We start from the raw sequence: 386,563 nt of genomic DNA on the forward strand, positions 1-386,563 counted from the left end.
AGTCTGCAGGTGGACGAAAGCAACCTGTCACTCAATGCCAGCACCAGCTTTGCCAGCCTGTTCACCAGCAGCTTTGGCGCCGATGGGGCCGGCACCCTGGTTTACAGCCTGAATGTCAGTGCTGCCGGGGCAGATAGCGGGCTCAACGACACCGCGACCGGTCAGGACATCCTGCTCTATCTGGAGAGTGGCAGCGTGGTCGGCCGGGTGGGTGGCAGCAGCGGCAGTGTGGCCTTTACCCTGTCGGTCAACAGCAGCGGGGAGGTGACACTGGATCAAGAGCGTGCCATCGCACACACCCCGAACAGCGGCCCGGATCAGGAGAGCAGCCTGCTGTCAGCCAACCTGGTGCAACTGGTGGGCACCATCACCGACAAGGATGGCGACAGCCAGAGCGCGAGCGTGGACCTGGGCAGTGCCATCAGCTTCAAAGACGATGGCCCGAGTGCCTCGGCCAAAGCGGCAGCCAGTGCTGGCGCAACCCTGGATGAAACTGGCGGTTTTGATGCAATCGACATCACCAGCAGCGCCATCAGCGGCCTGTTCAATACGCCGGAGTATGGGGCTGACGGCAGCGGTAGTGTGCAGTACAGCCTGAGTGCCACGGCAGGTGCAGGGACCGGGTTGTGGTTGGAGGGACAAAGTGGCAGTGCCAGCGAAATCAAACTGGTGGCCGTGGCCAACGGTTATGAAGGATGGACCGGCGGTAGCACCAGTGGCACCAAGGCCTTCAGCGTGCGGATAGACAGTAGCGGCAAGGTCACGGTGACCCAGTATGCGGCGCTGGAACACGGTGTGGATGGCAGCAGTGCGAGTGACCATGATGACAGCGTCTCGCTGGCGGCAGCCATCAAGGTGGTGCAGACCGTGACCGACCGTGATGGTGACAGCACGACCGCGACCAGTGCGAGCGGGTTGAATATCGCCTTCAAAGACGACGGTCCGAGTGCTGTGGCTGATACCATTACCAGTGGCACTAATGGCACTGTCAACCTGGTGTTGGTTCTCGATAGCTCAGGCAGTATTGGTGATACCAATATGCAGGTTATCAAGGATGCTGTAACGAATCTGATGAACAGCTATGGCAACTCGTTGGTCAAGGTTATGCTGGTTGATTTTGCGGGCTCTGCCACCGTCAAGAGTGTCGGTAGTCAGGTATGGCTGACTAAGGACCAGGCGACTGGTCAGCTGACAACTATCTCTTCCGGTGGTTCGACAGACTACGATGATGCCTTGCAAGCGGTACAGGACAACTATGGAACACCGCCTTCGGCTGATAATACCTTTGTATTTTTCATCTCGGATGGTGTGCCCAGTTCGACCGATGACGCTATTAACACCGCAGAGCGTAATGAGTGGACGAATTTCCTGACGCAAAAAGGTATTGATGGTGCCTATGCCGTGGGAATTGGCTCAACCAGCGTGCTTGATGCCGACTTGCAAAGTGTCGCTTGGTCACCTAGTGGTGCTCACAACAGCAATGTGGTGGTGATCAATACCGCGGGTCAGCTGTCGGGAACTCTGACCAACCTGACGCAGGTAATCGATGGTAATGTCACAGCCAATGACAGTGCCGGTGCTGATGGTTTCGCTACGCCCAAGTTGGTTTCTGTGGAGTACAACGGAACAACCTACACCTTTAATAACAGCAATACCTCTTTCTCTATCGCACTGGGTACCAATAAGGGCACCCTATACATTGAAAATGATGGTGATTACCGATTCACACCACCATCAGGAGGTGCTGAGGGGGCTCCTGTCGAGATCACTTACAAGATCAAGGATGGCGACGGTGATACCAGCAGTGCCAAGTTGACCATTATCAATCCGGTCCTGGTGGTTGGTAGCAATGCCAATGACACTGGTTCTGGGGCAAGCACGGCCATTGACGATCACGTTCGTCCCAACCCTCTTCTTGCTCCGGATGTGGATGGGGCAATAGTGGGTGGAGTTGGGGCAGATGTATTGATCGGTGATGTTGGCGGAGTGACTTCGGGTAGTTACAACCTGACATTCATGATTGATATGTCGGGAAGTATTAGCGGCACTGAATTCCAGCTCATGAAAGATGCCATCAATAACTTGCTGGCCAAGTTCAGTGGCATATCACAGTTGCAAGTCGAGATTGGTACGTTTGCAGATAATAGCAACGTTGTGGGTACCTATTCCTCGGTTACCGCTGCTCAGCAGGCTGTCAGTAATCTAACTCGCTCAGGGGGGGGGACCAACTATCAGGCTGCGTTGACAACTCTTAATACCATGATGACCGGGGATCCTGTCGCGGATCATAAGTATGTCTACTTCCTCACGGACGGGGAGCCAACTGTTGGAAGCTGGACCAATTCAACCCAGATTGCTAACGGTATGGCAGCCCTGAATGCGTTGACGGCTCCTGGGGTGGTGATTAATGCGGTCGGGATTGGGGTGCCATCAGGTGCATCATTTGGCAATAACCTCAATGCGATTGATAACACGCCAGACAACTACCTCGCCGTAGACAACTTTGATGACCTGTCCAGTGGCTTGGGTTCGCTCTTTACCGCTGTTAGTGTCGGCTCTGACCTGTTGCAGGGCGGTGCAGGCAACGACGTGATTTTTGGTGACAGCGTTCATGCGGACAATGTGGATGGTGGCTGGTTCGAGTTTGTGGCAGACAATCCGGGCAAGAGTGGTGGGCAACTGCTCAACGAACTTTACAGTCGGCATGCAGTGTATGGTAAGGAGGGGGCTGTCGGTGGCGATGATACCCTTGAAGGTGGCGACGGTAATGATGTGCTTTATGGCCAAAAAGGGAATGACATCCTGATTGGCGGTGACGGTATCGATATTCTGATTGGTGGGACCGGGTCTGACACCCTCACTGGGGGGGCTGGCAAGGACACCTTCAAGTGGGGCGCTGGAGATGTTGGTGGCACCGATGTGATCAAGGACTTCACCACTGGAACTGGCGGTGATGTGCTGGATATCAGCGAACTGCTTACTGGTGAACATGCCAATAAGAACTCGCTGGATGCCTATCTCACCTTCTCCAGTGGGCCAGGGAGTGGCAAGTCTACGCTCACTATCGATCTTGATGGTTCAGGGGGAAGCAGTACGACTCATGTCATTCGGTTTGACAGCATTGATCTGACACTGGGAGGGACGCGTAACGATCAGACCATCATTGAAGATCTGTTGAATCAGGGCAATTTGAAGGTTGATCCGTAACCTTGTCTCGGGGTTGGGCTTGCCTGGCCCCTGTTTTTTCCCCAAGGGGATGGATAAGATAGCTGCAGTAGAGGAGAGGGGTAATCATGCAGTCATTCAACTGGGTCGACATTGATGGCATCCGTTATAGCTGGGATGGGCAGGGGAACATTACCTGCGCAGGCCAGTTTGGCTATCAGGCCTCGATCGCGGGGGATCGGCTGGATGGGATGGAGATTGAGAATGAGGCCGGTGATGTAGCGGGCTCGCTCTATGTTGACTTCGCTACGGCCTCTATCACTTATGTGCCGGTCACGGATACCGAGTCTGCGCATAATATGATTCTGGTTGGCCATCATCAGGGGCAGCAGGAGTATCCGCTGGCCAGCTTTCACTCTCCGTTGTTGCATGATTTACTGGGGCCATCTGATACCATCCCTTGGTCTGCGATGGAGGAGGATAGTGGTGGCACCCATATCGAACAGGCGGTGCAAGGACACGTTCTGTCGTGGGACTCGTTCCATTTCGATGATGAGGTGTTGGTCTGTGGCGCGGCTCCTGCGCTGGATATGGCAAACCAGAGCCAGGATCCCGGCAGCATGGTCACCATTAGTCTCGATCTGACCAATCAGATACTGGATCAGCTCCCCCCCTTGCACGATATATGAATCCCGTAGCAGCACGGGCATAATGGCCTCAATCTTTCCGATTGAGGTTTTTTTCTATGTGGCGTCCCCTTCTTACTCTTTCCGCTCTGGTTGTCAGTGCTCCGCTGCTGGCGATTGAAGTGCCGCAAGCGCCCCATTTGGTGGTGAGCGGTTATGCCGAGCAGAAGACCGAACCCGATATGCTCACCCTCAATGTGGCGGTGAGTGCACTGGATAAGCAGGGCCTCAAGGCCAAGCAGCAGGTCGATACCAAGGTCGCAGCCTTTTTCAGCCAACTGGAAGGGCTGGGGATCAAGCGCAGCGATGTTGAGGCTGGCAACCTGATGGTCTCTCCGGAATATCAGTATGGCGAGAACAAGAAGCCGGTATTGCTGGGGTATCGTGCCCAACGGCAATTGGCGGTCAAACTCTATCAACTGGATAAATTGAGCCCCCTGATGGATACCGCACTCAAAGCCGGGCTGGAGTCCGTATCCCAGATTGAGTACGGGTTGAAATCGCCGCAGGTCATCAAGGAGCAGGCCCGTTTGAATGCAGTTGAGGATGCCAAAACCAAGGCTGAATCTCTGGCCAAGGCGTTCGGGATGAAGCTTGGCAAGGTTTACAGTGTGGAGTACCGCAATGCTTCGCCCATTACCGCCTACAGCCGCAACCTGAAGGTGGTGCAGGCCATGGCGATGGCTGCTCCCGCGCCGGATATGGCGGACAACAGCTATCAACAACAGCAGATCACGGTAAGTGATAATATCGAGGCTGTTTTCTTGCTGGAGTGATGCCCGTCGTTTAAGTCCAGTCATGAACAACCCCGCCATTTGCTGCGGGGTTTTTATTGCGCATTGATGCAGATATAAAAAAGCCGACGCTCGTGTTTACTTCATCGGGCGTCGGCTTTTTGTTGCGCTGGGTTTATCAGACAGTCACAGCGTCAACCTTGGTCGCTTCAGGAGCCGGGTTGCGGATGAGGTAATCAAACGCACCCAGTGCGGCGGTGGCGCCAGCACCCATGGAGATGATGATCTGCTTGAACGGTACCGTGGTGGCATCCCCTGCGGCGTAGACGCCGGGCAGGGAGGTCGCCCCTTTGGTATCGATCTCGATCTCGCCAAAGCGGGTCAGGGCAATCTCGCTCCCTTTCAGGAACTCGGTGTTCGGTACCAGGCCGATCTGGACGAAGATACCAGCCACCGCCAGGTGTTTGATCTCACCGGTGGTGCGATCTTCGTAGTCCATACCGACCACCTTGCTGCCATCACCGATCACTTCGGTGGTGCGCGCGCTCATGATGATGTCGATATTGCCCATGGAGCGAGCCTTCTTCTGCAGCACTTCATCGGCTCGCAGGGTGTCGGCGAACTCCACCACAGTCACATGCTCGACGATGCCAGCCAAGTCGATCGCTGCCTCGATGCCGGAGTTACCGCCACCGATCACCGCCACTCGCTTGCCCTTGAAGAAGGGACCATCGCAGTGCGGGCAGTAGGCCACGCCCTTGGTGCGGTACTCGAGCTCGCCCGGCACGTTCAGGTCGCGCCAGCGGGCACCGGTCGCCAGGATCACGGCGCGGCTCTTCAAGGTGGCGCCAGAGGCGAGATCCACGTTCACATATCCATCTTTACTGATGGCGGCGGCACGCTGCTCGGTGATCACTTCCACGCCGTACTCTTTGACGTGCTGCTCCAGGCTGGCGGCCAGTTTGGGGCCTTCGGTGTAGGGCACGGAGATAAAGTTCTCGATGCCGACGGTGTCCATCACCTGACCACCGAAACGTTCGGCAACGATGGCGGTGCGAATGCCTTTACGAGCGGCATAGATGGCCGCTGCGGCGCCAGCCGGGCCACCGCCCACGACCAGCACATCGTAAGGATCTTTCTCATTCAGCTCGGCGGCCTTGCGCTCGGCAGCACCGGTGTCGAGTTTGGCGATGATCTCTTCCAGCGAAATACGCCCTTGGCTGAACGGTTGGCCGTTCAGGTAGACATTCGGTACCGCCATGATTTGACGCTCATTGACTTCTTCCTGGAACAGGGCGCCGTCGATCATGGTGTGAGTGATGCCGGGGTTCAGGGTCGCCATCAGGTTGAGGGCCTGTACTACGTCCGGACAGTTGTGGCAGGAGAGGGAGATATAGGTCTCGAAGTGGAACTCACCCTTGAGATTGCGGATCTGCTCCTGCACGGCCGCATCGGCCTTGGAGGGGTGGCCGCCGCTTTGCAGCAGGGCGAGCACCAGAGAGGTAAATTCATGACCCATGGGGATGCCGGCAAAGTGAACGCGCGGGGCTTGGCCCTGCGGCGCGACACTCATGGAAGGCTTGCGAGCGGCAGTGCCAGAGGTCTGGGTGATCTTGGGGGACATCTCGGCGATCTCGCTGGCCAGTGCCAGCAGCTCTGCAGATTTGTCGCTGTCGTTGCCGGACACGCTGATCTCGATGGGATTGACGATGTACTGCAGATAGGTGTTCAGCTGTTGTTTGAGGTTGGTATCCAACATCTTCGAATTCCTTCTTGTGATTGCGGGTCGGCGTGAGATGTAAGCCGTAAAGCAGACCGGCGCCTTTGCTTGGGGCCGGAAACAAAACCGGCCCTTATGCGGGCCGGTCTTGGAAGCGGGAGGCTTAGATCTTGCCTACCAGGTCCAGGGACGGGGCCAGAGTGGCTTCGCCTTCTTTCCATTTAGCCGGGCACACTTCACCCGGGTGGGAGGCAACGTACTGGGCTGCTTTGACTTTGCGCAGCAGTTCCAGTGCGTCACGGCCGATGCCGCCAGCGTTGATCTCGACGATCTGGATAATGCCCTGCGGGTCAATCACGAAGGTACCGCGGTCAGCCAGACCAGCTTCTTCGATCATCACGCCGAAGTTGCGGGTGATGGTACCAGTCGGGTCACCAATCATCGGGTACTGGATCTTCTGAATGGTGTCAGAAGTGTCGTGCCATGCTTTGTGAGTGAAGTGGGTATCGGTAGAGACAGAGTAGATCTCGACGCCCAGTTTCTGGAATTCAGCGTAGTTGTCAGCCAGGTCGCCCAGCTCGGTCGGGCAAACGAAGGTGAAGTCAGCCGGGTAGAAGAAGACCACGGACCACTTGCCTTTCAGGTCAGCGTCAGACACCTGAACGAATTTGCCATTGTGGTAGGCGGTAGCATTGAACGGCTTGATTTCAGTGTTGATGTAGGTAGACATGTAATTGCTCCTTGGTGATGTACATATGCCGGTCTGGTGTTGAAGAGTCTTGCCAGACGAGGCGCTTAACTTTCGATGGATTCATCATAGGGGCTTCCGCTAATCGATAAAAGCCGCAATTTTGAATCGCTTAAATCTACTTATTAGATAACTCACTATGGCTGTACCTAACATGAATATCTCAGGCCTACTGAGATAACTCCTTGTCGTGATTCAATATCTGTGCGCTACATCGCCTTTTCAAGGCATGGGAAGAGGTGTGCAGAGCCACGATAACGCGATGAGATAAACGGTGGTGCAAACAGGTGGCGCAGGAGGTTGAGACCGCTGCTCGCAGCGATGGGGGATGTGCTGGTAAGGGGGAAGCCGAAAAGCGCAGATAAAAAAATCCCGGCGCTATCGCAACGACAGGGCCGGGTCATCAAACAAGGAATGGCTATATAAACAAATGCTTTACAGCAAAGACTAACTACGGGGTGTGCAAACTTGCAGACATATGAGAGGAAGATAATGGGTGCACAATCCCTCGTCTCCCCCTCGGCAACTATTGCATGAGAGGATGATAGTGTGACGCAGATCACAAGGCAAGTATTTGGTGTAATTTTTCAATCAAAATGAAAGTGTTTCATCATTTTAGCTTATTTTGACGGCTGAAAACGCTTTTATTGTAATTTAATTACATCCAGATCTGTCAAAAGTCGGTAGGTGGTTCCTGCTCTTCCATCAATTCCAGCAGGTTGATGGCCACGGCAATGAAGTCCGACTCGGTGACAATGCCGATCAGCTTGCGTCCTTTGAGTACCGGCAGGCAGCCATATCTGTGCCGCTGCAGGTAAAGTGCCGCCTCCTTGATGCCGGCGTGAGGATCTACGCTCGCCACTTGCCGTGTCATGATCTCGTCGAGTTGCACGCTGTCGGTAAATTCGGCTTCCCGCTCCGGGCTGATGAGCAGCAGCTTGGATTCCCGGGTGGCTAGGATATCGGTAAGGGTCACCAGCCCCAGCAGGTGGTGCTGCTCGTCGACGATGGGAATGTGGCGGATCCGCTCCTGCTGCATCAGGTCCATCGCCTGTTTGACACTGTTTGACGGACCCAGAGTGAAGGGGTGTTCGGTCATGATTTCGGATAGGGTCATCATGGTGGGCCTCCTTGTGTATCTGCTTTCACCCTAGCCCAGCCCCAACTGGCAAAACATGATCAGGGTCAATACAGAACATTAAAGAATCATTAACCGGAGGTGTGTCTCAATATTGCTCGCTACCCCTTGTCTCTCTTGGGTTTTTGGTCTTTTGGGTTGCCTTGGAAGATGGGGATAACTAGACTAGCCGCCGATTCCCCCCGAGGTGAAAGATGCAAGTATCCGATTTTCATTTTGATCTGCCAGACGAGCTGATTGCCCGCTATCCGATGGCAGAGCGTACCGCCAGCCGCCTGTTGCAGCTCGATGGTCAAACTGGCGCCCTGCGCCACGGTCAATTTGTGGATGTGCTGGATCAGCTCAATCCGGGTGACCTGCTGGTATTCAATAACACCCGTGTCATTCCGGCTCGCATGTTTGGCCAGAAGGCCAGCGGCGGCAAGCTGGAGGTACTGGTCGAGCGCATTCTGGACGAGCACAGCGTGCTGGCCCATGTCCGTGCCTCCAAGGCGCCCAAGCCCGGCACCCGGATGATCATGGATGGTGGTGTTGAAGCCGAGATGCGCGCCCGCCACGACGCCCTGTTCGAGATCCACTTCCTCGACCCGCGTCCGGTGCTGGAGATTTTGGAGGCCATCGGCCACATGCCGCTGCCCCCCTATATCGACCGTCCCGACGAGGATGCCGACAAGGAGCGCTACCAGACCGTTTACAATCAAAAGCCGGGCGCCGTCGCGGCGCCGACCGCCGGTCTGCACTTTGATGAGCCGCTGCTTGAGAAAATTCGGGCCAAAGGGGTTGAAACGGCCTTCGTCACCCTGCATGTAGGGGCGGGGACCTTCCAGCCGGTGCGGGTAGATAAGATTGAAGATCACCATATGCACTCCGAGTATGCGGAAGTGCCGCAAGAGGTGGTAGATGCCATCGCGGCCACCCGTGCCCGTGGTGGCCGGGTGATCGCGGTGGGGACCACGTCGGTCCGTTCGCTGGAGAGCGCGGCCAAGGTCACCCTGGCGCAGGGCAAACCGCTGGCGCCCTTCTTTAGTGACACCGATATCTTCATCTTCCCTGGTTACCAGTTCCAGATTGTCGATGCCATGGTCACCAACTTCCATCTGCCGGAGTCGACCCTGATCATGCTGGTCAGCGCCTTTGCCGGTTATGACAACGTGATGGCGGCCTATCAGGCAGCCGTGGCCGGGCAGTACCGTTTCTTCAGCTACGGGGACGCCATGTTCGTCACCCGTCGCCAGGTTGAAGCATAAGCTTCAGCTTATTTACCGGGCCGTGAGCGGCCCTCCTATTGTCAGACTGTTTATCTGACGCAGCCGAGGTAGCAATGAAATTTGAACTGAAAACCACCGACGGCCGTGCCCGTCGCGGTCAACTGGTCTTCGAACGTGGTGTGGTACAAACACCGGCCTTTATGCCGGTCGGGACTTACGGCACCGTCAAGGGGATGACCCCGGAAGAAGTGCGTGAAACCGGCGCCCAGATCCTGCTGGGTAACACCTTCCACCTCTGGCTACGTCCGGGTCAGGAAGTGATGCGTGCCCACGGCGATCTGCATGACTTCATGAACTGGCAGGGCCCGATCCTGACCGACTCCGGTGGTTTCCAGGTGTTCAGCCTAGGCCATATTCGCAAGATCACCGAAGCGGGCGTCCACTTCCGTCACCCCATCAATGGCGAGAAGATCTTCCTCGACCCCGAGAAGTCCATGGAGATCCAGTACGATCTGGGCTCCGACATCGTGATGATCTTCGACGAGTGCACTCCGTACCCGGCCACTTATGAAGAAGCGCGCAAGTCCATGGAGATGTCCCTGCGCTGGGGCAAGCGCTCCCGCGACAAGTTTGATGCGCTGGGCAACAAGAACGCCCTGTTCGGCATCATCCAGGGCTCGGTCTACGAAGATCTGCGTGATGTCTCCCTCAAGGGGCTGCTGGAGATCGGTTTCGACGGTTATGCGGTCGGTGGTCTGGCGGTGGGTGAACCCAAAGAGGACATGCACCGTATCCTCGAGCACGTCTGCCCGAAAATTCCGGCTGACAAGCCGCGCTACCTGATGGGTGTCGGCAAGCCGGAAGATCTGGTGGAAGGGGTGCGCCGCGGTATCGACATGTTCGACTGCGTCATGCCGACCCGCAACGCCCGTAACGGCCACCTGTTCACCACCGATGGTGTGGTGAAGATCCGCAACGCCCAACATCGCAACGACACCAGTACCCTGGATGCCGAGTGTGATTGCTACACCTGCAAGAACTACAGCCGAAGCTACCTGCACCATCTGGACAAGTGCAACGAGATCCTCGGTGCCCGTCTGAATACGATTCATAACCTGCGTTATTACCAGCGTGTGATGCAGGGTTTGCGGGACGCGATCGAGCAGGGTAAATTAGACGACTTTGTAACAGAGTTTTACCGTCGGCAAGGGAAGCCTGTGCCTCCGTTAGCTGAAAATGACGTTAAATAACAACAACATATAATTTTGTTTTTTTTAATCTACATCAATAAGAGGTTGTTAAATGAGCATTATCTCCAAGGCGTATGCAGAAGGCGCAGCACCGGGTGCACAGGGTGGTGGTATGGAAATGATCATCATGCTGGCCGTATTCGGCCTGATTTTCTACTTCATGATCTATCGTCCCCAGGCCAAGCGTGCCAAGGATCACCGCAATCTGATGAGCTCCTTGTCCAAGGGTGATGAAGTGCTCACTTCCGGTGGCCTGGTTGGCAAAATTGCCAAAGTGGCTGCAGACAGCGATTACCTGGTGATCGCCCTGAACGACCAGACTCAAGTCACCATCAAAAAGGACTTCGTCTCTGCCGTTCTGCCCAAGGGTTCTATCCAGTCCCTTTAATCTCCCAAGGAGCACAGCGTGTTGAATCGCTATCCGCTGTGGAAATACCTGATGGTGATCCTGGTGATCGCCATCGGTTTTCTATATGCAGCCCCCAATCTTTACGGCGAAGATCCGGCTTTGCAGGTTTCTGCCAGCCGTGGTGCCGAAGTCAAGCTAGATACTCTTGATCTGGTGAAAGAGACCCTTGAAGCGGCCAAGATCCCGGTCAAACATGCTGCATTCGAGCACGGTTTTATCCTGATCCGTTTCAAGAACACCGAAGACCAGCTGAAGGCGCGTGATATCGTTGCCAACAAGCTGGGCGACAACTTCATTACCGCACTCAACCTGGCACCTTCCACTCCCGCCTGGCTCGAAGCCATCGGTGCGGCGCCTCTGAAGCTGGGTCTTGATCTGCGCGGTGGTGTGCACTTCCTGATGGAAGTGGACATGGCCGAAGCACTGACCAAGCAGCAAGAGCAGATGGTGCAGGATTTCCGCTCCGAGCTGCGCACCCAGAAGATCCGTTACTCCGGCGTGCGCCGGGTCGGTGATCAGGTGCAGGTGATCTTCCGTGACGAAGCCGATCAGGAACGCGCCGTTTCTCATCTGCGTCGTCAGAACCCTGATTTGACTTTCACTACCGAGCAGAAAGGGGATGAGTTTATCCTGCTGGCTGGTCTGAGCGAAGCCAAGATCAAGGAAGTGAAGAAGTACGCCCTCGAGCAGAACATCACCATCATCCGTAACCGGGTCAACGAACTGGGTGTGGCCGAGCCGCTGGTACAACAGCAAGGCGCCGAGCGCATTGTCGTTGAACTGCCCGGTATTCAGGATACCGCCCGCGCCAAGGAGATCCTGGGGGCAACCGCGACCCTGGAATTCCACATGGTCGATGAGACTGCCGACATCCAGGCTGCGGCCGATGGCCGTGTCCCACCCAGCTCCAAGCTCTACAACGATCGCAACGGTCGCCCTGTGGTGCTGCAAAAGCGGGTGATCCTGACCGGTGACCACATCGTGGGTGCCCAGTCCGGTTTCGACGAGTACAGCCGTCCCCAGGTCAACATCAAGCTGGATGGCCAGGGTGGCAACAAGATGGCCAACTTTACCAAGGACAACGTCGGTAAAGGGATGGCGACCGTTTTCATCGAGTACAAGCCGGTCGGTCAACCGGGTCCGGATGGTAAGCGCAAGTTCCGCAAGCAGGAGGAGGTGATCAACGTCGCCACCATCCAGTCGCGTCTTGGCAGCCAGTTCCGTATCACAGGTATCGACAATGCCAACGAAGCCCACAACCTGGCGCTGCTGCTGCGTGCCGGTGCCCTGATCGCCCCGATCCAGATCGTGGAAGAGCGCACCATTGGCCCGAGCCTGGGTCAACAGAACATCGACAGCGGTATGGAAGCCATCGGCTGGGCCATGCTGGTGATCGTGCTGTTCATGGGGATCTACTACCGCGCGTTCGGCTGGGTTGCCAACCTGGCGCTCTGTATGAACCTGGTGTTGATTGTCGGCATCATGTCGATGATCCCTGGTGCCACCATGACCCTGCCGGGTATCGCCGGTATCGTCCTGACGCTGGGTATGGCGGTGGATGCCAACGTGCTGATCTACGAGCGTATTCGTGAAGAGATCCGCAACGGTCGCGGTGTTCAGCAAGCCATCCATCTGGGCTTTGATCGGGCATTCTCCACCATCGCCGACTCCAACGTGACCTCGCTGATCACCTGCGTGATCCTGTTCGGTATCGGTACTGGCGCCATCAAGGGCTTTGCCCTGACGCTGGGCATTGGTCTGACCGCCTCCATGTTTACTGCCATCACAGTTTCCCGTGCCATTATCAACCTGGCTTGGGGTGGACGGCGTATCGACAAGCTGCCCATCTGAGGATAGAGAGATGTTTCAGATTCTACATTTTGAAAAACCGATCCCGTTTATGCGCTATGCCAAGCCGGGTGTGGTTTTCTCTTCCGTGCTGATGGTGGTAGCCCTGTTCTTCCTGTTTGATCGGGGGCTGAACTGGGGTCTGGACTTTACCGGTGGTACCACTATCGAGGTGGGGTTCCAGCAGTCGGTGAGCCTGGACAAGATCCATGACGCTCTGGAAGAGCAGAAGATTGAAGGGGCAACCCTGCAACACTTTGGCTCCAGCCGTGACGTGCTGTTCCGCCTGACCCCGAAAGAGGGGGTCAAGGTAGAACAACAGGGTAACGAAGTGCTGGCGGCTGCCAAGCAGCTCGACGAGGGCGCAGTGCTCAAACGCGTCGAGTTTGTCGGCCCTTCCGTGGGGGATGAACTGGCGACCGATGGTGCGCTGGCGATGCTGGCCTCCATCCTCTGTATCCTGGCCTACGTGGCAGTGCGTTTCGAATGGCGTCTGGCGCTGGGGGGCATTCTCTCCCTGGTGCACGACGTGGTGATCACGCTGGGTGTCTTTGCCTACTTCCAGTACGAGTTCGACCTGACTGTACTGGCGGCACTGATGACCCTGGTGGGTTACTCCCTGAATGATACTATCGTGGTGTTCGACCGCTTGCGGGAGAACTTCCGCAAGGTGCGTAAAGGGGATACCGAGTACATTCTGGATCTCTCCATGACCGAGACCCTGAGTCGTACCATCATCACCTCCGGCCTTACCTTTATCGTGGTGCTGGCGCTGCTGCTCAAGGGCGGTGCGCTGATCCACGGTTTTGCCGTGGCCATGGTGATCGGTGTGGCGTTCGGTACCTACTCCTCCATCTATGTGGCGAGTGCGTTTGCCATGTTCCTCGGCGTCAAGCGCGAGCACATGCTGCCCACCCAGGTAGAGAAAGAGGGTGCGGATCAACAGGAAATCCTGCCGTAACAGTGAAGAGCGCCTCATGGCGCTCTTTTCTTATCTCTGCGTGTCGTTTGCTGACGCACATGATTTAAACAACAGGAGTTTGTCATGCATCACAATCCCCGTTTTTTGGCGCTGGTTGACGGGATCCGCTCCCGCATCACCGAAACCGATGTTCACCAGATCAAGCGCTGGCAGGATGAAGGGCGCACGTTTCACCTGATCGACGTGCGGGAAGAGAGCGAGTGGGCCAAAGGCCATCTGCCCGGTGCCCGATATCTGGGTCGTGGCGTGATTGAGCGGGATATCGAGACCCAGTTCCCGGATCTCGAGACCGAGCTCTACCTCTATTGTGGTGGTGGTTTTCGCTCAATTCTGGCGGCGGACAACCTGCAACAGATGGGTTATCGCAAGGTGATCAGCGTCGACGGCGGGTTTCGCGGTTGGTGCGATGCCGGATACCCTGTCGAATCCTGATTTATTTGAGGTAGAGGGGCACAGCTACATGACAAAGCGGCAGTTGACCTTTACCATATGCGGGGTCAAGCGTAAGCGTCGGAGTGTTCATTGAACGTCAGGAAAGGGATTGGATACCTCCTCGGTATCCTGTTGTTGCTTCCCATGTGGGGTTGCAGCAGTAGCAGTCAGGTTAACACCCCCAAGGTTCCCAAGCCGCAGCCTGCTTCACTGGTGTTGGCGACCCCCCTGCAGGTCTCCTACCAGAGTGAGCTGGCGCTCGCCCGACTCGGGCAGATGCTCAGTGAAATGGAACTGACCACCGAGCAACGGGCAGAGTTGTTCTATGAGCGTGCCGTGGTGTTTGATCGGGTTGGTCTGCGTTCCCTCGCGCGGCTCGATTTCAACCGTGCCCTGCGGGAGAAACCGGATTTCGCCGAGGCCTACAACTTCATCGGCGTCTATCTGGTACAGCAGCAGAATTACGACGAAGCCTATGATGCCTTCGATTCCGCCCTCGAACTGGCGCCGGACTATGACTATGCCTATCTCAACCGTGGCATCGCCCTCTATTACGGCAACCGTCCCGAACTGGCCGCGGCCGATATGAAGCGTTTCTACGAGGCGCAGCCGGAAGACCCCTATCGGGTGATCTGGCTCTATCTGGCTGAGCAGAAACTCGACCCGTCGGCCGCCATGAGCCGGATGCGCGAGCGTCTCAACAAGTACGATGACGACGCCTGGAACTGGGATCTGGTTCGCCTCTATACCGGCGAGATCAACGCTTCCCAGCTGATGGGCAACGTGGTGAAAGGGGTGAAGGATAACCGGGAGCTTGCCGAGCGCCTGTGTGAAACCTACTTCTATCTGGGCAAGTTCGAGCTGGGCAAAGGCAACCGCAAGGAGGCCATCAGTTACTTCAAGCTGGCCTTATCTAACAACGTCTATGACTTCATCGAGCACCGCTATGCGCTGCTGGAGCTGGAGTTGATGGCGCGCAAGCCCTTGCCGCCAGGTGCCCAGAGCGCTCGTAACAAGGGTGATCAGCCCTCCTGAACCACTGCCAGATAGTGGTAAAAAGGCCTCGCGATGAGGCCTTTTTGTTGGGCGTATGGCGGGTTTACTCCACCAGGCTCATGCCGGGGATCTGGCGCCAGTAGCCGTTGCAGTCACTTCCTTGCTGCAAGGAGAGGGGAGCCTGGCCCTGCCGGTTGACTTTGAAGCGGGCCAGCATCTCCAGCGTCTCCATCCCTTGCGGCGAAAGCCTGACCACATCTACCAGACCTTCCATACCAGCCAGCTCGTTACCCAGGTTGTAGCAGTAACCGGACTGGGTCTGGATCCCGTTGAGATTGAACACCCGCTGCCCCTCGCGGCTGTTGGCCAGTCGTCCGGTGGGGTAGTTGATGCAGGCGAGCTCGCAGTTGTCTTTCGGTTTGTCGAGGGAGCGGGCGGTGAAGCAGCGCGCCGAGTAGGCGAGCGGCAGATGGCCGTAGGCAAACACCTCCACCTCAAATTGGTCGCGTAGGGGGCCCAGATCCTGATTGAGCTGGATCAGCCAGTCACGGGAGAGCTCCACCGGCATGACCCAGCGTTTCATCCCCTGTTTGAGCAGCATGCGCAGCACATCTGCGTTATAGGCGTTGATGGCGGGACCACAGACGAAGGGGATCTCTGCCTCCCAGGCGAGTTGCACCGTACCGAGATCGTTGGCTTCGACCATCAGGTCGCCATTGTCGACCAGCCGCTTCACCTCCTTGAGCTCGGAAGGGGCGGAGATAAGGGCGAGGGTCGAGAGCACCACCTGCTTGCCGGAGTTGGCCACCTGACGGGCCAGCGCAATCCAGTCATCGACTTTGAGTTCGCGCCGCTTGCTGCAGACGGTCTCCCCCAGATAGATGATGTCGGCCTGACTGTCGGCAGCGGCATGGTAAAAGGCTTCGGTATCGGCTTTGGGCCAGTAGAAGAGCAGAGGCCCGAGAGAAAATTGCATGGGTGGACTCCTTATTGCCACTGACGATGGTAGGCGCCGAGGGTAGTCTGGCTACCTTCGGAGACGCGGGCTAGCTGGGCATCCCACTCAGCTTTAACCTGATAGGCCTCGGGATTGGCCTGATAGGCATCGATGGCTGCACGCCAGACCCGGGTCACTTGCTCCACATAAGCGGGGCTGCGCTGGCGCCCTTCAATCTTGACCGACTGGATCCCGGTCTTGAACAGCTCGGGCAGGAGACCCAGGGTATTGAGACTGGTGGGCTCTTCCAGCGCGTGGTAGGTCTGGCCATCCACGTCGAAACGCCCTTTGCAGAGGGTCGGGTAACCGGCATTTTCGCCCGGGCCATAGCGGTCGATCAGCACCTCGTTGAGCCGCGACTCGAGACCATTCGGGGTCTCTTCCCAACGGACGAACTTGGCCGGTGAGCAGGCGCCGACGGTGTTGGGACTCTCGCCAGTCATGTAGGAGGAGAGATAGCAGCGCCCCTCGGCCATGATGCAGAGGCTGCCAAAGGCGAATACCTCAAGGCCAACATCGGTCTCGCGGGCCAGCTGCTTGACCTGATGCATGGAGAGCACCCGGGGCAGCACCACCCGTGTGACATTGAATTGCTGCTGATAGAAGCGAATGGCGGCGGCATTGGTGGCGCTGGCCTGCACCGAGACATGGAGTTCCATCTCGGGGTAGTGGCGGCTGGCATAATCCAGCACGGCGAGATCGGCGATGATTAACGCATCGGCGCCGAGGGCCACCCCGCGATCAACCGCCTGTTTCCATCGAGTATCGGCCCCGGGATGGGCAAAGGTATTGATGGCAATATGCAGCTTGCGACCATGTTGATGCACATAATCTACCGCCTTCTCCAGTTTGCTGTCGGTAAAGTTGAGACCGGCAAAGTGGCGTGCATTGGTGTCATCCTTGAAACCGATATAAACGGCATCGGCCCCGTTATCCACGGCGGTTTTCAGTGCCGGCAAACTGCCTGCCGGACAGAGTAATTCCATTGGTACGCTCCGAGAGTGCATATGAAGGGCAAACGAGCCCTGATTGTATGCAGCCATGCACTCCCGCTTTTTGACCTGAGGCAGCTTTATGTGGCTTTACCCTTCTTGAGGTAACCCTGCACAAGTTTGATTTCCAACAGGATCTTGCCACTCTCCCTGTGTTTGAATGCGCAAAAAAGGGAGTCTATCGTGTTTCAACAACTGCAACGCCGCCTGGTCGAACAGGCTCCGCGCTTCTTGCGCCATCCCCTCAAGCTGGTTCCCTTCAATCTGCAAAAGCAGCTGATGGAGAGTTTGCTGGCCCGGGTATTCAAAGAGGCTATCGAAGATGGCGATTTCGAGTTTCTGGCAGACAAGTGGCTGAAAGTCGAAGTCTCTGATCTGGAGCTGTGCTGGTTTATCAGTGAGCAGAATGGCCAGCTGGTGGTAGCTCGCGAGTGTGACAAGGCCGATGTCTGCTTCAGCGGTACCGCCAACGACCTGATCCTGATTGCCGGTCGCAAAGAGGATCCGGATTCGCTCTTTTTCCAGCGCAAGCTGAAGATAGAAGGGGATACCGAACTGGGCCTTGAGGTGAAAAACCTGATGGACAGTCTGGATCTCGATGGCTTGCCAAGCCTGATGAAGTATCCCCTGATGGATCTGGCGACGTTTATCGAACGCGCCCGCACCGAGTCAGCGCAGGCTCCGGTGCAGACGGCGCCGGGCGGAATCCCGTCTTAAGTGGACAATCACCCCATGGGCATGGCGACGATAATGGTGCCGTGCCCAGAGGCAACGACAGGCCCACAGACAGGGCACCAAGGCGATGAGTGCCGCAGGGGCGGGCAGCTGTGACATGGCCAGCCCCGCAGCCAGCCAGATGAAGGGCTGCGCTTCATACAGCCACTCCGGCTGCAGCCAGCGTTTGCTCGGAAAGATAATCAGATCGGTACGCCGGTAGCTGGAACGCATCATCCAGGTCACCGCTCCGGCGATAAACAGCAAGGCGCCTGCAAACCAGAGCAGGGGCTGTTCACTCAACGTAATAATGGCAATGGCTGCCAGCAGGTAGAGGCTGGGCAATCTCTCATAGATAAAGGGAGGAAGCATGGCGTGGTGTCTCCTGTGCCGTTTATCGGATATCCATCAAGTTTAGTCCCCCCCTCTCACTTCCCTCATGCTGGTTTGTTATACAAACGGCTGGTTTTGTTCTGAAATGGCTCGGCTTTTACGGTGCCAACATCGTGTTCTCTTATGTTACAATTGCGCGCCATTTTTGACTGAAGATTGACTGGGCATGTTGGATCAGATTCGTATCGTTTTGGTAAACACTTCTCATACCGGCAACATGGGGTCTGCGGCACGCGCCATGAAGACCATGGGGTTGACCCAGCTGGTATTGGTTGATCCGCAAGCCTTGCCGGATGACAATGCCTTCGCCCTGGCGGCTGGTGCCAGCGATGTGCTTGCTAATGCCCGTATCGTCCCGACACTGGACGACGCGATCGCCGATTGTGGTCTGGTGATTGGCACCAGCGCCCGCTCTCGAACCCTGAGCTGGCCCATGCTCGATCCCCGTGAGGCCGGCGAAAAGTCGGTGGTTGAGGGGATGCAGCACCCGGTTGCGCTGGTGTTTGGTCGTGAGCGCACCGGTCTCACCAACGACGAATTGCAAAAGTGCCACTACCACGTGGCCATTCCGGCCAATCCTGATTACAGCTCTCTCAATCTGGCCATGGCGGTGCAGACCCTCTGTTACGAAGTGCGGATGCGCTGGCTGCAGGGGCAGGCCGCCGAGCCTGAAGACGAGATGGTCTATCCGAGTGCCGCCCAGCTGGAAGGGTTTTATCAGCACCTGGAACAAACCCTGATGAAGACCGGTTTTATTGCCGATGACCATCCGGGTCATGTGATGAGCAAGCTGCGTCGCCTGTTCAATCGGGCTCGGCCGGAAGGGGCGGAGCTCAACATTCTGCGCGGTATTCTGACCTCGGTGCAGAAAGCGCGCGTACCGGATTAATCCGACTGATTTACTCAACCATATACTTGACTGATTTGGTCGGGTATGTGACCATGTGCCCCATTAAATTGCTTCGCAAGACGGTAAGGCACATGAGACTGACTTCAAAAGGACGTTACGCTGTAACCGCCATGCTCGACGTGGCGCTGCATGCAGAGCAGGGGCCCGTCCCCCTTGCCGATATTTCCGAGCGCCAGGGCATCTCGTTGTCCTATCTCGAGCAGCTCTTTGCCCGCCTGCGCAAACATGGTCTGGTGAGCAGCGTGCGTGGCCCGGGCGGTGGTTATCGCCTCGGGTTGGCCCCAGGCGAGATTTCGGTTGGTCAGGTGATCACCGCGGTCGATGAGTCGGTCGATGCAACCAAGTGCCTCGGCAAGGGCGGCTGCCACGGCGGTACCCAGTGCCTGACTCACTCCCTGTGGCGTGATCTGAGTGAGCGGATCTCCAGCTTCCTCGGGGATATCACCCTGGCCGAGCTGGTACGCCAGGCCGATGTGCGCCGGATTGCCGGCAAGCAAGATGAACAAATGAAGACCGTGTTGTCCCTGGTTGAACGGGCAGAACACGGCGATGTGAGCTTGAAAGTCCAACTATAAACGTGCTTTCCACAGCGGGACTCTGTATGACCCGGACTGTGACGGAGAAAAACATGAAACTGCCTATTTACCTTGATTATTCGGCAACCTGTCCGGTGGACCCGCGTGTCGCAGAAAAAATGATGCAGTGTCTCACCATGGATGGCCTGTTCGGCAATCCGGCTTCCCGTTCTCACCGCTTTGGCTGGCAAGCCGAGGAGGCGGTGGATCTGGCCCGTAATCAAGTGGCAGATCTGATCGGTGCCGATCCCCGCGAGATCGTCTTCACTTCCGGTGCGACCGAATCCAATAACCTGGCCATCAAGGGTGTTGCCCACTTCTATGCCAGCAAGGGCAAACACATCATCACCTCCAAGACCGAACACAAGGCGGTGCTCGATACCTGTCGCCAGCTGGAGCGTGAAGGGTTCGAGGTGACCTATCTTGAGCCGATGCCCAACGGCCTGTTCACTATCGAGATGATCGAGAATGCCATGCGTGATGACACCATCCTGGTCAGCATCATGCATGTGAACAACGAAATCGGCGTGGTTCAGAACATTGCCGCCATCGGCGAGTTGTGCCGTTCCCGCAAGATCCTGCTGCACGTGGATGCCGTTCAGAGTGTGGGCAAGATCCCGGTAGATGTGGAAGCACTGAAAGTGGACCTGCTCTCCGTCTCAGCACACAAGGTGTATGGTCCGAAAGGGATCGGTGCACTGTTTGTTCGCCGCAAACCCCGCGTTCGTCTGGAAGCCCAGATGCACGGTGGCGGCCACGAGCGCGGCATGCGTTCCGGTACTCTGCCGACCCACCAGATCGTCGGGATGGGCGAAGCTTTCCGCATCGCCAAAGAAGAGATGGTGAGTGAAGGCGAGCGTATCTTGGCACTGCGCCAGCGTCTGTGGAATGGCATCAAGGATATTGAAGCCGTCTACATCAATGGCGATCTGGAGCAACGTGTTCCGGGCAACCTCAACGTCAGCTTTGCCTATGTGGAAGGGGAATCCCTCATCATGGCGCTGAAAGATTTGGCGGTCTCTTCCGGTTCGGCCTGTACCTCCGCCAGCCTGGAACCCTCCTATGTGCTGCGCGCACTGGGTCTGAACGACGAGCTGGCACACAGCTCCATCCGTTTCAGCATGGGTCGCTTCACCACCGAGGAAGAGATTGACTACGCGGTCAAGCTTATTCGTGACTCCATCGGTCGTCTGCGCGAGATGTCCCCCCTGTGGGAGATGTACAAAGACGGCGTCGATCTGAACACGGTCGAATGGGCTCATCACTGATCCACCGGGTCAGTGAGCAACAGAATTAGCAGGAGTGAGATATGGCTTACAGTGAAAAAGTAATCGACCACTACGAGAATCCTCGCAACGTCGGTGGTTTCGACAAGAATGATCCCAGCGTTGCAACCGGCATGGTCGGTGCGCCCGCCTGTGGCGACGTGATGAAGCTGCAATTGAAGATCAGCGATGAAGGCATCATCGAAGATGCCAAGTTCAAGACCTACGGCTGCGGTTCTGCCATCGCCTCCAGCTCCCTGGTGACCGAATGGGTCAAGGGCAAGACCCTGGACGAAGCGGCTGGCATCAAGAACACCGATATCGCCGAAGAGTTGGCCCTGCCACCGGTGAAGATCCACTGCTCCATTCTGGCCGAGGACGCCATCAAGGCCGCCATCGCCGATTACAAGCAGAAGAAAGGTCTCTAAGCGCCGGAGAGCAGTATGGCTATTACCATGACAGATGCCGCCGCGGCACGGGTTTCCTCTTTTCTGGCTAACCGGGGCAAGGGCATTGGCCTGCGCCTCGGCGTCAAAACCACCGGCTGCTCCGGTCTTGCCTACGTGCTTGAGTTCGTTGATGAACTGACCGATGAGGATCAGGTGTTCGAGCAGCAGGGCGTCAAGATTATTGTTGATGCCAAGAGCCTGATCCATCTGGATGGCACCGAGCTGGATTTCGTCAAGGAGGGCCTCAACGAGGGCTTCCAGTTCAACAATCCCAATGCCAAAGGCGAGTGTGGTTGCGGCGAAAGCTTCAGTGTCTGAGATGTTTGACGTCAATGATCCTTCGTCTGTGGTTGAGCGGGTTGCCCATGACCCGTTCAATCACATCTCATTTGCCAGGGGCGAGTGAGGTTGTGGCGAACGTTTCCAAGAGGTTTGCATGAATCATTTCGAGCTGTTTGGGCTGGTTGAAGGCTTTGAGCTCGATACCCGTCAGTTGGCTGATACCTACCGCCAGCTGCAAACCCAATTCCATCCTGATCGTTTTGCCACCGCCCCCGAACGGGAGCAGCTGGCTGCGGTGCAACGTGCCGCCCAGATCAACGAAGCATTCACCACCCTCAAGGCGCCGCTACGCCGTGCCGAATATCTGCTCTCCCTGCGTGGCACCGATATCCGTGGTGAACAGCAGACCCTGCAAGATACCGCGTTTCTGATGCAGCAGCTGGAGTGGCACGAGCGTCTGGCCGATCTGAAAGATGACGCCGACCCTGAGCGCGCCATCAAGGATTTTCGCAGCGAGATCAGGCATGATCACCAGATGTTGATGCAGCAGCTGACCGAGTCTCTTGCCGCCGGCAAAGATCTCGTTGCCGCTGATTGCGTTCGCAAACTCAAGTTTGTCGACAAGCTCCTCGAAGAGCTGGAACGATTCGAAGACTCGCTTCTCGAGTCTTGATCCTTTAACGCTGGAAGTTTCATTACCCATGGCATTACTGCAAATCGCCGAACCCGGCCAGAGCGCTGTTCCTCATCAGCACAAACGTGCCGTCGGCATCGATCTCGGCACCACCAACTCTCTCGTCGCTGCGGTTCGCAGCGGTCACGCCGATACCCTTTGCGATGAGCAAGGGCGCGACCTGCTCCCGTCGGTGGTGCACTATCAAAGCGACGCCATTCGAGTCGGAATTGATGCCAAGCGCGAAGCGGCGCTCGATCCTCACAACACCATCGTCTCGGTTAAACGGATGATGGGCAAGGCGTTGGCCGATATCGATACCCGCCAGCAGCCTTACCAGTTTGTTGCCGCCGACAATGGCATGCCGCAACTGCAAACCCGTCAGGGGCTGGTCAATCCGGTACAGGTCTCGGCCGAAATTCTCAAAAAGCTGGCCGAGCGTGGCGCCCAGACTCTCGGGGGCGATCTCGACGGCGTGGTCATTACCGTGCCCGCCTATTTCGATGATGCCCAGCGTCAGGGTACCAAGGATGCGGCCCGTCTGGCCGGTCTGCACGTGCTGCGTCTGCTCAACGAGCCGACCGCGGCCGCGATTGCCTATGGCCTTGACTCCGGTCAGGAAGGGGTGATCGCGGTTTACGATCTGGGGGGCGGCACCTTCGATATCTCCATCCTGCGTCTGCACCGCGGTGTGTTTGAAGTGATGGCGACCGGCGGCGATTCCGCCCTCGGCGGTGATGATTTTGATCACCTGCTGGCGGACTGGATCAAGGAACAAGCGGGCCTCTCCGGCGAGCTGGATGCCCATCTGCAGCGCGAGCTGCTGGATGTGGCCGCTGCCGTCAAACACGGCCTGACCGATGCCGAGCAGGTGGCGTGCACTTTTGCTGGCTGGCAGGGTTCAGTGAGCCGTAGCCAGTTTGATGAACTCATCACCCCGCTGGTGAAACGGACCTTGCTGGCTTGCCGCCGCGCCCTGCGCGATGCCGGTCTCGAGCAGGTGGAAGTGCTGGAAGTGGTGATGGTCGGTGGCTCCACCCGGGTGCCGCTGGTGCGTGAACTGGTGGGCGAGTTCTTCCAGCGTACGCCGCTGACCAGCATCGATCCGGACAAGGTGGTCGCCATTGGCGCCGCCATCCAGGCCGATATTCTGGTGGGCAACAAGCCCGATGCCGAGATGCTGCTGCTGGACGTTATCCCCTTGTCGCTGGGTCTGGAGACCATGGGTGGCCTCGCCGAGAAAGTGATCCCGCGCAACACTACCATTCCGGTTGCCCGCGCCCAGGAGTTCACCACCTTCAAGGATGGTCAGACCGCCATGGCCATTCACGTGGTACAGGGTGAACGCGAGTTGGTGGCCGATTGCCGCTCCCTGGCCCGCTTTACCCTGACCGGTATTCCGCCGATGGCTGCCGGCGCCGCCCATATTCGCGTCACCTTCCAGGTGGATGCGGATGGTCTGCTCTCGGTCAGCGCCATGGAGAAATCCTCCGGCGTGCAGGCCGAGATCCAGGTCAAGCCCTCTTACGGGCTGGCGGAGCAGGATATCCTCAACATGCTGAGTGCCTCCATCGAGAATGCCCAGCAGGATATGGATGCCCGCATGCTGGCCGAGCAGCAGGTTGAAGCCGACCGGGTGGTCGAGAGTCTCAATGCGGCGCTGGCCGCCGATGGCGATGCCCTGCTCAATGCTGCCGAGCGTGCCGAGATTGATGCCGCCATCGCCCATCTGCTGACCATGCGCAACAGCGGCGCAACCCATCAAATCAAAGAAGCCATTGAGGCAGCCGATGCTGTCAGTGGCGAGTTTGCAGCCCGCCGGATGGACGCCTCCATCCGCAAGGTGCTGACCGGACAAAACGTCAACAAGGTGTAATATGCCAAAACTGATCATTCTTCCTCATCCCGTACTCTGTCCGGATGGCGCCGCCCTCGAGGGGCAAAGCGGCGAGACCATTCTGGATGTGGCGCTGCGCAACGGCATCGAGATTGAGCATGCCTGCGAGAAGTCCTGTGCCTGCACCACCTGCCACTGTGTGGTGCGTGAAGGCTTTGACTCGCTCGAGCCAAGTGACGAGCTGGAAGACGACATGCTGGACAAGGCGTGGGGGTTGGAGCCGGAATCGCGCCTGAGCTGCCAGGCAAAACTGGCGGACGAGGATCTGGTGGTGGAACTGCCCAAGTACACCCTGAACCTTGCCTCTGAACGCCATTAATTACACATGAGTGAATTGCACGTGCAGCATCCTGTGGTGCTTCAGTGATATGGTGGAAGGCCGTGACCCTCGGGGGCACGGCCTTTTTTGTATTCGTTATTCTCTCTTTGCCAATAAGCTCTTTCCCATAAAGAGTGCTTATACATAGTGCCAGTAAAAAGGAAGCAAACACGATGGCTGATATGATGAAGGTAGCGTTATCCACCCAGGCTGCGGCCGCCTATTGGGGCGAGGGCGCCCAGCTCAGTTTCAATGGCGACGAGGCACTGATCCATCTTGGTGCCGCCGGTCAGGAGAAGGATGTTCTGCGCACCGTTCAGCGCGCCGCCCGTCGCCTCGAATCGAGCGGGATCAAGCGGGTGACGCTGGTCGGTGAAGGCTGGGATCTGGAGCGTCGCTACGCGTTCGCCCAGGGGTTCTACGCCGCCAAGGGATCGCGTGAACTGGATTTTGGCCAGCAGAGCGACGCGGAAGCCCGTGAACTGGATGCGCTGCTCAAGGCGGCTCGCTGGGTACGTGACATCACCAATGGCTGTCCGGAAGAGATCTACCCCATGAGTCTGGCGGAATCGGCCCTGTTGCTCATTCGTGGTATCGCCGGGGATCAGGTCACTGCCCGCATCACCGCCGGTGAAGCGCTGCGCGAGTCCGGCCATATCGGGATCTGGTCGGTTGGCCGTGGCAGCGAGCGCGAGCCGGTGCTGCTGGAGCTCGACTACAACCCGACCGGTGATCGCAATGCGCCCGTGGTGGCGGCGCTGGTGGGCAAGGGGATCACTTTTGATTCTGGCGGCTACTCCATGAAGTCCTCTGACAACATGCTGCCGATGAAGTCCGACATGGGCGGCGCTGCCATGGTGACCGGTGCGCTGGCGCTGGCTATCAGCCGCGGTCTGAACCAGCGGGTGAAGCTCATTCTCTGCTGCGCCGAGAACCTGGTCTCTGGCCACGCCTTCAAGCTGGGCGACATCCTCACTTACAAGAATGGGATTTCGGTCGAGATCCAGAACACCGATGCGGAAGGTCGTCTGGTGCTGGCCGATGGCCTGATGGCGGCCTCCGACAGCGGTGCGGCTTATATCCTTGACGCAGCCACCCTGACCGGCGCCGCCAAGATGGCGCTGGGGCGCGACTACAATGCGGTGTTTGCCCTCGATGAGACCGAACAGCAGCGTGCGCTGGCCGCCGCCAAGGTGGAAAACGAGCAGGCGTGGGCGCTGCCGCTGGAGCCCTGGCATGCCAGCCAGCTCACCTCGGCCTTTGCCGATCTGGGCAACGTCGCCTCGGCAGAAGGCACGGCCGGTGCCACCACGGCTGCTGCGTTCCTTTCCCGCTTCGTACGTGATGAGGGTAAAGGCTGGGTGCACCTGGATCTGGCGGCCTCTTATCAGAAATCGGGCAACGATCTCTGGGCGACCGGTGCCAAGGGGCACGGTCTGCGCACCATCGCACGTTGGCTGCAGGAGGTGACCGCATGAATGTCTGGTTAAGTCGTGAATTTGCACCGGCCGAGTGGGGGGAGGGGGCGCTGCTCTCTCACCGTGCCGACGGCATGGTGATCCATCTGGTGACGGCCAATCCGCTGCTCGATATCCAGCAGGCGGCCCGTCGCCTCTGCCAGCAGGGGATCCAGAAAGTGACCCTGGCTGGTCACTGGGAGCGTGAACAGCAGTGGGCTTTTGCCCAAGGGCTGCAAACCCCCAAGGCGGAGGTGCAACTGCAGTGGGCCATGTCCTCGGAAGAGGACAGAGAGGAGCTGGAAGCGCGTTGGCTCTGCGGCCGCTGGGTGCGCGAGATGACCAATGCCACCCCGGAGCAGTTGGGCCCGCTGGAGCTGGCGGTGGAAGCTGCCTCCTTTATTACCGAGCTGGCGCCGGACAAGGTGAGTCATCGCATTTTGAAAGGCGAAGCGCTGCAACAGGCGGGCTGGGTCGGCCTCTATCAGGTGGGCCGCGGCAGTGCGCGCGAACCGGTATTGCTGGAGCTCGACTTCAACCCGGGGCGTGACCCCAAGGCGCCGGTAGCGGCAGCGCTGGTGGGCAAGGGGATCACCTTTGACTCCGGCGGCTACTCCATGAAGAGCTCCGAGGGGATGCTCACCATGAAGTGCGACATGGGGGGCGCGGCGATTGTCACCGGTGCGCTGGCGCTGGCCATGCTGCGCGGGCTCGACAAGCGGGTGAAGCTGATCCTCTGCTGCGCCGAGAACCTGGTCTCCGGCCATGCCTACAAGCTGGGCGACATCCTCACCTACAAGAACGGTACCACGGTCGAGATTGTGAATACCGATGCCGAGGGGCGGCTGGTGCTGGCCGACGGCCTGCAACTGGCGAGCGAGTCCGGCGCACCGCTGATCATCGATGCCGCGACCCTGACTGGCGCAGCCGTGATGGCGCTGGGTGGGCGCTACAATGCTCTGTTCGGCCTCGATAAAGGGCTGGTAAGCCGAGCCATGACCTATGCCGATGCCGAGCATGAGCCAGCCTGGCCGCTGCCGCTGGAGCCCTGGCACCGCCAGCAGTGCCCCTCCCATTACGCCGACACGGCCAACAGCCGTCCGGTGAAGGGGGGCGGGCCGGGTGGCGCCTCCAACGCTGCGGGTTTCCTCTCCCGTTTCGTTGCCAACGAAGGGATGGGCTGGTTGCATATCGATCTGGCCGCCTGCTTCAGTGACAACGGCGATGCCCTCTGGGCTCCGGGGGCCAATACCCTGGGGATGCGCACCATAGCGCGGGCCTTGCTGGCGGAAGCCAAATAGGCGAGACAAGGCACCTTCGGGTGCCTTTTTCATGCTGTTCGAATTGTGAACAAAAGATGGGGTTTTGGCGGCTTAAGGTAACTATCGTGCGCAAGCGCACATATTTTCCGGCTCTGCTCGGTCAAGATGAGTGTGGATGTTGATTGCAAGGGAGTGATGTTTAATAAAAAGTTGCTTGTTTGTGTGTTTTTCCGGTTTTTGTTTACGTATAATCGCCAGCGAACATGGATTCTAACAATAAAACTCTGTAGTTAAGGAAAGATATCAATGGCCATCGAACGTACCTTCTCTATCGTTAAACCGGATGCTGTCAGCAAGAACCTGATCGGTGCCATCTATAGCCGTTTCGAAAGCGCAGGCTTGAAAGTGGTGGCATCCAAAATGCTGCACATGAGCAGTGAACAGGCTGCCGGTTTCTATGCCGAGCATCAGGGCAAGCCTTTTTATGACAATCTGGTCAGCTTCATGACCTCTGGCCCTGTCATGGTGCAGGTGCTGGAAGGGGAAGACGCCATTCGTCGCAATCGCGAGATCATGGGGGCTACCAACCCGAAAGAGGCGCTGGCTGGTACCTTGCGTGCCTGTTATGCCGAGAGCATCGATCGCAACGCAGTACATGGCTCCGATGCACCGGCATCCGCAGCCCGCGAAATTGCCTACTTCTTCTCTGACAACGAGATCTGCCCGCGCGGCTGATTCTTGTGGATGATGACCCAAGGGAGCCTCGGCTCCCTTTGTTGTTTTCGCCGTTTACGCAATATCCCTCTATTCTCCAGGTGGAAAGCCAGACCCATTATTTGTACAATGCCGCCCCCTGACGTCGTCAGCCAATAATTGATGAAGTGTTTGAACTGAGGCCATTGATGAGCGAAACAAAAATCAACCTGCTGGATCTTGATCGGGATGCCATGCGTGCCTTTTTCGTCGAACTGGGCGAGAAGCCATTCCGGGCAGATCAGGTCATGAAGTGGATCTATCACTTTGGGTGTGATGATTTCGATCAGATGACCAACGTCAACAAGGTGCTCAAAGAGCGCCTCAAGGCGATCGCCGAGATCAAGGCGCCCGAGATCAGCCGCGAGCAGCGCTCTGCCGATGGCACCATCAAGTGGGCTCTGCAGGTGGGCGCTCAGGAGGTAGAGACCGTCTACATCCCGGAAGATGACCGCGCGACCCTCTGCGTCTCCTCTCAAGTTGGCTGTGCGCTGGAGTGCAAGTTCTGCTCCACGGCTCAACAAGGCTTCAACCGCAATCTGAAAGTCTCCGAGATCATCGGTCAGGTGTGGCGTGCGGCCCGCGTGGTCGGTGGCAAGCGTCCCATCACCAACGTGGTGATGATGGGGATGGGCGAGCCGCTGCTCAACCTCGCCAACGTGGTGCCCGCCATGCGTCTGATGATGGATGACTACGGCTTTGGTATCTCCAAGCGCCGGGTGACCATCTCCACCTCTGGCGTGGTACCTGCGCTGGACAAGTTGGGCGACCAGATCGACGTGGCGCTGGCTATCTCCCTGCACGCCCCGAACGACAAGCTGCGTTCAGAGATCATGCCGATCAACGACAAGTACAACATCGAGGAGTTCCTCGCCGGTGTCCGTCGTTACCTGGCCAAATCCAATGCCAACGGTGGCCGGGTGACCGTCGAATATGTGCTGCTCGATCATATCAATGACGATATGCAGCATGCGCACGAGCTGGCCAAGGTGCTCAAGGACACTCCGAGCAAGATCAACCTGATCCCGTTCAACCCCTTCCCGGGCAACCCTTACGGCAAGCCGAGCAATAGTCGTATCGATCGCTTCTCCAAGGTGCTGATGGAGTACGGTTTCACCGTGATTGTCCGCAAGACCCGTGGTGATGACATCGATGCCGCCTGTGGTCAGCTGGTGGGTGACGTGATTGACCGTACCAAGCGAACTATCAAAAATCGGATGCAACAGGATGGGATTTCCGTCAAAATGGTTTAAATGCTAAGCCATTGTATAGACAGGGAATGGATACACGTACATTGATCGTAGTGGCAGCGCTCTGCGCGCTGCCAGGCTGTGTGACCGAGACCACTTACGCTGGCCAGAATTCGACCCAGCGTGAAGTGGGTCCTGACCTCAAGGCGGCTGCCCAAACCCGCCTCGACCTGGGTATCCAGTACCTGCGTCAGGGCAATGCCGAGCAGGCCAAGTTCAATCTTGACCGCGCCCTCCAGTATGACCCCTCCAACCCCCAGATCCAGATCGGTTTTGCCTACTTTTACCAGAAGGTAGGAGATTTCAAGGCAGCCGAGACCCATTACAAGAACGCCCTTGCCATGGATCCGTCCAATGCTGACGCAATGAACAACTATGGTGCCTTCCTCTGTGATCGCGGCAGGTATGCCGAGGCAGATCAGGCGTTCAACCAGGCTGTTATTCAGCCAGGCTATGTAAAAATTGCCGATACCTATGAAAATGCGGCACTTTGTGCGCTGCAAAATCGCAGAAATGATAAAGCAGGCGAGTACTATCGCCTGGCCTTGGGGTATAATCCCCGCAATCCAGGGTTATTGCTGGACTTGGCCGAGCTTTCCATGAAAGATGGCAAGCTGCCTGATGTGCAGTCCTACCTCGCCCGTTTTGCCGATGTGTCAGACGAGAACGAGGAGAGTCTCTGGTTGAGACTTCGGCTGGCACAGGCGATGGACAAGCCGGCATTACTTCACCAATTCGGGACTGAGCTGGTAAGGCAATATCCCACTTCGCAACAAGCCAAGCGTTATTTAGCCAATGACTATTGAACAGCAACACGATTTCCAAGACGACTCCCAGGCAGTAGGCCCAGGCCAATTGCTGCGCAACGCCCGTGAACAGCTTGGCTGGACACGAGAACAGGTTGCGTCCCGCATTCACCTTCGTCTGACCCTGATCGCCGCTATCGAATCGGATACCTACGACAAGCACACCTCCCATACCTTTATTCGGGGCTATCTGCGTACCTATGCCAAGCTGGTCGGGATCCCCGACGAGACCATTCTGGCTGCTTACGACAAGCTGGGTCTGACTCCTCCCGACAATATCGACATGCAGAGCTTCTCCCGTCGCTCCCGTCAGCAAGCCAACGACAGTCGGCTCAAGGTGGTGACCTGGCTGGTAATCCTGGTGTTGATTGCGCTCTCGGTCGCCTGGTGGTGGCAGAGTACTTCCCGTCGCTCCGCCGGTGATGAAGCGCTGGCAGCCACCGAGATGAGTGCAACCGGTTCGACTCCGGCTGAACCTGCCATCACGCCGCCCGATGCAATCAACACCGCTCCGGTGGAAGGCGCTACCATCGCACCGGCCGCCACTGATGTAGCTGCCCCTGCGGTGGTCTCCGATGCGTCTGCTACCCTGGCGCCTGCTTCTGCGGCTGTTGCCCCGACCGATGTCAGTGCGGCTGTCGGCACTGCGACCGATGCTGCAGTATCCGGTGCCAATGGCACTGAATCTGAAGAGGCTGTCGTTGATCCGGCGACTGCGCCGCAACTGAAGATGAGCTTCACCGCCGATTGCTGGCTGGATGTGAAGGATGCCAACGGCAAGACCCTGTTCAGTGGTCTGAAGAAGGCCAACGACGAGCTGGTGCTGGAAGGCGCTGAGCCCCTGAAGTTCATCATTGGCGCGCCCATGGCCGTCAAGCTTGACTACAAGGGTCAGTCGTTTGATATGAGCCGTTACAACAACGGTCGTACAGCCCGCTTCTCACTGCCGCAGGAGTAATCTGTTTCCCATGTCTTCTCACGAATCACCCATCATTCGTCGTAAATCCAGACAGATCATGGTTGGTAATGTACCGGTTGGGGGCGATGCCCCCATTACCGTGCAGACCATGACCAACACCAAGACCACAGATGTCGCCGCCACCATCGAGCAGATCCAGCGGATCGAGCGGGTCGGTGCCGATATCGTCCGTGTCTCCGTGCCCACCATGGAGGCGGCGGAAGCCTTCCGGCTCATCAAACAGCAGACCCGCATCCCCATCGTCGCCGATATCCACTTCGACTATCGCATCGCCTTGAAAGTGGCCGAGTACGGTGCCGACTGCCTGCGTATCAACCCGGGCAACATCGGCAACGAGCAGCGGGTGCGCTCGGTGGTCGATTGCGCGCGCGACCTCAATATCCCGATCCGTATCGGGGTCAATGGCGGGTCGCTGGAGAAAGATATTCAGGAGAAGTACGGCGAGCCGACCCCCGAAGCGCTGGTGGAGTCCGCCATGCGTCACGTGGACTACCTCGATCGCCTCGATTTCCAGGACTTCAAGGTGAGTGTCAAGGCCTCTGATGTGTTCCTGGCAGTCGGTGCCTATCGCCTGCTGGCCAAGCAGATCGAGCAGCCGCTGCACCTTGGCATCACCGAAGCGGGCGGTTTCCGTGCCGGCGCGGTGAAGTCTGCCATCGGTCTGGGCATGCTGCTCACCGACGGCATCGGCGATACCCTGCGTATCTCGCTGGCGGCGGATCCTGTGGAGGAGGTGAAGGTCGGTTTCGATATCCTCAAATCCCTGCGTATTCGCTCCCGTGGCATCAACTTTATCGCTTGCCCATCCTGCTCACGGCAGGAGTTCGATGTGATCGCCACCGTCAATGCGCTGGAAGAGCGGCTCGAAGATATCATCACCCCGATGGATGTCTCCATCATCGGTTGCGTGGTGAATGGCCCGGGCGAAGCACTCGTCTCCGATCTTGGTCTGGCGGGTGCCGCCAACAAGAGTGCCTTCTATGAAGGGGGCCAGCGGGTCGATCGGCTCGACAACAAGGATCTCATTCCAACTCTGGAGCGCCGCATTCGCGCCCGCGCCGCCATGCTGGATCCCGCTAACCGGATCCCGATGGACAAGGAGTGAGCGAAACAGGGCCACATTGGGTGGCCCTTTTTCCAGGTGACTGATTTTAAATCCCGCATCCGGATTCCCTGATTTTACCTTGGGGGGGAAAATCCCTATAATGCGGCCAAATTTTACCTCTTTTTCTCGAGTATCAACGTGGCAAAACAGATCCAAGCTATTCGCGGTATGAATGATTGCCTGCCGGAGCAGAGCCCGGTATGGCAGAAGGTTGAACAGATCCTGCGCCAGGTCGTTGCCAGCTATGGCTACAGCGAAGTGCGCATGCCGATTGTCGAGCAGACTCATCTGTTCAAGCGCGCCATCGGTGAAGTGACCGACGTGGTCGAAAAAGAGATGTACACCTTTGAAGACCGTAACGGCGACAGCCTGAGCCTGCGTCCGGAAGGGACCGCCAGTTGCGTCCGTGCCGGTATCGAACACGGTCTGCTCTACAACCAGGAACGCCGGATGTGGTACATGGGCCCCATGTTCCGTCACGAGCGTCCCCAGAAGGGCCGTTATCGCCAGTTCCACCAGTTCGGTGTCGAGCTGTTTGGCATCAACGGGCCGGACATTGACGCTGAGCTGATCATGCTGACCCACCGTCTGTGGCGTCTGTTTGGCATCAGCGAGCATGTCACCCTGCAGCTCAACACCCTGGGCCAGAGCGCCGAGCGCGCCGCTTACCGCGATGCGCTGGTGGCCTATCTGGAGCAGTACAAGGAGCAGTTGGACGAAGAGAGCCAGCGCCGCATGTACAGCAACCCGCTGCGGGTGCTCGACTCCAAGGATGAAAAGGTGCAGGCCATTTTGGCGGGTGCCCCGCGTCTGTTCGACCATTTGGGCGAAGAGAGCCTGGCCCACTTCGAGGGGCTCAAGCGCCTGCTCGAGTCTGCCGGTATCAAATACGAAGTGAACGAGCGTCTGGTGCGTGGTCTTGACTACTACAACCTGACCGTGTTCGAGTGGGTCACCAGCAGTCTGGGTGCCCAGGGCACCGTCTGTGCCGGTGGCCGCTACGATGGTCTGGTAGAGCAGCTGGGCGGTCAACCGACCCCGGCCGTGGGCTTTGCCATGGGCATGGAGCGTCTGGTGCTGATGCTGGAAACTCTCGAGCTCAACGCCGATATCCGCCCGGCGGTGGATGTCTATCTGGCGATGGTGGGCGAGGGGACCGAACAGGCTGGCTTCCAGTTGGCCGAGCGTCTGCGCGATGCACTGCCGGACCTGCGCCTCATGAGCCACTGCGGCGGTGGCAACTTCAAGAAACAACTCAAACGTGCCGACAAGAGCGGCGCGGCAATCGCCCTGATCCTTGGTGAGACCGAGGTGCAAAACGGGGAGATCACTATCAAATATCTGCGTGGTCAGGCCGAGCAACAGACCGTCAAGGTTGACGTCGCCATTGCCCTGCTGGCAGCCAAAGGAGAGTAAGCTGTGGAAGTCTATACCACCGAAGAACAACAGGTTGAGGTTATCAAGGAGTGGTGGAAAGAGAACGGAACCTCGGTGATTGCCGGGACCGTGATCGGTCTGGTCGGTCTGTTCGGCTGGCGCTATTACAACCAGCACCAGCAAGAGACCATGGAGGCCTCCTCCCACTCTTACAACCAGGTGATTGAGCAGCTGGCCAAGGGCGATGCCGCCGGTTTCGAGCAGGCACAGCAGTTTGTCACCGCCAACAAGGGTGACTCCTACGGTGAACTGGCCGCGTTGCAGCTGGCTGCCGCTGCCGTCAAGGCGGGCAAGCTGGATCTTGCTGCCGAGCAGCTGGAGCTGGTGGCGACCACGGGTGACGAGAGCATTCGTCCCATCGCGGCGCTGCGTCTGGCCCGTGTGCTGAATGATCAGGGCAAGGCAGATGAAGCGCTGGCCAAGCTGGCGACCATCCAGAATGAAGCCTTCAAGGCGCAGGTAGCCGAAGCCCGTGGTGATGTGCTGCAAAAGCAGGGCAAGACCGAAGAGGCTCGTGATGCCTATCAGGCGGCGGCGGATGCCGGCGGCCTGCAGGGTAGCGCCGAGCTCAAGCTGAAAATGGACGATCTGGCCCTGCCGGCCGTTGCGACTGGTGAGGCACCGGATGCGTAATCTATTCAAGATGGTGGCGCTGGGGGCTGCGGTCTCCTTCGCCCTGCAGGGTTGCTCCCTGTTCAGTTCCGAAGAGGATCTCAACCCGATGGCGCCGCTGCCCAAGGTTGAATCTGCCTTCACTGCCGACACCGCATGGTCATCTACTGTGGGTGATGGCATCGGTGACTTCTACTCCCAGCTCAAGCCGGTGGTGGAAGAGGATCGTATCTATGCGGCGGCCCGCGACGGCGATGTCAGCGCCTTTGACCGTGCCAGTGGCGATCGCCTCTGGACTGTCGATCTGGCCGACCTGCCGGTCAACGCCGACAAGCGTAGCGCTCGTCTCTCCGGTGGCCTGGTTTCCCGTTACGGCAAGCTGTTCCTCGGTTCCGAGAACGGGGTGGTCTATGCCCTGAACGAAGAGAATGGCGAAGTGCTGTGGCAGACCAATGTGCCCGGTGAAGTGGTGGCAAGCCCCGCGGTGGAAGATGGCCGCGTGGTAGTGTTGACCACCTCCGGTCGCTTGATTGCGCTCGACACCGACGAAGGCAAGATGCAGTGGTCGCTCTCCGAAGAGCAGCCGCCGCTGACCCTGCGCAGTGCCGGTGCACCTGTGATCACCAACGGCGCCGTGATTTACGGTCGTGCCGATGGCAAGGTGGGCATCGCCCTGCTGAGCAACGGCCAGCCGGTGCGCCAGTCCAAGGTGGCTGATCCGCGCGGTGCCACCGAGCTGGACCGTATGGTTGACGTCGATGCCAGCCCGCTGATTGCCGGTGATGAGCTCTACGCCATCGCCTACAACGGTCAGCTGATGGCGCGCAAGCTGATGACCGGCGATGAAGTGTGGAAGCGCAAGTATTCCGGCTATCGCGATCTGGCGATGACCGGCAATGCCATCGTGCTGACCGACAGCCGCAGCCATCTGTTTGCCATCGACCGTCGCAACGGTCTGGAGCTGTGGTCCAACACCCAGCTGGAAAATCGTACCGTCACTGCACCTGTCATCTTCGGTGACTATGTGGTGGTGGGTGATGTGGAAGGATACCTGTATTGGCTTGATCGTACCGACGGTACCATCAAGGCGATGCAGCAGCTCGATAGCAGTGGTCTCTACGCCGCCCCGCTGGTGGATGGCGAGACCCTGTATGTGCAGAGCCGTGACGGCAAGTTGTACGCCCTCAAGCGTCCTTGATCGTCCGATAATGTGAATATCCGGCTCCTGGTCTTCGGACCCGGAGCCTTTGTCGTCTTGAGAATGAGGCTTTTATGACTCCTGTAGTAGCCCTGGTGGGCCGCCCCAACGTGGGGAAATCCACCCTGTTTAACCGCTTGACCCGTACTCGGGATGCCCTGGTTGCCGATTTTCCCGGTCTGACCCGAGACCGTAAATACGGTCAGGCGAAGTTGGGCGAGCTGGAATTTATCGTGGTCGATACCGGCGGTATCGATGGCACCGAAGAGGGGATCGAGCTGAAGATGGCCGAGCAATCCCTGCTGGCCATCGAAGAAGCGGACGTCGTGCTGTTCATGGTGGATGCCCGTGCCGGTCTGACCGCGGCGGATCAAGCCATCGCCGAGCACCTGCGCAAGGCCCACAAGAAGGTATTTCTGGTGGCCAACAAGACCGACGGTATCGACGGTGATTCCGCGGTCTCCGAGTTCTACGGTCTGGCGCTGGGTGAGGTCTACCAGATCGCGGCCGCCCACGGTCGTGGCGTGCTGAGCCTGCTGGAACTGGCCCTGGCTCCCCATCTGGAGACCCTGGTCGACTCCGCTACCGATGAAGATGCGCAGGATGAGGAAGAGGAGGACTTCGACGAAGAAGCCCTGCTGCGCATGGTGGCTGCCGGTGAACTCGATACCAAAGAGGACACCAAGGAGACCCCGTTCGCCGACCTGCCTATCAAGTTCGCCATCGTTGGTCGTCCCAACGTCGGTAAATCGACCCTGACCAACCGCATGCTGGGTGAAGATCGGGTCATCGTCTATGACATGCCCGGCACCACTCGTGACTCCGTTTACATTCCTATGGAGCGTGACGAGCAGAAGTATGTGGTCATCGATACCGCCGGTGTGCGTCGTCGTGGCAAGGTGCACGAGACGGTGGAGAAGTTCTCCGTTATCAAGACCCTGAAAGCCATCGAAGATGCCAACGTCTGCCTGCTGGTGATCGACGCCCAGGAGACCATCACCGATCAGGACTTGAGCATCCTTGGCTATGTGCTCCACGCCGGTCGCTCCGTGGTGCTGGTGGTGAACAAGTGGGATGGTCTGGATCAGAAGGTGAAAGAGGATGTGAAGAACGAGCTGGATCGTCGCCTGGGCTTCATCGACTTCGCCCGCGTTCACTTCATCTCCGCCCTGCACGGCAGCGGTGTCGGCCATCTGTTTGAATCCATTCAGGAGGCTTACCAGTCCGCCACCCGTCGTACCAGTACCGCCATGCTGACCCGCATCATGCAGATGGCGCAGGAAGATCACCAGCCGCCGATGGTCAATGGTCGCCGCGTCAAGCTCAAGTATGCTCACGCCGGTGGCTACAACCCGCCGCGAATCGTGATCCACGGCAACCAGTTGAACGACTTGCCGGACTCCTACAAGCGGTATTTGATCAACTATTTCCGCAAGTCCCTCAAGATCATGGGCTCGCCGATCCGGGTCGAGTTCCAGGAGTCGGTCAACCCGTTTGAAGGCAAGAAAAACACCATGACCCTGAGTCAGGAACGTCAGCGCAAACGCCTGCTGAAAATGAAGAAGAAATAAGTCCTTGCGGCTGCCCTCACCGGCAGCCGCTTTGTTATCCTCGCCATGTTAAGGTGAGGAATAAGGTGAGGAATAAGGGGAGGGGGATCTGCCATGGAACAAGACCATGGCAGATCTACTTTTCGAGGAGTTGATTATGGAAGCCCTGCTTTGCCCGTCATGCCAGGCTGAACTGGATACCCGCAGCAAGGAGCAAACCTGTGGCCAGTGCCAGGCCCCTGTTCGCGTCACGGCCATCTGCCCCACCTGCCAGCAGGAGCTGGAGCGTCTCAAGGCGTGCGGCGCAGTGGATTACTTCTGCAACCACTGCAACTCGCTGATCTCCAAGCGGTCGGTACAGTTCAAGGCGGCACTGGTGTAAGACAGTATTCAGGTGAGAAAGAAGATAAAAAAACCCGGCGAATGCCGGGTTTATGCTGTGTGCTCTGCAATAAGCAGGGTATAGGATCGATTTCTGCGCCACAGATTGCGCTTGATGTCATTAAGCTTGAGTTTGCGTCTGGGGCTCCAGCTGCACTTCGCTTTTCTGACCAGACTGATTTTTCTACGTTTTTGCATCTTGGTCTCCTCCCAACTAAGTTGGCCATCCCGGCCTTGGGTCATTGATGGAGCCCATCCGAAATTGCTGTTATTTAATCTCTCAACATAATGAAAACAATGCGATTTCGGATAGGCTCCGATGTGAATCGATGGTAACAGAGAAGTTTGCGTGAAAACAGCCGAATAATGGCTGGTTAGCGCATGGTGATCTGATTGACCACTTCGGCGATGGCGGTGGGGCGCTCGGCCAGCTCGGGCTCGCTGTCGTTGTCGAGACTCTCCCGCTGATGTGCCTTCTGTTGCTCGTTGTCGAGCCAGAGCAGACTCTGGTAATACTGGCGCACGTTGTTGACATAGTTGCGCGCCTCGCTGCCACGGGCATAGCCGTAACGTACCTTGCGGTGCCAGCGCGCCTGTTGCAGCAGCGGCAGCACCTCTTTCACGTCGCTCCAGGCGTCGGGATTCTTGCCGAGCTCTTTGGTCAGGCGGCGGGCATCCATCATGTGGCCGTAACCGATGTTGTAGGCGGTGAGGGCAAACCACACCTTCTCGTCATCGGGCACCGAATCCGGCACCTTCTCCATCATCTGCTGCAGATAGAGGGAGCCACCCTTGATGCTCTCTTCCGGATGAAGCCGGTCGTTGACTCCCATCGCCTTGGCAGTGGGCTCGGTCAGCATCATCATGCCGCGCACGCCGGTGTAAGAGCGGGCCTGCGGGTCCCAGTGAGACTCCTGATAGCTGATGGCGGCGAGCAGACGCCAGTCGATATTCTTGGCGTGAGTCTGGAACAGCGGCTGGTACTTGGGCAGCAGGCTCTTGGCGCGCTTGAGGAAGGTGCGGGTATCGACAAAGTCGAAGTTCTGCACGTGGCCGAAGTACTTCTCGTCGAGCTTGGCGATGGCACCATCCATAAAGCGCTGACCGAAGAAGTCGATCACGCTGGCATAGAGGCTGTCATCGGGCAGCTTGCTCATGGCCCAGGCAACGGTCTGCTTCTGGGCCAGGGTCAGCCCCTCGGTGAGCTCCGGGTAGTAGCGCTGGGTACGGGCCAGCACGGTATCCTGCACCACCGTGTAGTCAATCTTGCCATCCACCACCTGCTTGAGCAGCTCCTCCACATCGGCGTTGTCGCTGGTGCTCCAGGCTAGTTTCGGATTTTCTTTGCTCATCTCTTTGAGCAGATCTTCACCGGTGGAGCCGGCGGCCACCACCAGCTTGCCCTTGATATCGTTCAATGAGGCCGGCTTGGGTTTGCCGTTGCGGTAGACCAGTTTGGGGGAGACCTGGTAGAAGCCCGGGCCGAAGCGAAACAGCTCGCGCCGTTCGGGAGTGACCATGATGGCGGCAGCCGCCAGATCGAGTTTGCCCTTTTTCAGCAGGGTGACCAGTTGGTCAGTGGTGTCGACCGGGATGATGGTGAGTTTCACCCCCAACCAGTCGGCATAATTTTGCGCCAGCTCGTAATCGAACCCCTGGGCGAGGTCGTCACGCTGGTAATAGGAGGTGGGACCATAGATGGTGCCAACCCGGATCTCGCCTCGCTGGCGGATCTGCTCCAGCTGGCTGGAGGGGCTATAGAAGTCGCAGCCAACCAGCGTCAGCGTCAACAACAGCCCGATAAACAGTCGAAAAATGCAGCGCAAGTAGGTGAGTACCTTTGTTGAAAAAATCGGCATTTGTCAAAAAAGAGGCACCTTTATACCAGAGAGTGTGCGCAGAGTCACACTGCACGAAGTGAGAAAAACGTTTGTCCGCTGTGAGCCAGATCCCTATAATACGCGCGTCTCAATTCCCCCCCCCACTTTAAAACTTGGTGAGAAAGGTCATATGGATATCTTGCGTGGTGCCCCAGCACTGTCTGATTTTCGTGTCCAAAAACTGCTGCAACGCTTCGCACAGATGAGAAACGAGAGTGGAGTAGAGAGCGGAGTAGAGATAGAGGATGTCTATGCCGAGTATGTGCACTTTGCCGAGCTGACAAGCCCCCTCTCTCCCCCCGAGCGAGCGACCTTGGGCCAGCTCTTGCGCTACGGCCCGACTATCCCCGAACACACCCCCAGCGGTCAGCTGTTTCTTGTTACCCCCCGCCCCGGCACTATCTCCCCCTGGTCTTCCAAAGCAACCGACATCGCCCACAACTGCGGCCTGAAACAGGTCAAGCGGCTGGAGCGTGGTATTGCCTATTACCTGACCATCAAGGGGCAGGGTGAGCTGAGTGCCGCCCAGCGCAGCGCCATTGCCGCCGTGCTCCATGATCGGATGATGGAAGTGGTGTTTGCCGAGATGAGCGAGGCTGCCGCCCTGTTTGCTCACCACGAGCCGCGCCCCTTCACCCAGGTGGATGTGCTGGGCGGTGGTCGCGCAGCCCTGGCCGAAGCCAACGTGGCGCTCGGTCTGGCGCTGGCCGACGACGAAATCGACTATCTGGTGGAGAACTTCACCAAGTTGGGTCGCAACCCCAACGACATCGAGCTCTACATGTTCGCCCAGGCGAACTCCGAACACTGCCGTCACAAGATCTTCAATGCCGACTGGACCATCGATGGCGAGCAGCAGCCCAAGTCGCTGTTCAAGATGATCAAAAACACCTTCGAGCAGACGCCGGATCATGTCCTCTCTGCCTATAAAGACAACGCCGCCGTGATGGAAGGGAGCCTGGGTGGCCGCTTCTTCCCGAGCCCGGCCAACGGCGAATACCAGTATCACCAGGAACAGGTCGACATCCTGATGAAGGTGGAGACCCACAACCACCCGACCGCCATCTCCCCGTTCCCGGGGGCAGCCACCGGCTCCGGCGGCGAAATTCGCGACGAGGGGGCCACCGGTCGCGGTGCCAAGCCCAAGGCGGGTCTGGTCGGTTTCTCCGTCTCCAACCTGCGCATCCCCGGCTTCGAGCAGCCCTGGGAGCAGGATTTCGGCAAGCCGAGCCGCATCGTCAGCGCGTTTGACATCATGCAGGAGGGGCCGCTCGGCGGCGCCGCCTTCAACAACGAGTTCGGCCGTCCGGCCATTCTCGGATACTTCCGTACCTTCGAAGAGGAGGTGCCGGGCCACAACGGCGTCGAGGTGCGTGGTTACCACAAACCCATCATGCTGGCGGGCGGCATCGGTAACATCCGCACCGAACATGTCCAGAAAGGGGAGATCCCGGTCGGCGCGGCGCTGATCGTGCTGGGCGGCCCGGCGATGAACATCGGTCTGGGCGGTGGTGCCGCATCCTCCATGGCCTCCGGCCAGTCAGCCGAAGATCTCGACTTTGCCTCGGTGCAGCGTGACAACCCCGAGATGGAGCGCCGTTGCCAGGAGGTGATCGATCGCTGCTGGCAGCTGGGTGACGACAACCCTATCGTCTTTATCCATGACGTGGGGGCGGGTGGTCTCTCCAACGCCATGCCGGAGCTGGTCAACGACGGTGAGCGTGGCGGCCGTTTCGATCTGCGCGCCATCCAGAGCGACGAGCCGGGCATGAGCCCGCTGGAGATCTGGTGCAACGAATCCCAGGAGCGTTACGTGCTGGCGGTAGCGCAGGACAAGCTGCCGCTGTTCAAGGCGCTGTGCGAGCGTGAGCGCGCACCCTATGCCGTCATCGGCACCGCGACCGAAGAGAAGCATCTGACCCTCTCTGACAGCCACTTTGACAATCAGCCCATCGATTTGCCGCTGGATGTGCTGCTCGGCAAGGCGCCCAAGATGCACCGTGACGTGGTGACCCTGCCAGCACAGGGCAAAGCGCTCCAGCTCGATGGCATCACTTTGAGTGACGCGGCCGAGCGGGTTCTGCGTCTGCCGACCGTGGCGGAGAAGTCCTTCCTTATCACCATCGGCGATCGCAGCGTGACTGGCTTGGTCAATCGCGACCAGATGGTTGGCCCCTGGCAGATCCCGGTGGCCGATTGCGCCGTCACCGCTGCCACCTATGACAGCTATCACGGCGAAGCCATGTCCATGGGCGAGCGAACCCCGGTGGCGCTGCTCTCCCACGCCGCATCCGCTCGTATGGCGGTGGCGGAAGCGCTCACCAACCTGGCGCCGGCTCATATCGGGTCGCTGAAGCGGGTCAAGCTCTCCGCCAACTGGATGGCCGCTGCCGGTCACCCGGGGGAAGATGCCGGGCTCTATGAGGCGGTCAAGGCGGTGGGCGAGGAGCTCTGTCCGGCCTTGGGCATCACCATTCCGGTGGGCAAGGACTCCATGTCCATGAAGACCCGCTGGCAGCAGGATGGCAAGGAGCAAAGCGTCACCTCGCCGCTCTCCCTGCTCATCTCCGCTTTTGCCCGGGTCGAGGATGTGCGCAACACGGTTACTCCGCAACTGCGTACCGATCTCGGTGAAACCGACCTTATCCTCATCGACCTTGGCAATGGCAAGCAGCGCCTCGGCGCCTCGGCGCTGGCGCAGGTCTATCGCCAGCTGGGTGACAAGGCGCCGGATCTCGACAATCCGGTCCAGCTCAAGGGCTTCTTCAACGCCATTCAGGCGCTGGTGGCTGATCGCAAACTGATCGCCTACCACGACCGCTCCGACGGTGGCCTGTTCGTCACCCTGACCGAAATGGCGTTTGCCGGCCACTGCGGCCTCGACATCCAGCTCGATCGCATCGGCGGCGAGCTGCTGTCGGCGCTGTTCAACGAAGAGCTGGGCGCCGTCATTCAGGTGCGTCGTGAAGACAAAGAGACGGTGATGACCCTGCTGGCTGGTCACGGTCTGGCAGCCTGCTCCCATGTGCTCGGCACCGTGCGCGAGGGGGATCTCATCACCCTGCAGCGGGGCGGTCAGGAGGTCTATCGCGCCAGCCGCACTGCCCTTCGCACCATCTGGGGCGAGACCAGTTGGCAGATGCAGCGCCTGCGCGACAACCCGGCGTGCGCCGACAGTGAGCACGCGGCCCGTCAGGACGCCACCGATCCGGGTCTGCATGCCAAGCTGACTTACAACCCGTCCGAGGATGTGGCTGCACCTTACATTGCCCGCGGGGTCTCACCCCGTCTGGCGGTGCTGCGCGAGCAGGGGGTCAACTCCCATGTGGAGATGGCGGCGGCGTTCGATCGTGCCGGTTTCGCGGCGGTCGATGTCCATATGAGCGACATTCTCTCCGGTCGCATCAAGCTGGAGGAGTTCCAGACCCTGGTGGCCTGTGGCGGCTTCTCCTACGGTGACGTGTTGGGTGCCGGTGAAGGCTGGGCCAAGTCCATCCTGTTCAATGACAACGCCCGCGAGCAGTTCCAGCGCTTCTTCGAGCGTGGCGATACCCTCTCTCTGGGTGTCTGCAACGGTTGCCAGATGATGTCCAACCTGCGAGAACTCATCCCGGGTGCCGATCTCTGGCCGCGCTTTGTACGCAACCGCTCCGAGCGCTTCGAAGCCCGCTTCAGTCTGGTGCAGGTACAGGAGTCCCCGTCGGCCTTCTTCGCCGGCATGGCAGGCTCGGTGATGCCCATCGCCGTTTCCCACGGGGAAGGGCGTGTCGAGGTGCGCGATGCCGCTCACCTGAGCGCACTGCAGCAGAGCGGTCTGGTAGGGCTGCGCTTTGTCGACAACCGCGGCAGCGTGACCGAACAGTACCCGGCCAACCCGAATGGCTCACCGAACGGTATCACCGCCGTGACCACCACCGATGGGCGCGCCACCATCATGATGCCGCACCCGGAGCGGGTGTTCCGCACCGTGGCCAACTCCTGGCACCCTGACAACTGGGGCGAGGATGGTGCCTGGATGCGGATGTTCCGCAACGCCCGGGTTCGTCTGGGTTAATAGAGAGAGCGCCAGCGCATAAAAACAGAAACCGGCCAATTGGCCGGTTTTTTTATCCGTGTCGTTACGGCTTGCCGAGCGGTTGGGGGATAAAGTCTCCCCGGTCGAGGATCCGCAGACAGGCATCCACCACATCCGCATCGAGCTGATGGCCGCGCATCTGGATGATCTGCTCCCTGGCCTGGGGAATTCCGAGGGCGGCGCGATAGGGGCGATCAGAGGACATGGATTCGACGATATCGGCGACGGTGAGGATGCGGGCCTCCAGCAGGATCTCATCCCCCTTGAGTCCCAGCGGATAGCCGGAGCCATCGAGATACTCGTGGTGCTGGTGGATCATCCGGGCGATGGGCCAGGGGAAGTCGATATCCTTGAGCACCAGATAGCCGATGGCGGGGTGCTCCTTGACCAGCTCGAACTCCAGTGGCGTGAGGCGCTCCGGTTTGGTGAGAATTTCGGCCGGTACCTGGATCTTGCCGATATCGTGCACCATGGCGCCCAGATAGATCCCCCGCAGCCGCTTCTCTTCCAGCCTGAGCTCCCGGCCGATGGCTTGGGCCAGCTTGGCCACATGTTTCTGATGGCCAGCGGTATAGGGATCGCGCTGCTCCAGCACGGCGGCGATGGCACCCAGCGCATCTTCCAGTGCCAGCTCCAGCTGGCGGGCATGGAAGATCTTCTCCTGTTGCGAGCGCAGATAAGCCTGCTGGGTATGGCGCGCCTGCAGGCCATAGGTGAGGTAGTCGGTCAGCTGGATGAAGAGCTGCTCCTCCTCCTGGCTGAACAACCGTGGTTGGTCGCTGTGAATGATCAGCGCACCGGCCTGATCCTCCTGCAGTGGCAAGGGGATCAGCAGGCGGGATCGCAACGGGTGGCGGCCGGTATGGGGCCGCTCGTGGAAGATCACCTGATTGAGGCGCCGCTGGTGGAGGATGGCCTGGGTGAGGGCCTCATCGTTCAACCACAGCGTTTGTTCCGATGCATCGGCACTGCCTGCCTGCGCCACGATCCTCGGCGGTTGGGCGAGATCGGGTTGGCCTTGCAGCACTGCCACCAGCGGAAAACGGTCATCGACGGCGATGGCATCGCAGATATCCTGCAGCAGTTGTGGCTCATCGCCCGGTTTGAGCAGGGCGTGGTGGGCGCGGCTGATCGCCTGCTGGGTCCAGCTGTACTGTTGCAGTTTCTCCTGCTGCCACTTCTGCTCGGTAATGTCTTCGAAGAAGACGCCGACCCCCACGATGACCCCCGCCTCATCACGCAGGGGAAACTTGGTGGTGCTGAGCCAGCGGGCTTCTCCCCCCTTCAGATAGGGCTCTTCGATGTGCTGGTGTATCCCCTCGCGCATGACTCGGGCGTCATCCTCCCGATAGCGCTGTACCAGTTCGGGGGGAAAGAAGTCGCAGTCATTCTTGCCCACCAGTGCCTCTGGTGAGAGGGCGAGATCCGCCGCCAGCAGGCGGTTGCCCGCGATGTAGCTGAATCGGGTGTCTTTGAGCAGCACCCGATAGGGAAGCTGATCCATCACCTGGGTCAGCAACAGCGCCGAGGAGGGGAGCGAATCGGTCAGTGGGTGGGGGAGTGCACAGGAGGTGAGGAGTTCGGACATCTTATCCCGCCTTGTCTGTAAGTTGACTGATGGGAGGGCCGAAGTGGTAGCCGGTCTGCCAGAGCACGATACAGCTGTTGACCACTTTTTCATCGTAATGGATCCCGGCATAGCGGGTCAGTTCGGCAAAAGCGTCACTCAGGGGCATGGCCCGGCGGAACGGGCGATGGGAGGTCATGGCGATTAGCGAGTCGGCCACCCGGATAATGCGCGCCTCCAGGGTAATGGCGTTGCCCGCCAGCCCCTGCGGATAACCGCTGCCATCGAGGTTTTCGTGGTGCTGCAGCACTATGGTGGCGATGGGCCAGGGGAAGTCGATCTGTTTGAGAATATCGTGGCCGGCCTGGGGGTGCTGCTTGATCAGTTCGAACTCCACCGGCCGCAATTCACGGGGGCGAGTGATGATCTCGGTAGGGATCTGCAGCAGGCCGATATTGTGCACCATGGCCGCCAGTCCCAGCGCATCCAGCCGCTCTTGCCGCAGCTGCATGGCCTGCCCGATGGCCAGTGCCAAATCGCGCACCCTCAGCTCATGGCCCGCACTGTTGCGATCCTTGTGGCTGATGGCGCTGGCGAGGGCACTGATGGTCTGGAACAGCAGCTCACGCTGGTGGCGCTCGCTCTCCTTGAGGCGGGTGATGTCGACCAGGGTGCCGATGATGCCGGCAACCATCCCCTGATGGTCATAGAAGAGATCCTTGAAACAGATGACCTGATAGCGCATGCCATTGCGGTCATGCAACTGCTGTTCGATGCACTGGGGCTGGCGACTTCGCAGCAACTCGGCTTCCCGCATGCTGTAGGCCTCGGCAAGCCCGACTGGCAGCAGCTCCTCGACCCGTCGACCCAGCAGCGCCTCCTTGCCGAGGCCGATCACCTGATTGAAGGCCTGGTTGCAGCCCAGAAATCGCCCTTCGATATCTTTGTAGAACACCGGGATCGGGATGGCCTTGAGCAGGGATTCGTTGAAGTGTTTCAGATCCTTCAGTTCGGCCTGCTGACGCAGGGCGAGCAGCTCGCTGTCCTTGCAGAGGGAAATGGCGCGGGCCAGGTTGCCGAGCACCGGGCTGAACAGATGGCAGACCGGTACGATCTGCTGATGTGGCTGGGGGGCGAGCAGCAAGATGAGATAACCCCCTTCAACCTTGAGCCGATAGGCAAACTGGTAGGGGCGGCTGCCCGGCAGGGGGAGCGTCTGTTGCAGCAGGCAGTGCTCCTCCTCGCTGACCCACCCAGGCAGGGTCAGGGTGGTGCCGGTGTGCTGACGCAGCTGCTCGTCGCCGATCACCTTGAGCAGCTTGTATCCCTCCCGTTGTTGCTGCAATACCGCGCCAACCGGCGTGGCGCAGTGATGCATAAAACGTTGCAGTACCTTGGTGAGCAGCGCATCCAGCGTCACTTCACGCCCGATGCAGAGCGCCAGATCGCAGACGATGGCCATGGCGTGGTCGTTGTTCATATCACTGCCCCGTTACAGAGAATGGCGCCGTTATGAAATTGGGGGTAATCCCCATGGCGCACGCTGCCAATTTCGCCAAGGGAGAGGGCTCCTGCCAGATCGCCGGCCCCCGAGTGGGTCAGCAGGGTGCGCAGCTCGGTCACCGTCTGCTGGTCGAAGTGCAGCTGGCGTCCTGCGCAGTAGTAGACCTCCAACAAGTGTGCCCGGGTGAGGGTTTGTTGCTGGTTGAGGCGCCTGGCCAGTGAGCAGGCATGTTCGGTGGCACTCTCTGGCGCCTTCAGCAGGGTGAGGATGCTGTGCTCTGCGACCTCGCCGGCGCAGAGCAGGGCGCCGTCATCGTTTGCCTCGACGGGGATCCTGACAATCACATCCCCGTTGGCCCGCAGCAGGCCCAGTGGCATGTGCACCACGAAACGGTAGAGCTCCTCGCGCACCATAGTGTGCTGGAATTGCTGGCGGATCAGCCCCTGATATTTTTGAAAGGCCGGTTGCCAATCGATGTAGGCAATCTGGTTCGCTTCACTGCTGGTGGCCAGCATTGGTTGGGCCGAAAGTTGGTAACCATGTTCCAGAAAGGGAAAGCTGTTGCTGGGCAGCAGCGTGCAGGTGACCCCGTAGGCAAGTTGCCGTTGATTGTCGAACAGGCAGGCAAGGGGGGTGAAGCTGCTGCTGCCTGCATTGGCGCCGGCATAGTTGACGCGATTGGCCAGTTGCAGATAAAGCGCATCCAGAATGGAGGCGATATTGGGAATGAGGTTGTCGAAGGTCAGAAACAGGGTTGGTGGCGGCGAAGGGGTTGGCCAGGTGGCCAGCATGTTCTCCACCTGTTCCGCAATCAGGTGGGCAAGGGATGCTGCGCTGGCCTGCGGTGTCAGGGGCAGCAGTGTGGCGTGATAGGGGTTGGCTCTGGGCAGTAGCCAGGCCCCCTGCGGCAACAATCCTTGCGCACCGATCAGCTGGGGGAAAATGGCGCCATCCAGGGCGATGTTGAAGTCGCGGCACAACTGCTGCAACAGGGGAACCTGCGCGCAATCCTGTTCGGCCAGCAGTATGGTCAGCTTGCCTCCTTGCAAGGGTGCCAGCGTGGCGGCCAGTTCTGTCGGGTTAAATTGGCAAACGTAGTGTTGCTTCATCAATCTGAACTCCATTCCAGAATATAACCAATATATCAATAAGGAATTCAAGAGGGTATGAGGATCTCGCCCGGTTCTGGTTGTATGGCAAAAACCATGATGGGCATCACCCTCGCTGACTGATCTGTCATTTGCTGACCTGTGGAGTGCGCGATGCTGTCGGGCCGGAAATAGAAAACCGGCAGCCAAGGCTGCCGGTTTTGCGGGTAATGAGGGGTAGCGACGGTAACGGTTACTGCAATACCACGTGCTGGAACCCTTGTACCAGGCTGATGACCGGCTGGGGATAGAGCCCCAGCAACACCACCAGCGCTGCAGAGAGCAGCACCACCACACCACCGGAGGAGAGAGCCCAGTCGGCGCTGGCATCCCGCTGCTGCATACCCGGTTCGCGCAGATAGAGGGTCACCATCACCTTGAGGTAGTAGTAGAGACCCAGTGCGCTGCCGAGCACGATGGCACCGGATAGCCACCAGAGCTGCGCCTCGACGGTGACGCCGATGAGGTAGAACTTGCCGATAAAGCCGAGGGTCATCGGGATGCCCGCGAGTGACAACATCATCACCGTCAGTACGGCAGTCAGATAGGGGCGCTTCCAGAACAGACCACGATAGCTGTGCAGGGAGTCGGCATCCTTGCCGCGATAGGGGCTCGACATCATGCTCACCACCCCAAAGGCACCCAGGCTGGTGAACAGATACATCAGCAGATAGACCCCGGCTGCTTCCACCGGCATCTGGCCGAATCGGCTCGCCACGATCACCGCCAGCAGGTAGCCGAAGTGGGAGATGGAGGAGTAACCCAGCATCCGCTTGATGTTGGTCTGCACCAGGGCCAGCAGGTTGCCGACCAGGATGGAGATGACCGCCATGGCTGCCAGCAGCCAGTGGATCATGGGATCGCTCGCCGCCGGTACCGCCAGATAGAAGCGCAGCAGCACGGCAAAGACCGCCACCTTGCTGACGGTGGCGAGGAAGGTGGCGACCGGTGCCGGGGCACCTTCGTAGACATCCGGGGTCCAGAGGTGGAAGGGGGCCAGGGAGAGTTTAAAGGCAAAGCCGACCAGCATTAACCCCAAACCGCCCATCAGCAGCGGATGGTGAGCCGGGCTCTCGGCCAGGGTCTGCCCCAGGGCGGCAAAGCTCAGGCTGCCTGCCTGCGCATAGAGCAGCGCCATGCCAAACAGCAGGAAGGCGGTGGCGGCGGCAGAGAGCACCATATATTTCACCGCGGCTTCCAGCGAGTGGCGCTCGCGGTAGGCGTAACCCACCAGACCGAACATCGGCAGGGTCAGCATCTCGATCCCGATAAAGAGAGAGGCGAGGTGACGGGAGCAGGCCAGCACCAGACCACCAGCGGTGGCGATCAGCAGCAGCAGGAAGAACTCCTCCCGGTTGTCCGGGTAGGCTTTCAGCCACGATTGACCGAAGGTGCAGGTGGCCAGGGCGCCGATGAGCACCAGTCCCATGTAGAAGACGGCGTAACTGTCCACTTGCAGCAGCGGGGTGACCCCCTGATCCCCTTGCGCCATCACGATGGGCAGCGAGAACAGAGCAAGGTTGAGGCCAACAATGGTCACGGTAAAGGCGGTGGTGACACAGCGGCGCCAGGCGATGGCCAGCATCAGGGCCGCCATGGCCCCGGTGGTCAACAGCAGGGGAAGCAGTGCCAGCAGTTGGGAAGCGGAGAAAGTCATTGCAGGGCTCCAGCAGTCGGCAGCAGATACCAGTGCAGCACGTTGATAAGGCTGCTGCTGGCGGTGTCAATCACGGGTTGGGGATAGAGGCCAAGCAGAACCAGCAGGCCCGCGATCACCATCATCATGGTCAGCTCGCGGCGATCCAGCCCCTTGAGCATGCTCTCATCCTTGGCGGGGCCAAAGCAGGCGCGCTGCAACATGATGAGAGAGTAGACCGAGGCCAGCACCAGACCGAAGGTGGCGACTGCCGTGATGACAGGGGCAACCTGGAAGCTGCCGACCAGGATCAGGAACTCGCCGACAAAGTTGCCGGTGCCCGGCATGCCGAGCGACGCTACCGAGAAGAACAGCATCACGCCGGGCAGATAGCGCAGGCGTCCCCACAGGCCGCCCATCTGGCGCAGATCCCGTGTGTGCAACCGCTCGTAGAGCTGACCGCAGAGGATAAAGAGGCCGGCAGCCGAGAGACCGTGGGCGATCATCTGCACCACGGCGCCCTGCAGGGCCAGCTCGCTACCCGAGTAGATGGCGATCATCACAAAACCCATGTGGGAGATGCTGGTGTAGGCTACCAGCCGTTTGATGTCGGTCTGGGCAAAGGCCACGATGGCGCCGTAGACGATACCGATCAGGCCCAGCACCATGGCGTAGGGAGCAAATTCGGCGGACGCCTCGGGGAAGAGCGGCAAGGCAAAACGCAGCAGACCGTAGGCGGCGGTTTTGAGCAAAATACCTGCCAAATCCACCGAGCCTGCGGTCGGCGCCTGACTGTGGGCATCCGGCAGCCAGCCGTGCAGCGGCACCAGTGGCATCTTGACCGCGAAGGCGATAAAGAAGCCCAGCATCAGCAGCCACTGAACGCCCTTGCTCATCGGGGTATTGAGCAGCTCCAGATAGTTGAAGGTGAAGACTCCGGTGGCATGCTGGTGGGTCAGCACCAGCCCGATGATGGCCACCAGCATGATAAGGCCACTTAACTGGGTGTAGATGAAGAACTTGGTTGCTGCGTTGATCCGTGATTTGCCGTCAGTGACCGAATGGCCCCAGAGCGCAATCAGGAAGTACATGGGGACCAGCATCATCTCCCAGAAGAAGAAGAAGAGGAACAGGTCCAGCGCCATAAAGACCCCGAGCACGCCGCCCAGGATCCAGAGCAGGTTGAGGTGGAAGAAGCCGATGCGCTGCACGATCTCTTTCCACGAACAGAGAATGGCCAGTACCCCGATAAAGCAGGTGAGGATCACCATCAAGAGCGACAGGCCATCCACCGCCAGATGCAAAGAGATGCCAAAGCGCGGGATCCAAGGCAGGCGCCACTCGGCGGCCCAGGCGGAGGCAGCACCAGAGACGCCCGCGCTGTCGAGACCCGTGGTGGCAAGGGAGAAGTCTCCACTTAGCCAGATGGCACAGGAGAGCAGCAGGCTGGCGCTCATGGAGAGCAGGGCTACCCAGCGGACAAACTGCCCGCCGAGACGCTCCATCTGCCAGCAGAGCAAGCCGCCGATAAAAGGAATTAGCAAGATCCAGAGTAAGGTCACGGTATCAGCTCTCGTTCAAGTTCATATGAGATTGCGCTCCCTGTTCCATCAGGGAGAGCAAACAGCCTGGCTGTATGATTGTCCGGTTGTTCATCGCGTTACCCCAGCAGCAACAGCGCCAGCACCAGCACGGCGCCGATCCCCATGGAGGCGGCATACCAGCGCAACTTGCCGGTCACGGTCCAGGCCAGCAGCTGGTTGCCACGCAGGGCAAACCAGGCGGGCAGGCCCATCATCCAGTCCAGCGGATCCTGCCCGACCAGACGGGTCGCCAGCAGATAGGGTTTGACCCACAGCTGGTCATAGAGCCAGTCAAAGCCCCAGGCGTTGAACCAGAGGGTGCTGAGCAGACGACCCGGCGCACTGTTGGCAATGGATGTGGCCAGCCGGCGCTCACCAAGGAACAGAAACGCGGCCAGCGCGATGCCTGCAATGGCGATGATGCCGGAGGCAACCTCCAGGGCATGGCGACCCTCTTCGATATGGTCCCCCGGGCCTGCAGGTAGTACACCTGCCAGTGGTGGGGTGATAAGAGCCCCAATGCCGGTAGAGAGCACCAGCAGCACCAGCAGCGGCAGATGGTGAGCCAGACCGTGGCCCGCATGGGCTTTGGTCTGCTCTTTGCCATGGAAGGCGATGAAGATCAGCCGGAAGGTATAGAGCGAGGTGAGGAATGCCCCCGCCAGACCGGCCCACAGTAGCGCGCTTTGGCCAGAGGCCTCTACTTGCCACAGGATGGCGTCCTTACTGTAGAAACCGGAGGTGACCAGCGGCAGCGCGGCCAGCGCCGAGCCCCCCACCAGGAAGCAGGCATAGACCAGCGGCAGACTCTTGCGCAGCCCGCCCATCTTGAAGATGTTCTGCTCATGGTGGCAGGCAACGATAACGGCACCGGCGGAGAGGAACAGCAGCGCCTTGAAGAAGGCGTGGGTCATCAGGTGGAAGATGGCCCCTTCCCATGCGCCGACACCCAGTGCCAGAAACATGTAGCCAATCTGGCTCATGGTGGAGTAGGCGAGGATCCGCTTGATATCGGTCTGAACCAGCGCGGCAAAGCCTGCCAGCACCAGGGTGATGGCGCCAACCAGCCCGACCAGATGGAGGATCTCTGGCGCCAGCAGGAACAGGCCGTGGGTACGGGCAATCAGGTAGACACCGGCGGTCACCATGGTGGCGGCGTGGATCAGCGCGGAGACGGGCGTCGGGCCTGCCATCGCATCCGCTAGCCAGGTTTGCAGCGGCAGCTGTGCCGATTTGCCGACCGCGCCGCCCAAGAGCATCAGGCAGGCCAGCGACAGGGCAGGGGAGCCCTCGGCAAACAGGGTCGGGGCACGAACCAGCAGCTCGTGGATATTGAGGGTGCCCAGTTCCCGATAAAGGATAAACAGGCCGATGGCGAGGAAGACATCACCCACCCGGGTCACGACAAATGCCTTGAGGGCCGCCGCTCCGTTCTTGCGATCCTTGTAGTAGAAGCCGATCAGCAGATAGCTGCACAGCCCCACCCCTTCCCAGCCGAGGTAGACAAACAGCAGGTCATCGGCCAGCACCAGAAACAGCATGCTGGCGATAAAGAGGTTGGTGTAGGTGAAGAAGCGGGAGTAACCCTCTTCCCCTCGCATATACCAGGAGGCGAACAGGTGGATAAAGAAACCCACCCCGGTCACCACCCCCAGCATGGTCAGCGACAGGCCATCCAGTGCCAGCGAGAAGCTCGGTGTAAAGTTGCCCACCGCCATCCATTGCCACAGGCGCTGGACATAGACGCCCCCCTCGGGCGGGTTGCCCAGAAAGTCGATGCCCACCCACAGGGTAGTGAGGGCCGACAGGCCAATGGAGCCTACCCCGATCAGCGCCGAGGTACGCTCACCAAACCGGCCGAGGGAGAAGGCCAACACCAGCCATCCCAGCAGCGGAAATAGAAAAGTCAGATATAAGAGGCTCATCCGCGCATCTCGCTCACAGTGTCCACGTTCAGGGTGTGGTAACGACGATAGAGCAGCAGTAACAGGGCAAGGCCGATACTGGCCTCCGCTGCCGCCAGAGAAATCACCAGGATATACATGATCTGGCCATCGGCCTGGGCCCAGCGGCTACCCGCCACCACAAACGCCAGTGCCGAGGCATTCATCATGATCTCGATACTCATCAGGATGTAGAGCAGGTTGCGGCGGATCAGCAGACCGCACAAGCCGATGCAGAAGAGCACCGCGGCCAGCAGGAGGCCGTGCTCCATAGGGATTCCATTCATTGCTGACCTCCTTCTTGTGCAGAGCGGGATGCTGTGCGGGGGACGGAGAGCACTTCACCGCTCTTCTCTTCCCGACCCAGGTGATAGGCGGTTACCAGACCCGCCAGCAGCAGGATGGAGGCAAGCTCCACCGCCAGCACATAGGGGCCAAAGAGCTCGACACCGACCTGCTTGGCGGTCACCTCGGTCACCCCGATCAGGCCCCCGGTCACTCCGAGAATGCCGTGGGCCAGAAAGCCCAGCAGGATCAGCGAGAGCAGGGCAGGGCCCCCCCAGGTCATGGGGGTGAGCCACTTTTTCTCCTGTGCCTGGGCACTCCCCAAGTTCAGCATCATCACCACGAACACGAACAGCACCATGATGGCGCCGGCGTAGACGATCACCTGCAGGGCCCCCGCAAAGGCGGCACCCAGGCAGAAGAAGATCATGGCCACGGCGATGAGGGAGATGATGAGATTGAGCAGCGCATGCATGGGATTGCTGGTGCTGATCACCCGCAGCGTGCTGTAAATGGCCACCAGGGCCGAGGCATAAAATGCCAGTTCCATGATTGACTCCTCAGGGCAGCAGGCTCTTGACATCGATGGGCTTGGCTTCGTTTTCGGCATCCCCTTTCGGCTTGCCGTCGATGGCCATCCCGCTCATGCGGTAGAAGTTGTAGTCCGGGTATTTGCCGGGCCCGCTGATCAGCAGATCTTCCTTCTCGTACACCAGATCCTGGCGGCGATACTCACCCATCTCGAAATCCGGTGTCAGCTGGATGGCGGTGGTGGGGCAAGCCTCTTCACACAGGCCGCAGAAGATGCAGCGAGAGAAGTTGATGCGAAAGAACTCCGGATACCAGCGGCCATCATCCCGCTCAGATTTTTGCAGCGAGATACAGCCGACCGGACAGGCAACCGCGCAGAGGTTGCAGGCCACGCAGCGCTCGTCTCCGTCAGGGTCGCGGGTCAGCACGATGCGACCGCGGTAGCGGGGGGCCGCATAGACCGCCTGCTCCGGATAGTTGAGGGTTTCACGGGGCCGCCAGGCATGGGAGAAGACCATGGCCAGACTGCGTAACTGGGTGCCGACACCCTGAATAATGCTAACAATTTTCATATTGAGTGCCTCACTGCGTACTTATCAGTACAACTGCCGCGGTGACCAGCATATTGATCAGGGTCAGCGGCAAGCAGACTTTCCAGCCAAACGACATCACCTGGTCAAAGCGCGGGCGAGGCAGGGAGGCCCGCAGCAGGATGAAGAACACCATGAAACAGGCGGTCTTCAGGGCAAACCAGATGAAGGGGGGCAGCCAGGGGCCGTGCCAGCCACCGAAGAAGAGGGTCACGATGAGCGAGGAGATCAGCACGATGCCGATATATTCGCCCACGAAGAAGAGACCCCACTTCATCCCCGCATACTCGATGTGATAGCCGTCGGCGAGCTCCTGCTCGGCTTCTGGCTGATCGAACGGGTGACGGTGGGTGACGGCGACACCGGCAAACAGGAAGGTGACAAAGCCCAGGATCTGGGGCACCACGTTCCACAAGTCTGCCTGTGCCTCGACGATATCCCGCAGGTTGAAACTGCCGGTCTGGATCACAATCCCCATCAGGGATAGCCCGAGAAACACCTCGTAGGAGAGAGTCTGGGCCGAGGCGCGCAAGCTGCCGAGCAATGAGTATTTGTTGTTGCTCGACCAGCCGGCGAACAGCACCGCATAGACAGCCATCCCCGCGATGGCCAGGATGTAGAGCAGCCCCACATTGAGATCCGCCACGCCCCAGGTGGGGGTGATGGGCACCACCGCAAACGCCAGAATAAAGGCGGTGAAGGCGATGATGGGGGCCAGGATAAAGATCCGCTGATCAGCGAACGGCGGGATCCAGTCCTCCTTGAAGAACATCTTGATCATGTCGGCGGCCAGCTGGAGCAGACCAAACGGCCCCACCCGGTTGGGGCCATAGCGATCCTGCCACAGGGCCAGCAGGCGACGCTCGATGAAGCTCATGAAGGCGCCAGCCCCCACGATCCCCACCAGCACGATCAGTGCCTTGCCCACCTCCAGCAACAGATCGATCAGCGACTCGCTCATGCGATCACCTCCTGCAGGTTAGTGATTGAGGCTTGTTGCAGGGCCGTTGGCAGGCCGTTCACCCCAAGGGGGAGCCCCATCAGACCGGCGCTCAGCTGCTCGCTCAGGCGCAGGCGCAGTTGCCAGTGGCTCCCGCCCCAGGAGAAGGAGACCTGACTGCCCCCGTGGAGGGCCAGACGCTGCGCATCAAGGGGATTGAGCACCAGCTCGGGTTCGTTCATCCGTGCCTGAATGACCGGGCTGCGAGCGGAGAGCTCCTCACCGCCAAACAGCTGGGCATAATTGACCACTTGCAGTGCTTCTGCGGCCTTGAAGGGGGCGGGGATGGTCGCAAACCAGCCGAGCAGCTCCTTGCCTTCTGCCTGCGGGTCTGTTGCTTCCAGCAGACGGCGACCCGGATCGCCAGCACGTAGTTTGCCACCCACTTCATCCTGGAACTTGTTCCAGGCGGAGGGGGAGTTCCAGCCGGGCGCCCAGGCAAAGGGCACTTGCGGCAGCGGCTGACGGGCTCCGGCATACCCTTCCATGGAGAAGTTGAAGGGGGAGTCGGGATCTTGCGCTACCCGCGGTTCGCTGACGTTCTGATCCGCCAGCATGGAGGTGCGACCGCTGTAACGATGCGGCTCACGGGCCAGTCGCATGCCACGGATCCGCAAGCCTGCGTTGGGCGCCGCTTCCAGCATGGTAGCCAGCAGCGGATTGCTGGTGGCGCAGTCATGGTTGACCTGGTCGAAGTTCTGCCAGCGCAGCGGCTTGCGTTCGATCGCCCCTTGCAGCGCCGTCAGCCAGCGCCACCCTTCACGCACCTGAATATCGGCGTTGTAGAAGGCGGGTGCATAGACCTGGAAGAAGCGTTGGGCGCGCCCTTCCATGTTCACCAGGGTGCCATCGGCCTCGGCAAAACTGGCCGCTGGCAGCACCAGATCTGCCTTGTTGGCGGTCGGGGTCGCCTGATGGTCGATGACCAGCAGGTGCTGCAGCCGTGCCAGAGCAGCATCCACCCGGTTGCGCGGCGCGCGGCGGTAGAGATCGTTCTCCAGGGTGACCAGCGCCAACCCCTCTTCTGACTCGATACGCGCAAGGGCGGCTTCGAGCGGCTTGTCTGTCAAGGTTTGAGCGCCCAGCATGGCCAGACCCAGCGAGTTGGCCTCCTGGCCAACCAGCGCGATGTTGGCTTCCAGTCCTCGGCCTTTCAGGGCGCGGGCAATGTTGCTGGCCGCCTCAAGCAGCGCCACATCGCGGGCAGTGGAGCCTGCAATGATGAGCGGCTTCTTGGCGTTGCCGAGCAGCTCGGCCCAGCGAGTCGCTTGTGCCTGCAGCTCGGGGCAGAGGTCGGCCACGGCCGGTGCACTCGGGTCGAGCTGGTTGGCGATGGCAAAGCCAAGGCGCGCCTGATCGGCATAGGGGGCGTGCAGCTTGTCGGCCGCCACATCGTCCAGACGGGTGGTATCGAGGCTGGTGATGAGCAGGGGGTAGCGCTCGTTCTGACCGAGGGTCTGAACGGCGGCGACTTGCCACAGATCCACCTTCATCTTGCGGGCCAGCTCGCGTGCCTTGCCTTTGACAGCCTGACGCAGCGCCAACGCGATACGGGCGGCGCTCATGGTGACATCTTCGCCGAGCAGCAGAATGGCGTCGGCCTCTTCCATGTCCCGCAGGCTCGGAGTCGGCACGCCGCCCTGTTGCAGGATCTGCAGCATCTTCAGCTGACAGGCCCACTCGGCCTGCTCGACGCCTGCGTAGAAGTTGGCTTCACCCACCAGCTCGCGCAGGGCAAAGTTGCTCTCCAGCGAGGCGCGGGGCGATCCGATGCCGATGAGGCCGCGGGCCGTGCGCAGGGCATCGGCGGCTCGGTTGAGGGCGCCATCGACCGTGATGGTCAGCTGGTCGTTGCCATCTTTGAGCAGCGGTTGGCGCGGGCGATCGGCCAGATTGACGTAGCCGTAGCCAAAGCGGCCACGGTCACAGAGGAAGTAGTGGTTGACGCTGCCATGGAAGCGGTTTTCGATGCGGCGCAGCTCGCCATAACGCTCGCCCGGACTGATGTTGCAGCCCACGGAGCATTGCTGGCAGATGCTGGGGGCAAATTGCATGTCCCACTTGCGGTTGTAACGCTCGGAGTGGGTCTTGTCGGTGAAGACGCCGGTGGGGCAGACCTCCACCAGGTTGCCGGAAAATTCACTCTCCAGGGTGCCATCCTCGACCCGCCCGAAATAGACGTTGTCGTGGGCACCATAGACCCCGAGATCCTCGCCACCGGCATAATCCTTGTAGTAACGGACGCAGCGGTAGCAGGCGATGCAGCGGTTCATCTCGTGACCGATGAAGGGGCCCAGCTCCTGATTCTGGTGGGTGCGTTTAGTGAAACGGTAGCGACGGCTGTTGTGGCCAGTCATCACCGTCATGTCCTGTAGGTGGCAGGCGCCGCCCTCTTCACACACCGGGCAGTCGTGGGGGTGGTTGGTCATCAGCCACTCCACCACGCTCTTGCGAAATTCTTTAGCCTCTTCATCCTCGATGGCGATGTAGCTGCCATCGGTGGCCGGGGTCATGCAGGACATGACCAGACGGCCGCGCTTGTCATCGGCATTCTGATACTGTTTCACCGCACACTGGCGGCAGGCTCCCACGCTACCAAGCGCCGGGTGCCAGCAAAAATAGGGGACGTCCAGACCCAGCGACAGACAGGCTTGCAGCAGGTTATCTGCCCCGTCTACCTCGTACTCTTTGCCGTCTACATAAATGGTTGCCATACAACTTCCCTGAAACCTGTTTTGTGAAATCTGTGGTGTCGTTACCAGCGCTCGCCCAGCAGATTGGGCTGGATCCCTTTGACCGGCTTGCGGTTATCACCGCTGCCCTTGATCCCGGCCTCGAATTCGGAGCGGAAATATTTGATGGCGCTGGCCAGCGGCTCGACGGCGCCCGGTGCGTGGGCGCAGAAGGTCTTGCCCGGGCCAAGGAAACCGCAGAGTTGCTCCAGGGTCGCCAGATCGCCGGATTGCCCTTCGCCACGTTCCAGTGCCCGCAGCAGCTTGACGCTCCAGGGCAGGCCGTCGCGGCAGGGCGTGCACCAGCCACACGACTCGCGGGCGAAGAACTCCTCCATGTTGCGCAGCAGGGAGACCATGCTGATGGAGTCATCCACCGCCATGGCGAGGCCAGTCCCCATCCGGGTGCCGACCTTGCCGATACCGGCGGTATACATCTGGGCATCGAGGTGCTCCGGCAGCAGGAAGCCGGTGCCCGCGCCGCCCGGTTGCCAGGCTTTCAGGCGATAGCCGCTCTTCATGCCGCCGGCGTAATTTTCAAACAGCTCGCGGGCGGTGATGCCAAAGGGCAGCTCCCACACCCCGGGGTTGTTCACCTTGCCGGAGAAGCCCATCAGCTTGGTGCCGTGATCTTCCGAGCCCGGCAGCGCCAGCCCGTGATACCAGGCCACCCCGTTGCCGATAATGGCGGGGACGTTGCAGAGGGTTTCGACGTTGTTGACGCAGGTGGGTTTGCCCCAGACACCTGAGACGGCGGGGAAGGGGGGTTTGGCACGCGGGTTGGCACGGCGCCCTTCCAGCGAATTGATCAACGCCGTCTCTTCACCACAGATGTAGCGACCGGCGCCAGTGTGAACAAACAGCTCGAAGTCAAAACCCGAGCCCAGAATGTTCTTGCCAAGCAAACCGGCGGCTTTTGCCTCTTCTACCGCACGACGCAGGTTGATGGCGGCATCGACATACTCGCCGCGCAGGAAGATATAACCGCGATAGGCTTTCAGCGCCCGGGCCGAGATGATCATCCCTTCGATCAGCAGATGGGGCAGTTGCTCCATTAGCAGGCGATCTTTCCAGGTGTTGGGCTCCATCTCGTCGGCGTTGCAGAGCAGGTAACGGATGTTCATGCTCTCGTCTTTGGGCATCAGCCCCCACTTCACGCCAGTGGGGAAGCCCGCACCGCCGCGCCCCTTGAGGCCGGCATCCTTGACGGTGCTGACAATCTCGTCCGGGCTCATCTGGCCGAGCGCCTTGCGGGCGGCTTCATAGCCCTGTTTGGCCTGATACTCCTCCAGCCATACCGGTTGGCCGTCGTCCCGCAGCCGCCAGGTGAGCGGGTGGGTCTCGGCGGTGCGGGCCGTGCGGTTGGCGGTGCCAAGAGAGGCGAGGATCTTGTTCTGCGGCAGGCTCATGGGTAAGCCTCCAGCGTTTTCAGCAAGGTCACCGGATCGAGGCCGCCATAGGTGTCGTCATCGATCATGATGGCTGGCCCCTTGTCGCAGTTGCCAAGGCAGCAGACCGGCAGCAGGGTGAAGCGGCCATCCGGGGTGGTTTGACCGGGGCCGAGGTTCATCACCTCCTTGAGACCGGCCATCAGATCTTCATGGCCATTGATGTAGCAGACCATGCTGTCGCAGACGCGGATGATGTGACGGCCTACCGGCTGGCGGAAGATCTGGCTATAGAAGGTGGCAACCCCCTCCACGTCGCTGGCGGGAATGCCGAGCTCGGCCGCGATGGCGTGAATGGCGCCGTCGGGGACCCAGCCTCTGGCCTGCTGCACGATCTTGAGCGCTTCGATGCTGGCGGCGCGGGGATCTTCGTAGTGGTGTTTCTCGTGTTCGATGGCATCGCGTTCAGCCTGGCTCAGAACGAAGTCGTCCTGTTTGCTGCTGCATGCCCCTTGCCCCTGTGGGGTCTGATTATTGTGACACTGACATTGCTGGCTCATGACTTGACCTTTGGTGGCTTGTCCTTTTACTGCTCGTCCGGCGATCCCAATTCCCGGCCATGGCCGGGAGGGCGGATCACTTAACGGTCCACATCCGACATAACAAAATCGATACTGCCCAGATAGACGATGAGGTCCGACACCATGCTGCCCTTGATCACCGAGGGGATCTGCTGCAGGTGAGCAAAGCTCGGGGTGCGGATCCGGGTCCGGTAGCTCATGGTGGAGCCGTCACTGGTCAGGTAGTAACTGTTGACCCCCTTGGTCGCCTCAATCATCTGGAACGACTCGGCAGCGGGCATCACCGGGCCCCAAGACACTTGCAGGAAGTGGTTGATCAGGGTCTCGATGTGCTGCAGGGTGCGCTCTTTGGGCGGCGGTGTGGTGAGGGGGTGATCTGCCTTGAAGGGGCCCTCCGGCATGTTCTTCATGCACTGCTCGATGATCGACATGCTCTGGCGGATCTCCTCAATCCGCACGGTGGCTCTGTCGTAGGCATCGCCATTGCTGCCAACAGGCACTTCGAAGTCAAACTGGTCGTAGCCCGAGTAGGGGCGCCACTTGCGCACGTCGAAGTTGAGGCCGGTGGCGCGCAATCCGGCCCCCGTGGTGCCCCAGGACAACGCCTGCTCGGTGGTGTAGGCAGAGACGCCTATGGTGCGACCGCGAAGAATGCTGTTGCGCATCGCCGCTTTTTCGTAATCCATCAGACGTTTGGGCAGCCAGCTCAGCAGGTTGTCCTGCACCAGCCGTTGCCATCCCTTCGGCAAGTCGTGGGCCACACCGCCGATACGGAACCAGGCCGGGTGCATACGGGCACCGGTGATCGCTTCGATGATGGTGTAGATCTTCTGCCGGTCGGTGAAGGTGAAGAAGACCGGGGTCATGGCCCCCACGTCCTGAATATAGGTCCCGAGGAACAAGAGGTGGCTCTGGATGCGAAACAGCTCCGCCATCATCACCCGGATCATGTCGACCCGCTGCGGCACCTTGATTCCGGCCAGCTTCTCGACCGCCAGCACATAGGGGAGGTTGTTCATCACCCCGCCCAGATACTCGACCCGGTCGGTATAGGGGATGTAGCTGTGCCAGGACTGGCGCTCGCCCATCTTCTCGGCACCACGATGGTGGTAGCCGATGTCAGGCACGCAGTTACGGATCTCCTCGCCATCGAGCTGCAACACCAACCGGAAGGCGCCGTGGGCAGAGGGGTGGTTGGGGCCGAGGTTCAAGAACATGTAGTCCTCGTTCTCGTTGCCGCGGGCCAGTCCCCACTCTTCCGGTTTGAACAGCAGGTTCTCCTGCTCCATGTCCTGTTTGGCGGCATCGAGCATGAAGGGATCGAATTCGGTAGCGCGCGCCGGGTAATCCTTGCGCAGCGGGTGACCCTGCCAGCTCTTGGGCATCATGATGCGGGTCAGATGGGGGTGGCCATCGAAGGTGATGCCCATCAGATCCCATACTTCCCGCTCGTACCAGTTGGCATTGGGGAAGTGGTTGGTGATGGTGGGTAGATGCAGGTCACTTTCGGCCAACGCCACTTTCAACATCACATCGGCGTTACGGTCGATGGAGATGAGGTGATAGAAGACAGTGAAATCGCTCTGGGGCAGACCGTCGCGATGGCTGCGCAGCCGCTCATCGGTGGCGCTGAGATCAAACAGCATCACAAACGGGGAGGGCACCTTGCGCAAAAAGCCCATCACATCCTGAAGCAGTTCGCGGGGAAGCCAGACCACCGGCACGCCGGTGCGCGTGGTCTGCACGGTGAAGTGCTCGGCCCCGAAGTGGGCAAACAGTTCGCCAATGACTTTGGCATCCTTGTGGTCGCTGGGCTGCCACTGGGCCATGGCGTAATTGCTGGGAAAATCTCGAGTCAGTTTCATGGTCAGATCTCATCCGGCGTGCGCAGGTTGGTCACATTGATCCGTTCGCCGCGCTTGCGCTCTTTTTCGGCCTGCATCTGGGGACGGTAGATCCCCTGATCGCCCACTACCCAGGAGAGGGGGCGGCGCTCTTTGCCGATGGAGTCCTGCAGCAGCATCAGGGCTTGCAAAAAGGCTTCGGGACGGGGCGGGCAACCCGGAATGTAGACGTCGACCGGCAGGAACTTGTCCACCCCCTGCACCACGGAATAGATGTCATACATGCCGCCGGAGTTGGCACAGGCCCCCATGGAGATCACCCACTTGGGTTCGAGCAGCTGTTCATACAGGCGCTGGATGACTGGCGCCATCTTGATGAAGGGAGTCCCTGCTATCACCATGAAATCGGCCTGACGGGGCGAAGCGCGGATAACTTCGGCGCCGAAGCGGGCCACATCGTGGGGGGAGGTGAAGGCGGTACACATCTCCACGTAGCAGCAGGAGATGCCGAAGTTGTAAGGCCAGAGGGAGTTTTTGCGGCCCCAGTTGACTGTGTCTTGCAGCACCTCCTCGAGGCGGCCCATCATGATGCCGCGCGTCGCTTCTTGCGCCAGTGGGTCATCGACGGTCTGGCGCTGCTCCTGGGGGTAGCGCTCAACGGGTGCATCCGGGTCAATCCGGGTCAGGGTGTACTTCATGGTGCAACCTCAAGGAAAGGGTCTGTGGTTCAATCACTGTTTTTGTTGTTCAGCTGCGGTTTGCGCGGTGACCAGTCCAGTGCGCCGATGCGCCAGAGGTAGATCAGGCCGATAAGCAGCAGTCCGATGAAAATGGTGGCTTCAATAAAGCCGACCCAGCCGCTCTCACGCACGGAAACAGACCAGGCAAACAGGTAGAGCGCCTCGACGTCGAAGATGACGAAGAACATGGCGACCAGATAGAACTTGGCGGAAAAACGCAGGCGGGCACTGCCGACCGAGTCGACACCAGATTCAAATGGCTTGTTCTTGGTGCGGCCGTAGGCGCGACCTCCCAGCAGGGCGGCGAGACCTATCATCACCAGACAGATGGTGATGGCACCGATGACATAAATGGCAAAAGCCCAATGTTGAGCAGAAATATCAGCAAACATAGAGGTTTTTCCTAACCAAATTAATCAAGCGACTTAACAATAATGTTACGCATTATGACACTTTCGCACTGATTTACATGTCATTTTTACGGGTTAATTATTAATCGGTTAACTGGTAATTAAATTTTGTTAAGAAGCGCACTTTTTTGCTGGTTATGGCGGGTGGGAAAGGCCTGGAAAGCGCAGAGAGCTGCTCCTCGTCATCACCTGAAAGGGGTAAATGCCGCGGGCGAAGCCGGAGCTGGTCGGTATCGCGGGCAGGGGGCACAGGCGGGAGAAGAGCGTGATGGCGGGTGAGATAGGGGGCGGCAAGAGCAATAAAAAGAGAGGCTTCCAAGCCTCTCCTGCCATCGCGTTCCGGTTTCGAGCGTGGGGCGGTCAGGGTTTATTGGCGACCAGCAAGACCTGATCCGGGTAGGCGCCAATGGAGCGAAGACCGATATCTCCCGAGGTGATATCCAGATACGCCCGCTGACCATTGGCGGAGGTTACCGTGCTGCTCATCAGATAGACATAGCCCTCATTGACCTCTTTACCGCCCCCCGCCATGGCGCGCGGGAAAATGGCTTCATTGAGAGAGGGCTTGTAGCAGGCATGCTCGACCAGGGTCGCCAGCTCCTTGATGTCGGGCAGGCGCCACTGGCTGATACCGCCGAAGTGATAGAGAGCATGACTGCTGTCACTGCGGATCCGCTCCGCCACTTGCAGCCCCTGCTGCCAGTAGTAAACGGTCGGTTCCCCCAGGCAACTGCTGCCATTCCATGTCTGCCCCAGTTTGCAGCGCATCCAGGTGAGGCCGGTGTGTTGATCCGTGACGGTGCCGTTGCCATGGTCAAGAAAACGGGCAGAGGGGGCGGTGCGATCCATGGTGTCATCACAAATGGCAGCACCGTGGGCCAGGGGGGCCAGCAGTGCCAGCATGGCGAACGAAAAGCGATAAAGGCTCATGATATTCCTCGGATTATTGGGAAGTGGCGACCAGTCGTACCTGCATCAGCTCGATATAGGTATCTTGCTGCACCAGCGCGGGATAGGTGGTGCCCGCATCTTCTCCCAGGAGCAGGACTGTGCGTTTGCTGATGGGGCCACCGGAGAAGCGCTGGGCGGTGTTGCTGGTGGCGCTCCAGTAGTAGCCATGGTAGGTGTCATCTTCCGAGGAGGCGATATCCGGGAAGTAACGGGTAACCACGATGATGCGTTGACCCAGCGGGTCCTTGGCCAGGCTGCCGTAGTGCATCAGTGACATCAGCTCACCCATGGTGGGCAGCCGCCACTGGCTGATGCCGCAGCGCTGCTCGCCATTGAGCCACTGCTGATACGCGCGGGTGGTCAGCATGGTGGTCAGCGCCTGTGCCCGGGCGAGGGCCGCCAGATCTCCTTCGGCGGTGAGCTGTTCGATCCTCTTATGAATATGCTGGTAGGCCGCTTGCTGCTCGCCTGCGGTCGCCTTGAACTGCTCATCCTCATAGGCAAAGGGTCTGCTTTTCCAGGCCGGGCTCAAGGGATCATCCGATTTGACCTCCCACACCAGACCGGTATTGAGATCCTTGACGCACTGCCAGCTCGGCGCGTTGTCAGGGAGCGCCTGACCGCGATCATCGAGTTTGCGATAGGCAAGCTGGGGACGAGTGCGATTCCAGCTGGCATCTTGTCCCGGATAGTCGGCGGGTTCCTGTTCCAGCAGCGGGTCGTTGCCATCGCTGAAGGTGGTGACGCCGGTGACGGTTAGCAGGTTGCGTGGCTGCTGCTGCACCAGCAGGGTCAGCAGCTTGCTTTGGGTATCTTCAGCGAACTGGCCGTTGCGTTGCCACTCCTGAGCCAATTGCTCCAGCATCAGGCTGATGGCGCGATAGCTGGTGGTGAGCAACTGGGTCTCCTTGGCGGTGGCAAGGCGTGTGCGGGCCTGTTGCTGCAAGCTGATCGCCACCTGTTGTAGCGCCTGATCAAACTGGCCGAGACCTGCGAGGGCCGCGCGGTCGCCGCCCGGTTGCAGCGGCGCGAGATCGGCCAGCAGCTGCGTCAGTGCGCGATCGGCGGCCACCCCTTCGGCAATGCGGCTCTGCCACAGGGTGCTGAGCAGGGTCGGTTGCAGCCGTTGTGGATCCCCTTTGGCGGCCGGATGCGCCAGCAGCAGGCCTCCGCTCCTCGGTACGAACAGCAGGGGCGAGTTGACGATGTTGGCCGAACGGCTGACCAGGGCCACCGCTCCTTCGCCGCTGACGGCAGGGTCGGCAGGATCACATTGCCAGTTCTGATCCAGATCGGCGCACAGGGTACCGGCGGTCGGCAGAGCGACATCGACCCGGTAGTCCGGGATCGCCAGTGGTGCGTTATCTTCCCCGCCGCCACAGGCGCTGAGCAGGGCTGAGAGGGTTGCAATAACCAGTACGGATGGTTTCACTTCACATTCCTTGATTCGGTCACAGGTTCACGGGGGCGGTAACCCCCGTGGTACAGGATTCAACGGCGCGGGGTGCTCCGGCGCCAGAGGCGGGGGCAGAGGGCCAGCAACAGCAGCAGGGGGGAAGTCGTGCCGCCACCCCCTTCATCCTGCTCAAGGGGAATGATGCCGGTGTTGGGCAGGGCTTCATCCTTGTCACAGCGGGCGCCGACTTGCTGGGCTACCCGCCAGTTGCGCAACTGACCGGTGTCACCGGCGCTGGTGTCGTTGATCTCCAGCAGCCAGCGGCCAGCGAGCGGTTCGCCGTGCAGCTTATCGAGTGATTCGAACGGTACCAGTTCACGGGGGAACTCCCCCTTGAGCCGGGTATGGCTGGCGTAACCCTTGTTCCACAGGCTGATCCGGGTGCCGTAAGGGGAGGTGAGCCAGACCTCCAGCTGCTCCAGCTTGCTGTGCTCCAGATCGAGGGCAACCACGAATCCGCTGTCGATGCGGGCCTTGCTCTCGGGCAGGGTGAGAGTGAAGCGGGACAGGCCGTGCCGCTCACCGCTCACCGCATCTTTGATCTGGCCACCCTGGCCGATGGCCCGCTGCCAGAGCGGTTCACCGATCGGCAGTTGCAGGTCAAGGCGGGTCTGGCGCTCGGTGGGGCTGGGCAGGGTGAGCTGGAACTGCAGCGGCAAGGTGACTGCCTCGCCACAGGTCAGGTTGCTCGCCGCTTCCAGCGGCAGGGTCCAGCGGGCGGTGCCATCGGCGTTGAGCTCTCCTTGCCAGTGACCGTCACCCATGAGCCCCTTGGTCGGGAGCAGGCTGGCGTCAGCCACGGTCAGGGGGCGGCCGCTTTGGTTGGTCAATTCGATAGCGAGGCTCTTTTTCTCCCCGGCCAACAGGTAGCTGTCGTCGGCAAGGCGGGCCGCGATGGGGGTGGGCAGCAGGGCGTGATGGCGGAAGGCCTGCTCCAGCAGCTTGCCATAACTGCGATCCGGATAGAGGCGGTTGGCGGTATCCACGGTGACCCGCGCCAGCTGGGGCATCCGCACCTGCGGGCCGAGGCCGAAGTGGGATTCAATCAGCAGGGTATCGAACTCGTTACGGGCTACCTCGCCATATTGTTCAACGGCCTGGCGCAGCGCGGTGAAGAGCGGGGTGCCCCACAATTGGTCGCCGTTGCTGCCGTTGATGGTGAGGTGAGCCGGATAGAGGAAGCCCGGATGATAGCGTGCCCGCAGATCATCGAGCTGACGGGGCGTCCGGCCGCTGATCCTGGCATCCCAGTTGAAGACCATGAAAGGCTCGAACTGGCGAGCCTCTGGACTACGCTGGCGCCAGCTGGCGGCCAGATAGTCGCTAAAGCCCTCGCCGATGGCGCCCCAGTCACCCTCTTCTCCCATGTCGGGCAGGATATGGTGCTGCACCGCATGGCCAAACTCGTGCCAGATCACCATGGGATCTTCCGCATCGGGTACCCCTATCCGGCCAATTTCCAACCGGCGCAGGAAGGGGTCATAGAGGGAGTTGTCCTGCTCCCCGGCATCGGTATCGATGGCCAGGGGGCCGCCCATCAGCGTCGGGTAGCCAAGGGATTCCACATGGCGCTGTGCCAGATCCAGATGGTAGTAGCCATTGATATCGAGGAAGGCGGGCTGCGGGTGATCCAGCTGGAAGCCATCGGCATCAGGGCTGCTAAAGGGGGCAGTTTCCGGCGCCGTGCCATCCACGACCCGGGCGCGTGGGCCACTCAGCTGGTAGGTGTCATCCACCTTTTGTACCGTGAGCGGCACGGTGCGATAGGCCCCGTTGTCCAGTACCAGATCATGGCGCCACAGCAAATTGCCATCTTGCAGCTGGGTGCGTGGGTCGAGGGCAAAGATGCGGGCCTGCACCGTGGCCGTTTCCCCTGCCAGCGGGGCCGCTTCGGCACGGGTGCTGGCCTCTTGCAGCGTGCGCCCCAGCAGGGCGCTGCCATCGCAGGTGACAAACAGTTGCCAGTGGCTGCTCTTGCTGTTGCCCGGCTGGCTTTCCACCGCCAGCAGACGCCAGGCCGCAGTCAGGGTGTCGCCATCCTGCCAGTACCAAGGCTGGGCTTCGTCACTGCCAGCGAATTGCCACACCGTACCATCCAGCGTGGCGGTATAGGCATCCACCCCGGCGCGGCTTGCTTCATCACATGGCGTCGCCTGTGCCTGCATCAGTCGGGTATTGTGATAAAGGCGCCACGGGCGACCCTGCTCATCGAGACTGACGGCGGCCATCAGGCCGGCGATCGGTGCGCCATTGAGCTGCTGACGATAATGCAGATAGTGGCCCAGCTTGCCTTGGCGCTGATAGGCCGGGGCATCACTCAGGGTGACGCCGAGCTGCTGTTCGAGCCAGAGGCGGGGATCGGCCGGGGCGTCCTGTTCGACAAAACGCAGTTCGGCGGCCTGAGTGGAAAAGCCAGCCAGCCCCAGCAAGAGGGCGGGCAACAGGGGTTTCATAGTGGTACTCCCAATCAGCGGCAGAGTCATTGATTGATCCCCGCCAGATGCAACAAGAAGGCAAATTCACGAGCCCGATCGCCACCACCGGCGCGGTGGCCTCCCTCCAGTTCGGTCAGCAGCAGGTAGGGGCCGGAGCCCGTGCTGTGCTCCCGCAGGCGGGCCAGCCACTTGACCGGCTCCCAGTAGGGGACCTGGCTATCGTGCAGGGCGGTAGTGACCAGCAGGGGCGGGTAGGGGGCGCGGTGCAGGTTGTCGTAGGGGCTGATGCGACGCATCGCCTGATACTCTGCGGGCTTGGCCGGATTGCCCCACTCCTGATACTCCTGACGGGTCAAGGGGAGGGCAGGATCGCTCATGGTGCCGAGCATATCGACGAAGGGAACCTGCAACACGGCGCCGCTAAAGAGTGTCGGTTGCTGGTTGAGGGCCGCAGCAACCAGCGTGCCCCCCGCGCTGCCCCCCATGGCAAACAGGGGCAGGGGAGCAGAGTCGGGTGACCAGTGGCGCAGGGCGTGACCGGCTGCGATAAAGTCGCTGATGCCGTTCTGCTTGTGGATGCCCCGCCCGTCGCGGGTCCACTGCTCCCCCAGCATGCCGCCGCCGCGCACATGGGCGATGGCGTAGACAAAGCCCCGATCCAGCAGGCTCAACAGCTCTTTCTGGTAGTAGGGGCGCATCGGCGTGCCATAGGCGCCATAGCCGTAGAGCAGTACGGCGCGGGGGGCCAGATCCTTGCGCCACACCAGCGAGACAGGCACCCGGGTGCCATCGGCAGAGGTGATCCAGCGCCGCTCGCTCTGATAGGGCAATGCTTTATTGTCTGCGGTGTGCTGGTCGTTGATCCACTGGCCGCTGGTCAAATCCAGCCAGCGCTGGCCGGGGGGCTGACTCAAGCCCTGACTGCGCACCAGAATGCGGTCGCTGGCCGGGTCATGTTCTCCTTGCAGCCAGCCGGTACCGGCGCCACTGGCCAGCGGCAGGCGCTGGCGTTCATGGCCGTTGCGGTCGAGCAGGGCGAGCCAATCCTCCCCCTGCTGGCGAAACTGCACCACCAGATGGCGATCAAACAGTCGCCACTTCTCGGGATCGCCGAGATCCTCCTCTTTGGCGGGCCACAGGCGCTGCCACTCACCGAGCGGCGTGCTGGCTGAGTAGAGGGCAAATGCCCCCTCCCAGTTGCTCTTGATCACCCAGCCAGACTGGCTGTCCAGATAGTATTCCACCCCGCGCTGGCGGGATTTGATTTGCTGCGGCTTGCCGGAGTCGAGCAGGTATTGCTCCGAGCTGTCGTGGTTGTTGCCCTGCAACACCAGATGCTGGCCATCCGTGGTGCGATAGAGGCTGAGCAGCCAGGCGGGATCCTGCTCCTCATAGAGAGTCTGCTCCTGGCCATCCTGCCAGCCGCGCAGCTGCCAGGGGCGCAGGGTGTAGCGCTCGTTGGCGATGGTGTAGAGGGTGCGACCATCTTGTGACCAGGCGAGATCAGCGCTGCGCTGCGCCAAACAGGCCAGCACCTTGCCGCTCTGGAGATCAAGCAGGGTGACCTGATAGTCGAGATCGCCGCGCCTGTCTTCGGCGATGGCCAGTGTGAGGTTATCCGGGCTCAGGGCCCAGCCGCCCGCTTCGTAATAGCCCTCACCCGCTCTGGCGGGAAGCCGCTGCAGCACCTTGCCCCCGTGGCGTTGCCAGAGTGAGCCATCCGGGCGCAGCTGCCATGCCTGATCGCCGCGGACAAGCCAGTCCTCTGGCACAGATTCCCCCGCCGGATGGCGGGCAAATTCGGCGCGCAAGGTTGCTTCCAGCGGCTGCTGCGCGGCGAGCTGCTGCTCGCTCCAGCGATTTTGCTGCTTGAGCAGGGCGAGAATGGCCGGGTTGCTGCGGCTCTCGTCCCGCAACCAGAAGTAGGGATCCTGGCGTACGGGATTGCCTGAAATCAGGTGTGGCTGGGACGGGATCGGGGGTGGCAGGGCCTCTTGTGCCCACGCCAACGGGACGGCCAACAGGGCCGCCATGATTGCATGATGTTTCATCACATCCCCACGAAACGGTAGCTGAGGCTGGCTGACAGGTAGCGGCCGCTCTGGCTGTAGAGGGAGGTGTCGCTGCCAGCCGGGAGTCCGGCCACATCCTGATAGCGGACATAGCGGGTATCGAGCAGGTTGCCGATGGTGGCATTGACCTTGAGCGCCTCGGTGATCTGCCAGTCGCCGGTGAGATCCAGACTGAACCAGCCTGCGCTGCTCTGGCAGGCACCGTTGTAGCCAGTCTGCGCATTGGCGCACTGGGGCACCTTGGTCATGGCGGCGGCATAGTTGCCACTGAGCTCAACCCCCCAGTCGAGCTGTTGCCAGCGCAGGGTGGTGTTGCCTTCCAGCGGTGTCTGGGTGCGCAGCGGCTCACCGCGGTGATCCTTGCCATCCATCCAGGCCAGATTGGTCGAAAGCTCCCACTCGTCGTTCAGCCAGAGGCTGGCGGCCAGCTCGGCGCCCCAGGTTTCTGCTTTGGCAACGTTGCGATATTGGCGCAGGAAGACACCGTCATCGAGGCGGAAACCGGTCTGGCGCCAGTCGATGAAGTTGTAGTAGCGGTTGTAGAAAACGGCCGGTTTGACGCTCCAGTTGTCGCTTTGGCCATTCACTCCCCACTCCAGACTGTGGCTGGTCTCCTCCTTGAGGTTGGGGTTGGCAATGATCTCGAACGGCGGCATGGCAAAGTAGTGAGGAATGTTGCCGTAAACCTGATCGTAAGCGGGGGCGCGGAAGCCGTTGGCATAGCTGAGCCAGCTGCGCCATGTCTCGTTGAAGCGGTAACTGGCCGCCACACTGGGGGAGATGTGGTCGCTGTGGTTCTCGGCCAGATTGCTGTCCGGTGCGCGCAGGCGCTGGCGGTCAAAGCGCAGGGTCGGGGTAAACTGCCAGCTGCCCAGATCGATCACATCGCTCAGCCAGATGCCATCGCGGCGGGTCTCTGCCTTGCTGAAGGGGGCTTTCTGTCCCTGGGTGGTGATGCCATCTTCCAGGGTCAGATTGCTGACCGGCCGTTCGTGGTTGGCCTGCTCCAGCTCCACACCGTAGCTGAAGGTGTGATCCAGCGAGCCGGTGCTCAGCTTGCTCTGCAACTCCAGCTCGCTGCCAAGGCGCAGCTCCTCGAACGTGGAGAGGGTGCGCTGGCTGCGATATCTGGGATAGCCGCTCAGGGCATCGTTGCGCAGCAACTGGCGCTGGTTGGCTTCGTTGCGGGACTGATTGCCAAACAGGCTCCAGTTGAGGGTATCGACCATGCCCAGATCGCTGGCTTCCCAGCTGAACTTGCCGCCCTGGGTGCGCTGATCGCCATCTTCCTGAAAACCGACCACGTCCCAGCTGCCATCGGGTTGGGGCACCGCTTTGGGCCCCATCTGGCGTTTGGCGTGATCCTCGTAGTAGTCCAGCTCCAGCCGCAGAGCGTGATGGGCATTGAGGGGGAGGCGGCTGCTGGTGGAGGCACTCATGCCATCCAGATCCGCCGGAATGCGGTTCTCTTCAAAGTTGGCGGTTTCGTTGCCACGCCAGCCGGAGAGGCGCAACAGATGTTCGCTCTCCAGTGCCCGCACCGCGCCGGTCATGCTGAGCTTCTTCTTGTTGCTGTCGCCACCGTAGAGGGTCTTGGCCGCCAGATAGCTATCTTGCTGTTGCAGATAATCTTCCGGCTGCTTGGTATTCATCACCACGGTACCGCCGATGGCATCGGAGCCATGCAGGGAGGAGCCGGCCCCCTTGGCCACCTCAATCTGTTTGATGTCATCGAGATCGAAGTTGAAGCGACCCACCTTGTCATTGATGTTGTCGGCGCCAAAGCCGTCACTGACGCGCACCCCATCCTTGATCAGCAGGATACGGTTGCCACCGATGCCGCGCACGCTGATGTTTTGCGGTCGCCCGGCAGAGCCGGTGACCGAGACACCGGGGATCTTGCGAAACACATGAGTCAGCTCGCTGGCGACCTGACGGTCCAGCTCTTCCTGGGTGATGACGGTGATGGAGCCGGAAACATCGGAGAGTTTCTGTTGTACCCGTTGCCCGGTGACAATGATGGTGTCGTCGCTGCGCGCCTTCTCCACAGGGGGAAGATTGGCCGCGCCAGCGGAGGCACACAGGAGTGCCGGCCATGCCTGAAGCAGTTTGTTCATAATGATAATTGTTTTTATTTAAGCCTGAGGGCCGGCATTATTGCAGAGGCCTGACCACTTGACAATAAATGGCAATCATTATCATTAAGATCTTATGGTGTTGATATTATTGAGTTATTTGTTTTTAAAAAGAGGCTCCCGCGCGAAGCGGGAGCGGGGGGATCAGGGCTTGAGCAGTTGCAGCGACTCTTCTGCGGCCTTTCCTTGGGAGAGGGTGATATCGACCCGGCGGTTCGCCTGGCGATGTTCGGGGGTGTCGTTGGCAAAGCGGGGTTGGGTGTCGGCAACCCCCTGAGCGATGACTCGTCTGGCATCCAGCTGGGGGTTGGTCAGCATCGTCTGCACGATGGAAGAGGCCCGCAGCACCGAGAGCTCCCAGTTATTGCGATAAAGCTCCACCGGCGCCTGGGAGTTGTCGGTATGACCGGTGACCACTACCTGCCCCGGGATATTGGCCAGAATGCCTGCGATCTTGTTGACCAGCGGGATGAACTGGGGCTGCAGGAACGCCGAATCGGAGGGGAATAGCGCCTTCTCGCCGATGCGGATCACCAGTTGACTGCCGAGTTGCTCGACCTCGAGATCCTTCGATTCAATCTGGGCCTTGAGTTGCTGCTCAAGCTTCTGCTTGGTCACCTGCACCCACTCCTGCTCCTTGGTCTTGTGGGGCCAGGCTTCGGTGGCGCTCGGTTTTTCCGAGGCACCTATGGTCTCGTTGAAGGGGTCCGATGCCGCCATGGGGGCATCTTTTTCCAGTACAGTCTCTTCTTTCGGGCTGCTCGGCGTGGTCTTCGATTCCGGCTCGAGAATCCCTGTTCCCCCCTGCATCAAGGGTGAGCCGGCAGGCGGGGAGATGAGGCCGATTTTACCCAGCGACTCGATAAAGCCCTGGATAAGCACTCGGGTTTCGGACTGCTTGGCCATGGCAAAGGAGTAGAGCACCACAAACAGGGCGAACAGCAGGGTCATGAAGTCGGCATAGGAGACCAGCCAGCGTTCATGGTTCTCCGGTGCTTCAGCCTTTTTCTTTTTGGCCACCGTGACCTCCCAGATAAGGTTCGAGGGTAACTTGCAGGCGCGCTTGGGATTCGCCATCAACGATGCAGAGAATGCCGGTCAGGGTCATCTCCTTGTAGTGGCGGATCTGGTGGGCAAACCCCTTGTAGCGGTTGCCGAACGGCAAGAAGATCAGGTTGGCTGCGGATACCCCGTAGATGGTAGCGATAAAGGCCACCGCGATGGCGCCGCCCAGCTTGTCGGGGGCATCTAGCAGACCCATGGCGTGGATCAGGCCAAATACCGCCCCGACGATCCCCATGGTCGGGCAGTAGCCGCCCATGGCTTCATAGAATTTGACCGTCTGTTCGAGATCTTCCTGTTCAAATTCGATCTCGTTCTCCAGCACCTCGTGTATCTTGGTTTTCTCGTAACCATCAACCATCATCTGTACCCCTTTCTTCAGGAAGGGATCCTTGATCTCGTCGATCATCCCTTCCAGCGCCAGCATGCCGCTGCGGCGGGCGTTGCCTGCCAGGGTCTCCAGTAACTGGGCCTGTTCATGCATGTCGAGCTTGAGGGGGGAGAGCAGCCATTTGAAACGCTTCATGGTGCTGCCGACGACGGAGAAGGGGAACTGGGTCAGAGCGGCACCGACAGTACCACCGATCACGATGAGGAAGGCGGGCAGATCGAGCAGGGCGCTGGGGTGGCCGCCCTCGATCATGTTGCCGCCAAGGATGGCGATCAACGCCAGTACCAAGCCAATCAAGCTCATCTTTTACACGTCCCTGCATGTTGATAATGGCTAGTGTAGCTACTTAAGTATCAGTTTTTCAAAATGAAATCCAATCGCTGAGCAATTAATGGGCGCTGGGTAACGTCCATAAAAGAAGGCGTGTTGCGGCCATGAGATGGCATTGCAATCATCTTGTTGCTCCTGTTGTCACAGGAAGGAACGCTTGTCGGGTGGGGCAATCACAAAAGCAAGGTAGGGGGTGGGGGCTGGCAATACGAAAAGCAGTGATGTTCCATCAGGGCTTTGCAAACCGGGGGATGAGTGCGTGGATGATCTGCCACTGCGTGGCTCTGGCTCACTTGTCGGCATAGGTGTTTGCCGGAAAGCAAAAAACCGACCCTGAGGTCGGTTTTTTTAGATTTGGCGGTGAGGGAGGGATTCGAACCCTCGATACGTTGCCGTATACACACTTTCCAGGCGTGCTCCTTCAGCCACTCGGACACCTCACCAAATTTTCGTTCGCTGCGCTGTTGCGCTGGAACGGGGCGTAATTTAGGGGAAAGGGCTGTGTGGGTCAACCTCTTTTCCCCTTATTTTTCATAATCTTTTCCGAATGCCTAACGCTTGCGCAGAATGCCTGTTTTTTAAACCGGATCAGGGCTTGTCGAGGATGATCAGGCTGTCCGGCAGCTCGTTTTGATCCCGGGTGGCCGGGAAGGCATCGGTCAGAATGGCGCTAACGCGCTCAACGCACTCCAGAAAACCTTGTTCGATCTCCTTGTTGCGCACTCGCGCCACGAAGTCGTCGATGATCTCCTGCCACTGGCCGTTGTCGATATGCTGGGCGATGCCGTCATCCACCAGTATTTCTACATAGTGCTCGGCGGCCGAGACGAAGATCAGCACCCCGAGCCGGTCGCGGGTGCGGTGCAGCCCCTGCTCGACAAATTGCAGGCGAGCCATCAGGGCCGCCCGGTGCTGGCGAACCTTCTTCGGGATGAGCCGCATCTTGATGGGGGTCCAGTGGAACAGCAGGCTCAGCAGCAGCCAGACCGACCACTGCACCAGCAGGATTTCGTACCAGCCGAGCCAGAAGCCGAGCTGGAACACCAGCAGCGGGGTGAGCATCGCCAGCAGCGCCGCCCAGAGGGTAGGAATGTAGCGATAGCCATCGCTGGCCGGGGCCAGCACGGTGACCAGTTCAGCATCAGTCTCTAGCTCCGCTTCGCGCACCTTTGCCTGAAGCGTGTGGAAGAACTGTTTAGAAATCATGATTTGTCTCTTTACTCCTGTTACCAGCCACCGGAGGCTCCGCCACCGCCAAAACTGCCGCCGCCACCGCTGAATCCGCCGCCGGAGCGACCACCAAAGGAGCCGGCACCCAATCCACCGGCCATGTAGGCCGACCGACGTCGTCCTCCCGGACCACCGCCGCCACCCCCGCGCAGGTTGTGGAGCACGATCATCGCAATCACCACCAGAATAAACAGCCAGGGGCCGCCACCGTTGTCACTCTTTGGCTGCTCGACCGGCTGATACTCTCCGGCGAGTGCCTTCATGATGCTCTGGCTGCCCGCCATGATCCCGGCCACCATATCGCCGCGCTTGAAGGCGGGCAGGATGCGGCCATGGATGATGTTGGCGGCGATGGCGTCGGGCAGGGCGCCTTCCAATCCATAGCCTACCTCGATGCGAACCTTGCGCTCATCCTGGGCGATCAGCAACAGCACGCCATTGTTCTTGCCTTTCTGGCCGATCCCCCAGTGGCGACCGAGCTGGTAGCCGTACTCCTCGATGGTCTCCCCACCAAGGCTGTCGACGGAGACCACCACCAGCTGGATGCCGCTGCGTTTTTCAAAGGCCGCCAGCTGCTGGGTCAGTTGATGGGCCTGTTTGCGGGACATCAGACTGGCTTCATCCACCACCCGTCCGCTCAGCGTCGGGAAGTCCGGCGCCGCTTGCAGGGCACTGGCCCAGAGCAGCAGACAGGGAAGAAACCAGCGCAGCATCATCTTCATTGGAAGCTGACCTTGGGCGCCTCATCGGCACCGGGTTTGGCACTGAAACTGGGTTTGGCCTCCAGATCCGAGTAGAGCAGCTTGGACCAGATAACGCCGGGGAAAGTGCGGATCTCGGTATTGAACTGGCGCACCGCCTCGATATAGTCGCGGCGAGCCACCGAGATGCGGTTCTCGGTTCCTTCCAGCTGGGCCTGCAGGGCAAGGAACTGCTGATCCGCTTTCAGCTCGGGGTAGCGCTCTACCACCACCATCAGGCGAGAGAGGGCGCTGGAGAGCTGGTTCTGCGCCGCTTCAAACTCCTTGAGCTGGGCAGGATCGCTCACCTGCACGCTGCCGACCCGGGCACGGGCATCGGTGACCGCCTTTAGGGTCTCCTGCTCATGGCTGGCGTAGCCCTTGACGGTGGCGACCAGATTGGGAATGAGGTCGGCGCGGCGCTGATACTGGTTCTCCACCTGCCCCCAGCTTGCTTTAACCTGCTCATCCAGGGTCGGGATGTTGTTCATGCCGCAACCGGTCAGGCCGAGCAGCAGGGTCAGGGTCAACAGGCTCTGCGTGGTTCTGCGCCAGAGTGATGTGGCCATCTTGTTGTTCTCCTTTGATATTTCGAGTCGATAGTGCGCCATGGATGGTGTACGACCAAGAGTGCACCACCATACCAGCTTGGGGTCAGTTGCCACAACGCGCAGGTAGCTCGGGTCGCTTGTTGATGCCGGAGACCTTGGGCAACTGGGGCTTGTCTTTTAGCCAGGATGCCAGCTCTTCCCCGCAGCCATTGCCGGGCGGAATGGGGGCCTGAGGTTCGCAATCTGGGCTGCCCACCGGGCAGCGCAGCCGTACGTGGAAGTGGCTGAAGTGGCCCACCCAGGGGCGCAGCTTGGCGACCCAGGGCTCGTCACCAGCCTGCTGGCAGACCGCGGATTTGATCACCGGATTGACGAAGATGCGGGCCACCTCGGGCTTGCTGGCCGCCAGCCGCAGCAGGGTGAGCTGCTGGGGGCCAAAGCGACCCGGCAACATCTTGTAGCTGGGTTCGTCGATCAGTGCCCACTCCTTGGGGGCATCCTGCTCCCATTTGCTGATGGGGCGGTTGGCCATGCGAAACCAGATATCGGCATCAAGGCCAGTCTGGTGGCTGCGATGGCCGGAGGTAAAGGGGCCGCCACGGGCCATCGCCAGATCGGCGATATAGAGATCCGGCAGCCCGGCCATGCGGGTCTGGTTGGCCAGCGCTTGCAGATAGTGGATGAGGTCGGGGTGGCCGTAGTAGCGCAGCCGTTTGGTACGGATCACCTGATAACCCGGCCCTTCGAGGGGTAGGGATACGCCGTTTTTCAGGCAACCGGCGGCATAACCACCGATGGCTTCCGCTTGCAATACAGTCGCCAGCAACAGGGACGTCAGCATGTGCGTGCTCCTTGTCTTGCTTCGAGTCGGCTCAGCAGTACGAACAGACTCAAACATATAAATAAATAGGCCGCGGCCACCAGCAGCCAGATCTCGTAGACCAGTCCGCTGGAGTTGGCCATTTCGGTGCCAACGAAGGTGAGCTCCTGCACCGAAATAAGCGAAACGATGGCGGTATCCTTCACCAGCGCGATGAGCTGACCGGTGAGGGGGGGCAACATCAGCAGCATGGCCTGCGGCAGGATCACATGGCGCAGCCGCACCCAGGGAGAGAGCCCGAGGCTCTGCGCCGCCTCCCACTGGCCACGGGGGATGGCGGCCAGCCCGGCGCGGACGATCTCGGCGACGAAGGCTGCGCTGATCATGCCAACGCAGAGGGTGCCTGAGATGAGGTTCTCCCAGCGGGCTGGTGGGCCAAACAGCGCCTCTTGCCACGGGGAGAGTGATACGGTGCCGAGCCAGCGGGAGAGGCCGCTCGAAGGCAGCAGCTGGTTGGCGATAAAGAAGTAGAAGATGAAGATAAAGACCAGCGGCGGTAGATTGCGGATCAGCTGGATAAAAAGGGTCGCGGGCATCACCAGCCCGGGTCGGCGGCTGAAGGCGGCTACCCCCAGCGCAGTGCCGAGCAGCAGCGCCAGCACCATGCCGAGCAGGGCGATGCGCAAGGTGGTGAGCAGACCGCTGAAAAAGTAGGGCAACTCGCCGTGAGGGCCGGGGGTGAACAGCAGGTCGAAGGCTTCATGCCAGCGCCACTGATAGGCTACCCCGATGTGCAGGCGGCTGGCCAGCCAGAGGCCAGCCAGCAGCAGGATCAGGGCGATCGCCCCATCCAGCCAGTTGATGTTCCGACATGGCCCACGGATGATGCGCCGGATGGTCTCTTTTAGAGCAATCAGCATCAGGGGTTAGCGACCTGTGCTTCCCACGCCAGCGACTTGAACCAGTAGTCATGGCGCGCCTTGAGCCAGCCATCGGCCTGACGGGCGGCGATCCACTCGTTGAACTGCTCAGCCAGGGCATCATCCCCCTTGCGCAGGGCAAAGCCTTCATCGCCTTGTGCCAACGGCTCGGCAAACGGCATAAAGAGGGCATTCGGGTGGCGCAGCGCCTCTTGCTCGGGTTTCGGGGAAGAGGAGAGGGCGCCGTGGGCGCGGCCGTTCAGCACCTCCTGAAATACCTGTGACTCGTCATCGAACTGGCGCAGGGTGGCCTTGGGGAAGTGTTCTTTTGCCACCTGTACCGGTGAGGCGCCACGACGTACCGCCAGGATCACCCCGCGCTGGTTGAAGTCCGCCACGGTTTTCTTCTCTTTGGCCATGGTGCTGGAGGCGGCCAGCTGCACCCCCGAATGGGAGTAGGCCTGGGTGAAGCGCACGCTCTTCTCCCGCTCGGGGGTGATGGTGAGGCCGCCGATGATGACGTCATACTTTTTCGCCAACAGGGAGGGGATGATGCCATCCCAGGCGGTAGGCACGAACTCTACCTGCCAGCCGTTATCTGTGGCGAGGCGACGGGCCACGTCAATCTCGAAACCGATCAGGGCCCCCTGCTTGTCGCGCATCGCCCAGGGGGCGAAGGTGGACATGCCGACCCGCAGGGTACCGCTCTGCTCGATCTGCGCCTGGGTGTCGGAGGGGGCAGTTTCTGCCAGTGCCGGAGTGAGCAGGCTTGCCAGCAGCAGGGCTGCGCCCGACAGGGTGGTCTTGAATGACAGATTCATGGTTAGCGTCCTTGTTGATCCGGATTCAGGTGACGGGCCAGCGCCCGCGAACAGGCTGACAGCGTCAGGGTTAACAGCAAATAGAGGGCAGCTACGGTAAACCACACCTCAAAGGTCAGAAACGTATCGGCAACCAGAGTACGCCCTTCGTTGGTCAGATCGAAGATGGCGATCACACTCACCAGCGCCGAATGTTTGATAAGGGAGACCAGCTCGTTGGTGAGCGGCGGCAAGGTGATGCGCACCAGCTGGGGCAGGATCACCTTGCGCAGGGTGATGGCCCGTGACAAGCCAAGCGACCGGGCTGCCTCCCACTGTCCTTTGGGAATGGCCTGTACACCTGCACGCAGCACTTCGGCGGTGAAGGCCCCCTGATAGAGGGAGAGGCTCAACACGGCGCAGGCAAGGGGGGCCAATCCCAGCATGGGGCCCAGCAAGAAATAGAGAATATAAAGTTGCACCAACTGGGGCGTGGTGCGCACCAGCGCCAGATAGGCGATGGCGAGCCAGGGGCCGAGCCTGGAGGGAAGCAGCCGCAGGCTGACCACGCACACCCCGACCGCCAGAGTGCCCAACAGACTGAGCAGCGCCACCTGCAAAGTGACCAGCAGGCCGTTTAGCAAGGGGCCGGCATAAAAGGTTCCTTCATCCCATTCGCCGAGAAAGGGCAACACCCGCGGCCACTGCCACTCATAGCCCATCTGGCGAGCGCCGCTATAGAGCGCCCAGCCCAGTAGCGCAGAGAGCATCACAGTGCCTGACAACCAGCCGAGCAGGCGGGAACGATTGAGCCTAGCCATGATAGCTGAGCACCTGTTCGAGGAAGGCCCGGGTACGCGGGTGACGAGGGGCGCTGAACAGCTGGGCGGGCGGGGCCGACTCGATGATTTTCCCCTCATCCATAAAGAGCACCCGATCCGCCACTTGACGGGCAAAGCCCATCTCGTGAGTGACGCAGATCAGGGTCATCCCCTCGTCAGCCAGCTCGCGGATCACATCGAGCACTTCGCGGATCATCTCGGGGTCGAGGGCGGAGGTGGGCTCGTCAAACAGCATCAGCTCTGGTTGCATGCAGAGGGAGCGGGCGATGGCGACCCGCTGCTGCTGGCCGCCGGAGAGCTGGTGTGGGTACTTGTCGGCCTGTGCCTGAATGCGCACCCGCTCGAGCAGCCCGAGCGCCCGGGCTTTGGCCTCCTGAGGGCGCAACCCCAGGGTATGCACCGGCGCCACCATCAGGTTTTCCAGCACCGTCATATGGGGGAAGAGGTTGAACTGCTGAAACACCATGCCAACCCGACCTTGCAGGCGGCGCAGGTAGGAAGGGGTCACCGGCTCGCCAAACAGGAACAGCTGGCCGTCGTCGATCCCCTCCAGCCCGTTGATGGTGCGGATCAGGGTCGATTTTCCCGAGCCTGACGGGCCACAGATGACCCACTTCTCTCCCCGTTCAATGGTGAGATCGATGTGATGAAGAGCCTGAAAGTCGCCATAGAATTTGTCAACGCCACAAAAGCGCACACAGGGTTGCGAGCTGGTCAAGAAGCGGGTTCCACTTAGAATCATTTACGCCATGGTATTGATTTTATAGGGGGATGACAAAGAAAACCCCCTTGTCAGTATCCTGATGGCTATTCACAATGGCGCCATTTCGTGATGACAGGAGCTTTTAATGCGTATTACATCCTTGCTTGCCGGTTCCCAGGTGCAGCTGTTGATGCCGCCAGCGGTTCGCTATCGCTGCGTCATTTTTCTGCTGTTGCTGGTGAGTTGGGGCGTGGTGGCGGCCTCCTTGTGGGATGGCTGGGGCGCCATGGCGCTGCTCAACTGGGTGGGCGTGGTCTTTGGTGGCATCACCGGGATCATGGTGTCGCTGCCCCGCAGCTGGCAGCCCTGGCGCCTGGCGGAGCTGGGGTGGGACGAACAGCATATCTATCTGCTCAATGGCAACAAGGATGAGGCGCTGGCACTGCCCCGCAGCCAGCTGGTGGCGCTCGAACGGGAGCGGCGAGTGGGTCACGACGGCCAGTGGCTCGACTTCAGCCTCGATTTGCAACTGAGTGAAGAGGAGCTGGCGGCGGCCATGGCCTTGCTGGATCTCAAGGCGGGGGAGCTGCATCTGGTGAGCCCGTCTGTCTATCGCTTCGGCTTTAAACGGGCCTGGCACGGTCGCCGGATGCTGGCACAACGGTTGTCAGATCTGCAATCGGCCTGAGTCGACTATTTTCTCGACAATTCCCGGCAAAGCTCAGATACTGCCAGTGACTCGAATTGATCTTGTCTGCACTGTTAACCCAAGAGATCAATCACTTGACGACAGTGTGGAGAAGGCCACGGCATGAAGCCATGGCAGGTCCGGCATAGGGGTTGTGCCCTTACCGTTATGCTGGGAATTGCATAGAGAAGGCACCTTGAATCGAGAGTGGATGGCATGAAGATTTACGTAGGAAATCTGTCGTACCGGATGACGGCCGACGAACTGAAAACCCTGTTCAGCCAGTTTGGACAGGTCGACAAGGTTGATATCATCATCGACCGCGATACCGGCCAGTCAAAGGGGTTTGGTTTTATTGAAATGCCGGTCAATGGTGATGCCGAAAAGGCCATCGCTGGTCTGCATGGCACTGAAGTCGGTGGCCGTACCATCACCGTCAACCAGGCCAAACCGAAGACAGATGCTCCCCGTGGTCGCCCGCAACAGCGCCACCGCTAAGGTGCCTCGGCAATGAAAAACGGCATGGGTTTCCCCCATGCCGTTTTTGTTTCTGAATGTTTTGCTGTGATCAGGGGACGTCGTAACCGAGCGCCGCCTTGCGGATGCGGAACCACTGCTGGCGATTGAGGACGATGGATTCGGTGGCCACGGCGGCAGCAATCCGCTCTCGTTTGCCGGAGCCAATCAATGGCAGCGGCTGGCTTGGCAGCATCATTACCCAGGCGTAGACCACCTGCTCGATAGTCTGGGCGCCCACTTCCTGACGGATTTGCTCCAGTTCGGCACGCAGCGGGGCATAGGCCTCATCGCTGAACAGTCGGCCGCCGCCGAGACATGACCAGGCCATCGGCTTGATGCCAAGCTGCTGGCACTGATCCAGGGTACCATCGAGGGTCCCTTCCTGATGAAGCGGCGAGATCTCCAGCTGGTTGGTGACCAGCGGGAAGGGGAGGCGCGATTGCAGTAGCTCGAACTGACGGGCGGTGAAGTTGGATACCCCGGCGTGCTTGATCTTGCCCGCCTGTTTCAGGGTGATAAAGGCGTCGGCCACTTCATCTGCGTTCATCAGGGGATCCGGGCGGTGGATCAGCAGCAGGTCCAGATGGTCGGTGCCGAGCTTGCGCAGCGAGGCCTCGGCGCTGGCGATGATATGGTCCTTGCCGGTGTTGTAGTGGTTGAGAGCATGCTCCGGCTTGGCGGTGAGGGCGATACCGCACTTGGTGACGATCTCCATCCGGCTGCGCAGGGAAGGCTCGAGGCGCAGGGCGTGACCAAAGGCCTCTTCGCACTGGTAGCCACCATAGATATCGGCGTGATCGATGGTGGTGACCCCCAGATCCAGATGATATTTCATCAGATCGAGCAGAGCGGCTGGAGAGAGCTGCCACTCCATCAGGCGCCAGTAACCCATGATGAGGCGAGAGAAGGTGGGACCTTGCGGATGCAGGGCGACACGGGATACAGACATGGTTGACTCCTTGAAAAACACGATGCGAAAACGATGTGCAACATAGATGACTGCGGGCATCTTGGCCTCATGTGGCTGGCAAAGCAATAATGGGCAGTGGCATGATTCGAACTTTGGTTCTGATCGCAGAGTAGGAGAGAGAGTTGGATGGAAGGATTTGCCGAGCGCTTGCAGAGCCTGATCGGGGAGATGAGCGTGAGCGCGTTTGCCCGCAAGGTGGGGCTCAGTGAAGCGCTGATCCGCAAATATTTAAAGGGAGCCGAGCCTGGCCTGACGCGGGCCAACCAGATCGCCATGGGGGCCAACTGCTCGCTGGAGTGGCTGGCAACCGGTTGCGGATATCTCTACCGTCAGGCGGAAGTGGTAGACAGGGAGGCGCTGGCAGCGGCGCAGCTACTGCTGGGCGAGCAGCAACCCGGGGTTGGGCTGCCCGATGAGGAGGCACTGGTCACCCTGCTCGCCTATTACCAGTTTTTGCGCACCCACAAGAAAGCGGACGGTTTTCTCGACTTGGCGCTGGCGCGGGAGTTTGGTCGCCATCTGGGGGAAGCGTGATGAGGGGCATATTACCCTTTGGTCGTGTCACGGCCGGTTGATTATTCTGATACGCTCTAAGCAAGATAACTCTCCATGGAATGGGCGATGAGCTACTTGATCCTCGGAAGTGGTGCGCTGGGCTCGGCGCTGGCAAGAGAGCTGATGGCAAGGGGGGAGTCCTTCCTTCTGGCCGGGCGCACCTATCCAAAAGGGATCGAGATGGGGGCTTTCTTCCCGCTGCAAGAGGTGGACGCCATCTCGTTCGACGCCCTGTTTACCCTCTACGATACCGATCCGCTTCCCACTGTGGTAATCAACACCATCGGCCTGTTGCACGATGTCAGCTTTATGCCAGAGCGGCGGGTTGAAGAGGTGCACCCCAAGTGGCTGTGCGACAGCCTGCTGGCCAATGCCTGGCCAACGCTGGCGCTGGCTGCCCGTTTCAGCCGGTTGATGGGCAATGACCATCCGCTGTGGCTCTGTGCCATCTCTGATCTGGCGGGCTCCATCACCTCCAATCTGGAGGGGGGGCGTTACAGCTACCGGATGAGCAAGGCGGCCCTCGACATGGGGGTGAAAACCCTGGCCCTTGAGTGGACGCAGCGTTTCCCGCAAGCAGGGGTGGTGGCCGTTGCGCCCGGCTTGATGGACTCCCCGATGAATACCCCCTTTCTGAGCGAGTTGCCTGCGGAGCAATTGCAGGAGCCTGCCGAGGTGGCGGTGAAACTGCTCAATCTCATCAAGGGGTTATCGTTGACCCAATCGGGTCAGCTACTGGATCTCAACGGTCAGCTGCTGCCTTGGTAAATCCCGCCTGCGGGTTCTATGGACGTCTATTGGCTTCACATTCTGCTCATGCGCCCCTTGCCAAGCGAGGGACGCATGGCTAACGTCACTCTCCTGTTTCAGGAGGGATCTCATGCGCTATATCGATTTACGAAGTGACACCGTCACCCAGCCTACTGACGCCATGCGTCAAGCCATGCTCCACGCCGAAGTCGGTGACGATGTCTATGGTGAAGATCCGTGCGTCAACGCGCTGGAGGCCTTTGGGGCCAGATTGCTGGGCAAACAGGCGGCGCTGTTTGTGCCGTCCGGCACCATGTCCAATCTGTTGGCGGTGATGAGCCACTGTCAGCGCGGTGAGGGGGCCATCCTCGGCAACGCCGCTCACATCTATCGCTATGAAGCGCAGGGGAGTGCCGTGCTGGGCTCCGTAGCCCTGCAACCCTTGCCGATGCAGCGCGATGGCACACTGGCATTCGATGATATCAAGGCCGCGCTGGCCCCTGATGATGCCCACTTCGTCCAGACTCGCCTGATCTGCCTTGAGAACACCCACAACGGCAAGGTGCTGCCGCTCTCCTATCTGCAGGAGATGGGGGCATTCGTTGCCGAGCGCGGCTTGAAGCTTCATCTCGATGGCGCCCGGCTCTTTAACGCCGCCGTGTCCAGCGAGACCCCGGTCGGGGTGATCGCTGCACCGTTTGACAGTATCTCGATTTGTCTCTCCAAGGGGTTGGGGGCACCGGTGGGTTCGCTGCTGGTGGGCAGCCACGATTTCATCGCCCGTGCGCGCCGCCTACGCAAGATGCTGGGGGGCGGCATGCGTCAGGCGGGGATTCTGGCGCAAGCCGGTCTGTTTGCCCTCGAGCAGCATGTGACCCGTCTGGCCGATGATCACCGCCGTGCCAAACGGCTGGCCGAAGGGTTGGCTGCACTGCCGGGCATCGAGCTCGACCTCTCGTTGGTGCAGAGCAATATGGTGTTCCTGCGGCTGCGTGAGGGGGAATCAGCCCCTCTGCTCGCTTTTATGAAGGAGAGGGGGATCCTCTTCTCCGGTTACGGCGAGCTGCGGCTGGTGACCCATCTGCAAATCAACGATGACGATATTGAAGAGGTGATCGACGCCTTCACCGAGTATCTCGGGGCGCGTTGAGACGGCTGGTCAGGTAGAGGTTATACCAAGACCTGTTCATACCGAAATAACAGAGGGCGCCGCGGCGCCCTCTGTTATTTGCTGAAAGCTCAAGCCTGCCGCTGACCGCTCATCAGCATGGCCTCATCGGTGGCATCGTAGATCATCACCGCAATGTGGGTCACCTGACCACCGAAATCGGCCAGTGGCACCAGCGTCAGGTTCTGGAACATGTGGGGGGCCGAGCCGGTAATGGGGCGGTAGTTGGAGAAACGTAGCAGATAGGGCTTCTGCTCCCAGGTGCTGAAGGCGCGGTTGTTGAGCTTGAAGACCATGTTGGCCTTGCGCTCGAACCAGGCTCTGTCCACATCGGGAAAGAGCTCGAACAGCACGCCGTCGCGTACTTCACCGGCCAGTCGGCCGCTGTGGCTCTCCATAAAGCCGTTCCACACCTGAACCTTGTATTCCTTGTCGAGCACCACCAGGCCTACGTCCAGGTTCTGGACTATGTTCATCAGCCAATGAAATTCACGGATTTCCATAGTCACTCCTAGAGCATGTGCATGATTTTGTTGTTCATGGTGGCGATGGAATCTTCGGTAAACAGCAGCAGCAGATCACACTGTACCGCGTAGTCCTGGATCCGGTAGTTGATCTCGATGGCGAGCGTGCGGCGCCAGCGACTCTTGTTGGTGTTGATCAGCTCGTTGATGGGTCTGTGCTGACCGAGTACTACTGGATGACCCTGACTGAAGGGTGTATCGAGCTGGTTGGCGTAGCCACGCAGGAAGGCGCCGATCAGCACGTTGGCGGTATCCATCAGCAGCTCCAGTTCGGCGGTGCGATCCAGCGTTCCCTGATGGTTCATCAGCTTGGCCAAATCTTTGAAGCTGGAGTCATGGAACAGGATCAGCGCTTCACCGGCGATCCCCGCTCCGATAAACCCCTGACAGACGGCGGAGAGGGTATCTGAATCCGCAGCGGCCGAGAGGGCCATATGCAGCTCGGAAACCTCCAGCACGTTGACGTTGGGGATAGGCAGTACCACGAAGGCGTTGAGCAGACGAGCCAGCAAGTCAGCCGCCTGACCCATGGAGACGTTGGCCAGCTCCTGATAGACATCGCGGATTTCGGGGGTGATCTTGACGCCTGCATCGGCTACCACGCCGTTTGGCTGCTGCTCGGGGGCGCTTGGTTGACCGCTCGGGGTGGCACTCCAGAAATCATGCTTTTTGAGCAGGGCGAGCAGGGTCTCGGGGGCGGCAGGTTTCTTGATGAAATCGAGCGCCCCCAGCCCCATGACCCGTTGATAGGCCTCTGGCTGGATATCCCCGGAGACCACGATCACCTTGTTGCGTAGACCCTCCCGTTGGAGGGTCTCCAGCACGCCGTAACCGTCCATCTCCGGCATGGTCAGATCGAGGAAGATGAGATCGCCATGACCCATCAGCACCTGTTCGATCCCTTCGAGACCATTGGCTGCGTAGTGCAAATCGACTTTCCAGTCGGCCGGGAGCGCCCGCGCCAGCTGTTTGCGGGCGAACCCGGAGTCATCACATATCAATACATTCATGGCGTTAGGCAGGCTCTGTTGGCAAGGGATGCTATAAGTGTGGCCCGCTAACGGTCAGATGCAATGGGTGAGGCTATCACCTTGTGAAAATTGGTTGTCCCACTGCCGATTGCGATAGCGTGCTGAGTATTTTTCAACAAATTCAACGAACATCTTAACACGCAACGGAGCGAACTGGTGCTGGCAACACAACATGTAGAAGGGGCGATTGCCGGTTTGCCAGTCGGTCAGTACCGGCACCAGCTGCTCGTCATGGAGGAAGCTGCTCAGATAGTGCAGCGGGGCGTTGACGATCCCCAGATGACGCCGGGCTGCGCGTACCGCGGCCTGGGTCTGGTTGACGGTCAGTTTGGCGCTGCGTTTGATGCAGACGCTCTGGCCATCCTTGTCGGTCAGCTGCCAGTGCTGGTGAGGCCAGCAGTAGATGAGATCGTGTTCTTCCAGCTGGTTGGGGTGGGAGGGAGTGCCCTTCTTGGTCAAATAGAGTGGTGAGGCAAACAGGCCGTACTCGATATGGCCGAGACAGATCGCATTGGGCAGCGACTGGGGTAGCTCACCGTTGAAGAACACCAGATCCCGATCATTGTCGAACAGGTGCTGGTGATCATTGGTCTGGGTGATATCGAACTGTACCTCGGGATAGTGCAGCCCGAATTCGGCCAGCATATCGATGAGGATGGTGTTGGAGAGTGCGATCGGCGCAGCTATCCGGATAAGCCCGGTGATGTCGGCCTCTTGACCCTGGATCTCGCTGGTGGCCTGCTCGATTTGTGCGAGTGGCGTGCAGAGACGTTCGTAGTATCTGAGGCCATCATCGGTAAGGCGGAGCTTGCGGGTAGAGCGATGTAGCAGGGAGCAACCCAGTTGCTCTTCCAGCTGGGAAATGCGTCGACTGATGGTGCCTGTTGGCATGCCCAGTGCGGCTGCAGCGTGGGAGAATCCTCCCTCTTGCACCACCTTGACGAACAGGTAGAACTCTTCGATGTGCTTCATAAACGCTGTTCTGGGTGTAACAAGGGGGCAACCATAAAAAGAGCGTTCCGGGTTGGCAAGGGTAATTCAGCGTTTAATTGATCTGGATTCGATTTCTGTTGATACCAGTTCTCCATCTGCCCGTCATCTCAGTTTCCCCGAGCTGGTGATTATTCCGGCACGATGCCAAATGGTGCTGCGGCAGAGATGTTTGCCATATTCCCTGATTTGTTCCGCGATAACCGCGGGCGAAGGCCGATATTGCAACCTGATGGAAGGGCGCCGGGGTGCTCTGCGTACTCAGCCGGGGTGGTTTGCCATCCACAGCCAATGTGATGCAGATCATATATTCGGGTTTTGCTCATTGCCTGTTGAAAAATGAATTTGGGGTATATCAATTCCGCCTTAGTGAACTATTTTTGTCCGTTTTGGCGTTTTTTTGGCTGTTTATCCATCCGCTTGGTTAATTAATGGAAGCTTTGTGACAGAGAGTGATGACTATTTCCACCATTGATTTAAATGTTAATAACAAATTTATCGCAGCAAATATGCAATTGCTCTTTCAAGGTCTCGAGTGGATAGCTCTTAGTGCTTGTTTTTACTGGGGAAAAAAGTTAAAAATCGACTATATGATTTGCTTGGATTAACAGGGTCCTTGGCTGAGTCCTTTGTAGTATTGCCGTACAGGCTGCCCTGTTGTTGATATCTGAAATAGTTTTGTCCGCTCTTGGCTATGTGAAAAGGGATAATGGCCGAGAGGTATTTGCACCTTGCATTCTGCAGCTAGCGGTTTGCCAGATCTGTTTTCCGGTTAACCAGTGACCATCCAGCATGAATGACCTTGACCAGATGAATACGCTTGACGAACGGTTACTGAAGACGATGGATGTTCTGCATACCCCGATCTGGGTTTATGACATCGAGCATCACCATATTTTCTGGGCAAACAGCGCCGCGCTCTCCGTGTGGGAGGCGACGTCTCTCGACGAACTCTGCTCCCGCGACTTCTCTGCCGATATGGCAACCGCCATCGATCTGCTGCTGCAGCGCTATCTGGGTGATTTTCAGCAGGGGCGCAGTTACAACGAGTGGTGGACCCTCTCCCCAAAGGGGGTCAAGAAGCAGATCTATCTGCGCCTCTCCGGTATTCAACTGGCTGGCCGGCTGATGATGATGACCGAAGCGGTGCTCGACTCCGATACCCTCTATCAGGAGTCCTCGCTGGCAACCGGCGATACCCTTGCCTGCCTGTTCGATAGCCATGGTGTGTTCGAGAGTGGCAACTATCACTTCGAAATGTGTTTCGGCCACCAGATCGCCAAGCTCTCCCAGGTTTTCTCCGGCAATGATGACAGCTTCTACCAGAAGCTCTCCCGTCTCGATGAAGTGGTGACCGAGGGGGAGTGCCGCACCCTCAAGGGGATGCGCTGGTTCCAGTATCAGTTCCGCTATATCCAGCAGGGGGCCCGCATTCTGCTCACCATGCGCGATATTACCGATCGCAAACTCGAGGAGCTGGAGCATCGCCACCTCGCCTGGCACGACTCCCTGACCGGCCTGCTCAATCGCTATGGCTTGATGAAATCCCTTGAGGCCTATTGCGGGCTGGGGGAGCGTTTCGCGTTGGTGTTCATGGATCTGGACAACTTCAAGCTGGTCAACGACAACTACGGCCACAAGGCGGGAGATCGCTTGCTGGAGCGGGTCGCCGGTCGCCTCAAACAGATTTGCCCGCGGGATGTGGAGCTGGCTCGCCTCGGTGGCGATGAGTTCACAGCACTGGTGCCGCTGGGCAATCAGGGGGATCGGGCGCAAGAGGTGGCCGATCAGATGCTCTCCCAGATGACCAAGCCGCTGCAACTGAGCGGGCTGCCGGAGGTGACCATTGGCGGCAGTATCGGTATCGCCATCTATCCCGATGATGCGGATGACGGTGACAACCTCATCACCCGTGCCGACATGGCCATGTATCAGGCCAAGCAGATGGGGCGGCTGCGCTGGCAGCGTTTCACCCCCAGCATGCAACAGACCCTGCAGCGCAAGCTCAATCTCAAACAGTTTCTGGCCAAGGCCATCGGCCGCCAGGAGCTGAGCCTCTGTTACCAGCCGCAGGTCGATGCCGCCAAACGGCGTCTGATCGGTTACGAGGCCCTGCTGCGTTGGTACAACCCGGTGCTCGGCCATGTGTCGCCGGTGGAGTTTATCCCGCTGGCCGAAGAGATGGGGCTGATCCGCGAGATCGGCAGCTGGGTGCTCTCCACCGCGCTGGCACAGGTCGCCAGCTGGCAGAAGCGCTTCCATCAGCGGGTGCCGGTCTCCGTCAACCTCTCCGGTTTCCAGCTCTCGTCGGCGCTGCCCGGGCAAGTTCGCCAGCAGCTGGAGCTGCACGGGGTGGATGCCTCCCTGTTGACGCTGGAGCTGACCGAAACCGTGCTGATGCTCGATATGAAGGGGTGCCTCGGCATTCTCGACGATTTGAGCGAACAGGGGATCAAGATTGCCATCGATGATTTCGGTACCGGCTACTCCTCGCTGGCCTATCTCAACCGGTTGCCGATCAACAACATCAAGCTGGATCGCTCCTTCGTGGTCGGCCTCAACTTGCCGGTGATCCGGGCGACTGCAGCCATGGCCACCAATTTGGGGTTGGGGATCATGGCGGAAGGGGTAGAGGAGCCTCACGAGCTGGCCGCCCTGCAGACCCAGGGGTGCCATGTGTTCCAGGGATATCTGTTCAGCAAGCCGCTGACTGTGGCGCAAGTCGAGGCGAGCGGTTTCGTGGTGGAGTGCCAGGTTGGGCGTTATCCACTGCTAGATGCCGTGATGGCAGAGTAACAAGTGTGCGTTAGGCCACAACTTGGGATTTTATTCCGCAGTATTTAATCAGAATTAATCATTCTTTTGCGATCGGTCATGAGACGGATTGACTGGAATTGCTAGCATGCGACCTCGTTTCTAGGGAAAGGAGTATCGCAATAATGAGTCATGCTGCTGTCAATGACCGTCCGGCCAGCCCTCCCAAAGGTTGGCTGAACCGTTTCCTCAATGGCGTCGAGAAAGCCGGGAACAAATTACCCGACCCCGCCATGCTGTTCCTCTACGCCTTGCTGATCGTCTGGGTCGGCTCCTGGGTGTTGTCACAATTCCAGTTTGATCTGGTCAACCCCCGTACCGGGGAAGCGGTAGTGGTCAACAACCTGCTGACCGGTGCCGGTCTGGCCGAGTTTCTCTCCACTATGGTGACCACTTTCACCGGCTTTGCCCCGCTGGGGATCGTGCTGGTGGCCATGCTCGGGGTCGGGGTGGCCGAGCAGTCCGGTTTTATCAATACCGGTCTGAAAAAGTTGCTGAAAGTGACGCCTGCCCGTTTTCTCACTCCCATGCTGATCCTGGTAGCGATCGTCAGCCACACCGCCGCAGATGCGGGTTATGTGCTGGTGATCCCCATCGGTGGCATCATCTTCCACGCTGCCGGACGCCATCCGCTGGCGGGGATCGCCGCTGCCTTTGCTGGCGTTTCCGGCGGTTTTGCCGCCAACTTCCTGCCCTCCGGCGGGGATGCGCTGCTGCAGGGCTTTACCCAGTCCGCCGCTCAGTTGCTCGATCCTGACTACATGGTCAACACCCTGTGCAACATCATCTTTACCGGTGCCTCTTCGCTGCTGATCATCTGTGTCGGCTGGTTCATCACCGAAAAGGTGGTGGAGCCGCGCCTCAAGCATGTGGCGCTCAACGAGGATCTGGAGAGTGCCGATGAGATGGGGCGCTACAGCGCGCAAGAGAGTCGAGCCTTCAACTGGGCCGGGTTTGCCATGCTGGCGGCTATCGTGCTGCTGGCGCTGGCGCTCTCCCCGAGCGATTCACCGCTGCGTGCTGCTGATGGCTCCCTGACCACCTTCGCTGCACCCGTGATGAAGTCCATAGTGCCGCTCATCTTCCTGCTCTTTATCCTGCCCGGGATTGTCTACGGCTTTGTCGCAGGTAGCTTCAAGAGTGGCAAGGATGTGATCGATGCCATGTCGGCCACCATGAACAAGATGGGCTCCTACATGGTGATGGCCTTCTTCTGCGCGCTCTTTATCAAGGCGTTTGGCGACTCCAATCTGGGCACCCTGCTGGCCCTCTCCGGTGCCGAAGTGCTCCATGCGCTGGCGCTGCCCGGTGAAGTGACCATCGTCGGGATGATCCTGCTCACCGCCACCGTCAATCTGGTAGTCGGCTCGGCCTCCGCCAAGTGGGCGCTGATCAGCCCGATCCTGGTACCCATGTTGATGGCGGTGGGGATCTCCCCCGAGCTGACCCAGGCGGCCTATCGGGTAGGGGATTCCGCCTCCAACATCATCACCCCGCTGATGGTCTTCTTCCCGCTGGTGGTGGTCTATTGCCAGCAGTATGTTAAGAGCACCGGGATCGGTACTCTGGTCTCCATGATGCTGCCCTACTCACTGGCCTTCCTGGTAAGCTGGACGATTTTCCTGCTGCTCTACTGGGCGCTCGGCTTCCCGCTCGGGTTGCAAGCCCCTTACGTCTATCCGGCCCCTTAAGCTGGGTGTGCGAGGGAGCCTTGGGCTCCCTCGTTTTTTTCGCTATGGTGTTACCTCATTTTGGAGGTGCCATGAATCAGACCATCGATCTTATCCTTTCCCATCGCTCCATTCGTCAGTTCACTGCCGAGCCGATCGCCCCGCAGCAGCTGGATGCCATCCTCGCCGCCGCCCAGTCCGCCTCAACCTCGAGCTTTTTGCAGGTGACCAGTATTGTGCGAGTCTGCGAGCCCGAGGCGCGTCAGCAGTTGGCCATGCTGGCGGGCAATCAACCCTATGTGGCGGAGGCGGCCGAGTTTCTGGTGTTCTGCGCCGATTACCACCGCCACACCCAGATCGTGCCCGAGGCCCAGATCGGCTATGCGGAGCAGTTGCTGATCGGAGCCATCGACGGCGCTCTGATGGCGCAAAACGCCTTGCTGGCGGCGCAGTCGCTGGGGCTGGGCGGGGTCTATATCGGCGGCATTCGCAACCATCCGGCCGAGGTGAGCGAACTGCTCGGCTTGCCCCATCAGGTGATCCCGCTGTTTGGCCTCTGCCTTGGTCATCCTGCCCAGCAGCCGGAGCAGAAACCCCGTCTGCCCAGGGGATTGGTGGTGCATCAGGAGCGCTACCAGCACGAGCTGGATCGCGGCCTGCTGGCCCGGTACGATCAGCAGATCGCGGACTACTATCAAGCCCGCAGCAGCAACAACAAGCAGCAGACTTGGAGCGGCCAGATCCGCGCCATTCTGGGCAAGGAGTCCCGCCCTTTCATGCTGGGATTCCTGCAATCGCGGGGCTTTAACCTCAAGTAATGGCGCTGATGGGCGATACTATGGGGAGGTGACCGTCATGGTCATCATCCCCTGATCCTGCAATTTCTCCCTGAGACCGGGGGCACAGCTTGGTGACAAATCGTGGGCAAGGGGGGATCTGCAGGCTACCTTAAGTGGGTAAGCTGTTGTAGGATCACGCAATTGGATAGGAACAGGGGTTTGGACATCCTATGATTTTAACTTTGGTATTGCTGTCTATTGGCGCACTCCTGTTTTTGGTTATCGCCTATAACGTGGTGCAGCAATATAAGCAGAAGGCAGAGGCGGACAAGCGTCACGCCGTTGCCAGACACAAGACGGTGGCCGACGAGACCGAAGAGGTGCTGCTGAACGTCAATCTGGTGCCTTTCTCCAAGAACATGGTGTTGCTGTTGCAGCACCGGATCCTCGATGCCTATCGCGCTATCGCCCAGGTGATGCCGAACAATCAGATCAAGCAGCGTATCGTTGATGTGCAGACCCAGATCAAGAATGTGCAGGAGAACTACAGCGTGCAGGATGAGGGTCAGTTCAAGACCCCGGAGTCCGATCGTCAGGCGATCCAGATGCTGCAGCTGGTCAAGAAGATGCGGGCCGTGCTGCGGGTCGAGCACAACAAGGGCAAGATTGACCCTCAGGGGTTTGCCCAAGAAGAGCGCCGCCTTGAGCTGATGCAGCTCAAGATCAACATCTCCAATCTGGTCAAGCGGGCGATGGATGCTCGCATTCAGGGCCAATATGGCACTTGCCGCCAGCTCTATACCAAGGGACTCTCTGCCATGGCGAGCGTGGGCGACAAGGATCCCTATCTGCTGGCCCGTGAAGAAGATATGCGTCAGGGGCTCAAGGAGCTTGAAGAGCTGCAGCAGCAAAACAGCGCGCAGGATCTGCAAAACATCAAGGACAAGGAAGCCGATGAGCTCGATGTCCTGTTTCAACCCAAGAAGAAATGGTAAGCATGTCCCACCCACTCGATTCCACACTGGGGCCAATGGCCCCATTTGTTTCTCAGCTGTTGGCCGAACTGGCCGCCACTGGCGTCACAATTTCCCGGCCAACGGTCGATCACCTCTGTTATCGGGCGGCTACCCTGCAGGAGTACCGCGCGCTATGTGCTGTGCTGGCTGAGGCGGGCACCTTGCTGGTGGAGGGGATGATTGGCGGACGTCCCATCGCCACTTATCAGTTGCATCAGCCGCTGCTGGCTGGTGAGGTACAGGTACCCTGTATCGAGCTGGCTGCACCGAAACCGGGGCGCGTCCATCAGGCGGGGCTGGAACATATCGAGCTGGTGGTTACTTCACTGCAAGATCTGGTAGCGCGCTATCCCGAGTTGCCATTCAAAACTGGCAACATGCAGGATACCCGCAACCCCGATATTGGCCTGATGTTGCCTTCCGGCCAGATCAAGTTTCATCTGCGCCCGCTGGCTGAGGTGATCGCCGAAGAGGTGGCGACCGACGCTGTGGTCGCGGTGCCTGCGGATTATTTCGATCAGGAGTGATCCTGTGCTCAATGCGGTGCGAGCCTGACAGGCTCTTGAATAACGCAGCAAAAGGGGTCACCAGTGTGACCCCTTTTGCTATCTGGTGACGCTTGGTGGCGAGAGCGCTATCTGCTCGTGGGTGACCCTGTTTGCGCTGAGCCCGTTACCCGTGTCGGTGGGGTTGCTGGGCGGGCAGTAGCGATCGGCTTCGCTGCTTGAGACGGCCGAGCCAGAGACTCAAGCCCGCCGTCAGGATGAGGACCAGTTCAATCCCCATGACCAGACCGCCCAGCTCACCCTGCTCCCAGAAGGGGTGCAGGTAAAGTCCCCCCAGACTGGCTCCCAGATAGTAGGCCACCAGATAGAGGGAGGAGGCGAGGGCGCGGTTGTGTTCGACATGATGACCGACCCAGGCGCTGGCGCAGGCGTGTGCCAGGAAAAAGCCGAAGCTGGAGATCAGCAAGCCACTCAGGATCCCGGGCAGGCTTCCTTGCAGCAGCCACAGACTGCCGAGGGCCATCAGGGCGATCCCGACCAGCAGCATGCGTTGTGCCCCCCAGCGGTTGGCAAAGCGGCCACTCAGAGAAGAGGCTACAGTCCCCGAGAGATAGGTGAGAAAAAGCATGCCGAGCCACTGGGTGGGCAGGGAGAAAGGGGGCTTGGCCAGCAAGAAGGTGAGATAACTGAACTGGTTCAGAAACACCATAAAGTTGAGCCCGCCGATAAGGTAAGCCCCTACCAGCAAGGGATTGGTCAGGTGTTGTTGCAAGGCGCGGGCAAATTGGCCGCGAACGGGGGCGCTCGCCACAAAGCGGGTCTGATGGGGCAGCAGCCAGAAGACCAGCGGCAGCAGTAACAGGCTGATTACACCGATCCCCAGAAAGGTATGCTGCCAGTCGCCAAACCAGCCCGCCAACAGACCGCCGACCACTCGACCGGCAATGCCACCGAGAGAGTTGGCGGCAATATAGACCCCCACCGCCGAGAGCAGCGCCCGTTTGCTGAACTCTTCCCCCATATAGGCAATCGCGGTCGCGGGCAGTCCTGCCAGCAGCGCGCCCTGCAGGATGCGTAGCAGCAGCAGGGTGCCAAACTGCTCAACCAGCGGGATTAACAGTGAGAGCAGGACCGCCAGGGTGAGGGTACCCAGCATGACCTGCCGACGGCCATGGCGATCCGCCAGTCTGGCGCAGATCAGCAGGGAGGCGGCGAGGCCTGCAGTGCATCCTGCCAGGGTCCAGCTGGCCGAGAGGGAGTTGACCGAGAAGACCTCGGCAATCAGGGGTAACAGGGGATGGGTCTGGTAGAGGTTCAGAAACACCAGAAAAGAGCCCAGGCTGAGGGCCAGGGTTGCACGTATCCACTCGCGACTTCCAACTTCAATCATTGCGTATTGTCCTGACTACTTTTGGTCAGGGTAGAGTCCTTGCGGTTATAAATATAATATATTTAAGTTATCTATCCCATAAGATGAATTGATACATGGATCTGAAACAGCTCACCTATCTGCTGGCGGTCAGGGATGCCGGCTCATTTACCAAGGCAGCTAACAGTCTGCATGTGGCACAACCGGCCATCAGCATGGCCATCGCCAAGCTGGAGCAGCAGCTCGAATTGCGGCTGTTTGATCGACAGGACCGGGCGGTACGGCTCACCCCTGAGGGAGAGGTGCTCTGTCGCCATGCCGAGCGTCTGTTGCTGCAGATGCATCAGGCCGAGGCCGAGATGGCCGAGCTCAAGGGGCTGGAGCGGGGGGAAGTGCGGATCGGGATCCCCTACATGATGGGCTCCTACTATTTCCCCCCTCGTCTGATGGCCTTCAAGCACCGCTACCCCGGCCTCAAGATCCGGGTCGAAGAGGCCGGTACCCGCGAGCTGCTCAGCCGGATGGTGGATGGCTCCCTCGATCTGGCCATTCTCATCACTAGTGATCTCCCCCCTGCCATCGAGGGGGCACATCTGCTGAGCGAAGAGATGTTGATGGTGGTGGGGGACGATCACCCCTTGCGAGGCAAACCGGCCGTCACCCTCTCGCAGTTTTTCGCTCAGGAGCTGGCGCTGTTTCGCCGTGGTTTTTACCACCGGGAGCATATGGAGGCGCTGGCCCAGAGCTTGGGCGTTGAACCCGATATCGCCTTCGAGAGCAATCTTATCCCTCTGCTCAAGGCGGTGGTGCGGCAAGGTTTTGCGGTGACCACCTTCTTGCGGATGGTGCTGGAAGAGGAGCCGGATCTGAGTGGCGTGCCCTTCGACCCGCCCATCTACCTCGACCTCTGTGTGGCGTGGCGGCGTGGCGATCCGCTCTCCATGGCCAATCGTGCCTTGCGTGATTTTCTACTCAAGGAGCGTCCGGCCTGATGGCGGCGGGTCATTGCTGAAAGTTTGTTACTATTAACGGTGGGTTCGCTTGAGGGCTACACCATGAAATTGCAGCAATTGCGCTATATCGTCGAGGTGGCGAACCACAGGCTGAATCTGTCGGCCACCGCCGAGAGCCTCTTTACCTCCCAGCCCGGGATCAGCAAACAAGTGCGGATGCTGGAGGATGAGCTGGGGATCCAGATCTTCGAGCGCAGCGGCAAACACTTGACCCAGATCACCCCCATAGGTCGGGATGTGATCAAAGTGGCCGCCGAGGTGCTCGACAAGGTCGCCACCATCAAAGTGATGGCCAGGCAGCATGTGCATCCGGAGCAGGGAACCCTCACCATTGCCGCTACTCATCTGCAGGCCCGTTATATTCTGCCTGCCATCCTCAAGGGTTTTATGGCCCGCTTTCCCAAAGTTGCCGTAACTGTGATGCAGGGGAGTGCGGCGCAGTGCCGCGCAGCCGTGCATGATGGCGCTGCCGATCTGCTGCTGGCGGATGAACCGGAGGAGGGGAGCGATCTGCTGATGCTCCCCTCTTTTCAGTGGCAACGGGGCTTGGTGCTGCCAAAGGAGCATCCGTTGGCCAAAGCAACATCGCTGACCCCGGCCGAGCTGGTGGAGTTTGCATTGGTGACTGATGGAAGGGCTCTCTCCACAGCTCATGGCACTGATTGCGCTCATGCCGAGAGCCGGATCTCCTGCTGTGCGAGCGACAGCGATGTGCTCAAGACCTATGTCAGACAAGGGATGGGCATCGGGGTGATGGCAACCTTTGCCTGGGAGCCCCAGCGCGATGGGGATCTGGTGCTCAAAACGGCGCCCTGGCTACCAGGCGGTGTGGCCGCTATCGGGTTGCGCAGAGGGGCATTTTTATGTGGCTATCTCTACGATCTGATTGAACGTCTCGCGCCGCAATTGACCCACGAGCGGGTCGATCAATACTGCGCGGCCCGCACTGGCGAAGAGCTTGAAGCTCTGCTGGCCAATCTGACCGTACCACAGCGATAGCTAGGGTCGTCCCAAGAAAAACGCCTCCAGTTGGGAGGCGTTTGAGTATCCGGTATTCGTCAATGCAGGCTCATTTTTTGAGCATGTGATCCAGCTTGTTGGCCTTGGTCGACAGATAGAACTCGTTGTGGGGATTGCGCCCTTCCTGCAACGGTACCCGTTCGGCCACCGGAATACCGAAGGATTCCATCGCTTTCATCTTGCGCGGGTTATTGGTCATCAGTTTGAGAGACTTGACCTCAAGCTGCTTGAGCATATCGGCGCAGATGGTGTAGTCGCGCATATCGGCGGCGAAACCAAGGGCTACGTTGGCCTCCACGGTATCGGCCCCCTGATCCTGCAGGTGATAGGCGCGGATCTTGTTGAGCAAGCCGATGCCACGGCCCTCTTGACGCACATACAGCAACACGCCACGACCGGCTTTGGCGATATTCTCCATGGCCGCCTGCAACTGGAAACCGCAGTCACAACGCAGGCTGAACAGGGCGTCGCCGGTCAGGCACTCTGAGTGGATCCGGCCCAGCACGGGCTCTTCACCGGTAATGTCGCCCATCACCAGTGCGGCGTGATCTTTGCCTGTGCCGGTTTCCTGAAAACCTACCAGCGTGAAGGTGCCCCAAGGGGTTGGCAATTTGGATTGGGCCACGAGGGTAACGCTGCTCATAGGTTGCTCCTTACTACTAACGGCTCAAAAAAGGGGGCCAGTTTAGCGCGCCTTGTCAGGAACGACCATAAGAACAAGTCCCTGCATTGCTTAATGAAATCTCCAAATGAGATACAAGCACAGCTGTCCGTCGGGGTTTTGGCCCTTTGTGCGGATTGATGACTGCCAGGCTCACCACATTCGGGTATAATCGGCGCCCATTAACCCACCCCTTCGGGATGGGAGCAACACAGTGCAGGAGAGAAGTTATGCCTCAGATGGCCCCCGTAATGACAATTGATGGCCCCAGTGGTGCAGGTAAAGGCACCTTGTGTCAGCTGCTTGCTGAGAAGCTGGGTTGGCACTTGCTGGACTCGGGCGCCATCTATCGGGTGTTGTCCCTGGCCGCCCTGCATCACGATGTAGAGCTGGACAGTGAAGCCTCACTGGTGCCGCTGGCTGCCAATCTGGATGTGCAATTTCAGGTTGAGGGCGATCTGGTCAAGGTGATCCTGGAAGGGGAAGATGTCTCCCGCACCATCCGCACCGAAGAAGTGGGTAATGCTGCCAGTAAAATCGCCGCCTTCCCTCGGGTGCGCGAAGCATTGTTGCGCCGTCAGCGTGCTTTTCGTCAGGCCCCGGGTCTGATTGCCGATGGTCGTGACATGGGGACCGTGGTTTTCCCTGAGGCCGAGGTGAAGATTTTCCTCGACGCCAGTGCCGAAGAACGGGCCCAGCGTCGCTATAAGCAGTTGCAAGATAAGGGCTTTGATGTTAACTTTGAGCGTCTTTTAACCGAGATTCGGGAACGTGACGATCGCGACAGAAATCGCGCTACTGCACCCCTGAAACCGGCAGAAGATGCTCTGGTGGTAGACTCTACCGCCATGACCATAGATGAAGTGCTGGCAACAGTGCTCGCCTATGCAGAGCAACAACTTGGTGATGCCAGCGCAAGCTGACATCCGGTCGTCTGCACCAAGGATGGCGCAGATTATTTAAAACAGCCCCGCTTGTGCCGGATTGCAAGTGGATGTTTCATTTGTGACATAAACAATGATCGAATCTTTTGCTCAACTCTTTGAAGAGTCCCTGAACGCCGTTGAAACCCGTCAAGGTTCCATCGTCAAGGGTACTGTCGTTGCTATCGAGAACGGTTTCGTACTGGTTGACGCCGGTCTGAAATCCGAGTCCGCTATCCCGGCTGAAGAATTCAAGAACGCCATGGGCGAGCTGGAAATCAACGTCGGCGACACCGTTGACGTGGCTCTGGACTCTATCGAAGATGGTTTCGGCGAAACCAAGCTGTCCCGCGAAAAAGCCAAGCGCCACGAAGCCTGGCTGCAGCTTGAGAAGGCTTACGAAGAGCAAGCTACCGTTATCGGTATCATCAACGGCAAGGTCAAGGGTGGTTTCACCGTTGAACTGAACGGCATCCGTGCCTTCCTGCCGGGTTCTCTGGTTGACGTGCGTCCGATCCGTGACACCGCTCACCTGGAAAACAAAGAACTCGAGTTCAAAGTCATCAAGCTGGACCAGAAGCGCAACAACGTTGTTGTTTCCCGTCGTGCCGTGATCGAGACCGAGAACACCTCCGAGCGCGAAAGCCTGCTGGCTAACCTGCAAGAAGGTCAAGAAGTTAAGGGTATCGTCAAGAACCTGACCGACTACGGTGCATTCGTAGATCTGGGCGGTGTTGACGGCCTGCTGCACATCACCGACATGGCGTGGAAGCGCGTTAAGCATCCTTCCGAAATCGTCAACGTTGGCGACGAGATCGCTGTCAAGGTTCTGAAGTTCGACCGCGAGCGTACCCGTGTATCCCTGGGTCTGAAGCAGCTGGGCGAAGATCCCTGGGTTGCTATCGCCAAGCGTTACCCGGAGACCACCCGTCTGTCTGGCCGCGTGACCAACCTGACCGACTACGGCTGCTTCGTTGAAATCGAAGAAGGCGTTGAAGGCCTGGTACACGTATCCGAGATGGATTGGACCAACAAGAACATCCACCCGTCCAAAGTTGTTAACGTTGGCGACGTGGTTGACGTGATGGTTCTGGACATCGACGAAGAGCGTCGTCGTATCTCCCTGGGTCTGAAGCAGTGCAAATCCAACCCGTGGCAGCTGTTTGCCGAAACTCACGCCAAAGGCGACCGTGTTTCCGGCAAGATCAAGTCCATCACTGACTTCGGTATCTTCATCGGTCTGGATGGCGGCATCGACGGCTTGGTTCACCTGTCTGACATCTCCTGGAACAACCAGGGCGAAGAAGCCGTGCGTGAATTCAAGAAAGGCGACGAGATCGAAGCCGTTGTTCTGCAAGTGGATCCGGAGCGTGAGCGCATCTCCCTGGGTGTCAAGCAGATCGAAGAAGACCCGTTCAACAAGTACCTGGCTGACAACAAGAAAGGTGCTATCGTGAAGGGTAAGGTTACCGAGGTTGATGCCAAAGGTGCCGTTATCGAACTGGCTGATGGCGTAGAAGGCTACCTGCGTGCCTCCGACGCTGCTCGTGACCGTGTAGAAGACGCCACTCTGGTGCTGTCTGTTGGTGACGAAGTTGAAGCTAAATTCATGGGCGTTGATCGTAAGAACCGCACCGTAAGCCTGTCTGTCCGTGCTAAGGACGAGGCTGATGAGCGTGTTGCTATCGATAACCTGAACCAGCAAGAAGAAGTTGTGTTCAGCAATGCTATGATGGAAGCGTTCAAAGCCGCCAAGGGTGAGTAATCCTTGATGCAAGAAAAGGGCGGCATTGCGCCGCCCTTTTTTATCCTGGCAAAATGAATATTGCATGTGATCGGGGAAGGAGATTTAACGTTATGACCAAATCAGATCTCATCGAACAACTGGCAGCCAGCCGCATGCATATGCCGGCCAAGGATGTCGAAGCCGCCATCAAGGAGATCCTTGAGCAGATGGCGTCGACCTTGCAAAACGGCGACCGGATTGAAATCCGCGGATTTGGCAGTTTTTCACTGCACTATCGTGCGCCCCGTGTGGGCCGCAACCCCAAGACTGGGGACAAGGTTGAACTGACAGGGAAATATGTCCCGCACTTCAAACCTGGCAAAGAGTTGCGCGAGCGCGTCAACATCGTTGAATAATGCAGAAATGGGCATACCTCGGGTATGCCTTTTTTGTTTTTAGCGCCGATTCCTGTGCCAATCGTCTTGTTTCTTAAACTCTTTTCCCATTCACTCTAGAGTCTGCCTGCGATTTTAAGGATAATCAGCCTCTCATTAGATACTGACAGGGAGCTCTTATGAAGCGTATTTTGGCCCTCATTCCGCTGGTGCTGGTGTTTGTTCTGACCCTGGCGCTGGGCTCACAAAATGGCCAGCTGGTTCAGTTCAATTACCTGATCGCTCAGGGTGAGTTTTCGCTTGCCATACTGTTGGGTTTCTTCTTCGCTGGCGGTTTTTTGCTGGGCTGGCTGGTATTCGGCCTGCTGTTCCTGCGCCTGAAAATGCAAAACCGCACCCTCAACCGCACCATGCGTCGTCAATCCCGCGAGTTGGAGCTGGCCCGGTCACCGGGTAAGGAATAATGTTCCTCAATGCTTGAACTGCTTTTCCTGCTGTTGCCCATCGCCGCTGGTTATGGCTGGTACATGGGCCGCAGGAGTGTTCGCCAGGACACCCAGAAACAGAGTAACCAGTTTTCCCGCCAGTATGTGGCGGGCCTCAACTATTTGCTGTCCGATGAATCCGACAAGGCGGTGGATCTCTTTATCCAGCTGCTTGAGGTGGACAGTGAAACCATCGAAACACACCTCTCCCTCGGCAACCTGTTTCGCCAGCGTGGGGAGGTTGATCGTGCCATCAAGATCCACCAGAACCTGGTAACCCGCCAGCTGACCCGGGAGCAGCGCCAGCTTGCTCTGCAGGAGCTTGCGCGCGACTTTTTGGCTGCTGGTCTGCTCGACCGAGCGGAAGCGCTCTGGAATGAGCTGTGTGACGACAGCGACTATGAAGAGACTGCGCTGGCACAGCTGTTGATCATCCATCAGCAACTGCGGGATTGGGACAAGGCCATCGATGTGGCGGTTCGTCTGCAAAAATTCCAGGGCAAGAAGCTGGCCGACCCCATCTCCCATTTCTATTGCGAACAGGCCGAAATCGCGCTGCGTGAGGGCAATAAAGGGGAGGGGCTGGCCAAGCTCAAACGGGCGCTCAGTATCAATCCGGCATGTGCCCGGGCCAGTTTGCGCCTCGCTGAGCTCGCCATGGCAGATGGAGAGTATGAGCAGGCCAGCAAGGAGCTGCTGCGGGTGTTCGAGCAGGATATCGACTTTGCCTCCGAGGCGATGCCCAAATTGCTCGAGTGCTATCAGCAGTTGGGCCGCACGCCCGCATTGATCCCGCTGCTTGAGAAGGCAGTGGAAGATCACGCCGGTGTCAGCGTGACCCTGGCCCTTGCCAAGCTGGTTGAAGAGCGTGATGGCCTGAGCCAGGCCCGTTCGCTGGTGTTGCGTCAGCTGCGTCGTCATCCGTCGATGAAAGGTTTTTACCAGCTGGTGGGTTTTCAGCTGGCCAGTGCGGAAGAGGGGCCTGCCAAGGAGAGCCTCGAACTGCTGCAACAGCTGGTCGGCGAGCAGATCAAAATCAAGTCAACCCACAAGTGTCGGCAGTGTGGCTTTGCCACTCACTCGCTGTTCTGGCAGTGCCCGTCTTGTCGCCAGTGGGGTTCCATCAAGCCGATCCGTGGTCTGGACGGTGAATAACAAGCAATAGGATGTGAGATGCAAGATCCCAAAGTACTGGTAGCGCTGGATTATCAGCACGAGGCAGATGCCTTAGCGTTCGTTGAACGTATCTCTCCGGCCCAGTGCCGTCTCAAGGTAGGCAAGGAGATGTTTACCCTGTTTGGCCCGCAGTTTGTACGCCAGCTGGTGGCCAAGGGATTCGATGTCTTTCTGGATCTGAAATTTCACGATATTCCCAATACCGTTGCCAAAGCCGTGGCAGCCAGTGCCGAGCTCGGTGTCTGGATGGTCAACGTGCATGCCAGTGGTGGTGAGCGGATGATGCGTGCCGCCAAAGAGGCGCTGCTGCCTTATGGCGACAAGGCGCCATTGTTGATCGGGGTGACCGTGCTGACCAGCATGGAGCAGTCCGACATGATCCCTCTTGGTCTGGATGTGAGCCCTGCCGAGCAGGTGATCCGGCTGGCTACCTTAACCAAGGCATCCGGCTTGGATGGGGTTGTCTGCTCTGCCAACGAGGCCCATGAGTTGAAAGCCTTGCTGGGTGATGAGTTCAAGCTGGTGACCCCAGGTATTCGCCCGACCGGTTCAGCGGTCGGGGATCAGCGCCGGGTGATGACACCGAAAGCGGCGGTCGAGGCGGGTTCCGATTATCTGGTTATCGGTCGCCCCATTACGCAGGCTGCCGATCCGGCCGCCATGCTGGCCAGCATCAATGCCGAGCTGGCCGGTGCGTAACAGGCTCACTCAGTGATACACGGTGCAGGCCGAGCAACAGGCCTGCACCGGCCCCGATAAGATGAGACTCGATATGTATCCTGGCATTGATCAGGGTGGAGATCGGGCTCTCTCCTGCGTTGTAGAAGTCCATCGCCAGCTTGAGCCCCATCCCTGCCAGCAGTAGCCAGCCCGACGTGCGGCGTCCGTGGCGGATATCCTGCATTGCCCCCCAGACAAACAGGCCATGCAGCGAGCCGGATAGCCCCATGTACCACTGGGTCTGCGGGCACCACCACCAGATCCCCAAGCCCACTGCCAACCAGAGCAGCAACATCAGCAGCGGCAGGCGAGCCCCGCCCAGATAGTCGCGAAACAGGCTATAGAGGATGGCGAGGCCGCCCAGATTGAGCAGCAGGTGCCACAGATTGGTATGAGCCAGATTGCCTGTTATGATCCGCCACCTTTCGCCCCCGGCGATCAAGGGCCGATCGAAGGAGAGCTGAAGATTGGGAACGGTAAAGAAGAGTAGCAAGCTGGTGAGAGAGAGCGTGATAACCCAGAGCAATCCAGATTTGTCTGACAACATGAAACAGTCCAACGACAAGAACAGTCGATACTGTACACGTTGCACCCGAGCCCTCAAAGCCTGCCTGTGCGATTATATTGTGCCGGTTGACAATCACACGCCACTCTACATCTTGCAGCACCCCAACGAGGTGGCACATCCCAAGGGGACCGCGGCGCTGCTGGCAGCCTCTTTGCAACAGTGCGAGATCCATGTGGGGGAGGACTTTTCCCGCGATGAGTGGCTCAATGGATTGCTTGCAGATCCTTCTCGTCGCTGCTATCTACTCTGGCCGGATGAGGATGCCATTTCGCTGACCGATCTTCGCCAACAGCGGGAGAGTGAATCCTCTAGCTCCACATCCGTCGCCTTTATCTTGCTTGACGGCACCTGGCGCAAAGCCTATCGCATGTTGCAGAGCAACCCGGCACTGGCCCGCTTGCCCCGCATCGGCATTGGTGCCATTGCCGGTCAATATGCCATTCGAAAGAAACCCTTTCCCGATGCCCTCTCTACCATAGAGGCGGGCTATCACCTCTTGTCCCGGTGGGAGGGGAGGCCGGAGCACTATGCGCCCTTGCTGACCCTGTTTAACCGGTTGAATACCCAGTGGCAGGACTTTGCCGAAGGCCGCCGCGCGTGACAATTCAAGGAGTTATCAAGATGAAAAAAGCAGTCGTGGTTTTCAGTGGCGGTCAGGACAGCACCACCTGTCTGGTACAGGCATTGGCTCAGTATGATGAAGTGCACGCCATCACCTTCGACTATGGCCAGCGCCATCGGGAAGAGATCGACACCGCGCGTCGTCTGGGCAGTGCTCTGGGGATCGCCGCCCACAAGGTGATGGATGTGACGCTGCTCAATGAGCTGGCGGTCTCTGCCCTGACCCGTGACGACATCCCGGTCAGCTGCGAGCTGCAGGATAATGGCCTACCCAACACCTTCGTGCCGGGTCGCAATATCCTGTTCCTGACCCTGGCTTCCATCTATGCCTATCAGGTGGGCGCCGAAGCGGTGATCACCGGTGTCTGCGAGACCGACTTCTCCGGCTATCCCGATTGCCGTGACGAGTTTGTCAAGGCCCTCAATCAGGCGGTGTCGCTGGGGCTGGATCGCGGCATCCGTTTTGAAACTCCCTTGATGTGGCTCGACAAGGCCGAGACCTGGGCACTGGCGGATCACTATGGTCACCTCGACACGGTGCGCCAGCAGACCCTGACCTGCTACAACGGCATTGCCGGTGACGGTTGCGGCACGTGTCCTGCGTGTGAACTGCGCAGTCGCGGCCTGAACAACTATCTGGCCGACAAGGCGGGCATCATGGCCAGACTGTTTGAGAAAACCGGGCTGGGTGAGAAAAGCGCAGAGTGAGCCTGCGTCTTGCCGTGGCTTGGGGTATAATCCGCGACTTTTGCAACAAGCCGTGATCGAGATGCACTACCCAATCAACGAGATTTTCCAGACCATCCAGGGGGAGGGCATCTTTACCGGCCTGCCCGCCATCTTTGTTCGCCTGCAGGGTTGCCCGGTGGGCTGCCCCTGGTGCGATACACGTCATACTTGGGTTGTTGATCCGGCTCGTGAAGTGGGCAAGGCGGCGGTGCTGGATCGCTCCAACGAATCCGATTGTTGGAGCCAACTTAGCAGCGCGCAGATTATCAAGAGCTTTACCGACCTGGGTTATCAGGCGCGCCATGTGGTGATCACCGGTGGCGAGCCCTGCCTCTACGATCTGCACGAACTCTCGTCAGCCCTGCTGGCGGCGGGTTATCAGGTGCAGATTGAAACCAGTGGCACCAGCGAAATCAAAACCCATGAGCAGACCTGGGTAACAGTCTCCCCCAAGATCGGTATGAAAGGGGGGCTGCCTGTGCTGGTCTCGGCGCTGGAGCGTGCCAACGAGATCAAGCATCCGGTGGCCACCGAGCACCATATTGAAGAGCTGGATGCGCTGCTCGCTACTGCTACCCTGCGCCCTGATGTGGTCATTGCCTTGCAGCCGATCAGCCAGAAGCCCAGGGCCACCCAATTGGCGATGGATACCTGTATCGCGCGTAACTGGCGGCTCTCTATCCAGACTCATAAATATCTGGATATTGATTAATATGGATTGGCTATCCGACGAACAGGTGCTGCTGACTCTGACCAACAAGATGCCTTACGGTAAATATCAGGGGCGGTGTATCATCGATATTCCCGAGCCCTATCTGGTGTGGATGGCGCGCAGCGGTTTTCCGGAGGGTAAATTGGGCCAGACGCTGGCGTTGGCTTACGAAATCAAACTCAATGGACTTGAGTCCATGATTATTCCCATTATTAACAGGATGTCGGTATGAGAATATATACGAGGCAGGGCGATAAGGGCATGACCCGGCTGGCCGATGGTATCCAGTTGCCAAAGGATCATTTGCGGGTCGAGACCTACGGTTATATCGATGAGCTCAACTCCCATATTGGCTTGCTGATTTGTGATGTGCCGTCGCAAGAGATCGGTTTATTGGCTGATTTACAGCTGTTGCAACAGGAGTTGTTTGATCTGGGGGGGGAGTTGGCATTCTCCAGCGACGCCCAGAATGAATCAATTTGGCAAGTTAATGCCGCCTGGACCACTCGCCTTGAACAGCAGATAGATCGTTATAGTGAGCCATTGCCGCCGCTGCGCCAATTTATATTGCCCGGTGGTTCCCGTGCCGCGGCGCAAGCACATGTGGTGCGTACTCTGGTGCGTCATTGCGAGCGCTTGCTGCTGACATTGAGCCGGGAAGAGCGGGTCAATCCCGAGGTGCTGCCCTATCTGAACCGGATGAGTGACTGGTTCTTTACCGTTGCCCGCTATCTCATCTGCGTGGCAGGGGATCGTGAAGTGCTGTGGGTCAAGGCAGCAGATCGCCCGCAATCGGCTATCTGATGTGTCATATTTAAGCGGCAATAAAAAACCTCGCCCTAGCGAGGTTTTTTATTCGTAACGCAAGCGCTGTCAGATAGCAAAATCTTCCAGTGATTTGCCTGTTGCCACTGCGCTGGCAATAGCCGAAGGCATACGGCCCTGGCCGGTCCAGGTTTTCTCTACGCCATTATCCTGATAGCGATATTTGGCAGGACGTGGCGCCCGCTTTGTTTTTTCGGTCTTGCCAGATGTTGTTGCAACGGCATTGACCAGCTCGGCCGGGTCAATACCGGCTGCTTTCAGCATTTCGCTATATTCGTTAATTTTCCGCAGATGCTCTTCACGGGCCTGACGCTCGGCAGCTTCATCCTGCTGACGCTCAGCAACGATCGCAGAGAGTTTTTCCAGTGCCTCTTCCAGTTGTTCCAGAGAAAGTTCGCGGCAGGTCGCACGCAGACTGCGGATATTAAGCAGTACCTTTAAAAATTCATTCATAGGAGTTACCACGTCGAGTCAGAGAAAAATATTATGTTCCAGCTGATTCTTGCTTGGCGATTTAAATAAGTCAAGCCGGGTTAAATATAATATCCGTGGGGAACATCAATACAGATATTTAATATGGCCTGCAATAGGCTTGGAGATTGGATGCCAATGAAACCGCAGTAGGTGAAAATAGCGTCAAAACAGGCGTTGTTGCATCATTTGACTACCATTTTTCGACCTTGATATGTTTATCATGACTATTTAATCAAAAAACTTGCTATAAGCTGCCATCTCGATAAAATGTGCGGCGAATACCTTTAAGTAGAGGCGCGCTGCCTATGAGTATTTGTGCGGAGGGTGATGCCTGTGATGCACAAGGAAAGGAGTCAGCGCCGAAGTGGCCAGGCCATCATACCGGGCTGCTGGTTCTGCATCTAATAGGTGCAGGACTGCCATAGTCATCCACTATGGAGCGCTACCTGAAGGGGCTGAGGAGTATAACCTCCCCATAGGTTTTGTTTCTTTAGATCCTCTCGGTAGATCTCCACCTGTAATCTTTAGGTGCAAAGAGATCATGGACATTAGTCATTTCGCCGACTCCGGTTGGTCCGTTCTTCCCCCCCTGTTGGCTGTCGCGCTGGCGATCCTAACCCGCCGCGTACTGTTGTCCCTTGGTGTGGGCATCGTCACCGGCAGTTTGCTGCTCAATCAGTTTTCGCCCCTCGAATCCCTGCATTACATGTTGAATACCGTGCTCAAGATCTTCTGGGTCGATGGTGCGCTCAATCGTGACAACGTCAACATGATCCTGTTTATGCTGCTGCTGGGCGGCCTCATCAGCCTGATGAGCGTCTCCGGGGCGACCCGTGCCTTTGCCGAGTGGGCCGAGCGTCGTGCCAAGACCCGCAAGGGCGCCAAAGCCCTGACTGGCATGATGGTGTTTGCCTTCTTTATCGATGACTTCTTCCACAGCCTGTCGGTGGGGGCAATCTGCCGTCCGGTCACCGACCGCTTCCAGATCTCCCGTGCCAAACTGGCCTATCTGCTGGACTCCACCGCGGCGCCGGTCTGCGTGCTGATGCCCATCTCCTCCTGGGGCGCCTATATCATCGCCCTGGTGGGCGGCATCATGGCGGCCCACGGTCTGACCGAACAGAGCCCCATCGCGGCATTTGTCGAGATGATCCCGATGAACCTCTACGCCGTCTTCACCCTGATCATGGTGCTGGTGGTGATTGCATTCCAACTCGATATCGGCCCGATGCGTCAACACGAAGCGTGGGCGCTGGAAGGCAAGCTGTGGGATGAGTCCAAGGGCCGCCCCATCGGTCTGGATATGGAGAGCCCGGAGGAGAGCAACGGCGGCATGATCGACATGGTACTGCCGATCCTGACCCTGACCGCCGCCACCATCTATTTTATGATCGATTCCGGTGCTGCGGTGCTGAGCGAGAAAGGGCTGCCGTTTAGCGTGCTCGGTTCGTTCGAAAATACCAACGTCGGCTCTTCGCTGGTCTACGGTGCCCTGTGCAGTCTGGTGGTCTCCATCGGTCTGGCGATGCGCCTGAAGCTGGGTGCCAAGAACTGGATCAAGGCCGCTCCACAAGGCGTCATGGCCATGCTGCCAGCCATCAACATCCTGCTGTTTGCCTGGACCATCGGTGCCGTGGTGCGCGACGTTGAGACCGGCAAGTATCTGGCTTCGCTGGCTAACGGTAACCTGCCGATCGAAGTGCTGCCTGCCGTGGTTTTTATCCTCTCCTGTGCCATGGCGTTTGCTACCGGCACCAGTTGGGGTACCTTCGGCATCATGCTGCCGCTAGCCGGTGACATGGCCGCCGCCAGCGACATCAGCCTGATGCTGCCGATGCTGGCTGCGGTACTGGCTGGCTCGGTGTTCGGGGATCACAGCTCACCCATCTCCAGCACCAGCATCCTCTCTGCTACCGGTGCCGGTTGCCATCACATCGATCACGTGATGACCCAGCTGCCCTATGCACTGGCCATCGCCTTCGGCGCGGCCATCGGTTACCTGGCGATGGGCTTGATGCACTCCAGCCTGGCCGGTTTCAGTGTCAGTGCCCTCTGGTTCGTGCTCTTTACCGGCTATCACCTGAAAAAGGCCAAAGCGCGGCCAGTGTTGGCCACCGCGTAACATTTATAGAGCAAGGGGCCCGCGGGCCCCTTGGTTTTGTCAGGGGCTTTGGTTAGCATGCGCCCCATAAATTCAGTTTCGGAACAGTATCATGGCTTCACTGCACTACAAATTTGCCACCATGAATTCAGGCAAATCCACCCAGCTCATTCAGGCGCACTTCAACTATCTGGAGCGGGGCATGCATCCTCTGGCGATGACGCCAGCCATCGATGACCGTTTCGGGGTCGGGGTGATCAGTGCACGGGTAGGCCTTGAACTGAAGGTGGACGTGTTCAGCGACAGCTGCGATCTGTTTGAAATGGTGAAAGCGCGCCATGCGAAGAAACATATCGATGTTTTCATCGTGGACGAGGCCCAGTTCCTGACCCGTGAGCAGGTCTACCAGCTGGCCCGCATCGTCGATGAGCAGGATATTCCGGTGATGGCCTATGGCCTCAAGACCGATTTTCGCGGCGAGCTGTTCCCAGGCTCCTACCATCTGCTCTGTCTGGCCGACAAGTTTGAAGAGCTGAAGAGCATCTGCTGGTGTGGCAACAAGGCTCACATGAACTCCCGGGTCAATGAAGCGGGGCAGGTGATGCGTGATGGCGAACAGGTGGAGATCGGTGGCAACGATCGCTATGTGTCACTCTGTCGCAAACACTATCTCGAAGGTCGGGCCTACAAGTAAGTCGGCTGCGATATTTGAATCGTCGAGAAGGGCGCCAATCTGGCGCTCTTTTTATTTTCCCCAACTTCTATCGCTGTGGTTCAGTCTATCTCGATATCCACCGGCGCAATGATGGGGTCTGCCACCGGCAGGCGTTGAAATAGCTGGCGAAAATGGTGCTGTACCCGGCCGATATCCACCAGCGACATGCCGGAGGCAAAACCGAACCAGACATAGAGGCCGGTGAGATCGCGAAACATCGGCGGCAAATAGCGGGGAGCGGCGATCAGCCCCTCCAGATAGTGCTGATAGAGCACCGGAATGTCATCCAGTGTCACCTTGCCGACAAACAGCATCGGCAGGATCTCGGGCACCCCTTCCAGCACGGCGCTGCGGATAAAGTTGACCGTCTCCACATAGCCACGCACGTAGGAGAGATCCTTGGTAAAGCAGGCGCCGCCGTCCACCATGCCGCCACGAAAGACCCGCTGGGTGATCTTGTAGGCGTCGTGCTCGCTGGTGCCCTGCTGTACGAAGTGCTTAAACACCTCGATAAAATCGGCGCCGCGCTCGGCCATGTCGATGGCCATCACCCGATCGGAGATGCGCTTGGCCCGATCCGGAAAGGAGCTGAAGGTGAGGGTCTCTATCAGAACGGCCAGCCCCTCCTGACAGGCGGTGATCCGCGGTGAACCGGCGCTCAGCCAGGTGGCATAAGGCTGCTGGCGACCGTTGAGGGTGGTGCCGACATGGACCCACCCCTCGTGTACCTCCAGTACCTGCAAATCCAGCTCGGAGAAACGGGCGTGGGAGTTGAGCTTGATGTAGTCGCCACCGGCAGCGGCATCGGAGACAATCCCATCGCTCAGCTTCACCTGCACAGTGCCGTCACTGAAGTAGCTCGACAGCTTGCCCTGCAGTTTGGTGACCGCGGCCTCTCCTTCGAACTCCTTGGGGTAGGGGCGCACCAGATGGCGGGCGCCGGGCAGGGAGAAGATATCGCACAGGCGGGCGCCCAGCTCCTTGAGAGTCTTGCGATCCCCGCGCAGGTGATCGCTGGCAGAGCCATAAAGCAGCTGGCTGTAACGCTGAAAATCGGGTTGGCCGCGCTGGCGCAGCATCTCGATCACCACCATGTACTGATCGACCGTCTCTTGCAGGATCCGCCCTAGATCGTCCTGTGGCCCCAGTTTTCTGCGGATCCGGTCCCGCAGCTCCTTGAGCTCCAGATACTTGTTGCGCGGATCGAAGCCGATGGGGAGGGCATCATAGAAGTGCCTGTCGATAGCGGGCAGCTCCCTGCCACCGCTTGCCAGAAAGCGATCCTGCAGATGGCGTGGCCATTTGATGGCATCCAGAATGCGGATGGGTTTTTGCAGGGTGAGCAGCTCATCCGAGAGTGATTTCAGATGAAGGCGATACTTTTCTTGGATAGTCATGGGGCCCCCTGTGGGGCAAGCGTCATCGTGGATTTGGCTGAGTATATGCATAGCGCTTGCCAAAAAGAAGCGAGCCGCAGGGTTATCGGGTTGGCGTGCTTTTTGTTGATAGCAAATTGGTTTAGACTGCGCCCCTTGATCCCAATCTTGTCGTGGAAATGATGAATATCCCCAGCTCCGAAATGATAATGCGTTGGTTGCAACAGGCTCGTATCGAGCACTATGTCTGCGACCAGTGTCACGGTATCCACATTGTCTCTTTGCAGTCGGTCGATGGTATTCAGGAGAGCCGGATCTTCGTGGAAGAGGAAGGCCTGCTGTTCTCCTCCGAGCTGGAAGTGCGCCCCTCCGCAATGCTGCCGCTGGTTGCCGAACTGGGCCGACTCAATATGCAGTACCCCTCCCTCAAGGTGTTCCTCGATATCATCGATGACAACCTGCCGCGGCTGGTGGTCGGCCACACCGTCTTTACCAAGGCCGGACTCAGCGTCGAGCAGTTCCTGTTGTTCGTGCAAAGCACCATCGCTGCCACCCACGAACTGGTTGCCGAATGCGAACGTTCCGGTTTCCTCAACCTGCCGGAAATCCAGGTTGCACCGGAATCTGTGCATTAAGTGTTCGAACGGTTCGCCAGGTGAAAAAAGCCGTTGACGCGGGCGGGGCTTTCCCCTAAATTACGCCCCGTTCCAGCGCAACAGCGCAGCGAACACCGTGTTGGCTGAACACGTTAAACCACAGACCAAAATTTGGTGAGGTGTCCGAGTGGCTGAAGGAGCACGCCTGGAAAGTGTGTATACGGCAACGTATCGAGGGTTCGAATCCCTCCCTCACCGCCAAATTGCAAAGCCCTGATGGAAACATCGGGGCTTTTTGCTATCCGGGTTTTAGCGGGCTCTGTGGGCAAGCCGATGGCGATGGGCGGCGGGCTCGGGTATAGTCCTGCGCCAATGGCGTTATCCTGTTTTGCTGACCCGTCGTGGCCCTGGTGGTGGCGAGGGGCAGGCCTGTGTAAGGAGTGTTATGAAGTTCAGTCCCCTGCTCGATGAGATGATGAAAGCCCTGCAGGTATTGCCTGGGGTGGGGCCCAAGTCTGCCCAGCGGATGGCCTTTACCCTGCTCGAGCGTGAGCGCAGCGGCGGTTTGCGGTTGGCCCAGCTGCTCTCTCGCGCCCTGACCGAGATTGGCCACTGCAGCCACTGCCGCACCTTTACCGAGAACGATCGCTGCGATATCTGCGCCAATCCCAAGCGGGAAGAGAATGGTTTGCTCTGCGTGGTGGAGAGCCCGGCGGACGTGGCCGCTATCGAACAGACCGGTCAGTTTTCCGGTCGTTACTTTGTGCTGATGGGCCATCTGTCGCCGCTCGACGGCATCGGCCCGGAGGAGCTGGGGCTCGATATTCTCGAGCGCCGTCTAAAGGAAGAGCACATCAGTGAGCTGATCCTCGCCACCAATCCCACCATTGAAGGGGATGCCACCGCCTGGTATATCGCCGACATGGCCCGTCATGCCGGGGTAGAGGTGAGCCGCATCGCCCACGGGGTGCCGGTAGGGGGTGAGCTGGAGCTGGTGGATGGCACCACGCTCTCCCACTCCCTAATGGGGCGCCAGCGCCTCAAGTAAGGGGCGGGTGGCGGCAAGTCGCGAAAAACTGAACATAAAATCGGCGGTTACACGCCAACAGGGGGCGAATGAGCAGGATTGCACATTCGCCCCCTTGATATTTGGATCGCTGTCCCCATCTAGGTTGGGCATATGTTCAACCCGATGTTTCTGAGGATTGGTCCATGACCCAAAGTGTTCATGCCGAAACCCACGGCTTTCAGACTGAAGTCAAACAACTGCTGAGCCTGATGGCTCACAGCCTCTACTCCAACAAAGAAGTATTCCTGCGCGAGCTGATCTCCAACGCATCCGATGCGGCGGACAAGCTGCGCTTCAAGGCGCTTTCCGATGCCTCTTTGTTCGAAAACGACGGCCAGTTGCGTGTGCGTCTGGTGGTGGACAAAGAGAAGCGTACCCTGACCATCTCCGATAACGGGATCGGTATGACCCGCGATCAGGTGATTGAGCACCTGGGTACCATCGCCAAGTCCGGCACCGCAGAATTCTTCAAAAACCTCTCCGGCGATCAGGGACGTGACTCCCAGCTGATCGGTCAGTTCGGGGTCGGCTTCTACTCCGCCTTTATCGTGGCCGACAAGGTGACAGTGGTCTCCCGCGCCGCCGGTACTGCTCCGGAGCAGGGCGTACAGTGGGAATCGGAAGGGGAAGGCTCCTTCACCGTCGCTGATGTGACCAAAGAGGGTCGCGGTACCGATGTCATCCTGCACCTGCGTGCCGAAGAGGACGAGTTCCTCGACGACTGGCGTCTGCGCTCCGTGGTGGGCAAATATTCCGATCACATCAGCGTACCGGTGGAGATGTTCAAAGAGGGTACCCCGGATCGGGAAGAGGATGGCGAGACCATCGTCGGCACCCCGGGCGAGTGGGAACAGGTCAACCGCGCCACTGCACTGTGGACCCGCAACCCGAAAGATATCAAGGACGAGGAGTATCAGGAGTTCTACAAGCACGTCGCCCACGACTTTGAAGATCCGCTGCTGTGGGGTCACAACCGGGTGGAAGGGGCGCAGGAGTACACCAGCCTGCTCTACGTACCGGCCCGCGCACCGTTCGACCTCTACAACCGCGAGCAGAAGCACGGTCTGAAGCTCTACGTGCAGCGCGTCTTCATCATGGACGACGCCGAGCAGTTTATGCCGACCTACCTGCGCTTCGTCAAAGGGGTGCTGGACTCCAACGATCTGCCGCTCAACGTCAGCCGTGAAATCCTGCAGGACAACAAGGTGACCGCCTCTCTGCGCAAGGCTTGCTCCAAGCGCGTGCTGACCATGCTCTCCAAGCTGGCGAAAGACGATGCCGAGAAGTACGCCAAATTCTGGAAAGAGTTCGGTAACGTGCTCAAAGAGGGCCCGGCCGAGGATTACGCCAACCGCGAAGAGATCGCCAAGCTCCTGCGCTTTGCCAGCACCGCGGGCGAGGGCGAAGCCCAGACCGTCTCTCTCGAGGATTACGTTGGTCGCATGAAGGAAGGCCAGCAGAAGATCTACTACATCACTGCTGACTCCTATGCCGCTGCCAAGAACAGCCCGCACCTCGAGATCTTCCGCAAGAAGGGTGTCGAAGTGCTGCTGATGTGGGAGCGCGTGGACGAGTGGCTGATGAGCCACCTGACCGAGTTCGACGGCAAGCAGCTTATCTCCGTCACCCGTGGCGAACTGGATCTCGGCGATCTGGAAGACGAAGCCTCCAAGCAGGCCCAGGAAGAGGCCGAAAAGGCCAACGCCGGTCTGGTGGAGCGGGTCAAGAAGAGCCTGGGCGATGCAGTGAAAGAGGTGCGTGTCACCCACCGTCTGACCGACTCCCCCTCATGCATCGTCACCGACGCCTACGGTATGAGCACCCAGATGATCAAGCTGATGCGCGCGGCCGGCCAGCCGGTACCGGAGCAGAAGTACATTCTGGAGCTCAACCCTGATCACGCGCTGGTGAAGAAACTCGACACCATTGAAGACGAGGCTCTATTCGGTGAGTGGGTCACCCTGCTGCACGAACAGGCCCAGCTGGCCGAGCAGGGCGGGCTGAACGATCCGGCGAGCTTCGTCTCCCGCATCAACCGTCTGCTGCTGCAAGCCTAAGCAGCAACGCCGGTAACAGAAAGCCCACTGCATGCAGTGGGCTTTTTTGATCTCGCCGAGTGAGCTCGGCGAAACACAGCGGCAAGGGAAGCGGCCAGCGCCTCTCTATTTACGGTATTCGTTGTTGTAGTTCTGGATGAGACGGCGAGTCACCTCATGCTGGGGATCGGCAAACACCTTGAGAGTCTTGCCGCGCTCCACCACCCGACCTTCGTGCATCACCAGCACCTCGTCGCTGATATGGCTGACGATGCCCAAATCGTTGGCTACCAGCACATAGCTCAGCCCCATGGTCTCCTGCATCTCCAGCAGCAGGTTGATGATCTGGGAGCGCACCGAGATATCCAGGGTGGAGAGCGCCTCATCGGCCACCACGATCTTGGGGTTGAGGATCAGCGCGCGTGCCAGCGCCACCCGCTGTTGCTGACCGGAGGAGAGCATCTGCGGATAAAACAGGGAGTGGTCCGGCAGCATCCCCACCATGCGCAGGGTTTGCACCACCTTCTCGCGGCGCTCCTCCTCGGTCATCTCGGTGTTGAGACGCAGCGGGGTTTCCAGGATCTGGCCGACCCGGATCTTGCGGTTCAGCGAGGTGTTGGGATCCTGAAAAATCATCCGCAGCAGTTTGCAGCGAGTCTGGTAATCGCCATGCACCATCAGCTGGCCGTCGATGGCGATGTCGCCGCTGGTGGGTTCGATCATGCCAGCCAGAATGCGGGCGAGGGTGCTCTTGCCGGAGCCTGCCTCGCCGACGATGGCGAGGGTCTGGCCCACTTCGAGGTCAAACGAGAGGGGCTTGATCGCCTCTACCGCCTGACGACGAAACAGACCGGTACGGTTCTGGTAGGTTTTGCTAAGGCCTCTGACCTGCAACAGGGATGGCTCGATCACAAGCGGGGCTCCTTCATGGGGGCATTAACGGTCATCATTTTTTGGGCTCCTCCATGTTCAGCGGGAAGTGGCAGCTGAACTGATGGCCCTTGATCTTGTTCATCAACGGAGTTTGCACGCACTGCTTCTGGGCGTAGGGGCAGCGCGGCCCCAGACGGCAGCCGATGGGCAGGTGTTGCAGCGGCGGGATGACGCCGGGCAGGGTCTCGAGGCGCGACTTGTGGCGCACCAGCTTGTCAAAGTCGGGGATCGATTTGAGCAGGGCATCGGTATAGGGGTGATGCGGGGTTTCGAGGATCTGCTCCCGGGTGCCCACTTCCACCATCTGGCCGCAATACATCACGTTGATGGTATCAGTCAGATTGGCGATGGCGGCGATATCGTTACTGATGATCAGGATGGTGGTATTACCCAGCTTGTTCATCTTGTCCAGCAGTCGCAGGATCTGGGAGTGGGTGGTGGACTCCATGGCGCTGGTGGGCTCGTCGGCTACCAGCAGACGCGGCTGGTTGGCAATGGCCATGGCGATCATCACCTTCTGGCACATGCCATCCGACAGCTCGTGGGGATAGGCGCGCATCACCTTGCGGTGATCCTTGACGCCTACCCGGTGCAGCAGGGCGATGGCCTTCTTCTTGCGCCACTGGAAGCGCTGCCAGAATTGTCCCTCGAACGAATCGGTCGGGATCGCCTCTTCCAGCTGGGTGCCGATCTCCTCGGAGGGGTCGAGACAGCTGATGGGGTCCTGGAAGATCATGGCGATCTCGCGGCCCATGATGCGACGGCGCTCCTTGGGGGCCATGGTCAGCAGATCCATGTCGTTGAAGCGCATCCGGTCGGCACGAACCGTCCAGTTGTCCTTCTCGATGCCGACGATCACCTTGGCGATCAGACTTTTACCTGAGCCGGATTCACCCACCAGACCGCGGATCTCCCCCTCGGTCAGGGTCAGGCTCACCTTGTCCACCGCCTTGACCTTGCCTTGCGGGGTGTCGATCTCGATGGTGAGATTGCGAATATCGAGCAGCGGCATCAGTCATTCCCCTCTTTGAGTGCTTCGCGAATGCCTTCACCAACTAAATTGGTCACCAGCACGCTGAACAGGATGGCGATGCCGGGCAGGGTGACGGTCCAGGGGGCGAGATAGATGAGGTCGCTCGAATCGGCCAGCATGGTGCCCCACTCCGGTTGGGGAGATTGGGCGCCGAGGCCGAGAAAACCGACCGCCGAGATATCGAGAATGGCCGCCGACAAGGTGCGGGTGGTCTGGGCCACCAGGGTTTCGACAATGTTGGGCAAAATAGCCAGCCGCATGATCCGCAAGGGGGGCGAGCCATCGAGGCGGCTGGCGGTGATGTACTCCTTCTGCATCTCGGCATGTACTGCGTTGTAGGTGGCCCGGATAAAGGGCGGGATCAACGCCAGGGTAATGGCTATCAGGGTATTGCCAAAACCCGGCCCCATGATGGCGACCATGATGATGGCCATCAGCAGCGAGGGGATGGAGAGCAGGGTATCGAGCAGGTGGTGCAGTACGCTCGACTTGAGCCCCTTGCTCATGCCGCCGAGGATGCCGATGGCGGAACCCACCACCATGGCGATCACTACTACGACCAGCGCATAACCGAAAGTGAGGCGCGCCCCTACCACCAGCCGGGAGAGCATGTCGCGCCCCAGATCGTCGGTGCCGAGGAAGTAGTCGATGTTGCCGGTCGCCGCCCAGGAGGGGGCGAGCAGCAGCTTGTCGGTGTGCTGTTCATCGATGCCGTAGGGAACGACCAGCGGCCCCACCAGCGTGATGAGCAGCAACAGCAAAAAGCACCATAGCCCCGCCATTGCCAACGGATTGCGGCTGTAGGAGGCCCACGTCTGCTCAAGGGGCGAGAGGATCTTGAGCTCGGGATAGATGTTCGATTTATCTTGCATAGGATACCTGGCTCCTGGTCACGCCATGAGCGCGTTCAATCTTGTTTGGCATACAACTCTTTGCGCCGTGCCGGATAGATAAGGGTGGTCAGCAACTCGGTGCTGACGCTGGTCAGGATCACGAAACTGGCCACCACCAGGGTCGCGCCGCGAATGGCGGCGTAATCCTGCAGGGCGATGCTGCTGATAAGCCAGCGGCCGATCCCGTGCCACTCGAACACCACCTCGGTGATCATGGCGGAGGTGAGCACGCTACCCAGTTGCAGACCCAGCAGCGGCAGTACCGGCGGCAGGGCGTTCTTCAGACCATGGCGCCAGACGATCTGCGCCTTGGAAAGGCCCCGGCTCGCCGCCGCCTTGATGTAGTTCTGCTTCATCACGTCGATGAGGGAGCTGCGCACATGGCGGATCACCTCGGTGGTGGGCACCACCGCCAGCACCAGTGACGGGAGAATGAGGTGGCGCAGGGCATCGTGCAGCGCCGCTTGCCGCCAGGGTTCGTTGCTGAGCAGCACATCGATCACCGCGATGCCGGTAATGGGGGGCACATCGTAGAGCAGGCTGATCTGGCCCGACGCCGGCAGCCAGCCGAGATCCAGCGAAAAGAGCATCACTACCAACAGCGCCAGCCAGAACACCGGCACCGCATAGCCGATAAGACCGGCAGTCATGATGGAGAGATCCAGCGTCTTGCCCTGTGACAGGGCCGCCAGGGTTCCGAGAGGAATGCCCACCAGCAGTGAGATGGCGAACGCCGCCAGACAGAGGATCAGGGTTGCCGGGAAGTAGTGGCGGATCTCGTCCAGCACCGGCAGCCCGGAGACGCTGGAGAGCCCCAGATCGCCTGCGAAAATGCGGCGCAGGAAATCGGGGTAGCCGCTCCAGAAGCTGAGCTGATTGCCGATCAGCCGATAGTCCAGCAGATAGGCGACAAAGGTCAGCGCCAGCAGGGTGATGAGCAGCAGGTTGATGCGGCGCAAGGTGTATAGAAGCATGCTTACTCCCTGTGAGCCTGGTTGAAGGAGGTGCCGCCAAAGGGCATAAGCGTCAGCCCCTCGATGTCGCTGCGGCTGACCTGGGTACGCAAGGCGTGCGCCAGCGGGATCAGCGGCAGCTGTTCGTTAAGCAGGGTCTGGGCATAGTAGTAGTTACGCAGCCGGAACGAGAGCTGGGGCGTGGTGACAGCATCATCCAGCAACTGATCGAAGGCCGGGCTACACCAGCGGCTGTAGTTGTTGCCGCGCTCCACTGCCGAGCAGCTCAGCAGCTGGCGGAAGAAGTTGTCCGGATCGGCGTTGTCGGCAATCCAGCCGGAGAGCAGACTGTCGTACTGCCCCTTGGTGAGGCGGCCTTCGATCACCGGCCACTCCCGTTGCACGATCTTGAGCTTGATCCCGACCTTGGCCAGATCGCTGCGGATCAGCTGGGCGGTCTTGACCGCATCCGGGTTGTAGGGGCGGGCGTCCGGTTGTACCAGCACCTGCATCTCGAACCCTTTCTCCAGACCCGCCTCCTTGAGCAGCTGGCGCGCCCGTTTCAGATCGGGTTTGCGCTCGGGCAGGCTGGGGTTGTACCCCCATGAGAGGGTCGGCAGCAGGCTGTTGGCGGGCAGGCCGGTATCGAAATAGACCGCCTGCAGCAGGTTGTCGATATTGATGGCGCTGGCAATGGCCTGACGCACCTTGACGTTGTTGAACGGCGGCTTGCGGGTATTGAGGGCCAAAAAGGCGACGTTCATCCCCGACTGGACCGAGAGGCTCAGTGCCGGATTTTGCTTGATCACCGAGAGCTGGCTGGCGGAAGGGGTGCTCATCACGTCGCACTCGCCGGTCAGCAGCTTGGCCAGCCGTTTGGCGGATTTGGGGGTAATGTCGTAGACCAGCTGTTCAATCTTGGCATCGCCGCCCCAATAGCCGGGGTGGCGCAGATAGCGAATGAACTCGTTGTGGCGATACTCCTTGAAGCTGAACGGCCCGGTGCCGATGGGGCGGCTATCCAGCAGGGCTGGCGTGCCCGCCTGCAACATCTGCTCGGCGTATTCGGCGGAGAGGATCACCGCATAGTCGCTGGCCAGAGTGGCGAGGAAGGAGGCGTTCGGCTGGTTCAGCTCGAACACTACCGTCTGCGGCCCCTTCTTGCTCACCCGCTTGATCAGCAGATCTTGCCCCAGGCTGTAGAAGTAGGGGTAATCGCCGCCGGACACATTGTGATAGGGGTGCTGTTCGTCAAGCTGACGGGCATAGGTAAAGACCACATCATCGGCATTGAAGGTGCGGGTGGGCTTGAACCAGGGGGTATGGTGAAACGTCACCCCCTTGCGCAGGGTCAGGGTATAGGTGAGGCCATCCTCGCTGACATGCCAGTTGGTGGCGAGCGCCGGCTCCAGCGCCAGGGTGTTGGGGTTCACCTCCAGCAGGCGGTCGTAGAGCGGACGGGCACTGGCATCCAGTGTCACCCCGGAGTTGGAAACATGGGGATTGAAGGAGAGGGGGGATCCCTCAGCACAATAGATGAGTCCGGTTTTGGAGGCCTCGGGTTGCTTCTGGCAGCCGGTGACCAGCACCAGCAGACCCAGCAGCAAGGGTGTGAGCATTCTCATTGTTGAACCATGTTCTTATAGGGGTTTTGTACGCACGTTTTGATACAAATGTGCCAGCGCGAAGGCTGGCGTGTTGCTGGAGTCGGCATCAACCGCACTCCTTCACTCTTGTTCTGCATCGTTATCGCCATCCAGCAGCTGATATTTGCGTAGCATGCCACGGAACTGGTGATAGCTTAAGGCCAGCAGTTGAGCGGCTTTGCGCTGATTATACTGGGATTGCTGCATCGCTTGCTTGAGTAAATTAATCTCGTACTCCGCCACCGCCTGCTTGAGATCGAGCGGCAAGGCGAGGGGGGATGCAGATTGTACCTCGCTTCGGTCCTCTTGCGCAGGTTGCGTGACCTGTGGTCGCCAGGGGGAATCAAACGGGTTGAGCACCAGGGTCGAGAGCGGCAACTGGGGATTGCCCTGACGATAGATACTGCGCTCCACCACGTTCTTCAGCTCCCGCACGTTGCCCGGCCAGTGGTAATCCAGCAGCAGCTGGGTCGCCTTGCGCGAGAAACCGGCAAACAGCGGATAACCCAGCTCCCGGGTCATGCTGTGGGCGAAGTGCTCCGCCAGCATCAGGATATCTTCCCGCCGCTCCCGCAAGGGGGGGAGGGTGATCACATCAAACGCGAGCCGATCGAGCAGATCGTGGCGAAACTGCCCCTTGTCGGCCAGCGCAGGGAGATCCTCGTTGGTGGCGCAGACCAGCCGCACATCCACCTTGAGGGGCTTGGCCCCGCCCACTCGCTCGAACTCGCCATACTCGATGACCCGCAGCAGCTTCTCCTGCACCCGGGCGCTGGTGGTGGCCAGCTCGTCGAGGAAGAGGGTGCCGCCATCGGCCCGCTCGAAGCGCCCCTGATGGCGCTTGGCCGCACCGGTAAAGGCGCCCGCCTCGTGACCGAACAGCTCGGTCTCCAGAAGGCTCTCGCTCAGGGTGGCGCAGTTGATGGTGACAAAGCTTTGATCCCAGCGCGCCGAGAGATAATGTAGGCGGTGGGCGATCAGCTCCTTGCCCGTCCCCCGCTCACCGATGATCAGCACGGGTTTGCGCAGCGGGGCGAGCCGTGAGGCCTGCTCAATGATCTCGAGAAATGCGTTGGATTCCCCCAGCAGGCTTTCCGTGGCCGTGGTCATAGTGATCCCTGTCAGTTGTAAAAGCTGGTCAATCTTACCAAAAGTTGGTGATTTTAATCATCTCTTGCGCGAGGCATCTTGCAATCCGGCTATTCTGCCCCATATAAATCAACAAGTTAAATTTTGTTCCAGATTGGCACACAAGTTGCCATTGTCAATGGAGAAACAACGCCATGCCAATAACAGGAGTGCAATCATGAGTATTTTTTCCCGTCTGGCCGACATCATCAATTCCAACCTGACGGCCCTGCTCGACAAGGCAGAAGATCCCCAGAAGATGGTGCGCCTGATCATCCAGGAGATGGAGGACGAGCTGGTCAAGGAGCGCTCCAATCTGGCCCGCTTCCTCGCCAGCCAGAAAGAGATTGGTCGTCAGGTCGCCCGCCATCAGGAGCGGGTCGACGAGTGGCAAGCCAAGGCCGAGCTGGCCCTGACCAAGGGACGTGAAGATCTGGCCCGCGCCGCCCTTATCGAGAAGAAGAAACAGACCGAGTTGTCAGAGACCCTCTACCGCGAGCAGCAGGCGGTCGACAGTGGCATCGAGAAGCTGGGTGAAGAGATCCGTCAGCTCGAAGCCAAGCTGGAAGATGCCCGCGCCCGTCAAAAGGCGATGGCCATTCGCACCGAAGCGGCCAGCAGCCGTCTCAATGTGCAGAGCCAGGTTGCCCGTGGTGACAGTCAGGCGGTGGTGAGCAAGTTCGAGCGGATGGAGCGTCGCATCGACGAGATGGAGGCTCGCGCCGATCTGGGTCAGTCCGACAAGGCGCTGGCGCAGCAGTTTGCCGAGCTGGAAGTGGACGATCAGATAAGCAAAGAGCTTGAGGCGATGCGCCAAAAGCTGGGTCAGCGTGACGGCCAGCAGGGGGAGTAAGCGATGGAGAGTCTGCTGGGTGTATTGATGGTTCCCATGGTGGTCTTCATGGTGGTGGTGGCACCCATCTGGCTGGTGCTGCACTACCGGGCCAAGGGGCGGATGGGGGCCGGTCTTGCCGATAGCGAGCGGGAACAGCTGCAAGGGTTGCTGGCCCGTACCGAGAAGATGCAGGAGCGAGTCGGTGCGCTGGAATCGATTCTGGATGCGGAAGTGCCGGGCTGGAGGAACAAGGTATGAGCAGTACAAGTCGTGAGGGGCGCAACCTCTATCGCGATCCCCGGCAGGGCAAGATTGCCGGAGTTTGCGCCGGTCTGGCAGAGTATTTCGGGGTAGAGACCTGGATCGTGCGGCTGCTCGCCATCAGCGGTCTTATCTTCGCCGGTTTCATCACCTTCACCGCTTACATTGCCGCCTGGTTCTTGCTCGACAAAAAGCCGGTCACCCTCTATTCCCACGAGGATGCCGATTTTGCCGAGGTGCGGATGAAAGCGCGCAGCTGGCAGGCGGGGGTCACCCCCCAGCAGGCGCTGAGCCGCGTCGCGCAGGAACTGGATGCGCTGGAGCCTCGAGTTCAGCATATCGAGAAGCTGGTGACCTCCCGCGAGTTCACCCTGCAGCGGGAATTTCGCAAGCTGTAATGCCTGCCGAAAGTGCCTGCCGAAGCACACAATGTCGATGGTGGAGCCTTCAGTGATGCCCCATCATCGACGCTACTCAGGCTGATTGACCATCCCGATGCGGATAGCCAGTTTGCCTTGTCGCACGGCCAATCACGCCGGATGTAACCACCAAGGGAGAACGGGTCAAGCCTTGATACTCAATAAACTGGAACAGAAGTTGACTCGCCTGCAGAGCAAGGCGAACGACGTGGTGAACCGGGTGCGGGATCGCCATATCCGGCTGGCGGTGACCGGCCTCTCTCGCAGCGGTAAAACCGCCTTTATCACGGCGTTGGTCAACCAGCTGGAACACGCGGCCATCGATGGCCGTTTGCCGTTGTGGGATGCCCTGCGTCAAGGGCGCATCCTCGGCGCCCGCCGGGTGCCGCAGCTCAATGCCCACATCCCCACCTTTGCCTACGAGCGTGGCCTCGACTCCCTGTTTGGCGATCCACCTGCCTGGCCCGAGCCCACCCGCGGCGTGGCCGAAGTGCGCCTCGAAATCCGCTATCGCACCCGTCACCCTCTGCGCAAGCATCTGGGGGAGATCTCCACCCTCTACGTGGATCTGGTGGACTACCCCGGGGAGTGGCTGCTCGACTTGCCGCTCCTTGAGATGAGCTACGAGCAGTGGAGCAAACAGGTGCGCGAGCAGCTTCGTCGCCCAGAGCTGCAGGCACTTGCCGCCAGCTGGCTGACACCCGGGTGGCAGGTCGATCAGCGCTTCGAAGAGCGGCCGGTGGCTGAGCTAGCCGAGCGCTACACCGCCTATCTGCATGCCTGCAAACAGGAGTTGGGATTGCACCTTATTCAACCCGGTCGCTTCGTGTTGCCGGGGGAGTATGCCGGTGCCCCCATGCTGCAATTTGTCCCCTGGGTGTGGGAGATGCCTGCCAGCGAGCCCGCTGATGGCACTCTTTACGCCACTCTCAAACAGCGCTTCGAGCAGTACAAACAGCATCTGGTGCAGGGTTTTTATGAGCAGCACTTTGCCGGCTTTGATCGCCAGATCGTGCTGGTGGATTGCCTGCAGCCTCTCAACGCCGGAGCGGCCAGCTTTGGCGACATGCAGCAGGCCATCGCCCGCATCATGGAGAGCTTTGCCTACGGCAAGAGCAACTGGTGGCGGCGACTCTTCTCGCCCCGTATCGACAAGCTGCTGTTTGTGGCGAGCAAGGCCGATCACGTCACCCCCGAACAGCATGCGCCCATGGTCTCCCTGCTCCAGCATCTGGTACGCAGCGGTCGCGGTCAGGCCCGTTTTGAGGGGATCACCACCGAGTGTCTGGCGCTCGCCGCCATCAAGGCGACCGAGGTGGGCAAGGGGGTGGCCAATGGCCGCGAGTTCCCCGCCATCCGCGGCACCAGTCTGAGCGGTGAGCCGCTGCTGCTGTTCCCGGGGGAGGTGCCGCCCCATATTCCGCCTGTGCAGTGGTGGAACAGTCAGGGCTTTGATTTTCAGGCGTTTCGCCCCATGCCCATGAGCGCCCATCAGGCGTTGCCCCATATCCGGCTCGATGCGGCGCTGGAGTTTCTGCTCGGGGATCACCTCGAATAACGGTGTGCGGTCTTGGCACCTGAGCCGAAGGCTGCGCACAGGAGAACAATGCGATGAACGATCAGATAAAAGAGCGGCCACCGCTGCAGGGCAAGGTGATCCTTGAGCCAGCCTTGACGGTGGCCAGTGACGAGCGACCGCCCGCACCGGCCCAGCGGCTGGAGGAGGCGAGTTTCGAGCGCCTCGATGAGCTGGACGAGTTCACCGAGGTGGAGAGCGCCCTCGTCATCAAACCGCGCCGCCGCCATCGGCTACTGGCGTGGGGGCTGGGGGCGGTCGGTCTGCTCTCGTTGGGCCAGTATGGCGCCTTTCTTTACGATCAATTCCTCACCACCCCGCTCTGGGGCAGCGCCTGGCTGGCGGCCTCGGCGCTGGTGGCGGCGGGTACCGCCAGCGTGGTGGGGCGCGAGTGGCTGCGACTGCGCACCCTCAAGCGGCGTCAGGATGTGCGCTCGCGTGCCGAAGATCTGCTGGCCCATCAGGGAGTCGGGCAGGGGCAGGCCTTTTGCGAAGGGTTGGCGGTCAAAAGTGGTGACAAGGGGCGCGAGGGGTATCAAACCTGGCTGGCCCAGCTCGACGAGAGCCACAGCGATCGGGAGGTGCTGACCCTCTATAGCCAGCTGGTGCTCGGCGAGCGCGACAAACTGGCGCAGGCGCGGGTGGCCAAATGGTCGGGGGAGGCCGCTGTTCTGGTGGCCCTGAGCCCGCTCGCCACCGTCGACATGATGCTGATGTTGTGGCGTAACCTGCGGATGATCGAGGATATCGCCGATGTCTACGCCATCGAGCTCGGCTACTGGAGCCGCATACGCCTCATCCGTCAGGTGTTTCGCAACATGCTCTACGCCGGTGCCACCGAGCTGGTGACCGAGGTGGGGATGGACTTGCTGGGCGCCGAGTTTGCCGCCAAGCTCTCTGCCCGCGCGGCGCAAGGGGTGGGGGCCGGGCTGCTCACCGCTCGCCTTGGCCTGCGTACTATAGAGGCGTGCCGCCCGCTGCCCTGGTGTGCGGACGAAAAACCCAAACTCGGCGAGCTGCGCAAGCGGCTGATCGGCCAGCTGGCGGGGTATCTCAACAAATCCTGATAGCTCTGTCTGCACCTTGCTGCGATGACCCATGCCCCTGTTGTGCTCGCCAAGCCGCAGGGGCATGGTTTTAATCGGCAGATCATTGAGTTGGCAGCAGTGCCCGGTTTTGGCGAGGCGCCCGTTTACGGTTAAGCTGGCAGTCAATCTTACCAATCACACCAATATTACCAATCGGCAAGGATGCCCGATGAACTTTACCTTTCGCCAGATCCGTTATTTTGTGGCCGTGGCCGACAGCTTCTCAGTGAGTCGCGCCGCCGCCGAGCTGCATATCTCCCAGTCGGCGGTCACCAGCGCCATTCGCGAGCTGGAGACCGAGCTCGGCGCCCCGCTATTCGAGCGCAATCCGCGCGGCGTCACCCTCACCACTCAGGGCCACCAGTTTTTGCTCCACGCCCGCCGTATTCTCGGCGCCATGACCGAGGCGAGCCACTCCCTCAAAGCAGTAGCCCAGCAGGATCAGGGACGGCTCACTATCGGTGTGACCACCTTGGTGGCGGGTTACTACCTCTCAGAGGCGCTCGGCCGTTTTCGCCGCGCCTTTCCGGCGGTACAGATCGAGGTGAAGGAGGATGAACAGCCTTTTCTGGAGCACCAGATCGTCAACGGCGAGGTGGATGTGGGGATCCTGATGACCAACCGCACCATCCGGCAAGAGGCGTTTGATACCGAGTTGCTGACCCGTTCGCCGCTGCGGCTCTGGCTGGCCGCCAACCACCCGCTCTGCGCCGAGTCGACCCTCTCGCTCACCGCGCTGGGGGAGGAGCCGATGATCTCGCTGACCGCCGATCAGCTCGATCAGATCATCGGTGGCGGCCTGCGCCGCTACGGCATCTCCCCCCGTATCGTGCTGCGCACCGCGTCGGTGGAGGCAGTGCGCAGTCTGGTGGCGAGCCAGCTCGGGGTCGCCTTGTTGCCCGATTTTGCCTATCGCCCCTGGTCGCTGGAGCAGGAGCGGGTCGAGGCGCGCGCCATCAAGGAGCCCATTCCCGCCATCGATATCGGGCTGGTGTGGCGCCGTGGTTCTCGGCTGGATTGGACGGCGCGGGAATTTATCGATATTGCGCGGGATCAGAGCCGGTTGCGGGCCCGTCAGGCGCTCCCTCGCTAGCCATCTCTTGCGGGGTAGCCACCAAAAATCAGATTCATCTGCACTCGATATCGATTTAGCTGATACCTGAGCCATCAAAAATTGAAATATTCATCGTATTGCCACTCCCCTAAGCTCATTGCTGGTTAACAGGATGTTAACGCCGATGGTGGCGTTCCTTCACCTGATGCAAGTCAACACAATGCAAGGAGTGCATGATGAAATTGACCCCTCTGATGCTGGCTCTTGTTCCGGCGCTGCTGGCAGGCCAGACCCAGGCTGCCCCGACCGAGCTCGGCAAGGGTGAAGGCCAGCTCTATATCGTGGCCTGGGCTGGCTACGTTGAGCGTGGCGAGACCGACAAGAACTACGACTGGGTGACCGGATTCGAGAAAGAGACCGGTTGCAAGGTGAGCGTCAAGACGGCGGCCACCTCGGACGAGATGGTGGCCTTGATGAACGAGGGGGGCTTCGATCTGGTGACCGCCTCCGGCGATGCCAGTCTGCGTCTGATTGCCGGTGGCAAGGTGCAGGCGCTCAATCTGGCGCTCATCCCGAGCTACAGCAAGATTGATCCCCGGCTGCAAAATGCCCCCTGGCACACTGTGGATGGCAAGCACTACGGCGTGCCCTACCAGTGGGGCGGCAATATCCTGATGTACAACACCAAGGTGTTCCCCAAGGCACCGGACTCCTGGAACGTGGTGTTCGAGGAGCAGACCCTGGCGGATGGCAAGTCCAACAAGGGGCGGGTGCAGGCCTTTGACGGCCCGATCCACATCGCCGATGCCGCCCTCTATCTGATGACCCATCAGCCTGCCCTGGGTATCAAGGATCCTTACGAGCTGAACGAGGATCAGTACAAGGCCTCCCTCGATCTGCTGCGCAAGCAGCGCCAGCTGGTGGGACGCTACTGGCATGATGCTTTCGTTCAAATCGATGACTTCAAGAACGAAGGGGTGGTCGCGTCAGGCTCCTGGCCGTTCCAGGCCAATGCCCTGATTGCCGACAAGCAACCCATCGCCACCACTGTGCCGAAAGAGGGAGTGACCGGTTGGGCCGATACCAGCATGGTGCACAGCGATGCCAAGAACCTTACCTGCGCTTACAAGTGGCTGGAGCACTCCCTGAGCAACAAGCTGCAGGGGGATCTCGCCGCCTGGTTTGGCTCGGTGCCTGTGGTGCCTGCCGCCTGCGAGGGCAATGCCCTGCTGGGCCCGACCGGGTGCAAAACCAACGGTATCGACAACTTCGATCGGGTTCGCTTCTGGCGCACTCCGGTCTCCCAGTGCAAGAGCCAGGGAACTTGCGTGCCCTATTACCGCTGGGTTTCCGATTATATCGCCATTCTGGGCGGCCGCTAAGGCGGGGTGAGCAAGGTGGTCGAAACCTCTGCCACCTTGCCAACGGCAGGGGAGCTGCGCCTCCTCTGCACGACTGCCGAGAGCGGATAATCAAGCGGGCCGGACAGGAGTCCGGCCCATCCCAGTACAGACAAGGATGCCCCATGAACGCCGTACAATTTGACCGGGTCAGCCGCCACTATGGCGAGGTGAAGGCGGTCGACGACATCTCTTTCCAGATCCCCTCCGGGGAATTCTTTACCCTGCTGGGGCCGAGCGGTTCCGGCAAGACTACTTGCCTGCGGATGATCGCGGGCTTTGAGTACCCGAGCGACGGGGAGATCCGCCTGTTTGGCGAACCCTGCTCCACCGTACCCCCCTACGATCGCAACCTCAATACCGTGTTTCAGGACTATGCCCTGTTTCCCAACATGGATGTGCGCGACAACATCGGCTATGGCCTGATGCTCAAGGGGGTCGCCAAGGCACAGCGTTACCGCAAGGTGGACGAGATGCTGGAGCTGGTGCGACTGCCCGGGGTCGGCAAGCGCCGCCCTAGCCAGCTCTCCGGCGGCCAGCGCCAGCGCATCGCCATCGCCCGGGCGCTTATCAACCAGCCACGCATCCTGCTGCTGGATGAGCCGCTGGGGGCCCTCGATCTCAAGTTGCGCGAGCAGATGCAGCTTGAGCTCAAGGCGCTGCAACGCCAGCTGGGCATCACCTTTATCTTCGTCACCCACGATCAGCAGGAGGCGCTCTCCATGAGCGACCGGATCTGCATCTTCAGTCAGGGCAAGATCGAGCAGATCGCTGCGCCCGATACTATCTACGACGCTCCGGCGACGCCGTTTGTGGCCCGTTTCGTCGGTACCGTCAATCTGTTCGAAGGGGAGCAGGCCAGACGGCTGTGCGGTGACGGCAGCCAGATGATGGTGCGCCCGGAGCGGATCCGGCTCGCTGAGGCGGGCGCGCCGGGCTGGTCGGGGGAGATCCGCGAGGTGGAGTATCTGGGTCCCTTCGTCCGTTATCGGGTTGATCTCGGGGAGCAGCTCGAGATCATCGTCAACCACCCCAATGAGGGGCAGGCCCGTCTGGCCCGTGGCAGCAGGGTCAGCCTCAGCTGGCCGGAGCAGGCCATCCATCGCCTGAGCGCCGCCCATCAAGGGGCTCTGCCATGAGTGCCCCTCACAGTGCGAGTCTTGCCATGAACCATCAGCCCGAACCTGCCCGTTTCAGGCCGCTGCGGCGCCTCTCGACCCTGCTCTATGGTCGACCCGGCCTGCTGCTGGCGATCCTGCTGGGGCCGCCGCTGCTGTGGCTCGGCATCATCTATGTCGGCTCCTTGCTGATGCTGCTCTCCAACTCTCTGTTCGGGCTGGACGAGTTCAGCGGTCAGGTGCGCCACGAGCTGGGGCTGCAAAACTTCGTCGCCCTGCTGCGACCGGAGAATCTGGATGTGATCGGCCGCACCGTCGGCATGTCGCTGCTGGTGACCCTGGCCTGCGCCCTGCTCGGTTTTCCGGTTGCCTACTACATGGCACGCTACACCAGTGGCAAGACCCGGGCACTGTTCTATGTGGGGATCATGCTGCCGCTCTGGTCCAGCTATCTGGTGCGGGTCTACGCCTGGAAGCTGATCTTGGCCAAGGAGGGGGTAGTGAGCTGGCTGGCAGACAGCATGGGGCTGGAGTGGCTGCTCGATGCCATCCTCTCCTTGCCGGTGATAGGTGGCCCGTCGCTCTCCTTCTCGCGGCTCGGCACCTTTATCGTGTTTGTCTATGTCTGGCTGCCCTTCATGATCCTGCCCATTCAGGCGGCGGTGGAGCGTATACCGCGCTCCCTCTTGGAGGCGAGCAGCGATCTGGGGGCGACACCCGCCCAGACCTTTCGCAACCTGATCCTGCCGCTGGCGTTGCCCGGTGTGGTGGCGGGCTCCATTTTCACCTTCTCGCTGACCCTCGGTGATTACATCATCCCCGGCATCATCGGCAACTCGACCATGTATATCGGTCAGGTGGTCTACATGCAGCAGGGAACGGCGGGCAATCTGCCCTTTGCCGCCGCCTTCTCGCTGGTGCCGATCCTTATCATCGCCATCTATCTGGCGATTGCGAAACGGTTAGGAGCCTTTGATGCGCTTTGACTCTATCGCTTTGAACCGGCAGCAAGGAGGCCGTCATGTCAGCTAGCTCAGTGAGCCATCAGGGAGAGCGCCCTTCGGGCCTGCTCAAGTACGCCGCCATCGGTGGACTCTTGTTCCTGCACTTTCCCATTCTGTTTATCTTCCTCTACGCCTTCACCAGCGAGAGCAAGAGTTACCAGTTTCCGCCCCCCAGGCTCACCCTCAAGTGGTTCGAGGTGACCCTCAATCGTCCCGATGTGTGGCGTGCCATCCAGCTGTCACTGGAGGTAGCGGGGCTGGCGACGCTGGCAGCCATGATCCTCGGCACCTTGGCGGCAGGGGCCATTGCCCGCAGCCGCTTCTTCGGTCAGGAGGTGGTGTCGCTCTTGCTGGTGCTGCCCATCGCGCTGCCCGGTATTGTCACCGGTATCGCGCTGCGCTCGGCCTACGGCTTGATGGAGATCCCGTTCAGCTTCTGGACCATCGTTATCGGCCACGCCACCTTCTGTGTGGTGGTGGTCTACAACAATGCGCTGGCCCGTTTTCGCCGCACCAACCAGAGCCTCATCGAGGCGTCGATGGATCTCGGGGCCGACGGCTTCCAGACCCTGCGCTACGTGATCCTGCCCAATCTGGCCACTGCGCTGCTGGCGGGGGGCATGCTGGCCTTTGCCCTGAGTTTTGACGAAGTGATCGTCACCACCTTTACGGCGGGCCAGCAGACCACCCTGCCCATCTGGATGTATCAGGAGCTGATCCGCCCCCGAGACAGGCCGGTCACCAACGTGGTGGCCCTCATCATAGTGGCCTTCACCACTATCCCCATTTTGCTTGCCTACTACCTTACTCGCGACACCCACGATGTCGCTGGCAGTGGCAAATGATGACTCAACGCGTGCGCAAGGATGCAACCATGAAACTCTCTACCCAACTCTTGATTGATGGCCAGTTTGTGACCGGCGAGGGGCAGGCCGAACCCATTCTCAACCCAGCCAACGGCGAACAGATCGCCGCCGTGCCCGAAGCCTCGTTCGAACAGGTGAACCGGGCGGTGAACGGTGCCCAGCGCGCCTTCGCCCAGTGGAGCCGCACTACCCCGGCAAGCCGCAGCAACCTGCTGCTGCGTCTGGCGGATCTCGTCGAGCGCCACGCCGAGGAGTTTGCGGCGCTGGAATCCCTCAACTGCGGCAAGCCCTATCTGGCAGTGCTCAACGACGAGCTGCCCGCAGTGGTGGACTGCTTCCGCTTCTTTGCCGGGGCGGCCCGCTGCCTGCAAGGGCCGTTGGCGGGGGAGTATCTCGAGGGGCACACCAGTATGATCAGGCGCGACCCCATAGGTGTTGTGGGCAGTATCGCCCCCTGGAACTACCCGCTGATGATGGCGGCCTGGAAGATGGCGCCGGTGCTGGCGGCGGGCAATACGGTGGTGCTCAAACCCTCCGAGCAGACCCCGCTTACCGCCCTGCGTCTTGCCGAACTGGCCAGCGAGATCTTCCCCCGCGGCGTCATCAACGTCATCTGCGGGCGGGGGGAAAGCGTGGGGGCGCCGCTGGTGGAGCACCCGCTGGTGCGGATGGTATCGCTCACCGGCGATATCGCCACCGGCCAGAAGATCCTGCAGAGCGCCGCCCGCACCATGAAGCGCACCCACCTTGAGTTGGGGGGCAAGGCGCCAGTGATCATCTTCGACGATGCGGATCTGGAGGCGGTGGTGGCGGGCATTCGCACCTTCGGTTTCTACAATGCAGGGCAAGATTGCACCGCCGCCTGCCGTATCTATGCCCAGGGCAAGATCTACGACAAGTTCGTCGCCGCCATGACCGATGCGGTGGCCTCCATCAAGGTGGGCAGCCAGTACGAGGAGGGGGTCGAGATGGGGCCGCTCATCTCGGACAGACAGCGCAACCGGGTCGCGAGCTTTGTCGAGCGGGCCCAGAGCAGCGGTCATGTGGAGGTGACGGCGGGGGGCAAGATCCGCCCAGGCAACGGCTTCTTCTTCGAGCCGACCCTGATTGTCGGGGCCCGTCAGGAGGATGAGATCGTGCGGCGCGAGGTGTTTGGCCCCGTGGTGTCGGTGACCCGTTTCAACGATGCCGAGCAGGTGGTGCAGTGGGCCAACGACTCGGACTATGGCCTCGCCTCGTCGGTCTGGACCAAGGATTTGAGCCTCGCCAGCAAGGTGGCCAGCCACCTGCAATATGGCTGCACCTGGATCAACACCCACTTCATGCTCACCTCCGAGATGCCCCACGGCGGCATGAAGATGTCGGGCTACGGCAAGGATCTCTCCCTCTATGCGCTGGAGGATTACACGGTGCCGCGCCATATCATGGTCAAGCTGTAGTGGGGATTGGTTAGCGGGTTGTCACAATTTATTTACAACTGTTTCAGGCAGCCGACTCATGGGTCGGCTGCTTTTTTTGTTGCCATTTCGTTACAGTGAAGTCGTGATGAAACGGCAAGGCGCCTGATGTGGCGCCAGAGGATGGAACCGCTATGGCAACCTTTTACACCGCCCACCAGCCGGATGCTGACGGGGTGATCCACTACTGCAACGAGGAGCATGGTACCTGGCAGATCCTGATCGAACGTCAGTTCGCCGCTCTTGCTGGCAAGGGGTGTGACGAGTATCTGGCCGGTCTCGACAGGCTGGGGCTGCCCCGTGATCGCATCCCCCAGCTGGCCGAGATCAACGCCGTCTTGCAGCCTGCGACCGGCTGGTCGGTGGCGGCGGTGCCTGCACTTATCTCGTTCGATCGCTTCTTCGCCCTGCTGGCCAATCGCCAGTTTCCGGTGGCCACCTTTATCCGGCGCCGGGACGAGCTCGACTATCTGCAGGAGCCCGATATCTTTCACGAGATCTTCGGCCACTGCGCCATGCTGACCAATCCGGCCTTTGCTCACTTTACCCACCTCTACGGTCAGTTGGGGCAGCAGGCGAGCAAGGAGCAGCGGGTCTTTCTGGCGCGGCTCTACTGGTTCACCGTGGAGTTTGGCCTGCTGGCCACGCCTGACGGGCTGCGTATCTACGGCGGCGGTATTCTCTCCTCCATCGGCGAGACCGCCTATGCCCTCTGTGGCAAACCGCTGCTGCAACCCTTCGATCTACTGACTGTGCTGCGCACCCCGTATCGCATCGACATCATGCAGCCCACCTATTTTGTGCTGCCGAGTCTCGATCATCTCTACCAGCTGACCGGGGAGGAGATCATGGCTGCTCTGGCGGAGGCCAGTCGGCTTGGCCTCTATCCGCCACGTTTTGAGGTTGCCGCTGGCAAACAGGCGAGCTGACCAAAAGCAAACAACCCTATTTCATTTTCATTAATTTTTCATTTATTCAAGCAGGAGCAACCCATGTCCGAACTGGCCAGCCAACAGTGTGAAGCGTGTCGCGCCGATGCCCCCAAGGTGAGCGATGAGGAGCTGCGCGAGCTGATGCAGCTTATTCCCGACTGGCAGCCGCTGGTGGAGGAGGGGGCGCTGCAACTGCGGCGGGAATTTACGTTTCGCAACTTCAAGGAGGCGCTGGCCTTCACCAACCGCCTGGGGGAGCTGGCGGAAGCGGAGTTCCATCATCCGGCCATCCTGACCGAGTGGGGCAAGGTGACCGTCAGCTGGTGGACTCACAAGATCGGCGGATTACACCGCAACGACTTCATCATGGCTGCGCGCACCGATCAGTTGCTCCGGTAATCGCACCCCACACCAGCGTCATCGGTTGACCCGGGCCTGCCTGCGAAAGCGGGGCGGGCCCGCATTTTTATAGGCTGGCGCTCGCACTGGGGGGATCGAGACTGTATTATCCGCTCATTCATAGAGTTAGCTAGGAAGTGTGTCCCGAATGCGTCTTGAAGTCAGCTGTGAAGACCGCCTGGGCCTGACCCGGGAACTGCTCGACCGCCTGGTGGAGCACAATATCGATCTGCGCGGCATCGAAATCGATACCTCAGGCATCATCTATCTCAACTTTCCCGAGCTGGAGTTCAGTGATTTTCAGCACCTGATGCCGGAGATCCGCCGCATTCCCGGCGTCTACGACGTCAAGACCATCCCCTACATGCCTTCCGAGCGAGAGCATCACGAGATCGAGGCGTTGCTCAAGGCGCTGCCGGATCTGGTCTTCTCCCTCGACAGCAAGGGCAAGGTGACCCAGGCCAACCAGTCTGCCCTCACCACCCTCGGCTTGCCGGTGGAGGAGGTGCGCGGCGTGGCGCTCGGTTCGCTGGTCAAGGGTTTCTCCTTCACCCGCTGGTTGGAGGCGAGCGAGATCAAGCCGCAGACCTGCAAGCTCAGTTTCAATGGCGAAGAGTATCTGGCAGATCTGATGCCGCTGTTCGTGGCAGAAGCCCGCGGCAAGCAGGCGCTGGCCGGGGCCGTGGTGGTGCTCAAATCTGCCCGTCGGGTCGGCCTGCACTTCAGCGCGCTTCATGCGGTGGAAGTGGGAGGCTTCGAGCATCTGCAGGCCGAGAGTCCCAAGATGAAAGAGGTGCTGTCGCAAGCGCGCAAACTGGCGATGCAGGACGCGCCGCTGCTGATTGTCGGTGAGACCGGTACCGGCAAGGAGCTGCTGGCCCGTGCCTGTCACGGGGCCAGCCTGCGCTCCAGCCACCCCTTTATGGCCCTCAACTGCGCTGCCATGCCCGATAACGTGGCCGAGAGCGAGCTGTTTGGTTATGCCCCCGGCGCCTTTGGCAACAACACCGAGGGCAAGCGCGGAGTGCTGGAGCTGGCGAGCGGCGGCACCCTGATGCTGGACGAGATCGGCGACATGTCTCCCCATCTGCAGACCAAGTTTTTACGGGTGCTGCAGGATGGGGTATTCCGCCGAGTCGGTGACGAGCAGGAGGTGAAGGTCAACGTGCGTTTCATCTGCACCACCCAGAAGCAGTTGCTGGATCTGGTGCACGAAGGAACCTTCCGCGAGGATCTCTACTATCGCCTCAACGTGCTCAGTCTGGCGCTGCCGCCCCTACGCGAGCGCAAGGCGGACATCATGGTGCTGGCCCAGCAGTTTGTCTCCCGCTTTGCCAGCGAGTTGCAGCGACCCCGTCCGCGCTTTACCCGCAACATGGCCGACTACCTGACTGCCTATCGTTGGCCGGGCAACGTGCGTCAGCTGCGCAACTGTCTCTACCGTGCCATGACCCTGCTGGAAGGGGATGAGCTGGGGCCCGAGCAGATCGACCTGCCGGTGGCGGCCGATACCATGCCGCTGATCGACGAGTGGTTTGAGGGGAATCTCGACGATGCGGTGAAGCGCTTCGAGAGCCAGCTGCTGGCCCGGCTCTATCCCGCCTTCCCATCGACGCGCCAGCTGGCCAAACGCCTGGGCGTGTCGCATACCGCCATCGCCAACAAGCTGCGAGAATACGGCATCAGCAAGAAGTGATTTCCGTCTTGTTGCCTGCCATCAGAGAGCCCGTTACCAGACGGGCTCTCCGTTTTCTTTACACGAACTCTGTAGTTGATGGCGGTGTGAGACTTGTCAGGCCAGTGTCAGCCAACTTACTATCTGGGTTCATGTACCCGAACCGCAATGCCATAGCAGCGGTATTGTCAAGGCGACCACCTCCCGATCATGCTGTTACTCTTTTCCCCCCGTTTAACTGCCCGTCTGGCGCTCCTGTTGGTTGCGTTTGGCCTGCTGTTGCCCCGCGCGCTGGCGGAAACGGCCGCAGAGAGCCGGGCGACGGCGGTCAGGGAGCTGGTGCTCGATATCATGAGTTACACCCGCTGGCCCACCGAGCCTGCGGTGCTGCGTATGTGCGTGGCGGCGCCGACCGAATATGCCGGTGCCCTCTTTACCATCGATCGTCAGGCCAATGGCCGTACCGTACAGGTCCATCGTTACGAGGCGAGCGATCCGGCCATCAGCGATCACTGCGATGTGCTCTATCTGGGGGTACTCGACGAGCCGACTAGGATTGCGCTGTTTGCCCGCCTGCAGGGGCACCCTGTGCTCAGCATCAGCGAATACAACCACGACTGCTCCACCAGCTCGGTGTTCTGCCTGCAGACCTCGCCGGACAGCGTGCGGGTGCGGTTTAAAGTGAACCTCGATGCCCTGGCCCTGAGCGGCGTGCGGGTGCATCCCGCCGTGCTCAAGCTGGCACATGCCGACAAGGGGGTCCCATGAGACGACAGGTGAGCGCGGCTCCCCGCCGTCTGACCCTGCGTCAGAGCCTGGGGCGAACCCATCTGGTGGCCGCCATCACAGCCGTCAGCGTGGCAGGACTCTTTTTTACTCTGGTGGCCCTGCTGGTAGTGCGTTTTTACGCCGACCACAATCTGGAGCTGGTAGCCCGCGCCATCAGCTACAGCGCCGAGGCGGCGGTGGTGTTCCACGATGAGGAGGCGGCGAGCGAGGCACTTAGCGGCATCGTTGCAAAGGAAGAGGTGGCCGAAGCCACTATCGTGCTGACCAATGGCCAGCTGCTCGCCAGTTGGGAGCGCCCCAGAAGCAACCCGCTGGTGACGCTCGAAGACTATCTGGCCCAACTGCTGATGCCGGGGCCTGTCAAACTCCCCATGCTGCGGGGTGGCGAGCAGATCGCCACCATCGAGCTGCGCGGCCATGGTGAATATCTGTTGCTGTTTTTGCTCTCGGCGCTGCTGGTGATGGTTGTTTGCCTGATGCTGAGCGCCATGGTGGCTCTCTATGTGGCTGACCGGATGCAGGTCTCCATCACCGCACCGCTGCGCAAACTGGCACTTGTCGCCCACTCGGTACGCCGACAGCGCACCCTGGGGATGCGGGCGCCACCGGCCGATATCGTCGAGATTAACGAGCTGGGGGATGACTTCAACTCCCTGCTGGACGAGCTGCAAGCCTGGCAGGCCCAGCAGGCCCGCGAAAATGCCAGTCTGCTCCATCAGGCGACTCACGATGCCCTCACCGGACTGCCCAATCGCGCCCTGTTTGAAGCGCGGCTCGCGCAGGCCATCTCCCTCGGCGAGCAAGAGGGGTTTGCGCTGCTCTATCTCGACTGCGATCGCTTCAAGCAAATTAATGACACGCTGGGGCATAACGCCGGTGACGATGTGCTGATCGCGCTCTCAAGACGGGTGCAACATCAGCTGCGTCCGGATGATCTGGTGTTTCGCCTCGGTGGTGACGAGTTTGCGGTGCTGGTTGGTCCACTCCAGCGACAGCATGAGGTGGAAGAGGTGATTGGCCGCATCCAGCAGGCGATGAGCGAACCGGTGGCGCTGCGTGACGGTCGTCAGCTGGTGGCTGGGGTGAGTGTCGGCTTCGCCGTCTATCAGGCGGGTATGAGTGCCAGCGTGCTGTGTGATCAGGCCGATGCAGCCATGTATCTGGCGAAACGGGCGCGCCGCAGCGAACAGCAAACCATCGCCTGACTGGCAAGAATAACAACATAAACAAGGAGCAAACCATGAAGATCACCCACCTGTTGAAAGTGACCCTGCTGGGGTTGATGTTGTCGCTGCTGGCCGGTTGTCAGAGCGCGCCCAAGGGGTTGACCCCGGAGCAAATCGCCGTGCTCAAGGAGCAGGGCTTTTATCTGACCGATGAGGGGTGGACGCTGGATCTGGCCAACCGGGTGCTGTTTGCCAACAACGTGGGGGCGCTCAATCCCCAGACTCGCCAATCCGTTGAAAAACTGGGTAAAACACTGCTTGGCGTAGGGTTGGACAAGGCGCGGGTTGATGGGCACACCGATAATACCGGCGAGAGCAGCTACAACCAGCAACTCTCCCTGAAGCGGGCCCAGTCGGTAGCCGATGTACTGGTCTCGGTCGGCATGAAGCCAGCCAATCTGGAGATCCATGGCCGTGGCGAGACCATGCCGCTGGCGGATAACAAGACCAGAGAGGGCCGGGCCGCCAACCGCCGGGTTGCCATCGTCATCAGCGATCAATAACCCTTTCATCGTTTCGTTACCCATAAAAAAGAGCGCCCGATCGGCGCTCTTTTTGATCGCGACAGCTGGGGTCGCGAGGGCATGTTGGGGCAGGGTTACTGCGCGCTATTTTGCCCGTTATTGTCGTGATGGCTGCGCAGGCGGATGTTGATCATCTCCACCACCAGCGAGAAGGCCATGGCGAAGTAGATGTAGCCCTTCGGAATATGCAGATCCATCCCCTCGGCCATCAGGGCGAAACCCACCAGGGTGAGGAAGGAGAGGGCCAGCATCTTGATGGTGGGGTGGTTGTCGACGAAATCACCGATGGATTTGGCGGCAAACATCATGATGAAGACGGCAATCATGATGGCCAGCACCATCACCGGCACATGATCGGCCATGCCGACCGCGGTGATCACCGAGTCGAGGCTGAACACGATATCGAGGATGGCGATCTGGATCAGGGTGCTGATAAAGCCCGAGGCCGCTTTGCTGACGCTCTCCGGCTCGGCCGCCCCTTCCAGGGTGACGTGGATCTCGTGGGCACTCTTGCCGATGAGGAACAGGCCCCCCAGCAGCAGGATCAGGTCGCGGCCGGAGATGGCTTCACCCAGCACGGTGAAGAGCGGATCGGTGAGGCGCATCACCCAGGCCAGCGAGAGCAGCAGCAGGATCCGGGTACCCATGGCGAGCCCCAGACCCAGAATACGCGCTTTTTGACGCTGCGCCTCCGGCAGGCGACCTACTAGGATGGAGATAAAGATGATGTTGTCGATGCCTAGCACGATCTCGAGCAGGGTAAGGGTGGCGAGTGCGACCCAGGCAGAGGGATCAAGAACCCATTCCAGCATGATTGAACCTTGGTTGAAAATTGGTTGGAAAATTGAAGCAGCGCATTCTAGCAGGGGCGCCACTGCTTGTCCCAGAGGGGGGAAAAGATAAAAATGGTGGCCATCGCAAGGGAGGCTGGCATGTTTCGATTAGGGTTCATTATTAATCCGGTCGCCGGGATTGGTGGCGCAGTGGGGCTCAAGGGCAGTGACGGCGTGGTGGATGAGGCGCTTGCTCGTGGTGCCGTGCCCAAGGCGCAGGATCGGGCGCGGCAAGCTCTGTTGCCACTGTGCGAGCTGAATGTCCCGTTCGAACTGCTGACGGTGGCGGGAGAGATGGGGGAGGCGGTGGCCCGCGAGCTGGGGTTGCCCTGTCGGGTCATCTATCAACCGGCCGGGGAGAGCACCTCTGCTGACGATACCCGCCACGCTGCCGAGTTGATGCGCGAAGCCGGGGTCGATCTGCTGCTGTTTGCCGGTGGCGATGGCACGGCGCGGGATATCTGCGCCGCGGTGGGGGAGTCTTGCCATGTGCTCGGCATTCCCGCGGGGTGCAAGATCCACTCCGGCGTCTACGGGGTGACCCCCGCCGCCAGCGGGCGGGTGGTGGCGCGGATGATCGCAGGGGAACTGCTCAGCCTGATCGATGCTGAGGTGCGCGACATCGACGAGGAGGCGTTTCGCGCGGGCAAGGTGCGGGCCCGCCACTACGGCCAGCTGAAGGTGCCCGGCGATCTGCGTTACGTACAGGCGGTAAAACAGGGGGGCAAGGAGTCCGAAGAGCTGGTGTTGGCGGATCTCGCCGCCGGTGTGGTGGAGCAGATGGAGCCCGATACCCTCTATCTGATGGGCTCTGGCAGCACGGTGGCAGCCTGTATGGCTGAGCTCGGTCTGGAAAATACCTTGCTCGGTGTGGATCTGGTGGAAAATGGCCGACTTATCGGGCAGGATCTCAGCGCCGCCGAGATCCTGACCCGGATCCGCGGCCGTCGCTGCCGACTGATCATTACCCTGATCGGCGGACAGGGACATCTGTTCGGGCGCGGAAATCAGCAATTGAGTCCTGAGGTGATTCGGTGTGTCGGGCTGGAGAATATCCAGGTGCTGGCAACCAAAGCCAAGCTTGCCGCCCTTGCGGGCAGGCCGCTGCTGGTGGACACCGATGATCCCGAATTAAACCGGGCGTTGCGTGGTTATCTGCGAATAACCACGGGATACAAGGATCAGGTCATCTACCCGGTGGCCAACCCGGAATAGGACGCCAAGGACGCTGCTGGCCTGGCGCCAGAGAGCTGCAATCAACCGGATTGCGGTTCCATACCCCCGAATTTTTTGCCGCAAATGAGGCTGCGTTACATGACGATTCACGATTTTGAGCACAAGTTGTTGGGACTGATCGACAGCATGGTTGCCACCGCGACCGACGATGAGCTGTTTGCGGGGGGTTACCTGCGAGGTCATATCTCATTGGCCGTTGCCCGGGCCGAGCTGGAAGGCAAGACCCTGGTGCGGGACGTCAAGAGCTATGTGCTGCGCAGCCTCAACGAGGCGATCTTGCAAGGTGAGCTTTCTGAAGAGGATGAAAAATTGGTGCAGGCAATGTGGAGTCGTTTGCAACAAGACGCAGAAGCTTGATCGGATACACAATTCAAACTGAAGTTTGAGTTTATTCTTCCCCTGAAGTTAGTGAAAGGTTAATAATAAGTTTCGCCTTTTGTTTCAGGGATTAAACTATGGCCTCCTCCTCACGCATTGCCAATAAACTGCCGCTCGAGATGCTCTATCACTGGGAGCGGCAGTGTCCTGATCGAACCTACCTGCGTCAAACCATCAACCGCGAATATGTCGATTTCACCTGGGGTGAAGTGGCCGATGAAGCGCGGCGGATGGTGACGGCCTTGCGTCACCTCGGTCTGGTGGCGGGTGACAAGGTGGCGCTGCTCTCCAAGAACTGCGCCCAGTGGTTTATCGCCGATCTGGCGATGCAGATGGGGCAGTATGTGAGCGTGCCCATCTACCCGACTGCCAACGTCGACACCATCGAATATGTGCTGCGCCACAGCGAGGCCAAGGCGATCTTCGTCGGCAAGCTGGATGACTGGAAGAGTCAGGAGGCTGGCGTACCCGCCGATCTGCTGCGCATCGCCTTCCCCTACGACACCATGCCGGCCAGCCACCAGTGGGATGACCTGCTGGAGGCGCACGAGCCGATCCCTGACAGCCCGGTGCAGGCCCCTGACTCCCTGCTGAGTCTGGTCTACACCTCCGGCAGTACCGGCAAGCCGAAAGGGGCCATGCTGAGCGTTGAGCGTTACGCCTGGTCGTGCGAGAAGCTGGTGGAGACGGTGAGCCTGAGCCAGGCCGATCGGGGCTTCTCCTACCTGCCGCTGGCCCATATTACCGAGCGGGTCTACATCTACGGCGGAAGTCTCTATGGCGGCGCTACCATCGCCTTTCCCGAATCCCTTGACACCTTTATCGAAGATGTCAAACGCTGCCGTCCCACCGTCTTTATCTCGGTGCCGCGGCTGTGGGCCATGTTCCGTATCAAGATCCACGAGAAGCTGCCCCAAAACAAACTGGCGTTGCTGCTCAAGATCCCGCTTATCTCCGGCCTTATCAAACGCAAGCTGCAAAAGGGGCTGGGGCTGGATCAGGCACGGGTACTCGGCTGCGGCTCCGCGCCTGTCTCCCCTGCGCTGCTTGAGTGGTATCTGAGCATCGGCCTCAAGGTGACTGAAGCCTGGGGCATGACCGAGAACCACGCCTACTCCACCATCAACTACCCGTTCCGCGCCGACAAGATCGGCACCGTCGGCAAGGCGGGGATCGGGGTGACCATCAAGATCTCCGACGAGGGGGAGATCCTTTGCCGCTGCGAAGGGATGATGCTGGGTTACTACAAGGATCCCGAGCACAGTGCCGAGGCCATCGATGCCGAGGGGTGGCTCCACACCGGCGATATGGGCAAGCTGGACAAGGAGGGTTATCTCACCATCACCGGCCGGATGAAGGATGTGTTCAAGACCGCCAAGGGCAAGTATGTGGCGCCGGTGCCCATCGAGGGGCTGCTGGGGCAGGAGCCCATCATCGAACAGCTCTGTGTGATTGGTTACGGCATGCCACAGCCCATTGCACTGGTGCAGCTGGCCGAGAGTGCCATGAAGGGCAATCGGGAGGAGGTCAACGCCAGACTGGAAGCGGCGCGGGTACGGGTCAACGATCAGCTGGAATCCCACGCCAAGATCCGCGGCATTCTGGTGGTGAAAACCCCTTGGAATATCGAAAACGGCGTGCTGACCCCCACCATGAAGATCAAGCGTCACCTGCTGGAGCAAAAGTACGCCCAGGTCGGGGATCGCTGGCCCTCATCCCAGGTGGTGGTGTGGGAGGAGTAAATCCCGTCTTTCCATAGCGCAACAAACAACAACGGCCCTTGATGGGCCGTTGTTGTGTTTGAGGCATATCACTCGCCGCTGTTTTGTCGGCGAGTAAAAGCGCGCCCGGTTAGATCTGCGCCAGCGCGGCGGCCAGATCGGCGATCAGATCGTCGGCATCTTCCACCCCGATGCTGAAGCGGATGAGGTCGTCGTTGACTCCGGCGGCGAGGCGGCTCGCCTCGTCCATGGCGGCGTGGGTGGTACTGGCTGGATGGCAAGCGAGGCTCTCGAGATCCCCCAGACTCACCGCCTGCACGAATAGCTGCAGGTTGTCGAGCAGGGTGGCACAGCGCTCAAACCCGCCTTCCAGTTCGATGCTCACCATGCCGCCAAAGCCGCTGGCGAAGGCGCCGAGGGCATCGTGGCCCGGATGGTTGGCAAGCCTCGGGTAGATCACCTTCTTCACTGCCGGGTGGGCTGCCAGAAACTCGGCCACTTTCTGCGCATTGTGCAGGTGGGCATCCATCCGCAGCGGTAGGGTCTTGACCCCACGCTGCAGCAGGTAAGCCTCCTGCGGGCCAATGGGAGAACCGATATGTTTGAGGGCCACGGTGCGGATCGACTTCATCAGGGCGTGAGATCCCGCTACCACCCCGGCGATGATGTCGCCGTGGCCGCCCAGATATTTGGTGCCGCTGTGCATCACTACATCGACCCCGAGTTCCAGCGGACGCAGCAGGTAGGGGGTGAGGAAGGTGTTGTCACATACCGTAATGGCGCCCACCTTGCGGGCCGCTTCCACCACCAGCCGCGGATCCACCACCTTGAGAGTGGGGTTAGTCAGGGTTTCGAACAGTACCACCTTGGTAGCAGGGCGGATGTTGGCCAGCAGATCCCGATCGCTCTCGTAGGCGGTGACCTTGATACCGGCGCGGCTGAAGGTCTGCTTCAAGAAGGCATCGGTGCCGCCGTAGAGCGGGCCGATATAGGCCACCTCATCGCCGCTGTCGGCCAGCGCATACATGATGGCGCTCACCGCTGCCATGCCGCTCGCCACCACCAGCGCTTCATCGGCACCTTCAAGCGCCGCCAGTTTCTGCTCCAGCTCGGCGGTGGTGGGGTTGCCAAAGCGGCTGTAGATAAAGCCGGGGGCCTGACCTGCAAAGCGCTCCTTGCCCGCCTGGGCGTTGAAGTAGCTGAAGGTGCTGCTCTGGTAGAGCGGGGTGGTGAGGGCGCCGGTCTGTGGGTCGATCCGCTGGCCGCTGTGTACGCTCATGGTCTTGAATTTCATCGTGTTGCTCCGTGATGACCAGGCTCTGGCCATGACTTGTTTTGTTGTTCGTTGCTTGTTGTTTTTGTCAGCGCGGGTATGTGCATGCGGCTTATGGCTTATGCATATACCCGCCTAGGGATCTTTACGCTGCTTAGGCCGTTATCGCTTCGCTTTCAGTGCGCGGGAGGCGAGCGGGTTCCACCGGCCCATAGTGCCGCGCCGCCACATCCGGGTGGGAGCGCAGCCGCCCTTTCAGCACGTTCTCCCCCACCTGATAGAAGAGCGGATTGGTCGGGTCACTCTCCGGCCCTTGCGCCTGTGCTGCCAGCTCGGGGGAGAGGCTGAGCAGTGGCACGGTGGCATCGAGCCGCGCCGCCATAAAGAAGGCGCAGGAGAGGCGCGATACGCCGGGCGGCGGGCTCACCACCCGATGCAGGGTCGCCTTGAGATAGCCGTTGGAGGCCAGCTCAAGCAGCTCGCCGATATTGACCACCAGCGCTCCCGGCAGGGGCGGCGCGGAGATCCAGCCGTTGGCCGTCTCGACTTCAAGCCCCGAATGATTGTCCTGCATCACCAGCGTCAGGTAGCCGGGATCCTTGTGGGCGCCGACCCCCTGACTGCTGCCGCCCGCCTCTTGCCCCGGGTAATGAATCAGCTTCATGTGTTGGTAGGGGGCGCCGCGGATGCTGTCGTCAAACACGTTGGCCGGTTGCTCCAGCACCTCGGCAAAAGCGGCCAGCAGGGTGAGGGTGATGTCGCTCAGCCGATCCTGCCACGCCAGCAGATGGGCTTTCATCTCTGGCAGGGCGGTCGGCCACTGGTTGGGGCCGATCAGCCGCTGCCATGGTTCACGGATCAAGGCCGCAGGTAGGGCTTGCGCCTCATTCATGATATCGAACTGCTCTCGCAGATCCGGCCGCTGGCGGGTCAGCTCGGCACCGACCCGGTTGTAGCCGCGAAAGTGGGGGCTGTTGACCATCTGCACTGCCAACTTCTCCTGCTCCGGCAGAGCAAAGAAGCGCTCTGCCAGCGCCAGGGTCTCTAGCATCTCAACCTTGCTCAAGCCGTGGCCGACCAGATAGAAAAAGCCCACATCGCGGGCGGCCGCGGCCAGCCTGGCCAGCATAGGGCGACGCACCTCGGGCGCCCCGTTGAGGGCAGCCAGATCGATGATCGGCAGTGGTGAATGTTCCATGTGCACCTCCTCACTCTTTCGTTATCTCTGGCGCCATCTCTTCTACTGCCTCCGCTGTTGGCAGACCTGATAAGCGGCAAACGGGATGGCGCGACAGTGTGGCGCCATCTGGGATAAAGGGGATGCTACTGTTCGGTGTTATAAGACGGAAACAACAAATTATTCTTAGTTATATACAAAATTCGAAATAGAATTCGGCGCCTGATGGGCTGAAGGTTTTTTGCGCAGCCATTGCGGGGTAAAGGGGCAACGATGAGGGGGAGAGTGATAACCAGAGGCAAGCAGCCAGTGGCAAAATCACCAAAACAGAAAATGGCCAAACCAGAAAATGACCAAAACAGAAGGGAGGCGGATGCCTCCCTTCTGGTTGAGCGGTTTTTCACCTTACCGAAAGCACAGGCGAGTGACCGCGTATTCTGGCCTTAACCCCCTGCTGGCTCTCAGTAACCCAGGGTAAAGCGCTGGCGCTGGTGAGCCGGTTTTTCCACCTCGTTCAGCACGCCATCGGCCAGATCACCGGCGGTGATCCCGGCAGGCTGTTCGCCACTAAACAGCACCTGGTCGCCACCCAAGCGATAGCCACCACGCTTCTCGCCCGGCTCCAGGAACACCGGGGGAGAGACAAAGCGCCAGTCGAAGGTGGTTTCACGACGCAGGGCGGTGAGACCGTCGCGGGCCGCCAGTGCCCCCTGTTTCCACTCGGCCGGAAACTCAGGGGTATCCACCAGTTGCACGCCGGGGGCAACCTCCAGACTGCCGGCGCCACCTACTACCAGCAGCCAGCTGTTGGCCGCTTTGGCTGCTGCGACGATCGCGTTGGCGCCCTTGAGGTACTGGCCGTAGATATCCGGTGTGCTCCAGCCCGGGTTGTAGGCGCTGATCACCCGATCGTGCCCCTTGAGCACCTCGGCCAATGCCTGCGGGTTTTGGGCATCCACCGCCACGGCGGTGACCTGCGGATGGGCGGCCACCTTGCTGACATCGCGGACGATGGCGGTGACGTGATGGCCGCGGCTGATGGCCTCGTTCAGGATGGCTGAACCGACAAAACCACTGGCACCGATCAGGGCAATCTTCATGGGGAACTCTCCTTCACTGTTGGAATGGGGCTATCCTACGCCGCCATTTATGATTTAATAATCACCTCAAAAATGCATTCACTTATAAGCTGGATTTAATAATGGAACAGCTCAGACGTTACGCCATCTTCGCCGCTGTGGTGGAAGCGGGCAGCATGACAGGGGCGGCCAAATCCCTTGGCATGACCCCCTCCGCCGTCAGTCAGCATATCAGCCAGCTCGAAAGCCTGCTCGGACTGCCCCTGCTCCATCGCTCCACCCGTCGTCTCAGTCTGACCGAGGCGGGAGAGGTGGTGTGGCAAGGGTGCCGGGCGTTGCAGCAGACTCTGAGCGAGACCGAGCTGCGCCTCTCGGAGGTGCGCGACGCCCTGCTCGGGGAAGTGCGGATCACCGCCCCGGTGGGGATGGCGGGCCAGCCGCTGGCTCTGGCCCTCTCGCCGCTGTTGCAGGCCCATCCCGGCCTCACCATCCAGATCATCGCCGACGACGAGAAGCGGGATCTGATTGCCGAGCGGATCGACGTGGCGCTGCGGGTCGGCACCTTGCCTGACTCGACCCTGGTGGCCCGCAAACTGGGGCAAACCCGGATGCTGCTCTGCGCCGCCCCCGCCTATCTGGCGCGCAAGGGAGCGCCGCGCACGCCCGCCGATCTGGCCACCCACGACTGGCTCTGCGGCGACATGCTGGGCAACGGTTTGCTGCTGCAGGATGAAAAGGGTGGCGAACACAGGGTGAGGTTCAAGGCCAAGGTGCTCTGCAATAACGTGTTGCCCTTGCGCCAGTTTGCGCTGGCGGGGCAGGGGATCTCGCTACAACCGGAGGGAGAAATTGGCGAGGATCTGGCGCAGGGGCGTCTGCTCGAACTGCTGCCCGGTTTTCGGGTGGCACCGATGGAGATCCACGCCATCACGCCGCAGCGGGAGATCCCGGAGAAGGTGCGACGGGTGGTGGAGGCGCTGCGCAGCTATTTCGGCATGACGATGTCGTCATGAGCTGCGCCTTAATGGTTGAGAAAAGGCCCCCGATTATCCTGAAGGGGAATTATCCATAAGGCGGTTTATCGAGAAGAGCGATAGCCCGGATGAGGAGATGGGCATGCTTGACTGTTAAGCATACTTAAAACGAACTGACGGCCCGCACCTGATCTTTGAGCCAATTAAGCCCGGTATCCTGACCGGAGCTCTTGTGCCAACTCATGTAGACGGGGCAATCCTCCGAGAGCCAGGGGAGGGGATAGCTGGCCAGATCCAGCGCTTGCCCCAGCTTCTCCATATGCCACTGGCTGGCGACGCAGAGCCAGTCGGTACGGCTCACCAGATGAAGGGCGGTGAGCAGGGAGTCGCTCTCGTAGGCAATCTGGCGCGGCGGCAGCGGCGCCTTGGTCAGGGTGTTGAGCAGCAAGCTGTCGAGCCGCCTGGTTTGCAATACCACGTGTTTTTCGTTGAAGAAGGTGGCCATGTCGGGGGCTTGGCGGATCCTGGGGTGATCCTTGCGGCAGGCGATGCGCAGGGCCTGGGACATGATCTGCTCGTTTTCGATCCCCTGCTCCGCCATCGGCTTGGTGGCCAGCACCAGATCCACGCTGTGCAGATAGAGGCTGTTCTGGCGCAGGGCTTCGTCCTGCACCTGGGTGTTCCACTCCAGCTGACAGTTGGGGGCTTGGGTCTGCAGCAGGTTGTTGAGCTCCGGCAGGAAGAAGATATCGATATCGGGCACCCCCGCGATGCGAAAGGTGCGCCGACTGGTCTGGGGATCAAAGAGATCGGTGCGCTGCAGGCTGCGCTCCATGTCGTGCAGCGGCACCATGATCTCGTGGTGCAGACTGAGCGCTCGCGCCGTGGGGGTGATGCCGCGTCCCTGGCGGACAAACAGCGGCTCGCCCACCAGGGTGGTCAGGCGGCTGATGGCCTGGCTGATGGCCGAGGGGGTCATTTCCATCATCTCGGCGGCTGTGGTGACACCACCATAGCGGATCACCGCATCGAGGACGCGAAAGAGATTGAGATCGACTTGAGACATGGTGGCTACCGTTAAGCAAAATTAAACAGTTAACATACTGAACAGCCTCTTGTCCGGCCAGCATTCCCTGCGGTAACTGTGATGTTTCCCTCTCTATTCGTCATCTTCCATCATGCCGCGAATGCGATCGAGCCTGTTTTGCAGTCATGCTTGAGTCTGGCAGGTGGCTCGCGGCATAGAGCAGCGCGACCAGCAGCAATCCGCCCAGAAAGAGCCAGCGAGCGTTCCCCCATTGGCCGTTGTCCGTCATCAGGGCCGCCAGCAACAGGGGGCCAAGCAGCTGACCGAGGTTGGCGAGCTGGACAAAAAAGCCCTGCACGATGGCCAGTTGTACCGGCCCCTGACTCACTCCCTGTGCTGACGAGAGGATAGCCGGCGGCGCCATGCCACCCGCCAGGGAGAGGACGAGGCACATTCCATAGGCCCACCACGGCGACAGGCCGGGCCAGAAGGCGAGCATGCCGCACAGCGCCATCAGACCCAGTGCCCAGCTGATGAGCTGATCTCGCGCCATGCCCCTGCGCAGCAGCCATGCCCCCAGCAGGTTGCCGGGAATATTGGCGACCACCGCCAGCGCCGAGAGCAGGGCGATCTGGCTTTGGCCAATCCCGGGAGTGCCTTGCAACATGGTTGGCAGCCAGACAAAGAGCGCCCATAGCATCAGGCTGTAGAGCGTGAACGCCAACCCGTAGCGCCAGAGTGCCTTCTGCCGGAGCACCGTGAGTTGGCGCAGCGGGTGGCCCGAGCTGATCGAGTTTTGGGGTGCCCCTCCCCGCAGTTTATCTGCCGAGCGACTGGCGAGCAGAAGCAGCAGGGCAGAGAGTTGTGGGATCATCAGGATCAGCCAGGCCAGTCGCCAGCCACCTTGCGCCGTGAGCCAGGGGGTGAGCAGCATACCCGCCGCCGCCCCGAGAGGCAGGTTGACCGCCCACAGGCTTATGGCCAGCCGTTTATCCTCCTCCCGGGTCACCGCCACGATAAAGGCGGGCATGGCCACTGAGACCAGCAAAAAGCCAATCCCCTCGACAATGCGCGACAGCAGCATCATGGCCAGCCCGGTGGCGGGCAGTGCCAACGCTCCGCCTGTGACGATAACCAAAAGCCCGACAACCCCGGTTTGCCGCCCACTCCAGCGGGTCAGCAACAGGCCGAGAAAGAGGCTGCAGAGGATCGCCAGCGTATTGAAAGCCGAGGCGAGATAGCTGGCTTCAACCAGTGTCAGCCCCAGCTCGCTGCGCAGTATGCCGAGCACGGCGGGCACTTTGCCAAGGCAGAGGGCGCCGCTGGCACCGGCGAAAATGGCGAGGAAGACCAGAGGCCAACAGGTTCTTTGTGGCTGGTGGCCAGCGAGCGTGTTCATGGCTGAGATTGGCCGTTGTGCAGCCACTCATCGCTGAGCTGGCCAAATTCGCCGCGTTGATAGGCATGCAGCCGATCTGCAATAGCGTCGTGGCTGTTCATGACGAAGGGACCATGTTTGACCAGGGGTTCATTGAGCGCCTGGCCTGAGAGCACCACGAAGTGGCATGGCTCGGTGGCCTCAAGCTGCAGAGCCACCGCCTCGCCGCCGTCGGCAGGGAGGCTTATCCCCATCCCGTGACTTGCCGGGATGAGGTGCCGCTCTCCCTCAGCCTGCAGGGTCAGCGATCCGGTCAGGGGATAGATCATCGCATTCCAGCCAGCCGCCAGCAGATGGGTGAAGCGGCTACCTGGCTCGCTATTGCCATCGAGCAGGGTAAAGGGTTGGGGCAGTTCTGCCGAGTGTGGCGCCGTTATGTCGTTGCTGTGACCTGCGACCACCCGAACTCGCACCCCTTTGCCATGAAATTCGGGGATGGTGGCAGCGGCTGCGTGGACGGCAAAAGGCGACATCATCTTTTGACGGGCAGGCAGGTTGACGAAGATCTGCAGGGCGTGGACATAGGGCGATGCTCCCTCCGGCTGCTCGGTATGTACGGCCCCGCGCCCGGCCGCCAGCCAGTGGAGCGCGCCCGGTTCGATGGGGCCCTGATTGCCGAGAGAGTCGTAGTTGACGTGGGGGCTCGTCGAATCCTCGAACAGATAGGTGACGGCAGAGATCCCGGCGTGGGGATGGGGCTCGAAGGTGGGGGCGGTCATCTGGAAGTGATCCACCATCACCACGGGGTCTATCAGACCGTTGAAAAAGTGTTCGCCAAAATGGCTGGCTGCAAAGCCGCTGCCAATGCGCAGCGGTTGGCCCTTGACGGGGGCGGAGAGAGTCAGGCGTCTGGTCATCGATATAACCTCTTGAAGACAAAAGATGCCTTCGGTCAGATGACCGAAGGCGGGGCGAGTTACGACTTCTTGGCACCCTTTTGCATCTGCCACACCAGGGTGGCGAAAGGCATGTCGAGGGCGCTGTAGACATCGTGCGCCTTGGGGTCGACGTTGCTGCGCAGCATCTCGACCGCGGCGGAGGCGTAGTCGGTGACCGGGATACCGGCCCCCAGCAAGCGTTGCAGCCCAGTGGTGCGCTTGGCTTCGTTGAAGGTGCCGGAGGCATCGAGCACTACCCGGGTATCATAGCCGGCAGCCTTGGCAGAGAGGGCCGGGAAGCTGGCGCAGATCTCGAGGGATACCCCGGCGATGATCAGCTGTTTGCGGCCGGTCTTCTCAATGGCGGCGCGCACGGCAGGATCGTCCCAGGCGTTGATGACAGTGCGGTTGATCACCTTCACATCCGGCAGGGCACTGGTCAGTTCGGGCATGGTGGGGCCCCACATGCCATCGGGCATGGTAGCGGTCACGATCACCGGCACGCCGAGTGCGCGGGCGGCGTTGGCCAGTGCCACTACGTTGTGCTTGAGTTCGCCCACCGTGGTGTCGCGCACGCCGCTCAACAAGCCGACCTGATGGTCGACCAGCAGCAGTACCGCATTGTCTCGGGAGAGCATCTCCAGATAGCGGTTGGGTGATACGGTCGGATGGCTGGCAGCTTCGGCGGCCATGACCGGTGTCGCTGTGGTGGCCAATGTGGCGGTCAGGGCCGTCAGACCGAGCAGGGTGGCAGAGCAGATTTGTCGCAGTTTCATGGTGAACTCCTTGTGATATCGGAACAGTCAAACGGCCCTTGCTGGTGGGTGGATTGCCCGCGCAGCAACCGTCTGATGGGGACAGGGCCATTATGATGGCTGCAAAAATGGCGACAATCTGGTGAAATAGGTTCTTATCGTTCTATTGGTAGAACGATGTGAATGCACCTCACCCTGACCAAGGCTGCCCGATGACACCACTGGAACTTGATTTGAATGATCTCTATCTCTTCACCCATGTGGTGCAGCGACAGGGATTCACTGCCGCCGCGCGGGCGCTTGGCGTGCCCAAGTCGCGGATCTCGCGCCGGATCCGGCTGCTGGAGGAGCGGCTGGATACCCGGCTGCTGCAACGTACCTCGCGCCAGCTCAGCCTGACCGATGCCGGTGAGGTGCTCTATCGCCACTGTCAGGCGATGCTGGCCGAAGCGCAGGCCGGAGAGGCGGCAGTGCGGCAACGGCAGCAAGAGCCGAGCGGTCTGGTGCGCATCAGCGTGCCCATTACCATTGCCGATGCGCTGCTTGCCCGTTTGCTGCCCGCTTTTATGGCGCAATACCCCAAGGTGAGGCTCGCCGTGCAAGCCAGCAATCGGCAGGTGGATCTGCTGGAGGAGGGGCTGGATGTAGTGATCCGCGGGGTGGCCTTCGAGCAGCCCCCTTCCAGCCTGGTGCAGGTGCCGCTCTGCACGGTGCAGTGGGGTGTGCTGGCGACCCCGGCGTGGCTCTCGCGCCACAATGCGCTGGCGCACCCTAGCCAGCTGGAGGGAGAGGATGCCCTGCTCTTCAGCTCGCTGGAGCGTCAGGCCGATCTGTTGCGGCTGCGGCACGACAGTGGGGAGAGTGAGGAGGTGGCTGTCAATGTGCTGCTGCGCAGCGACAATGTGCAAACCCTCAAACAGGCGGCGCTGGCGGGGCTCGGTATGGTGGGCTTGCCACTTTACGCCTGCGTGAGTGAGTTGGCGGATGGGCGGCTGCAACAACTGCTGCCCGAGTGGCGTCCCAAAGATGGCAAGCTGGTGATGCTCTATCCCGTGCGGCGCGGTCTGTCACCGGCGGTCAGGGCCCTCATCGACTTTATCAAGGCGCAGTTGCCTGCACTGCTGGCAGAGGTCGGTCAGCCACGCTGAGGAGGGCTATCCCTCCATCTTGCGGCGAATGCGCTCGAACAAGCTCTGCAGGCAGGCTTGATCCCGATCGGCGGCCCGCACCGCGCCGTACATATGGCGACGAATACCGCTGCCGAGGGGACGGGCGCAGAGCATCCCCTGTCTGACAAACTCGTCGCTGGCCCAGCGCGGCAAGGCGGCGACCCCGAGTCCTGCGGCGGCCATCTGTAGCATCACCGAGGTGTTGTCCACCGGCTTGCAGCGAGCGGGCTCCACCCCGGCGGGTTGCAAAAAGCGGCTGAAGATATCCATGCGGCTGCGCTCCACCGGATAGACCAGCAGCACCTCCGGCCCCAGATCGCCCGGCTCGATGCGGCTCTGGTGGCAGAGAGGATGATCCGGCGCCATCACCAGAGTCAGATCGAAGGCAAACAGCGGCTCGAAGTGGAGATCGCCGCGGGCCTGCACGTCCGAGGTGAGCAGCAGGTCGAGCTGGCCGCCTAGCAGGGCATTGATGGCATCAAAGCCCGGCACTGACTCCACCTCCAGATCCACCCCAGGCCACTGGCGGCGAAAATCGGGCAACAGCGGCAGCAGCCACTGGATGCAGCTGTGGCAATCGAGCGCCAGATGCAGCCTGCCCGCATCGCCGCTCTGCAGGGCCTGCAACTGCTTCTCGGTCTGGGCCAGGGCGGGCAGTACCTGACGGGCGAGGACGAGCAGCTGGCCGCCTGCCGCGGTCAGCACCAGCGGGCGGCTTTTGCGCAGGTAGAGCTCCAGATTGAGGCGGGTCTCCAGCTCTTTGAGCTGGTGGGAGAGGGCGGACTGGGTGAGGTTGAGGGTCAGCGCCGCACCGGCCAGCGAGCCCTGCTCGGCCAGCGCGGTCAATGTTTTCAAGTGTTTGATCTCTATCCCTGCATTGCTTGGCACTGCCATAAGATGGCTCCTTGTGAGATTGCGTATGGCGCTGAGGTTGCGGTCGGCGGTGGCCTGTTGCGCCTCTTGACTGCGGCACCTCTTGCACCTGTAAAAATCGGCCTCTGTATCCTCGCGGTGAACCTGATTGGCGGTCAGTTGAGGATTATTTGAGAGCCACTTGAAGAGGATTCAATAGCCAGCGTCACCTTATCTTGTCATTTTGGATGTGTAAACATCTGGATGGCTAAATCATCCAGTTTCCCATCAGATGAATGAGCATAAGGAAATGAACCTATGACACGAGCACACACCCTGGGCTTCCCCCGTATCGGTGCCAAGCGCGAGCTGAAATTTGCCCTCGAATCCTACTGGCGTGGCGAGACCACTCAGGCCGAACTCGTTGCCGTGGGCAAGACGCTGCGTGAGCGCCACTGGCAGGCCCAGCACGGCGCCGGGGCCAATCTGCTGCCGGTGGGCGACTTTGCCTGGTACGATCAGGTGCTCGGTACCAGCCTGCTGGTGGATGCGGTGCCTGCCCGTCACCGTCATGGCGAGACCGATCTCGACACCCTGTTCCGGGTGGCCCGCGGCCGTGCACCGACCGGCCCGGCGGCGGCTGCCGCCGAGATGACCAAATGGTTCAACACCAACTATCACTATCTGGTGCCGGAGTTCAGCCGTGATCAGCGCTTCAAGCTGGGCTGGAGCCAGCTGTTTGACGAGGTCGAAGAGGCCAAAGCGCTGGGGCTGCCGGTCAAGGCGGTGCTGCTGGGACCGGTCTCTTATCTGTGGCTCGGCAAGGAGAAAGAGAGCGGCTTCTCCCGCCTTGAACTGCTCGATCGCCTGCTCATCGTCTATCAGGAGATCCTGGCCAAACTGGCCGCCCAAGGGGTGGAGTGGGTGCAGATCGACGAACCGGCGCTGACGCTGGACTTGCCGGACGAGTGGCGGCTGGCCTACCTCAACGCTTACGAGCGCCTCGCGGGCCCCTGCAAGCTGCTGCTCACCACCTATTTCGGTTCGGTGGCTCATCAGCGCGATATCATCACCAGCCTGAAAGTGGATGGCCTGCATCTGGATCTGGTGGCCGCCCCCGAGCAGTTGGAGACCCTGGTGCCGCATCTGCCCGCCCAGTGGGTCATCTCAGCCGGGGTGATCAACGGCCGCAACGTCTGGCGTGCCAATCTGGCCAAGCTGGCGCCGACTCTGAAGGCACTGAAAGCCAAACTCGGCGAGCGGCTCTGGGTGGCCTCATCCTGCTCATTGCTGCACAGCCCGGTGGATTTGACCCTGGAGCAGGAGCTGGATCCCCAGACCCGCAGCTGGTTCGCCTTCGCCTTGCAAAAATGTTTCGAGCTGGGACTGCTCAGAGAGTATCTGGATGGGGGCGAGCTCGACAAAATCACCGCCTACAGCCAGCCCATCGTGGATCGGGAGTCCGACAGCCGGGTGCACAAAAAAGCGGTGCAGTCACGGCTCGCCAGCCTCACCAACAGCGATTTTGATCGCCACAGCCCCTATCCGGTCAGGGCCGAGCTGCAGCGCTCGGATCTCAAGCTGCCGCTGCTGCCCACCACCACCATAGGCTCCTTCCCGCAGACCTCCCAGATCCGGGTATTGCGGCAGGATTGGCGCGCCGGTCGCATCGATGACAGCGCCTACGAGGCTGGCATTAAGGCCGAGATCCGCGATGCCATCGCGCGTCAGGAGGCCATCGGGCTGGACGTGCTGGTTCATGGTGAGGCCGAGCGCAACGACATGGTGGAGTATTTCGGTGAACTGCTGGATGGCTTTGCCATCACCCGCTTCGGCTGGGTACAGAGCTATGGCTCCCGCTGCGTCAAGCCGCCGGTGATCACCCGTGACATCGACCGCCCGACCCCCATGACCCTGGCGTGGACAAAGTTTGCCCAGAGCCTGACCGACAAGCCGGTGAAGGGGATGCTGACCGGTCCTGTGACCATCCTCTGCTGGTCCTTCCCGCGCGAAGACGTGAGCCGCGAGCAGTCCGCCCTGCAAATCGGGCTGGCCATTCGCGACGAGGTGGCAGATCTGGAAGCCGCTGGCATCAAGATCATCCAGATCGACGAACCGGCGATCCGCGAAGGCTTGCCCCTGCGCAAGCAGGATCATCAGGCTTATCTCGACTGGGCGGTGCGGGCCTTCCGTCTGAGCGCAAGCCCGGTGGCGGACAGCACCCAGATCCACACTCACATGTGTTACAGCGACTTCAACCTCATCATCGAGGCGGTGGCGGCGCTGGATGCTGACGTGATCACCATTGAGACGAGCCGCAGCCAGATGCAGCTGCTCGAAGCGTTCGAACGCTTCAACTACCCCAACGAGATTGGCCCGGGCGTCTACGACATCCACTCGCCGAACGTGCCGAGCCAGAGCTGGATTGAGGGGTTGCTGCGCAAGGCGGCCAAGCAGATCCCGGCCGAGCGGCTCTGGGTCAACCCGGATTGCGGCCTCAAGACCCGCGGCTGGGAAGAGACAGAGGCCGCCCTCAAGGTGATGGTCGATGCCACCAGGGCGCTGCGCGCCGAGCTGGCGTAACTGGCAAGCCGTGACCGCCATCGGTAAGGTGGCGTGTTGACAAACGAATAAGAGGGGGGAAGCCACTGCTTCCTCTCTCTTTTTTCGTTGGCCACTTTTTCCACTGGATCCTGAACCTTGCCGCAGCCCGCTTTGCACTAGGCTCAGAGTTGGCAGAAGTGGATGGAGTCGCGGCCATGAGAGTCAGTCTGGGGAGCGCAATCCTGTGGGGATTGCTGATGTGGCAGAGTGCATGGGCGGCGCCAGCGGCCGAGTTGAAGCTGGTCTACTTTGACGACTTTGCCCCATATTCGTGGCGTGACGAACAGGGCAGGATGCGCGGGCTGATGATCGACGTGATGGATCGGGTGGCTGCGCAGATGGGGCTGCGGGTGCACCACGAAGGCTATCCGTGGCAACGGGCGCAAAAACTGGTGCGGATGGCGCAGGCCGATGGCTTCGTGACCATCGCAACCCGGGAGCGGCGCAGCTATACCCTGATTGTTGAAGAGCCGGTCACTACCACTGTGCTAACCATTTTTACCCAGCGCGCCCATCCCCGCATGGCGGAGTTTCAGCGAGCCAGCCGCTTGAGCGACTTCAAATCGCTTACCTTTCTCGACTATTTCGGTAACGGCTGGGGCAAGGAGAACCTGGCGGGCTTCACCGTTCATCACACCATCAATGTCGATAACGTATTCAAAATGCTGGCGGCGGGGCGGGGGGACCTGATGGTGACCGACCCACTGGTGGCACGCTTCAAACTCAACCAGCTGGGTCTCTCCGGGTTGGTGGTCGAGGTGCCGCTGCAGCTTGACTCTACCCCGTTCAATCTCTGCATCGGCAAGCACTCCCGCTTCAATACCCGGATAACCGAGTTCAACCGTGCCCTGCAACAGCTGCGACAAAGCGGCGAGCTGGCGCGTATCGTCGAACGCTATCGTTGATGCGCGGCCGCCATCTGCTGTTTGCCAACGGCGTGTCTATCTTGGCGTCATATCGGCGATGGTTGCCCAGAAGGCATCGATCAAGGGCCCCTTGCTGTGGGGCGGACGGATAAGGCCAATGGTCCAGCAGGCTTCCCCATCTCTAAGGGGCAGGGTGAGTACATCCGGGTGCTCGATGGTGGTGGAGGAGGGGACCAGGGTCCAAGCGATCTCTGCCGCCGCGGTGGCAACCCCGGCGGCGAAGTCGTTGACGTACTGGATATCGCGAAAACGCAGTCCGCTCTGGGCCAGATAGTTCATCAGGTGATCGTAAAACGACGGTGCCTTGTCCCTTCGCAGGATCGCCAGCGGCTTGTCCACCAGATCCGCCAACTCCCTCACATCGCGGTAGCTGGCGGGCAGTACGGCGACAAAGTGGGCCTCGACCACCGGCAGGGCGTGCCACCCCTTGGGGGCGGGCAGGCGGCAAAAACCGAGATCCAGCTTGCCTTCACTGAGCGCCAGCAGCTGGTGGTGGGTGGAGAGATCGTTGAGCTCGATGGTCACCTGCGGCCGCTCGGCGCGAAAACGGGCAATGGCGGCGGGCACCAGGATTTTGGTGGCCACCCCAAAGCCGATGCGCAGGGTGCCGACATTGCCCGCCAGCACGTCGCGGGCGGTGCGCGAGAGCTGCTCGCTCTGGATGACCACAGCGCGGGCATCCTCATACAGCGCCCTGCCCAGTCCGGTGAGGCGAGTGGTACTGGCGTTGCGCTCGAACAGCTCGCCGCCCAGCTCCTCCTCCAGCCGCCTTATCTGTTTGCTCAGGGCCGACTGGGTAACGTGCTGGCGTACCGCCGCCTGGCCGAAGTGCAGTACCTCCCCCAGGGTGACGAAGGCTTTCAGATCCCGTAGCTCCATCAGGGCTCCTTTCATTCCTGTTGGGAATGTTGAGTGGTCATATATGTCATTGGACGGAATTTTAGAAGTGTTGGATGCTTATGCCAATTCATTTCGGGTGCCCAGACAGGGGGCGCCGAGTTATCAGAGATGGCTGACACCATCAGCGCAGAAGGAGCAATACCAGATGCATCACCACAAGTTCAACGACTTCCCGAGCGATTTTCTGTGGGGCGCCGCCTCCGCTGCCTATCAGGTGGAGGGGGGCTGGAATGCCGATGGCAAGGGGCCCTCGGTGTGGGATCTCTTCACCAAGCTGCCGGGCAAGACCTTTGAGGGGAGCAACGGCGATGTGGCGGTGGATCACTACCACCGCATGGAAGAGGACGTGGCGCTGATGGCCGAGATGGGGCTCAAGGCTTACCGCTTCTCGGTGAGCTGGCCGCGCATCTACCCCACCGGTCTGGGGGAGGTGAACGAGGCGGGGCTGGCCTTCTACGAGAAGCTGATCGACACCCTCTTGGCACACAAGATCGAACCGGTGCTGACCCTTTATCACTGGGATCTGCCGCAGGCGCTGCAGGATGAGTACGGCGGCTGGGAAGACCGACGCATTATCGAGGATTTCGAGCGCTACTGCGTGACCCTCTATCAGCGTTTTGCCGGCAAGGTGAAGTACTGGGTCTCTCTCAACGAGCAGAACTACAACCTGACCAACGCCTATCAGCTCGGCACCCATCCGCCTGCCGTGCAGGATCGCAAGCGCTTTTTTGCCGCCAACCACATCGCGTTTCTGGCCAATGCCCGAGTGATCAAGGCGTTTCGCCAGCATGTGCCAAATGGCCTCATCGGCCCGAGCTTTGCTTACTCTCCTGCCTATCCGGCGTCGTGCGATCCGAAAGATATGCTGGCCTACGAGAACGCCGAGGAGTTCAACAACCTCTGGTGGCTGGATGCCTACTGCTTTGGCCGCTATCCGCAGGCGGCGCTCGCTTACTTGCGAGAAAACGGTGAGGCGCCGGAGATCCTGCCGGGCGATATGGAGCTGCTGCGAGAGGGGACGCCCGACTACATCGGCGTCAACTATTACTACACCCTGACCTACACTGATAACCCCTTGGGCGGTCAGACCCTGCAGCGGATCAACACCACCGGCAAGAAGGGTACTACGCCATCGAGCGGCATCCCCGGCCTCTACAAGACGGCGCCCAATCCGCACCTTGAGACCAGCAACTGGGATTGGGCCATCGACCCGACCGGGATGCGCATCGCGCTGCGTCGCCTCTCTTCCCGCTATGGCCTGCCGCTGATGATCACCGAGAACGGTCTTGGCGAGTTCGACAAGCTGGAGGCGGGCGACAAGGTGAACGATGAGTACCGCATCGATTACCTGCGCAGCCACGTCAAGGCGTGCCAGGAGGCGATGCAGGATGGGGTGGAATTGCTCGGCTACTGCGCCTGGTCGTTCACCGACATCCTGAGCTGGCTCAACGGCTACCAGAAGCGTTACGGCTTCGTCTATGTGGAGCGTGACGAGCAGGGGGGCTCCCTTCGCCGGATCAAGAAGGCGAGCTTCCACTGGTACAGCCAGGTGATTGCGAGCCAGGGCAAGCAGCTCTGACGGTTTATCGCGTCGCGTAACCAGCGGGCCCGGGCAATCCCCGGGCCCGCGCTGTTTGTGGCGGGGGAGAGGGGGCAAGCCGGTTTCTCACCGTGCGACTCATCCCTGTTTGCTGATTTTTGTCCTGCCAAAGCCGCCGACCCCTGCTATTATCTGCGGCCGAACATGAGCCAATAAAAATCAGGATATCGTGATGACTGACCACACTTTTATTCCCGGCAAGGACGCGGCGCTGGAAGACTCCATCGAACGCTTCCAGACCAAGCTGCAAGCTCTGGGCTTTGATATTGAAGAGGCCTCCTGGCTCAACCCCGTGCCGAACGTCTGGTCGGTGCATATTCGCGACAAAGAGTGCGCCCTCTGCTTCACCAACGGCAAGGGTGCCAGCAAGAAGGCGGCCCTCGCGTCTGCCCTTGGCGAATATTTCGAGCGTCTCTCCACCAACTACTTCTTCGCCGACTTCTATCTGGGCGAGCAGGTCGCCAACGGCGATTTCGTTCACTACCCGAACGAAAAGTGGTTCCCCATCGAGGGTGACCAGTTCCCGGCCGGTCTGCTCGACAGCTTCACCCGCAAGTTCTACAACCCGGACGGTGAAGTGACCGCCGACATGCTGGTGGATCTGCAGTCAAACAACGAAGAGCGCGGTATCGTCGCGCTGCCGTTCGAGCGTCAGTCCGATCACGAGACCGTCTACATCCCGATGAATATCATCGGTAACCTCTATGTCTCCAACGGCATGAGCGCTGGCAACACCAAGACTGAAGCGCGCACCCAGGCGCTCTCCGAGGTGTTCGAGCGCCACGTGAAGAACAAGATCATCGCCGAGGCCATCAGCTTGCCGCTGATCCCGGACGAGGTCATGGCCCGTTATCCGGGGATTGCCGCCTCCATCGCGGCGCTCGAAGCGGAAGGCTTCCCCATTTACAGCTTCGATGCTTCACTGGGTGGCCGCTATCCAGTCATCTGCGTTGTGCTGCTCAACCCGAGCAACGGCACCTGCTTTGCCTCCTTCGGTGCCCACCCGCGCTTCGAAGTGGCCTTCGAGCGGACCGTCACCGAGCTGCTGCAGGGCCGCGGTCTCAAGGATCTCGACGTGTTTGTGCCGCCGTCATTCGACAACGAGCAGGTGGCGGATCACCACAACCTCGAGACCCACTTCATCGACTCCTCGGGCCTCATCAGCTGGGATCTGTTCAAGCAGGATGCGGACTTCGAGTTTGCCGACTGGGACTTCCGTGGTACCTCGCAGGAGGAGTTCGATCACCTGATCGGCATCTTCCATGAGCTGGAGCAGCCGGTCTATATCGCCGACTACGAGCATCTGGGTGTCTACGCCTGCCGCATTCTGGTGCCGGGCATGTCCGACATCTATCCGGCCGAAGATCTGCTGCTGGCCAACAACAACATGGGCGCCAACCTGCGCGAAGTGATCCTGGCACTGCCATCACTGGATTGGGATGCCGAGCAGTACATGGCGTTGTTTGATCAACTGGATGAAGAGGGGCACGACGAGCGTACCCGTGTACGCGAGCTGCTGGGCATCGCCGCCGCCAAGGGTACCGCGCTGCACACCCTGCGCGTTGGCGAGCTGAAAGCCATGCTGGCGCTGGCCGCAGGTGAGCTGGAGACCGCACTGGATCTCATCGACTGGACCATGGAGTTCAACCAGTCGGTGTTCACTGCCGAGCGTGCCAGTTACTACCGAGCCCTGCGCGCTTGTGTCGAGTTGTTCCTCGATGAGGAGAGGGATCCGGAGCAGTATCGCGCCGTCTTCACTCGCATGTATGGCGAAGAGACGCTGGCACAGGCATGGGCCAACGCCAGTGGTGAAGCACGCTTCCACGGGCTGGAAGCGGCCGACCTGTCGCTCTCCCAGTTCCCGCTGCACCAGAAGCTGCTGGCGGCTTACGAGAAGCTGCAAAAGGCCAAGCGAGCCCATCACTGGGCGTGATTGTTGCTGTAAAGGAAGGGGCCGAGTGGCCCCTTCTGTTTATCGTGCGGCAAGGCACGGGATAGTTATTCAAAGATGAAATAAAAAACAAAAAATACCCCTAAGGGGGTTGATGGCAGGGCAGGGGATGTGCTGTCGATCTGCAAAGATATCTTGCCAATGCCACATTTCCATGCTCTAGAATAAATTCTTTAAAATCATTGCATTAAAAATGTGATATTTCTGTTTCAGCTGATACCTGGTGTAAAGTGGCGTAGCCATCGCACTAAAATATTTGTAGTAAAATTACATTCGCACTCTGATAAACTTGATCAATGTCAATTTTGGCTATTAGGCCCTTTGTTATGATTTCAACAGGCAAAACATTCAGGTAGAAAATAATTGAAAGCTGAATCTCCATTCGATTGTCTCAAGCCCGAAGCCATCGCTGCACTGGCTGAAGACATCACCTATGCCAAGGCTACCAAGCCGGCATACAAGGTCATTCCACTGGCCATCACCGCAGGCGCTTTCATCGCCATCGCATTTATCTTCTACATCACAGTGACGACCGGAACCGGCTCCATGCCTTGGGGTATGGCCAAGTTGGTGGGCGGTCTCTGCTTCTCTCTCGGACTTATTCTCTGTGTGCTGCTCGGTGCCGAGCTGTTCACCTCCACCACCCTGACGCTGGTGGCCAAGGCTGCCAATCGCATCAGCTGGGCTCAGCTGCTCAAGAACTGGGGTCTGGTCTACTTCGGCAACCTGATTGGCGGTCTGCTGATGGTGGCGCTGATCATCGTTTCTGCCGAGTACACGGCAGCAGACGGCCAGTGGGGCCTTAACGCCCTGAAAGTGGCCCAACACAAAATTCACCACACCTTCTTTGAAGCGGTGGCGCTGGGTATCCTCTGTAACCTGATGGTATGTCTTGCTGCCTGGATGGCCTTTGGTGCCCGCAGCGCGACTGACAAGGTAGTGGTTATGCTGCTGCCGGTTGCCATGTTCGTTGCATCAGGTTTCGAGCACAGCATCGCAAACATGTTTATGATTCCGGTTGGTATCGCTATCCACAGCGTGGCTAGTCCGGAATTTTGGCAGGCCATCGGCCAGGATCCGGCAACCTTTGCTGACCTGACCGTATCCAACTTCGTCCTACACAACCTCATCCCCGTGACCATCGGCAATATCATCGGTGGTGGCGTGATGGTTGGTCTGACTTACTGGTTTATCTTCCGTCGTCATCATTAAGGATGATTGCGGGATACTACATCAATACCGTGTGAGGTAATGAAAAATGGCAGAACTTAACGAACAGTTCCAAAAAGCATGGGAAGGCTTCGCGGCCGGTGAATGGCAGACCTCTGTCAACACCCGTGACTTCATCCAGAAGAACTACACCCCGTATGAAGGTGACGAGTCCTTCCTGGCTGGCGCGACCGAAGCGACCACCAAGCTGTGGGACAAGGTCATGGAAGGGATCAAAATCGAGAACCGCACTCATGCGCCGGTTGATTTTGATACTGACCTGCCCTCCACCATTACCGCACACGATGCCGGTTATATCGATCAGAGCCTGGAGCAGATCGTTGGTCTGCAGACTGACAAGCCGCTGAAGCGCGCCATCATCGCCAACGGCGGTATCAAGATGGTTAAAACTTCTTGTGAAGTGTACGGTCGTCAACTGGACCCGATGGTCGAGAAGATCTTCACCGAGTACCGCAAGACTCACAACCAGGGCGTGTTTGACGTTTACACCAAAGACATCCTGAACTGCCGTAAGTCTGGTGTTATCACCGGTCTGCCGGATGCCTACGGCCGTGGCCGTATCATCGGTGACTACCGTCGTGTTGCTCTGTACGGTGTTGACTTCCTGATGGCCGACAAACTGGCCCAGTTCAAGTCCCTGCAAGCTGACCTGGAAAACGGCGTCAACCTGGAAGCCACCATCCGTCTGCGCGAAGAGATCTCCGAGCAGCACCGTGCCCTGGCACAGATGAAGGTGATGGCTGCCAAGTACGGTTGCGATATCTCCGTACCGGCCAAGAACGCTAAAGAAGCCGTACAGTGGACCTACTTCGCCTACCTGGCGGCAGTCAAGTCCCAGAACGGTGCAGCCATGTCCTTCGGTCGTACCTCCAGCTTCCTGGATATCTACATCGAGCGTGACCTGCAGAAAGGCCTGATCACCGAGCAAGAAGCCCAGGAGCTGATGGACCACATGGTCATGAAGCTGCGTATGGTTCGCTTCCTGCGTACTCCGGAATACGATTCACTGTTCTCCGGCGACCCGATGTGGGCGACCGAGACCCTGGCTGGTATGGGCGTTGACGGCCGTACTCTGGTCACCAAGAACAGCTTCCGTATGCTGAACACCCTGTACACCATGGGCCCGTCCCCTGAGCCGAACCTGACCATCCTGTGGTCCGAGAAGCTGCCGGTCGGTTTCAAAAAGTACTGTGCCAAGGTATCCATCGAGACCTCTTCCGTTCAGTACGAGAACGACGATCTGATGCGTCCGGATTTCAACAACGATGACTACGCCATCGCTTGCTGTGTATCCCCGATGATCGTTGGTAAGCAGATGCAGTTCTTCGGTGCTCGTGCCAACCTGGCCAAGACCATGCTGTATGCAATCAACGGTGGTATGGACGAGAAGCTCAAGATCCAGGTCGGTCCGAAAACCGAGATGGTCAAGTCCGAGTACCTCGACTACAACGACGTAATGGATCGTCTGGACCACTTCATGGATTGGCTGGCCAAGCAATACGTTGCTGCGCTGAACATCATCCACTACATGCACGACAAGTACAGCTACGAAGCCTCTCTGATGGCGCTGCACGACCGTGACGTATATCGCACCATGGCGTGTGGTATCGCTGGTCTGTCCGTAGCCGCTGACTCCCTGTCTGCCATCAAGTACGCCAAGGTCAAGCCGATTCGTGACGAAGATGGCGTTGCCATCGACTTCGAAATCGAAGGCGAATACCCGCAGTTCGGTAACAACGACGCTCGCGTCGATGATATCGCCTGTGACCTGGTTGAGCGCTTCATGAAGAAGATTCAGAAGCTGAACACCTACCGTGGTGCTGTTGCTACCCAGTCTGTTCTGACCATCACCTCCAACGTGGTATATGGCAAGAAGACCGGTAACACCCCGGATGGCCGTCGTGCTGGTGCTCCGTTCGGCCCGGGTGCAAACCCGATGCACGGTCGTGACCAGAAAGGTGCTGTTGCTTCCCTGACTTCCGTAGCCAAGCTGCCGTTCGCTTATGCTAAAGATGGTATCTCCTATACCTTCTCCATCGTTCCGAACGCACTGGGTAAAGATATGGAAGCCCAGAAAGCCAACCTGGCTGGCCTGATGGACGGTTACTTCCACCACGAATCCAACGTAGAGGGTGGTCAGCACCTGAACGTTAACGTGATGAACCGTGAAATGCTGCTGGACGCCATGGAAAACCCGGAGAAATATCCGCAGTTGACCATCCGCGTATCCGGTTATGCCGTTCGCTTCAACTCTTTGACCAAAGAGCAACAGCAAGACGTCATCACCCGTACCTTCACCGCTTCTCTGTAATCGAGACGTAGTGAGCAAAAACCGGCGCCAAGGCGCCGGTTTTTTTATGCGTGTGATTCAGGGGAGTAGGCTTACATCCAGTTCCATCGTAATCACAACATGTATGGAGATGGTATTCACCTGACAGTTGTCATGGGGTATTTGAACAGGGCTATGGCGCAGGTGTTCATCAGGGTTGAACTTGGCACAGCCTGTAATGCGATAACGCGTTATTCACGCTCTAAGGGAATAGGGCGATTGCTTTGCCTGCCATTGCATCAATGTTGCTATGGCCTGTGGAACAGGCTTATCAGGTTTAAGGGGGGAAGAGAGACTCCATCGTGGGTATAAAGCAATACCCGTAAGCCTGTGACTATGGAATTATTCTCTGCCTCTGCCTCTGCCTCTGCCTCTGCCTCTGCCTCTGCCTCTGCCTCTGCCTCTGCCTCTGCCTCTGCCTCTGCCTCTGCCTCTGCCTCTGCCTCTATCTCTCTCAATGCGCAGCTGGGAGGTGTCTGGTTTAGCCAGCCAGATATGTGTGTGGCTCAAGCCAACCAAACTACAAACCCTGCTTGCAGAAACAACAAGGGCTGCACATTGTGCAGCCCTTGCCTCTGGATAATAGCGGGTTGAGCGTGTCAGCTGGCCCAGGTGATGATGTGATCGATCCATTCACCCGCCTGATCCTCGTGAATGACTTTGCCACGGACGGATTGACCTGCCTGATGCATCGCGGAACGACTGCCGGTCAGCAGAGGATGCCACTCTGGAAGAGCGTCACCTTCAGACAGCAGGCGATATGCGCAGGTTGAGGGGAGCCAGTCATATTCGGCGATCTTGTCATGGGTGATCTGCAGACAGTCAGGCTCTTTTTTGAAACGATTGGCGTAATCAGAGCACTGACAGGTCTTGGTGTTAAGCAAATTGCAGGCGACATTGGTGAAAACCAGTTCGTCGGTATCTTCATCGATCAGCTTGTTGAGGCAGCATTTTCCGCAACCATCGCAGAGGGATTCCCATTCGGATTCAGTCATCTGCTGCAGACTCTTGGTCTGCCAAAAGGGGGCTTGCATCATACCGCTCACTTATTACACCTGATAAAACGCGTGGTTATACCCCTTGTTACCCGGTATTTCAAGGAGAGGGTCACTCCGGTGGGCAAATTGTCGTGATCAGCTCAAATGAATGCAATGACTTTCAGCCTCATCATATTGCTCAAACGGGTTCGCTGGTGGGCAGGAAGTCCCGCAGGTTTGAATACTTGGGCTACATGATTGTCCAGTTCAGGTTTTTTTTCTGCTTCTTTATCCGTTACATCTTTTGATGTTTGTCTGCTTGCAGCAAGCAGGGTCAAATGATCTCCGATGCCTACCGTCAGGCTGTTGCAAGCTTGTCTTTCAAATAAAGCCGCTGGTCACATATTGTTTGCGCCCTGCTGTCACTGCGACCCGCGGGAGAGCCTGCGTAGGCGTTCGTTTTTTGTCTTAATGATTGAGATAGATATCTTGCTCTGCATAGGCCAGCAGAGGTGTGCCGAGGTTAGTCCGTTTCGTGCCAAAGAAGCGGGTGAGTACGCCAGATTGCTGTCCCAGTCGCTGCAGCTTGACGTGATCCAGCTCGATCTGCTCGGGTAGCCAGGTAAATACGGCGGCGCAGTGACCATTGCCCAGACTGCGCTCCAGGGTTTGCTGCCAGTTCTTGATTTTGGGGCTATGTACCACCAGCACTCTCTTGGGATCTATACCTCGCTCTTCCAGACGGCTGACTGTGGGGCGTCCCGGCGGGGCGATCAACAAGATCCAGCCGGTATGAGCCTCCCCAAGCTTGGTCAGCTCGCTCAGAAACTGATCATCAGACTGGATAGTCACACCATAATGAGCCAACTCCGCTTTGCAGGCGGTTCTGGTTGGCCAGGGCTTGCTCATGACACGATTCATCGCAAAGGGCAGTGAGTGCAGGGGCTGGTTCATATATGGGGTTCCTGTATGAATATCCAAGCTGTATGTGTATACAGTAGTTCTATCCTGTGGCAGTGACAAGGTGTTTTTGCTGAAAAATGTGATGGTGTTGGCATGTGTCGTTAGTAAGGTTATGTTTTTAAACACTATTTAATATAAAGCTGGTTGGGTGTTTTTCGTACTATGGACAAACCTTGCGTAACCGCCCATGGTTATACAGGTCATTTACAGGAGGTGCCGCCATGGATATCAGTACCTTGCAACGTCTTGATGCCAACATCTTGCTGGGCATCATCAATGAGAAGCTAAGGCTTGAGTGTGACGGGTTGGAGGAGCTGCTGGCCTATTACGATATGAGTGAAGAGCAGTTGGCAGGACGTCTGGATCAGATTGGGTACCATTACGATCCATTGAGCAATCAGTTCAAAGCACATCTTTAAGGGTGCAATGATTGCTTCATATTTATACGGTAATTTTTCAGGCACATTGAAACCGGTTTCAATGTGCCGTCTTGCTGCCTATTTTCAGGGATTTTCAAGGCTTGGCAATCTCTGAAAACCTATTCATGCCAGAATATTTTTATTGTTTCATTAAGTTTATGATAATAAAGGGAATGTTTGTTTTTGTGCGATCAATTAAAGGAAAGGGTTTTCAAGCTTTTCAGGCTGTTTTTATCGGTTAAAGTGTGACTTGCGTTAACTTTTAATTCTGCCGCTTTAGTTAGTATTCTCACGCCGGTACATATTTTGAGATAACAACAGCGCCGGTCCCGCAAGCGGGATAACAATTTTATTTGTAACGAAGGAATATGGTTTATGGCTACCAAGAAGAAGACAGACCAGGATCTCCAACTGGATAAAGATCAGCTCAAGGCGAGTATCGTGCGTCACCTGCGTTCTACCTTGGGAACAAGCGAACAGAAAGCCTCTCCCGAAGCGTGGTGGAAAGCCACTGCTGCGGCTGTCAATGAACAGGTGTACGAGCGCCTGACCCGCACTCAGCAGACTCATTTCAAGAAAGATACTCGTGCGATTCACTATCTCTCTGCTGAATTCCTGATGGGACGATTGACTTCCAACAACCTGCACAACCTCTCCCTCTACAAGACTTGCGAAGAGGCGCTGGGCGAACTCGGTCTGGAACTGACCGACCTGTGCGAACAAGAGCCGGACATGGCACTTGGCAACGGCGGCCTGGGTCGTCTGGCTGCCTGCTTTATCGACTCGCTGGCCACTCTGAACTATCCGGCTGTTGGTTACGGTATCCACTACGAACACGGTCTGTTCCGTCAGGAAATCCAGGATGGCCGCCAGATCGAGCGTCCGGACTCCTGGCGTGAATATGGCAACCCCTGGGAGATCTGCCGCCCCGAGTCGGTGCAAGAAGTGCCGCTCTATGGCTACGTCGAGACCGTGTTTGGTGACAATGGCAGCCTGAAGAAGGTATGGCACGCCGGTCGCAAGATTAAAGGGGTGCCTTGGGATATTCCGGTGGTCGGTTTTGGCGGTCACACCGTCAACATCCTGCGTTTGTGGGAATCCCGCGCCTCCGAGTTTTTCGACTGGGACGTGTTCAACGCCGGTGGTTACATCGACTCCCAGGCTGAGAAAGCCCAGGCCGAGACCATCTCCAAGGTGCTGTATCCGAACGATGAGACCGATGCAGGTAAAGAGCTGCGTCTGATCCAGCAGTACTTCTTCTGTGCTTGCTCCATCAAGGACATCATGCGCCGCTACAAGCGGGTCCATGGCAGTGACTTCAGCAACTTTGCCGCGCAAATTGCTATTCAGCTCAACGATACTCACCCGACTGTCGCCATCCCGGAACTGATGCGGGTGCTGGTTGACGAGGAAGATCTGAACTGGGATGCCGCTTGGGCTATCTGCTATCAGGTCTTCTCTTATACCAACCACACTCTGCTGCCGGAAGCGCTGGAGAAGTGGTCGGTCAGCCTGTTCGAGAAAGTACTGCCTCGCCATCTGGAGGTGATTTACGAGATCAACGCACGCTTCCTGAACGAGCTTGTAGAGCCCAAGTGGCCGGGCAACGATGCTATCAAAGCCAAGCTCTCCATCATCGAAGAGGGAGATGTGCGCAAGGTTCGCATGGGCAACCTGTGCGTGATCGGTTCGTCCAAAGTGAACGGTGTGGCCGAGATCCACTCCAAGCTGGTGAAGGAAGATCTCTTCCCCGAGTATGCCGAGCTGTGGCCGGAAAAAATGTGCAACGTGACCAACGGGGTGACCCCGCGTCGCTGGCTGCTGGCGTGCAACCCGGAACTGGCTGCACTCTATAACGAGGTGGTGGGCAAGGAGTGGCCGCTGCAGCTGGACAAGCTGCGTGGTGTCGTGAAGTTTGCCGACGACAAAGCGTTCCAGAAGCAGTTTATGACCATCAAGCGTCACAACAAAGAGAAGCTGGTCAAAGTCATCAAGGCGGAAACCGGCATTGATGTCAGCGCCGAGGCAATCTTCGATGTCCAGATCAAGCGTCTGCACGAGTACAAACGTCAGCAGCTGAACCTTATCCACATCATGGCGCTCTACCGTCGTCTGCTGGCCAACCCGGACTATGACATGCATCCGCGCGTGTTCATTTTCGGCTCCAAAGCGGCACCGGGTTACAAGCTGGCCAAAGACATCATCTATGCCATCAACAAGTTGGCGGATCGGGTCAACAATGACGCCCGTATTCAGGGCAAGTTGAAAGTGGTGTTCATGCCGAACTACCGCGTGAGCCTGGCCGAGAAGCTGATTCCGGCGGCTGATGTCTCCGAGCAGATCTCTACTGCTGGCTATGAAGCGTCCGGTACCGGCAACATGAAGATGGCCCTCAACGGTGCCATCACCATCGGTACTCTGGACGGCGCCAACATCGAGATCGCAGAAGAGGCCGGTGCTGAAAACTGCGCCATCTTCGGTCTGAACGTGGACGAGGTGAAGGCCCTGAAAGGCCGCGGTTACAACCCGTATGACTTCTACTATGCGAACTCAGAGCTGAAAGCTGTGCTGGACTGGTTTGACACCGACTACTTTACTCCGGGGCGTCCGGGTGAGCTGGCTTCCATCAAGCGCTCCTTGCTGGAAGGGGGTGACCCTTACCTGACACTGGCGGACTTCCAGTCCTACTCCGATGCGCACAAGCTGATCGACACCTGGTATCGCGATCCGGCGTTGTGGGCTAAGAAGGCCATCATCAACTCGGCCACCATGGGTAAGTTCAACTCAGACCGTTCCATCCAGGACTATGTGGATCGGATCTGGGCTCTGAAGGCCTGCAACATCGGCTAATCGGATTCATAAATGAGAAAACCCCCGCAATGCGGGGGTTTTTGTTTATTGGGGGGAGGTGGTTCAGAGGATATCGCCAACGAAGTAGGCCAGCAGGGCGAGCAACACGGTAAAGACCACGTTCAGAGCCATACCGGCTTTCATCATCTCCCTCTGGCGGATGTGGCCACTGGCAAAGACGATGGCATTGGGCGGCGTGGCGACCGGCAGCATAAAGGCACAGGAGGCACCGATAGCGATCAACACCGACATCACCACAGGTGATACACCCAGCGCCTCGGCGACACCGGCAAACAGGGGAACCAACAGCGCGGCGGTGGCGGTGTTGGAGACCAGCTCGGTCAGGAACACCACGAAGGCGGCCAGCATAAGCAATACGACAAAAATGTTGGCGTTGGAGAGCACGGCCGACAAATGGCTGGCCAGGAATGCGCTGGTACCAGTGGCCTTGAGAATGGCGCTCAGAGTCAGACCGCCGCCAAACAGCATCAGCACGCCCCAGTCGGTGTTCTGGTTGACGTCATCCCAGCTGGCGACACGGCTGACCACGATGGCTACGATGGCGCCCATGGCAATCAGGGTGTCGAGTTGCGGAATACCGCCAAAGGCGTTGGAGATGGGTTGTGAGCCGATCCAGAGCACAACGGTGGTCAGGAAGATTGCCAGCGTCACTTTCCGCTCGCGGGTCCAGTTGATGGTGACATCCTGGATCTCGACGCGGTGGCTGAGACGCGGGCGGGTTACCAGATAGAGCAGGGCAATGCCGCAGGGCATCAGGATCAGCACTACTGGAACACCGAATTTCATCCAGTCAGTGAAGCCAATCCCCATCTGGGCTGCTGCGATGGCGTTGGGTGGGCTACCCACCAGGGTACCGATGCCACCGATACTGGCGCTGTAGGCGATCCCCAGCAATACGAAGACGAAGGTGGCGCGCTCTTTTTTGCTATCGAGGCGTGCCAGCATACCGATCGCCAGTGGCAGCATCATGGCGGTGGTAGCGGTGTTGCTGATCCACATCGACATGGCGGCTGTGATGGTAAAGAGCAGGATGACGCCCCAACCCAGATGACCATTGGCTAGGTGCATCACCTTGCCTGCCATCAGGGTATCCAGTCCCTGTTTGGAGAGGGCTGCCGCGAGGGCGAAACCGCCAAAAAAGAGGAACAGGATCGGGTTGGCAAAATCGGTGAGGGATTTGCTCATGTCAAACACCCCGAGCACGGTAGCCAGCAGGGGTACCAGCAGCGCGGTGATGGTGACGTGCAGTGCTTCGGTCAGCCAGAGGATGGCGATAAAGACCAGAATGCCCAGCCCCTTGTTGACCATGGGGTCAAACGGGAGCCAGGCGAGCATGGCACAAAGTAGCAAGACATCCAGGATGACGATCCCTGATTTGATGTCCAGCCAGCGAGATGGAGCAGAGGGTACAGCTGATGTGTGCATAATGTTCTCTCGGTTAATTTATGGTTGTTTTTGTGTTGCCGAGGTTACATCCATTCACTTGTTTGAAACAGACTCACATGTTGAAAATCAGCCTCTACTCACATACTCATTGATAAAAATGAGGAAATGAACACATAAATAAAACATGTGCGAAATATAAATCAAACATCCATGAACTGTTCCAGCCATTGCTTGAACATGCTCTTGGGCAAGGAGCCATTTATCTGGTTCACCAGTTTGCCCTGTTGGAAGACCATCAGGGTGGGGATGCTGCGAATGGCGTAACGGGCGGCAATGGTGCTCTGTTGCTCGGTATCGACTTTGGCAAAGCGCATCCGTGGTTCGAGTTCATGGGCAACCTCATGAAATACCGGAGCAAACTGCTGGCAGGGGCCGCACCAGCTGGCCCAGAAATCGACCACGACCGGGATGTCTGAGTTGATCAGGGTATCGAAGTTATCCGCATTCCCGAGGCAAGGGGTCTGGCTGAACAGGAGGGCTTTGCAGCGCCCGCATTTGGCAGATGTATCGATATGGGTAACGGGCAGGCGGTTCCTGGTAAAGCAGTGGCTACAATAAGTAGTGATAAATGACATAATTGGTTCCTTCTAAATCAGCTCTGGCCGGGGATATGATGAAAAGCCAGAATGAAGCAATCGCGAAACAATAGCGAAATATCAGAGCAATAACGGTAACACAGTGCCCAGCGGGAGTGGATAATTCCCCCTGGGTTCATTGCCTGACCGGATAATTCAGCGACCACCAGATGAGAGTCGAGACGGGATGAATAAAGGATCACGGAAAAACCGTGCTGTGCCAGGGCTGATTGTTGCCCTGCTGCTTGCCTTTTCGGGCTACTGCTGGCAGTCGCTCAGTCAGCAGCAGCAGGCCCACAACCTGAACGAAGCGGCCGAGGTGGTGCTGAACAGGATCAACGCCGATACCCTCTATCTGCTTGGGCGGGAGCAGGCCAATGACAGCAATGTCCAGCAGCGCCTGAACCAGTTATCCATCACCCTTGACGGTTTTGTACGGGAAGTCAGAAGCGATCCCGAGCTGGTGCAAGACGACCTTTCCCAGGCTCTGCTTGATGACATGGACAACTATCTGATGGCGCTGGCCAGGCTTCATGCCATTGAGATGGCTATCGAGTACCTCAATGCGCCCCTGCAGGCCCAGATTAAAAAGGTGCGGGGGATAAGCCCGTCAGACAGTGCTCTCCATCGCGACCTGGAGGAGTTGGCGCAACTGAGCAACTATCTGCAGCGCAGTTGGGACAAACGTGAACAGACTACGCTGGACCAGCTGCAACAGCAGTTGCAATCCCGTTATGGCAACTTGCCGGAGATCGCCACCCTGATCCGCCTGAGCAAGGAGATGAGCCAGCAGGTGATTGCTTATCACACCTTGCGTTACCAGCTCATCGACATGCATGTGATCGAGAGTCTGGTGCGCTGGAAACTCGACAAGCTGGAGCGCGCCTCCTCTTTGATGAACCGCTTCTATCTGATGGTGCTGTGCGGGGCTTTGATCTGCTTTGCGCTGGTGGCCTTCACCCTGTGGCGCCGCAACCAGAAGCTGAGCGAGTTGTCGCGCCAGACCGGCTTGCTGGCTCAGGCCAAAAGCGATTTTCTGGCCAACATGAGCCATGAGATCCGCACCCCCATGAATGCCATCATAGGTTTTAGCTCGCTGGCACTGCAGACTGAACTGGATCAACAACAGCGGGACTATTTGGGCAAGATCAAATCCTCATCCGATACCCTGCTGCTGCTGATCAACGACATCCTTGATTTGACCAAGGTGGAGTCAGGCAAGCTGACGTTGGAGGAGATCGACTTCGATCTCAGCGAGCAGCTCGATTCGCTGGCGGGCATGTTTGCCGATCTGGCGGAGCGCAAACACGTGGAAGTGGTTATTCGCAAGTCACCGGAAGTGCCGGTCTTCTTGCGTGGGGATCCCTTGCGATTGGGACAAGTGCTGGTCAATCTGGTGAACAACGCCATCAAGTTTACCGAACGCGGTGAAGTCGAAGTCTGCATCGAGCTGGCCAATCCTCACCCAATGCGGATCCGCTTCAGTGTGCGCGATACCGGCATCGGTATTGCCGAAGAGAAGCAGACCCAACTGTTTCAGGCGTTTACCCAGCTGGAGGCGGGCAATACCCGAAAATATGGCGGCTCGGGACTCGGGCTCAATATCTCCCAGCGGCTGGTGGAGCTGATGGGGGGGCGGATCACCGTAGAGAGCAAGCCTGGCGTCGGCTCTCTGTTCAAGTTCGATATTCCGATGGCGCAGGCGGTCTACGGCGTGGCTGGACGGAAAGTCTTCTTCGAAAACCAGCCGCTGGTGATGGTGATGGATGACAACGAACTGGTGCTGGATCTGGCCCGGGACATTCTGACTCGGGCGGGAGTGCGAGTGCTGCCGGTTAACTCCCTTTCCCGCGCCCGTCAGCTGCTCCGTGAAGAGGGACCGAATCTGCGGTTGGCGATCCTCGACTGGCGCATGGGTCAGGAGGATGGGCTCGATCTGGCGCTGGAGATGTATCAGCACAGCCAGTGGCGGCGGATCCCCATCCTGATGATCAGCGCCTGGGCCAGAGAGGGGCTGCACGCCCGGATGGACAGCATGGGGCTGACCCATTTTCTGCCCAAACCGATGACCGAAAATGCCCTGCTGGCCAAGGTGGACGAACTGCTCAACGGCAGCTCTTACGAGCTCAACCTGCGCAAGGCCGAGGCACAGGGGGATCAGCAACACTTCAAATCCCTGTTGCAGGGTACCCGAGTGCTGTTGGCGGAAGACAACCGGGTCAATCAGCAGCTCATCATCGAGTATCTGCGGCGCGTCGATGCGGTGGTGTGTGTGGTCAGCAATGGTCGGGAGGCGGTGGAGCGGGTCGCCGAGCAGCCTTTTGACGTGATCCTGATGGATTTGCAGATGCCGGTGCTGGACGGACTCGATGCCACCCGCCAGATCCGCAAGATGGTCGACAAACACGATGTGCCCATCATTGCCCTCACCGCCAGCGCTATGCCCGGTGACAAGGAGCGTTGCCTGGGGGTGGGGATGAATGGCTATGTTACCAAGCCGGTGAGCAAGCTGGATCTCTACAACAACCTGCTGCAGTGGGTAAAGCCGCAAGGGGTGGAGCAGGCGGGGATCATGGAGGTGAAACCGCCGGATATGATCGGGATCCTCGATCTGCAGGATGCCCTCAAGCGGCTGGAGCAGGACAAGGAGGCATTGCAGATCCTGTTCAAGCTGTTCATGTCGGAGCACAAGGACGATCTGTGGGAGATCCGCTCTGCCCTGCGCCGTCAGCAGCCCGAGGTGGCCAGCAAGCTGCTGCACACCCTCAAGGGGGTGTCTGCCAATATCTCGGCGGCCCGTCTGCAATTGGTGGCTGGCGAGCTGGAGTGGCGCCTGCGGCAAAACGAGGTGCTAAGCGAGACGGATCTGGAGCAGTTGCAACAGGTGTTCAGCCAGACCCGGGAAGAGGTGTCACACTTCCTGTTGACCGGTGAGCAGCATGAAAATTCGTATAATCCCTATTCATCAGGGGATGATCGCATGTCACAGTGAATTAAATAGTAATTATTCTCAACCATCCCGGTTCGGGATATGATGAGCTTTCGTTCGAATCGCCTCCAGCCGGAGGCGATTGTTTTCATTCTTCTATTTCTGCGTGGCTTCTCTGATGGCGGCTCCTTGGAGCGGTCACTGGCAGAGAGCGCTAAAGGTTGGTGGTGTGAGCGTATTTCTACGATTGAGCTGGTTTTTCAAGGAGCAGTGGCCCCGTTATCTGGCTGCCATCTCCCTGCTACTGATGGTAGCCCTGTTGACCGTTATTCCGCCCAAAGTGGTGGGCTGGGTGGTGGATGGCATCACCAGGGGCGGTCTCGACAATGGTACCCTGATGCGCTATCTGGCGGGGCTGTTTGGCCTGGGTGTGCTGATTTATCTGCTGCGCTACGTCTGGCGGGTGATGCTGTTTGGTGCCTCTTACCGTCTGGCCTATGTGTTGCGCAATCGCCTTTTCAGCCATTTCACCCGGATGAGCCCCGATTTTTATCAGCGCCACCGTACTGGCGATTTGATGGCCCATGCCACCAATGACATTCAGGCTGTGGAGATGACCGCTGGCGAAGGGGTGCTGACTCTGGTGGACTCCATCATGGTCGGGGTATTGGTGCTCTCCATCATGTGCAGCCAGTACTCCTGGCAGTTGACGCTGGTCTCCTTGCTGCCGCTACCGGTGATGGCCTATTTCATGAACCGCTTTGGCACCCAGATCTACACCCAGTTCAAGGCTGCGCAAGGGGCCTTCTCCAAGCTCAACAACAAGACCCAGGAGGCCCTTTCCGGCGTGCGGGTGTTGAAATCCTATGCGGTTGAATCGCTGGAAGATGAAGGCTTTGCCGAGCTGACCAAACAGGCGGGGGAGCGCAATATGGCGGTGGCCCGCATCGATGCCAAATTCGATCCGGTCATCTATCTCTGTATCGGTTGCTCCTACTTCCTCGCGGTGGCGGGGGGCAGTGTGCTGGTGCTGCGCGATGAGCTGACTCTGGGTGAGCTCACCAGCTTCACCATGTACCTCGGCCAGCTGATCTGGCCGATGTTTGCCATCGCCTGGCTGTTCAACATCATCGAGCGGGGTAGCGCCGCCTACTCCCGTATCGAAAGCCTGCTGGGGGAGCGCAGCGATATCGAAGAGCCCGCCCAGCCGGCCGCGTTTACCTCTGCCTTTCCTTTGCAGATCAAAGGGGTGAGCTATCAACTTGAGCAGCGCACCCTGCTTGCGGATATCGACGTTACCCTCAAGCAAGGGGGGATGCTCGGGGTGGTGGGGCGCACCGGGGCAGGCAAGAGCTCCCTGCTCAAGCTGTTGATGCGCCTTGCCAATCCGACTCACGGTTCGATTGTCATGGGTGGCGTTCCGATTGACCAGCTGCCGCTCGCCACACTGCGCAGCCAGTTTGCCTATGTGCCGCAGGAGCCATTCCTGTTTTCCACCACTATCGCCGCCAATATCGCCCTCGGCAAACCCGATGCGAGCCGCGAGGAGGTCGAACGGGTGGCGCGCATTGCCTGTGTCCACGATGATATCGTGCGTTTCCCCAAGGGCTATGAGACCGAGGTGGGGGAGAAAGGGGTGACCCTCTCCGGCGGCCAGAAACAGCGGCTGGCCATTGCCCGCGCCCTGCTGCTGGATGCGCCCATTCTGGTGCTCGATGATGCCCTCTCGGCGGTGGATGCCCACACCGAGCAGCAAATTCTGCATGCCCTCAAGGCCCATCGTCGCACCCTGATCCTGGTCAGCCATCGCATGACGGCGGTGGAGCAGGCCGACGAGATCCTGGTGCTGGAGCAGGGGGCCGTTAGCGAACGGGGTCATCACGGTGCCCTGATGGCGCACAATGGCTGGTATGCAGATATGGTGCGTTACCAGCGTCTCGAAGAAGCGGTGGAGGAGAGCCTGTGAATCCGACCATTAAACGACTGCTCGCCTACTGCGCCCAGTATCCTCGCTGGCTTATTCAGGCGGGGATCTGTTTGCTGCTTGCCACCGGCGCCGAAGTGGCCGGGCCGCTGCTGATCAAGCTCTTTATCGATGACTATCTGGCGCCTCGCAATATCGTGCTGCCCACCATAGCCCTGATTGCAGCGGGCTATCTGGGCTTGCAGGTACTCTCGGCGGCGGGCTTCTATTTGCAATCCCTGCGCTTTAACCGTATCGCCCAGGCGGTGGTGCAAACCTTGCGCGAGCAGGTGTTTGCCACCGCCATCCGCTTGCCGGCCCGCTACTTTGACAAGCATCGATCCGGCTCGCTGATTTCCCGCATCACCAACGACACCGAAGCGATCATGAACCTCTATGTGCAGGTGATCGGCTTGCTGGTGCAAAAGGTGGTGCTGTTGTGCGGCATCCTCATCTCGATGGCGCTGCTGGATCTGCGGCTGATGCTGGTCTGCTCCCTGTTGCTGCCCGCTGTGGGCGGGGTGATGTGGCTCTACCAGAAACTGAGCGTGCCGGTGGTGCGAGCGACCCGCAGTCTGCTCTCCGACATCAACAGCCGCCTCAACGAGTCGCTGCAGGGGATGCCGGTGATCCAGGCGATGGTGCAGGAGCGCCACTTTGCCAACGCTTTTGCCGAGGTGAACCAGCAGCACTGGTCGGCACGGATCAAGAGCCTCAAGATCAACGGCATTTTGCTGCGCCCGCTTATCGATCTCTTCTACATGATGGTGCTGATTGGCCTGTTGGCGCTGTTCGCCCACGAGGGACTGAGCCACGCGGGTGCCATTCAGGTGGGGGTGCTCTACGCCTTTATCAGCTATCTGGGGCGGATGATCGAGCCGCTCATCGAGATGACCAACCAGCTTAACCAGCTGCAGCAGGCGATGGTGGCGGGGGAGCGTGTCTTTGCACTGCTCGATGAAACCCGCGAGAGCACCGAGGGCGAGCTGCGCCCGCTGGAAGGGCGGGTCAGTTTCGAGCGGGTGAGCTTCTCCTACGATGGTGAGCAACAGGTGCTGCGGGAGGTCAGCTTTGCCGCAAAACCGGGCCAGATGCTGGCGCTGGTGGGCCATACCGGCAGCGGCAAGTCCACCATCATCAGCTTGCTGATGGGCTTCTATCCGCTGGATCAGGGGCAGATCCGCTTCGATGATCACGCACTGGATACCCTGTCGCTGGCGGCGGTGCGCCGCAGCATCGGGCTGGTGCAGCAAGATCCCTTTATCTTCGTCGGCACTCTGGCGGAGAACCTGCGTCTCGGTCGGGCCGGAATAGACGAAGCGCGGCTCTGGCAGGCGCTGAGCGAGGTGCAGCTGGCCGAGTTTGTGCGCAGCTTGCCACAGGGGATCAACACCCTGATGGAGGAGGGAGGCAAGAACCTCTCCGCCGGTCAGCGGCAACTGCTCTCCTTTGCCCGCGCGCTGGTGGGGGATCCGCGTATCCTCATTCTGGATGAAGCGACGGCCAGCGTGGACTCCCAGACCGAGTTGGCGCTGTCGCAGGCGATCTCTGCTGCCCGTCGTGGCCGCACCACCATCGCCATCGCCCACCGCCTCTCGACCATCGTCGATGCGGACGAGATCCTGCTGCTCTCACGCGGTCAGGTGAACGAGCGGGGTACCCATGGTGAGTTGATGGCCCTCGGCGGTCACTATGCCCAGCTGTTCGAGATGCAGAGTCAGGGGGCCTGGCTGGAAGAGAAGCGCGCCTGATCGGCACATTTGCTGTAACAGTGACATGAACGAAAAGAGGGAACCAGTGCGGTTCCCTCTGTTTTTTGTGTTGGGCAAAGGTCGTAAGCGTGATCCCTGTGCTTGTCGAATGGCGCAGATGCAGGCAACATGTTGTTTACATTAACTCATCGGATCAGTTCGCATATGGATTTGCAACGCTTCAAAGCCAATCTGGCGCTTCGGCTGTTTGCCTGGCGCTATATTCCCGTCATCGGGTTTTGTGCCCCGATCATCGAAGAGATGAACGCCAAGGCGCTGCGCATTCGCATTCCTCTTGGCTGGCGTACCCGCAACCATCTGGGCAGCATGTATTTTGGTGCGCTGGCGACCGGCGCCGATCTGGTAGGCGGTCTGCTGGTGATGGAGAAGGGGCGGCAGCGGCGCAAGAAGGTGCACTTCGCCTTCAAGGATGTGCAGGGGGAGTTTTTGAAACGACCGGAGGGGGATGTGCAGTTCGACTGCGCAGCGGGGGAGGAGATTGACGCCATGATCGACGAATCGTTGGCAAGCGGTCAGCGTATCAATCGCCCCATCCGGGTGGTAGCCACCTGTCCGTCATTGAACGGGGATGAGGCGATGGCGCGTTTTGTGCTGACCCTGTCGATCAAGGCCAGCTAGCGGGTTGCCGGAGAGTGGCTCCCCAAGACGGGATTAGCCAATCTCCGGGCTGACGCCCTCTTTCACCACGACCTTCATGCCGTTGAAGTTGACCACCTGTTCGGCCACGATCTTGCAGCGCTTGCGGGTCTCCACCTGACCGTCCACCTCGACCAGCCCTTCGGCAACGAGGGCTTTGGCGGCGCCGCCACAATCGGCCCACCCCTGATGTTTGATAAGGTCACACAAGGCAACGAAGGGGTGACCTTCGAGCAGAAACGTCTCCATGGGAAATCCTCTAGATGGATGAATGCCGGATACAGCAGGGCGACTATTTTAGGCAGTTCGCTCAGGCAAAGAAAGGAAGAGGGACTACTCGCTGTGAAAAAGTGGCCGATTGCTCTTGAGGTGGCGCTTTCGCAAGTCCTGATGGAGAGGTGAGAGGGCCAACCGTGACGTATCGTGACGCACCTCGTCCCTGCTGGTGTGCCCACACTCTCCCTTGACTGTTAGGATCGGGCCACTCTCAATGGCCCAAGGAACTTCCCATGACACTCTCCCGCCTGCTGCTGGCATGCAGCGCCCTGACTCTGTGCGGTGTTGCGCAGGCCAGTACTCCGGTGCAGGTCTCGCTGCCCGGGGTCAATTTGCCCGCGTCCCATCAGGTGGAAGGAGCGCGCGCCTCGCTACTCTACGGCCGGACCGGTCAGGTGAAGGGTATTGATCTGCCGATCTTCGCCCTCTCCGATGTGGATCAGTTCAGCGGCCTGCAGCTCGGGGTATTCCTGGGTGCTGGCCGGGTGCGCCACCAGTTTGGCGGGGTCGCCATCAACGCCATCAACTGGCACGAAGGGCAGGATACCGGCGTCAATCTGGGGCTGGTCAACCTGACCAACAATGTGCAGGGGCTTAACTGGGGGGCGGTCAATATTGCCAGGGGCAATGCGTTGGCCAACGTCGGCTTCGTCAATTACGCCGAGCGTACCACCTTCCAGATCGGCTTTATCAATGCGACCAAGCACCTCGATGGCTTGCAGATCGGGCTGGCCAACTACGCCACCAACGGCGTGTTCCCCATTTTGCCACTGGTGAACTTCCAGAAATCGTTCTGAGTGGGCGGTTCGCTTTGCGTTAAGGGCCTCTGCTGATTACCCTGTGCCTCTTGTAACTTGTGACAGGCGAACAGAGGTGATTGATGACGGCAGGGCAGATGAGTGCAATCGGGATCGGCTGGGATGTGCGTGGCTGGCAGGGCAGTGCCCAGGCGGTGGCCGTGGTGGGCTGGCAGGCCGACTCCAACAGCCTGCACTGGCTCGGGGTGTCGCCGCTGTTTCGCTTGAGCTCGCGGGTGGCGCCGGATCTGGCCGCCCTGTTGCGCCCGGCCCTGCAAAACGAGCTGACCCTGATGCAGGTAGAAGCCTGCCCGCAACTGGCGCTCGGTATCGATGCTCCGCTCGCCTTTCCCCGTGCCTTGCGGGATCTGCTCAACGGCCAGCCACACAGCTGCGCCGTGCCCGAACGGGAGATAGACAACCCCTACGCCTATCGTGACTGCGAGCGCTGGTTGTATCAGCAGTATGGCAAGAAGCCGCTGTCGGCCACCTTCGACCGGCTCGGCAACAACGCCACTCTAGCGCTCTCCATGCTGCCGCGACTCTCGGATCTGCAACTGGTGCCGACCGTTGCCCCGAAGGCCAGTCGCGCCGTGCTGGAGGTCTATCCGGCATTGGCCAAAGTGGGCGGCAAGGCCTCCCCGGCACGGCCCGAGCTGGCGGCGCAGCTGCCTGCGGATGCGCAGGTCGGCACCGATCGCTATGATGCGGCGCTCTGCGCCCTGATGGCGCTGCAATATGCCGCTGGTGGCAAGGTGACGGTATTGCCTGAGCTGATTTCGCCACCCAGTGACATGCCGTGTGATGAGGGCTGGGTCTATCACTTTGCCCGTCATGGCGTTGAGCACAACGGCATGTGATGGACGGTGACGCGGCGCATCATGGCGCCGCTCATCCTGTCGATGCGGGCCAAATGGCGCAAAAAACCTGTCTTTAGTCAGGAAATTGCCTGTTCATCCCGCGCCAAGGTGGCGCATCGTTATCTTCATCCGATATATTGCCCACCTTGCTGATCCTTTGCTGTGGTATTCCCGATGAAATCCGTTCTCTCTATTCAGTCCCACGTGGTCTTTGGTTGTGCCGGCAACAGCGCGGCCGTCTTCCCCATGCGTCGCCTTGGTATGGATGTATGGCCCATCAACACGGTGCAGTTTTCCAACCACACCCAATATGCCCAGGGGTGGCAGGGAATGGCGATGCCGGCGGGTCATATCAGTGCGCTGGTGAAAGGATTGGGCAATATCGAGGTGTTGAGCCAGTGTGACGCCGTGCTGAGCGGTTATCTTGGCTCCGCCGAACAGGGAGACGAGATCCTGACCGTGGTCAACGCCGTCAAGGCGGCCAACCCCGATGCCATCTACTTCTGCGACCCTGTGATGGGGCACCCGGAGAAGGGGTGTATCGTCGCTCCCGGCGTCACCCGTTTCCTGACCGAGCAGGCGCTGCCGGTGGCCGACATGATGGCCCCCAACCTGCTGGAGCTGGAGACCCTCTGCGATACCCATCTGGCTGATCTGGATCAGACCCGCGCGGCTGCCCATCAGCTGCTGGCCCGCGGCGTCAAGCTGGTGCTGGTCAAGCATCTCGGTCGTGCGGCGCAGGACTCCAGCCGCTTCGAGATGCTGCTGGCGACCCCGCAAGGGGATTACCTGATTGCCCGTCCGCTCTATGACTTTGCCCGCCAGCCGGTGGGGGTTGGCGATCTTATCAGCGCCCTGATGCTGGCCAATTTGCTGGCCGGTCACGATGCGGTTAGCGCGTTCGAGCGCACCAACGCCTCGGTGGATGCGGTGCTGCAGGAGACCTGGCGCCAGCAGGCTTACGAGCTGCAACTCATCACCGCGCAAGATGCCTTCGCCCTGCCAGAGGTTGAAGTGCGAGCGGTGAAACTCCCCTGAGTCAACGCGGACTTTCGTCTATCCCGACAAGGGGATGCAGATGAAAAAGGCTTGCCAATGGGCAAGCCTTTTTACTGTTTGCCTATTTAGTGCGGCAAGCAATCAGATGCGGGGATGGCGGAGGCGATAACGCTCAGCCATGGCATTGGCCGCTACCATGGCGGCGTAGACATCCTGTTCACTCACTGTCATCGGCATGTTGCCCATGGTATCGAGGGGATCGCAGGCCAGCTGCGCCACCTTGCGCCACTCGCTTTCATCAAAGTGGGTGAGCCCCAGCTCTGGTAGCGTCATGGGCAGACCTGCACAGTCGATGATGCGAAACACTTCATCAAGTTCATGTTGCGGGGCGCGCTCAAGCACGAGTTGGGTCAGCAGGCCGAAGACTACCTTCTCGCCATGCTGGGCGCGATGGAGCTCCGGGATCAGTGACATGCCGTTGTTGACTGCATGAGCGGCGGCCAGTCCACCGGCTTCGGCGCCGACCCCGCTGAGGTAGATGGTGGCCTCGATAACCTGCTCCAGCGCCGGGGTCGAGACATGGTGGCGTATCGCATCCATGGCCAGCTCGATGTTCTCACCAAGCAGCTCGTAACAGAGCTTTGCCAGACCAAGGCCAGTGCGTGAAGGGCGCTTGCCGACCAGATTGAGCCCGTCCGCCCGATAGCAGGCGCGCGCCTCGAAATAGGTGGCCAGGGCATCACCAACGCCTGCGGAAAAGAAGCGGGGAGGGGCGGCGGCAATGATGGCCGTGTCAGCCAGCACCACGTCCGGATTTTGCGGCAGGAAGAGATAGCGCTCAAATTCCCCCGCCTGGTTGTAGATCACCGCCAGTGCCGTGCAGGGGGCGTCCGTGGAGGCAATCGTCGGGAACAGCACAACCGGACGGCGCAGATAGAAGGCCACGGCCTTGGCGACATCCAGCGTCTTGCCGCCGCCGATCCCGACAATCACGTTCGCACCATATTGCTCTGCAAGGTGGGTCAGGCGGTGGATCTCCTGTTCGGTGCATTCGTAGCGAAACTTGTCGACCACTCCCCTGAGGCCTGCCTGCAGGAGCCCCGCCAAAGCTTCTTCCCGTACCCGCTCCAGAATGAACTCATCGCTGATGAGCAACGCATAGTCACCAAAATCTTTAACGTGCTCATGGAGTTGCGGGAGAAGGTGTTGACCGATGATGAACTTTTTGGGGGAGGTAACTGTACGGGGCAAAGTGGGCATCCATTATTCCTCAAGGCAGTGAATAACATAAAATAGATTATCAAATGGGTCTCTCACGATACGCCTGATGAGGCAATAGATGAAGAAGAAAAGGGAGGTGTTTTAATCATTAATTAATCTTTCTATTTATTTGGCTGTATTTTGGGGCGGCGATTGGCGGTGTTGAGGCATACAGGAGCAATTGCTCTATCGTGGCAATTTGTTGCAAGCCATATTGCTGCAACAAACAGTCACGCAGCAACAAGCAGGACCGCTTGGTGCGGCCCTGCTGTATTTGGATAAGGGATAGGAGATAGTCAGAGCAGTTTGTAGAAGATTGCGGTTGCTGCAAGGGTGCCATCGGCGTTGCGTGCAAAGCTCGGGATCTGGCCCGCCTCCAGATAGCCGAGTTGACGATAAAGGTGGGAGGCCACATCACCGGCGCGAGTATCCAGCACCAGCAGCGAACGGCCCGCGGCATGGGCGCCTTGTTCCATTGCCTGCATCAGCGCACGACCGACACCTTTACCTCTCGCCGTTTGCAGTACCATCAATTTTTCCACTTCGGCCCGGTGGCGACCGTTGGCCTTGCCACAGAGCGCGAGCTGAATCGCTCCTACTATCTGTTGCTGCTCAAGGGCCAGCCACAGCTTTTGGTGACCTGCCGCTAGATCCGCTTCAACTCCTTGCCAGTAGCAGGTAGATTCCTCCGTGGTCAGCGGCGGTAAAAAACCGACCGAGGCGCCGCTATCGACACAATCTTGCAGCATGGCGATGAGCGCGCTTTGGTAGGTCGCTGCGCTCTTAACTTCCACAATGTTCATCTGACATCCTTGTCGTTGCTCTGTTATGTGGCTGATTGCCACTGTTGGTTCATATGAGGTAGGTACTTATGCTCGGCGCAAGTACGGCTTGTCAGCGGATCAGCTCCTGCTCAACCAGCCAGGTAAACAGCAAGCGGGAGACGGGGGAGAGCTCATCGAGGTGAGAGCTGTCGAGCCAGCGCAGCTCGGCAATTTCTGCCGAGGCGATTGGGGTGCCGCTTGTTTCGCCGGTGTAACAGCGCAGTCGCACCTCGACTCCTGCCGGTTTGCCATCGGCCTGAGCGCTGAACTCGCAGACAAAGCGCAGGGTATCGGGCTGCAGGGTGACAGCCAGCTCCTCCTCAATCTCGCGGATCAGCGCCGCCTCGTCGCTCTCGCCCGGTTCCCGCTTGCCGCCCGGGATGTAATAGATGTCCTTGCCGTGGGAGCGGGCGCAGAGCAGCTGCTGATCTTTAAAGGTGAGCCAGGCGAGTTTGTCGATCATTGAGTTGCATCCTCTGTTTGTGTTGTGTGTATTGCCTGCATGTACCGGGTGTACAGGGTGCGGTAGGAGCGAGGCTCCTGCGCATCGGGAGAAAGTCCCAATTGATCTGCCAGCGCGAGCAGTTGCTGGCGAAAAGCCGGGAGGCGTTCCTCGTCATCGGTCATGATGGCGAGCTCGGCAAAATCCCCGATCTCGGCCAGATGATCCAGGGTGACGTGAAACGGGCCAATGAAGTAGATGCTGCGCCTTTTGGTGATCACGAGTATCTGCCGGTAGTTCATGGTGAGGAGCATGTTGGCAGCCTTGTCGGCATCGCTGATATTGACCGCCTCGCAGCGATCCTTCTCGGGCCCCTTGACGATCCAGAGCTGGATGCCGGAGGGCTGCATGGTGCGGATAGCCAGACTTTTGCCAGCCTGGGCAAGGGCATCATCCGGGGTGTCGAAGTAGCGATCCTGCTCCAGATTATCCTCCAGCATGATCTCCGGATTGAGGGCGAGCAGTGCCTTGAGGAAGGCGGGGCGATCCGTCAGCTGATATTTGAACTCGACTTCGAAGCGGCCCTGAAAGTGCGCCTGTGACATCAAGAAGATCCCTCTGTGAGCCTGTGTGGCAGGCAGCCTAACAAAGATGAAGTTGAGTCCCAAGGAGAAAGAGGGGAGATGCCGGAAACGCACTGTTTCCAGCGCGGTGACCGCGTAGCTGAATGAGTGCGCAATGGCTGGTTCGCCACAGACTTTTCGACCCTAAAAAAGCGGACTGGCGCACATCACGACAGGGCCGGACTGGGCGAAGGCGGGATCCTTGTGGTTTAATCTTGCCACTTTAGCGGTAGTGGGCGACGAGCCTGCTACCTTGCGTGGGCAAGATGCAGGTGAGCAAGATGCAGATAGCAGCAGAGAGCAAATTTATCGGACTCGGAGTCGCGGGCAATTTCGCCGGTCATCTGGAGCAGGCGGGTGAAGCGTCGGATTTCGTGGCTGTCGTGGTGCGCGATACCACGGCGCCCAAGGCGCTGTTTCCCTTTTTCGTGCCGGGCCATCCGGATCAGCTCGGGGTATTCCCGTTGAGCGACAAGGTGATCTTCCTGCCGGAAGCGGCGGTCAGCGGTGACGAGAAGGTGCAGATCGAGCCGGAAGTGGCCCTCTGGTGCGAGCTTGAGTATGCCGACAAGCAGGTGGTGGCGATCCATCCCCGTGCCTTTGGCGCCTATAACGACTGCTCCATCCGTCGTCCCAACGCCAAGAAGATCAGCGAGAAGAAGAACTGGGGCGAAGAGAGCAAGGGGTTGGCGGCCAACCTGCTGCCGCTTTCCGGTTTTGCCGCCGGTTGCGAGCTCGATGACTATCGTATCGCCTGCTATCTGGAGCGGGACGGTGAGCTGCACGCCTACGGGGTAGACAGCGCCGCCATCGACTACAGCTACTTCCACGGCAAGCTGCTCGACTGGGCCATCGACAAGTTCAATCATCAGCAGGATGAAGGGCCGGCGGAGCACATTCAGGGACTGCTGGCGCAGGCGGGACATCCTCCCCATGCGCTCATCAGTATCGGTGCCACCCGCTATACCCCGTTTGGCGAGACCCACTTCCTTAAACCGGGCGACACCTCCTGCGTAGTGGTCTACCCGGGCAGCCGTTATAGCGAAGCGGAGATCCGCGAGGCGATCCGCAGCCGCCACTTTGGTGCTGATATGTCGGTGCTGCTGCAGGCGGTGCAGGCGCGCTAATCAGGTTGGCTCGCGGGGAGGCCACAGCCATCCTGCGGGCTGCAACAAAGAGTCATTGATGAAGATTGATACTGCAACGCGGGCCGATTATCCGGCCCTGATCGATCTGTGGGAGGCCTCTGTTCGGGCGACCCACCACTTCCTGCCCGAGGCCGAGATCCTCGCACTCAAACCGCTTATTCTGGAGCACTACTTCGATGCGGTGACACTGCACTGTGCCCGGACGGAGGAGGGGCGCATTGCCGGTTTTTGCGGGCTATGCGATGGCAAGCTGGAGATGCTGTTTGTGGCTCCCGAGGCGCGCGGTAGTGGCGTGGGGCGTTTGCTGGTGGCGCATGCCATCGAACAGGGTGGCGCGACGCAGGTTGACGTCAACGAGCAGAACGAACAGGCAGTGGGCTTCTATCTGAAGATGGGGTTCACAGTGACGGGTCGCTCGCCGCTGGATGGTCAGGGCAAGCCCTATCCGTTGCTGCATATGGCGCTGGCGCCAGCCTGATGAGGCGCAGTACCCATAAACCAACGGGGGATGGCATCAGCCATCCCCCGTTTTTTGATCGTGTTTGTTACTTGCTGGCGACTTTGTTCACTACCTTGATCAGCTGATAGCGCAGGGAGGGGGCATCGGCCGGTACATCGGTGAGCTGCTCCTTACTCACGGTGAGCTGATACCGGTAGCCCGGCTCGAACTGGAAGCCTTCAATATCCTGGTAGAACAGCGTCCAGGGCTGCTGCTCATCACTGCGAACCTGCATGCACTGCATCGGGCCAACCCCGACGCAATCGACCAACTGGCTGTTGATATAGAGGGTCTCCCCCTGTGACGAGGCGGGGGCGCTCTGGCAGGCGGTCAGCAGCAAGGCTGCGCTGATAAACAGTGGTTTCATAATGGACTCCTTAACGCGAAAGGGGGCATTAGAGCGGCAAACAAAAAGGCGGTCAATGACCGCCTTTGTAACAAACCATATCAGCGCAGTGGTTAGCGCTGCTCGAGTGGAGTGAACTCGCGCAGCGGGTGGCCCACGTAGAGCTGGCGTGGGCGACCAATCTTGCTGTCCGGGTCTGAGTGGAACTCGTTCCAGTGCGCAATCCAGCCGATAGTGCGGGAGATGGCGAAGATCACGGTGAACATGCTCATCGGGATGCCGATCGCCTTCATGATGATGCCGGAGTAGAAGTCCACGTTCGGGTAGAGTTTCTTCTCGACGAAGTAGGGGTCGGAGAGCGCAATACGCTCCAGCTCCATGGCCACGTCCAGCAGCGGATCCTTGATCTGCAGTTCAGTGAGTACTTCGTGGCAGGTTTCGCGCATCACAGTGGCACGAGGGTCGTGGTTCTTGTAGACACGGTGACCGAAGCCCATCAGACGGAACGGATCATTCTTGTCCTTGGCCTTGGCGATGTACTCGGGGATGCGATCCACCGAGCCGATCTCTTCCAGCATGCGCAGGCAGGCTTCGTTGGCACCACCGTGGGCCGGTCCCCACAGGGAGGCGATCCCCGCGGCGATACAGGCGAACGGGTTGGCACCGGAGGAGCCAGCCAGACGAACGGTGGAGGTGGAGGCGTTCTGCTCGTGATCCGCATGGAGGGTAAAGATACGATCCATGGCGCGTTCAACGATGGGGTTGACCTTGTACTCTTCGGTCGGCACACCAAACATCATGTGCAGGAAGTTACCGGCATAGGAGAGGGCGTTACGCGGCTGCATGAACGGCTGGCCGATGGAGTACTTGTAACACATGGCGGCCAGAGTCGGCATCTTGGAGAGCAGACGGAAGGCACAGATCTCGCGATGCTGCTCGTTATTGATGTCGAGGGCATCGTGATAGAAGGCGGAGAGGGCGCTGACCACACCGCACATGATGGCCATGGGGTGGGAGTCACGACGGAAGCCGCGGAAGAAGAAGGCGATCTGCTCGTGCACCATGGTGTGGCGGGTGACCAGGCGTTCGAATTCGGCATATTGGGCCTTGGTCGGCGCTTCGCCGTACAGCAGGATATAGCAGACTTCCAGATAGGTGGCCTGGGTGGCCAACTGGGCGATGGGGTAACCACGGTGCAGCAAGACACCCTGATCCCCGTCAATGTAGGTAATGGCAGATTTGCAAGAACCGGTGGCCATAAAACCGGGGTCAAAGGTGAAATACCCCTGTGATCCCAATTTTCTGACATCGATGACATCCGGGCCGATGGTGCCGGAGAGGATCGGCAGTTCGACCGGATCTTTTCCGGGCAGGTGTAGGGTGGCTATCTTATCAGCCATAGCACGTCTCCTTTGCTCTTTATAATTTGGTTCCAGTCCTACTCTATTACGACTTTTATGACGCTGGCAAAGGTTGTTACCCATACCGAAGTGGCTGGAGCGCCTTATTTGAAACAGAGTTCCTTATCAATGTCAATTTTGCTGGAACCCCATTAATGGCATTAATGAAATGTTAAATTAAATATGCGATCGAGTTTGCGGTTTTGTGTTTTCTTTGTAGCTAATTGATTGTCTTCGGTTAAGGCCGCCGATATACTGCGCCACGTGGGTCATGGCTGCGGGTGTTTGAAACGCTTTGGCAAAGCCTGATGTGAAACCGAAAACTCGCGTTTTGGCTTTTTCAGAGTGTTTTGGTAACAAAAAACCAACAATCACCATTCCGTGCCCTCAAGTGTGAGTTAAAACAATAACTAACGTGCTCAATGGAGCTGAGTGGGCAAGCGTGAAAAACAAACAGAGACCGGTCAACCTCGACCTACAGACGATCAGCTTTCCTGTCACTGCCATTGCATCCATCCTGCACCGTGTTTCAGGGGTCATTACCTTTGTTGCACTGGGCATCTTGCTGTGGATGCTTGGTACTTCACTCGCCTCTCCCGAAGGGTTTGAAACCGTGGTTGCCATCATGGACAACTTCCTGGTCAAACTCGTGCTGTGGGGGATCCTGACTGCGCTGGCATACCACATTGTGGGCGGCTTGCGTCATCTGGTCATGGATATGGGCTATTGGGAAGAGCTGGAATCCGGCAATCAGAGCGCCCGCGTGGCCTTCGTGATCACCGCGATCCTGGCTGTATTGGCGGGAGTGCTTGTATGGTAACCAATTCTGCAACCTTCGGGCGCAGCGGCGTTCACGATTACATCCTGATCCGCGCCACCGCCCTCATCATGACCTGTTATGTCCTCTATCTGGTGGGCTTTGTCGCGTTCAACGACATCACCTACGAGGTGTGGGCAGGCTTCTTCGCCAAAACATTCACCAAGGTATTCACCCTGTTGACCCTGCTCTGCGTACTGATCCACGCCTGGATTGGTCTGTGGCAGGTGCTGACTGACTATATCAAGCCGGTAGGGCTGCGCGGGGCGCTGCAATTTGCCCTGGTCGTGGTGCTGTTTGTCTATCTGATGACGGGTTTCGTCGTGCTGTGGGGTGTGTAAGGTGACTATTCCAACTCGTGAATTTGATGCGGTGGTGATTGGTGCCGGTGGTGCCGGTATGCGCGCCGCTCTGCAGATTGCCCAGTCTGGCAAGAGCTGCGCTCTGTTGTCCAAGGTTTTTCCAACCCGTTCTCACACTGTTTCCGCCCAGGGCGGGATCACGGTTGCGCTGGGCAATGCCCACGATGACAACTGGCAGTGGCATATGTATGACACGGTAAAAGGTTCCGATTACATCGGTGATCAGGAAGCCATCGAGTACATGTGCAAAACCGGCCCCGAGGCTATCTATGAGCTGGAGAACATGGGGCTGCCCTTCTCCCGTTTCGATAACGGGTCTGTCTACCAGCGTCCGTTTGGTGGTCAGTCCAAGAATTTCGGTGGCGAGCAGGCCGCTCGTACCGCAGCGGCCGCCGACCGTACCGGTCACGCCCTGCTGCACACCCTTTACCAACAGAACGTCAAGAACAAGACCACCGTCTTCTCCGAGTGGTATGCGCTGGATCTGGTGAAAAACCAGGATGGCCACGTGGTGGGTTGTACCGCCATCGATATGGAGAGCGGTGAAGTGGTCTACTTCAAGGCCAAGGCCACCGTGCTGGCGACTGGCGGTGCCGGTCGTATCTACCAGTCCACCACCAACGCCCACATCAATACAGGTGACGGTGTCGGCATGGCGCTGCGTGCCGGCGTCGGCGTGCAGGACATGGAGATGTGGCAGTTCCACCCGACCGGCATCGCCGGTGCTGGGGTGCTGGTAACCGAAGGCTGCCGTGGTGAAGGTGGCTATCTGCTCAATAAAGATGGCGAGCGCTTCATGGAGCGTTACGCCCCGAATGCCAAGGACTTGGCCGGTCGCGACGTGGTGGCCCGCTCCATCATGATCGAGATCCGTGAAGGCCGTGGCTGCGACGGTCCCTGGGGCCCGCACATCAAGCTGAAGCTGGATCACCTCGGCAAAGAGGTGCTGGAATCCCGTCTGCCGGGGATCTGCGAGCTCTCTCGCACCTTCGCCCACGTGGATCCGGTCAAAGAGCCGATCCCGATCATTCCGACCTGCCACTACATGATGGGCGGCGTGCCGACCAACGTGAATGGCCAGTGCCTGACTCAGGACAAGAACGGCAACGATGTACCGGTGGTCGGTCTGTTTGCGGTGGGCGAGATTGCCTGCGTCTCCGTACACGGCGCCAACCGTCTGGGTGGCAACTCCCTGCTGGATCTGGTGGTCTTCGGCCGCGCTGCCGGCATGCATCTGGTCAACACCCTGGGCGAGATGGAGCACGGCCGCGATGCTTCCGAGTCGGATCTGGATGCCGCGTTGGCCCGCTTCAACCGCTGGGAAAATTGCCGTGACGGGGAAGACCCGGTGCAGATCCGCAAAGACCTGCAGCGCTGCATGCAGAACAACTTCTCTGTATTCCGCGAAGGTGCGGCGATGGCAGAAGGGTTGGCCGAGCTCAAGGTTATCCGCGAACGCCTCAAGTCAGCCCGTCTGGATGACACCTCCAAAGAGTTCAACACCCAGCGTATCGAGTGCCTGGAGCTGGACAACCTGATGGAGACGGCGTTTGCCACGGCGGTTGCCGCCAACTTCCGTACCGAGAGTCGCGGTGCTCACTGCCGCTTCGACTTCCCGGATCGCGACGATGAGAACTGGCTGTGCCACAGCCTCTATCATCCGGACACCGAGTCCATGACCCGTCGCGCTGTCAACATGTCACCCAAGACCCGTGAGGCGTTCCCGCCCAAGGTCCGGACTTACTGATTGCGGAGCCAGCCCTATGAACGTCACATTCTCTGTCTACAGATACAATCCGGATGTTGATAACGTCCCCCATATGAAGGAATATCGTCTTGATATTCCTGAAGGTTCCGACATGATGGTGCTCGACGCACTGATCCAGTTGAAAGAGCTGGATCCCACGCTCGCCTTCCGCCGCTCTTGCCGCGAAGGGGTCTGTGGATCAGACGGTCTCAACATGAATGGCAAGAACGGTCTTGCCTGTATCACCCCGCTCTCCGACCTGCTGAAGAAGGGCAATAACGTCGTTATCCGCCCCTTGCCCGGCCTGCCGGTGATCCGTGATCTGGTGATCGACATGACCCAGTTCTACACCCAGTGGGAGAAGGTCAAACCCTTCCTCATCAATGATGACAAGTTGCCGCCGGTGCGTGAGCACCTGCAATCCCCCGAAGAGCGCGCCAAGCTTGACGGCCTGTACGAGTGCATTCTCTGTGCCTGCTGCTCCACTTCGTGCCCCTCCTTCTGGTGGAATCCCGACAAGTTCATCGGTCCGGCCGGGCTGCTCGCCGCCTACCGCTGGCTGGCTGACAGCCGCGACACCGCGACCACCGAACGACTGGGGAATCTGGACGACGCATTCAGCGTGTTCCGCTGCCATGGCATCATGAACTGCGTGAACGTCTGTCCGAAAGGCTTGAACCCGACCAAGGCGATTGGCCAGATCAAGTCGATGTTGCTCAATCGGGCTGTTTAGTATCAGGGCCGACCACGTGCTGGCCCGACCTCTGGATAGCCATCCCACCCGTGGCAGGATGGCTATTTGACCCCTACAAGCTGCGCAGCAGTAACAAGAAGTACAAGGGATAGAAATGCATAACGGCGTGATGAAGGCCTGGTTGGAGTCATCTCACCTGGCTGGTGCGAATGCAAGCTATATCGAGGATTTGTACGAATCCTTCTTGGAAAATCCTGACTCCGTGTCCGACGAGTGGCGCAGCCTGTTTAGCGAGCTGCCCCAGGTCAATGGCCATGCGGTTGAACAACCCCACTCCCAGGTCCGCGATTATTTCCGTCGTCTGGCCAAGGATCCCTCTCGCTACAGTGCCCCCGTCTCCGATCCGCAAGTGGATGCCAAGCAGGTGCGGGTATTGCAGCTGATCAACGCCTTCCGTTTCCGTGGTCACCAGAATGCCAATCTGGACCCGCTGGGCCTGTGGCAGCGTGAAACCGTTGCCGAACTGGATCCTGCGTTCCACAACCTGCAGGGCCCAGATATGGAGGCCACCTTCAATGTGGGCTCCTACGCCATCGGTCGCGAGACCATGGTGCTCTCCGACCTCTACGCCTCGCTGAAGAAGACCTACTGCGGCTCCATCGGCGCCGACTACATGCACCTCACCTCCACGGAAGAGAAGCGCTGGCTGCAACAGCGTCTCGAATCCATTGAAGGGAAGGGGAGCTACACCCTCGAAGAGAAGACCCGTTTCCTCGAGAGCCTGACCGCCGCCGAAGGGCTGGAGAAATATCTGGGTGCCAAGTTCCCGGGAGCCAAGCGCTTCTCGCTGGAAGGTGGCGACGCCATGATCCCCATGCTCAAGGAGCTGATCCGTCGCGCCGGTGAGCAGGGCTGCAAAGAGGCCGTTATCGGTATGGCCCACCGCGGTCGTCTCAACGTGCTGATCAACGTGCTCGGTAAACGGGCGCAGGATCTGTTCGACGAGTTTGCCGGCAAGCATGGCGAATCCTGGGGCACCGGTGATGTGAAGTACCATATGGGCTTCTCCTCCGACTTCGCCACCCCGGGTGGCAACGTCCACCTGGCGCTGGCGTTCAACCCCTCTCACCTCGAGATTGTCAACCCTGTGGTCATCGGCTCGGTCCGTGCCCGTATGGATCGTCGCGGTGACAAGGATGGCTCCAGCGTGCTGCCCATCACCATTCACGGTGACTCGGCCATGGCCGGTCAGGGCGTGGTGGCCGAGACCTTCAACATGTCCCAGACCCGTGCCTATGGCGTCGGCGGGACGGTGCGCATCGTCATCAACAACCAGGTTGGTTTCACCACCTCCTATATCCGTGACCTGCGTTCCACCGAATATTGCACCGACATCGCCAAGGCGGTGCAGGCGCCGGTGCTGCACGTCAACGGGGATGATCCGGAAGCCGTGGTGCTGGTGACCCAGATTGCACTGGATTACCGCAATACCTTCAAACGCGACGTGGTGATCGAACTGGTCTGCTACCGTCGTCACGGTCACAACGAAGCGGACGAGCCGAGCGCGACCCAGCCGCTGATGTACCAGAAGATCAAGCAGCACCCGACCCCGCGCAAGATCTACGCCGATCAGCTGGTGGCCGAGGGGAGCCTCGCTCAGGAGCGGGCGACCGAACTGGTCAACGAGTATCGTGAAGCGCTGGATCGCGGCGAGCGGGTGAGCAAGGAGTGGCGGCCGATGGAGCTACACTCCGTCGACTGGACCCCTTATCTGGGCCACGACTGGAACATGGCCTATGAGAGTGCCGTGCCGATGGATCACCTCAAGAGCCTCGGCGAGCGGGTGAGCCAGTATCCGGCGACCCACGTGCTACAGCGTCAGGTCGAGAAAATTTATGAAGACCGCCGTCTGATGGCCGCTGGCGAGAAGCTGGTGGATTGGGGCTTTGCCGAGACCCTGGCCTACGCCACTCTGGTGGACAAGGGGTCCCGCATCCGCTTTACCGGTGAAGATTCCGGCCGTGGCACCTTCTTCCACCGCCACGCCGTGCTGCACAGCCAGACCGATGCCAGCACCTACACCCCGCTGTGCAACCTGCACGACGAGCAAGGCCCGTTCGAGGTGTATGACTCTGTGCTGACCGAGAACGCGGTACTGGCCTTTGAATATGGTTACGCCAGCGCCGAGCCGGCTGGCCTCACCATCTGGGAAGCCCAGTTCGGCGATTTCGCCAACTGTGCCCAGGTAGTGGTGGATCAGTTCCTCTCCTCCGGTGAGCAGAAGTGGGGCCGGATGTGCGGCCTGACCATGCTGCTGCCGCACGGTTACGAGGGGCAGGGCCCGGAGCACTCCTCCGCCCGTCTGGAGCGTTATCTGCAGATGTGCGCCCAGCACAACATGCAGGTGTGCGTGCCCTCAACCCCGGCGCAGGTGTTCCATATGCTGCGTCGTCAGGTTGTGCGCCCGATGCGCCGTCCGCTCATCGTCATGACGCCCAAATCCCTGCTACGCCATCCGCTGGCGGTGAGCAAGCTTGAAGAACTGGCGGAAGGTACCTTCCAGAACGCCATCGGCGAGATCGATGCGCTGGATCCGAAAGCGGTCAAGCGCGTGGTCTTCTGCTCCGGCAAGGTCTACTACGACCTGCTCGATGCCCGTCGCAAGGCCGAGCAGCAAGATGTGGCACTGGTGCGAATTGAGCAGCTCTACCCCTTCCCGGAAGAGGAAGTGCGCGCCATTCTGGCCGATTACAGCCACGTCACCGACTTTGTCTGGTGTCAGGAAGAGCCGCAGAACCAGGGCGCCTGGTACTGCACCCGTCACCACTACGATGGCGTGCTGCCAGCCGGAGCTACCCTGCGTTATGCCGGTCGCCCCGCGTCAGCCTCACCGGCCGTCGGTTACATGTCTGTCCACGCCAAGCAGCAAAAAGCCTTGGTGGAAGATGCCCTTACCCTGTAAAGCCTCTGGCATAGAAGTAAAAAGGAACTGATTGGATGACTATCGAAATCAAGGTACCGGATCTGCCGGAATCAGTGGCCGATGCCACTATCGCCACCTGGCACAAAAAACCGGGCGATCTGGTCGCCCGTGACGAAGTGCTGGTCGACATCGAGACCGACAAGGTGGTGCTGGAAGTGCCGGCACCGCAAGCCGGCGTGCTGGGGGATATTCTGCAAGGGGAAGGGGCGACCGTGTTGTCCCGTCAACTGATTGCCATCCTCACCGCCGCCCCGGTGGCCGGTGAAGAGACCAAAGAGAAACCCGCTGAAGCGGTTGCCGATGATGGTGCCGATGGCTTGAGCCCCTCGGTGCGCCGCCTGATTGGCGAGCACGATATCGACGTGACCAAGCTGACCGGTACCGGCAAGGGTGGTCGCATCACCAAGGATGATGTGGAAGCCTTCATCAAGGCCAAGAGCCAGCCTGCGGCAGCCGCACCGGTCGCCGCTGCCGCTCCGGCAGCCAAGGTTACTCCGCTGGGTGGTCGCACCGACAAGCGGGTACCGATGACCCGTCTGCGCAAGCGCATTGCCGAGCGTCTGCTGGAAGCGAAAAACACCACCGCCATGCTGACCACCTTCAACGAGGTCAACATGAAGCCCATCATGGATCTGCGCAAGCAGTACGGCGAGATCTTCGAGAAGAAGCACGGCATCAAGCTCGGCTTTATGTCCTTCTACGTGAAAGCGGTGGTGGAGTCCCTCAAGCGCTATCCGGAAGTAAACGCGGCGCTCGATGGCGATGACGTGGTTTACCACAACTACTTCGACGTCAGCATCGCCGTCTCGACCCCCCGTGGTCTGGTGACGCCGGTGCTGCGCGACTGCGACAACATGAGCCTGGCGGACATCGAGAAGGCCATCAAGGATCTGGCGGGCAAGGGCCGTGACGGCAAGCTGACAGTGGATGAACTGACTGGCGGCAACTTCACCATCACCAACGGTGGCGTGTTCGGCTCCCTGATGTCCACCCCGATCATCAACCCGCCCCAGAGCGCCATTCTGGGCATGCACAAGATCCAGGATCGCCCGATGGCCGTTGACGGCAAGGTCGAGATCCTGCCGATGATGTATCTGGCGCTCTCCTACGATCACCGTCTCATCGACGGACGCGAATCGGTAGGCTTCCTGGTCTCCGTCAAGGAGCTGCTGGAAGACCCGACCCGTCTGTTGCTGGACGTCTAAGCCTGTGGCACCCGGGCAAGGGGTTTGCGCCCCGAGCCGAATGTGCTGCTGGACGTTTGAGTAATACCCGAGCGATTGAAAGATAACGAGGGGCCGCCCAGGCCCCCATTCACAGGGGATTGAGAAACACCAGCCCCGGACGGAAATACCTACAACACGGATAGAGCATCTATGAATCTGCATGAATATCAGGCAAAACAGCTGTTTGCCGAGTATGGCCTGCCGGTCTCCGAAGGTTATGCCTGTGCTACCCCACAAGAAGCGGCCGAAGCGGCCGACAAGATTGGCGGCAATACCTGGGTCGTCAAATGCCAGGTACACGCCGGTGGCCGCGGTAAAGCGGGCGGCGTGAAAGTGGCCAAGAGCAAGGATGAGATCCGTGCTTTTGCCCAAAACTGGCTTGGCAAAAATCTGGTGACCTACCAGACCGACGCCAACGGCCAGCCGGTCACCAAGATCCTGGTGGAATCTTGCACCGACATCGCCAAAGAGCTCTACCTGGGCGCCGTGGTTGACCGTGGTTCGCGCCGCGTGGTCTTCATGGCCTCGACTGAAGGTGGCGTGGATATCGAGAAGATCGCCCACGAAACCCCTCATCTGATCCACAAGGCGGCCATCGATCCGTTGGTGGGTCCGCAGGCTTATCAGGCCCGCGAACTGGCCTTCAAACTGGGTCTGGTCGGCGATCAGATCAAACAGTTCACCAAGATCTTCATGGGTCTGGGCCAGATGTTCCTGGATTGCGATTTCGCGCTGCTGGAGATCAACCCGCTGGTGATCACCGCGCAGGGCAACCTGCACTGCCTGGATGGCAAGATCAACATCGACGCCAACGCCCTGTATCGTCAGCCCAAGCTGCGCGAGATGCACGACCCGTCACAAGATGACCCCCGCGAAGCGCACGCCGCCCAGTGGGAGCTCAACTATGTGGCCCTCGATGGCAACATCGGCTGCATGGTCAACGGCGCGGGTCTGGCCATGGGCACCATGGACATCGTCAACCTGCACGGCGGCAAGCCGGCCAACTTCCTTGACGTCGGCGGCGGCGCCACCAAGGAACGCGTAACCGAGGCGTTCAAGATCATCCTCTCCGACAGCAACGTCAAAGCGGTGCTGGTCAACATCTTCGGCGGCATAGTGCGCTGCGACATGATCGCGGAAGGCATTATCGGTGCGGTCAAGGAAGTGGGGGTCAAGGTGCCCGTCGTGGTCCGTCTGGAAGGCAACAACGCCGAGCTGGGTGGTATCAAGCTGGCCGAGAGCGGCCTCAACATCATTGCGGCCAAGAGTCTGACCGATGCCGCGCAGCAAGTCGTCAAAGCAGCGGAGGCCAACTGATGAGCGTACTGATCAACAAGGACACCCGAGTCATCTGCCAGGGCTTTACCGGCGGTCAGGGTACTTTCCACTCCGAGCAGGCGCTCTCCTACGGCACCCAGCTGGTGGGCGGCGTCTCTCCGGGTAAGGGCGGCACCACCCATCTGGGCCTGCCGGTGTTCAACACCGTCCGTGACGCGGTCGAAGCGACCGGTGCCACCGCCTCCGTCATCTATGTGCCGGCGCCGTTCTGCAAGGATGCCATTCTGGAAGCGATCGATGCGGGCATCAAGCTGATTGTCACCATCACCGAAGGCATCCCGACGCTGGATATGCTGGACGTCAAAGTGAAGCTGCAAGAGACCGGCGTGCGGATGATCGGCCCCAACTGCCCGGGCGTGATCACTCCGGGTGAATGCAAGATCGGCATCATGCCGGGCCACATTCACAAGCCGGGCAAGGTGGGCATAGTCTCCCGCTCCGGCACCCTGACCTACGAAGCGGTCAAGCAGACCACTGACGAGGGCTTTGGCCAGTCCACCTGCGTCGGTATCGGTGGCGACCCCATCCCAGGCTCCAACTTTATCGACATTCTGGAGATGTTCCAGAACGACCCGCAGACCGAAGCGATCGTGATGATCGGCGAGATCGGCGGCAACGCCGAGGAAGACGCTGCCGCCTATATCAAGGCCCACGTCACCAAGCCGGTGGTCTCCTATATCGCCGGTGTTACTGCCCCTCCCGGCAAGCGGATGGGCCACGCTGGCGCCATCATCTCCGGTGGCAAGGGTACCGCCGCCGAGAAGTTTGCCGCGCTGGAAGATGCTGGCGTGAAAACCGTCCGCTCCCTGGCCGATATCGGCAAGGCATTGCGCGAAGTAACCGGCTGGTAATTCTGCTTAGCCCGTTATCTCTAATAAAAAGCCGCCCGATGGGCGGCTTTTTTTATGGGTTTTAAAGTGGTTTGATTTAATCAATCATCGCGATTCAGGCGCTAAACGAATTTTATTACAGGAGACCAGAAACAGTGTGGATACTAAAATAGTCTGCGATTTGAACTTGTCAGGTTGATTCGTTCCTTTACCCATTGCATCGAGTGACCTGTTTGTGGGTAAGGCTAAAAGTCATGCAAGGATGTCAGTGAGATAACCTAGTGTCAGGGGGACATAATGATTTCACGTATTGTGGGAATTGGCTGCCTTACCAGTATCTGCTTGCCAACAGCATGGGCGGCGGATTGCCCGAACAGGCAACCGGGGCAGCATCTAGAGTTTCTTGGGCGTTCGGCTGACAATTCGGTATCACTATGGCTTTCAAGTCCAGGTTCCGGGGGGAATTTTCGCCTCTCTGCTCCCGGGGTATCTGAAATCGATAGTTGGAATGCAAACCGCGCGTCGTTGCACTTGAGTGTCTCACCTGTAGTACTTGATGACCTTAACGGGACTCACAAACTGGATCTCCTCAATGCAGATGGTTCTTTCAACTGCTTCCTCGATTCGAGAAACCAGAACAATCCGGTATTTCCAAATATTCCCCCGATCGATGGGGGAGACAGTAACGGTGGCACTGGTGGAGGAACCGGAGGTGGTGGCGGCAGCAATGGAGGAAGTGGTGGCGGAACCGGAGGTGGGGATGGCGGCAATGGTGGAACTGGTGGCGGAACCGGCGGGGGGGATGGCAGCAATGGTGGTAGTGGTGGTGGCACCGGTGGTGGGAGTGACCCGATCCGCAATATTGTGACCAGTATCAGTGCAGATGCCTTGATAGGCTATTTGAGCGGCTCTCTCAGTATTTCAGATCGTGTCGTTGTCGGGCTTGACCAATTTGAAGATATTGCCAGTCAAAAAGGGTTGTGGCAGGTATGGACTGATATACGCCATACCGGAGTCTCCGATGATCGTAACGAGATAGACACATCCGGACATGCCAACAGCTTTTTGATCGGTATACACAGAGCCCTTGGTAAAGACGGGCTGGGCGGTATTGCATTTGCCAATAGCAAAACCTCTCTTGGCACGTTTGGCAGTTCGGTACGAAATGAGGGGGACAGTTTCTTTGTTGGGCCATATGGCGGCTATAGGTTAGATACGCACTGGCTGCTGGATGGCTGGGCTGCATGGGGACGAACTGATAACGATACCGAACTCGATGTACTTAAAGGGAGTTTCAAGACAACGACCGGGTTGATCTCAGCCAACCTGACCGGTGGCTACGACGTTGGTGAATATCTGCTGCGGCCCAAGCTTGCCCTCTTTTACAGTCACAATAAATCCGATGCGTTTGATTACACAGGCTCATTGCCTTATGCAAACCAGATTTATAACGTGACATTGCGGGTTAATGAAAACTCTTTTGAATATGCCACCAGTGAAGCATCAGGGGATATCAATCGTATTTTCACCACAACCGATGGTGTTCAAATTATACCGGCCCTGCGTCTTGGGGTTCGTTATGATATTGAGCGTCCCAATGATGGTCAGATCCTGAATGAAAATCTAACAATGGAAAGTACGACCCCGTGGAGTGGATCTGCACGGATTGCACTGGCGGTAGCCCCTCAGCGTCATCAGCGTTTTGAAGTTATCACCGGTTATTACAGTATCGGGCGTCAGGACCTTGACCTCTGGGATATTAGATTTAACGCCGCTGTGAATTTTTAACTTACATAGGGAGATAAAAGTACCGATAACTTGGTCGGCACTTTGATTTAAATTACATGTATGGAGATGGTATTCACCTGACAGTTGCCAACAAAAGGGAGTGGTCATACGGCTTCATACCGAATAACAAACTGTATCCCTTGTGGTGGCCCGTGAGAGCCTTATTTAGTTGATGGATATATCCACAAATGGGGGTGTCAGGAGTGCCGAATAGCTAGAGACGGATATCCGGATGTAGGGCTGAAAAGGGAGATGTGTGCGCAGGAACGTCAGCTTTGCGAGATAGAAAAAAGGCACCCAAGGGTGCCTTTTTCACAATCTGAGTGGCTTGCCTATCAGGCAGCGGTTTTCAGCTGTACTGCGGCGGCTTTCTTGTGATCGCCGATCGGCATCACGGTGCGGCCGAACTGCTCGTTGATCACGGTGGCCATGGCCAGGTAGATAGCGCTGGCGCCACAGATGATGCCTTCGAAACCGGCGATGGTGCCGATCAGGGTGCTGCCGGTGAAGTCACGGGCGGCCAGCAGGAAGAACAGCACGGTCAGGGAGGCGAACACGAACTGCTTGGCGCGCGGGTAGTTGATGGTGCCAACCAGCATGAACAGGGTGAACATGCCCCACATCAGCAGATACCAACCCATGTAGGCGTGCGGAGTGGCTTCGGCCAGACCCATGGTCGGCATGATCAGCAGGAACACCAGGCTTAGCCAGAACAGGCCGTAGGAGGTGAATGCGGTCACACCGAAGGTGTTGCCACGCTTGTACTCCATGATGCCAGCGATGATCTGGGCGATGCCGCCGTAGCACAGGCCCATGGCCAGGATCATGGCGCTGATGGGGAAGAAACCTGCGTTATGGATGTTCAGCAGGATGGTGGTCATACCGAAACCCATCAGACCCAGAGGGGCAGGGTTGGCCAATTTTTCGCTCACGTGGCGTTCTCCAAAAATAGAGGTGGGGGTTAACAAAAGACGCGCGATTTTAGGCAGGCTGTGGCGCGCCCGCAAGGGGGCAAGGGGGATAAATCGTAAAAAAACTACGTGATTATTTGCATCAGAGGCCAAATGCTCACCAGGACAGGCTGTTTGGTGAGCAAAAGGTGTCAAAATAGTTGAGGGGTTGTATTTTTATTACGCTTTTGTGCAGTGCGGCGGCCTTACTGATCCAGTGTCAGGATCACTTTGGCTTCCTTGTCCTCTTCCTTGACCTGGCTGTCGAGCACGAACAGCCGCTCCGGGGCGATCCCCTGGCTGTCGACCAGAAACTCCTTGGTATTTTGCGCCCGGCGCATGGCGAGATTGCGCAGGGATTTGGCGGTGATGAGCTGCTGATCCCGCAGCAGGATCACCGCCTGGGCCCGCAGTGCCGCGCTCTCTTCATCCAGATGGAGCCGAGCGGCCAGGTCATCCAGATCTTCGCCAAAGCGCTCTTCATAGGCCCGGGCCAGCGCCTCTTGCAGGGCTGAGTCCTGTTCCAGCAGGTCGAGATCCGCCTGATTGCCGGTGAGCTTGGCCAGTACCCGCTCCAGTTTTTGCCGTTGCAGGATGGGGCGCTCCTCGTTGAAGTTGACCTTGCCGCGAATGTTCATGCTGAGCTTGGGTCTATCCTTGAGGGCCTGCGCCAGCTTGACCAGTTTCTCCTGCTGGGTGGGGGGGAGATCGGGATCCCCCGGCAGGAAGGGGAGCTCGTCGAGATCTTCGGTGCCATCGGCCAGCGAGGCGAGCAGGGAGAAGGGGGAGGTAATCGCCTTGCTCAGTGTGTTGCCCAGCACATCCCAGAAGATATTGCCGATGCTGAAGTCCGGTTGATCGAGATCCCCCTTCACCTTGAGGTTCATCTGTATCACCCCGTTGGCATCGCTCAGCAGGGCGATGGCCAGCCCCAGCGGTAGATCCTTGGCCTGATCGCTCTTGATCTTCTCGCCCAATTGCAGCTTCTTGATGGTGATGTCGTTATCCCCCTCCAGCCGATTGCCCTCCAGCTTGTAGTGCAGCTTCATGGAGAGCTGCCCCTTGTCGATGGCATAACCGGCATAGGTGCCCGAGTAGGGGGTGAAGGTGGTGAGCTCCAGATTGTGGAAAGCGACCGCGATGTCGAGGATTGGGTTGGCCACCAGCAGGTTGGTACCGCCGCGAATGGTCACCGGCGCATAGCGATCCACCTTGCCGTTGAAGGCGAGATCGGAGCGTTGCCCCGGAATATTGCTGATATGGCGACTCTGGCCGCCCAGCGAGGCGATATCGGCCACAAAATCCTGACTCAGGCTGCGGTCGGCAAAGCGTAGGTTGCCCTGCTCTGTGCGCAGCTGGTCAATGGTGAAACGAAAGTCGGGAGTCTTGCTGCCTGCCGCCGCTTGAGTACTTTTGGTTGCCGCCGGTTGCGGCAACAGCAGCTGTTGCAGGTTGGTGGTGCCATCTTCGTTGATCTCGATGCGGGCGAAGGGCTTGTTCAGGGCAATGTCCTTGATCCGCATCTGCTGGCTGATGCCGTCGTACGTCAGACCGGTGAGAGCCAGGGTGTTGAACTCCAGCAGCCGCTGATTGTCTGCCCGATCGACTACTTTGAGCCCGTTGACATCGAGCCCCCCTTGCAGGGTCAGCTTGCTCAGATCTCCCTGGGCGGTGGTGGCGAGATCAAGGCGGGTCTTGCTGCTCAGCAGCCCGTTCTGCACCTTGATGCGTACCAGATCGGCCAGATAGGGCTGTGCCAGTGTCAGGGGCAGCCCCTGCTGGTTGATGTCGCCGCTTAAGGTGAAAGGAGTCAGGGTCAGTTGGCCATCAAAGGCCAGGGGGCTGCTCTGGTTGAACTGGGTGGCCAGAGTCAGTTTGCTCGGTTGCTCCCCCTTGCTGCCCAGTGGCCCCAGCGCCAGCTTGAGGCCGGAGAACTGGCGTGCCTGCGGTTTGCCGCTGCTCGATTCGGTGAGGGTGAGATCGCCCTTGTCGATAAGGATCTGCTTGATCTGCCACTGCCAGGGTTTGTCTGGCGTATGTTTCTTGCCGTTACCGGCTGTCTTTGCTTGTTGTGCCGACTTGGGCGCCGCATTGTTGGCCACCTCGTTTGCGGCGTGGGCCCCTTTGGCGGGTTTGGCGGGGGCCTGTTCAATCAGCAAGTCAGCCAGATCCAGCTCCTGCTGTGGGTTGAGGGTGGCCTTGAGCAGGGGTTGTTGCAGAGTGACCTTGCCGATCTGGAGCGACTGTTTCTGGCCATCGACAGCCAATTCGCTCAGGGCCAGCTGGCCGAAGCGGGCAAATTCGTCGCCCTTGTGTTTTTTAAGCTGCCAGTTGTCCAGCGTCAGCTTGCCTTTGGACAATTGCCACAGTACCCCTTGCTTGCCCTCTTTAAGCTGGTACTCCACCTCTGTATTGGCGTGGCCCTTGGCCAGATCCAGCTTGAGATAGGGTGCCCAGAGCGGGGCGAAGGGTTTCAGCTCGACTTGCTTGAGGCTCACCTTACCCTGACCCATGCCGCTCATCACATCGAGTTTGCCGTGAGCGGCGAGGCTGCTTTTGCCGTTGATGGCGGCGCTCAGCTGATAGGCGGTCGGATGGTTTGCCTCGGTACGCAGGTTATCGAGCTTGAGGGTCACTTTCTCCAGACTGAGGGGCGGCAACCAGCCGGGTTCGCTCTCCTTGCGTTGATCCTGATAGCGCACATGCCCGTCAGTGACATTGACGCTGGCAATATCGACCAGCAGCGGGGCGCTGGCTGTTTCGGGCTCGGGGGAGGGCGCAGGGGCGAGCAGGGTCGCCAGCGCATCGGTCAGATTGAGTCGAACCTCCCCTTTTTTGTCTGTCAGCCGTTGCAGCTGCACCACGGGGTTGGTCAGGGTGACGGCGGAAAGCACGACCCCTTTCTGCTGCCAGCTGGCTTGCAGGTTTGGGGTGATAAAGAGCTGCTCAAAACGGATGATAGGCTGCTGTTTGGCATCGAGCAGGGCAGTCGCGCCGAGGGTGAGAGAAGGGTTGCGCAGCCCTACGTCAATCTCACCCAGCGTCAGTTGCAGGCCGTAGTGCTCGGCCAGCCAGCCGGGCAGATAGCGCTGGACCAGACGGGGGGTTTGCCACAGCAGCAGGGTGATCAGGATAAGAAGCAGCAGGAAAGCGTAGGCAAGGTAGCGCAGCAAGCGGAGCTTGGGGGACGCGGGCTCGGTGGTGTTCATTTGGTGCACTCCCATTTGGTTCCCGCCATGGTACAGAAAAGCTGGATAGTAATCATGGGGTTGCGTGCTGTTGTACGCCGTACTTTGTCCAAAGGCGATTCAGTTCCCCCTTTTGTTGCAGCGCTGCCAGCCACTGTTCCAGCTGGGCAGGGGTAATGGGGGCCTCAGGGTGAAGGATGGCGCGGTGTTGATATCGTTGATCCCATTTCTGCGAGATCAGCAACTGGTCGGCGGTGTCGGGATTGGCCTGCAGATACTGGTTAAGGTAGGAAACGTTGAGAATGGCTACCTCGCCACGCCCTTTGAGTAGCGCTTGCAAGGCACTGACGTTGTCCTTGACCAGGGTGATATTGAGCTTGCGCTGCAGGTAGAGAGGATCGGCATTGAACTGGCCAACGCCGTAGTGGTAGCCGGTCACCCCGATAAGATGATGCCGAGAGGGGTCATCGAAAAAGCGCTGATCCCGACCCGTTTTGTTCAGGGCCACATAGACCTCGCCACCACCGAGGAAGGGTGCTGTCATCTTGAATTTATCTGTGTCCCAGCCCCACTTGGTGTCTTCAAACAGCATCAGCGAGAAACGGCCCAGATCGAGCGCCTTGTAACGGTTGGCGGCCGAGGTGGGAACAAACACGAATCTTACCTCTTGCTGGATCTCGTTTAGCTTGGCGATGAGGTCCAGCGTCAGCCCTTCATAGCTGGAATCGGGGAGTTTGACCACAAAGGGGGCATAGGGGTATCCACCAACCTTGATGAGGGGATGGCTCCAGCCAGAGAGGCTGAACAAGAGCAAAAACCAGCACCAATATCTCATGGGATCCCCAGGGCAATAGCTTGCTCCCAGATTCGGTTAATCTGCGCCAGTTTTCAAGCTGTTAAGGGAATTAACACAGCGCTGTTCGGCGGCCTCCAGTTCGGCCATCACCATCTGGATATCCTCCAGTTGCTGGTGCAGGGCGCCGCGTTTTGCCTCGATCAGCTGGATCATGGAGTGGAGCTGGGTTTTGCTCGATTTGTCGGTGTCGTACATATCGAACAGCTCGCGGATCTCGGCCAGGCTAAACCCCAGCCGTTTGCCGCGCAGGGTCAACTTGAGCCGGATCTTGTCCCGATGGCTGTAGATGCGGGTTTGCCCCTCCCGCTGGGGAGTGAGCAGCCCCTCATCCTCGTAGTAGCGGATGGTGCGCGGCGTGACATCGAACTCGTGGGCCAGCTCCGAAATGCTGTAGGTGATCTCCTTGCCGGGCAGGGAACGGGACATGGTCATGACTCCTGTTGCTGGGCGTGTGGCTGGCAGAGGCGGGCACGCAGCCGCTCGGCATTGGCGTGCAAGGCCTGACCGACCCGCGAGCCGTTGGGGCGAGCGAGCTGCTCGCTCACCCACTGGCCGGTGGCCGCCAGTTTGTCGAGATCCACCCCGGTCGTCATGCCAAGGCCGTGCAGCAGGTAGACCACCTCTTCTGACGCCACATTGCCGGAGGCGCCCGGCGCATAGGGGCAGCCGCCAAGCCCCGCCACCGAGCAGTCGATGGTGCGAATGCCGCGCTCCAGCGCGGGTAGCAGGTTGGCCAACCCCTGGCCGTAGGTGTCGTGAAAATGGATCGCGAGTCGACCCGCCGGGATCTCGTGCAGCACCGCATCCAGCATGGGGGTCACGGTGCCCGGAGTGCCAACGCCTATGGTGTCCCCCAGCGAAATTTCGTGGCAGCCAAGATCCAGCAGTTGCTCGGCCATGGCGGCGACCCGTTTCGGGCGGGTCGGGCCATCAAACGGGCAGGCGATGACGGTGGAGAGGTAGCCACGCACCTTGATGCCGAGGCGGCGCGCCTCCTGAACCAGCGGGGCGAAGCGCACCAGCGACTCCTCCACGCTGATGCCGATATTGGCGCGGGTAAAACCGTCGGAGCAGGCGGTGAAGAGGCCAATCTCATCGGCGCGGGCGGCAATGGCTGCCTGCAAGCCTTGCAGATTGGGCACCAGAGCGCCGTAACGGGTTGAGCCCTTGCGCGGCAGTGCCTCGAACAGCGCTGCGGAGTCCGCCATCTGCGGCACTTTTTTGGCAGAGACAAAGGCACCCACCTCGATGCGTTGCAGGCCGCTGTCGGTAAGGCGCTGGATCAGCTCCAGCCGCTGTACCAGGGAGATGCGCGCAGCTTCATTTTGCAGGCCATCTCGCGGCCCCATCTCCACCAGACTGACCCTGTCGTCACGGACGTCCTGTGATCGGTTCATGGGTGATCCTCCTGTGTGGCAATCTCTTCAGCAAAGCGCACCAGCACGGTTCCCTGGCTTACCTGCTCGCCCTGTTTGCAATGCAGCGCCTCAATTACCCCGTCCCGCTCTGCACGCAACTGGTGTTCCATCTTCATCGCCTCCAGCACCAGCAGGGGTTGCCCCTTGCTGACCGTTTGCCCCTGCTCGACCAGCACGGCTACCACTATGCCGTGCATGGGGGCGATGGCGCCCTGCGCCTTCTCGTTTGCCTGCTCATGGTGGTGGCTGTGCTGCCGATCATCGGCCGCGAAGCGGATGCGCTGGCCCCCCAGGGTCATGATGAAGGTTGCCTCCGAGCCTGCGACCGTCTGAATGGGGATCTGTTGCCAGCAGCCACCCTGCTGCAGCCGGATATTATCGTCACCTCTCTGGTAGCAATGAGTCTCCCCTTGCCACTCAAACTGGCCGCCATGATCGTTAAGGGTCAATACCCGGTGCTCATCACCGATGCGCACCGCCGCTGTCCAGCAGCGATCCGGCCCCAGCCGAAATCCGCAGGCTTGCTGCCAGGGGGAGGTGCCCGCAGGGCGGCTCGCCAGCCAGAGGGCGGCCAGCGGCCAGGCGAGCTCAGGAATGGACCGTGCTGTGGTGGGTATGGGCCACTGGGTATGGTGGCCCATGGCCAGGACGTCGGGCTCTTCACACAGGCGCAGCAAGAGCGCGCCGTTGTGCACCAGCGGCCCGAGATCCAGTGCCGCCAGCGCATCGGCCAGTTTGGCGAACGCCTCGGTGCGACTCTGGCCGTGGGCGATCAGCTTGGCGATCATGGGATCGTAATAGGGGCTCACCTCATCGCCAGCGGTGACGCCGGTGTCGATGCGCACGCCAACGGGCCAGTGGAGCCAGTGGATGGGCCCGCTGGCAGGCAGAAAACCGGCTGCTACATCCTCGGCGTAGAGGCGCGCCTCCACCGCATGGCCGCGCAGCACAACTTCCTCCTGAGTGAGTGGCAGCGGCTTGCCTTCGGCCACGGCCAGCTGCCAGGCCACCAGATCCTGCCCGGTCACCGCTTCGGTGACCGGATGCTCCACCTGCAGCCGGGTGTTCATCTCCATAAAGAAGAACTCATCCTTGCAGAGCAGGAACTCGATGGTACCCGCCCCCTGATAATGGATGGCTTTGGCTGCGGCCACGGCTGCCTCCCCCATGGCGCGGCGCAGAGCCGGAGGGATGTCGGGGGCGGGTGCCTCTTCGATCACTTTCTGATGGCGTCGCTGCAAGGAGCAGTCCCTGTCCCCCAGATAGATGGCGTTGCCGAGGCTATCGGCAAAGACCTGTACTTCCACATGGCGAGCTTGGGGCAGATAGCGCTCCAGCAGTACCAGATCGTCACCAAAGGCAGCCTTGGCTTCCCGTTTGACTGCCGCCAGCGACTCGTCAAAGTCGGCCAGCTGATCGACCCGGCGCATCCCCTTGCCACCGCCGCCACTGGCCGCTTTGATAAGCAGCGGGAAGCCAATCAGGCTCGCTTGATCGCGCAAGAAGTCCGGTCGTTGATCCGTGCCGTGATAGCCGGGCAACACAGGTACGCCGGCAGCCTGCATCAGCGCCTTGGCCCCCGATTTGTCGCCCATGGCGAGAATGGCGTCGCCGCTTGGGCCGACAAAGCGCAGGCCGCGCTGTTCGCAGGCGGTGGCAAAATCGCTGTTTTCCGACAGAAAACCGTAACCGGGATGGATTGCATCGGCGTGCGTCTCTTTGGCAATCTTCAGCACCTTGCCGGTATCGAGATAGCTCTCTCTTGCCGGTGCGGGCCCCAGATGCCAGGCCTCATCGGCCAGACGGGTGTGCATGGCGTGGGCGTCGGCATCAGAGTAGAGGGCGATGGTGTGAATGCCGAGGCGTTTCGCCGTCTTGATGATGCGCACGGCGATTTCGCCGCGATTGGCAATCAGCAGGCGTTTAATCTGAGTGTGATGGGTCATGTCTCATCCTTGAAACGAGGACGCCAGGCGGGAGGGCGTTTGTCAAAGAAGGCCTGCATCCCCTCCTGGGCTTCGAGTCCCACCCGAACCCGGGCAATGGTCTCGACGGTTTTCTCTTCGTGCAGGCGGGAAGGATGGGCCTCTATGGCCGCCAGCAGTCGTTTGGTCTCTTTCATCGCTTCCGGCCCGTTGCGGCACAGACGAAGGGCCTGCGCCCGTCCCTCCGCCAGCAGTTGATCCGGCTTGCAGAGTTGATGTGCCACATTGAGCCGACAGGCGGTAATGGCATCGAACGGCTCGGCACTGAGCATGTAGCGGCGCGCCTGACGCATTCCCATGGCGCGTACCACGTAAGGGCTGATCACCGCAGGCACCAGACCCAGGCTCACCTCTGAGAGGCAGAAGCGGGCATCATCGCTGGCCAGCACCAGATCGCAAGCGCAGATGAGCCCCAGCGCCCCGCCATAAGCGGCCCCTTGCACCAGCGCTACCGTGGGGAAGGGGAGCTCGTCGAGGGTCTGCATCAGCCGCGCCAGTACCCGGGCATCTTCGCGATTGTGCTCGAAATCGGCGTGGGCCAGATTGCGCATCCAGTTGAGATCGGCACCCGCGCAAAAATGTTTGCCCTCGGCCCGCAGCAGCAGGGTGTGAGGACGTTCGGCAAGTGAGTGACCATGGAGATGGGCCAGATCATCGAGGCAGTCGAGCAGCCCCAGCATCAGGTCGGCATCAAAGGCGTTGTGGCGGGCCGGACGCGACAGCACCAGCTCGGCCAGCGGGCCATGCCGCTCCAGCCGAAACGGGCCCTGTGTTGAAGAGCCAAGTGCTGAGGAAGTAAGTGGATCTGACATGGGTTTGCTCCTTACATCCGGAAGATGCCGTACTGCTCGGGTTCAATGCGGGCACCCTGACAGGCGGCGAGCGCCAGCGCTAGCACGGTGCGGCTCTGGGCCGGGTCGATGACGCCGTCATCCCAGAGGCGAGCGCTGGCGTAGTAGGGGTGACCCTGCCGCTCATACTGCTCGATCACTGGGGCACGGATGGCGGCCGCCTCCTGCTCGCTCAAATCTTTGCCCTCGGCAGTCAGCTTGTCGCGACGCACCTGCACCAGCACCCCGGCCGCCTGCTCGCCCCCCATGACGGAGATGCGGCTGTTGGGCCAGCTAAAGAGAAAATCGGGTTCATAGGCGCGGCCACACATGCCGTAGTTGCCAGCACCAAAGCTGCCACCGACGATCAGGGTGATCTTGGGCACCCGGCTGCAGGCCACTGCGGTGACCAGTTTGGCGCCGTGCTTGGCGATCCCCTCCTTTTCTGCGCTACTCCCCACCATAAAACCGGTGATGTTCTGCAAAAAGAGCAGCGGGATGGCACGCCGGTTACAGAGCTGGATAAAGTGGGCCCCCTTCTGGGCGCTGTCGCTGTGCAGCACGCCGTTGTTGGCGAGGATCCCCACTTCCATGCCGCAAATACGGGCAAAGCCGGTCACCAGAGTGGTGCCGAACAGCGCCTTGAATTCGTCAAAGTCAGAGCTATCCACCAGTCGTGTAATCAGTTCGCGGGCGTCGTAAGGGCGTTTGAGACTGGTGCCCACCAGACCGTAGAGCTCTTCTATGGGGTAGCAGGGGGGCTCGTTGCCGGGGCTGCTCTCTATCGGCTCGTTACCCAGATGAGTAACCAGCGTGCGGGCGATGGCCAGCGCATGGGCATCGTCACGGGCCATATGATCAGCAACGCCCGAGTGGGCGCAGTGTACTTCGGCGCCGCCCAGGGCCTCGGCGCTGATCTCCTCGCCGGTGGCGGCCTTGACCAGCGGCGGACCCGCCAGAAAGATGGTGGCCTGCTCCCTGACCATGATCGACTCGTCCGCCATGGCGGGCACGTAGGCGCCCCCGGCTGTGCAGAGCCCCATGACCACTGCCAGTTGAGGGATGTTTTGGGCCGACATGCGGGCCTGGTTGTAGAAGATGCGGCCAAAGTGATCCCGGTCGGGGAACACCTCGTCCTGCATCGGCAAGAAGGCGCCTCCGGAATCCACCAGATAGAGGCAGGGGAGACGCAGCCGCTCGGCGATGGCCTGGGCGCGCAGGTGCTTTTTCACCGTGAGCGGGTAGTAGGTGCCGCCCTTCACGGTGGCGTCGTTCACCACCAGCATACAGAGCCTGCCCGAGACCCGGCCGATGCCGGTGATGATGCCGGCGGCGGGCACCGGCTCGTCATAGACCTGCCAGCCAGCCAGCGCCGACAGTTCGAGAAACGGGGAGCCCGGGTCCAGCAGCTGATTGATGCGCTCGCGGGGCAGCAGCTTGCCACGGGCCTGATGGCGGGCGTTGTTGGCCGCGCCGCCTCCTTGGGCGATCTCGGCAATGCGGGCATGGAGATCGTCGACCAGCCCCTGCATGGCGGCCCGATTGGCTGCATATTCCGGGCTCGCCGTGTCGAGACGGGAGTGGATACGACTCATGCGTTCTCTCCCATCAGCTCGCGACCAATCAGCCAGCGGCGGATCTCCGAGGTGCCAGCACCTATCTCGTAGAGCTTGGCGTCCCGCAGCAGACGGCCGGTGGGGTATTCGTTGATGTAGCCGTTGCCGCCGAGCATCTGGATGGCATCGAGCGCCATCTGGGTGGCATTTTCGGCGGCAAACAGGATAGCGGCGGCGCAATCTTTACGGCTGGTGCGGCCCTGATCGCAGGCGCTCGCCACCGAGTAGACCAGTGCCCGGCTGCTGGCGAGGCGGGTATACATGTCGGCGAGCTTGCCCTGCACCAGCTGGAACTCGCCGATGGCTTGACCAAACTGCTTGCGCTCACGCACATAGGGCAGCACTACATCCATGCAGGCCTGCATGATGCCAAGGGGGCCCGCAGCCAGCACCACCCGCTCGTAGTCGAGCCCGCTCATCAGCACCTTGACCCCGCCGTGCAAGGTGCCCAGCAAGTTCTCCTGCGGTACCCGGCAGTTGTCGAACACCAGCTCGCAGGTGCTGGAGCCGCGCATCCCCAGCTTGTCGAGCTTCTGAGCGGTAGTGAAGCCGGGAGTGCCAGCTTCAACGATAAAGGCAGAAATTCCTTTGGGGCCCGCACTGGTATCTGTCTTGGCATAGATGACGAAGGTGTCGGCATCGGGTCCGTTGGTGATCCACATCTTGTTGCCGTTGAGCACGAAGTGATCGCCCTCGCTCTCCGCGGTGAGGCGCATGCTGACCACATCGGACCCGGCGCCCGGCTCGCTCATGGCCAGCGCCCCTACATGTTCGCCGCTCACCAGCGGGGGGAGGTAGCGCGCTTTCTGCTCGGGTGTGCCATGGCGGTGGATCTGGTTGATGCAGAGATTGGAGTGGGCGCCGTAGGAGAGGCCGACTGAGGCGCTGGCGCGGCTCACCTGCTCCATCACCAGCACGTGGGCCAGATAGCCGAGGTTCACCCCGTCATACTCCTCCGCCACCGTGATGCCGTGCAGCCCCAGTTCACCCATCCGGGGCCAGAGATCACGAGGAAAGGCGTTGCTCTGATCGATCTCGCTGGCGCGCGGGGCGATCACTTTCTGGCAGAAGGCCGCAACCTGTTCGGTCAGGGCATTCAGGGTCTCATCCATCTGCATCCATGCTCTCCTTGCGGATATGACAGTCGGGTAGGAAGGTTGGTTCGACCGGCTGACTCGGCGTTACGGCTGGCAGTGGTCGGTCCATTTTGTACTTCACTTCTGCCACAAGTTTACGTTAGCGTAAACGTAAATCAATTGTTAATCTGTTGTGTGTCGATAAAGCCGTGGTAGTGAAAGCGTCATCAGCTACCACGACAACAGCGCCATAGTGGCAGATCCGAATGACGCATCGTGTGGGCGCCGCGTCATAAAACGCTAACGCGGGGAAGAAAGCGCGGGGCAACAAGGGAGCGAACGACAAGATGGATTTTACCCTGACAGATGATCAACAGGCGTATGTGGAGGCGGCCGCCGCCTTTGCCGATGAGGCGCTCAAACCCCATGCCGCGCGCTGGGACAAGGAGCATGAGTTTCCAATCCCGACCATCAAGCAGGCGGCTGGGCTAGGTTTTTGTGGCCTCTATACCCCGGAGCAGTTTGGCGGATTGGGGCTGCCTCGCCTCGATGCTAGCCTCATCTTCGAACGCCTCGCCATGGGGTGTACCTCGACCACGGCGTATCTGACTATCCACAACATGGTGAGCTGGATGCTGGGCAGCTGGCTGCCCACCGAGGTTGCCAAGGAGTGGGTGCCCAAACTGGCCAGCGGTGAGCTGCTGGGCTCCTATTGCCTCACCGAGCCGGGCGCTGGCTCCGATGCGGCGGCCCTCAAGACCCGGGCTGTGCGCGAGGGTGACAATTATCTTATTGAGGGAACCAAGGTCTTTATCTCGGGCGCGGGCAGCAGCGATGTGCTGGTGGTGATGGCCCGTACCGGTGGTGAAGGTGCGAAGGGGATCTCAGCCTTTATGGTGCCGGCTAATGCCCCCGGCGTGAGCTATGGCAAGGCAGAAGAGAAGATGGGCTGGAACAGCCAGCCGACCCGGGAGGTTGTCTTTAATGGGGTTCGCATTCCTGCCTGTTATCGGTTGGGCGAAGAGGGAGAAGGATTCAAGTTCGCCATGCAGGCCCTCGATGGGGGGCGCATCAATATTGCCACCTGTTCGGTGGGCACCGCCCAGCAGGCGCTGGACGATGCGCTGGCTTATGTGCAGCAGCGCCAGCAATTTGGTCACCCGATCAGCGAATTCCAGAGCGTGCAGTTTCGCCTGGCCGATATGGCGACCGAGCTGGCCGCCGCCCGCCTGCTGGTACGTCAGGCCGCCGACAAGCTGGATCGCGGGGCACCCGACAAGAGTGCCTGGTGTGCCATGGCCAAACGGTTTTCCACCGATGTGGGTTATCGAATCTGTGATGAGGCTCTACAACTCTTTGGCGGCTATGGTTATATCCGCGAGTATCCGCTCGAGCGCTATCTGCGCGATACACGGGTACACCGCATTCTGGAGGGCACCAACGAGGTGATGCGACTCATCATCGCACGCCGTATGCTGGCCGATCCCGGTTTGTCGCTGGGCTAACCGGTGGTCGCATCAAGGGGGTGTTGCCTGCCACCCGATTTGCACCATGCCGGTTTCGGCTTTGTGAGCCAGCCACAGGTTGGTGTCATTCAAGCCTGTCATCATGGCGGCAGCTTCATCGATAAGGACAATGTTATGACAAGGATCAGACTCGAATATCATGGCCACGTGGCCTATATCACCCTCGACCATCCCCCTGCCAACACCTGGACCCTCGCCAGCCTGCAGGCCTTTTTGCAGATGATGGTGGAGCTCGACAGTCGTCCCGATGTGGTGGCGCTGGTGATCCGTGGTGCGGGCGACAAATTTTTCTGCGCCGGTGCCGACCTCAATATGTTTGTCGAGGGGAATGTCGAGCTGGCCCGCGAAGTAGCCGAGGCCTTTGGCAAGGCCTTCGAGGCGCTGGCCCGTTTTCACGGCGTCAGTATCGCCGCCATCAATGGTTATGCCATGGGCGGTGGCCTGGAAGTGGCGCTGGCCTGTGATATCCGCATCGCCGAGCAGCAGGCGTTGCTGGGACTTCCGGAAGCTTCGGTGGGCTTGCTCCCCTGTGCCGGTGGCACTCAGCGCCTGACCGAGTTGGTGGGGCCGGGCTGGGCCAAGCGGATGATCCTCTGCGGTGAGAAGGTGAGTGCCTCGCTGGCCTACGAGATGGGGCTGGTGGAGGAGGTGGTGAAAACCGGTCAGGCGTGGGAGGCGGCGCACCAGATGGCCCATCTGGTGGAGCGCCAGAGCCCGAGCGCCCTGCGCGCCTGCAAAACCCTGATCAATCAGGGCCGCAGTGGTCCGCGGGATGCCGCCTTGCCCCTTGAGCGGTCGCTGTTTCTCGATCTCTTTAGCGATGCCAATCAGCGTGAAGGGGTGGCCGCCTTCCTAGAGAAACGCTTACCGCGCTGGCAATATGGCCCAACAGAATAAATCCATACGGAGCCGTTTATGAGTGAGCCGGTCAAGGTTAGCTGTTATCCCACCGAAGATGGCCATCAGGTCGGGGTGTTGACCCTCGACAGCCCTGCGTCTCTCAACGCATTGAGCCTGCCGATGATCCAGATCCTGCAACAGACGCTGACCCGTTGGGAGCAGGATCCCGCCATCGTCTGTGTGCTGTTGCAGGGGGCGGGTGAGAAGGCATTTTGTGCCGGTGGCGATATCCGCTCCTTCTATTACCGCAAACAGGAGGCAAGCGAGGCGGAACTGTTCGAATATGCCCGCGACTTTTTCGAGCAGGAGTACCGGCTCGACCACCACATCCACTCTTACCGCAAGCCCCTGATCTGCGTGGCGGACGGTATCTGCATGGGGGGCGGTATTGGCCTGTTTGCCGGAGCCGATTTTCGGGTGGTGACCGAAAGAAGCCTGTTCGCCATGCCGGAGGTGACCATCGGCCTCTACCCCGATGTGGGAGCGAGCTGGTTTTTAAGCCGGATGCCGGGGCGGCTCGGGCTCTGGCTCGGTCTGACTGGCGCCCGCTTTAATGGCGCAGATGCCCTTGGGGTTGGGTTGGCGGATCACGCCATCGCCAGTGGCGAGCGCAGTGCGCTGTTATTACGCCTCGCCGTGCTCGACTGGACTGGCAGTGGTGATCCCCGTGAGCAGATCGATCTGCTGCTCAGGGGATTGCACCGTGAGGTGGCGGCCCGCTTGCCTGCGCCTGTGCTGCTGCCCCATCAACAGAGGATCGATGCCTTGCTGGCGGGGCGCACGTTGCAAAGGGTATTGGTGCGGTTGTTCGAAGCTCAGTTCGATGAACAGGAGACGGTACTCCAGCAGGCGCAGCAGCTCTGCCGCACCGGCAGCCCCATCAGCCGCGCCATTTTGTGGCGTCAATATTGGCAGGCTCGCCGCAACTCACTGGCAGAGGTATTTGCCGAGGAGCTGACCCTCTCGGTCAACTGCGTGCTGAAGGGGGATTTTGTGGAAGGGGTGCGGGCACTGCTGATCGACAAGGATAAAGATCCCCGCTGGCAACAGTTGCCACCGGAGGGGAAGTGGCTGGACGAGTTCTATCGCTGGCCGCAGGGGCGCAATCCGTTGGCCTGCCAGGAATAACATCTTGGCAACCGGCGGACGCCGCCATCAGCAACGCAAGGAGCAAGCGGATGACAAGGATAGGGTTTATCGGGCTCGGCAACATGGGGGGCCCCATGGCGGCCAATCTGGCCAGGGCCGGACACACGGTGCAGGTGTTTGATCTGGTTGCCCAAAACATTGAGCGCGCCATCGCCGCTGGCTGCATCGCCACGGGGGATGCCCGTGAAGTGGTGACCGGCTGCGAGGTGGTGATTAGCATGTTGCCTGCGGGGGAACATGTGCGCGATCTTTGGCTGTCTGAGGGGCAGGATCTGCTGGCGGCCCTGCCGGTTGGCGCACTGGTGATCGACTGCTCCACTATCGATGTCGACTCTGCCCGTCAGGTCGGGGAGGCGGCCCGCGCACGCGGTTTGCGCTTTATCGATGCCCCTGTCTCGGGCGGTGTCGCCGGTGCGGCCGCCGGGACGCTCACCTTTATCGTTGGCGGCAACGTGGCGGATTTCGAGGCGGCGAAACCTCTGCTCGCCTGCATGGGGCAGAACCTGTTTCACGCTGGGGCGCTGGGTGCCGGGCAGATCGCCAAGATGTGCAACAACATGCTGCTTGCGATCCATATGGCGGGCACTGCCGAGGCGCTGGCCCTCGGGGTGAAGGAGGGGCTGGATCCCGCCGTGCTCTCCACCATCATGGGCAAGAGCTCCGGCAACAACTGGAGTCTGGAGCGCTACAACCCCTGGCCCGGGGTTATGGAGAATGTCCCTGCCGCCCGCAACTATCAGGGAGGCTTTATGACCCGTTTGATGGTGAAAGATTTGGGATTGGCCATGGCGCTGGCCGAGCATGGCCACAGCGCTGTGCCGATGGGGGCGCTGGCCCGCAACCTGTTCAACCTGCATGCCGCTCAGGGGCAGGGGAGCCGCGATTTCTCCAGCATCGTCGAACTCTATCTGGATAAACAGGATCCCGCCTGACGGGCACCTCTCTTCAAGGCATCTCCCCTCGACCAGCTACAAGGAGCATTGATGGATATCAAAGATAAGGTCATCGTTATTACCGGTGCCGGACGTGGCTTGGGACGGGCCATTGCGCTGGCCCTGGGCGCACAGGGGGCGACGCTGGCGCTGCTCGACATCAATCGCGCCGATCTGGAGGCGACCGCAGCCCTGGTGCGCAGTCAGAATGATCAGTGCGATCAAGATAGCCAGTGCGAGCTGTTTGTCTGCAATGTGGCGAGCGAAGCCGAGGTTGAGGCCGTGTTTGCTGCTATCAAGGAGCGTTTTGGCGTGCTGCACGGTCTTATCAACTGCGCCGGCATTTTGCGCGATGGCATGCTGATCAAGGTGAAAGAGGGTGAGCTGGTGGAGAAGATGACGCTGGCCCAGTGGCAGAGCGTGATTGACGTCAACCTCACCGGTACCTTCCTCTGCGGTCGTGAAGGGGCGGCGCTGATGGCGCAAGGGGGGCAGGGGGGCGTTATCATCAATATCTCCTCCATCGCCCGCGCCGGCAATATTGGCCAGAGCAACTATGCCGCCAGCAAGGCGGGGGTCGCCTCGCTGGTGGTGACCTGGGCGCGGGAGCTGGCGCGCCATGGCATTCGGGTGATGGGGATTGCCCCCGGGGTATTTGCCACCGACATGACGGCGGCGATGAAGCCGGAGGCGATGGCGCGGATGCAGCAGGCCATTCCGGTCGGCATCCTTGGCGAGGCGCAGCAGCTGGCCGAGACGGTGAGCTTTATTTTTGCCAACGACTATCTGTCGGGAAGGATGATAGAACTGGATGGCGGTTTGCGTTTATAGGGATTTACATAATGGGCCCCGGTGTTTCCACCGGGGCTTTTTTATGCAGATTATTTATACAGAGAGTGCCTGAATGGCGATGCATAGGAACCATGCGAGTCAGGTTGTGTTGGCAGAAAAATGAGAAATATCAATGGGTCTTGGTTAATTTGAGCCAGCTCACAGGCCATATGGGTCAGTGCTGTAAAATTGCGCGCGGTCAAGGCGGTGCATGATTGACGGGACGAGGGATTGCGGTCGGAATAGTCATGCAATATAGTTGCCGCCTTTTTCACGGGGTCAGGATTCCCAGCCCCTCCCATATTGCGCGCAGTATGAATACGGACGCTCTGCCGCCGCCTAAATAAACAGGATTGAAATGGACAAGAAACTAGGGCTGGGCGCCCTCATTTCGCTGGTGATCGGCTCCATGGTCGGCGCCGGGGTCTTCAGTCTGCCACAAAACATTGCTGCGCATGCCAGTGCCGGGGCGGTCGCCCTGGGTTGGGCCATCACCGGTCTGGGCATGATCTGTCTCGCGCTGGTCTATCAGAACCTCTCCATGCGCCGCCCCGATCTCGATGGCGGTATCTTCAGCTATGCCAAAGCCGGTTTCGGCGATTTTATCGGTTTCAACGCCGCCTGGGGTTACTGGCTCTGCCAACTGCTGGCCAACGTCTCCTACGCCATCGTAGTGTTTAGCGCTCTGAGCTACTTCTTCGATACACCTGACAACGTAATCTTCGGTGACGGCAATACGCCGGTGGCCATCACGCTGGCCTCCATCCTGATCTGGTCGGTGCATGCGCTGGTGCTGCGCGGGGTACAGGTTGCTGCGCTGGTGAATATCGTCACCACCATCGCCAAGATGGTGCCGCTCATCGTCTTCTGTGTTGCGATCCTGCTGGCCTTCAACATGGATACCTTCACTCTGGATATTTGGGGCCAGAACAACATGGAGCTGGGCTCCGTGATGGATCAGGTCAAGTCCACCATGAAGGTGACCCTCTGGGTCTTTATCGGGATTGAAGGGGCCGTGGTGGTCTCTGCCCGTGCCCGTCATCGCAAGGATGTGGGCCGAGCTACCGTGCTGGCGTTGCTCGGCGCCCTGACGCTTTACGTGATGGTGACCCTGTTCTCGCTGGGTGTCATGAGCCAGCCGCAACTGGCGGCGCTCAAGAACCCCTCGACCGCCATGATCCTCGAGGCCGTGGTCGGCCCCTGGGGCGCCTGGCTTATCAACATCGGTCTTGTGGTGTCGGTGATGGGTGCTCTGCTCAGCTGGACCGTGCTGGCCGCTGAAGTGCCCTACATCGCAGGCAAGACCGGCGTCTTCCCGGGCTGGTTTGCCAAGGAGAACAAGAACGGCTCGCCGCAGGTGTCCCTCTGGTGCTCCACCTGTCTGGTGCAGATCTTCCTGATCATCATCTACTTCCAGAGCAGCACCTATCTGGCGCTGGTCAACATCGCAACCTCGGCGGCGCTGGTGCCTTACGTTTTTTCGGGCGCTTATGGCCTGAAGCTGGCATTGAAAGGGGAGACCTATCAGGGTCAACCCCATCAGCGCAAGCGTGACCTGCTGCTGGCCCTGGTGGCGACGGTTTACGGCTGCTGGCTGGTCTACGCTGCCGGTGTGGAGTACCTGTTGCTGGTGGCGCTGCTCTACAGCCCGGGCATCTTCATCTACTGGAAGGCGCGTCAGCATCACGGTCTGCGCGGCCTTAACCGGTTGGAGCAGGGGATGACGGCGGCCCTGCTTGGCTGTGCCGTGCTGGCCTTCTACAAGGTGATGGACGGTACCATTCCACTGCACTAACCGGCACAATGAAGAGATGGCCCTCGCGCCATCTCTTTTTTTTCATGCTGATATCCACAGTTGCCCGGCCGTGTTGGCCAGTTTTTGTTTAACACAGGAATTTTTATGCTGTTTATGGGTTACCTCCTGCTGGGCGCCTTTGCCGGTATGCTGGCGGGGCTGTTCGGGATTGGCGGTGGATTGATCATTGTCCCCGTGCTGGTCATGACCTTTCGCGCCCAGGGCATCGACCCTGAAATCATTACCCATCTGGCCCTCGGCACCTCGTTGCCCACCATGATCTTTACCGGATTCAGCTCGCTGCGGGCCCACCGGGAGGCGGGCGCCGTCGACTGGGTGATGATCCGCCGACTCGGCGCCGGCATGCTGATTGGGGGCTGGCTTGGCGGCATGACCGCCAATCTGCTCAGTACCAGCACCCTCAATATCATTATCGGCTGCTTCGCCTGGAGCATGGCGCTACAGATGGGGCTCAATCTCAAGCCCAAAGCGGAGCGCCATATGCCGGGGGCGCTCGGCACAGGCATCGCCGGTACCATCATTGGCTGGATGTCTGCGCTGTTTGGTATTGGCGGTGGCTCGCTCACCGTCCCTTATCTGAGTTGGAACTCGGTGCCAATGCGCAATGCGGTAGCGGCCTCTGCAGCTTGCAGCATGCCCATCGCGCTGGCGGGGAGCCTCAGCTACCTCTATGCGGGTTGGGGTCATGCCGATTTACCCGAGTGGAGTGTGGGCTACATCTATCTGCCCGCCCTGCTGGGCATTGTGCTGACCAGTACCCAGTTCGCACGCATTGGCGCCAAGCTGGCACACCGCCTGTCACCCACACGCCTCAAGCAGGCCTTTGCCCTGCTGATGCTGCTGGTGGGGGCGAAATTTATGCTGTTTAGCTGATTCATTCAGCAGATTGTTGAAAAATAAGGCAAACGATCTGTTGGAGGGTAGAAAGCCGTTGCATTGAACGCCCAGTTTGCCTATTCTCCTCGCCGGTGGTCCTATTGGTCCTCTCGCATTGATAACCCGTCGACCTGGTCAGGACCGGAAGGTAGCAGCCAAGGCGGGGGACTCGAGTGCCGGGATGTGGCTGGTAGGGCCACCACTTGTTTCTGCAATTCAATAAGTTAGCTTCCTAAAGCCCTTGGTCATCCACTTTGTGTGGACGACGAGGAGCTCATCGATGAATCTCTGGCTCAGTCCCCACGGCATCTGGTATTACCGAAAAGTCACCACGCTCCCCTGTGGTCGTCGTAAAGAGATCAAAAAATCCCTGCATACCCGAGACAAACTTTGTGCACGTCACAAGGTGACCCAGCTGCTTGCCTGCGTGCGTTCCAGACCGAAATCTGGCGTTGAGCCTGCTGAGGCATCAGAGACCCCACCAAATCAATCGAGCACCAAGCCGGTGGCTCGGGCGGCCAAACCGCTTGCTCCGCTCCTGTCGGTCTTGAGTGACCGCTATCTGAAAGAGAAGGCCCTCTCCTGGGCTCCCAAAGAGCGAAAGAACCAGAAAAACTATCTCGGCTCCTTTATCGAGGCACTGGGGGATCGCCCTGTGACCGGCTACAGCAAGGCTGACGTGGTCATGTTCAAGGATGGGCTACTGAACTCGGGTAAGAGTCCGGCCACCATCAACAAGTACCTCCAGAAGCTCTCCCTGTTGTTTAGCTGGCTGGCTAACCATCAGGAGGGGATCGTCAACCATTTCGCTGGGCTCAAGTTGCAGCGGGTCAAAGAGACCAAGGCCAGAAGTGGTTACACGATGGAGGAGAGGCAGAGGTTCGTCCAATGGGCGAAAAGGCAGGAGCCCTATCGCCGCTGGATAGCCCTGTTGGGGCTCTACACGGGGGCCCGAGCGAACGAGATCTGCCAGCTCTATGCCGATGATGTTGTGCTGGTGGATAACATCTGGTGTATCAAAGTGCAGGCTGGTAGATCCGACCAGAAGCTCAAGACAGACAACAGCAAACGGCTCATTCCGATCCATTCGGCGGTGCTGGAGGCGGGCTTCCTGGCGTTTGTGCAAGAAAGGGTGGGGGGAAGGCTCTTCGTCGAACTACCCCATCGCCAAGACGGCTACAGCCACCTTTGGGGGCAGTGGTTCAGCCGCAACCGGCCGGTGCCTAAAGATTTCCACAGTTTGAGACATACGGTAGCGACAATTCTGAAAGATAAAGGTATTCCTCTTCAATTTGCTGCTGCGATCTTGGGTCATACCAACGGAGCGATCAGTTATGACCGATATGGTGGTGGGGTAGCAGTCGAGAAGTTACAAGCCGCTATCGAAGCTGCACTATGAACGCGTTACATTGGTGAACATCTAGTAGGTACTTCAACTCAAATAGCCACTATTAGCTGGATGCTAATGAGCACAAGGAAGAGCTCCGTTGGAACACAATAGGCCTGACACGGCACAATCTGATTTGAATGACTTGAAAGAGCAAATTGCGTTGGAGTACGGGCGATGTCTCCTCCAGTTACAGCAGTTTGAATTGATGCTCAAAGCAGCCCTGCCCACTATGAAGGTGAGCGGATTTTCGGATGAGCTGGTTGGCAACATTGAACGCTATCGCCAGTTTTTAGTTGGAAAGACGCTGGGGCATTTGGTTGGTCAGTGGAGCCAGAGAATTACGCTGGGCGATGAGCAAGAAATTGATGATGCCCTACACAACCGAGCGTACATCAGCATCAGCGTTGGTCTGGAAGACGGGGAATGGATGAGCGAAAAGCTCAAACAATTGGTCGAGTTGCGAAATGAGTTGGTGCATCATTTCCTGTCACGCTTTACGTTGAACTCGGAGGCCAGTTGCCAAGAGGCAATCAGTTATCTGTCTACTGCAGCAAGCACCATCAAGAGCAATAGAGAAACGCTACAATCCCTCCTGATCGCTTTTGAAGAAAGTAAGAAGAGACTGCTTGAATTTATTAACTCACCTGTCGGAGAGAGTCTCTATTTGTACGGCATCATCCCGGGTGAACCTGTCGAGAATTGGGAAAATACCACCATTATCCAACAGCTGAAATTTGCAGAGCATTCCTTAGCCAAGAACGGCTGGGTACAGTTAAACGAAGCCATTTATAGCATTGGTCAACGGTGGCCAGACTTATCTCCAAAGCTGTACGGATGTAGTAGTTGGCGGGAGGTCATTCATTGTTCCCAGCTCTTCGAAATAGACAAGCGGCTATCTCCCACAGGTGGAGTGACTTGGTATCGCACACGCCGAACCTAAATTGATACAGCAATGATGGTTTAGCAAACATCATCCCATCGATACAGATTTCCACAGCTTACGTTATGACGTTGAAGGAGCACAGAGTACCGCCTCAGTATGGAGTAGTGATGTGTGCCATAACCGACAACGAAAAGGGGCCCGCAGGCCCCGAAAATGTTACTGATTTGATGCAAGACGGAGCGTGGGGGATGCACTTGGATAAGCATCAAATGCATCATCCCGTAACACAATCCCAATAATTGCAGCCTTGTTACGGTGGCGTGTTGCTTCGAACCCCTTATCCACAAGTTTTTTCTTGAGGATGATTTTACTCATGGCCCACTCTCCGTTCTGCTGAGCCCAGCGGCTAAAAGCAGCGTAGATCTCGTCCATGGTGCATTTGTAGTTACTGCTTGGCTGAGTGCACTCTTCCAAAAAGCTTCCTACTAGATCGGATTCGGCACGGTAGCTCTCGACATCGGCCTTGATGCTTGCTGGCATCGAGCGTTTCAGCCCTTGTGCCAGCCACATCTGGGTGCCTTGGATGGCCCAGTTCAAGATACCTGGCAGTTCATCCTGAAGCTTCTGCATCAAGTACGGGTCTAATTGCTCTCCCGTAAATGCTGCATTGAAGGGGATCATCATCATCCGTCGCCACATGCCGGGACTGGTATCCCGGATCACAGGCTTGTGGTTCCCCACCATTACAAGTGAGAAGCGGGGACGGAACTCCATCTCGCTCTTGGCATAAGGGGCCCGAGCGACAATGATGTCGTCACCCGTCATGGCTTTCACTAGATTCTCATCCATGCGAGAGCCCTCTGGCAGCTCATTAGCTACTACCAGTCGGGCATCCACCAGCTTTGTCAACGATGGGTTCGGGCCGGTACTGGCATTGCGGTTAAACAGCAGGACGTTACTGTTGATCTGCCGACTATAGTCCCCGAGCAGTTGCTGGATGACCGACATGAAGGTGCTCTTTCCATTACAGCCATTACCATAGAGGAAGAACAACAATTGCTCGTCGGTACGGCCCGTTATCCAGTAGCCCACACAGCGTTGCAGGAAGGTGGCCAGTTCGGTATCTCCACAGGTGATTTCACTGATGAATTGCTCCCAGCGTGGGCAAGTGGCCCCCGAGATATAGACAGCAGGGCTGGCACTGGTCAGCAAATGGGCTCGACGAGCAGCAAGGAAACATCCAGAGTTCAGATCGATAACCCCGTTACCGACACCAAGTAGCATGGGGTTGGCGTTGAGCTCGGCGAGTTTTATCTGCAGCATCGGTTTGGCTAACTCCAGCATGTTCTGGATGCTCGCCCGACTGAGGCAACGGGTGCCATAGCTGCGAACCATCTTGCCCCATTCCATGGCCTTCTCGTCATCCTTCTCTTTGGCAGTATCGAGTAGCTGCTTTGCAATCTGGTGGAGTTCTTCTCCTACTTGTTTGGCCATCAGCAACGGGGTTTGGTTGTCCAGTTCCCAGCAGGTCCCATTGAAGCAGAGGAAACTGCCAAACTCGGGCACATACTTGAGGTCATGGCCGCATAGTTCAACAAGCCGTTCAGCGTTTCGGCTGTCGTGGAACTCGACTGCCAAGACGGACTGACGGGGGACAATTGTGACGGATTCTGGTTGCAGATCGTCATCTTGTGTTCCCGTGGTTTCAACTACTGGTTTTTTCAGAGTTAATGCTGCCACCAGCTCCTGCAGAGGGAGTGGATTGTCACCGTGCAGATACTCGTCAATGTCCTTTACGCTATCCGGCAGCTTGACCTGAGTCAGCGTGAGGTCAAGTTTGGCAACATTTGAACGGTATTTATCACCAGCCTCATCGGTGTCGAAGAAGGTGACGGTGTCACGGTTCGCGAGCTCACGCTCTAGCCACTCAAGCTGGGTCTTTGACAAAGTGCCTATAGTGGCCAGCACTGGTCCAGGCCAACCGGCATCGACCAGCGACAGGCGGTCATTCTCTCCCTCTACCAGGGCGACAGGGCCAGGGGCATTCAGACTCTCTTCCCCGTAGAACTGAACGCCGTTAAGCCAGTTGCGGCTCGGTAGTTGGAACTGGTGCTGCTTGTTTGGGTCCTTGAAGGTGAAGCGACTGACTTGTCCGTTGCGGTCGAAGTGCGGGAACACATAGACACCGCTCGGGAAGAAGTCACGAAGTTGGTCAGGTGCATCCTTGCGGGGCTTGACCAGACCGGATGCCAGCCGTTCTTCTTGGGAAAAACCAGCATCCCGCAACGCTTTGTTCAGGCCACCGGAGAAACCGATGTCCAGCCCCACTAGCACCTCCTCAGAATGGCCACGCAGTTCTACCAGCTCCTCAATGTCCAAACGAGTTTGATAGTGGCGGGCAGCCAGATTGAATAGCTCCTGCAGGCGAGCTGGTGGAGCGGTGTAGACCGGTTGTTCCAAAGGTACAACCTTGGGAGTAGTGGGACTAGCCTCCAGTTCTCCCAGTAGCAGCAGGCGAGCAGCATCGTAGACATTTGGGGCTTGCTTGTATTTGACGATGAGGTCGAGGACATCACCATTCTCTTCACAGCTAAAACAGTGAAAGCTATTTGTTTCAGGATATAAGGTGAAGCAATCGTTATGCCCGCACAGTGGGCAACTGCGATCATCCAGCCGATAGATCTCACCAAGTTGTTCTACGTCTTGCCCTGTAAGGGCTGAAGTAACATCAAGAATAGAGAATTTAGCCTTGATATCGGCAAGTTCGAAGTTGAGCGGGTAGCCAGCTTCGGCCAAAGCGAACTCGAGATCGCAATTTGTATGTTGAGACATGATTTCTCTCCAGTTTGACAATCAATTAATAACTCATTGTTTGACTGGCTAGATCTGCCATCTCAAAGGCTGATCGGCGGTCCGTCTACGTTCGAACAAAGGGTTGCCAGATGCTGAGGTAGTGGCCACCAGGAATCCATCATGGGAGCTGGCTTCATGGCCACGGGGACGTAAATTACCCAACACAAGGTCGAAATATACTCAGGGATGGATACACAACAAGAGTGAAAGCATTGCTTTTACTGCCTTTATACTGTTTTTGAGATCAAACATCCGAAACGGAGGGTTTGCAATTTGAGGTGAGATTTGATAATCCTAGCCTTCTTCGCTCGGCTTCAAAAAAGCTGCATATACAAAAACGAGATGCAGCGTTCTAGTTAGGGTAAGGGTTTAGCCGTAGAAGCCCCTCAACTTACACCTATGAGTCCCTTCTGCTTTATCCATGTATTCGACACTCTCCCCGTGCCAAAACGAGATGTAAGCCCTCAGGTTCATGTGCCAGTTTTTAAGCATATTTCATAACTTTTTCATGTGGTTAACTAAATGAAAGGTTCTCTTAATTAGCCCGAAAATTGGCAGAGAGTACGTCTTTTTAGGCTGATTTCGCTTTGTTAATAGGGATGTAAGCCAGCACAAAATCGGCGTGTCAGTATGAAAATACGGCAGGGTATTCGGTTTGGTGGCCAAAGTGGGGAAGAAAGGGTTGAGGATAACGGTTGGGATCACGCCCATGGCCAGCCCCCTGTGGTAAACTGCCCGCATTTCCGTTTGGTCCTGAATATGCCTCGGCAGTTCCCCGAATTTTGAGAATCCCAATGACCACCAATATCTCTTCCCTTGCTAGCCTGATCTGGTCGGTTGCCGACCTGCTTCGCGGTGATTTCAAACAGTCCCAGTATGGCCGCATCATCCTGCCCTTTACCGTACTGCGTCGTCTTGAGTGTGTGCTGGCACCAAGCAAGGCCCAGGTGCTGGCCATGGTCGATACCACCAAAGCCATGCCAGAACTGGCCAAAGAGAAGCTCCTGCTCAATGCCAGCGGCCACGCCTTCTATAACAGTTCTCCGCTGGAGCTTGCCAAGCTGGGTGAAACCCATGTGGGTGATAACCTGGATGCCTACGTGCGTGCTTTCTCCAAGGATGCCCGTGAGATCTTCGAGCACTTCAACTTCGATGCCAGTATCACCCTGTTGGAAGATGCCGATCTGCTCTACAAGGTAGTTCGCTCCTTCGCAAACGTGGATCTCTCCCCTGAAGCTGTAGACAACTACCACATGGGTCTGGTGTTTGAAGAGTTGATCCGCCGCTTTGCGGAAAGCTCCAACGACACCGCCGGTGAACACTTTACCCCTCGTGATATCGTGCGGCTTACAACATCCTTAGTGTTCTCTGGTGATGACGAAGCGCTCGGCAAGCCGGGCATTGTGCGTTCCATCTATGACCCCACCGCGGGGACTGGTGGCTTTCTCTCTTGCGGCATGGAGTATCTGCACGAGCTGAACCCCGCCGCACGGCTGGCCACCTTCGGTCAGGAGCTCAACCCTGAGTCCTACGCCATCTGTAAGGCCGACATGCTGATCAAGGGGCAGGAGATCAGCAACATCAAGCTGGGCAATACCCTCTCTGATGACCAGTTGCCCTACAAGACTTTCGATTATTGTCTTTCCAACCCGCCATTCGGGGTGGACTGGAAAAAGGTCGAAAAACAGGTGCGGGATGAATCGACCAAGCTGGGCTTTAACGGCCGCTTTGGCCCAGGCTTGCCACGGGTATCTGACGGCTCCTTGCTGTTTTTGATGCACCTTATCGCCAAGATGCAGCAACCCACCGCTGAGTCTGTGGGTTCCAAGATCGGGATTATCCTCAACGGTTCACCGCTCTTTACCGGTGGGGCAGGCAGTGGCGAGAGCGAGATCCGCCGTTATATCCTCGAGCACGACCTGCTGGATGCGCTGGTGGCCCTGCCCACCGATATGTTCTACAACACCGGCATTGCCACCTATATCTGGGTGCTCTCCAACCACAAACCGGCCGAGCGTAAGGGCAAGGTGCTGCTGATCAACGCCAGCGATATGCACAGCCCGATGCGTAAATCGTTGGGTTCCAAGCGCAAGCAGCTGAGCGATGAGGCGTTAAGCGAGATCGTCAGCCTCTATAGCCGCTATGAAGAGAGCCCGATCGCCAAAATCTTCTCCACCACTGCGTTTGGCTATCGCCGTCTGACCATCGAGCGGCCGCTGAAGCTGGCGTTCTATCCGCAAGATGCCGAACGCCTTGCCAGCCTCACCGCCGACAAGGGCTGGGCCAAGCTCGATGGCACCCTGCAGTCTGCCATTCTGATTGCCTTGGGGCAGTTCGCTGAGGCCAAGTTGCTCTCCCGCGACAAGTTCAAAAAGCAGCTGACCAAGCTGCTGGGTGAGGTAAAACTGCCTGCCCCGGCCTTTAAGCTGCTGGTGAACCATCTGGCTGAGCAGGACGACGCCGCCGAAGTGTGTAAAAGCAAAGGCGAGCCGGAAGCCAACCCGGACCTGCGGGATAACGAGAATGTGCCGTTGGGGGAGGATATCAATGACTACCTCAAGAGGGAGGTGCTGCCCCATGTGCCGGATGCTTGGATCGACACCAGCAAAACCGACCCGCTCGATGGCCAGATTGGCATTGTCGGTTATGAGATCCCCTTTAACCGCCACTTCTACCAGTACCAGCCGCCCCGTGATCTGGCTGCCATCGATGCCGATCTTGATGCAGTGGCCAAGGAAATTATGCAGCTGCTGGCGGAGGTGCATTCATGAGTAAGCTGGAACGGCAGCCGCTGGTGGGGAAATATAGAAATTATTCTACCTATAGTAATTCAGGTGTCGATTGGATAGGTGAAATGCCTGCTGTTTGGACTCTAAAACGGGTTAAGCACATGTTCACCATTCGGAAACGAATTGCTGGTGAGCTGGGATATGACATTCTGTCTGTTACCCAACGTGGAATAGTAGTAAAGGATATCGAAAGTGGGGAAGGACAACTTTCGATGGATTACTCAAAATACCAGCGAGTGAAGCCTGGTGATTTTGCTATGAACCACATGGACCTATTAACTGGTTACGTGGATATTTCAGATTATGATGGAGTTACTAGCCCAGATTACCGAGTGTTTACGTTAGATAACACTGACTATTTCGCTAAATATTTTTTATATATATTCCAAATGGGATATCAGCTGAGATTATTCTTCCATATGGGGCAAGGAGCATCTCACTTGGGAAGATGGCGTCTAGCAACTGATGAATTTAATGAGATGGTTTTTCCTGTCCCCTCATGTGAAGAGCAACGCACCATTGCCGCCTTCCTCGACTATGAAACTGCCCGGATTGATCGGCTGATTACCCAGCAGCAGTGGCTGATAGAGCTACTGAAAGAGAAGCGGCAGGCGGTGATCTCCCACGCTGTCACCAAGGGCCTCAACCCCAATGCCCCCATGAGAGACTCTGGAATTGAGTGGCTTGGTCAAGTGCCGAAGCATTGGGATGTTTCTCGCTTAAAGTTTGAGAGTGATGTTATTGACTGTCGTAACAAGACCCCAGAGTATTTTGATAATGGAGAATATTTTGTTGTTCGTACTACGAATGTTAAGAATCAGCAGTTAAATTTCAATAACGCTCTGTACACAGATAAAAATAACTTTGAGATATGGACACAACGAGGCGTTCCTGTGGCAGGTTCAATTCTTTTTACTCGAGAAGCGCCTACAGGTGAAGTATGTATAGTCCCTGAAAATGTAAAATTATGCATGGGACAACGTATGATGAACTTTATCTGCAGCAGGGAAATTTATACAAGTTATTTGTTCGATTATTTAATATCGGCTTGTTTGGAAAGATATATAAATAGTGTTTCACATGGAAGTACCGTGAGCCATTTACGTGTTGAGCAGGTAGAGAACATTCCAGTTCTCGTCCCTCCGGAGGAGGAGCTGGTAGCAATTCACGAGCATATTCGAATCCTCAAAAAGCAATATGACATCTTAGAAACAAAAGTGTTGAAGGCAATTGAACTAATGCAAGAACGCCGTATCGCCCTGATTTCTGCCGCCGTCACCGGCAAGATCGATCTGCGTGGCTGGACACCGCCAGCAGAAGAGGCTGCTGCATGAGTTCACTGCCGCAAGCCGATGCTATTGCTCAAGTCAGCAATGACGAACAGTACCGCTGGCTGACCGAGCTGATCTTCGATAGCAAGGAGCTCGATAAGCTGGGGGGCATGGTCTCCGAGTTCAATCTGTTTGAAGCGATGGGGATGGTGCGTCAGGAGATCCGCCACTCCCATTTTCTCGGCACCCTCTTTAATCCCCGCGAACCTCATGGCTTGGGCTCTCGCTTCTTTGAATCGCTGCTTTCAAGGTTGCTCTATGACTTGCCGGATCGGCGTAGTGGCGAAGTCTCTCTGCTCGATATCGATCTCTGCGATTACGACGACCTGCAGGTATTTCGCGAGCAAGATCGTATCGATCTGCTGCTGGTGAGCGAGCAAAACCGTCAGGTCTTTGTTATCGAGAACAAGATTGATGCCGGTGAGCATGGCAATCAGCTGGAACGGTATGAGCAGGCCGTACATCGCCGCTATCCCGAGCATCGCAAGGTCTTTGTCTTCTTGACTCTTGACGGCAGCGAGGCCAGTCGCGATGGCTGGTTAAACCTGAGCTATGCCCAGGTAATTGAATGCCTGAGCGAACTGGTCACCGATTATGGCCACCAGATCCCGCCATCAGCCCGTATCGGCATCGAGCACTACATCACCCTATTCAAGCGATATTTTATGGAAGATACCGAGATTGCGGAGCTCTGCCGCCGTATTTACAAGAAGCACCAGAAAGCCCTGGATCTGATTTTTGAGCATCGACCTGCGGATGGCGATGGCCGAACCGAGCGCCGGGATTGGGCGAAGGATGTTATCGCTCTTGTCGCAGAGCAGCACGGTTGGGAGATCGATAGTGAGACAAGAACAATGGTTCGCTACGCCCATTTACCGTGGGATGACGGGAAGGGGATGCGTTCTTCAAACTGGACCAAAAGTGGCCGTGTTGTACTGTTTGAAATCCAAAGCAACACCGACAAGCTGGAGCTGAAACTGCTGATTGGCCCTAGCAGCGATGCTTCATTGCGTGACCATCTGTTTAGCCGTGTGGAGCAAAGTGGTGTTGCAGCGCTGTCGACACGAAAACTGCGGCAAAGCCCACAATGGAGCCAAGTCTACTCATTGCGTTTGCTCGATAAAAAACACACTGTCGATGGGCCTGACGAAGAGGCGTGCAAAAAACAGATCGACAAGAAGCTACAGCACTTCTGGTCACACGACTGGCCCCTGCTGAAAGAGACCATGGACAAGGCGATTGAGACGTTGCCGTGATGGGCATACGAGTTGATTAGTTGAGTAGAGAGGGATGCGATGATACGGGAGCTGGTTTGCAATCAATGCCAACAGGTAGTTCGTGAGGATGAGCTGTTTGTCCACTTGGTGACCAAACACAATTGGAAAGCCGCTCGTCGAGAGCTTTCTCCCTGTCATAGCGAACCAATACCACTCACCACTCGTGAGCCGCGGACGTTTGCCCCCCGATTAGGACCGATGAAGCCCAGCATTAGCTCTGCTGCGTTTGTTCCAAAAAAGTGTAAGTTTTGCCAAAGACCGGTAGACCCCGCTCAGTTAGTGCAGCATCTAATGGCGTGCGAAAAGAGCCAAAAGGCGAAAGCAGCAGCGAGAAAAAGCAAGAGTTTGGCACCTATTGCGAATGACCGAATGCTTTGCCCGCACTGCAAAACTGAGGTCGGCAAAAAGAACCTCAACAAACATATCAAAAAGATGCATCCCTCTATCGCAACCCAAAGTCAGAAAGAGGGGGCTGCCCCTTCGTTGTTTCAGGCTGCACCGGGCCAATGTATCTGTCCTTACTGCAAAGTCAGCGTTGGTAAAAAGAAATACAAACGGCATCTGGAACAACGCTGCCCGAAAAGACCTGTGGGTGCATCAGGCGTGAAGTTACCAAATACCTGTCACGATCCCGATATTGCAGCCTATTTGGCACGTACCGCTGCACCTGAAGAGATCGGCCGATTTGGTAAACCACAAGCCAAAATTCGGCACGGCACTTATGGTTTGTCAAACATGGAATACGACGCTTGGGGAAGGAACGATTAAGCGATATTGGTTGACCATCTTTATTTATGACTGGAATAACAATGGATAACAAAGCACGGGAAAAGGCGTTTCAAGACCATATTATCGAGCAGCTGGCTGCTTCGGGCTGGCTGGTGGGGGAGTCGTCTCACTACGACAAAGAGCGAGCACTCTATCCGGAAGACTTGATCGCCTTTGTGCAAGATAGCCAGCCGGAGGGGTGGCAGAAATTCTGCAAGATCTACGGCGAGCAGCCGGAACGCCACCTGCTGGATGGTGCGGTGCGTCAGTTGAAACGCAGTGAAGGGGGAACCCTGTGGTTGCTGCGTAACCAGATTGAAGATCGCGGCCATCGACTCAAGGTCGCCAGCTTCAAGCCTGATCATGACTTGAATCCAGAACTGCTGGCTCGCTATCAAGCCAACCGGCTGCGGGTGGTGCCCGAGTTGGTTTATAGCCCCCATGGCTATGATGGCCGTATCGATCTGACCCTCTTTTTGAACGGCATCCCGGTGGCAACACTGGAGCTCAAATCTTGCTTCAAGCAGTCGCTGGAGAATGCCAAGAAACAGTATCGGGAAGATCGTCTGCCCAAGACCAATGGGCGTGATGAGCCACTACTGAGTTTTCGCCGCGGGGCGCTGGTGCACTTTGCAGTGAATCAGTTCGAGGTGGCGATGACCACTAAACTGGCGGGTGACTCGACTTTCTTCCTGCCATTCAACCAGGGCACCCGTGAGGGTGGGGCGGGCAATGATCAGCCCTTGCCAGTGAATGGTGAGGAGGGCATTGCTACCGGTTATCTGTGGCAAGAGATCCTGCAACCGGATAACTTCCTGCGGATACTGAGTCGCTATCTGCACCTTGAGGTTAAGGTGGAAGAGGATGAGCTGGGGCGGCAGAAGAAGAAAGAGACGATGATCTTTCCTCGCTATCACCAGTGGAAAGTGGTTCAGAATTTGTTGGCCACGGTGGGACAGGAGGGGGCTGGTCAGAAGTACCTGATCCAGCACTCGGCAGGGTCTGGCAAATCCAACTCGATTGCCTGGCTGACCCATCAGCTGGCCTCGCTCTACCTGGATAAAGGGGAGAAGTTGTTCAATTCGGTGATTGTGATTACCGATAGAACGGTGCTCGACAGCCAGTTGCAAGAGACTATCGCTCAGTTTGACCATGCTGATGGGGTAGTGAGCCGCATCAACCGGGAAGAGGGAGATGGCTCCAAGTCGGCACAGTTGACCGAGGCACTGGCCAGTGGCACGCCCATTATCATTGTCACCATTCAAACCTTCCCGCACGTACTCAAGGCCATTCAGGAGTCGACCACGCTGAAAGGCTCTCGCTTTGCGGTAGTTGCCGATGAGGCGCACTCAAGCCAGACCGGTAGCACGGCTCGCCAGTTGCGTGAGGTATTGATGGCCGAGCAGTTGGATGGGGAAGAAGAGCTCAGTGGTGAAGATGTGATGAACATGACGCTGGCCGCTCGTGGCGGCAGCCAGAACATCAGCTACTTCGCCTTTACGGCAACCCCGAAGGGTAAAACGCTAGAGCTGTTTGGCCGCCCAGCGAACCCGGCGATGCCGCTTGGCCCGGATAACAAGCCCAAGCCATTTCATGTTTACTCCATGCGTCAAGCTATCGAGGAGGGTTTTATCCTCGATGTGCTGAAGAACTACACCAACTATTCGCTTGCTTACAAACTCGCCATGAAGGCAGAGGAGGCTGATAAGGAAGTGGATGCCAAGAAGGCTCGCATCAGGCTATCCAAGTGGGTGCGGCTACACCCGCACAATATCGGCCAGAAAGTGGCGATCATCGTTGAGCATTTCCGCACCAACGTGGCCAATCTCCTGGGAGGGCAGGCCAAGGCGATGGTTGTGACCTCGAGTCGGCTGGAGGCGGTTCGCTACAAGCTGGCGTTCGATAAGTATGTAACAGAGCAAGGCTATGGTGCTATTCGTGCCATGGTGGCGTTCTCTGGCGACATCGAAGAGGAAGGGCAGAGCTTTAACGAGCGGAACATGAACCCCGAGCTTAATGGGCGGGATATGCGTAAGGCATTCGATACCCAGGACTATCAGGTGATGCTGGTGGCCAACAAGTTTCAGACCGGTTTCGATCAGCCCAAGCTGTGTGCCATGTATGTGGACAAGAAGCTGACAGGAGTGGATTGCATCCAGACCCTTTCTCGCCTCAACCGCACCTATCCCGGCAAGGAGAGCACCTTTGTGCTCGATTTTGTGAATGATCCGCAGGATGTGCTGGAGGAGTTCCAAAAATATTTTGAGACAGCCACCCTCGATACCGTATCCGATCCCAATCTGGTCTATGACCTGTTCCACAAGCTGAAAGCGACGGGTATCTTTACCTGGAGCGAGGTGGAGGCGTTTAGTGATGCCTATTTCGATCCCAAGCGTGGGGCCGAAGCCTTGCCCGGTTATATCAAACCGGCAGTCGAGCGGTTCACCAAACGTTACAAGCTGGCCAGTGAAGCTGTGCGGGAGTGTCGCCAGATGCTCAAACGCATCGAGCGGGAAGGGGGATCTGCGACTGATAAGGTAAATGCCGAACGGCGGGTCAAAGAAGCGACCGAAGCCCGGGGCGAGCTGGATCTCTTCAAGAAAGATCTCAATAGCTATGTGCGGTTCTATGAGTTTGTCTCCCAGATCACCGCCTTTGATGACGAATCATTGGAGCGGCTCTGCGTGTTCGCCCGCCACCTGCTGCCGATGCTACGTCAGGAGGTACTGGAGGAGGACGAGATTGATCTCTCCCAAGTGTTGCTGAGCCATTACAACCTCAAGGCCAAGCGAACTCAGGATCTCAAGCTCAAAGCTGACGCAAGCGGCAATGGTTTGCAGGGCATCTCGGCGCTCGGCAGTGCCAAAGCAAAAGAGGAGAAGAAGGACTTCCTCTCTCACATCCTGGAGCAATTGAACGATCTGTTCGGTACAGAGGTGACCGATGGGGACAAGCTGGATTGGCTACAGGGGATGGCCAGCAAGATTGCGGAAAACCAGCCCTTGATGGATCAGGTGCGAAATAACCCCCGCGACGCCATCATGCTGGGTGACTATCCCAAGGCGGTTGATGCGGCCGTGATCGAGCGGATGGATATCCAGAACGGCATGTCGCTGGACTACCTCTCTCGGCCCGAGGCGGCCAACCGTATCCAGAGCCTACTCCTGGATATCTTGCTCAAAGGCTTGCAGGGGGGATTGATCCATCAGAATTAAGTTGGGTTAATTGGCACCATTGTTCCCCAGCCTAATAACAGGAGGGGGAAGAGGTGATTATGGTCAACTGCCGATTTTGAGGCATATCTATGAACTTTTCTTATCATCGGTAGCATAGAGAAGATCGTATGAATGCATAGAAATCGGCAGATTAATTACCTCGCTTGGTGTTGTAATCGGTTGGGTAATCTTAACTGTTGAATGAACAAGGGGTCCCGAAGGACCCCTTGGGGTTATAGCAAGCAGCTCAAGTAATTTAGCGCGATCTGACGCAATGATAGATAGTATCTGCAACGCATCTCAATACCGGTAATGGAGCCATATCGGTAGCCATCGTATTCTGGGCAACACCGCCATCAACACCATAAAAGTCCATGATTTCATGGATTTTGGCAATCTGCTGCGGTGTTACGTTTAATTCACCGAATAGACGGCCCTGAATCGGATTTTCATCACAAGGCACAATCCACAATGCTTGTGTGCCAGCATGGTCACAATCTGAAAAAAGAATATTCAGCTTGTGTTGGCCGGGCAAACTTTGCGCCAGTGTGCGACTCATTAACAAATAGCTGCTGTGTGCTTCGTGTTGATAACGCATAGGTGTTTCCTCATGGTTGGTTTCGTTTGGCTTATATCGATTGCCGTAAGTCGAATGTGTTGCCAAACACCATGTGGATTAAACAGATCCCTGTTTTACCTGGAATTATCAACCCAAGTAATTAATAACATTGCTTGAGGTATATTGACAAGAGGGTGCTGGGTGAGTCATCACTGGGCTTATACCTGAATGTCCAGTATTTAATTTATCAATAATGCGGAGTGTTCTTGGCATAAGTAACTCGTGTATCCAAACGACGCGAGGTTACTGTTATGACACACCACTATGATGATCACCCCGGACAGGGCGATCACATCATCAATCAAGCTTTGGCCATTCTGGAGAGCCGACAGCGGCATCTGGGCCATGCCTTCACTCAGCCCAAAGCGGCAGCAGACTTCCTTCGGCTCAAGATGGGTGAATACGAGCGGGAAGTGTTCGCCGTCATGCTGCTCGACAATCAGCATCGGCTACTCGATTACCAAGAGCTGTTCTTCGGCACTATCAATGCTGGCACCGTTCACCCCCGTGAGGTGGTCAAGGCGGCTCTCAACAAAAACTCCGCAGCGGTCATTCTGGCCCATAACCATCCCTCTGGTATGGTCGATCCCTCGGATGCCGACAAGGCTGTCACAGCTCGTCTCAAGGAGTTGCTCGAGATGGTTGACGTGCGAGTGCTCGACCACTTTGTGGTGGGACAGCACGACATCGTCTCGTTTGCCGATAGGGGGCTGCTATGACCCCATCCAAACAGCTACAGGCTCTGTTCGACAAGATCATCGGCAGCTACCCCGATGCCACTGCCCTGACCCTCAACTTCCGAAGTCCCGATTATTCCGCCGACACTGGTGGATACCGTCCGGTCGAAATTCGTCTGGAGAAACGGGCTGGGAGTTGGGGGCTCCTCTATGTGACGGAGTTCTGCTATGTCACCGATGAGCTGACTAAGTCGCTGGATTTCGACTTCGCCGCTGGGGTGTTCTACGACCCCTGGTGTGGAGAACGGCCGTTGGCCACAACAATGGACCTCTACCGGCTCTGGGAGAGGAACTTTCTCACCTATTACCGGATGGAGGTTTACCACTTGGATATTTCCCAAGAGTGACTGTTATGAACGACTTCACGAAAGCCCTGCTGCTCGATGCCTTGAAAGCGGCATTGACGGCATTTGCATCGGTCATCGTCAACGCGATGATGGCTCGCTATATGCCACCACACTTCTACAACATGAATGGAGATGAATACCAATGAAGAAGATGATCCTGAGTTCCTTGGCCCTGGCAGTATTGACCAGTGGCACTCTGTTTATTCACCAGCAACGTAAGGTCAAGAAGGCTGAATTGGCTAAGGTATTGCGGATGCCTGGTAGTACAACACATCATTAAGTCGAACCTGCAACCTACATATGTACTATTCAGATAATTATGAGTCCGTCATGCTGACAGAATGGAGTGGCGTTACCTGCATGGTACATATGTACCATTCAGATCATAACGAGTCCGTTAATTCGTCATGATGGTGCGAGGCTACCTGCATGGTACATATGTACCATTCAGATCATAACGAGTCCGTTAATTCGTCAGGATGGGGCGAGGCTACCTGCATGGTACATATGTACCATTCAGATCATAACGAGTCTGTTAATTCGTCATGATGGTGCGAGACTACCTGCATGGTACATATGTACTATTAAGGTCATAACGAGTCCGTTGATTCGTTAGGATGGGGTGACGCTACCTGCATGGTACATATGTACCATTCAGATAAAAACGAGTCCCTTTGTCATTAGGCTCCTCGGCGAGTAGCTCTAACATATGTAGTAAACAGATATCTCTGGCCCTTTATGGGCACCTAAAAACCCCTGCGGGCCCTCCATCACGGAGCGGCCCGTTTTCATTTGTATCACTGGCACAGGTCAATAGACCAAGCCCGTGTGACGCGAGCGAAAGTGCCACTTTTTGCCGGTCATATGGGTTCCTTTCGACCTTCTGACCGGTCGCGTCAGTGTACCTTGCCCTATTGACCAGGAGGAGACCATGGCACTGGTGGGATATGCACGTGTCAGCACTGTGGGGCAGAGCCTGGATGCCCAGCTTCAGGCACTGGCCGAGTGCAGCAAGATATTTCAGGAGAAGGTGAGCGGGGCCAAGGATGATCGCCCGCAGCTCTCGTTGATGCTGGATTTTGTTCGTGAGGGAGACGTGGTGATGGTGACCAAGCTGGATCGCTTGGCTCGCAACACTCGCCACCTGTTGGAGATCTCGGAGTACCTGCACGCTAAGCGGGTTGCTCTGAGGATTTTGAATCTGGGTATCGATACCTCGACACCTACCGGAAAACTGATGTTAACCATGATCGGTGCCATTGCCACGTTTGAGCGGGAGCTGATGCTGGAGCGTCAGGCAGAAGGGATTGCTATGGCAAAACAGCGTGGGGTCTACAAAGGTCGCAAGCCGACCGCCATGGCTAAAGGGGAGGAGGTGCTGTCACTCGCTGAACGGGGACTAGCCAAGGCCGAAATCGCACGTCGAACGGGGATCAGTCTCTCCAGTGTGCAGCGGATCTTGCGTGGACTGTCTGGCGAATGAATAGTTTTGACAACAAGGAAAACGACATGGAACAAGAGAAGACGAAACAAGAGTCCGGCCGGTTCTTCGAGCAGCGGGAAACTGCATCGACACAGGTCGCAGGTAAGTGGGCCCGCTATCGCGATTGGCTAAAGCAATCTGTGCGACTAGAACTTCCGTCCAATTCAAGCGAGGTCAACAACAACCCTTATCTGCGGGGCGGGATCTGCAGTTATAACGCCTATCTCTCGGGCATGCTGAGGGCTCACCTGTGGGGGTTGTGGCTGACGGCACTTCTCGTGCTCGCCTGGCAGTTTCTGCTGCCTCGCATGGGGATGAGCATTAACTACAACGCAGGGCTTGGGATCATCATGGGCACTGTTGTAGTTGGTACTCTACACTGGGCCATTCTGGTCTTTATTGGCTACGAAAAGCGTCTCCAAGCTTCCGTACTCACAGATCCGCTGAGCCGCATGATCGGTGTGGCTACTGTTGCGATGACTGCGACAGGATTCGTGATCGGATGGTTCATCAGCATTGAACGTTCTGCACACTTTGCAAGGATTTATGGACTATCCAATGATCTTGGCCTCGGCTATGACGTTGGACTCAAAACATCAGAGTTTCTGTCGGAGCTAGGCTATGACTCCTGGATATTGGCCAGCCAAGTCATGGTCTACATTGGCTTGGCTCTGCTCTTCCTGATTCCCAGTTACCGCAACAGCGATAACCTTGCAGAAGAGGCGAAAGAGGCGCTAGGGAAGGCACAGGGCTATCCTACCCCGATCCTGTTGGTGTTCCATTTGCTTCTGCTGTTTCCGGCAGTGGCGATTCTGGCCTAGTAGACTTGAAGGAGCTCACATCAGAGCTCCTTTTCTTTAGCAGGTATGCAAGGCATCAAGCCGGTAGCGGTGCTTGGCTCGGCAACCACGGCACCATGATTGTATCCTGGTTACACCAGCCATCCGTCTGAATCCGAATTCTCCTGCCCGATAGAACACATGAACGCCAGCCTGCTCTGAACAGTTCGGGCAGCTTTTGAGTTTCTGCCCGTTTTGATGGAACACAACTGAATGGTTGAGGGGCTGGCCACAAGAACACTGGTCGGTCATCGATGAACTCACTTCCGGCGGTTGTCGGTTTCTTTGGCTACCCCTTTGAAGGGCTCCCCACCTTGTTTCTGCTCGATAAACTTGCCGCTATCCGTATCGCGTTTCGTCCAGTTCCCATTAACCGGGTTCTGAACTTGGGTACGGTCGTTGACGGAACCTTGTCGATAGCCTTTGCCTGTGTTCGTAGCCATATGTCACCTCGGGTTTAAGTGAGACCCAAAGTTACCATTAGATTTCATTTTGCTCAATATTGGGTTGATTGTTGAGCTGCTGAGGGAGGGGATGGGGCCTGTAATGAGGTGCTTGCAGTGTACGGGAGAGGGCGGGTAGGATTGGCCTGTTTGTTACCAATTTAAGCATGTCCACTTGATGTGGATGACCGTACTTGTGGCGGATTCTCGCTTGTTGAGGTTTCAGAACACTGTGATGGCAATCAGTTCCATCCCCAAGTGCCTGATTTATTTGGGCTCGCATTGATAACCCGTCGACCTGGTCAGGACCGGAAGGTAGCAGCCAAGGCGGGGGACTCGAGTGCCGGGATGTGGCTGGTAGGGCCACCACTTGTTTCTGCAATTCAATAAGTTACAGCTAATAGCCCCCCTTCAGACCTCTTGGTAATCCACTTTGTGTGGATGAATCAGGAGTCTTCTCTGTGAATCTCTGGCTCTCTCCGCAAGGTATCTGGTACTACCGCAAGGTGACAGTGCTCCCCTGTGGTCGCCGCAAAGAGATCAATAAATTCCTGCATACCCGAGAGAAGCTGACGGCCCGTGCAGCTGTTGCGAAGCTGCTTGCCTGTGTGCATTCCAGACCCAAGCCAGTTGTGCAACCCACAAGCGAGCCAGAGAACCCTCAACCTCAGCCGAATATCAAGCCTGCTGTTCCGGCGGCCAAACCGCTTGCTCCGCTGCTGTCGGTCTTGAGTGACCGCTATCGGAAAGAGAAGGCCCTCTCCTGGGCACCGAAAGAACTCAGCAACCAGAAGAACTACATCGGCTGCTTCATCAAGGCGCTGGGTGAAATTGCACTGTGCGATGGCGAATGGATTTGCTAACGGATGGGTCAACTTACTGGTCAAGCGTGATGGGCCTTAGTCGGCTGCCATTGCCGACCACCATGGAGGCGGCGGTGAGTAACAGGGCACTGCCCATAAAGGTGGCACTGATAGAGAGGGAATCCAGTAACCACCCCCCCACGGCAGCCCCCAACGTGATTGCCAGCTGAATAGCGGCCACCATCAGGCCTCCACCGCTCTCGGGTGAATCTGAGATGCCCTGGGTGATCCAGGCTGACCAGGCGACCGGAATGGCGGAGTTAAGGGCGCCCCAGAGGATCAGCATCAGGGCCACACTCCAGAAGTGATGCTCCACCGCCAGCAGCGCCAGGGTGATAACACCTAGCACCAGTGGCAACCAGCGCAGCATCCGGTAAAGATGACGGCGCAGCAGCATGCTTACCGCTGTGGTGCCGACAAAACCGGCCAGCCCCAAAGCCAGCAGCAGCGCCGAGAGTTGTGGCAGGTCGACCTGGGTGCGTGTCTCCAGGAAGGGGCGAAAATAGGTAAAGGCACTGAAGGCGCCGGCAAAGGTCAGCGTCACGCCCATGATGGCAATGGCGACGTTGGGTCTGCGCATAAGGCGAAATGCGCTGTGCGGGCGTGCTTGGGAGTGCATGGAAGGCAGGCAAAGTACCATCCACAGCAGGTTGATCACTACCAACGGTACTAGCAGCCAGAACACGCCTCGCCAGCCGATCAGTCCACCCAAGTAACTGCCAATGGGGGCCGCAAAGGCGGTCGCGACCGCATTGCCGGTATACAGGATGCCCAACGCTTTGGGGACGGATTGGCTGGAGACCAACCGCATGATGGTGGCGGTTGCCAGCGCCCAAAAACCGCCGATAACGATCCCGAGCAGAGCGCGTGCCACCATCAGCACGGTAAAGTTGGGGCTTAGGGCGATCACGATTAAAGAGGTCAGCATCACGACGACTAGCCCCATGAGCACATGACGTCGGTCCAGCCTGTGAGATAGAGGTGCGATCAGCAAACTGGTCGGGACGGCAAACAGGCCGGAGATGGCAATAGCAAGACCGGCCATGCCATTGCTGGCACCTAGATCGGTGGCGATCGGCGTCAGCAGGCTGACCGGCATAAACTCGGCGGCAATGAGCAGTGCCACACACAGGGACATGGCGGCAACCGCAGACCAGTGTTCGTTGACGACAGCGGGTGTATGTGATGATAACGATGTTACGTTCATGGCATGACCTGAAAGTGAAATATGGGCTTATTCGATTGCTTCGATCGTGATGCTGGCGGCCGAGGTTATGGTCAGGTGGGAGAGACCCGATTCAATGCGCCCTAACTTAATCAGTCCGGTCGAATAGCCAAAGTCCCGATAGAAGATCGCCAGATTGCCCCACGGGGCGTAATAGGTGAGATCCCCCACGTTCGGGTCAATGCCTTTTGGGGCGCCCTGTGTGGTCAATTTGCGGGGCAGATAAGCAATCTTCTCGGTGTCGGCGTAATCCTCGAGGGGCAGTGTCAGGGGGAGCATGGCAAAAAAGTCCCGGGCGCTGTGACTATCTTCCAGGGTGGCCGTGATGATCTGGCTGGCTATCGTCATCTTGATGTTCATACTCTCTGCCTTGTTCTGAGCCTTAGCACTTGTAGCGGTTGCTGTGCTGGTCACCCCCAGCAACAGAGCCATCGCGCCAACAAACACTCCTCTGATCATTGAGCTTCTCCCTATGTGACGTGAATGGTGGCGTCGAAACCAGTGAGAAAACGCGGCGAAGAGGCCGCCGCGCTTTCGACGCTTACTTCATGTTGGTCTTGAAGAACTGCTCGAACTTGGCGAACGGGATCTTGCCAGCCTGGTTGTCATACAGGTCGACATGATTGGCGCCAGGCACAACGACCAGCTCTTTTTGCTTGCTGCCAACGGCCTTGAAGGCATCTTCGGCAAAGTAACGGGAGTGAGCCTGCTCACCGGTCACGATCAGGGTGGGAATGGATATTTCGCTTGCATAGCTCAGCAGCGGCATATTCATGAATGACAGCGGCATGGTAGTGGTCCAGGCCCCGTTGGAGTTCACCGAACGGGCATGGAAACCACGCGGTACACGGTAGTAATCGAAGAACTCCTTGAGTACCGGGTGCGGGTTTTCCGGCAGAACCTCTGGCAGGGTGCGGGCGGCAGCGGTGACATTTCCCTTGTCATCGACATAGAGGTCGTGATTGCTATGGGCATAGGTGCCACTTTCCGCGTCTTTCCAGCGTTGTTCATTCAGGTATGCCAGCACGGCGCGGCGATCGGCGGTGGAATATCGATCCTTGCCATCGCCCACCCCATGCCCCATGGCCCGGCTCATGTCATACATCACGCTGGTTGCCACCGCCTTGATGCGGGTGTCGCCAGCGGCGGCATTGAGGGCCATGCCACCCCAGCCGCAAATCCCCAGTAGACCGATACGGTTGCGGTCGACCTCTTTTTGCAGGCCGAGAAAATCGACGGCGGCGCTGAAATCTTCGGTGTTGATGTCTGGCGAGGCCACATCACGCGGCTGGCCGCCACTCTCACCGGTGTAAGAGGGGTCAAACGCCAGCGTGACAAAACCACGCTCAGCCAGGGTCTGGGCATAGAGGCCGCTCGACTGCTCTTTTACGGCACCAAATGGGCCGCTCAGAGCAATGGCCGCCAGCTTGGCGTCTCCCCGGTTTTTCGGCAGGTAGAGGTCAGCCACGAGAGTGATGCCGTAACGGTTCTTGAAGGTGACCTTGCGATGATCGACCTTGTCGCTTTGGGTGAAGGTCTTGTCCCATTGGGCGACCATGGAGACAGGTTCAGTGGGGTTGGTTGTTTGGGCATGACTCAATGTAGAGACTCCGGTTAATGCGGCGCCCAGCAGCAGGGTAGACGCGATAGCTGTCAGTTTCTTGGGGAGAACATTCATGGCAAAGTTCCTCGAAATCGGATTTCTGATGCGTGGTCCTGGTGGTGGAGGGCTGGTTTTGTGAACCACGACACACAGTCTAGTTAGAACGAATAGTGATGATTAGAGGCGGTTTTTTGATAACATTAATGCTTATTTGTTCTAAATTAAGACGTCTGACGCGCACCTGACTCAGGTCGTGGCAGACAGGAATAATATAGGGGGTGAACAAAATGACAGGCCGCGAGAATTACAACGATCTCCACGTCTTTATGCTGGTCGCTCGGGAAGGGAGTTTTACCAAGGCCGCAGCTAGGTTGGGGCTTGCCCAGTCCGGGGTCAGCCGAACGATTCGGGATCTCGAGGCCCGGCTCGGGGTGCAGCTTCTGATGCGCACCACCCGCAGCCTCTCCTTAACCCAAGCGGGTGAGCAGTTGTACCGCACGGCGCAGGGCTGTTTTCAGTCCCTTGATGCGGGTCTGGCCACGCTCGCCCACTATCGTGATACCCCTTCAGGCACGGTACGGATCAACGCCAGCCAACATGCCATCGACAAGGTGCTGCTTCCCAAGCTGACCATCTTCAGGCAGCGTTATCCCGATATTCGGCTGGAACTCATCAGTGAAAGCCGCTTCGTGAACATCATCGATGAGCGCTTTGATGCTGGCGTGCGGCTGGGTGACGAGGTGGATGAGGGGATGGTGGCCGTGCGCATTACGCCCGATCTGGAGATGGTGATGGTAGCCACACCAGAGCATTTTCTTCAATACGGATTTCCCCAGGCGCCTGCCGATCTGGCGGGACATCCCTGTATCGCTTACCAATTTGCCGATGGCAGCCTCTATCAATGGGAACTGTGGCAAGAGGGGAAGGCGATTAAGCATCGACCACAAGGGCAGTGGGTATTCTCTGACAGTTATATGGAGGCGGCTGCTGCCAAAATGGGGCTGGGACTGGCCTATGTGCCAGAGGAATTGGTGAGCGATGAACTTGAGCGCGGCATCTTAATCCAGGTATTGAAACCCTATAGTCACCGTTTGGCTGGTCTGTACCTCTATTATCCCCACCGGAATGTTTCACCCGCATTAAGAGTGGTTATTGATGCATTAAAAACATAAATATAGTCATTCACTCTGGTCTGGACGTTGTAGGGAGGGGATTACTAGATCTGTACAGATCAAAAAATCTCTGCATACCCGAGACAAGCCGACGGCCCGTGCAGCTGTTGCGAAGCGGCTTGCCTGCGTGGGTTCCAGACCCAAGCCCATTCAGTTGCCTGCAGAGGTCAATGTTGCCCCACATGAGCAATCAGTAGCCCGGAATCAGGGGGGGTTATTGCTTGGAGACACGCAGGGTGGCGTTGCATTTGAGCCGACCATGGGAAATATGTCTGTTTATCTCGCTTAGCAGCGTCTCTTTATTGATGGGCTTGGTGATATACCCGTTCATGCCATGTGAAAGATAGTATTGCTTGGATTCCGGCATCGCATCAGCCGTCAGGGCGATGATGGGGATATCTGCCCAAGGCATCTGGGAGGTGCGGATCCGGGTGGTGGCCACCAGGCCATCCATCACTGGCATCTGGACATCCATCAACACTAGGTCAAATTCGGTGTGACCCAGTTTCTCCAGCGCCTCTTCTCCCTGAACGGCCAGTGTGACCTGATGGCCCACGGAGTCGAGCATGGCGCCGATCACCTTGCGGTTGGTGGCATTGTCATCAACCAGCAAGATGCGATAGCTCTCCTGATCCAGCGGCTTGGACGGCAGGCAAACAATCGAGGGGGTCGTGGCTCTGGCGGGCCAGATGTAGGTAAAAGTACTGCCATGTCCCTCGCTGCTCTCTACCGAGATATCGCCGCCCATCAGGCGTGCGAGGTTACGGGATATTTCAAGTCCCAGGCCCGATCCGCCATATTGGCGGGTGATCGAGACATCCGCTTGGGCGAAACGTTGAAACAGGTTCTTTAACTGACTTTTGCTCATGCCGATCCCGGTGTCTTGGATCGAGATACGTATCGAGTGGCGATCCTGCTCCAACAGGGTGCTATCAACGTGGATCTTTACTTCCCCCTGATGGGTGAACTTGATGGCATTGCTCACCAGATTGAAGAGGATCTGGCGCACCCTCAGCGGGTCGATCATCAACCACTCCGGCGTATTAGGGGCAACTGTCAGGGTCAGCTTGATCCCTTTTGCATCGCAGTTGCTCTGCATCAGGGCCCGGATATCCTCCAACAGCTGGGGCAAGTGATGGGGGGCAAGTTGCAGCTCGATCTTGCCCTCTTCCAGCTTGGATACATCCAGAATGTCGTTAAGCAGACCGAGCAGATGGTTTGCCGATTCGCGCGCCGTCTCCAGATAGTCTCGCTCCCTTGGGTCCATATCCCGGTCGGCCAGCAGTGAGAGCATGCCGAGAATACCATTCATGGGGGTGCGAATTTCATGGCTCATGTTGGCCAAAAAGCTGCTTTTGGCTCTTGTGCCTGCCTCTGCCGCCTGATTTGCCCGCAGCAGTTTGTCATTGAGCTGCTGCATCAGTTTGTGCTGCAGAAACGAGATATTCATTTGCCGCCAGATCAGCAGGGCGAGCACAAAGAGCAGCGCAAATTGCAGGGTCGCGATGAGTGTCGTTGTGATGATCTGCTCCCTCACGCTGTCGCGACGCGCCACATCAAACAGGGTCGCCTGCTGGTTCACCTCCAGAGTCAGCTGATGGAGCAGGGGGAGCAGGGAGGCAAGCTGTTGGCGCAGCTCCTGATGGGCAAGATTGTCCAGCGGCTTGGTGGCTTCCGGGCCGAGCCAGATATCCGCCAGAGAGATGTAGGATCGAATGGCTTTGCTTGCCTGCTGGTAGATCTCTGTTTGCTGAAGCAGGCTGCGATCCTTGCTCTCCAGCACCAGATCCATGCGGCTGACCAGAATATCGTATCTGAGCTGGAAGGTCGGTTGCGACTCATGGAGCAGCGAGCTTTGAAAACGCAGCGCTTCGTTATAGAGCTGGAAATAGTTCCACATCACGTTGTCTTCGCCTTGGCTGGTACTGCGCTGCAGATCCTGAAATTGCCGGTACTGGATGGTACCAATACCGGCAAAGGCTAGGAGCAACACACAAAGCACCACAAACAAGAAACGTTGACTGGCCGCCATGGAACGCATGATGGGATCTACTCCACTTTTATCGCGCTGATCTGCCAGATAGCCCGACCGTAATAGAGCTTGTTTTGCAGTTCGGGATATTGATCGAACGGATAGACAAGGAACAGCGGCCCTTTGTCACGCACCGACAGTGGCTTGCCATTGATCGTGCGGGCGAGGATGACCCGATACTGCTCGGCATCGCTTGTCGGCACCTGTACCGAGTAGTCATTGAGCGCGGTAATGGTGAGCTGTTTGCCGGTTGCCCCGACCTTGGCCAATACATCTTGCAGCAGCGGGCCGCGAAAAGTCTTGGCTTCGTCATACCAGGGGGTATGGGTTTTGATTTCGTGTACCGGCAGTTGATCCAGCATGGCGCTGTCCCACAGGGCCAGAGCCTGATGAGTGGGGCTGCTGATGGCGCCTTCAACCTTCAACACGGCGCTGTCAGGGGAGGGGGCTGCGTATGCGGTGCCGCAAAGGGCTGCCAGCAGTGGTGCGATGTAAAGGCCTGCTTTCATGATCTCTCCTTCCTGGAAAATGGCGGCATGGGGGCCGAGCCAACGGTGGCTTGTGAAGTGTGTCCAAAGGCAAGCAATAATCGGGCCCAGTCTAATGGGCTTGAATTATCAGCTATTTAGCCTGTTATCGGGCGATCTCGGCCAAGGTGAATTGCAGTTTGCAACGTGCGGGGGAGGTCAATTGCAATTTGGCAATCAAAACGAGGAGTGGGTGTTGGTGAATAAGGCGCAAAGAGTATCATTTGGAGAACAAGTGCCGTGGCACTGCCCGGCATAACATTTGCAATGTGCTGAATGCCGTGACAGCAAATAGTCTGAGAATCGACAAGGAGCTAGCGATGGAAAGCATGACTTACACCCTTAATGATATCCAGGTAGTGGTACTGGAAAACGAGTTTGACGCGATGGCCGTCAGTGAGCTCCGCCCGTTGTTTGAAACCCTCTCGACCCACCCGGGAGATATCCTGGCCGATATCAGCGATGTTCATTTTATCGACTCGTCGGGGATCGGAGCCTTGGTATTTCTCTATAAAAGATTGATTATGAACGGGCATCAGATGGCCCTTGTCTGCGGACCCGGTCAACCTCATGACCTGCTGGAGATGCTGCATATCGACCGGGTGATCCCCTGCCATGAGAGCATCAAGGCCTATATGCGCTCCCGTGGCATGATGGCCGCTGCATCATGAAACGCTTTGGTATCCTGCTCTCGTCCATTCTGTTGTCGGGTTGTGCGCAGTGGCCACCGGAGGGGTATGGCGGCATGGCCGAGGCAAGACCCACCCGAATTCCGGTCAATGAGGATGAACGGCGGGTCTGGTCTCGTTATGATGAGCGTCAGAAGGAACTCGACTTGCAGCTGACGGAATTAAAGCAAGCGAGTCTGCAGGGGTGTATGCCTGCCGAGTTGAAACGACTACAATCTCAACGTATTGATATCGAACGGGATATGCACGGACGGCTCTGGTCGGATGTAGCCTGGCGTCAGACCGTGTTGGCACAATCACTACAACAAGTACGTTTGCGGCTGCAACAGACAACAGCGGATGGCTGTCGTGCTGATTGGTCAGGGCTCCCCTTACGCCAATGGGGGCAGACGTAACAGACGAAAAGGATGTCTATGAAACGGGGCGCTCTCGAAGGATTGATCTGTGTTCTCTTGCTGTTGTTCACCTGCCCGTTACTGGCCTCCACCTTGTTGGCTCCCGGTGATCGGTTGGCCATAGTGCAACCCGGTGAGCCTGCTTTTGATCAGCCTTTCCAGATCAACAAGCAGGGGGAGATTGCACTGCCTGAAGTCGGCAACGTCGTGGTGGGGGGAAAGACCCTGCAACAGGCGGATGAGCTGATCCGCACCGCCCTCAAACCTGTTTACAACAACCTCTCTCAATTGACCGTCACCTTGCTGGAGAAGCGGCTGCTGATCAGCGTGATGGGCTATGTCAAAAAACCCGGCAGTTATGATCTGGCGCCCGATGGCAACGTGCAGATGGCCCTCGATGCCGCTGGCGGTCTGGTGCCTGGTGCCCAGCTCAACAATATGCAGGTGCGGCGTGGCAGCACGGTCTCTAGCTTCGACTACAAGCGTTATCTCGATACCGGCGATGCCAGCGTGTTGCCGCCATTGCAATCCCTCGATGTGGTGTTTGTGCCCGCATCCCCTTTGATCGGCAACGTGCAAATAGATTTTGATGCGGCGACCCTGGCGGCAGGCGGGGATGGCGATACCGGCAAGGCGATCAAGGTATTTGGCGAGGTCAACAGCCCCGGCGCCTTCAGTTTCAAGAGCGGCAACTCCATCGTGGATCTGCTGATGCGAGCCGGTGGGGTGACCCGCTTTGCCGGGGTGGAGCGGATCCGGGTGATCAATGGTGATGCCCCCGAACTGTTCGATCTCAAAGCCTATCTCGACTCCGGCAACAACAAGCTGCTCCCTAATCTGGCGCCGGGCGCCACCATCTTCGTGCCCAAGGATGAAGAGCAGATAAAACGGGGAGCGCGCACCATCTACATCATGGGCGAGGTGTTCAAACCCGGCGCCTATGAGGGGCGGGAAGGGGACTCCTTCCTCGATATTCTGGCCAATGCCGGCGGCCCGACCCGCTATGCCGAGAGTCGCCAGATCCGTTTGCTGCGCACCGATGGCACGATCGAACCCATCGACTTGCAGGCCTATACCGAAGGGATGCAAAAGGCGCTTCCCCAAGTCAAACCCGGTGATGCCATTTTTGTGCCGGAAAAGACCGATATCAACGAGAAGTCCTGGTTGAAAGTGGCACCCGGACGGGCGGTGATGGTGATGGGGGCGGTGCGGATCCCGGGCCGCTATGAATGGTCTGACGAGATGTCGTTGCTGGATCTGATCGCCCACGCCGGAGGACCCAACGAGCGGGCCGATATCGCCAAGGTGCAGATCCTGACCGCCGAAGGGGGGCAGGCCACGCCAACCCTGTTTGATCTCGACAAGTTTCTCCATCAGGGGGGGGCGCTGGCCAGCCTGCCAAAGATCCGGGCCGGATTCACCATCATGATCCCCGAGCTGCCCACCGATCCCAGTGACAACAAGTCCCAGTGGGTGCGCCAGTCACCGGACAGTTCCATCTATATCTTCGGTCAGGTCGGGGCCCCCGGTCGCTATGCCTTCAATGAGCAGATGGGCTTCATCGACATCCTGTCGGCCGCCGATGGTCCGACTGCGGCGGCGGATCTGCGCAATGTGCGCATCGCCCATCGCAGTGGCAGCACGGCGCGGGTCAGCAAGCTCGATCTTGCCCTCTACTTTGAAACCGGCGATGAGACCTTGCTGCCCAAGGTGCTGCCCGGCGACTCCATCTATCTGCCGGAGAAGAATCGCCCCTGGCTCGACGAGCCGAAGGAGAACACCATTCGGGTGCTGGGGGCGATCGCCCGTCCCGGTCGCTACCGCTTTGACTCCTCCATGACCCTGCTGGATCTGCTGGCAGAGGCGGGGGGCCCGACCAGCAGCGCCTATATCAAGAAGATTGTGGTGATCAACATGGCTACCAGTGGTCAGGGGGATCAGGCCCGCAGCTTCGATCTCGACGGCTTTGCCAAAGAGCCCGACTTTAGCCAGTTGCCGGTGCTGCGTGCAGGGGACACCGTCTTTATCCCTGATAGCAAAAGCAGCAACTGGGCCATCTTCATGGATGGCATGCGCGACATCCTGACCACGATCTCGGTGGTGGCCCTGGTCGGGACGCTTTGATATGAGCATCCCCATTCAATATCTGGAGCTCGAATCCCTCTATGCGGCGACGGTCGCCCGGGGGATCCGCTCGCTGGCGGTCACCTCGTCAGAAGGGGGAGAGGGGGTGAGCTCCATCTGCGATGCGCTGGCAAGGCGCTCGGAGGCGGATGGGCTGCGCACCCTGCTGGTGGATCTCAATCTCTATCACCCCGGCCGCGCCACGGCGGTTGCCTGGGGGCCCAATGATGTGCCCGAGCCTGTGGCCACTGGTCGGTCGTTGTCGCTGCTCCCGGCGCCGGGCAAGGATCTGATGGCTTTTCGCAACAAGGATACCTTGCGCCAGCTGCTGGTTCGCTGGCTGGAGCATTACGATGTGGTGATCTTCGATACCTCGCCGCTCACCGCCCTCAATCGGGGCAATATTCCGGCCGATCAGGTGTGTGGGGCCTGTGAAGGGGCGCTGCTGGTGGTACTGGCGGGGGTGACCCCGACGACCGTGGTACAAAGTGCGGTGGATAAACTGACTCGTGCCGAGGCCAATCTGATTGGCGCTGTCTATAACGACAAACTCAACCCGGGGCTGGCCAGCGAGATCCTGCGCGAGCTCAACCGGCTGCCCAGCAATCGGGTGACCGAATGGCTCAAGCGCTGGTGCCGGCGCAGTGCCTTGCTCAATTTCCGGATCTGATCGCCCGCTGATGGAGGCCCGATATGGATGACTGGTTGCGATCTGCTCCGGCAACCTTGCAGGCGGTGCGCGAACTGCGCAACCGGCTGGCACAGGGGCTCTCCCTGTTTCAGGTCTCCCCAAAGGATCAAGCCAACTGGCTGCTCTGTTTCAGTGAGCTGGCCACCAATAGCGTCAAACACACAGCTCCTCCTGCGACCCGGCTCTGGCTCACGCTGAAAGAGGATGAAACGGGCTTGAGTCTGATACTGGAGGATGATGGCGGCCCGCAACCCGGTCTTGCCAGCGCGCCGTTACCCGATGAGCTGCAGGAGGGCGGATACGGGCTGGCGCTGGTGCACCAGCTGTTTGCCGAGGTGCACTTCTCTCGCGACGGTGATCGCAATCGCGTGACCCTTCGCCAGCAGGGCCCGGTCAACCAGCTGCCGGTGATCGCGGTGATCGACGATGACAAGGTGATGCGTGCCCTGCTCACCGCCTATCTCCATGAGCACTACCGGGTTGAAAGTTATGCCGACTCCCATGCCGCCCTGCTGGCGCTCGGGAAGCAACCTCCCGCGCTGGTGCTCTCCGATATCGAGATGGAGGGGATCGATGGCTTTGGGCTGCGCCAGCAGTTGATGAAGGATCCCAAGATGAAGGGGGTGCCCTTTATCTTCCTGACCGGGCATCAGGATCAGTGGACCCAGAGTCGGGCGGGGGCGCTGGGGATCGATGACTTTCTGGTCAAGCCCATCACCAAGCAGGACCTGTTGCTGGCGGTTTCGCGGGTGCTGCAACGCTCGGAGCAGCTCAAGTCGCAATGGGGCGAACAGCTGGATCAGCGCATGACCTCGGCGCTGCGCCCGTTATTGCCCGCCACCTCCATAGGGGGATACCAGCTGGCGTTGCAAACCCGCGCGGCCACCGTGGGGGGCGGTGACTTTCTGCTGGTCAAGGATCGGGTGCTGTGGCTCGGGGATGTAATGGGCCACGATGCGGAAGCCAAGTTCTTCGCCCATGCCTATGCCGGTTATCTGCGCGGCTTGCTGACTGCGCACGATCTGGAGCGCGCCCCCGCCCGTTTGCTGACCATCTTGTCCAATGCGGTTCACAGTGATCCGTTATTGGGGGCTACTCTGCTCACCACCCTCTGCATCGAGCTCGGCAACAAGGGGCGGGTGCAGTGGGCCAGCGCGGGCCACCCTGCGCCCTGGCTGGTCGGGCCCGGTACCATCCGTCAGGTCGGCGTGACCGGCCCCTTGCCCGGTTTGCGCCCGGATCCCCACTTCGTGACCAATGAGCGTCAGCTCAAGCCCGGCGAGATCCTGCTGTTCTGGACCGACGGTCTGCTCGATAGCCGTGATGCCGCAGAGCGCCAGCGCTGGGAGTCGCAGCTAAAAGAGATCTGCCTGACTTCGGGGCCCGGTCTTGAGCAACTGGCTCATCGCATTGCCCGCTGGTTTGATGAGCGCATCAATGATGCCGCCCTCGATGACATGACCCTCTTGCTGGTCGCCTGTCCCGGCGCCTGATCCTGCCCCTCCTTACCTGACTGGCCCGCTCTATGCAGCGCCTCATTTCAGGTGGCATGGAGCCACGGGAGGAGGTGCCTATGTTACCCATGCAGCAGATCTGGCTGGCCATCGATGCGCGTCAGGTCGGTGGAATAGAAGTTCACATTATCCACTTGGCCAACGATCTGCTGGCCAGGGGATTTCGCCCCACCATAGTGCTGGTGAGCAACCATGGCATGACCCCGTTTACGACCCTGCTCAAACAACAGGGCTTGCCCTACGAGGTGTGCCAAAACAGCCGCGATTTTATGCGCCGTCTGGCCCGCCAGCCTGCTTCTGTGCTGATCCATACCCACGGCTACAAGGCCGGGGTGCTGGGGCGGCTGACAGCCTGGTTCACCGGTAAATCGGTGGTTTCGACCTTTCACAGCGGGGATGACGGGGAGGGATTGCTGAAGTTTTACAGCTGGCTGGATCGCACCACAGCGCGTTTTGCGAAGTGTATTGCAGTAAGCGAGCCCATCGCTCGCAAATTGCCTGTGCCAAGCACGGTGATCAGCAACTTTGTCCCCATGCCTGCGACGCCGGCTACGGTAACTGGCAACCGGATTGCCTTTGTCGGCCGCCTCTCGCCGGAAAAGGGGCCGGAGGCGTTCTGCCAGCTGGCTGCCTTCTGCCCGGACGGGGCGTTTCATCTCTACGGGGATGGCCCCATGAAAAGCGCCTTGTTGCAGCAGTATGGTGATCGCGTCCAGCTTCATGGTTTCCAGAACATGGCCAATGAGTGGCACAACATCGACCTGCTCTGCATCACTTCCCGCTTTGAAGGGTTGCCGCTGGTGGCCCTGGAGGCGATGGCTCACGGCATACCGGTTTGTACCTTTGCGGTGGGGGGGCTGGTCAATCTGATCGACCATAAATCCAATGGCTGGCTGGTGGAGCCCGGCCATGTGCGGGATATGGCGGAGCTGGTCAACTACTGGCTGCGCAGCGATGGGGTGGTGCGCAGCAAAATGAGTCAGGCGGCCCGCAACACCATCGCCCGCGGGTACAGCGTGAGCAACAGAGTGACCGATATTCTGGCCGTCTACGGCGCCTGAATCACGGAGAAACCTGTCAAAACGAGTGGCCGCTGGCCACTCGTTTTTTTATGTGCCGGTGTTAGGGGTTGCAGGGGGCGGATTGCTTCTGTGATCACGCAACGCTTGGGTTTCTGCTGTTGGTCAAACAGGCATCAGGCCTTTGGATGGATGGGGCCAGATGATGGCGATCAGATCGCTGACTTCTCGGTGATCAACGTTGATTTGCCACAAGGATGCGCCATAAAAAAAGCCATTGCAGTAGCAATGGCCTGATGGGCGTTGATATGTGGTTGAGGTTGGTGCGGCGGGATTAGCGCCCCTTTTTGCCGACCATGATGGCGATCGTCTTGCCAATGATATGTACATCCTGCACCAGCCAGCGCCAGGGGTGGAGCAGGGCGACCGAGTAGGCCAGATCGAACGCCAACTTGCTGCGCACATCATCCAGCGACTCGTCGTAACCCTGATTGACCTGTGCCAGACCGGTAATACCGGGGGCCACTTCATAGGTGCGTTCGATAAAGTACGGCACCGCATCTTCCAGCCGATTGGCGATCCCGGGTCGCTCTGGACGGGGGCCGATCAGCGACATCTCCCCCTTGAGCACATTGATAAACTGCGGCAGCTCATCGAGCCGGGTTTTGCGCAGAAAGTCGCCGCTGCGGGTGATCCGGCTGTCCCCCTTGCCACACCAGACCGGCCCGGTGGCCGCCTCGGCGTCGGCGCGCATGGTGCGAAACTTGATCATGAAAAAGAGCTCGGTATGGGTGGCGTGGCTGCGCCCGATCCGCAGCTGACGAAAGAACACCGGACCCGGGCTATCGAGCCGGATGGCCAGCATGATCAGCGGCCACAGTGGCAGCGTCAGCAGCAGGCCAAGAGTGGCACCGAGCAGATCCATGCTGCGTTTGACCACCAGGGTCAATCTTGGAATGGGGTGTGTCATACGGCTTTCTCCTGTGACATGAAACGTATGGGGGCGCGCAGGCAGTAGCGCAGGGTGCCCATGCCGTTGTACCAGTGTCCGAGCACTAGATAGTGGATTTTGCGAAACAGATTGGGCCAGGGGTGGACAGGGGTCAGCTGGATCAGGATGACCAGCAGATACCCCAGCAGTTGCAGCCCCAGCAGTAGCTGAAACAGCAGGGATTGGGTAGCCAGCGGGATGGCGCAGAGCCACAGCAGAGTCAGGCAGAGCGGCATCAACACCCGCAGCCCCTTGCCACTGGCAAAGTTGAAGGCAACCCAGCCGAACTTGGGGTGTAGCAGGGGCAGCAACCGCAGCAGCTGCTGGGTGTTGCCGGCCCCGATCCGCTTGCGCCGTGCCGCCTCCAGCGCGGCATTGGAAACTTCCAGCTCCAGTGCGGCGCAGCGATTGTCATAGACAGCCCGATACCCCTTGGCGATGGCCTGCATCGGCAGGATGAAATCGTCATTGATGGTATCGGCGGCCAGCGGGGTGAGGCACTCCCGGCGCATCATGTAAAAGGCCCCGTGGGCACCCAGCATGCCGCCAAGGGCCGATTCGCAGAGCTTGATCTGGCTTTGATAGTGCCAGTAACTCTCCTCGCCCTGGGAGCCCGGTTGCCAGAAGCGGTACGCTTCCCCGACCACCCCTACCTTGGGATCGGCAAAATGGGCGACCGCCAGCAGCAGGCTGTCGATGGGCAGCAGGGCCGAGACATCGGTGAGTGCTACCAGATCGCTGTGCACCCGGGTCATGGCCTCGTTGAGCACGGCGACCTTGCCGCGATTGCGCGGGTGATCAAACAGCCTGATCTGCAACTGCTGCAGGGCGGGATCTCCGAGCTGGCTCAGCGCAATGGGGTAGCTGTTGTCGCTGCAGCCGTCGAAATGCACATGCACCCACAGCTTGTCGGCGGGGTAATCGAGGCTGGCGAGGTTTTGCAGCTTGGCCGCGATGGTCGCCGCCTCGTTGTAGACTGGCATCAGCAGGGTGATGGTCGGCAGCGCCTCATCGGTGGCGTCTGTTTTGAACCCTCGATCCAGAGGGCGCGGTGGATTGGCTACCTTGCGTGCCTGCCGACCACCGAATTTGAGCAGCAGGGGATAGCCGACATGGTGGTAGACCACCAGTACAGCGCACAGCCAGAACACGATCATGATCCATTCCATGGGATGCTCCTCTGGTCATCGGGTCGCTTGATCAGCGGCTGTAAAGCTGCTGATAGGCCTGAGCCATCCGGCTCAAGCTGCTTTGCTGGCACACAAACTCACGGGTGACGGCACGCAGGCTATGGCACTGCAGCAACCCTTGTGCCAGAAGCTGGGCAAGGCGGCCGGGATCCCGCTCCGACAGGATATGGCCGCTGTCCTGACAGACGATCTCTCTGGCCGCCCCCACGTCGCTCATCACCACCGGTACCCCGCACGCCTGTGCTTCCAGCACGCAGAGCGGCATCCCCTCCGCCAGCGAGGGGAGGCAGAAGAGATCCAGCCCCTGATAGAAGCGCGGCATGTTTTCGACCAGCCCCAGAAAATGGACCCGATGGGCGATCCCCAGTTGCTGACACTGTTGTTGCAACGCATTTTGCAAACTGCCGACCCCTGCCAACGCAAGATGCACCTCCTGCGGCAGGGCGCGGATCGCCTCCAGCAGCAAGGTGTGACCCTTGACCGACTCAAGGCGGGCGGCGCAGCCAATCAACTTGACCCCTTGCGGCAGTCCCATCTCCTGACGGGCGAGGGCGGCGGCGCCCGGGGCAAAGCGCAGCTCATCGATGCCGTTGGGGATCACGGTTGGCGACAACTGGCCCAGCTTGGCCAGCAGCTGGTTGGCTACCGGCGTGGCATCGGCCACCAGAATGGGTTTGAAGACGCGCAGTCCCCACAGGGCCAGCGTGCGCTGATGGGGATCATCGAGATACCAGGCATCGTGCTCTGTGTGTACCAGGGTGGGCACCCGGGCCAGCCGACTGGCCAGCCCGCCATAGAGCATGGGCCCAAGATGGTGGGTATGTACCGCGGCTGGCTTGAGTTGGCGCAGCAATCGGGTGAGCCGCCAGAGGGTCGCCAGCGACCAGCCCGCGGGCTTTTCCAGACAGTGAATATTGCCAGCAAAGGGATGCAGAGCGGGCCATGCCCTTAGCACATCCCCTTTGCACCCTTCGAGAGAGATGATATGCACCGGTTGCTCGGCCGGGCTCGCCTGCGTGAGGTTGAGCACCATGGTCTCCAGCCCGCCGGGCTGCAGGTGCTGCACGATTTGAACGATGGAGCTTCTGCGGGGATGGGGTCTGTGCGACGGGATTGATGACAACATGGTTCGCGCTCCGGCAAGGGAAGGGGTGACACCCCGGATAGCGGGAGAATGCGAATCTTGTACCACTCTTGCTATCTGCCCACAGAGGCGATCAGCTCCTGTAGTGGCACTGCCTTTGCATCGTGCGGGGGGAGGGCTTTTCTCAGGGAGTGATGCCATGCCTGTTCAGTTCTATTACAACCTCTACATCATTCTCTTTGCCGCCTGGCGCCGTCGCTATCTGCTGGTGATCCCGGTACTGGTGATGCCGCTGGTGGGCGTGACGGTGGGTCTGCTCACCCCCAAGGAGTATGAGAGCCGCACCACCTTTATGGTGCCGCAAGATGCCAACCAGACCCCGACCCTCAAGGATCTGATCACCCAGGAGAGCCTGAAAGATCGCTTTGCGGTGCTCGAAGCCCTGCTGCGTAGCCGTTATGTGCTCGATGGAGTGGCGCGGGATCGCGGTCTGGTCAATGACGAGACCCCGCCAGCTCAGCGCGATGCCATCATGGACTGGCTCTCGAGTGCCGTCTCGCTGCGGTTGATCGGCGATGAGGTGATCGAGATAAAGGTCAAAGCGGATTCGGCGGCCAACAGCGCCGGTTTGCTCGAAGCCATTTCGCGGCGCTTTTTCTTCAACCTGCTCAGCAAGGGGCGCCAGTCGGCGGAATCGTCCGAACGTTTCCTGCAAAGCCAGCTCGACAGCCGGCGCAGCGAACTGCAAGAGGCAGAGCTGCTGCTCGCCGACTTCAAACGGGAGCATGCCAGCGCCTTGCCCCAGCAGCAGAGTACCAACGTCGCCCGTCTCTATGGTTTGCAGGAGCGCTATGCCGAGAGCCTGATCACCTTGCAGCAGGCCAAGGCCCGGGTCGATCAGCTATCGCTGGGGCAGGAGAGCCAGCTTGCTCGCCAATTGGATGAGAAGCTGCAACTGATGCGCACCGAGCTGGTGTTGCTGCGGGCCCGCTACAGCGACGAGCACAGCAAGGTGCAGAGTCTGCGCTATCAGATTGACCAGTTGCAGCAGGAGTTCGAGCAGCTCAAATCCCAACCGGATATGGCGCGTGGGCCCGAGTGGCAGTTGGCCCAGACGCAACTGACGGAGGCGGAGCAAAACGCCGCCGGCTTGAAGAGTCAGCTGGATGGGCTGGACAAGGTGGTCGACTCCCAGGGGGATACCGAGCGCCAGCTCGCCGAACTGGAGCGGGATCTGGCGGTCAAGCGCACCCTCTATCAGGACTTGCTGCTGCGCTATGAGAAGGCCAAGGTGACCGGCGATCTGGGCAACTTCGAGCAGGGGGAGCGGATCAAGGTGATCGACAAACCCTTTGCCCCCAGCAAGCCGAGCAACTACCCGCTCTGGCTGTTTTTGCTGGCAGGCATTGTTGGCGGGCTGGGGCTCGGCTGCGGTCTGGCGCTGGTGGCCGAACTGGCGGATGCCAGCCTGCGCCGCTCAGATCAACTGGCCGCTCTGGTCAAGGCGCCGGTGCTAAGCCGGATTCCCTACTGCGAGCCGGTGCCGGACTATCCATCCAATAGTGATCATGCGCTGGATGGGCAGGTGCTGCCCTTGTCACCAGAGCCGGGGTGATTGCCGTAAAAGCGGGCTATCAGCCGAAACCTGAATATTTCTGATTAGGCCTCTTAATGAGGCCTTTTTTATATCGTGAAGATGGTGGAGTAAACATCGCGGCAAGCCGATAAAAGAGGAGATAGGCTGCATTTTCTATTTCCGTTTGTTGACTGTGGTTTTACCCAGTGGTACAAGTGGAGCCGCCGTAAGGCGTTGATAATACGCTTATAAGTCTGGCGTTGGTTGTTAATACATTTTTAATGATTTATTGGTTGATGCGAACAATATTATTTGCAGTGGCTTTGACACTAAATTGCTCAACTCTTAACAAAGTGTTAGCTATCACAAGAAATTCCAAAGCAGCAGTTTACTAGATAATTAGGTTTTTGAATGGAAAGAAATCACTTTACGTTTATACAAATGAACACATCGGCTCATTTACTCTATGCATATGATGAGCTTGCACTAAAGATTAAGAAAGAAATCTGTATGCTTGATGTAAAAAACCCTTTCTCTGTGGCTTATGACAAACATGAACTTAATGGATTATTTATCGGGCTTAATCTTGCATTAATGAATATGAATGCAGCGATTTTAGAGGGAAGCCTACGCTCGCTGCTTTGTGAAATTATACAACGCAACTCGGAATTATTAGGTGAACATTCGATTAATAATTCAGGTCAACCAGAGTACAGGGTATTAACGCGTTCTTATGAGCTACTCAAGCGCTTTCAAGAAGATGTAGAGTTCCAAGGTGGGTGGGATAAGTTAAAACGTCAATACAAAGACTATTTAGGGGTTAGTATTGACAACCTTCTAGATAAAGAAAAAACGTCAGCAATAAATTCCATCTTTACACTAAGGAATATCGCAGCTCATGGGACTAGTTACGTGATCCCTAAACATGAACTAACTGACGATGACAAGGGAACATATCTATTTAAATGGCAATCTAAAACACAGTCGTTAACCGTTTATACAAAAAAAGTATTTAACCTAGATGTCCTGAATGCTCTAAAACACCCGTGTTTTGCTTACCACTATCTGGAGTTAATTAAAGAGTTATTGGAGCTCATTCAAAATGAAAATTTCCCCCCGAATGCAAAAATGCTGCTCGATAATATCCGTAATTACTCATTTGGCTATAGGAATTTTGGAACGGTAGTGGTTGAGTAATAGTTGACATAGTCTTCAAGAAGGACAGCGCTCGTAGGTTCGATTAGCCGGTAGGCGTAATCGGACGATCGCGGTGAAATTCCATGTCAATGCGGCAATAACGTCACGACCGACGCCAGTTCGAGAGTCAGTTTTTTTGGGGGGCGGAGTGGCAAGATGGGAGGGTTTTAGCGAGTTGAATAGAAATATTGCAGAAAGGCCGCGAACGTCCGATTACGCTGTGCTAATCGAACCTACAGCCCTTGCTTGCTGCAAGTATCGAATGTTGCAAGGCAGCTTATTTCAAACGTGAGGATTGATGAATCAACCCATGGCGCTCACTGATGACTACACGTTTTGCGTCGCAGGCACCGGCACTGGCACCGGTACGGAATACCGCTTGTGCGCTCCTTTTCTGCTCCCCAAAGCGGTAGACCCAATAGCCATGCTGGCTGTTGCCAATCAGTCCCTCGACCTACATCCCTGTGCTGCATTATCACAAGATGCTTCAAGAGCTCGGAGCGCTGCCGCCTTTATGTTGCTATGTGTGGGACGAGCCGCTCAGGCTGAGGCCATTCTCCGAGAGGTGATCTCCGCGCAGATGGTTTCAGAGGACGATGCTGCTCGCGTTAGCTCAGAACTACGCCTGGTGCAGGTTTTGCAGCGGCTCGATCGTGCAGATGAAGCTGTCACCTTGGCCACCCAAGTAGTTTGTCGGTTGCAACCAAAATCCCTTATGCGGCATTTCGCACTGCATCATCTTGGCAAGGCTCTCGTACAGACCGGCGCCTATGATAACGCTCGCGCCGTGCTGTCAGAGGCGCTCTCTCTACGCCAGGCGCTGGGCAAGAGTGAACTTATTGCATCAACTTTGGAGGCGTTATCGTTGTTGCCCTCAGAAGAACAAGCGGTGCAGCATCCATATGGTCAGAGCTGGCATATTGGTCAATCGGGCTAATTTCGTCAGGGCGACTAGCCTTTGCGCTCTGCATTCAGATCATCACCGCCACAAAAAAATCAGGGAGCCATGGCTCCCTAATCGCAACACACGGGGTGATTAACTAGCCGATAGCTGGCGATTGTTGCCAGTTGGCTTGCTGCGGACGGCCTTGAGATCGGCGCTGATAGCGCCAGGCCAGCAGTAGCGGCATACCGAGAAGCAGCTGGGCGGCCAGCGGGATCTCCTCGATGGGGGCGGCCAGTGCCCCTTCCGGAATAATGCCCCCCTCAATTTCGGCAGCCAGTTTGAGCTCCAGCGCATTGCCAAAGTCGGCAAAGGTGGTGGCATTGATCACAAACGCATCCTGACCGCCCGCCACGTTCTCCACATACCACTCTTGCAACACCCCATCGGCATAGTCCTGACCTATGGTGATGCCGTTGATGGTATCGATGCCGGAGGCGAGCAGTTGATCCCGCACGGTAGAGGTATCCAGCCCGTTGTTCTGGATACCGTCACCTGACACATCCATCACCTGGCGGGCGGCGGTGTAGTTGTTGGTATCAAACTGCTGGGCACCAAAGGCCATGGCCGAACCGGGGGCCGTCATCCCCGCATAGGGGCGGACCAGGGCATCTAGGGTGGCGGCGAAGTTGTTGATGGAGGTCATGTCGTAGAGGTGGAACCAGTCAGTCATCACGCTCTGCTGGTTGCTGCTGCTCCACATGATCATCTGTACGGCGATGGACCCGAGTTTGCCACCACTGGTGTCGAGGATGGCGCTTTGTACATCCTGACTGTAAAAGGCGTCCACATACCCCTGTAATTGCAGATTGAATTCCGATGAACTGACGCTGCCCGACACATCCATCAGCAGTTGCAGTTCGGTATCGACTTCGGTCAAGGCGTATGCGGGGGAGGTTACCAACAACATCCCCAGCAGCCCTGCCAACGGTTTGAGTTTCATTGCTCACTCCTTCTCCCTGGCGCTAGTGCCAGCAGGGTGGAATGAATAAAGCGTGCCAGCTTTGTTGCATCCTCGGACTTGGCTTGATCCGGGTGAGGTCGGGCAGGCATGGAACTTGCGACAGCGGTCAAAAGTGCTGATAACCGGCAGGAGTTGCGATGGAGATCCGTCCCTGGCAGTGGGCACCCAACTGGCTGCTACTTGGTTTGGCCAATCAGTGGGGCATGGTGTGGCTCAATATGGGCCACTTCAACCTGCTGGTGGTGTTGCTGATTGCTATCTGGTGGCAAATTGCATCGCGGGTTGCACCGAACTGGCGTCCGCATCCACTGGTGCTCGCCCTCTTTATCCTGCTGATCCTGATCCCCAGCGCCAGCTGCAAGGCGCTGGCCTGTCTGTTGCTGGTGGCCTCGCTATGGCGCCGTCATCAGAGTGGCGATGAGCGGGCGGTGTTGCAGATTGTGCTCGCCTTTACCGTGGCGGTGTTGTGGGGGCAGCAGGTGTTTGCCCTGCTCTCCGGCCCTGTGCTGGCGCTCGATGCCTGGGGGGTGGGCCAGTGGTTGCAGCTGCTGGGCTGGGAGACTCGCCTTGATGGCAATCGCATCGAGCGGTTGGGGGGCCATGCGCTGATTGTGCTCAAGGGGTGCTCCTCGTTTTCTCAACTCTATCTGGTGGTGCTCTCCTGGCTGGTCTCTTGCTGCTGGCTGGCACCGGAGCGCCCACTCTACCGGCAGTGGCCCATGTTGCTGCTGGTTTGCCTGCTCTATATCGGGGCCAATCAGCTGCGGTTGGTGCTGATGAGCCTGGATCTGCGCTGGTATGGCTGGCTGCATACCGGCTCGCTGGCCCAGCTCTACCAGTGGGCCATCATGTTGCTGGTGATGACCATCCTCTTTATCCGGGGACGCCGTGATGCATCTATCTAGGGGATATCTGTTGCTGTTGCTGGTGGCGCTGCTCAGTGCTGCCGCCATGGGCTGGCGTTATCAGAACCGGGCAGTTAACGAGGGAGCCAAGCCCATGCTGCTGGAGCTGGTCCAGATGGGCTGGCGCTTGAGGGTGGCTACGCCGGTATTGGGCGGCACCTATGTCAGCTATCAGCTGGCCCATCCCCGCTGTGACGGCCTGCTGCAGGCCATGCTGGTGGCGCCTGATCGGGAGGCGATGTCAGTGACGCTGGCGAGTGAAGGGATGAGTCAGGGGGTGATGTTTTTAGGCGAGCTGCACCAGAGCCCGCCGCTGCTCTCTTACCGTCTGACCCAGGGTTGGCGCAAATTGTGGGGGCTGGCCCCTTATCCCCTCTATCGGGTGGCCTTTCCGACTTCTTGCATTGACCTTATTGCGCCGCCGCTGGGGTGACAGCCCCCGGTTCACCGTTTGGCAGGATGCGGATCAGCAAGGTATTGGGGGCCAGCATGGGGTCATAGCGGGGCTCCAGCTCAATGGCGCGAGAGCCCAGCAAGCGGGTGAGTGCGGTCAGCCGCACGCTCGCCATCCGCGCACTCTCCAGCATGTCGGTTTGCAGCCCGGGGCCGCTTACCAGCGCAATCCGGGCCGGATCCTTGCGTCCCAAAAACTGATGCAACTGCTGCTCCTGATCCGCTGGCAGTTGCGTCTCCGCTTGCTGGTACTGCAGTTGCAGTTGGGGCTGTTCGGCCAGCTGTTGTTCCCGCAACTGGTTGAGGATCGGCAGGGTCTCATTGACCGGCTCCTGACGGGCGCAACCGGTGAGGAACAGCAGCGGCAGCATCAGAGGCAACAGGCGGCGCAGGGCGCTGTCTTTGGCTGTGGAGCGGGGAGTCTGGTTGGCCATACGCAGTCACTTCAGGAGGATGAGTTGGCACCAGTTTGCAATGTTTTCAATCCCTTGGCCAGTTGTTCAATCTCGCGGCGCCACTGGATCCAGGCGGCAGAGGGCTGTTGCTCTGCCACCTGCCAGCGGGTCGGCAGCTGATCGCGCAGGCGCTCCAGCAGCAGGGCGGCTTCCACCTGATAGCGGGCCTCCTGCTCCAGCCAGGCGAGCCAGCGCAGATCTTCGATGGCTTGCTGCAACAGCAACAGATCGTGAGAGAGGCGGTGCGCCTCGCAGGCTTGCGGGCCGAGCAGCATAAAGTCGCTCTCCCGCCCATCGGTGGGGTCATAGGGCAGGGCGGTGGGCATGCGGCCATGCCACTGCAAATAGCCCTCGGCGCCGCTTTGCCACAGATAGAACCCGGCGGCTCTCGGGGTGCCCAGATTGTAAAACCAGGTGGTGACCTTGTGTTGGCGCACTCGCGCCACATCGGCCTTGTCGGCGCCAAAACCTGCGTTGATCAGGGCAATCTCCACCTCTGCCAGCAGACCAACTTGACCCGGATGATTGAAGTGGCCTGCGCGGATCACCGCCGGATCCCGCCGTTTCATCTCCCGCGCCAGGCTGGTGATGGCGGGCAGGGTGGCGAGATCCGGCTCATCAAACAGGCTCCATGCCAGCGGGGGCAAGCCGCTGGCGGTCAGTGCCTGTTGCCGCGCCTGCCACTGATCAAGCTGGCTGGCAGGGTCACTCCCCCAGCGCTTGAGCGGGGTATAGGCCAGCAGGGGCGGCACAAAGCCGAGCCCGGCCGCCTCTCCCATGATCTCCCGCATCCCCGCCTCATCCTGTGGCAGGGCGGGTGAAAGGCCGCTGATCCCGAGCTTGGCGAGCCGCTCCAGATCGCAGCGACTGGCCTCTGCGATCTGCTGCTTTAGCGCCTCGGGGTCGGGGTTCAGCCAATTCAGATACGGGGGGGCTTCGACATAGATGCCGACCGGCTTGCTGGCCGCGGGCAGAGTCAGCGGCAGCACCTCGATAGTCAGCGGTAACTGCACCAGTTGCTGCTGGCTGAGCAGCTGAATATTGCCCAGATAGTGACCGGCAGGCGCATCGCGTGGGACGGTGATCTGCAGTACCAGACGCCGAGGTACGCCTGCCAGCAGGGTGAGTCCGGCGATCCCCTCGACCAGCTCCTGATCCGAGGGGGCTAGCAGGGTGCCGCTCGCCTGCGGGCGAACCAGATGCCACTTGCCGTAATAGGGGGTCAGCGCCAGCGGCGATCCTGCCTGTTCGGGGGGCTGGATCACCAGCAATGGGGCCGGATCGTCGGTGGCGGTGTGGATGGCAAACTCCAGCAACAGCTGGCTGCCACGGGCGGCCAGCACCGGTTGCGCAGCTTGCTTCAACGCATCGGCTGCAGATAGCGGGGCGATCTGCAGGGTGGGGGCGGCATCCGTAATCGGCGTGAGGCTTAGCTGCTGCGAAGCTGGGGTTGGGGAATAGGGGGCCAGAGTCCACTTTTCCAAAAACAGCTGGCGCTGCTTGGTCAGCACGCTTGCGGTAGCGTCGGCCAATACGGCGAGATCTTTTCCACTATTCGGGAGAGCCTCTTTGCTGGTGCTGGCCGGATAGGGGGCAAGCAGCAGCCCCGCCAGGTATTTGGCATCCGGTGAGTGACCCACCAATGTGATAGTGAGCGGGCCGCCGCGGTGGTTCAGGGTGACATGGACCGGGCCGCCTTGACGCGCCCCGAACAGCTGCCAGGGATCCGGATTTGGCAGTGCCTCGCGGGATTGTCCCGCCAGATAGCGCTGCGTGAGCCACTCCTGTGGTTGCCACTGTTCGGCCCAGATGGGCTCGCCATTGACCAGCACGCTGCGCTCGAAGGGATGGGGCAGGTACTCCCATTCACCTGGGTCATCCAGCCAGAGGGTGAGCTGGTAGCGCCCCTTGGCGACCTCCAGCCGTACGCCATCCAGATTGCGCAGCCCATCGCGCACAAGGGCATCGCCGGAGGGGCGCAAGATGGGGGTGGGATGGCCAATCAGCCGGGGATCCCCCGGGCTCAGGGGCTCAAAGCCGGTAAAGCGGGGGGCGGTGGAGGCCCCCAGATCCAGCGCAATGGTGCCCTTAGGCAGGGTCAGACCGGGCACCCAGTACCAGCGGTGAATGGTCATGGAGGGGGCGTTATCGGCCATAAAGAGATAGAGCTTGGTGAGTTTGTCCAACGCCAGCGCTCTGGGTTGGCTGGTGCGCCACTCGCTCAAGGCAAAGCGCTGGGTGAAGGGGCCGGGTGCGACAATCCGCTCCAGATTGACCCGGCTGCGGTAGTTGACCGAGGCCTCGTCGTCGATACGCAGGATCAGGGTTTGCGGGTGGGCGCTGGGGTTATGGCCCTCGATCACCAGTTCATCATCGCTGCCTATTGGCCAGTTGTGGGTGCTCAGATCGAGCCGCTGGGGTGTCTGGTTACTGGTTAGGGGCAGCGGGGTCTGCCCCTCCAGCCGGGTGGCGGCCATTGCTGCATGGCAGCAGAGCAGGATAACCAGCCAGAGCCCTCTGCTCATCCGGCTAGCCCCTTTAGCCAGTTGTTCAGCTCGGCAGCCTTGTGATCCCAGCTTTGCAGGGCCACCTGCTGTTGGCGAGTGTGGCGCCCTTCGCTGCGGGTGAGCCCCTCCCAGCCACTCTCCTGAAACCAGCCCGGATTGGGTTGATCAAAGGCGGCCCGATTGATGGCCTGGGCCAAGCTCTCCCCACTGCGGGGGAGCTGGATCTGATCCAGATAGCCATCGAGGGCCGGAAAATCGGTGCTGACGATGGGTCGCCCTGCGGCCAGATATTCGCGCAATTTCAATGGATTGCAGGCACGGATCTGGGCGTTGTCGACAAAGGGCAGCAGACTCACCTGCCAGTGCTGGGCATAGGCCGCCAGCGTGTGATGGGGACGGGGCCCCAGCAGATGGATATTGGGGAGCCCCTTGAGGGGGGAGATATCGGTCTGGACCGGGCCAATCAGCACCAGATCCCAGTGTGGCAGGGCGGCGGCCGTCTCTGCCAGCAGAGGGATATCAATCCAGTCGCTCAGGCTGCCGTAAAATCCGGCAATGGGGCGGCCGGAGGGGAGATCCGCCGGACGCTCTCTGGGGGGCATAAACAGCTCGAGATCCACGCCGTGGCTGAGGAGCCGGGTTTTATGAGGGGGAAAGCGGCTGGCCAACGCGGGGCTGGCGGCCAGAATGAGATCCGCTTTTTCCACCAGTCGGGCTTCGCAGTGAGCGATGGCCTGATGATCCACCCCCGCCAGCGCCGAGAAGTCATCGCCGCAGTAGTAGATTACTGCCCGCTCTTCGAGCTTGCCAATCAGATCGACGGCGCTGGGCAGGGAGATCCAGAGCAAGGGGCGATCCAGCTCGGGCAGCTGACGCCGGATCTGCGCAGCTAGCCAGTGGCCATTGATCTTGCCCGCCAGCCGACTGCCGGGCAGCGGTAAGGCGAGCGGCGGCAGAACCCGGGGGCTGCTGGCGTCGATTGGCGCAACCGACTGGCCGCCAGCATGGCGCGCGCCGCGCAGCACGGCCCCCACTTTGCGGACGATGCGGGTGAGATCATGAAGGGTAAAGCGGGGACAGCGCATGCCGATGGAGTTGACCCAGAGCACTTGATAATCGGGCAACAGACGCTTGATCAGGTGTTGGGTGCTGGAGGGGTGCTGGCCCCAATCCTCTCCCAATACCACCAGTTGCGGCAGTGAGTGTGGTTTCATGCAAAGGTCTCCGAAGCGTGTGCGAGGTCGCTGTGATCTTGTGGCTGCAACGGGCGCAGTACGGTGGCCGGTACACCCGCTGCCAGCACACCGGCGGGCAGATCCCGAGTGACGACGCTGCCTGCGGCGACAATGGTACCGGCGCCTATGGTGACGCCGGCCATCACCATCACCCCGGTGCCAAGCCAGACATCCTGCTCCAGCACGATGGCCCCCACCTGTTCATCGCGATCCGCTTTGCCAAGAGCGCGGTCGCGGGCGTTGACCGGGTGCCCCGGGTAGCCCGCCAGAAAGGCACGGCCAGCAATTCTGACGTTATCTCCCAGCACTATCTTGCTGCCCACCGCCAGGGTGGTCTGCCAGCCAATCCCGACATTGTGGCCAATGACCAGCCTTGGTGTCTGGCTCGATGCCCGGCCGCTGATGGTCATGGCGGCGCTGAGGCGGCAGTCGGCACCGATTTCGATGGTGACCGGACCGCTGATATAGGGGATGCCGCCATAGAGATAGAGGCGCGGGGCGGGGGCCGTGAGGCGAGATTGAAACAAGGGGGTCCACCAAAGGGTGCGGGTCAGGGTTGCCAGCGCGTTGCTGCCCAGCAGATAGAGCCGATACAGCAGCCGATGCAGGGGAGGGATCACGGGGAATGACCAGTGGCGGGCACTTTTGGCCAGGCGCCATACCCGGCGGGCCAGTGGCGTTTCCCCCTGTTTGGCCCAGCTTTTCATCCGGTGCAGGTTGATGGTGTTCATGGCGACCTCTCCCTCTGGTGCAGTCCGTTGCTCGCTAAGCAGAAAGCAGGGATCGGGCCAACAGGACGACCCCAGTGTGATCGGGCCAAATGGGGCTAAGAGGAGGGGCAGATTGCGTCGGTCGGTGCAATTTGCAGCCAGCGTTGTGCAAAACGCAAATGCCAGTCTCATTCTGGGCTTGTTCAGGCAGGTTAAGCCGCACAGAGGGGCTATCGCTTCAGGGCGGGAGTGAGTGGCGTGGGCTTTGCATTAGCGGTAGCTGACCCGGAGCAGGATGTTTCGGGTGGCTGGGAGGCCCTATGAAACTTGGTGTGAACCAGATTGCCATGCTCTATTACGCCGGCGGCTTGCTCCTGATGAAGGGGATCTCCCTACTGATGCTGCCGGTGCTGACCCATCAGCTGCTGCCTCGTGAATACGGCCAGCTGGAGGTGCTGCTGACCCTCATCAATCTGGGTTCCCTTATTTTGGGCTTCGGGCTGGTGGATGCCCTCTACCGCTTTGCCGGACTGGCGAAAGATGAGCAGGAGCGCCAGCAGGTAGTGGCCCGCATGTTTGGGCTGGTCTGGCTGATCGCCCTGGCCAGTCTGGTGCTGCTCTGGCTGCTGGCGCCTGTGGTGCAAGCCTGGCTGCCGGTGGAAACCCGCCTTGCGGATGTGCGCTGGGTGCTCTGCGCCCTGCCGTTTGAAGGGGTGATCGGCGTGCCGCTGGCATGGCTGCGGATGCGCAATCAGGCGCGGCTCTTTTTCGTGGCGACCGCAGGCAAGGCGGTGATCCAGTCGGTGCTGACCGGCTGGTGGCTCTGGCTCGGCTGGGGCGTGAGCGGGGTGCTGGCCTCCGGCACCCTGACCTGCGTTGCACTGGCGCTGCTGCTGAGCCTCTGGCAATGGCGAGATAGCGGGATCCGCTTTGACTGGCAGCACTATCGGCCGCTGCTGCGCTATGGATTGCCCCTGGTGGTGAGCGGGCTGGCGGGTTTTGCCCTGAGCGGACTGGATCGCTGGTTGTTGGCAGATGTGGTGGGTGAGGCGCTGCTTGCCTACTACGCGGTGGCGGGCAAGCTGGCGCTGGCAGTGGGGTTGTTGCTGCAACCCTTTGCCCTCTGGTGGTATCCCCGCCGTTTCATGCTGCTGCGCGAGCCGGATGGACTGCGGCTCAATGCCCACTACAGCGTGATGGGGTCGGTACTGGGGTTTGTTACCGCGGGGATTGTCGGGCTCACCGCTCCCTTGCTTATTCGCTGGCTGACCCCGGAGAGCTATCACGGGGCGATCGCCTACATTCCGCTGCTGGTGCTGGGCATGGCGGTGCGCAATGTTTCGGACTTGCTCAATGTCGGCTGCTTTAGCGGCGAGAAGAGCAATGCCCAGATGGTGATCAATCTGGGCTGCAGCGCCCTTGGGGTAGCAGGCTTTCTGCTCGCCATCCCCCCCTTCGGGGTCGCCGGGGTGATCTGGACCCTGCTGCTGGTCTATCTGGTGCGGGCGCTCGCCTTTTATCTGGTGAGCCAGCGGTTGCTGCCGCTGCCGTATCGCCTCTCGACCCTCTGGGCCAGTTCGCTTGGGGCGCTGGCGATGGTCTGGCTCGGCCAATGGTGGGCAGGATCATGGCTCGTCTAACGCCAGCCATCTGGGCAAGCGCCATCTGTCTGGTGCTGGCACTGCTCTGGTGGCGGCTACCCCATCCCTTGCTGCTGCCGGTGCTCGGCCTTGCCATTCCCGCCATCTGGTTTGCCCTGCGCTGGCCCTTCTTGATGGTGCTGGGGTTTGTCACCTTCTCCTTCTTTCGGCTGCATGAGGTGTTCCCCCAGCTCTATCCTCTCAAGATCCCGCTGCTCTTCTCGCTGGCCGCCATCGGCGCGCTGGTCTGGCACATTTTGCTGACCGGCCGGATCAAGCCCTACTGGAGTCCAGCCCTGAGCTGGCTGACGGCCTTCTTTGTGATGGTCTCCATCGGTGTGCTGTTTGCCAGCAACCGGGGTGAGGCGATCGCCACCTGGACCGGCAGCTACAGCAAGATCTATCTGATGACCCTGGCAACCGCCTGGCTGGTGCGCACCCCGGGGGATTTTGCGCTGGCGGTACGCACCTTTGTGGTGGCGGGCTGTCTGGTGGCGCTGGTGGCCCTCTACAACAAGGCGAGCGGGATCGGGCTGGTGGAGGGCACCCGGGTGACCATAGGGCGCGAGCTGGGCTCTGTGCTGGGGGATCCCAACGATCTGGCGTTGGTGCTGCTCTTTCCTGCCGGTTTTTCGCTGAGCTTGCTGCTCAATCAGGGCAATGGGGTAGGGGGGCGTTTGTTGGGGGGGCTTGGTTTTGTCCTGACTGCGGCCGCCATTATCGCCACCCAGAGCCGCGGCGGTTTGCTTGGCGTGTGTGCGGTCAGCGGCCTGTTTGCCTGGCAGCGGGTGAAGTCGAAAACCCTGTTGATCTCGCTGGGGATGGTCGCGCTGGTGGTGCTGTTTGCCGCCGCCGGGATCAGCGACCGGGCATCTGGCGGCGCAGCCGAGAGCGGGGTCGATGCCTCGGCCATGGGGCGGATCTACGCCTGGCAAGCGGCCTGGGGCATGGCGTTGGGCCATCCGCTGGTGGGGGTGGGCTTGTCCAATTTCTATTACAACTACTTCTTCTACAGCCCCCATTGGGATGGACTCAATCATGCGGTGCACTCCACCTGGTTCGGGGTGCTGGCTGAAACCGGTTTTGTCGGGCTGGCGCTGTTTATCGGCATGGTGACGGTGACCCTGCGCAGTTGCTGGCGTTGCCAGCTTGCTGGCATGCCTCCTGCAGTGATCACGGCGATGCAGGGGGTGATGGCCAGCATGGTGGGGTTTGTGATTTCGGGATCCTTCCTGACCCAGGGCTTTACCTGGCCCATCTATCTGGAATTGGCGCTGGCCGTCGCCGCCATCAAGTACGTGCAGCAGGCGGCCACAGAGGTGAAGGCCACCTCTGAGGATCATCAGGAGGCAACCCGGTTGCCGGCAGTGCTACCAAAGGGAGCAATAGGATGAACGCAACCCCTGTTTTGCTGGTTCACTACGGAGAGGACTGGATCCGCGGCAGCGAACGCTGCCTGCTGGATCTGCTGGCCCACCTCGATCGCAGCCGCTTTACGCCGTTGCTCTGGTGCAATAGCCCGACGCTGGCGGCAGAGGTGGCCACCCTCGGGGTAGAAACCATGGTCGAGCCGTTCAGCCTGCTGCTGGGATGGCAGGCGCCCCGTTTTGATCTTGCGGCCCATCGGTGCCTCTCCCGGCGAGCCAGAGAGCTCATCACCGAACGGCAGATTGGGCTGGTGCATGCCAACAGCGCGGCTCCTTGTCAGTGGCTGGCGGGGGTCTGTCGGGCGTTGCAGGTACCGCTGGTGTGCCACCTCCATGCCCGTTATCAGCCCAGAGACAGATTCAGCTTGCGGGTCCATCGGGCAAGTGTGCTGATCGGGGTGAGCGAGCCGGTGTTGACCGGTTGGCGCCAGGATGGCTGCGCGGCCGATCGGTTGATCCGGGTACCCAACGGGGTCGATGCCGCTCGCCTGAATGGCGGTGCTCACTGGCCGGTCGTCGGCATGCTGGGCTTGCCACCGGGGGATATGATCATCGCCACCGTTGGCTCCCTGATCAAACGCAAGGGGATTGATCTGCTGATCCGCTCGCTGGCTGCCCTGATGGCATCGGGGGAGGAGGCTCAGTTGCTGATTATTGGCAGCGGCCCGGAGCGGGAAGCATTGATGGCGTTGGCTGTCGAGCTCGGGGTGGCCGAGCGGGTCCACTTTTTGGGCGAGCGGCCGGACAGTGCCGCTATCTTGCGGGGCGGGGTGGATCTGCTGGTCTCCGGAGCCCGTGAGGAGGTGTTTGGTCTGACGTTGGCGGAGGCGGGCATGTTGGGGCTCCCGGTCAGTGCCTATCGGGTGGGCGGCATCCCCGAAGTGGTGGAGGAGGGGGTGACCGGCTTGCTGGCAACCCCGGGGGATTGGGCCGAGATGGCTGATCACTGGCGGCAATTGAGCAATCCGCAGCGCCGATGTGAAATGGGGCGGGCCGCTAAGTTGCGTGCCGCACAGTTGTTCACGGTGGCGCGCTATGTTGACGAGGTCACGGCGGTTTGGGACGCCGCGCTGGCTGGTCGTTGGCACGCAACGGCCCCCACACCCTTCCGACCACTCATTCATTGGGCGGGGCAACGACTCCTTGCCAGAGGTCGCAATATGCTGGCGAGTGGGATGGCAAGAGTGGCGCAAAAAGTGCAACTGGGGTTTGGCCGCCGCAAGGTGCCAGAGTAAGGGTGCAGCAAGATGAGCACGCAAACTGAGCCGGTGTTTGGAAAGATCATCGTCGTGGATCCCATCCCGTTTCGCGGTGGCTCCAAGGTTGCGACCGAAGTGCTGCTCGATGAGTTGGCCAAGCGGATGCCCGGGCTCACATGCCATGTGTTGACCCAGGATCCCGACTCCTGGTCCCGTTGTCAGCATCATCCTCTTTGGCTGCCCCACATATTGAAGGGGCGGGAGTCCGGCATCGGCTATCTGCTCAAACAGGGGTGGCAGACCCTGCTGATCCTCTGGCTGGTGTTTCGTCTGGGGGAGGTGAAGTGCCTGGTGGCGGCGTCCGGGCCGGGGGTGGATCTCTGCTGTTACTGGGCTGCCCGCTGGTTGCGGTGCCGGGTGGTTCAGCTGATCCATGGCCCTGTGGGGTGCTCGGGGCTCTCTGCCAGAGCCTTGCAACGGGCGAGTTTTGTCTTTTATCTGGAATCAACCCGCAGCTCCCTGGCGGCATTGCTGGCCCGGCTTGGCGAGACCGAGTTCCCGTCACACTGGCAGCCATTTACCAATGGTTTGAGCGAGATTGATTGGCCCAAAGCGACCCTGGGGGGGCCTCGTATTTTGTGGGCGGCCTCGTTGCTGCGCTGGAAGGGACTGGAGACCATGCTGGCCGCCCATCAACTGATCCCTGATGCCCGCCCCGAGCTGATGGTGTGCTATCTGCAGCCCAAGGGCACGCTGCAACCCTGCAGCCAGCCTCAGCCACAGCTGCCAGACACGCACTGGTATGCCAACCCCGCTAATCTTGACGAGATCCGATCTCAATGCGGCATTTTTGTCTCCACCAGTCATCAGGAACCCTTTGGCCTCTCCATTCTGGAGGCCATGGCGGCAGGATTATGCGTAGTGATCCCGGCCGATGGCGCTTGGTGGGATCGACACCTCACCGATGAGGTGAATTGCCGCAAATATCAGCCAAACGATCCCGGCGATCTGGCGCGGGTGCTGGCCAGCCTCAATGCCATGCCCGACGAGGTCAAGCGACTTGGCCATCATGCCCGCCTGCATGCCATGGTCCATTACAACGCGGCAGATACCTATCAAAGCACACTGGAGCAGTGGGAAGGCATGTTGCGATGGGATGCGTTGAGCCTTGCCGTGCATGGTTAGCGCGCAGTGGTTCCCCACGGGGAGGATGGGGGGGATGAGGGACTTATGGTCAGACTGGTTGCGGGAGGCTGGGTGACTCCGCCACTCTGATGCAGTTACGGCCGGATGATTTGGCGGTGTAGAGCGCAGCATCAGCCAGTTTTACCAGTTCAGATGGCTGCCAGTGACTCGATGGTTTGAGGCAGGCAACACCCATGCTAACTGTCACCAGACCGGTGGCATTTTGTGCGTGTGGCTGCGCGAGTGCAAAAATCAGCCGCTGGATATGTTGGGCAATTTCATAGGCGGATTGACGCTCGACATGTGGCAACAGGATGACAAATTCCTCTCCGCCGTAGCGGGCCACCAACTCACCCGATCGGCGCCCGGATTGCGCCAGGGTATGGGCCAGCAATCGAAGGCACTCGTCACCGGCAACGTGGCCATAGAGGTCGTTGAACTGCTTGAAATGATCGATGTCGAGCATGATGAGCGCAATCGGCATCTCTGTCTGAATACAGCGCTCCCAGGCCTGGTTCAATGAGTTGTCGAACAGACGACGGTTGCCAATGTTGGTGAGCCCGTCGGTATTGCTGAGCGCTTCCAGTTTCCGGTTCGCTTCCGCCAGCTCCTTGGTTCTGAGCTCGATAATGAGCTCCAGCTCATGTTGGCGCTCCTCCAGACTGGTCATCGGGTAAATTTCGCTTTCCCGAGCCGCACTGTAAGGGATGGAGATACTGCTGTGCGCAATTTTCCACGCCATGGCTTCGTGTCGAAAAATCAGCACCAGTCTGGCGGTTCTGCGGGAGAGGATAGGTTCGGATTTCGGTAGATGGATATGGAAGAAGGCGGTGACCGCCACCACATCCGCGGCCAGATCTTGCAGGGTTACATCGAGTATTTCCAGGCGGATCCTGCCCGGGATCTGGGCAAAATCGCGGCGGGTTATCCGGATCCACTCATCCCTATCGGTAACCAGAACATCACTGCTGCCGGCAAAACCGCTGAAATTGTCGCTAAACCGCGTGGTGAGCCGATCATCCCGTGATGAATACAGCTCGATGTACTCATCAAACAGTGAGCGGATCAACTGTTCCCGTTCAGTGGTCATTGCGCTGGGCCCATGTGAAGTGGTCACGTTTTTCAAACGTTCGATTGAACTATAGTCAATTATGTCATTTTAATTGGCTATCTATCTTGATTTTTCTCGTTTTTTTGTTCAATTCCCGCACTTGGCAAGTGTCCGTAGGGCCAGCCAGAAACAAGGCTCCATGGCGTGGTTATCAGAGGCAGTCAGGGGGAGGCTTCTCTCTGCAACGGCGGCCGCTTCGGGCTGCATTTCACGAGGTGAGCAGGGCTATCAACGAGTTCGATAAGGCAAGGTAGTTGCTGGAGGCACTGCTCGGCTGATGATTAATACACTTATCGTTTGTCATGTTTATCATCATCCCCGCTCATTTCTTTATTGCTGTAGTTGAACAAGAATAATTATCATCTATATCGATGGGGATGGATATTTACGCTCTGGTTAATTACGCAGGGTGACGTGAAGGTAAATAGTGTGAAGGCGGGTGGTAACATCTGTAACCGGATGAGCGAATGTATCGCAAGTTAAATATGATCACTATGTTGAAGGCAGCCTTCCACCTTGCCTTTTCTCTTACCATTAATTTGAATGCAGATTCACGATGATGCGTAAACATATCCGTGGGTGCGATATTTTACTCACCAGCATCCAGGACAATAAAGAGTGGGGGGAGCGTATTGATATGCATACATCTGCGGCATCTTTTCATTAAGCGGTGTAAAACGGCAGGGAGGCCAAGCGGGGTTGTGCTGTGTGGGCTCGCAGTAGAACGTGTCGCACTGAAGCGCAGGTAAAATGCAAACTGAAACCAAGCGACAGCAGGTAAATCTTGCCGTGCAGGCCGTGCTTGCTACCGGTGGCAGCTGGCCGTGAGACCGTTCTGGTGTGGAGAGGCAAGTCAGGAGGTTGTCCCGTGGATGACTGTATGGAATATGCAATGAAATGAGTAAAGATATATTAAATGGATCATTTATGGGTGGGCATCAGTATTGTGAAATGAGCGGTATAGCCAAGACTTCAATCATGTTAATTTGGCTCACAGTGAAAGAGAGGATATGCGGTGATTAATTATTTAATATCCAATTAAGTTCATAAAATTTACGGAGTTGCTAAATATCTCTTTGGGGGTAATTAATTTCATTTGTGATGTGGCTCGCTATGAAAATAGGGGTAAGCCTGTCGAAATTGATAGAGATCAATACTGCAGGGTAGGTGAGTCCTTAGCATTTCCGCTATTAAGCATTTATCAAACAAGTGCTCACTACGGGAATAAGTAGAATGGTCGAGGATAATTTTTTATCGGCACATGGGATTAATCGCCGTGATTTTATGAAATTGTGTGCCGGGATGGCCGCAACCCTGGGATTAAGTCAGCATGCTGTCGCCAAGATGGCTACCGCGCTCACCAGCCCCGAACGGCCGCCGGTGATCTGGATTGGGGCGCAGGAGTGCACCGGTTGTACCGAATCGCTGCTGCGCGCCACCCACCCCACCATCGAGAACCTGATCCTCAATACCATTTCGCTGGAGTACCACGAGGTACTCTCGGCGGCCTTTGGTCATCAGGCGGAAGAGAACAAGCACAACGCAATCAAGCGCTATAAAGGCAAGTATGTGCTGGTAGTTGATGGCTCCATTCCGCTCAAAGATGGTGGCGTCTACTGTATGGTGGCCGGTGAGCCCATCGTCGACCATATTCGCCGTGCTGCCGCCGACGCGGCTGCGGTGATCGCCATCGGCTCCTGTGCTGCCTGGGGCGGTGTGCCTGCCAGCGGCGGCAACCCGACCGGCGCGGTCAGCCTGGAAGAGGCCCTCAGCAATATCGGCACTCCCATCATCAATATCCCGGGCTGTCCGCCCAATCCCCACAACTTCCTCACCACGGTTGCCTACTACATCACCTACGGCAAGCTGCCGGCGCTGGATAGCAAGAAGCGTCCGCTGTTTGCCTATGAGCGGCTGATCCACGAGAACTGCGAGCGTCGTCCGCACTTCGACGCAGGGCGTTTTGCCAAGGAGTTTGGTGATGAGGGTCACCGTCAGGGTTGGTGTCTCTACCATCTGGGCTGCAAAGGGCCGGAGACCTATGGCAACTGTTCAACTCTGGAGTTTTGCGATGTGGGCGGCGGCATCTGGCCGGTCGGCATCGGTCACCCCTGTTATGGCTGCAACGAGCAGGGGGTCGGTTTTAGCAAGGGGATCTTCCAGCTCGCCAAGGTAGAGAACCCGACCCCGCGGGTGGATAAACCCGATGTGAAGATCCAGGAGGGGGGCTATACCTCGCCCACCGCGACTGGCCTGATCGGTGGTGCCCTCGGGGTGCTGGTGGGGGTGAGTCTGATGACGGTGCGTGAACTCGGTCGCCAGCAGAAGCGCCACGAAGCCGGGCAGCACCCATCACGGGAGGAGTAACCGTGAACAGACGAAACTTCCTCAAATTCGCCTCCGTCGGTGCGCTGGCGGCGGGCACAGCCGTACCCGGCACCGCACTGGCAGCGGCCAAGAACAAGCCGCCTATTCCCGACGCGCTCGGCATGTTGTATGACTCTACCCTCTGCGTCGGCTGTCAGGCCTGTGTGGCGGAGTGTCAGCGTCTCAACGGCAACCCGGCCAATCCAGCCGGGGCGCAAACCTGGTCCAACAACGACAAGCTGACCCCCTACACCAACAACATCATTCAGGTGTGGAAGAGCGGCACTGGCGAGCACAAGGATCAGCTGGTGGATGGCTACGCCTACATCAAGAAGCAGTGCATGCACTGTGTCGACCCCAACTGCGTCTCTGTCTGTCCGGTGCAGGCTCTTAAAAAAGATCCCAAGACCGGCATCGTTCACTACGACCCGAGCGTCTGCACCGGCTGTCGCTACTGCATGGTGGGTTGCCCGTTCGATGTGCCCAAATATGACTACGACAATCCGCTGGGGGCGATCCACAAGTGCGAGCTCTGCAACCAGAAGGGGCTGGAGCGGATTGATCAGGGCAAGTTGCCCGGCTGTGTCGAGGTGTGCCCCACCGGCGCCGTGATCTTCGGCACCCGCGAGGAGCTGATGGCAGAAGCCAAGCGTCGTCTGCTGGCGACTCCGGGCAGCGAATATGCCTATCCGCGCCAGACCCTCAAGGCCAACGACCCTTACCTGCACGAGGTGCCCAACTACCAGCCTTACGTCTATGGCGAGAAGGAGGGGGGCGGCACCCAGGTGTTGGTGCTGGCCGGAGTGCCCTATACCAAGCTCGACATGCCCGATCTGCCGGAGCTCTCCTCCGGTGCCCGCTCCGAGCATATCCAGCACACCCTCTACAAGGGGATGGTGCTGCCCATGGTGGTACTGACCGGCCTCTCGGTGCTCATTCGCCGCAACACCAAGAATGGTCACGATCATCATCATGACGATGGTCATGATCAGGGGAGTGCGCAGATCAAGGAGCAGGGCACCACAAAGGGAGGCAAGGATCATGAGTAATCACAAGGCGTATCCCCTCGGCGGCAAGCTGGTCAGCTGGCCTGTGCTGGTGCTGGCCCCCTTTGCCGTGTTGTGCGGCATGTTGATTTTAAAACGCCTCGTCTTCGGGCTGGGCTCGGTCACCGACCTGAATGGCGGCTACCCCTGGGGGCTCTGGATCTCGTTCGATCTCTTGATCGGTACCGGTTTCGCCTGCGGCGGCTGGGCACTGGCCTGGGCGGTTTATGTGTTCAACCGGGGCGAGTACCACCCGCTGGTGCGACCGGCGCTGTTGGCGAGCCTGTTTGGCTACTCGCTGGGCGGTCTCTCCATCACCATCGACGTGGGGCGTTACTGGAACCTGCCGTACTTCTACCTGCCCGGTCACTTCAACACCTCCTCGGTGCTGTTCGAGACGGCGGTCTGCATGACCATCTATATCGGGGTGATGGCGCTGGAGTTCGCTCCCGTGCTGCTGGAGAAGTTCGGCTGGAAGGCGTCACTCATTCGCCTCAACAAGATCATGTTCTTCGTGCTGGCGCTGGGGGCGTTGCTGCCCACCATGCACCAATCCTCGATGGGCTCCTTGATGATAGTGGCGGGGGAGAAGATCCATCCGCTCTGGCAAAGCTACGAGTTGCTGCCGGTCTTTTCGCTTCTGACCGCCTTCATCATGGGTTTTTCCATCGTGGTATTTGAGGGCTCTCTGGTGCAGGCCGGATTGGCGGGGCGGGGCCCCAACGAGAAGTCGCTCTTCTACAAGCTGACCCAGGTGATCGATATCTTCCTGATCCTGTTTGTGGCGCTGCGTTTTGCCGAGATCGTCATCCACGACAAGTCGGAGTATCTCTCCGAGTTCAATCGCTACTCCATCATGTTCTGGAGCGAGATCGCGCTGATGATCTTCCCGCTGCTGGTGTTCCACTGGGACAAGAGCCGCCGGGATTCGCGCATGTTGTTCCTGGGGGCCCTCAGCATGCTGCTGGGCGCCGCCCTCTGGCGGCTGGATTACTCCCTGCTCGCCTTCAACCCCGGCAATGGCTACCACTACTTCCCCTCTGCGGAGGAGGTGCTGATCTCTCTGGGCTTTGTTGCCATCGAGGTGTGTGCCTATTTGCTGTTGATCCGGCTGCTGCCGGTACTGCCATCACTTGAACGTGTTCACCAAGATTATCAGGCCCGAGGGAAAGCCAACGTATGAGCCAACGTATCACCATAGACCCCATCACCCGCATTGAGGGGCACCTGCGTATCGACTGCGAAATCGAAGGCGGCGTTGTCACCAAGGCCTGGTCGTCCGGCACCATGTGGCGCGGGATGGAGGAGATCGTCAAGGGCAACGACCCGCGCGATGCCTGGATGATAGTGCAGCGCATTTGCGGGGTATGTACCTCCATTCACGCCATCGCCTCGGTGCGGGCGGTGGAGAACGCCATCGGCGCCAAGGTGCCGGTCAACGCCCAGTACATCCGCAACCTCATCATCGCGGCCCACAACATCCACGATCACATCGTCCACTTCTACCAGCTCTCCGCGCTGGACTGGGTGGATATCACCGCGGCCCTTGAGGCCAATCCGCAAAAAGCTGCGGACATGCTCAAGGGGGTATCGACCTGGTCCCTCAACAGTGCCGATGAACTGACCAAGGTGCAGGATAAAATCCGCGCGTTGGTGGCAAGCGGCCAGCTCGGTATCTTCGCCAATGGCTACTGGGGTCACAAAGCGATGAAGCTGAGTCCGGAGGTGAACCTCATCGCCGTGGCCCACTACCTGCAGGCGCTGGAGTGCCAGCGCGATGCCAACCGCATTGTCGCCATTCTCGGCGGCAAGACCCCCCACATCCAGAACCTGGCGGTGGGCGGCGTGGCCAACCCCATCAACCTGGATGCGCCGAGTGTGCTCAACCTGGAGCGGCTGCTCTACGTGAAGAGCTTTATCGATCGGCTCGGCGAGTTTATCGAGCAGGTCTACAAGGTGGATGCCGCCATCATCGCTGCCCACTACCCTGAGTGGCTGAACCTGGGGCAGGGGGCCAAGCACTATTTGAGCGTGCCGGAGCTCCCCACCGACGCCAACGGCGGCAGCTTCCTGATGCCGGGCGGCTACATCGAGAATGGCAATCTGGCGGGTTATCGCCCCATCGAGAGTCATCAGGATGGCTGGCTGATGGACGGCATCGCCGAGAGCAACAAGCACGCCTGGTACAAGGATGACGAGCCCCTCAAACCCTGGGAGGGCAAGACCGAGCCCAACTACACCGGCTGGCAGGATGACGGCAAATACTCCTGGGTCAAATCCCCCACCTTCTACGGCAAGGTGGTGGAGGTGGGGCCGCTCGCAGACCTCTTGGTGAAGCTCGCCGCCAAACACCCGGAGACGGTGGCGCACTTCGATCAGCTGAACGGCATTTATAAAACGCTCACCGGCTCGGCCATCAAGACTGAACAGCTGCACTCCACCATGGGTCGCATCATCGGTCGCGCTGTGCGCTGCTGCGTGCTCAAAGATACCCTGTCACATCAGTGGAAGGCGCTGGTCGACAACATCGGCAAGGGGGACACCACCGCCTACATCAAGGCCGAGATCCCGGCGGATAAAGAGTTTCGCGGGGTGGGCTTTGAAGAGGCGCCGCGTGGCATGCTCTCCCACTGGATCGTCATCAAGGGCGGCAAGATCGAGAACTATCAGGCGGTTGTGCCGTCGACCTGGAACTCGGGCCCGCGCAACTTCAACGATGAACCCGGCCCCTACGAACAATCGTTGGTAGGTACCCCGGTTGCCGATCCGGCCAAGCCGCTGGAAGTGGTGCGCACCGTTCACTCGTTCGACCCCTGCATGTCCTGCGCAGTGCATGTGGTGGATACCCAAAATGGTGAAACGACTCAGGTGAAGGTGCTGTGATGAACACCCTGATCCTGGGCGTGGGCAACCTGCTCTTGAGTGACGAGGCCGTCGGCGTGCGCATTGTTGAGGGGCTGGGGCGCGAATACCGTTTCGCCCCCGGCATCGAGCTGCTCGACGGTGGTACCGCCGGCATGGAGCTGCTCGAAGCGATGGCCAGTCGAGATCACATCATTCTGGTGGATGCAGTGCGCAGTGGTAATCCGCCGGGCACCGTCGTGACCCTGAAGGATGAGGAGATCCCGACCCTGTTTGGCCGCAAGATCTCCCCGCACCAGCTGGGGCTGGCGGATGTGCTCTCGGCGCTGCACATGACGGGGGAGTCGCCGAAGCGGCTCACTCTGATCGGCATAGAACCCGAATCCCTCGAGCCCCGCATCGGCCTCACCCCCGTGGTGGCGGCTGCCATGGGGGAGGCCACGGATCGGATTTTGACCCTGCTGGCTGCCGTTGGTGCGCCCGCCATTCCGCTCTCTGAGCAGGAAAAAGTTGAACAAGAGCAGGAGGGCCTATGGCGCAGTCCCATTTAAGCGAGGCTGAGAGAGTGCTGGAGATAGTACCGGAGACAGCGCAGGAGTTTGCCGGTTTTGCCAGCAATCCCGCGCCTCTGCTGGTAGCCCAGTACGAGCGGATCGCTCGTGAAGAGATGCAGGCGTTGCCCTTCTATCACGCCACCATGCCCATTGTGGCGGAGTGCACGTTGTTTGAAGGTCAGTGGCTCGGCTGCGTGCTCACCCCCTGGATGTTGAGCGTGGTGGTGCTGCCGGGGCCGGATCAGCTTTGGCCGGTTCGCAGCAACAGCGATCGGCTCGCCCTGCAGCTCCCCTGCGGCAACATGACCTTTATGGTGGGTGAACTGCCCGAGACGGGTCAGCTGTTGTCCTGCTCCCTGATGTCGCCGCTCGATCCCCATCTCGGGGCCGGGGAGGGGCGAGCGCTGGTGAGCAGCACCCTCAAGATGCTGCTCTCCTTGCCGGTGCAGCAAGGGGCTGGCGGTGTGGATCTGGGTCGCAGACGGCTATTCGGTGCCCGGCGCGGTTAACCGGCATAGTCGCTAGGTTTCACGCGAAATCAAGTTTAGAATAGGGGGCCATTTTGGCCCCTCACTCCCATGTTCAGACACGCATTCCACCTCTTTTTTGAGTGATGATCCGTGAGTGGTACAAAACAAGAAGGATCCCCATGACTGTTCCACGCAATTCCCTTCGCCATTACTGTGGCACCAGTGCTGCCGCCCTGTTGACTCTGCTGCTGGGCACTGCCTCTCACACGGCGCTAGCCGCTGCCCAACCTGTGCCTGCCGAACTCAAGCTCGCCATCGGAGCCGAACCCACCGAAGGGTTTGACCCTCTGCTTGGCTGGAGCCACGGCAGCTACCTGCTGCTGCACAGCCCGCTGCTCAAACAGATTGCTGGCGATAGTGCCGATCTCAGTTGGCAGAATGTGCTCACCCAGGCTGTGACCCCGAACAAGGATGGCAAGGGATGGCTCATTACCCTCAAGCCTGGCCTGAAATTCTCCAACGGCGCGCCGCTCACCGCCGAGGATGTGGCCTTTACCTACAACAGCGCGGCCAAGGGGGGAGGCAAGATCGACATGGGCAACTTTGTCTCGGCCAAGGTGCTCTCGCCCACCGAGGTGGCCATCACCCTGAGTGCCCCCCAGAGTACCTTTGTCAACGTGCTGGGATCTTTGGGGATAGTGTCGAAGCAGGATTACGACGCAAAAGCCTATGCCCAAAAACCGGTCGGTGCCGGCCCTTACCGGCTGGTAAGCTTCCTGCCAGGTCAACAGCTGGTGGTGGAGGCGAACCCCTATTACGCCGGCGGCAACAACGATTTCAAACGGCTGGTGTTTGTCTTTATCGATGAAGAGAGCGCCTATGCCGCCGCCCAGAGTAGCCAGCTCGATGTGGTGCGCATTGCCCCGTCGCTGGCGCCCACCGTGCCTGCTTCCCTCAAGCTGTGGGTGCGGCCGAGTGTGGAGAACCGCGGTATCGTCTTTCCCATTCCGCCTGCGGGCGGCAAGGATGCCAAGGGTTATCCCATCGGCAACGACGTGACCTCGGATGTGGCGGTACGCCGCGCCATCAACTACGCCATCGACCGCAAGCTACTGGCCGATCAGCTACTGGAAGGGCACGCTATCCCCGCCTACAGTGCGGTAGAAGGCTTGCCTTGGCTGAACAAAGCCACCGCCTTCAAGGATGGGGATGTCGCCCACGCCAATGCCCTGCTCGACGAGGCGGGTTGGAAGATGGGCAGTGACGGCATTCGCCACAAGGGCAATCTGCGCGCCGCCTTTACCCTCTGGTACACCAGTGGCGACAGCACCCGCCGGGATTTGGCGGAAGCGGTGCGGGCCATGCTCAAACCCATTGGCCTTGAGGTGAGCCTCAAGTCTGGCAGCTGGGAGCAGGTGGAGCGGGAGATGCACGCCAATCCGGTGCTGATGGGGTGGGGGAGTCTGGATCCCATGGAGCTCTATCACCACTACCAGAGCGGCTCCGGTGGCGTGGAGTTCTACAACCCGGGCTACTACAGCAACCCTGTGGTGGATGGCCACCTCAAGCAGGCGCTGGATGCTCCGAACTGGCAGGCTGCCGTGCCGCTCTGGCAGCAGGTGGAGTGGGATGGCAAGACCGGCGCCGGAGTGCAGGGAGATGCCGCCTGGGCCTGGCTGCTCAACGTGCAGCATACCTATCTCGCCAACCGTTGCATCGATCTTGGCAAGGGGGCGCCGGAAATCCACGGTAGCTGGTCCCTGCTCAACAACCTGCAGGATTGGCGGTGGACGTGCCGTTAAGTTCGCCCTTGAGTCATTCAGGTTATCTGTTGCTAAAAGCCCTGCTGCGTCTGGCAGGGCTGCTCTGTCTGGTCTCGGTCGCCACCTTTGTGCTGCTGAGTTACTCCCCCATCGACCCCATCAAGGCCTATATCGGCAACGATCTGCTCCATGTGCCGCCAGAGCAGTACGCCCGCATCGCCGCTCGCTGGGGGCTGGATCAGCCGCTCTGGCTGCGCTACTGGCACTGGTTTACCCAAGTGCTGCAGGGGGATCTCGGTTACTCCATGCTCTACAACGCGCCTGTGGGTGAAGTCATAGGCCAGCGCTTTGCTGCCTCTTTCCTGCTGCTGGCGGGTGCCTGGCTGCTCTCCGGCTTTTTCGGGATTTTGCTGGGCCTCTGCGCCGGTCGCTATCTCAACCGCTGGCCCGATAGTCTTATTTGCCGTTTTGCCTACCTGCTTGCCTCCTTGCCCACCTTCTGGGTCGGCCTGTTGCTGCTCGCCCTGTTTGCGGTGCACTGGCCACTGTTGCCGGTCTGCTGCGCCTGGACGCCGGGGCTCGCTGCCGATGAAGCGGATTGGGCCATGCGGTTGCGTCATCTGCTGCTGCCGGTCACCACGCTCGCCCTGCTCGGGGTGGGCAATATTGCCCTGCATACCCGGGCGCGGGTGGCCGAGGTGCTGGAGAGCGACTTTATCCGCTACGCCCGCGCTCAGGGGGATGGCGGCTGGCCCATGCTGCGTTTTCATGTGCTGCGCCACGCCCTGACCCCGGCGCTCTGCCTGCAGTTTGCCTCGCTCGGTGAACTGATTGGCGGATCGCTGTTGGCGGAGAAGGTCTTCTCCTATCCGGGGCTCGGCCAGGCCACCGTGGATGCGGGGCTGCGGGGGGATATCCCCCTGCTGATGGGAATCGTGCTCTTTTGCACCCTGCTGGTCTTTATTGGCAATACGGTGGCCAGTTTGCTGCTGGCACGCATCAATCGGGGTTGGGAGAGCGAGCATGCTGTTTAATCCGTTTCCCTCCATACGGCGGCTGGGTTTTGCCCTGCTCGGATTGGCGCTGCTGGCAGCCTACGGCTGGAGCTTGTCGGCTCAGGATGTGCCGATGGATCTGCTGGCGCGCCAGCAGCCTCCCTCGCTGGCCCACTGGTTCGGCACCGATCAGATGGGACGGGATCTCTGGTTGCGTGCCTTTCAGGGCACCCTCACCAGTCTGGAGCTGGGGATCAGCACGGCGCTCTGTAGCGGGTTGTTGGCCATGGTGGCGGCAAGCGTGTCGCTCATTCACCCCAGATGTGATGCGGCGGTACGAATGGTGATCGACGCCATGCTGGCGCTGCCCCATATGCTGCTCTTGATACTGATCTGCTTTACCGTGGGGGGCGGCATGCGCGGGGTGATCCTGGCGGTAGCGCTCACCCACTGGCCCAAGCTGGCGCTCATTCTCTGCGCCGAGGCGCGGCGGATCGCCTGCAGCGACTATGTGGTGCTGGCCCGCTGTCAGGGGATGGGGGCGCTGCGTCGCTGGCGCATCCACCTGCTGCCGGGGCTGTTGCCCCAATGGTTTATCGGCACCTTGCTGATGTTTCCCCATGCGGTGCTGCACAGCGCGGCCTTGAGCTTTCTCGGCTTTGGTCTGGCGGCCCACGAGGCCTCGCTGGGCCTGCTGCTGGCCGATGCCCTGCGTTATCTGGCCGGTGGCGGTTGGTGGCTGGCCCTCTTCCCGGGACTGATGTTGCTGCTGCTGGTGTTGCTGTTTGATCAGGCTACCCGCGCTTTGCAACAGCTGCTGTGGCACAGGAGTGAACCATGCTGAGTTTTGATCAGGTGACCATAGAGGCGGCCCACTACTCCTGGCTGGGGCGGCGCAGTTGGCAGCCTTTGCTGACCGATATCAGCCTGCAACTGGCGCCGGGGGAGATAGTGGCGCTGGTGGGAGGGAGCGGCGAGGGCAAGAGCCTGCTGCTGCAAAGCGCCCTGACATTGCTGCCGGACAACCTGCGAATGCGCGGCAGCATCTCCCTCGATGGCGCGCCTCTGTGCGATGCCAGCAGGGCCCGTTTGCGCGGTCACACCCTCTGCTATGTGCCGCAGGGGGTAAGCGCCCTCAATCCGCTGCTGACGGTGGAACGCCAGTTGGGCCGCGCAGCGCGCCTCTGCGGCCAGAGCGGTTCCCGCGAGCGGCTCGGCGAGCAACTGCTGCGCTACCAGCTGCCCGCGACCACCCTGGACAGATTCCCGCGCCAGCTCTCCGGCGGCATGGCCAAGCGCATTCTGGCCTGCACTGCGGCGCTTGGCGGTGCCCGCTACATTCTGGCAGACGAGATCACCGCCTGGCTCGACGAGGGGTTGGCCTGTCTGCTGCTCGGCCAGTTGCGTGAATTGACCAATCAGGGCAGCGGTATCCTCTGGGTGACCCACGATCTGGCGCTGGCGGCCCGCTTTGCCGATCGCATTGTGGCGCTGCATCAGGGACAGGTGAGCGATACCCTGAGCAGCCACCATCTGCGGCAAGGGCAGGGGAGCGAGATGCTCCGTGCCCACTGGCAGGCGCTGCCGGAGTTCAATGCGCTTTTCTCTGTGCCGGAGGTTTCCTGATGTTTGAAGTACGAAATCTTACTATCGCCCAGGGGGAACGCCCTCTCTGGCAGGGGTTGTCGCTGACGGTGAAAGCGGGCGAACGGCTCGGCATCTCCGCCCCGAGCGGCCATGGCAAGACCACGTTGGGGCGAGTGTTGGCGGGTTGGCAACCAGTTGGGGCCGGCGGGATGCTCCTGCTGGATGGGCTGCCGGTGCCTGAACAGGGAAAAGGCTATAACCCCATCCAGCTGGTGCCCCAGCACCCTGAACTCACCTTCAATCCCTATCGCACCACAGGGCAGGCGCTGTGGGATGTATGGCGTCCCGATGAGGCCATGCTGGCCCGCTTTATGGTCAAGCCTGAATGGCTCGGTCGTAAACCCGGTCAGCTCTCCGGTGGCGAGCTGGCCCGCATCGCGCTGTTGCGCGCCCTCGATCCCCGCACCCGGTTGCTGATTGCCGACGAGGTGACCGCCCAGCTGGATCCGCAAATCCAGCGTGAGCTCTGGCGGGAGTTGATGATTGAGTGCGAACAGCGCGGGCTTGGCATCCTGATTTTTAGTCACCAACAGGCGCTGCTGCGCCAGATCTGCCATCGGGTGCTGCGTTTTGGTGAGGTGTCTGCGGAGCAGGAGGCGATGGCCCTTAGCGTGGCCTGAGGGTTGGCTTTCCCCTCATCCCCAACCCTTCTCCCGCAAGGGGAGAAGGGAGCAGACGGTGACTCTCCCTGGGGAGAGGGCCAGGGTTCGGGGGGCGAGTATGAAACGCTGGCCATTCTTTACAGAGAAAATCGTTGGCAAAGTGCGTAGATAAAAGAGAGGGAGGCATCAGCCTCCCTCTCTTGTTTTCTACCGTTATCAGCGGCGTTTATCCGGTTGATTTCAAGCGCTGGCCAGCCAGTTAAGCCAGGCATCCATCCCTTCGCCTGTGGTTGCGCTTACCTGGATCACCTGGATATAGGGGTTGACCCGTTTGGCGTTCTCGATGCAGCGTGCCACGTCAAAGCTGACGTAGGGCAGCAGATCGATCTTGTTGATTACCATTAGCTGGGCGGCGGCAAACATATCCGGGTATTTCAGCGGCTTCTCTTCCCCCTCGGTGACGGAGAGGATCGCTACCTTGTACTTCTCGCCGAGATCGAAGCTGGCGGGGCAGACCAGATTGCCCACGTTCTCGATAAAGAGGATGCCCCCTTCATTGGCGGGCAGCTGGTGGCAGGCGTCGTGGACCATTTTGGCGTCCAGATGGCAGCCCTTGCCGGTGTTGATCTGCACGGCAGGGACACCGGTGGCACGGATGCGATCCGCATCGGCGCTGGTCTGCTGATCCCCTTCGATTACCGCGCAAGGGCGCTTGTCGGCCAGCTGGCGCAAGGTTTCGCACAGTAAGGTGGTTTTGCCTGAACCCGGGCTAGATACCAGGTTAAGCACCAGCTGGTCTGCGGTTGTGAAGTGTTCGCGGTTGTGGGCCGCCAGCGCGTTGTTCTTGGCCAGCACATCCATCTCGATGGCGATCAGCTGGCGCTGCCCCATGCCGGGCACCGACAAGCCCGCTTCCCCTTTGCCATAGTGCAGATCACCCTGCTGATGGTCGTGGTCGTGGTCGTGGTCGTGGTCGTGGTCATGGTCGTGGTCATGGCTGTGATCATGGGGATGCGCGTGGGAATGGCCGTGGTCATGAGAGTGCGTATGATCATGATGATGGTCGTGGGGGTGATCATGGTGGTGCTCATGCAGCTGATCATGCCCCTCATGGCTTATGGGAGCTCGCACCCCGTGGTAGTGGTGATGGACATCCCCCTGATGGTGATAGTGGTGGTGAATGATCAGGGTGCGCGCCGCGCTCTGCTCGTGATCATGATGGTGATGGGCGTCATGAGCATGATGATGGTCGTGTTCATGACCATGTTCATGGTGATGTTCATGTTCGTGATGATGCTCATGATCGTGCTCATGGCCGGCGATCCGCGCCTGGCCGCATCCGCATACGCTACACATATCAACTTACCTCGATGTCGGTGATGCGCAGGCTATCACCCTGCGCGACTCGTAATTTGTATCCGCCACACCCGGGACAGGCCTGCCCGCGCTCGGTGAGGGTGACCGTCTGGTTGCAGTCGTAACACCAGGCTTCTGCCGCCTGGTGCTGAAAGTGCAGTTGGGCCCCCTCGACGGCGGTGCCCTTGGCGGCGGCCTCGAAACAGAAGGCAATGGTGTCCGGGTCGACGCAGGAGAAGCTGCCGACCTCGAGCCAGAGGGCGGTCACCCTGGTAAAGCCCCGCTGGGTGGCCTGTTCGGCCGCCAGATCGATGGCGGCCATGGCCAGAGACATTTCGTGCATGGTGGCTCCTTAACCGATATGGGGAGGAGCAGTGACTCCTCCCTGTAAATGACGGAACGGCATGGCTGCTCAACAGATCCGCGGCAGCAGCTCCCCTTGCGGCAGCTCCAGATAGCGGCGGCTGCCCCAGGGGTTGTTGAGGAGCACCTTGTGGCGATCGCTCGCCTGCACCACGCCGATCTGGCTGGCGGCGGGGTTGAATTGCCGCAAGATGCCCAGCGCGTCCTGCGCCTGTTCGGCAGGCAGGGCCAGCACCATGGTTCCCTCGTTGGCGAGATCATGGGGCTCGAAACCGTAGAGCTCACACAGGCCGCGCACCGGATCGCACACCGGAATGGCTGACTCCTCCAGCTCGATGGCAACACCGGAGGCGCTGCTCCACTCGTTGAGCACGGCGGCAAGGCCACCGCGGGTGGCATCGCGCAGGGCGTGAGGGGTAAGTCCCGCCTGCAGCAGCGCTTCTACCTGCGGCCAGAGGGTGGTGCAGTCGCTCTTGAGATCGGAGCCCAGTTGCAGGGCGTCACGGGCCATCAGGATGCAGGCGCCGTGGCTGCCGATATCCCGCGACACAAGAATGGCGTCACCGGCTTTGAGGTTGCGTACCGAGATGCCCCGGCTCTGCTCAGGCCGCGGAAAGGTGCCGACCCCGCTGGTGTTGATAAAGATCTTGTCGGCCGCCCCCTTGGGCACCACCTTGGTGTCGCCGCAGACGATGCGGGCACCGCTCTTGGCAAGCTCGGCCGCCATCGACTCGACGATGCGGGCCAGATCGGCGTAGGGGAAGCCTTCCTCGATGATAAAGCTGCAGCTCAGATACTCGGGCTTGGCCCCCATCATGGCGAGATCGTTGACCGTACCGGCGATGGCCAGCTTGCCGATATCGCCCCCCTCGAAGAAGAGCGGCGAGACGGTAAAGCTGTCGGTGGTGAAGGCAACGGGGCCGCTCACCGGCAGATGGGCGGCATCTTCACCGCGCAGCAGGATCTCGTTGCCAAAGTGGCGAAAGAAGAGCTGGTTGATCAGCTGATTCATCTCGACGCCGCCGCCGCCGTGGCTTAACTGAATTTCTCTCATTGAATCCCCATATATCGGTAGTAGGCATTGCAGGCCCCTTCGGAGCTGACCATGCAGCTGCCCATGGGCTGGGTCGGGGTGCAGCCCCGGCCAAAGACTTTGCACTGGTTTGGCTTGGCCAGGCCGCGCAGGATATCGGCGCACTGGCACGCCTTGTGGTCATCGATGGGAGTCTGATCAAGCACAAAGTGACGCTCCGCATCGCGCTTGGCGAAGGCATCGCGCAGGCGCAGGGCGGAGGCGTTGATATCCCCCAGACCTCGCCAGCGAAAGTGCTCGCGGGTCTCGAAAAAACGCTCGACCAGCCGCTGGGCGGCTGTATTGCCGCTGGCGGTGACGGCGCGGCTGTACTGCACTTCCAGCGCGTAGCGACCCTCCACCTTCTGGCGCACCATCATCAAGAGCGCCTCCATCACATCCACCGGCTCGAAACCGCTCACCACCACCGGCACCTGATAGCGATCGACGATGGGCAGGTAGATATCGGCGCCGGTGATGACGCTGACGTGAGAGGGGCCGATAAAGGCGTTCACCTTGGCAACGCCGTCGGCCATCACCGCATGAATGGCGGGGGGCACCAGCACATGGTTGATATGGAATAGGAGGTTCTCGACCCCCTCAGCTTCAGCGGCAGCCAGCAAGGCGGCCGTCATGGGGGTGGATGTCTCGAAACCGATGGCGAAGAAGACCACGGTTTTCTGCGGGTTCTCTTTGGCGATACGCAGGGCATCGAGGGGGTCATAGACCGGGCGGATATCGCTCCCCTTGGCCCGTTGCTGGGCTAGCGTGCCCCTGGATCCCGGCACCCGGATCATGTCCCCCAGGGTGACCAGAATGACATTGGGCTGGCGGGCCAGCTCGATGGCCTGATCGATGCGCTCTTTGGGCATGATGCAGACCGGGCAGCCGGGGCCGTGAACGAACTCGATGCTGGCTGGCAGCAGCTGGTGCAGGCCGTACTTCATGATGGTGTGGGTATGGCCGCCACACACCTCCATCACCCGCAGCGGTTCGGGCAGATTTTTGGCCAGTTCGGTGATCTGGGCGGCGAGGGCGCGGATCACCTCGGGCTGGCGAAAGCCTAGGAACAGATCATTCAAGGTCAGCATGGCAAGATATCCTGTTTGGGCATCAGGGCCACCATCTGGCGGAAGCTCTCGAGGCTGGCCTGCGCCTCCTCTTCGTCAATCTTGCTCATCACAAAGCCGATATGGAGCAGCACATAGTCGCCCACCTGGAGGGGCTCTTCGAGCAGCATGCAGCTGACGCGCCGCTGCACCCCCAGGGTGTCGACGGTGACGCAGTTATCTTCGGGGTGCAGTTGCACCACCTGAGAGGGAATGGATAGACACATGGATTTCAGGACTCCGACAAGGTGGCACAACCGGCTGTGGCAGGCTGGTGCGTGGCAATATGGTGGATGGCAAACCAGAGCTGACCGGCGGCGATGCCACCGTCATTGAGCGGCAGGGTTTCGCTGGTCAATACCTGCCGGCCGGCGGCTTCGAGAGCGGGCACCAGCTGGTCCATCAGCACCCGGTTTTGAAAGACGCCCCCCCCGAGCGCCACCGGATAGCCGGGGAAACGCGCGGCCAGAGCGATGACCAGAGCGCTGATGGCGCGGATAAAACCGGCGGCCAGGCTGGCGGTGGAGGTGCCTTTGCGCCGCTCGCTGACAAGGGTATTGATGAGCTCGGCCCACTCGATCTGCAGCGGCCCTTCCGCTGATTGGCTGAGAGCAAAGGCAAGGGGGAAGGGCTGTTCATCGGGGGCCAGCTGCAAGGCGGCTGCCTCCAGCAGGAGCCCGGCTTCGCCCTCGTAATCGGGGGTATCAATCACCCCCAAGAGTGCCGCCACCGCATCGAACAGCCGACCGATGGAGCTGGTGTAGGGGGTGTTGCGACCCAGCTGCCAGAGCTGGTGCAGGTTGCTGATCCGCTTAAGGGGCAGTTGCTTGATCAACGGAATATCGAGGGCACCGATCTGCTCAGGGCTGTGCGATTCAAACAGCAGCCCCAGCAGTTGACGTACCGGCTCGCGGATGGCCGCCTCGCCGCCGATCAGCTTGAAGGGGGCAAGGTGGGCAACCCGCTCAAATCCCTGAACGTCTGCGATCAGCAGCTCGCCGCCCCAGAGGGTGCCGTCATCGCCAAGGCCGGTGCCATCGAAGGCAACACCCAGCACCGGGCCCGTGATGTTGTGCTCGGCCATCACCCCCAGCAGGTGGGCGTGATGGTGTTGCACCTCGAGATGGGTGGCACCCTGATTCTGGCAATAGCTTTTGGCCCACTGATGGCTGAGATAGCCCGGGTGGCGATCCGAGACCAGCACTTCTGGGTTGAGATCGTAGAGATCGCGAAAGGTGGCCAGGGTCTGCTCGAAGTGCTCCTGCATCGGCAGGCTGTGCAGATCGCCGATATAGGGGCTGTAGATGCGCTGGCGGCCGAAGGCGAGCGCCAGCTGGTTCTTCTGCTGCGCCCCGACCGCCAGCAGCGGCACCTTGACCGCCTGTTGCAGGCTGGGAGTGCAGGGAGCATAGCCCCGGGCCAGCCGCAACGTCTGGCGCCGCCCGCCTGTCCACTGCACCAGACTGTCGTCGCACGGGTGCAGGATAGGGCGGTTGTGATCCAGGATGCCGTCAATCTCGCTGCCGAGTTCCCTGACCACAGCCTCGCACTCGATAAGGATTGGGCTGCCGCGACCATTGGCACTGGTGGCCACCAGCGGCATGGCGCAGGCATCCAACAGCAGCTGATGGAGCGGGGTATAGGGGAGCATGACGCCAAGGTAGGGGATGCCGGGGGCGATCCCCTCGGCCAGCGGCGCGGTTGTCAGTAGGGATTCTGAGAGCCGATCATCGTTTTTGCGCTTGCGCAGCAAGGTGATGGGTCTGGCCTGAGAGGTGAGCAGCTTCCACTCGTCTTCGCTGCCGGTGACATGCAATTTGGCCTCGGCAAGGGAGCCCATCATCACCGCCAGCGGCTTGCGTGCGCGCCGCTTGAGTGTTCGCAATCTAGCCACACTCTGTTCATTGCGAGCATCACATATCAGGTGATACCCCCCCATCCCCTTAACTGCGATCAGTGCCCCCGCTTGCAGGGCGCGGGCGGCGGCGTGCAGGGCCTCTTCGCGTTCGGCCAGCGCATTTCCATTGCCGCTGAGCCAGCTGAGATGGGGCCCGCACTCGGGGCAGCTCACCGGCTGGGCGTGGTAGCGTCTGTCCAGCGGGTTTTCATAGGCCGCCGCACAGCGCGGGCACATGGCAAAGCCCGCCATGGCAGTATGGGGGCGGTCGTAGGGGAGGCGGCGGATAATGGTGTAGCGCGGGCCGCAGTGGGTGCAGTTGGTAAAAGGGTAGCGATGGTGGCGATCGTTGGGGCTGGCCACATCCCGGGCGCATGCCTCGCACATTCCCTGATCCGGCGAGATGGCGACCGTGGCCGCGCTCTGCTGCTGGCTCGCTTTAATTCGAAACTGGCCATGAAATTGGCCATCGAAGTCGGGATCATGAGCAAGGGGCAGCTCCCGCTCGCTGAAATGATCGATGCGGCTAAGTGGCGGCGCCAGTTCCCGCAGTTCGCGGGCAAAGGTGGCGAGCTGCTCGGGCGATCCTTCGGCGCCAATGGTGACGCCGTTGGCATCGTTCAAGACATAACCGGCAAGGCCGTGGCGCAGTGCCAGCCCATAGACGAAGGGGCGAAAGCCGACCCCCTGTACGATGCCGTCGATATGAAATTCGCGGCGCAGCCAGTTGGCGACCGGATTGGCAGAGACAGAGGGGGCGATGGTGGCGCTCATGCCGGCTCCATCTCATCTTGAGTCTGCGGCAAACGCAGCACCCGGCGCTCGTTCTCCTCGCGCCGCACCCAGCCATCCATCTCCATGCGCAGGCAGAACGGAATGGCGTATTTACGCGACAAGCCGGTGATCTCCTTGAGGGATGCCATGTCGATCAGATCTCCCACCTGCTGGCCCGCAAGCACGGCGGCGACCATCTGGTTGTAAAGCTCGGCGTCGTAGTAGATGGGGCCATCGAGCTGCACCAGATACTTGAGTCGCGCCAGATTGCGCAGCTGCTTTTGCAACGCGCCTTTTTGCTGTAAGCCCTGCTGCAGGGCGGCGGGTAGCTTGCGGGTGATAAAGGGATCCAGCTCTACGCCGCCGGGGCCCAGTTTACCGGGCTCGTAACCCTCCTTGCCTTGATCTCGCACCACCTTGAGCACCAGCTGTGCCTCTTCCCCCAGATCATCTTCCGACTCGCCGCTGCCCTGCTGCCACTTGTCATGGTGCAGGCGAACAAGCTGCTCGCTCTTGAGCTTCTGGAGCAGGGCCTGAATGACTGGCAGGGCGATGCCAAAGCGGGTTGCCAGCTCGGCGGCACTCAGCGGTTCGCTGGCCAGCGTAGCCAGCAGCTGGTCGCGGCTTTGGGCCAGCCAGTGGTTGTCCAGCAGCCAGTCACCGAGGGGGGTGACCTGCTCTGGCTGCTGGTCAAAGCGGCTGGCCAGCACATAGCCATTGAGCCCCAGTTGCAGGGTGGCCGGGTTGTAGTGCTCCAAGTCATCAGGCAGCTCGCCCAGCAGGGCGTGCAGCGCCTTGCGTCTGGCGGGGTGGATGTCGCCGCACCAGACGATGCGGGCGCCGTGCAGCAGTTCGCTGCTGCCGTGGCGAATGATGGCGAGCGGCTGGCCGAAGAAGCAGGGAATGGGGCTGGTAAAGATCAGCCGCGCCAGCCGGGTATCCTTGATGGGCACGAAACGGGCCCGGCCATGCCAGCTGCCGAGGGCTACTTCCACCTCCTGCGTGCGCAGTGTCTTGCTACTCAGGCTCTCGGCGTTGAGTCGCACGATAAGGTGGGTTGCCGCCTCGCACTGGCCAGCGGCGCTGGTGAGGCAGTGGCCGCGGGCCACCTCCTTGTGGGGCACTTTTTTAAGGCCCACCGCCACCCGACAGACGGCGCCAATCTCGTCGACGCTCTGGTGATAGGCTTGCAGGGAGCGCACCTGCACCTCCCGATCGGCGGGGTAGAGGCGCAGCTTGTCCCCCACCTTGAGGTTGCCCTGCTGCAAGGTGCCGGTAAGCACGGTGCCGGTGCCGTTGGCGGTAAAGACTCTGTCCACATACAGTCGCGGGGCGCTCTGCTCGCGGGCAGCGTGTGAGGCTGGCAGTTCGGCAAGCTGGCGCACGATGGCGGTGTGCAGGGCCGCCATATTCTCACCGGTTTTGGCGCTGACGCTGACGATATCGGGCACCATGCCGCTCTCGTCCATTACCCGCTCCAGCAGGCTCTCTTCCAACAGCAAAAGCTCGTCAGGGGAGACCAGATCGCACTTGTTGATACAGACCAAGAGGCGCGGCACCCCCATCGCCCTGAGCAGGCGCAGGTGATCGCCGGTCATCGGCATCCACCCCTCGTCGGCGGCAATCACCAGCAGCACCAGATCCAGACTCCAGAGCCCTGCCACCATGTTGCGGATATAGCGCTCGTGGCCGGGCACGTCGATGACGCCAATGGTGTTGCCCTGACCGTCGTCGAAGTGGGCAAAGCCGAGATCCTGGGTCATGCCGATGGCCTGCTCGTGGGCACGGGCGGTGGTGATGCCGGTGAGGGCCTTGATCAGCAGGGTCTTGCCGTGATCCACGTGGCCGGCAAGGCCGATAACGGCGCGATAGGGGGTCATGGGATCAGGGCTCCTCGGTCGCATTTGTTGCATTGAACGGGGCGGGGAGCAGCAACTCCTTGAGTTGGGCGATCAGCAGTTCCATCTCGGTCGGCAGCAGGGTGGCCATATTGAGCAGCACCTTCTGCTGGCGCACGGTGGCGATGACCGGCACCGGCAGTTCGCGCAAATCATCGAGCAGCTGCTGGGCCGGACGCGGGTCGGTGCACTCCAGCGCAGGGGCCGGGTAAAACTCGTCCGGCAAGGTGCCACCGCCCACCACCAGCTGGGCTGGGACCGGCACAAAGCAGCCGGGCAGGGCGGCCATCAGCCGGGAGGCTCTCGCCTGCATGGCGGCCGGGTTGCTCAAGGTGCGCTGGGCAATACCCTCACCGATGGGGGATTTGTTGAGCTTGTGGATGAGCAGGCGTTCGAGCAGGGAGTAGACGATGCGGCTCGGGCGGAAGGTGCGCATCATGGGGTGTTTTTCCAGCCGTTTGATAAGGTCACTGCTGCCACTGATGATGCCCGATTGCGGGCCACCCAGCAGCTTGTCGCCTGAGTAGCAGACCAGATCCGCCCCCGCCTTGATGTACTGGCGCACCGAGGTTTCATCCGGTGCAAACTCTTCGCTGGTCAAGCCCGACCCCTGATCCACCGCCAGCACCACGTGCTCGGGCAGGGCGCGCGCCACCTCGCCGATATCGGGGGATTCGGTAAAGCCGCGAATGGCGAAATTGGATCTGTGCACCATCAGCACCAGCGCGGTCTGATCGGTGATGGCATCGAGGTAATCTTTGGCGGTAGTGATATTGGTGGTGCCCACCTCCACCAGTTTGGCGCCTGAGAGGGCCAGAATGTCGGGGATGCGAAAGCCGCCGCCAATCTGGATCTGCTCGCCGCGCGAGACGATCACCTCGCGCCCCTTGGCCACCTCCTGCAGCAGCAAAAAGAGCGAAGCGGCGTTGTTGTTGACCACCAGCGAATCCTCGGCCTGGGTGAGGCAACGGAGCAGGGGGGCGATCAGCCCCTTGCGCCCGCCGCGTTTGCCGGTCGCGAGATCCAGCTCCAGATTGTTGTAGCCGGTGTTGAGGTCGCGCACCTCGTCCCACAGCTCGTGACTTAATGGCGAGCGCCCCAGATTGGTATGCACCAGGGTGCCGGTGGCGTTGATCACCCGGGTTTGACGCTGGCGCAACTGCTGTTGGCAGCGTTTTGCAATCAGCACCTCGATCTGCTCGGGGGCAACGCCATGCTGGCGAAAATCTTCGCACTGGCGCAGCTCGCTCAGGGTGTCGCGCACCGCCTGAGTCACCAGCGGGCGGCTCAGCGCCTCGATAAAACCGGTGAGAAAGGGTTGCTGCAGCAGCTGTTCTACTTGCGGCAAGCGGCGCGTTTGTTGCTGGCCGGGCTGTTGCTGAGAATCTGGCTGTGAATCGTCGGCAGCCGTACCTGATGCGGGCTGGCGATGGGGGATGGCTGGCGCGTGAGACGAGTTCGGCATGGGATTACCAGTGCAGTGCGTGGGTTCGGGATGCGCACCGGTTTGCCGATAGAGAGGCCGAGCTGACGGGTTATGACACTGCTGGCGATTTGCGGATGAGTGCAAACTGGGTGCATTAATGAGCGGGTATAAATTAATGCTGCATCGATGCTGATAAATTAATTTTTGGCCAGCGAGATAACCTGAGTTCGGATTATATTGGCAAGCGGCAAGCACCTTTTTTAAGGTATTACTTCAAACATATTGAACAAACAATGGAAATAACATCCAGGCCGAAGAATTCAGCGAGAGAGTATTTGTTCAATAGATAAATTTGGCGGAAGAGGCAGGAATCGAACCTGCCAAAGCCTTCTCGGCTCACATCGGTTTTGAAGACCGAGGAGGCCACCAGACCCCATCAACTTCCGTAACGGTCGCCATTTTGTGGCAAATTTCTGTGACTGGCAACGCTTTTTTTGTCATAAAAAATCGAGAGTTAGCGATTTTTTGAAAAAATCAAAGAACCTTGTTTTATATCAAGTTCAGCACAATTAGCCCGATGTTTTTAATTTAACATCGGGCCTCGATCACATTGCCTGAACCGTCGGTCAATAACGGTCGTTAACAACTCGATAAATAATCACCGGTTGGCGTTGGCAATATTCCACTGATCCAGTTTATCTATTAACAGACCAGTATCACTGGCGGCATCAAGGTGCTGATAAAGATAATCCATCGCCTCGCTCACCATCTCGGTCATCGGGAAGGAGAACGCCACGATGGCCGGTTGTACCCCGACAAAGATCACCTCGGGGACAAAGGTCTTGAGCTCGTCGATCAGGAAATTGAGCGGCATATTGTGGGTCGAGAAGATAAACATCTCGGCGATGGTCTCGGGGGGGATCACCTGCAGGGTTCCCGCCTTCTCGCCGATCTCGGCGGCATCCACCAGCACCACCCGCGCCGGTTGCAGCTCCCGCACCTTGTAGACCACATTTTCCGGCGCGATGCCGCCGTCAATATGGATCCAGCCGGACAGGGGGGCGGCTTGCAGTTTGTCGGCAAGATAGGGGCCGGCACCGTCGTCCCCCATCATGGCATTGCCCACGGTCAACACGAGATTGCAGCCCATCAGCGGCTCCTTACCATCAGGTACATATGGGGGTCGTTAAAGAGGGCGGTGAGCTGATCCATAAAGGTGTTGGTCCAGCCCAGCTCCTGCTCATCGAGCAGATTGTCGGCTTTGCGCAGTCGGTCGAAGGCGCAGGCCAGCATATGGCAGTGCTCGCGATAGATGGTGATCTCGCCAAAGGTGAGAAACCCCTCCATCTTGCGGCGCGCTTCGCTCCCCTGTGGCAGCTTGGCCACCCAGTCGCGATAACCGGTCAGCGAGCAGACCAGGTCTGCTCGCAGGCAATCGACGATGCCGAGGTGGTGGCCGATGGCGAGGCTGTAGTACATCACCTCCCTGGCCTCTTCCGGCACGTCGAACTGCTCGTCGACGAACTTGCGCGAGAGGCGATAGAAGAAAACCTCGTTAGCCATGTACCGCCTCTCCCTTGCCGGCCGCCCGGTTGAGGCAGGCGTTTGCGAGGTTGTTGACGATCTCAGCCAGGCGGGGATCGTCGTGCTGATCGAGGTAGCTCTGGATGCGCAGATCCACATCCTGCTGGGTCGCCCCTTCGAGCAGGGCCATAAACTCGTCGGCGATGATCCGCCCCTGACGATAACCGGCCATGCGGCGCGCCTCGCGTTCGATCATCACCCGGATTTCATTGGGGATGCCGGTGTGGCGCAGTTCGACCCGTTCACCCGGTTGCACCTCGTGGCTGGTGGCTTTGAGTTTCTGCTCAAGCAGACCGAGCGCCACGGCAAAGCCGTAGATGGTAGCCGCCGGTGTCGGAGGGCAGCCGGGGATATAGACATCCACCGGCACGATCTTGTCGGTGCCGCCCCAGACGCAGTAGAGGTCGTGGAAGATGCCGCCGTCACAGCCGCAGGCGCCGTAGGCGATGCAGATCTTGGGATCGGGCGCCGCCTCGTAGGCGCGCAGGGCTGGCACCCGCATCGCCCGGGTTACCGCGCCGGTAAAGAGCAGGATGTCGGCGTGGCGGGGGGAGGCGACCACCTTGATGCCGAAACGCTCGGCATCGAACAGCGGGGTGATGGTGGCGAAGATCTCGATTTCGCAGGCGTTGCAGCCGCCGCAATCGACCCGGTAGACATAGGCCGAGCGGCGAATGTCCTTGAGCAGGGTCTTCTTGAGTTTGGTGATCTCGGGATCCTGTGCCAGCGGCACGGCGCGGGTATGGGCATGGCCGACAACCGGTTCTATGCCTTTGATCTTGCTCATCACATCCACTCCTTTTGTGCGGCCATCGGTGTGGCTATCGGTGTGATCAGGGCCGAGTCAGGCTGGCTCAGCATGCTCTGTTTTCGTTTGCAGTCGGGGCAGTGGTGCAGCCGCTCCGGGGTCGCGAGCGGTGTGCCCGCCTGCTTGAGGGTATCTTCCACCAGTGCCACCAGCTTGCTCGGGGCAAAGTAGGTGCCGCACAGGGTGCAGGGGGCCAGTGCGAAGCGCGCCTCCTCATAGAGATCCGCCTTGTTGGTCACCGCCAGTTCGAACTCGGGGGAGAGGGCGATGGCGCGGGTCGGGCAGACCTCCTCGCAGCGGCCGCAGAAGATGCAGCGCGCCATGGAGATCTCCCAGCGCCGTTCGCCGGTCTCCATATCCACTTCCATCACCAGCGCGTTGGCCGGGCAGGCCTTGGTGCAGGCGGCGCAGGCGATGCACTGATCCGCCTGATATTTCGGTTTGCCGCGAAAATCCCGGTTCACCTCGTAAGGGGCGAAGGGGTACTTGGCGGTCGGGGTGCCAGCCTTGAGGATGGTCTTGAACAGCTTGATCATGATGACCCCTTATTTCAGCGGAGAGTTTTTGCGATCGATGCCGTAGCGCTCGATCTCCTTGTAGGAGACCACGGTGGATTTGCCCTTCCTGGGGTCGACCAGGGTGACCCGGTCGGTACAGGAGTAGCAGGGATCCAGACTGCCGATGATGAGCGGCGCATCCGCCACGGTATTGCCGCGCAGCATGTAACGCAGGGCAGGCCAGTTGGCGTAGGTGGCGGCGCGGCAGCGCCAGCGGAACAGCTTCTGGTTATCTCCCGTCATGCTCCAGTGGACGTTCTCGCCGCGGGGCGCTTCGGTAAAGCCCAGCGCAAACTTGCCCGGCTGGTAGGTGAAGCCTTCGGTCAAAAGCGGCCCCTCCGGCAGGTGCTCAAGGCCGAACTCAATCATGTCGAGGGAGTCGTAGAGCTCGTGGATCCGCACCAGCACCCGGGATTGCACGTCGCAACCCGCCTTGGTCTGGATCTCCATCGGCAGCTCGCGGTAACCGGCAAAATCGTGAACCCGGCGCACGTCGCGCTTGAAGCCGCTCGCCCGCACCATGGGGCCGACGCAGCTGAAATCGCGGGCAATCTGTGGCTCGAGCTTGCCGATACCGATGAGGCGGGAGGAGATGTTGGCGGTATCCAGCAGCATGGCCACCAGGGGTTTGAGCTCATCACGCAGTTCGCGCACCAGCTGGGCACCCTTGATGCGATCTTCCTTGAAGATGTCGCGGCGTACCCCGCCAATCAGGTTGAGGCCGTAGGTCTTGCGGGCGCCGGTCAGCAGCTCGGCCAGGGTCATGGATTTCTCCCGCACCCGGAAGAACTGCATAAAGCCGGTGTCGAAACCGGTGAAGTGGCTCGACAGGCCGATGTTGAGGATATGGCTGTGCAGGCGCTCCACCTCCAGCAGCACGGCGCGGATCATCTTGGCCCGCTCCGGCACCGGAATGCCCATGGCGTTCTCCACCGAGGTGGTGTAGGCGACGCTGTGGGTAAAGCCGCAGATGCCGCAGACCCGGTCGGTCAGAAACGCCACTTCGTTGTAGCCCATCCGGGTTTCGGCCAGCTTCTCCATGCCGCGATGGACATAGAAGAGGCGGTAGTCGGCATCGATGATGTCTTCCCCATCGACGAACAGACGAAAGTGCCCCGGTTCATCGGAGGTGATGTGCAGCGGGCCGACCGGCACGATGCGGTTGGCATCACTGCCGAGCTCGTTGACGAAGGGGTAGGTCTCGGTGTCGGTGGTGGGCATCGGGCGCTGGCGATAATCCATGGCGTCTTTGCGCAGGGGGTGGATATCCTCCGGCCAGTCGTCCGGCAACACCAGACGGCGTTCGTCTGGCAGACCGATGGCACGCAGGCCGTACATGTCGCGGATCTCCCGCTCGCCCCACACCGCCGCCGGAATGGTCGGGGTGATGGAGGGGTACTCCTGGGTATCGGCATCCACCAGCACCTTGACGGTGATCCAGCATTTGGTGTCGCCCTCCATGGAGAAGACGTGGTAGACGGCGAAGTGGCCGTTGAGGCTGCGCTCGTCATTGGCAAAGGAGAGCGGAAGCCAGCCCCCCAGCTGATGGAAGATCAGGCTGGCCGTCTCGACCAGACTGGTGGGTTTGACGGTAATGGTGGCCTGATCGGCGGTTTGCCACTCCTCGTCGACGATGGCGTGGGGCAGTTGTGCTCGCACCTGCTGGATGTAGTCGCAGCCGATGCGATCCGAAATGGCGATGGTCATGCAGTTCTCACTTTAATGTTCGGGAATGAGCATTCACAAATGATGAAATCGGAAAAAGTTGCTGTGCTGGCGGGCATGGTTCAGATCCCGACCAGATAGGCGAGCAGCGCCAGCAGGGCCAGCCCCAAGCCGTAGCGGGTGAGTTTGTGGGTGCGTACGAACTGGGTGCGGGCCATGGCGTTTTCGATGATGCCGGCCAGCAAAAAGGCCACCAGCAGCTTGCAGGCGAGGATCAGCGCCGCGCCGATGAGCGCAGGCAGACTCCAGTTGGCCGCCTTGCCGAAGGGGAGGAAAATCACCAGAAAGAGCTGCACCACCACCAGTTGCTTGAGGCCGATGGAGAGCTTGAGCAAGGCCAGCCCCGCACCGGAGTACTCGGTAAGCGGCCCCTCTTGCAGCTCCTGCTCGGCTTCGGCGCAGTCAAAGGGCAGCTTGCCCATCTCGACAAACACCGCGAAGGCGCAGGCGGCACCCGCCAAGAGGGTAGCGATGGGAGCGGCCAGTGGCTGGGTCGCTACATAGCTGCTGATATTGCCCAGATCCGAGCTGCCCACCATCATCGCCATGATGAAGCAGGCGAGCACCAGAATGGGCTCCACCAGAATGCCGAGGGTCAGTTCGCGGCGGGCACCAATACCTGCAAACATGCTGCCGCTGTCGAGCCCCGAGAGGGAGAAGAAGAAGCGGAAGATGGCGAACAGATAGATATCGGTGATGAGATCCCCGGCGATGGGGAAGGGAGACTCGTGAGTCAGGGTCGGCAGCGCCATCCCCACCAGCAAGAGGGCGGCGATGAGCAGCGCAGGCATCAGGTTGAAGATGATGCCGGCAGGCTCAGGGGTTACCTCCTGACGGCGCAGGAGCTTGGCGATATCCCGGTAATCCTGCAGCAGGCCCGGCCCCTGACGGGAGTGCATCTTGGCCCGCAGCACCCGGTTGAAACCGGTGGCGAGCGGCGCCAGCGCCAGCATGGCGATGGCCTGGGTCAGGGCGAGGGCAACCATGCCCCAGCTCGGCATTTCAAGAACAGGCATATCAGACTCCTACAGCCATCAGGATAAAGAGCGCCAGCACAACACCGTGCAGCAACCAGCCGGTTGTCCCGCTGGTATCGCTCACCCCGTGCAGGGCGCTGGCCAGATCGAGCTGCGGCTGCTTGCGATAGAGTGGCGCGCAGAGTTGGCGCAAGGTGTGGGTGACACCGCCAGAGGTGAGGCTCATGCGCTCCTCATAGGCGTAACCACAGGCCCACGGGGTGCCAGCGTGACGACGACCCAGCTTGGGGCCCTTGAAGATGGCCAGTACCAGCAACGGGATGAGGAACAGACCCAGCAAGGTGATGGCGATAACGGGTGGGGAGAGGATCGCCTGGCTGCTATCGAGTGGCAGCAGGGTGGCGCCGGTGGCGACACTCATCTGGCTGTTGACCAAGTCCTGGCCATAGCTGGCGATATGGGGGGCAATCCAGGGGGCGCCCAGACCCAGCACCAGACAGACCGCGGCCAGCAGCAGGGTGCCTGCCACCATGGCCCCCGGCACTTCGCGGGCGTGGCTCGCTTTCTCGCTGCGCGGGGCGCCGCAGAAGCAGATGCCGTACACCTTGACGAAACACATCACCGCCATGGCGCCGGTCACCGCCAGCATCACTACCGCGAGCGGCGCGACGACAGAGGTGCCGAGTTTGGTCATGGAGAGCAGCGACTGATAGATAAACCACTCGCTGACAAAGCCGTTGAGCGGCGGCAGCGCCGAGATGGCCATGGCGCCGATGAGGAACGCCAGCGCGGTCCAGGGCATCAGTTTGGCCAGCCCCCCCATCTTGTCCATATCCCGGGTGTGCAGGCGGAACATCACAGAGCCGGTGCCCATAAAGAGCAGGCTCTTGAAGATGGCATGGTTGAGCAGGTGATAGAGGGCGCCGAGCAGCCCCAGCACCACCAGCGCCGGTTGCTGGTTGGCGATGCCGATCATGCCGATCCCCATCCCCATCAGGATGATGCCGATGTTCTCCACCGTGTGGTAGGCGAGCAGCCGCTTGAGGTCGTGCTCGGCCAGCGCAAACAGCACCCCGAGCACTGCCGAGCAGGCGCCGAAGATCAGCACCACATAGCCCCACCAGAGCTGGCTGGCGCCGAGAAAATCGATGCAGACCCGCAAAATGCCAAAGAGACCCAGCTTCACCATGACGCCGGACATCAGCGCCGAGATATGGGACGGCGCAACGGGCTCGGCCACCGGCAGCCAGCCGTGCAGCGGCACGAAACCGGCGCGCAGGCCAAAGCCGCAGAAGCTGAGCAGGAACACCAGGGAGGCCAATCCGCCCGCCAGATGGTGCTCGCGCAGCGCGGCGAACTCCAGCGAGCCGCTTTCGCGGCAGAGCAGCCAGAAGGCGATCAGCACCAGTGCCATGCCGATATGGTTCATCACCAAGTAAAGCCGGCTCTGTTTGGCGGCCTCGGGGTTGGTCTTGACCAGCCAGTAGGTGGTGAGGGTCACCAGCTCGTAGCAGAGCAAGAAACCGAGTGCGTTGTCGGCCAGCACCATGCCCACCATGGCAAAGAGGAAGAGGTTCATCAGCGCGCCGATGGCCACATCCCCTTTGCCCTGATATTCGCGGATATAGGCAAAAGAGTAGAGGGCGACGGCGACGCCGACGGTGCTAATCACCAGCAGCATCAGCGCGGAGAGCATATCGAGGTGAACCGAGCCCAGCAGCCAGAGTTGGCCGTCGACGGGGGCGCCTTGGGCAAAGATCTGGATGGCGGCGACCAGACCCGCGAGTGACCCCAGCAGGGCAAAACCGCTATTGAGACGGTTGGCCAGTGCGGGCAGCTTTTGCAGGAGCAAACCGGCGGCAGCGCCCAGCAAAAAGAGCAGGAGCGTAGCCATTACAAGGGGGGACAACATCAGCGAACTCCCTCTGTGGCGGGTAAATCGGATGCAGGGAGCGCCGTGGCGGGCGCCGAGAAGGCAGAGGCCCCTTGCGGGTTGGTGTCGGCCGCTTGCTGGCGACGGATACGGGCGGCGCGTTCGGTGTCGCCGTCATTGACCAGCTTCAGTGCCTGGGAGGGGCAGGCACCGACACAGGCCGGGCCGTCGGCGCGAAACTCGCACAGGTCACACTTGACCGCGATGCTGCGCACGCCCGGCTCCCAGCTCAGCAGATCCTCGCCAAAGCAGCGCAGGCCTGCGGAAGTTGAGGGGTTGCTGGAGCGGATGGAGCAGGGGATATAGGTGTCGTAACTGGTGGCCACGGCCACCGGACGGCTGCCGCCGCTCTGGATAGCGCCAAAGGGGCAAGCCACGGCGCAGAGATTGCAGCCGATGCAGAGGGACTCGTTGAGTTGCACGCAATCACCGGTCTGGCGAATTGCCTCGACCGGGCACACCTTGATGCAGGGGGCATCGTCACAGTGACGGCACTGAACCGGCATGGTCGCCTGCTCGTGTCGCATAACGGTTAAACGGGGGGCTTGCTGCAAACCTTGCGCCTTGTGTACCTCGCTGCAGGCCGCCATACAGGTGCCACAGCCGATACAAAGCTTGGGGTCAGCGATAACGAAGCGGTTCATAGCCTACCTTGTCGTGTCGCGAACGGAGAAAGTAGGGGCAGGTTGGCAAGATACGGGCCAGAATGGTCATTACAGATAAATAGGCCTTAAGTTGTTGTTTTTAAATGAATAAAAGTCTTGGTGTGGTTGGGGGGGGAAAGGACGAGTGTGGCTGTCGAACTGTGACGTTCGTCACTTGTGACGAAGCCCCCAAGAGGGTTCGTCACCCCCGAAAAACGGTATCGACACGGCTGAATGCGGGGTCGTGACAAGGGACGAAAGGGTGATTCGTCTGCGCTTAGGGCATCGGTGGGAAGGAGTAGGGTGCAATGAACGAAGTGAATTGCACCGTTGGCAACATATGGTCGCCGTGGTGTGCCCCCTTCTTCCCTCGCGGGAGAAGGGCTGGGGATGAGGGGGAAAGTCAGCCATATGGTCGCGGTGCACGGCGCTGCGCTTGTTGCACCCTACGGCTGTTGTGTGAGGGGAAATGAGCTGGTTCGATTTGCCGTGGTTTGCTCCCTTCTCCCCTTGCGGGAGAAGGGCTGGGGATGAGGGGGCGGTAATCGGGGTTAACGGAAAAGAAGAGGGAGGCCAATGCCTCCCTCTCTATTTGCTGAGGTTTTCAATGCCATTAAAGGCCATCAACCCGCCATCAGATATCCACCTGCGATCCCAGCTCGATGACCCGGTTGGGCGGGATCTCGAACTGATCCGGCGCACGCAGGGCGTTGCGTTGCAGCAGCATAAAGAGCTTGCCGCGCAGATAGAGATACCAGGGGCGGTCTTTCATGATGAGCGACTCGTGGGCCATAAAGAACGAGGTCTCCATCATCCGGCAGCTCAGCCCCTCGGCGTTGCAGCGGTGGAAGATCTCCTCCACGTTCGGGGTCTCGCGCCAGCCGTAGCTCGCCACCACCCGCCAGAAGGTGGGGGAGAGCTGCTCGATGCAGACCCGGCGCACGTTGTGGACGTAGGGGACATCCTCCACCCGCAGGGTGAGCAGGATGATCCGCTCGTGCAGCACCTTGTTGTGCTTGAGGTTATGGAGCAGCGCATGAGGGATCACATTGACCACTCGCGACATATAGACGGCAGTGCCGGCTACCCGGGTCGGCGGGGATTTCTCCAGCGAGGCGATCATCGGCTCAAGGGAGTTGCCGTGCTCGTTCAGGCGGCGAATAAGCTGGAAACGCTCGCTCTTCCAGCTGGTCATCACGGTGAACATCACCGCGCCCAGAGTGAGCGGCAGCCAGCCGCCGGAGAAGATCTTGGCGAGGTTGGCGGCAAAGAGCGGCACGTCGATACAGAGCAGCGCAGCAAACAGGATGGCCACCAGATACTTGTTCCAGTGCCAGCTGTTCTTGGCCACCGAGCAGGAGAGGATGGAGGTGAGCACCATGGTGCCGGTCACGGCGATGCCGTAGGCCGCCGCCAGATTGCTGGAGTGCTCGAAGCTCATGATGACGATCACCACCGAGATATAGAGCATCCAGTTGATGACCGGAATATAGATCTGGCCGGACTCCTGTTCGGAGGTATGAACGATGCGAATGGGGGAGAGATAACCGAGCCGCACCGCCTGCCGGGTCAGGGAGAAGACCCCGGAGATCACCGCCTGTGAGGCGATCACCGTCGCCATGGTTGCCAAGAGCAGCAGCGGCACCAGCGCCCATTTCGGCGCGAGCAGGAAGAAGGGGTTGGCAATGGCGGCGGGGTTGCTTAGCAGCAGCGCACCCTGACCGAAGTAGTTGAGCACCAGCGAGGGCAGCACCACGATAAACCAGGCGAGGCGAATTGGATTTTTGCCAAAGTGGCCCATATCCGCGTAGAGCGCCTCCACCCCGGTGATGGCCAGCACCACGGCGCCGAGGGCAAAGAGGGAGGTGGTCTGGTACTGGATAAAGAAGCGCACCGCCCAGATGGGGTTGAGCGCACCCAGCACCTCGGGGTTGTGGATGATGCCGCGCAGCCCCAGCACCGCCAGCGTCATAAACCAGATCAGCATGATGGGGGCAAACAGCTTGCCCACCATGGCGGTGCCATGTTTCTGGATGGCGAACAGCAGGGTCAGCACCAGCACCGAGAGGGTGACGATATAGGGGTCGAGGGCAGGGGTGAGAATGCTCAGACCCTCGATGGCCGACATCACCGACATCGCCGGGGTGATCACCACCTCGCCATAGAAGAAGCTGCCGCCAATCAGGCCGAGGATGATCAGCAGTGGCGTCCAGCGGGTGGAGGCGTTGCGGGTCGCCAGCGACATCAGGGTGAGAATGCCACCCTCGCCGGCGTTGTCGGCCCGCATGACAAAGGAGAGGTACTTGACCGACACCACCAGGATCAGCAGCCAGAAGATCAGCGAGAGAAAGCCGAGAATGGAGGCCGGCTCGACGCCGAACCCGAATTGACCTGACAGGCACTCGCGCAAGGTATAGAGCGGGCTGGTGCCGATATCGCCATAGACTACGCCAATCGCCGCCAGCATGACGCCGGACATGGCTTGTTGTTTATCACAGTTCATGAGTTCATCTTGTCAGTTTGATGTTTACACGTTTGCCAACGCACAGCTGCCCGACCTACCAAGAGAGTCGTGATATTTAATCGGGAGAGAATTAATGGATTGCGATGGGAAAGGGCGCTAACGGAATAGTGATCTGCTTGTCATGGAACACAGTCTGTTCATCTGTCATTAAGCTTATAATGACACACACTCTGCGGGACTATGCTCAGTTATAAATAATCAAAAGTTCAATTTGAGTAAGAGAGTTAATTATCCGGCGATTGAAATATATGGCGGGAAAGCGGGCAACTGATTGTTTTATCTAGCGAAGTGGTTTGGCTAAAATTTTTTTCCAAAACGGATAATAAATAGACGATAAAGTAATCGCTAATTAATTGCTGGCAGGATGGCAAAGGGGAGGGGGGGGAGCAATGGAGTCTTTATTTGGGCGGGGAAAATGTAGGGTGCAATGAACGAAGTGAATTGCACCAAGTATTAAAAGAGGTAAGAGGTGCAATGCGCTGCGCTTATTGCACCCTACAGTGATATTTTTATGAACTCATTCCAGCACATTTTTTGGTGTGATACTTGGCCACCCTTGTTAATTCATTCGTATGCTCAGGATATTGCTGCTGCAAGAAGCAGAGGGCGTCAGCCAAGGTAATCTGGTGGAGATTAAAGCTACTATCAAAAACCAATGCTCGTATTTGTTCAATAAAGCCATCAGACTCGTGATGAGTGGCGCAGGAGTTCCACAAGTTTAAATCCAGTTCGTCATCAGGGTCTTCAAGGGGCTCGACGGCTTGTAAATAGAGGTTGCTTAGCATGGCATTATATTGAGCATCAGATAACGATGTTTTGCAGCGAACTATCCAAGCCAGGGTGATCAGGTTATGGCCAAAAAAGCCGGGCTGCTGCAAACAGGAATGCAATACATCCTCTAATGTTGCCGGCTGTCCGGTTGTGATCACCTCACAGCATTCTCTATTTTCTTCATTAGGGAAGGTAGCAGTGACAAACTCCGTGACCCGATTTAAAAATGCAGGTACCCACTCGGGAGGAAGGGCGTTGTATACCTCGTTAAGCGCAAGCAAAATGGTGACGTTATGGGATAAATATTCGGGCTTATTGGCTGCCTTGGCAATATAGAATTTAAAGATATCGTGAAAGCCGTACTCGGCATGCCATTGGGAAATAGCTTGGTAGGCAGCGGGATAGATACCACGTGCCAGAATACGATGTCTGCGTAAATCGGAGAAAGCGACAGGCTGCACACTATAGGTAAGTACCGTTGAAACCAGCAACCCATCCTTGGCAATCAATTTGGCTGTTTGTTGCCACAAGGCTTCCGGTTGCCCAAGATGTGCAGCAAGAAAGTGAGCCGATAAATAGGCTTTCAGTGCATGTGGTTGATGAATAACAGCGCTGCTATGTACTGCTTGCTCAAGTAGTTCCCGATATGTCATTTATCCTCCATAAATTTAATGTGCTCCTAAGGGGCTGGCAAAGCATTACCAGCAAACTTAACAGTCGTAGGGTGCAATGAACGAAGTGAATTGCACCAATTATAAACACCAACGATAGAGGTGCAATGCGCTGCGCTTATTGCACCCTACGGTAATTATTACTCTCCATGATAGTGCTTCAATAAAAAGTAGCGGTCAGGACTATTTTTAACGCCGCTCACTTTACCGACTATTTTAAATCCCATTTTTTCATAAAATTTGGGTGCCTGAAATGAGAGGGTGTCGACTTGAGCAGCAATACATCCCCTTTTTTTTGCCTCACGTTCAGCAATCTCCATTAATTGAATGCCAAGCCCCTGACCTCGTTTGTCATCGTGTACCCAAAGTACTTCGATCAACAGTTGATGATAAATAGTACGTCCGGCAATGCCACCGACAACTTCGTCATTATCATCATGAATGGCAACAATTAGAGGTTGGGAACGTTCCTCACCCATGTTATCAAAGTTAAATTGTCTAAGGTTATCAACAAGTAAATTGAATATTTCATCTTTATGTTCATTATGGATTTTTATATTCATTAAATATTACTCCATTAAAATGTAATTGTAGGGTGCAATGAACGAAGTGAATTGCACCAAATATTGAAAGAAGCAAGAGGTGCAATGCGCTGCGCTTATTGCATCCTATTTTATAATCTAAGAAAATTTTACCTTTACAGAGTATGATGTTTCCTGCAAATCTCGCATTGATAAACCTCCAGCTCCATTAGCAGAATAAATGCCAGCTTGTAATTGCATAGATATGTTTTTGTTTGATATGTATTTTGAAGCTTCCTTTATCTCTAAGCTAGCACAAGTGCAACCACCGATTTCTCGCGCTGTAATTAATGCATTCCATGAGGGCTCGAAATTTAACCATGCAAACTCACTTCTGTCTATTTTTGATTCACTGTCCCATGGTTTACCCTTTAATAAAAAAGTTCTTGTATCATTCTCACCATTTTCTTTTTCTATCTTTTTCTCACCAGAAAAAGAGGTGTTACCAATGCCTCCAGCATTAGCGCCAATGTTGATATTTTTTTGATCAACGAAAACTGAATTAACATTTTTTGATATCTCGACTTCAGTAGCGCCTAACTTTACAAGCAGCGTTAGTAATTCGGCTTCTCTTTCTTCAAACAAGATATCATCAAAAACATGCTCTGGTATGTAGAGATCTTTCTTGGATGAGTTTGGGTAACCAGATAAAGGATGAGGTACGTAAGTCCCCCCAACCTTCGGATGTCCAGGAGGGAATTTAAAGCCTTTCTCTAAGGCTTCATTTTTTGTAAGAGAGTGGCGGGAAATATATTCATTTAGTTCGTTTATGCTATCTTGGCTTACTGATTCAGAATCTTCTTTTGATGTAAGTAGTTTATATATGGTTGGTATTGCTAATGAGGCACCTGCTAACATACTTACCGGTGTGAAAAATGGGATGGAACCTAATAAACCCAGCGTAGTAAGTGTCGCTCCACTTGCTGCACCGCCTGCAACAGTTGAGGCTATTCCCGATGTTACAGCTGCAGCAGTTGCTGCTTTTTTGTAATTATCTTTTTTTGGGGCGGATAAGTCTTCTCTACCAGCAATGACAAAATTTGGATGATATTGTTTATATGATTTTTCAGAAATTAAAATTAAATCCATTACTTAACTCCATTATCGCTTTATGTGTATAAAATTTCTAATTAATATTTTAACTATGTATTAGATATAGCTGTTAATTTAAAAGTATTTTTTAATAGAGATTAGATAGAATTATGCGTGTAACCTTCCCAGCAATGATTTTCATTTGGCTCATAGTAGCCAGACAGATGAGAAACTGAAGTGGCAGGTGCTGAAAATCAGCTCTGGCTCAATAATTTTATCAATGTGTGGCGTTTTTTTTGTTCTGTGTGGCATTGGTGATGCTGGGCTGAGGCGATAGTAAAACCCAACAACTAGCGGCCTCGGTATCTTTTCTGATGGTGTTGTTTAATACCTTGTTCATCACGCGGGGTAGGGTTGGTCAGCCGGTGTCGAGCTCGTCACTTTTGTCGTGTCGATCACACTTCCCACCCCGTCGTCACCCTCGTCAGAGGTGGCAATCAGCGCGCATCTCTTTCTGATTACTCCTTTATTTTCAGTTGGTTGTGATTTTTTATCGCGCCATTTGCCCGTTTTGGTCTGATAAATGCTTTGTGGGGGCTGGCCGCCTCTTTGCCTGTCGGCGGGCGGCCCGGTGTAACGAACCATTTAGGATCCCTCTCTATGAACAGCTTCGTGATTGCAGATCCCAGTCTCTGTATTGGGTGTCGTACCTGTGAGGTGGCCTGCGCCGTTTCACACCAGTCAGGGTCTTGCAGCGGGACCCTTGAGCGGGAGGGCGGCCTGCATCTTGCCATCGAGGATGGACATCTGGTCTCCAGGGACAGCTACTTTCAGCCGCGCCTGAAGGTGATCGTGGGCAGCAAGGTGACCACACCGGTGCTCTGCCGCCAGTGTGAAGACAAGCCGTGCGCCATGGCCTGCCCGAACAATGCCATCGTCAGCGAGGATGGCTGCGTCAAGGTGTTGCAGGAGCGCTGCATCGGCTGCAAGTCCTGCGTGGTGGCCTGTCCTTACGGCGCCATGGCGGTGGTGCTCAAAGAGGTGGCACCCGCTGCCGATGCGCTGTTCAAGCGTCCGCAGACCAAGGCGCAGGCGCTCAAGTGCGATCTCTGCCGTCACCGCGAGGCGGGCCCGGCCTGTGTCGAGGTGTGTCCGACCCAGGCGCTGCGGCTGGTCACGCCGGAGCATCTTGAAACCCTGAACCGGCAGAAGCAGCTGGCCAGTGCCGAGGCACTGCTGGCGATGCCGGCGCGGGTGTGAGCGGGCTTGCCGAGCCGTTTTTCGTTAACAAACAAGAGTGTGAGTCATGAAAAAAGTCATTACCGTGTGCCCCTATTGCGGCACCGGTTGCAAAATCAACCTGCTGGTTGAAAACGACAAGGTGGTGGGGGCCGAAGGCGCCAACGGCCGGACCAACGATGGGCAGCTCTGCCTCAAAGGCTATTACGGTTGGGATTTTTTGAACGACACCAACCTGCTGACCCCCCGTCTCAAGAGCCCGATGATCCGCCGCGAGCGCGGTGGCAAGTTCGAGGCGGTCTCCTGGGATGAGGCGATCGAGTTCGCCAGCAGCCGTCTCTCTGCCATCAAGGCGAAATATGGCCCGGACGCCATCATGACCACCGGCTCTGCCCGTGGCCCGGGCAATGAAGCCAACTATGTGATGCAGAAATTTGCCCGTGCGGTGATTGGGACGAACAACGTCGACCACTGCGCGAGGGTGTGACACGCACCCTCAGTCTCCGGTCTGGAGACAACTGTAGGCAACGGCGCCATGAGCAACGCCATTCCCGAAATTCAAGAGACCAAGTGCCTGCTGGTGTTTGGTTACAACGCTGCTGACTCTCACCCCATCGTCGCCCGCCATATCCTCAAGGCGAAGGCAAACGGGGCCAAGGTGATTGTGTGTGATCCCCGCATGGTGGAGACCGCTCGTATCGCCGATCAGTGGCTGCCGCTCAAAAACGGTTCCAACATGGCGCTGGTTAACGCTTTCGCCAACGTATTGATCAATGAAGGGCTCTACAACAAGGCATTTGTCGCCAACTACACCGAAGGGTTCGAGACCTTCAAGGCGACGGTGGCCAAGTACACCCCGGAATATGTGGAGGGGATCACTGGCCTCAAAGCCGCAGATATCCGCGCCGCCATTCGCACCTATGCCGAGTCGCCTGCCTCCATGATCCTGTGGGGCATGGGGGTGACCCAGTACGGTCAGGCGGTGGACGTGGTCAAGGGGCTGGCGGGTCTGGCGCTGCTGACCGGCAACTTCGGTCGCCGCGGTACCGGTTGCGGGCCGGTGCGTGGTCAAAACAACGTGCAGGGCACCTGTGACATGGGGATGCTGCCGCACCAGTTCCCGGGTTATCAGTCGGTGGCCGATCCCGCCATCAGCGCCAAGTTCGCCAAGGCGTGGGGCGTGGCGTCGCTCTCCCAGAAACCCGGCTATCGCCTGACCGAGCTTGGCCACAAGGTGGAGGAGGGCAAGTGCAAGGCCTTCTACATCTTCGGTGAAGATCCGGCCCAGACCGAGGCAGATCTCGGTCAGTTCCGCCGCACTCTGGCGGGGATGGAGCTGGTGATCGTGCAGGATATCTTCATGACCCAGACCGCCGAGATGGCCGACGTCATTCTGCCCGCCACTAGCTGGGGCGAGCATGAAGGGGTCTACAGCTCGGCGGATCGCGGCTTCCAGCGCTTCTACAAGGCGGTGACGCCCCCTGAGAACGTGAAACCGGACTGGGCCATCTTCTCCTTGATGGCGACCGCCATGGGTTATCCCATGGAGTACCACGACACCGAAGAGATCTGGGACGAGATGCGCGCGCTCTGCCCGCTCTATGCCGGGGTCAGCTACGACAAGATGGCCGATCTCAAGAGCGTGCAGTGGCCTTGCCCGACCGAGGAGCACCCGGGCACCAGCACTCTGTTCGAGGGGAACGTGTTCACCACCCCGAGCGGCAAGGGTCAGCTGATTGCCTCCGAGTGGCGGCCGCCGCTGGAGCAGCCCTGTGCCGAGTACCCGCTGGTGCTCTCCACCGTGCGCGAGGTAGGTCACTACTCCTGCCGCTCCATGACCGGCAACTGCTCGGCGCTGCAAACCCTGGCCGATGAGCCGGGCTATGTGCAGATCCACCCGAGCGATGCCAAAAAGCTCGGGGTGAAGGATCAGGCGCTGGTCTGGATCTCGTCGCGCCGTGGCAAGGTGATCACCCGGGCCAACTACAACGACCGGGTCAACGCCGGGGTGGTCTACATGACCTACCAGTGGTGGATCGGGGCCTGTAACGAGCTCACCATCGAGCACGTCGATCCCGTCTCCCACACGCCGGAGTACAAGTACTGCGCGGTGAAGATCGAGCGCATCGACAATCAGCCTGAGGCGGAAGTGTACGTCCAGACTGAATACAGCGCGCTCAAGGCGAAATTGCGCAGCGCAGCCAAAGGCTGATCGCCCTAAAAAAGAGGTTCTGCACAAATAAGGGAACCCGACTCGGATTTATCGAGTCGGGCACCCTTTTATTACCCAAAGAAAGGGGAGTAAATGATGCAACATGAAATTGGTCGCTTATTCGGACTTTTCTATATTGGCACCTATCTGGCGGCGATATTGCTGGGAATAGGTTGCTATATTTGGCGCGACGAGATGATATTTCTGCTCGGCTTCGGTTTTTTCGGCTGTTTTATGGCAGCAAGGCTTGCCATGAGCAGCGTATTTTCTGCTTTGAGTATTTCCAGTGCCTGGCTGATCGGGTTTATCTCCACCACCTTGATCAACGGCCTGCTGCTGGGGGTGATCACCCTGCTGATCTACCTCACGCACCAGAGCGTCACCGCCGAGCTTGCCGACAACGCCAGCTGGCTGCTGATGGCCTTCCAGAGCCTGTCGGCCCTCTTTATCTTCGGTGGCCTGAAGTGCTGCCACAGCCGGATCATCACCTCGTAAATTGCCGATGGATGGGCAGCAAACGCCATCTTGAAACCCGCAGCCAGCGAAGAGGAGAGGCAGATCTGACAGTTGACGGCGGCCCACTTTTCGGGCGCCTTAATTGAGATCAAGAACTGATGAAATAACCGGTTAAGTATGGCCATCAGATATATTAAATCGGATTGTAATGAAATTTGAGCTCATCTATGATGAGTCGCCATTCCAATATATCCCCCGATAACGATGTTACTTTTTGTTGTCGTTCGTTAATAACAACTCTGGAATTGCAACATGCGACAATTTTCGTCACCGCTTTTTTTATTGGCAGCCGCTTTTACGGGCTGCGGCTATTTATTTTGGTGACGGGTGCTTGTCGTGATGCGATGGCATGGACAGCCTGACTGGTGACTAAATCGATATAACGTGAGGCCGCAATGCTAAATGTGAGTGCCATCCCCCTGGACGAGATCTCTCCCATCTGGGACGACGGTTTCCTCCTGCTCTCCAAATCCCTCCTGTCGGCCGTGACGCTCGATGATTTTATCCACAAACTCAACAAGATAGATGCCAGCTTCGGCGGCGTAACCCGGGTCAACCTGATCCTCAACATGGGTGCGGACGAGGAGGCCATCTTCTACTTCATGGGACATTCCGGCCCAAAGCATCTGGTCTGCCCCAAGGCAGAGCTGCACCTCTCCCCCCGTCCGACCAAAGAGACCCCGGAACAGGCCATCATTCTCGCTGCCGCCCGCTTTGAGAATCGCTGCCCGGCGCTGGATCGCGAAGGGGTCTACGGGGGGCTGCGCTCCTACTGCCAGCTCCCCATCACCACCGCCCGCAGCCACCTTGGCGGAGTCGAGTTTATCAACACCCAGCTCGACAGCTTCACCATGGAGACCCTGGCCAAACTGACCCAGCTGGCGGCCATTATCGCCATTGCGCTGGAGAACGTGCTCGACAAGGAGCGCACTCTGGAGCAGGCCAACTCCCTGCGTCTTGAGCGCGACAGCTGCAAAATTCTGGTGGATGTGACCAACGCGGTAATCAAACTGGTGCGCATCGCCGAGCTGCCCAAGAGCCTGTTTGCCATCCTGCATCACCACTTCGGCATCAGCAGCTTGTGTCTGGCCGAATACAACGCCACCTCCGACAGCTTCAAGAGCTATCTGGTCAATCAGCACCAGAGCGAGCAGCCGGGCATCATCGATCACTCCTGTTTTGAAAAGAAGTGCCTGCAGGGGGCCCTTGGTCATAGCGAGCCGTTTTTTGTCTATCGCGAACACGGCCACGGCTGCAGCAATCGCTGCCGCTTTACCTCCCAGATCCTGCCGCCCGATGCCGACAGCTCCTGCATTTTGCCGCTGCGCTATCGGGGCAATCTGCTGGGGGTGCTGATCCTCTCGCACCCCAACGCCGACTTCTTTGCCGATATCGACATCTCCTTGCTGGAGCAGGTGGCGGCACGTACGGCCATTGCCATGAACAACGTGCAGGCGCAGCAGGAGATCTCCAACACCAACGGCGCCAAAGAGAAGACCATTCGCATCAACGAGCCGCAGATGCAGGGGGAGTTCCCCCACATCATCTACCAGAGCGCGGTGATGGAGAGTGTGCTGGAGAAGGTGCGGCTGGTGGCCGAGAGCGACAGTACCGTGCTGATCCTCGGCGAGACCGGCACCGGCAAGGAGCTGATCGCCCAGGCCATTCACGCCCTGAGTGCCCGCCACGACCACGAGATGGTGAAGGTGAACTGCGCCGCCATTCCCACCGGCCTTATCGAGAGCGATCTCTTTGGCCACGAGAAGGGGGCCTTTACCGGCGCCCTGACCCAGCGCATCGGCCGCTTCGAGCGGGCCCACAAGGGCACCCTGTTCCTCGACGAAGTGGGGGATATGCCGCTGGACTTGCAGCCCAAACTCTTGCGGGTATTGCAGGAGCACGAGCTGGAGCGGGTGGGCAACAGCAACCCCATCGCAGTGGATGTGCGGCTGGTGGCCGCCACCAACTGCGATTTGCTCTCCATGGTCAAGAACAAGCGCTTTCGCAGCGACCTCTACTATCGTCTCAACGTATTTCCCATCGAGCTGCCGCCGCTGCGCGAGCGGCGCGAGGACATTCCGCTCTTGGTCAATTTCTTTATCAAGAAGATCGCCAAGCGGATGCGCCGCACCATCACCTCGATCCCCGCCGATGCCATGAAAATGCTGGTGTCACTCCCCTGGTACGGCAATATCCGCGAGCTGGAGAACGTCATCGAGCGCGCCGTGGTGATGACCCGCGGCCATGTGCTCAACCTCTCGCCCGATGAGCTGATGCCACTCAAGGGTTATCACAAGATTGAGACCCTGGTGTATGACGAGCCCGCCACGCCGCTCTTTGCCGAGGAGGGGCCGACCGATGAGCGCGAGGCGATCATCGCTGCCCTGCGTGACTGCAACGGCATCGTCGCTGGCGAGCGGGGGGCGGCCAACCGCCTCGGGATGAAGCGCACCACCTTGCTTTCGAAAATGAAGCGGCTCGGCATTTCGGCCCGGGATCCCGAGATCATTGACGGGGTCGCACCATGAGAGAGCTACTTGAGCTGGAGGCGCAGAACGAACTGGCCCGCTGCGCCATCCATCGCGAGGTGGTGCACTACCGCGCCGATGCGCTGACCTGCGACAGCGAGATGGCGCTCCCCTCTGAGACGCCGGTGGCGCTGGTCTACAACGGCATCGCTCACAGCGTGATGATGTGTTCGGCCTCCGATCTGGAGGATTTCGCCATCGGGTTTTCGCTATCCGAGGGGATCATCGACAGCCTGCTCGATATCCACGACATCGAGCAGATTGACGGCTGTCAGGGGATTGAGCTGTATATCACCCTGGCCAATCGCTGCGTCCATCGCCTTAAAGAGAAGCGGCGCACCATGGCGGGTCGCACCGGTTGCGGCATCTGCGGCAGCGAGAGTCTGGATCAGGTGATCCGCACCCAGCCAAGGCTGCCTGACAGCCAGCGTCTGGCGGTGGGCCATATTGACAAGGTATTGACCGCGCTGCGCCCGCTCCAGCTATTGGGCCAGCGCACCGGCGCCACCCATGCGGCGGTGCATCTGGATGGTGAGGGCAATATTCTCGCCATCCGCGAGGATGTGGGGCGCCATATTGCGCTGGACAAGCTGGTGGGCCATCTGTGCCGCACAGGTCGCCGTGACGGTGCCATTCTGGTGACCAGCCGCGCCAGCTTCGAAATGGTGCAAAAGTGTGCCAGCGCCGGAGTGGAGATCCTGCTCGCCATCTCCGCTGCCACCGAGCTTGCGGTCGAGCGGGCCGAGCAGACCGGGCTCACTCTGGTGGGCTTTTGCCGTCCCGGGCGGGCCGAGATCTACAGCGGCTGCCAGCGTATTCTGCTCAAGTAATGGCAAGGCCGCAAACCCGCTAAACGGGTCACGAAAACAGGCAATAAAAAAGGCGGGGAGTGTGACTCCCCGCCCTTGTTGTATCTGCTTCTGTGGCGGGTTAGCGCGCCAGCAGGATACGCAGCATGCGGCGCAGCGGCTCGGCGGCGCCCCACAGCAGCTGGTCACCTACGGTAAAGGCGGCCAGATACTCAGGGCCCATATTGAGCTTGCGCAGACGGCCCACCGGAATGCAGAGGGTGCCGGTGACGGCAGCCGGAGTCAGCTCGCGGGCTGTGATGTCGCGATCGTTGGGGATCACTTTCACCCAGTCGTTGTGGGCAGCCAGCAGCGCTTCGATCTCCGCCAGCGGCACATCTTTTTTCAGCTTGATGGTGAAGGCCTGGCTGTGGCAGCGCAGGGCGCCGATCCGCACGCACAGACCATCCACCGGAATGACGGCATTCTCGATACCCAAAATCTTGTTGGTCTCGGCCTGACCCTTCCACTCTTCACGGCTCTGGCCGTTGTCGAGCTTGGTGTCGATCCAGGGGATAAGGCCACCGGCCAGCGGTACGCCGAAGTTGTCAACCGGCAGGGTGCCGGAACGGGTCTTCTCGGTGATCTTGCGCTCGATGTCGAGGATGGCGGAGGCGGGATCCGCCAGCTCGACCGCCACTTCGTCACGCAGCATCCCCATCTGGGTGACCAGCTCGCGCATATGGCGGGCACCACCACCGGAGGCGGCTTGATAGGTGGCCACGCTCACCCACTCCACCAGGTCGGCCTTGAACAGGCCGCCTAGGGCCAGCAGCATCAGGCTGACGGTGCAGTTGCCGCCAACGAAGGTCTTGATGCCATCGTTCAGGGCCTGTTCAATCACATCGCCGTTGACCGGATCCAGAATGATGACGGCGTCTTTCTCCATCCGCAGGGAGGAGGCGGCGTCAATCCAGTAACCCTGCCAGCCGGCGGCTTTCAGGCGCGGATAGACATCCTTGGTGTAGTCGCCGCCTTGGGCGGTGATGATGATATCCTGCTTGGCCAGCGCCTCGATATCGAAGGCATCTTGCAGAGTACCGGCATCGACGCCGAAGTTGGGAGCGGCCTCACCGGCCTGGGAGGTGGTGAAGAATGTGGGTTGAATATGGGCGAAATCCTGCTCTTCCTGCATCCGGCTCATCAGAACCGATCCCACCATGCCACGCCAACCGACCAAACCTACTTTTTTCATATTGTCCTACCCTGGATTGCTGCTAAAGAAACTCGCGGTGACACCCGTAACCCCTTGTCTGGCGACGCCTGTTTACAAGCGGTTTACAGGCCATTTAAAAAATATGCGCTGCGAAAAATGCGTCTATCCACATTACGGATTGTGGCGGCTTGCGCAAGTCGAATTGCGCAATATTCTGTGCCGTTTGCTGCATTAACCGGCAGCCAGACTACCGCTCAGGCAGACGGGGAGGGAGAAGGTCAACATCAGACGAAAAGGCCACCGTTTATGGCGGTGGCCTGTCAATAAAGCGGTTGAGAACGTCCTCTGCTGTTGTCTGGGGGCGCAGTTGGCGAGTGAAACAGCCCGACTGTGTGGACGTCTAGCCGTAACGGGCCAGGGTCAACCCCTCATCGCTGATGGCGGGCTCGCTGCCGTTGATAAGATCGCACAGAAGCTGACCCGAACCGGCTGCCATGGTCCAGCCCAGGGTGCCGTGGCCGGTATTGAGCCAGAGACCGGGAATGGGGCTCGGCCCCACCAGCGGGGTGCCGTCCGGCGTCATGGGGCGCAGGCCGGTCCAAAACTCGGCTTGGCTGATATCGCCCCCCTCGGGGAAGAGATCGCCGACCACCATCGCCAGAGTGTCGTGGCGCCTCGGATTCAAGGCGAGGTTGTAGCCCGACAGCTCCGCCATGCCGCCGACCCGGATCCGCTCGTCAAAACGGGTGATGGCCACCTTGTAGGTCTCGTCGAGCACTGTACTGCGCGGCGCGGCCTCGGCGTTGATCATCGGCAGGGTGAGGGAGTAGCCCTTGACCGGATAGACCGGCAGCTCCAGCCCGAGCGGGCGCAGCAGCGGCCGCAGAAAACCGGTGGCATAACTGCCGAGCGCGCAGACGATGGCATCGGCGCGATAGCGCTGCTCGCCCGCCCGCACCGCCACGGCGCGGCCACGGGCTTGCTCAATCTCGTCGATGTCGCAGTTGAAGACGAACTTGACCCCGAGCTTCTCGGCTTCAAGGGCAAGGGCCTTGGTGAAGCGGAAGCAGTCGCCGGTCTCGTCGCCGGGCAGGCGCAGGCCGCCGACGATTTTGCCGCGTACCCGCGCCAGCGCAGGCTCTGCCGCTTCGCAGCCGCTGGCATCAAGGGATTGGTAGGGGACGCCATACTCCTCCAGCACCTCGATATCGCGCTGACTGGCATCGAGCTGGGACTGGCTTCTAAACAGTTGCAGGGTGCCGAGCTGGCGCCCTTCGTAATCGATGTTCAGCTCGTCACGCAGCAGCTTCATGCAGTCGCGGCTGTATTCGGCCAGACGCACCATGCGCCCCTTGTTGGTGGCATAGGCGGTCGGGGTACAGTTGGCGAGCATTCTGAGCATCCAGCGCAGCTGGAAGGGATCGGCAGTGGGGCGCACGGTGAAGGGGGCATGCTTTTGCAGCATCCACTTGGCGGCCTTGAGGGGAATGCCGGGGGCCGCCCAGGGGGCCGCATAACCCGGGGATATCTGCCCGGCGTTGGCATGGCTGGTTTCAAGGGCGACGCCCCCTTGTCGCTCCAGCAGGGTCACCTTGTGACCCGCTTTGGCCAGATACCAGGCGCTGGTTACCCCAATTACGCCGCCACCGAGAACCACTATCTCCATATCGTCTTTCCTTGACTGATCTCCTGATGTGGCCACCACCATAATCAGCCGCCACAGGATATTCAACCGCTCTGCGCAGGATTGGGATCTCCGTCTGCTTGCCTGTCACAAGCTGGTGTTTGGTGCGATGGTGAGCCTGATTGCCAGCGTAAATCGCTGTGATGCTGTGAGGAACATGGCCCGCTTACAACTGCTCCAGCTTGATCAGGTAGTGCTCCGCGGTGGCCAGAATGGCCTGCTGCTGCGCTGCGGCTTGGCCATCCCAGTTGGCATAGGGGAGGGCGAGGCGGGGATTGCCGCCCAGTTTGTCCCGATTGCGCCAGAGAAAGTGCCAGTAGAGGCTGTTGAAGGGGCAACTTCCGTCGCTGTGGCGCGCTTTCACCTGATAGTGGCACCCCTTGCAGTAGTGGCCCATCCGCTCGAGATAGGCGCCGCTGCTGGCGTAGGGCTTGCTGCCCATCAGGCCGCCATCGGCAAACTGGCTCATGCCGCGGGTGTTGGGCAGCTCGACCCACTCGATGGCATCCACATAGATGCCGAGATACCACTGATCCACCTCGTCAGGATCGAGCCCCGCCAGCAGGGCAAAGTTGCCGGTCACCATCAGCCGCTGGATATGGTGGGCGTAACCGTGCTCAAGGGATTGGTTTATGGCGTGGCGCACGCAGGCCATCCTGGTTTCGCCGCTCCAGAAGAAACCGGGCAGCGGTCGGTTGGCCCCGAGAAAATTGGCCTGCTTGTAGTCGGGCATCTTTTCCCAGTAGAGGGCGCGGACAAACTCGCGCCAGCCGAGGATCTGGCGGATAAAACCCTCCACTTGCGCCAACGTGATGGTGGCCTGATTGGCCTGCCAGTGGGATTCGGCGGCCCGGATCACCTCAAGCGGATGAAGCATCTTGCTGTTTAGGGAAAACGACAGGCGGCTGTGAAACAGGCTCCAGCCGCGCTCGCTCAGGGCATCCTGATAGCGGCCAAAATGAGGCAGGCAATGGGCCAGAAAATGGGCCAGCAGCTCGCGACTCTGGCGCCTTGTGATGGGCCACGGCAGTCTGCTGGCATCCGCCTCGCCGATGGTGCTGACCCCGTGGCGGGTCAGCATGGCATCAATCTCGCTCACCTCGTTGGCAAAGGTGAGGGGGGCCGGGATCGGCTGACGCTCCGGCAGCTTGGCGCGGTTCTCGTCATCGAAGTTCCAGCGCCCGCCAAGGGGTTGGCCGCACTCATCGAGTAGCACCCGGTATTGCTTGCGCAGGGCGCGGTAGAAGAACTCCATCCGGCTGTGGGGATAGCGCTGCCAGCCATCGCGGGGGGTGAGAAAATGCTCGCTCTCCACCTCGGTAGCAGGGATGGCAAGACCAACCGCCCAGCTTTTCAACTGGCTGGCGAGGCGCCACTCATCCGGGCTCTGCCAGGCAAAGCGGCTGGCCTGATGTGCTTCGAGCTGAGCCTCCAGCAAGCCGGGCAAGTCGGGCCAGCGGGCACTCTCATCAAGAGTCAGATAACAGACGCGGTGGCCCGCTTGGGTGAGTGCTGCCGCGAAGGCGCGCATGGCGGCAAAGAAGGCCAGCACCTTCTGGCGATGGTGGCGGCAGTAGTCGGTCTCCTGGCGCACCTCTACCATCAGATAGCAGATTGCCGGATCCGGGGTGCGAAACCAGCTGTGAGCGGCGTTCAGCTGATCGCCGAGAACAAGGCGCAGCTCCATCAGACTCGCTCCCCCTCAGATTGCTGGCTGCTGTGACGAGCGTGGCGACAACGCTCGCTGCAGTAGCGAACTTCCTCCCAACTGCGCGCCCACTTGCGCCGCCAACTGAAGGGGCGCTGGCAGACGGGGCAGATCTTCTCGGGCAGATGGGGTTTGCGATGCATGATGGCTTCCAGCCCTGGCTAATGGGGGATGTGGCGTGTGGGTAGGGAGAATAACGAACAGGGGGAGCGGGCGGATCAACCTCACTGCCAGTCTGCCGCGCAGATGCGCACTTTGTGAGCGGGCGCACAGCCCGTCGGTACGCCCCTTGTTTGCCAATTAACCAGCCGTTAACGTGGCGAGGCTGCCCGTTGGCAGCATCAATCAATGGATCTTGTTGGCCACCGACTGTCTACAACCGATATGGAGGGGAGTGATGCCAATCATGACAGCTACGCCCCGGGCAGCTTGCCTGCTCGCCCACTGGTATACCCGGGATCCCATTCTCACCTTCGACTTTCCTCACCGCTGATTGGCGGCACCCGCCGTTTGAATTTGTCAGCCGGACGACCCTGAGCGCCCCGGCCTCTTTGCCAATCCCGATTTCAAACACACTGGCCCAGTGCCGGTGAGGAGTCTTTTATGCGTCGTATACCCGAGCCGTTTCGTATCAAGATGGTCGAGCCCATCAAACAGACCACTGGCGCCGAGCGCCGTGCTGCCCTCGAGGCCGCTGGCTGGAACCCCTTCCTGCTGCTGGCCGAGGATGTCTACATCGATCTGCTGACCGACAGCGGCACAGGCGCCATGTCCGACCGTCAGTGGGCTGGCATCATGATGGGGGATGAGGCCTATGCGGGCAGCCGCAACTTCGTCGAGCTGGAGCGCGCGGTGCGCGACATTTTTGGTTACCAGCATGTGATGCCCACCCACCAAGGGCGCGGGGCGGAGCAGATCCTCTTCCCCGAGCTGGTCAAGTGCTGCAAGGGCAAGGTGCCGGTCTTTATCTCCAACTACCACTTCGACACCACCAAGGCCCACGTGGAGTTGGCTGGCGCGCGGGCCATCAACCTGCTCACCCCGAAAGCCCTCGACACCACCGCCCCCTACGCCTGGAAGGGGGATTTTGATCTCCCTCGCCTGACCGACACCATCGAAACCCTGGGGGCCGACAACGTGGCCGGCATCATCATCACGGTGACCTGCAATAGCGCCGGAGGCCAGCCGGTCTCCATGGCCAATATGGAGGCGGTCTCCGAGCTGGCCCGTCGTCACCATATTCCGGTGGTGATCGACGCCGCCCGCTTTGCCGAGAACGCCTGGTTTATCAAGGAGCGGGATCCGGCTTATGCGAAGTGCAGCATCAAGGAGATAGTGCGCCAGATGTTCGCACTGGGGGACATCTTCACCATGTCGGCCAAGAAGGACGGGTTGGTCAATATCGGCGGGCTCTGCTGTTTCAAAGAGGATCTCGACCTGTTTCGCGCGGTGCAGGTGCGCTGCGTGGCGATGGAGGGTTTTGTCACTTATGGCGGGCTTGCGGGACGGGACATGGCGGCGCTCGCCATCGGCCTGCGGGAGGGGATGGATGAGGAGTATCTCACCTATCGCATCGGTCAGGTGGCCTATCTCGGCGAGCGGCTGGCCGAGGCGGGCATCCCCATCCAGACCCCCACCGGCGGCCATGCGGTGTTTGTGGATGCCAAAAAGCTGCTGCCCCATATTCCGGCCGAGCAGTTCCCCGCCCATGCGCTCGCCTGCGAGCTCTATCTGGAAGGGGGCGTGCGCGGGGTGGAGATTGGCTCCCTGTTGCTGGGGCGTGATCCTGCCACCGGCAAGCAGGAGGCGGCGGACTTCGAGCTGCTGCGTCTCACCATTCCGCGCCGGGTCTACACCCGGGATCACATGGACTATGTGGCCGACTGCCTGATCGCGGTGAAAGCGCGGGCCCGCGACATTCGCGGGCTCACCTTTGACTACGAGCCGCCGCTGCTGCGCCACTTCACGGCGCGGCTGAAACCTGTCTGATCAGCAACCGGTTAGACGGGGTGATCAACCGCGCCAAACTGTGCAGATCACCGGTCGCTCCCGGTTAAACGGCCCATTAAAAAAGCCCCCGCACCAAGGTGCGGGGGCTTTCATTTATCGACGCAAAGCCGAGGGTCAGACCGCCTGATACTCCAGCTCGACGGAGCCCAGCGCCTTGAGAGTGGACTGGGCGGAGTCACGCTGGCTGATCTGGCCGTTTTTATTCTCCAGCAGCACGGCGCGGCGGATGGTGGCGAGATCTTCGCCGTTAAGCACCGCATGGGCGCAAGCCATCTGCATCGGCGGCAGGCTGGGGTTGAAGGCGGCGTTCTCGGCGTAGCGGCCAGAGAAGATGCGGCCATCGGCAAACTGCAGCGCCACCGCGGCATAGCCCTGGCTGTAGGGGGCGTAGCTTTGACGGGCGGCGGCCAGCGCGGCCTGCCACAGCGGGTCTTCGCTTTGAAGTTCAAGCTCTGCGTGATCCTGCGGGCTCATCAGCGCATCCGTGATGTCGAGATCTGCCGGGCCAAACGAGTGGGGCAGGAAGGATTGCAGGGCGCTCAGGTCATCGGGCAGAGAGACTTTCAGGATCTTGGCGGTGCTCAGCTCGTTCATGAACTGACGGCAGTGGCCGCAGGGGGTGTAGTTGACGGTGATTTCGCTGATCCCGGTCTCGCCACCCAGCCAGGCGTTGGAGATGGCGGACTGCTCGGCGTGAACCGAGTGGAACAACCCTTGCCCCGCAAACTCCATGTTGGCACCGAAGTACCAGGTGCCGCTCAGGCCACAGGCGATGGCACCGACATAAAACTTGGAGATGGGCGCCACCGAGCAGGCGGCTGCCAGCGGCAACAGGGCGAGGCGCAGGGCGCGATCGTCAAGACCTGTGGCGGCTTTCAGGGTGGCGACTTGCTCCGGCGTGAAGCGGGCGTTGAAGTCGGCACTATCCAGCATGGGCTGCACGGCTGCTTTGAGCGGGGCAGAGAGGGTATCGAATGGCTTGGCAAAACGGGGATGCATAGTGTGTCCTCAAAGGCCAATTGGGCGGCCATTGTAGGGAGCAAGCTCGGGTAAATGTGTGAGCAGGCTCACGCCCTGATGGGCAAACGGAGGGGGATGGTAATGGAAACGTTTGTCTTGTGCAAATTGTGCGGCAGGTCGCACCCCGAGAGGCCAGCAGGCCCCCCGGAATGGTCAACAGGTGGTCAATGGGGTGATCAGATCAGCCAGTGATAGATGGCAAACAGCAGCGGGGCGACGGCCGCGGTGAGGATCCCGCATACAACCATGGCGAGCGATGCAAAGGCCCCCTGGGTGATCCCCTTCTCGGCGGAAGTAGCTGTGCCGATGGCGTGGGCACAGGCCCCCATCGCGAGCCCTTGCGCTTCCGGATCGGTCACTTTGAACACTTTAAGCAGCGGGTATCCGATCAGGGCACCGACAATCCCCACCACCACTACCACGGCGGCCGCAATGGCGGGAATGCCGCCGATGGACTGGCTGACGCTCATGGCGAGCGGGGTGGTGATGGATTTGGTCGCCAATGAGGCGAGCAGCGCCGGATCTGTGCCCATAAAATGACCGATCAGCAGGGTTGTGCACACCGAGATCAAGACGGAGGCGAGGGTACAGATTAGGATGGGCTTGAGCTTGGCCTGGATCTGGCGCGCCTGTTGATAGAGCGGCAGCGCCAGCGCCACCACGGCGGGCTCCAGCAGCATGGTAATGGGGCTGCTGCCGCGCTCGTACTGCTCAAGGGGCAGATCAAACCAGAGCAGCAGGCCGATGATCACCCCGGTCGGCACCAGCACCGGATTGATGATGGGCCAGGGCAGGCGGCGATAGAGGGCGCGGGTGGCGAAATAGAGCGCCAGGGTCAGAGGGATCGCTAGCCAGAAGATCATTTGTTCATCCTCTGGTAGAGCCGACCGACGGTGGCGAGGATCAGCACGATCCCGAGCACGATGCAGAGCATGATGACGCCGAAGGATTGGCGCAGGGGCTCAAGCCAGGCCACCAGTCCGACCGCGACCGGCACGAACAAAACGCCCATGTGGCGCAGCAGCAAACCTGCGCCCAGCTCGACCCAGTGCAGCTTGATCAACTGCAGGGAGAGCAGCACAAACAGCAGCAGCATGCCGATGATGCTGCCGGGAAAGGCGAAAGGCAGGATGGCTGCCACGGATTTGCCTGCCAGCAGGCAGGCGACGATGACCATAAAGTCACGAAAGTACAGCAAGGCGCGTTGCGCGATCACGTGAACCTCATCGACTGGGAAGAAAAATCGCAGTTTACCAGAGAGGCCGGGTCGCGGCATTAAAACAATAACAACTGAAATCAGTTCGTTTGAAGCTGATTTGTATGCAGATTATCTGTTGAACATCGTCTGATAGAACCCTTTTTCGAACTACAAGGAGTTGTGATGACATCCCTCTTGTCCCGAGTTCGCCAGCTGACGAACGATAATGCGTTGCCACCCCATCTGCTGCAAACCCGTCAGTGGGAAGGGCCCTTGTGTCGAGTGCGACTCGACAACACCGGCGCTGATGCCACTCCGGTTGAGCGCTGGGTGCTTTTTGACGGCAAGCTTGGCCTGCCGGTGGAGAGCGCCATCTATGGCGAAGGATTCCAGATGCTGGCCCAGACCATGGGTAGCTGGCAATCACCGCAACATGTCGGCCGTTGTCCCGATGCCAGCGTCTATCGCATCACTGATGACAATGACTATCACACCATTCACAACCTGTTGCTGGTGGAGCATGGCAAGGGGTGGCTGCTGCTCGCCTTTACCAGCTGTCACCGTTTTGGCGGGGAGTTTCGCCTCTACCCCGATGGCCGCCTGCAGATCCTGATGAACTGCGAAGGGCGAAAACTTGCAGCCGGTGAGCACTGGCAGAGCGAGGCGCTGATCTGCCTCGAAGGGGCGGAGCGCGAGGAGCTGCTGGCTGAGCTGGCACGGCTGATCGAGGCCGAGCATGGCTCGCTGATCGGTAAGGTGAGTGAGCGCCCGAACGGCTGGTGCTCCTGGTATCACTATTACGCCGAGGTGAGCGCTGCTGACATTCGCGAGAACCTGCAGGTGCGTGCCGAGCGTTTCCCGGCCCTGCGCTATGTGCAGATCGACGACGGCTATCAGGCCAAAATGGGTGACTGGCTCACTCCATCGGCCAAGTTCGAGCAAGGTGTTGCTGCATTGGCTACGGAGATCAAACAGGCTGGCTGCGAGCCCGCCCTCTGGGTCGCTCCCTTTATTGCCGAGCCCGGTTCACAGGTGTTTCAGGAGCATCCCGACTGGTTTGTGAAGGGGGATGACGGCCTGCCGCTCCCCTCCGAGCGTGTCACCTATGGCGGTTGGCGTTGTACTCCCTGGTATGTGCTGGATGGTACCCACCCCGAGGTGCAGGCGCACCTTGAGCAGGTGTTCCGCACCCTGCGCGAGCAGTGGGGCATCCACTACTTCAAGCTCGATGCCAACTTCTGGGGCGCAATCCACGGTGGCCGTTTCCACGATCAGGCAGCCACCCGGGTTGAAGCTTATCGGCGCGGTATGGCGGCTATTCTGCGTGGTGCTGGTGAAGGGACTTTCCTGCTCGGTTGCAATGCCCCCATCTGGCCAAGCCTTGGATTGGTGCACGGCATGCGGGTGAGTGATGATGTGGAGCGCAACGGCCACCGCTATCGCCAGATCGCCCGCGAGGCCTTCTGCCGCGCCTGGCAAAATGACAAGCTCTGGGCCCTCGATCCCGACTGCATCTGTCTGCGCGATCTGCCGACCCAGCAGGCGAGCCAGGCTGAATACAGTTTCCATCTGGCAGCGCTGGTGGCAAGCGGTGGCATGATGCTGGCGGGTGATCGGCTGCAGGAGCTCGATGAGGAGCAGGCGGCGCAACTGCGCAAGCTGCTGGCGTTCTGCGCCGCCCGGGCACCCTCTGCCCGTTTCGAGTCGATGGACTTTGCCTGTGGCGAAGTGAACCTGCCTAAGGGCGGCACTTTGCTCTGCCTGTTCAACTGGGAGGGGCAACCACAGGAGTTTCTGCTTCCGGAAGGGGGAACCGATTTTTGGCAGGGACAGGCAGTCGGCACAACTGTGACCTTGCAAGGGGGCGAGGGGCGGGTGATCCGCTACACCTGATCACAGCCTCACCATAAACAATTCGGGCTCCATCACGGAGCCTGCATTGTTTCAATTAGCGGTTATCAGTCACGTTTTTCAGTAACGCCACTCAAAACCGACGGCGTATTTGGCTGAGCCATAGCCCGGGATATCACTGCCAGAGGCGATCGCCTTGAGGGTTAGCAACGGGGTTATGGGCACCCCCAGACCAAAACCGATGGCCAGCTGATCATTGGGGTTCCCCATCAGATCGACCCGCATCACCCGATAGAGGGACATGTCCTCGCTCAGGTGCATATAGGCTTGCGAAGCGCGGTTATAGACCTGACCAAACACCTCCAGCTGGAAACCTGACTGGGTGCTGATGGCCAGCGGTACCCCGACAAACTTGTAGAGATGGGAGCCGTTGAAGTAGCTGTTGGTGATCAGGGGAGTGAAATCAGTCTGCTGATAAAGGGTATTGAAGTTTTGTTCTACGATGCGATAGGTCTGCTCTGGCAAGCGAGCAAGATAGTCCGGCACATCGAACCGGTATGCGGCGTTGGCTGCCAGCGGCAGCAGGGCCAGTAATCCGAGCAGTGCGTGGTGACGAGGCATCAGCAAATGGCTTCCGTTCGGCCAAAGAAATCTCTTGCTTGGGAGACATCCGCTCAGGATGTTGCAAGATATTGGTTTTTGGGGAAATCCCCTTCGTCATTATGACCTGAAGAAGGGGACGGGTGGGAAGGATTTATTGTGAAACTACTCACAACTCATAAATCTTCCAGATAGTGGTAGAGACTCTTAAGAATCGCAAAGTTCCGTTCGTTACTCTGGTTCTGCTCGGCCAGCGCCTCGAGACGGGGCACGTAGTCCGGCAGACGACGGCTGAAGTAGTCGCTGCAGTGCAGGCGCCAGCGTTTCTGCTCCGCTTCGCTCAAGGTGTGCGGCCAGTTGCGGGCGCGGTAGCGGAACAGCATCTCCGGCAGCCGGGCGTCGGTAAAGGCGAACTCCCGCTCACCCAGCAGGTCCGCGGGGGTAGCACGCACCAGATCCATGGTGGACTTGTCGCCGTGACCAAAGAATCCGCCGTAGAGCTGGGTATCGGGGTCGCTCTCATTGCTGCCGGCAAACTCCTGATTGAACACTTCCACCAGTTTTTCCCGTACTTCGGGGTGGGCGCGCAGCAGATCCAGGCTCTTGCGGCACTGCTCCCGATTGATGCCGAGCTCGTCGGCGCGCTCCGCCGTCAGGGTGGCGGCTGGCGCCAGCACCGGGCACTTGTTGATGTGCACCAGTTTCACCGGAATGCCCGCCAGATCCCCCAGCTCCTCTTTTTTGGTATAGAGGCGCTCGCGGATCTCCTCGCTGGAGAGTTCAATGAGCGGGGTGGGGTCACGGGTCAGATCCACCATGATCACCGCGTTCTGGTTGGTGGGGTGCCAGGCAAGTGGCGAGACCCAGCTTGCACAACCCTGCCAGGGGGAGAACATGCCGGAGACGTGCACCAGCGGCTTCATGGTCACCACGTCAATCAGCGCCTTCACCTTGTTTTTGTTGCGCAGATCAAAGAGATAACCAAACAGCTTGGGTTGGGCTTTTTTCACCAGCTTGGCCATCTCGATGGTGGCCAGCACGTCCGAGAGTGCATCGTGTGCATTGGCGTGGGCCACGCCATTGGCGACTGTCAGCTTCTCCAGCCGGAAGCTCGGTTTGCCCTCATCGTCAAAGGCCCACTCGATCCCCTCCGGGCGCAGGGCGTAGCAGGCCCGCAGCATGTCGAGGATATCCCAGCGGGAGTTACCGTTCTGCCAGCTGTAGGCATAGGGGTCATAGAAGTTGCGATAGAGGGTGTAACGGGTCACTTCATCATCGAAGCGGATGCTGTTGTAGCCAAGCACACAGGTATTCGGCGTGGCGAACTGCTCGTGGATCTGGCGAATGAAATCCGCCTCGCACAGCCCATCCTTCATCGCCTTTTGCGGCGTGATACCGGTGACAAGGCATGCCTCCGGATCCGGCAGGTAGTCTGCCGGAGGCTTGCAGTAGATGACCAGCGGCTCGCCAATGATGTTGAAATCCGCATCGGTACGAATACCGGCAAACTGCGACGGCCTGTCCTTGGCGGGGCTGATGCCGAAGGTCTCGTAGTCGTGGAAATAGAAGGTAGGATTTGTCTGCTGGTTCATTTCGTGGTTCTGAATTGTGTCTATATGCTTGAAAAACAAGTCGTTATACGGAGTGTTATCTCAGATTGTCTCACTTTGTCCGATCTTGATTCAGTCCGTTTCAGACCGGTTTGGTACATATCTGTGTACACGTTAGGACGCGTTAATGTGTCAGTGAAAAATCAGATGACCAGTCACAGGAGAGTCATATGCCACTTACTGATACGAAGCTACGGGCCCTCTATGGTAAGCCCTACTTTGGCAAGACGGAATTGTCAGACCGTGATGGACTGTCAGCTCGGGTCACCGAGCGAGGCACCATCTCGTGGCAATATCGCTATCGCTGGCAAGGAAAAGCAGCGAGACTCAAAATTGGACGCTATCCCGACCTTAAACTCGCTGATGCCAGGGCGTTGATCCCTGCTATCCGTGGTGCACTTGAGCGTAATGAACATCCCAGAGTTTTCTGGGATAAGCTCCACCAGAAGCATGATGTCACACTGAAACAGTGCTGCGAGCATTTTCGTGAGCACCATCTGCCCAAGCTGCGGCCCCGTACTGTCGTGCTCTATGAGCATACCATGCAGCGCTATTTCGAACCTCTGTTTATTGGTATTCCGGTTGAACAGATCCCGTTTTCGAGCTGGCTGGAGTGGTTTGATAAGATAGGCAAGAAAAAGCCGAAAAACGCTGGGCATTTATTGCGCAGGTTGAAATCCATTCTTAGTTTTTGTATTCGGCGTAATCTCATTGGTGGCTCCCCGGTGCTGCAATTACGCACCGAAGATGTGGGCTCTCAACCTGAGAGAGGTACTCGTGTGCTGACCATGCGAGAACTCGCTCAAATTTGGATTGCCTTTGAACAGAGCAGGGCCAGCCGCGGATTAAAATTGGCAGCCAAATTGGTGATCCTGCTTGGCTGTCGTAGCGGCGAGGCATTGGGTGCACAGTGGAGTGAGTTCAATATGGAGGAGCAAATTTGGACGGTTCCCGCTGCTCGCGCCAAATGTGGGGCGCCAATACGTCGGCCTATTCCCAGCAGGGTGATGATGCTGCTGCAAGAAGCGGCAGCGAGATCTCGGCTAAAGGGAGGGCCAGTATGTCGCTCGCCAGTGAATCCGAAAAGATCGTTGAGCAGTGCATCTCTCATCCAGTTAGCAGAGCGTGTGCGAGATAAACTGGATCTGCCGTATTGGCGTATGCATGACATGCGTCGAACGTTGAGTACGCGCCTGTCGGAGGAACGAGTTCTACCACAAGTCACGGAAAAAATGCTTGGTCACAGGATGGCGGGTGTCATGGCTATTTACAATCTGCATGACTGGATTGATGAGCAACGTGAGGCATATGAGCTATGGGACAGTAAATTGATGGAAGCGGTAAATAAATTACAACTTCAATGTATTGGTTAGATGCAAAGTTAATACTCTTTGTATTAATGTTTTGTTGTTTTATATCAACTGGAGTTAAATGGTCTTTTAAGTGTGCCTTGATAATCATAAGCCATTTCCTACATACGGTGAAGTGTCAGCTTGATACTCTCAAAAAGCAGCTTAATTTTGTAATAAAAATGAGTTAGATCCTATTTTGATGGCTGGAAATATCTTTTATACTAATTTGTTGAGGTTGGTTAATGAAAGCTACTTGCGTTGCTTCTATGGTTTTTATCTTATCAACCAGCGGGGATGCATTTGCATCCCTGGCCGTTGAGGTATTCAATTCGGGAAAGAATTCAATCACTTCTGTTTCTTCTGTATTGGTTTATGGGGAGAAAGAAGCAATACTCTTTGATGCTCAATTTGATACAAAAAATTCACGAGCATTAGTTGATATGGTTAAAAAAAAGGGAAAAAAACTAACAAAAATATATATCACTGGTGGTGACCCAGATTATTACTTTGGTCTTCCGTCTTTGTTAGCGGAGTTTCCCAATGTGAAAGTAATGGCTAGCCCACATGTTGTGGCACACATTAATAAAACAAAAGATGCAAAACTTTCATACTGGGGCCCGATTCTTGGTGATGGCGCACCTGGAAATTTAGTGATCCCAGAAGTCTACAGCATGAATTACCTTACATTAGAAGGAGAACGAATAGAAGTCAAAGAGTTTAATAAACCTAATGCATTTTTATGGATCCCATCGATAAAAACAGTTTTTGGGGGGGAGTTGATTAGCTACGGCCGACATCTATGGATGGCTGATACACCAACTAAAAAAGAACGAACAGACTGGATAGATGCCTTAAATATAGTGCTTTCACTTAAGCCAAAGCGTGTGATTCCAGGACATTTTACAGAAATTGCACCATTAGGGACTGAGGCTGTCGAGTTTACTCGAGATTATGTAGTTCGGTTTGAACAACAGCAGGTAAAAGCGAAGAGAGCTTCGGACTTGGTGGAAGCAATGAAATCTGCATATCCTGAATTGCCAGTGAACAGTGGTCTGGAGTTAGGCGCAAAAGTTGCTATGGGGGAGGCTACTTGGCAGTGATAAAGGTCTGCATAATGTGAAAAAGCATCTGAAATTATATTTTAAATCGTATTGTAATATCAAGGATAATATTCTGTCACTTGTGTTAATTAATTAAGTTGATGTCTAAGTTACAATCTTTCGTTATTGATTTGAACACTCTGCTCTATATTAATTGAAGTGATGCTGGAAAATTTTTTATGATTCGTTAAAGGAGTTGAATTGTAATGGCTGATTGCTTATTAAAAAGGGGATGGTATTATGTAATGTTGATTCTTATGGTAAATTGTGTTGAGGCAACACCAAGTAAGATAGAGTATATCACTATTGCAGCTGAAAATGATTGGGCTCCATTTAGTTCAATAGACAAAAAAACAGGCGAAATTAAAGGACTGACCCCAGCATTAGTTAAAGCTGCATTTTTAGCTGAAAACATAAGGGTGGAATTTAAACAAATGCCATTCTCAAGATGTATGAGAATGGCAATGACCGATGTGGTGGTTGGTTGCTTTAATGCAACTGAAACAGCGAGTAATAAACAGAGTTATTACTGGCATAAAACGCCTCTTTTCCAAGATAGGATGGTCGTTTACTCATTGTACCAAGAGCAGATACTACTTCCTATCATGGCTGAGTTGCGTGGAAAGAAAGTTGGTATTACTTTGGGTTATATTTATCCAGATGAATTCTTATACGATGAGAGAATCTTTCATTATAAAGCTCGTTCTGACTATCAGCTTATTAATATGTTAATTAGAGGTCGTGTTGATTACATAGTAATGAATGAAAGACCAGCTCTAGTGAAAATAAACGAAAAAAAGGTAGATGATATTATTCATAATGTTGGAAACTTGTCTTATGATGAATTCAAAATAGCTTTTTCTCGGCGTCATCAAAAAGGGTTGGAGATGGCTGAGCGATTTGAACGAGGATTGCTCATTATTAAGCAGAATGGTGTTTACAATCAAATTTTACAACAATTCATGAATGAGTCATTATAAATGGAATGTTTCGATTTCAATATTACTTGCACAATTAGTAAAAAATGCAAGCTAATATGTAGGCATCTACAAGCGCTTAAGCGTTGCTCCCCCCATTTAAAATGCCTTTCAAGGTACTGTTCTTTATCAATTTTCTCTGCTCGGTTCTGTAAGCGTTCTTTGCCAAATAATCAGTTGTCCATTCCAGTTTCCATTACCATCAGGCTTATCCACACCAATACCTTGGCAATAGCTTTATCCCCCGTCATCCAAGCCTGTTATGCGATTTCCACTCTTTAAATGACAACAACCCCACGACCCAACGGCAGCAATACATGCTTATTATCTACGATGCTAAATAGCTGATCCTAATAGTGCTACACCTTCGCTGTGCCATAGCCATTCCCCGGGAAAGGAGACACGGTATCCATGAAGTGTTTCACTCGGGCCAGCAGGTTGGCCATCCCTCTGCATTGATGATTGCGCGTGATGGTGTCATGTAACTTGTACCACAGCCGTTCTATGTGATTAACCCAAGGGCTGTAAGCTGGCTGGAACACCAGGCAGAACTTGGGGTTCTTCTTCAACCATCGCTCGGTCTGTTTGCTTTTGTAAATGATGTAGTTATCGAGGATCTGCGTGATGGTTTTGGCTCGTCGGTAGTGGTGACGCAGCTTTTCCAGCATGGCGATAAACAGGGATGAGTTTTTCCTTATTCCACTGACGTAAAGCACTCTTCCGTTGCCTGCATGGAGAACGCCTGCCAGGTAATGTTTCGCGCGTTCTGTCCCGGTGTGACAACTCGCTTTTGCCGCGCTCTGAACATCCAGTCGGCCATATCGACTTCATCCTCATAAAACACCAGATTATCGGCATCACAGCGGGCCAGTGCCGCGTCGATATTCGCCATTTTCTCCTGATAGGCCGGGTCTTTTATCCGCAAGGTCGGCACGGGCCTTCGTCAGACAATGCCCATACGTGGTAACCATCGGCGGAGCGTGGAGACTGCTATATTGAGGACTGTTAACCGATTGATTTTGATAGCAAATAGTTCGGTGCACAAGTGGCTGCACTGATAACCAAAATCTTGCGGAGAAAACTGCATGAGCAGCACCAGTAAGGTGACAATCTTGGCGACAGGTAAAACTGGGGCAAGGCCAGCCGGTAAGGCTTCTAACGCAGCCACACCTTCATCTTGATACCACCGAAGCCAACGGCCGATGGTCGAGCGAGCAGCGCTGGTAAGGTGATGAACCTCAGTGATCGTGCGTCCTTCGTGCAGCAGCAAGATAGCCATCAAGCGACGAGCATGCCCTTTATCACGCGTGGCATGGATGACTTTGTGAATGCGGCGCAGTTGTGGTCGTGGCAGGGGTGGTAGGATAGGCATCAACTCAGTCCTTCGGGTGCAGCTTGTTTTGTTTGGCGACAAATGAGATCGCACAAACTGGACTGAGTTCCATACCCCGGTGGTCTACTATTCGGAACAGCTATTTAGCCATGCCGCTCGCGATAGGTTAGTCATCCACAGACAGATCAGCTTTTCCAATATAAGCCAGCGCCGGATCAACCGATATTCCACCTTGCCGGACTTCACAACACAACAAGCACCTCGGTCGGAGATCGCCGCCGTCCGGCATCTTTCAGTGAGCTTCTCGCCAGTTTTGGTACTTCCCATCTATCACTGCACCAAGCTTATCCAGGGTTCAAGCTTTGAATTCCTAGCATCAGACACCAGATAAAATGTGCCAGCGTCGTGTATTTTTTCAACTTTTCCCTGTCAATGTAACCAGGGTACGTCAATAGTTGCAGGGGCAATTTTTAGACTTCCGCTAATAACAAAATGATTATCTCAGTAGGATCTTTCCTACTGTATGTAAAGTTTATTCCTACCATATCGATAAAGTAGCCATCAGTCACAAGTGAGGCTATCTAAGATGACATGTATTATGAAAGGGGTATGTTTAGTCGCAGGTCTGTTTGTAAGCGGCGTATTGAATGCGGCCCCATGGGTTACACTGGCGGAAAAGGGGTCTGACCAAGCAAAAGGAGAAGTTCGAGCCAAGTCATATCATCTGCTAAGTGCTGATGAAGGCTATCTTCAACAGCTTTATGCCGGAATGTCGCAGATCGAATTGCCTCTGCCTGAGGGGGGAACCATCATGTATGTGCTTACGCCTTACTCGCTTCTACCTGATGACTTGGCACGCCAATACCCTCAATTATTAACTTTTCAAGGTCACCAAGTAGATAACCCGACAGCACAGGGGCGATTTGATATAGGGCCTAATGGATTTTATGGTGTATTCGTATATAACGGTCGTTCTGTGTATCTGGATACTTTGGGAGATGGTCGCTATGCCTCTTACTATCAAAATGATTCTCGTAGTAATTTAGAGAAGAAAGACGAGCAGATTTTTCTTAATCCCATTGTGGGCAGACATTCTGAGCAAGATATAGAAGAGCCTGCTCATAAGGGAAAAAGCATCGTCAAAGCGTATACAATCGCCATTTCGACTACCGGTGAATACACTAGGTTTCATGGGGGGACAAAAGAAAAAGCACTTAATGCAGTGATGACATTGCTCAATCGACTCAATCAGATTTATCGCAGAGATCTTGGTGTTGAGCTTAAATTAGCAAGTGGTAACGACAATTTGATATTTACGGACCCACAGACAGATCCATTCACTAATAGCACATTGGATATGAAAACCAATGCATCGGTTCAATCATTAGCCAAGAATAATAACCTTGTTGGAAATTTCGACGTAGGCCATGTGTTGACGACTAGTGGAGGCGGTGTTGCCGTTCTGAGATCCCTTGGCACCGCGAGTCGATCAATGGGTATGACGGGCTCATGGAATCCTACTGGGGACGGATTCTTTGTTGATTACGTCGCCCACGAGCTCGGCCATCAATTTGGTGCGGATCATACTTTTAATGGAACAAGTGGTAGTTGTGGAGGTGGCAACCGTAATCCTAAGCAAGCTTGGGAACCAGGAAGTGGCAGTTCTATCATGGCGTATGCTGGCTTATGTGGTGAAGAGAGTATTCAATCGCACAGTGATCCCTATTTTCACAGCAAATCAATTGAACAGATAAAAGCACACTTGTCTTTGCATTCTGATATTGGCACTGTTATTGAGTCGATGAATGAGGAGCCAGTTGTTAATGCCGGAAATGACATTGTGATACCCGCTATGACCCCATTCACGTTGACCGGCGCAGGTAGTGATCCCGATGGCGATGAATTGAGTTACTCATGGGAGCAGATTGATCTTGGTGAGCCCTCTATGAATTCGGCTTCAATGGTTGATGATGGCTTTCGACCCCTGTTCCGTTTTATGCAGCCAATCAAGAGTCCAGAACGCACTTTCCCTTCCATGAAATCCCTGGTTACAGGTGTACTGGCGAAGGGGGAAGCGTGGCCTGAGTTGACGCGAGAGTTGAATTTTCGTCTTACGGCACGAGATAACAGAGGTGGCGTAGCCAGCGATGATATGAAAGTCAAAATCCTGAGTGATGCCCGTTTCTCAATCTATCCGATGCCAGGCAATCACATCACAGCTGGACAAAAAAATATAGTTAACTGGGAGGTGGGTAGCACAGACCGACCTCCTATTAGTTGCAGTATGGTTAATATCTCCCTGAGTTCAAATGAGGGGGGCAGTTGGAGGTCAATAGCGCCGAAGCAACCCAATAATGGGGCCGCAAGCATATTTATTCCTGTCGATATAGGTGAAGCTGCAAGAATAAAAATTTCTTGTGCTGATAATATATTTTTTGCCATGAGTTCAGCGTTGACCGTAAGCAAGACTGCACAAATAACCACAGATAATAATGAAAGCTCCATTGTTAATGTTAATGAGGATAAAAGTAACGGGGGAGGCGGTGGTTCACTAGACTGGATAGCTTTAATTTCAATATTAGCGGGGGTGTTGCTTCGCAGACTGATGGAGTAATAAATGGGAATATAATTTTTGATTGTATATATGATTGTGTTATAGGGGAAAGTAATACACTCAAACGTTACCAATGCCTTTTGAGTTTTTTACGGGATTCCCCAGCATGTAGGATGCGAAGAGGTCTTCTTCGCATCCTTGTTTTTGAATTACAAGATACCTTGTTCCAAAATTGCGTCAGCTATTCGGACAAAACTTGCAATATTGGCGCCTCTTTCATAGTTTATCCATCCCTTGTTATCACGGCCGTACTCGATACAGAGGGAGTGTATAGATATCATGATCTGCTGCAAATGTTCATCAACTATTTCTCTAGACCAAGATAATCGCTGAGCATTTTGACTCATTTCTAAACCTGAAGTAGCTACACCTCCGGCATTCGCGGCTTTACCAGGTGCAAACGAGACACCTGTCTCATGAAAAAGCGAAATTGCCTCCGCAGTACAAGGCATGTTAGCTCCCTCTGCAACAAGTTGGACGCCATTCGTGATGAGCAGTTTTGCATCTCCGCTTCTCAATTCATTTTGCGTCGCGCAGGGGAGAGCTATGTCAGTAGGTACAAACCAAGGGGAGCGCTTTTCATGGAATTGGACACCAACCCTATCTGCATATTCTTTAATTTGTCCACCATTGGTTTTGATTGCTTGCAGCGATTGGAGTTTTTCTGCTGTAAAGCCTAAGGGATCGTAAATGCAACCAGAGGAATCGGATGCGGTGATCACCTTGCCCCCTAGTGCTATTGCTTTCTCTATCGCAAACTGAGCAACATTGCCTGAGCCAGATATAGAAATGTGCTTACCTGCAATGTGTTGATTTGACTGGGCTAGCATGGCAGACACAAAATAAAGTAAACCATATCCGGTTGCTTCAGGCCGAAGCTGGCTGCCCCCAAAGGAGACACTTTTTCCTGTAAACACACAGTCATTTCTATTGGTCAGCTTTTTCATCATTCCTGCCATATAGGCGACCTCCCGAGCTCCTACACCAATGTCGCCAGCAGGCACATCGGTATCAGGGCCTACATGGCGATAAAGCTCGAGCATCAACGCTTGACAAAAGCGCATGATTTCTCCTTCACTTTTTCCCTTGGGATCGAAATCAGAGCCGCCTTTGCCTCCCCCCATTGGCAAAGAGGTCAGTGCATTCTTGAAAGTCTGCTCAAAGGCTAGAAACTTCAAAATAGAGGCGTTGACACTTGGATGAAATCTCATACCTCCCTTATAAGGACCGATAGCTGAGCTGTGTTGAATGCGAAATGCTCTATTGACTTGTACCATCCCCTTATCATCTACCCAACAAACGCGAAAGCGGATTAGGCGCTCTGGTTCCAATATCCGCTCAAGTAAACTCTGCTGTTGGTATTTTGGATGAGATGAGTAAAAGGGCCAAATGGAATGAAGCAATTCACTGACAGCTTGCAAATACTCGGGCTGATGTGTATAACGTTGGCAAAAATGGTCAAAAAAATGATCATAACTCATTAGTACATCCTTGTATTAAAAAACTCTAGCCACAGTTTGTTTTATATGAGGTTAAAATATTACGTGGTTTACTATTAATCACAAGAGAGAAAATTCTGATATGTTGCATATTTGAAGGCGTATAGTTGCTGAAGCACATAGAAGCGGTGCTGTGAAACTATATCATGAAGTTATTAGTATATAGATAAAAATATAAAGGTTGCAAATAATGCAACCTTTATAAAATTATATTAGCATGCTTTCTTGCCTGTCTTGAAATTCACTGCGCCATGTTTAATCAAGATGTCAACTATATCTTGATGACCACGTGAGCATGCATAAGTAAGTGCGTTTTGCTGCAATGGTTCGCTGACAAGATCTACTTTGGCACCAATGGATAGCAGATAGTTAACCATCTCAATTCTATTGTTGCTGGCGGCTATCATCAATAAGCTTTCTGCTTCTTTATCTGCACTCTGATCGTTGATATCTACTTTCCCTTTCAGTTTGCTATATATTGTCTTCGCGACATCAGCGCTTTTCCCTAGTGCTGCTGATTTGAGCACATTTTTAACGTCAGCATCATCTGTCGCGTATAAGTCTGCACCTTTATCGATAAGATAGTTGACTATATCTTCGTAGCCGATAAAGGCCGCCCATCCAAGGGCTGTCTGCCCGCGACCGCTTAAATTATCTTTAGCTTCAAGTGGTTGTCCTGACTCTACCATTTCTTTCACTTGAGCCAAGTTCCCTTTTTTTATGGCATCAAACCACTTGGCGTGTGGACCCACGGATGGATAATAAAATATTCGATGTGGTAATACGTGACTATTGGCGATGGAATGCATCTCTTCGTAACTTAACCGATAGTCAGATAGTGATGTGGGTTTTACTGGTTGGAAGTCACTGGCTGCTAATACGGAACCTGACAATGCTAATGTGAATATGGTGGTGATAAAGATTTTTTTTGCTCTACGGATGTACATAATTAACTTCCTCTATATGTGGCGTAACCATATTGGGTCAATGTAATTGGGACATGATAATGTGTGTTATCATCCACATAAAACTCAATATTCACTATGGGATAGAAGCTCTTTTTTTTCTGCAATTGGTAGTATTTTTCTGTTGAAAACTCAAGCTTGTACTTACCAAAAGCATCGTTGCTCCCTAACTCAACATTGGTAAATCGTTTGATCCTGCCATTTTCATCTGTACGCTGGGTGTCGATTAGCTGCCACTGCTTGCTGCCATATCTAAACAGTTTTACTTCTACTCCATCAGCTCCTTTGCCAAGGGAGGTGTCCAGAACATGGGTACTAAGATAACCATTTTCCGCATTGATGTCGGTCGTGACTGGACTTGTAGCAGAGTATGCAGGAGGCGATATTGACAATGGTAATAAAATACTAAGCGCAATTTTTTTAATCATAATCTATTGCTCATTGATGTTGTTAAGGAGCTGGTTGATGTCAACCTGCTGTTTTTGAAGTGGGTTAATCAGAATAGATAGGTTAGGCCAAGGTAAATTTCTTGTAATGATAGTTCAGCTTTTAATTGCTCATCACTCTGATGGCGAGCATTATCAAAACGGTTAAATCCGCTTTCAACTTTTCCTAGACCGATATAGCGGTATCCAAGATCAGAGATAAATGATGAATTAATGTTTGCACGCAAGCCAGCACCAATAGAATAGGCAAGGTTGCTCTGTTCATTGCTATCAAAACGTCTGCTTTCATTACCTTGCCAACCCGTTACATCTATCTTTGACAAGCCTAGACCTGCTTGACCATATACAGACAATGAACCGTAAAAAGGTACTTCACGGTATGCATTGATTATCAGTCGTTCAGTGCTTATTTGATAATTATTTCTGGAACCGCTAAAAGAACCACCGTCAATACTTGTGATATAATGTGAATCAGTCTTTGGATTATATTCCAACTCTATCTGCCAATATTTATCAAACTGATAGCCTAATGCCACTGAGCCACGATTATCATCATCTTTGCTCACAACTTCAGTGTAACTCGCGTTACGAGGGTCAATACCAACACGAAGTGTGGTATCCATACTACTGGCGTACTGAGTACTCTCTATAAACTTTCCTGAAATATAATATCCTTCAGCTTGCGCTGTTTGTTGAAACAACGCCGCAGTCACTAAAATATAAAGCCCATGCAACTTCTTCATTGTATCTTCCTTATGGTAATACTTGCCATGAATGATAATGCTGTTTTATTTGAACAGCGGGAACTGTGCGAGTTATTTAATCGACAAAAAACTAAATATATTATATCCGGTTCGCAAGTGAACCGAAGATGAATAATTTTTATTCTGTGCGTCGGATATTTCCGAATGGCGTGCGTTGGTGTGATTGACCAGACCTAAGCTGTATCGAAAGTCAGCATTTTCTGACTTTAAATTGCTCCGTTAATCTGTATCTTTGTGAGGCTCGCACGAGCCCCCGCTGGGCTGTTGAGCTCAGAGATAAAAACGGATATTAACTGCAAGTTTAATGTGATGCATAAGTAGCAGAGTGGAGATGATTATCATGAAATGGATTGAAATGATGACGTTGTTAATATTTCGAATAGCTAGTCTTGTACGATGGCTGATGATTGGTATATTTCCTGTGATTGCGATGGAGAGTGAGCATACGTTGCCGGTTCACGGTAAGGGGGGACCTGTGCAACCTGTGCTTTCTGTCCCAAGCTTTCGATTGGGGCAATTATTGACTGCCAATGCCCACTCCAGTGATCCCGACGGTGATCCTATTCAATACCAGTTTCGATGGTGCACTCAGCCTGGGGGGGAGGGAACCTGTGTAGAAGGGCAAAAACAAATGTTCACTACACCGGGTAACAGATACGTCGTCGCCAGAGCGATCACACCTAGTGGATATCCACAAGACACTCAGGGACAGAGCACATGGAGTCAAGAGGTTGTCGCACATATGATTGGAACACCTCCTGTTGCAAGGGATGTGCAGATTATTGGTAATGGCATTGTGGGTCAGATGTTGACGGGCCATTTTATCTATGAAGATGTTGACGGAGATCCTGCAGGTGAACACTATTACTTGTGGTATCGGGCTGATGATCAGGCTGGGAGTTTCAACAAAGTGCTAATTGCCGGAGGTATCAACTACATTCCCACCCTGGATGATATAGGCAAATACCTTGTCCTTGAAGTGACTCCTGTTTCTGCATCTGGAGCCATACCCAACAGCGGAACTTCAGTATTGGTTGTCACTGCTATGCCGATTGCTGATAGTCGGCAGCAGCTGTTTTTTTAGGGGCCAGCAGTAGTGACTCACCCATATTTGATCGAATATTACCTGATAGAACACCACAATTGCCGGCGTTCATATCATTGTAATGACGGGATAGCGCCAACAAAGGTCGAGACTCGGCCTAACCGAGAGTCCAGATTTAGTTGACTACTACATCTAAACATCCGTAGCACTGTGTGCAGTGATGCGTGAATTGTCTCTGGATCAGCTCAAAGAAGCACGCGAGAAAATCTAAATGACTTATCTGGAGCGGCTAGATGTAGCGGAGAAAGAACAGGCCGCCCAAGCTGAGCATCAGCAAAAGCTGGCTGAGTTCCAAGCGATGCTGGCTCAAGCTGGCATTGACCCGACTGAGTTGGTAGGCAGTGCCCCAGCAGCAGCGACTGCGGCTAAAGCTAAACGAGCACCTCGGCTCCCGAAATACCGTTATGTTGAAAATGGTGTAGAGAAAACCTGGACCGGTCAGGGCCGTACACCCAAGTTCTTGGCTGAGCAACTCGATCAAGGTCGTCAGCTGGACGAGTTCCTCATCTAAATAGACAAGGCCATGCCCTCACGGTATGGTCCTTCTTTTTACTGGCTCCGTCACCCAATTAACGCCAGCTCTCGTCGTTACGAACCAGGAATATTCGGTAATCATCTGTCGCATGACTGAGGGCTGCTCTAATGACATTATTCAAAACATCCTTTAGCTTGGCGCATGATGCTGGCTTAGCTCAGTATGTATAGCAACTGATTTGTAATCAGTGGATCACCAGTTAGATTCCGGTAGCCAGCACCACGATTATCACCAAATTCCTCATAGCCGCTCGCGAAGCCAGCCATAAAAGACTTAGAAGCAGAACGTACCGATTTGGATGCGCGATGACGTGAAGCTATTGATAGTTGGGACCCACATCGCCCCAAGCTCTGTCTAGCTAAATATGGCGATTGGCGAGTTGAAAAGCGTTCCCTCCTCACGCAGCGATATTGTGCGATACGCAACGAAGCCAAAGTCTTGCTGACATGTCGCTAGCTAGGGTATTCACCGTAATCATCTGAACAAATTGCTCAATGGGTAGTCTAACGTGCCTACCCATTACCCAGCGAAATGACATGTCAATCGATCCGAAGTCACCTTTGCCGCGTTTCTTGCAATTAGCACATTGACTACATGACCAACAGCGAGCAATCAGTGTCCCTGAAGCAGCAGACGTGTTTGGCATCTCGCCTTGGTCCATAGAACGCGATTTTGCCAGGGTTCGAGCGTTGTACGGGATTGTACTGTTCGATGAGCAACAAGTACCGAGTAAAGGTGGCAGCAGTATTTACTGTGGGAGCTGCAGATTTTCACCTACTGGTTTGACGAACACCAGCAACCTCATCAGCAGTTCACCAGTTCCGGGAATCTCAACGCCCCCTCACGTGGCGAGACTTGTTCTGCTGTCCTTGGTGTCAATTAGTCGCCCGACATCAACGCAGCATCGACAATTGATCCTGCTTGTATCGTGCACTTGTTTATCTAGAGGGACAAGCTTTCGGGTATGGCCAGGGGAGCAATACGCCGTTCATGCTAGGTCTCATCAACAACTGGTGGGATATTGTGCTGCCTGATTAATTATTGATAGTATTTAGTATGTTTACTCGCTTTTAAGCCGAACGATTGACCATTACTCCGCTCTATCTCCTCAATACTACCGATGCACTGACGTTGATCACCGAGTTCGGTACCGCTCTTGATGAGCAGTCTATCGTGACCTTACTCCGCTCACTATGTCAGCAGATGGGGTTTGACCATTTTCGGTTGGGGTTCATTTCTCCGAGTTCGATACAGCGTCCTGACGTGCGGATCTTCAATGGCTGTCCTACGGAATGGGTTCAGGTGTATAACGAACGCGACTTTCTGACTGTCGATCCGGTCGTGCGTAAAGGCATGGTCTATAGCACGCCAATCCTGTGGGCCAATCTCATTGCCGAGTGTTGTGACCAACAGGATGCTGTTGGATTGGAGGTCATGATGCTAGCTCGAGAGGCTGGATTACGTGATGGCATCACCATCCCTTGGCATGGGCCTAATGGCCAAGTAGGGCTGCTCTCGCTCATCACGCGTACACCCCTGACTGAACATCAATGGCTGAGTGCGATCCCTTTTCTGAGCTGGTTGGCGACACACATTTTCGAAGCCGTTGTTCGAGTTTGCCTGTCAGATACGGTGCTTCGTGAGCCCTTGAGTCAGAGGGAGTAGGAGGTATGCCTGTGGGCGGCGGAGGGAAAGCAGGTCAGCGATCTTGCCAAGATCTTGGGAATTAAACCTCGGACTGTGACCTTTCACTTGGAGCGCATTGCGGAGAAGCTGGGGGCTAGCAGCAAGAATCAGGCAATCTCTTTGGCCCTGAAGCAAGGGATGGTCAGGCTGAACATCGATACAGCACAAGTGCGAAACATTGACGATGAAGTTTGTTGATGCTGGCCTGAGCAAGAAATTGCCCAATTTATGGTGGAATTGACTTCATGTGCAACGTTTAGCAGTCAATTTCATCTGTTTGAGCGAAACATTGCTCAGGGTGAGATGGTTGGTATTGAGGTGTGAGTCTAAGCTGTTGATAAATAACAGATAAAAAAGGTGGCATGGTTGCTGCTGTAGGCTGGTTGAGTGCTATCTCGTTTAACCAACCTATTTAGGAGCATACACATGCCAACTCCATGTTATATCAGCATCGAAGGTAAAACCCAGGGCAACATCACCGCTGGTGCCTTCACCTCCGATTCCGTCGGCAACATCTTCGTACAAGGTCACGAAGACGAGATGCTGGTACAAGAGTTCCAGCACGTTGTGACTGTCCCGACCGACCCGCAATCCGGTCAGCCGGCTGGTCAGCGTGTCCACAAACCGTTCAAGTTCACCGTTGCGCTGAACAAAGCCGTGCCGCTGATGTACAACTCTCTGGCTTCCGGCGAGATGCTGCCGAAAGTGACCCTGAAGTGGTACCGCACCTCCGTTGAGGGCAAGCAGGAGCACTTCTTCTCTACCGTACTGACCGATGCCACCATCGTTGACATCGACTGCCAGATGCCGCACTGCCAGGACCCGGCGAAGTCTGACTTCACCCAGCTTATCCAGGTCTCCATGGCTTACCGCAAGATTGACTGGGAACACACCGTTGCCGGTACTTCCGGTGCGGACGACTGGCGCGCCCCCATCGAGGCGTAAGCCGTGCTTCGGTACTTTGGTATTCCTTGTAAGTAGTAATGTGTCTTTGAGCCGGTTGTTCAACCGGCTTCTTGTACTGTGCATTTTCTCCAGCCTGGCCAACGGGTTGGCTGGAGCTTTTCTGTTTTGCCATCCCCCTGCTGGGGTTTGGTGCCCTGCCGGTGAATGCGGAGGGATGGCAAAGCAATAAGGAGTGTTCTGTTATGCAGACACACACATCGTATTACCCGTCATGTTACTTATCTTTGGTGACCACTTGTGTACCGGAGAGGGCGGTAGCGTGGTGTTTTGACAGGTTTCTGGCGCAGTTTCGAAAGGTGATAGGGAGATATCATGGCTAATCAGACCGGATTGCAATTCACCGTTAAGGTGGGCGCGCTGCCTGCCACCACGTTTGTTGTGGCAAGTTTTACGTTGCATGAGGCATTAAGCGATCCGTTCACCCTTTCATTGCAACTGGCGAGTAGTCAGCCGGATATCGATTTTGGTGCGGTACTGGATCAACCTTGTGAGTTGCTGGTGTGGTACAACGGCGAGTTGCAGCGACGTGTGAACGGTGTGGTGAGTCAGTTCGAACAAGGCGACAGCGGTTTTCGCAGAACGCGCTACAGCATGGAAGTCAAACCTGCGCTGTGGCGATTGGGTCTGCGTCATAATGCCCGTATTTTCCAGGCCCAAAAGCCGGAAGAGATCATTGGCGCCCTGCTACAAGAGCATGGCATTACTGATTACGCCTTTGCACTCAAAAACGCCCATGCTCAGCGGGAGTACTGCGTACAGTACCGGGAATCTGACCTTGAATTCATTAATCGCCTCGCCGCAGAAGAGGGGATGTTCTATTTCCATGAGTTTGAAGCAGGCAAACATCGGCTCGTGCTCGCAGATGATGCAGCTGCACTCACTGATGGACCTGCGCTCTTCTTCAATTTAGGGAACCGCTCACTGGAGCAAGGGCCTTACATTCGCCAGTTCCACTATCGAGAAGTAGTGCGTCAGGCTGAAGTAGAGCTCAAGGATTACAGCTTCAAGACCCCGGCCTATGCCTTGTCCCACAAGAAGATGGGAGCCGAGCTAGAGCACCAGCGCGATACCTACCAGCACTTCGACTACCCAGGACGCTTCAAGCAAGACCCCAGTGGCAAATCGTTTACCCAGTATCGGCTTGATGCTCTGCGCAGGGATGCCATTGCAAGCCGAGGCCAATCAAACTGTGCGGCGCTGTTGCCGGGCCAGACTTTTGCATTGAGTGAGCACCCAAATGCAGCGTTGAATACCGATTGGCAAATCGTCAGCATTTTTCATACCGGCAAGCAGCCTCAAGCACTGGAAGAAGAAGGCGGGGATGGTGCGACAACTGTTACCAATGAGTTCTCGGTTGTGAAAGCGCTGCAAACCTGGCGACCGCTCTTACCACATAAGCCCATGGTGGATGGTCCCCAAATAGCCACAGTCGTGGGGCCTTCCGGTGAAGAAATATATTGTGACGAGTTTGGTCGAGTGAAGTTGCAGTTCCCATGGGATCGCTATGGTGCCAGCGATGAGCAGAGTTCGTGTTGGGTTAGGGTTAGTCAGGGCTGGGCGGGTGGTCAGTATGGACTGATGGCCATACCACGCATCGGCCATGAAGTGATTGTGAGTTTCCTCGAAGGGGATCCTGATCAGCCCATCGTGACCGGGCGGACCTTTCACGCCATTAACCCATCACCGTACCCCTTACCAGGACATAAAACCAAGACAGTTCTTCGCTCGGATTCTCACCGAGGGAGTGGATACAACGAGCTCTCGTTCGAGGATGAGTCGGGGCAGGAGAACATTCATATCCATGCTCAGAAGGATATGTCAGTAAAAGTACTGCATGACATGATGACCAGAGTGGACTCTAGTGCGGTGGAAAGCATTGGGGAAAACCAGAGCACAGACATTGGTAAGCATCACCAGCACCGCGTCGGAGGAAATATGAATCTGACGGTGGGGGGACAAGGACTAGGTTTGTTAGGGGGGTTATTCAGCCTGATCTCCAACAGCGGAAAGTTTATGAAGAAGGAGTCTACGAAAGTAGGTGAGCCAGGGGTTGAACAATTTGCTGATGATATCAGTAAAGTTGGCGCTGCAGCTGAAACGCTATCATTGTCGGCGGGACAATCATTTAAAGATGCCGGAAGCTTCAAAGCAAATGCTGGTGCTGAAATGGCATCAAAAGGTACATCACTCGCTGGACTACTTTCAAATTTAATGCCCGGTTCTGGTATATATAACACCGTTGTGGAGAAATTTCGCTCTGATACAACAGGTATTGCTAGTACAGAGCAGGTCGGTCTCTATAAGAATACGTTGGTGGGCCATACCCAAACACTCTCCGTGGGACAAGTTTTTAAACTTTTGGTTGGCGATAAGTATGACATCGAAACTAAAGGTTCAATATTTTCGAGAACATTGAAACACACCTTGTACGCCAAGGAGAAGGTTGTTATCGGTGGGCCGGGGGGGACGATCACCATCGATGATAGCGGTATTACAATTAAGGCAAAGACGATCAAGATGAAAGCGTCATCGATTGATATGTCTGGCGGCGCAGCAGAGCAAGCTGCCGCCCTGAGTAGTGATAAGCCCTTTACTGAAGAGTGTCCTTATAAAAAGAAATGAAGAGGGAGCCTTGAGTGCTAGATAATCCATATGAGCTGGTGAGTGATGGTTTAAAAGCTACTATATTCACACCTGAATCCATTAATTATAATGGGCAGGAGATAACACTGAATACCTACTTGTTGCTGAATGCTGCGGCAAGTCCGGATATTTCTGTTTGCTTGGAAGGTTTTTCTCCTATCTACCGTTCGTTATTTGATGTTTCCATTCTGGATGATTTAGGACATGTTGCACCTTATCTCGTTCAGGTGGATATCACTAGTGATGTCTTGGATTGGTGGCTGGCAGAAGGGTATATGAAACAGTGGGGTATTATTATCCGTAGCCCTTTGTCAGTGATACCACTGGCCAGACACTTGAAAAAATTCACCAAAATAACTAATGCAGGCAGAACATATTTTTTCCGGTTCTATCAACCAAAAACATTCAATCACTTTATCCCGAATTTGACACAGGAACAACTGGCGGAATTCTTTTATCCACTTTATGCAGCGTATGCGGAAACTGCTGATGAACCTGAGCAACTAATGCATTACGTGTATGCTAGCAACCAATTAAAAATAGTAAAACTGGCCTTGCCGATGGCCACGCGACCTGAGGAGATATCAACCCATGTGGCACTTTGACAATCTGCAAATGGAATCGCATTTGGTGAGTGATAAAGATTTCTCCCGATGGTTTGTTGATGAGGTCATGGAAGAAACATTACCCGAGCACAAGCAAGGGCACACACCAGAGACCTTGTATACAATGACACTTAATGGACGTGAAATAGCCAAACGATTCAATATTCACAAGCCAACCAATCAGGCAAAGTTCCTGTATTTCATGTGGGGGATTGGGTCTAATTTTTTTGAGTTTGACGGATTTAGACAAATTCTATCTGATACCTCACGCAGCGAGGATGAGCGACTGGAAGCCTTATTCATTGATATCGATGATGAACAAGGTGCGGATGCCATCATGAACAGCCACCCCAATTACTGGTTTCCGGGGTGAGTGGGATTGACCAGCTAGGTAAAAACCATGTCAAATATAAAAAAACGAAGTGATAGTCCGGAGATCGAAGCCGCTCGCAAGGATGTCATGGAAATGGAGTCGAAATTTAATGCTGTGGTGGTGGATAGCGGCTTGGCAGCTGCTGGTATGGCGCCGCCACCATTTGGTACCGCAGCCGATGTCGTCTCATTAGGTCGCTCACTGTTCACGGGGGACTGGGGAGGGGCTGCTCTTGATGCATTGGGGCTTATCCCAATTTTCGGTGACGCTGCAAAAGGTACAAAAATAGCAGCGAAAGTGGCAGATGTGACAGCTGCTTTATCAAAAGCCAAAGCTGCACTTAATACTAAGTTATTTGCTTCAACACGGGAAAATGCAAAAAAATACTGGAATGAGATTATTAAGAAAAACAGGGCTAAGAATCTGGATAAAGAGTTAAAGAAATGTACAACAGAGGAGTGTAGGCGACTTGCGAAAGGAAAAATGGACCCTGGTCGTCTCCCCTCTTCTAAAAAAGGGAGCTGGGTTGGACCTGATGGAAAACCTTGTCCTGAAGGTACAGGAATGTACAAACCCGATCCGGAGAAGAACAAAAGCCTCTATGAAGCGGTCAAGCGCCATGGCAAAGAGGGTGTTCCTTTCAAAGATGGCCACCCGGATTTTTCAGGGTTTCCACCTTTAAAGGATGGTAAAGCGATTGGTGACGGAGGAAAACCCTATCAAGTCGAAATTGCAATGGAAGGGAATGCGAATGACTTTCAATCTGCTAGGAACGCGTACCGTGAAAAATACGGTAAAAACTTCGACCGTGTCAATAATGACCGTGTGGGGGCATGGCATCATGAACCAGATGGCGTTACTATGAGTTTCGTTGATAAAAGCGTACATCATGCATACAAAGATGCGGATACCGGTATTTCTAATAGTGGTACAGCCCATGCTGGTGGTAACTCAATGTTGAATAGTAAGGATTTTTAAATGGCGATTGAAAAACAAGATTTAGTTAACTGGAGATGGGAAAATAAAGATGTATCAAGTATTGCAGATAAAGTAAAAATCCAAGCTGCGATCAACTATATTGAGCGCGAACTTTCCGTTAAACTCCCTGATGAATACAAAGACTTCCTTCTTCTCACAGAGGATCAAGGGATTTTTTTTGAGGATGAAGGAAATGATCGCTTTTTAGCTAGGTACAATCATAAGGCTATGGTTGTCGTGATGAACATTTTTTTTCCTACGGAGCAAGTAATTGATTACACCAAGCTGTCTCAAGAGTCCATTTACGACCATAGAACTTTGCTGACAAATGGATTTATTGTGATTGCATGTGATTATGATGATAATGCAGAAGCTTATCTTATCTATGATGTGCGAGAGGAATCTGCAACCTATCAGCATATTTTTCATTGGCGCTATTATGTCGATAATTTGGTGGTTGGCGATGGGTTGGGGTTTGTCGCACGATCACTGAAAGAGTTTTTACATATGCCAACGTCAGAAGACAACTTATAAGCGCTAGCTATTGTCTAACAGTGGCACAGCCCATGCTGGTGGTAACTCAATGTAGCGTGGTGAAGATTTTTAGTATGAAGATACAAAATGAAGACTTGGTGAAATGGGAAACCGATGAACCAGATTTATTTATTGATCCAATCACTGTAAAAAGCAGACTTGCCGATGTGGAAAAGGCACTGTCGATTAAATTGCCAGATGAATATATCGATTATATCTGTTTGGTATCGGATCAAGCATGTAGCCCACGGGATGATGTAGATAATTTTATCGCAAGATATAATGGAAAAACTAGGATGACGGTCATGGTCACCTTATCTTCCACAAGTAGGGTTATGACCTCAACAAAGTTATTACAAGAGTCAATATATGATAATCGCTCGCTGTTACCTAATGGTTTAATTGCGATTGGTTCAGAATATGATGATGACGGTGATGCATATATTATTTATGATGTGAGGCCTGACTCACCCACCTATAGAAATATATTTCATTGGAGATATTACGTAGATAATTTAATTGTGGGTGATGGACTGGGGTTGTTGGCTTTGTCGTTAAAGGATTTTTTACATAAACCTGCATCGGAAAGTGAATTATAATTCGTGACTGAAATCTCCTTTATAAGTTGTTAAGTGACTTTTAATGGGCGATTTTAAAATTAAACTCTACTCGTGGATAGTGCATGGTTTTAATGTTTGCTTTTAGGTGTAAATAATTTAAAGTCTATCACTAGCGAATGTAATACATCATTTTAGTATTGTTTTTATATCAAGGCTAACTAGATATGTACACTGATCACGATCTGACTTTCATTGAAAACTGGCCGGAGGAATTACTAGCTCTTTCTTTCAAAAGTGAAGGTATTGAGCTTCAAGATAACGATGTAATTGCAATTGCTTCTTGCACTCAAGAATTCATGGATGCAAAGCGATTATTAGAAAGAAAGTCACTTTCTGAACAATTACGAGATGATATTGAATATGCATTGTCTAGATTCACAGGGCCAGTTTTTGTACGATTTGGTGGGGTCAGTTATCATGATAGAAGTATTCCGCATATTGAAAATGTAGACGCAGTAGTGAAGCAGTTATCAGTATCTAGCATTCGGGTCGCATCTTATCTCTGGGATTGTATTCAATCATCAACGCCAGCATGGTTGTTTTTACGAGCATGGCATGATATTCCTCGATGGGGGGAATTTAGGTGCTTTATTAAAAATGGCAGTGTAGTTGGTGTATCTCAATATCATTGCCTTGAATATTTTCCGTTCCTCCTTAAGAATGCTGATGAAATACGTCAATTGATAATTGTTTTTTTGCAAAAGCTTATTCCACTGTTGCACATTGAACATGTTGTTGCAGATATTGCGGTAACCTATCAGGATGGAAATTTTAACGTATTTTTGATTGAGCTCAACCCATTCATTCAGCGTACTGATGCTTGCCTGTTTTCTTGGTCGAATGGTGGCGATTTTAATGGTCGCATAAGAATTAATCGTAGCCAGACTGATGCGTTAAGAGAGAAAAGTAAAAGACCTTATTTACTATAGGAAAGTGTTATGGGAAAACCTATCGCAATACTGGGGCACATGCATGTCTGCCCAAAAGTTGAACCAGGGCCTGTCCCACATGTTGGGGGGCCAATTATTGATGCCGGACAGGCTATTGTCACCATTAACGGTGTCCCTGTTGCTGTTGTCGGTGGTAAAGCATTATGTACAGGTGTTGGTGCATCAGATGGGTTGGTTTCTGGGTCATCTGTCTTTACCATTCAGGGCAAACCTGTTGTCAGAATGGGAGATGGATGTGCTCATGGTGGAAAAGTTGTGCAGGGTTGGCCGACGATAACCTCTGATTGAATGGCGATACTATAATTATACAGGTGCTTTTTATGAAAAAGATCTATCTCAATACTCTCATTATATCTCTCACTCTATTTTCTGCGCTGATTAAAAGTGAGGAACCTCAGTGGCTGGAAGGTGTGTATGTCAATGAAGATCATGACGCGCTAGCAAAATCACTGACCTTTTGTAAGGCGGGAATGGCCCTTTATGATTTTATTAATGCAGGGTATGTTGTCGAAGGGGAAGGGGATGACAGGGTTATTACACTCTATTCCAACGGAGCATTTAAGCTAAAGGTTGCAGAAAATGGAAAAATTTTGATGCCTGATGATGATTTCACAAAACAGTGGCTGACAAAAAGTCGTCTTAAACTCGACGCAACACAACCTTATGAATGTAAACCTGGCTTCTGATTATCCTGGTGCTGTTGATTTTTACTGATCGCTGAATAGCAGGATTTTACCTGCATAAAAACCTCTGCTTCCTGCATGAAAATAATTATCGCAGCAGCATGAAAAATAATATTACTACTTCACGAGTAACCATGCCCGATAGCAGTCGCTAGCGTTACCGCTACGCCCCCTTTGGTCGGCGCATCGGCAAGGAGCGGGAGGGGCAGGTGAGCCAACTTACCGCGATAACCCGTGTCCACTATCGCTGGGACGGTGATCAGCTGGTGCAGCAACAAAGCTACCGGGCGGATGGCAACGCCGCCCGTCAGGTACAGTGGGTCTATGAGCCGGGCAGCTTCAGGCCGCTGGCCCAGTGGGAAGCTGGTGAGCAGGACGAGCGTCTGCACTGTATCGTGACCGATGTGGCGGGCACCGCCCGTGAGCTGTGCAGCGAAGCCGGTGACATTATCTGGCGCGGTGAACAACGGCTGTGGGGCAACTATCGCGCAGATGCAATCCCTCAACCGCTCAGGCGCTTCATTGGGGATGCGGCCAACGAAGAGACCTACTGTGAGTTGCGCTATCAGGGTCAGATTTATGACCAGGAGACTGGGCTGCACTACAACCGGCACCGTTACTTTGACACGGAGCTGGGGCAATATATCTCGTCAGACCCGATAGGTTTTGCTGGAGGGCTGAGGCCACAGGGGTATGTGCATAACCCGTTAGAGTGGGTAGATCCGCTGGGGTTGGCGGGATGTATTTTCAAAAAGAGCTCTCGCTCTGATTGTGATTATGAACTCGATGTTGATAGTTCGGTATATCCACAAACCACTCAACATATTCAAGAAGCTATGGATAATGGGCATCCATACATCGTGACAATTGATAGGTCTGGTGCAAAATCCAATAGAGCGAAAAGTCTTAAAGGGATTAAAACCAAACCAAATTTAGATCGAGATGAGTGGCCCATGGCAATGTTTGAAGAAGGTGGTGTCAGTGCTAGTGTGAAGCATATCGGCCCGTCTGATAATAGAGGCGCAGGTTCCAGTATAGGCAAAGCACTTGCAGACCTTCCTGATGGCACTAAAGTACTCTTTACGATTAAGTGATATGATTGAAGAACATAAAGTTGATTTGTTGGTATCTCATCGTCAGATTAGGCTTGAGAATAGGCCTTTTGATGATGCCTATTGTGATTGGGGGACGGGAAATATCCGTCAAGGGTGTATTATTAATGATGGCTTTGTAATATTCGACCCCATTGTTGATGGCACTTTTGGTGCATATGTACACTTCTCTGTTGTTAGCAGATTTGAGGTCAATGTGGATTGTCAGAGATGTATAGTGACGAACTTTCACTATACTAGTGAGTTTCCACTTTTGATATCTTCAGCTTTTGAAAGAGTTGATTTAAATGTTTCTTTGGAAAGTGGCGTTTACAACCTTTATTTTGAAATAATAGAGAAGGACGAAGTGTATTATAAGTTTACAATGACTGAGTCCAGCCAAGCTTCAAGAGGGGCTTTTTATGTCATAAATGATGATTTTGGTGGGGTTGAAGGTTCCTCCGTCTATCCAGGTAAAATAGATGATTGACTATATGCTTTTGAATAAAATTCAAAAGCATTGCCTTATTATTTAATGTCGGTGTTGTACCGGCATTTTATATTCTCCTTAATATTTCATTAGCTGACAATTCTAGCATGGCATTCAGTAAGAGCAAGACCGTAAGATGTATACTTTTAACATGCTGCGAGAGTTAAATATGGTTGAGCTTGTTTTTTCTCAAAAAATAACAGAGCAGGACATGAAAGAGTTTGAGTCAATATTTCCAGTGGCTATTCCAGATTCATTTAAAGCACATTACCTCAAGATAAATGGAGGATTTGTTTCAGAGGAGGATGTAGAAGCTGAGCTATGGGGCTTGCCAGTAAATGGTTTTAATCCAATTAAATATGGTCGGCTGACTATTGAAGAACTAATTGAAGATATTCATGAGATAGAACCAAGCGATACGCAGTATGGTTCTTGGGGGCCTAATAAATTTTTACCTTTTGCTTATGATTTTGGTGGTAACACCATATTTATGTCGTTGAGAGATAGTGATCTTGGTGAAATATATATTTATGCTTCGGATGGAAATAACATATGTCATGTCGATTCGAGTTTCTCATCCTTTTTGAAACGCCTATATAAAATGGATTAATATTTTTCAAAAAATTTGTGGGGAACCTTCAGCAGTACAATCCTCTGACACCGGCATATTGCCGGTGTTTTTTTACAGCCACTGAGGCGACACAGGGCTGGAAACTCAATGGCAACGGCCAGGTGGTGGCCGAGCGCAGCAAGCGCGGCCACGAGCGTCAGGCTCGGCTGTTTGGCTATGACAGCGAACTGAACCTCTGTGAGCTCTCCCATATTCTGCCCAGCGATGGGCAACCGTTATCCAGCCAACAGGCTCAGGCCGAGCCCTTGCGCCGTTATGACGCTGCGGGCCGGGCCAGCCAGATAGGGCAAAATCAGTACCGCTACGACAAGTGCGGACGGCTCAGTGAGAAGGTGGTATCACGTCCCGGTTTCCGGCCCCAGACCACCCAATTTGAGTGGGATGGCTTTGACCGACTGCAGCGGGTCATTTTGCCCGATGGTAGCCGCTGGCGTTACCGCTTCGACCCTTTTGGTTGGCGCATCGGCAAGGAGCGGGAGGGGCAGGTGAGCCAACTCACCGCGATAACCCGCATCCACTATCGCTGGGACGGTGACCAGCTGGTACAGCAACAAAGCTACCGGGCCGATGGCAACGCCGCCCGTCAGGTGCAGTGGGTCTATGAGCCGGGCAGCTTCAAGCCGCTGGCCCAGTGGGAAGCAGGGATGCCGAGGTTATGCGGATGTCGCCTACGACAGTCAAGCCCGCCATCAACTGATAGTAGGTAAAGGGGCGACAGCCTGTATTCCACCTCGCAAGAATGTGGCCTACGGGAAAAGGGACATCAAACAAATGAGGCTGTGCAGGTGATGCGCAAGGAAGCGTTGGTGCGCTGGGAAAAGATATCGTGGTATCACCGTCTCTCGTTGGCAGAGACGGCAATGCGTCGGTTCAAACAGTTGCTGGCGGGGACAATCAGTCTGCGTAACTACAACGGCAAAATGGGAGAAGTGATGACGTTTGTAAGCTCCATAAACAAGCGGAATACTCTTGGCCTACCAGCCAGAAAGCCCCAAATGTAGTGCTCACCCGGGATTGGGGAAGTCATGACTTACTGGCTGATTTGGGCAGCAACGCCCAAGAGCGCCCTTCACCATATCACACTCAGGCATCTCTATGCGATATCGTGCATAAAATCAATGTGTTCTATGCCGTATAACAATCCTGTGAAGCCTTAATCGGGGTATGTGATTTATATCGCCACGCTGCCATAGCGACAATTATTGGCGTATATGTGTAGAGACGTTACTTGACTAGATGTTTAGGCAATACGGACAGGCATTCTGTACTGCGCAACGTATTTTTTATTCTGTCATTTACGCGGGGCTGAATATGTGACTCATCATTTTTTTTGCAGCAAGAGTCAAACTTTAAGTGGGTCTTTTCTGATTGATGGGTCGTCATTTTCTCTTTCTATCGTTATGCTGGCGCCGAGCGGGAGTTAGCTGTGTTAACATTTAATGAGAATGCGTCAGCTGTTGTCGCAAATCAGTTTGGCCAAGAGAGGGGTTAACTGGAAAATGGATGGATTTAAGTTCATTTAATAAAGCTAGTTGCGATTAAAGAAATGACCAATAATTCATAACCTGTTGATCTTATTCTTGTTTTGTTGCTCTCAAATCGAAAGGAATCTCTTTTGTATCAATGGTAATTAATGTTGTTATGACAGCTAGGGTAGGCGTAGTGCTGGTTTCATTGTGGTAAGTGATTAATGCTTACTTTCATATTAGAGTAATGGCTTTATTCGGTTTTTTATCTTTAATTTCAATAGGTCAAGTCTGGTTTTGTTCAACTGTCATTTATTACAGTTGCTGCTAATGATATTAGCTATAAGCTTTGCTTCTCTTGATAAAACCTTCAACTCGGGTACTAGAGCATGGGAAAAGGAATTGATGGCGCAACAGTCGCGCCCAAAGAACGTATAAATATCAAATATGTACCGGCAACCGGCGGTCAACAGGCGGAGATTGAACTCCCATTGACCATGATGGTGGTCGGTAATATGAAAGGACGCAGTGAAGATACCCCCATTGAGGAGCGTCAAACTGTCTCCATCGACAAGAATAATTTCTCATCTGTCATGAAAGAATCTGCACTGGAACTGAACTTCTCCGTTCCTAATCGTTTGGAAGAGAACAGTCAGGACGAACTGCCGGTTTCAATCAAAATCCAGTCTCTGGAAGACTTCACTCCTGACAACGTGGCTCAGCAAGTGCCCGAACTGCGCAAGCTGCTTGAACTGCGCGAAGCACTGGTTGCCCTGAAAGGGCCGTTGGGGAATATCCCTGCCTTCCGCAACCGCCTGCAGGATCTGCTGTCCAGTGATGAGGCTCGTGAGCAACTGCTCAAAGAGCTGGATTTGATCAAGCCTGCCGAGTGATCGGCGGGTTGTATTGACTGACGAGAAAGGAACAAACATGTCTTTGGTCGAAGAACAGATTCAAGCGGGGGCGGGTGCAGCCTCCTCGTCCTCTTTGCTGGACGAAATCATGGCGCAGGCTCGCATCACACCGGTTGATGAGGGGTACAGTGTTGCCAAACAGGGTGTGGCTGCGCTCATCGCCAATATTCTGGATAGCGGTTCAACCGCCGAGCCGGTCAACAAGGCGCTGGTTGACAGCATGATTGTCGAGCTCGACAAGAAGCTGAGCAAGCAGATGGACGTCATCCTGCATGCCAAAGAACTGCAAGAGATGGAGTCCTCTTGGCGCTCCCTCAAGCTGTTGGTAGATCGCACCGATTTTCGTGAAAACATCAAGATCCAGGTGCTGCACGCTACCAAGGAAGAGCTGCTGGAAGATTTCGAGTTTTCCCCCGAAATCACCCAATCCGGCCTCTACAAACACGTCTACTCCAGCGGCTACGGCCAGTTTGGTGGTCAACCCGTGGGTGCCGTGATTGGTGATTATGCCTTCACGCACAGCTCACCTGATATCAAGCTGATGCAGTATGTCAGCGCAGTGGGTGCCATGGCCCACGCACCCTTCATCTCCTCTGTTGCGCCTGCCTTCTTTGGCGTAGACAGCTTTACCGATCTGCCTTCTATCAAGGATCTGAAATCGGTGTTCGAAGGCCCGGCATACACCAAGTGGCGTGCACTGCGCGAGTCGGAAGATGCCCGTTATCTGGGGCTGACCGCACCACGTTTCCTGGCCCGTCTGCCTTATGATCCGACCGAAAACCCTATCAAGGGTTTCAACTATCAGGAAGATATCAGCTCGGATCACGATCACTATCTGTGGGGCAACACAGCCTATCTGATGGGCACGTCCCTGACCGACAGCTTCGCCAAGTACCGCTGGTGTCCGAACATTATTGGCCCGCAAAGCGGTGGCGCCATTCACGATCTGCCGGTGCATGTCTATGAGGCCATGGGGCAGCTGCAAGCGAAGATCCCGACCGAAGTACTCATCACCGACCGTCGCGAGTATGAACTCTCTGAAGAGGGTTTCATCACCCTGACCATGCGCAAGGACAGCGACAACGCTGCGTTCTTCTCTGCCAACTCGGTGCAAAAACCCAAGGTGTTCCCCAATACCAAGGAAGGCAAGGAAGCGGAGACCAACTACAAGCTGGGTACCCAGCTGCCCTACATGTTCATCATCAATCGTCTTGCGCACTACATCAAAGTGTTGCAGCGCGAGCAGATCGGCTCCTGGAAGGAGCGTCAGGATCTGGAGCGTGAATTGAACGGTTGGATCAAGCAGTACGTTGCAGACCAAGAGAACCCGCCGGCAGACGTGCGTAGCCGTCGTCCGCTGCGCGCCGCCCAGATCAAGGTGCTGGACGTGGAAGGGGAGCCGGGCTGGTACCAGGTTGCCATGGCCGTGCGTCCGCACTTCAAGTACATGGGGGCGAGCTTCGAGCTCTCTCTGGTTGGTCGACTGGACAAGGAATAAGGCCCGATGCCGCATCTCTCTTCCTGGGATAGAGGAAATGCGGCCAGCCTGTTTGATCGTATCCGGGGGGAGGGGCTTGGCTCCTCCCCTCGTTCGGAAGTTGATGAATTGGTCGACTCTGTCAAACGTCAGCTCGAGCAGATCCTCAACACTCGTCCCGGTAATTGCCGCAGTGCGCCTGAGCTGGGTGTCATCGATTTCAATGATGCCACCCAGGGCAGTGCGGATATCAAGGGGCGGATCCGGGAGGCGATCCGGCAATGCATCCGTCGTTATGAACCTCGGATCATCCATGTGGATGTCCGTTCACCCGACTATCAGGCAAGTCCGCTTGAGATGTCGTTTCAGGTGACGGCCCATGTGCGGCTGGAGCATATCGAGCAAGTTACCTCGTTCAACGTCCATATGGACAGTCACCGTCACTACCGCATGGTCTGATCAATGTCGCTGGAACATTACTTCAGGGATGAGTTGGCTTTTTTGCGCCTGCAAGGGCGCGAATTTGCCGATAGCTATCCCGAACTCACCCGCTTTTTGTCGGAGCAGAATACCGACCCTGATGTGGAACGCCTGCTGGAAGGCTTTGCGTTTCTTACGGGCAACCTGCGCGCCAAAATCGAGGACGAGTTTCCCGAGCTGACCCACGGTCTGCTCAATATGCTCTGGCCGAACTATCTGCGTCCCGTTCCCAGCATGACCATCATGCAGTTTTCGGTCATTCCGGGGGCCATCGCGCAACCGGCGTTGGTCAGGCAGGGTTGTCAGCTGGACAGCCTGCCAATCGATGATGTGACCTGCCACTTTCAGACTTGTCATGATGCCTGGGTCTATCCGGCCGAGATGCGCCAGATCACGGCACAAAGTGGCAACGATCTCTCGACTATCTCGCTCGATATTGCGCTGCATGCACCCTTGCCGCTCAGCGAGTTGCAGCTGGACAAGCTGCGCTTTTTCCTCGGTGGCGACAGCTACACCGCTTATGAGCTCTACTTCTGGCTCTCCAACCAGCTCTCCCATATCGAGCTGGAGTTCGGCGGCAAGCGCTTTCGTCAGGAGGCCAAGGCACTCAAATCGGTCGGCTTCGAGCGCGATGATGCGCTGTTGCCCTATCCGAACAACGTTTACTCCGGCTACCGGATCTTGCAGGAGTATTTCTGCTTCCCGGAGAGCTTCCTCTTCTTTGAACTCTCGGGTGGCGAGTGGCCCAAACAGCCGCTGCCGGTGAGTGAATTCAAAATCCATTTTTGTTTCGACCGACCGCTGCCGGCGGAGCTCAAGATCCGCCCTGACTCTTTCATGCTCAACTGCGTGCCGGCCATCAACCTGTTTCAGCACGACAGCGAGCCGGTCAATCTCAACGGTCGTCAGGCGGAATACCCGCTCAAGGCGAGTTATCGCTATGCCGACAGTTTCGAGATCTTCTCGGTGGATCAGGTTGAAGGCTGGGTTGAGGGCAATCTGGGCCGCGCCCGGGGCACGCCACGCATTTATCAGCCGTTCGAAAGTTTTCAGCATCAGATTGAGCGGGCCAAACAGCGGCTGGCGCTCTATTACCGGGTGCGGGTCCGAGAGTCGGTGAGCGGTGATGGCTTCGAACACAGCCTCTCGTTCGTGCGGGGAGATGAAACCACTACGGTCGATCTGGATGAATCCATTTCGGTGACGCTCACCTGCACCAACCGCTCCCGCGCTGCCCGCCTCAAGGTGGGCAGTATCTGCGTACCGACCGGCAGTTCACCGTCGTTTGCTACCTTCCGCAACCTGATCCGGCCGACCCGGCCGCTGCGTCCGGCACTGGATGGCAGCCTGCATTGGACCCTGATTTCCAACCTGTCGCTCAACTATGTCTCTCTGCTGCGCCGGGATGCTCTGGTGCAGGTGTTGCGTACCTATGACTTTCCCGCTTTGCACGACAAGCAGGCAGAGCAGGCGTCGCGCAAGCGGCTGGCGGGGATCGAGGAGATCGAGACCAAGCCTGTGGACAGGCTGGTGCGTGGCATGCCGGTGCGGGGGCTCAAGTCGGTGCTCTCCATCCGCCAGTCCGCTTTTGGCAGCGAAGGGGAGCTCTATCTGTTCAGTACCGTGCTGGCCCACTTCTTCTCGCTCTATGCCAGCGTCAACGCTTTCCACCTGCTTGAGGTGGTCAATCTCGATAACAAGGAGCGCTATCAGTGGCCAGTCCAGATCGGTCAGCACTCCCTGATGTGAGCACCGCCAACGAGGCGCCCCGTTTCAATTTCTTCCAGCTGGTTGAGCTGCTCAACCGGCTGGACGGTGCCGATCAGGAGCGTGGTCTCGACCACCTGCCGAGTGACGAAAATATTCGTTTCAAGGCGACTGCATCGCTGGGGTTTCCCACCAGCGATGTGCTGCAAATTGGCCGCGACGAGAAGGGGCGCCACGAGCTGGAAGTGGCCTTTCTGGGTCTGCACGGCAGTCAGTCGCCGATGCCGGGGTACTACCTCGACTCGCTGGCGTGGGAGTACGCCCAGGGGGAACAGAAGCTCGGTCTTTTCCTGGATTTCTTCCACCACCGCCTGCTGACCCTGCTGCACCGGATCTGGCGCAAGTATCGCTACCACGTCCGTTTTCAGGATGACGGTGAGGATGGGTTCTCCCGTCTGATGTTTGCGCTGGTGGGGCTTGGCAACGATGCCGTCTGTCAGAGTTTGCCGGTCAACCGCGCCAAGATGCTCTCCTATGCGGGCATGCTGGCCAGCCCCAGCCGCTCGCCCGAGGTGGTCGCCGGTCTGGTGGCCCACTGTTTCGACTTGGCGGATGTGGAAGTGAGTGCTTGGCAGTGGCGCAAGGTGCCGATCCATCCGGAGCAGCAAAACCGCTTGGGCGGTGCTGGCGCTACCTTGGGGCAGGACTTCGTCATCGGTGACAAGGTCAATGATTGTGCCGGCAAGTTTTTATTGAAAATCAATGATCTGAGTTTTAGCCAGTTTCTCGGATTTCTCCCGAACGGGGAGCATTTCCACGCACTGGTGACCTTTGTCTCCTTCATCTTGCGCGATCAGTTGGCCTGGGATCTGCGGCTTGGCTTCGGTCAGGAGCAGGCCAAGGGGCTGAGATTGGGGGAGGAGCAGAGTGCCCGTCTGGGGTGGAGTACCTTTCTTGGCCAACCGCCGAGTGACCCGTTCGTGACGATCTGTGTACAGGAATAAGCACAGAAATTCAGTGTAGGAATACGTGCAGGAGTGAATGTGGACGACTTTAACCAGCAACTATCTCTGGTGGTGCTCAACAGCGAGCAGCTCGACGGCAGCCAGCAGGTGCAATATCGCTTCGACGAGATGGGGGGAACATTGGGCTCCTCCGAACAGGATGACTGGCAACTGCGAGACAGGTTGGGGGCGGTGATGCCAGCCCATGCCCGCGTCGAGCTCAATGACGGTCGTTTCTGTCTGTGCGATCTCAGCGGCCAGACCTACATCAATGGTGCCACCTCGCCCATCGGGCGGGCTCGCAAGGTCAACCTCGAGCAGGGTGACGAGCTGATTGTCGGCCCTTTTCGCCTGAGAGCCTATCTCGGTGCCATCTCCCCCGAGCAGAGTTTGCAGCAGGTGCTGGGCAACCGTCCGACCGAGCAGCTTGATGAGTGGCTGGCCAGCGATCCTCACCACCCCCAGACCCTGGATGATCCACAGGCCCTGGCGGTCGACCCCCTGCTGGCATTGCAGCAGGAGCGTGCGGCCCCGAGTCCGTTGGTGGATGCTCGCCTGCAGGCTCAACCGCAGTTTCAACCGGATATGGACACCGTATCCCTCGCTCCATTTTCAGCCGTCGAGAACACCATGAACCAAGAATTTCTGGATATGCCCACCATCGAGAACCACCCCGACTTCCAGCCACTGGAGGGCGTTGATCACGTCGCCCTGACTCCGCTGATGCGTGGTCTTGGCCAGCCGTTGCAGCTGCAAGACACCCAGCAAGCCCACGACATGCTCGAAGAGATGGGCAAGACAGTGCGTGCCATGGTGGAGGGGTTGCTGCAACTGCAAAGCGATCAGGCGGCGCTGGCGGACAAGCACCTGCGCCCCATCGAAGATAACCCGCTGCGCCTTGGTCTCGATTATGACGAGACCCTGGCGGTGATGTTTGCCGAGCAGAAGAGCCCGGTGCACCTGACCGCGCCTGCTGCGGTGGCCGAGAGTCTGCGCAATGTGCGCATTCACCACGTGGCGAACCAGCAGGCTATTGGCGCTGCGCTGGACAGCATCCTGCAAGCGTTCTCGCCCGAGGCGTTGCTCGGCCGTTTCGAGCACTACCGTCGTACCGGTACCCCGGGTGTGGCCGATGAAGGCTGGGCCTGGAACATGTACCAGCACTACTACCGCGAACTCACCTCCGCCCGTCAGCAGGGGTTCGACAAGCTGTTCCATCAGGTCTACGCCCAGGCGTATGACCAGGCCGTGCGTCAGCAACAGGGACTTATTTGATGATACGTGCACTGTGGTTTGGGGCCTGTCTGCTGGCCCTGGCCGGTTGTACCACCATGGGCAAGATGGCCGATGTGGCCATGAACCCGGATATTCAGGTGGGGAGCAACGATGACCAGCCCTCCACCCTGGGGCTCAGCCTGTTGGCAGAGCCTGATGTCAACCCCAACGAGAGCGGGGAGGCGGCACCCATCGAGTTTCAGGTGGTGCTGCTGGCTGAAGATTCCAAGCTGCTCGCTACGGACTATGACCAGGTGACGGCGGATGTGGAGAAGGCCCTTGGCAAGAACTACCTGGATCATCAGGACTACACCCTGCTGCCCGGCCAGTTCAAATACCTGCCTCCCGTCAAGCTTGATGAGAAGACCCGTTACATCGGCGTGATTGCACGGTACGCCGATCCGGACAGCGCCGAGTGGCGCAAGGTCATCAAGGTCAAGAGCAAGGGAACGGCCTATCAAATTCTGGTGCACCTGCGCCTGGATGAAGTGGAACTACAAAAAGAAGAAGAATAATTATGTCGAGTCGAAATCGGGTTATCTGGCGTGAAGGGCTCTTTATCAAGCCCCAGCACTTCCAGCAACAACAGAGACATTCAGATTACGCGCTGCACGCGCGTTTGAGCGCGCTGTCCGACTATTTCTACGGGTTGCAGTCGCTTGCCATCAACGAGGATTACCTCGGCTTTGGCCGTATCGCGCTGGTGGGGGCCACCGGTATCCTGCCGGATGGCACCGTCTTCAACATCCCGAACGATGATGTGCTGCCAACCCCGCTGGAGATCACCGATGCCTCGGTGGCCAACCAGAAGGTCTATCTGGCGCTGCCGCTCTCGGTAAGCGGGGTCAACGAGGTCAATCAGGGCGGTCAGGTCGCTACCCGACTGCAGGCCCATCGCCACGACGTGCGCGATCTGCACAGCGAAGGGGGCGACGTGGTCTCCCTCGAAGTGGGGCGGGTCAGCTTGCGGTTGATGCTGGAGCGGGAAGACCGCAGCGCCTACGCGTCCCTCGCCATCGCCCGCATTCTGGACAAGCGCCCGGACGGTGGTCTTGTACTGGATCCCAACTTCATGCCTTGCAGTATCAGTGTCTCTGCCATTCCGACCCTCAAGCGCTTCCTCGGTGAATCGGCTGGCCTCGTGGCCGAGCGGGCTCGCAGCCTCTCCCAGCGCATCGCTGCGCCGGGACAGCAGGGGGTGGCCGATGTGGCCGAGTTCATGATGCTGCAACTGCTCAACCGGGCTCAGCCCCAGCTCTCCCATCTGGCGCGTCTTGGCACCCTGCACCCCGAGCGGTTGCACGAGGCGCTGGTGCAGCTTTGTGGCGAGTTGATGACCTTTACCGACGAGTCCCGTTTGCCCCCCGAGTTCCCCGCTTATCGTCATGACGATCAGCAGGTGAGCTTCGAGCCGGTGATGTTGGCCCTGCGTCAGGCGCTCAGTACCGTGCTGTCGCCACGTGCCGTCTCCATCCAGCTGCGCAAGCACCAGTACGGCGTCATGGTGGCCATGGTCAACGAGAGCGAGTTGATGCAGAGCGCCGACTTCGTGCTGGCAGTGCGTGCCCGCATGCCGCAGGAGCAGCTGCGCAAACAGTTGCTGCAGCAAACCAAGGTGGCGTCGAGCGACAAGATCCGCGAACTCATCAGCCTGCAGTTGCCCGGTATCCCGCTGCTGCCGCTGCCGGTGGCGCCGCGCCAGTTGCCCTATCACGCCGGTTACAGCTACTTCCAGCTCGACCGTCAGAGCCCTGCCTGGCAGATGCTGGCGGTCAGCAATACGCTCGCCTTCCACATTGCAGGCGATTTCCCCGAGCTCGACATGCAGCTCTGGGCCATCCGTAGCCAGTGATCGCATCAAGGAAACAAGCAGAGATGACCACGGACATTATCAACAACGAGCAACTGAGCGACCTGCTGTTCGATCACGCCGAGCAGCTGGACATGGATTCGGACTACTGGTTCCGCCTGCGTGGCCAGAGCATCAACCCGATGATCGATGCGGTGACCCCGCTATTGGGGCTGGTACAGCGGGTGCGTCTGTTGTCGCGCTACGACCGGGTGCCCGAGCTTTATCAGCGGGTGGTGACCGAGATCCAGGCCATCGAGCAGGAGTTGATGGCGCAGGGTTACGAGAACGGCGTCGTCCTCTCGTTTCGCTACATCCTCTGTACTTTTATCGATGAGGCGGTGATGGGGCGCGACTGGGGCAGCCAGAGCGAATGGTCCCAACACTCCCTGCTGGCCAGGTTTCACAACGAGACCTGGGGGGGCGAGAAGGTATTCGTGCTGCTGTCGCGTCTGCAGGAAGATCCGGTGCGCTATCGCGACATTCTGGAGTTCATCTATCTCTGCCTCTGCCTCGGTTTTGAGGGGCGCTACAAGGTGATGAGCCAGGGCCGTGACGAGTTTGAACGGATCGTCAAGCAATTGCACAAACAGTTGTCACTCGAACGTGGCGGTGAGGCACCCTGCGTGTTTCATCTCGATCTCGGTCAGCAGGCGTCTCGCTACCAGCTGCGCAAGCAAGTCTCCCTGCGCACCCTGTTTATGGGCGGCGCGTTGATCCTGGCCATCATCTTTGGCCTCTATCACCACCAACTCAATAACCAGACCCAGGACGTACTGCGTCAACTGGGCGAATTATTAAAATAAATACTTAAGGAGAGCACGCCTTGATTCGTATAGAGCTACCGGTACTGGTGGAAAGACTCAACCCCATCTGCCGTCACATGCTGGAGGAGGCCGCGGCCCTCTGTGTCAATCATCAGGGGGCCGAGATCCGCATCGAGCACCTGCTGCTCAAGATGCTGGAGACCCCCCTCAGCGATGTGCGTCAGATCCTCAAACGGGCCGAAGTTGAGGTTGAAGAGTTAAAGAGCCTGCTGCAACCCTCGGCGGCCGATAACGGTTATGGTCAGGGTTATCCCTCCTTCTCGCCGCTATTGGTGGAGTGGCTGCAAGACAGCTGGCTGCTCGCCTCTGCCGAGCTGCAACATGGCCAACTGCGCAGCGGCGTCATGCTGCTGGTGCTGCTGATGACTCCCCAGCGTTACCTGCCGGGCTCGGTGACCCGTTTGCTTGCCAACATCAATCGCGAGCTGCTGCGCCAGCAGTTCGACGAGTGGGTGAAAGAGTCTGCCGAGACCCAAGTGACCGTTTCTGCCAATGGCACTTCGACTCAGGCCGCGCTGCCCGCCGATGCCAGCCTGCTGGCCCGCTTTACTGTCAACGTCACCGAACAGGCCCGTCAGGGAACCCTGGATCCGGTACTCTGCCGGGATCACGAGATCGATCTGATGATCGACATCCTCTCCCGTCGCCGCAAAAACAACCCCATCGTGGTGGGGGAGGCGGGTGTCGGTAAAAGTGCCCTGATCGAAGGGTTGGCGCTGCGCATCGTCGCAGGCCAGGTGCCGGAAAAATTGCGCGATGTGGAGCTGATGACCCTGGATCTTGGCGCCATGCAGGCCGGAGCCTCGGTCAAGGGGGAGTTCGAGAAGCGTTTCAAGGGGGTGATGCAGGAGGTCAAGGACGCCGTGCGACCTGTCATCCTCTTTATCGATGAGGCCCACACCCTGATCGGGGCGGGCAATCAGGCGGGCGGGCTGGATGTCTCCAACCTCATCAAACCCGCGCTGGCCCGTGGCGAACTGCGCACCATCGCCGCCACCACCTGGGGTGAGTACAAGAAATACGTGGAAAAAGATGCCGCCCTGTCGCGCCGCTTCCAGCTGGTGAAAGTGGGTGAGCCTAATGCAGATGAAGCCACCGTGATCCTGCGTGGCCTGCGCAGCATCTACGAAAAGGCCCACGGGGTGCTGATCGATGAGGAAGCGCTGCAAGCCGCTGCCCAGCTCTCCGCCCGTTACATCTCCGGTCGTCAACTGCCGGACAAGGCGATCGACGTACTCGATACCGCCTGTGCCCGGGTGGCCATCAACCTGACCACGCCACCGCGCGCGGTCAGCCATTTGCAAAACGAACTGCGCCAACGTGAGCTGGAGATCCGTCAGCTGGAGCGCCAGAGCCTGATCGGCCTGGGTGACAACGATGAACGACTCACAGAACTGAAAGCGGCCCAGCAGACCTGCCGTGACACTCTGCGTGAGCAGGAAGCCCAGTGGCAGCAACAGCAGGGATTGGTGCATCGGATTGTCGAGCTGCGTGCCGCTCTGCTGGCCGATCAGCAGGATGAGATGCTGGCCAGAGAAGCGCTGGATCTCGCCGATGCGCCGCTCGATCCGCAAGCGGCTGCCGAGCAGCTGGCAGGTCTCGAGCGCGAGCTGGCCGAGCTGCAACAGGGTGAGGTACTGGTCTCTGCCCATGTCGACAAGACTCAGGTCGCAGCGGTGATCGCCGAGTGGACCGGGGTGCCGCTTAATCGCATCTCCCAAGGGGAGCTCGATGTAGTGACCCGTCTGCCGGAGTACCTTGGCGAGCTCATCAAGGGGCAGGATGTGGCGGTGGCTCACCTGCACAAGCACCTGCTGACCGCCCGTGCCGATCTGCGTCGTCCAGGCCGTCCGCTGGGTGCCTTCCTGCTGGTGGGGCCAAGCGGGGTCGGCAAGACTGAAACCGTGCTGCAGATTGCCGAGCTGATGTTTGGCGGTCGCCAGTATCTGACCACCATCAACATGTCCGAGTATCAGGAGAAGCACACCGTATCCCGTCTGATCGGTTCGCCTCCCGGCTATGTCGGCTTTGGCGAGGGTGGCGTGCTGACCGAAGCCATTCGCCAGAAACCCTACTCGGTGGTGCTGCTGGATGAGGTGGAAAAAGCCCATCCTGACGTGCTCAACCTCTTCTATCAGGCGTTCGACAAGGGCGAGCTGGCCGATGGGGAAGGGCGGATCATCGACTGCAAGAACGTGGTCTTCTTCCTCACCTCCAACCTCGGTTTCCAGACCATCGTCGATCATGCCGAGCAGCCTGATGACCTGCTGGATGCACTCTATCCGGAGCTGGCCGCCTTCTTCAAACCGGCCCTGCTGGCGCGGATGGAGGTGATCCCCTACCTGCCGCTCGGTCACGACACCCTGGTGCAGATCGTGGGTGGCAAACTCAACCGGCTGGTCAAGCTGCTCAAGGAGCGTTTCGGTGCCGAGGTGGTGCTGGAGAGCGAGGTGGCCGAGGAGATCCTGCTGCGGGCCAACCGCAGCGAGAATGGCGCGCGGATGCTGGAGTCCGTCATTGATGGAGCCCTGTTGCCGCCGGTTTCCCTGCAACTGTTGCAGCGCCTCTCGGCCGGTGAGCCCATCAACCGGGTGCGCTTCTTGGTGGCCGATCACCAGTTTGTGGCCGAGGTGGAGGGCTGACCATGGAGCAAGCCCTCGCATTCGCCCTCGCGCTCACCTCGCAACGGGATGAACAACATCTCTGCCACTGGTGGAGTTCGACCCTCCATGCCAGCTTCCAGCCCAAAGGACTGCTGCTTGGCATGCTGGACGTGAGCGGCCGCCAGCTGGAGTGCAAAGGGTGGGTCAAGGGGCAGGAGGTTGCGCTGGCGCTGGCGGTAGATGATTTCTCTCACCCACTCGCCTATGTGCTGCACAAGGCGCAATCCCGCACCTGGGATTCCCTCCATGGCGGTGCCCGCATTGAGCATGCCGGTTTTCGCGCACTGCTGGCCAACCTTGGCCAGCAGTGCGGCCTGCACGCCTTTCCGCTCAATGATGGCAACGGCAAGCCGTTTGCCGTGCTGGCAATGATGGACAGTGGAGATGTGTTGCAGGAGTGGGCGGCTCGCCCCGAGCTGGCCAGTCTGGCGCAGGTCTTTTGCAACCAGCTCACTCTGATCCGCGATCTGGGACGTAGCCGCCGGGATCAAAACGTGCTGCGCGACTCCCTGCGTCAGATCAAGGGCGAGGGGGAGCGCCAGCGCCAGCACGAGAAGTTGCTCGGGGATCAGCTGGTTGGCCAGTCGGCGGTGATCCGCGGCTTGCGCGAGCAGATCGCCCAGGCGGGCCAGCACAAGCTGACCGTGCTTATTCAGGGGGAGACCGGCAGTGGCAAGGAGGTGGTCGCCCGCTTGGTGCACCAGTGCTCCGAGCGCGCCGCCAAGCCGTTCGTCGCCATCAATTGTGCCGCCATCCCGGAGAATCTCATCGAGAGCGAGCTGTTCGGTTATCAGAAAGGGGCCTTCTCCGGCGCCCTCTCCAACAAGACCGGGCTGGTGGCGCAGGCCAATGGTGGCACCCTGTTTCTCGACGAAGTGGGCGATATGCCCGCCGCCATGCAGGCCAAGCTGCTACGGGTGCTGGAAACCCGCAGCTACCGGCCGCTTGGGGCAGAGCAGGAGTATCACTCCGATTTTCGCCTCATCGCCGCCACCCATCAGCCGCTGACCCGCCATGTGGAGGAGGGCCGATTCCGTGCCGACCTCTACCACCGTCTCTGCCAGTGTCTGCTGCTGATCGCCCCCTTGCGAGAGCATATCGAGGATGTGCCGCTGCTCTGCCAGCACTTCATGGCCCAGTTTGCCGCGCAGGATGACAAGGGACTGGCTGGCTTGCAGCGCAAGTTCCTCAAGCAACTGCAAAGTTACGACTTCCCCGGCAACGTGCGTGAACTGCGCAATCTGCTGGAGGTGGCCTGTGCCCACACCCGTCACGGTGAAGAGGTGGGGCTTGGCGCCTTGCCGCCGGAGCTGCGGGAGCGGGTCTGTGCCGAACTGCCCGATGCGCTGGATGATTACAACCATATCCGCGATCTGCGCCGTGCCATGCAGCAGTACGAGGCATCGGTGATTGAAGCGCGCCTGCGCTACTTTCAGGGCAATCGCATGCTGGTGGCCGAGAGCCTCAATATTCCCAAGCGCACCCTGGATCACAAGTGCCAGAAACTGGAGGTGAACTGATGAGCATCATGGGTTTGTTGCCCCTGCTGCTGGCGACCGGCAATGCGATGCCTCCCCTCGATATGACGGCGTGGCAAGCGTGTCGTCGCGAGCCATCCCCTCTGATCCGGCTCGCCTGTTATGACGCCCTTGGCAATGAGGCGACGCAATCAGGCAACAAGGAGAGCACCAAGTCTCCGGCCTGGCTGGCGATAACGGAGCAGGAGTTGGCCCGTGTGCCGGATAGCTCACCCTTTCTGTTGCGACAGGATGAGGAGAGCGGCACGGCGGTATTGACCCGTCCGGCCCTGCGCGGTGCCACCCTGGCGATAGGTTGTGTCAACAGCATCACCCATATTCGTTTGCGGCTGGATGCGCCGTGGCGCGGGGAGAGTGTCACGGTCGCGCTGGATGGACAAGCGACTCGCAGCAGTCAGAGCTGGTTTATCCGGGATCAGGGATGGCTGCTCGAATATGGCCGCGGTCTGCCCGCCATCGAGGAGCTAAAACGCTGGATCGGTCATCGTGAATTGCAGGTTCAGGCGGCCAACGGCGCCTTGCTGCGGGTCGATCTCAGCGGCCTGAAAGAGGCGCTGATACCGGTGCGCCAACAGTGTCGCTGGTAGGGGGGAAGATGAGCTATCAACACCCCTGGTGTAGCCGTCTGCTCACCAGCTTGCCGGATGCACAGATCAAAGGGGCCGTGCTGGCCGATGAGCCTCGCTGGGACTATGTGGAGACCGAGCTGGTCAAGTTGGGCTCCCTTGCCCACAGCCAGGTCGATCTCAATGCGGTCGCCGAAGCCTGTTTGGGGTTGCTGGAGAGCCGCACCAAGGATATGCGGGTGCTGGCACAGCTGTTGCGCTGCCTGCAGCACCCCGCCAAGGCGACCCCGATGGGCGCTGCGCTGAGCTTGCTGGAAGCCTGGATCAAGGCTTACTGGCTGTTGGCCTGGCCCGGGAATGCGACCCAGAAGCAGCGATTGATGGTGCAGATCATCAAGCGCTTCGAGGGGGCCCTGCCGAGGGTGAGCGAAAGCGCCTCGGCGGCGGAACTGGCGCAGTTGCTGGCGCAGGCAGAACAGCTGGAGGCCGTCTGGCTGGCCCAGTGCCCTGACAAGGGGGAACTTCTGGATCCTCTGGTGATTGGGTTGAAGCGGGCCCAGCGACAACAGGTTGCCCAGGCCCAGGCAGATGCCGGAGGTCAACCTGCAAGCAGCGCTGCTGCAGCCACCGCCAGTGCGAGTGGCATGGCGGGCACCATGGTGCTCAGTGGCAGCAGCAAGGGCTCCGGGGTCGAGATTGATAGCTCCAACGATCGGGCATGGCGACAGACCCAGCTCAAGGTGGCGGAGCTGCTTATTGAGCGCCAGCCGGAGGCGGCGATCGGTTATCGGCTGCGTCGTCACGCCATCTGGGCCGGCATCACTACCCCGCCGATAACGGCACAGGGGAACAAAACCCAGCTGGCCTCCATGTCGGCAGACATGGTGGATGAGTATCGCGCAGCCATGGGCACACCAGATCTGGCGCTCTGGCAGCGCATCGAGCAGAGCTTGACGCTGGCCCCTTACTGGTTCGAGGGGCACAGGCTCTCGGCCGAGGTGGCCCAGAAGCTGGGATATGGGGCGGTGGCGCAGGCGATCATGGCGGAGCTGGATGCGTTTTTGCAGCGCCTGCCAGCGCTGCGGGATCTCACCTTCAGCGATGGTTCCCCGTTTCTCTCCCCCGAGTGCAGCCGCTGGTTGCAGCCAGCCAAGAGCAGTGGGGGCGGCAGCGGACAGGCCGAGCTGGCCGAGGAGGTCGCCTTGCGTCATGGGGAGCAGGGGATTGCTGCCGCGCTCGCCCTGCTTGATGAGCGGATGGCACAGATGAAAGAGCCAAGAGCCCGCTTCCATGCCTTGCTGGTGCAGGCGGAGTTGTTGGAGCAGGAAGGCATGGAGGCGCTTGCGCGCCAGCAATATCAACACTTGTGGCAAGAGGCAGATCGCCTCGGGTTGTCGCAGTGGGAGCCCGGGTTGGTCAGCCGCCTGGCCCCCTATGCCACCCATTTGCCGAAATAAGTGCCGAAATGAGTCATTGAGTCGGAGTTGGATCACATTTTATGTTCAAAACCATCTTTACCTTTCTGCGGCAACAGCTGCCGAAACTGAAACCCTCCTGGCCCCTGCTCGGTGTGGTGCTGTGGGTTGTCGCCCTGATCCTGGTGTGGTGGCTGGGGCCTCGCATCGAGATCCGTGATGCCAAGCCATTCGAGCCCTTGTGGGGGCGGGTGGTGTTTACCCTGCTCTGGCTCTGGTTGCTGCTGGGGGTACTCTCCTGGCGGGTATGGCGCAAGATGAAGCAGCTCAAGGCCGAGCGCCAGCATGAGGTGCTGCTGGAACAAGATCCGGTCAAAGGGCTCATCGACAAACAGGCGCAGTTCCTCAATCGTTGGTTGCAAGCCTTGAATGAACACCTTGGCAAGGGGGCGCTCTACGCCATGCCATGGTATCTGGTGCTGGGTCTGCCCGGCAGCGGCAAGAGCAGCCTGATCCACCGTGCCAATCCGGCCAACAAGCTCAATCCCAGACTCGATACCGAACTGCGGGACGTGGCGCAAGGCCAGCTGGTCGATTGCTGGCTGGGGGAGCAAGCCGTGATGCTGGATCCGGCCGGCGCGCTGTTGTCACAAGCTGAGCCCGAGCTGGATCCGCAAGCTCGCAAACATGAGCGACTCTGGCTGCATCTGCTGAACTGGCTCAACGAGCACCGTCGTCGTCAGCCCCTCAATGGTCTGGTACTGACTGTTGATTTGGCATGGCTGTCCGCGGCCAGCGTGGCCGAGCGCAAGGCGTATGCCCAGCTGATGCGTGCTCGATTGCAAGAGGTGTCGGCCACCATGAATACCCGGCTGCCACTCTATGTCACCTTCACCAAACTCGATATGCTGCGCGGCTTTGATGTGGTCTATGAGCAACTGGATAAAGAGGCCCGTGACGCTGTGCTGGGGGTGACCTTCAACCCCGGCAGCAGTCAGAGCAAATCCTGGCAGCAGGATCTGGCGCTGTTCTGGGATCAGTGGGTCGACAATCTCAACCGCAATCTGCCGGAAATGATGCTGGCCCGGCTTGATGCCGCCCAGCGCAACGCCCTCTTCTCGTTTGTTCGTCAATTGGCGGGTCTCAAGGATTATGTGACCAGCCTACTCGATGAAACCCTGACTATTGAAGAGAGCAAACCACTGCTGGTGCGCGGCGTCTATATCAGCTCCGTTTATCAGCAAGGTGTCCCGTTCGATGCCTTTGCTCAGGCCGCTTCCCGGCGTTACAGCTTGCCCGAGCCTATTCACTCCGCCCTGCGCGGGGAGTCCAACACCTATTTTGTGCGCAAGTTGTTCTCTTCGATCATCTTCCCCGAGGCCCATCTGGCCGGAGAAAATCGGCTGCATACCCTCTATCGTCGTCGCCGGATGGCCATTGGCCTGAGTTGCCTGTCGCTCTTCTCGGCGGCCCTGATCGGTGGCTGGCACTACTTCTACCGGGTCAACGAGGAGGCGGGGCGCAATGTGCTGACCAAGGCGCAAGCGTTCACCGAGACCAACGAGGTCGCTGACGAACATGCCTTCGGTGTCAGCCAGTTGCCACGTCTCAACCTTATTCGCGAGGCGACCCTGTCTTTTGGCAACTACCGCGAACGGATGCCGCTAGTGGCAGACCTTGGTCTCTATCAGGGGGATGAGATTGGCCCCTATGTGGAAGGTTCCTATCTGCAACTGCTGGGGCTGCGTTTCCTGCCTGCCCAGATGCAGGGGCTGCTGGAGGATCTCAACCGGGCACCGGCTGGCAGCGAGGAGAAGCTCTCGATCCTGCGGGTGATGCGGATGCTGGATGATGCCTCAGGTCGCAACAAGGAGCTGGTGGAGCAGTACATGGCCAGCCGCTGGCAGAAAGCGTTCCCGGGGCAGGGGGCGGTGCAGGAGCAGTTGATGGAGCATCTTGACTATGCCCTCGATCACACTGACTGGCACGCTGCTCGCGCCGCTCGGGATCAGGCTGCCATCACGGCATTTGTGCCGTTCAAGGAGCCGGTGTATGGCGCCCAGCGTGAACTGGGCAAATTGCCTATGTATCAGCGGGTCTATCAGAATCTGGTGGTGAAGGCGGGTGATGTGTTGCCGCCGGATCTCAATGTCCGTGACGAGGTGGGCCCCACCTTCGACACCGTGTTTGCCCTGCGCAACGAGAGCGCTGGTCAGGTGCCGCGTTTGCTGACCTGGCCCGGGTTCAGTGACTTCTTCCTTAAGCAGGACAAGGCGCTGATCGATCTCACCGCCATGGATGCCTGGGTGCTGGGCCAGCGCAAGCTGAGCCAGTTGAGCGAGGCCGATCGCAAGGAGATCACCCGTCAGGTCAACGATCGCTATGTCACCGATTACGTCAACCAGTGGCAAAAATTGCTGACCAATCTGGATGTGCAGACCCTTGCCAGCCCCGAGCAGGCGCTCGATGTGCTCTCTGCCATCACCGGCAACGACCAGCCATTCCAGCGGGTGCTCGCAGCGCTGGATGACAATACCCGTATTCGCAAGATCTCCGATGCGGAAGGAGATCCGGCGCAGGCGATCACTGCCCGGATAGGTCGCCCCTTTATGGCCACCAATGGCGTCTTGACTGGCCGTGGCGAACAGGGGCCGCTCATTTCCGAAGTGAACCAGAAGCTGATTGAACTGCAGCACTATATGGAGCTGATCGTCAATGCCACCGAGCCGGGACAGTCAGCCCTCAAGGCGGTGCAACTGCGTTTGACCAACAAGTACGCCGATCCGGTCTTTGCATTGCAGCAGTATGCCCGTGGTCTGCCCGAGCCGCTCAATCGCTGGGTGGGTCAACTGGCGGATCAGAGTTCGCAACTGGTGATTGATCTGGCGATGTCATCCCTCAATCAGGAGTGGCAGGCGAAGGTGCTGGCACCGTTCAACAGCCAACTGGCGGATCGCTATCCTTTCAACCCGAGCTCTGCCAAGGATGTGCCGCTCTCCGAGATGGAGCGCTTCTTTGCGCCGGGCGGCACCCTGGACAGCTTCTATCAGGTCAACCTGAAACCCATGGTGGAGGGGGGGTTGATGGAGGGAGAACTGAGCTCACCCATTCAGGCCGAGCTTATCAAACAGCTGGATCGCGCTGCGCGGATCCGCCAGATCTTCTTCAGCCAGCAGGGCAATCTGGAGGTGCAATTTGCCCTCGAGCCCATCGAACTCACCGCCAACAAGCGGCGCAGTGTGCTCAACCTGGATGGCCAGTTGCTGGAGTATGCCCACGGCCGTCGCAACAAGATCCCGCTGGTGTGGCCAAACACCATGCGCGACGGGGCCGAGAGCAAGATCACCCTGGTACCGGCTGCCCGCGAACGTTCACCGCGCAGCGAGGGCTTTGTCGGTCCCTGGGCCATGTTCCGCCTGATGGACAAGGGGGAGCTGACTCAGGTCAACGAGGCCACCTTTGATGTGCGCTTCCCGGTGGATCAGGGTGCCATGACCTATCGGGTCTATACCGACAGCGCCCAGAACCCCTTCACCGGCGGCCTGTTCAGCCAGTTCAGCTTGCCTGAATCCCTCTATTGATCATGTTGGGGGGCGTCATGCCCCCCCGCATTTTGGAATCCGATATGTCACAGAATCAACAAGGCCAGCAGGCATTGAAAGTGGGGCGTGACCCCAGAATGTTGCCGGAGTATGAGGCGCTGCGCGCCGAGATTAACAAGCTTAGCCACGCCTCCCGCCCCGAGGTGGATTGGGTCAGGATCCATCAGCTTGCCAGTCAAATCTTTGAAAAGCACGGGGTGGATCTGCAAACCGCCATCTACTTCACTCTGGCGCGCTCCCGCATTCAGGGGCTGAGCGGCTTTACCGAAGGGTGCGAGTTTCTCGCCAACCTCATCGTCACCCAGTGGGAGAGTTTCTGGCCACCGGTGCATCAGGAGCGGGCCCGCATCGAGATGCTCGACTGGTTTATCGCCCGCATAAGCGATGTGATCCGCCAGTACCAGATCAGCCATGAGGACAAGCGGTTGATCTACCGCTGCGAGCGGGCGCTGCAACTCATCAGCGAGAAGCTGCACAACGCCGGTTTGAGCCGCATCCCCCGGGTCGAGAATCTGGTGCACTTTATCGAGGGGTACACCCATTTGTTTGACGAGACCGAGATTGTCATCGTCTCCGATGAGCCGGGCCTCAAGGATGAGCTGCAGATCCCGCCGATGGTCTTCTTCAAATCCGACATGGAGAGCGACCACGGCGCCTCTGCCGGGGCAACCCCGCACCTGCCTCAGGGCAGTATCCTGGTGGGGCGTGAGAAGGGGCAGATGAAGCCGACCGTGCTCAAGATTGAGCAGCACCGCAAACAGCGGCCGGCCTGGTTCTGGTTTGGCTGTGGCCTGCTCACCTGCGCCTTGCCCATGATGGGATGGCTTGGCTGGCAACATCAGCAGCAGGAGAAGGTCATCGCGGCGCAACGGTTGCAACAACCCGCTGCAGCATTGCCGCAGGCCCTGAGTTATGACGACATTCGGCAGGCGCGCATCGTGTTGGGGGAGCAGACCCTGCAGGGGATGGAGAGCGAGCTGGTGTCGCGTTATCAGGCCCAGCTGGATCGGCTGGAGCAGACCTCGCCCCTCTACTGGTACCGTTATGGCGAGGGGCTGCGCAATTCGCTGCAGATGCTCTATCCCGACTCGCTGGCGGTAAAGGCCCTCGACAAACAGTGGCAGACCGCGCTGGCCGGTCAGCAGGGTGATCTCAACCGGGTGCCGACCTATCTGGAGGCGCGCGCCGGGGTCGATGCCCTGATCGATCAGCTGCTGGAGCTGGAGCGTCAGCGCAAGACAGTCACGATTTCCTACCTCAAGTCTCAGCTCTACGAGGTACAGAAGAACCTGATGCAGGAGATCCCGTTCAGCTTGCGTCTGAGCGAGCTGGAGGCGCGAAAAGCGTCGCAGGAGCCTATTACGGCTGCCGAGCTGAAAGGGATAGAGAGTGACTTGAAAGCACTCAACATCCGGCTTTACCAACTGCAACAGGGGCTATCCGGTAGCTGATTGCTCTGTTATGCGCAATCAGGTGTTGGAATCGCATAACGAACCCGCTTGCAAGATGGCAGTGATTTATCCGCAACATTTTCACTCAGAGTAGATTTTTCCATGAAATTTCGTGCTTTATGGCTGGCGCTGGCGACCGGTATGCTCGCAGCCTGCTCTTCTACTACGTCACTCACTGACGCCGAGTTATCCCAAGCCGCACAGCAGGGGGATGGCCGCGCCCAGTATGAGCTGGCCAGACGGCTGGCGAGCCAACCCGATTACCTCAACGCTATGTACTGGATGCAGCAGGCCGCCGATCAGTCAGGCCCCTTGGCCGCCGATAAACAGATCCGAGCCAGCGCCGCCTGGCAAGTGGGTGACTGGTATCAGGCCGGGCTCGGGGAGCCTAAAAATCCGCTGCTTGCCAATCAGTGGTGGCAGCGCTCGGCACACCTTGGCAACACCAACGCCAGCTATCGGTTGGGGGTGATGTGCCAGGAGCAACATCAAGGCAAGCTGGTGAGTGACTGCCTCGACTGGTTCGAGCAGGCCGCCAGGCGGGATCATGCCGACGCTCAGTTAATCCTGGCCCGTTGGTACAGCACACAACCGGGGGCCGATACGGACGCCGTCAAGTGGCTTGAGCGATCTGCAGAGCTTGGCAACCGTGATGCCCAATACTTGCTGGGTGAGCGCTATGCGCAAGGTAAAGGGGTAGTCAAACGACCGGATATCGCCCAGCGCTGGAATGATAAAGCCGCCGCCCAGCAGCAGCCGAACGCCTTGCTACAGCAAGCCAAACAGGCCGCCCCCATCCATGCGTTCGCCGCCTATCAACGGGCGGCCAATGCCGGTTCTGCTGACGCCGAGCTCTGGCTGGGCAAGGCTTATTTGGCCGGGGAACAAGTTCCTACAGACCCTGCTTTGGGTCGCTACTGGCAGGAGCTGGCCGCCGCACACGGTTCCCATGAGGCCGAATATCAATTGAGTTTGCAGCAGGTAGAGCGTGAGCAGCAGATCCACTGGTTAACGCGTGCTGCTGATGGTGGCGTGACCAAGGCATGGTTCGATCTGGCAGCACTACAGCAGGAGCAAGGTGAACTGGAGCAGGCCAGAACCAGCTATGCCAAAGCTGCCGGACAAGGTCATACCCAGGCTCAATATGCTTATGGCGAGATGCTGCGGCAGGGTTTGGGCGGTAAAGAGGACTATGTGCTGGCACTCAAGCAGTATCGTCTGGCTGCCCAGCAGGGTAACCGGATGGCTCAATACCGTATGGGGACCATGCGTGAAGAGGGACTGGGGGCTCCGCGCAACCGGGTGCATGCCTATGCCTGGTTGTCACTGGCCGCGACAGACGGTATGCCTGAGGCCTCGGTAGCTCGCGATGAGCTGGAAGCAGCGATGACCAAACAGGAAGTCAAACAAGCGCAAAAACTCTCTGAGCACTGGTTTGGCAAGATGTCATCGCCCGCCAAGAAAAGCTAAAAAAGAAAATAGAAGAAAGCGGCTAAATGGCCGCTTGTAGTGGTCATAGGCTTCGCGCGTGTTGATTTTGTTTGGCGATAAAATCAGATCACAAATGAAGACTTTTTTATATATATTTCAATTGTTTGCCGCAAGAGCTCCTATGCGTGAGGGGCGACTACCATATTAACAACGCCCAAGAGCTGCTGTCAGGTCCGGAACCTGCCCACCACATCCTGTAGCTGGTTTGCCAGTGTTTTAAGGTCGTTGCAAGCTTGTGCCATTTGTTTGGCGCCGATGGAAACTTCTTCCGAGGCGTTGCTGATATTGACTACGTTTCGGTTTAGTTCCTCGCTGACCGTCCCCTGTTCTTCGGTGGCGGTGGCGATCTGAATATTCATGTGAGATATGCTGTTGACCGCGAGGCTGATCTCGGCGATTGCCGCACCGGCTTCGCGCGCGGTGTGAACCGTATCAGTCATCATCACCTGACTCTGTTGCATGGTGATGCCTGCATCATTGGCGCGTTGTTGCAGCTCGGAGATGATATCGTTGATCTGGGTGGTGGAGTCTTGTGTACGTTTAGCGAGTGTGCGGACTTCATCGGCAACCACAGCGAAACCGCGGCCCTGTTCACCAGCCCGGGCGGCCTCTATCGCTGCATTCAGTGCCAGCAGGTTGGTCTGCTCGGCAATACCTCGTATCACTTCAAGTACCATACCGATGTTGCGGCTGTCATCGCCCAACTGGTGGATCAGCTGTGCTGTATTTTCGATAGCGTTGGCTACTTTTTCAATTCGGCTGATGGCGTCATTGACGGTTTCACTGCCTTGGGATGCCGTGTCACTGGCTGTGGTCGCTGCGCTAGCTGCATCGTTGGTATTGCGGGCAACCTCTTTGACCGTGGCCTGCATTTGATTCATGGCGGTAGCTAGCTGGTTGAGCTCATACTGTTGGGTCTGAGTGTTGCTCGCAGACTGCATCGCTACCGCACTGATCTCGCCGGCCGCAGCACCCAGCCGCTCCACTGAGTCAGTGACCTCGTTGACCAGCATGTTTAGATTGGATTGCATTTCGTTGAATCCCTGAGCCAGCTTGCCAAGTTCGTCATGGGAAAAGTGCTTCATATCGAGCTGGCTGGTGAGATTACCGACTGCGACCTGACGTGTTTGCTCAAGTAGGATCATTACCGGATTGCGTATTTGGCGGGTTAGCAGCAAGGCTACCGTTACCACGAACAGCATAGTTCCCGTTCCAACTATGATGCTTAGCAGCTTGGCCCGTTCATAGGAGTCTTCACTTTGCCGAGTCAGCTCACTGGCGACCCGATCATTCTCCTTGCGCAGTTCAAGACTATCCAGCCCTGCTTGCTCAAGGGTTTTTCGGGACTTATTTTTAATCAGCGATCGCATCCGGACGATATCACCTTGGTTGATGGCTGTTTTCAGCTCACCGTGGGTAGAGAAATATTGTGCCGCTGCGGTTTGCAAATCCGCAAACTGTGTGCGATCCAGCTCAGATAAAAACGGTAAGGAACTATAGTGCTGTTCGGCGACCGTGAACTCGCGCTTTGCCGCCTCGAAAAGTAATGTGCTTTTGTCAAGAGCATCCGGGTTGTTCCCCATCTTATCGATTACCATATTTAGCTCCGCGCGACCCGCATCCAACAAGGTAACATGCATCTGGCTAGATGCCCGGATGGAGGGAATTATCTCATTGGTGATCTTGCTGGTGGTGTGATATAGGTTGGAAAGTTGTGCGGTGGCAAACCATGCAAAACTCAGTATCACTAATGTAAGAGCAGAAAACGCAACTATTAGCTTTTGTCCAATTGTCATTTTTGTCAGCATAAAACATCTTATATTCATATATCCCCACAGGTTGTTGTGTGTATTGTTCATATCGAATCATGATTTTTTTGGATCAACAGTATGATAAATCGATGTAATGTTAATCGAGTGCGCGCAAAATCACTTCAATGAGCAGTAACGCTATTGAGTTTAAATAACGTGAAAATTATTGTAGCCGCAACAATATATTTAAGATTGTGTTGTAAGAGTTTTCCTAAGATATTTCTTTCTCAGTACGTATAGCCGTGTTAATTAACCGACATAAATTTATAAGAACAGAATGAATGTGAGCATCTGCGCGCTCCCTGAGCTATAGGTATTTTCCTACACCTCAAGATGAAACATCCTACTGAATTGAAGTGTGTTGGTGGCTAATATTTGCTCATCGATTCAGCGGGCTCGTTGAAAAGATAAAAATCCAAAATCGAGTTGCCGGTCTTAATGCGTTGGTCAATATGAAATGTTGCCCAGCCGGATACAGAGTTGTTTGTCCTTTGCCTCATCCGATAGGCTAAAAAGTGCAAGCGGTATCAAGCCCATCTTCGGGGCAGTGAACCAGGGATAGTCTCCTCGCGATTGTTAACAACGTGCAGTTGCTTATTGAGCTGCGTATGTAACCGACAAGGTCTCTATTCATGAAAAAGTTTGCAACCCCTTCTCATCATATTCGTCGTACCACCTTGGCTGCCGTTTTGCTGGCAACGCTGGTCAGTAACGGCGCAAGTGCTTTAGTCTCAACCAACAACGCAGGCCCCATTCATGGCCGTCAAATCACCGTCGTTGCCGTACCGGAAATCACAGGGCTGGGGGTGGTTGGTGTGCCGGTCACTCTACCAACGGTACCGGGTACTGCCGATGCAGATGGTGACGCACTGACCGACTGGTACTACGTTTGGCAACTGGATGGTGTTGATGTCGGTGCCGAGCAGCTAGCAGGTAGCATCGATGCCATTCCCGCCTATACCCCGCAACCTGCTGATGCTGGCAAAAAGCTGACCCTTAAGCTGCGTGCCGTTGCCGACGAGCGAAGCTTCCCGGTGGCAACCCGTTACTCAGCAGACAGTCTCTCGAATGAGATCACTATTGCTGCCGGTGAACTGGAGATCGGTGGTGAAGGCCCCATTGTTGAGAATCCTGGCATCCCGGGCTCAATTGGCCTTGACGGGGATGGCAACGGCAGTGGACCAGAAAACCAGGAGATCAAGGTAGATATCGGTTCATCCGTTACCAACAACAACAGTGGTGGTGATCTGGAGTGGAGCCTGGGTGGTGATGACAGTAGCCAGTTCACCATTGACGACAACGGTGTGCTGACCTTGAAACCGCAAGATGCAGAAAACCCGCTTGATAGCGATGGCAATGGCACCTATGTGGTTGAGGTAACGGTCACTGACCCGGCGACCGGGGCACAAGACACCATCACTATCACCATCACAGTTGACAACGTGGTTGAAGCCGCAACTGACGTCAAGGTAGTCGATGAAGCAGGTGTTGCAATTGCAGGCAATCCGGTAGTCGGAACCACTCTGCACTCCGCTGTGACGCTGGATGATGGTGCGGGCGAGAAGCTTGACCGTGCCGATGCCACCTACCAATGGCAACGTGCGCTGGATGGTACGGAAGATTGGGTTGATGTTGCTGGCGCAACCAGTGCCACCTACACCACCACGGGGGCGGATCAGGGTTACAAGTTCCGTGTGGATGCCAACGGCAAGTAATAGCACGACATATCCCAAGAGTGGCAAGGAGGCCCGGTCTATACCGGGCCTCTTTTTTTTGTCCACAAACGAGGTGGCAATAAATTCATATTGCGACGTTTTATCAAGGGAAGAACCATGATTTTACCATTGCATTTACACTCGGCTCTGCGCCTGTCAAGGATGGGGGGCATGGCATTGCTTCTGCTGGCTGGCCACTCAGCAATTGCCAAAGTGAGTGATCCAACAACCGCTATTTTCGGGCGTGGGGCTCCGACAGCACCCACCATGACATTCAAAACCATGACACAAGATCAGTACCTGAGAGTGGATCGGGTTGACAGCTCCATTGATCCGGATGGCGACGAGATCACTTACCAGACGCGCTGGTGTTCTGAACCGTCTGGTCAGGGATCTTGTTCATACATCGATGCGCAATTGATGTCAGAGTCAACAGGCTATTACATAGCTGCTCGCGCGCTTACTCCGCGGGGCTACCCGCAAGCCACTCAGGGTAGTAGTGACTGGACGGAACAGGCTACTGGTCGGATACCGAAAGTCACCAATATCCAGGTCAACCGTGGCCAGTTGGCCGGGCCAGGAACGGCGGTCTCAGCAAGTTACCAATATGAAGATCTGGATGGGGACCTTGAGGGAGCCAGTCGATATCAATGGTACGTCAACGGCGTTGCTATCGCCGGTGAAACGGCACGTGAGTACATGGTGAAAGAGACCGATCTCAATAAAGAGCTGGCCGTAGAGGTTGAGCCGATGGCTCAGAGTGGGTTGGCAAATCTGGGGAAAAAGAGGGTATCAGCAGTATGGAAAGTTGCCCATCTAAAAGTGAAAGTGGGGGCGCTTACTTTTTACCGTTCTGCAGTATCGGGCGAACTGGCTTCCCAGAGTGGTGCTACAACAAAGTGCCAGCAGCTTGGCATGAGATTGCCGACAAGGGCTGAGTATCAGCTTCTCTATAATGCCTACCCAGCCAACAAAATTTCTTCCGTGATCGGCTGGCCAACAAATATCTATGCATTTTGGACATCAGACGTTCACACCGCAGGTAGCATACACTGGGCTTTCAGATTGGATAATGGAAATTCCAATGGAACCTACTCGGTAAACAATGAATATTATCTCTGTGTTAGTTAATGACGATATGAATAAAAAAAGACCGCTTGAAGCGGTCTTTTTTATTTGTCCACACTATTTGATAGCAGCATAAAAATGAGTAGCGAAATGCTACTTGAGTGCTTGTGTCTGGCAATAAATTAAAAGATGGGTTTATGCTGTTTCAACAGAGCAGACCGGTGAATACTAGCAGCTCATATAAATAATAATCAAGATGCTATGTATAAAAAAGCCGCCTACTGGCGGCAAAACGTTCAGGCTTGTTAAAGTCGGAAGTCTGACTCTATGCAATGTGTAACCAGTTTTCGAAGCACGGGTCGTGGTTGCACGGGGGGATGATCACATAGGTTGTAAAATAATTCCCGTAGGAATTTACGCATTTCCTTTCTTTTATCTGAATATTGTCATGGAAAAGGTTTTCCTTGCTATTAACACCCTGATTGGAAATGATTTTTGCAATTTACTTACATGCGAGGGTAGGTCGATTCCTACGAGCCATGCCGGAGTGTCCTACATAACAGGTCGTGCCAGTTAGATATTATATGCGGAGTTGACTGGTCCTTGAGCTTTACGCGCAAAACCAGTCATAACTTGTAATAACCGAAGTGAGCTTTTCAATATGTTTAAAAAAAGTCGCGTATATCAGCTGGTATGGACTTACCTCTTTATCGGCCACAATGCCGTGTTGCCCGTTGCATACGCGGCTGGCTCGGTAACTGAAACCCAAAAGCGTCAACAAAAACCTTCAGAGAATATCTACACCGTTAAAGTGGGTGACAGCCTGAGCGGCATCGCCAAAGCTCATGGTGTACCTGTTCATATTTTGCTTGCCATGAATGAGAGTCGACTTGCGACTCATCCACTCGAAGTTGGCCAGAAAATTGTGGTTCCAGCAGCAGGAGTTCTCCCTGAACTGGGCGGCAACAATCCGCTGAATCTGACGGCAAGCAATGAAAAAGCCAAATCCGTAGGTGATTACGCCGCGGAGAATGCTGCGCGTATTGCTACTCAGTTCGCAACCAATGACGGGGTCGAAGTTGACGAGACCTTGGCAGCCAAAGTTGCACGCCAGACTTATGGCAATGCTGACAATGCATCTGTTGTTGCAGGTTCATCCTATGGCGCCAAAGAAGAAGCACAGTACTGGAAGCGTCAAGCTGTCTCAGGTTTTGAGGCCGAAGCTAACCAGTATGCTCAGGAATTGGTAGGCAAGGGGACCGCCAGAGCCAAAATTGCTCTCGACGATGACATGAATATTGCCGAGTCATCACTTGATGTGCTGATGCCATTCGCAGAGAGCGAGTCGCGCATGCCATTTGTGCAAGGTGGGGTCAGAAAATCCAGCAATGACAATGTCACCGCCAACATTGGTATCGGCCAGCGCCATTTCACCAAGGATTGGATGCTCGGTTACAACGCTTTTTATGACCAGGATTTCACCGAGAGTGCTTCCCGCGCCGGTATTGGTGCAGAAGCATGGCGTGACAATCTCAAAATGTCTGCCAACGGTTATATACCCCTGAGTTCCTGGAAAGATAGCGACAAGATCGAAGATCACCTGTCCCGTGCGGCCAGCGGTATTGATGTCAACATTCAGGCCTATCTGCCGTCGCATCCGGCACTGTCTGGCTCTGTTACCGCAGAGAAATATTTTGGTGACAACGTGGACATTCTGGGCTCCCAGAAGCTGGAGAAAGATCCCCATGCCATTACCTTGGGTGTCGGTTATCAGCCGGTTCCGTTGGTCAAATTTGATGCCAAACACACGGAAGCATCCGGTGGCCAGAGCAACAGCCAGGTTGGGTTAAATCTTGAATGGCGTCTGGGCGAGTCACTCAACAACATGTTGGATGGCAGCAAGGTCAACAAGTCCATGCAGGGCATGCGCTATGACCTGGTCGAACGCAACAACCAGATTGTTCTCGAATACACCAAGGCACAACTGATGTCTGTTGGTTTACCACAGTTGCTCAGTGCGTTCGAAAACAGCCCGTTTGATATTTCACTGCAGGAAGTGCGTAGCAAACATCCTATTGCCGAGATTGTTTGGCAGAGCCCCTTGTTTGACAAGCTTGCTATCCCGGCTGCGCAGTTGAGCGGTGCAAATCTGACTACTCTGCGCTTGCCCGAGCTGCCCGCATTTGAAGCAGAAGGCAGCAATATCTACGGCATCACAGTCATTGTACGTGACATCAAGGGGAACGAGGTCAGCGCTTACAGCACCCTCGAGGTACTGCAAAGCCGTACCAGACCTGAGGTTGATGATCCGAACGGGGACCGCGATGGTGACGGCCTGACCAACGGCCAGGAGAACCAGCTTGGTACCGATCCGGACAACAAAGATACCGACGGTGACGGTATTGACGACAAGACCGAAGTGGACAACGGCAGCAACCCGCTTGACCCGAACGACCCGGTAGCTGATCCGAACGGGGACCG

340 protein-coding genes, 4 tRNA genes, 2 other RNA genes, 5 pseudogenes and 1 riboswitch are annotated in these 386,563 nt (G+C 58.0%); of the genes and pseudogenes, 209 read left to right on the plus strand and 142 right to left on the minus strand.

Features of this window, described 5'->3' with window-relative positions:
• Positions 1-9: 9 nt before the first annotated feature.
• The 3 genes from AB5Y99_RS07305 to AB5Y99_RS07315 all read left to right on the plus strand — a co-directional run bounded on the left by AB5Y99_RS07305 (position 10) and on the right by AB5Y99_RS07315 (position 4,627).
• The gene (locus AB5Y99_RS07305; RefSeq protein WP_368209251.1) at positions 10-3,207 is read left to right on the plus strand and encodes a DUF5801 repeats-in-toxin domain-containing protein; all 3,198 of its coding nucleotides are present in this window, start codon (positions 10-12) and stop codon (positions 3,205-3,207) included.
• Positions 3,208-3,293: 86 nt separating this feature from the next.
• Positions 3,294-3,854, plus strand: a complete 561-nt coding sequence (locus AB5Y99_RS07310; protein ID WP_368209253.1) for a hypothetical protein — start codon at positions 3,294-3,296, stop codon at positions 3,852-3,854.
• Between the two features lie 56 nt (positions 3,855-3,910).
• Positions 3,911-4,627 carry an SIMPL domain-containing protein gene (locus tag AB5Y99_RS07315; RefSeq protein WP_021229694.1) on the plus strand — a complete coding sequence of 239 codons (717 nt, stop codon included), beginning with the start codon at positions 3,911-3,913 and terminating at the stop codon, positions 4,625-4,627.
• Positions 4,628-4,763: 136 nt separating this feature from the next.
• On the opposite strand, the gene ahpF is transcribed toward AB5Y99_RS07315, so the two are convergent.
• The 3 genes from ahpF to AB5Y99_RS07330 all read right to left on the minus strand — a co-directional run bounded on the left by ahpF (position 4,764) and on the right by AB5Y99_RS07330 (position 8,173).
• Complete coding sequence (gene ahpF, locus AB5Y99_RS07320) at positions 4,764-6,344, minus strand: alkyl hydroperoxide reductase subunit F (RefSeq protein WP_368209255.1); 1,581 nt, start codon at positions 6,342-6,344, stop codon at positions 4,764-4,766.
• 124 nt (positions 6,345-6,468) lie between these two features.
• Positions 6,469-7,035: an alkyl hydroperoxide reductase subunit C gene (ahpC, locus tag AB5Y99_RS07325; RefSeq protein ID WP_005337335.1), complete on the minus strand. Its 567-nt coding sequence runs from the start codon at positions 7,033-7,035 to the stop codon at positions 6,469-6,471.
• Between the two features lie 691 nt (positions 7,036-7,726).
• Positions 7,727-8,173, minus strand: coding sequence for a CBS domain-containing protein (locus AB5Y99_RS07330; protein WP_013723842.1), 447 nt, complete (start codon positions 8,171-8,173; stop codon positions 7,727-7,729).
• A gap of 212 nt (positions 8,174-8,385) precedes the next feature.
• Between AB5Y99_RS07330 and queA the strand changes: the two genes are divergently transcribed.
• From queA to nlpI, 7 genes are all read left to right on the plus strand, one after another.
• On the plus strand, positions 8,386-9,438 hold the full coding sequence (queA, locus tag AB5Y99_RS07335; RefSeq protein ID WP_040066529.1) for a tRNA preQ1(34) S-adenosylmethionine ribosyltransferase-isomerase QueA: 1,053 nt from the start codon (positions 8,386-8,388) through the stop codon (positions 9,436-9,438).
• A gap of 74 nt (positions 9,439-9,512) precedes the next feature.
• Complete coding sequence (gene tgt / locus AB5Y99_RS07340) at positions 9,513-10,649, plus strand: tRNA guanosine(34) transglycosylase Tgt (protein WP_005337329.1); 1,137 nt, start codon at positions 9,513-9,515, stop codon at positions 10,647-10,649.
• 52 nt (positions 10,650-10,701) lie between these two features.
• On the plus strand, positions 10,702-11,037 hold the full coding sequence (gene yajC / locus AB5Y99_RS07345; RefSeq protein WP_005337327.1) for a preprotein translocase subunit YajC: 336 nt from the start codon (positions 10,702-10,704) through the stop codon (positions 11,035-11,037).
• A gap of 18 nt (positions 11,038-11,055) precedes the next feature.
• The gene (gene secD / locus AB5Y99_RS07350) at positions 11,056-12,909 is read left to right on the plus strand and encodes a protein translocase subunit SecD (RefSeq protein WP_201946061.1); all 1,854 of its coding nucleotides are present in this window, start codon (positions 11,056-11,058) and stop codon (positions 12,907-12,909) included.
• 10 nt (positions 12,910-12,919) lie between these two features.
• Positions 12,920-13,867 carry a protein translocase subunit SecF gene (gene secF / locus AB5Y99_RS07355; protein WP_005337322.1) on the plus strand — a complete coding sequence of 316 codons (948 nt, stop codon included), beginning with the start codon at positions 12,920-12,922 and terminating at the stop codon, positions 13,865-13,867.
• 84 nt (positions 13,868-13,951) lie between these two features.
• Complete coding sequence (locus AB5Y99_RS07360; RefSeq protein ID WP_019446086.1) at positions 13,952-14,320, plus strand: rhodanese-like domain-containing protein; 369 nt, start codon at positions 13,952-13,954, stop codon at positions 14,318-14,320.
• Between the two features lie 90 nt (positions 14,321-14,410).
• Entirely contained in the window at positions 14,411-15,355 is a 945-nt protein-coding gene (gene nlpI, locus AB5Y99_RS07365; RefSeq protein WP_005351017.1) for a lipoprotein NlpI, read from the plus strand.
• Between the two features lie 64 nt (positions 15,356-15,419).
• Here the strand turns inward: nlpI and AB5Y99_RS07370 are convergent, their stop codons facing one another.
• A complete protein-coding gene (locus tag AB5Y99_RS07370; protein WP_368158145.1) occupies positions 15,420-16,292 on the minus strand; it encodes a U32 family peptidase in 873 nt (290 codons plus the stop codon).
• 11 nt (positions 16,293-16,303) lie between these two features.
• The gene (locus tag AB5Y99_RS07375) at positions 16,304-17,299 is read right to left on the minus strand and encodes a peptidase U32 family protein (RefSeq protein ID WP_064341956.1); all 996 of its coding nucleotides are present in this window, start codon (positions 17,297-17,299) and stop codon (positions 16,304-16,306) included.
• A gap of 189 nt (positions 17,300-17,488) precedes the next feature.
• Here AB5Y99_RS07375 and AB5Y99_RS07380 point away from each other — a divergent pair, with 189 nt between their 5' ends.
• Complete coding sequence (locus tag AB5Y99_RS07380) at positions 17,489-18,022, plus strand: SCP2 domain-containing protein (RefSeq protein WP_005344837.1); 534 nt, start codon at positions 17,489-17,491, stop codon at positions 18,020-18,022.
• Here the strand turns inward: AB5Y99_RS07380 and AB5Y99_RS07385 are convergent.
• Positions 17,975-18,391: a hypothetical protein gene (locus tag AB5Y99_RS07385; protein WP_139411853.1), complete on the minus strand. Its 417-nt coding sequence runs from the start codon at positions 18,389-18,391 to the stop codon at positions 17,975-17,977. The two genes, AB5Y99_RS07380 and AB5Y99_RS07385, sit on opposite strands and share 48 nt — an antisense overlap.
• A gap of 187 nt (positions 18,392-18,578) precedes the next feature.
• On the opposite strand from AB5Y99_RS07385, the gene trmJ reads away from it, so the two are divergent.
• The 20 genes from trmJ to AB5Y99_RS07485 all read left to right on the plus strand — a co-directional run bounded on the left by trmJ (position 18,579) and on the right by AB5Y99_RS07485 (position 37,573).
• Positions 18,579-19,301 (plus strand): tRNA (cytosine(32)/uridine(32)-2'-O)-methyltransferase TrmJ, encoded by a 723-nt coding sequence (gene trmJ / locus AB5Y99_RS07390; protein ID WP_368209257.1) that lies wholly within the window; start codon positions 18,579-18,581, stop codon positions 19,299-19,301.
• A gap of 92 nt (positions 19,302-19,393) precedes the next feature.
• Positions 19,394-19,897, plus strand: coding sequence for a Fe-S cluster assembly transcriptional regulator IscR (gene iscR / locus AB5Y99_RS07395; RefSeq protein WP_100653984.1), 504 nt, complete (start codon positions 19,394-19,396; stop codon positions 19,895-19,897).
• Between the two features lie 53 nt (positions 19,898-19,950).
• Positions 19,951-21,165: an IscS subfamily cysteine desulfurase gene (locus AB5Y99_RS07400; protein ID WP_013723838.1), complete on the plus strand. Its 1,215-nt coding sequence runs from the start codon at positions 19,951-19,953 to the stop codon at positions 21,163-21,165.
• Between the two features lie 41 nt (positions 21,166-21,206).
• Positions 21,207-21,590, plus strand: coding sequence for a Fe-S cluster assembly scaffold IscU (gene iscU, locus AB5Y99_RS07405; RefSeq protein WP_005333813.1), 384 nt, complete (start codon positions 21,207-21,209; stop codon positions 21,588-21,590).
• 15 nt (positions 21,591-21,605) lie between these two features.
• Entirely contained in the window at positions 21,606-21,929 is a 324-nt protein-coding gene (gene iscA / locus AB5Y99_RS07410; protein WP_005333812.1) for an iron-sulfur cluster assembly protein IscA, read from the plus strand.
• Positions 21,930-22,047: 118 nt separating this feature from the next.
• A complete protein-coding gene (hscB, locus tag AB5Y99_RS07415) occupies positions 22,048-22,566 on the plus strand; it encodes a co-chaperone HscB (protein WP_368209258.1) in 519 nt (172 codons plus the stop codon).
• A 28-nt stretch (positions 22,567-22,594) separates the two neighbouring features.
• Positions 22,595-24,442, plus strand: a complete 1,848-nt coding sequence (hscA, locus tag AB5Y99_RS07420; RefSeq protein WP_005351033.1) for a Fe-S protein assembly chaperone HscA — start codon at positions 22,595-22,597, stop codon at positions 24,440-24,442.
• Between the two features lies 1 nt (position 24,443).
• Entirely contained in the window at positions 24,444-24,782 is a 339-nt protein-coding gene (fdx, locus tag AB5Y99_RS07425) for an ISC system 2Fe-2S type ferredoxin (RefSeq protein WP_005333808.1), read from the plus strand.
• A 173-nt stretch (positions 24,783-24,955) separates the two neighbouring features.
• Positions 24,956-26,260, plus strand: a complete 1,305-nt coding sequence (gene pepB / locus AB5Y99_RS07430) for an aminopeptidase PepB (RefSeq protein ID WP_265784044.1) — start codon at positions 24,956-24,958, stop codon at positions 26,258-26,260.
• The gene (pepB, locus tag AB5Y99_RS07435; RefSeq protein ID WP_005359802.1) at positions 26,257-27,540 is read left to right on the plus strand and encodes an aminopeptidase PepB; all 1,284 of its coding nucleotides are present in this window, start codon (positions 26,257-26,259) and stop codon (positions 27,538-27,540) included. The genes pepB (AB5Y99_RS07430) and pepB (AB5Y99_RS07435) overlap by 4 nt, the downstream gene beginning before the upstream one ends.
• A 267-nt stretch (positions 27,541-27,807) precedes the next feature.
• Positions 27,808-28,236 (plus strand): nucleoside-diphosphate kinase, encoded by a 429-nt coding sequence (ndk, locus tag AB5Y99_RS07440; RefSeq protein WP_005333805.1) that lies wholly within the window; start codon positions 27,808-27,810, stop codon positions 28,234-28,236.
• A 167-nt stretch (positions 28,237-28,403) separates the two neighbouring features.
• Complete coding sequence (locus AB5Y99_RS07445; protein WP_245147974.1) at positions 28,404-29,507, plus strand: bifunctional tRNA (adenosine(37)-C2)-methyltransferase TrmG/ribosomal RNA large subunit methyltransferase RlmN; 1,104 nt, start codon at positions 28,404-28,406, stop codon at positions 29,505-29,507.
• Positions 29,508-29,518: 11 nt separating this feature from the next.
• The gene (gene tapF, locus AB5Y99_RS07450) at positions 29,519-30,310 is read left to right on the plus strand and encodes a PilW family type IVa pilus biogenesis/stability lipoprotein TapF (protein WP_085943024.1); all 792 of its coding nucleotides are present in this window, start codon (positions 29,519-29,521) and stop codon (positions 30,308-30,310) included.
• Positions 30,300-31,268, plus strand: a complete 969-nt coding sequence (gene rodZ / locus AB5Y99_RS07455; RefSeq protein ID WP_058057393.1) for a cytoskeleton protein RodZ — start codon at positions 30,300-30,302, stop codon at positions 31,266-31,268. The genes tapF and rodZ overlap by 11 nt, the downstream gene beginning before the upstream one ends.
• Before the next feature lie 10 nt (positions 31,269-31,278).
• A complete protein-coding gene (ispG, locus tag AB5Y99_RS07460) occupies positions 31,279-32,394 on the plus strand; it encodes a flavodoxin-dependent (E)-4-hydroxy-3-methylbut-2-enyl-diphosphate synthase (RefSeq protein WP_005333801.1) in 1,116 nt (371 codons plus the stop codon).
• 138 nt (positions 32,395-32,532) lie between these two features.
• Positions 32,533-33,810 (plus strand): histidine--tRNA ligase, encoded by a 1,278-nt coding sequence (gene hisS, locus AB5Y99_RS07465; RefSeq protein WP_338774564.1) that lies wholly within the window; start codon positions 32,533-32,535, stop codon positions 33,808-33,810.
• Between the two features lie 3 nt (positions 33,811-33,813).
• On the plus strand, positions 33,814-34,464 hold the full coding sequence (locus AB5Y99_RS07470; RefSeq protein WP_021229680.1) for a tetratricopeptide repeat protein: 651 nt from the start codon (positions 33,814-33,816) through the stop codon (positions 34,462-34,464).
• A complete protein-coding gene (gene bamB, locus AB5Y99_RS07475; RefSeq protein WP_005333796.1) occupies positions 34,457-35,641 on the plus strand; it encodes an outer membrane protein assembly factor BamB in 1,185 nt (394 codons plus the stop codon). The genes AB5Y99_RS07470 and bamB overlap by 8 nt, the downstream gene beginning before the upstream one ends.
• A 74-nt stretch (positions 35,642-35,715) precedes the next feature.
• Complete coding sequence (gene der, locus AB5Y99_RS07480; protein ID WP_005333794.1) at positions 35,716-37,212, plus strand: ribosome biogenesis GTPase Der; 1,497 nt, start codon at positions 35,716-35,718, stop codon at positions 37,210-37,212.
• 136 nt (positions 37,213-37,348) lie between these two features.
• The gene (locus tag AB5Y99_RS07485) at positions 37,349-37,573 is read left to right on the plus strand and encodes a zinc ribbon domain-containing protein (protein WP_005333789.1); all 225 of its coding nucleotides are present in this window, start codon (positions 37,349-37,351) and stop codon (positions 37,571-37,573) included.
• Positions 37,574-37,946: 373 nt separating this feature from the next.
• Here the strand turns inward: AB5Y99_RS07485 and mltF are convergent, their stop codons facing one another.
• Entirely contained in the window at positions 37,947-39,431 is a 1,485-nt protein-coding gene (mltF, locus tag AB5Y99_RS07490) for a membrane-bound lytic murein transglycosylase MltF (protein ID WP_005344877.1), read from the minus strand.
• 151 nt (positions 39,432-39,582) lie between these two features.
• On the opposite strand from mltF, the gene purL reads away from it, so the two are divergent.
• Positions 39,583-43,506, plus strand: coding sequence for a phosphoribosylformylglycinamidine synthase (gene purL, locus AB5Y99_RS07495; RefSeq protein ID WP_368209262.1), 3,924 nt, complete (start codon positions 39,583-39,585; stop codon positions 43,504-43,506).
• Between the two features lie 64 nt (positions 43,507-43,570).
• Here the strand turns inward: purL and AB5Y99_RS07500 are convergent, their stop codons facing one another.
• The 33 genes from AB5Y99_RS07500 to AB5Y99_RS07660 all read right to left on the minus strand — a co-directional run bounded on the left by AB5Y99_RS07500 (position 43,571) and on the right by AB5Y99_RS07660 (position 80,486).
• Positions 43,571-45,115, minus strand: a complete 1,545-nt coding sequence (locus AB5Y99_RS07500; RefSeq protein WP_368209264.1) for an HD domain-containing phosphohydrolase — start codon at positions 45,113-45,115, stop codon at positions 43,571-43,573.
• A gap of 1 nt (position 45,116) precedes the next feature.
• Positions 45,117-46,574 carry an HD domain-containing phosphohydrolase gene (locus tag AB5Y99_RS07505; RefSeq protein ID WP_368209266.1) on the minus strand — a complete coding sequence of 486 codons (1,458 nt, stop codon included), beginning with the start codon at positions 46,572-46,574 and terminating at the stop codon, positions 45,117-45,119.
• Entirely contained in the window at positions 46,571-47,707 is a 1,137-nt protein-coding gene (locus AB5Y99_RS07510; RefSeq protein ID WP_368174652.1) for an FIST C-terminal domain-containing protein, read from the minus strand. Before AB5Y99_RS07510 ends, AB5Y99_RS07505 begins: the two co-directional genes overlap by 4 nt.
• Before the next feature lie 232 nt (positions 47,708-47,939).
• Positions 47,940-49,403 carry an NADH-quinone oxidoreductase subunit NuoN gene (nuoN, locus tag AB5Y99_RS07515; protein WP_129504218.1) on the minus strand — a complete coding sequence of 488 codons (1,464 nt, stop codon included), beginning with the start codon at positions 49,401-49,403 and terminating at the stop codon, positions 47,940-47,942.
• Positions 49,400-50,944, minus strand: a complete 1,545-nt coding sequence (nuoM, locus tag AB5Y99_RS07520) for an NADH-quinone oxidoreductase subunit M (RefSeq protein WP_368209269.1) — start codon at positions 50,942-50,944, stop codon at positions 49,400-49,402. Before nuoM ends, nuoN begins: the two co-directional genes overlap by 4 nt.
• A gap of 98 nt (positions 50,945-51,042) precedes the next feature.
• Positions 51,043-52,890, minus strand: a complete 1,848-nt coding sequence (nuoL, locus tag AB5Y99_RS07525; protein WP_368209271.1) for an NADH-quinone oxidoreductase subunit L — start codon at positions 52,888-52,890, stop codon at positions 51,043-51,045.
• Positions 52,887-53,195 carry an NADH-quinone oxidoreductase subunit NuoK gene (gene nuoK, locus AB5Y99_RS07530; protein WP_005337247.1) on the minus strand — a complete coding sequence of 103 codons (309 nt, stop codon included), beginning with the start codon at positions 53,193-53,195 and terminating at the stop codon, positions 52,887-52,889. The genes nuoL and nuoK overlap by 4 nt, the downstream gene beginning before the upstream one ends.
• The gene (gene nuoJ, locus AB5Y99_RS07535; RefSeq protein WP_005359828.1) at positions 53,192-53,743 is read right to left on the minus strand and encodes an NADH-quinone oxidoreductase subunit J; all 552 of its coding nucleotides are present in this window, start codon (positions 53,741-53,743) and stop codon (positions 53,192-53,194) included. Before nuoJ ends, nuoK begins: the two co-directional genes overlap by 4 nt.
• Positions 53,744-53,753: 10 nt before the next feature.
• Positions 53,754-54,296, minus strand: a complete 543-nt coding sequence (gene nuoI, locus AB5Y99_RS07540; RefSeq protein ID WP_005351100.1) for an NADH-quinone oxidoreductase subunit NuoI — start codon at positions 54,294-54,296, stop codon at positions 53,754-53,756.
• 10 nt (positions 54,297-54,306) lie between these two features.
• The gene (gene nuoH / locus AB5Y99_RS07545) at positions 54,307-55,275 is read right to left on the minus strand and encodes an NADH-quinone oxidoreductase subunit NuoH (protein ID WP_368209273.1); all 969 of its coding nucleotides are present in this window, start codon (positions 55,273-55,275) and stop codon (positions 54,307-54,309) included.
• Positions 55,272-58,028: an NADH-quinone oxidoreductase subunit NuoG gene (gene nuoG / locus AB5Y99_RS07550; RefSeq protein WP_368209274.1), complete on the minus strand. Its 2,757-nt coding sequence runs from the start codon at positions 58,026-58,028 to the stop codon at positions 55,272-55,274. Before nuoG ends, nuoH begins: the two co-directional genes overlap by 4 nt.
• 41 nt (positions 58,029-58,069) lie before the next feature.
• Positions 58,070-59,455 carry an NADH-quinone oxidoreductase subunit NuoF gene (gene nuoF / locus AB5Y99_RS07555; RefSeq protein ID WP_108539959.1) on the minus strand — a complete coding sequence of 462 codons (1,386 nt, stop codon included), beginning with the start codon at positions 59,453-59,455 and terminating at the stop codon, positions 58,070-58,072.
• Positions 59,452-59,994: an NADH-quinone oxidoreductase subunit NuoE gene (gene nuoE / locus AB5Y99_RS07560; RefSeq protein WP_042658436.1), complete on the minus strand. Its 543-nt coding sequence runs from the start codon at positions 59,992-59,994 to the stop codon at positions 59,452-59,454. Before nuoE ends, nuoF begins: the two co-directional genes overlap by 4 nt.
• A gap of 80 nt (positions 59,995-60,074) precedes the next feature.
• The gene (gene nuoC, locus AB5Y99_RS07565) at positions 60,075-61,880 is read right to left on the minus strand and encodes an NADH-quinone oxidoreductase subunit C/D (protein WP_040067274.1); all 1,806 of its coding nucleotides are present in this window, start codon (positions 61,878-61,880) and stop codon (positions 60,075-60,077) included.
• 2 nt (positions 61,881-61,882) lie between these two features.
• Positions 61,883-62,557, minus strand: coding sequence for an NADH-quinone oxidoreductase subunit B family protein (locus AB5Y99_RS07570; protein ID WP_005344917.1), 675 nt, complete (start codon positions 62,555-62,557; stop codon positions 61,883-61,885).
• A 29-nt stretch (positions 62,558-62,586) separates the two neighbouring features.
• Complete coding sequence (locus AB5Y99_RS07575) at positions 62,587-62,991, minus strand: NADH-quinone oxidoreductase subunit A (RefSeq protein WP_005344919.1); 405 nt, start codon at positions 62,989-62,991, stop codon at positions 62,587-62,589.
• A gap of 100 nt (positions 62,992-63,091) precedes the next feature.
• Positions 63,092-63,328: a hypothetical protein gene (locus AB5Y99_RS07580; protein WP_128835515.1), complete on the minus strand. Its 237-nt coding sequence runs from the start codon at positions 63,326-63,328 to the stop codon at positions 63,092-63,094.
• Positions 63,329-63,369: 41 nt separating this feature from the next.
• Entirely contained in the window at positions 63,370-63,939 is a 570-nt protein-coding gene (locus AB5Y99_RS07585) for a DUF1566 domain-containing protein (protein ID WP_058058427.1), read from the minus strand.
• A gap of 13 nt (positions 63,940-63,952) precedes the next feature.
• Entirely contained in the window at positions 63,953-65,392 is a 1,440-nt protein-coding gene (locus AB5Y99_RS07590; RefSeq protein WP_368209276.1) for a DUF1566 domain-containing protein, read from the minus strand.
• A 59-nt stretch (positions 65,393-65,451) separates the two neighbouring features.
• The gene (locus tag AB5Y99_RS07595) at positions 65,452-67,899 is read right to left on the minus strand and encodes a proprotein convertase P-domain-containing protein (protein WP_279487514.1); all 2,448 of its coding nucleotides are present in this window, start codon (positions 67,897-67,899) and stop codon (positions 65,452-65,454) included.
• Positions 67,896-69,902, minus strand: coding sequence for a prolyl oligopeptidase family serine peptidase (locus AB5Y99_RS07600; RefSeq protein WP_368174656.1), 2,007 nt, complete (start codon positions 69,900-69,902; stop codon positions 67,896-67,898). Before AB5Y99_RS07600 ends, AB5Y99_RS07595 begins: the two co-directional genes overlap by 4 nt.
• Entirely contained in the window at positions 69,902-72,040 is a 2,139-nt protein-coding gene (locus tag AB5Y99_RS07605) for a TonB-dependent hemoglobin/transferrin/lactoferrin family receptor (protein ID WP_368209279.1), read from the minus strand. Before AB5Y99_RS07605 ends, AB5Y99_RS07600 begins: the two co-directional genes overlap by 1 nt.
• Before the next feature lie 162 nt (positions 72,041-72,202).
• On the minus strand, positions 72,203-73,078 hold the full coding sequence (locus tag AB5Y99_RS07610; RefSeq protein ID WP_106844513.1) for a flagellar motor protein MotB: 876 nt from the start codon (positions 73,076-73,078) through the stop codon (positions 72,203-72,205).
• Entirely contained in the window at positions 73,056-73,814 is a 759-nt protein-coding gene (locus tag AB5Y99_RS07615; protein WP_368174658.1) for a flagellar motor protein, read from the minus strand. The genes AB5Y99_RS07610 and AB5Y99_RS07615 overlap by 23 nt, the downstream gene beginning before the upstream one ends.
• A gap of 382 nt (positions 73,815-74,196) precedes the next feature.
• A tRNA-Ser gene (locus AB5Y99_RS07620) sits at positions 74,197-74,284 on the minus strand.
• A gap of 145 nt (positions 74,285-74,429) precedes the next feature.
• Entirely contained in the window at positions 74,430-75,047 is a 618-nt protein-coding gene (locus AB5Y99_RS07625; protein WP_005337196.1) for a TPM domain-containing protein, read from the minus strand.
• Between the two features lie 20 nt (positions 75,048-75,067).
• Positions 75,068-75,793, minus strand: coding sequence for a YgcG family protein (locus tag AB5Y99_RS07630; RefSeq protein WP_129503897.1), 726 nt, complete (start codon positions 75,791-75,793; stop codon positions 75,068-75,070).
• Positions 75,790-76,380 (minus strand): LemA family protein, encoded by a 591-nt coding sequence (locus tag AB5Y99_RS07635; protein WP_005346564.1) that lies wholly within the window; start codon positions 76,378-76,380, stop codon positions 75,790-75,792. Before AB5Y99_RS07635 ends, AB5Y99_RS07630 begins: the two co-directional genes overlap by 4 nt.
• An 85-nt stretch (positions 76,381-76,465) precedes the next feature.
• Complete coding sequence (gene mepA / locus AB5Y99_RS07640) at positions 76,466-77,203, minus strand: penicillin-insensitive murein endopeptidase (RefSeq protein WP_040067286.1); 738 nt, start codon at positions 77,201-77,203, stop codon at positions 76,466-76,468.
• Positions 77,197-78,102: an amino acid ABC transporter permease gene (locus tag AB5Y99_RS07645; RefSeq protein WP_368209281.1), complete on the minus strand. Its 906-nt coding sequence runs from the start codon at positions 78,100-78,102 to the stop codon at positions 77,197-77,199. Before AB5Y99_RS07645 ends, mepA begins: the two co-directional genes overlap by 7 nt.
• Positions 78,102-78,923, minus strand: a complete 822-nt coding sequence (locus AB5Y99_RS07650; protein WP_252656177.1) for a transporter substrate-binding domain-containing protein — start codon at positions 78,921-78,923, stop codon at positions 78,102-78,104. Before AB5Y99_RS07650 ends, AB5Y99_RS07645 begins: the two co-directional genes overlap by 1 nt.
• Positions 78,924-78,925: 2 nt before the next feature.
• The gene (locus AB5Y99_RS07655; RefSeq protein ID WP_368209284.1) at positions 78,926-79,723 is read right to left on the minus strand and encodes an amino acid ABC transporter permease; all 798 of its coding nucleotides are present in this window, start codon (positions 79,721-79,723) and stop codon (positions 78,926-78,928) included.
• Positions 79,716-80,486, minus strand: coding sequence for an amino acid ABC transporter ATP-binding protein (locus AB5Y99_RS07660; protein WP_193859405.1), 771 nt, complete (start codon positions 80,484-80,486; stop codon positions 79,716-79,718). Before AB5Y99_RS07660 ends, AB5Y99_RS07655 begins: the two co-directional genes overlap by 8 nt.
• 106 nt (positions 80,487-80,592) lie before the next feature.
• On the opposite strand from AB5Y99_RS07660, the gene AB5Y99_RS07665 reads away from it, so the two are divergent.
• Positions 80,593-81,135, plus strand: coding sequence for a hypothetical protein (locus AB5Y99_RS07665; protein WP_064340009.1), 543 nt, complete (start codon positions 80,593-80,595; stop codon positions 81,133-81,135).
• Between the two features lie 216 nt (positions 81,136-81,351).
• Complete coding sequence (locus AB5Y99_RS07670) at positions 81,352-81,633, plus strand: RNA-binding protein (RefSeq protein WP_005337180.1); 282 nt, start codon at positions 81,352-81,354, stop codon at positions 81,631-81,633.
• 70 nt (positions 81,634-81,703) lie between these two features.
• Here the strand turns inward: AB5Y99_RS07670 and AB5Y99_RS07675 are convergent, their stop codons facing one another.
• Entirely contained in the window at positions 81,704-82,603 is a 900-nt protein-coding gene (locus AB5Y99_RS07675; protein ID WP_368209286.1) for an aldo/keto reductase family oxidoreductase, read from the minus strand.
• A 147-nt stretch (positions 82,604-82,750) separates the two neighbouring features.
• On the opposite strand from AB5Y99_RS07675, the gene AB5Y99_RS07680 reads away from it, so the two are divergent.
• From AB5Y99_RS07680 to ltaE, 3 genes are all read left to right on the plus strand, one after another.
• Positions 82,751-83,158 carry a helix-turn-helix transcriptional regulator gene (locus tag AB5Y99_RS07680; RefSeq protein WP_139734170.1) on the plus strand — a complete coding sequence of 136 codons (408 nt, stop codon included), beginning with the start codon at positions 82,751-82,753 and terminating at the stop codon, positions 83,156-83,158.
• An 87-nt stretch (positions 83,159-83,245) separates the two neighbouring features.
• Positions 83,246-83,947 (plus strand): short-chain dehydrogenase, encoded by a 702-nt coding sequence (locus AB5Y99_RS07685; RefSeq protein WP_368209289.1) that lies wholly within the window; start codon positions 83,246-83,248, stop codon positions 83,945-83,947.
• A gap of 112 nt (positions 83,948-84,059) precedes the next feature.
• The gene (gene ltaE, locus AB5Y99_RS07690; protein WP_368209291.1) at positions 84,060-85,079 is read left to right on the plus strand and encodes a low-specificity L-threonine aldolase; all 1,020 of its coding nucleotides are present in this window, start codon (positions 84,060-84,062) and stop codon (positions 85,077-85,079) included.
• Between the two features lie 89 nt (positions 85,080-85,168).
• Here the strand turns inward: ltaE and AB5Y99_RS07695 are convergent, their stop codons facing one another.
• The 3 genes from AB5Y99_RS07695 to AB5Y99_RS07705 are packed head-to-tail and all read right to left on the minus strand — an operon-like array spanning position 85,169 to position 87,624.
• Positions 85,169-85,600 (minus strand): PAS domain-containing protein, encoded by a 432-nt coding sequence (locus AB5Y99_RS07695; RefSeq protein ID WP_005346525.1) that lies wholly within the window; start codon positions 85,598-85,600, stop codon positions 85,169-85,171.
• An 8-nt stretch (positions 85,601-85,608) separates the two neighbouring features.
• Complete coding sequence (locus tag AB5Y99_RS07700) at positions 85,609-86,631, minus strand: response regulator (RefSeq protein ID WP_043823589.1); 1,023 nt, start codon at positions 86,629-86,631, stop codon at positions 85,609-85,611.
• Positions 86,632-86,685: 54 nt separating this feature from the next.
• Positions 86,686-87,624: a LysR family transcriptional regulator gene (locus AB5Y99_RS07705; RefSeq protein WP_005337171.1), complete on the minus strand. Its 939-nt coding sequence runs from the start codon at positions 87,622-87,624 to the stop codon at positions 86,686-86,688.
• 861 nt (positions 87,625-88,485) lie between these two features.
• Here AB5Y99_RS07705 and AB5Y99_RS07710 point away from each other — a divergent pair.
• From AB5Y99_RS07710 to AB5Y99_RS07730, 5 genes are all read left to right on the plus strand, one after another.
• Positions 88,486-90,438 carry a bifunctional diguanylate cyclase/phosphodiesterase gene (locus AB5Y99_RS07710; RefSeq protein WP_013723827.1) on the plus strand — a complete coding sequence of 651 codons (1,953 nt, stop codon included), beginning with the start codon at positions 88,486-88,488 and terminating at the stop codon, positions 90,436-90,438.
• A 143-nt stretch (positions 90,439-90,581) separates the two neighbouring features.
• The gene (locus AB5Y99_RS07715) at positions 90,582-92,147 is read left to right on the plus strand and encodes an AbgT family transporter (RefSeq protein WP_005346513.1); all 1,566 of its coding nucleotides are present in this window, start codon (positions 90,582-90,584) and stop codon (positions 92,145-92,147) included.
• Positions 92,148-92,218: 71 nt separating this feature from the next.
• Positions 92,219-92,944 carry an oxygen-insensitive NADPH nitroreductase gene (gene nfsA, locus AB5Y99_RS07720; RefSeq protein WP_128816191.1) on the plus strand — a complete coding sequence of 242 codons (726 nt, stop codon included), beginning with the start codon at positions 92,219-92,221 and terminating at the stop codon, positions 92,942-92,944.
• A 191-nt stretch (positions 92,945-93,135) separates the two neighbouring features.
• Entirely contained in the window at positions 93,136-93,900 is a 765-nt protein-coding gene (locus tag AB5Y99_RS07725; RefSeq protein ID WP_005337161.1) for a hypothetical protein, read from the plus strand.
• A complete protein-coding gene (locus AB5Y99_RS07730; protein WP_201953151.1) occupies positions 93,894-94,448 on the plus strand; it encodes a VOC family protein in 555 nt (184 codons plus the stop codon). The genes AB5Y99_RS07725 and AB5Y99_RS07730 overlap by 7 nt, the downstream gene beginning before the upstream one ends.
• Before the next feature lie 145 nt (positions 94,449-94,593).
• Here AB5Y99_RS07730 and AB5Y99_RS07735 read toward each other — a convergent pair whose 3' ends face one another.
• A complete protein-coding gene (locus AB5Y99_RS07735) occupies positions 94,594-95,817 on the minus strand; it encodes an MFS transporter (RefSeq protein WP_368209294.1) in 1,224 nt (407 codons plus the stop codon).
• Between the two features lie 95 nt (positions 95,818-95,912).
• Between AB5Y99_RS07735 and AB5Y99_RS07740 the strand changes: the two genes are divergently transcribed.
• Positions 95,913-96,788 carry a LysR family transcriptional regulator gene (locus tag AB5Y99_RS07740; protein WP_100653945.1) on the plus strand — a complete coding sequence of 292 codons (876 nt, stop codon included), beginning with the start codon at positions 95,913-95,915 and terminating at the stop codon, positions 96,786-96,788.
• A gap of 63 nt (positions 96,789-96,851) precedes the next feature.
• The gene (locus AB5Y99_RS07745) at positions 96,852-97,808 is read left to right on the plus strand and encodes a LysR substrate-binding domain-containing protein (RefSeq protein WP_368209296.1); all 957 of its coding nucleotides are present in this window, start codon (positions 96,852-96,854) and stop codon (positions 97,806-97,808) included.
• A 70-nt stretch (positions 97,809-97,878) separates the two neighbouring features.
• On the opposite strand, the gene ribA is transcribed toward AB5Y99_RS07745, so the two are convergent.
• On the minus strand, positions 97,879-98,472 hold the full coding sequence (gene ribA, locus AB5Y99_RS07750; protein WP_103251772.1) for a GTP cyclohydrolase II: 594 nt from the start codon (positions 98,470-98,472) through the stop codon (positions 97,879-97,881).
• 248 nt (positions 98,473-98,720) lie between these two features.
• On the opposite strand from ribA, the gene cmk reads away from it, so the two are divergent.
• From cmk to pyrF, 6 genes are all read left to right on the plus strand, one after another.
• Positions 98,721-99,413: a (d)CMP kinase gene (cmk, locus tag AB5Y99_RS07755; protein ID WP_019444698.1), complete on the plus strand. Its 693-nt coding sequence runs from the start codon at positions 98,721-98,723 to the stop codon at positions 99,411-99,413.
• 94 nt (positions 99,414-99,507) lie between these two features.
• Complete coding sequence (gene rpsA, locus AB5Y99_RS07760; RefSeq protein ID WP_005337148.1) at positions 99,508-101,178, plus strand: 30S ribosomal protein S1; 1,671 nt, start codon at positions 99,508-99,510, stop codon at positions 101,176-101,178.
• Between the two features lie 92 nt (positions 101,179-101,270).
• Positions 101,271-101,555, plus strand: a complete 285-nt coding sequence (ihfB, locus tag AB5Y99_RS07765; RefSeq protein WP_005337145.1) for an integration host factor subunit beta — start codon at positions 101,271-101,273, stop codon at positions 101,553-101,555.
• A gap of 158 nt (positions 101,556-101,713) precedes the next feature.
• Entirely contained in the window at positions 101,714-101,998 is a 285-nt protein-coding gene (locus AB5Y99_RS07770) for a lipopolysaccharide assembly protein LapA domain-containing protein (RefSeq protein WP_323891911.1), read from the plus strand.
• A gap of 9 nt (positions 101,999-102,007) precedes the next feature.
• On the plus strand, positions 102,008-103,174 hold the full coding sequence (gene lapB / locus AB5Y99_RS07775; protein WP_005337141.1) for a lipopolysaccharide assembly protein LapB: 1,167 nt from the start codon (positions 102,008-102,010) through the stop codon (positions 103,172-103,174).
• A gap of 18 nt (positions 103,175-103,192) precedes the next feature.
• Positions 103,193-103,894: an orotidine-5'-phosphate decarboxylase gene (gene pyrF / locus AB5Y99_RS07780; protein WP_257697444.1), complete on the plus strand. Its 702-nt coding sequence runs from the start codon at positions 103,193-103,195 to the stop codon at positions 103,892-103,894.
• Here pyrF and rrtA read toward each other — a convergent pair.
• Positions 103,869-104,462 carry a rhombosortase gene (rrtA, locus tag AB5Y99_RS07785; RefSeq protein ID WP_368209299.1) on the minus strand — a complete coding sequence of 198 codons (594 nt, stop codon included), beginning with the start codon at positions 104,460-104,462 and terminating at the stop codon, positions 103,869-103,871. The genes pyrF and rrtA overlap by 26 nt on opposite strands.
• On the opposite strand from rrtA, the gene AB5Y99_RS07790 reads away from it, so the two are divergent.
• From AB5Y99_RS07790 to AB5Y99_RS07810, 5 genes are all read left to right on the plus strand, one after another.
• On the plus strand, positions 104,461-105,084 hold the full coding sequence (locus AB5Y99_RS07790; protein WP_368209301.1) for a tRNA-uridine aminocarboxypropyltransferase: 624 nt from the start codon (positions 104,461-104,463) through the stop codon (positions 105,082-105,084). The genes rrtA and AB5Y99_RS07790 overlap by 2 nt on opposite strands.
• A gap of 20 nt (positions 105,085-105,104) precedes the next feature.
• On the plus strand, positions 105,105-105,812 hold the full coding sequence (gene queC / locus AB5Y99_RS07795; RefSeq protein WP_042013218.1) for a 7-cyano-7-deazaguanine synthase QueC: 708 nt from the start codon (positions 105,105-105,107) through the stop codon (positions 105,810-105,812).
• 61 nt (positions 105,813-105,873) lie between these two features.
• Positions 105,874-106,545: a 7-carboxy-7-deazaguanine synthase QueE gene (gene queE / locus AB5Y99_RS07800; RefSeq protein ID WP_240533575.1), complete on the plus strand. Its 672-nt coding sequence runs from the start codon at positions 105,874-105,876 to the stop codon at positions 106,543-106,545.
• 1 nt (position 106,546) lies between these two features.
• On the plus strand, positions 106,547-106,777 hold the full coding sequence (locus AB5Y99_RS07805) for a DUF3820 family protein (protein ID WP_368209303.1): 231 nt from the start codon (positions 106,547-106,549) through the stop codon (positions 106,775-106,777).
• On the plus strand, positions 106,774-107,349 hold the full coding sequence (locus AB5Y99_RS07810; protein ID WP_005351171.1) for a cob(I)yrinic acid a,c-diamide adenosyltransferase: 576 nt from the start codon (positions 106,774-106,776) through the stop codon (positions 107,347-107,349). Before AB5Y99_RS07805 ends, AB5Y99_RS07810 begins: the two co-directional genes overlap by 4 nt.
• Before the next feature lie 69 nt (positions 107,350-107,418).
• Here AB5Y99_RS07810 and AB5Y99_RS07815 read toward each other — a convergent pair whose 3' ends face one another.
• A complete protein-coding gene (locus AB5Y99_RS07815; protein WP_279458703.1) occupies positions 107,419-107,823 on the minus strand; it encodes an H-NS family nucleoid-associated regulatory protein in 405 nt (134 codons plus the stop codon).
• A 302-nt stretch (positions 107,824-108,125) separates the two neighbouring features.
• Positions 108,126-108,297: riboswitch (Lysine riboswitch) on the plus strand.
• Positions 108,298-108,385: 88 nt separating this feature from the next.
• On the opposite strand from AB5Y99_RS07815, the gene AB5Y99_RS07820 reads away from it, so the two are divergent.
• Positions 108,386-109,966 carry a Na+/H+ antiporter NhaC family protein gene (locus tag AB5Y99_RS07820; RefSeq protein WP_064337722.1) on the plus strand — a complete coding sequence of 527 codons (1,581 nt, stop codon included), beginning with the start codon at positions 108,386-108,388 and terminating at the stop codon, positions 109,964-109,966.
• 91 nt (positions 109,967-110,057) lie between these two features.
• A complete protein-coding gene (locus AB5Y99_RS07825; protein ID WP_005351181.1) occupies positions 110,058-110,639 on the plus strand; it encodes a thymidine kinase in 582 nt (193 codons plus the stop codon).
• A gap of 80 nt (positions 110,640-110,719) precedes the next feature.
• Here the strand turns inward: AB5Y99_RS07825 and AB5Y99_RS07830 are convergent, their stop codons facing one another.
• The gene (locus AB5Y99_RS07830; RefSeq protein WP_368209305.1) at positions 110,720-112,057 is read right to left on the minus strand and encodes a flavohemoglobin expression-modulating QEGLA motif protein; all 1,338 of its coding nucleotides are present in this window, start codon (positions 112,055-112,057) and stop codon (positions 110,720-110,722) included.
• A gap of 158 nt (positions 112,058-112,215) precedes the next feature.
• On the opposite strand from AB5Y99_RS07830, the gene AB5Y99_RS07835 reads away from it, so the two are divergent.
• The 4 genes from AB5Y99_RS07835 (at position 112,216) to htpG (ending at position 115,758) form a co-directional block, all read left to right on the plus strand.
• A complete protein-coding gene (locus tag AB5Y99_RS07835) occupies positions 112,216-112,671 on the plus strand; it encodes a YbjN domain-containing protein (RefSeq protein ID WP_005337119.1) in 456 nt (151 codons plus the stop codon).
• Positions 112,672-112,805: 134 nt separating this feature from the next.
• Positions 112,806-112,893, plus strand: a tRNA-Ser gene (locus tag AB5Y99_RS07840).
• Positions 112,894-113,077: 184 nt separating this feature from the next.
• The gene (recR, locus tag AB5Y99_RS07845) at positions 113,078-113,680 is read left to right on the plus strand and encodes a recombination mediator RecR (RefSeq protein WP_127006488.1); all 603 of its coding nucleotides are present in this window, start codon (positions 113,078-113,080) and stop codon (positions 113,678-113,680) included.
• 164 nt (positions 113,681-113,844) lie between these two features.
• Entirely contained in the window at positions 113,845-115,758 is a 1,914-nt protein-coding gene (gene htpG, locus AB5Y99_RS07850; RefSeq protein WP_075115122.1) for a molecular chaperone HtpG, read from the plus strand.
• A 105-nt stretch (positions 115,759-115,863) separates the two neighbouring features.
• On the opposite strand, the gene AB5Y99_RS07855 is transcribed toward htpG, so the two are convergent.
• The 6 genes from AB5Y99_RS07855 to pspF form a co-directional block, all read right to left on the minus strand.
• Positions 115,864-116,649 (minus strand): ATP-binding cassette domain-containing protein, encoded by a 786-nt coding sequence (locus AB5Y99_RS07855; RefSeq protein WP_201947927.1) that lies wholly within the window; start codon positions 116,647-116,649, stop codon positions 115,864-115,866.
• Positions 116,650-116,683: 34 nt separating this feature from the next.
• Positions 116,684-117,682 carry an oligopeptide/dipeptide ABC transporter ATP-binding protein gene (locus AB5Y99_RS07860; RefSeq protein WP_005333679.1) on the minus strand — a complete coding sequence of 333 codons (999 nt, stop codon included), beginning with the start codon at positions 117,680-117,682 and terminating at the stop codon, positions 116,684-116,686.
• Complete coding sequence (locus tag AB5Y99_RS07865; protein ID WP_042052893.1) at positions 117,682-118,575, minus strand: ABC transporter permease subunit; 894 nt, start codon at positions 118,573-118,575, stop codon at positions 117,682-117,684. The genes AB5Y99_RS07860 and AB5Y99_RS07865 overlap by 1 nt, the downstream gene beginning before the upstream one ends.
• Before the next feature lie 35 nt (positions 118,576-118,610).
• A complete protein-coding gene (locus AB5Y99_RS07870) occupies positions 118,611-119,570 on the minus strand; it encodes an ABC transporter permease subunit (RefSeq protein ID WP_021231386.1) in 960 nt (319 codons plus the stop codon).
• Between the two features lie 2 nt (positions 119,571-119,572).
• Positions 119,573-121,168 carry an ABC transporter substrate-binding protein SapA gene (gene sapA, locus AB5Y99_RS07875; protein ID WP_041202111.1) on the minus strand — a complete coding sequence of 532 codons (1,596 nt, stop codon included), beginning with the start codon at positions 121,166-121,168 and terminating at the stop codon, positions 119,573-119,575.
• Positions 121,169-121,276: 108 nt separating this feature from the next.
• Entirely contained in the window at positions 121,277-122,305 is a 1,029-nt protein-coding gene (pspF, locus tag AB5Y99_RS07880; protein WP_323935169.1) for a phage shock protein operon transcriptional activator, read from the minus strand.
• Positions 122,306-122,501: 196 nt separating this feature from the next.
• On the opposite strand from pspF, the gene pspA reads away from it, so the two are divergent.
• The 17 genes from pspA to AB5Y99_RS07965 all read left to right on the plus strand — a co-directional run bounded on the left by pspA (position 122,502) and on the right by AB5Y99_RS07965 (position 138,925).
• Entirely contained in the window at positions 122,502-123,176 is a 675-nt protein-coding gene (gene pspA, locus AB5Y99_RS07885; RefSeq protein WP_368209307.1) for a phage shock protein PspA, read from the plus strand.
• Positions 123,177-123,179: 3 nt separating this feature from the next.
• A complete protein-coding gene (gene pspB, locus AB5Y99_RS07890; protein ID WP_108572205.1) occupies positions 123,180-123,416 on the plus strand; it encodes an envelope stress response membrane protein PspB in 237 nt (78 codons plus the stop codon).
• The gene (gene pspC / locus AB5Y99_RS07895; RefSeq protein ID WP_323935170.1) at positions 123,413-123,817 is read left to right on the plus strand and encodes an envelope stress response membrane protein PspC; all 405 of its coding nucleotides are present in this window, start codon (positions 123,413-123,415) and stop codon (positions 123,815-123,817) included. The genes pspB and pspC overlap by 4 nt, the downstream gene beginning before the upstream one ends.
• Positions 123,818-123,989: 172 nt before the next feature.
• Positions 123,990-125,396 carry a YcjX family protein gene (locus tag AB5Y99_RS07900; RefSeq protein WP_368209310.1) on the plus strand — a complete coding sequence of 469 codons (1,407 nt, stop codon included), beginning with the start codon at positions 123,990-123,992 and terminating at the stop codon, positions 125,394-125,396.
• A 53-nt stretch (positions 125,397-125,449) separates the two neighbouring features.
• The gene (locus tag AB5Y99_RS07905) at positions 125,450-126,481 is read left to right on the plus strand and encodes a YcjF family protein (protein WP_043824835.1); all 1,032 of its coding nucleotides are present in this window, start codon (positions 125,450-125,452) and stop codon (positions 126,479-126,481) included.
• Between the two features lie 190 nt (positions 126,482-126,671).
• Positions 126,672-127,595: a LysR family transcriptional regulator gene (locus AB5Y99_RS07910; RefSeq protein WP_005361174.1), complete on the plus strand. Its 924-nt coding sequence runs from the start codon at positions 126,672-126,674 to the stop codon at positions 127,593-127,595.
• 197 nt (positions 127,596-127,792) lie between these two features.
• Positions 127,793-128,938, plus strand: coding sequence for an ABC transporter substrate-binding protein (locus tag AB5Y99_RS07915; protein WP_368209480.1), 1,146 nt, complete (start codon positions 127,793-127,795; stop codon positions 128,936-128,938).
• 143 nt (positions 128,939-129,081) lie between these two features.
• Complete coding sequence (locus tag AB5Y99_RS07920; protein WP_368209312.1) at positions 129,082-130,095, plus strand: ABC transporter ATP-binding protein; 1,014 nt, start codon at positions 129,082-129,084, stop codon at positions 130,093-130,095.
• Positions 130,092-131,060, plus strand: a complete 969-nt coding sequence (locus AB5Y99_RS07925; protein ID WP_005346227.1) for an ABC transporter permease — start codon at positions 130,092-130,094, stop codon at positions 131,058-131,060. The genes AB5Y99_RS07920 and AB5Y99_RS07925 overlap by 4 nt, the downstream gene beginning before the upstream one ends.
• A 35-nt stretch (positions 131,061-131,095) precedes the next feature.
• Positions 131,096-131,923 carry an ABC transporter permease gene (locus tag AB5Y99_RS07930; protein ID WP_368209314.1) on the plus strand — a complete coding sequence of 276 codons (828 nt, stop codon included), beginning with the start codon at positions 131,096-131,098 and terminating at the stop codon, positions 131,921-131,923.
• A 29-nt stretch (positions 131,924-131,952) separates the two neighbouring features.
• Positions 131,953-133,383 (plus strand): gamma-aminobutyraldehyde dehydrogenase, encoded by a 1,431-nt coding sequence (locus tag AB5Y99_RS07935; RefSeq protein WP_040069353.1) that lies wholly within the window; start codon positions 131,953-131,955, stop codon positions 133,381-133,383.
• Between the two features lie 152 nt (positions 133,384-133,535).
• Positions 133,536-134,330, plus strand: coding sequence for a phenylalanine 4-monooxygenase (gene phhA, locus AB5Y99_RS07940; protein WP_368209316.1), 795 nt, complete (start codon positions 133,536-133,538; stop codon positions 134,328-134,330).
• Positions 134,331-134,393: 63 nt separating this feature from the next.
• On the plus strand, positions 134,394-134,732 hold the full coding sequence (locus tag AB5Y99_RS07945) for a 4a-hydroxytetrahydrobiopterin dehydratase (RefSeq protein ID WP_042052889.1): 339 nt from the start codon (positions 134,394-134,396) through the stop codon (positions 134,730-134,732).
• Between the two features lie 148 nt (positions 134,733-134,880).
• Positions 134,881-136,428 (plus strand): transcriptional regulator TyrR, encoded by a 1,548-nt coding sequence (tyrR, locus tag AB5Y99_RS07950; RefSeq protein WP_005333656.1) that lies wholly within the window; start codon positions 134,881-134,883, stop codon positions 136,426-136,428.
• Between the two features lie 189 nt (positions 136,429-136,617).
• Positions 136,618-137,175 (plus strand): YfiR family protein, encoded by a 558-nt coding sequence (locus AB5Y99_RS07955; protein ID WP_005333646.1) that lies wholly within the window; start codon positions 136,618-136,620, stop codon positions 137,173-137,175.
• Positions 137,172-138,401, plus strand: coding sequence for a diguanylate cyclase (locus tag AB5Y99_RS07960; RefSeq protein ID WP_040069357.1), 1,230 nt, complete (start codon positions 137,172-137,174; stop codon positions 138,399-138,401). The genes AB5Y99_RS07955 and AB5Y99_RS07960 overlap by 4 nt, the downstream gene beginning before the upstream one ends.
• A gap of 35 nt (positions 138,402-138,436) precedes the next feature.
• Positions 138,437-138,925 carry an OmpA family protein gene (locus tag AB5Y99_RS07965; protein ID WP_005333642.1) on the plus strand — a complete coding sequence of 163 codons (489 nt, stop codon included), beginning with the start codon at positions 138,437-138,439 and terminating at the stop codon, positions 138,923-138,925.
• Between the two features lie 95 nt (positions 138,926-139,020).
• Here AB5Y99_RS07965 and AB5Y99_RS07970 read toward each other — a convergent pair whose 3' ends face one another.
• Positions 139,021-139,758 (minus strand): TerC family protein, encoded by a 738-nt coding sequence (locus AB5Y99_RS07970; RefSeq protein ID WP_042083356.1) that lies wholly within the window; start codon positions 139,756-139,758, stop codon positions 139,021-139,023.
• Between the two features lie 120 nt (positions 139,759-139,878).
• On the opposite strand from AB5Y99_RS07970, the gene AB5Y99_RS07975 reads away from it, so the two are divergent.
• From AB5Y99_RS07975 to AB5Y99_RS07985, 3 genes are all read left to right on the plus strand, one after another.
• Positions 139,879-140,994, plus strand: coding sequence for an ATP-NAD kinase family protein (locus AB5Y99_RS07975; protein ID WP_368209319.1), 1,116 nt, complete (start codon positions 139,879-139,881; stop codon positions 140,992-140,994).
• 99 nt (positions 140,995-141,093) lie between these two features.
• Positions 141,094-141,372 (plus strand): YfcL family protein, encoded by a 279-nt coding sequence (locus tag AB5Y99_RS07980; RefSeq protein ID WP_005333639.1) that lies wholly within the window; start codon positions 141,094-141,096, stop codon positions 141,370-141,372.
• A 98-nt stretch (positions 141,373-141,470) separates the two neighbouring features.
• Positions 141,471-143,135: an AMP-binding protein gene (locus AB5Y99_RS07985; RefSeq protein WP_005333638.1), complete on the plus strand. Its 1,665-nt coding sequence runs from the start codon at positions 141,471-141,473 to the stop codon at positions 143,133-143,135.
• 109 nt (positions 143,136-143,244) lie between these two features.
• Here the strand turns inward: AB5Y99_RS07985 and AB5Y99_RS07990 are convergent, their stop codons facing one another.
• From AB5Y99_RS07990 to AB5Y99_RS08000, 3 genes are all read right to left on the minus strand, one after another.
• On the minus strand, positions 143,245-144,408 hold the full coding sequence (locus AB5Y99_RS07990) for a PLP-dependent aspartate aminotransferase family protein (RefSeq protein WP_368209321.1): 1,164 nt from the start codon (positions 144,406-144,408) through the stop codon (positions 143,245-143,247).
• 133 nt (positions 144,409-144,541) lie between these two features.
• Entirely contained in the window at positions 144,542-145,585 is a 1,044-nt protein-coding gene (locus tag AB5Y99_RS07995; protein WP_368209323.1) for an isopenicillin N synthase family dioxygenase, read from the minus strand.
• Positions 145,586-146,025: 440 nt separating this feature from the next.
• A complete protein-coding gene (locus AB5Y99_RS08000; protein WP_368209325.1) occupies positions 146,026-146,664 on the minus strand; it encodes an NAD(P)-dependent oxidoreductase in 639 nt (212 codons plus the stop codon).
• Between the two features lie 101 nt (positions 146,665-146,765).
• On the opposite strand from AB5Y99_RS08000, the gene AB5Y99_RS08005 reads away from it, so the two are divergent.
• Positions 146,766-147,656, plus strand: coding sequence for a LysR family transcriptional regulator (locus AB5Y99_RS08005; RefSeq protein WP_368209328.1), 891 nt, complete (start codon positions 146,766-146,768; stop codon positions 147,654-147,656).
• Between the two features lie 124 nt (positions 147,657-147,780).
• Here AB5Y99_RS08005 and AB5Y99_RS08010 read toward each other — a convergent pair whose 3' ends face one another.
• The 4 genes from AB5Y99_RS08010 to AB5Y99_RS08025 form a co-directional block, all read right to left on the minus strand.
• Positions 147,781-148,683 carry a LysR family transcriptional regulator gene (locus tag AB5Y99_RS08010; RefSeq protein ID WP_005352600.1) on the minus strand — a complete coding sequence of 301 codons (903 nt, stop codon included), beginning with the start codon at positions 148,681-148,683 and terminating at the stop codon, positions 147,781-147,783.
• Between the two features lie 100 nt (positions 148,684-148,783).
• Entirely contained in the window at positions 148,784-150,043 is a 1,260-nt protein-coding gene (locus AB5Y99_RS08015) for a CynX/NimT family MFS transporter (protein WP_368209331.1), read from the minus strand.
• The gene (locus AB5Y99_RS08020) at positions 150,040-150,939 is read right to left on the minus strand and encodes a pirin family protein (RefSeq protein ID WP_236267845.1); all 900 of its coding nucleotides are present in this window, start codon (positions 150,937-150,939) and stop codon (positions 150,040-150,042) included. Before AB5Y99_RS08020 ends, AB5Y99_RS08015 begins: the two co-directional genes overlap by 4 nt.
• A gap of 59 nt (positions 150,940-150,998) precedes the next feature.
• Positions 150,999-151,736 carry an isochorismatase family protein gene (locus tag AB5Y99_RS08025; RefSeq protein WP_368209333.1) on the minus strand — a complete coding sequence of 246 codons (738 nt, stop codon included), beginning with the start codon at positions 151,734-151,736 and terminating at the stop codon, positions 150,999-151,001.
• A 191-nt stretch (positions 151,737-151,927) separates the two neighbouring features.
• On the opposite strand from AB5Y99_RS08025, the gene AB5Y99_RS08030 reads away from it, so the two are divergent.
• Positions 151,928-152,863, plus strand: coding sequence for a LysR substrate-binding domain-containing protein (locus AB5Y99_RS08030; RefSeq protein WP_368209335.1), 936 nt, complete (start codon positions 151,928-151,930; stop codon positions 152,861-152,863).
• A gap of 6 nt (positions 152,864-152,869) precedes the next feature.
• Here the strand turns inward: AB5Y99_RS08030 and AB5Y99_RS08035 are convergent, their stop codons facing one another.
• On the minus strand, positions 152,870-153,778 hold the full coding sequence (locus AB5Y99_RS08035) for a LysR substrate-binding domain-containing protein (RefSeq protein ID WP_317113434.1): 909 nt from the start codon (positions 153,776-153,778) through the stop codon (positions 152,870-152,872).
• 276 nt (positions 153,779-154,054) lie between these two features.
• Here AB5Y99_RS08035 and metE point away from each other — a divergent pair, with 276 nt between their 5' ends.
• Positions 154,055-156,319, plus strand: a complete 2,265-nt coding sequence (metE, locus tag AB5Y99_RS08040) for a 5-methyltetrahydropteroyltriglutamate--homocysteine S-methyltransferase (RefSeq protein WP_204379887.1) — start codon at positions 154,055-154,057, stop codon at positions 156,317-156,319.
• A 176-nt stretch (positions 156,320-156,495) separates the two neighbouring features.
• Positions 156,496-157,245 carry a transporter substrate-binding domain-containing protein gene (locus AB5Y99_RS08045; RefSeq protein WP_317113431.1) on the plus strand — a complete coding sequence of 250 codons (750 nt, stop codon included), beginning with the start codon at positions 156,496-156,498 and terminating at the stop codon, positions 157,243-157,245.
• A gap of 36 nt (positions 157,246-157,281) precedes the next feature.
• Here the strand turns inward: AB5Y99_RS08045 and AB5Y99_RS08050 are convergent, their stop codons facing one another.
• Positions 157,282-158,145, minus strand: a complete 864-nt coding sequence (locus tag AB5Y99_RS08050) for a LysR family transcriptional regulator (RefSeq protein WP_021231364.1) — start codon at positions 158,143-158,145, stop codon at positions 157,282-157,284.
• A 166-nt stretch (positions 158,146-158,311) separates the two neighbouring features.
• On the opposite strand from AB5Y99_RS08050, the gene AB5Y99_RS08055 reads away from it, so the two are divergent.
• From AB5Y99_RS08055 to pflB, 4 genes are all read left to right on the plus strand, one after another.
• Positions 158,312-159,745, plus strand: a complete 1,434-nt coding sequence (locus AB5Y99_RS08055; RefSeq protein WP_368209338.1) for a glycoside hydrolase family 1 protein — start codon at positions 158,312-158,314, stop codon at positions 159,743-159,745.
• A gap of 193 nt (positions 159,746-159,938) precedes the next feature.
• Complete coding sequence (gene ycaO / locus AB5Y99_RS08060) at positions 159,939-161,699, plus strand: 30S ribosomal protein S12 methylthiotransferase accessory factor YcaO (RefSeq protein WP_201948314.1); 1,761 nt, start codon at positions 159,939-159,941, stop codon at positions 161,697-161,699.
• A gap of 381 nt (positions 161,700-162,080) precedes the next feature.
• Complete coding sequence (focA, locus tag AB5Y99_RS08065) at positions 162,081-162,929, plus strand: formate transporter FocA (protein ID WP_005333620.1); 849 nt, start codon at positions 162,081-162,083, stop codon at positions 162,927-162,929.
• 46 nt (positions 162,930-162,975) lie between these two features.
• Complete coding sequence (gene pflB, locus AB5Y99_RS08070) at positions 162,976-165,258, plus strand: formate C-acetyltransferase (RefSeq protein WP_005352571.1); 2,283 nt, start codon at positions 162,976-162,978, stop codon at positions 165,256-165,258.
• 617 nt (positions 165,259-165,875) lie between these two features.
• Here the strand turns inward: pflB and AB5Y99_RS08075 are convergent.
• The 3 genes from AB5Y99_RS08075 to AB5Y99_RS08085 all read right to left on the minus strand — a co-directional run bounded on the left by AB5Y99_RS08075 (position 165,876) and on the right by AB5Y99_RS08085 (position 167,207).
• The gene (locus AB5Y99_RS08075) at positions 165,876-166,310 is read right to left on the minus strand and encodes a YcgN family cysteine cluster protein (RefSeq protein WP_005352569.1); all 435 of its coding nucleotides are present in this window, start codon (positions 166,308-166,310) and stop codon (positions 165,876-165,878) included.
• A 104-nt stretch (positions 166,311-166,414) separates the two neighbouring features.
• Complete coding sequence (locus AB5Y99_RS08080) at positions 166,415-166,591, minus strand: hypothetical protein (protein ID WP_160320551.1); 177 nt, start codon at positions 166,589-166,591, stop codon at positions 166,415-166,417.
• A 130-nt stretch (positions 166,592-166,721) separates the two neighbouring features.
• Entirely contained in the window at positions 166,722-167,207 is a 486-nt protein-coding gene (locus tag AB5Y99_RS08085) for a hypothetical protein (protein WP_058058737.1), read from the minus strand.
• Between the two features lie 230 nt (positions 167,208-167,437).
• On the opposite strand from AB5Y99_RS08085, the gene AB5Y99_RS08090 reads away from it, so the two are divergent.
• Positions 167,438-167,635, plus strand: coding sequence for a DUF4250 domain-containing protein (locus AB5Y99_RS08090; protein ID WP_005333612.1), 198 nt, complete (start codon positions 167,438-167,440; stop codon positions 167,633-167,635).
• Between the two features lie 375 nt (positions 167,636-168,010).
• Entirely contained in the window at positions 168,011-170,485 is a 2,475-nt protein-coding gene (locus AB5Y99_RS08095; protein WP_216950658.1) for a glycogen/starch/alpha-glucan phosphorylase, read from the plus strand.
• A 63-nt stretch (positions 170,486-170,548) separates the two neighbouring features.
• Here AB5Y99_RS08095 and AB5Y99_RS08100 read toward each other — a convergent pair whose 3' ends face one another.
• Positions 170,549-171,931: a DASS family sodium-coupled anion symporter gene (locus AB5Y99_RS08100; protein ID WP_005333606.1), complete on the minus strand. Its 1,383-nt coding sequence runs from the start codon at positions 171,929-171,931 to the stop codon at positions 170,549-170,551.
• A 161-nt stretch (positions 171,932-172,092) separates the two neighbouring features.
• The gene (gene trxC, locus AB5Y99_RS08105; protein WP_005352560.1) at positions 172,093-172,527 is read right to left on the minus strand and encodes a thioredoxin TrxC; all 435 of its coding nucleotides are present in this window, start codon (positions 172,525-172,527) and stop codon (positions 172,093-172,095) included.
• Between the two features lie 187 nt (positions 172,528-172,714).
• Here trxC and AB5Y99_RS08110 point away from each other — a divergent pair, with 187 nt between their 5' ends.
• From AB5Y99_RS08110 to AB5Y99_RS08125, 4 genes are all read left to right on the plus strand, one after another.
• A complete protein-coding gene (locus AB5Y99_RS08110; protein ID WP_043824350.1) occupies positions 172,715-175,519 on the plus strand; it encodes a response regulator in 2,805 nt (934 codons plus the stop codon).
• Positions 175,520-175,685: 166 nt separating this feature from the next.
• Positions 175,686-177,422, plus strand: coding sequence for an ABC transporter transmembrane domain-containing protein (locus AB5Y99_RS08115; RefSeq protein ID WP_368209341.1), 1,737 nt, complete (start codon positions 175,686-175,688; stop codon positions 177,420-177,422).
• Positions 177,419-179,170 carry an ABC transporter transmembrane domain-containing protein gene (locus AB5Y99_RS08120; protein ID WP_075115105.1) on the plus strand — a complete coding sequence of 584 codons (1,752 nt, stop codon included), beginning with the start codon at positions 177,419-177,421 and terminating at the stop codon, positions 179,168-179,170. The genes AB5Y99_RS08115 and AB5Y99_RS08120 overlap by 4 nt, the downstream gene beginning before the upstream one ends.
• A gap of 165 nt (positions 179,171-179,335) precedes the next feature.
• Positions 179,336-179,809, plus strand: a complete 474-nt coding sequence (locus AB5Y99_RS08125; protein ID WP_005352552.1) for a DUF4442 domain-containing protein — start codon at positions 179,336-179,338, stop codon at positions 179,807-179,809.
• Positions 179,810-179,842: 33 nt separating this feature from the next.
• On the opposite strand, the gene ybcJ is transcribed toward AB5Y99_RS08125, so the two are convergent.
• Complete coding sequence (ybcJ, locus tag AB5Y99_RS08130; protein WP_005361116.1) at positions 179,843-180,076, minus strand: ribosome-associated protein YbcJ; 234 nt, start codon at positions 180,074-180,076, stop codon at positions 179,843-179,845.
• Positions 180,077-180,336: 260 nt separating this feature from the next.
• Between ybcJ and AB5Y99_RS08135 the strand changes: the two genes are divergently transcribed.
• The 3 genes from AB5Y99_RS08135 to pdxY all read left to right on the plus strand — a co-directional run bounded on the left by AB5Y99_RS08135 (position 180,337) and on the right by pdxY (position 182,798).
• Positions 180,337-180,900, plus strand: coding sequence for a hypothetical protein (locus AB5Y99_RS08135; protein ID WP_043824279.1), 564 nt, complete (start codon positions 180,337-180,339; stop codon positions 180,898-180,900).
• Between the two features lie 83 nt (positions 180,901-180,983).
• Entirely contained in the window at positions 180,984-181,760 is a 777-nt protein-coding gene (locus AB5Y99_RS08140) for a DUF429 domain-containing protein (protein ID WP_043824277.1), read from the plus strand.
• A gap of 174 nt (positions 181,761-181,934) precedes the next feature.
• A complete protein-coding gene (gene pdxY / locus AB5Y99_RS08145) occupies positions 181,935-182,798 on the plus strand; it encodes a pyridoxal kinase PdxY (RefSeq protein ID WP_043824274.1) in 864 nt (287 codons plus the stop codon).
• Positions 182,799-182,900: 102 nt separating this feature from the next.
• Here pdxY and AB5Y99_RS08150 read toward each other — a convergent pair whose 3' ends face one another.
• The 4 genes from AB5Y99_RS08150 to AB5Y99_RS08165 form a co-directional block, all read right to left on the minus strand.
• Positions 182,901-184,019: a glycerol dehydrogenase gene (locus tag AB5Y99_RS08150; protein ID WP_216950663.1), complete on the minus strand. Its 1,119-nt coding sequence runs from the start codon at positions 184,017-184,019 to the stop codon at positions 182,901-182,903.
• Positions 184,020-184,315: 296 nt separating this feature from the next.
• A complete protein-coding gene (locus AB5Y99_RS08155; RefSeq protein WP_201953273.1) occupies positions 184,316-184,822 on the minus strand; it encodes a GNAT family N-acetyltransferase in 507 nt (168 codons plus the stop codon).
• Between the two features lie 91 nt (positions 184,823-184,913).
• A complete protein-coding gene (locus AB5Y99_RS08160) occupies positions 184,914-185,306 on the minus strand; it encodes an NUDIX domain-containing protein (protein WP_216950664.1) in 393 nt (130 codons plus the stop codon).
• Positions 185,303-185,890, minus strand: a complete 588-nt coding sequence (locus AB5Y99_RS08165; protein WP_216950665.1) for a class IV adenylate cyclase — start codon at positions 185,888-185,890, stop codon at positions 185,303-185,305. Before AB5Y99_RS08165 ends, AB5Y99_RS08160 begins: the two co-directional genes overlap by 4 nt.
• Before the next feature lie 299 nt (positions 185,891-186,189).
• On the opposite strand from AB5Y99_RS08165, the gene AB5Y99_RS08170 reads away from it, so the two are divergent.
• Complete coding sequence (locus tag AB5Y99_RS08170; protein ID WP_216950666.1) at positions 186,190-187,035, plus strand: DUF5718 family protein; 846 nt, start codon at positions 186,190-186,192, stop codon at positions 187,033-187,035.
• A gap of 58 nt (positions 187,036-187,093) precedes the next feature.
• Complete coding sequence (locus AB5Y99_RS08175) at positions 187,094-187,534, plus strand: acetyltransferase (protein ID WP_335831269.1); 441 nt, start codon at positions 187,094-187,096, stop codon at positions 187,532-187,534.
• A gap of 67 nt (positions 187,535-187,601) precedes the next feature.
• Here AB5Y99_RS08175 and AB5Y99_RS08180 read toward each other — a convergent pair whose 3' ends face one another.
• Positions 187,602-187,922: a DUF4377 domain-containing protein gene (locus tag AB5Y99_RS08180; RefSeq protein WP_335831268.1), complete on the minus strand. Its 321-nt coding sequence runs from the start codon at positions 187,920-187,922 to the stop codon at positions 187,602-187,604.
• A 92-nt stretch (positions 187,923-188,014) separates the two neighbouring features.
• A complete protein-coding gene (locus tag AB5Y99_RS08185; RefSeq protein WP_005333572.1) occupies positions 188,015-189,301 on the minus strand; it encodes a citrate synthase in 1,287 nt (428 codons plus the stop codon).
• 442 nt (positions 189,302-189,743) lie between these two features.
• On the opposite strand from AB5Y99_RS08185, the gene sdhC reads away from it, so the two are divergent.
• The 9 genes from sdhC (at position 189,744) to AB5Y99_RS08230 (ending at position 201,086) form a co-directional block, all read left to right on the plus strand.
• Positions 189,744-190,121, plus strand: a complete 378-nt coding sequence (gene sdhC / locus AB5Y99_RS08190) for a succinate dehydrogenase cytochrome b556 subunit (protein WP_005333571.1) — start codon at positions 189,744-189,746, stop codon at positions 190,119-190,121.
• A complete protein-coding gene (gene sdhD / locus AB5Y99_RS08195; protein ID WP_005333558.1) occupies positions 190,115-190,459 on the plus strand; it encodes a succinate dehydrogenase, hydrophobic membrane anchor protein in 345 nt (114 codons plus the stop codon). The genes sdhC and sdhD overlap by 7 nt, the downstream gene beginning before the upstream one ends.
• Before the next feature lies 1 nt (position 190,460).
• Positions 190,461-192,227, plus strand: a complete 1,767-nt coding sequence (gene sdhA, locus AB5Y99_RS08200) for a succinate dehydrogenase flavoprotein subunit (protein ID WP_013723668.1) — start codon at positions 190,461-190,463, stop codon at positions 192,225-192,227.
• 16 nt (positions 192,228-192,243) lie between these two features.
• Positions 192,244-192,960, plus strand: coding sequence for a succinate dehydrogenase iron-sulfur subunit (locus AB5Y99_RS08205; RefSeq protein ID WP_005333549.1), 717 nt, complete (start codon positions 192,244-192,246; stop codon positions 192,958-192,960).
• A gap of 115 nt (positions 192,961-193,075) precedes the next feature.
• Positions 193,076-195,883, plus strand: a complete 2,808-nt coding sequence (gene sucA / locus AB5Y99_RS08210) for a 2-oxoglutarate dehydrogenase E1 component (RefSeq protein ID WP_368209345.1) — start codon at positions 193,076-193,078, stop codon at positions 195,881-195,883.
• Between the two features lie 35 nt (positions 195,884-195,918).
• Positions 195,919-197,109 carry a 2-oxoglutarate dehydrogenase complex dihydrolipoyllysine-residue succinyltransferase gene (gene odhB / locus AB5Y99_RS08215; protein ID WP_043824260.1) on the plus strand — a complete coding sequence of 397 codons (1,191 nt, stop codon included), beginning with the start codon at positions 195,919-195,921 and terminating at the stop codon, positions 197,107-197,109.
• Positions 197,110-197,280: 171 nt separating this feature from the next.
• Positions 197,281-198,447 (plus strand): ADP-forming succinate--CoA ligase subunit beta, encoded by a 1,167-nt coding sequence (gene sucC / locus AB5Y99_RS08220; protein ID WP_005361097.1) that lies wholly within the window; start codon positions 197,281-197,283, stop codon positions 198,445-198,447.
• Positions 198,447-199,319, plus strand: coding sequence for a succinate--CoA ligase subunit alpha (gene sucD, locus AB5Y99_RS08225; RefSeq protein ID WP_005333542.1), 873 nt, complete (start codon positions 198,447-198,449; stop codon positions 199,317-199,319). Before sucC ends, sucD begins: the two co-directional genes overlap by 1 nt.
• Before the next feature lie 276 nt (positions 199,320-199,595).
• Positions 199,596-201,086, plus strand: a complete 1,491-nt coding sequence (locus tag AB5Y99_RS08230; RefSeq protein WP_368209347.1) for an autotransporter outer membrane beta-barrel domain-containing protein — start codon at positions 199,596-199,598, stop codon at positions 201,084-201,086.
• A 335-nt stretch (positions 201,087-201,421) separates the two neighbouring features.
• On the opposite strand, the gene AB5Y99_RS08235 is transcribed toward AB5Y99_RS08230, so the two are convergent.
• From AB5Y99_RS08235 to AB5Y99_RS08275, 9 genes are all read right to left on the minus strand, one after another.
• Positions 201,422-202,018: an acetate uptake transporter gene (locus AB5Y99_RS08235; protein ID WP_206877713.1), complete on the minus strand. Its 597-nt coding sequence runs from the start codon at positions 202,016-202,018 to the stop codon at positions 201,422-201,424.
• A 224-nt stretch (positions 202,019-202,242) separates the two neighbouring features.
• The gene (locus tag AB5Y99_RS08240; RefSeq protein ID WP_368209349.1) at positions 202,243-205,245 is read right to left on the minus strand and encodes a DUF748 domain-containing protein; all 3,003 of its coding nucleotides are present in this window, start codon (positions 205,243-205,245) and stop codon (positions 202,243-202,245) included.
• A 52-nt stretch (positions 205,246-205,297) separates the two neighbouring features.
• A complete protein-coding gene (locus AB5Y99_RS08245; protein WP_279490704.1) occupies positions 205,298-206,059 on the minus strand; it encodes an ABC transporter substrate-binding protein in 762 nt (253 codons plus the stop codon).
• Positions 206,060-206,095: 36 nt separating this feature from the next.
• Entirely contained in the window at positions 206,096-206,506 is a 411-nt protein-coding gene (locus AB5Y99_RS08250; protein ID WP_279490705.1) for a MerR family DNA-binding transcriptional regulator, read from the minus strand.
• Positions 206,507-206,508: 2 nt separating this feature from the next.
• On the minus strand, positions 206,509-207,477 hold the full coding sequence (locus AB5Y99_RS08255; protein ID WP_368209352.1) for a hydroxymethylglutaryl-CoA lyase: 969 nt from the start codon (positions 207,475-207,477) through the stop codon (positions 206,509-206,511).
• On the minus strand, positions 207,474-209,444 hold the full coding sequence (locus AB5Y99_RS08260; protein WP_368209354.1) for a biotin carboxylase N-terminal domain-containing protein: 1,971 nt from the start codon (positions 209,442-209,444) through the stop codon (positions 207,474-207,476). Before AB5Y99_RS08260 ends, AB5Y99_RS08255 begins: the two co-directional genes overlap by 4 nt.
• A complete protein-coding gene (locus AB5Y99_RS08265) occupies positions 209,441-210,295 on the minus strand; it encodes an enoyl-CoA hydratase-related protein (RefSeq protein WP_236316744.1) in 855 nt (284 codons plus the stop codon). Before AB5Y99_RS08265 ends, AB5Y99_RS08260 begins: the two co-directional genes overlap by 4 nt.
• Before the next feature lie 11 nt (positions 210,296-210,306).
• Entirely contained in the window at positions 210,307-211,908 is a 1,602-nt protein-coding gene (locus AB5Y99_RS08270; RefSeq protein WP_368209356.1) for a carboxyl transferase domain-containing protein, read from the minus strand.
• Positions 211,905-213,047 (minus strand): isovaleryl-CoA dehydrogenase, encoded by a 1,143-nt coding sequence (locus tag AB5Y99_RS08275; protein WP_368209359.1) that lies wholly within the window; start codon positions 213,045-213,047, stop codon positions 211,905-211,907. Before AB5Y99_RS08275 ends, AB5Y99_RS08270 begins: the two co-directional genes overlap by 4 nt.
• Positions 213,048-213,352: 305 nt before the next feature.
• Between AB5Y99_RS08275 and AB5Y99_RS08280 the strand changes: the two genes are divergently transcribed.
• The 10 genes from AB5Y99_RS08280 (at position 213,353) to AB5Y99_RS08325 (ending at position 223,365) form a co-directional block, all read left to right on the plus strand.
• A complete protein-coding gene (locus AB5Y99_RS08280; RefSeq protein WP_128835565.1) occupies positions 213,353-214,510 on the plus strand; it encodes an acyl-CoA dehydrogenase family protein in 1,158 nt (385 codons plus the stop codon).
• 135 nt (positions 214,511-214,645) lie between these two features.
• Positions 214,646-215,428, plus strand: coding sequence for an enoyl-CoA hydratase (locus AB5Y99_RS08285; protein WP_005336930.1), 783 nt, complete (start codon positions 214,646-214,648; stop codon positions 215,426-215,428).
• A gap of 18 nt (positions 215,429-215,446) precedes the next feature.
• On the plus strand, positions 215,447-216,559 hold the full coding sequence (locus AB5Y99_RS08290; protein WP_128835567.1) for an enoyl-CoA hydratase/isomerase family protein: 1,113 nt from the start codon (positions 215,447-215,449) through the stop codon (positions 216,557-216,559).
• Between the two features lie 50 nt (positions 216,560-216,609).
• On the plus strand, positions 216,610-217,512 hold the full coding sequence (gene mmsB, locus AB5Y99_RS08295) for a 3-hydroxyisobutyrate dehydrogenase (protein ID WP_150997151.1): 903 nt from the start codon (positions 216,610-216,612) through the stop codon (positions 217,510-217,512).
• Between the two features lie 51 nt (positions 217,513-217,563).
• On the plus strand, positions 217,564-218,343 hold the full coding sequence (locus tag AB5Y99_RS08300; protein WP_128835569.1) for an SDR family oxidoreductase: 780 nt from the start codon (positions 217,564-217,566) through the stop codon (positions 218,341-218,343).
• A gap of 358 nt (positions 218,344-218,701) precedes the next feature.
• Positions 218,702-220,138 carry an arginine-ornithine antiporter gene (arcD, locus tag AB5Y99_RS08305; protein WP_005336921.1) on the plus strand — a complete coding sequence of 479 codons (1,437 nt, stop codon included), beginning with the start codon at positions 218,702-218,704 and terminating at the stop codon, positions 220,136-220,138.
• Between the two features lie 105 nt (positions 220,139-220,243).
• The gene (locus tag AB5Y99_RS08310; protein ID WP_368209362.1) at positions 220,244-221,032 is read left to right on the plus strand and encodes a sulfite exporter TauE/SafE family protein; all 789 of its coding nucleotides are present in this window, start codon (positions 220,244-220,246) and stop codon (positions 221,030-221,032) included.
• Between the two features lie 102 nt (positions 221,033-221,134).
• An RNA gene (gene ffs / locus AB5Y99_RS08315) (signal recognition particle sRNA small type) lies at positions 221,135-221,231 on the plus strand.
• 84 nt (positions 221,232-221,315) lie between these two features.
• Positions 221,316-222,434 carry a tyrosine-type recombinase/integrase gene (locus tag AB5Y99_RS08320; RefSeq protein WP_368209364.1) on the plus strand — a complete coding sequence of 373 codons (1,119 nt, stop codon included), beginning with the start codon at positions 221,316-221,318 and terminating at the stop codon, positions 222,432-222,434.
• An 88-nt stretch (positions 222,435-222,522) separates the two neighbouring features.
• Positions 222,523-223,365: an OST-HTH/LOTUS domain-containing protein gene (locus AB5Y99_RS08325; RefSeq protein ID WP_368209366.1), complete on the plus strand. Its 843-nt coding sequence runs from the start codon at positions 222,523-222,525 to the stop codon at positions 223,363-223,365.
• 159 nt (positions 223,366-223,524) lie between these two features.
• Here the strand turns inward: AB5Y99_RS08325 and AB5Y99_RS08330 are convergent, their stop codons facing one another.
• The gene (locus tag AB5Y99_RS08330) at positions 223,525-226,140 is read right to left on the minus strand and encodes a phage/plasmid primase, P4 family (protein ID WP_368209369.1); all 2,616 of its coding nucleotides are present in this window, start codon (positions 226,138-226,140) and stop codon (positions 223,525-223,527) included.
• Positions 226,141-226,955: 815 nt separating this feature from the next.
• Between AB5Y99_RS08330 and AB5Y99_RS08335 the strand changes: the two genes are divergently transcribed.
• From AB5Y99_RS08335 to AB5Y99_RS08355, 5 genes are all read left to right on the plus strand, one after another.
• Positions 226,956-228,932, plus strand: coding sequence for an N-6 DNA methylase (locus tag AB5Y99_RS08335; RefSeq protein ID WP_368209372.1), 1,977 nt, complete (start codon positions 226,956-226,958; stop codon positions 228,930-228,932).
• The gene (locus AB5Y99_RS08340) at positions 228,929-230,284 is read left to right on the plus strand and encodes a restriction endonuclease subunit S (RefSeq protein ID WP_368209374.1); all 1,356 of its coding nucleotides are present in this window, start codon (positions 228,929-228,931) and stop codon (positions 230,282-230,284) included. Before AB5Y99_RS08335 ends, AB5Y99_RS08340 begins: the two co-directional genes overlap by 4 nt.
• The gene (locus AB5Y99_RS08345) at positions 230,281-231,537 is read left to right on the plus strand and encodes a PD-(D/E)XK nuclease family protein (RefSeq protein ID WP_368209375.1); all 1,257 of its coding nucleotides are present in this window, start codon (positions 230,281-230,283) and stop codon (positions 231,535-231,537) included. Before AB5Y99_RS08340 ends, AB5Y99_RS08345 begins: the two co-directional genes overlap by 4 nt.
• Positions 231,538-231,756: 219 nt before the next feature.
• Positions 231,757-232,326, plus strand: a complete 570-nt coding sequence (locus AB5Y99_RS08350; RefSeq protein ID WP_368209376.1) for a hypothetical protein — start codon at positions 231,757-231,759, stop codon at positions 232,324-232,326.
• 41 nt (positions 232,327-232,367) lie between these two features.
• Positions 232,368-235,541, plus strand: a complete 3,174-nt coding sequence (locus tag AB5Y99_RS08355) for a type I restriction endonuclease subunit R (protein ID WP_368209377.1) — start codon at positions 232,368-232,370, stop codon at positions 235,539-235,541.
• A gap of 256 nt (positions 235,542-235,797) precedes the next feature.
• Here AB5Y99_RS08355 and AB5Y99_RS08360 read toward each other — a convergent pair whose 3' ends face one another.
• The gene (locus tag AB5Y99_RS08360) at positions 235,798-236,139 is read right to left on the minus strand and encodes a hypothetical protein (protein ID WP_144406140.1); all 342 of its coding nucleotides are present in this window, start codon (positions 236,137-236,139) and stop codon (positions 235,798-235,800) included.
• A gap of 272 nt (positions 236,140-236,411) precedes the next feature.
• Here AB5Y99_RS08360 and radC point away from each other — a divergent pair, with 272 nt between their 5' ends.
• The 5 genes from radC to AB5Y99_RS08385 all read left to right on the plus strand — a co-directional run bounded on the left by radC (position 236,412) and on the right by AB5Y99_RS08385 (position 239,548).
• A complete protein-coding gene (gene radC / locus AB5Y99_RS08365) occupies positions 236,412-236,879 on the plus strand; it encodes a DNA repair protein RadC (protein WP_044800094.1) in 468 nt (155 codons plus the stop codon).
• Positions 236,876-237,244 carry a DUF2787 family protein gene (locus AB5Y99_RS08370; protein WP_119197676.1) on the plus strand — a complete coding sequence of 123 codons (369 nt, stop codon included), beginning with the start codon at positions 236,876-236,878 and terminating at the stop codon, positions 237,242-237,244. The genes radC and AB5Y99_RS08370 overlap by 4 nt, the downstream gene beginning before the upstream one ends.
• A 5-nt stretch (positions 237,245-237,249) precedes the next feature.
• On the plus strand, positions 237,250-237,390 hold the full coding sequence (locus AB5Y99_RS08375) for a hypothetical protein (protein ID WP_164470740.1): 141 nt from the start codon (positions 237,250-237,252) through the stop codon (positions 237,388-237,390).
• Between the two features lie 785 nt (positions 237,391-238,175).
• A complete protein-coding gene (locus AB5Y99_RS08380; protein WP_016350879.1) occupies positions 238,176-238,727 on the plus strand; it encodes a recombinase family protein in 552 nt (183 codons plus the stop codon).
• 26 nt (positions 238,728-238,753) lie between these two features.
• A complete protein-coding gene (locus tag AB5Y99_RS08385; protein ID WP_368209378.1) occupies positions 238,754-239,548 on the plus strand; it encodes a hypothetical protein in 795 nt (264 codons plus the stop codon).
• Between the two features lie 278 nt (positions 239,549-239,826).
• Here the strand turns inward: AB5Y99_RS08385 and AB5Y99_RS08390 are convergent, their stop codons facing one another.
• Positions 239,827-240,009 (minus strand): hypothetical protein, encoded by a 183-nt coding sequence (locus tag AB5Y99_RS08390; protein WP_021230269.1) that lies wholly within the window; start codon positions 240,007-240,009, stop codon positions 239,827-239,829.
• 269 nt (positions 240,010-240,278) lie between these two features.
• Here AB5Y99_RS08390 and ffs (AB5Y99_RS08395) point away from each other — a divergent pair.
• Both ffs (AB5Y99_RS08395) and AB5Y99_RS08400 read left to right on the plus strand, forming a co-directional pair.
• Positions 240,279-240,372, plus strand: an RNA gene (ffs, locus tag AB5Y99_RS08395) — signal recognition particle sRNA small type.
• 98 nt (positions 240,373-240,470) lie between these two features.
• Positions 240,471-240,872, plus strand: coding sequence for a hypothetical protein (locus AB5Y99_RS08400; protein ID WP_368209380.1), 402 nt, complete (start codon positions 240,471-240,473; stop codon positions 240,870-240,872).
• 13 nt (positions 240,873-240,885) lie between these two features.
• On the opposite strand, the gene AB5Y99_RS08405 is transcribed toward AB5Y99_RS08400, so the two are convergent.
• From AB5Y99_RS08405 to AB5Y99_RS08415, 3 genes are all read right to left on the minus strand, one after another.
• The gene (locus AB5Y99_RS08405; RefSeq protein WP_368209381.1) at positions 240,886-242,010 is read right to left on the minus strand and encodes an MFS transporter; all 1,125 of its coding nucleotides are present in this window, start codon (positions 242,008-242,010) and stop codon (positions 240,886-240,888) included.
• 96 nt (positions 242,011-242,106) lie between these two features.
• Positions 242,107-242,556 carry a cyclophilin-like fold protein gene (locus tag AB5Y99_RS08410; RefSeq protein WP_236284576.1) on the minus strand — a complete coding sequence of 150 codons (450 nt, stop codon included), beginning with the start codon at positions 242,554-242,556 and terminating at the stop codon, positions 242,107-242,109.
• An 82-nt stretch (positions 242,557-242,638) separates the two neighbouring features.
• On the minus strand, positions 242,639-243,775 hold the full coding sequence (locus AB5Y99_RS08415; protein ID WP_368209382.1) for an alpha/beta hydrolase: 1,137 nt from the start codon (positions 243,773-243,775) through the stop codon (positions 242,639-242,641).
• A 212-nt stretch (positions 243,776-243,987) separates the two neighbouring features.
• Here AB5Y99_RS08415 and AB5Y99_RS08420 point away from each other — a divergent pair, with 212 nt between their 5' ends.
• Positions 243,988-244,872, plus strand: coding sequence for a LysR family transcriptional regulator (locus AB5Y99_RS08420; protein ID WP_368209481.1), 885 nt, complete (start codon positions 243,988-243,990; stop codon positions 244,870-244,872).
• Positions 244,873-245,086: 214 nt separating this feature from the next.
• Here the strand turns inward: AB5Y99_RS08420 and AB5Y99_RS08425 are convergent, their stop codons facing one another.
• Both AB5Y99_RS08425 and AB5Y99_RS08430 read right to left on the minus strand, forming a co-directional pair.
• Positions 245,087-246,913 (minus strand): ATP-binding protein, encoded by a 1,827-nt coding sequence (locus AB5Y99_RS08425; protein WP_368209384.1) that lies wholly within the window; start codon positions 246,911-246,913, stop codon positions 245,087-245,089.
• 8 nt (positions 246,914-246,921) lie between these two features.
• Positions 246,922-247,413, minus strand: coding sequence for a molybdopterin-dependent oxidoreductase (locus AB5Y99_RS08430; RefSeq protein ID WP_005351410.1), 492 nt, complete (start codon positions 247,411-247,413; stop codon positions 246,922-246,924).
• Positions 247,414-247,751: 338 nt separating this feature from the next.
• On the opposite strand from AB5Y99_RS08430, the gene AB5Y99_RS08435 reads away from it, so the two are divergent.
• From AB5Y99_RS08435 to AB5Y99_RS08460, 6 genes are all read left to right on the plus strand, one after another.
• Positions 247,752-248,102 carry an STAS domain-containing protein gene (locus AB5Y99_RS08435; protein WP_005333409.1) on the plus strand — a complete coding sequence of 117 codons (351 nt, stop codon included), beginning with the start codon at positions 247,752-247,754 and terminating at the stop codon, positions 248,100-248,102.
• A complete protein-coding gene (locus tag AB5Y99_RS08440) occupies positions 248,099-248,515 on the plus strand; it encodes a hypothetical protein (RefSeq protein ID WP_005351415.1) in 417 nt (138 codons plus the stop codon). Before AB5Y99_RS08435 ends, AB5Y99_RS08440 begins: the two co-directional genes overlap by 4 nt.
• An 18-nt stretch (positions 248,516-248,533) precedes the next feature.
• A complete protein-coding gene (locus tag AB5Y99_RS08445) occupies positions 248,534-250,639 on the plus strand; it encodes an SLBB domain-containing protein (RefSeq protein WP_005360128.1) in 2,106 nt (701 codons plus the stop codon).
• Position 250,640: 1 nt separating this feature from the next.
• Complete coding sequence (locus AB5Y99_RS08450) at positions 250,641-251,309, plus strand: tyrosine-protein kinase family protein (protein WP_005360129.1); 669 nt, start codon at positions 250,641-250,643, stop codon at positions 251,307-251,309.
• 23 nt (positions 251,310-251,332) lie between these two features.
• Complete coding sequence (locus AB5Y99_RS08455; protein ID WP_368209385.1) at positions 251,333-252,823, plus strand: SpoIIE family protein phosphatase; 1,491 nt, start codon at positions 251,333-251,335, stop codon at positions 252,821-252,823.
• A gap of 80 nt (positions 252,824-252,903) precedes the next feature.
• Positions 252,904-253,905 (plus strand): glycosyltransferase family 4 protein, encoded by a 1,002-nt coding sequence (locus AB5Y99_RS08460; RefSeq protein ID WP_236297716.1) that lies wholly within the window; start codon positions 252,904-252,906, stop codon positions 253,903-253,905.
• A 292-nt stretch (positions 253,906-254,197) separates the two neighbouring features.
• Here the strand turns inward: AB5Y99_RS08460 and AB5Y99_RS08465 are convergent, their stop codons facing one another.
• From AB5Y99_RS08465 to AB5Y99_RS08475, 3 genes are read right to left on the minus strand one after another with little or no spacing between them, the layout of a single operon-like run.
• Positions 254,198-254,833: a sugar transferase gene (locus tag AB5Y99_RS08465; RefSeq protein WP_005333398.1), complete on the minus strand. Its 636-nt coding sequence runs from the start codon at positions 254,831-254,833 to the stop codon at positions 254,198-254,200.
• Complete coding sequence (locus tag AB5Y99_RS08470; protein WP_368209387.1) at positions 254,830-256,023, minus strand: glycosyltransferase family 2 protein; 1,194 nt, start codon at positions 256,021-256,023, stop codon at positions 254,830-254,832. The genes AB5Y99_RS08465 and AB5Y99_RS08470 overlap by 4 nt, the downstream gene beginning before the upstream one ends.
• Positions 256,024-256,054: 31 nt before the next feature.
• On the minus strand, positions 256,055-257,170 hold the full coding sequence (locus AB5Y99_RS08475; protein ID WP_368209388.1) for a glycosyltransferase: 1,116 nt from the start codon (positions 257,168-257,170) through the stop codon (positions 256,055-256,057).
• Positions 257,171-257,327: 157 nt separating this feature from the next.
• Here AB5Y99_RS08475 and AB5Y99_RS08480 point away from each other — a divergent pair, with 157 nt between their 5' ends.
• The 3 genes from AB5Y99_RS08480 to AB5Y99_RS08490 all read left to right on the plus strand — a co-directional run bounded on the left by AB5Y99_RS08480 (position 257,328) and on the right by AB5Y99_RS08490 (position 260,838).
• Positions 257,328-258,743 (plus strand): GumC family protein, encoded by a 1,416-nt coding sequence (locus AB5Y99_RS08480; RefSeq protein WP_368209389.1) that lies wholly within the window; start codon positions 257,328-257,330, stop codon positions 258,741-258,743.
• A 372-nt stretch (positions 258,744-259,115) separates the two neighbouring features.
• Positions 259,116-259,901, plus strand: coding sequence for a hypothetical protein (locus AB5Y99_RS08485; protein ID WP_368209390.1), 786 nt, complete (start codon positions 259,116-259,118; stop codon positions 259,899-259,901).
• A gap of 298 nt (positions 259,902-260,199) precedes the next feature.
• Positions 260,200-260,838 (plus strand): hypothetical protein, encoded by a 639-nt coding sequence (locus tag AB5Y99_RS08490; protein WP_368209391.1) that lies wholly within the window; start codon positions 260,200-260,202, stop codon positions 260,836-260,838.
• A gap of 103 nt (positions 260,839-260,941) precedes the next feature.
• On the opposite strand, the gene AB5Y99_RS08495 is transcribed toward AB5Y99_RS08490, so the two are convergent.
• On the minus strand, positions 260,942-261,787 hold the full coding sequence (locus AB5Y99_RS08495) for a DUF1194 domain-containing protein (RefSeq protein ID WP_158113088.1): 846 nt from the start codon (positions 261,785-261,787) through the stop codon (positions 260,942-260,944).
• A 158-nt stretch (positions 261,788-261,945) separates the two neighbouring features.
• Between AB5Y99_RS08495 and AB5Y99_RS08500 the strand changes: the two genes are divergently transcribed.
• The gene (locus AB5Y99_RS08500; RefSeq protein ID WP_323909163.1) at positions 261,946-262,713 is read left to right on the plus strand and encodes a hypothetical protein; all 768 of its coding nucleotides are present in this window, start codon (positions 261,946-261,948) and stop codon (positions 262,711-262,713) included.
• On the plus strand, positions 262,700-263,146 hold the full coding sequence (locus AB5Y99_RS08505) for a hypothetical protein (protein ID WP_201902459.1): 447 nt from the start codon (positions 262,700-262,702) through the stop codon (positions 263,144-263,146). Before AB5Y99_RS08500 ends, AB5Y99_RS08505 begins: the two co-directional genes overlap by 14 nt.
• Here AB5Y99_RS08505 and AB5Y99_RS08510 read toward each other — a convergent pair.
• From AB5Y99_RS08510 to AB5Y99_RS08525, 4 genes are read right to left on the minus strand one after another with little or no spacing between them, the layout of a single operon-like run.
• The gene (locus AB5Y99_RS08510) at positions 263,124-263,600 is read right to left on the minus strand and encodes a hypothetical protein (RefSeq protein ID WP_201902458.1); all 477 of its coding nucleotides are present in this window, start codon (positions 263,598-263,600) and stop codon (positions 263,124-263,126) included. The genes AB5Y99_RS08505 and AB5Y99_RS08510 overlap by 23 nt on opposite strands.
• An 11-nt stretch (positions 263,601-263,611) precedes the next feature.
• Positions 263,612-266,146, minus strand: coding sequence for a hypothetical protein (locus AB5Y99_RS08515; RefSeq protein ID WP_201902457.1), 2,535 nt, complete (start codon positions 266,144-266,146; stop codon positions 263,612-263,614).
• Positions 266,143-267,342 carry a glycosyltransferase gene (locus tag AB5Y99_RS08520; protein WP_368209392.1) on the minus strand — a complete coding sequence of 400 codons (1,200 nt, stop codon included), beginning with the start codon at positions 267,340-267,342 and terminating at the stop codon, positions 266,143-266,145. The genes AB5Y99_RS08515 and AB5Y99_RS08520 overlap by 4 nt, the downstream gene beginning before the upstream one ends.
• On the minus strand, positions 267,339-268,094 hold the full coding sequence (locus AB5Y99_RS08525) for an acyltransferase (protein WP_368209393.1): 756 nt from the start codon (positions 268,092-268,094) through the stop codon (positions 267,339-267,341). Before AB5Y99_RS08525 ends, AB5Y99_RS08520 begins: the two co-directional genes overlap by 4 nt.
• Before the next feature lie 299 nt (positions 268,095-268,393).
• On the opposite strand from AB5Y99_RS08525, the gene AB5Y99_RS08530 reads away from it, so the two are divergent.
• The 4 genes from AB5Y99_RS08530 to AB5Y99_RS08545 are packed head-to-tail and all read left to right on the plus strand — an operon-like array spanning position 268,394 to position 273,524.
• Complete coding sequence (locus AB5Y99_RS08530) at positions 268,394-269,713, plus strand: lipopolysaccharide biosynthesis protein (protein ID WP_043819779.1); 1,320 nt, start codon at positions 268,394-268,396, stop codon at positions 269,711-269,713.
• Positions 269,701-271,107 carry an O-antigen ligase family protein gene (locus AB5Y99_RS08535; RefSeq protein WP_368209394.1) on the plus strand — a complete coding sequence of 469 codons (1,407 nt, stop codon included), beginning with the start codon at positions 269,701-269,703 and terminating at the stop codon, positions 271,105-271,107. Before AB5Y99_RS08530 ends, AB5Y99_RS08535 begins: the two co-directional genes overlap by 13 nt.
• Positions 271,104-272,375: a glycosyltransferase family 4 protein gene (locus AB5Y99_RS08540; RefSeq protein ID WP_330124601.1), complete on the plus strand. Its 1,272-nt coding sequence runs from the start codon at positions 271,104-271,106 to the stop codon at positions 272,373-272,375. The genes AB5Y99_RS08535 and AB5Y99_RS08540 overlap by 4 nt, the downstream gene beginning before the upstream one ends.
• A 12-nt stretch (positions 272,376-272,387) precedes the next feature.
• The gene (locus tag AB5Y99_RS08545; protein WP_368209395.1) at positions 272,388-273,524 is read left to right on the plus strand and encodes a glycosyltransferase family 4 protein; all 1,137 of its coding nucleotides are present in this window, start codon (positions 272,388-272,390) and stop codon (positions 273,522-273,524) included.
• A 49-nt stretch (positions 273,525-273,573) separates the two neighbouring features.
• On the opposite strand, the gene AB5Y99_RS08550 is transcribed toward AB5Y99_RS08545, so the two are convergent.
• Positions 273,574-274,614 (minus strand): diguanylate cyclase, encoded by a 1,041-nt coding sequence (locus AB5Y99_RS08550; protein ID WP_368209396.1) that lies wholly within the window; start codon positions 274,612-274,614, stop codon positions 273,574-273,576.
• Between the two features lie 1,254 nt (positions 274,615-275,868).
• Here AB5Y99_RS08550 and hybO point away from each other — a divergent pair.
• The 11 genes from hybO to AB5Y99_RS08605 all read left to right on the plus strand — a co-directional run bounded on the left by hybO (position 275,869) and on the right by AB5Y99_RS08605 (position 286,959).
• Positions 275,869-277,002, plus strand: coding sequence for a hydrogenase 2 small subunit (gene hybO, locus AB5Y99_RS08555; RefSeq protein ID WP_323917092.1), 1,134 nt, complete (start codon positions 275,869-275,871; stop codon positions 277,000-277,002).
• A gap of 2 nt (positions 277,003-277,004) precedes the next feature.
• On the plus strand, positions 277,005-278,051 hold the full coding sequence (gene hybA, locus AB5Y99_RS08560) for a hydrogenase 2 operon protein HybA (RefSeq protein ID WP_368209397.1): 1,047 nt from the start codon (positions 277,005-277,007) through the stop codon (positions 278,049-278,051).
• On the plus strand, positions 278,044-279,231 hold the full coding sequence (hybB, locus tag AB5Y99_RS08565) for a Ni/Fe-hydrogenase cytochrome b subunit (RefSeq protein WP_058057601.1): 1,188 nt from the start codon (positions 278,044-278,046) through the stop codon (positions 279,229-279,231). The genes hybA and hybB overlap by 8 nt, the downstream gene beginning before the upstream one ends.
• Entirely contained in the window at positions 279,228-280,931 is a 1,704-nt protein-coding gene (gene hybC, locus AB5Y99_RS08570; protein WP_368209398.1) for a hydrogenase 2 large subunit, read from the plus strand. The genes hybB and hybC overlap by 4 nt, the downstream gene beginning before the upstream one ends.
• Positions 280,931-281,461: a HyaD/HybD family hydrogenase maturation endopeptidase gene (locus AB5Y99_RS08575; protein ID WP_368209400.1), complete on the plus strand. Its 531-nt coding sequence runs from the start codon at positions 280,931-280,933 to the stop codon at positions 281,459-281,461. Before hybC ends, AB5Y99_RS08575 begins: the two co-directional genes overlap by 1 nt.
• A complete protein-coding gene (gene hybE / locus AB5Y99_RS08580) occupies positions 281,443-281,973 on the plus strand; it encodes a hydrogenase-2 assembly chaperone (protein ID WP_368209401.1) in 531 nt (176 codons plus the stop codon). Before AB5Y99_RS08575 ends, hybE begins: the two co-directional genes overlap by 19 nt.
• Positions 281,974-282,113: 140 nt before the next feature.
• On the plus strand, positions 282,114-283,736 hold the full coding sequence (locus tag AB5Y99_RS08585; RefSeq protein ID WP_368209403.1) for an ABC transporter substrate-binding protein: 1,623 nt from the start codon (positions 282,114-282,116) through the stop codon (positions 283,734-283,736).
• Positions 283,721-284,731, plus strand: coding sequence for an ABC transporter permease (locus AB5Y99_RS08590; protein ID WP_368209404.1), 1,011 nt, complete (start codon positions 283,721-283,723; stop codon positions 284,729-284,731). The genes AB5Y99_RS08585 and AB5Y99_RS08590 overlap by 16 nt, the downstream gene beginning before the upstream one ends.
• Entirely contained in the window at positions 284,721-285,536 is an 816-nt protein-coding gene (locus AB5Y99_RS08595; protein WP_368209406.1) for an ABC transporter permease, read from the plus strand. Before AB5Y99_RS08590 ends, AB5Y99_RS08595 begins: the two co-directional genes overlap by 11 nt.
• Positions 285,530-286,318 (plus strand): ATP-binding cassette domain-containing protein, encoded by a 789-nt coding sequence (locus AB5Y99_RS08600; RefSeq protein WP_368209408.1) that lies wholly within the window; start codon positions 285,530-285,532, stop codon positions 286,316-286,318. Before AB5Y99_RS08595 ends, AB5Y99_RS08600 begins: the two co-directional genes overlap by 7 nt.
• Positions 286,318-286,959, plus strand: coding sequence for an ATP-binding cassette domain-containing protein (locus AB5Y99_RS08605; RefSeq protein ID WP_368209410.1), 642 nt, complete (start codon positions 286,318-286,320; stop codon positions 286,957-286,959). Before AB5Y99_RS08600 ends, AB5Y99_RS08605 begins: the two co-directional genes overlap by 1 nt.
• 222 nt (positions 286,960-287,181) lie before the next feature.
• On the opposite strand, the gene hypB is transcribed toward AB5Y99_RS08605, so the two are convergent.
• Positions 287,182-288,036 carry a hydrogenase nickel incorporation protein HypB gene (hypB, locus tag AB5Y99_RS08610; protein WP_368209482.1) on the minus strand — a complete coding sequence of 285 codons (855 nt, stop codon included), beginning with the start codon at positions 288,034-288,036 and terminating at the stop codon, positions 287,182-287,184.
• Here hypB and AB5Y99_RS08615 point away from each other — a divergent pair.
• The gene (locus tag AB5Y99_RS08615; protein WP_368209411.1) at positions 287,923-288,321 is read left to right on the plus strand and encodes a hypothetical protein; all 399 of its coding nucleotides are present in this window, start codon (positions 287,923-287,925) and stop codon (positions 288,319-288,321) included. The genes hypB and AB5Y99_RS08615 overlap by 114 nt on opposite strands.
• Here the strand turns inward: AB5Y99_RS08615 and hypA are convergent.
• The 21 genes from hypA to AB5Y99_RS08720 all read right to left on the minus strand — a co-directional run bounded on the left by hypA (position 288,299) and on the right by AB5Y99_RS08720 (position 311,288).
• Positions 288,299-288,640 carry a hydrogenase maturation nickel metallochaperone HypA gene (hypA, locus tag AB5Y99_RS08620; protein WP_049047286.1) on the minus strand — a complete coding sequence of 114 codons (342 nt, stop codon included), beginning with the start codon at positions 288,638-288,640 and terminating at the stop codon, positions 288,299-288,301. The genes AB5Y99_RS08615 and hypA overlap by 23 nt on opposite strands.
• 69 nt (positions 288,641-288,709) lie before the next feature.
• Positions 288,710-289,714 carry a hydrogenase expression/formation protein HypE gene (gene hypE, locus AB5Y99_RS08625; protein WP_368209413.1) on the minus strand — a complete coding sequence of 335 codons (1,005 nt, stop codon included), beginning with the start codon at positions 289,712-289,714 and terminating at the stop codon, positions 288,710-288,712.
• Complete coding sequence (gene hypD, locus AB5Y99_RS08630) at positions 289,711-290,823, minus strand: hydrogenase formation protein HypD (protein ID WP_368209414.1); 1,113 nt, start codon at positions 290,821-290,823, stop codon at positions 289,711-289,713. The genes hypE and hypD overlap by 4 nt, the downstream gene beginning before the upstream one ends.
• Positions 290,817-291,068, minus strand: a complete 252-nt coding sequence (locus AB5Y99_RS08635) for a HypC/HybG/HupF family hydrogenase formation chaperone (protein WP_040065728.1) — start codon at positions 291,066-291,068, stop codon at positions 290,817-290,819. The genes hypD and AB5Y99_RS08635 overlap by 7 nt, the downstream gene beginning before the upstream one ends.
• Positions 291,069-291,073: 5 nt before the next feature.
• Positions 291,074-293,512 carry a carbamoyltransferase HypF gene (gene hypF, locus AB5Y99_RS08640; protein ID WP_368209416.1) on the minus strand — a complete coding sequence of 813 codons (2,439 nt, stop codon included), beginning with the start codon at positions 293,510-293,512 and terminating at the stop codon, positions 291,074-291,076.
• On the minus strand, positions 293,509-295,392 hold the full coding sequence (gene selB / locus AB5Y99_RS08645) for a selenocysteine-specific translation elongation factor (protein WP_368209417.1): 1,884 nt from the start codon (positions 295,390-295,392) through the stop codon (positions 293,509-293,511). The genes hypF and selB overlap by 4 nt, the downstream gene beginning before the upstream one ends.
• Before the next feature lie 4 nt (positions 295,393-295,396).
• A complete protein-coding gene (gene selA / locus AB5Y99_RS08650) occupies positions 295,397-296,875 on the minus strand; it encodes an L-seryl-tRNA(Sec) selenium transferase (protein ID WP_368209419.1) in 1,479 nt (492 codons plus the stop codon).
• A 314-nt stretch (positions 296,876-297,189) separates the two neighbouring features.
• Positions 297,190-297,281 (minus strand) — tRNA-Sec (locus AB5Y99_RS08655).
• A 213-nt stretch (positions 297,282-297,494) separates the two neighbouring features.
• The gene (gene hycI / locus AB5Y99_RS08660; RefSeq protein WP_368209420.1) at positions 297,495-297,986 is read right to left on the minus strand and encodes a hydrogenase maturation peptidase HycI; all 492 of its coding nucleotides are present in this window, start codon (positions 297,984-297,986) and stop codon (positions 297,495-297,497) included.
• Positions 297,986-298,399, minus strand: coding sequence for a formate hydrogenlyase maturation HycH family protein (locus AB5Y99_RS08665; protein ID WP_368209421.1), 414 nt, complete (start codon positions 298,397-298,399; stop codon positions 297,986-297,988). Before AB5Y99_RS08665 ends, hycI begins: the two co-directional genes overlap by 1 nt.
• Positions 298,392-299,207 (minus strand): NADH-quinone oxidoreductase subunit B family protein, encoded by an 816-nt coding sequence (locus AB5Y99_RS08670; RefSeq protein ID WP_005301886.1) that lies wholly within the window; start codon positions 299,205-299,207, stop codon positions 298,392-298,394. The genes AB5Y99_RS08665 and AB5Y99_RS08670 overlap by 8 nt, the downstream gene beginning before the upstream one ends.
• On the minus strand, positions 299,207-299,764 hold the full coding sequence (locus AB5Y99_RS08675) for a formate hydrogenlyase complex iron-sulfur subunit (protein ID WP_005345227.1): 558 nt from the start codon (positions 299,762-299,764) through the stop codon (positions 299,207-299,209). The genes AB5Y99_RS08670 and AB5Y99_RS08675 overlap by 1 nt, the downstream gene beginning before the upstream one ends.
• 9 nt (positions 299,765-299,773) lie before the next feature.
• On the minus strand, positions 299,774-301,492 hold the full coding sequence (locus tag AB5Y99_RS08680; RefSeq protein ID WP_139391020.1) for an NADH-quinone oxidoreductase subunit C: 1,719 nt from the start codon (positions 301,490-301,492) through the stop codon (positions 299,774-299,776).
• Positions 301,493-301,572: 80 nt separating this feature from the next.
• Positions 301,573-302,526: a respiratory chain complex I subunit 1 family protein gene (locus AB5Y99_RS08685; RefSeq protein WP_005345231.1), complete on the minus strand. Its 954-nt coding sequence runs from the start codon at positions 302,524-302,526 to the stop codon at positions 301,573-301,575.
• 1 nt (position 302,527) lies between these two features.
• Positions 302,528-304,399 (minus strand): hydrogenase 4 subunit B, encoded by a 1,872-nt coding sequence (gene hyfB / locus AB5Y99_RS08690; RefSeq protein ID WP_368209423.1) that lies wholly within the window; start codon positions 304,397-304,399, stop codon positions 302,528-302,530.
• Complete coding sequence (locus AB5Y99_RS08695) at positions 304,399-305,064, minus strand: 4Fe-4S dicluster domain-containing protein (RefSeq protein WP_368209425.1); 666 nt, start codon at positions 305,062-305,064, stop codon at positions 304,399-304,401. The genes hyfB and AB5Y99_RS08695 overlap by 1 nt, the downstream gene beginning before the upstream one ends.
• Positions 305,065-305,698: 634 nt before the next feature.
• Positions 305,699-307,567 (minus strand): low affinity potassium transporter Kup, encoded by a 1,869-nt coding sequence (gene kup / locus AB5Y99_RS08700; RefSeq protein ID WP_368209426.1) that lies wholly within the window; start codon positions 307,565-307,567, stop codon positions 305,699-305,701.
• A gap of 530 nt (positions 307,568-308,097) precedes the next feature.
• Positions 308,098-309,012 carry a hypothetical protein gene (locus AB5Y99_RS08705; RefSeq protein WP_368209427.1) on the minus strand — a complete coding sequence of 305 codons (915 nt, stop codon included), beginning with the start codon at positions 309,010-309,012 and terminating at the stop codon, positions 308,098-308,100.
• Positions 309,013-309,170: 158 nt separating this feature from the next.
• On the minus strand, positions 309,171-309,593 hold the full coding sequence (locus AB5Y99_RS08710; RefSeq protein ID WP_368209428.1) for a GNAT family N-acetyltransferase: 423 nt from the start codon (positions 309,591-309,593) through the stop codon (positions 309,171-309,173).
• A 117-nt stretch (positions 309,594-309,710) separates the two neighbouring features.
• On the minus strand, positions 309,711-310,700 hold the full coding sequence (locus tag AB5Y99_RS08715; RefSeq protein ID WP_368209429.1) for a hypothetical protein: 990 nt from the start codon (positions 310,698-310,700) through the stop codon (positions 309,711-309,713).
• Positions 310,701-311,042: 342 nt separating this feature from the next.
• On the minus strand, positions 311,043-311,288 hold the full coding sequence (locus AB5Y99_RS08720; RefSeq protein WP_368209430.1) for a hypothetical protein: 246 nt from the start codon (positions 311,286-311,288) through the stop codon (positions 311,043-311,045).
• 15 nt (positions 311,289-311,303) lie between these two features.
• Between AB5Y99_RS08720 and AB5Y99_RS08725 the strand changes: the two genes are divergently transcribed.
• The 5 genes from AB5Y99_RS08725 (at position 311,304) to fdhD (ending at position 317,968) form a co-directional block, all read left to right on the plus strand.
• Positions 311,304-311,903, plus strand: a complete 600-nt coding sequence (locus AB5Y99_RS08725) for a 4Fe-4S dicluster domain-containing protein (protein ID WP_335855330.1) — start codon at positions 311,304-311,306, stop codon at positions 311,901-311,903.
• Positions 311,904-311,949: 46 nt separating this feature from the next.
• Positions 311,950-314,094, plus strand: a complete 2,145-nt coding sequence (gene fdhF / locus AB5Y99_RS08730) for a formate dehydrogenase subunit alpha (RefSeq protein ID WP_368209431.1) — start codon at positions 311,950-311,952, stop codon at positions 314,092-314,094.
• Between the two features lie 252 nt (positions 314,095-314,346).
• On the plus strand, positions 314,347-314,589 hold the full coding sequence (locus AB5Y99_RS08735; protein WP_234784138.1) for a hypothetical protein: 243 nt from the start codon (positions 314,347-314,349) through the stop codon (positions 314,587-314,589).
• Between the two features lie 416 nt (positions 314,590-315,005).
• Entirely contained in the window at positions 315,006-317,138 is a 2,133-nt protein-coding gene (locus tag AB5Y99_RS08740) for a sigma 54-interacting transcriptional regulator (protein WP_368209432.1), read from the plus strand.
• Entirely contained in the window at positions 317,135-317,968 is an 834-nt protein-coding gene (gene fdhD, locus AB5Y99_RS08745; protein ID WP_368209434.1) for a formate dehydrogenase accessory sulfurtransferase FdhD, read from the plus strand. The genes AB5Y99_RS08740 and fdhD overlap by 4 nt, the downstream gene beginning before the upstream one ends.
• 100 nt (positions 317,969-318,068) lie before the next feature.
• Here the strand turns inward: fdhD and asd are convergent, their stop codons facing one another.
• From asd to AB5Y99_RS08765, 4 genes are all read right to left on the minus strand, one after another.
• On the minus strand, positions 318,069-319,181 hold the full coding sequence (asd, locus tag AB5Y99_RS08750) for an aspartate-semialdehyde dehydrogenase (protein WP_201991533.1): 1,113 nt from the start codon (positions 319,179-319,181) through the stop codon (positions 318,069-318,071).
• A 361-nt stretch (positions 319,182-319,542) separates the two neighbouring features.
• Entirely contained in the window at positions 319,543-320,850 is a 1,308-nt protein-coding gene (locus tag AB5Y99_RS08755) for a D-amino acid dehydrogenase (RefSeq protein ID WP_323905635.1), read from the minus strand.
• Between the two features lie 142 nt (positions 320,851-320,992).
• Complete coding sequence (locus AB5Y99_RS08760; protein ID WP_368209435.1) at positions 320,993-322,513, minus strand: cryptochrome/photolyase family protein; 1,521 nt, start codon at positions 322,511-322,513, stop codon at positions 320,993-320,995.
• Positions 322,513-322,677 carry a DUF2256 domain-containing protein gene (locus AB5Y99_RS08765; RefSeq protein ID WP_368209437.1) on the minus strand — a complete coding sequence of 55 codons (165 nt, stop codon included), beginning with the start codon at positions 322,675-322,677 and terminating at the stop codon, positions 322,513-322,515. The genes AB5Y99_RS08760 and AB5Y99_RS08765 overlap by 1 nt, the downstream gene beginning before the upstream one ends.
• 460 nt (positions 322,678-323,137) lie before the next feature.
• Here AB5Y99_RS08765 and AB5Y99_RS08770 point away from each other — a divergent pair, with 460 nt between their 5' ends.
• Positions 323,138-324,523: a tryptophanase gene (locus AB5Y99_RS08770; RefSeq protein WP_368209438.1), complete on the plus strand. Its 1,386-nt coding sequence runs from the start codon at positions 323,138-323,140 to the stop codon at positions 324,521-324,523.
• Positions 324,524-324,658: 135 nt separating this feature from the next.
• On the opposite strand, the gene cdd is transcribed toward AB5Y99_RS08770, so the two are convergent.
• The 3 genes from cdd to AB5Y99_RS08785 all read right to left on the minus strand — a co-directional run bounded on the left by cdd (position 324,659) and on the right by AB5Y99_RS08785 (position 326,780).
• Positions 324,659-325,543 (minus strand): cytidine deaminase, encoded by an 885-nt coding sequence (cdd, locus tag AB5Y99_RS08775; RefSeq protein WP_005333283.1) that lies wholly within the window; start codon positions 325,541-325,543, stop codon positions 324,659-324,661.
• A 197-nt stretch (positions 325,544-325,740) separates the two neighbouring features.
• Complete coding sequence (locus AB5Y99_RS08780) at positions 325,741-326,427, minus strand: LrgB family protein (protein ID WP_368209440.1); 687 nt, start codon at positions 326,425-326,427, stop codon at positions 325,741-325,743.
• On the minus strand, positions 326,424-326,780 hold the full coding sequence (locus AB5Y99_RS08785; RefSeq protein ID WP_005333279.1) for a CidA/LrgA family protein: 357 nt from the start codon (positions 326,778-326,780) through the stop codon (positions 326,424-326,426). Before AB5Y99_RS08785 ends, AB5Y99_RS08780 begins: the two co-directional genes overlap by 4 nt.
• A 165-nt stretch (positions 326,781-326,945) precedes the next feature.
• Between AB5Y99_RS08785 and AB5Y99_RS08790 the strand changes: the two genes are divergently transcribed.
• The gene (locus AB5Y99_RS08790) at positions 326,946-328,655 is read left to right on the plus strand and encodes a glycoside hydrolase family 36 protein (RefSeq protein WP_368209441.1); all 1,710 of its coding nucleotides are present in this window, start codon (positions 326,946-326,948) and stop codon (positions 328,653-328,655) included.
• Between the two features lie 78 nt (positions 328,656-328,733).
• Here the strand turns inward: AB5Y99_RS08790 and AB5Y99_RS08795 are convergent, their stop codons facing one another.
• Together AB5Y99_RS08795 and sbcB are read right to left on the minus strand one after the other, a co-directional pair.
• A complete protein-coding gene (locus AB5Y99_RS08795; protein WP_368209443.1) occupies positions 328,734-329,234 on the minus strand; it encodes a hypothetical protein in 501 nt (166 codons plus the stop codon).
• A 155-nt stretch (positions 329,235-329,389) separates the two neighbouring features.
• Complete coding sequence (sbcB, locus tag AB5Y99_RS08800; RefSeq protein ID WP_368209444.1) at positions 329,390-330,805, minus strand: exodeoxyribonuclease I; 1,416 nt, start codon at positions 330,803-330,805, stop codon at positions 329,390-329,392.
• A gap of 188 nt (positions 330,806-330,993) precedes the next feature.
• Between sbcB and AB5Y99_RS08805 the strand changes: the two genes are divergently transcribed.
• The 3 genes from AB5Y99_RS08805 to AB5Y99_RS08815 all read left to right on the plus strand — a co-directional run bounded on the left by AB5Y99_RS08805 (position 330,994) and on the right by AB5Y99_RS08815 (position 334,255).
• Positions 330,994-332,196, plus strand: coding sequence for a tyrosine-type recombinase/integrase (locus AB5Y99_RS08805; RefSeq protein WP_368209446.1), 1,203 nt, complete (start codon positions 330,994-330,996; stop codon positions 332,194-332,196).
• 221 nt (positions 332,197-332,417) lie between these two features.
• Positions 332,418-333,275, plus strand: a complete 858-nt coding sequence (locus tag AB5Y99_RS08810; protein ID WP_368209447.1) for an MBL fold metallo-hydrolase — start codon at positions 332,418-332,420, stop codon at positions 333,273-333,275.
• 206 nt (positions 333,276-333,481) lie between these two features.
• Entirely contained in the window at positions 333,482-334,255 is a 774-nt protein-coding gene (locus AB5Y99_RS08815; RefSeq protein WP_368209448.1) for a substrate-binding periplasmic protein, read from the plus strand.
• A gap of 76 nt (positions 334,256-334,331) precedes the next feature.
• Here AB5Y99_RS08815 and AB5Y99_RS08820 read toward each other — a convergent pair.
• From AB5Y99_RS08820 to AB5Y99_RS08830, 3 pseudogenes are all read right to left on the minus strand, one after another.
• A pseudogene (locus tag AB5Y99_RS08820) lies at positions 334,332-334,604 on the minus strand (IS4 family transposase); the annotation flags it as partial.
• A 7-nt stretch (positions 334,605-334,611) separates the two neighbouring features.
• Positions 334,612-335,624: pseudogene (locus AB5Y99_RS08825) on the minus strand (IS630 family transposase).
• A gap of 108 nt (positions 335,625-335,732) precedes the next feature.
• A pseudogene (locus tag AB5Y99_RS08830) lies at positions 335,733-335,965 on the minus strand (IS4 family transposase); the annotation flags it as partial.
• A 218-nt stretch (positions 335,966-336,183) separates the two neighbouring features.
• Between AB5Y99_RS08830 and AB5Y99_RS08835 the strand changes: the two are divergent.
• Positions 336,184-338,199 carry a reprolysin-like metallopeptidase gene (locus AB5Y99_RS08835; protein ID WP_368209449.1) on the plus strand — a complete coding sequence of 672 codons (2,016 nt, stop codon included), beginning with the start codon at positions 336,184-336,186 and terminating at the stop codon, positions 338,197-338,199.
• Between the two features lie 149 nt (positions 338,200-338,348).
• Here AB5Y99_RS08835 and gdhA read toward each other — a convergent pair whose 3' ends face one another.
• The 4 genes from gdhA to AB5Y99_RS08855 form a co-directional block, all read right to left on the minus strand.
• Positions 338,349-339,680: an NADP-specific glutamate dehydrogenase gene (gdhA, locus tag AB5Y99_RS08840; protein WP_270905992.1), complete on the minus strand. Its 1,332-nt coding sequence runs from the start codon at positions 339,678-339,680 to the stop codon at positions 338,349-338,351.
• 230 nt (positions 339,681-339,910) lie between these two features.
• Positions 339,911-340,645, minus strand: coding sequence for an ankyrin repeat domain-containing protein (locus AB5Y99_RS08845; protein ID WP_270905993.1), 735 nt, complete (start codon positions 340,643-340,645; stop codon positions 339,911-339,913).
• A 2-nt stretch (positions 340,646-340,647) separates the two neighbouring features.
• Positions 340,648-341,091: a hydroxyisourate hydrolase gene (uraH, locus tag AB5Y99_RS08850; protein ID WP_368209451.1), complete on the minus strand. Its 444-nt coding sequence runs from the start codon at positions 341,089-341,091 to the stop codon at positions 340,648-340,650.
• 68 nt (positions 341,092-341,159) lie between these two features.
• Entirely contained in the window at positions 341,160-341,852 is a 693-nt protein-coding gene (locus AB5Y99_RS08855; RefSeq protein WP_368209452.1) for an outer membrane protein, read from the minus strand.
• A 361-nt stretch (positions 341,853-342,213) separates the two neighbouring features.
• Between AB5Y99_RS08855 and AB5Y99_RS08860 the strand changes: the two genes are divergently transcribed.
• The 36 genes and pseudogenes from AB5Y99_RS08860 (at position 342,214) to AB5Y99_RS09035 (ending at position 379,467) form a co-directional block, all read left to right on the plus strand.
• On the plus strand, positions 342,214-342,957 hold the full coding sequence (locus tag AB5Y99_RS08860) for a hypothetical protein (RefSeq protein WP_368209453.1): 744 nt from the start codon (positions 342,214-342,216) through the stop codon (positions 342,955-342,957).
• Between the two features lie 181 nt (positions 342,958-343,138).
• A pseudogene (locus AB5Y99_RS08865) lies at positions 343,139-343,489 on the plus strand (H-NS family nucleoid-associated regulatory protein).
• Between the two features lie 170 nt (positions 343,490-343,659).
• A tRNA-Thr gene (locus tag AB5Y99_RS08870) sits at positions 343,660-343,735 on the plus strand.
• A gap of 861 nt (positions 343,736-344,596) precedes the next feature.
• Positions 344,597-345,178: an autoinducer binding domain-containing protein gene (locus AB5Y99_RS08875; protein WP_368209454.1), complete on the plus strand. Its 582-nt coding sequence runs from the start codon at positions 344,597-344,599 to the stop codon at positions 345,176-345,178.
• A gap of 9 nt (positions 345,179-345,187) precedes the next feature.
• Positions 345,188-345,397: a helix-turn-helix transcriptional regulator gene (locus AB5Y99_RS08880; RefSeq protein WP_368209483.1), complete on the plus strand. Its 210-nt coding sequence runs from the start codon at positions 345,188-345,190 to the stop codon at positions 345,395-345,397.
• A 228-nt stretch (positions 345,398-345,625) separates the two neighbouring features.
• Positions 345,626-346,144, plus strand: a complete 519-nt coding sequence (gene hcp1 / locus AB5Y99_RS08885) for a type VI secretion system effector Hcp1 (RefSeq protein ID WP_005332563.1) — start codon at positions 345,626-345,628, stop codon at positions 346,142-346,144.
• 333 nt (positions 346,145-346,477) lie between these two features.
• Positions 346,478-348,787, plus strand: coding sequence for a type VI secretion system tip protein VgrG (locus AB5Y99_RS08890; RefSeq protein ID WP_368209455.1), 2,310 nt, complete (start codon positions 346,478-346,480; stop codon positions 348,785-348,787).
• 14 nt (positions 348,788-348,801) lie between these two features.
• Entirely contained in the window at positions 348,802-349,413 is a 612-nt protein-coding gene (locus tag AB5Y99_RS08895) for a DUF4123 domain-containing protein (RefSeq protein ID WP_368209457.1), read from the plus strand.
• Positions 349,400-349,786 (plus strand): hypothetical protein, encoded by a 387-nt coding sequence (locus AB5Y99_RS08900; protein WP_368209458.1) that lies wholly within the window; start codon positions 349,400-349,402, stop codon positions 349,784-349,786. The genes AB5Y99_RS08895 and AB5Y99_RS08900 overlap by 14 nt, the downstream gene beginning before the upstream one ends.
• 27 nt (positions 349,787-349,813) lie before the next feature.
• The gene (locus AB5Y99_RS08905) at positions 349,814-350,764 is read left to right on the plus strand and encodes a hypothetical protein (RefSeq protein ID WP_368209459.1); all 951 of its coding nucleotides are present in this window, start codon (positions 349,814-349,816) and stop codon (positions 350,762-350,764) included.
• Positions 350,765-351,298 carry an SMI1/KNR4 family protein gene (locus tag AB5Y99_RS08910; RefSeq protein WP_368209460.1) on the plus strand — a complete coding sequence of 178 codons (534 nt, stop codon included), beginning with the start codon at positions 350,765-350,767 and terminating at the stop codon, positions 351,296-351,298. It begins immediately after the preceding gene.
• Positions 351,299-351,330: 32 nt separating this feature from the next.
• Positions 351,331-351,897 carry an SMI1/KNR4 family protein gene (locus AB5Y99_RS08915; protein WP_368209461.1) on the plus strand — a complete coding sequence of 189 codons (567 nt, stop codon included), beginning with the start codon at positions 351,331-351,333 and terminating at the stop codon, positions 351,895-351,897.
• Between the two features lie 185 nt (positions 351,898-352,082).
• Entirely contained in the window at positions 352,083-352,847 is a 765-nt protein-coding gene (locus AB5Y99_RS08920; RefSeq protein ID WP_368209462.1) for a hypothetical protein, read from the plus strand.
• Positions 352,848-352,856: 9 nt separating this feature from the next.
• A complete protein-coding gene (locus AB5Y99_RS08925; protein ID WP_100646478.1) occupies positions 352,857-353,156 on the plus strand; it encodes a PAAR domain-containing protein in 300 nt (99 codons plus the stop codon).
• Positions 353,157-353,188: 32 nt separating this feature from the next.
• Complete coding sequence (locus AB5Y99_RS08930; RefSeq protein ID WP_368209463.1) at positions 353,189-353,554, plus strand: hypothetical protein; 366 nt, start codon at positions 353,189-353,191, stop codon at positions 353,552-353,554.
• A gap of 206 nt (positions 353,555-353,760) precedes the next feature.
• A complete protein-coding gene (locus AB5Y99_RS08935) occupies positions 353,761-354,645 on the plus strand; it encodes an RHS repeat-associated core domain-containing protein (protein WP_368209464.1) in 885 nt (294 codons plus the stop codon).
• 1 nt (position 354,646) lies between these two features.
• Positions 354,647-355,132 carry a competence protein ComJ gene (gene comJ / locus AB5Y99_RS08940; RefSeq protein WP_368209466.1) on the plus strand — a complete coding sequence of 162 codons (486 nt, stop codon included), beginning with the start codon at positions 354,647-354,649 and terminating at the stop codon, positions 355,130-355,132.
• 169 nt (positions 355,133-355,301) lie between these two features.
• On the plus strand, positions 355,302-355,742 hold the full coding sequence (locus AB5Y99_RS08945) for an SMI1/KNR4 family protein (protein WP_368209467.1): 441 nt from the start codon (positions 355,302-355,304) through the stop codon (positions 355,740-355,742).
• A 353-nt stretch (positions 355,743-356,095) separates the two neighbouring features.
• Positions 356,096-356,470, plus strand: coding sequence for a hypothetical protein (locus tag AB5Y99_RS08950; protein WP_368209485.1), 375 nt, complete (start codon positions 356,096-356,098; stop codon positions 356,468-356,470).
• A pseudogene (locus AB5Y99_RS08955) lies at positions 356,418-356,764 on the plus strand (transposase); the annotation flags it as partial. The gene AB5Y99_RS08950 and the pseudogene AB5Y99_RS08955, both read left to right, overlap by 53 nt.
• Before the next feature lie 854 nt (positions 356,765-357,618).
• Positions 357,619-358,122, plus strand: a complete 504-nt coding sequence (gene tssB / locus AB5Y99_RS08960) for a type VI secretion system contractile sheath small subunit (protein ID WP_368209468.1) — start codon at positions 357,619-357,621, stop codon at positions 358,120-358,122.
• A 37-nt stretch (positions 358,123-358,159) separates the two neighbouring features.
• Positions 358,160-359,641 (plus strand): type VI secretion system contractile sheath large subunit, encoded by a 1,482-nt coding sequence (gene tssC, locus AB5Y99_RS08965; protein ID WP_323891524.1) that lies wholly within the window; start codon positions 358,160-358,162, stop codon positions 359,639-359,641.
• A gap of 6 nt (positions 359,642-359,647) precedes the next feature.
• Entirely contained in the window at positions 359,648-360,079 is a 432-nt protein-coding gene (gene tssE / locus AB5Y99_RS08970; protein WP_323891522.1) for a type VI secretion system baseplate subunit TssE, read from the plus strand.
• Between the two features lie 3 nt (positions 360,080-360,082).
• Entirely contained in the window at positions 360,083-361,849 is a 1,767-nt protein-coding gene (gene tssF, locus AB5Y99_RS08975; protein WP_368209470.1) for a type VI secretion system baseplate subunit TssF, read from the plus strand.
• Positions 361,813-362,811: a type VI secretion system baseplate subunit TssG gene (gene tssG, locus AB5Y99_RS08980; protein WP_368209472.1), complete on the plus strand. Its 999-nt coding sequence runs from the start codon at positions 361,813-361,815 to the stop codon at positions 362,809-362,811. Before tssF ends, tssG begins: the two co-directional genes overlap by 37 nt.
• A gap of 39 nt (positions 362,812-362,850) precedes the next feature.
• Positions 362,851-364,086 carry a type VI secretion system-associated FHA domain protein TagH gene (gene tagH, locus AB5Y99_RS08985; RefSeq protein ID WP_368209473.1) on the plus strand — a complete coding sequence of 412 codons (1,236 nt, stop codon included), beginning with the start codon at positions 362,851-362,853 and terminating at the stop codon, positions 364,084-364,086.
• A complete protein-coding gene (tssJ, locus tag AB5Y99_RS08990; protein WP_019444945.1) occupies positions 364,086-364,601 on the plus strand; it encodes a type VI secretion system lipoprotein TssJ in 516 nt (171 codons plus the stop codon). Before tagH ends, tssJ begins: the two co-directional genes overlap by 1 nt.
• 2 nt (positions 364,602-364,603) lie before the next feature.
• Positions 364,604-365,938, plus strand: a complete 1,335-nt coding sequence (tssK, locus tag AB5Y99_RS08995) for a type VI secretion system baseplate subunit TssK (protein WP_021230534.1) — start codon at positions 364,604-364,606, stop codon at positions 365,936-365,938.
• Between the two features lie 23 nt (positions 365,939-365,961).
• Complete coding sequence (icmH, locus tag AB5Y99_RS09000) at positions 365,962-366,741, plus strand: type IVB secretion system protein IcmH/DotU (protein ID WP_323891517.1); 780 nt, start codon at positions 365,962-365,964, stop codon at positions 366,739-366,741.
• A gap of 20 nt (positions 366,742-366,761) precedes the next feature.
• Positions 366,762-369,404 (plus strand): type VI secretion system ATPase TssH, encoded by a 2,643-nt coding sequence (tssH, locus tag AB5Y99_RS09005; RefSeq protein WP_368209474.1) that lies wholly within the window; start codon positions 366,762-366,764, stop codon positions 369,402-369,404.
• A gap of 2 nt (positions 369,405-369,406) precedes the next feature.
• Positions 369,407-370,945: a sigma-54-dependent Fis family transcriptional regulator gene (locus AB5Y99_RS09010; RefSeq protein ID WP_236767931.1), complete on the plus strand. Its 1,539-nt coding sequence runs from the start codon at positions 369,407-369,409 to the stop codon at positions 370,943-370,945.
• Complete coding sequence (gene vasI / locus AB5Y99_RS09015; RefSeq protein ID WP_139429691.1) at positions 370,945-371,550, plus strand: type VI secretion system-associated protein VasI; 606 nt, start codon at positions 370,945-370,947, stop codon at positions 371,548-371,550. The genes AB5Y99_RS09010 and vasI overlap by 1 nt, the downstream gene beginning before the upstream one ends.
• 8 nt (positions 371,551-371,558) lie before the next feature.
• A complete protein-coding gene (tssA, locus tag AB5Y99_RS09020) occupies positions 371,559-372,986 on the plus strand; it encodes a type VI secretion system protein TssA (RefSeq protein WP_139429690.1) in 1,428 nt (475 codons plus the stop codon).
• Positions 372,987-373,027: 41 nt separating this feature from the next.
• A complete protein-coding gene (gene tssM / locus AB5Y99_RS09025) occupies positions 373,028-376,525 on the plus strand; it encodes a type VI secretion system membrane subunit TssM (protein ID WP_368209475.1) in 3,498 nt (1,165 codons plus the stop codon).
• Between the two features lie 44 nt (positions 376,526-376,569).
• On the plus strand, positions 376,570-377,997 hold the full coding sequence (locus tag AB5Y99_RS09030) for a VasL domain-containing protein (protein ID WP_368209477.1): 1,428 nt from the start codon (positions 376,570-376,572) through the stop codon (positions 377,995-377,997).
• 102 nt (positions 377,998-378,099) lie between these two features.
• A complete protein-coding gene (locus AB5Y99_RS09035; protein WP_368209478.1) occupies positions 378,100-379,467 on the plus strand; it encodes a hypothetical protein in 1,368 nt (455 codons plus the stop codon).
• A 188-nt stretch (positions 379,468-379,655) separates the two neighbouring features.
• On the opposite strand, the gene AB5Y99_RS09040 is transcribed toward AB5Y99_RS09035, so the two are convergent.
• The gene (locus AB5Y99_RS09040; RefSeq protein ID WP_368209486.1) at positions 379,656-381,296 is read right to left on the minus strand and encodes a methyl-accepting chemotaxis protein; all 1,641 of its coding nucleotides are present in this window, start codon (positions 381,294-381,296) and stop codon (positions 379,656-379,658) included.
• A 635-nt stretch (positions 381,297-381,931) separates the two neighbouring features.
• Here AB5Y99_RS09040 and AB5Y99_RS09045 point away from each other — a divergent pair.
• From AB5Y99_RS09045 to AB5Y99_RS09055, 3 genes are all read left to right on the plus strand, one after another.
• A complete protein-coding gene (locus AB5Y99_RS09045) occupies positions 381,932-383,014 on the plus strand; it encodes a hypothetical protein (RefSeq protein WP_323891505.1) in 1,083 nt (360 codons plus the stop codon).
• A gap of 171 nt (positions 383,015-383,185) precedes the next feature.
• Positions 383,186-384,145, plus strand: a complete 960-nt coding sequence (locus AB5Y99_RS09050; protein ID WP_323891503.1) for a DUF823 domain-containing adhesin — start codon at positions 383,186-383,188, stop codon at positions 384,143-384,145.
• Between the two features lie 598 nt (positions 384,146-384,743).
• The coding region (locus AB5Y99_RS09055; RefSeq protein WP_368209479.1) for an inverse autotransporter beta domain-containing protein at positions 384,744-386,563 on the plus strand (1,820 nt) is incomplete at its 3' end.

This window comes from Aeromonas sp. R4-2 (assembly GCF_040908295.1).
GTDB lineage: Bacteria > Pseudomonadota > Gammaproteobacteria > Enterobacterales > Aeromonadaceae > Aeromonas > Aeromonas veronii.

Coding starts and splice junctions, on each gene's coding strand:
- der (WP_005333794.1), top strand. CDS start 35,716: ATGACTCCTGTAGTAGCCCTGGTGGGCCGCCCCAACGTGGGGAAATCC.
- AB5Y99_RS09030 (WP_368209477.1), top strand. CDS start 376,570: ATGTCACAGAATCAACAAGGCCAGCAGGCATTGAAAGTGGGGCGTGAC.
- AB5Y99_RS08175 (WP_335831269.1), top strand. CDS start 187,094: ATGAAGATTGATACTGCAACGCGGGCCGATTATCCGGCCCTGATCGAT.
- AB5Y99_RS07945 (WP_042052889.1), top strand. CDS start 134,394: ATGTCCGAACTGGCCAGCCAACAGTGTGAAGCGTGTCGCGCCGATGCC.
- nuoN (WP_129504218.1), bottom strand. CDS start 49,403: ATGACTTTCTCCGCTTCCCAACTGCTGGCACTGCTTCCCCTGCTGTTG.
- AB5Y99_RS07505 (WP_368209266.1), bottom strand. CDS start 46,574: ATGAACAACGACCACGCCATGGCCATCGTCTGCGATCTGGCGCTCTGC.
- AB5Y99_RS08450 (WP_005360129.1), top strand. CDS start 250,641: ATGAGCATCCCCATTCAATATCTGGAGCTCGAATCCCTCTATGCGGCG.
- AB5Y99_RS07725 (WP_005337161.1), top strand. CDS start 93,136: ATGATTTTAACTTTGGTATTGCTGTCTATTGGCGCACTCCTGTTTTTG.
- mmsB (WP_150997151.1), top strand. CDS start 216,610: ATGACAAGGATAGGGTTTATCGGGCTCGGCAACATGGGGGGCCCCATG.
- AB5Y99_RS07980 (WP_005333639.1), top strand. CDS start 141,094: ATGACGATTCACGATTTTGAGCACAAGTTGTTGGGACTGATCGACAGC.
- hybB (WP_058057601.1), top strand. CDS start 278,044: ATGAGTAATCACAAGGCGTATCCCCTCGGCGGCAAGCTGGTCAGCTGG.
- AB5Y99_RS08470 (WP_368209387.1), bottom strand. CDS start 256,023: ATGGAATGGATCATGATCGTGTTCTGGCTGTGCGCTGTACTGGTGGTC.
- hyfB (WP_368209423.1), bottom strand. CDS start 304,399: ATGTTGTCCCCCCTTGTAATGGCTACGCTCCTGCTCTTTTTGCTGGGC.
- pflB (WP_005352571.1), top strand. CDS start 162,976: ATGGCAGAACTTAACGAACAGTTCCAAAAAGCATGGGAAGGCTTCGCG.
- pspB (WP_108572205.1), top strand. CDS start 123,180: ATGGAGAGTCTGCTGGGTGTATTGATGGTTCCCATGGTGGTCTTCATG.
- AB5Y99_RS09040 (WP_368209486.1), bottom strand. CDS start 381,296: ATGCTGACAAAAATGACAATTGGACAAAAGCTAATAGTTGCGTTTTCT.
- queC (WP_042013218.1), top strand. CDS start 105,105: ATGAAAAAAGCAGTCGTGGTTTTCAGTGGCGGTCAGGACAGCACCACC.
- tssJ (WP_019444945.1), top strand. CDS start 364,086: ATGATACGTGCACTGTGGTTTGGGGCCTGTCTGCTGGCCCTGGCCGGT.
- AB5Y99_RS08740 (WP_368209432.1), top strand. CDS start 315,006: ATGCTAAATGTGAGTGCCATCCCCCTGGACGAGATCTCTCCCATCTGG.
- AB5Y99_RS08530 (WP_043819779.1), top strand. CDS start 268,394: ATGAAACTTGGTGTGAACCAGATTGCCATGCTCTATTACGCCGGCGGC.
- AB5Y99_RS08350 (WP_368209376.1), top strand. CDS start 231,757: ATGAAGCCCAGCATTAGCTCTGCTGCGTTTGTTCCAAAAAAGTGTAAG.
- AB5Y99_RS07810 (WP_005351171.1), top strand. CDS start 106,774: ATGAGAATATATACGAGGCAGGGCGATAAGGGCATGACCCGGCTGGCC.
- AB5Y99_RS07585 (WP_058058427.1), bottom strand. CDS start 63,939: ATGAGCCTTTATCGCTTTTCGTTCGCCATGCTGGCACTGCTGGCCCCC.
- tssB (WP_368209468.1), top strand. CDS start 357,619: ATGGGAAAAGGAATTGATGGCGCAACAGTCGCGCCCAAAGAACGTATA.
- AB5Y99_RS07700 (WP_043823589.1), bottom strand. CDS start 86,631: ATGAATGTATTGATATGTGATGACTCCGGGTTCGCCCGCAAACAGCTG.
- hcp1 (WP_005332563.1), top strand. CDS start 345,626: ATGCCAACTCCATGTTATATCAGCATCGAAGGTAAAACCCAGGGCAAC.
- AB5Y99_RS08600 (WP_368209408.1), top strand. CDS start 285,530: ATGCTGAGTTTTGATCAGGTGACCATAGAGGCGGCCCACTACTCCTGG.
- AB5Y99_RS08695 (WP_368209425.1), bottom strand. CDS start 305,064: ATGAACCGCTTCGTTATCGCTGACCCCAAGCTTTGTATCGGCTGTGGC.
- AB5Y99_RS08890 (WP_368209455.1), top strand. CDS start 346,478: ATGGCTAATCAGACCGGATTGCAATTCACCGTTAAGGTGGGCGCGCTG.
- cmk (WP_019444698.1), top strand. CDS start 98,721: ATGCCTCAGATGGCCCCCGTAATGACAATTGATGGCCCCAGTGGTGCA.
- AB5Y99_RS08455 (WP_368209385.1), top strand. CDS start 251,333: ATGGATGACTGGTTGCGATCTGCTCCGGCAACCTTGCAGGCGGTGCGC.
- AB5Y99_RS07500 (WP_368209264.1), bottom strand. CDS start 45,115: ATGTCCGAACTCCTCACCTCCTGTGCACTCCCCCACCCACTGACCGAT.
- AB5Y99_RS08485 (WP_368209390.1), top strand. CDS start 259,116: ATGGAAAGAAATCACTTTACGTTTATACAAATGAACACATCGGCTCAT.
- AB5Y99_RS07805 (WP_368209303.1), top strand. CDS start 106,547: ATGGATTGGCTATCCGACGAACAGGTGCTGCTGACTCTGACCAACAAG.
- AB5Y99_RS08790 (WP_368209441.1), top strand. CDS start 326,946: ATGACATCCCTCTTGTCCCGAGTTCGCCAGCTGACGAACGATAATGCG.
- hypF (WP_368209416.1), bottom strand. CDS start 293,512: ATGAGCGCCACCATCGCCCCCTCTGTCTCTGCCAATCCGGTCGCCAAC.
- AB5Y99_RS08055 (WP_368209338.1), top strand. CDS start 158,312: ATGCATCACCACAAGTTCAACGACTTCCCGAGCGATTTTCTGTGGGGC.
- AB5Y99_RS08945 (WP_368209467.1), top strand. CDS start 355,302: ATGGTTGAGCTTGTTTTTTCTCAAAAAATAACAGAGCAGGACATGAAA.
- pspC (WP_323935170.1), top strand. CDS start 123,413: ATGAGCAGTACAAGTCGTGAGGGGCGCAACCTCTATCGCGATCCCCGG.
- sbcB (WP_368209444.1), bottom strand. CDS start 330,805: ATGAACCAGCAGACAAATCCTACCTTCTATTTCCACGACTACGAGACC.
- AB5Y99_RS08230 (WP_368209347.1), top strand. CDS start 199,596: ATGATTTCACGTATTGTGGGAATTGGCTGCCTTACCAGTATCTGCTTG.
- AB5Y99_RS08715 (WP_368209429.1), bottom strand. CDS start 310,700: ATGGATTTAATTTTAATTTCTGAAAAATCATATAAACAATATCATCCA.
- AB5Y99_RS08710 (WP_368209428.1), bottom strand. CDS start 309,593: ATGAATATAAAAATCCATAATGAACATAAAGATGAAATATTCAATTTA.
- hypD (WP_368209414.1), bottom strand. CDS start 290,823: ATGCTGACCTTGAATGATCTGTTCCTAGGCTTTCGCCAGCCCGAGGTG.
- AB5Y99_RS07680 (WP_139734170.1), top strand. CDS start 82,751: ATGGAAGGATTTGCCGAGCGCTTGCAGAGCCTGATCGGGGAGATGAGC.
- ltaE (WP_368209291.1), top strand. CDS start 84,060: ATGCGCTATATCGATTTACGAAGTGACACCGTCACCCAGCCTACTGAC.
- AB5Y99_RS07360 (WP_019446086.1), top strand. CDS start 13,952: ATGCATCACAATCCCCGTTTTTTGGCGCTGGTTGACGGGATCCGCTCC.
- AB5Y99_RS07385 (WP_139411853.1), bottom strand. CDS start 18,391: ATGCTTCCTCCCTTTATCTATGAGAGATTGCCCAGCCTCTACCTGCTG.
- hybE (WP_368209401.1), top strand. CDS start 281,443: ATGGCGCAGTCCCATTTAAGCGAGGCTGAGAGAGTGCTGGAGATAGTA.
- AB5Y99_RS07830 (WP_368209305.1), bottom strand. CDS start 112,057: ATGACTATCCAAGAAAAGTATCGCCTTCATCTGAAATCACTCTCGGAT.
- kup (WP_368209426.1), bottom strand. CDS start 307,567: ATGAACTGTGATAAACAACAAGCCATGTCCGGCGTCATGCTGGCGGCG.
- AB5Y99_RS08855 (WP_368209452.1), bottom strand. CDS start 341,852: ATGAAGAAGTTGCATGGGCTTTATATTTTAGTGACTGCGGCGTTGTTT.
- AB5Y99_RS07575 (WP_005344919.1), bottom strand. CDS start 62,991: ATGTTTGCTGATATTTCTGCTCAACATTGGGCTTTTGCCATTTATGTC.
- AB5Y99_RS08245 (WP_279490704.1), bottom strand. CDS start 206,059: ATGAGATATTGGTGCTGGTTTTTGCTCTTGTTCAGCCTCTCTGGCTGG.
- AB5Y99_RS08125 (WP_005352552.1), top strand. CDS start 179,336: ATGGATTTGCAACGCTTCAAAGCCAATCTGGCGCTTCGGCTGTTTGCC.
- AB5Y99_RS08010 (WP_005352600.1), bottom strand. CDS start 148,683: ATGTCTCAAGTCGATCTCAATCTCTTTCGCGTCCTCGATGCGGTGATC.
- AB5Y99_RS07730 (WP_201953151.1), top strand. CDS start 93,894: ATGGTAAGCATGTCCCACCCACTCGATTCCACACTGGGGCCAATGGCC.
- pyrF (WP_257697444.1), top strand. CDS start 103,193: ATGCAAGATCCCAAAGTACTGGTAGCGCTGGATTATCAGCACGAGGCA.
- AB5Y99_RS08050 (WP_021231364.1), bottom strand. CDS start 158,145: ATGGAGCTACGGGATCTGAAAGCCTTCGTCACCCTGGGGGAGGTACTG.
- AB5Y99_RS08795 (WP_368209443.1), bottom strand. CDS start 329,234: ATGCCTCGTCACCACGCACTGCTCGGATTACTGGCCCTGCTGCCGCTG.
- AB5Y99_RS08380 (WP_016350879.1), top strand. CDS start 238,176: ATGGCACTGGTGGGATATGCACGTGTCAGCACTGTGGGGCAGAGCCTG.
- tssE (WP_323891522.1), top strand. CDS start 359,648: ATGCCGCATCTCTCTTCCTGGGATAGAGGAAATGCGGCCAGCCTGTTT.
- AB5Y99_RS07510 (WP_368174652.1), bottom strand. CDS start 47,707: ATGAAGCAACACTACGTTTGCCAATTTAACCCGACAGAACTGGCCGCC.
- AB5Y99_RS08135 (WP_043824279.1), top strand. CDS start 180,337: ATGACACTCTCCCGCCTGCTGCTGGCATGCAGCGCCCTGACTCTGTGC.
- ihfB (WP_005337145.1), top strand. CDS start 101,271: ATGACCAAATCAGATCTCATCGAACAACTGGCAGCCAGCCGCATGCAT.
- AB5Y99_RS07400 (WP_013723838.1), top strand. CDS start 19,951: ATGAAACTGCCTATTTACCTTGATTATTCGGCAACCTGTCCGGTGGAC.
- metE (WP_204379887.1), top strand. CDS start 154,055: ATGACACGAGCACACACCCTGGGCTTCCCCCGTATCGGTGCCAAGCGC.
- queA (WP_040066529.1), top strand. CDS start 8,386: ATGCAAGTATCCGATTTTCATTTTGATCTGCCAGACGAGCTGATTGCC.
- AB5Y99_RS08335 (WP_368209372.1), top strand. CDS start 226,956: ATGACCACCAATATCTCTTCCCTTGCTAGCCTGATCTGGTCGGTTGCC.
- AB5Y99_RS08000 (WP_368209325.1), bottom strand. CDS start 146,664: ATGAAGATTGCCCTGATCGGTGCCAGTGGTTTTGTCGGTTCAGCCATC.
- AB5Y99_RS08090 (WP_005333612.1), top strand. CDS start 167,438: ATGGATATCAGTACCTTGCAACGTCTTGATGCCAACATCTTGCTGGGC.
- AB5Y99_RS08505 (WP_201902459.1), top strand. CDS start 262,700: ATGCATCTATCTAGGGGATATCTGTTGCTGTTGCTGGTGGCGCTGCTC.
- nuoC (WP_040067274.1), bottom strand. CDS start 61,880: ATGAAACTGACTCGAGATTTTCCCAGCAATTACGCCATGGCCCAGTGG.
- AB5Y99_RS07605 (WP_368209279.1), bottom strand. CDS start 72,040: ATGAACAAACTGCTTCAGGCATGGCCGGCACTCCTGTGTGCCTCCGCT.
- AB5Y99_RS08930 (WP_368209463.1), top strand. CDS start 353,189: ATGAAAAAGATCTATCTCAATACTCTCATTATATCTCTCACTCTATTT.
- AB5Y99_RS08805 (WP_368209446.1), top strand. CDS start 330,994: ATGCCACTTACTGATACGAAGCTACGGGCCCTCTATGGTAAGCCCTAC.
- AB5Y99_RS08100 (WP_005333606.1), bottom strand. CDS start 171,931: ATGCACACATCAGCTGTACCCTCTGCTCCATCTCGCTGGCTGGACATC.
- AB5Y99_RS07970 (WP_042083356.1), bottom strand. CDS start 139,758: ATGCTGGAATGGGTTCTTGATCCCTCTGCCTGGGTCGCACTCGCCACC.
- AB5Y99_RS08205 (WP_005333549.1), top strand. CDS start 192,244: ATGAACGTCACATTCTCTGTCTACAGATACAATCCGGATGTTGATAAC.
- AB5Y99_RS09045 (WP_323891505.1), top strand. CDS start 381,932: ATGAAAAAGTTTGCAACCCCTTCTCATCATATTCGTCGTACCACCTTG.
- htpG (WP_075115122.1), top strand. CDS start 113,845: ATGACCCAAAGTGTTCATGCCGAAACCCACGGCTTTCAGACTGAAGTC.
- nuoI (WP_005351100.1), bottom strand. CDS start 54,296: ATGAAAATTGTTAGCATTATTCAGGGTGTCGGCACCCAGTTACGCAGT.
- tssC (WP_323891524.1), top strand. CDS start 358,160: ATGTCTTTGGTCGAAGAACAGATTCAAGCGGGGGCGGGTGCAGCCTCC.
- pepB (WP_005359802.1), top strand. CDS start 26,257: ATGAATGTCTGGTTAAGTCGTGAATTTGCACCGGCCGAGTGGGGGGAG.
- nuoK (WP_005337247.1), bottom strand. CDS start 53,195: ATGAATGGAATCCCTATGGAGCACGGCCTCCTGCTGGCCGCGGTGCTC.
- AB5Y99_RS08670 (WP_005301886.1), bottom strand. CDS start 299,207: ATGAGCAAGATCAAAGGCATAGAACCGGTTGTCGGCCATGCCCATACC.
- AB5Y99_RS08460 (WP_236297716.1), top strand. CDS start 252,904: ATGTTACCCATGCAGCAGATCTGGCTGGCCATCGATGCGCGTCAGGTC.
- AB5Y99_RS07910 (WP_005361174.1), top strand. CDS start 126,672: ATGAACTTTACCTTTCGCCAGATCCGTTATTTTGTGGCCGTGGCCGAC.
- AB5Y99_RS09035 (WP_368209478.1), top strand. CDS start 378,100: ATGAAATTTCGTGCTTTATGGCTGGCGCTGGCGACCGGTATGCTCGCA.
- AB5Y99_RS07315 (WP_021229694.1), top strand. CDS start 3,911: ATGTGGCGTCCCCTTCTTACTCTTTCCGCTCTGGTTGTCAGTGCTCCG.
- ahpF (WP_368209255.1), bottom strand. CDS start 6,344: ATGTTGGATACCAACCTCAAACAACAGCTGAACACCTATCTGCAGTAC.
- AB5Y99_RS07860 (WP_005333679.1), bottom strand. CDS start 117,682: ATGCCGCTGCTCGATATTCGCAATCTCACCATCGAGATCGACACCCCG.
- AB5Y99_RS08720 (WP_368209430.1), bottom strand. CDS start 311,288: ATGGTTCGTTACACCGGGCCGCCCGCCGACAGGCAAAGAGGCGGCCAG.
- pspF (WP_323935169.1), bottom strand. CDS start 122,305: ATGACCACGGCCACGGAAAGCCTGCTGGGGGAATCCAACGCATTTCTC.
- ycaO (WP_201948314.1), top strand. CDS start 159,939: ATGACTGACCACACTTTTATTCCCGGCAAGGACGCGGCGCTGGAAGAC.
- AB5Y99_RS07975 (WP_368209319.1), top strand. CDS start 139,879: ATGTTTCGATTAGGGTTCATTATTAATCCGGTCGCCGGGATTGGTGGC.
- AB5Y99_RS08585 (WP_368209403.1), top strand. CDS start 282,114: ATGACTGTTCCACGCAATTCCCTTCGCCATTACTGTGGCACCAGTGCT.
- AB5Y99_RS08035 (WP_317113434.1), bottom strand. CDS start 153,778: ATGGCAGTGCCAAGCAATGCAGGGATAGAGATCAAACACTTGAAAACA.
- AB5Y99_RS07375 (WP_064341956.1), bottom strand. CDS start 17,299: ATGGAATTACTCTGTCCGGCAGGCAGTTTGCCGGCACTGAAAACCGCC.
- AB5Y99_RS07685 (WP_368209289.1), top strand. CDS start 83,246: ATGAGCTACTTGATCCTCGGAAGTGGTGCGCTGGGCTCGGCGCTGGCA.
- AB5Y99_RS07625 (WP_005337196.1), bottom strand. CDS start 75,047: ATGATTTCTAAACAGTTCTTCCACACGCTTCAGGCAAAGGTGCGCGAA.
- pepB (WP_265784044.1), top strand. CDS start 24,956: ATGGCTGATATGATGAAGGTAGCGTTATCCACCCAGGCTGCGGCCGCC.
- tssA (WP_139429690.1), top strand. CDS start 371,559: ATGAGCTATCAACACCCCTGGTGTAGCCGTCTGCTCACCAGCTTGCCG.
- nuoJ (WP_005359828.1), bottom strand. CDS start 53,743: ATGGAACTGGCATTTTATGCCTCGGCCCTGGTGGCCATTTACAGCACG.
- AB5Y99_RS08275 (WP_368209359.1), bottom strand. CDS start 213,047: ATGCAGATGGATGAGACCCTGAATGCCCTGACCGAACAGGTTGCGGCC.
- AB5Y99_RS08435 (WP_005333409.1), top strand. CDS start 247,752: ATGGAAAGCATGACTTACACCCTTAATGATATCCAGGTAGTGGTACTG.
- AB5Y99_RS07935 (WP_040069353.1), top strand. CDS start 131,953: ATGAAACTCTCTACCCAACTCTTGATTGATGGCCAGTTTGTGACCGGC.
- AB5Y99_RS08155 (WP_201953273.1), bottom strand. CDS start 184,822: ATGAACATTGTGGAAGTTAAGAGCGCAGCGACCTACCAAAGCGCGCTC.
- AB5Y99_RS08045 (WP_317113431.1), top strand. CDS start 156,496: ATGAGAGTCAGTCTGGGGAGCGCAATCCTGTGGGGATTGCTGATGTGG.
- sucD (WP_005333542.1), top strand. CDS start 198,447: ATGAGCGTACTGATCAACAAGGACACCCGAGTCATCTGCCAGGGCTTT.
- AB5Y99_RS08490 (WP_368209391.1), top strand. CDS start 260,200: ATGAATCAACCCATGGCGCTCACTGATGACTACACGTTTTGCGTCGCA.
- AB5Y99_RS08900 (WP_368209458.1), top strand. CDS start 349,400: ATGTGGCACTTTGACAATCTGCAAATGGAATCGCATTTGGTGAGTGAT.
- AB5Y99_RS07670 (WP_005337180.1), top strand. CDS start 81,352: ATGAAGATTTACGTAGGAAATCTGTCGTACCGGATGACGGCCGACGAA.
- AB5Y99_RS08605 (WP_368209410.1), top strand. CDS start 286,318: ATGTTTGAAGTACGAAATCTTACTATCGCCCAGGGGGAACGCCCTCTC.
- AB5Y99_RS08310 (WP_368209362.1), top strand. CDS start 220,244: ATGCTGTTTATGGGTTACCTCCTGCTGGGCGCCTTTGCCGGTATGCTG.
- trmJ (WP_368209257.1), top strand. CDS start 18,579: ATGTTGGATCAGATTCGTATCGTTTTGGTAAACACTTCTCATACCGGC.
- AB5Y99_RS08290 (WP_128835567.1), top strand. CDS start 215,447: ATGAGTGAGCCGGTCAAGGTTAGCTGTTATCCCACCGAAGATGGCCAT.
- AB5Y99_RS08480 (WP_368209389.1), top strand. CDS start 257,328: ATGCCTGTTCAGTTCTATTACAACCTCTACATCATTCTCTTTGCCGCC.
- hybO (WP_323917092.1), top strand. CDS start 275,869: ATGGTCGAGGATAATTTTTTATCGGCACATGGGATTAATCGCCGTGAT.
- AB5Y99_RS07770 (WP_323891911.1), top strand. CDS start 101,714: ATGAAGCGTATTTTGGCCCTCATTCCGCTGGTGCTGGTGTTTGTTCTG.
- AB5Y99_RS07820 (WP_064337722.1), top strand. CDS start 108,386: ATGGACATTAGTCATTTCGCCGACTCCGGTTGGTCCGTTCTTCCCCCC.
- phhA (WP_368209316.1), top strand. CDS start 133,536: ATGGCAACCTTTTACACCGCCCACCAGCCGGATGCTGACGGGGTGATC.
- AB5Y99_RS08685 (WP_005345231.1), bottom strand. CDS start 302,526: ATGCCTGTTCTTGAAATGCCGAGCTGGGGCATGGTTGCCCTCGCCCTG.
- nuoH (WP_368209273.1), bottom strand. CDS start 55,275: ATGAGCGAGTCGCTGATCGATCTGTTGCTGGAGGTGGGCAAGGCACTG.
- cdd (WP_005333283.1), bottom strand. CDS start 325,543: ATGCATCCCCGTTTTGCCAAGCCATTCGATACCCTCTCTGCCCCGCTC.
- hscA (WP_005351033.1), top strand. CDS start 22,595: ATGGCATTACTGCAAATCGCCGAACCCGGCCAGAGCGCTGTTCCTCAT.
- yajC (WP_005337327.1), top strand. CDS start 10,702: ATGAGCATTATCTCCAAGGCGTATGCAGAAGGCGCAGCACCGGGTGCA.
- AB5Y99_RS08270 (WP_368209356.1), bottom strand. CDS start 211,908: ATGAGTCGTATCCACTCCCGTCTCGACACGGCGAGCCCGGAATATGCA.
- AB5Y99_RS07990 (WP_368209321.1), bottom strand. CDS start 144,408: ATGAAATTCAAGACCATGAGCGTACACAGCGGCCAGCGGATCGACCCA.
- AB5Y99_RS07865 (WP_042052893.1), bottom strand. CDS start 118,575: ATGCAAGATAAATCGAACATCTATCCCGAGCTCAAGATCCTCTCGCCC.
- tgt (WP_005337329.1), top strand. CDS start 9,513: ATGAAATTTGAACTGAAAACCACCGACGGCCGTGCCCGTCGCGGTCAA.
- gdhA (WP_270905992.1), bottom strand. CDS start 339,680: ATGAGTTATGATCATTTTTTTGACCATTTTTGCCAACGTTATACACAT.
- AB5Y99_RS08075 (WP_005352569.1), bottom strand. CDS start 166,310: ATGCAAGCCCCCTTTTGGCAGACCAAGAGTCTGCAGCAGATGACTGAA.
- secF (WP_005337322.1), top strand. CDS start 12,920: ATGTTTCAGATTCTACATTTTGAAAAACCGATCCCGTTTATGCGCTAT.
- mltF (WP_005344877.1), bottom strand. CDS start 39,431: ATGCCGATTTTTTCAACAAAGGTACTCACCTACTTGCGCTGCATTTTT.
- fdx (WP_005333808.1), top strand. CDS start 24,444: ATGCCAAAACTGATCATTCTTCCTCATCCCGTACTCTGTCCGGATGGC.
- AB5Y99_RS08550 (WP_368209396.1), bottom strand. CDS start 274,614: ATGACCACTGAACGGGAACAGTTGATCCGCTCACTGTTTGATGAGTAC.
- AB5Y99_RS07735 (WP_368209294.1), bottom strand. CDS start 95,817: ATGATTGAAGTTGGAAGTCGCGAGTGGATACGTGCAACCCTGGCCCTC.
- AB5Y99_RS08355 (WP_368209377.1), top strand. CDS start 232,368: ATGGATAACAAAGCACGGGAAAAGGCGTTTCAAGACCATATTATCGAG.
- AB5Y99_RS08495 (WP_158113088.1), bottom strand. CDS start 261,787: ATGAAACTCAAACCGTTGGCAGGGCTGCTGGGGATGTTGTTGGTAACC.
- AB5Y99_RS08110 (WP_043824350.1), top strand. CDS start 172,715: ATGAATAAAGGATCACGGAAAAACCGTGCTGTGCCAGGGCTGATTGTT.
- AB5Y99_RS07740 (WP_100653945.1), top strand. CDS start 95,913: ATGGATCTGAAACAGCTCACCTATCTGCTGGCGGTCAGGGATGCCGGC.
- AB5Y99_RS08535 (WP_368209394.1), top strand. CDS start 269,701: ATGGCTCGTCTAACGCCAGCCATCTGGGCAAGCGCCATCTGTCTGGTG.
- AB5Y99_RS08420 (WP_368209481.1), top strand. CDS start 243,988: ATGACAGGCCGCGAGAATTACAACGATCTCCACGTCTTTATGCTGGTC.
- AB5Y99_RS08410 (WP_236284576.1), bottom strand. CDS start 242,556: ATGATCAGAGGAGTGTTTGTTGGCGCGATGGCTCTGTTGCTGGGGGTG.
- AB5Y99_RS07745 (WP_368209296.1), top strand. CDS start 96,852: ATGAAATTGCAGCAATTGCGCTATATCGTCGAGGTGGCGAACCACAGG.
- AB5Y99_RS07570 (WP_005344917.1), bottom strand. CDS start 62,557: ATGAAGTACACCCTGACCCGGATTGACCCGGATGCACCCGTTGAGCGC.
- tssK (WP_021230534.1), top strand. CDS start 364,604: ATGTCGAGTCGAAATCGGGTTATCTGGCGTGAAGGGCTCTTTATCAAG.
- AB5Y99_RS08030 (WP_368209335.1), top strand. CDS start 151,928: ATGACACCACTGGAACTTGATTTGAATGATCTCTATCTCTTCACCCAT.
- AB5Y99_RS08615 (WP_368209411.1), top strand. CDS start 287,923: ATGGTCGTGGTCATGGCTGTGATCATGGGGATGCGCGTGGGAATGGCC.
- nuoF (WP_108539959.1), bottom strand. CDS start 59,455: ATGAGCCTGCCGCAGAACAAGATCCTCGCCTCTCTTGGCACCGCCAAC.
- sucC (WP_005361097.1), top strand. CDS start 197,281: ATGAATCTGCATGAATATCAGGCAAAACAGCTGTTTGCCGAGTATGGC.
- AB5Y99_RS08340 (WP_368209374.1), top strand. CDS start 228,929: ATGAGTAAGCTGGAACGGCAGCCGCTGGTGGGGAAATATAGAAATTAT.
- AB5Y99_RS07370 (WP_368158145.1), bottom strand. CDS start 16,292: ATGCAATTTTCTCTCGGGCCTCTGCTCTTCTACTGGCCCAAAGCCGAT.
- AB5Y99_RS08370 (WP_119197676.1), top strand. CDS start 236,876: ATGACCCCATCCAAACAGCTACAGGCTCTGTTCGACAAGATCATCGGC.
- bamB (WP_005333796.1), top strand. CDS start 34,457: ATGCGTAATCTATTCAAGATGGTGGCGCTGGGGGCTGCGGTCTCCTTC.
- AB5Y99_RS08920 (WP_368209462.1), top strand. CDS start 352,083: ATGTACACTGATCACGATCTGACTTTCATTGAAAACTGGCCGGAGGAA.
- sdhD (WP_005333558.1), top strand. CDS start 190,115: ATGGTAACCAATTCTGCAACCTTCGGGCGCAGCGGCGTTCACGATTAC.
- AB5Y99_RS08810 (WP_368209447.1), top strand. CDS start 332,418: ATGAAAGCTACTTGCGTTGCTTCTATGGTTTTTATCTTATCAACCAGC.
- AB5Y99_RS08160 (WP_216950664.1), bottom strand. CDS start 185,306: ATGATCGACAAACTCGCCTGGCTCACCTTTAAAGATCAGCAGCTGCTC.
- AB5Y99_RS08510 (WP_201902458.1), bottom strand. CDS start 263,600: ATGGCCAACCAGACTCCCCGCTCCACAGCCAAAGACAGCGCCCTGCGC.
- selA (WP_368209419.1), bottom strand. CDS start 296,875: ATGCCGAACTCGTCTCACGCGCCAGCCATCCCCCATCGCCAGCCCGCA.
- rrtA (WP_368209299.1), bottom strand. CDS start 104,462: ATGTTGTCAGACAAATCTGGATTGCTCTGGGTTATCACGCTCTCTCTC.
- AB5Y99_RS08635 (WP_040065728.1), bottom strand. CDS start 291,068: ATGTGTCTATCCATTCCCTCTCAGGTGGTGCAACTGCACCCCGAAGAT.
- tssF (WP_368209470.1), top strand. CDS start 360,083: ATGTCGCTGGAACATTACTTCAGGGATGAGTTGGCTTTTTTGCGCCTG.
- pdxY (WP_043824274.1), top strand. CDS start 181,935: ATGAAATCCGTTCTCTCTATTCAGTCCCACGTGGTCTTTGGTTGTGCC.
- AB5Y99_RS07650 (WP_252656177.1), bottom strand. CDS start 78,923: ATGAATCTGTCATTCAAGACCACCCTGTCGGGCGCAGCCCTGCTGCTG.
- AB5Y99_RS07960 (WP_040069357.1), top strand. CDS start 137,172: ATGAGACGACAGGTGAGCGCGGCTCCCCGCCGTCTGACCCTGCGTCAG.
- AB5Y99_RS09050 (WP_323891503.1), top strand. CDS start 383,186: ATGGCATTGCTTCTGCTGGCTGGCCACTCAGCAATTGCCAAAGTGAGT.
- hybC (WP_368209398.1), top strand. CDS start 279,228: ATGAGCCAACGTATCACCATAGACCCCATCACCCGCATTGAGGGGCAC.
- AB5Y99_RS08515 (WP_201902457.1), bottom strand. CDS start 266,146: ATGAGCAGAGGGCTCTGGCTGGTTATCCTGCTCTGCTGCCATGCAGCA.
- AB5Y99_RS08345 (WP_368209375.1), top strand. CDS start 230,281: ATGAGTTCACTGCCGCAAGCCGATGCTATTGCTCAAGTCAGCAATGAC.
- uraH (WP_368209451.1), bottom strand. CDS start 341,091: ATGATTAAAAAAATTGCGCTTAGTATTTTATTACCATTGTCAATATCG.
- purL (WP_368209262.1), top strand. CDS start 39,583: ATGGATATCTTGCGTGGTGCCCCAGCACTGTCTGATTTTCGTGTCCAA.
- arcD (WP_005336921.1), top strand. CDS start 218,702: ATGGACAAGAAACTAGGGCTGGGCGCCCTCATTTCGCTGGTGATCGGC.
- AB5Y99_RS07595 (WP_279487514.1), bottom strand. CDS start 67,899: ATGACTCTGCCGCTGATTGGGAGTACCACTATGAAACCCCTGTTGCCC.
- AB5Y99_RS07695 (WP_005346525.1), bottom strand. CDS start 85,600: ATGGAAATCCGTGAATTTCATTGGCTGATGAACATAGTCCAGAACCTG.
- AB5Y99_RS08415 (WP_368209382.1), bottom strand. CDS start 243,775: ATGAATGTTCTCCCCAAGAAACTGACAGCTATCGCGTCTACCCTGCTG.
- tyrR (WP_005333656.1), top strand. CDS start 134,881: ATGCGTCTTGAAGTCAGCTGTGAAGACCGCCTGGGCCTGACCCGGGAA.
- trxC (WP_005352560.1), bottom strand. CDS start 172,527: ATGTCATTTATCACTACTTATTGTAGCCACTGCTTTACCAGGAACCGC.
- AB5Y99_RS08250 (WP_279490705.1), bottom strand. CDS start 206,506: ATGTCCCGTTCCCTGCCCGGCAAGGAGATCACCTACAGCATTTCGGAG.
- AB5Y99_RS08540 (WP_330124601.1), top strand. CDS start 271,104: ATGAACGCAACCCCTGTTTTGCTGGTTCACTACGGAGAGGACTGGATC.
- AB5Y99_RS08285 (WP_005336930.1), top strand. CDS start 214,646: ATGACAAGGATCAGACTCGAATATCATGGCCACGTGGCCTATATCACC.
- AB5Y99_RS08835 (WP_368209449.1), top strand. CDS start 336,184: ATGAAAGGGGTATGTTTAGTCGCAGGTCTGTTTGTAAGCGGCGTATTG.
- AB5Y99_RS08085 (WP_058058737.1), bottom strand. CDS start 167,207: ATGAACCAGCCCCTGCACTCACTGCCCTTTGCGATGAATCGTGTCATG.
- AB5Y99_RS08915 (WP_368209461.1), top strand. CDS start 351,331: ATGCTGGTGGTAACTCAATGTAGCGTGGTGAAGATTTTTAGTATGAAG.
- AB5Y99_RS08445 (WP_005360128.1), top strand. CDS start 248,534: ATGAAACGGGGCGCTCTCGAAGGATTGATCTGTGTTCTCTTGCTGTTG.
- mepA (WP_040067286.1), bottom strand. CDS start 77,203: ATGCTGACGTCCCTGTTGCTGGCGACTGTATTGCAAGCGGAAGCCATC.
- AB5Y99_RS08150 (WP_216950663.1), bottom strand. CDS start 184,019: ATGCCCACTTTGCCCCGTACAGTTACCTCCCCCAAAAAGTTCATCATC.
- AB5Y99_RS07925 (WP_005346227.1), top strand. CDS start 130,092: ATGAGTGCCCCTCACAGTGCGAGTCTTGCCATGAACCATCAGCCCGAA.
- queE (WP_240533575.1), top strand. CDS start 105,874: ATGCACTACCCAATCAACGAGATTTTCCAGACCATCCAGGGGGAGGGC.
- AB5Y99_RS07660 (WP_193859405.1), bottom strand. CDS start 80,486: ATGATTCTAAGTGGAACCCGCTTCTTGACCAGCTCGCAACCCTGTGTG.
- AB5Y99_RS08465 (WP_005333398.1), bottom strand. CDS start 254,833: ATGACACACCCCATTCCAAGATTGACCCTGGTGGTCAAACGCAGCATG.
- AB5Y99_RS08860 (WP_368209453.1), top strand. CDS start 342,214: ATGAAATGGATTGAAATGATGACGTTGTTAATATTTCGAATAGCTAGT.
- AB5Y99_RS07445 (WP_245147974.1), top strand. CDS start 28,404: ATGAGCGAAACAAAAATCAACCTGCTGGATCTTGATCGGGATGCCATG.
- AB5Y99_RS08255 (WP_368209352.1), bottom strand. CDS start 207,477: ATGAACCGATCACAGGACGTCCGTGACGACAGGGTCAGTCTGGTGGAG.
- AB5Y99_RS07645 (WP_368209281.1), bottom strand. CDS start 78,102: ATGCTGATTGCTCTAAAAGAGACCATCCGGCGCATCATCCGTGGGCCA.
- comJ (WP_368209466.1), top strand. CDS start 354,647: ATGATTGAAGAACATAAAGTTGATTTGTTGGTATCTCATCGTCAGATT.
- AB5Y99_RS08430 (WP_005351410.1), bottom strand. CDS start 247,413: ATGAAAGCAGGCCTTTACATCGCACCACTGCTGGCAGCCCTTTGCGGC.
- vasI (WP_139429691.1), top strand. CDS start 370,945: ATGAGCATCATGGGTTTGTTGCCCCTGCTGCTGGCGACCGGCAATGCG.
- AB5Y99_RS07965 (WP_005333642.1), top strand. CDS start 138,437: ATGAAGATCACCCACCTGTTGAAAGTGACCCTGCTGGGGTTGATGTTG.
- ribA (WP_103251772.1), bottom strand. CDS start 98,472: ATGAGCAGCGTTACCCTCGTGGCCCAATCCAAATTGCCAACCCCTTGG.
- iscU (WP_005333813.1), top strand. CDS start 21,207: ATGGCTTACAGTGAAAAAGTAATCGACCACTACGAGAATCCTCGCAAC.
- ndk (WP_005333805.1), top strand. CDS start 27,808: ATGGCCATCGAACGTACCTTCTCTATCGTTAAACCGGATGCTGTCAGC.
- hycI (WP_368209420.1), bottom strand. CDS start 297,986: ATGGGCTGCAATCTCGTGTTGACCGTGGGCAATGCCATGATGGGGGAC.
- AB5Y99_RS08525 (WP_368209393.1), bottom strand. CDS start 268,094: ATGAACACCATCAACCTGCACCGGATGAAAAGCTGGGCCAAACAGGGG.
- hypA (WP_049047286.1), bottom strand. CDS start 288,640: ATGCACGAAATGTCTCTGGCCATGGCCGCCATCGATCTGGCGGCCGAA.
- AB5Y99_RS08015 (WP_368209331.1), bottom strand. CDS start 150,043: ATGAACACGCTCGCTGGCCACCAGCCACAAAGAACCTGTTGGCCTCTG.
- AB5Y99_RS08280 (WP_128835565.1), top strand. CDS start 213,353: ATGGATTTTACCCTGACAGATGATCAACAGGCGTATGTGGAGGCGGCC.
- fdhD (WP_368209434.1), top strand. CDS start 317,135: ATGAGAGAGCTACTTGAGCTGGAGGCGCAGAACGAACTGGCCCGCTGC.
- AB5Y99_RS07310 (WP_368209253.1), top strand. CDS start 3,294: ATGCAGTCATTCAACTGGGTCGACATTGATGGCATCCGTTATAGCTGG.
- AB5Y99_RS08240 (WP_368209349.1), bottom strand. CDS start 205,245: ATGAACACCACCGAGCCCGCGTCCCCCAAGCTCCGCTTGCTGCGCTAC.
- iscR (WP_100653984.1), top strand. CDS start 19,394: ATGAGACTGACTTCAAAAGGACGTTACGCTGTAACCGCCATGCTCGAC.
- AB5Y99_RS08330 (WP_368209369.1), bottom strand. CDS start 226,140: ATGTCTCAACATACAAATTGCGATCTCGAGTTCGCTTTGGCCGAAGCT.
- AB5Y99_RS08760 (WP_368209435.1), bottom strand. CDS start 322,513: ATGGAGCTGCGCCTTGTTCTCGGCGATCAGCTGAACGCCGCTCACAGC.
- AB5Y99_RS07915 (WP_368209480.1), top strand. CDS start 127,793: ATGAAATTGACCCCTCTGATGCTGGCTCTTGTTCCGGCGCTGCTGGCA.
- AB5Y99_RS08910 (WP_368209460.1), top strand. CDS start 350,765: ATGGCGATTGAAAAACAAGATTTAGTTAACTGGAGATGGGAAAATAAA.
- AB5Y99_RS08665 (WP_368209421.1), bottom strand. CDS start 298,399: ATGGCTAACGAGGTTTTCTTCTATCGCCTCTCGCGCAAGTTCGTCGAC.
- AB5Y99_RS07715 (WP_005346513.1), top strand. CDS start 90,582: ATGAGTCATGCTGCTGTCAATGACCGTCCGGCCAGCCCTCCCAAAGGT.
- AB5Y99_RS08905 (WP_368209459.1), top strand. CDS start 349,814: ATGTCAAATATAAAAAAACGAAGTGATAGTCCGGAGATCGAAGCCGCT.
- AB5Y99_RS08025 (WP_368209333.1), bottom strand. CDS start 151,736: ATGAAACTGCGACAAATCTGCTCTGCCACCCTGCTCGGTCTGACGGCC.
- AB5Y99_RS08780 (WP_368209440.1), bottom strand. CDS start 326,427: ATGATCTTCTGGCTAGCGATCCCTCTGACCCTGGCGCTCTATTTCGCC.
- AB5Y99_RS08095 (WP_216950658.1), top strand. CDS start 168,011: ATGGCTACCAAGAAGAAGACAGACCAGGATCTCCAACTGGATAAAGAT.
- nuoE (WP_042658436.1), bottom strand. CDS start 59,994: ATGAGCCAGCAATGTCAGTGTCACAATAATCAGACCCCACAGGGGCAA.
- AB5Y99_RS07825 (WP_005351181.1), top strand. CDS start 110,058: ATGGCTTCACTGCACTACAAATTTGCCACCATGAATTCAGGCAAATCC.
- asd (WP_201991533.1), bottom strand. CDS start 319,181: ATGAAAAAAGTAGGTTTGGTCGGTTGGCGTGGCATGGTGGGATCGGTT.
- AB5Y99_RS08390 (WP_021230269.1), bottom strand. CDS start 240,009: ATGGCTACGAACACAGGCAAAGGCTATCGACAAGGTTCCGTCAACGAC.
- AB5Y99_RS08575 (WP_368209400.1), top strand. CDS start 280,931: ATGAACACCCTGATCCTGGGCGTGGGCAACCTGCTCTTGAGTGACGAG.
- nuoL (WP_368209271.1), bottom strand. CDS start 52,890: ATGAGCCTCTTATATCTGACTTTTCTATTTCCGCTGCTGGGATGGCTG.
- AB5Y99_RS07955 (WP_005333646.1), top strand. CDS start 136,618: ATGCTGTTACTCTTTTCCCCCCGTTTAACTGCCCGTCTGGCGCTCCTG.
- AB5Y99_RS07790 (WP_368209301.1), top strand. CDS start 104,461: ATGAAACAGTCCAACGACAAGAACAGTCGATACTGTACACGTTGCACC.
- recR (WP_127006488.1), top strand. CDS start 113,078: ATGAAGTTCAGTCCCCTGCTCGATGAGATGATGAAAGCCCTGCAGGTA.
- AB5Y99_RS07600 (WP_368174656.1), bottom strand. CDS start 69,902: ATGAAACATCATGCAATCATGGCGGCCCTGTTGGCCGTCCCGTTGGCG.
- AB5Y99_RS07815 (WP_279458703.1), bottom strand. CDS start 107,823: ATGAATGAATTTTTAAAGGTACTGCTTAATATCCGCAGTCTGCGTGCG.
- AB5Y99_RS07930 (WP_368209314.1), top strand. CDS start 131,096: ATGTCAGCTAGCTCAGTGAGCCATCAGGGAGAGCGCCCTTCGGGCCTG.
- AB5Y99_RS07655 (WP_368209284.1), bottom strand. CDS start 79,723: ATGGCTAGGCTCAATCGTTCCCGCCTGCTCGGCTGGTTGTCAGGCACT.
- AB5Y99_RS07485 (WP_005333789.1), top strand. CDS start 37,349: ATGGAAGCCCTGCTTTGCCCGTCATGCCAGGCTGAACTGGATACCCGC.
- AB5Y99_RS08320 (WP_368209364.1), top strand. CDS start 221,316: ATGAATCTCTGGCTCAGTCCCCACGGCATCTGGTATTACCGAAAAGTC.
- icmH (WP_323891517.1), top strand. CDS start 365,962: ATGACCACGGACATTATCAACAACGAGCAACTGAGCGACCTGCTGTTC.
- AB5Y99_RS08165 (WP_216950665.1), bottom strand. CDS start 185,890: ATGTCACAGGCGCACTTTCAGGGCCGCTTCGAAGTCGAGTTCAAATAT.
- iscA (WP_005333812.1), top strand. CDS start 21,606: ATGGCTATTACCATGACAGATGCCGCCGCGGCACGGGTTTCCTCTTTT.
- AB5Y99_RS08185 (WP_005333572.1), bottom strand. CDS start 189,301: ATGGCTGATAAGATAGCCACCCTACACCTGCCCGGAAAAGATCCGGTC.
- AB5Y99_RS09010 (WP_236767931.1), top strand. CDS start 369,407: ATGGAGCAAGCCCTCGCATTCGCCCTCGCGCTCACCTCGCAACGGGAT.
- AB5Y99_RS08755 (WP_323905635.1), bottom strand. CDS start 320,850: ATGGTGGTGGCCACATCAGGAGATCAGTCAAGGAAAGACGATATGGAG.
- lapB (WP_005337141.1), top strand. CDS start 102,008: ATGCTTGAACTGCTTTTCCTGCTGTTGCCCATCGCCGCTGGTTATGGC.
- AB5Y99_RS08385 (WP_368209378.1), top strand. CDS start 238,754: ATGGAACAAGAGAAGACGAAACAAGAGTCCGGCCGGTTCTTCGAGCAG.
- selB (WP_368209417.1), bottom strand. CDS start 295,392: ATGACCCCCTATCGCGCCGTTATCGGCCTTGCCGGCCACGTGGATCAC.
- AB5Y99_RS08170 (WP_216950666.1), top strand. CDS start 186,190: ATGCAGATAGCAGCAGAGAGCAAATTTATCGGACTCGGAGTCGCGGGC.
- AB5Y99_RS08020 (WP_236267845.1), bottom strand. CDS start 150,939: ATGACCAGACGCCTGACTCTCTCCGCCCCCGTCAAGGGCCAACCGCTG.
- AB5Y99_RS07705 (WP_005337171.1), bottom strand. CDS start 87,624: ATGAAGCACATCGAAGAGTTCTACCTGTTCGTCAAGGTGGTGCAAGAG.
- ahpC (WP_005337335.1), bottom strand. CDS start 7,035: ATGTCTACCTACATCAACACTGAAATCAAGCCGTTCAATGCTACCGCC.
- AB5Y99_RS08925 (WP_100646478.1), top strand. CDS start 352,857: ATGGGAAAACCTATCGCAATACTGGGGCACATGCATGTCTGCCCAAAA.
- AB5Y99_RS08845 (WP_270905993.1), bottom strand. CDS start 340,645: ATGTACATCCGTAGAGCAAAAAAAATCTTTATCACCACCATATTCACA.
- sucA (WP_368209345.1), top strand. CDS start 193,076: ATGCATAACGGCGTGATGAAGGCCTGGTTGGAGTCATCTCACCTGGCT.
- AB5Y99_RS08180 (WP_335831268.1), bottom strand. CDS start 187,922: ATGAAACCACTGTTTATCAGCGCAGCCTTGCTGCTGACCGCCTGCCAG.
- rpsA (WP_005337148.1), top strand. CDS start 99,508: ATGATCGAATCTTTTGCTCAACTCTTTGAAGAGTCCCTGAACGCCGTT.
- nuoG (WP_368209274.1), bottom strand. CDS start 58,028: ATGGCAACCATTTATGTAGACGGCAAAGAGTACGAGGTAGACGGGGCA.
- odhB (WP_043824260.1), top strand. CDS start 195,919: ATGACTATCGAAATCAAGGTACCGGATCTGCCGGAATCAGTGGCCGAT.
- rodZ (WP_058057393.1), top strand. CDS start 30,300: ATGACTATTGAACAGCAACACGATTTCCAAGACGACTCCCAGGCAGTA.
- AB5Y99_RS08735 (WP_234784138.1), top strand. CDS start 314,347: ATGAGCAGCGTATTTTCTGCTTTGAGTATTTCCAGTGCCTGGCTGATC.
- AB5Y99_RS07870 (WP_021231386.1), bottom strand. CDS start 119,570: ATGCTTCTATACACCTTGCGCCGCATCAACCTGCTGCTCATCACCCTG.
- AB5Y99_RS08770 (WP_368209438.1), top strand. CDS start 323,138: ATGCGTCGTATACCCGAGCCGTTTCGTATCAAGATGGTCGAGCCCATC.
- AB5Y99_RS08705 (WP_368209427.1), bottom strand. CDS start 309,012: ATGACATATCGGGAACTACTTGAGCAAGCAGTACATAGCAGCGCTGTT.
- AB5Y99_RS08375 (WP_164470740.1), top strand. CDS start 237,250: ATGAACGACTTCACGAAAGCCCTGCTGCTCGATGCCTTGAAAGCGGCA.
- AB5Y99_RS08405 (WP_368209381.1), bottom strand. CDS start 242,010: ATGTCCCTGTGTGTGGCACTGCTCATTGCCGCCGAGTTTATGCCGGTC.
- sapA (WP_041202111.1), bottom strand. CDS start 121,168: ATGCTCACACCCTTGCTGCTGGGTCTGCTGGTGCTGGTCACCGGCTGC.
- radC (WP_044800094.1), top strand. CDS start 236,412: ATGACACACCACTATGATGATCACCCCGGACAGGGCGATCACATCATC.
- AB5Y99_RS07615 (WP_368174658.1), bottom strand. CDS start 73,814: ATGAGCTTGATTGGCTTGGTACTGGCGTTGATCGCCATCCTTGGCGGC.
- AB5Y99_RS07835 (WP_005337119.1), top strand. CDS start 112,216: ATGATGAATATCCCCAGCTCCGAAATGATAATGCGTTGGTTGCAACAG.
- AB5Y99_RS08680 (WP_139391020.1), bottom strand. CDS start 301,492: ATGACCATCGCCATTTCGGATCGCATCGGCTGCGACTACATCCAGCAG.
- tssM (WP_368209475.1), top strand. CDS start 373,028: ATGTTCAAAACCATCTTTACCTTTCTGCGGCAACAGCTGCCGAAACTG.
- AB5Y99_RS08815 (WP_368209448.1), top strand. CDS start 333,482: ATGGCTGATTGCTTATTAAAAAGGGGATGGTATTATGTAATGTTGATT.
- AB5Y99_RS08005 (WP_368209328.1), top strand. CDS start 146,766: ATGGAACAGCTCAGACGTTACGCCATCTTCGCCGCTGTGGTGGAAGCG.
- AB5Y99_RS08440 (WP_005351415.1), top strand. CDS start 248,099: ATGAAACGCTTTGGTATCCTGCTCTCGTCCATTCTGTTGTCGGGTTGT.
- AB5Y99_RS08675 (WP_005345227.1), bottom strand. CDS start 299,764: ATGATCAAGCTGTTCAAGACCATCCTCAAGGCTGGCACCCCGACCGCC.
- hscB (WP_368209258.1), top strand. CDS start 22,048: ATGAATCATTTCGAGCTGTTTGGGCTGGTTGAAGGCTTTGAGCTCGAT.
- ybcJ (WP_005361116.1), bottom strand. CDS start 180,076: ATGGAGACGTTTCTGCTCGAAGGTCACCCCTTCGTTGCCTTGTGTGAC.
- hypE (WP_368209413.1), bottom strand. CDS start 289,714: ATGAGAGAAATTCAGTTAAGCCACGGCGGCGGCGGCGTCGAGATGAAT.
- AB5Y99_RS08260 (WP_368209354.1), bottom strand. CDS start 209,444: ATGACCCATCACACTCAGATTAAACGCCTGCTGATTGCCAATCGCGGC.
- AB5Y99_RS08595 (WP_368209406.1), top strand. CDS start 284,721: ATGCTGTTTAATCCGTTTCCCTCCATACGGCGGCTGGGTTTTGCCCTG.
- AB5Y99_RS07630 (WP_129503897.1), bottom strand. CDS start 75,793: ATGAAGATGATGCTGCGCTGGTTTCTTCCCTGTCTGCTGCTCTGGGCC.
- AB5Y99_RS08360 (WP_144406140.1), bottom strand. CDS start 236,139: ATGCGTTATCAACACGAAGCACACAGCAGCTATTTGTTAATGAGTCGC.
- AB5Y99_RS08300 (WP_128835569.1), top strand. CDS start 217,564: ATGGATATCAAAGATAAGGTCATCGTTATTACCGGTGCCGGACGTGGC.
- ispG (WP_005333801.1), top strand. CDS start 31,279: ATGTCTTCTCACGAATCACCCATCATTCGTCGTAAATCCAGACAGATC.
- AB5Y99_RS07985 (WP_005333638.1), top strand. CDS start 141,471: ATGGCCTCCTCCTCACGCATTGCCAATAAACTGCCGCTCGAGATGCTC.
- AB5Y99_RS07920 (WP_368209312.1), top strand. CDS start 129,082: ATGAACGCCGTACAATTTGACCGGGTCAGCCGCCACTATGGCGAGGTG.
- AB5Y99_RS08765 (WP_368209437.1), bottom strand. CDS start 322,677: ATGCATCGCAAACCCCATCTGCCCGAGAAGATCTGCCCCGTCTGCCAG.
- AB5Y99_RS07710 (WP_013723827.1), top strand. CDS start 88,486: ATGGATGTTCTGCATACCCCGATCTGGGTTTATGACATCGAGCATCAC.
- AB5Y99_RS07995 (WP_368209323.1), bottom strand. CDS start 145,585: ATGGAACATTCACCACTGCCGATCATCGATCTGGCTGCCCTCAACGGG.
- AB5Y99_RS08545 (WP_368209395.1), top strand. CDS start 272,388: ATGAGCACGCAAACTGAGCCGGTGTTTGGAAAGATCATCGTCGTGGAT.
- nfsA (WP_128816191.1), top strand. CDS start 92,219: ATGAATCAGACCATCGATCTTATCCTTTCCCATCGCTCCATTCGTCAG.
- AB5Y99_RS08265 (WP_236316744.1), bottom strand. CDS start 210,295: ATGTCAGATCCACTTACTTCCTCAGCACTTGGCTCTTCAACACAGGGC.
- AB5Y99_RS07905 (WP_043824835.1), top strand. CDS start 125,450: ATGAACGATCAGATAAAAGAGCGGCCACCGCTGCAGGGCAAGGTGATC.
- AB5Y99_RS08425 (WP_368209384.1), bottom strand. CDS start 246,913: ATGCGTTCCATGGCGGCCAGTCAACGTTTCTTGTTTGTGGTGCTTTGT.
- pspA (WP_368209307.1), top strand. CDS start 122,502: ATGAGTATTTTTTCCCGTCTGGCCGACATCATCAATTCCAACCTGACG.
- AB5Y99_RS07635 (WP_005346564.1), bottom strand. CDS start 76,380: ATGGCCACATCACTCTGGCGCAGAACCACGCAGAGCCTGTTGACCCTG.
- AB5Y99_RS08140 (WP_043824277.1), top strand. CDS start 180,984: ATGACGGCAGGGCAGATGAGTGCAATCGGGATCGGCTGGGATGTGCGT.
- AB5Y99_RS07675 (WP_368209286.1), bottom strand. CDS start 82,603: ATGTCTGTATCCCGTGTCGCCCTGCATCCGCAAGGTCCCACCTTCTCT.
- AB5Y99_RS08725 (WP_335855330.1), top strand. CDS start 311,304: ATGAACAGCTTCGTGATTGCAGATCCCAGTCTCTGTATTGGGTGTCGT.
- AB5Y99_RS07665 (WP_064340009.1), top strand. CDS start 80,593: ATGCGTATTACATCCTTGCTTGCCGGTTCCCAGGTGCAGCTGTTGATG.
- AB5Y99_RS07330 (WP_013723842.1), bottom strand. CDS start 8,173: ATGATGACCCTATCCGAAATCATGACCGAACACCCCTTCACTCTGGGT.
- AB5Y99_RS08475 (WP_368209388.1), bottom strand. CDS start 257,170: ATGTTGTCATCAATCCCGTCGCACAGACCCCATCCCCGCAGAAGCTCC.
- AB5Y99_RS08520 (WP_368209392.1), bottom strand. CDS start 267,342: ATGAAACCACACTCACTGCCGCAACTGGTGGTATTGGGAGAGGATTGG.
- AB5Y99_RS08500 (WP_323909163.1), top strand. CDS start 261,946: ATGGAGATCCGTCCCTGGCAGTGGGCACCCAACTGGCTGCTACTTGGT.